The sequence below is a fragment of the Bradyrhizobium sp. HKCCYLRH3059 genome (assembly GCF_051168035.1).
Classification (GTDB): Bacteria; Pseudomonadota; Alphaproteobacteria; order Rhizobiales; family Xanthobacteraceae; genus Bradyrhizobium.
In genome coordinates this window covers 1-453,939 of sequence record NZ_JBNPUF010000001.1, presented here as the reverse complement: position 1 = coordinate 453,939, position 453,939 = coordinate 1, and the positions used below count along the sequence as shown (strand labels likewise).

General features: G+C 66.3%; 419 protein-coding genes, 4 tRNA genes, 1 pseudogene and 2 riboswitches (1 of these 426 only partly in view). Of the genes and pseudogenes, 204 read left to right on the top strand and 220 right to left on the bottom strand.

Translation table 11 applies throughout. The annotated features are described in order from the left end of the window. Positions 1–1,651: the 3' portion of an outer membrane protein assembly factor BamA gene (gene bamA / locus ACQR13_RS02120; protein WP_316159334.1), read on the top strand. It extends 851 nt beyond the left edge of the window; only the last 1,651 of its 2,502 coding nucleotides appear in the window; the start codon falls outside the window, past its left edge; the stop codon is at positions 1,649–1,651. Between the two features lie 1,161 nt (positions 1,652–2,812). On the opposite strand, the gene ACQR13_RS02115 is transcribed toward bamA, so the two are convergent. Next, the gene (locus ACQR13_RS02115; RefSeq protein ID WP_434862540.1) at positions 2,813–3,571 is read right to left on the bottom strand and encodes an SDR family oxidoreductase; all 759 of its coding nucleotides are present in this window, start codon (positions 3,569–3,571) and stop codon (positions 2,813–2,815) included. Between the two features lie 186 nt (positions 3,572–3,757). On the opposite strand from ACQR13_RS02115, the gene ACQR13_RS02110 reads away from it, so the two are divergent. Beyond that, on the top strand, positions 3,758–5,284 hold the full coding sequence (locus tag ACQR13_RS02110; RefSeq protein WP_434862539.1) for a malonate--CoA ligase: 1,527 nt from the start codon (positions 3,758–3,760) through the stop codon (positions 5,282–5,284). A 7-nt stretch (positions 5,285–5,291) separates the two neighbouring features. On the opposite strand, the gene ACQR13_RS02105 is transcribed toward ACQR13_RS02110, so the two are convergent. Next, positions 5,292–5,549, bottom strand: a complete 258-nt coding sequence (locus ACQR13_RS02105; protein ID WP_315758639.1) for a hypothetical protein — start codon at positions 5,547–5,549, stop codon at positions 5,292–5,294. A 555-nt stretch (positions 5,550–6,104) separates the two neighbouring features. On the opposite strand from ACQR13_RS02105, the gene sdhC reads away from it, so the two are divergent. The 10 genes from sdhC (at position 6,105) to ACQR13_RS02055 (ending at position 18,053) form a co-directional block, all read left to right on the top strand. After that, a complete protein-coding gene (sdhC, locus tag ACQR13_RS02100) occupies positions 6,105–6,503 on the top strand; it encodes a succinate dehydrogenase, cytochrome b556 subunit (protein WP_315716771.1) in 399 nt (132 codons plus the stop codon). Between the two features lie 20 nt (positions 6,504–6,523). Beyond that, on the top strand, positions 6,524–6,898 hold the full coding sequence (gene sdhD / locus ACQR13_RS02095; protein ID WP_315716954.1) for a succinate dehydrogenase, hydrophobic membrane anchor protein: 375 nt from the start codon (positions 6,524–6,526) through the stop codon (positions 6,896–6,898). A gap of 3 nt (positions 6,899–6,901) precedes the next feature. Beyond that, positions 6,902–8,740 (top strand): succinate dehydrogenase flavoprotein subunit, encoded by a 1,839-nt coding sequence (gene sdhA, locus ACQR13_RS02090; RefSeq protein WP_315750532.1) that lies wholly within the window; start codon positions 6,902–6,904, stop codon positions 8,738–8,740. 48 nt (positions 8,741–8,788) lie between these two features. Next, on the top strand, positions 8,789–9,571 hold the full coding sequence (locus ACQR13_RS02085) for a succinate dehydrogenase iron-sulfur subunit (RefSeq protein ID WP_315716769.1): 783 nt from the start codon (positions 8,789–8,791) through the stop codon (positions 9,569–9,571). Positions 9,572–9,692: 121 nt separating this feature from the next. Further along, complete coding sequence (locus ACQR13_RS02080) at positions 9,693–11,843, top strand: hybrid sensor histidine kinase/response regulator (protein ID WP_315825705.1); 2,151 nt, start codon at positions 9,693–9,695, stop codon at positions 11,841–11,843. Between the two features lie 64 nt (positions 11,844–11,907). Continuing rightward, a complete protein-coding gene (locus ACQR13_RS02075) occupies positions 11,908–13,863 on the top strand; it encodes an ABC transporter ATP-binding protein/permease (protein WP_315750534.1) in 1,956 nt (651 codons plus the stop codon). A gap of 118 nt (positions 13,864–13,981) precedes the next feature. Then, on the top strand, positions 13,982–14,809 hold the full coding sequence (locus ACQR13_RS02070) for an FkbM family methyltransferase (RefSeq protein WP_315750535.1): 828 nt from the start codon (positions 13,982–13,984) through the stop codon (positions 14,807–14,809). 82 nt (positions 14,810–14,891) lie between these two features. Continuing rightward, the gene (locus tag ACQR13_RS02065) at positions 14,892–15,377 is read left to right on the top strand and encodes a pyridoxamine 5'-phosphate oxidase family protein (protein ID WP_434862538.1); all 486 of its coding nucleotides are present in this window, start codon (positions 14,892–14,894) and stop codon (positions 15,375–15,377) included. Continuing rightward, positions 15,377–15,595: a hypothetical protein gene (locus tag ACQR13_RS02060; protein WP_316169993.1), complete on the top strand. Its 219-nt coding sequence runs from the start codon at positions 15,377–15,379 to the stop codon at positions 15,593–15,595. The genes ACQR13_RS02065 and ACQR13_RS02060 overlap by 1 nt, the downstream gene beginning before the upstream one ends. A 244-nt stretch (positions 15,596–15,839) precedes the next feature. Next, positions 15,840–18,053, top strand: a complete 2,214-nt coding sequence (locus ACQR13_RS02055; protein WP_316169992.1) for an OmpA family protein — start codon at positions 15,840–15,842, stop codon at positions 18,051–18,053. Between the two features lie 242 nt (positions 18,054–18,295). On the opposite strand, the gene argG is transcribed toward ACQR13_RS02055, so the two are convergent. The 5 genes from argG to ACQR13_RS02030 all read right to left on the bottom strand — a co-directional run bounded on the left by argG (position 18,296) and on the right by ACQR13_RS02030 (position 23,153). Then, positions 18,296–19,633, bottom strand: coding sequence for an argininosuccinate synthase (argG, locus tag ACQR13_RS02050; RefSeq protein ID WP_316169991.1), 1,338 nt, complete (start codon positions 19,631–19,633; stop codon positions 18,296–18,298). A gap of 112 nt (positions 19,634–19,745) precedes the next feature. Next, entirely contained in the window at positions 19,746–20,525 is a 780-nt protein-coding gene (locus ACQR13_RS02045) for a phosphatase PAP2 family protein (RefSeq protein ID WP_315716759.1), read from the bottom strand. A 46-nt stretch (positions 20,526–20,571) separates the two neighbouring features. Next, positions 20,572–21,057, bottom strand: a complete 486-nt coding sequence (locus ACQR13_RS02040; protein ID WP_315750540.1) for a hypothetical protein — start codon at positions 21,055–21,057, stop codon at positions 20,572–20,574. A 157-nt stretch (positions 21,058–21,214) separates the two neighbouring features. After that, entirely contained in the window at positions 21,215–22,426 is a 1,212-nt protein-coding gene (gene rlmN / locus ACQR13_RS02035) for a 23S rRNA (adenine(2503)-C(2))-methyltransferase RlmN (RefSeq protein WP_315750541.1), read from the bottom strand. Positions 22,427–22,541: 115 nt separating this feature from the next. Beyond that, positions 22,542–23,153, bottom strand: a complete 612-nt coding sequence (locus ACQR13_RS02030) for an invasion associated locus B family protein (protein ID WP_316173443.1) — start codon at positions 23,151–23,153, stop codon at positions 22,542–22,544. A 262-nt stretch (positions 23,154–23,415) separates the two neighbouring features. On the opposite strand from ACQR13_RS02030, the gene ACQR13_RS02025 reads away from it, so the two are divergent. From ACQR13_RS02025 to ACQR13_RS02015, 3 genes are all read left to right on the top strand, one after another. After that, positions 23,416–24,390, top strand: a complete 975-nt coding sequence (locus tag ACQR13_RS02025; protein ID WP_434862537.1) for an NADPH:quinone oxidoreductase family protein — start codon at positions 23,416–23,418, stop codon at positions 24,388–24,390. A gap of 520 nt (positions 24,391–24,910) precedes the next feature. Then, a complete protein-coding gene (locus ACQR13_RS02020) occupies positions 24,911–25,921 on the top strand; it encodes a hypothetical protein (protein ID WP_315716754.1) in 1,011 nt (336 codons plus the stop codon). Between the two features lie 149 nt (positions 25,922–26,070). After that, entirely contained in the window at positions 26,071–27,246 is a 1,176-nt protein-coding gene (locus tag ACQR13_RS02015; RefSeq protein ID WP_315716753.1) for a TAXI family TRAP transporter solute-binding subunit, read from the top strand. A 119-nt stretch (positions 27,247–27,365) separates the two neighbouring features. On the opposite strand, the gene ACQR13_RS02010 is transcribed toward ACQR13_RS02015, so the two are convergent. Then, positions 27,366–27,767 (bottom strand): YkvA family protein, encoded by a 402-nt coding sequence (locus ACQR13_RS02010; protein WP_315716752.1) that lies wholly within the window; start codon positions 27,765–27,767, stop codon positions 27,366–27,368. A 105-nt stretch (positions 27,768–27,872) separates the two neighbouring features. Further along, positions 27,873–28,175 carry a 4a-hydroxytetrahydrobiopterin dehydratase gene (locus ACQR13_RS02005; protein WP_434862536.1) on the bottom strand — a complete coding sequence of 101 codons (303 nt, stop codon included), beginning with the start codon at positions 28,173–28,175 and terminating at the stop codon, positions 27,873–27,875. A 362-nt stretch (positions 28,176–28,537) separates the two neighbouring features. Between ACQR13_RS02005 and ACQR13_RS02000 the strand changes: the two genes are divergently transcribed. Beyond that, on the top strand, positions 28,538–29,893 hold the full coding sequence (locus ACQR13_RS02000; RefSeq protein ID WP_316173441.1) for a TAXI family TRAP transporter solute-binding subunit: 1,356 nt from the start codon (positions 28,538–28,540) through the stop codon (positions 29,891–29,893). 139 nt (positions 29,894–30,032) lie between these two features. Then, positions 30,033–31,604, top strand: a complete 1,572-nt coding sequence (locus tag ACQR13_RS01995) for an alkaline phosphatase D family protein (protein ID WP_316194672.1) — start codon at positions 30,033–30,035, stop codon at positions 31,602–31,604. Between the two features lie 36 nt (positions 31,605–31,640). On the opposite strand, the gene ACQR13_RS01990 is transcribed toward ACQR13_RS01995, so the two are convergent. Beyond that, positions 31,641–32,015: a response regulator gene (locus ACQR13_RS01990; RefSeq protein ID WP_315716747.1), complete on the bottom strand. Its 375-nt coding sequence runs from the start codon at positions 32,013–32,015 to the stop codon at positions 31,641–31,643. Positions 32,016–32,182: 167 nt separating this feature from the next. On the opposite strand from ACQR13_RS01990, the gene ACQR13_RS01985 reads away from it, so the two are divergent. From ACQR13_RS01985 to ACQR13_RS01975, 3 genes are all read left to right on the top strand, one after another. Next, entirely contained in the window at positions 32,183–32,944 is a 762-nt protein-coding gene (locus ACQR13_RS01985) for a Crp/Fnr family transcriptional regulator (protein WP_315716746.1), read from the top strand. 403 nt (positions 32,945–33,347) lie between these two features. Then, complete coding sequence (gene typA, locus ACQR13_RS01980) at positions 33,348–35,174, top strand: translational GTPase TypA (protein WP_315716745.1); 1,827 nt, start codon at positions 33,348–33,350, stop codon at positions 35,172–35,174. A 126-nt stretch (positions 35,175–35,300) separates the two neighbouring features. Further along, entirely contained in the window at positions 35,301–36,545 is a 1,245-nt protein-coding gene (locus ACQR13_RS01975; protein WP_434862535.1) for a flavin monoamine oxidase family protein, read from the top strand. Between the two features lie 97 nt (positions 36,546–36,642). Here the strand turns inward: ACQR13_RS01975 and ACQR13_RS01970 are convergent, their stop codons facing one another. The 6 genes from ACQR13_RS01970 to ACQR13_RS01945 form a co-directional block, all read right to left on the bottom strand. After that, entirely contained in the window at positions 36,643–37,527 is an 885-nt protein-coding gene (locus tag ACQR13_RS01970) for a LysR family transcriptional regulator (RefSeq protein WP_434862534.1), read from the bottom strand. A 7-nt stretch (positions 37,528–37,534) separates the two neighbouring features. Continuing rightward, complete coding sequence (locus tag ACQR13_RS01965; RefSeq protein ID WP_410052340.1) at positions 37,535–38,605, bottom strand: YeiH family protein; 1,071 nt, start codon at positions 38,603–38,605, stop codon at positions 37,535–37,537. Between the two features lie 135 nt (positions 38,606–38,740). Then, positions 38,741–39,151, bottom strand: a complete 411-nt coding sequence (locus tag ACQR13_RS01960) for a thiol-disulfide oxidoreductase DCC family protein (protein ID WP_315716742.1) — start codon at positions 39,149–39,151, stop codon at positions 38,741–38,743. Further along, positions 39,151–40,476: an SDR family oxidoreductase gene (locus ACQR13_RS01955; RefSeq protein ID WP_316193775.1), complete on the bottom strand. Its 1,326-nt coding sequence runs from the start codon at positions 40,474–40,476 to the stop codon at positions 39,151–39,153. Before ACQR13_RS01955 ends, ACQR13_RS01960 begins: the two co-directional genes overlap by 1 nt. A 10-nt stretch (positions 40,477–40,486) precedes the next feature. Then, positions 40,487–40,954 carry a DUF2269 family protein gene (locus ACQR13_RS01950; protein ID WP_316193773.1) on the bottom strand — a complete coding sequence of 156 codons (468 nt, stop codon included), beginning with the start codon at positions 40,952–40,954 and terminating at the stop codon, positions 40,487–40,489. Between the two features lie 9 nt (positions 40,955–40,963). Further along, positions 40,964–41,863 carry an alpha/beta hydrolase family protein gene (locus ACQR13_RS01945; protein WP_316193771.1) on the bottom strand — a complete coding sequence of 300 codons (900 nt, stop codon included), beginning with the start codon at positions 41,861–41,863 and terminating at the stop codon, positions 40,964–40,966. 240 nt (positions 41,864–42,103) lie between these two features. Here ACQR13_RS01945 and ACQR13_RS01940 point away from each other — a divergent pair, with 240 nt between their 5' ends. From ACQR13_RS01940 to ACQR13_RS01930, 3 genes are all read left to right on the top strand, one after another. Then, entirely contained in the window at positions 42,104–42,613 is a 510-nt protein-coding gene (locus ACQR13_RS01940) for a GNAT family N-acetyltransferase (protein ID WP_006611902.1), read from the top strand. Positions 42,614–42,811: 198 nt separating this feature from the next. After that, positions 42,812–43,348, top strand: coding sequence for an inorganic diphosphatase (ppa, locus tag ACQR13_RS01935; RefSeq protein ID WP_315716738.1), 537 nt, complete (start codon positions 42,812–42,814; stop codon positions 43,346–43,348). Between the two features lie 126 nt (positions 43,349–43,474). After that, positions 43,475–44,956, top strand: a complete 1,482-nt coding sequence (locus ACQR13_RS01930) for a M20 family peptidase (RefSeq protein WP_316193769.1) — start codon at positions 43,475–43,477, stop codon at positions 44,954–44,956. A gap of 3 nt (positions 44,957–44,959) precedes the next feature. Here ACQR13_RS01930 and folD read toward each other — a convergent pair whose 3' ends face one another. The 3 genes from folD to ACQR13_RS01915 form a co-directional block, all read right to left on the bottom strand. Continuing rightward, on the bottom strand, positions 44,960–45,844 hold the full coding sequence (folD, locus tag ACQR13_RS01925; protein ID WP_316166433.1) for a bifunctional methylenetetrahydrofolate dehydrogenase/methenyltetrahydrofolate cyclohydrolase FolD: 885 nt from the start codon (positions 45,842–45,844) through the stop codon (positions 44,960–44,962). A gap of 263 nt (positions 45,845–46,107) precedes the next feature. Beyond that, positions 46,108–46,446, bottom strand: coding sequence for a DUF167 domain-containing protein (locus ACQR13_RS01920; protein WP_316193768.1), 339 nt, complete (start codon positions 46,444–46,446; stop codon positions 46,108–46,110). Positions 46,447–46,463: 17 nt separating this feature from the next. Further along, positions 46,464–46,754: a YggT family protein gene (locus ACQR13_RS01915; RefSeq protein WP_315716734.1), complete on the bottom strand. Its 291-nt coding sequence runs from the start codon at positions 46,752–46,754 to the stop codon at positions 46,464–46,466. 199 nt (positions 46,755–46,953) lie between these two features. Here ACQR13_RS01915 and ACQR13_RS01910 point away from each other — a divergent pair. Then, positions 46,954–47,029 (top strand) — tRNA-Ala (locus ACQR13_RS01910). Positions 47,030–47,178: 149 nt separating this feature from the next. On the opposite strand, the gene ACQR13_RS01905 is transcribed toward ACQR13_RS01910, so the two are convergent. The 6 genes from ACQR13_RS01905 to ACQR13_RS01880 all read right to left on the bottom strand — a co-directional run bounded on the left by ACQR13_RS01905 (position 47,179) and on the right by ACQR13_RS01880 (position 54,099). Then, positions 47,179–47,985 (bottom strand): glutamine amidotransferase, encoded by an 807-nt coding sequence (locus ACQR13_RS01905; protein ID WP_434862533.1) that lies wholly within the window; start codon positions 47,983–47,985, stop codon positions 47,179–47,181. 80 nt (positions 47,986–48,065) lie between these two features. Next, positions 48,066–48,845, bottom strand: a complete 780-nt coding sequence (locus tag ACQR13_RS01900; RefSeq protein ID WP_315750558.1) for an SDR family NAD(P)-dependent oxidoreductase — start codon at positions 48,843–48,845, stop codon at positions 48,066–48,068. Between the two features lie 217 nt (positions 48,846–49,062). Beyond that, positions 49,063–49,530 carry a TerB family tellurite resistance protein gene (locus tag ACQR13_RS01895; protein ID WP_315716731.1) on the bottom strand — a complete coding sequence of 156 codons (468 nt, stop codon included), beginning with the start codon at positions 49,528–49,530 and terminating at the stop codon, positions 49,063–49,065. A 126-nt stretch (positions 49,531–49,656) separates the two neighbouring features. Next, positions 49,657–51,066 (bottom strand): adenylate/guanylate cyclase domain-containing protein, encoded by a 1,410-nt coding sequence (locus tag ACQR13_RS01890; RefSeq protein ID WP_316166436.1) that lies wholly within the window; start codon positions 51,064–51,066, stop codon positions 49,657–49,659. A gap of 69 nt (positions 51,067–51,135) precedes the next feature. Next, entirely contained in the window at positions 51,136–52,527 is a 1,392-nt protein-coding gene (locus tag ACQR13_RS01885) for a cytochrome P450 (protein ID WP_316166437.1), read from the bottom strand. Positions 52,528–52,728: 201 nt separating this feature from the next. Beyond that, positions 52,729–54,099: a hydrolase gene (locus ACQR13_RS01880; protein WP_316173432.1), complete on the bottom strand. Its 1,371-nt coding sequence runs from the start codon at positions 54,097–54,099 to the stop codon at positions 52,729–52,731. Positions 54,100–54,276: 177 nt separating this feature from the next. Here ACQR13_RS01880 and ACQR13_RS01875 point away from each other — a divergent pair, with 177 nt between their 5' ends. After that, entirely contained in the window at positions 54,277–55,959 is a 1,683-nt protein-coding gene (locus ACQR13_RS01875) for an MFS transporter (protein ID WP_316173431.1), read from the top strand. A gap of 28 nt (positions 55,960–55,987) precedes the next feature. Here ACQR13_RS01875 and ACQR13_RS01870 read toward each other — a convergent pair whose 3' ends face one another. Together ACQR13_RS01870 and ACQR13_RS01865 are read right to left on the bottom strand one after the other, a co-directional pair. After that, positions 55,988–56,203: a hypothetical protein gene (locus tag ACQR13_RS01870; RefSeq protein ID WP_316166443.1), complete on the bottom strand. Its 216-nt coding sequence runs from the start codon at positions 56,201–56,203 to the stop codon at positions 55,988–55,990. Positions 56,204–56,318: 115 nt separating this feature from the next. After that, entirely contained in the window at positions 56,319–56,606 is a 288-nt protein-coding gene (locus ACQR13_RS01865; RefSeq protein WP_315716725.1) for a hypothetical protein, read from the bottom strand. Between the two features lie 321 nt (positions 56,607–56,927). On the opposite strand from ACQR13_RS01865, the gene ACQR13_RS01860 reads away from it, so the two are divergent. Then, positions 56,928–57,974, top strand: a complete 1,047-nt coding sequence (locus ACQR13_RS01860; RefSeq protein ID WP_434862532.1) for a polysaccharide deacetylase family protein — start codon at positions 56,928–56,930, stop codon at positions 57,972–57,974. 79 nt (positions 57,975–58,053) lie between these two features. Here the strand turns inward: ACQR13_RS01860 and ACQR13_RS01855 are convergent, their stop codons facing one another. Further along, positions 58,054–58,455 (bottom strand): hypothetical protein, encoded by a 402-nt coding sequence (locus ACQR13_RS01855; RefSeq protein ID WP_315716723.1) that lies wholly within the window; start codon positions 58,453–58,455, stop codon positions 58,054–58,056. A gap of 425 nt (positions 58,456–58,880) precedes the next feature. Here ACQR13_RS01855 and ACQR13_RS01850 point away from each other — a divergent pair, with 425 nt between their 5' ends. Beyond that, positions 58,881–59,459: a hypothetical protein gene (locus ACQR13_RS01850; RefSeq protein ID WP_315716722.1), complete on the top strand. Its 579-nt coding sequence runs from the start codon at positions 58,881–58,883 to the stop codon at positions 59,457–59,459. Between the two features lie 17 nt (positions 59,460–59,476). Here the strand turns inward: ACQR13_RS01850 and ACQR13_RS01845 are convergent, their stop codons facing one another. From ACQR13_RS01845 to ACQR13_RS01825, 5 genes are all read right to left on the bottom strand, one after another. Continuing rightward, complete coding sequence (locus ACQR13_RS01845) at positions 59,477–60,880, bottom strand: GSCFA domain-containing protein (protein WP_434862531.1); 1,404 nt, start codon at positions 60,878–60,880, stop codon at positions 59,477–59,479. A gap of 380 nt (positions 60,881–61,260) precedes the next feature. Continuing rightward, positions 61,261–61,336: transfer RNA gene (locus tag ACQR13_RS01840), tRNA-Thr, on the bottom strand. Between the two features lie 150 nt (positions 61,337–61,486). After that, a complete protein-coding gene (locus tag ACQR13_RS01835; protein WP_316169977.1) occupies positions 61,487–63,364 on the bottom strand; it encodes a heme biosynthesis protein HemY in 1,878 nt (625 codons plus the stop codon). A gap of 17 nt (positions 63,365–63,381) precedes the next feature. Then, on the bottom strand, positions 63,382–64,686 hold the full coding sequence (locus tag ACQR13_RS01830; RefSeq protein ID WP_316173422.1) for a COG4223 family protein: 1,305 nt from the start codon (positions 64,684–64,686) through the stop codon (positions 63,382–63,384). Positions 64,687–64,736: 50 nt separating this feature from the next. Then, positions 64,737–65,465 carry a uroporphyrinogen-III synthase gene (locus tag ACQR13_RS01825; RefSeq protein ID WP_315825732.1) on the bottom strand — a complete coding sequence of 243 codons (729 nt, stop codon included), beginning with the start codon at positions 65,463–65,465 and terminating at the stop codon, positions 64,737–64,739. 140 nt (positions 65,466–65,605) lie between these two features. Between ACQR13_RS01825 and tsaD the strand changes: the two genes are divergently transcribed. The 4 genes from tsaD to ACQR13_RS01805 all read left to right on the top strand — a co-directional run bounded on the left by tsaD (position 65,606) and on the right by ACQR13_RS01805 (position 68,841). Further along, positions 65,606–66,673, top strand: a complete 1,068-nt coding sequence (gene tsaD, locus ACQR13_RS01820) for a tRNA (adenosine(37)-N6)-threonylcarbamoyltransferase complex transferase subunit TsaD (protein WP_316169975.1) — start codon at positions 65,606–65,608, stop codon at positions 66,671–66,673. Between the two features lie 214 nt (positions 66,674–66,887). After that, on the top strand, positions 66,888–67,868 hold the full coding sequence (locus ACQR13_RS01815) for an NAD(P)H-dependent glycerol-3-phosphate dehydrogenase (RefSeq protein ID WP_315750570.1): 981 nt from the start codon (positions 66,888–66,890) through the stop codon (positions 67,866–67,868). Positions 67,869–68,043: 175 nt separating this feature from the next. After that, positions 68,044–68,457 (top strand): EVE domain-containing protein, encoded by a 414-nt coding sequence (locus tag ACQR13_RS01810; RefSeq protein WP_315750837.1) that lies wholly within the window; start codon positions 68,044–68,046, stop codon positions 68,455–68,457. A 168-nt stretch (positions 68,458–68,625) separates the two neighbouring features. Next, entirely contained in the window at positions 68,626–68,841 is a 216-nt protein-coding gene (locus ACQR13_RS01805; protein WP_042340486.1) for a dodecin family protein, read from the top strand. Positions 68,842–69,068: 227 nt separating this feature from the next. Here the strand turns inward: ACQR13_RS01805 and ACQR13_RS01800 are convergent, their stop codons facing one another. From ACQR13_RS01800 to ACQR13_RS01780, 5 genes are all read right to left on the bottom strand, one after another. After that, complete coding sequence (locus tag ACQR13_RS01800) at positions 69,069–69,572, bottom strand: DUF2059 domain-containing protein (RefSeq protein ID WP_315729398.1); 504 nt, start codon at positions 69,570–69,572, stop codon at positions 69,069–69,071. A 1,024-nt stretch (positions 69,573–70,596) separates the two neighbouring features. Next, positions 70,597–72,099: an ammonium transporter gene (locus ACQR13_RS01795; RefSeq protein WP_315715845.1), complete on the bottom strand. Its 1,503-nt coding sequence runs from the start codon at positions 72,097–72,099 to the stop codon at positions 70,597–70,599. Positions 72,100–72,138: 39 nt separating this feature from the next. After that, complete coding sequence (locus tag ACQR13_RS01790; protein ID WP_006611147.1) at positions 72,139–72,477, bottom strand: P-II family nitrogen regulator; 339 nt, start codon at positions 72,475–72,477, stop codon at positions 72,139–72,141. Positions 72,478–72,809: 332 nt separating this feature from the next. Beyond that, positions 72,810–74,120 carry an ammonium transporter gene (locus ACQR13_RS01785; RefSeq protein WP_315715846.1) on the bottom strand — a complete coding sequence of 437 codons (1,311 nt, stop codon included), beginning with the start codon at positions 74,118–74,120 and terminating at the stop codon, positions 72,810–72,812. Positions 74,121–74,210: 90 nt separating this feature from the next. After that, entirely contained in the window at positions 74,211–74,549 is a 339-nt protein-coding gene (locus ACQR13_RS01780) for a P-II family nitrogen regulator (RefSeq protein WP_172112996.1), read from the bottom strand. A 208-nt stretch (positions 74,550–74,757) separates the two neighbouring features. Between ACQR13_RS01780 and ACQR13_RS01775 the strand changes: the two genes are divergently transcribed. Further along, a complete protein-coding gene (locus tag ACQR13_RS01775; protein WP_434862530.1) occupies positions 74,758–75,633 on the top strand; it encodes a DUF4339 domain-containing protein in 876 nt (291 codons plus the stop codon). Positions 75,634–75,638: 5 nt separating this feature from the next. Here the strand turns inward: ACQR13_RS01775 and tesB are convergent, their stop codons facing one another. Beyond that, on the bottom strand, positions 75,639–76,514 hold the full coding sequence (gene tesB / locus ACQR13_RS01770; RefSeq protein ID WP_315715848.1) for an acyl-CoA thioesterase II: 876 nt from the start codon (positions 76,512–76,514) through the stop codon (positions 75,639–75,641). Between the two features lie 155 nt (positions 76,515–76,669). On the opposite strand from tesB, the gene ACQR13_RS01765 reads away from it, so the two are divergent. Then, positions 76,670–77,890: a ubiquinone biosynthesis hydroxylase gene (locus ACQR13_RS01765; protein ID WP_315750573.1), complete on the top strand. Its 1,221-nt coding sequence runs from the start codon at positions 76,670–76,672 to the stop codon at positions 77,888–77,890. 86 nt (positions 77,891–77,976) lie between these two features. On the opposite strand, the gene ACQR13_RS01760 is transcribed toward ACQR13_RS01765, so the two are convergent. From ACQR13_RS01760 to ACQR13_RS01750, 3 genes are read right to left on the bottom strand one after another with little or no spacing between them, the layout of a single operon-like run. Then, complete coding sequence (locus ACQR13_RS01760) at positions 77,977–78,906, bottom strand: alpha/beta hydrolase (protein ID WP_434862529.1); 930 nt, start codon at positions 78,904–78,906, stop codon at positions 77,977–77,979. A gap of 3 nt (positions 78,907–78,909) precedes the next feature. After that, positions 78,910–79,107, bottom strand: a complete 198-nt coding sequence (locus ACQR13_RS01755; RefSeq protein WP_006613415.1) for a Trm112 family protein — start codon at positions 79,105–79,107, stop codon at positions 78,910–78,912. Between the two features lie 56 nt (positions 79,108–79,163). Continuing rightward, positions 79,164–79,706 carry a TetR/AcrR family transcriptional regulator gene (locus ACQR13_RS01750; RefSeq protein ID WP_315715851.1) on the bottom strand — a complete coding sequence of 181 codons (543 nt, stop codon included), beginning with the start codon at positions 79,704–79,706 and terminating at the stop codon, positions 79,164–79,166. An 89-nt stretch (positions 79,707–79,795) separates the two neighbouring features. Between ACQR13_RS01750 and ACQR13_RS01745 the strand changes: the two genes are divergently transcribed. From ACQR13_RS01745 to ACQR13_RS01735, 3 genes are all read left to right on the top strand, one after another. After that, positions 79,796–80,146, top strand: a complete 351-nt coding sequence (locus ACQR13_RS01745; protein ID WP_316169970.1) for a hypothetical protein — start codon at positions 79,796–79,798, stop codon at positions 80,144–80,146. 348 nt (positions 80,147–80,494) lie between these two features. Next, positions 80,495–80,791, top strand: a complete 297-nt coding sequence (locus tag ACQR13_RS01740) for a cupredoxin domain-containing protein (protein ID WP_315715853.1) — start codon at positions 80,495–80,497, stop codon at positions 80,789–80,791. 11 nt (positions 80,792–80,802) lie between these two features. Beyond that, entirely contained in the window at positions 80,803–81,633 is an 831-nt protein-coding gene (locus ACQR13_RS01735) for an FTR1 family iron permease (protein WP_315750577.1), read from the top strand. On the opposite strand, the gene ACQR13_RS01730 is transcribed toward ACQR13_RS01735, so the two are convergent. Next, complete coding sequence (locus tag ACQR13_RS01730) at positions 81,634–82,308, bottom strand: LON peptidase substrate-binding domain-containing protein (RefSeq protein ID WP_315715855.1); 675 nt, start codon at positions 82,306–82,308, stop codon at positions 81,634–81,636. A 48-nt stretch (positions 82,309–82,356) separates the two neighbouring features. After that, positions 82,357–83,277 carry a thioredoxin gene (gene trxA / locus ACQR13_RS01725; RefSeq protein ID WP_315715856.1) on the bottom strand — a complete coding sequence of 307 codons (921 nt, stop codon included), beginning with the start codon at positions 83,275–83,277 and terminating at the stop codon, positions 82,357–82,359. Positions 83,278–83,565: 288 nt separating this feature from the next. Between trxA and ACQR13_RS01720 the strand changes: the two genes are divergently transcribed. Further along, positions 83,566–83,640 (top strand) — tRNA-Gly (locus tag ACQR13_RS01720). 37 nt (positions 83,641–83,677) lie between these two features. Here the strand turns inward: ACQR13_RS01720 and ACQR13_RS01715 are convergent. From ACQR13_RS01715 to ACQR13_RS01705, 3 genes are all read right to left on the bottom strand, one after another. After that, a complete protein-coding gene (locus ACQR13_RS01715) occupies positions 83,678–85,111 on the bottom strand; it encodes a caspase family protein (protein WP_434862528.1) in 1,434 nt (477 codons plus the stop codon). A 113-nt stretch (positions 85,112–85,224) separates the two neighbouring features. Then, positions 85,225–86,529 (bottom strand): nicotinate phosphoribosyltransferase, encoded by a 1,305-nt coding sequence (gene pncB / locus ACQR13_RS01710; RefSeq protein WP_315715858.1) that lies wholly within the window; start codon positions 86,527–86,529, stop codon positions 85,225–85,227. A 99-nt stretch (positions 86,530–86,628) separates the two neighbouring features. Beyond that, the gene (locus ACQR13_RS01705; RefSeq protein WP_316169967.1) at positions 86,629–87,972 is read right to left on the bottom strand and encodes an amidase; all 1,344 of its coding nucleotides are present in this window, start codon (positions 87,970–87,972) and stop codon (positions 86,629–86,631) included. Between the two features lie 384 nt (positions 87,973–88,356). Here ACQR13_RS01705 and ACQR13_RS01700 point away from each other — a divergent pair, with 384 nt between their 5' ends. Together ACQR13_RS01700 and ACQR13_RS01695 are read left to right on the top strand one after the other, a co-directional pair. Next, entirely contained in the window at positions 88,357–89,634 is a 1,278-nt protein-coding gene (locus ACQR13_RS01700; RefSeq protein ID WP_315715860.1) for a PQQ-dependent sugar dehydrogenase, read from the top strand. A gap of 172 nt (positions 89,635–89,806) precedes the next feature. Continuing rightward, complete coding sequence (locus ACQR13_RS01695) at positions 89,807–90,382, top strand: c-type cytochrome (RefSeq protein WP_434862527.1); 576 nt, start codon at positions 89,807–89,809, stop codon at positions 90,380–90,382. A gap of 251 nt (positions 90,383–90,633) precedes the next feature. Here ACQR13_RS01695 and panE read toward each other — a convergent pair whose 3' ends face one another. The 5 genes from panE to ACQR13_RS01670 all read right to left on the bottom strand — a co-directional run bounded on the left by panE (position 90,634) and on the right by ACQR13_RS01670 (position 95,259). Then, positions 90,634–91,557, bottom strand: coding sequence for a 2-dehydropantoate 2-reductase (panE, locus tag ACQR13_RS01690; RefSeq protein ID WP_316187937.1), 924 nt, complete (start codon positions 91,555–91,557; stop codon positions 90,634–90,636). Between the two features lie 105 nt (positions 91,558–91,662). After that, positions 91,663–92,400, bottom strand: a complete 738-nt coding sequence (locus ACQR13_RS01685) for an SDR family NAD(P)-dependent oxidoreductase (protein WP_316173096.1) — start codon at positions 92,398–92,400, stop codon at positions 91,663–91,665. 108 nt (positions 92,401–92,508) lie between these two features. Then, a complete protein-coding gene (locus tag ACQR13_RS01680; protein ID WP_434862526.1) occupies positions 92,509–93,117 on the bottom strand; it encodes a 2-hydroxychromene-2-carboxylate isomerase in 609 nt (202 codons plus the stop codon). A gap of 104 nt (positions 93,118–93,221) precedes the next feature. Continuing rightward, the gene (locus tag ACQR13_RS01675; RefSeq protein ID WP_315716177.1) at positions 93,222–94,535 is read right to left on the bottom strand and encodes an MATE family efflux transporter; all 1,314 of its coding nucleotides are present in this window, start codon (positions 94,533–94,535) and stop codon (positions 93,222–93,224) included. Positions 94,536–94,686: 151 nt separating this feature from the next. Next, a complete protein-coding gene (locus ACQR13_RS01670) occupies positions 94,687–95,259 on the bottom strand; it encodes a DUF2239 family protein (RefSeq protein WP_316187935.1) in 573 nt (190 codons plus the stop codon). A gap of 161 nt (positions 95,260–95,420) precedes the next feature. Here ACQR13_RS01670 and ACQR13_RS01665 point away from each other — a divergent pair, with 161 nt between their 5' ends. Next, positions 95,421–96,086 (top strand): glutathione S-transferase family protein, encoded by a 666-nt coding sequence (locus ACQR13_RS01665; protein WP_316187934.1) that lies wholly within the window; start codon positions 95,421–95,423, stop codon positions 96,084–96,086. Positions 96,087–96,089: 3 nt separating this feature from the next. Here ACQR13_RS01665 and ACQR13_RS01660 read toward each other — a convergent pair whose 3' ends face one another. Then, positions 96,090–97,496 carry a serine hydrolase domain-containing protein gene (locus ACQR13_RS01660; RefSeq protein WP_434862525.1) on the bottom strand — a complete coding sequence of 469 codons (1,407 nt, stop codon included), beginning with the start codon at positions 97,494–97,496 and terminating at the stop codon, positions 96,090–96,092. A 167-nt stretch (positions 97,497–97,663) separates the two neighbouring features. After that, positions 97,664–99,415 (bottom strand): gamma-glutamyltransferase, encoded by a 1,752-nt coding sequence (gene ggt, locus ACQR13_RS01655; RefSeq protein ID WP_410052127.1) that lies wholly within the window; start codon positions 99,413–99,415, stop codon positions 97,664–97,666. Between the two features lie 124 nt (positions 99,416–99,539). On the opposite strand from ggt, the gene ACQR13_RS01650 reads away from it, so the two are divergent. After that, positions 99,540–100,949, top strand: a complete 1,410-nt coding sequence (locus tag ACQR13_RS01650) for an MFS transporter (protein ID WP_315825746.1) — start codon at positions 99,540–99,542, stop codon at positions 100,947–100,949. Positions 100,950–101,079: 130 nt separating this feature from the next. Here the strand turns inward: ACQR13_RS01650 and purH are convergent, their stop codons facing one another. From purH to ACQR13_RS01635, 3 genes are all read right to left on the bottom strand, one after another. Continuing rightward, a complete protein-coding gene (purH, locus tag ACQR13_RS01645; RefSeq protein WP_315825747.1) occupies positions 101,080–102,672 on the bottom strand; it encodes a bifunctional phosphoribosylaminoimidazolecarboxamide formyltransferase/IMP cyclohydrolase in 1,593 nt (530 codons plus the stop codon). Between the two features lie 23 nt (positions 102,673–102,695). Continuing rightward, positions 102,696–102,776, bottom strand: a riboswitch (ZMP/ZTP riboswitch). A 173-nt stretch (positions 102,777–102,949) separates the two neighbouring features. Then, complete coding sequence (locus ACQR13_RS01640) at positions 102,950–104,665, bottom strand: heparinase II/III family protein (RefSeq protein ID WP_315825829.1); 1,716 nt, start codon at positions 104,663–104,665, stop codon at positions 102,950–102,952. A 242-nt stretch (positions 104,666–104,907) separates the two neighbouring features. Then, the gene (locus ACQR13_RS01635; RefSeq protein WP_315825748.1) at positions 104,908–106,260 is read right to left on the bottom strand and encodes an RsmB/NOP family class I SAM-dependent RNA methyltransferase; all 1,353 of its coding nucleotides are present in this window, start codon (positions 106,258–106,260) and stop codon (positions 104,908–104,910) included. A 195-nt stretch (positions 106,261–106,455) separates the two neighbouring features. On the opposite strand from ACQR13_RS01635, the gene ACQR13_RS01630 reads away from it, so the two are divergent. Beyond that, complete coding sequence (locus tag ACQR13_RS01630) at positions 106,456–106,710, top strand: DUF1674 domain-containing protein (protein WP_434842120.1); 255 nt, start codon at positions 106,456–106,458, stop codon at positions 106,708–106,710. 84 nt (positions 106,711–106,794) lie between these two features. Here the strand turns inward: ACQR13_RS01630 and ACQR13_RS01625 are convergent, their stop codons facing one another. Both ACQR13_RS01625 and acs read right to left on the bottom strand, forming a co-directional pair. After that, positions 106,795–107,289: a L,D-transpeptidase gene (locus tag ACQR13_RS01625; RefSeq protein WP_409998633.1), complete on the bottom strand. Its 495-nt coding sequence runs from the start codon at positions 107,287–107,289 to the stop codon at positions 106,795–106,797. A 228-nt stretch (positions 107,290–107,517) separates the two neighbouring features. Further along, entirely contained in the window at positions 107,518–109,470 is a 1,953-nt protein-coding gene (acs, locus tag ACQR13_RS01620; RefSeq protein WP_315715872.1) for an acetate--CoA ligase, read from the bottom strand. A 378-nt stretch (positions 109,471–109,848) separates the two neighbouring features. Here acs and ACQR13_RS01615 point away from each other — a divergent pair, with 378 nt between their 5' ends. Then, positions 109,849–111,036, top strand: a complete 1,188-nt coding sequence (locus ACQR13_RS01615) for a DNA topoisomerase IB (protein WP_316201906.1) — start codon at positions 109,849–109,851, stop codon at positions 111,034–111,036. Positions 111,037–111,048: 12 nt separating this feature from the next. On the opposite strand, the gene ACQR13_RS01610 is transcribed toward ACQR13_RS01615, so the two are convergent. Then, positions 111,049–111,417, bottom strand: coding sequence for a hypothetical protein (locus tag ACQR13_RS01610; RefSeq protein WP_316167795.1), 369 nt, complete (start codon positions 111,415–111,417; stop codon positions 111,049–111,051). A gap of 482 nt (positions 111,418–111,899) precedes the next feature. Here ACQR13_RS01610 and ACQR13_RS01605 point away from each other — a divergent pair, with 482 nt between their 5' ends. The 3 genes from ACQR13_RS01605 (at position 111,900) to ACQR13_RS01595 (ending at position 114,123) form a co-directional block, all read left to right on the top strand. Beyond that, complete coding sequence (locus ACQR13_RS01605) at positions 111,900–112,454, top strand: fasciclin domain-containing protein (protein WP_315750597.1); 555 nt, start codon at positions 111,900–111,902, stop codon at positions 112,452–112,454. Between the two features lie 218 nt (positions 112,455–112,672). Continuing rightward, positions 112,673–113,326 (top strand): cytochrome b/b6 domain-containing protein, encoded by a 654-nt coding sequence (locus tag ACQR13_RS01600; RefSeq protein WP_316169959.1) that lies wholly within the window; start codon positions 112,673–112,675, stop codon positions 113,324–113,326. A 14-nt stretch (positions 113,327–113,340) separates the two neighbouring features. Beyond that, complete coding sequence (locus tag ACQR13_RS01595) at positions 113,341–114,123, top strand: molybdopterin-dependent oxidoreductase (RefSeq protein ID WP_434842425.1); 783 nt, start codon at positions 113,341–113,343, stop codon at positions 114,121–114,123. Positions 114,124–114,287: 164 nt separating this feature from the next. Here the strand turns inward: ACQR13_RS01595 and ACQR13_RS01590 are convergent, their stop codons facing one another. Next, the gene (locus tag ACQR13_RS01590) at positions 114,288–115,484 is read right to left on the bottom strand and encodes a YbfB/YjiJ family MFS transporter (protein ID WP_315825753.1); all 1,197 of its coding nucleotides are present in this window, start codon (positions 115,482–115,484) and stop codon (positions 114,288–114,290) included. 275 nt (positions 115,485–115,759) lie between these two features. On the opposite strand from ACQR13_RS01590, the gene leuB reads away from it, so the two are divergent. The 4 genes from leuB to ACQR13_RS01570 all read left to right on the top strand — a co-directional run bounded on the left by leuB (position 115,760) and on the right by ACQR13_RS01570 (position 121,073). Further along, positions 115,760–116,872, top strand: a complete 1,113-nt coding sequence (leuB, locus tag ACQR13_RS01585; RefSeq protein WP_315750601.1) for a 3-isopropylmalate dehydrogenase — start codon at positions 115,760–115,762, stop codon at positions 116,870–116,872. 567 nt (positions 116,873–117,439) lie between these two features. Continuing rightward, a complete protein-coding gene (locus ACQR13_RS01580; protein ID WP_434842424.1) occupies positions 117,440–118,951 on the top strand; it encodes a sugar ABC transporter ATP-binding protein in 1,512 nt (503 codons plus the stop codon). A 4-nt stretch (positions 118,952–118,955) separates the two neighbouring features. Beyond that, entirely contained in the window at positions 118,956–119,996 is a 1,041-nt protein-coding gene (locus tag ACQR13_RS01575) for an ABC transporter permease (RefSeq protein WP_315825755.1), read from the top strand. 135 nt (positions 119,997–120,131) lie between these two features. Beyond that, positions 120,132–121,073, top strand: a complete 942-nt coding sequence (locus ACQR13_RS01570) for an ABC transporter substrate-binding protein (RefSeq protein ID WP_315715882.1) — start codon at positions 120,132–120,134, stop codon at positions 121,071–121,073. Between the two features lie 926 nt (positions 121,074–121,999). Here the strand turns inward: ACQR13_RS01570 and ACQR13_RS01565 are convergent. The 3 genes from ACQR13_RS01565 to ACQR13_RS01555 form a co-directional block, all read right to left on the bottom strand. Continuing rightward, positions 122,000–122,383, bottom strand: a complete 384-nt coding sequence (locus ACQR13_RS01565; RefSeq protein WP_315715883.1) for a hypothetical protein — start codon at positions 122,381–122,383, stop codon at positions 122,000–122,002. Positions 122,384–122,467: 84 nt separating this feature from the next. Next, complete coding sequence (locus ACQR13_RS01560) at positions 122,468–122,611, bottom strand: hypothetical protein (RefSeq protein ID WP_316193725.1); 144 nt, start codon at positions 122,609–122,611, stop codon at positions 122,468–122,470. Continuing rightward, the gene (locus ACQR13_RS01555) at positions 122,612–123,412 is read right to left on the bottom strand and encodes a hypothetical protein (RefSeq protein ID WP_434862524.1); all 801 of its coding nucleotides are present in this window, start codon (positions 123,410–123,412) and stop codon (positions 122,612–122,614) included. Positions 123,413–123,526: 114 nt separating this feature from the next. Between ACQR13_RS01555 and ACQR13_RS01550 the strand changes: the two genes are divergently transcribed. Beyond that, positions 123,527–124,561 carry an aspartate-semialdehyde dehydrogenase gene (locus tag ACQR13_RS01550; protein ID WP_315715885.1) on the top strand — a complete coding sequence of 345 codons (1,035 nt, stop codon included), beginning with the start codon at positions 123,527–123,529 and terminating at the stop codon, positions 124,559–124,561. Between the two features lie 34 nt (positions 124,562–124,595). Continuing rightward, positions 124,596–125,138: a TIGR00645 family protein gene (locus tag ACQR13_RS01545; protein WP_315715886.1), complete on the top strand. Its 543-nt coding sequence runs from the start codon at positions 124,596–124,598 to the stop codon at positions 125,136–125,138. 66 nt (positions 125,139–125,204) lie between these two features. Here ACQR13_RS01545 and ACQR13_RS01540 read toward each other — a convergent pair whose 3' ends face one another. Next, positions 125,205–125,849 (bottom strand): carbonic anhydrase, encoded by a 645-nt coding sequence (locus ACQR13_RS01540; protein ID WP_315715887.1) that lies wholly within the window; start codon positions 125,847–125,849, stop codon positions 125,205–125,207. A gap of 101 nt (positions 125,850–125,950) precedes the next feature. On the opposite strand from ACQR13_RS01540, the gene ACQR13_RS01535 reads away from it, so the two are divergent. Continuing rightward, the gene (locus ACQR13_RS01535; protein ID WP_315715888.1) at positions 125,951–126,829 is read left to right on the top strand and encodes an HpcH/HpaI aldolase/citrate lyase family protein; all 879 of its coding nucleotides are present in this window, start codon (positions 125,951–125,953) and stop codon (positions 126,827–126,829) included. 4 nt (positions 126,830–126,833) lie between these two features. Here the strand turns inward: ACQR13_RS01535 and ACQR13_RS01530 are convergent, their stop codons facing one another. From ACQR13_RS01530 to ACQR13_RS01510, 5 genes are all read right to left on the bottom strand, one after another. Then, positions 126,834–127,205, bottom strand: coding sequence for a c-type cytochrome (locus ACQR13_RS01530; RefSeq protein ID WP_316204017.1), 372 nt, complete (start codon positions 127,203–127,205; stop codon positions 126,834–126,836). A gap of 34 nt (positions 127,206–127,239) precedes the next feature. Next, complete coding sequence (locus ACQR13_RS01525; protein WP_315750607.1) at positions 127,240–127,656, bottom strand: DUF6455 family protein; 417 nt, start codon at positions 127,654–127,656, stop codon at positions 127,240–127,242. Between the two features lie 111 nt (positions 127,657–127,767). Beyond that, the gene (locus ACQR13_RS01520; protein ID WP_315715891.1) at positions 127,768–128,568 is read right to left on the bottom strand and encodes a hypothetical protein; all 801 of its coding nucleotides are present in this window, start codon (positions 128,566–128,568) and stop codon (positions 127,768–127,770) included. Between the two features lie 81 nt (positions 128,569–128,649). Next, positions 128,650–129,252, bottom strand: coding sequence for a 3-isopropylmalate dehydratase small subunit (gene leuD / locus ACQR13_RS01515; RefSeq protein WP_315715892.1), 603 nt, complete (start codon positions 129,250–129,252; stop codon positions 128,650–128,652). Positions 129,253–129,343: 91 nt separating this feature from the next. Then, positions 129,344–129,742 (bottom strand): metallopeptidase family protein, encoded by a 399-nt coding sequence (locus ACQR13_RS01510; protein ID WP_316173403.1) that lies wholly within the window; start codon positions 129,740–129,742, stop codon positions 129,344–129,346. A gap of 141 nt (positions 129,743–129,883) precedes the next feature. Here ACQR13_RS01510 and ACQR13_RS01505 point away from each other — a divergent pair, with 141 nt between their 5' ends. The 4 genes from ACQR13_RS01505 (at position 129,884) to ACQR13_RS01490 (ending at position 132,077) form a co-directional block, all read left to right on the top strand. Then, on the top strand, positions 129,884–130,192 hold the full coding sequence (locus tag ACQR13_RS01505; protein ID WP_316173652.1) for a hypothetical protein: 309 nt from the start codon (positions 129,884–129,886) through the stop codon (positions 130,190–130,192). A 286-nt stretch (positions 130,193–130,478) separates the two neighbouring features. Next, positions 130,479–130,748, top strand: a complete 270-nt coding sequence (locus ACQR13_RS01500) for a hypothetical protein (protein ID WP_315715894.1) — start codon at positions 130,479–130,481, stop codon at positions 130,746–130,748. 95 nt (positions 130,749–130,843) lie between these two features. Further along, positions 130,844–131,119, top strand: a complete 276-nt coding sequence (locus ACQR13_RS01495) for a hypothetical protein (RefSeq protein ID WP_315715895.1) — start codon at positions 130,844–130,846, stop codon at positions 131,117–131,119. 316 nt (positions 131,120–131,435) lie between these two features. After that, positions 131,436–132,077 carry a hypothetical protein gene (locus tag ACQR13_RS01490; protein WP_316169951.1) on the top strand — a complete coding sequence of 214 codons (642 nt, stop codon included), beginning with the start codon at positions 131,436–131,438 and terminating at the stop codon, positions 132,075–132,077. A gap of 83 nt (positions 132,078–132,160) precedes the next feature. Here ACQR13_RS01490 and ACQR13_RS01485 read toward each other — a convergent pair whose 3' ends face one another. From ACQR13_RS01485 to ffh, 7 genes are all read right to left on the bottom strand, one after another. Then, positions 132,161–132,376, bottom strand: coding sequence for a hypothetical protein (locus tag ACQR13_RS01485; RefSeq protein WP_315715897.1), 216 nt, complete (start codon positions 132,374–132,376; stop codon positions 132,161–132,163). Positions 132,377–132,568: 192 nt separating this feature from the next. Beyond that, positions 132,569–133,975 carry a 3-isopropylmalate dehydratase large subunit gene (leuC, locus tag ACQR13_RS01480; RefSeq protein WP_315750613.1) on the bottom strand — a complete coding sequence of 469 codons (1,407 nt, stop codon included), beginning with the start codon at positions 133,973–133,975 and terminating at the stop codon, positions 132,569–132,571. A 411-nt stretch (positions 133,976–134,386) separates the two neighbouring features. After that, positions 134,387–134,770 (bottom strand): 50S ribosomal protein L19, encoded by a 384-nt coding sequence (gene rplS / locus ACQR13_RS01475; RefSeq protein WP_015663536.1) that lies wholly within the window; start codon positions 134,768–134,770, stop codon positions 134,387–134,389. Between the two features lie 109 nt (positions 134,771–134,879). Beyond that, complete coding sequence (gene trmD / locus ACQR13_RS01470) at positions 134,880–135,656, bottom strand: tRNA (guanosine(37)-N1)-methyltransferase TrmD (protein WP_434842127.1); 777 nt, start codon at positions 135,654–135,656, stop codon at positions 134,880–134,882. A gap of 199 nt (positions 135,657–135,855) precedes the next feature. After that, positions 135,856–136,449 (bottom strand): ribosome maturation factor RimM, encoded by a 594-nt coding sequence (gene rimM, locus ACQR13_RS01465; RefSeq protein WP_315715902.1) that lies wholly within the window; start codon positions 136,447–136,449, stop codon positions 135,856–135,858. Positions 136,450–136,576: 127 nt separating this feature from the next. Then, positions 136,577–136,909 (bottom strand): 30S ribosomal protein S16, encoded by a 333-nt coding sequence (rpsP, locus tag ACQR13_RS01460; protein ID WP_008964221.1) that lies wholly within the window; start codon positions 136,907–136,909, stop codon positions 136,577–136,579. 112 nt (positions 136,910–137,021) lie between these two features. Continuing rightward, positions 137,022–138,569, bottom strand: a complete 1,548-nt coding sequence (gene ffh / locus ACQR13_RS01455) for a signal recognition particle protein (protein WP_316167780.1) — start codon at positions 138,567–138,569, stop codon at positions 137,022–137,024. Between the two features lie 336 nt (positions 138,570–138,905). Here ffh and ACQR13_RS01450 point away from each other — a divergent pair, with 336 nt between their 5' ends. Continuing rightward, positions 138,906–139,898, top strand: coding sequence for an MBL fold metallo-hydrolase (locus tag ACQR13_RS01450; protein WP_315825766.1), 993 nt, complete (start codon positions 138,906–138,908; stop codon positions 139,896–139,898). 51 nt (positions 139,899–139,949) lie between these two features. On the opposite strand, the gene ACQR13_RS01445 is transcribed toward ACQR13_RS01450, so the two are convergent. The 3 genes from ACQR13_RS01445 to ACQR13_RS01435 form a co-directional block, all read right to left on the bottom strand. Next, positions 139,950–140,891 carry a transposase gene (locus tag ACQR13_RS01445; RefSeq protein WP_315767724.1) on the bottom strand — a complete coding sequence of 314 codons (942 nt, stop codon included), beginning with the start codon at positions 140,889–140,891 and terminating at the stop codon, positions 139,950–139,952. Between the two features lie 329 nt (positions 140,892–141,220). Then, a complete protein-coding gene (locus tag ACQR13_RS01440; protein ID WP_315715905.1) occupies positions 141,221–141,931 on the bottom strand; it encodes an SIMPL domain-containing protein in 711 nt (236 codons plus the stop codon). 5 nt (positions 141,932–141,936) lie between these two features. Further along, positions 141,937–142,710 carry a GyrI-like domain-containing protein gene (locus ACQR13_RS01435; RefSeq protein ID WP_315750618.1) on the bottom strand — a complete coding sequence of 258 codons (774 nt, stop codon included), beginning with the start codon at positions 142,708–142,710 and terminating at the stop codon, positions 141,937–141,939. A gap of 170 nt (positions 142,711–142,880) precedes the next feature. Here ACQR13_RS01435 and dapF point away from each other — a divergent pair, with 170 nt between their 5' ends. Together dapF and mtaB are read left to right on the top strand one after the other, a co-directional pair. Continuing rightward, positions 142,881–143,747, top strand: coding sequence for a diaminopimelate epimerase (dapF, locus tag ACQR13_RS01430; RefSeq protein WP_315750619.1), 867 nt, complete (start codon positions 142,881–142,883; stop codon positions 143,745–143,747). Beyond that, entirely contained in the window at positions 143,744–145,066 is a 1,323-nt protein-coding gene (gene mtaB / locus ACQR13_RS01425) for a tRNA (N(6)-L-threonylcarbamoyladenosine(37)-C(2))-methylthiotransferase MtaB (protein ID WP_315750620.1), read from the top strand. Before dapF ends, mtaB begins: the two co-directional genes overlap by 4 nt. A 53-nt stretch (positions 145,067–145,119) precedes the next feature. Here mtaB and ACQR13_RS01420 read toward each other — a convergent pair whose 3' ends face one another. Further along, positions 145,120–146,019 (bottom strand): RluA family pseudouridine synthase, encoded by a 900-nt coding sequence (locus ACQR13_RS01420; protein WP_315750621.1) that lies wholly within the window; start codon positions 146,017–146,019, stop codon positions 145,120–145,122. Positions 146,020–146,078: 59 nt separating this feature from the next. Between ACQR13_RS01420 and ftsY the strand changes: the two genes are divergently transcribed. Then, positions 146,079–147,026, top strand: a complete 948-nt coding sequence (gene ftsY / locus ACQR13_RS01415; RefSeq protein ID WP_434845002.1) for a signal recognition particle-docking protein FtsY — start codon at positions 146,079–146,081, stop codon at positions 147,024–147,026. An 85-nt stretch (positions 147,027–147,111) separates the two neighbouring features. Further along, a complete protein-coding gene (locus ACQR13_RS01410) occupies positions 147,112–147,714 on the top strand; it encodes a septation protein A (protein ID WP_315750623.1) in 603 nt (200 codons plus the stop codon). A 302-nt stretch (positions 147,715–148,016) separates the two neighbouring features. Here the strand turns inward: ACQR13_RS01410 and ACQR13_RS01405 are convergent, their stop codons facing one another. The 5 genes from ACQR13_RS01405 to ccmA all read right to left on the bottom strand — a co-directional run bounded on the left by ACQR13_RS01405 (position 148,017) and on the right by ccmA (position 151,284). Then, complete coding sequence (locus ACQR13_RS01405; protein WP_316191883.1) at positions 148,017–148,613, bottom strand: DsbE family thiol:disulfide interchange protein; 597 nt, start codon at positions 148,611–148,613, stop codon at positions 148,017–148,019. Beyond that, positions 148,610–148,789, bottom strand: coding sequence for a heme exporter protein CcmD (gene ccmD, locus ACQR13_RS01400; RefSeq protein WP_315825771.1), 180 nt, complete (start codon positions 148,787–148,789; stop codon positions 148,610–148,612). The genes ACQR13_RS01405 and ccmD overlap by 4 nt, the downstream gene beginning before the upstream one ends. Before the next feature lies 1 nt (position 148,790). Beyond that, positions 148,791–149,567: a heme ABC transporter permease gene (locus ACQR13_RS01395; RefSeq protein ID WP_315750625.1), complete on the bottom strand. Its 777-nt coding sequence runs from the start codon at positions 149,565–149,567 to the stop codon at positions 148,791–148,793. A gap of 93 nt (positions 149,568–149,660) precedes the next feature. After that, positions 149,661–150,329: a heme exporter protein CcmB gene (gene ccmB, locus ACQR13_RS01390; protein WP_315715915.1), complete on the bottom strand. Its 669-nt coding sequence runs from the start codon at positions 150,327–150,329 to the stop codon at positions 149,661–149,663. Between the two features lie 325 nt (positions 150,330–150,654). Further along, on the bottom strand, positions 150,655–151,284 hold the full coding sequence (gene ccmA, locus ACQR13_RS01385) for a heme ABC exporter ATP-binding protein CcmA (protein ID WP_315715916.1): 630 nt from the start codon (positions 151,282–151,284) through the stop codon (positions 150,655–150,657). Between the two features lie 223 nt (positions 151,285–151,507). On the opposite strand from ccmA, the gene acnA reads away from it, so the two are divergent. The 3 genes from acnA to ACQR13_RS01370 all read left to right on the top strand — a co-directional run bounded on the left by acnA (position 151,508) and on the right by ACQR13_RS01370 (position 155,982). Beyond that, the gene (gene acnA, locus ACQR13_RS01380) at positions 151,508–154,225 is read left to right on the top strand and encodes an aconitate hydratase AcnA (RefSeq protein ID WP_316169945.1); all 2,718 of its coding nucleotides are present in this window, start codon (positions 151,508–151,510) and stop codon (positions 154,223–154,225) included. Positions 154,226–154,413: 188 nt separating this feature from the next. After that, a complete protein-coding gene (locus ACQR13_RS01375; RefSeq protein ID WP_315716182.1) occupies positions 154,414–155,196 on the top strand; it encodes a DUF1223 domain-containing protein in 783 nt (260 codons plus the stop codon). Between the two features lie 420 nt (positions 155,197–155,616). Next, complete coding sequence (locus ACQR13_RS01370) at positions 155,617–155,982, top strand: DUF2794 domain-containing protein (protein ID WP_315750627.1); 366 nt, start codon at positions 155,617–155,619, stop codon at positions 155,980–155,982. A 45-nt stretch (positions 155,983–156,027) separates the two neighbouring features. Here the strand turns inward: ACQR13_RS01370 and ACQR13_RS01365 are convergent, their stop codons facing one another. The 4 genes from ACQR13_RS01365 to ACQR13_RS01350 form a co-directional block, all read right to left on the bottom strand. Further along, on the bottom strand, positions 156,028–156,555 hold the full coding sequence (locus ACQR13_RS01365; protein WP_315716183.1) for a GNAT family N-acetyltransferase: 528 nt from the start codon (positions 156,553–156,555) through the stop codon (positions 156,028–156,030). Positions 156,556–156,712: 157 nt separating this feature from the next. Beyond that, a complete protein-coding gene (locus ACQR13_RS01360) occupies positions 156,713–157,504 on the bottom strand; it encodes a Bax inhibitor-1/YccA family protein (protein WP_250172563.1) in 792 nt (263 codons plus the stop codon). A 264-nt stretch (positions 157,505–157,768) separates the two neighbouring features. Beyond that, the gene (locus ACQR13_RS01355) at positions 157,769–160,339 is read right to left on the bottom strand and encodes an ABC transporter permease (RefSeq protein ID WP_316201922.1); all 2,571 of its coding nucleotides are present in this window, start codon (positions 160,337–160,339) and stop codon (positions 157,769–157,771) included. Then, on the bottom strand, positions 160,336–161,073 hold the full coding sequence (locus ACQR13_RS01350) for an ABC transporter ATP-binding protein (RefSeq protein WP_316167768.1): 738 nt from the start codon (positions 161,071–161,073) through the stop codon (positions 160,336–160,338). Before ACQR13_RS01350 ends, ACQR13_RS01355 begins: the two co-directional genes overlap by 4 nt. A gap of 55 nt (positions 161,074–161,128) precedes the next feature. Between ACQR13_RS01350 and ACQR13_RS01345 the strand changes: the two genes are divergently transcribed. The 11 genes from ACQR13_RS01345 to ACQR13_RS01295 all read left to right on the top strand — a co-directional run bounded on the left by ACQR13_RS01345 (position 161,129) and on the right by ACQR13_RS01295 (position 174,733). Then, positions 161,129–161,761 carry an arylesterase gene (locus tag ACQR13_RS01345; protein ID WP_315750842.1) on the top strand — a complete coding sequence of 211 codons (633 nt, stop codon included), beginning with the start codon at positions 161,129–161,131 and terminating at the stop codon, positions 161,759–161,761. A 205-nt stretch (positions 161,762–161,966) separates the two neighbouring features. After that, on the top strand, positions 161,967–162,545 hold the full coding sequence (gene thpR / locus ACQR13_RS01340; RefSeq protein ID WP_315825777.1) for an RNA 2',3'-cyclic phosphodiesterase: 579 nt from the start codon (positions 161,967–161,969) through the stop codon (positions 162,543–162,545). A 153-nt stretch (positions 162,546–162,698) separates the two neighbouring features. Further along, on the top strand, positions 162,699–163,880 hold the full coding sequence (zapE, locus tag ACQR13_RS01335; RefSeq protein ID WP_434845003.1) for a cell division protein ZapE: 1,182 nt from the start codon (positions 162,699–162,701) through the stop codon (positions 163,878–163,880). A gap of 226 nt (positions 163,881–164,106) precedes the next feature. Next, positions 164,107–165,075 (top strand): malate dehydrogenase, encoded by a 969-nt coding sequence (mdh, locus tag ACQR13_RS01330; protein ID WP_009031546.1) that lies wholly within the window; start codon positions 164,107–164,109, stop codon positions 165,073–165,075. A gap of 127 nt (positions 165,076–165,202) precedes the next feature. After that, on the top strand, positions 165,203–166,399 hold the full coding sequence (gene sucC, locus ACQR13_RS01325) for an ADP-forming succinate--CoA ligase subunit beta (RefSeq protein ID WP_315715925.1): 1,197 nt from the start codon (positions 165,203–165,205) through the stop codon (positions 166,397–166,399). A gap of 55 nt (positions 166,400–166,454) precedes the next feature. After that, positions 166,455–167,339: a succinate--CoA ligase subunit alpha gene (sucD, locus tag ACQR13_RS01320; RefSeq protein ID WP_172184319.1), complete on the top strand. Its 885-nt coding sequence runs from the start codon at positions 166,455–166,457 to the stop codon at positions 167,337–167,339. A gap of 139 nt (positions 167,340–167,478) precedes the next feature. Then, entirely contained in the window at positions 167,479–170,436 is a 2,958-nt protein-coding gene (locus tag ACQR13_RS01315) for a 2-oxoglutarate dehydrogenase E1 component (protein ID WP_434862523.1), read from the top strand. Between the two features lie 137 nt (positions 170,437–170,573). Then, complete coding sequence (odhB, locus tag ACQR13_RS01310; RefSeq protein WP_316167764.1) at positions 170,574–171,809, top strand: 2-oxoglutarate dehydrogenase complex dihydrolipoyllysine-residue succinyltransferase; 1,236 nt, start codon at positions 170,574–170,576, stop codon at positions 171,807–171,809. A gap of 68 nt (positions 171,810–171,877) precedes the next feature. Next, positions 171,878–172,624: an SDR family oxidoreductase gene (locus tag ACQR13_RS01305; protein WP_315715928.1), complete on the top strand. Its 747-nt coding sequence runs from the start codon at positions 171,878–171,880 to the stop codon at positions 172,622–172,624. 45 nt (positions 172,625–172,669) lie between these two features. Next, positions 172,670–174,073 carry a dihydrolipoyl dehydrogenase gene (lpdA, locus tag ACQR13_RS01300; RefSeq protein WP_315715929.1) on the top strand — a complete coding sequence of 468 codons (1,404 nt, stop codon included), beginning with the start codon at positions 172,670–172,672 and terminating at the stop codon, positions 174,071–174,073. Between the two features lie 129 nt (positions 174,074–174,202). Continuing rightward, on the top strand, positions 174,203–174,733 hold the full coding sequence (locus tag ACQR13_RS01295) for a hypothetical protein (protein WP_315715930.1): 531 nt from the start codon (positions 174,203–174,205) through the stop codon (positions 174,731–174,733). Between the two features lie 40 nt (positions 174,734–174,773). On the opposite strand, the gene ACQR13_RS01290 is transcribed toward ACQR13_RS01295, so the two are convergent. After that, on the bottom strand, positions 174,774–175,364 hold the full coding sequence (locus tag ACQR13_RS01290) for a DUF4337 domain-containing protein (protein ID WP_315715931.1): 591 nt from the start codon (positions 175,362–175,364) through the stop codon (positions 174,774–174,776). An 82-nt stretch (positions 175,365–175,446) separates the two neighbouring features. Then, entirely contained in the window at positions 175,447–176,349 is a 903-nt protein-coding gene (locus ACQR13_RS01285) for a tyrosine recombinase XerC (protein ID WP_315716184.1), read from the bottom strand. 430 nt (positions 176,350–176,779) lie between these two features. On the opposite strand from ACQR13_RS01285, the gene ACQR13_RS01280 reads away from it, so the two are divergent. Further along, the gene (locus tag ACQR13_RS01280; protein WP_315750634.1) at positions 176,780–178,990 is read left to right on the top strand and encodes a primosomal protein N'; all 2,211 of its coding nucleotides are present in this window, start codon (positions 176,780–176,782) and stop codon (positions 178,988–178,990) included. 45 nt (positions 178,991–179,035) lie between these two features. Continuing rightward, positions 179,036–180,019 (top strand): hypothetical protein, encoded by a 984-nt coding sequence (locus ACQR13_RS01275; RefSeq protein WP_315750636.1) that lies wholly within the window; start codon positions 179,036–179,038, stop codon positions 180,017–180,019. Positions 180,020–180,207: 188 nt separating this feature from the next. Here the strand turns inward: ACQR13_RS01275 and ACQR13_RS01270 are convergent, their stop codons facing one another. After that, positions 180,208–180,756 (bottom strand): septal ring lytic transglycosylase RlpA family protein, encoded by a 549-nt coding sequence (locus tag ACQR13_RS01270; RefSeq protein ID WP_315715933.1) that lies wholly within the window; start codon positions 180,754–180,756, stop codon positions 180,208–180,210. Positions 180,757–181,405: 649 nt separating this feature from the next. Between ACQR13_RS01270 and ACQR13_RS01265 the strand changes: the two genes are divergently transcribed. From ACQR13_RS01265 to ACQR13_RS01240, 6 genes are all read left to right on the top strand, one after another. Next, the gene (locus ACQR13_RS01265) at positions 181,406–181,966 is read left to right on the top strand and encodes a F0F1 ATP synthase subunit delta (protein WP_315750638.1); all 561 of its coding nucleotides are present in this window, start codon (positions 181,406–181,408) and stop codon (positions 181,964–181,966) included. Continuing rightward, positions 181,966–183,498, top strand: coding sequence for a F0F1 ATP synthase subunit alpha (atpA, locus tag ACQR13_RS01260; RefSeq protein ID WP_315715935.1), 1,533 nt, complete (start codon positions 181,966–181,968; stop codon positions 183,496–183,498). The genes ACQR13_RS01265 and atpA overlap by 1 nt, the downstream gene beginning before the upstream one ends. Positions 183,499–183,653: 155 nt before the next feature. After that, a complete protein-coding gene (locus ACQR13_RS01255) occupies positions 183,654–184,532 on the top strand; it encodes a F0F1 ATP synthase subunit gamma (RefSeq protein ID WP_315715936.1) in 879 nt (292 codons plus the stop codon). 95 nt (positions 184,533–184,627) lie between these two features. Beyond that, on the top strand, positions 184,628–186,070 hold the full coding sequence (atpD, locus tag ACQR13_RS01250; protein WP_315715937.1) for a F0F1 ATP synthase subunit beta: 1,443 nt from the start codon (positions 184,628–184,630) through the stop codon (positions 186,068–186,070). Positions 186,071–186,161: 91 nt separating this feature from the next. Next, positions 186,162–186,569: a F0F1 ATP synthase subunit epsilon gene (locus ACQR13_RS01245; RefSeq protein WP_315715938.1), complete on the top strand. Its 408-nt coding sequence runs from the start codon at positions 186,162–186,164 to the stop codon at positions 186,567–186,569. Positions 186,570–186,735: 166 nt separating this feature from the next. Then, entirely contained in the window at positions 186,736–188,424 is a 1,689-nt protein-coding gene (locus ACQR13_RS01240; RefSeq protein ID WP_315750640.1) for an adenylate/guanylate cyclase domain-containing protein, read from the top strand. A gap of 86 nt (positions 188,425–188,510) precedes the next feature. Here ACQR13_RS01240 and ACQR13_RS01235 read toward each other — a convergent pair whose 3' ends face one another. The 11 genes from ACQR13_RS01235 to obgE all read right to left on the bottom strand — a co-directional run bounded on the left by ACQR13_RS01235 (position 188,511) and on the right by obgE (position 199,521). After that, positions 188,511–189,017, bottom strand: coding sequence for an RNA pyrophosphohydrolase (locus ACQR13_RS01235; protein WP_315750642.1), 507 nt, complete (start codon positions 189,015–189,017; stop codon positions 188,511–188,513). Positions 189,018–189,158: 141 nt separating this feature from the next. Continuing rightward, positions 189,159–189,665: an RNA pyrophosphohydrolase gene (locus tag ACQR13_RS01230; RefSeq protein ID WP_315715941.1), complete on the bottom strand. Its 507-nt coding sequence runs from the start codon at positions 189,663–189,665 to the stop codon at positions 189,159–189,161. A gap of 89 nt (positions 189,666–189,754) precedes the next feature. Beyond that, complete coding sequence (locus ACQR13_RS01225; protein WP_315750644.1) at positions 189,755–190,972, bottom strand: divergent polysaccharide deacetylase family protein; 1,218 nt, start codon at positions 190,970–190,972, stop codon at positions 189,755–189,757. A gap of 182 nt (positions 190,973–191,154) precedes the next feature. Then, complete coding sequence (locus ACQR13_RS01220) at positions 191,155–192,507, bottom strand: S41 family peptidase (protein ID WP_315715943.1); 1,353 nt, start codon at positions 192,505–192,507, stop codon at positions 191,155–191,157. Continuing rightward, a complete protein-coding gene (locus ACQR13_RS01215) occupies positions 192,504–193,874 on the bottom strand; it encodes a murein hydrolase activator EnvC family protein (protein ID WP_315750646.1) in 1,371 nt (456 codons plus the stop codon). Before ACQR13_RS01215 ends, ACQR13_RS01220 begins: the two co-directional genes overlap by 4 nt. Before the next feature lie 33 nt (positions 193,875–193,907). Further along, complete coding sequence (gene rlmH / locus ACQR13_RS01210) at positions 193,908–194,390, bottom strand: 23S rRNA (pseudouridine(1915)-N(3))-methyltransferase RlmH (protein WP_315715945.1); 483 nt, start codon at positions 194,388–194,390, stop codon at positions 193,908–193,910. Between the two features lie 57 nt (positions 194,391–194,447). Beyond that, positions 194,448–194,804: a ribosome silencing factor gene (gene rsfS, locus ACQR13_RS01205; RefSeq protein WP_315715946.1), complete on the bottom strand. Its 357-nt coding sequence runs from the start codon at positions 194,802–194,804 to the stop codon at positions 194,448–194,450. 311 nt (positions 194,805–195,115) lie between these two features. Beyond that, positions 195,116–195,739: a nicotinate-nucleotide adenylyltransferase gene (locus ACQR13_RS01200; RefSeq protein WP_315716185.1), complete on the bottom strand. Its 624-nt coding sequence runs from the start codon at positions 195,737–195,739 to the stop codon at positions 195,116–195,118. Between the two features lie 66 nt (positions 195,740–195,805). Beyond that, complete coding sequence (locus tag ACQR13_RS01195) at positions 195,806–197,095, bottom strand: glutamate-5-semialdehyde dehydrogenase (RefSeq protein ID WP_434862522.1); 1,290 nt, start codon at positions 197,093–197,095, stop codon at positions 195,806–195,808. A gap of 74 nt (positions 197,096–197,169) precedes the next feature. After that, entirely contained in the window at positions 197,170–198,306 is a 1,137-nt protein-coding gene (gene proB / locus ACQR13_RS01190; protein WP_434862521.1) for a glutamate 5-kinase, read from the bottom strand. Between the two features lie 144 nt (positions 198,307–198,450). Continuing rightward, positions 198,451–199,521 carry a GTPase ObgE gene (gene obgE / locus ACQR13_RS01185; protein WP_434862520.1) on the bottom strand — a complete coding sequence of 357 codons (1,071 nt, stop codon included), beginning with the start codon at positions 199,519–199,521 and terminating at the stop codon, positions 198,451–198,453. A gap of 201 nt (positions 199,522–199,722) precedes the next feature. Between obgE and ACQR13_RS01180 the strand changes: the two genes are divergently transcribed. Continuing rightward, entirely contained in the window at positions 199,723–200,640 is a 918-nt protein-coding gene (locus ACQR13_RS01180; protein ID WP_434862519.1) for a DMT family transporter, read from the top strand. A 78-nt stretch (positions 200,641–200,718) separates the two neighbouring features. On the opposite strand, the gene ACQR13_RS01175 is transcribed toward ACQR13_RS01180, so the two are convergent. The 3 genes from ACQR13_RS01175 to rplU form a co-directional block, all read right to left on the bottom strand. Next, positions 200,719–201,309, bottom strand: a complete 591-nt coding sequence (locus ACQR13_RS01175) for a GNAT family N-acetyltransferase (RefSeq protein ID WP_434862518.1) — start codon at positions 201,307–201,309, stop codon at positions 200,719–200,721. Between the two features lie 139 nt (positions 201,310–201,448). Continuing rightward, a complete protein-coding gene (gene rpmA, locus ACQR13_RS01170; protein WP_315750651.1) occupies positions 201,449–201,718 on the bottom strand; it encodes a 50S ribosomal protein L27 in 270 nt (89 codons plus the stop codon). A 137-nt stretch (positions 201,719–201,855) separates the two neighbouring features. Then, positions 201,856–202,239 (bottom strand): 50S ribosomal protein L21, encoded by a 384-nt coding sequence (rplU, locus tag ACQR13_RS01165; protein WP_315715953.1) that lies wholly within the window; start codon positions 202,237–202,239, stop codon positions 201,856–201,858. Positions 202,240–202,598: 359 nt separating this feature from the next. On the opposite strand from rplU, the gene ACQR13_RS01160 reads away from it, so the two are divergent. The 5 genes and pseudogenes from ACQR13_RS01160 to ACQR13_RS01140 all read left to right on the top strand — a co-directional run. After that, on the top strand, positions 202,599–203,723 hold the full coding sequence (locus ACQR13_RS01160) for an ROK family protein (RefSeq protein WP_316204044.1): 1,125 nt from the start codon (positions 202,599–202,601) through the stop codon (positions 203,721–203,723). A 471-nt stretch (positions 203,724–204,194) separates the two neighbouring features. After that, positions 204,195–204,854: an outer membrane protein gene (locus tag ACQR13_RS01155; RefSeq protein WP_434862517.1), complete on the top strand. Its 660-nt coding sequence runs from the start codon at positions 204,195–204,197 to the stop codon at positions 204,852–204,854. Between the two features lie 232 nt (positions 204,855–205,086). After that, positions 205,087–205,176: transfer RNA gene (locus ACQR13_RS01150), tRNA-Ser, on the top strand. 49 nt (positions 205,177–205,225) lie between these two features. Further along, positions 205,226–205,984 carry a DUF7168 domain-containing protein gene (locus ACQR13_RS01145; protein ID WP_434862516.1) on the top strand — a complete coding sequence of 253 codons (759 nt, stop codon included), beginning with the start codon at positions 205,226–205,228 and terminating at the stop codon, positions 205,982–205,984. A 165-nt stretch (positions 205,985–206,149) separates the two neighbouring features. Then, positions 206,150–206,247, top strand: a pseudogene (locus ACQR13_RS01140) (HNH endonuclease); the annotation flags it as partial. Positions 206,248–206,432: 185 nt separating this feature from the next. On the opposite strand, the gene ACQR13_RS01135 reads toward ACQR13_RS01140, so the two are convergent. After that, on the bottom strand, positions 206,433–207,041 hold the full coding sequence (locus ACQR13_RS01135; protein ID WP_316173650.1) for a hypothetical protein: 609 nt from the start codon (positions 207,039–207,041) through the stop codon (positions 206,433–206,435). Between the two features lie 190 nt (positions 207,042–207,231). Between ACQR13_RS01135 and ACQR13_RS01130 the strand changes: the two genes are divergently transcribed. Beyond that, positions 207,232–207,567 carry an MmcQ/YjbR family DNA-binding protein gene (locus ACQR13_RS01130; protein ID WP_434862515.1) on the top strand — a complete coding sequence of 112 codons (336 nt, stop codon included), beginning with the start codon at positions 207,232–207,234 and terminating at the stop codon, positions 207,565–207,567. A 41-nt stretch (positions 207,568–207,608) separates the two neighbouring features. On the opposite strand, the gene ACQR13_RS01125 is transcribed toward ACQR13_RS01130, so the two are convergent. Continuing rightward, positions 207,609–208,643, bottom strand: coding sequence for a hypothetical protein (locus tag ACQR13_RS01125; RefSeq protein ID WP_434862514.1), 1,035 nt, complete (start codon positions 208,641–208,643; stop codon positions 207,609–207,611). A gap of 502 nt (positions 208,644–209,145) precedes the next feature. Between ACQR13_RS01125 and ACQR13_RS01120 the strand changes: the two genes are divergently transcribed. The 3 genes from ACQR13_RS01120 (at position 209,146) to ACQR13_RS01110 (ending at position 213,318) form a co-directional block, all read left to right on the top strand. Beyond that, positions 209,146–209,643: a YchJ family protein gene (locus ACQR13_RS01120; protein WP_315750660.1), complete on the top strand. Its 498-nt coding sequence runs from the start codon at positions 209,146–209,148 to the stop codon at positions 209,641–209,643. A 396-nt stretch (positions 209,644–210,039) separates the two neighbouring features. Further along, on the top strand, positions 210,040–211,548 hold the full coding sequence (locus ACQR13_RS01115) for a bifunctional class I SAM-dependent methyltransferase/glycosyltransferase family 2 protein (protein WP_315750661.1): 1,509 nt from the start codon (positions 210,040–210,042) through the stop codon (positions 211,546–211,548). A gap of 150 nt (positions 211,549–211,698) precedes the next feature. After that, a complete protein-coding gene (locus ACQR13_RS01110) occupies positions 211,699–213,318 on the top strand; it encodes a hypothetical protein (RefSeq protein WP_315750662.1) in 1,620 nt (539 codons plus the stop codon). Here the strand turns inward: ACQR13_RS01110 and ACQR13_RS01105 are convergent. From ACQR13_RS01105 to ACQR13_RS01090, 4 genes are read right to left on the bottom strand one after another with little or no spacing between them, the layout of a single operon-like run. Then, entirely contained in the window at positions 213,258–213,788 is a 531-nt protein-coding gene (locus ACQR13_RS01105; protein ID WP_409977912.1) for a DoxX family protein, read from the bottom strand. The genes ACQR13_RS01110 and ACQR13_RS01105 overlap by 61 nt on opposite strands. Continuing rightward, a complete protein-coding gene (locus ACQR13_RS01100; protein ID WP_315750664.1) occupies positions 213,788–214,570 on the bottom strand; it encodes a DNA-binding domain-containing protein in 783 nt (260 codons plus the stop codon). Before ACQR13_RS01100 ends, ACQR13_RS01105 begins: the two co-directional genes overlap by 1 nt. Beyond that, a complete protein-coding gene (gene bufB, locus ACQR13_RS01095; RefSeq protein ID WP_315750666.1) occupies positions 214,557–215,477 on the bottom strand; it encodes an MNIO family bufferin maturase in 921 nt (306 codons plus the stop codon). The genes ACQR13_RS01100 and bufB overlap by 14 nt, the downstream gene beginning before the upstream one ends. Before the next feature lie 39 nt (positions 215,478–215,516). Continuing rightward, a complete protein-coding gene (locus ACQR13_RS01090) occupies positions 215,517–215,822 on the bottom strand; it encodes a BufA1 family periplasmic bufferin-type metallophore (protein WP_315715966.1) in 306 nt (101 codons plus the stop codon). Positions 215,823–216,110: 288 nt separating this feature from the next. Here ACQR13_RS01090 and ACQR13_RS01085 point away from each other — a divergent pair, with 288 nt between their 5' ends. Then, a complete protein-coding gene (locus tag ACQR13_RS01085) occupies positions 216,111–218,207 on the top strand; it encodes an adenylate/guanylate cyclase domain-containing protein (protein ID WP_434862513.1) in 2,097 nt (698 codons plus the stop codon). Between the two features lie 14 nt (positions 218,208–218,221). Here ACQR13_RS01085 and ACQR13_RS01080 read toward each other — a convergent pair whose 3' ends face one another. Then, a complete protein-coding gene (locus ACQR13_RS01080; protein WP_316169928.1) occupies positions 218,222–218,959 on the bottom strand; it encodes a GntR family transcriptional regulator in 738 nt (245 codons plus the stop codon). Between the two features lie 198 nt (positions 218,960–219,157). On the opposite strand from ACQR13_RS01080, the gene ACQR13_RS01075 reads away from it, so the two are divergent. From ACQR13_RS01075 to ACQR13_RS01055, 5 genes are read left to right on the top strand one after another with little or no spacing between them, the layout of a single operon-like run. Then, the gene (locus ACQR13_RS01075) at positions 219,158–220,192 is read left to right on the top strand and encodes an extracellular solute-binding protein (protein WP_434862512.1); all 1,035 of its coding nucleotides are present in this window, start codon (positions 219,158–219,160) and stop codon (positions 220,190–220,192) included. After that, the gene (locus ACQR13_RS01070; protein WP_315715970.1) at positions 220,189–221,259 is read left to right on the top strand and encodes an ABC transporter ATP-binding protein; all 1,071 of its coding nucleotides are present in this window, start codon (positions 220,189–220,191) and stop codon (positions 221,257–221,259) included. Before ACQR13_RS01075 ends, ACQR13_RS01070 begins: the two co-directional genes overlap by 4 nt. Positions 221,260–221,261: 2 nt before the next feature. Further along, positions 221,262–222,128: an ABC transporter permease gene (locus ACQR13_RS01065; RefSeq protein WP_434862511.1), complete on the top strand. Its 867-nt coding sequence runs from the start codon at positions 221,262–221,264 to the stop codon at positions 222,126–222,128. After that, complete coding sequence (locus ACQR13_RS01060) at positions 222,125–222,925, top strand: ABC transporter permease (protein WP_315715972.1); 801 nt, start codon at positions 222,125–222,127, stop codon at positions 222,923–222,925. Before ACQR13_RS01065 ends, ACQR13_RS01060 begins: the two co-directional genes overlap by 4 nt. A gap of 4 nt (positions 222,926–222,929) precedes the next feature. Further along, complete coding sequence (locus tag ACQR13_RS01055; RefSeq protein ID WP_315715973.1) at positions 222,930–223,835, top strand: polysaccharide deacetylase family protein; 906 nt, start codon at positions 222,930–222,932, stop codon at positions 223,833–223,835. Positions 223,836–223,841: 6 nt separating this feature from the next. Here ACQR13_RS01055 and ACQR13_RS01050 read toward each other — a convergent pair whose 3' ends face one another. Beyond that, positions 223,842–223,997 (bottom strand): hypothetical protein, encoded by a 156-nt coding sequence (locus ACQR13_RS01050; RefSeq protein ID WP_315715974.1) that lies wholly within the window; start codon positions 223,995–223,997, stop codon positions 223,842–223,844. A gap of 38 nt (positions 223,998–224,035) precedes the next feature. Here ACQR13_RS01050 and ACQR13_RS01045 point away from each other — a divergent pair, with 38 nt between their 5' ends. After that, a complete protein-coding gene (locus ACQR13_RS01045) occupies positions 224,036–224,920 on the top strand; it encodes an NAD-dependent protein deacetylase (RefSeq protein ID WP_315825798.1) in 885 nt (294 codons plus the stop codon). Between the two features lie 124 nt (positions 224,921–225,044). On the opposite strand, the gene ACQR13_RS01040 is transcribed toward ACQR13_RS01045, so the two are convergent. After that, positions 225,045–225,218, bottom strand: coding sequence for a hypothetical protein (locus ACQR13_RS01040; protein WP_315715975.1), 174 nt, complete (start codon positions 225,216–225,218; stop codon positions 225,045–225,047). Positions 225,219–225,404: 186 nt separating this feature from the next. Here ACQR13_RS01040 and ACQR13_RS01035 point away from each other — a divergent pair, with 186 nt between their 5' ends. Further along, positions 225,405–225,650 carry a hypothetical protein gene (locus tag ACQR13_RS01035; protein ID WP_316185596.1) on the top strand — a complete coding sequence of 82 codons (246 nt, stop codon included), beginning with the start codon at positions 225,405–225,407 and terminating at the stop codon, positions 225,648–225,650. 60 nt (positions 225,651–225,710) lie between these two features. Here the strand turns inward: ACQR13_RS01035 and ACQR13_RS01030 are convergent, their stop codons facing one another. Further along, positions 225,711–227,015, bottom strand: coding sequence for a PQQ-dependent sugar dehydrogenase (locus ACQR13_RS01030; RefSeq protein ID WP_434862510.1), 1,305 nt, complete (start codon positions 227,013–227,015; stop codon positions 225,711–225,713). A gap of 1,181 nt (positions 227,016–228,196) precedes the next feature. Between ACQR13_RS01030 and ACQR13_RS01025 the strand changes: the two genes are divergently transcribed. The 9 genes from ACQR13_RS01025 (at position 228,197) to ACQR13_RS00985 (ending at position 239,153) form a co-directional block, all read left to right on the top strand. Beyond that, positions 228,197–229,522, top strand: coding sequence for a DUF3422 domain-containing protein (locus ACQR13_RS01025; RefSeq protein WP_315825800.1), 1,326 nt, complete (start codon positions 228,197–228,199; stop codon positions 229,520–229,522). 72 nt (positions 229,523–229,594) lie between these two features. Further along, a complete protein-coding gene (locus ACQR13_RS01020) occupies positions 229,595–230,287 on the top strand; it encodes a DUF2848 domain-containing protein (protein ID WP_316169919.1) in 693 nt (230 codons plus the stop codon). Positions 230,288–230,664: 377 nt separating this feature from the next. Next, entirely contained in the window at positions 230,665–231,819 is a 1,155-nt protein-coding gene (locus tag ACQR13_RS01015) for a glycosyltransferase (protein ID WP_315750689.1), read from the top strand. A gap of 26 nt (positions 231,820–231,845) precedes the next feature. Further along, entirely contained in the window at positions 231,846–234,116 is a 2,271-nt protein-coding gene (locus ACQR13_RS01010; RefSeq protein ID WP_434845007.1) for an exopolysaccharide transport family protein, read from the top strand. Further along, a complete protein-coding gene (locus ACQR13_RS01005) occupies positions 234,113–235,270 on the top strand; it encodes a glycosyltransferase family 4 protein (protein WP_434845008.1) in 1,158 nt (385 codons plus the stop codon). The genes ACQR13_RS01010 and ACQR13_RS01005 overlap by 4 nt, the downstream gene beginning before the upstream one ends. Beyond that, the gene (locus ACQR13_RS01000) at positions 235,267–235,446 is read left to right on the top strand and encodes a hypothetical protein (RefSeq protein WP_434845009.1); all 180 of its coding nucleotides are present in this window, start codon (positions 235,267–235,269) and stop codon (positions 235,444–235,446) included. Before ACQR13_RS01005 ends, ACQR13_RS01000 begins: the two co-directional genes overlap by 4 nt. Then, complete coding sequence (locus tag ACQR13_RS00995) at positions 235,443–236,963, top strand: lipid II flippase MurJ (protein WP_315715984.1); 1,521 nt, start codon at positions 235,443–235,445, stop codon at positions 236,961–236,963. The genes ACQR13_RS01000 and ACQR13_RS00995 overlap by 4 nt, the downstream gene beginning before the upstream one ends. Then, positions 236,960–237,982, top strand: a complete 1,023-nt coding sequence (locus ACQR13_RS00990) for a polysaccharide deacetylase family protein (protein WP_315715985.1) — start codon at positions 236,960–236,962, stop codon at positions 237,980–237,982. The genes ACQR13_RS00995 and ACQR13_RS00990 overlap by 4 nt, the downstream gene beginning before the upstream one ends. After that, positions 237,975–239,153 carry a glycosyltransferase gene (locus tag ACQR13_RS00985; protein ID WP_315715986.1) on the top strand — a complete coding sequence of 393 codons (1,179 nt, stop codon included), beginning with the start codon at positions 237,975–237,977 and terminating at the stop codon, positions 239,151–239,153. The genes ACQR13_RS00990 and ACQR13_RS00985 overlap by 8 nt, the downstream gene beginning before the upstream one ends. Here the strand turns inward: ACQR13_RS00985 and ACQR13_RS00980 are convergent, their stop codons facing one another. Continuing rightward, on the bottom strand, positions 239,154–240,338 hold the full coding sequence (locus ACQR13_RS00980; RefSeq protein WP_315715987.1) for a glycosyltransferase family 4 protein: 1,185 nt from the start codon (positions 240,336–240,338) through the stop codon (positions 239,154–239,156). A 108-nt stretch (positions 240,339–240,446) separates the two neighbouring features. Between ACQR13_RS00980 and ACQR13_RS00975 the strand changes: the two genes are divergently transcribed. From ACQR13_RS00975 to ipdC, 4 genes are all read left to right on the top strand, one after another. Next, positions 240,447–241,706, top strand: a complete 1,260-nt coding sequence (locus ACQR13_RS00975; protein WP_315825832.1) for a hypothetical protein — start codon at positions 240,447–240,449, stop codon at positions 241,704–241,706. 195 nt (positions 241,707–241,901) lie between these two features. Next, positions 241,902–242,813 (top strand): acyl-CoA acyltransferase, encoded by a 912-nt coding sequence (locus ACQR13_RS00970; protein WP_316167734.1) that lies wholly within the window; start codon positions 241,902–241,904, stop codon positions 242,811–242,813. A gap of 141 nt (positions 242,814–242,954) precedes the next feature. After that, positions 242,955–243,146 carry a hypothetical protein gene (locus ACQR13_RS00965; protein WP_315715989.1) on the top strand — a complete coding sequence of 64 codons (192 nt, stop codon included), beginning with the start codon at positions 242,955–242,957 and terminating at the stop codon, positions 243,144–243,146. A 156-nt stretch (positions 243,147–243,302) separates the two neighbouring features. After that, on the top strand, positions 243,303–244,940 hold the full coding sequence (gene ipdC, locus ACQR13_RS00960; RefSeq protein WP_315715990.1) for an indolepyruvate/phenylpyruvate decarboxylase: 1,638 nt from the start codon (positions 243,303–243,305) through the stop codon (positions 244,938–244,940). 32 nt (positions 244,941–244,972) lie between these two features. Here ipdC and ACQR13_RS00955 read toward each other — a convergent pair whose 3' ends face one another. Further along, a complete protein-coding gene (locus tag ACQR13_RS00955) occupies positions 244,973–246,124 on the bottom strand; it encodes a hypothetical protein (protein WP_315750707.1) in 1,152 nt (383 codons plus the stop codon). A 315-nt stretch (positions 246,125–246,439) separates the two neighbouring features. Here ACQR13_RS00955 and ACQR13_RS00950 point away from each other — a divergent pair, with 315 nt between their 5' ends. Continuing rightward, positions 246,440–247,045 carry a helix-turn-helix transcriptional regulator gene (locus ACQR13_RS00950; protein ID WP_315825808.1) on the top strand — a complete coding sequence of 202 codons (606 nt, stop codon included), beginning with the start codon at positions 246,440–246,442 and terminating at the stop codon, positions 247,043–247,045. A gap of 123 nt (positions 247,046–247,168) precedes the next feature. On the opposite strand, the gene ACQR13_RS00945 is transcribed toward ACQR13_RS00950, so the two are convergent. From ACQR13_RS00945 to ACQR13_RS00925, 5 genes are all read right to left on the bottom strand, one after another. After that, complete coding sequence (locus ACQR13_RS00945; protein WP_006614403.1) at positions 247,169–247,414, bottom strand: hypothetical protein; 246 nt, start codon at positions 247,412–247,414, stop codon at positions 247,169–247,171. Between the two features lie 247 nt (positions 247,415–247,661). Next, positions 247,662–250,211, bottom strand: a complete 2,550-nt coding sequence (locus ACQR13_RS00940; protein WP_434862509.1) for an ATP-binding protein — start codon at positions 250,209–250,211, stop codon at positions 247,662–247,664. Between the two features lie 6 nt (positions 250,212–250,217). Beyond that, positions 250,218–250,532 carry a response regulator gene (locus ACQR13_RS00935; RefSeq protein WP_315716189.1) on the bottom strand — a complete coding sequence of 105 codons (315 nt, stop codon included), beginning with the start codon at positions 250,530–250,532 and terminating at the stop codon, positions 250,218–250,220. Between the two features lie 223 nt (positions 250,533–250,755). Continuing rightward, entirely contained in the window at positions 250,756–251,145 is a 390-nt protein-coding gene (locus ACQR13_RS00930) for a response regulator (RefSeq protein WP_008968243.1), read from the bottom strand. A gap of 237 nt (positions 251,146–251,382) precedes the next feature. Beyond that, a complete protein-coding gene (locus ACQR13_RS00925) occupies positions 251,383–252,105 on the bottom strand; it encodes a Crp/Fnr family transcriptional regulator (RefSeq protein ID WP_315715994.1) in 723 nt (240 codons plus the stop codon). A 670-nt stretch (positions 252,106–252,775) separates the two neighbouring features. Here ACQR13_RS00925 and ACQR13_RS00920 point away from each other — a divergent pair. Together ACQR13_RS00920 and ACQR13_RS00915 are read left to right on the top strand one after the other, a co-directional pair. After that, positions 252,776–253,525 carry a histidine kinase dimerization/phospho-acceptor domain-containing protein gene (locus ACQR13_RS00920; protein ID WP_409977909.1) on the top strand — a complete coding sequence of 250 codons (750 nt, stop codon included), beginning with the start codon at positions 252,776–252,778 and terminating at the stop codon, positions 253,523–253,525. Positions 253,526–253,819: 294 nt separating this feature from the next. Next, positions 253,820–255,370 carry a flagellin gene (locus ACQR13_RS00915; protein WP_315715995.1) on the top strand — a complete coding sequence of 517 codons (1,551 nt, stop codon included), beginning with the start codon at positions 253,820–253,822 and terminating at the stop codon, positions 255,368–255,370. 174 nt (positions 255,371–255,544) lie between these two features. On the opposite strand, the gene flbT is transcribed toward ACQR13_RS00915, so the two are convergent. Further along, the gene (flbT, locus tag ACQR13_RS00910; protein ID WP_315715996.1) at positions 255,545–255,970 is read right to left on the bottom strand and encodes a flagellar biosynthesis repressor FlbT; all 426 of its coding nucleotides are present in this window, start codon (positions 255,968–255,970) and stop codon (positions 255,545–255,547) included. A gap of 388 nt (positions 255,971–256,358) precedes the next feature. Between flbT and ACQR13_RS00905 the strand changes: the two genes are divergently transcribed. The 4 genes from ACQR13_RS00905 to ACQR13_RS00890 all read left to right on the top strand — a co-directional run bounded on the left by ACQR13_RS00905 (position 256,359) and on the right by ACQR13_RS00890 (position 260,757). Further along, positions 256,359–257,906 carry a flagellin gene (locus tag ACQR13_RS00905; RefSeq protein WP_315715997.1) on the top strand — a complete coding sequence of 516 codons (1,548 nt, stop codon included), beginning with the start codon at positions 256,359–256,361 and terminating at the stop codon, positions 257,904–257,906. Between the two features lie 227 nt (positions 257,907–258,133). Beyond that, entirely contained in the window at positions 258,134–259,705 is a 1,572-nt protein-coding gene (locus ACQR13_RS00900) for a flagellin (RefSeq protein WP_315715998.1), read from the top strand. A 371-nt stretch (positions 259,706–260,076) separates the two neighbouring features. Continuing rightward, entirely contained in the window at positions 260,077–260,442 is a 366-nt protein-coding gene (gene flaF / locus ACQR13_RS00895) for a flagellar biosynthesis regulator FlaF (RefSeq protein ID WP_315715999.1), read from the top strand. A 156-nt stretch (positions 260,443–260,598) separates the two neighbouring features. Further along, positions 260,599–260,757 carry a hypothetical protein gene (locus ACQR13_RS00890; RefSeq protein WP_434862508.1) on the top strand — a complete coding sequence of 53 codons (159 nt, stop codon included), beginning with the start codon at positions 260,599–260,601 and terminating at the stop codon, positions 260,755–260,757. A gap of 90 nt (positions 260,758–260,847) precedes the next feature. Here ACQR13_RS00890 and ACQR13_RS00885 read toward each other — a convergent pair whose 3' ends face one another. The 4 genes from ACQR13_RS00885 to ACQR13_RS00870 form a co-directional block, all read right to left on the bottom strand. Continuing rightward, positions 260,848–261,234 (bottom strand): hypothetical protein, encoded by a 387-nt coding sequence (locus ACQR13_RS00885; protein ID WP_315716001.1) that lies wholly within the window; start codon positions 261,232–261,234, stop codon positions 260,848–260,850. Between the two features lie 206 nt (positions 261,235–261,440). Next, positions 261,441–261,926, bottom strand: coding sequence for a hypothetical protein (locus tag ACQR13_RS00880; RefSeq protein ID WP_315716002.1), 486 nt, complete (start codon positions 261,924–261,926; stop codon positions 261,441–261,443). A gap of 56 nt (positions 261,927–261,982) precedes the next feature. Next, positions 261,983–262,369, bottom strand: coding sequence for a flagellar assembly peptidoglycan hydrolase FlgJ (gene flgJ / locus ACQR13_RS00875; RefSeq protein WP_315716003.1), 387 nt, complete (start codon positions 262,367–262,369; stop codon positions 261,983–261,985). After that, a complete protein-coding gene (locus ACQR13_RS00870) occupies positions 262,369–263,493 on the bottom strand; it encodes a flagellar basal body P-ring protein FlgI (protein ID WP_315828149.1) in 1,125 nt (374 codons plus the stop codon). Before ACQR13_RS00870 ends, flgJ begins: the two co-directional genes overlap by 1 nt. 269 nt (positions 263,494–263,762) lie before the next feature. Between ACQR13_RS00870 and ACQR13_RS00865 the strand changes: the two genes are divergently transcribed. Next, positions 263,763–264,176, top strand: coding sequence for a flagellar assembly protein FliX (locus ACQR13_RS00865; protein ID WP_315716005.1), 414 nt, complete (start codon positions 263,763–263,765; stop codon positions 264,174–264,176). A gap of 14 nt (positions 264,177–264,190) precedes the next feature. Here the strand turns inward: ACQR13_RS00865 and ACQR13_RS00860 are convergent, their stop codons facing one another. Then, positions 264,191–264,565 (bottom strand): winged helix-turn-helix transcriptional regulator, encoded by a 375-nt coding sequence (locus ACQR13_RS00860; RefSeq protein WP_315716006.1) that lies wholly within the window; start codon positions 264,563–264,565, stop codon positions 264,191–264,193. A 144-nt stretch (positions 264,566–264,709) separates the two neighbouring features. Here ACQR13_RS00860 and ACQR13_RS00855 point away from each other — a divergent pair, with 144 nt between their 5' ends. From ACQR13_RS00855 to ACQR13_RS00840, 4 genes are all read left to right on the top strand, one after another. After that, complete coding sequence (locus tag ACQR13_RS00855; protein ID WP_315716007.1) at positions 264,710–265,321, top strand: NAD(P)-dependent oxidoreductase; 612 nt, start codon at positions 264,710–264,712, stop codon at positions 265,319–265,321. A gap of 228 nt (positions 265,322–265,549) precedes the next feature. After that, on the top strand, positions 265,550–265,915 hold the full coding sequence (dksA, locus tag ACQR13_RS00850; RefSeq protein ID WP_170323279.1) for an RNA polymerase-binding protein DksA: 366 nt from the start codon (positions 265,550–265,552) through the stop codon (positions 265,913–265,915). Between the two features lie 233 nt (positions 265,916–266,148). Next, the gene (locus ACQR13_RS00845; RefSeq protein WP_434862507.1) at positions 266,149–268,245 is read left to right on the top strand and encodes a sensor histidine kinase; all 2,097 of its coding nucleotides are present in this window, start codon (positions 266,149–266,151) and stop codon (positions 268,243–268,245) included. Between the two features lie 256 nt (positions 268,246–268,501). After that, a complete protein-coding gene (locus ACQR13_RS00840; RefSeq protein WP_434862506.1) occupies positions 268,502–269,293 on the top strand; it encodes a 2-keto-4-pentenoate hydratase in 792 nt (263 codons plus the stop codon). A 357-nt stretch (positions 269,294–269,650) separates the two neighbouring features. On the opposite strand, the gene flgH is transcribed toward ACQR13_RS00840, so the two are convergent. The 4 genes from flgH to flgF are packed head-to-tail and all read right to left on the bottom strand — an operon-like array spanning position 269,651 to position 273,098. Next, positions 269,651–270,430: a flagellar basal body L-ring protein FlgH gene (flgH, locus tag ACQR13_RS00835; protein WP_315716010.1), complete on the bottom strand. Its 780-nt coding sequence runs from the start codon at positions 270,428–270,430 to the stop codon at positions 269,651–269,653. Between the two features lie 5 nt (positions 270,431–270,435). After that, the gene (gene flgA / locus ACQR13_RS00830; protein ID WP_315753141.1) at positions 270,436–271,500 is read right to left on the bottom strand and encodes a flagellar basal body P-ring formation chaperone FlgA; all 1,065 of its coding nucleotides are present in this window, start codon (positions 271,498–271,500) and stop codon (positions 270,436–270,438) included. A 22-nt stretch (positions 271,501–271,522) separates the two neighbouring features. Then, positions 271,523–272,311 (bottom strand): flagellar basal-body rod protein FlgG, encoded by a 789-nt coding sequence (flgG, locus tag ACQR13_RS00825; protein ID WP_315716012.1) that lies wholly within the window; start codon positions 272,309–272,311, stop codon positions 271,523–271,525. Positions 272,312–272,333: 22 nt separating this feature from the next. Next, positions 272,334–273,098: a flagellar basal-body rod protein FlgF gene (gene flgF, locus ACQR13_RS00820; RefSeq protein WP_315753140.1), complete on the bottom strand. Its 765-nt coding sequence runs from the start codon at positions 273,096–273,098 to the stop codon at positions 272,334–272,336. A 377-nt stretch (positions 273,099–273,475) separates the two neighbouring features. Between flgF and fliL the strand changes: the two genes are divergently transcribed. The 5 genes from fliL to ACQR13_RS00795 all read left to right on the top strand — a co-directional run bounded on the left by fliL (position 273,476) and on the right by ACQR13_RS00795 (position 280,289). Next, the gene (gene fliL / locus ACQR13_RS00815) at positions 273,476–273,970 is read left to right on the top strand and encodes a flagellar basal body-associated protein FliL (RefSeq protein WP_315716014.1); all 495 of its coding nucleotides are present in this window, start codon (positions 273,476–273,478) and stop codon (positions 273,968–273,970) included. A gap of 20 nt (positions 273,971–273,990) precedes the next feature. After that, positions 273,991–275,193: a flagellar motor switch protein FliM gene (gene fliM, locus ACQR13_RS00810; protein ID WP_315716015.1), complete on the top strand. Its 1,203-nt coding sequence runs from the start codon at positions 273,991–273,993 to the stop codon at positions 275,191–275,193. Next, the gene (locus tag ACQR13_RS00805) at positions 275,190–275,669 is read left to right on the top strand and encodes a DUF6468 domain-containing protein (RefSeq protein ID WP_315716016.1); all 480 of its coding nucleotides are present in this window, start codon (positions 275,190–275,192) and stop codon (positions 275,667–275,669) included. Before fliM ends, ACQR13_RS00805 begins: the two co-directional genes overlap by 4 nt. Next, positions 275,666–276,436 carry a flagellar protein FlbB gene (locus ACQR13_RS00800; protein WP_315716017.1) on the top strand — a complete coding sequence of 257 codons (771 nt, stop codon included), beginning with the start codon at positions 275,666–275,668 and terminating at the stop codon, positions 276,434–276,436. The genes ACQR13_RS00805 and ACQR13_RS00800 overlap by 4 nt, the downstream gene beginning before the upstream one ends. Before the next feature lie 103 nt (positions 276,437–276,539). Continuing rightward, the gene (locus ACQR13_RS00795) at positions 276,540–280,289 is read left to right on the top strand and encodes a tetratricopeptide repeat protein (RefSeq protein ID WP_316167107.1); all 3,750 of its coding nucleotides are present in this window, start codon (positions 276,540–276,542) and stop codon (positions 280,287–280,289) included. Between the two features lie 145 nt (positions 280,290–280,434). Here the strand turns inward: ACQR13_RS00795 and ACQR13_RS00790 are convergent, their stop codons facing one another. Further along, on the bottom strand, positions 280,435–280,842 hold the full coding sequence (locus ACQR13_RS00790) for a MerR family transcriptional regulator (RefSeq protein ID WP_315753137.1): 408 nt from the start codon (positions 280,840–280,842) through the stop codon (positions 280,435–280,437). Between the two features lie 66 nt (positions 280,843–280,908). On the opposite strand from ACQR13_RS00790, the gene ACQR13_RS00785 reads away from it, so the two are divergent. Beyond that, positions 280,909–281,571, top strand: coding sequence for a cation transporter (locus tag ACQR13_RS00785; protein ID WP_315753136.1), 663 nt, complete (start codon positions 280,909–280,911; stop codon positions 281,569–281,571). Positions 281,572–281,635: 64 nt separating this feature from the next. Here the strand turns inward: ACQR13_RS00785 and fliP are convergent, their stop codons facing one another. Further along, on the bottom strand, positions 281,636–282,388 hold the full coding sequence (gene fliP / locus ACQR13_RS00780) for a flagellar type III secretion system pore protein FliP (protein WP_315716020.1): 753 nt from the start codon (positions 282,386–282,388) through the stop codon (positions 281,636–281,638). After that, complete coding sequence (locus ACQR13_RS00775) at positions 282,385–283,452, bottom strand: flagellar biosynthetic protein FliO (RefSeq protein ID WP_434862505.1); 1,068 nt, start codon at positions 283,450–283,452, stop codon at positions 282,385–282,387. The genes fliP and ACQR13_RS00775 overlap by 4 nt, the downstream gene beginning before the upstream one ends. A gap of 356 nt (positions 283,453–283,808) precedes the next feature. Between ACQR13_RS00775 and flgB the strand changes: the two genes are divergently transcribed. From flgB to ACQR13_RS00720, 11 genes are all read left to right on the top strand, one after another. Continuing rightward, a complete protein-coding gene (gene flgB, locus ACQR13_RS00770) occupies positions 283,809–284,216 on the top strand; it encodes a flagellar basal body rod protein FlgB (RefSeq protein WP_315716022.1) in 408 nt (135 codons plus the stop codon). A gap of 29 nt (positions 284,217–284,245) precedes the next feature. After that, positions 284,246–284,671: a flagellar basal body rod protein FlgC gene (gene flgC / locus ACQR13_RS00765; RefSeq protein WP_315716023.1), complete on the top strand. Its 426-nt coding sequence runs from the start codon at positions 284,246–284,248 to the stop codon at positions 284,669–284,671. Positions 284,672–284,687: 16 nt separating this feature from the next. Continuing rightward, positions 284,688–285,044 carry a flagellar hook-basal body complex protein FliE gene (gene fliE, locus ACQR13_RS00760; RefSeq protein WP_315716024.1) on the top strand — a complete coding sequence of 119 codons (357 nt, stop codon included), beginning with the start codon at positions 284,688–284,690 and terminating at the stop codon, positions 285,042–285,044. 126 nt (positions 285,045–285,170) lie between these two features. Continuing rightward, on the top strand, positions 285,171–285,434 hold the full coding sequence (gene fliQ, locus ACQR13_RS00755; RefSeq protein WP_008965881.1) for a flagellar biosynthesis protein FliQ: 264 nt from the start codon (positions 285,171–285,173) through the stop codon (positions 285,432–285,434). A gap of 233 nt (positions 285,435–285,667) precedes the next feature. Next, positions 285,668–286,435 carry a flagellar biosynthetic protein FliR gene (fliR, locus tag ACQR13_RS00750; protein ID WP_315753134.1) on the top strand — a complete coding sequence of 256 codons (768 nt, stop codon included), beginning with the start codon at positions 285,668–285,670 and terminating at the stop codon, positions 286,433–286,435. A gap of 12 nt (positions 286,436–286,447) precedes the next feature. Beyond that, complete coding sequence (gene flhB, locus ACQR13_RS00745) at positions 286,448–287,527, top strand: flagellar biosynthesis protein FlhB (protein ID WP_316203616.1); 1,080 nt, start codon at positions 286,448–286,450, stop codon at positions 287,525–287,527. Positions 287,528–287,682: 155 nt separating this feature from the next. Then, positions 287,683–290,250: a cell cycle histidine kinase CckA gene (cckA, locus tag ACQR13_RS00740; RefSeq protein WP_434862504.1), complete on the top strand. Its 2,568-nt coding sequence runs from the start codon at positions 287,683–287,685 to the stop codon at positions 290,248–290,250. Positions 290,251–290,417: 167 nt separating this feature from the next. After that, positions 290,418–291,380, top strand: coding sequence for a Tim44 domain-containing protein (locus tag ACQR13_RS00735; RefSeq protein WP_315828213.1), 963 nt, complete (start codon positions 290,418–290,420; stop codon positions 291,378–291,380). A 216-nt stretch (positions 291,381–291,596) separates the two neighbouring features. Beyond that, positions 291,597–292,301, top strand: coding sequence for a glutathione S-transferase (locus ACQR13_RS00730; protein WP_316175775.1), 705 nt, complete (start codon positions 291,597–291,599; stop codon positions 292,299–292,301). 59 nt (positions 292,302–292,360) lie between these two features. Continuing rightward, positions 292,361–292,687, top strand: a complete 327-nt coding sequence (locus ACQR13_RS00725) for an ArsR/SmtB family transcription factor (RefSeq protein ID WP_434862503.1) — start codon at positions 292,361–292,363, stop codon at positions 292,685–292,687. Beyond that, complete coding sequence (locus tag ACQR13_RS00720; protein WP_315716032.1) at positions 292,687–293,127, top strand: SRPBCC family protein; 441 nt, start codon at positions 292,687–292,689, stop codon at positions 293,125–293,127. Before ACQR13_RS00725 ends, ACQR13_RS00720 begins: the two co-directional genes overlap by 1 nt. Positions 293,128–293,169: 42 nt before the next feature. Here the strand turns inward: ACQR13_RS00720 and ACQR13_RS00715 are convergent, their stop codons facing one another. From ACQR13_RS00715 to ACQR13_RS00700, 4 genes are all read right to left on the bottom strand, one after another. Continuing rightward, positions 293,170–293,394, bottom strand: a complete 225-nt coding sequence (locus tag ACQR13_RS00715; protein WP_315716033.1) for a hypothetical protein — start codon at positions 293,392–293,394, stop codon at positions 293,170–293,172. 163 nt (positions 293,395–293,557) lie between these two features. Then, complete coding sequence (locus tag ACQR13_RS00710; RefSeq protein WP_315716034.1) at positions 293,558–294,037, bottom strand: hypothetical protein; 480 nt, start codon at positions 294,035–294,037, stop codon at positions 293,558–293,560. A 143-nt stretch (positions 294,038–294,180) separates the two neighbouring features. Further along, positions 294,181–294,498: a hypothetical protein gene (locus ACQR13_RS00705; RefSeq protein ID WP_315753128.1), complete on the bottom strand. Its 318-nt coding sequence runs from the start codon at positions 294,496–294,498 to the stop codon at positions 294,181–294,183. 103 nt (positions 294,499–294,601) lie between these two features. Next, on the bottom strand, positions 294,602–295,285 hold the full coding sequence (locus ACQR13_RS00700; RefSeq protein ID WP_315753127.1) for an alpha/beta fold hydrolase: 684 nt from the start codon (positions 295,283–295,285) through the stop codon (positions 294,602–294,604). 116 nt (positions 295,286–295,401) lie between these two features. Between ACQR13_RS00700 and ACQR13_RS00695 the strand changes: the two genes are divergently transcribed. Together ACQR13_RS00695 and ACQR13_RS00690 are read left to right on the top strand one after the other, a co-directional pair. Continuing rightward, complete coding sequence (locus ACQR13_RS00695) at positions 295,402–297,057, top strand: fumarate hydratase (protein WP_315753126.1); 1,656 nt, start codon at positions 295,402–295,404, stop codon at positions 297,055–297,057. Between the two features lie 419 nt (positions 297,058–297,476). Further along, a complete protein-coding gene (locus tag ACQR13_RS00690; RefSeq protein WP_434862502.1) occupies positions 297,477–298,157 on the top strand; it encodes a DUF429 domain-containing protein in 681 nt (226 codons plus the stop codon). Positions 298,158–298,287: 130 nt separating this feature from the next. Here ACQR13_RS00690 and ACQR13_RS00685 read toward each other — a convergent pair whose 3' ends face one another. The 5 genes from ACQR13_RS00685 to ACQR13_RS00665 all read right to left on the bottom strand — a co-directional run bounded on the left by ACQR13_RS00685 (position 298,288) and on the right by ACQR13_RS00665 (position 303,158). Further along, the gene (locus ACQR13_RS00685; protein ID WP_434862501.1) at positions 298,288–298,806 is read right to left on the bottom strand and encodes a hypothetical protein; all 519 of its coding nucleotides are present in this window, start codon (positions 298,804–298,806) and stop codon (positions 298,288–298,290) included. 1,228 nt (positions 298,807–300,034) lie between these two features. After that, positions 300,035–300,331, bottom strand: a complete 297-nt coding sequence (locus ACQR13_RS00680) for a hypothetical protein (RefSeq protein WP_315753123.1) — start codon at positions 300,329–300,331, stop codon at positions 300,035–300,037. A 120-nt stretch (positions 300,332–300,451) separates the two neighbouring features. Next, on the bottom strand, positions 300,452–301,003 hold the full coding sequence (locus ACQR13_RS00675) for a septation protein IspZ (protein ID WP_315753122.1): 552 nt from the start codon (positions 301,001–301,003) through the stop codon (positions 300,452–300,454). 25 nt (positions 301,004–301,028) lie between these two features. Beyond that, positions 301,029–301,613 (bottom strand): hypothetical protein, encoded by a 585-nt coding sequence (locus ACQR13_RS00670; RefSeq protein ID WP_434862500.1) that lies wholly within the window; start codon positions 301,611–301,613, stop codon positions 301,029–301,031. A gap of 117 nt (positions 301,614–301,730) precedes the next feature. Then, a complete protein-coding gene (locus ACQR13_RS00665; RefSeq protein ID WP_434862499.1) occupies positions 301,731–303,158 on the bottom strand; it encodes a carotenoid oxygenase family protein in 1,428 nt (475 codons plus the stop codon). A gap of 136 nt (positions 303,159–303,294) precedes the next feature. On the opposite strand from ACQR13_RS00665, the gene ACQR13_RS00660 reads away from it, so the two are divergent. Both ACQR13_RS00660 and ACQR13_RS00655 read left to right on the top strand, forming a co-directional pair. Next, a complete protein-coding gene (locus ACQR13_RS00660; RefSeq protein ID WP_315716048.1) occupies positions 303,295–304,011 on the top strand; it encodes a TetR/AcrR family transcriptional regulator in 717 nt (238 codons plus the stop codon). Positions 304,012–304,056: 45 nt separating this feature from the next. Continuing rightward, on the top strand, positions 304,057–304,362 hold the full coding sequence (locus tag ACQR13_RS00655; RefSeq protein WP_434862498.1) for a hypothetical protein: 306 nt from the start codon (positions 304,057–304,059) through the stop codon (positions 304,360–304,362). Here ACQR13_RS00655 and ACQR13_RS00650 read toward each other — a convergent pair. Further along, on the bottom strand, positions 304,359–304,982 hold the full coding sequence (locus ACQR13_RS00650) for a hypothetical protein (protein ID WP_315753118.1): 624 nt from the start codon (positions 304,980–304,982) through the stop codon (positions 304,359–304,361). The genes ACQR13_RS00655 and ACQR13_RS00650 overlap by 4 nt on opposite strands. A 146-nt stretch (positions 304,983–305,128) precedes the next feature. Between ACQR13_RS00650 and ACQR13_RS00645 the strand changes: the two genes are divergently transcribed. Then, positions 305,129–305,794 (top strand): SET domain-containing protein, encoded by a 666-nt coding sequence (locus tag ACQR13_RS00645; protein ID WP_315753117.1) that lies wholly within the window; start codon positions 305,129–305,131, stop codon positions 305,792–305,794. 25 nt (positions 305,795–305,819) lie between these two features. Here the strand turns inward: ACQR13_RS00645 and ACQR13_RS00640 are convergent, their stop codons facing one another. The 3 genes from ACQR13_RS00640 to ACQR13_RS00630 form a co-directional block, all read right to left on the bottom strand. Further along, positions 305,820–306,437 (bottom strand): class I SAM-dependent methyltransferase, encoded by a 618-nt coding sequence (locus tag ACQR13_RS00640; RefSeq protein WP_434862497.1) that lies wholly within the window; start codon positions 306,435–306,437, stop codon positions 305,820–305,822. A 120-nt stretch (positions 306,438–306,557) separates the two neighbouring features. Next, positions 306,558–306,956, bottom strand: coding sequence for a hypothetical protein (locus ACQR13_RS00635; RefSeq protein WP_315753115.1), 399 nt, complete (start codon positions 306,954–306,956; stop codon positions 306,558–306,560). A 27-nt stretch (positions 306,957–306,983) separates the two neighbouring features. Then, complete coding sequence (locus tag ACQR13_RS00630) at positions 306,984–307,208, bottom strand: hypothetical protein (RefSeq protein WP_315716053.1); 225 nt, start codon at positions 307,206–307,208, stop codon at positions 306,984–306,986. Between the two features lie 100 nt (positions 307,209–307,308). Between ACQR13_RS00630 and ACQR13_RS00625 the strand changes: the two genes are divergently transcribed. Together ACQR13_RS00625 and ACQR13_RS00620 are read left to right on the top strand one after the other, a co-directional pair. Then, positions 307,309–308,127: a helix-turn-helix domain-containing protein gene (locus tag ACQR13_RS00625; RefSeq protein WP_315716054.1), complete on the top strand. Its 819-nt coding sequence runs from the start codon at positions 307,309–307,311 to the stop codon at positions 308,125–308,127. A gap of 66 nt (positions 308,128–308,193) precedes the next feature. Continuing rightward, positions 308,194–308,859, top strand: a complete 666-nt coding sequence (locus tag ACQR13_RS00620; RefSeq protein ID WP_315716055.1) for a DsbA family oxidoreductase — start codon at positions 308,194–308,196, stop codon at positions 308,857–308,859. Here ACQR13_RS00620 and ACQR13_RS00615 read toward each other — a convergent pair. The 3 genes from ACQR13_RS00615 to ACQR13_RS00605 all read right to left on the bottom strand — a co-directional run bounded on the left by ACQR13_RS00615 (position 308,837) and on the right by ACQR13_RS00605 (position 311,887). Further along, the gene (locus ACQR13_RS00615) at positions 308,837–310,072 is read right to left on the bottom strand and encodes a GNAT family N-acetyltransferase (RefSeq protein WP_315753114.1); all 1,236 of its coding nucleotides are present in this window, start codon (positions 310,070–310,072) and stop codon (positions 308,837–308,839) included. The two genes, ACQR13_RS00620 and ACQR13_RS00615, sit on opposite strands and share 23 nt — an antisense overlap. Positions 310,073–310,209: 137 nt before the next feature. After that, positions 310,210–311,256, bottom strand: a complete 1,047-nt coding sequence (locus tag ACQR13_RS00610; RefSeq protein ID WP_315753113.1) for an HD-GYP domain-containing protein — start codon at positions 311,254–311,256, stop codon at positions 310,210–310,212. 208 nt (positions 311,257–311,464) lie between these two features. Beyond that, on the bottom strand, positions 311,465–311,887 hold the full coding sequence (locus tag ACQR13_RS00605; RefSeq protein WP_315753112.1) for a hypothetical protein: 423 nt from the start codon (positions 311,885–311,887) through the stop codon (positions 311,465–311,467). 222 nt (positions 311,888–312,109) lie between these two features. Between ACQR13_RS00605 and ACQR13_RS00600 the strand changes: the two genes are divergently transcribed. Both ACQR13_RS00600 and ACQR13_RS00595 read left to right on the top strand, forming a co-directional pair. Beyond that, positions 312,110–313,621 (top strand): caspase family protein, encoded by a 1,512-nt coding sequence (locus ACQR13_RS00600; protein WP_315753111.1) that lies wholly within the window; start codon positions 312,110–312,112, stop codon positions 313,619–313,621. Positions 313,622–313,849: 228 nt separating this feature from the next. Continuing rightward, positions 313,850–315,874 carry a pyrroloquinoline quinone-dependent dehydrogenase gene (locus ACQR13_RS00595; protein WP_315753110.1) on the top strand — a complete coding sequence of 675 codons (2,025 nt, stop codon included), beginning with the start codon at positions 313,850–313,852 and terminating at the stop codon, positions 315,872–315,874. Between the two features lie 15 nt (positions 315,875–315,889). On the opposite strand, the gene ACQR13_RS00590 is transcribed toward ACQR13_RS00595, so the two are convergent. Both ACQR13_RS00590 and ACQR13_RS00585 read right to left on the bottom strand, forming a co-directional pair. Continuing rightward, positions 315,890–316,141 carry a PilZ domain-containing protein gene (locus ACQR13_RS00590; protein ID WP_315716061.1) on the bottom strand — a complete coding sequence of 84 codons (252 nt, stop codon included), beginning with the start codon at positions 316,139–316,141 and terminating at the stop codon, positions 315,890–315,892. Positions 316,142–316,285: 144 nt separating this feature from the next. Then, entirely contained in the window at positions 316,286–316,744 is a 459-nt protein-coding gene (locus ACQR13_RS00585; protein WP_409977944.1) for a PaaI family thioesterase, read from the bottom strand. Positions 316,745–317,004: 260 nt separating this feature from the next. Between ACQR13_RS00585 and ACQR13_RS00580 the strand changes: the two genes are divergently transcribed. Both ACQR13_RS00580 and ACQR13_RS00575 read left to right on the top strand, forming a co-directional pair. Next, positions 317,005–317,301: a hypothetical protein gene (locus tag ACQR13_RS00580; RefSeq protein WP_315716062.1), complete on the top strand. Its 297-nt coding sequence runs from the start codon at positions 317,005–317,007 to the stop codon at positions 317,299–317,301. Between the two features lie 120 nt (positions 317,302–317,421). Continuing rightward, positions 317,422–317,667: a hypothetical protein gene (locus ACQR13_RS00575; protein WP_315716063.1), complete on the top strand. Its 246-nt coding sequence runs from the start codon at positions 317,422–317,424 to the stop codon at positions 317,665–317,667. Between the two features lie 339 nt (positions 317,668–318,006). Here ACQR13_RS00575 and ACQR13_RS00570 read toward each other — a convergent pair whose 3' ends face one another. Together ACQR13_RS00570 and ACQR13_RS00565 are read right to left on the bottom strand one after the other, a co-directional pair. Next, positions 318,007–318,246 carry a DUF6894 family protein gene (locus ACQR13_RS00570; RefSeq protein ID WP_012045383.1) on the bottom strand — a complete coding sequence of 80 codons (240 nt, stop codon included), beginning with the start codon at positions 318,244–318,246 and terminating at the stop codon, positions 318,007–318,009. A 1,261-nt stretch (positions 318,247–319,507) separates the two neighbouring features. Beyond that, a complete protein-coding gene (locus ACQR13_RS00565) occupies positions 319,508–319,801 on the bottom strand; it encodes a hypothetical protein (RefSeq protein ID WP_315753150.1) in 294 nt (97 codons plus the stop codon). A 582-nt stretch (positions 319,802–320,383) separates the two neighbouring features. Between ACQR13_RS00565 and recA the strand changes: the two genes are divergently transcribed. Next, positions 320,384–321,478 (top strand): recombinase RecA, encoded by a 1,095-nt coding sequence (gene recA, locus ACQR13_RS00560; protein WP_315716064.1) that lies wholly within the window; start codon positions 320,384–320,386, stop codon positions 321,476–321,478. Positions 321,479–321,774: 296 nt separating this feature from the next. Beyond that, entirely contained in the window at positions 321,775–322,854 is a 1,080-nt protein-coding gene (locus ACQR13_RS00555) for a DUF1835 domain-containing protein (protein WP_434842011.1), read from the top strand. On the opposite strand, the gene gcvP is transcribed toward ACQR13_RS00555, so the two are convergent. The 3 genes from gcvP to gcvT all read right to left on the bottom strand — a co-directional run bounded on the left by gcvP (position 322,833) and on the right by gcvT (position 327,384). Continuing rightward, complete coding sequence (gene gcvP / locus ACQR13_RS00550; RefSeq protein WP_315716066.1) at positions 322,833–325,706, bottom strand: aminomethyl-transferring glycine dehydrogenase; 2,874 nt, start codon at positions 325,704–325,706, stop codon at positions 322,833–322,835. The genes ACQR13_RS00555 and gcvP overlap by 22 nt on opposite strands. 154 nt (positions 325,707–325,860) lie before the next feature. Beyond that, on the bottom strand, positions 325,861–326,226 hold the full coding sequence (gene gcvH, locus ACQR13_RS00545; protein WP_315716067.1) for a glycine cleavage system protein GcvH: 366 nt from the start codon (positions 326,224–326,226) through the stop codon (positions 325,861–325,863). A gap of 9 nt (positions 326,227–326,235) precedes the next feature. Next, a complete protein-coding gene (gene gcvT / locus ACQR13_RS00540) occupies positions 326,236–327,384 on the bottom strand; it encodes a glycine cleavage system aminomethyltransferase GcvT (protein WP_315753107.1) in 1,149 nt (382 codons plus the stop codon). Between the two features lie 145 nt (positions 327,385–327,529). Further along, positions 327,530–327,640: riboswitch (glycine riboswitch) on the bottom strand. 181 nt (positions 327,641–327,821) lie between these two features. On the opposite strand from gcvT, the gene alaS reads away from it, so the two are divergent. From alaS to ACQR13_RS00515, 5 genes are all read left to right on the top strand, one after another. After that, positions 327,822–330,533: an alanine--tRNA ligase gene (gene alaS / locus ACQR13_RS00535; RefSeq protein ID WP_434842036.1), complete on the top strand. Its 2,712-nt coding sequence runs from the start codon at positions 327,822–327,824 to the stop codon at positions 330,531–330,533. A 2-nt stretch (positions 330,534–330,535) separates the two neighbouring features. Beyond that, positions 330,536–331,765, top strand: coding sequence for a cyclic nucleotide-gated ion channel (locus tag ACQR13_RS00530; RefSeq protein WP_434842012.1), 1,230 nt, complete (start codon positions 330,536–330,538; stop codon positions 331,763–331,765). A gap of 521 nt (positions 331,766–332,286) precedes the next feature. Continuing rightward, a complete protein-coding gene (locus tag ACQR13_RS00525; RefSeq protein ID WP_316171163.1) occupies positions 332,287–332,418 on the top strand; it encodes a hypothetical protein in 132 nt (43 codons plus the stop codon). A 1,009-nt stretch (positions 332,419–333,427) separates the two neighbouring features. Further along, a complete protein-coding gene (locus ACQR13_RS00520; RefSeq protein ID WP_315828237.1) occupies positions 333,428–334,777 on the top strand; it encodes a carbohydrate porin in 1,350 nt (449 codons plus the stop codon). 196 nt (positions 334,778–334,973) lie between these two features. Then, complete coding sequence (locus ACQR13_RS00515) at positions 334,974–336,173, top strand: adenylate/guanylate cyclase domain-containing protein (protein ID WP_434862496.1); 1,200 nt, start codon at positions 334,974–334,976, stop codon at positions 336,171–336,173. Positions 336,174–336,583: 410 nt separating this feature from the next. Here ACQR13_RS00515 and ACQR13_RS00510 read toward each other — a convergent pair whose 3' ends face one another. The 5 genes from ACQR13_RS00510 to ACQR13_RS00490 all read right to left on the bottom strand — a co-directional run bounded on the left by ACQR13_RS00510 (position 336,584) and on the right by ACQR13_RS00490 (position 341,661). Continuing rightward, on the bottom strand, positions 336,584–336,901 hold the full coding sequence (locus ACQR13_RS00510; protein WP_315828238.1) for a DUF3303 domain-containing protein: 318 nt from the start codon (positions 336,899–336,901) through the stop codon (positions 336,584–336,586). 90 nt (positions 336,902–336,991) lie between these two features. Further along, complete coding sequence (locus tag ACQR13_RS00505) at positions 336,992–338,656, bottom strand: caspase family protein (protein ID WP_315753101.1); 1,665 nt, start codon at positions 338,654–338,656, stop codon at positions 336,992–336,994. 85 nt (positions 338,657–338,741) lie between these two features. After that, entirely contained in the window at positions 338,742–340,160 is a 1,419-nt protein-coding gene (locus ACQR13_RS00500) for a TolC family outer membrane protein (RefSeq protein WP_315753100.1), read from the bottom strand. A gap of 248 nt (positions 340,161–340,408) precedes the next feature. Then, on the bottom strand, positions 340,409–341,188 hold the full coding sequence (locus ACQR13_RS00495; RefSeq protein WP_315753099.1) for an enoyl-CoA hydratase: 780 nt from the start codon (positions 341,186–341,188) through the stop codon (positions 340,409–340,411). Between the two features lie 83 nt (positions 341,189–341,271). Further along, positions 341,272–341,661: a hypothetical protein gene (locus tag ACQR13_RS00490; protein WP_315753098.1), complete on the bottom strand. Its 390-nt coding sequence runs from the start codon at positions 341,659–341,661 to the stop codon at positions 341,272–341,274. A 324-nt stretch (positions 341,662–341,985) separates the two neighbouring features. Here ACQR13_RS00490 and ACQR13_RS00485 point away from each other — a divergent pair, with 324 nt between their 5' ends. Continuing rightward, on the top strand, positions 341,986–342,531 hold the full coding sequence (locus tag ACQR13_RS00485; RefSeq protein ID WP_315753097.1) for a sigma-70 family RNA polymerase sigma factor: 546 nt from the start codon (positions 341,986–341,988) through the stop codon (positions 342,529–342,531). A 2-nt stretch (positions 342,532–342,533) separates the two neighbouring features. After that, the gene (locus ACQR13_RS00480; RefSeq protein WP_315753096.1) at positions 342,534–343,172 is read left to right on the top strand and encodes a DUF1109 domain-containing protein; all 639 of its coding nucleotides are present in this window, start codon (positions 342,534–342,536) and stop codon (positions 343,170–343,172) included. 10 nt (positions 343,173–343,182) lie between these two features. Here the strand turns inward: ACQR13_RS00480 and ACQR13_RS00475 are convergent, their stop codons facing one another. Beyond that, positions 343,183–344,292, bottom strand: a complete 1,110-nt coding sequence (locus ACQR13_RS00475) for a DUF2336 domain-containing protein (RefSeq protein WP_315753095.1) — start codon at positions 344,290–344,292, stop codon at positions 343,183–343,185. Continuing rightward, on the bottom strand, positions 344,289–345,452 hold the full coding sequence (locus ACQR13_RS00470; RefSeq protein ID WP_315753094.1) for a GGDEF domain-containing protein: 1,164 nt from the start codon (positions 345,450–345,452) through the stop codon (positions 344,289–344,291). Before ACQR13_RS00470 ends, ACQR13_RS00475 begins: the two co-directional genes overlap by 4 nt. A 322-nt stretch (positions 345,453–345,774) precedes the next feature. Between ACQR13_RS00470 and ACQR13_RS00465 the strand changes: the two genes are divergently transcribed. The 4 genes from ACQR13_RS00465 (at position 345,775) to ACQR13_RS00450 (ending at position 349,956) form a co-directional block, all read left to right on the top strand. Then, positions 345,775–346,344: a sigma-70 family RNA polymerase sigma factor gene (locus ACQR13_RS00465; RefSeq protein WP_008961196.1), complete on the top strand. Its 570-nt coding sequence runs from the start codon at positions 345,775–345,777 to the stop codon at positions 346,342–346,344. Next, complete coding sequence (locus ACQR13_RS00460) at positions 346,341–347,183, top strand: hypothetical protein (protein WP_315716086.1); 843 nt, start codon at positions 346,341–346,343, stop codon at positions 347,181–347,183. The genes ACQR13_RS00465 and ACQR13_RS00460 overlap by 4 nt, the downstream gene beginning before the upstream one ends. A 33-nt stretch (positions 347,184–347,216) precedes the next feature. Beyond that, complete coding sequence (locus ACQR13_RS00455; protein WP_409998673.1) at positions 347,217–348,860, top strand: S8 family serine peptidase; 1,644 nt, start codon at positions 347,217–347,219, stop codon at positions 348,858–348,860. 469 nt (positions 348,861–349,329) lie between these two features. After that, positions 349,330–349,956, top strand: a complete 627-nt coding sequence (locus ACQR13_RS00450; protein ID WP_315753093.1) for a TIGR03809 family protein — start codon at positions 349,330–349,332, stop codon at positions 349,954–349,956. A gap of 4 nt (positions 349,957–349,960) precedes the next feature. Here the strand turns inward: ACQR13_RS00450 and ACQR13_RS00445 are convergent, their stop codons facing one another. Next, positions 349,961–351,334, bottom strand: a complete 1,374-nt coding sequence (locus tag ACQR13_RS00445; protein WP_434842017.1) for a TIGR03808 family TAT-translocated repetitive protein — start codon at positions 351,332–351,334, stop codon at positions 349,961–349,963. A gap of 228 nt (positions 351,335–351,562) precedes the next feature. Between ACQR13_RS00445 and ACQR13_RS00440 the strand changes: the two genes are divergently transcribed. Further along, the gene (locus ACQR13_RS00440; RefSeq protein WP_315716090.1) at positions 351,563–351,850 is read left to right on the top strand and encodes a GlsB/YeaQ/YmgE family stress response membrane protein; all 288 of its coding nucleotides are present in this window, start codon (positions 351,563–351,565) and stop codon (positions 351,848–351,850) included. A gap of 40 nt (positions 351,851–351,890) precedes the next feature. On the opposite strand, the gene ACQR13_RS00435 is transcribed toward ACQR13_RS00440, so the two are convergent. From ACQR13_RS00435 to ACQR13_RS00380, 12 genes are all read right to left on the bottom strand, one after another. Next, on the bottom strand, positions 351,891–352,547 hold the full coding sequence (locus ACQR13_RS00435) for a pyroglutamyl-peptidase I (protein WP_315828246.1): 657 nt from the start codon (positions 352,545–352,547) through the stop codon (positions 351,891–351,893). Further along, a complete protein-coding gene (meaB, locus tag ACQR13_RS00430) occupies positions 352,544–353,533 on the bottom strand; it encodes a methylmalonyl Co-A mutase-associated GTPase MeaB (RefSeq protein ID WP_316193833.1) in 990 nt (329 codons plus the stop codon). Before meaB ends, ACQR13_RS00435 begins: the two co-directional genes overlap by 4 nt. A 35-nt stretch (positions 353,534–353,568) precedes the next feature. Next, the gene (locus tag ACQR13_RS00425) at positions 353,569–354,342 is read right to left on the bottom strand and encodes an RsiV family protein (protein ID WP_315828247.1); all 774 of its coding nucleotides are present in this window, start codon (positions 354,340–354,342) and stop codon (positions 353,569–353,571) included. A gap of 201 nt (positions 354,343–354,543) precedes the next feature. Continuing rightward, entirely contained in the window at positions 354,544–356,700 is a 2,157-nt protein-coding gene (scpA, locus tag ACQR13_RS00420; protein ID WP_434862495.1) for a methylmalonyl-CoA mutase, read from the bottom strand. Next, positions 356,697–356,849, bottom strand: coding sequence for a hypothetical protein (locus tag ACQR13_RS00415; RefSeq protein ID WP_315753088.1), 153 nt, complete (start codon positions 356,847–356,849; stop codon positions 356,697–356,699). Before ACQR13_RS00415 ends, scpA begins: the two co-directional genes overlap by 4 nt. A gap of 33 nt (positions 356,850–356,882) precedes the next feature. After that, entirely contained in the window at positions 356,883–357,347 is a 465-nt protein-coding gene (locus tag ACQR13_RS00410) for a GFA family protein (RefSeq protein ID WP_315753087.1), read from the bottom strand. A gap of 2 nt (positions 357,348–357,349) precedes the next feature. Further along, complete coding sequence (locus tag ACQR13_RS00405) at positions 357,350–359,212, bottom strand: methylmalonyl-CoA mutase family protein (protein WP_434862494.1); 1,863 nt, start codon at positions 359,210–359,212, stop codon at positions 357,350–357,352. A 100-nt stretch (positions 359,213–359,312) separates the two neighbouring features. Beyond that, on the bottom strand, positions 359,313–359,804 hold the full coding sequence (gene folK / locus ACQR13_RS00400) for a 2-amino-4-hydroxy-6-hydroxymethyldihydropteridine diphosphokinase (protein ID WP_315716198.1): 492 nt from the start codon (positions 359,802–359,804) through the stop codon (positions 359,313–359,315). A 5-nt stretch (positions 359,805–359,809) separates the two neighbouring features. Beyond that, on the bottom strand, positions 359,810–360,178 hold the full coding sequence (gene folB / locus ACQR13_RS00395) for a dihydroneopterin aldolase (protein ID WP_315828249.1): 369 nt from the start codon (positions 360,176–360,178) through the stop codon (positions 359,810–359,812). Further along, a complete protein-coding gene (gene folP, locus ACQR13_RS00390) occupies positions 360,175–361,032 on the bottom strand; it encodes a dihydropteroate synthase (protein WP_316167045.1) in 858 nt (285 codons plus the stop codon). The genes folB and folP overlap by 4 nt, the downstream gene beginning before the upstream one ends. A gap of 75 nt (positions 361,033–361,107) precedes the next feature. After that, positions 361,108–361,515, bottom strand: coding sequence for a DUF4332 domain-containing protein (locus ACQR13_RS00385; RefSeq protein ID WP_315716100.1), 408 nt, complete (start codon positions 361,513–361,515; stop codon positions 361,108–361,110). 68 nt (positions 361,516–361,583) lie between these two features. Further along, on the bottom strand, positions 361,584–361,790 hold the full coding sequence (locus ACQR13_RS00380; RefSeq protein ID WP_316167043.1) for a hypothetical protein: 207 nt from the start codon (positions 361,788–361,790) through the stop codon (positions 361,584–361,586). Positions 361,791–362,125: 335 nt separating this feature from the next. On the opposite strand from ACQR13_RS00380, the gene ACQR13_RS00375 reads away from it, so the two are divergent. Next, positions 362,126–363,736, top strand: coding sequence for a helicase HerA-like domain-containing protein (locus tag ACQR13_RS00375; protein ID WP_315716102.1), 1,611 nt, complete (start codon positions 362,126–362,128; stop codon positions 363,734–363,736). 158 nt (positions 363,737–363,894) lie between these two features. Then, on the top strand, positions 363,895–365,298 hold the full coding sequence (locus tag ACQR13_RS00370) for a M20/M25/M40 family metallo-hydrolase (RefSeq protein WP_315753081.1): 1,404 nt from the start codon (positions 363,895–363,897) through the stop codon (positions 365,296–365,298). Positions 365,299–365,357: 59 nt separating this feature from the next. Here ACQR13_RS00370 and ACQR13_RS00365 read toward each other — a convergent pair whose 3' ends face one another. Further along, entirely contained in the window at positions 365,358–366,569 is a 1,212-nt protein-coding gene (locus ACQR13_RS00365; protein WP_315753080.1) for a GGDEF domain-containing protein, read from the bottom strand. A gap of 145 nt (positions 366,570–366,714) precedes the next feature. After that, positions 366,715–367,809: a trypsin-like peptidase domain-containing protein gene (locus tag ACQR13_RS00360; RefSeq protein ID WP_315753079.1), complete on the bottom strand. Its 1,095-nt coding sequence runs from the start codon at positions 367,807–367,809 to the stop codon at positions 366,715–366,717. Positions 367,810–368,031: 222 nt separating this feature from the next. On the opposite strand from ACQR13_RS00360, the gene groES reads away from it, so the two are divergent. From groES to ACQR13_RS00335, 5 genes are all read left to right on the top strand, one after another. Next, entirely contained in the window at positions 368,032–368,346 is a 315-nt protein-coding gene (gene groES, locus ACQR13_RS00355) for a co-chaperone GroES (protein ID WP_315753078.1), read from the top strand. Positions 368,347–368,388: 42 nt separating this feature from the next. Further along, positions 368,389–370,011 (top strand): chaperonin GroEL, encoded by a 1,623-nt coding sequence (gene groL, locus ACQR13_RS00350; protein WP_315716107.1) that lies wholly within the window; start codon positions 368,389–368,391, stop codon positions 370,009–370,011. Positions 370,012–370,272: 261 nt separating this feature from the next. Further along, positions 370,273–370,503, top strand: coding sequence for a hypothetical protein (locus tag ACQR13_RS00345; protein WP_315716108.1), 231 nt, complete (start codon positions 370,273–370,275; stop codon positions 370,501–370,503). A 254-nt stretch (positions 370,504–370,757) separates the two neighbouring features. Next, positions 370,758–371,207, top strand: coding sequence for an Hsp20 family protein (locus ACQR13_RS00340; protein ID WP_315716109.1), 450 nt, complete (start codon positions 370,758–370,760; stop codon positions 371,205–371,207). Positions 371,208–371,297: 90 nt separating this feature from the next. Continuing rightward, a complete protein-coding gene (locus ACQR13_RS00335; RefSeq protein WP_315716110.1) occupies positions 371,298–371,831 on the top strand; it encodes a hypothetical protein in 534 nt (177 codons plus the stop codon). A 108-nt stretch (positions 371,832–371,939) separates the two neighbouring features. Here the strand turns inward: ACQR13_RS00335 and ACQR13_RS00330 are convergent, their stop codons facing one another. Continuing rightward, positions 371,940–372,719 carry a class II aldolase/adducin family protein gene (locus tag ACQR13_RS00330; RefSeq protein WP_315716111.1) on the bottom strand — a complete coding sequence of 260 codons (780 nt, stop codon included), beginning with the start codon at positions 372,717–372,719 and terminating at the stop codon, positions 371,940–371,942. Positions 372,720–372,824: 105 nt separating this feature from the next. Further along, positions 372,825–374,477, bottom strand: a complete 1,653-nt coding sequence (locus ACQR13_RS00325) for a glycosyltransferase family 39 protein (RefSeq protein WP_315753077.1) — start codon at positions 374,475–374,477, stop codon at positions 372,825–372,827. Positions 374,478–374,918: 441 nt separating this feature from the next. On the opposite strand from ACQR13_RS00325, the gene ACQR13_RS00320 reads away from it, so the two are divergent. After that, positions 374,919–375,839 (top strand): hypothetical protein, encoded by a 921-nt coding sequence (locus ACQR13_RS00320; protein WP_315753076.1) that lies wholly within the window; start codon positions 374,919–374,921, stop codon positions 375,837–375,839. Positions 375,840–376,069: 230 nt separating this feature from the next. Further along, positions 376,070–376,486, top strand: a complete 417-nt coding sequence (locus ACQR13_RS00315) for a MucR family transcriptional regulator (RefSeq protein WP_315716114.1) — start codon at positions 376,070–376,072, stop codon at positions 376,484–376,486. A gap of 9 nt (positions 376,487–376,495) precedes the next feature. Here ACQR13_RS00315 and ACQR13_RS00310 read toward each other — a convergent pair whose 3' ends face one another. Further along, positions 376,496–376,921, bottom strand: a complete 426-nt coding sequence (locus ACQR13_RS00310) for a SufE family protein (protein WP_315753075.1) — start codon at positions 376,919–376,921, stop codon at positions 376,496–376,498. 74 nt (positions 376,922–376,995) lie between these two features. Next, positions 376,996–377,457 (bottom strand): DUF5330 domain-containing protein, encoded by a 462-nt coding sequence (locus ACQR13_RS00305; RefSeq protein ID WP_315753074.1) that lies wholly within the window; start codon positions 377,455–377,457, stop codon positions 376,996–376,998. A gap of 451 nt (positions 377,458–377,908) precedes the next feature. On the opposite strand from ACQR13_RS00305, the gene ACQR13_RS00300 reads away from it, so the two are divergent. The 3 genes from ACQR13_RS00300 to ACQR13_RS00290 are packed head-to-tail and all read left to right on the top strand — an operon-like array spanning position 377,909 to position 380,752. After that, the gene (locus ACQR13_RS00300; protein WP_434862493.1) at positions 377,909–379,672 is read left to right on the top strand and encodes a PAS domain-containing sensor histidine kinase; all 1,764 of its coding nucleotides are present in this window, start codon (positions 377,909–377,911) and stop codon (positions 379,670–379,672) included. Continuing rightward, positions 379,665–380,351, top strand: a complete 687-nt coding sequence (locus ACQR13_RS00295) for a peptidoglycan-binding domain-containing protein (RefSeq protein ID WP_315753072.1) — start codon at positions 379,665–379,667, stop codon at positions 380,349–380,351. Before ACQR13_RS00300 ends, ACQR13_RS00295 begins: the two co-directional genes overlap by 8 nt. A 50-nt stretch (positions 380,352–380,401) precedes the next feature. Beyond that, positions 380,402–380,752, top strand: a complete 351-nt coding sequence (locus tag ACQR13_RS00290; protein ID WP_315716119.1) for a DUF1491 family protein — start codon at positions 380,402–380,404, stop codon at positions 380,750–380,752. Between the two features lie 32 nt (positions 380,753–380,784). Here ACQR13_RS00290 and ACQR13_RS00285 read toward each other — a convergent pair whose 3' ends face one another. Continuing rightward, a complete protein-coding gene (locus ACQR13_RS00285) occupies positions 380,785–381,738 on the bottom strand; it encodes a DUF2336 domain-containing protein (protein ID WP_434862492.1) in 954 nt (317 codons plus the stop codon). A gap of 398 nt (positions 381,739–382,136) precedes the next feature. On the opposite strand from ACQR13_RS00285, the gene ACQR13_RS00280 reads away from it, so the two are divergent. Together ACQR13_RS00280 and ACQR13_RS00275 are read left to right on the top strand one after the other, a co-directional pair. Further along, the gene (locus tag ACQR13_RS00280; protein ID WP_315716121.1) at positions 382,137–382,325 is read left to right on the top strand and encodes a hypothetical protein; all 189 of its coding nucleotides are present in this window, start codon (positions 382,137–382,139) and stop codon (positions 382,323–382,325) included. A 19-nt stretch (positions 382,326–382,344) separates the two neighbouring features. Further along, positions 382,345–383,106: a hypothetical protein gene (locus ACQR13_RS00275; RefSeq protein WP_315716122.1), complete on the top strand. Its 762-nt coding sequence runs from the start codon at positions 382,345–382,347 to the stop codon at positions 383,104–383,106. Here the strand turns inward: ACQR13_RS00275 and ACQR13_RS00270 are convergent. Continuing rightward, on the bottom strand, positions 383,103–384,002 hold the full coding sequence (locus tag ACQR13_RS00270) for a LysR family transcriptional regulator (protein ID WP_315753070.1): 900 nt from the start codon (positions 384,000–384,002) through the stop codon (positions 383,103–383,105). The genes ACQR13_RS00275 and ACQR13_RS00270 overlap by 4 nt on opposite strands. Positions 384,003–384,099: 97 nt before the next feature. Between ACQR13_RS00270 and ACQR13_RS00265 the strand changes: the two genes are divergently transcribed. Beyond that, positions 384,100–384,948 carry an MBL fold metallo-hydrolase gene (locus ACQR13_RS00265; protein ID WP_315828262.1) on the top strand — a complete coding sequence of 283 codons (849 nt, stop codon included), beginning with the start codon at positions 384,100–384,102 and terminating at the stop codon, positions 384,946–384,948. On the opposite strand, the gene ACQR13_RS00260 is transcribed toward ACQR13_RS00265, so the two are convergent. The 5 genes from ACQR13_RS00260 to ACQR13_RS00240 form a co-directional block, all read right to left on the bottom strand. After that, entirely contained in the window at positions 384,935–386,425 is a 1,491-nt protein-coding gene (locus ACQR13_RS00260) for an acetyl-CoA hydrolase/transferase family protein (RefSeq protein ID WP_315753069.1), read from the bottom strand. The genes ACQR13_RS00265 and ACQR13_RS00260 overlap by 14 nt on opposite strands. A 108-nt stretch (positions 386,426–386,533) precedes the next feature. Next, positions 386,534–387,037: a CYTH domain-containing protein gene (locus ACQR13_RS00255; protein WP_315828263.1), complete on the bottom strand. Its 504-nt coding sequence runs from the start codon at positions 387,035–387,037 to the stop codon at positions 386,534–386,536. Between the two features lie 119 nt (positions 387,038–387,156). Next, on the bottom strand, positions 387,157–387,741 hold the full coding sequence (locus tag ACQR13_RS00250; protein WP_315716127.1) for a DUF1254 domain-containing protein: 585 nt from the start codon (positions 387,739–387,741) through the stop codon (positions 387,157–387,159). Then, positions 387,738–388,319 carry a DUF1214 domain-containing protein gene (locus ACQR13_RS00245; protein WP_315716128.1) on the bottom strand — a complete coding sequence of 194 codons (582 nt, stop codon included), beginning with the start codon at positions 388,317–388,319 and terminating at the stop codon, positions 387,738–387,740. Before ACQR13_RS00245 ends, ACQR13_RS00250 begins: the two co-directional genes overlap by 4 nt. Before the next feature lie 14 nt (positions 388,320–388,333). After that, the gene (locus ACQR13_RS00240; protein ID WP_315716129.1) at positions 388,334–390,613 is read right to left on the bottom strand and encodes a transglycosylase domain-containing protein; all 2,280 of its coding nucleotides are present in this window, start codon (positions 390,611–390,613) and stop codon (positions 388,334–388,336) included. Between the two features lie 342 nt (positions 390,614–390,955). Here ACQR13_RS00240 and ACQR13_RS00235 point away from each other — a divergent pair, with 342 nt between their 5' ends. Beyond that, positions 390,956–391,468, top strand: coding sequence for a YcgN family cysteine cluster protein (locus ACQR13_RS00235; protein ID WP_315739849.1), 513 nt, complete (start codon positions 390,956–390,958; stop codon positions 391,466–391,468). 168 nt (positions 391,469–391,636) lie between these two features. Next, entirely contained in the window at positions 391,637–393,220 is a 1,584-nt protein-coding gene (locus tag ACQR13_RS00230; protein ID WP_434862491.1) for an MDR family MFS transporter, read from the top strand. A gap of 195 nt (positions 393,221–393,415) precedes the next feature. Here ACQR13_RS00230 and ACQR13_RS00225 read toward each other — a convergent pair whose 3' ends face one another. The 4 genes from ACQR13_RS00225 to ACQR13_RS00210 form a co-directional block, all read right to left on the bottom strand. Beyond that, a complete protein-coding gene (locus ACQR13_RS00225) occupies positions 393,416–395,149 on the bottom strand; it encodes a cell envelope biogenesis protein TolA (RefSeq protein ID WP_434862490.1) in 1,734 nt (577 codons plus the stop codon). A gap of 12 nt (positions 395,150–395,161) precedes the next feature. Then, positions 395,162–397,279 carry an OmpA family protein gene (locus tag ACQR13_RS00220; RefSeq protein WP_434862489.1) on the bottom strand — a complete coding sequence of 706 codons (2,118 nt, stop codon included), beginning with the start codon at positions 397,277–397,279 and terminating at the stop codon, positions 395,162–395,164. A 258-nt stretch (positions 397,280–397,537) separates the two neighbouring features. Then, complete coding sequence (locus ACQR13_RS00215; RefSeq protein WP_434862488.1) at positions 397,538–399,130, bottom strand: MBL fold metallo-hydrolase; 1,593 nt, start codon at positions 399,128–399,130, stop codon at positions 397,538–397,540. Positions 399,131–399,176: 46 nt separating this feature from the next. Further along, positions 399,177–400,709, bottom strand: coding sequence for a thymidine phosphorylase family protein (locus ACQR13_RS00210; RefSeq protein WP_434862487.1), 1,533 nt, complete (start codon positions 400,707–400,709; stop codon positions 399,177–399,179). Between the two features lie 382 nt (positions 400,710–401,091). Here ACQR13_RS00210 and ACQR13_RS00205 point away from each other — a divergent pair, with 382 nt between their 5' ends. Next, complete coding sequence (locus tag ACQR13_RS00205; protein WP_315716136.1) at positions 401,092–401,256, top strand: Flp family type IVb pilin; 165 nt, start codon at positions 401,092–401,094, stop codon at positions 401,254–401,256. A gap of 182 nt (positions 401,257–401,438) precedes the next feature. On the opposite strand, the gene ACQR13_RS00200 is transcribed toward ACQR13_RS00205, so the two are convergent. From ACQR13_RS00200 to ACQR13_RS00185, 4 genes are all read right to left on the bottom strand, one after another. Further along, positions 401,439–402,935, bottom strand: coding sequence for a porin (locus ACQR13_RS00200; RefSeq protein ID WP_434862486.1), 1,497 nt, complete (start codon positions 402,933–402,935; stop codon positions 401,439–401,441). Continuing rightward, positions 402,932–403,282 (bottom strand): hypothetical protein, encoded by a 351-nt coding sequence (locus tag ACQR13_RS00195; RefSeq protein ID WP_315753058.1) that lies wholly within the window; start codon positions 403,280–403,282, stop codon positions 402,932–402,934. The genes ACQR13_RS00200 and ACQR13_RS00195 overlap by 4 nt, the downstream gene beginning before the upstream one ends. A gap of 60 nt (positions 403,283–403,342) precedes the next feature. Then, on the bottom strand, positions 403,343–404,344 hold the full coding sequence (locus ACQR13_RS00190; RefSeq protein WP_315753057.1) for a LysR family transcriptional regulator: 1,002 nt from the start codon (positions 404,342–404,344) through the stop codon (positions 403,343–403,345). A 466-nt stretch (positions 404,345–404,810) separates the two neighbouring features. Then, positions 404,811–405,785, bottom strand: a complete 975-nt coding sequence (locus ACQR13_RS00185; RefSeq protein WP_315753055.1) for a Ku protein — start codon at positions 405,783–405,785, stop codon at positions 404,811–404,813. A gap of 254 nt (positions 405,786–406,039) precedes the next feature. On the opposite strand from ACQR13_RS00185, the gene ACQR13_RS00180 reads away from it, so the two are divergent. From ACQR13_RS00180 to ACQR13_RS00130, 11 genes are all read left to right on the top strand, one after another. After that, positions 406,040–406,192, top strand: a complete 153-nt coding sequence (locus ACQR13_RS00180) for a hypothetical protein (protein WP_315756472.1) — start codon at positions 406,040–406,042, stop codon at positions 406,190–406,192. 274 nt (positions 406,193–406,466) lie between these two features. Further along, a complete protein-coding gene (locus ACQR13_RS00175; RefSeq protein ID WP_006614547.1) occupies positions 406,467–407,141 on the top strand; it encodes a response regulator transcription factor in 675 nt (224 codons plus the stop codon). A gap of 62 nt (positions 407,142–407,203) precedes the next feature. Next, the gene (locus ACQR13_RS00170; RefSeq protein ID WP_316187285.1) at positions 407,204–408,580 is read left to right on the top strand and encodes a sensor histidine kinase; all 1,377 of its coding nucleotides are present in this window, start codon (positions 407,204–407,206) and stop codon (positions 408,578–408,580) included. A 110-nt stretch (positions 408,581–408,690) separates the two neighbouring features. Then, positions 408,691–410,157 (top strand): hypothetical protein, encoded by a 1,467-nt coding sequence (locus ACQR13_RS00165; RefSeq protein ID WP_434862485.1) that lies wholly within the window; start codon positions 408,691–408,693, stop codon positions 410,155–410,157. A gap of 106 nt (positions 410,158–410,263) precedes the next feature. Continuing rightward, entirely contained in the window at positions 410,264–410,533 is a 270-nt protein-coding gene (locus ACQR13_RS00160) for a hypothetical protein (RefSeq protein WP_315716145.1), read from the top strand. 138 nt (positions 410,534–410,671) lie between these two features. Next, entirely contained in the window at positions 410,672–411,775 is a 1,104-nt protein-coding gene (ccmI, locus tag ACQR13_RS00155) for a c-type cytochrome biogenesis protein CcmI (RefSeq protein WP_315716146.1), read from the top strand. A 31-nt stretch (positions 411,776–411,806) separates the two neighbouring features. Continuing rightward, positions 411,807–412,325, top strand: coding sequence for a cytochrome c maturation protein CcmE (ccmE, locus tag ACQR13_RS00150; RefSeq protein WP_315716147.1), 519 nt, complete (start codon positions 411,807–411,809; stop codon positions 412,323–412,325). Beyond that, positions 412,322–414,301: a heme lyase CcmF/NrfE family subunit gene (locus ACQR13_RS00145; RefSeq protein WP_315716148.1), complete on the top strand. Its 1,980-nt coding sequence runs from the start codon at positions 412,322–412,324 to the stop codon at positions 414,299–414,301. Before ccmE ends, ACQR13_RS00145 begins: the two co-directional genes overlap by 4 nt. Positions 414,302–414,306: 5 nt before the next feature. Next, on the top strand, positions 414,307–414,792 hold the full coding sequence (locus tag ACQR13_RS00140; RefSeq protein WP_316175912.1) for a cytochrome c-type biogenesis protein: 486 nt from the start codon (positions 414,307–414,309) through the stop codon (positions 414,790–414,792). A 330-nt stretch (positions 414,793–415,122) separates the two neighbouring features. After that, positions 415,123–416,466: a methyl-accepting chemotaxis protein gene (locus ACQR13_RS00135; RefSeq protein WP_434862484.1), complete on the top strand. Its 1,344-nt coding sequence runs from the start codon at positions 415,123–415,125 to the stop codon at positions 416,464–416,466. A 568-nt stretch (positions 416,467–417,034) separates the two neighbouring features. Next, positions 417,035–419,038, top strand: coding sequence for a methyl-accepting chemotaxis protein (locus ACQR13_RS00130; protein WP_316225748.1), 2,004 nt, complete (start codon positions 417,035–417,037; stop codon positions 419,036–419,038). Positions 419,039–419,207: 169 nt separating this feature from the next. Here ACQR13_RS00130 and ACQR13_RS00125 read toward each other — a convergent pair whose 3' ends face one another. Further along, positions 419,208–421,202: a hypothetical protein gene (locus ACQR13_RS00125; protein ID WP_316225749.1), complete on the bottom strand. Its 1,995-nt coding sequence runs from the start codon at positions 421,200–421,202 to the stop codon at positions 419,208–419,210. A gap of 1,228 nt (positions 421,203–422,430) precedes the next feature. Between ACQR13_RS00125 and ACQR13_RS00120 the strand changes: the two genes are divergently transcribed. The 4 genes from ACQR13_RS00120 to ACQR13_RS00105 all read left to right on the top strand — a co-directional run bounded on the left by ACQR13_RS00120 (position 422,431) and on the right by ACQR13_RS00105 (position 429,378). Next, positions 422,431–424,014: a Do family serine endopeptidase gene (locus ACQR13_RS00120; RefSeq protein WP_434862483.1), complete on the top strand. Its 1,584-nt coding sequence runs from the start codon at positions 422,431–422,433 to the stop codon at positions 424,012–424,014. Positions 424,015–424,299: 285 nt separating this feature from the next. Then, positions 424,300–424,980 (top strand): response regulator transcription factor, encoded by a 681-nt coding sequence (locus ACQR13_RS00115; protein WP_315716199.1) that lies wholly within the window; start codon positions 424,300–424,302, stop codon positions 424,978–424,980. Next, positions 424,964–426,424, top strand: a complete 1,461-nt coding sequence (locus ACQR13_RS00110; RefSeq protein WP_315753043.1) for a sensor histidine kinase — start codon at positions 424,964–424,966, stop codon at positions 426,422–426,424. Before ACQR13_RS00115 ends, ACQR13_RS00110 begins: the two co-directional genes overlap by 17 nt. Next, positions 426,421–429,378 (top strand): bifunctional [glutamine synthetase] adenylyltransferase/[glutamine synthetase]-adenylyl-L-tyrosine phosphorylase, encoded by a 2,958-nt coding sequence (locus ACQR13_RS00105; protein WP_434862482.1) that lies wholly within the window; start codon positions 426,421–426,423, stop codon positions 429,376–429,378. Before ACQR13_RS00110 ends, ACQR13_RS00105 begins: the two co-directional genes overlap by 4 nt. Positions 429,379–429,411: 33 nt before the next feature. Here ACQR13_RS00105 and ACQR13_RS00100 read toward each other — a convergent pair whose 3' ends face one another. From ACQR13_RS00100 to ACQR13_RS00080, 5 genes are read right to left on the bottom strand one after another with little or no spacing between them, the layout of a single operon-like run. Further along, the gene (locus tag ACQR13_RS00100; protein WP_315716156.1) at positions 429,412–429,654 is read right to left on the bottom strand and encodes a formate dehydrogenase subunit delta; all 243 of its coding nucleotides are present in this window, start codon (positions 429,652–429,654) and stop codon (positions 429,412–429,414) included. After that, positions 429,644–430,480 carry a formate dehydrogenase accessory sulfurtransferase FdhD gene (gene fdhD / locus ACQR13_RS00095; RefSeq protein ID WP_316175941.1) on the bottom strand — a complete coding sequence of 279 codons (837 nt, stop codon included), beginning with the start codon at positions 430,478–430,480 and terminating at the stop codon, positions 429,644–429,646. Before fdhD ends, ACQR13_RS00100 begins: the two co-directional genes overlap by 11 nt. 13 nt (positions 430,481–430,493) lie before the next feature. Further along, on the bottom strand, positions 430,494–433,373 hold the full coding sequence (gene fdhF, locus ACQR13_RS00090) for a formate dehydrogenase subunit alpha (RefSeq protein WP_434862481.1): 2,880 nt from the start codon (positions 433,371–433,373) through the stop codon (positions 430,494–430,496). Between the two features lie 25 nt (positions 433,374–433,398). Continuing rightward, the gene (locus ACQR13_RS00085; RefSeq protein WP_434842033.1) at positions 433,399–434,955 is read right to left on the bottom strand and encodes a formate dehydrogenase beta subunit; all 1,557 of its coding nucleotides are present in this window, start codon (positions 434,953–434,955) and stop codon (positions 433,399–433,401) included. Next, on the bottom strand, positions 434,952–435,428 hold the full coding sequence (locus tag ACQR13_RS00080; protein ID WP_316171189.1) for a formate dehydrogenase subunit gamma: 477 nt from the start codon (positions 435,426–435,428) through the stop codon (positions 434,952–434,954). The genes ACQR13_RS00085 and ACQR13_RS00080 overlap by 4 nt, the downstream gene beginning before the upstream one ends. A 261-nt stretch (positions 435,429–435,689) precedes the next feature. On the opposite strand from ACQR13_RS00080, the gene ACQR13_RS00075 reads away from it, so the two are divergent. Beyond that, on the top strand, positions 435,690–436,583 hold the full coding sequence (locus ACQR13_RS00075) for a LysR family transcriptional regulator (RefSeq protein ID WP_315716160.1): 894 nt from the start codon (positions 435,690–435,692) through the stop codon (positions 436,581–436,583). A gap of 166 nt (positions 436,584–436,749) precedes the next feature. Here ACQR13_RS00075 and ACQR13_RS00070 read toward each other — a convergent pair whose 3' ends face one another. The 12 genes from ACQR13_RS00070 to ACQR13_RS00015 all read right to left on the bottom strand — a co-directional run bounded on the left by ACQR13_RS00070 (position 436,750) and on the right by ACQR13_RS00015 (position 450,441). After that, the gene (locus ACQR13_RS00070; RefSeq protein ID WP_434862480.1) at positions 436,750–437,091 is read right to left on the bottom strand and encodes an antibiotic biosynthesis monooxygenase; all 342 of its coding nucleotides are present in this window, start codon (positions 437,089–437,091) and stop codon (positions 436,750–436,752) included. 114 nt (positions 437,092–437,205) lie between these two features. Then, on the bottom strand, positions 437,206–437,718 hold the full coding sequence (locus tag ACQR13_RS00065) for an isoprenylcysteine carboxyl methyltransferase family protein (protein WP_315828280.1): 513 nt from the start codon (positions 437,716–437,718) through the stop codon (positions 437,206–437,208). A 311-nt stretch (positions 437,719–438,029) separates the two neighbouring features. Further along, complete coding sequence (locus tag ACQR13_RS00060; RefSeq protein ID WP_434862479.1) at positions 438,030–440,354, bottom strand: ATP-binding protein; 2,325 nt, start codon at positions 440,352–440,354, stop codon at positions 438,030–438,032. Between the two features lie 207 nt (positions 440,355–440,561). Beyond that, complete coding sequence (locus ACQR13_RS00055; protein WP_434862478.1) at positions 440,562–441,950, bottom strand: cation diffusion facilitator family transporter; 1,389 nt, start codon at positions 441,948–441,950, stop codon at positions 440,562–440,564. A 108-nt stretch (positions 441,951–442,058) separates the two neighbouring features. Continuing rightward, complete coding sequence (locus tag ACQR13_RS00050; RefSeq protein ID WP_434862477.1) at positions 442,059–443,027, bottom strand: zinc-binding dehydrogenase; 969 nt, start codon at positions 443,025–443,027, stop codon at positions 442,059–442,061. A gap of 137 nt (positions 443,028–443,164) precedes the next feature. After that, the gene (locus ACQR13_RS00045) at positions 443,165–443,584 is read right to left on the bottom strand and encodes a CBS domain-containing protein (protein ID WP_015665845.1); all 420 of its coding nucleotides are present in this window, start codon (positions 443,582–443,584) and stop codon (positions 443,165–443,167) included. Between the two features lie 228 nt (positions 443,585–443,812). Beyond that, complete coding sequence (oxlT, locus tag ACQR13_RS00040; RefSeq protein ID WP_315716168.1) at positions 443,813–445,132, bottom strand: oxalate/formate MFS antiporter; 1,320 nt, start codon at positions 445,130–445,132, stop codon at positions 443,813–443,815. A 243-nt stretch (positions 445,133–445,375) separates the two neighbouring features. Next, complete coding sequence (oxlT, locus tag ACQR13_RS00035) at positions 445,376–446,662, bottom strand: oxalate/formate MFS antiporter (protein ID WP_315716169.1); 1,287 nt, start codon at positions 446,660–446,662, stop codon at positions 445,376–445,378. A gap of 208 nt (positions 446,663–446,870) precedes the next feature. Next, a complete protein-coding gene (locus tag ACQR13_RS00030; RefSeq protein ID WP_315753031.1) occupies positions 446,871–448,370 on the bottom strand; it encodes a tripartite tricarboxylate transporter permease in 1,500 nt (499 codons plus the stop codon). Positions 448,371–448,411: 41 nt separating this feature from the next. Continuing rightward, positions 448,412–448,906: a tripartite tricarboxylate transporter TctB family protein gene (locus ACQR13_RS00025; protein WP_315753030.1), complete on the bottom strand. Its 495-nt coding sequence runs from the start codon at positions 448,904–448,906 to the stop codon at positions 448,412–448,414. A 9-nt stretch (positions 448,907–448,915) separates the two neighbouring features. Then, on the bottom strand, positions 448,916–449,914 hold the full coding sequence (locus ACQR13_RS00020) for a Bug family tripartite tricarboxylate transporter substrate binding protein (protein ID WP_315753029.1): 999 nt from the start codon (positions 449,912–449,914) through the stop codon (positions 448,916–448,918). Positions 449,915–450,303: 389 nt separating this feature from the next. Further along, on the bottom strand, positions 450,304–450,441 hold the full coding sequence (locus tag ACQR13_RS00015) for a hypothetical protein (RefSeq protein ID WP_315716173.1): 138 nt from the start codon (positions 450,439–450,441) through the stop codon (positions 450,304–450,306). A 482-nt stretch (positions 450,442–450,923) separates the two neighbouring features. Here ACQR13_RS00015 and ACQR13_RS00010 point away from each other — a divergent pair, with 482 nt between their 5' ends. Continuing rightward, complete coding sequence (locus tag ACQR13_RS00010; protein WP_315753028.1) at positions 450,924–451,400, top strand: peptidoglycan-binding domain-containing protein; 477 nt, start codon at positions 450,924–450,926, stop codon at positions 451,398–451,400. Positions 451,401–451,706: 306 nt separating this feature from the next. Here the strand turns inward: ACQR13_RS00010 and ACQR13_RS00005 are convergent, their stop codons facing one another. After that, positions 451,707–453,503, bottom strand: coding sequence for a sensor histidine kinase (locus ACQR13_RS00005; RefSeq protein WP_434862476.1), 1,797 nt, complete (start codon positions 453,501–453,503; stop codon positions 451,707–451,709). Positions 453,504–453,939: the final 436 nt, after the last annotated feature.

Genomic DNA, 453,939 nt, shown 5'->3' with positions numbered 1-453,939 from the left:
CGACGCCAACACGCTGCGCGGCTATTCGCGCGTCAATGTCGGCGCGCTCTACAACGTCGAGCAGCTCGAGAAGTCGGTCGAGGAGATGCAGATCGAGGCCTCGCGTCGCGGCTTTGCCTTCGCTGTCGTGCGTCCGCGCGGCGACCGCAATCTGGAAGCGCATACGGTCGCGATCGTGTTCCAGGTCGACGAGGGCCCGCGCACCTATATCGAGCGCATCACCATCCGCGGCAACACCCGCACCCGCGAGTACGTGATCCGGCGCGAGTTCGATCTGTCCGAGGGCGACGCCTACAACCGCGCGCTGGTCGACCGCGCCGAGCGCCGGCTGAAGAATCTCGACTTCTTCAAGGACGTGAAGATCGCGGCCGAACCGGGCTCGTCGAGCGACCGCGTCATCCTCGTGGTCAATCTGGAGGAGAAGTCGACCGGCGACCTCTCCGTTTCCGGCGGCTATTCGACCACCGATGGCGCGCTGGGTGAGGTCTCGGTTTCGGAGCGCAACTTCCTCGGCCGCGGTCTGTACGCCAAGGCGTCCGTGAGCTACGGCCAATACAGCAGGGGCGTCTCGCTGTCCTTCGTCGAGCCCTATCTGCTCGACAACCGGATCGCGCTCGGCCTGGATGTCTACTACAAGCAGCAGCTGGCGAACAGCTATACGAGCTATGGTGTGACGACGATCGGCTTCAGTCCGCGGCTCGGCTTCCAGTTGCGCGAAGACCTCTCGCTCCAGTTGCGCTACTCGCTGTATCGCCAGGAGATATCGCTGCCGTCCTACTACAAGAACTGCAACAACAACGCCGCCAACAGCCTGCTCGCCTTCAACCCGACCCCGGCCTACATCAAGAGCGTGCTCGGCGGCGTCGATCCGACCAATTCGACCAGCTCGGGCTACTATGGTTGGGGCTGCTACGGCGATGGCGAGTCGAGCCTGCCGGTCCGCAAGGAGCTGAGCGACGGCGCCGCGCTGACCTCTGCGCTCGGCTACACGCTCAGCTACAACACGCTCGACAACAACAAGAACCCGACCGATGGTCTGCTGATCGACTGGAAGCAGGATTTCGCCGGCGTCGGCGGCAATGTCAGCTACCTCAAGTCGGCGGTGGATGCGAAATATTACTCGCCGCTGGTGGCCGACATCGTCGGCATCATCCATCTGCAGGGCGGCATGCTGAACAAGATCGGCGACAAGGATCTGCGGATGCTCGATCACTTCCAGATGGGACCGAGCCTGGTGCGCGGCTTCGCCTCGAACGGAATCGGGGCGCGCGACATCACCTATCGCAGCCTCGGTGCCACCGGCGATGCGCTCGGCGGCACCAAATATTGGGGCGCCTCGGCCGAGCTGCAGATGCCGTTCTGGTTCCTGCCGAAGGAAGTGGGCTTGAAGGGCGCCGTCTATGCCGATGCCGGTTCGCTGTGGGGCTATCAGGGCCCGACCTCCTGGGCGGCGACCGGCGAGGTCAACACCGCGACCTGCAAATGCGGCCTGCTGTACGATGACAGCAAGGTGGTGCGCTCCTCCGTCGGCGTCGGCCTGATCTGGGCCTCGCCGTTCGGCCCGCTGCGCTTCGACTACGCGGTGCCGCTGTCCAAGGGCAAATACGACACCGTCCAGGAGTTCAGGTTCGGCGGCGGCACGTCGTTCTGAGGCGCACAGCGACTGAGCTCCCAGAAGAGGTGCGCTCACCACGCGGGCGGTGCGCTCCCCTCCCCCTGTGGGGAGCGGGGCGGGTACACGAGTCCGCTCTCAATCGGAGTCCGAGCCCCCCAGCCAATAATCCGTCGATCGTGTTCATCGCACTTTGTTGTTCGAGGTCACGCACGCCACCGAATTCAACGCCCGCGGACCCTCAACCCCTCCCCGCAAGGGGGAGGGAGCAGACTGCTGTCGTGGTAATAGCTCGACCAGAATGATGAGGCGGCTGGGGATCATGCCGGCGGTCGATAGCGTGATGCTCGCCACCGTCATTGCGAGGAGCGAAGCGACGAAGCAATCCAGAGCTCCGGCGGGACTCTGGATTGCTTCGCTTCGCTCGCAATGACGGTGGGGCTGCCAGCATCCCTCCCATGCGCAAATTGCCCGTCGTGTTAGTTTGCCGCAGCAATAAGGCTTGCACCGTCGGGCAAATCACCTGCACATTTCCGCACGTCCCTGCTGCCGCATGAGGGGCGCTTCGCGACCGTCACGAACCGTTGGCAGTGGGATGCGATGGGCGTGTGTCGCCGCAGCGTGGATCAGTCTGCGCGGACGAACGGTGATGCACGCACGGTCAAGTCGCGCGGTCCTGACATCCCGATGCTGATGTCAACTCACGTCGAGGCTTTGCTTCGCGTGGGGATGGTGGCCAGACAGCCCGGCGCACCAGGGAGAACGCGAAGCAGCCGTTAAAACCGTTGCGCGGGGAAGGCCGGGCGTTCTCGGCCAGACCTGTGGTACCTGCCGCCTGCATTTTCTTTCGCAGGCGGGCCACGGGCGCGGCCAGCGCCCGGCCTTCCCTGCGCCCTCTGTTTGAGGGGCGACCAAATTCAGCACAGCTCGGGCGCGGATGCGTCGCGGGGTGAACACACACGTATTCAACTCTGTCTCGAAGGCAACGCTGCCAACGCCAACCTCCGCCGTCGTCCCTGCGAACGCAGGGACCCATAACCACAGGGTTCAGTTGTTTTGCACGGGACTCGCCGCCTGCCTCCTACAACAATCACGCGGTATGGGTCCCTGCGTTCGCAGGGACGACACCGGTAGCTGGGCATCACCTCGATCTTCATGACCCGCGCCGACACGATTGCCGCAACCGATATCCAGCCCCGCTCAATCCCGGTTGCCCGGCGTCTGGATAAATCCCCGATTCCACGTCGGACTGATCAGGATCTCGTTGACGCACACCCGCGGCGGCATGTTCGCCACAAAGGCGATGGTGCGGCCGAGGTCTTCCGGCTGCAGCATCCGCGCCTGCTCCTCGGCGCTCGGCACCACCGGGCGCTGCTGCAGGATCGGCGTGGCGACCTCGCCGGGCATCAGGCAGCAGGCGCGCAGGCCGTTGACGCATTCCTCCATGTTGAACGAGTGCGTCAGCGCCAGCACCGCGTGCTTGGTCGAGGTGTAGGCCGGCCCCGGCATCTTCGAGACATGACGGCCGGCCCAGGACGAGACGTTGATGATGGTGCCGTCCTGCTGCGCCCGCATCGCCGGCAGCACCGCCTTCATGCAGTAGAGCACACCGTTGAGGTTGATCTCGACCAGCTGGTTCCAGCCCTCGATCGTCAGGTCGTCCCAGCGCCGCTTCGGCACGTTGACGCCGGCCGAGTTGACCAGCAGATCGATGCGGCCATGCCGCGCCAGGATGGCATCAGCCGCGGCCTGCACGTCGGCGGCCTTGGCAACGTCGAGCGCGACGGCCTCGGCCGTGCCGCCCGCCGCGGCAATCTTGGCCACCACGGCCTGGAGCGCGGCCGTGCGCCGGCCCGAGACGATCACCGTCCAGCTGTCGGCCGCGAGCGCCAGTGCGCCGGCCTCGCCGATTCCGGTGCCGCCGCCGGTGATCCACGCGATCCGTTTTCCCTTGACCATATCCCAGCGTCTCCCGTTGCCTTCGAAAGGGCGTTTTTGCTAGAGCAGCCTCGATCAGAGATGGCGACCGTGGTGATGGCGATGTCACCGGTCTTGTTCGCTGTCCCGGCCCTTTTCGTCTTCGTCGAGCATGATGTTCCGCCGGCTGGCACTGCCGGCCTGCCCATGCTCCCAGGGGAATGTTGCATGAACCAAGCCGCCAACGCCAATCTGTTCTCCCGCCTGTTCGATGGCCTCGACGATCCCAGCCGCCTGGCGATCGAGACCCATGACGGTCAGCGCATCACCTACGGCGACCTGATCGCGCGGGCAGGGCAGATGGCGAATGTGCTGGCGGCTCGCGGTGTCAAGCCGGGCGACCGGGTCGCGGCGCAGACCGAGAAGTCGGTGTCCGGCCTCGTGCTCTATCTCGCCACGGTCCGTGCAGGCGGCGTCTATCTGCCGCTCAACACCGCCTATACGCTCAACGAGCTCGACTATTTCATCGGCGACGCCGAGCCGACCGTCGTCGTCTGCGATCCGGCCAAGGCCGAGGGCATCGGCGCGCTGGCGGCCAAGGTCGGCGCCAAGGTGGAAACGCTCGATGCGTCGGGCAGGGGCTCGCTGACCGAGGCGGCCGACAAGGCCGACAAGGCGTTCACCACGGTGCCACGCGGCGCCGATGATCTCGCCGCCATTCTCTATACGTCCGGCACCACCGGTCGCTCCAAGGGCGCGATGCTGTCTCACGACAATCTCGCCTCGAACTCGCTGACCCTGATCGACTACTGGCGCTTCACCAAGGACGACGTGCTGATCCACGCGCTGCCGATCTATCACACCCATGGTCTGTTCGTGGCCAGCAACGTCACGCTGTTTGCGCGGGCGTCGATGATCTTCCTGCCCAAGCTCGATCCGGACCTGATCATCAACCTGATGGCGCGCGCCACCGTGCTGATGGGTGTGCCGACGTTCTACACGCGGCTGTTGCAGAACCCGCGGCTGTCGAAGGAGACGACCAGCCACATGCGGCTGTTCATCTCCGGCTCGGCGCCGCTGCTCGCCGATACCCATCGCGAATGGTTCGCGCGGACCGGCCATGCCGTCCTCGAGCGCTACGGCATGACCGAGACCAACATGAACACGTCGAATCCTTACGAGGGCGAGCGCGTACCCGGCGCGGTCGGCTTCCCGCTGCCCGGAGTCTCGGTGCGCGTCACCGATCCCGAGACGGCCAAGGAGCTCGCGCGCGACGAGATCGGCATGATCGAGGTGAAGGGCCCGAACGTGTTCAAGGGCTATTGGCGGATGCCGGAGAAGACCAAGTCGGAATTCCGCGACGATGGCTTCTTCATCACCGGCGATCTCGGCAAGATCGACAAGCAGGGCTACGTCCACATCGTCGGCCGCGGCAAGGACCTCGTGATCTCCGGCGGCTTCAACGTCTATCCGAAGGAGATCGAGAGCGAGATCGACGCGATGCCGGGCGTGGTCGAGTCCGCCGTCATCGGTGTGCCGCATCCCGATTTCGGCGAAGGTGTCACGGCGGTCGTGGTGCGCCATCCGGGGGCCGATGTCAGCGAGGCCGGCGTGCTCAAGGGTCTCGACGGCCGACTGGCGAAATTCAAGATGCCCAAGCGCGTGTTCGTGGTCGACGAGCTGCCGCGCAATGCGATGAGCAAGGTGCAGAAGAACGTGCTGCGTGATCAGTACAAGGACATCTATACGAAGTGACGGCGGCCTAGCGCCGTCGTCCGATCGCGAGGCCGGCGAGCGCGGCCAGCGGCGGCGCGGCGCAGATCAGCACGAATTCGAGCACGGCGAGCGAGGCAATCTCATGCTGGATGGCCAGCGCGAGACAGGCGGCGAACAGGCCGGCGGCGGTGAAGCCGAGCACGCAGGTCAGGGGCTCCTCGACGGGCTCGTGCGACGACACCTTGCGCGCCGGCAGTGCCGCCGGGCGTTCGGTGGTTGTCGGTCGGACCGTCGGCAGCGGCATCGAGGCTCCCTGCACCGCGTCTGTTGCACCTCGCCTCAGACTAGGCCGCTTCGCCGGGCGGCGACATGCGGCAAAATCGACCGGCGGAGGGGCCCCGTGTGGGCGAGGAACGCGGGAGATCGAGGGAGATTTGCTGCAGCGCAGGCGGTCGCAACGCAGGTTGTTGCTCCGCGAATCGCTCCGGGCAGGTTTGCAGAATCATCAGATGGCGCTGGCGCTTGCCGCGAAACCGGCTTGCTCAGGACCGTAGCTAAGCGGTGAATCAACGCTCGACAGTCGGCGCTATTTGACAGTCTCGCCGCGTTGGTCGTGGCCTTGGTGAGGAGTTAGGAATGAATAATAGTTCGCCGCATCCGGGCGCGATCGGTTTCTGGTATACCACGACGGCCATTGATCCTTTTGCGATCGGTCGCCTAGGACTGAATCCTTGTTCGGATTTGGGCGATTTGTCCGTTGCAACACCTGTTCCTTCTCCGTAAATAAAGCCCGCCTGCCGATCCACACGGCCGCAAGCCCCCCGCGTTCACGGCCCACAAGAAATCATCAAAGCAACCAATGACAGCCAGGATCGAACGACCGCTTTCGCCGCATCTGCAAACCTACCGCTGGACGCTGACGATGATCCTCTCGATCGTCCATCGCGCCACCGGGGTTGCATTATATTTCGGGACGCTGCTGCTGGCCTGGTGGTTGATCGCCGCCGCGTCCGGTCCCAGCGCCTACTCCTACGTCCAGGGCTTCATGGGCAGCTTCCTCGGCCGCCTGATCGTGTTCGGCTACACCTGGGCGCTGCTGCACCACCTGCTGTCCGGCATCCGCCACTTCGTCTGGGACCTCGGCTACGGCTTCAAGGCCAATGAGCGCGAGGCGCTCACCTGGGGCGCCCTGATCGGCGGCATCACCTTGACCGTCCTGGTGTGGATCGTGGCTTACGCAGTGGGAGGCGGCCGATGAGCAACGCACACGCGAAATCGATGCGCACCCCGCTCGGCCGGGTCCGCAACCTCGGCGCAGCGCATTCCGGCACCGGCGACTTCTGGCGCCAGCGGCTCACCGCCGTCGCCATGACCCTGCTGATCGTGCCGGTCGTCGTGGTCGTGATCATGCTGCTCGGCCGCAACCAGGCCGGCGCGGCGCAGATCCTCGGCTCGATTCCGATTGCGGTGATCATGCTGCTGTTCGTGATCGCGAGCTGCTGGCACATGAAGATCGGCATGCAGGTCGTGATCGAGGACTACGTGCACAGCGAGCCGCTCAAGCTCGTCGCGATCATGGCCAACAACTTCTTCGCGGTGACCGTGGCGCTCGCCTCGATCTACGCCCTCATCAAACTGTCCACTGGAGTCTAGCCTATGGCCGGCGGAGCAAATGGCAGCGCGAATGGCGCGCCCGCGACGAACGGAAAAGCCTATCCGATCGAGGACCACACCTATGACGTCGTCGTGGTCGGCGCCGGTGGCGCGGGCCTGCGCGCCGTCGTCGGCTGCAGCGAGGCGGGCCTGCGCACCGCCTGCATCACCAAGGTGTTCCCGACCCGCTCGCATACGGTGGCGGCGCAGGGCGGCATCTCGGCCTCGCTCGGCAACATGCACCAGGACGACTGGCGCTGGCACATGTACGACACCGTCAAGGGGTCGGATTGGCTCGGCGATCAGGACGCGATCGAATACATGGTGCGCAACGCGCCCGACGCCGTCTACGAGCTCGAGCATTGGGGCGTGCCGTTCTCGCGCACCGAGGACGGCAAGATCTACCAGCGGCCGTTCGGCGGCATGACCCTGGACTACGGCAAGGGCCAGGCGCAGCGCACCTGCGCCGCCGCCGACCGCACCGGCCACGCGATGCTGCACACGATGTATGGCCAGTCGCTGCGGCACGCCGCTGAGTTCTTCATCGAGTTCTTCGCCATCGACCTGATCATGGACGACCAGGGCGTCTGCCGTGGCGTCATCGCGCTGAAGCTCGACGACGGCACGTTGCACCGCTTCCGCGCCCAGACCACCATCCTCGCGACCGGCGGCTATGGCCGCGCCTATGCCTCCTGCACCTCGGCGCATACCTGCACCGGCGACGGCGGCGGCATGGCGCTGCGCGCCGGCCTGCCGCTGCAGGACATGGAGTTCGTGCAGTTCCACCCGACTGGCATCTACGGCTCGGGCTGTCTGGTAACCGAAGGCGCGCGCGGCGAAGGCGGCTATCTCGTCAACGCCGAAGGCGAGCGCTTCATGGAGCGCTATGCGCCGTCCGCCAAGGACCTCGCCTCGCGCGACGTCGTCTCCCGCGCGATGACCATCGAGATCCGCGAAGGCCGCGGCGTCGGCCGGAAGAAGGACCACATCTTCCTGCATCTCGACCATCTCGACCCGAAGGTGCTGGCCGAGCGTCTGCCCGGCATCTCCGAATCGGCCAAGATCTTCGCCAATGTCGACGTGACGCGCGAGCCGATCCCGATCGTGCCGACCGTGCACTACAACATGGGCGGCATCCCGACCAACTATCACGCCGAGGTGCTGACCAAGAAGGATGGCGACGACAACGCGATCGTCCCCGGCCTGATGGCGGTGGGCGAGGCGGCCTGCGTGTCCGTGCACGGCGCCAACCGGCTCGGCTCGAACTCGCTGATCGACCTCGTGGTGTTCGGCCGCGCGGCGGCGCTGCGGCTGGCCGAGAAGCTGACGCCGAACGGGAAGCAGCCGGACCTGCCGAAGGACTCCGCCGACAAGGCGCTGAGCCGGCTCGATCATTATCGCTACGCCTCCGGCGGCACGCCGACCGCGAAGCTGCGCGAGAGCATGCAGAACGTGATGCAGACCAACTGTGCCGTGTTCCGCACCGGCGAGGTGCTGCAGGAAGGCCATAACCTGATCCACAAGGTGTATGGCGGCATCGGCGACATCGCGGTGTCCGACCGATCGCTGGTGTGGAATTCCGACCTGATCGAGACGCTCGAGTTCGACAATCTGATCGCGCAGGCAGTCGTGACGATGGACTCGGCCGTCAATCGCACCGAGAGCCGCGGCGCCCATGCGCGCGAGGACTTCCCGGATCGCGACGACAAGGACTGGATGAAGCACACGCTGGCGTGGATCGACAGCAAGGACGGCAAAACCACGATCGATTACCGCCCGGTGCACAACTACACCATGACCAACGACGTGCAGTACATCCCGCCGAAGGCGCGGGTGTACTGATCGCGTGTGACCTGAGCCCGTCCGTCAAACCCAAGAAGGCCTTCCGAAATGGCTGAGTTCGCACTTCCGAAGAATTCTCAGATCACCGGCGGCAAGACCTGGCCCAAGCCGGCCGGCGCCACCGAGGTCCGCGAGTTCAAGGTCTATCGCTGGAATCCGGACGACGGCAAGAATCCGAGCGTCGATACCTTCTACGTCGACGTCAACGATTGCGGCCCGATGGTGCTGGACGGGCTGATCTGGATCAAGAACCACATCGATCCGTCGCTCACCTTCCGCCGCTCCTGCCGCGAGGGCGTGTGCGGCTCCTGCGCGATGAATATCGACGGCCAGAACACGCTGGCCTGCACCAAGTCGATGCACGACGTGAAGGACGGCGCGGTCAAGATCAATCCGCTGCCGCATCAGCCTGTCGTGAAGGACCTGGTGCCGGACCTCACCAATTTCTACGCGCAATACGCCTCGATCGAGCCGTGGCTGAAGACGACCTCGCCGACGCCGCAGAAGGAATGGCGGCAGAGCCACGAGGATCGCGAGAAGCTCGACGGCCTTTACGAGTGCATCCTGTGCGCCTGCTGCTCGACCTCGTGCCCGAGCTACTGGTGGAACAGCGAGCGCTATCTCGGACCCGCCGCTCTGCTGCAGGCGACGCGCTGGGTCAAGGACAGCCGGGACGAAGCCACCGGCGAGCGGCTCGACAATCTCGAGGACCCGTTCCGGCTGTACCGCTGCCACACCATCATGAACTGCGCCAAGGCCTGCCCGAAGGGGCTCAACCCCGCCGAGGCGATCGCGGAACTCAAGTTCAAGCTGGTCGAGCGGCAGATCTAGCCTGACGGGCGGCTTTCGATCTCACCTTCCGCGCCCGATACCGGTGCAAGTTTCGGGCGCGGCTAGTTTGTAGCTGCCGTCGATTGCGTTAAGCTCGTGGCCCTTTGAAGCCGGAGCGACCGTGCAGACCGCACAACGCAAATCGATGACGATGCTGCGCTGGATGATGGTCGCGTCCCTCGCGCTTCCCGTCGCGCTGTTCGTGATCACGGCCTACGTATCCCACGGCACGACGTATGAGGAGGCCGATCGCGAGATCCGCCGCTCGCTCGAAATCGTCCACGAGCACGCGCTGAAGGTGTTCGAGACGATCGAGCGCAGCCTCTCGGAGATCGACGAGGTCGTCCGCGATCTGTCGGATGCCGACATCAAGGCGCGCGAGCAGGTGCTGCATGCCCGGTTGCGACAATTGTCGGACGCGCTGCCGCAGATGAAGTCCGCCTGGGTGTTCGACGCCAATGGCCGGCCGCTGGTCAACAGCATGATCTATCCGGCGCCGGACATGACGTTCCTCGACCGCGACTACTTCAGCGCCCACGTCAAGGACAGCATCGGCACCTTCATCGGCGCGCAGTTGACGCCGCGGCCGCCCTATCAAGGCGCGCCGTTCTTCAGCATCAGCCGCCGCCGCCAGAGCGACGACGGCAGCTTCACCGGTATCATCCAGGCCTCGGTGCTTCCGGATTATTTCGAGCACTTCTATGCCCGGATCGGCCGGGCGCCCGGCAGCTACTTCGCGCTGCGCCGCTTCGATGGTCTCGTTCTGGCGCGCTTCCCGGCCGGCGGGCGAAGCGCGGCTGCGGGGCCCAGCGACATCGCCGCCCGGGCCGCAGATACGGAGCAGCTCGTCACCGAGATCTCGCCGGTCGATGGCGTCGAGCGTCTCGTCGGGTATCAGCGGCTCGGCGGCTATCCCGTCTACGTCTCGGCAGGGCTTGCGACGTCGACCATCCGCAACCGCTGGCTCGGCACGATCGGCCGGCATCTCATCTTCGGCATCCCGGCAACCGCGCTGCTCATCGTCTTCCTGGCCCTTGCCCAGCGGCGGACCGAGCGCCTGCATGTCGAGGCCGCCCGCCGCCTCGAGGCCGAGGATGCGCTCAAGCACGGTCAGCGCATGGAGGCGCTCGGACAATTGACCGGCGGCGTCGCGCACGACTTCAACAATCTGCTGACCGTGATCCGGGCCTCAGCCGACCTGTTGCGCCGGCCGAATCTGGCTGATGAACGGCGGCAGCGCTATATCGACGCGATCTCGGATACGGTAGCGCGCGCATCGAAGCTCACGTCGCAGCTCCTCGCGTTCGCCCGTCGCCAGACGCTGAAGCCGGAGGTCTTCGACATCTGCCGCAGCGTCGTCACCCTGCGCGACATGACCAAGACCCTGGTCGGGTCACGCGTCGAGGTCGCGGTCTCCGTTCCCGACGAGCCGTGCTACGTCAATTCCGACGCTGGCCAGTTCGAGACGGCACTGATCAACCTGGCCGTCAATGCCCGCGATGCGATGGCCGGCCAGGGACGTCTCAGCATCACCGTCGCCCCTGCAGCGGCGCTGCCGACGCCGGCGGCGCCGCACGACCGTCCGCCGCTGGGCTATGTCGCCATCACCGTCCAGGACACCGGCGTCGGCATCCCGTCGGAGCATTTCGGACGCATCTTCGAGCCGTTCTTCACGACCAAGACCATCGGCCAGGGCACCGGCCTCGGTCTCTCGCAGGTCTTCGGCTTCGCCAAGCAGTCCGGCGGCGAAATCGGGGTCATGAGCCAGCCGGGCCGCGGCGCGACGTTCACGCTCTATCTGCCGCGCGTCGCTCCAGCCCAGGTGCAGCGCGGCGAGGACGGCAGCCATGCGGAGCCGATCGACGGTCGAGGCATGTCGGTGCTGGTGGTCGAGGACAACATCGACGTCGGCAGGTCGGCGACCGAAGCGCTGGCCGAGCTCGGCTATCGGACCACGCTGGTCGACAACGCCAGAGACGCGCTGGAGGAGCTGATCAGCGGCACCAGCCGGTTCGACGTCGTCTTCACCGATGTCGTGATGCCCGGCATGACTGGGCTGGAACTTGCCGAGGAAATCAGGCGGCTCGAGCTCAACGTGCCGGTCGTGCTCGCGAGTGGCTACAGCCATGTGCTGGCGCAGCAGGGCACGCATGGCTTCGAGCTGCTGCGCAAACCCTATTCGATCGAGGAATTGTCGCGCGTGCTGAACAAGGTCGTTCCGGTGCCGCTGTATCGCGCCCCACCAATGGCGCCGAACACGCAGGTGCCCTGAAACCGGCGCGCATCGCGCGGGAACCAAGCCGGGAACCTTCTGTTCGCACTGCTGTTATCGCGCGATGGGACAGGTTCAGGACACCGCGCGGCCGCCGGCACAGGCGCCCGAGAAGGCGCCGATCATCGAGATCGCGGCCGAGAATGGCGCCCAGGTTGAGCCGCCGCCGCCCGAACTGGTGGAGCCTGATCCGGAGCTGTCGCCCGAAGAGGCAGAGCAGCTGCGCAAGCGCTATCTGCTGACGCGGTTCTGGATCAGCGCCCGCGGTTATTGGGGCCAGAGCGGCGACCGTCTGGCGTGGGCATTCACGATCGGGCTGCTGTTCCTGATCGTTGCGACTGTCGGATTTCAGTACGGCATCAACGTCTGGAATCGGTCGATCTTCGATGCGATCGAGAAACGCGATTCGGCGACGGTCTTTCATCTCACCGCGATCTTCTTCCCGCTCGCGATCGGCAGCGTCATACTCGGGGTCGCCCAGGTCTATGCGCGCATGTCGATCCAGCGGCGCTGGCGCGCCTGGCTGACCAACAGCGTCGTCACCCGCTGGCTGGCCAGCGGGCGCTACTATCAGCTCAATCTCGTCAGCGGCGACCACAAGAATCCGGAATACCGGATCGCCGAGGACCTGCGCATCGCGACCGATTCGCCGGTCGACTTCATCGCCGGCGTGACCTCGGCGCTGCTGTCGGCTGCGACCTTCATCGTCGTGCTCTGGACCATCGGCGGCGCGCTGACGCTGCATCTCGGCGCCACTGAGATCACCATTCCCGGTTTTCTGGTCATTGCCGCGATCGCCTACGCCGCCATCGCCTCGGGCTCGATCATGACGATCGGCCGCCGCTTCGTGCAGGTCTCCGAGGACAAGAACCAGGCCGAGGCCGATTTCCGCTACACCCTGACCCGCGTCCGCGAAAACGGCGAGAGCATCGCCCTGCTCGGCGGCGAGACCGAAGAGCGCGCCGGCATCGACCGGACGTTCGGTAACGTGCTGCAGCAATGGGCGCGGCTCGCCGGCCAGCACATGCGCACCACCCTGGTGTCGCAGGGCTCCAGCCTCATCGCCCCTGTCGTGCCGCTGCTGCTGTGCGCGCCGAAATTCCTCGACGGCAGCATGACGCTCGGGCAGGTGATGCAGGCGGCGAGCGCGTTCACGATCGTGCAGACCGCGTTCGGCTGGCTGGTCGACAACTATCCGCGGCTCGCGGATTGGAATGCCTGTGCCCGCCGCATCGCCTCGCTGATGATGTCGCTCGATGCGCTGGAACGTGCCGAGAGAGGCGACGGCATCGGCCGCATCAAGCGCGGCGAGACCACCGGCGACGCGATGCTCAGTCTGAATGATCTGCAGGTGACGCTCGACGACGGCACCGCGGTGGTCGGCGAGACCGAGGTCGTGGTCGATCCCGGCGAGCGCCTGCTCGTCGCGGGCGAATCCGGCACCGGCAAGAGCACGCTCGTGCGCGCCATCGCCGGGCTGTGGCCGTGGGGCGGCGGCAGCATCAACTTCCACCCCGACCGCAAGCTGTTCATGCTGCCGCAGCGACCCTACGTGCCATCGGGCACCCTGCGCCGGGCCGTCGCCTATCCCGGGGCTGCCGAGGATTGGAGCGTGGCGCAGGTCGGCGAAGCCCTGCACAAGGTCGGTCTCGACCATCTCAAGGACAAGATCGAGGAGGACGCGCCCTGGGATCAGACGCTCTCCGGCGGCGAGAAGCAGCGTCTCGCCTTCGCGCGCCTGCTGCTCCACAGCCCCGACATCGTCGTGCTCGATGAAGCCACCTCCGCGCTCGACGAGAAGAGCCAGGACAAGATGATGGAGATGGTGACGAGCGAGCTGCCGAAGGCGACCATCGTCAGCGTGGCGCATCGGGCGGAGCTCGAGGCCTTCCACAGCCGCAAGATCGTGCTCGAACGGCGCAAGGGCGGCGCCAAGCTCGTCAGCGACATCGATCTCATTCCGCGCAAGGGGAAGCGCCGCCTCATCGGCCGCTTCCTGCGTCAGCGCAAGGCGGCCTGAACGGCTCGGGCGTTGCCTCAGCGCGGTCCTGGAGACGACACAATGCGGCCACGCCGCCTGCATTGGAGATCGCGGCGAAACCAGCTATCACACGTCGCCCTCAGCCCAGGACGCGACCTTGACGCCCGACAACGATCCTTCTCCGCCCCCCTTTGGTGCCTTCGCTCCGAATGCCGCCCAGGCGCTGGTGATCCGCATGGCGCACGGCTCCGGGCTGAAGCGCGGCGCGTTCCGGCCGATGTTGACGCGTGTCGTCAACATGCTCGGAGCAGGCCCTGTCGACGTCGGCTATCAGGGCGCCAATTTCCGCTTCTACCATCAGGTCAGTGCGACCGAGCGCGGTGCACTGTTCAATCCCGACTACAATCGCGAGGAGCTGGATTTCCTGCGCAGCCACGTTCCGCCGGGCGGCGTGGTGGTGGATGTCGGCGCCAATGTCGGAACGTTCGCCTTGCCGCTTGCCCGTCACGTCGGGCCTGATGGCCTCGTGATCGCAGTGGAGCCGCATCCGGTCACGCATGCGCGGCTGAGCTTCAACCGTGCTGCGTCCGCGCTGCCCCAGGTCAGGCTGCTCGCGGTGGCAGCGGGTGAGAGCGATGGCGAGGTGATGATCGAGACCGATGGGGACAATCTCGGCGCCAGTCACATCGTGACCGGCGAGGCCGGAGCGGAAGCGTTCAAGGTGCCGTCGTTGCGGCTGCAGACCATTCTCGCACAGGCCGGAGCGACCAGGGTTGATGCGCTGAAGATCGACGTGGAAGGTTTTGAGGACCGCGTGCTGACCGGCTTCTTCCGTGACGCGCCTGCCGCGTTATGGCCGCGTGCCGTCGTCATCGAACACCTGTCGCGCGACGAATGGCAGAACGATTGTCTCGCCGACATGCTCGGTCGCGGTTACCGTGAGAGCGGCCGCACGCGCAGCAATACGCTGCTGCTGCGCGGCTGAATGGCGTTCGCTTTCCCCGGGCGCGTCCGGAACATCGGCGCCCCACGCGGCGTTGTCGCCCCTGACATTGAGGGAGCCGACCATGAGCAATGACGACGCGCGCGACCAGGACCGCGTTTGGGACCTGATGAAGAAGATCGGCTTTGCGATGCTGGTCACCCGCGACGGTGACAGGCTGCGGGCACGGCCGATGAGCGCGTATCTCGCGCGCGGCGAGAACATGATCTATTTTCTCACTGACGCGCGGCATCACAAGGACGAGGAGATCGCGCGATCGCCGCAGGTCAATCTGTCGTTCGCGGACGCCGGCAACCAGAAGTACGTGTCGCTCACGGGTACGGCGGCCATTTCCAACGATCGCGGCAAGATCCGGGAGCTGTTCTCAACGCCGGCCAAGGCCTGGTGGGACAGCGCCGAGGATCCGAACATCCGCCTCTTGAAGATCACGCCCGACGACGCCGAATTCTGGGATTCCCCCGGCACGGTCGTGAGCTACGTCAAGATGGCGGCGGCCGCGGTGACAGGCACGCGTCCCGTTCTCGGCGACAATCGAAAGGTCGCGATGTGATGCCGATCGAACCGCCAGAGATTCCACCGGCGACGCCGGGCCGCCCGGTCGAACCGCCACCGGAGGATCCTGTCGGCAATCCGCAGCCCGACATTCCGCCGCCGGTCTACGAACCCGATGCGCCGGAGCCGCCGCGCGAGCTGCCGGGGCAGACGCCGGACGAAATCCCCGGCCGGGGGCCGCTCGGTCCGACCACACCGAATCCGGCCACGGATTGACCGCGATTGGACGGTCATGATGATCGCCTGCCAGGGGCTTGGTCGCGGGCCGGTCCCGCAGCCCTGCGGCTGCGCCAAGCCCTTGAAAATCAAGGCTGAATGAAACCTGAATGGCGGCCCTGCGGGGGTGGCTTCGCGTCGAAATAAATCCCCCTGCGGATTTGAACTGCGCCACAATCCGGCCTAACGCATACTTGTTGATCTCTCCGTGCTTGAAAAAGATCGTTCCGGGAAAACAAGACACATGAGCAAACTTCGCGTCCTGCTGCTGGCGACGACTGCGCTGTCGGCGATGCAACTAATGAGCTCCGGCTCCCATGCGCAGGGGGCGCCGATGATCGTCGCCCAAGGCCCGGGCGGCGGCGAAGTCGGTCCAGACGGCCGGCCGAAACAGCAGCCGCAGGGGCAGCCGCAGCGACCTGGCCCAGGCGCGCCGCCACCGCATCAGGCTGCGCCTCCGCCGCCTCCCGCGCCGCCGCCGGCCGCTGCTCCACGCCCAGCGCCTCCACCGCCCGCGCCGCCACCGGCAGCGGCCCCGCGTCCCGCACCCCCTCCACCACCGCCTGCTCCGCCGCGGGCCGAGCCGCCGCGTCCGGCGCCCCCACCGCCCCCTCCGCCACGGGCCGAGCCACCACGTCCGGCTGCTCCGCCGCCGCCCCCACCGCCGCCGCGGGCTGAGCCGCCACATTCGGCACCGCCGCCTCCACGGGCTGAGCCGCCTGCACCTCCGCCGGCGCGTCCTGCGCCACCTGTTGCGGCTCCGCCGGTGCATACGCCGCCGCCTCCAGCGCCTCCGCCGGGGCCGCCGCGTGAGCCGGCACGTCCTGCGACTCCGCCTGCGCCCCCGCCGACGGCTGCTCCCGCGCGTCCAACGCCGCCCACGCCGCCCGTGGCCACGCCCGCCCCGCCACCTCCGCCGAGTCCGGCACCGAACCTGCGGCCGGGAACGCCGCCGTCAGCCGTGACACCCCCGCCTTCGTCGCCAGCGGCCGGGAACGCGTCGCCGCCTGCGCACTCGCCGGCTCCGTCCGCGGCGCCGTCTCCGCAGCCGACGCCGGCTCCGACTCCTCCGGTTGGCCCCGGGCAGCGGCCGCCGACACAGCCAGGTGCCGGCGCCCCGCCGCCTGGTGCTCCCCAGGGAGCACCCCCGCCACGCGGCGCGCCGACGCCGCCGGCCGGAACCGTCGCGCCTGCTCCGGGAACTCCGCCGGCGCCACCCGCGCCTCCGGCCACCCAGACGCCGTCGCAGCAAGGCACGCCGCCCGCAGCCGGGAGCCCGCCCGGCGGACGTCCGGGGACGCCCCCAGGAGCCCCGGGTGGTCCGCCTCCGGCGGCAGGTCCTGGTGCTGCCGGACCGGGTCCGGGACCCGCCGGCGCGCCGCAGGCCGGTCCTGGCGCTGTGCCGCCAGCCGGCCCTCCGGCCATGTCCAATCGGCCGCCGCCGCAGGTCACTGCGCCCATCCCGGCGCCGCCGCCGCCGACGGCACAGCAGCTCACGCCGATCGCGCCCGGCGCGCCGTTGGCGGGGCCGCAGCGGCTGGACGATTTCCGCGGCCAGCGCCGCGAGGTCCAGGAGGGCGGTCGCACGCTGATCTACGAGCCGGGCCGCGTCATCGTGCGCGATCCGAGCGGTCAGGAGTTCGTGCGTCATGACGAGCTTGAGCGCTTCCGCTACGGCGCGCGGGACATCCGCGTCCAGCAGGAGCGGGGAGAGACGCGCACGGTGGTGATCCGTCCCGACGGTAGCCAGATCGTCACGATCACCGCGCCGGACGGCCGGCTGCTGCGCCGCATCCGCCGCGACATCGGTGGCCGCGAGATCATCATCATCGACAACACCTACCGCGATCCCCAGGCGGTCGGCGGCTTCTACGTCGACCTGCCGCCGCCGGAGATCCGCATCCCCTACAACCGCTACATCGTCGACGCGGATGAGGCCGAGCCGGATGTCATCTACGACACGCTGATCGCGCCGCCGGTGGAGCGCGTCCAGCGCCGCTACTCGCTCGACGAGGTCCGCTACTCCCCATCGGTGCGACAGCTGATGCCGTCGATCGATCTCAACACGATTACCTTCGAGACCGGATCGTGGGAGATCAGTCCCGACCAGGTGGCGAAGCTGCAGGTCATCGCCGACGGCCTCAACCAGGCGATCCAGCGCAACCCGCGCGAGGTCTTCCTGATCGAGGGCCACACCGACGCGGTCGGCAACGACACCGACAATCTGTCGCTCTCGGATCGCCGCGCCGAGTCGGCCGCCACCTTGCTCACGCAGCAGTTCGGCGTGCCGGCCGAGAACCTGACCTCGCAGGGTTACGGCGCGCAGTACCTGAAGGAGCAGACGCAGGGGCCGAGCCGCATCAACCGCCGCGTCACGGTCCGCCGCATCACGCCGCTGCTCAATGGCGGCCAGGCCGCCCTGCCGCCGCCACCTCCGGGCGTCGCGCCGCCCCGGTGAGACGCGACTGAGCGACAATGAAAATGGCCGGGAGCGATCCCGGCCATTTTTGTAAGCGGCAATCCGTTCCGTCCTGTTCGGTGTCGTCCCCGCGAACGCGGGGACCCATACTCACAGGATCCAGTTTTGCGATGGCTGGAGCCGCAGCCGGCTCTCACCGTGTCAGTCGGTGGATATGGGTCCCTGCGTTCGCAGGGACGACAGCAGTGGCGACGGCGCGGATTGCGCTCGACAGCTCCAACTCAGCCCTTGTCGTGGCCGAGCTGGAAGATCTGAGCGCCGTCCGCGCCCGACAGCAGCCCCGTGTCCGAATAGAGCTTCAGCTTGGAGCGGGTGTCGGTGATGTCGAGATTGCGCATCGTCAGCTGGCCGATGCGGTCGGCAGGCGTGAACGCGGCGTCCTCGACCTTCTCCATGCTCAGCCGCTCCGGCTGGTAGGTCAGATTGGGGCTCTCGGTGTTGAGGATCGAGTAGTCGTTGCCGCGGCGCAGCTCCAGGGTCACCTCACCGGTGACGGCGCGCGCCACCCAGCGCTGCGCGGTCTCGCGCAGCATCAGCGCCTGCGAATCGAACCACCGGCCCTGATAGAGCAGGCGACCGAGGCGCATGCCGCTGATGCGGTACTGCTCGATCGTATCCTCGTTGTGGATGCCAGTGACGAGCCGCTCATAGGCGATGTGCAGCAGCGCCATGCCCGGCGCCTCGTAGATGCCGCGGCTCTTGGCTTCGATGATGCGGTTCTCGATCTGGTCGCTCATGCCGAGACCATGACGGCCGCCGATCGCGTTCGCCTCCAGGAACAGCGCCACGGGATCGCTGAAGCTCTGGCCGTTCAGCGCGACCGGCTGACCCTCCTCGAAGCGGACCACGACCGTCTCCGGCTTCACCACGCAATCCTCGCGCCAGAACGGCACGCCCATGATCGGATTGACGATGCGGATGCCGCTGCTCAGGCTCTCGAGATCCTTGGCCTCGTGGGTGGCGCCGAGCAGATTGCTGTCGGTCGAATACGCCTTCTCGGCGCTCATCTTGTAGTCGAAGCCGTTGGCCGTGAGGAAGGCCGACATCTCGGCGCGGCCGCCGAGCTCGTCGATGAACTGCTGGTCGAGCCAGGGCTTGTAGATCTTGAGGCTCGGATTGGTCAGCAGGCCGTAGCGGTAGAAGCGCTCGATGTCGTTGCCCTTGTAGGTCGAGCCGTCGCCCCAGATGTTGACGCCATCCTCCTTCATCGCGGCGACCAGCATGGTGCCGGTGACGGCGCGGCCGAGCGGGGTGGTGTTGAAATAGGTGATGCCGCCGGTCGAGATGTGGAAGGCGCCCGACTGAATCGCGGCGATGCCCTCATGCACCAGCTGAGTGCGGCAATCCACGAGGCGCGCCTTCTCGGCCCCGAAGCTCACCGCCTTGCGCGGGATCTCGTCGTAGTCGGACTCGTCGGGTTGCCCGAGATTTGCCGTGTAGGCAAAGCAACGCGCGCCCTTCTGCTTCATCCAGAGCAGCGCGGCGCTGGTGTCGAGACCGCCGGAAAAGGCGATGCCGACCTTCTCGCCCTTGGGCAGGCTTTTCAGGATCGTGGTCATGGGAGAGTCCAACCGTGTTTGTGGCTGCGCCGTTCAGAAATTCGGGCGCGAATAACAGATTTTGCGTTGCTGGGCACGCCTTTAATGGCGACTGAGGGCGACCGGCCCGCGCTCAGGCCGCGGGGCTGGTATCCGCGGTACGGCGGCCGAACAGCCGGCGCATCAGGCGGAAGCCCGGCCAGGCGAAGCGGGTCAGGGCGGCGTCGATGCCGGCGTCGGTGAGGCGGGTGGACGGCCAGCGGTAGATGTAGCCGTGCAGCAGCCAGATCACGATGAAGGTGACGAGGCCGGCCGCGGCGATGTCGGTGAAGAAATGTCCGCCAAACGCCATCCGCAACACCGAGGTGGCGATGCCGAACAGGACGGCGGCGCCGTAGGCGACGGGCCGGATCGCGGGCGGCGTCAGCGCGGCCGGCGCCAGGGTCCAGAATGCGGTGGCTCCCTCTCCGGAGAAGAACGAGCAGTTGCGGCCGCAGCCGCCGCGCGGATCCCACCACGGCACGAACTGCATGTCGCCGCCGAACTCGGCCACCACAACCGGGCGCGGCCGGCCCCAATAGGATTTGAAGGTGAAGTTGGTGAGCACGCCGGCCGAGAGCGATAAGGTCAGCAGCAGGAACGCCACGGTGCGGCCCTTCACCAGCAGCGGCCGGTCGGGACGGACGAGCTTCACGACGAGCGCAACGATGGACGGCAGCGCGATGCCCCAGGCGACCCACATCGCGGCATCGCGCGCGAACGCAGCATAGCCGTCGAGCTTCACGGGGAAGCTGTGCGTGCGCGGATCGTAGAACAGCGCGGCCAGCTTGAGGTCGAGCTCGGGAAAGACGCCGAACAGCACGCCGATGACGAGCGCGAGCGACAATGCGATGAAGAGGCCGGTCCGGTTCATGGCGCGCGGTTTAGCGAAAGCGGATGGCGATGGAAAGGCCGGCGGCTCAACGTGGCGATCCCGACGGCAATGGCGGCGGTGGCGGCAGGCGCGGCGACGGCTCGCGCCAGCGGCCGGCGTTGCGGCCGGCAATCAGCCAATAGACCAGTCCGCCGACGATGCCGGCCCCGGTCAGGATCTCGAGATGGCGACGCACGATGCCCTCGAACCGGAAGGTCTCGGGATCGAACGGGACCAGGCCGAGATAGCAGGCTGCGCCGACCACGCCGCCGCCGATCGCGTAGGCGAGCACGCTGCGGATCGAGAAAGCCTCGGTGATCAGTGCGATCAGCAGCGCCGGGATCAGCGCGAAGCCCGACACGAAGATGAAGCCGAAGCCGATGATGACCTCGAACGCACCCTGATCGATCGGGCCGTTGCCGAGATCGGAGAACTCCGGAAACAGGACTGCGGTCACCACGATCAGCCCCGCGAGGAAGCACGCGGCAAGAAACGCGAACGCGATCACGACGAGACGGCCGATCAGCGCCATGGCTTTAGACCCGTGTTACCCAAGCGACGCTCCGCTTTCTTCGCTCGTCATGGCCCGGCTTGAGCCGGCCATCCATCACTCAGTCGATGAATTGCTGGCTGCCCGGGTCAAGCCCGGGCATGACGATCTCGTTCGGATGTGCAGGCGCGATCAATCATCAATCCGTCATCGCCATCGCGCGCAGTGCCTGACGCTCCCGCGCGGACAGCTTCTCCGTCTCCGACTTCAACTGGCCGCAGGCGGCGAGGATGTCGCGGCCGCGCGGCGTGCGCACCGGCGACGAATAGCCGGCGTTGAAGACGTACTCCGAAAACTTCTCGATCTGCTCCCAGTCCGAGCACTCATACGCCGAGCCGGGCCAGGGATTGAACGGGATCAGGTTGATCTTGGCCGGAATGCCCTTCAGCAGCTTGACCAGCAGCCGGGCGTCGTCGAGCGAATCATTGACGCCCTTGAGCATCACATATTCGAAGGTGATGCGGCGCGCGTTGGATGCGCCGGGATAGTCGCGGCAGGCCTGCAGCAGCTCGGCAATCGGATATTTGCGGTTGAGCGGCACCAGCTCGTTGCGCAGTTCGTCGCGCACGGCGTGCAGTGAGATCGCCAGCATCACGCCGATCTCCTCGCCGGCGCGCTTGATGTTCGGCACCACGCCGGAGGTCGACAGCGTGATGCGGCGGCGGGAGATGCCGATGCCCTCATTGTCGGAGACGATCAGCAGCGCGTCGCGCACCGCGTCGAAATTGTACAGCGGCTCGCCCATTCCCATCATGACGATGTTGGTGATGAGCCGGTTGCCGAGCGGGGTCTCGCGGTCGGCCCAGTCGTTCAGCCGGTCGCGCGCCACCATGACCTGGCCGACGATCTCGCCGGCCGTCAGGTTGCGCACCAGCCGCTGCGTGCCGGTGTGGCAGAACGAACAGTTGAGCGTGCAGCCGACCTGGGAGGAGACGCAGAGCGTGCCGCGATCGGTCTCGGGGATGTAGACGCACTCGACCTCGTGGGCCTTCTGCAGATTGTCGCCGCTCGGCAGCCGCAGCAGCCATTTGCGGGTGCCGTCGTTGGAGATCTGCTCGGCCACGACCTCGGGACGGTCGACCGTGAAATGTTCGGCCAGCGCGGTGCGTGTGTCCTTCGATACCGATGTCATCTCGTCGAACGACCTGGCGCCCCGGAAATAGATCCAGTGCCACAACTGCTGCACCCGCATCTTCTGCTGGCGCTCTGGCACTCCGACCTGGCCGAGCCTTGCTGCCAGCTCCGCGCGTGACAGGCCGATCAGCGAGGGCTTCGCCGGCGGGACGTAGGTTTCGAGCGGAGTCTTTTCGAGGGGCGCAGAGGAGTCGCGCAGCCCGGCAGTCGTTGCCATGTCGATGGGCCCAAAGTGCTGCCCGGCCGCGGCGGCCGAAGGCGTTCAGCGGGTTTATATAACGATCCGGCCGGCAAATGCGACCCGTCTGACGAGCGGTACCAGCGGCCGCCGTCTACCGGCGGCAATCCTGCCCGATGCGGTCGAGCGCCTGGGCGAGGCCCTTCAGTGAGAACACGTCGGTGGTCTCCGTGCCCTTGGCCGAGACGCCCTTGACCACGGCCTCGGGCGCCTTGCGCATGGCATCGACCATCCGCTCTTCCTCGGCGGCGTTCTTGATCCAAAGTCCGTCGCCCTGGGTATACATGGCATAGGAGGCTCCGCCGACCTCCACCGTGGCGTCGGATCCCGGCTTCAGCGCATAGCCGATCATGATCGAGACCTCGTTGAAGACCTTCTCGGAGGGCCGGGTCGACACGAAGGCATAGGCGGGATCGCGCGGACGGTTGGGCGGATTGGTCTTGGAGGATGTCGGCTTGGCCAGCGCGAAGCAGACCTTCTTGCCGCCGGGCATCGCGGTATAGGCGCCCCAGCCGCCGAACTGTCCGATCAGCGTCGGTTCCGCGCCGCCGATGTTGGGAACGGCCGGCTTCGATTCCGATTTCGGTGCGGCCTTCGGATGCGGAGCTGCGGCCTTTGGCGCGGCGCTCTGTGCCGCTACGAGGCTCGGAGCTCCGAACAGCAGCACGCCGCCGACCAGCGTTGTCAACAATCGCCCGAACAACATGATACGTTGAGTTCCCCCGCGACTTCGTTCCACCAATATTGTGACTGGATAATGGCCCGGAATCGCTGACCGTGGTCGCGATGGATAGCGGCTAAATGCACCGCTTGCAAAGGCCGCAGAGCCGGATTGTCCGGCGCTCCGCGTCCCTGGCCCGGCGCTGCGCAGCTGCCGCGGCCTGATGATGATTGTGGCGCGGCGGCAAATCCGGCATGACGTTCCCAAAGCCGGACCTCGATCCGGCGGCAACGACCAAGGAGCGCCCATGAAAGCCATTCTCTGCTCGCAATTCTGTCAGCCCGACGATCTCGTCCTCACCGAGGTGCCAGATCCGGTGGCCGGTCCCGGCGAGGCCGTGATTGCGATCAAGGCGGCGGCGCTGAACTTCTTCGACATCCTGATGATCCAAGGCAAGTACCAGATCAAGCCGCCGTTCCCGTTCTCGCCGGGTGCGGAGGTCGCGGGTGTCATCGAGAGCGTTGGCGATGGTGTCACCGAACTGAAGGTCGGCGACCGTGTCGTCGCCTCCTGCGGCCACAACGGCGCGCGCGAAAAGATCGCGCTGCCGGCCGCGTCGATCGTCAAGATTCCGGACAATCTCGATTTCGATCGCGCCGCCGGCATCATCATCATCTACGGCACTGCGCTGCATGCGCTGGAGGATCGTGCCAGTCCGAAACCGGGCGAGACGCTGGCCGTGCTTGGCGCCGCCGGCGGCACCGGCCTGGCGGCTTGCGAGCTGGGCAAGCTGATGGGGTTGAAGGTCGTCGCCTGCGCCTCTTCGGACGAGAAGCTCGAATTTGCCAGGCAGCACGGCGCGACGCTGACGTTGAACTACGCCAAGGAGGATCTCAAGGAGGGACTGCGGCGGCTCACCGACGGCAAGGGTGCCGACATCATCTTCGATCCCGTCGGAGGCGCCTACGCCGAGGCGGCGCTGCGTTCCATCGCGTGGGAGGGCCGGTTCCTGGTGATTGGCTTCGCGGCCGGCGACATCCCGAAGATGCCGCTGAACCTCGCGCTGCTGAAGGGCTGTGATATCCGCGGCGTGTTCTGGGGCGCCTGGACCCGACTCAACCCCGCCAAGAACCGCGCCAACCTCGAAAAGCTCGTGCAGTGGACCGCGGAGGGCAAGCTGTCGTCGCATGTCGACCGCACCTTCCCGCTGGCTCAGACCGCCGATGCCTTGAAGGTGCTGGCCGGCCGCCAGGCGATGGGCAAGGTGATCCTGCACCCCTGAGGACGTCGCGCAATGAAGGCCCCCGGGGGGCTGTACTCCCCGGGATAGCCTCGCCCTGATCCGTGCAACCAAACCGAGCAGAGCCCCGGCTGTTGTGCCGATGGAATGCTCGAGCCGGCCCGGCGTCGCTGTGACATCCGCGCGCTGCGCGGCGGTCGCAAATTTGTTCGGCGGGCTGCCGCGCCGGCGCCACGGATTCGCAACCGGAAGCAGAAAATCCGAAAACGAGCGTTTCTTGGTTAACGCAACCGCGCCACATTGTGGCGTGGTTAATTTGAGGCTTTGCCGTTGTTATCACGACGTTTCTGGATTTGGTGCCGTGCGATGTCGCACGTGCGTTGCCACAATCAGATCAAAATGTTTCCAGAATCATGCCGGCTCTCGTCCACTTTTAGTCGGATTCAATTAGTCAATTAGTTGTCGGCAGTGGGGTGCCTCTGGCAATCGTGACGTGTCTCGAGCTTCTGACGGGCTTGGGACCAAAAGTATGTTGCGTGAAGTTGAGATGGGGATGAAGGCCATGGCTGAGCGGACGACGCGCGGGCGTTTCAACAACAGAACTCCTTCGGAGCCTGACTTCAGGCCTTTCCCCGACGAACTCCCTCAGGAGCGCCCACCGAGCTATCGTTTCGGCCGGTCGACCCAGGATAACTATCCAAACGACGAATCGATGCCGATGTTCCTCTCTGAGTATGAGAGCGGCAACCAGATCGACAGCACGCATTTCGAGGACCAGTGGCCGGAGCGGACCCGCCGCGTCTCGGTCTCGTCCCGGATTCTTCTCGCCGTGGTGGCTGCGGCCGGCGTCGCGGTGCTCTTCGCGCTTGTCACCTCGGATGCGACGCGCGACCTGATCGCCAGTGCCAAGGCTTCCATCATCGGCGCCACGCCGGACCCGACGGCCCCGCCGCAGGCCACCAACACGCAGCTCACCGCGCGCGACATGCAGCTGAACGAGCCGGCGCGACTGCCGCCCGCCGAGCCGCCGGCTGCGGCGGCGCCGGTGCAGACGGCAGCCGTGGCCCCGACGCGTGACGACATCGCCAACGCCTACCAGACAGCGCTGCAGAATCGCAGTGTGACGCAGCCCGCGCCGGTTGCAGCACCACCGAGCTTCGCCACGGCACCGTCCGCGCCGGCCCCGAGCGCGATGGAGCCATCCTCGATCAATTCGCCGGGCGCCGGATCGGCAATCGTCGCACCCGGCCTCGGCGCCGTGACCGCCGCTCCGCCGCCCGCGCAGGTCCGCCGGCTCGATCCCGACGAACTCGCGGGCATCATGAAACGCGCCAAGAGCCTGCTGGCCGCGGGCGACATCCCGCCGGCCCGACTGCTGCTGGAGCGCGCGGCCGAGGCGCAAGAACCGGCCGCGGCGCTGATGCTTGCCCAGACCTACGATCCCCACGTGCTGGGGACGAAGGACATCCGCAACATCAATGCCGATCCGGCTGCGGCTCGCAACTGGTACCGCCGCGCCGCCCAGCTCGGCTCGGCTGAAGCGCAGCGCAGGCTCGATCAACTGCAGAACTGAACGCTCGTGACGGCAGCGATGCCGCCTCGTTTCATTTTTTTGTTTCACGCGTGATTTTCGAGTCTGTTCATGGGCGATGCCAGGCGAGACCTGGTGCTGCCCGCGTTCCGGCTCGCAAACATGTGCCAGCCTTAGATCAAGGGGGACAGATGCGACGTCTTGTTGGAGCGGCCCTGGCCGCAATGATGATTGCGTGCGGTTTCGCTGCCCACGCCGAGGAAGGCGAGTTCGACCCCGCCAAGGTGAGCGACAGCCTCAAGGCGATCTTCCAGTTCGGCTCGGTGCAGACCAAGCAGGCGCTGAACGCCAACACGGTGACGCTCATCACCGGCACCATTGGCGGCACCTATGTGCAGTTCGGCGCCGATCTGGCCTCGCTGCTCGACGACGGCAACAATCTGCGCGTCCTGCCGATCGTCGGCCGCGGCTCGGTGCAGAGCGTGGCCGACATCCTGTTCCTGCAGGGCGTCGATCTCGGCGTCGTCCGCGCCGATACGCTCGACTACCTCGAGCGCAAGGGTTTCGCCAAGGACATCAAGCGGCAGTTCACCTACGTCACCAAGCTCTACAATGAAGAGATGCAGGTGATCGCGCCGCGCGCGGTGCGCAACCTGCGTGACCTCGAGGGCCGCCGGGTCAGCGTCGACCTGCCGAATGGCGGCACCTTCGTCACGGCGCTGACGGTGTTCGAGCGGCTTGGCCTGCGCGCCAACTTCGCCTACATCGAGCAGCGCATCGCGATGGAGAAGCTGAAGCGCGGCGAGCTCGATGCCGTCATCGTGGTCGGCGGCAAGCCCTACAAGTCGGTCTCGACCTTCGTGAACGACGGCCGCTTCCATCTCGTCAACGTCGACTACGATCGACCGCTGCAGACCGACTATCTGCCGGCGACCCTGACGGCGAAGGACTACCCGAACCTGATCGCCGAGGGCGAGAAGGTCGACACGATCGCGGTGCCGGCCGTGCTCGCCGCCTATAATTGGGCGCCGAACACCGACCGCTATCGCAAGCTCGCGACCTTCGTCGACGCCTTCTTCACCAAATTCCCGGCATTCCAGAATCCGCCGTTCCATCCGAAGTGGAAGGAGGTTTCGCTTTCGGCGCCGCTCGCCGGCTGGCAGCGGCTGCCGTCCGCCAGCAAATGGCTGGAGAGCCACGCCATGGAAGGCGCACAGCGCGACCGCTTCGATGACTTCCTGAAGCAGAGCAGCGCCGGCAGGGCGATGCCGAGCGAGGCCGACCGCGAGGCGCTGTTCAAGCAGTACCAGGCCTGGGAGGCCGAGAAGACCGGCAGCGCCCGCGCCCAGGCGCGCGGCCAGCGCTGAGCTCGTAGCGTTCGACGAAGTCCCATCAGGAGAAAAGCCCCGCGGATGCGGGGCTTTTTGCTGTTGTGCCCTTCCGATGCGCTGACTGCGGGCGCCCGGCTTGCCGGCCGGAGCCGCCGTCAGCCGATATTCTCGCCGTCAGCGTTCTTGTCTGCCGCCAGCCGCGCGAGTACGGCGCGGGCTGCCGCATGATGGTCGGGCGTGATGTGCGAAGCGACCATGCGGATGGCGGTGGCGAGCACCGCCGCGTCGTCGGTGAAGCCGAGGATGGGCAACACGTCAGGCATGAAGTCGAACGGCACGACGAAGTAGGCGATGGCGCCGAGCAGGGCGACCTGTACGTGCCGGGGTGTCTCCTTGTCGAAGGCGCAGTAATACGCTGCAAGCAGCTCCTCGGCGAATGGCAGCCGCGCGACAACCTTCTTGAACTTGATCCAGAAACGACGGCGAAGGGTCTCGCGATCCCGGGCCAGCCGCTCCGCGGGCTCGAAGCCAACGCTGTAGTCGGTCGCATCCGACATGATGTCCGATCTCCGGTTCCAGACGGCGCTGGGGGTGCGGTCCTCGCCCTCGGATGTGGTGATGGCGACGCCGGCCGCAAGGCGCGTGCCGTCGTCGCCAAGATCTCAGCCGCGCATCGTCGCGGCGATCGCATTCATCGCCTTGGCGAGCGCGATGTCGCGCATGGTCACGCCGCCTGCGTCATGGGTCGTGAGGACCACCTCGACGGTGCGGTAGACGTTGCGCCACTCGGGATGATGGTCAGCCTTTTCAGCGACCAGGGCGACGCGGGTCATGAAGCCGAAGGCTTCGTTGAAGTCTGTGAATGTGAACGTGCGGGCGATGGCCTCACGGCCCTGCGCCTCGGACCAGCCGGGAAGCTCCCGCAAGGCGGTGGCGCGTGCCTCCGACGACAATGGTTGCGGCATCTCGATCTCCTCTCGTGGTGCAATCGACCGGACGCGTGGCAGCATCCGGGCGACTGCGGGGCTACCTCCGGCTGGATCGCGCCGGTGTCCGGTTGCCAAGACTAACCGAAAACGCATCCCGATCAGAGCCTTGTCACAGGCGCGATGCCGGAGGCGCTTGGAACTGCCCCGATCCTCCGGCGACTGGTGCGATGGTAACCATGACGCAGATGTCACTCCGGGCGGACAAGAAATTTGCTACAGTTCGGCTCTATTGAAGGACGACGTGGCCAGACGAAGCCGCCTGTGGCATCGCCCGGGCCTGGACCACCGGAGGACGGGATCTGGTAGATACTCAGACCACGCCAGCGCAGCGCTCACGGATGCGCCCTGCCGTGTTCATCGTCATCGCCGGGATCCTCGCGGTCGTCGGCGCTTTGACGGGTGCCTACTATTTCGCGATGCGTCCCGTGGTGCTCAAGATCGCGGTCGGTCCGCCCAACAGCGACGACCTGAAGGTCGTCCAGGCCCTGACCCAGGCCTTTTCCCAGTCGCACGCCTCCGTCAGGCTGCGGCCGGTTCCGACCGAGGGCGCCGCACAGAGCGCGCAGGCGCTGGCCGCAGGCAAGGTTGATCTCGCGATCGTCCGGGGTGACCTCGAGGTCCCAAAGAACGCGCAGGCCGTGGCGACGCTGCGCAAGAACGTCGCCGTGCTCTGGGTGCCTCCGGGCGGCAAGGGCAAGGGTCGCAAGGGCGCCAAGATTACCAAGATCTCCCAGCTCGCGGGCCACAAGGTCGGCATCATCGGTCGGACCCCGGCGAACGCCAATTTGCTGAAGGTGATCCTGCATCAGTACGGCGTCGACGCCGGCAAGGTCGAGATCGTCCAAGTCCCGATCACCGAGGCCGCCGAAGCCGTGCGCAACCAGCGGGCGGACGTCTATCTTGCGGCCGGACCGATCAATAGCAAGATCACGGCGGATGCGATCGCCGCTGCCACCAAGGACGGCGGCACGCCGACCTTCCTGGCGATCGATTCGGCCGAAGCGATCGCGCAGAACCACCCCGAATATGAATCGACCGAAATTCCCGCCGGCGCGTTTGGCGGCTCGCCCGATCGTCCCGAGGACGAGGTGAAGACCATCAGCTTCAACCACCACATCGTGGCGCGCAAAGGCCTGTCGGATTCGACCGTGTCCGCGTTCACCCATCAGCTGTTTTCGGTGCGCCAGCAATTGCTGTCGGAGTTCCCGCTGGCTGCCAAGATCGAGACCCCCGACACCGACAAGGACGCCGCGATTCCGGCGCATCCCGGCGCGGCGGCGTTCATCAACGGCGAGGAGAAGACATTCCTCGACCGCTACAGCGACTACATCTGGTGGGGCCTGATGGCGCTTTCGGCGATGGGTTCGGCCGGTGCCTGGTTCGCCGGCTATCTCAAGCGCGACGAACGCACCATCAACACCTCGCTGCGCGATCGTCTGCTGGAGATGATCACGATCGCGCGCAAGAGCGATTCGACCGAGGAGCTCGACCAGCTGCAGAGCGAGGCCGACGAGATCCTGCGCAACACGCTGACCTGCTTCGAGGACGGTGCAATCGAGCACGGGGCGTTGACCGCGTTCAACATCGCGCTCGAGCAGTTCCACAACGCGGTGGCCGATCGCAAGCTCATCCTGATGAGCATGCCCGCCAATCTGCAGCGAACCGGCGCGCAGTTGCGTGCCGCCGGCACCTGAGGTCGGACCACGCTTGCCCTGCGGCCGTGTCACGCGCTGTCCACGGCGCGATTGTAATTCCAGCGTCATCAATCTTTTCTAGGTCTGCCGGGCCGTGGCTCGCGCCGGCTCCCGCGCGCGATCCGACCAGGAGATCCGCATGACGCTTCGCATTCCTCGACCGCACACCGCCCTGTCCCGCCGCCGCTTCCTGTCGACGGCCGCCGCAGCCGGCGTCACGACGCTGGCGATGCCCTATCTGAGCCGCGCCGCCGACCGGCCGCAGATCACGCATGGCGTGCAGTCCGGCGACGTCGGCATGGATGGTGGCGTGGTCTGGGCGCGCGCGGACCGGCCGTCGCAGATGCTGGTCGAGGTGGCGACCACCGAGTCGTTCAAGGACGCACGGGCGCTGCCACCGATCGCCGCGCTTCCGGAAAGCGACTTCACGGCCAAGATGCTGATCGACGGCCTTCCGAGCGGCCAGGACATCTTCTACCGTGTCAAGTTCCGGGACCTGTCGCATACCGCCGTCGAAAGCGAGGCCGTGGCCGGCCGCTTCCGCACCGCGCCAGGCAACAAGCGCGACGTCTCGTTCGTCTGGGGCGGCGACGTGGCTGGGCAGGGCTGGGGCATCAATCCCGATGATGGCGGCATGTTCACCTTCTCGACGATGAAGAAGCACCGCCCGGACTTCTTCCTGCACTCCGGCGACACCATCTACGCCGACGGTCCGATCAAGTCCGAGGTGAAGCTGCCGGACAACAAGGTGTGGAAGAACCTCACCGTGGAAGAGAAGGCCAAGGTCGCCGAGACGCTCGACGAATTCCGTGCCGCCCACAAATACAATTTCCTCGACGAGAACGTTCGCGCCTTCAATGCCGAGGTGCCGATCTTCGTGCAGTGGGACGATCACGAGGTCACCAACAACTGGTCGGCCTCCAAGGAGCTGCCCGCCGCCTACAAGGAGCGCAACATCCAGTTGCTCGCGGCCCGCGCGGCGCGCGCCTTCCACGAGATGTATCCGATGCGCGAGAGCATCATCGAGCCGGGCCGAGTCTATCGCACCATCAACTATGGCCCGCATCTCGACGTGTTCGTGCTCGACGAGCGCAGCTACCGCGGCGCCAACGGTCCCAATCTCGAGGACAAGTATGGTCCGGCGTCCTACTTCATCGGGCCGGAGCAGATGCGCTGGTTGAAGCAGGCGCTGCTCAATTCCCGCGCGACCTGGAAGGTGATCGCCTCCGACATGCCGCTCAGCATCATCGTCTATGACGACGCGGCCAACAAGAAGGGCTCGGAAGCCATCGCCCAGGGTGACGGCCCGGCGCGCGGCCGCGAGCTCGAGATTGCCGAGGTCCTGCGCTTCATCAAGACCGCGCCGATCCAGAACACGGTGTGGCTGACGGCGGACGTGCACTACGCGGCCGCGCATTATTACGATCCGAACAAGGCGCAGTTTCAGGATTTCGAGCCGTTCTGGGAGTTCGTCTCCGGTCCGCTGCATGCCGGCACGTTCGGTCCGAACGAGCTCGACAACACCTTCGGCCCCGAGGTGCGCTTCATCAAGGCGCCCGGCCTCGACAAGCAGAATCTGCCGCCGTCGGCCGGCATGCAGTTCTTCGGCCACGTCAAGATCGAAGGCGCCACGGGCCAGATGACCGTGACCCTGCGGGATCGCGCCGACGTCGCGCTGTGGTCGACCACGCTCGATCCGAAGCTGGGCTGAGCCTTCCGCGTCGGCGACCGCGTGCGGCGACCGCAACTAATCGCGTCGCCGCAGCACCGCCTCCAGCGCCTCGGTCGGGCAAGGCTTCGGCAGCCGCGGCCGGTCGGCGAACGCGGGTGGCACGCGGTCGGCGCCATAGCCGGTCGAGAAGGCGAAGGGAATGCCGAGCGCCGTCAGCCGCTCGGCAATCGCAAAGCTCTTTTCGCGGACCAGGCCGACATCGAGCAGCGCGAATTGCGGGACGCGCTCGGCGATCATGGCGAGCGCGGTTGCGACGTCGGCTGCGATCCTGATGTCGGGAACGCCGAGGTCGGTGATGGTGTCTTCCAGTCCGAGCGCAATGATGGGGTCGTCTTCGACGACCAGCACATGCTGATAGAACTCGGGCACGCCTGATTGCGAGCTGGTCATGGGATCTGCGGGTTCCAGGATGAGGGATGGACCCCGCGGCCGGCGCCTCCTCTCGAGCGCGCTGGCGGGTTCCTGGAACCAAGGCAGCATATCAGAGTTCCTGTGTCGGTGCACTTGTGAACACAAGGTGCACGGATCACGCACATGCGTTGCGCACGGGGATGACGATGCTGAGCCAAGGTGTGACCACGCTGAGCCGGGAGCGGCCCTACAACAACCTGCTGCGGCGGCTCAGTCCGGCCGACTACGCGCTGATCTCGCCGTATCTGGTGGAGGATGAGGCAACGCCGAACGAGCTGCTCTACAGTCCGGGTGACGACGTCCAGATCGTGCATTTTCCCTGCGGGCCGGCGCTGACGTCCTATCTCGTTCCCAATGAGGATGGCCGCGACGTCGAGACCATCCTGGTCGGCCGCGAGGGCGCCGTCGGCGGGATCGTCAGCGAAGGCTTCCTGCCGGCCTACACACGGATCGTCGTCAAGTTCGGCGGCCCGTTCGCACGGCTGCCGCTGTCCCGCCTGGCGGCCGCCAAGCTGCAATCCAAGACGCTGCGCAACGTGTTCGCGCGCTACGCCGATTGCATGCTGGCACAGATGTTCCAGTCGACCGCCTGCAACGCGATCCATTCGATCGAGCAGCGGACGGCGAAGTGGATCGTGGCCGCGATGGACCGTACCGATGGCGAGCCGATCGTGCCGCTGACGCATGAGCAGCTGGCAACGCTGCTGGGCGTCGGCCGCAGCTACGTCAGCCGGGTTGTCCAGACCTTCAGGGCCGAGGGCATTCTCGAAACCCGCCGCGGCGCCTTCATGGTGCGGGACTTCGACGCGCTGAAGCGCCGCTCCTGCCTGTGCAACGAGGCCGTGAAGACCCATTTCGAGGAGGTCCTGCGCGGCGTCTATCCGACCGAGCAGGCCGCGGCGGGCTGAGCCTGCAGGCGCCAGTGACTTTCCGCGCACAGACACCAGCCAACCGCGTTGGCTGTCAGCGCTGGTCCTCGTGGAATTGCCGGTCGGAGTGGTTGGTCTCGTCTTCTCCCGCGCTGCCCGGAAGCGTGCGGTCGCGGAGGCGTTAGCCAGCCGCTTGGAAACCGCTCCTCGTTCCTGAAAGCAGTCATTGTTTTTTGGCATTTTCTGCCTATATTGCGCCGCAACGCGTGAGGTCTGCCCGGTCGATTGGCCGGGCTTCCTATTTGGGGCTGCCGGCCCCTGCCGCCGAACGAGTTTCGCGAGCGCGCGTCGCAAAGCTAACAGCTTGATTCGACTATAACAAAGCGCGCGCCCCGCCGGGGACAGAGCACGAGCTCTTGAGAAAGCTTAGAAGACACCGACCATGAATCTTCGCAACATCGCCATCATCGCCCACGTCGACCACGGCAAGACCACCCTGGTTGATCGTCTCCTGCAGCAGTCGGGTACCTTCCGCGAGAACCAGAAGGTCGCCGAGCGCGCCATGGACTCCAACGATCTGGAGCGCGAGCGCGGCATCACCATCCTGGCCAAGGCCGCCTCGGTGCAGTGGAAGGACACCCGCATCAACATCGTCGACACTCCCGGCCACGCCGATTTCGGCGGCGAGGTCGAGCGCATCCTGAACATGGTGGACGGCGCCCTGGTGCTGGTCGACGCCGCCGAGGGCCCGCTGCCGCAGACCAAGTTCGTGGTCTCCAAGGCGCTCAAGGTCGGCCTCAAGCCGATCGTCGTCATCAACAAGGTCGACCGTCCCGACGCCCGTCCGACCGAGGTTATCAACGAGGTGTTCGACCTGTTCGCCGCACTCGACGCGTCCGAGGAGCAGCTCGACTTCCCGATCCTGTACGGGTCGGCCAAGCAGGGCTGGATGGCCGAGAGCCCGGAAGGTCCGAAGGACGCCGGGATGCAGCCGCTGTTCGACCTGGTGCTGCGCCATGTGCCGGCGCCGTCGGTCGAAGAGGGACCGTTCCGCATGATCGGCACCATCCTGGAGGCCAACAACTTCCTGGGTCGCATCATCACCGGCCGCATCACCTCGGGCAGCATCAAGCCCAACCAGGCCGTGAAGGTGCTGAACGCCGAAGGCAAGGTCGTCGAGCAGGGCCGTATTTCCAAGATTCTCGCGTTCCGCGGCATCGAGCGCGTGCCGCTCGACGAGGCCGAGGCCGGTGACATCGTCGCCATCGCGGGCCTGACCAAGGGCACCGTCGCCGACACGTTCTGCGATCCCTCGGTCGAGACTCCGCTCCCGGCGCAGCCGATCGACCCGCCAACCGTGTCGATGTCCTTCATCGTCAACAACTCGCCGCTGGCGGGCACCGAAGGCGACAAGGTCACGAGCCGCATGATCCGCGACCGCCTGCTGCGCGAGGCCGAGGGCAATGTCGCGCTGCGCGTCGTCGAATCCGCCGACAAGGACGCCATGGAAGTGTCGGGCCGCGGCGAATTGCAGCTCGCGATCCTGATCGAGACCATGCGCCGCGAAGGCTTCGAGCTGTCGGTGTCGCGTCCGCGCGTGGTGCTGCAGAAGGACGAGGCCACTGGCGCGTGGCTGGAGCCGATCGAGGAGGTCGTGATCGACGTCGACGAGGAGCATTCCGGCGTCGTCGTGCAGAAGATGAGCGAGCGCAAGTCCGAGATGATCGAGATGCGCCCGTCCGGCGGCAACCGCCTGCGGCTGGTGTTCTACGCGCCGACCCGCGGCCTGATCGGCTATCAGGGCGAGCTGCTCACGGACACCCGCGGCACCGCGATCATGAACCGCCTGTTCCACGGCTATGCCCCGTTCAAGGGCGAGATCGCCGGCCGCCGCAACGGCGTCTTGATCTCCAACGACCAGGGCGAGGCGGTGGCCTACGCGATGTTCAAGCTGGAGGACCGCGGCCCGATGATGATCGAGCCGGGCTGGAAGGTCTATCGCGGCATGATCGTCGGCGAGCACACCCGCGACAACGATCTCGAGATCAACGTCCTGAAGGGCAAGCAGCTCACCAACATCCGCACCACGTCGAAGGACGAGGCAGTCCGCCTGACGCCGCCGATCAAGATGACGCTGGAAAAGGCGCTCGCCTATATCGAGGACGACGAGCTGGTCGAGGTCACGCCGAAGTCGATCCGGCTGCGCAAGAAGCATCTCGATCCGAACGAGCGCAAGCGCGCCGAGAAGCAGAAGGAAGCGGTGGCGTAATTTCCGCCCTCCATTCTCAAATGCGTCATGGCCGGGCTTGTCCCGGCCATCCACGTTTTGGGGCTTGCGAGGACGACGTGGATGCCCGGGACAAGGCCGGGCGTGACGACGGAGTTGGATGAGCCAATGTCTTTCCCATCCTCCATCGACATCGCCATCATCGGCGCGGGTGCCGCGGGCCTCGGCGCCGCACATGCGCTGCAGGACAAGGGCGTCTCGTTTATCGTCCTGGAGGCCCGCGGCCGCATCGGCGGGCGTGCCCACACCATCATGGCTTCGCCTGATGTCACGTTCGATCTCGGCTGCGGCTGGCTGCATTCGGCTGATCGCAACTCCTTCGTCGCCATCGCCGGGAAGCTCGCTTTCGCCATCGACAAGTCACGTCCACCGTGGCGCGACCAGGCCTATGAGGCGGCATTCCCGCGCGAAGAGCGCGAAGAATTCATCCGCGCGCTGGAGGCGTTCTTCATGCGTACCGCGGAGGCTGCCAAGAGCGGCCGCGATGCGCCTGCGAGCATCTGCCTCGAGCCCGGCAATCGCTGGAACGGCATGATCGACGCGATCTGCACCTATCTCAACGGCTGCGAGCTGGAGCAGATGTCGCTGCTCGACTTCGAGGCCTATGAGGACACCGAGCTGAACTGGCGCGTTCGCCACGGCTATGGCGCGCTGGTCGCCGCCTATGGCGGGGGCCTGCCGATCGCCATGAGCTGCAACGTGACCCTGATCGATCACGGCGACACGCGCATCCGCCTGACGACCTCACAGGGCACGCTGACGGCCGACAAGGTCATCGTCACCGTGCCGACCAGTCTCATGGCCGACGAAACGCTCCGCTTTTCGCCGGCCCTGCCGAGCAAGGTCGAAGCCGCCGCTGGCCTGCCACTCGGGCTGGACAACAAGGTGACGCTGGCGCTCGACGGCTGGGAGCACCTGCCGAGGGATTCGGGCATGCGCGGCCGAAGCCACACCGCGCGGGTCGGCAGCTTTCAGCTGCGCCCGTTCGGCCAGCCCTGCATCGAAGGCTTTTATGGCGGCAGCTTCGCCCGCGAGATCGAGGCGGCGGGCGAGGGGGCCTTGGCGGCGCAGGCGATCGACGACATCGCGGCCCTGCTCGGCAACGACATCCGCAACAGCCTCCGTCCGCTCGCCGAGTCCCGCTGGGGCGCCGACCCGTTCGCGCGCGGCGCCTATTCGCATGCACTGCCCGGACATGCCGACAAGCGCGCCGTGCTGGCCGCGCCGGTTGATGATCGGCTGTTCTTCGCCGGCGAGGCGACGCCCTTGGATTTCTTCTCGACCGCCCATGGCGCGCGCGACAGCGGCGAGCGCGCGGCGCGGGAAGCTCTGGCGTCATTAACCAGGCGCTAGTCCATCGATCGTCATTGCGAGCGCAGCGAAGCAGTCCAGACTGTCACCGCGGTGGGATTTCCGGATCGCTTTCGCTGCGCTCGCGATGACGTGCCGATCAATACGTCTCCTCCACCATCCGCAGAAACTCCCGTGCGGCCTGCGTCTGGTGATGCTCTTTGTGGCGCAGGCTGTAGAAGTGCCGCTTGGGCAGCTCGATGTTGGCGACGGCGAGCAGCCCGGCCTTGACGGCGCGCATGACCACGAGGCGCGACAGCACCGTGACGCCGGCGCCGGCTTCGACGGCGCCGCGCACGGCCTCGTTGGACGGCAGGTCGAACACCACATCGAGCTCGGCCGGAGTGATTCCGAAGCGGCCAAGCGCTGTTTCGAGCGCGGCGCGCGTGCCGGAGCCCTGCTCGCGCAACACCCAGCGCGCCGTCTTCAGGTCGCTGGTTGTCACTGACCTTCCGCGGCACAGCGGATGATCGATCGGACCGACCAGCACCATGTTGTCCTGCGCGACCGGCTGAACGGTGAGCACGGGATCGTCGACATCGCCCTCGATGAAGCCTAGATCGGCAGAGCCCTCGCGGACCTGGGTCGCGACCTGCTCGGTATTGCCGATCGACAGCTGCAGCCTGATCGCCGGATGCGCGGCACTGAAGCGGTGAATGAAGGCCGGCAGCCAATAGCCCGCGATGGTCTGGCTGGCCGCCAGCGCCAGCTGCCCCCGCTTCAGGCCGGCGAGATCGTTCAGCACGGTCTCGGCGGCGGCCGCGCGCGCCAGCACCGCCTTCGCTTCGACGAGAAACGCCTTCCCGGTCGCCGTGAGCACGATGCGGCGTCCGACTCGATCGAACAGCCTGGTCTCGTAGCGCGCTTCGAGCGCGGCCACGGCCGCCGATGTCGCCGACTGGGTTAAATTGAGGTCGCGCGCCGCCTGGGTGACGTGCTCGCGGGTCGCGACCGCAACGAAGATCCTGAGCTGTTCGAGCGTCACAAGCGTCCTATGTGGTGAGCTTCACCAGGGCCAGGCTGAAGCCTGCGATGAACAGGAAGGCGAGCAGGCCCAGCGCCAGCGGCCGCAGGCCCTTGGCCTTGAGCTTGGCGAAATCCGTTTCCAGTCCCATCGCGGCCAGCGCCATCGACAGCAGGAACGTGGTCGCCGTCACGATCACCGTCTTCATCTCGGCGGCAATGCTGATCACGCTGTTGAGGCCGACCAGCGCGATGAAGCCGAACACGAACCAGGGCAGTGGCGGCTGCGCATTGCCTCGGGTCTCGCCGCCATGGCGCGCACGCCGCGTTGCCAGCAGGCCGAGCGTGAGCACGACCGGCGCCAGCAGCATCACGCGGGCCAGCTTGGCGATGGTGCCGAACTCGCCGGCCTGCTGGCCCTGCTGAAACGCGGCCGCGACCACCTGGGCGATCTCGTGAATGGAGGCGCCGCTCCACAGGCCGAAGGCGTGCGCGTCGAGATGCAGCAGCGCCGGAAGCAGCGGATAGATGAACATTGCGATCGAGCCGAACACCGTGACGCAGGCCACCGCATAGGCGACGTCCTCGTCATGGGCGCGCGTGACCGTGTTGGTCGCGATCACGGCGGACGCACCGCAGATCGAGGTGCCCGCGGCGATCAGCTCCGCCAGCTTGCGATTGACGCCGAGCAGCTGTCCCATCCACACCGTGAACAGGAAGGTGCCGGTGAGGCTCAGCGCGATCACGGCGAGACCACGCGCGCCGACCTCGACGATCTGCGTCGCCGTCAGTTGCAGGCCCAGCAGGATGATCGCCAGCCGCAGTACGCGACGCATCGAGAAGGCGACGCCGGGCTTGGCCCGCGCCGGTGTGCCGACCACGTTGTGCAGCGCCATCCCTGCCACGATCGCCAGGATCATCGGGCTGAACAGGCCGAGGCCCGGCAGCAGGCGCAGCCCGAAGGCGCCGGCCGCGAGCGCCGCGGACAGCGCGAGCCCGGGCAGCAGCGTCGGTGCCGCCGGCGTCGCGGGCGCGTGCGCAGGTCGATGATGAATGGCAACGGGCGCATCTGCGATCAGATCGTGCGAGGGGGCAGCCATGGAAATCTCTCCCAAACCAAGTGCGAGGAAGAGAATTTCATGCTGTGACCAATCGATCCAACAGATTATATCGCACGTATCATTCGGTTCAATCGATTAATCGGCGCTCGTGGCCGCATCTCACCGCCGACCGGATCACGACTCCAGCACCCGCTTGCGCAGCTCGGCATCCGGCACGAAGCAGGATTCGTATTTGCCGAAGATGTGGTAGCGGTTGCGTGCGACCACGCCATAGACCGCATCGCGCAGCGGCTTCGGAATGGCGCGCAGCGCGCGCGTCCAGCCCCAGCCCGGCAGGTTCGACAATACGGTCAGCGCAGCATCGGATTTCAGATGCGCCTTGCCGCCATGCACGACCGCGTTGGTGTCGGGGTCCTGGGGATCGATGCCGAAGGCCTGTGCCAGCCGGGTGCCGTAGGGCGACTGGATCGGCGTGAAGCGGAAGCGCCTGGCGGTGTCGCGCGCGATCACGAACTGCACCCAGCGGGAGCAGAACACGCAGACGCCGTCGTAGAGGATCACGTCATCGTCGGGCCAGTTGGTCATCAGCGATTGTCCATCATGAGCAGCGCGACCAGCATCAGCACGATCGCAGGTCCCGTCTTCACCAGGGCGCCGAGCGGCTCGAGCCAGAGATCGGGCGTGAGGATCGCGCAGCCGAGCATGTAGCCGAGCGAGACGAGGGTGCCGGCGGCGAGCCCGAATGCTGCGGTCCTGCGGAATGCGATCAATAGGCCGACCGAAATATCCATCATGCTGGTGATCGCCGCGAACGGAGTCGCAAAGCCTTCCGGCCAGCCGCGCGTGGTCAGGACCGCCGTGGTCGCCGGGAACGAGACGAACAGTGCAATCGACCCCGATGCGACCCAGAACAGCACGAGGCTCGCGATGATCAGTGCCTTGATCAGGAACAGCCGCGCGAACCATTTGTCCTGAATGGTGGCGCCACGCGCGCCGACGGCGTCCAGCGGCGTGGGGGTGATGCCGGTTGCCGCGATCCATGGTGCGGGATCGCCGTGCACCCCGCGGTGAAGCTCGGCGATCGCGGTGGTGCGCATCGGCGGCATCCAGCCGAGCCGGCTGCAGAGGTCACCGGCGAAAGCGCCGAGATTGATCAGTGGTGCGGGCACGGCAACGCGTGGCCAATCCGTCGTGCCGAAACTGCGCCGAAACGCATCGACGACGTCGCCAAGCGTCACCGCCTCGGGCTGCATCAGGTCCCAGCTCACCGCGCGCGTCGCCTCGTCATCGATCGGCCGCATCGCGAGCCAGGCGATGGTCGCGGCGATGTCCGCCACCGCCACCGGCTGGAACGGCGTCGCCGCATCCCTCGCCGGCAGGTCGACCGGAAGCGCCGCGAGCGCGCGGACCATCGCGCTGCCGCCATAGGCCGATGGCGCGATCACGAAGCCCGGGCGCAGGACGGCGTAGGGAATGTCTGAGGATGCAATCAACTGCTCCGCCTCGCGCTTGGTGGTCGCGAAGGCGGTGCGATCCTGATCGGCCGTGCCGGGGATCGAGATGTGAATGAAGCGTACGCGACGGCCGCAGGCCGTGATCGCTGCGAGCACGCGCGCGACGAACTCACGATGCACGGCAGCGGTATCGCTGCCCGGACCATCCTGCAGGACGCCGAGGCAGTTGACGACGACGTCGATCTCGTGGGCGCGGATCAGACTCGCCAAAGCCGGCGCATCGAGCGCCATGATAGGCAGCTCGATGTCGAACGGTGACGTGCGTTGTGATGGCGAGAACGCGCGCGCCACACCGACCGTCGCACAGCCGCGCTGGCGCAGATCGTCGGTGATGAAGCGTCCGATCAGGCCGGAGGCGCCAAGCACGAGGATGCGGGGGTTGGTTGACGTGATCATGCGCGTCTCGTCAGAACGGCTTTGCGATCATCAGCCAGAGAGTGGCCATGACCGCGCCGAAACCGGGGATGCCGCACAGGAACCAGCGGCGGAAGACGATGAAGTAGCGCGGCGGCAGCGCCTGGGCGCTGATATCAGCAGCACGGGCGAGGTCGCGCAGTTCGATCTGCATGAAGATCACGGGGACCCAGAACAGGCCGGCGACGGCGTAGAGCGCGAGCGAGGTGAGCAGCCAGCGCTCGGTCATCGCCGTCGACGACAGCCACATCAAGGTGCCGCCGGTGACTGGTTGCAGCAGCACCGCCGAGAGCGTGAACAGCATGTCGGCAATGACGACGACGCCTGCGGTGCGCGCGATGAACGCGGCCTCGCCGCTCAGATGCGCCATCAGCATGAAGAATGCGATCCCCGTGCCGGTGCCGAGAATGACGATGGCGCCGAGCACGTGGAGATATTTGACAAGGAAATACAGCGTCATCGTGTCCTGCTAGTTCGGCGGCATCGGATGCGTCGATCGACGTGTCGTTGTCAGCGCCCGCGACAGCAAATCCGCCGCCAGTGCCACGCCGTCGTCGCGCTCGATCATCCAATGCCCCTCCTCGCCGGACGCTGGCAACAGCTTGAAGTCCGCCCGGCCTCCGGCCGAGTCGAAGGCCTCCGCAAGCCGACGCGAAAGCGGTGGTGGAAAGTAGCTGTCATTGGCCGCGACCAGCCACGTGACCGGCACGCGCGCGCCGCGTCCAAATGCGCGGGCCGTATCGAGCAGGCGCGCCTCTGCACAGACGCGCCCTGGCACCTCGTCGGCATGGCCGCCACGGCCGGGCGCGAACACGATGATGCTCGAAACGAACTGCCGGGGCTGATCGGCGAGCGCCAGCGCGCCCCAGCCGCCGGCCGAGTGACCGACCACAAGTGCGCCGCCTTTGGCGACGAATGGTTGATCGCGCATGAAGGCAAGCGCGCGCGAGATCTGCGTGGCCGTGGCACGTCCCGCCTTCTCGTAGTCCGGATTTTCGCACGCGCCCTGATCCTCGACATAGGGGCCGCCGGTACGGCCATGCCCGAGCCGCTCCGGCACCAGCACCGCATAGCCGCGCGCGACCAGCTCGCTGGCCATCGCCGTGTAGCTCGGCTGCGGCAGCTGCGCGCGCCGCAACGCATTCTGTGTCGAGGCATGCGCGATCAGCGCCAGCGGAAACGGTCCGTCACCGGCAGGCCGATACAGCAGCGCATGCGCGGGGAGTCCAGGCTCGGTCGAGGGCACCAGCCATTGCTGCAGCCGGGCCGGCTCGCCTTCCGGCGAGGCCGGGCCGAATGTCTGTGCCCAGGCGTTCGATCCCGCGAGGACGAGCGCCATCAACCATGAGAGGCAGCGAAGCAGCAGCATTCAGCCGGGCGGGAAGTTGTTGAGCTCCGGCCACACTAGCCGAGCCCACCGCGAGTGAGTTGCAGTTTTTAGTTCGTGGTATGAACCTGCGGTGACGGGGCACCGTCGACCCTCAACAATGTTGCGAATTTGTCCCTTTTCGGCACAGCTCTCCGCCACGGTGATGCCGAAAGTCCACAGGTTAACCGATCTTTAACGTGGCACCTTGAAGGCGGACCGCCGACTTGCTTTGATCCGCTCATGAGCACAACCCTGATCGAAGTCCGTCCGGCCAAGGCTGCAGATGCGGCTGCGGTGGCGTCAGCCCATGATGAAGCCTGGCGTTCCGCCTACCAGGGAATCATCCCTGGCGCAGAGCTGGAGAAGCTGATCAACCGGCGCGGCCCCCAATGGTGGGACAGCGCGATCCGCAAAGGCAGCCGCGTCAGCGTGCTGGTGTTCAACGACAAGGTCGCAGGCTATGCGAATTACGGCCGCAATCGCGCCCGCAGCCTGCACTTCGACGGTGAAGTCTACGAGCTTTATCTGCGACCGGAATTTCAGGGGCTGGGGTTCGGTCGCCGGCTCTTCCAGTCCGCCAAGCGCGACCTCGCGCAGAGCGGCCTGAAGAGCATGGTGGTATGGGCGTTGTCCGACAACGATCCTGCCACCGAGTTCTACCGCGCCTTGGGCGGCCGGATGGTCGCGCGGTCGTCGGAGCGCTTCGGGCCGAAGTCGCTCGACAAGGTTGCCTTTGCCTGGACCAACTGAGCCTGGGCCGGCCGTGCTCCGGGCGCGTTAAACGTTAACGCGCCGCCGAATTGAACTGGAATTGAACTGAAAGTGTTGGCTTGAGGTAGCTGTTGCGCAGCCGCGATTTTTTTGCGACTGCGAATGCCAGCGCTTGCCTGTCGAGCGTCCGACCCTCAACGTTCAAGTTCTCAAACGTTCAAGTTCTACGGAGCATCCATGCGCATCGACGCCATCCCGATCGGGAAAGATCCGCCGCGCGAGGTCAACGTCGTCATCGAAGTGCCGGTCGGCGGCGAGCCGATCAAGTACGAGCTCGACAAGGAAGCCGGCACGCTGTTCGTCGACCGCTTCCTCTATACGGCGATGCGCTACCCCGGCAATTACGGCTTCATCCCGCACACGCTGTCCAATGACGGCGACCCCTGCGACGTGCTGGTCGCCAATACGCGTGCGATCGTGCCCGGCGCGGTCATGAGCGTGCGCCCGGTCGGCGTGCTGCTGATGGAGGACGAGGCTGGCGGCGACGAGAAGATCATCGCGGTGCCGTCCTCGAAGCTGACCCAGCGCTACGACAAGGTCCGCACCTATTCGGACCTGCCGGACATCACGCTGCAGCAGATCCGGCACTTCTACGAGCACTACAAGGACCTCGAGCCCGGCAAGTGGGTCAAGGTGCTGCGTTGGGGCAATGCCGACGACGCCCATCAGCTGATCGCCGAGGGCATCGCGCGCGCCAAGGCGGCGAAGAAGTAGGGCGCGCGGAAGCTCCAAACGCAGCGCTTCGCGGCTCCAGGCGATGGACTTTCGAGTCCGCTCCGAGCAGTTTCACGGCGTCGCAGATAGGATCTGCGGCGCCGTCTTGTCTTGGAGCGTTCTGCAATGCGCCGCCTGCTCAGGTCCCTTCGATACCTTGGTCTTCTCATCCTGGCGGCAGGCGCGGCGCTCGTCGCGCTCGTGCTGGTCAACATGTTTCGCCATGGCTCCCGGCAGCTCGATGTCGCGGCGCTGCCGAAGATCAGCATCGATGCCGAGGCCGCGGCGCAGCGGCTCGCGGCGGCGGTTCGTTTTCGCACGATTTCGAGCTCCGACGATCCCGAGCTGAATGCCGATGCCTTCGCGGCGCTCAAGGCCCATATCGAGGCAAGCTTCCCGGCCTTTCATGCGGCCGCGACACAGGAGGTCGTGGCCGGGCACAGCCTGCTGTACCTGTGGAAGGGCTCGGATGCGGCGGCCAGGCCGATTGCGCTGCTGGCCCATCAGGATGTGGTGCCGGTCGCGCCGGGCACCGAGCCCGACTGGGCCGTGCCGCCGTTTGCCGGCGTCGTCAAAGACGGCTTCGTCTGGGGCCGCGGCGCCTGGGACGACAAGGGCAATCTGTATGCGATGCTGGAGGCGGCCGAGGCGCTGATCAAGGCCGGCTTCAAGCCGAAGCGCACGATCTATTTCGCCTTCGGTCACGACGAGGAGGTCGGCGGCACCCGGGGCGCCAAGGCCATCTCGGCCGTCCTCGCCGCCCGCAACGTCCGGCTGGACTTCGTCATCGATGAGGGCCTGCTGATCTCGGAGGGCGGCATCAAGGGCCTCGACAAGCCGGCGGCACTGGTCGGTGTTGCCGAGAAGGGCTATGCGAGCCTGGTGCTGACGGCCAAGGCCACCCCGGGGCATTCCTCGATGCCGCCGCGGGACACCGCGATCGGCATGATGAGTGCGGCGCTGGCGAAGCTCGAGGCCAACCGGCTGCCGATGCGCATCGACGGCACGGTCGGCGAGATGTTTGATACGCTGGCGCCGGAAATGACCGGCATCAACCGCGCCGTGCTGTCCAATCTCTGGCTGACCAAACCGCTGCTGTTCGGCGAGTTCGCCAAGAGCGGTCCGGCCGAAGCGATGGTCCGTACGACGACCGCGCTGACCATCTTCAACGCGGGCGACAAGGACAACGTGCTGCCGGGCAACGCCTCCGCCACCGTGAATTTCCGGCTGCTGCCGGGGGACACCGAGGCGGGCATCATCGACCACGTCAGGCAGACCGTGGCCAACGACCGCATCTCGATCACGTCCTTGCGCGGCAACCGCGAGCCCCCGCCGGTCACCTCGACCGCCGGACCGTCCTATCAGCTCGTGAACCGGACCATTCGCGAGATCTTCAGCGACGCGGTGGTGGCGCCCGGCCTGATGGTCGCCGGCACCGATTCGAGCCACTATGCGGGCATTGCCGACAGCATCTTCCGCTTCTCGCCGCTGCGCGCGACGACGGAGGATCTCAAGCGCTTCCACGGCACCAATGAGCGGCTGTCGGTCGAGGGCTATGCCGACATGATCCGCTTCTATCGGCGGCTGCTGGAAGCCGCCGCGGGCTAAGGCCTAGACGGCCGGCTTCGGCAGCCCGGCGATCGCGCAGGCGGCGCGCAGCGTGTTCACCAGAAGGCAGGCCACCGTCATCTGGCCGACGCCGCCGGGCACCGGCGTGATCGCGCCGGCGACCTCCGCCACCTCGGCATAGGCGACGTCGCCGACCAGCTTCGTCTTCCCCTCCGCCGTCGGGATACGGTTGATGCCGACGTCGATCACGGTCGCGCCCGGCTTGATCCAGTCGCGCTTCACCATCTCCGGGCGGCCCACGGCGGCGTAGACCAGATCGGCGCGCGCGGTCAGCGCCGGCAGGTCGCGCGAGCGCGAATGCGCGATCGTCACCGTGGCGTTCTCGTTCAGCAGGAGCTGGACCAGCGGACGGCCGACCAGGTTCGAGCGGCCGATCACGATCGCGTTCATGCCCTCCAGCGAGCCATGCACGGTCTTGCTGAGGATGATGCAGCCGAGCGGAGTGCACGGCGCCAGCGCCGGCTGGCCGCCGGCGAGACGGCCGGCATTGTGCGGATGCAGCCCGTCGACGTCCTTGGCCGGATCGATCGCATTGATCACGACTTCGGTCTCCAGCCCCTTCGGCAGCGGCAGCTGCACCAGGATGCCGTGTACGGCGGGATCGCGGTTGAGCTTGCCGATCAAGGCCAGCAGCTCGTCCTGCGACACGTCGGCCGGCAGCTTGTGTTCGAACGAGGCCATGCCGGCCGCCTGGGTCTGGGTATGCTTGCTGCGGACATAGACCTCGGACGCCGGATCGTTGCCGACCAGCACCACGGCGAGGCCCGGTGTCAGGCCATGGTCGCGCTTGACCCGCTCGACCTCACGGGCGACCTGCGCGCGCAGGTCGGCTGCAATGATCTTTCCGTCGATGATGCGCGCGGTCATTTTGCTCTATCCTCGGTTCAAAGGCTGTTCATCGAGCAAGACGCTGGCCGCGTGCTCCCACCCTCCCCTGGAGGGGGAGGGTCGATCGCACGCGAAGCGGGCGAGCGGGGTGGGGTGAAGCCACGGATGCCGGTACCGGTGGAGAGATCACCCCACCCCGCCTCACGCTCGCTTCGCTCACCGTGAGGCGACCCTCCCCCTCCAGGGGAGGGTGAAGATCGCCGCTTGCGAAGCCGAAAGACCTCGGCTCGCACTTCTTGCGTCTATTGTCGTTGTTTCCCGGTCCGCTTATGGGCTGCAAGGAGGTCGCGCAAGGCCTGATCGAGCGCGGACGGATCGCCGTCGATGGCGACCTGTTTTAGCCGTGAGGTGGTGCCAGAGGTGATTCGCACCGAGGCCTTGGTGACGCCGATCGCCTTGGCGAGCAGCTCTGTCACCGCGCGATTCGCCTCGCCGCCATCCGCGATGGCCCGGACGCGGACCTTGAGCACGTTGCGGCCGTCGGACAGCGTTTCGACGCCGTCGATCGCGTCGCGGCCGCCGCGCGGCGTCACACGCAGCGCGACGGTGAGACCATCAGCAGCGGCGCGCCAGGGATCCATGGCGAACGGCGTGGCGGTCAGAACACGAATGGATAGATGTAGTAGGTGATCACCCGCTGAATCAGCATGATGATGAGGATCAGGATGATCGGCGAGATGTCGAGGCCGCCGAGATTGGGCAGCATGCGCCGGATCGGCGCCAGCACCGGCTCGGTGATTCGGTACAGGAACTCGGCCACGGCGGAGACGAACTGATTGCGCGTGTTGACGACGTTGAAGGCGATCAGCCACGACAGAATCGCCGAGGCGATCAGCAGCCAGACATAGAGGTCGAGAACGATCAGAACGATGTCGAGAACGGCACGCATGCGGGTCCACTCGGGGGGCGAGGTCGCGAATTCGACCTGTGACGACCGGTAGATATCGGTTCCCCCCGGCGCAAACAAGGGAAGGTGCCCGTCAAGGCTAACGGACGATGTGACCGTTCTTGACTTGACCTCGGCACCCACTGTAAATGGCGCCCGATCTGCCGGCTGCCTTTTCCCAACATCGAGGCGGTCGTGTTACGGGGCCATAGCTCAGCTGGGAGAGCGCGTCGTTCGCAATGACGAGGTCGGCGGTTCGATCCCGCCTGGCTCCACCAACCTTCGCTCGCTTCGCGAGCTTCGGCTCGGCAAGCCGCTTCAGCAAATGAATAGCGAAGCGTGCGAAGGTTGCCGCGCCAGAGCCCGAAGGGCGACGGCGGGCTGGATGGCAAAGATGCCCAACAACGGACTGACCAGGACGCCCGTCCTACTCCGCCGCCTCGGCCATCGCCGCCACCGGCTCGCGCATCAGCCAGCCATCCAGAAACTGCGCCAGCCACGCCCGCTCGGCCGCATCGTGCACGGCGCGGCCCTCGAAATGATGGTGGCGCAGACGGGCGCCGGGCGTGTCCAGCCGGGCATGACCGCGCGTGGTCCAGCGGCACATCATCGCGTAGGTCACGTCGGGGTGGAACTGTAGCCCGGTCGCGTTCTGGTATTGATAGGCCTGCACCGGAAAGTCGCCACCCTCGGCGAGCAGCTCGGCGCCATCGGGCAGATCGAAGCCCTCGCGGTGCCAGTGATAGACGTGATCGGGCCAATGCGGGCACAGCTTGCGCCCGGCCCGGGTCGGGCGGATCGGATAATAGCCGATCTCGGCGCGCCCCTCTGGATGCGGCGCAACCGGGGCGCCGAGCTGGATCGCCAGCATCTGCGCGCCCAGGCAGATCCCGAGAAACGGACGCTGCTCCCGCAGCGGCACCTCGATCCAGTCGATCTCGCGGCGGACGAAGTCGTCCGGATCGTTCGCGCTCATCGGACCGCCGAAAATTACGGCACCCGCATGCCCATCGAGCGTCTCCGGCAGCGGATCGCCGAACCGCGGCCGGCGGATGTCGAGCGGATAGCCGCGGGCGCGCAGCGCATTGCCGACCCGGCCGGGGCTCGACGTTTCCTGGTGCAGGATGATGAGGATGGGCCGCTGCGGCGCAGCCGCCATGGCCGGCTTCGGATGGAGCTGCCGAACGTCGGCCTGGGGCCCGTTCGGATGGAGCGAAGGGTCTTGCCTGAGCATCACCTGGCGATCATAGCTAAGCAAAGGTTAACGGCGCGTGAGCGAGCGCACATTCCAAAGCAAGCGCCGGGCCAGCGCGATCAGGTCCGCTTCAGCTGCAGCCGGCCGACCGCGGCGAGGATGAAGCCACGCGGGAACCAGCGCAGCATGAACGGCACGATCTTGATGCCGAGCCCGGGCAGCACCACGCGCTTGTCGGCCATCAAGCCGCGATAGCCCGCTTCCGCCACCGCCTTGGGCGAGACGTTGAGGATCACCGAATCCACGCCCGGCTTGAAGCCGGCGCGGTCCTGGAATTCCGACGGCACCGGACCGGGACATAGCACCGTGACCCGGACGCCATGCGGCGCCAGCTCCTTGCGCAGCGCCTCGGTGAACGAGATCACATACGCCTTGGAGGCGTAATAGACGGCCATGCCGGGACCCGGCAGGAACCCGGCCACAGAGCCCAGATTGAGGATGCCGCCCTTGTTGCGGATCAGCTGCTCGGAAAAGCGCAGCGACAGCTCGGTCAGGGCGCGAACGTTCACGGAAATCATGTCGAGCTGCTCGGCGCGGTCGAGCTGTACCGCCTTGCCGAACAGGCCGAAGCCGGCGTTGTTGACGAGATATTCCAGCTCCAGGCCGGCAGCCGACAGCGCAGCCTCGATGGTCGCGCCGGCGTCGGAGGAGGTGAGGTCACAGGGGATCACCAGCGGCGCCGGGCCGCCCTTGGCGGCGATCTCCTGGGCCAGCGCCGCGAGCCGGTCTTCGCGCCGGGCCGTCAATGCGAGCCGGTGCCCGTTCGCGGCAAATACGCGCGCCAACTCGCTGCCGATCCCGGCCGAGGCACCTGTTACGAGCGTGACACGTTCACCCACGATCCTGCTCTTCGATCACAATCCGCACATCATCCAATCGCGGCGGACGAGAGCATAGCGGGACGGGAACATGCAAGACACCGTGCTCCATGGCCTTGCGCGGGATTGCGGCAATAGCCTCAGATTCACATGGGTTTACATGAACGGGGGGTTTCGGAAACAAAATTAAAGTTTGTTCATCTCCGCATGAAGTCGGTTCCGCCCGGAGCCAGGCGGTTCAAGCAGGGGCGCCGGACTTCCGCGACGCCACCCGGTGCTTGAGGTCGACGCGGTCATGCGTGGAGATGCCGAGCAGCTCGGAGGCGCGCCAGACCACATTGTCCTCGAACTCCGTCACCTTGCCGTCGGCAAAGACCAGCTCCCACATCATCTCCACGATGCGCAGGCGGCCGGCTTCATCGACCTCGCGCATGATCACGCTGGTGAAGCGATAGAGATCGACAGCGTCGCCCTCCGCCAGCATGGCCTGGGCGATCAGCCGGTCGGCGCTGCCGGGGTCGAGCCCGAAGCGCAGCTCGATCAGGCCGTGCAGCTTGCGCCGTTCGATCTCGCTCGGCTCGCCGTCCAGCGAGATGACGTGGATCAGCAGCGCCGTCGCCGCGAGCTGATAGCCATTGTCGTCGAACGCCGGGGTCTCGTGCGGCGAAACGACGTCGGCGATGAATTGGCGCAATCCTTCGAGCATGGCGTCCTTTCGTTGTCAGATCCGTAGTGGACCGCAAACCGGCCGGCGACTGCTCATTATATGCGAATGCCACGCTGCGCCGGCAATCCGCTGCGACCTTCGGGCTGCATGACATTTCGGTAAGGCTCAGGGGATTTCGTACACCATCATGCGGTCGGCGATGCCGCGCAGCGCCGCGTGCTTCTGAATTGGCGCGATCTTCGCGCCCCGCAGGATGTCGGCGACGCCGGGGCTCTCGATCACGGGCGCGGTGAGATGGATCTCCTGCGCGGTCGACAGGCTCTGCACGCGGGCGGCGATGTTGACGGTCTGGCCGAAATAGTCCTGGCGGTCGTTCAGCATCACCGCGAGACACGGCCCCTCGTGGATGCCGATCTTGACCACGAGGTCCTCGGTGCCGCGCTCGGCATTGAGCCGCTGCATCGCCGCGCGCATGCGCAGGCCGGCGGCGAGCGCATGCTCGGGCTTGACGAAGGTCGCCATCACGGCGTCGCCGATCGTCTTCACCACCGCGCCCTTCTCGGCGTTGATGATCTCCAGCAGCGCGCGGAAATGGGCGCGCACCAGGTCGAAGGCCGCGAGATCGCCGACGCGCTCATACAGCGCGGTCGAGCTCTTGAGGTCGGTGAACAGGAAGGTCAGCGAGGTGATCTTCAGCCGCTGGTCGATGTTGAGATTGTCCGCCTTGAACACGTCGCGAAAGGTCTGGTTGGATAATATGCGCTTGGCGGTCAGGAAAGGCCGGCGCTTGCCAAGGAGATGGTGGAGCGCATCGCCGGCAACGAAGACGGTCGGCAGCGTCCGTACGCCGGCCTGATTGTCGAGCGCCAGTCGCAGCGGGCCTGGACGCAACGTGATCGATCCGGTCGGAGGATGTGCCCTGTTGAATAGGAGTCCGAGCTGCTGGCGCTCCCTGGTGGGCTCGCCCTGAACGTCGATGAAATGCGCAGAATGCGTCACCGGTTCGAAGATGATGATGAAATCGGATGGGAGCTGCAGCGAGAGCACGGCTTTTTCACCGGCTGGCAGCTCGAGCGCATCAAGCGTCACTTCTTCGCTGAGCGAGGCAAAAGTCTCCCGGTCGAGGTCGATCCCGGAACTCCAGAAGACCTGCTTGTAATACTCCCAGAGCGGCAGCGTGTTCGGATCGTGAGCGGCGATGCTCCTGACCTTGGAGCTCACGGTGAAAGCAACTTCGACCTGCTCGTCGATGGAAGGCTCGTAGCCGCAAGCGCATAGTCCGCAATGGTAATCGTCATGGCGGAGAGATTTCAGCGTGGCGTGCGCATCCAGCACGCCGCTGCAGCCAGGACAGAGCACGTTCCAGGTCAGATCGAACAAGCCGATCCGTGCAGCATGCAGGAACCCGGAAATAACCCGTTCTTCATCGAGACCGGCGCGCGCCGAGAACTCCAGGGCATTGATACGGTTGAGTTCGTGATCTTCACCCGCCTCAATCAACCGTGTGATCGCGTCCGCAACGGCCGGATCGGCGGTCTGCTTCAGAACCGAAAGCTGGGCCTGGATGTCGCTCATGGCGTGCTAAGATGGTGCCTAGCAAACCCACAAGCAAGAGACGAAGCGATGGCCCGGCCGCCGCCGGGATCAGACGCCCGCCCTGGGCGTGAGCTTGAACAGCGGCGAGCGATCCGGCTGGGTCGTGACCACGCCGACCGGCATCACGGGTGCGGCGTCGAGCATTTCGATGTCGAAGGCCGCCACCAGCCGTGCCAGCGCCAGCACCGCCTCGGTCAGGGCGAAATGAGCCCCGATGCAGACCCGCGCGCCCGCTCCGAACGGCAGATAGGCGAAGCGCTCCGGCGGCGGCGCACCCGGCATGAATCGTTCGGGCTTGAAGGCGTTGGGCGCATCCCACAGCTTCTCGTGCCGGTGCAGCAGCCACGGCGAGATCAGCACGACGTCGCCGCGCCTCACCTGGAACGCGGCGATCCGGTCGGGGCCGCTGGCTGCGCGCGCGATCAGGAACGCGGGCGGATAGAGCCGCAATGTCTCGTCCAGCACGGCGCGCGTGAACGGCAGTTGATCCGGATCGCTGAGATCGGTTGCGGCGCGGGCCTCCTGCGCGAGCTTGTCCTGATTGGCCGGGTCGAGCGCGATCAGATACAGCGCCCAGAACAGCGCCGTTGCCGTGGTCTCGTGGCCGGCGAGGATCATGGTCGCGACCTCGTCGGCGAGTTGTGCATCGGTGAACGCCGCGCCGGTCTCGGGATCGCGTGCCGCGCCCATCAGGTCGAACAGGTCGCGCGGCGGTGCGTCCTCCAGCTTGCCGGCGGCGCGGCGCTCGGCCATCAGCATGGCGACGAAACGGGTCCAGCGCTTGCGGAACCGCCGGCGCGCGAAGTCGCGCGGCGTCGGCCAGGACAGCGGCAGCACGATGTCCAGCAGATGCGGGCTGGCCAGCCGCGCGCCATACTCGTAGACGAAATCGCGCAGGGTGGCACCATGGCGGCCCATCTCGAACGAGAACATCGTGCGGCCGGCGATGTCGAGCGTCATGCGCTGCATGATCTCGCGCAGGTCGAGCGCCTGCCCGCATTGCTGCTTCAGCCTGGCGACGGTCTCGTCGCTCACCGCGACCATGTGCGGGATGAGGCCGGAAACGGCGCGTGGCGTGAACGCCGGCGCGAGCGTCCGGCGCTGGTGCTTCCACGCCTTGCCTTCCGCGATCAGCAGCCCCTCGCCGAGCACCGGACGCAGCACGCGGATGGCGCCGACGGTGCGGGCGTAGTTCTCCCAATTGTCGACCAGCACGTGCTTGATCGTGTCGGGCGTATTGAGAATGTAGCTGGAGCTGCCGAAGAAGCGGCCGCGAATGATGTCGTCCTCATAGGCGCGCTGGCTCCAGGTCGCGATCGCGTTGTCGCCCATCATCAGCACGCGGCGCAGCGCGCCCATGCTGTCAGGCGCCCGCGGCGGTGTCGGCGGTATCAGCGGCAATCGTGCCTGCGGCAGATAATGGACGTCGGCGGTACTCATTCACGGCCTCTCGACGCTGTCACGAGCCTGGAACCACCGATCGGCTGCATCGCGAGCAACCGAGCCTCGGTTGCGGGGTCGCAACGGGCCGTCGCGCAACGACGGCCTTCTGCCAGAGGTAACTCTGTCGTCCCGCTCACAAGCGAGAGGGGCGCGCTTCCGCCCTCTCCGAGGCTATGATGTATCATCATACTCCAGCAACTAATTAGTCAGCTCGATCACCGCAATCCTGCTCTCCGATGCTGGCCAAAGACGGGCGGTGATGCGTTCCTCGTTGAACAGTCCGATGACGCTGCGTCCGACGTCGCCCGCAGGCAGCCGCAATGTCGTTGCCGCATCGGTCGGTATTCCCTTCTGTACGTCGGTTGGTTCCTTGCCGTCGAGCAGCACGATGTCGCGGGGCAGGCCGAAATAGCCGCGCGGCCTGATCATGATGAGAATCGCTCCGGCGCCGGCATCGGCCTGGCCGAGCGGCCGCGCCGCGCGCAGATGCACGACGTCGGACGAGCGCGGGAACGGCGAGCGGTAGAAGTGCGTGACCGGCGCGCCCGGCGAGGTCAGGACGATCTCGAGATAGGACGTCGGATCGACCTCCGCGGGACCCCAGCGCCCGTCGGCGCCGGTCTGGCCGCGATAGACAGGCTCGCCATTGCGTGCGCCGGTCTCGCTCGAGACGCGATAGACCTCCACGCTTGCGCCCGCGACCGGGCGATTGGTCGGCGCGCCGCCCGGCGTTCCCGTCACCAGACCGCTGAGCCGCACCTGCTGCTCGGGCTGGATCGCGATCTGCGTCGGCTCACGGCCGGCGATGAATTTGTAGATCTCGCGGAACGCGCGCGGGTGGAACGCGACCTCGCGATGGTCGAGCGCGCCGATCACGAGATTGGTTGCGCCCTTCAGCGCCGGCCCTTCGGACGTGATCCCGGTCGGCACGCCGGGCTTGCCGACCAGGCGGCCGTCGGCCTGGGCGTATTTGTCGAGCCCGTCGCTGCGCAGCGTCAGGAAGGCGGTGCCCTCGGTCACCTCGGTGTCGCCGGCATTCAGTCCGCGCAGGAACGGGCCGCGGCCGTTGAACTCGCTGCCGGGGCTGTCATCCCAGTCGAACACGCCATGATTGGGCGTTCCGCACAGCACGGCGTGGCTGACATCGGCGCCGCCGCCGTTCTTCACGACGTTGCGGATCGCATTGCCGCCACGCGAACTGCCGACCAGCGCGACGCGCGCAGCGCCCGTGCGCTCCTTCAGTGCCTTGATGGCCTCGGCGAGTTCGCGGCGCTGATCGTCGGTCGACGAGCGGTTCGGCTGCGCCACGGCGTCGTCGTTGCGCGCCAGCGGGTCGGTGAAGTTGAGCGCAGCGAGACGCGTGCGCGGCACGCCGTTGGATTCCATCCGCCACAGCGTGGTCATCCACAATGCCGCGTGGTCGCCATTGCCGTGCACGAACAGGACCGGAGGGATGTCGCCCACCGTCGTTGCCGCCGCGCTCTGGGCGCGTACCGGTAAGGGCAGACCGCTGGTGAGCAAGGGAAGGGTTCCCATTCCCTGCAGAATGTTGCGGCGCGTCAGCTTCATCGGCGGTCTCCCTTTGGTCTCATTCATTTGTGTTCGTTGGCCGCGATCCCCGATGCCGGCCTTTGCAGGCAGCACTGGACAGCGGCGGACATTCGCAGGCATCACATAGGTCCAGCTGGAATCAAGCGATAGTTCGATGCGAGCTTCAAGGCGAACTGGCGACGTGGACGGACCCGCATGAATGCGCCGCAGAAACGTGAGCTGTTCGCCGCCGAAGGCATCGCCGCGCCGCTGCGGCACGCGGTGTTCCGCCGCATCTGGCTGGCGAGCCTGCTGTCGAACCTGGGCCTGCTGATCCAGGCGGTCGGCGCCGCCTGGGCGATGACGCAGATGACGTCGTCGGCCGACAAGGTTGCGCTGGTGCAGACGGCCTTGATGCTGCCGGTGATGTTCATCTCGATGCCGGCCGGCGCCATCGCCGACATGTATGACCGGCGCATCGTCGCGCTGGTCGCGCTCGCCGTGGCGCTCGGCGGCGCCACCACGTTGACGGTGCTGGCATGGTACGGCCTGGTGACGCCGGAGCGCCTGCTCGCGCTGTGCTTCGTCATCGGCAGCGGCATGGCGCTGATGGGGCCGGCCTGGCAATCCTCCGTCAGCGAGCAGGTGCCGCCGGAGACGCTGCCGGCCGCGGTCGCGCTGAACGGCATCAGCTACAACATCGCGCGCAGCTTCGGTCCGGCGATCGGCGGCGTCGTGGTCGCGGCCGCCGGCGCGGTCGCCGCGTTCGCGGCCAATGCGCTGCTGTATCTGCCGCTGCTCGCGGCATTGTTCCTGTGGCGGCGCGTGGTCGAGCCAAGCCGGCTGCCGCGCGAGCCGCTCAACCGCGCCATCGTCTCCGGCGTCCGCTACATCGTCCATTCGCCGTCGATCCGGATCGTGCTGATCCGCACGCTGGTCACTGGCATCATCGGCGGCTCGATCTCGGCGCTGATGCCGCTGGTCGCGCGCGACCTGCTGCATGGCGGCGCGCAGACCTACGGCATCATGCTCGGCGCCTTCGGCATGGGCGCGGTGGTCGGCGCGCTCAACATCGGCGAGATCAGGAAACGGCTGTCTGGTGAGGCCGCGATCCGCACCTGCGCGCTCACCTTGGGCGCGGCCACCGCGGCCGTCGCGCTCAGCACCGCGCCGGTCCTGACGGCGGCGGCGCTCGTCATCGCCGGTGCGGTGTGGATGCTGGCGGTGGCGCTGTTCAACATCGGCGTGCAGCTTTCGGCACCCCGCTGGGTCGCGGGCCGCGCACTGGCGGCATTTCAGGCCGCGATCTCCGGCGGCATCGCGATCGGCAGTTGGGGTTGGGGGCGTCTCACCGACGCCGCCGGCGTCGAGGTCGCGCTGCTCGCGTCGGGAGCGCTGATGATGGTGTCGCCGCTGCTCGGCCTGTGGCTGCGGATGCCGCCGATCGGGGCCCGCAACGAGGACGGCGAGACGCTGGCTGATCCCGAGGTGCAGCTCGAGCTGACGCCGCGCTCGGGGCCGCTGGTGGTCGAGATCGAGTACCGCGTCGCTGAAGACAATGCCCGTGCGTTTCACGACCTGATGCAGGACGTGCAGCTCAGCCGCCAGCGCAACGGCGCCTATGGCTGGTCGATCGCACGCGACATCGCCGACCCCGAATTATGGACCGAGCGGTATCACTGCCCGACCTGGATCGACTATCTGCGTCAGCGCAACCGCTCGACCCGCGCCGAGCGCGAGCTGCACAAGCGCGCGATCGACTTCCACATCGGCACCGACCCGGTGCGCATCCGCCGCATGCTGGAACGCCCGTTCGGCTCGGTCCGGGCCAGGGACGACATCGACCGCACCGCCGAGCAGGCGCCTGCTGTCGCCTCGGCGGCTCGCAGCGGGCCGTAGCTTCGGACCATCTGCACCGAGCAGGCGATTACTGCCCGTGCTCGGTCAGCACCTTCTCGCAAGCCTTCGACAGCTTGGCCCGATGCTCCTTGAGACAGGCCAGCACCGCCTGGTCGCCGTTGTTCATCACCGCGCGGCAATACCGCGAGACGTCGCGCGCGCAGGCATCCTGGCCGGGCTGCTGCTGGGCTGAGGCGCTCGACGCGATCAGGACCAGAGGGATAATCAGAGAGAGTTTGTTCATGACTGGCGCCTCGCTCCCGGGACTGAACGTTTGGCGGCGCTTTTAGTGGTCGCAACCGGCCGTCGCAAGCGCCTCGGTCGCAGCCGGGGTGCGCAGGCGGGAGCCGGAAGCGCTCTCAATTGGCCTCATTGGCATCCGCGACCTTGCCGCTGCGCTTGGACATCTCGCGGTCGAGCACGACGCGGCAGCCGGAGCTGAGCGACGACCGGTTCTTGATCATGCAGGCGGTGATCGCCGGGATGTTCGGGATCTCGCTGCTGCACAGGCGGAACGCGTCGCCGGTACACATCTGCTGCGCCTCGGCGCTGAAGGCGAAGCTTGCCGTCGAGGAGAAGGTCGAGAGGGCGGCAAGGCTGGCGGCCGTCAGAACGGCCCTGCGCAGAATGTTGGTCGACTTCGTCATGGCTGGCTCCCATTGGCGCCGCATGTTGGCGGGGCCGCGTGTTTCAATGCGTCCATCATGGCGGGATGCCCTGTTGGCAACCGTGATGCGGGTCACGCCAGATCCAAACCTGGTCGGCAGTTTCGGCAGGCCGATGGCCGCGGCGCCATGTCGCTCCGGTGAACGGCCGCTTCGGAGCGGGCATCATCCTGGAAATCTTGTCCGATCCTGGTCGTGTTGGCACCGCGTTAAGGAATCGTTGGCACTAATGGAAGCTAATTGAAGGAGGCGGACAGCGTTGCGTCCGCCATCGAGTGTCTCGCGTTTTCGGGAAGAGTAACCATGCGTAATGCGTTAGGCTTGCTGCTGGCCACCGTCGTCGCGGCGTTGGCGATCACCGGTGTCTGGTACTACGTATCGAAGCCCAGCGCTGCCAAGGCCGCCGCGCAGAGCGCAGCGGCGAAGCCGTCCGAGCCGGCGCCGCCTCCGGCGCGCGTCGCCGCCAAGGCCAGCTCGAAGGACGATGTCGAGACGACCGGTACCGTCTCCACGCGCGCTGCCGCAGCAGCAGGCCCGGTGCCGGTGCTGCCCAGATCGACCTGCGCCAATCCGGACGCGCTCGGCATCTCCCGCACCGTCATGGTCGACACCACCGGCGGCCCGGGTTTCGGTCTCGATCACTTCAAGCAGTTCGACTTCCTCGCCGACCACGAGGTGGTGTTGACCTTCGACGACGGCCCGTGGCCGGTCAACACGCCGGCGGTGCTGAAGGCGCTGGCCGACGAATGCACCACCGGCATCTTCTTCACGATCGGCAAGCACGCGACCTATCATCCGGAGATCCTGCGCCAGGTGCTGGCCGCCGGTCACGTCGTCGGCGTGCATACGTGGTCGCACGCCAATCTGAACGGCAAGAAGATGACCGACGAGACGGCCAAGGAGGAGCTCGAGAAGGGTTTCAGCGCTGTCAAGTTCGCGCTCGGCACCAACCCGGCGCCGTTCTTCCGCTTCCCGCAACTGCAGCACCGGTCCTCTGCCGTGGCCTATCTCGGCAGCCGCAATGTCGCGATGTTCTCCTGCGACGTCGACAGCTTCGACTTCCGCTCCAAGGATGCCGACCAGGTCGTCAACACCGTGATGACCGGGCTCGACAAGAAGGGCAAGGGCATCATCCTGATGCACGACTTCCAGAAGAACACTGCGCTGGCGCTGCCGACCCTGCTGCGGCGGCTCAAGGCCGGCGGCTACAAGGTGGTCGCGATGAAGCCGAAGGGCACGCTCGACACGCTGCCGGAATATGACGCGATGATCGGCCAGGATCCGAAGCTGCCGACGACAATGACCAATGCGCGGCCGATCTCGAGCGTGATCCAGACCATCTCGCAGTGATGCCTCGCTGCAGGGTCTCCTCGCGCGAAAGGCCGGGCATTCGCCCGGCCTTCTTCGTTTGTCGCCGATTGGCGGATGCTCACCAATAGATGCCGTGGCGATGCAGCTCGCGGACGATGCGGGCTTCGGTCCAGCTCTTGCGGCGCGTCCGGTCGGAGCGCGCCGATTTCGACCGCCGCGATGATTGCTGCACAGAGCCCGGCTGCGGTGCCGGCGCCGCAGCGGCGGTGGGCTGCGGCGGCGGCGGTGCGGCGGCCGGGGCCGCTGGCGCAACCGGTTGCGCAGCGGGCTGGACCTCGGCCGCGACGGCCGGCACCGGCGCCGGGGTGACGGTGACCTCGCCGGCTTGCTGGACGTAGGTCGGACGCGGCGCCCGCGCGGCGGCGTCGTTCGACGACAGCGACAGGCTGCGTGTGCCCTCGGCCTGCGCGACTGTGGCGGATGCGAGCACCATGGCTCCGATCAGGATCATCTTGCGCATCGAGTAAGCTCCCCTTTGTTGGCTGCGGGAAGGTTTAGGCGCCGGCGCGACCGTCCGATGTGACCCCCGTCACGCTCCGCATGGCAAGCGCGAATGAAGCCGGATGCCGGCACACGGCACTGCGGATCGGTGCGCCATCTTTCTCGAAACCTTTCCGGCGCCGCGGGGACGTCCGCTCAGGACGAGGGGAGTTCTGGACGAGCCCATCCGGAAATCCACCGGCGGCAGCACGTGGGCGGTGGGCGACGCGATCCGGCACACCCGACTGTTGCTACCAAATTACCGTCAAGGCGCGGTGTTCCATGCTGCCGGTGAGATCCGGGGTTGAGGTATGATCGTATGTACGTGTACTGTTCGTTGGTGCTGTTCAGAAGCTTCGCCGAATCCGATAGGGGGACCGATCGATTCGGGGGAAGGATGCGCGCATGCGCCGGGTGATCGTTGCAGTGTTCTTGGCGGCCGTGACGCTGCTGGCCGCCAGCGGGCCGGGCCGGGCGCAGTCCGGCGACGACAACGTCGAAGAGATCTACATTGCGCGGAGCGTGCGCCAGGGCCGCGTCGTGCCGTCGGATTTCTGCGCGCCGACCAAGACCGGCTTCGCGCCGGCGCTGGAGGATCAGCTCTCGATCCACTCCGTCGGGGTCCGGCCGGCTGACGGCCGCATGACCGAGACCGGCGACAAGAGCATCGGCGAGATGCGGGTCTGCGTCGGCCAGGCGATGGATCCGACCCTGCTCGGCACCTACACCGAGGGCCAGCTCAACGGCATCGCATTCACCGGCATCGGCGATTGCCGGCTGGTGCGTGGCAATCTGCCGGAGGACGGCCTGCTCACGCACCGCTGCTTCCTGGCGCTGTCGGGCCTGCCTGAGCCGTATGTCGGCGGCTTCCTGGTTTCGAGCTCGCTGTATTCGAAGACGCCGTTCGGCACTGAAAGTTCGCCGCCGGGCTACGCCCAGGCCGGCATCCTGGTCATCCGCCTCTGGAAGAAGCGGCTGCCCTGAGGCAGCCGTTCGCGCGCTCAGGCCGGCGAGAAGGTCTGCACGAAGGCGCGCACCGTCGCGGAAACCTTGTCCTCCGAGACGTGCCAGGCGGCGCCGTCATCGGCGGCGAAGAAGCTGGAGGCGTTGGAGCCGGCCCAGCGGAACACCTCGAACGATGGCCAGTACCAGATGTCCTCGAGGTTCGAATTGTTGACGACCTCATGCGCGACCAGCCGCATCGTGCTCTTCGACAGGCAGTCGGCCTGCACCACCGATTCATATTCGAACGAGGTGAGCAGCGGCACCGGCGACACGGTGACGATCACCTTGATGCCAGGCCGGATGCTGCGGATGAACTCGATCAGATAGAGCACGTTGTCGACGTTCTCCTGCACGCCGGCGGTGCGGAACTTGTACTTCTCGGCCAGCGCCCGCGAGTTCAGCGCGGTCGGCCGCGGCAGCACGAAGGCGCCGGTCTCGCGGTCGAAGAACGCCGCGGCGACGCCGAGCGTCAGGATGAAGACGTCGGCCTGCTTGATGACGGCGAGCGTATTCTCCTTGCTCGATCCCGGCGGCAGCAACTCGACGATGCGCTCGCGGATCTCCGGATCGATCTGGGCGTCGCGCAGCCAGTCGACGAACACGCGGTTGGCGAAGGTCGTGTTGATGTACTCCGAGATCTCCATGTGGTGGCTGGCATAGCCGCTGTCGGTGAGGCTCTTGGAGAGGTTGCGCGCGAAGCACGAGCCCATGGTGAAGAAGCGGGTGCTCTTGTCGAGGAATTTCGGCGCGGCCGCGAGGTTCACCGCGATGTGGCTGGTGATCAGCGTCTGCAGGTCGCCGAGGAAGTCCTTGGTCTCCGGATAGCGTCCGACCTTGGCGCGGCCCTTGGCTTCCTTGGCCTTGCCCTTCTTGGCGTTCGACCGCGCGAGCTCCAGCGTCTCGCGGTTGATCGGGTTGTCATAGGCCGGGTTGAGCTTGATCGCCTTTTCCAGCGCCGCGACCGCTTCCTCGAATTCGTTGCCCTGGGTCAGGATCTCGCTGAGCGAGAAATAGTCGGCGGCCTGGTTGGAGGCTGCCGCGAGCTTGCGGAACAGCTCCATCGAGCGCGTGAACGGGCCGACATGGCTGCAGCGCACGGCGGCGCTGCGGATCAGGTGCAGATTGCCTTCGGTGGCCTGCTCAAAGATCTCAGGGTTCTCGTCGAGGATCGCCAGCATCATGTCGCGCGCTTCGGCGCGCTTCTTGTGTGAGCCGTCGTCGATCAGCTGCGCATAGATGAAGCGCGCGTTGATGTCCTTGGGGTCGAGCTCGAGCAGCTTCTGGAACGCGAGCTGGGCGCTGACGAAGTCCTTGTCCTCGATGTATTTGTAGGCGAGCGTCCGGATCTGGCCGACGATGGATTGAAACTGGGTGTGGCTGTCGAGGGCAGTCGTGCTCATGTCGCGGGTTCGCCTTTGTCTCGCGTTGCGTCTTCGGCCGTTGGTCCGGCGCCGCTGCCGGCAGCCGGTGCATCGCCAGTGCCGGTCGAATCGTCACGTGCACAGGCGCCATGCCCTTGCGAGAGACGTCCCACCATGACCTCTGGATACTGATCGCCACCGGCTTGGCCGCTGGCGTACGCCCGAGCGCAACCGGCACCTGCGGGATTCGAACGCGACGGACGCGTTCGTCCGGATCGCCGCCAGCCGCCAGTGCGGGCATTCATCCCGCCGCTCGCGCCGAACGATGGCGCGATTTGGGTTAAGCAATTCTTAACCGGCAAATGGAGCGCGGCGAGCGGGCGCGTCAGGAAAGGAGAGACGGGGACGGAAGGAGAGGCTGGTGCCGCAAGAGGGACTCGAACCCCCGACCCCGTCATTACGAATGACGTGCTCTACCAGCTGAGCTATTGCGGCGAACCATAGCGGCGAGCGCCCGGCACGAGGCCGGACGACGCGGACGCGCTCCTGATATCGGGCGGACGGCCCGTTGGCAAGGACAACGCGCGCGGCCGCGGCTCCGAAACGAACCGTTGTGACCGGGACGGCGGGAGGGCCTGACGGTCCTCAGCCGCCGAACCGCGACCAGAACCCGCGCCAGCCGCCGGCCTGGGCCTTGGGCGCGATCTGCTCGGCGAACTCGTCGCGGGGCTGGTCATCGTCATCGACACCGGGATCGTCCGGCGGCCGCATGATCGGCACGATCGCCTGGATCGGCGTCTCCGCCGGCCGGGCGAGATCGTTGCGGGTGCGGAACAGCGGCGTCGGCGCGGCTGCCGCCGTCTCGGCCGGCTTGGCGGCGACCGCGTTCGGCTCGGCCTCCGTCTCCGGCTCCGATTCGGCCTCGACGGGACCCGCGGCCTGCAACGGCGGCGCCGGCTCGGCGGCGACGGCCTCGATCAACCGGCTATCCTCAGCCATGTCCACAGGGATATCCACCGGCTTGTCGACAGGCTTGTCCACGGCCTCGGCCGGTTGTTCGGCCTGCTCGGGATCGGCCGCGACCACCGGCCGCGGCGGCTCGTTGTCCTGCAGCGCCGGAGTGATCACCACGGCCTCGCGCGGCGGCTCGACCGCGGCTTCGGCCACGGTGGGCCGGGCCGGCGGCGCCAGCACGGCTTCGGCGAAGGCCGAGCTTTCGATCACGCTGCTGCGCTCCGAGGGCAGGCTCGCCACCGGCGTCTGCCATTGGAAGGCGTCGAGCCGGCCGGTGACCGGCGAGATCGGCTGCCAGCGATCGCTGACATAGCCGTCCGCGGTCCAGGCCGGGTCGTGGCGGGCGCGCACCGCGCGCAGCGCCCATTCGCGCGCCTTGCCGGCGTCGCCATGCTCGGTGCGCTCCAGCTCGGCCATCAGCATCGCCACGCGCTGGGTCGGATCCTCCGTGAACGGCGCCAGCGCCTCGCGGGCGCGGCCGAATTCGGCGGCGTCGATCGCCGCGCGCGCCACCGCCAGCGCGCCTTCGACATGGCCGGGCGTCCGCGCGGCCAGGTTCTCCACCCGCGCCAGCCGCTGCGTGGCCGAATCGCCGAGCCGCACATGGGCGTAGGCATCGGCGAGATCCGGATGCGGACACGCCGCCCAGGCCGCCTCGATGATCTTCATCGCGCGCCGCACCTGGTGCGCCTCGCTCTCGAACTTCGCCGCCAGCACCGCGGCCGGCACCAGTGTCGGCGCCAGCTTCACCGCCTCCATCGCGCTCGAGCGCGACAGGTCGCGATCCCCGGTCTCCAGCGCCAGCGCGCGCGCCGTCAGCAGCACGCCGCGCTGACGGCGGTAGGTCGGCTTGTCGATCATGCCGGCGGTGTAGTTGCCGTCGAGGATCGAAAGCGCTCCGTCCCAGTCGGCCTCGGCGCAGCGGAAGCCGAGCACGGCATGCGAGGCCCAGGTGGCGTTGGGCGCCAGCCTGAGCGCTTCGTCGGCGATCATCACCGCGGCATAGGCGTCGTCGGCGCGCTGCGCCTCGATGAACAGGCCGCGCAAGCCGAGCAGGCGGGTGTCGTGGCGCTCGGCCATGGCGCGGAAGGCGCGCCGGGCGCCGTCGCGGTCGCCTTCGAGCTGCGCCGCCTGGGCGTGCAGGAGCAGCGTCAGCGGATCATCGCCGGCCAGCCGCTTGGCGGTGTCGGCGTGCTGCCGCGCCGCCGTCGAATCGCCCTGGCCGATCGCCAGCAGGCCGTGGGTGATGGCGTGGCGGCCGCGCTGATGCCGGCGGGCGCGATGCGCCTTGCGGATGCGGCCGGGCGCCCGCAGCAGTGCGCTGATCAGGTTCCAGACCAGCACGCAGGCCGCGATGGTCAGGCCGAGCGCGAGCACGAACACCGGCAAGGTCATGGCGATCCGCCACGGGCCCCAATTCAAGACGACGTCGCCGGTCTGCTCGGCGACCCAGGCCGAGCCCGCAGCGGCGAGCCCGACCAGGATGAGGAAAATGACGATCCGGAACATGTGCGTCCTTGGGCGTCCTATTGCGCGGGTTTGGCGAGCGCGGTCATCGCGTCGTCGGCGAATTTGCGGGCGGTCGACAGCGCGGCGTCGCGGGCATCGGCGCGTGCGAGCCAATCATTGGCGGGGGCGCGATCCTCCGGCGAGAGACCCTTCAGCTCGCGGCGGGCCTCGGCGAAATCGTTGCGCAGCGCCGCCGCGGTGATCCGTGCCACGACCGCGCCGCGATCGGTGCCGGCGCCGTCGGTACGTTCGACCTTGACCAGGCTCGAGGCGCCGGCCGAGAGCTTGCTGAGGATCGAAGTCCCCGTGGTGCTCTCGGGCGCCGGCGGCGAGAGCTTCGGCACGATGGTGAGCAGCTCGCGGCTCAGTGCCGCGGGGCTCGGCACGCCGGTCGTGGCGAATGCCTCCAGCGGCTTCAGCGCGGCCGCGTCGGGCGCCAGCGATCTGGCGGTGGTCAGCGCCGCTCCATAGGGATCGCCGTGACGCACGGCGACGTCGAGCAGGGTCGCGGCGACCACGCGGCGCAGCGGCGCATCGTCGGCCGGCTTGGCCGCCTCTGAGAGCTTGGCGCGCTCCTGTGCCAGCGCCGCGCTCTGGCTCTTGCTCGCCCGCTCCAGCGCGTCGATGCGCGCCGTCAGGCCGGAGAGATCGATCGGCTCGGGTGCGGGCGCCGGCGCGGAGCCGTCGCGCGGCTGCGCCCGGACATCGTTGAGGGCTGCCACGGTCTTGTCGGCCTGCGCGCGCAGGCCGGCGACGTCGTTGCGCAGCGCTGCAATCGTCTTGTCGGCGGCATCGAGCCGGCCGGTCACGGCGCCGTCCGGCTTGCCGACGCGCTGCTCCAGCCCGGCGACGCGGGAGGTGAGCTCGTCGATAGCGGCGGACTGCGGCGAGATCGCCGAGGGCGGCTGCACGGGCGGCCAGCCGAGCATCCAGCCGACGCCGATCACCAGCGCGGCCGCGGCCGCGCCGGAGAACGGTGCGATGATCCAGGGCGACACCGGACGCGGCGGCGGGGGTGGAGGAAGCTCGGCGTGCGGCGGCTCGGCCGCGGCGACCGTCTCCTCGGGCGTCTCGCTGGCGGCCGATTCCGGTTCGGCGTCACCGGCGCCATGCGGATGCGACTGGCTCGCCGCGCCCGACGACCCCTCGGCCAAGGCTTCGGCCGGGGCCGACCAGGGCGACGTGGTCGGCCGCTCGGCCGCGCTCTCGCTGGCCGACGGGCGCTCCTCGCGCGAGGTCGGCTCCAAATCGATGGTCGGCGGTGGCCGTTTCGGCCGCCCGGTGTCGGAGGCCGGTGCAGCGGTGTCGGGTTCATCGACCATGGTGGAAGTTCCCTGGCTGAGGCAAGATTGAGCAGGCCCTCTTACGCCATTCACGACCGTAGCGCACGGGTCAGGCCCTCCAGCATGTCGTTTTCATCCGGATGCGCCGCGATTGTGACCTGGGTGGCGCCGGCCTCGCGCAGCACCTCGGCGACATTGGCCGACAGGCAGCCATGCGGCACCGCCAGCGCCGAGATTTCGACGCCGTCGGCGCGGATGGCCGCCACGAACGCAACCGCGCTCCGCCGCGAATAATGCAGCACCGCCTCGATCCGGTTGGCTGCGAAGGCGTCGCAGACCTCGCGCGGCAGGGTGGTCACCTGCGCCATGCGATAGACGGTCTGGGTGATCACATCGAAGCCGCGCTCGGCGAGCTCGGAGGCGAGGTCGCGCGAGATGTCGGCGCCGGCGAGATAGAGCAGGGTGGCCCTGGCCTCGATGACGCCGCTGTCTGCGATCAGGTCGCGCAACGCGGTCGCATCGGCCGCGGCCGAGATCACCTGCGTGAAGCCGGCCTCGCGTGCGGCTGCGGCCGTCCGGTCGCCGACCGCGAACAGCGGCAGGCGCAGCAAGGCGGACGCCCTGAGCTGCGGCGCCGCCGCGCGCAGCGCGTTCGATGACGTCACGATCAGTCCGGCGGCATCGCCGCCGACGTCCGGCGGCAGCGCGACCGGCTCGAAGCGCAGCATCGGCGCCAGCAGCACCTCGAAGCCACGCGCGCGCAGGGCGCTCGCGGTGCGTTCATTGTCCGGGGCGGGACGGGTCACCAGCACGGCCATGTGCTATGCTCCCGTCGACCACGGATCGGCCGGGCTGCAACGGACGGACGATTGCACCTGGCGACCTCGTGGTGTTAGGCGGTTCTGCGCACTCATAATGACCAAAAGGGTTGAGATTGGGTAACGAATCGCAAACGCTCGTGCTGGGCATCGAAACCACCTGCGACGAGACCGCCGCGGCGGTGGTGGCGCGTGATTCGGACGGCAAGGGGCAGATCCTTTCCAATGTTGTGCGCTCGCAGACCGACGAGCATGCCATCTATGGCGGCGTGGTTCCCGAGATCGCCGCGCGCGCCCATGTCGACATGCTCGACCATCTCATCGACGCGGCGATGCGCGAGGCCGGCATCGACTATGCCGCGCTCGGCGGCGTCGCGGCGGCGGCCGGGCCGGGCCTGATCGGCGGCGTCATCGTCGGCCTCACCACCGCCAAGGCGATCGCGATGGTGCACGACACGCCGCTGATCGCGGTCAACCATCTCGAGGCGCATGCGCTGACGCCGCGCCTCACCGATGCAATCGACTTCCCCTATTGCCTGTTCCTGGCCTCCGGCGGCCACACCCAGATCGTCGCGGTCGCCGGCGTCGGCGATTATGTCAGGCTCGGCACCACCGTCGACGACGCGATGGGCGAGGCGTTCGACAAGGTCGCGAAGATGCTGGGTCTGCCCTATCCGGGCGGACCACAGGTCGAGCAGGCCGCGCGCAACGGCGACGGTCAGCGCTTTGCCTTCCCGCGTCCGATGCAGGGCCGCAGCGATGCCAATTTCTCGCTGTCCGGGCTGAAGACCGCCGTGCGTAACGAGATCAGCCGGCTCGGCAAGGTGAGCGAGCAGGACATCGCCGACCTCTGCGCCAGCTTCCAGGCCGCGGTGCTGGACTCGACCGCCGACCGCCTGCGCGTCGGCCTCGATCTGTTCAAGCAGCGTTTCGGCGCGCCGACCGCGCTGGTGGCCGCCGGCGGTGTCGCCGCCAACCAGGCGATCCGCGGCGCACTCGACGATGTCGCGCAGCAGGCCGGCACCCGCCTGATCATGCCGCCGCCGGCGCTGTGCACCGACAATGGCGCGATGATCGCCTGGGCCGGGCTGGAGCGGTTGGCGCTAGGGATGGTGGACGGCATGGACGCCGCGCCGCGCGCGCGCTGGCTGCTGGATGCCAATGCCAGCGTGCCGGGCAAGTTCGCGAATACGCGGGCGGGGTTTTGAGGGTGATGGAATTGCTTTTTCATCCTGCACGAAGCGGCTGGATCGCCCTCGGCTGTGATGTGGCAAGCTCCTGCACCATACGCGGTGCGCTCCCCTCCCCCTTGCGGGGAGGGGTCGGGGGTGGGGGTGGCTCCATAAAAATTCTCGCTCGTGGCACCCCCCTCCCCAACCCTCCCCCGCAAGGGGGGAGGGAGCGCAGCCGAATCCGCGGCGAATGACTCGTTTCCAAACGATCTCCATCGTCGGCGCCGGTGCGTGGGGCACGGCGCTCGCCGCCGTCGCCGCGCGTGCCGGCCGTGAGGTCACGCTCTACGCGCGCGACAGCCACCACGCCGCGCGCATCTCTGCTGCCCGCGAAAACCCGCGACTGCCCGGCATTCCGCTCGCCCCCAGCATCGCCGTGACCGCCGATCTCGCCGAGGCCGCCCGCGCCGACGCCGTTCTCATCGTTGTCCCCGCCCAGCATCTGCGCGGTGCGGTCATGCATCTCGCCCCGCTGCTCCGTCCGGGCACGCCGCTCGTCGCCTGCGCCAAGGGCATCGAGCACGGCACCCATAAATTCATGACCGAGGTGATCGCGGAGGCCGCGCCGAACGCGATCCCGGTGATCCTGTCCGGCCCGAGCTTCGCCGACGACGTCGCGCGAGGGCTGCCGACCGCGGTGACGCTCGCCGCGCCCGACGAGGCGCTCGCGGCCGACCTCGTCCATGCGCTGGGTTCGCCGACCTTCCGGCCCTATCATTCGACCGACGTGCGCGGCGTCGAGATCGGCGGCGCCGCCAAGAACGTGCTGGCGATCGCCGCCGGCATCGTTGCCGGCCGCAATCTCGGCGCCTCGGCGCTGGCGGCGCTGACCACGCGCGGCTTCGCCGAGTTGGTGCGGCTCGGCCGCGCCTATGGCGCGCGCAGCGAGACCTTGACCGGCCTGTCCGGCCTCGGCGACCTGATCCTCACCTGCGCCGGTCCGCAATCGCGCAACTTCGCCGCCGGCCTCGCGCTCGGCCGCGGCGAGCCGCTGCCCGCAGGCAAGCTCGCCGAGGGACAATACACCGCGCCCGTGCTGGTCGAACTCGCCACCTCGCGCGGCGTCGAGATGCCGGTGGCGCAGGCGGTCGCCGCCATTCTCGCCGGCACCGTGACGATCGATGCCGCGATCGAGGCGCTGATGATGCGCCCATTCAAGGCGGAGGAGTGAGGGCCGCCGCGCGACCGACGTCATCCAGCACGACGCTCTCTCCGCCGTCATGCCCGCGCTTGTCGCGGGCATCCATGTCTTGGATAATGCGCCGAGCAGTGCGACGTGGATGGCCGGGACCTCCCAGCGCTTCGCGCTTTTGCCTGGCCAGGACGAGTGGAAAGAGACGACCATCATGAACTACTGGCTGGTGAAATCCGAACCCTCGGTATGGTCGTGGGACCAGCAGGTGGCGAAGGGCGCGAAGGGGGAGGCCTGGACCGGCGTGCGCAACTACACGGCGCGGCAGAACCTGGTGGCGATGAAGAAGGGCGACCTCGCCTTCTATTATCATTCCAACGAGGGCAAGGAGATCGTCGGCATCGCCGAGATCATCAAGGAAGCCTATCCTGATCCGACCGACAAGACCGGCAAGTTCGTCTGCGTCGACATCAAGGCGCACAAGCCCTTCAAGACCCCGGTGACGCTCGCCGCGATCAAGGCCGACAAGATGCTGAGCGAGATGGCGCTGGTGAAGCAGTCGCGGCTGTCGGTGCAGCCGGTCACGCCTGCGGAATGGAAGCACGTCTGCAAGCTGGGCGGCGTGTAGGGGCGCAAGGGCTTGTGAGACGCGCAAGGCGTTAGCGCTACTCGTGGTAGCTCCGGACCTGCGGCTGCCATGGGTAGGCTGCGTCCTTTCAGGCGCCGCGCGATGATGCTACGTTCAGTTGTGGCAGGGAGCACCTGCTTCCTGCTCCATACCGAACAGGAGACCGACATGTCTGACAGCGTCTACAAAGTCATCGAGCTGATCGGTACCAGCAGCGAATCTTGGGAAAGGGCAGCTACCAACGCCGTCGAGCAGGCGGCGAAGACACTCCGAGACCTGCGTGTCGCAGAAGTGGTCCAGCTCGATATGCAGCTCGACGCGAAGGGGAAGGTGGAAGCCTATCGAGCCAAGCTCAACGTGTCGTTCAAGTTCGAAGGCGCATGAGCTGACCATCGACTTGCGTTGTCGTTCGCCGGACTATCGGCCCGCGGCAAGGTTTGAGCCTGCAATCCGGTGTCGTGCCCGGCATCGGGGGCATGACCGTGGACGTCTCGGTTCGGCTTCCCGGGGATGGCGAGGCGGGACGGACCACAAGCCTGTCATACGGAAATTGCCCGTCGCGCCGGTTATGTCGCAGGGCAGCGCCGCTGCATGACGATCGGGAGTTCGGATCAAAGATCGAGACCTTTCTTCCTCAGTTCATCGACCATCTGCTTCCTGATCTCTTCGCCGAGAGCTTGACCAAATTTCTGCCCGGCAATGCTCGACTCCTGGGTGACGGACGGCAGCTTCTGCAGGACTCGTTGACCTGTCGGGGTCCTGTAGAACTCAGCCATGGTCCTGAGGTCGTCCGCCGAGAAGTTCCTGGCATAGACGACCGCGATCGCATCCGAGAATTCGGAAACCCTGCCCTGAAAGGCCTGGGTGAACTTCGGGATCAACGCATCATATTGCAGAGCGACCTCGGCGCGCCCCTGGACGATCGTCGGTCTCAGGTTCTTCAGAATGATCGGCAACAGGGCTGTCGCCTGGTCATTCATATGCATCACGGAGACCAGCTCTTTCGCGGCCGCCAAGGACTCCTGTGATGTCGCTTGGGCTCTTGCCGATGGCGGCGTTGCGGCGGTGAGCCAAATGGCGGAGGCGACGACTACGTACCGACAGCGATGCTTCATCCTGATCCCCCATGTGCCGGCTGCAGCGGCGATCGCTGTTACGGCCGGGTTCCAATTCTTAAGATCAGCCGGAGCCAGCGAACAGTACCGCTAAGCTGTGTTTTCTGCCGCTGCAACCGGATTGGCATCCCCGCGCTATTGTGCGGATCAAAGCCTGCTCTGTTGCCCGTCGGGCAGTTTCCGCATTCCCGACATGCGCGAGTTGCCCGTCGTGTTAGTTTGTCGCACGCTGTCGGCATTGCACCGTCGGGCAAATCACCTGCACATTTCCGCACGTCCCTGCTGCCGCATGAGGGACGTTTCGCGACCGTCACGGATCGTTGGCAGTGGGATGCGATGGGCGTGGGTCGACGCAGCGTGAGCTGATCGCGCGGACGAACGGCGATGCACGCACGGTCAAGTCGCGCGGTCCTGATATCCCGACGCTGATATCAAGCGGGTGCCGATACCCTCAGCGTGTCGCGCTCGTGATGGTGGCCAGACAGCCCGGCGCACCAGGGAGAACGCGAAGCAGCCGTTAAAACCAATCGCGCAGGGAGGGCCGGGTGTGTTCGGCCAGACCTGTGGTGCCTGCCGCCAGCATTTTCTTTCGCTGGCGGGCCACGGGCGCGGCCAGCGCCCGGCCTTCCCTGCGCCCTCTGTTTGAGGAGGGCGATAGTTTCAGCACAGCTCGGGCGCGGATGCGTCGCGGGGTGAACACGCACGTATTCAACTCTGTCTCGAAGGCAACGCTGCCAACGCCAACCTCCGCCGTCGTCCCTGCGAACGCAGGGACCCATAACCACAGGGTTCAGTTGTTTTGCACGGGACTCGCCGCCTGCCTCTTACAAACATCACGCGGTATGGGTCCCTGCGTTCGCAGGGACGACATCGGCTATTTGGCGCGCGCTCGGCCCTCACGATCCAAACAAAAAGAAAGGGGCCCCAGCTTGCGCTGGAGCCCCTCAACGGTCAGGGCATTGCCGGGTATTTGCCCGAACCGAAGTTGCGGACCTGGTCGCGTACGACCAAGTCCCGGGAGAACTCAGTAGTTGTAGGCGCGCTCGCCGTGGTCGGTGATGTCGAGACCCTCGCGCTCCTGCTCCACGGTCGGGCGCAGGCCGATGATCACGTCGACGACCTTGTAGAGGATCGCCGAGCCGACACCCGACCATACCAGCGTGGCGACGACAGCCTTGATCTGCGCCAGCATCTGCGTGGCGAAGTCGTAGGTGCCGGCGTTGTTGCCGGTGATGTTGGTGTAGTCGGTGATGCCGACGCCACCCAGGGCCGGGTTGACCAGGATGCCGGTGGCCAGAGCGCCGATGATGCCGCCGATGCAGTGCACGCCGAACACGTCGAGCGCGTCGTCATAGCCCAGCGCGTTCTTCACGGTGGAGACGAAGAACAGGCAGACCGGGGAGACGATCAGGCCGAGCACCAGCGCGCCGATCGGACCGGCATAACCGGAGGCCGGGGTAACGGCGACGAGACCGGCGACCGCGCCCGAGCAGATGCCGAGCAGCGACGGCTTGCCCTTGACGGCCCATTCGCACAGCAGCCAGGACAGCGCCGCACCGGCGGTCGCGACCATGGTGTTGACGAAGGCCAGGGCGGTGACGCCGTTCGATTCCAGGTTGGAGCCGGCATTGAAGCCGAACCAGCCGACCCACAGCAGCGCGGCGCCGATCATGGTCATGGTCAGCGAGTGCGGAGCCATCAGCTCCTTGCCGTAGCCGGTGCGCTTGCCGATCAGAACCGCGCCCACCAGACCGGCAATGCCGGCGTTGATGTGAACGACGGTGCCGCCCGCGAAGTCGAGAGCGCCGGCGCCGGCGAGCCAGCCGACAGCACCGGTGACTTCGTCGAGCTTGGCCTGGGCGGCGGTCTTGGCGGCAGCGTCGCCAGCGGCAGCGAGAGCCTTGGCAGCAGCAGCGACGTCATCGGGAGCGGCGATGTACCAGACCCAGTGCGCGATCGGGAAGTAGATGAAGGTCACCCAGAGCAGGATGAACAGCATCACCGCCGAGAACTTGATGCGTTCGGCGAAGGCGCCGACGATCAGGGCCGGGGTGATCATCGCGAAGGTCATCTGGAACACGAAGTAGGCCAGCTCCGGGATCACCACGCCGTTCGAGAAGGTCGGAACGGTCGAGTTGGCGTCGACGCCGTGCAGGAAGGCCTTGGAGAAGCCGCCCACCCACGAGGTCATGCTGCCGCCGTCGGTGAAGGCGAGCGAGTAGCCGTAGAGCGTCCAGACCACGCCGACCATGGCGACGATGGCGAACACCTGGGTGAGGACCGAGGCCATGTTCTTGGTGCGGACGAGGCCGCCATAGAACAGCGCGAGGCCGGGGATGGACATCATCAGGACGAGCGCGCTGGACACGAGCATCCAGGCGACGTCGCCCTTGTTGGGAACCGGGGCGGCTGCGGCAGCGGCGGCAGGCGCGTCCTCGGCGAACGCCACATCGACGAGGCCTGCGACGCAGAGCCCTGCAATTGCGAGCGTAACCCATCCCGCGCTGGTTGGACGCTTGAACGTCATTTTATTGTACTCCGTAAGTGTTCTGGTTTGAGCGCGAAATCAAAGGGCCGCAGCGTCCGCTTCGCCGGTGCGGATACGCACGGCGTGGTCGAGGCTGATGACGAAGATCTTGCCGTCGCCGATCTGGCCGGTCTTGGCGGCCGAGCTGATCGCATCGATGGTCTTGTCGACCTGGTCGGAGGGGATCGCGACCTCGATCTTGATCTTGGGCAGGAAGCTCACCGCATATTCGGCGCCGCGGTAGATTTCCGTATGACCTTTCTGACGGCCGTACCCCTTCACTTCCGTCACCGTGAGACCATGAACGCCGATGGCGGTCAGGGCGTCCCGGACTTCTTCGAGCTTGAATGGCTTAATGATCGCCATAACAATTTTCATGGGTCCTATCCCCGCTTGGGCCCGGCACGGACGTTACCGAGCGCTTCCTGTCGACTGAGGTTCACCACGCGGAGAAATCTTCACGACGCGGGCACAGCCGGGAGCGATAGAATCAAATGCCGTGCCAGACGGCTGGTCAGGGCTAACGAGCGGTGAATCCTGACCTTTTCACCCCTCGGGAGGGGCAGCAGGGGCTGCGCTATTCCGTCGCGCTCAAGGAATGGGCAGGTATGCGCAAAAGTTGCGCATGTCAGGCTCAAGACACAATGCTGCTCAGCGCGCGGGCAGAATCCTGCGGCGCCGAACAGGTCAATTGGCGTCAATTGCTGCAGCTATTGCAGCGCCTCGCCATGCTGGGAGATGTCGAGTCCTTCCAGCTCGTGCTCACGCGACACCCGCAGCGGCACGAAGGCGCTGACCAGCTTCAGGAGCCCCCAGGTGACGCCGCCCGACCACACCAGGGTGACGGCGACGCCGTAGAGCTGGGCCGCAAGCTGCTTCGGGTTGCCCTCGATCAGCCCCGCCGTGCCGCCGATCGCGGCGGTCGCGAACACGCCGGCCAGCACGGTGCCGGTGAGGCCGCCGACGCCGTGGACGCCGAACACGTCGAGCGAATCGTCATAGTTGAAGCGGTGCTTCAGCGAGGTGCAGGCCCAGTAGCAGATGATACCGGCGAGCGCGCCGATCACCAGCCCATGCCAGGGGGCGACGAAGCCGGACGCGGGCGTGATGGTGCCGAGGCCGGCCACCGCGCCCGAGATCATGCCGAGCACAGACGGCTTGCGCCGCGTCGACCATTCCAGCGCGCCCCAGGTGACGGCGCCGGCGCAGGCGGCCAGATGCGTCGTCAGGATCGCCATCACCGCATGCGCATTCGCCCCGAGCGCCGAGCCGCCATTGAAGCCGAACCAGCCGACCCAGAGCAGGCCGGTGCCGACCACCGCGAGCGACAGGTCGAACGGCGAGAGGTTCTCACTGCCGTAGCCCTGGCGGCGTCCCATCACCAGCGCGGCGACCAATCCCGCGGTGCCCGCGGAGAGATGCACGACGAGACCGCCGGCGAAGTCGACCACGCCGGCCTGAGCGAGAAAGCCGCCGCCCCAGATCCAATGCGCCAGTGGCACATAGACGAAGATGAACCATGCGATGCTGAACAGGAGGTAGGCGGAGAAGCGCATGCGGTCGGCGACCGAGCCCGCCACCAGCGCCACCGTGATGATCGCGAACGTCATCTGGTACAGCATGAACAGCGACTCGGGGATCGTCTTGGCGCCGGGATGGACGCTGTCCATGCCCATGCCGGCGAGGAAGGCGCGGTCGAGCGAGCCGATCCAGGTGCCGTCGCCGACGAAGGCCAGCGAGTAGCCGAATGCGACCCACAGGATCGAGATCAGCATCACGGCTGCGAGGCTCTGCGCCATCGTCGCCAGTACGTTCTTCTTGCGCACCATGCCCGAGTAGAACAGCGCCAGACCCGGAATGGTCATCATCAGCACCAAAGCGGTGGCGACGATCATCCAGGCGGTGTCGGCCGGTTCGATCGTGGACGGCGCTGCGGCCGCTGCTGGCGTGGTGAAGGCAATCGCTCCCGCTGCAGCCAATGCTGCAGACGCGCGCAGGCTACGAGACGCGCTGGTCTCCATGACAGTCCCCCCGGCATGTCAGATGTTAGGATTTTGCAGTCCGCCGCGCCGTTGCGGCGGGCGTGCAGCCGTTGCGGCTGCTTGACGGGCTTAGAGTGCGTCGGTGTCGGTTTCGCCGGTGCGGATGCGGCGGGCATGATCGATCGGCGTCACGAAGATCTTGCCGTCGCCGATCTGGCCGGTGCGCGCGTGCGTCGTGATCACCTCGACCGCCTTCTCGGCGATGTCCGAGTTGACCGCGATCTCGATGCGCAGCTTGGGCAGGAAGTTCACGATATATTCGGCGCCCCGGTAGATCTCGGTATGGCCCTTCTGGCGACCGTAGCCCTTGACCTCGGTGACGGTCATGCCGTGGACGCCGATCGCGGTGAGGGCTTGGCGCACCTCGTCGAGCTTGAAGGGTTTGATGATCGCGACGACGAGCTTCATGGGCGGGCCCTGGTTTCCTCAGGTAGGAGCAGCCTGTTTCGGAGGCAGGCTTGGGATGGCCATTTTGGCCTGTTCCTAGGCAAATGGCACAAAATCAGCGCAGCGTTAAGCGAAAACGTCAAGGAGTGACGGATATCACTGAACGGAACGCGACATCGCCCGACAGACTGAAGACGTTTTCCTGCCATCCCACATTCAAGGACATCCCATGTCGAATCGTTCCTGGTATTACGCGGCGCAAGGCCAGCAACAGGGCCCCATTTCGGAAGACGAACTGCGCGACCTGATCGCCCGGGGTGTCGTCACGGCCGAGACGCTGCTGTGGAGCGACGGCATGGCCGGCTGGGAGAAGGCCGGGCGCATTCCCGGCCTGATGTCGGGCGTGCCGAGCATCTCCCCCGGCGTCCCGCCCGCGTTCGAGGCCGGCGTGCCTGCGTCGGGCGGCGCGCTCTCGGTCAAGCTGGACACCTGGTCCTATCTCGGCTGGACACTGCTGTATGTCGTCGGCCAGTTCCTGGTGGTGATCACGCCCTGGACCGCTGTCTATCTCTACCGCTACGTGATCGAGCGTATCAGGGTGCCCGGCCGGCCGAACCTCACCTTCACCGGCCAGCCGCTCGACATCTGGTACGTCTTCATCGCGATGGGCGTGCTGGCCTATGTCGGCCTCAGCGACCGGCCGATCCTCAACCTGATCTCGCTGGTTGCCCCGGCGTTCCTGGGCTGGATGGTGCTGCGCTGGCTGCTGAGCAACCTCGCTTCGAATGGCGAGCGGTTGCCGATCCATTTCGAAGGCAGCCCCGTCGTCTATGCCGGCTGGTACCTGCTGATGATCGTGTCGGGCATCACCGTCATCGGCTGGGCCTGGGTGCTGACCGCCTGGATGCGCTGGGTCTGCCGCAACATCCAGGGGACGCGGCGCGAGGTCGTGTTCACCGGCTCGGGCCTGCAGGTGTTGTGGCGCACCTTCGCGTTCGTGCTCGGCTGCTCGGTGATCATTCCGATCCCGTGGCTGCTGCGCTGGTACAGCGCCTGGTACGTGTCGCAATTCGCGGTCGTCCCGCGGACGGCACAGCCGATGTGATGCGGCTAGGCGCGGCGCTCGCGGATCGAGCCCTCCTGCGCGACGGAGGCGACCAGCGTGCCGTCGGGCTTGAAGATCGAGCCGCGGGTGAGCCCGCGGCCGCCCTGCGCGCTCGGCGAATCCTGCGCATAGAGCAGCCATTCGTCGGCGCGGAACGGCCGGTGAAACCACATCGCATGATCCAGCGAGGCCGGCATCATGCGCTTGTCGAACAAGGTGCGGCCATAGCGCGCCATGACCGCGTCGAGCAGTGAGAAGTCCGAGGCATAGGCCAGCGCGCACATGTGCAGCGCCGGATCATCGGGCAGCTTCGCCGCCGTCTTGATCCAGACGTTGATGCGGCCATCCTCGATCTTCTGGCCGAAGTACCGGTTCAGTTCGACGGGGCGCAGCTCGATCGGCCGGTCGGATTCGTAGTAGCGGCGGATGAAGTCCGGCATCCTTTGGAAGACCTCCTGAAACATCGGCTGCTTGGAGATCTCCTCCGCCGTCAGCTTCTCCGGCGGCGGTACGTCCGGCATCTTGTCCTGGTGGTTGAACGCGCTCTCCTCGTCGCTGTGGAACGACACCATGATCGAGAAGATCGCATTGCCGTGCTGGATCGCGGTGACGCGCCGCGTCGCATAGCTCTTGCCGTCGCGCAGACGCTCGACCTGGTAGATGATCGGCACCTGCGGGTCGCCGGGGAGGATGAAGTAGCAGTGCAGCGAATGCGGCAGCCGGCCCTCGACGGTGCGGCACGCCGCCATCATCGCCTGGCCGATCACCTGGCCGCCGAACACGCGCTGCCAGCTCGTCTTCGGGCTGTTGCCGCGGAACAGGTTCACCTCGATCGGCTCGAGATCGAGGATCGAGATCAGGTCGATCAGTCCCTTGGACATGGCGTCGTGCTTTCGCTGGCTCGGCCGGCCGCTCCGGTCCCGTTCTCGCGGGATCAGGCATCCGGAATTGATGGCCTCGGGTGGCAGCCCTTGGTTCACGCCCCTGTTTCGCCCAGCTATAATCCTCCCGCAAGAGTAACTGTGAGCAGGGTGGCATGACGACACAGCGAAGCATTGTCATTTGTGGCGGGGCCTTTGCCGGCCTGGCGCTCGCGCTCGCGCTTCGGCAGGGGCTCGGTCCCGAAGTGCCGGTGATCGTGGCCGATCCGGCGCTCGCCAACCGGCCGAGCCGCGATCCACGCGCCAGCGCCATCGTCGCGGCGTGCCGCAAGCTGTTCGATGCGATCGGGGTCTGGGCGGACGTGGCGCCGCAGGCGCAGCCGATCCTCGACATGGTCATTACCGATTCCAAGCTCGAGGACGCGACCCGCCCGTCGTTCCTGACGTTTGCGGGCCAGGTCGAGGCCGGCGAGCCGTTCGCGCACATGGTCGAGAACCGGCTCTTGATCGATGCGCTGGTGCGGCATGCGGAGGCCGCAGGCGTCGAGCTCAAGGCGATGCCGGTGACCGGCTTCGTGGCGCGGGCCGACGGCATCGCGGTGACTCTGGGCGACGGCAGCCAGCTCGAGGCGAGCCTGCTGGTGGCCGCTGACGGCGCACGTTCGAAGCTGCGCGAGCGCGCGGGCATCCAGACCCATGGCTGGGACTATGACCAGTCCGGCATCGTCGCGACCATCGGTCATGAACGCGACCATGGCGGCCGCGCCGAGGAGCATTTTCTTCCGCCCGGACCATTCGCGATCTTGCCGCTGACCGGCAAGCGCTCCTCGCTGGTGTGGACCGAGCGGCGCGCCGAGGCGAAGCGCCTCGTCGCGCTCAGCGCGGATGAATTCCATGCCGAGCTGGAGAAGCGCGCGGGTCTGCATCTCGGCGAGTTGAAGGTGCTCGACCAGCCGCGCGCTTTTCCGCTGTCCTACTTCGTCGCCCGCTCGTTCATCGCGCCGCGGCTGGCGCTGGTCGGCGACGCCGCCCATGTGATCCACCCCATCGCGGGGCAGGGGCTCAACATGGGGCTGAAGGACGTCGCCGCACTGGCCGAGGTCGTGGTCGATGCGGCAAGAATGGGGATCGATCCGGGGCAGGTCGATGTCCTCGAACGCTACCAGCGCTGGCGCCGCTTCGACACGATGGCGATGGGCGTTGCCACCAATTCGCTGAACTTCCTGTTCTCGAACAAGTCGACGCTGCTGCGGGCCGTGCGCGACATCGGCCTTGGCATCGTCGATCGCGCGCCGCCGTTGAAGGAGCTGTTCATCAAGCAGGCCGCGGGCCTCACCGGAGAGATGCCACGGCTGCTGAAGGGTGAGGCGCTGTAGAGCATGATCCGGAAAAACGGGAACCGGTCTTCCCTCGCGACAAGCGCCGAAGGCGTTTGCGCGGAGATCATGCTCGAACAAAGAGCTCAGCGCGGGCCTGCGGCGGCGATGAAGCCGGCGACGGCCTCGACCATGTCGGGGTCGAGCGGACGGTCGGGGTCGTTGTAGGAGGCGAGGTTCTCGTCCTCGTTGGCGACGTCGACCAGGACGTGGTTCATCTCCGGCAGCCACAGCGACTTGGCGGCCGGTGCGGCGGCGGCGAGCGCGACCATGTCGAGGCGTGCGATCTGGTGGTCGCGGGCGCCGCCGACGATCAGAATCGGGATCGTGAGCTGCTTCAGTGGATCGATCGGGTCCTCGGCAAAGGCGGAGCCGATGCTGGGCTGCATGCTCGGTGCGACCGGCAGCTCGGGCGGTGGCGGGTCCACGACCTGCCCGGCCATGATGGCGTCGATCGCCTTGGCGACCGGCTCCATCTTCGCGGCCGGCAGCTTCTTCTCGAGCTGCGCCTTCAACAGGTCGCCCTGCCGCCGCGCCGATGTGGTGAGCAGCACGAGGCGGTCGACCGGGGTGCGGCGGGCGGTGAGGATGGCGACCAGGCCGCCCTCGCTGTGGCCGACGAGAACGATGCGGGCGAACTTGCCGTGCAGGAAGTCGACCAGCGCGGCGGCGTCGTCGACGTAGTCCTTGAAGCGGAAGTCCTCCGGCTTGCCGAACTCCGCCTTCCAGCCGCGTGCGCCGCGCTTGTCGTAGCGCAGGCTGGCGATGCCTTGGGTGGCGAGCTGCTCGGCGAGCTTCTTCAAGGTCGCCGGCTTGAGCTGCGGCCCATTGCCATCCCGGTCCGTCGACCCGGAGCCGGCGATCAGCAGCGCCACCGGCGGGCGCTCGACACCCGCTGGCGTCGTCAGGACGGCGTCGAGTGCGCCAATGCGGACGGCGCTCTCCTCGGCCGAGACCCCCGAAGCGAGGGCCATCAGCGCCACGGCGAGCGCACAGCGGATCACGACGGGCCGCATCGGTCAGTCGATCTTCCGCGCTTCCTCGGGCAGCATGATCGGGATGCCATCGCGGATCGGGTAGGCGAGCTTCGCCGACCGCGAGACCAGCTCCTGTTTCGCCGCGTCGTATTCCAGCGGGCCCTTGGTCATCGGGCAGACCAGGATCTCGAGCAGCTTGGGATCGACGGAATTGGCGGGGCGTTCGAGCGGGGCGTTCATGGCAAGGGTCTCCGGCGGGCGCCTCTGTAGCATAACGTCCGCTCGCTTGTCGTGCTTCAAGGCATGTGCCGGGCGATCCGGATCAGCTCGTCGATGACCGCGTCCAGTTGCTCGGCCGGCAACGGCCGATCCGACAGCGCGTGGCCGAGGAAGGTCCAGTACAGCACCTGGGCGCGTGCGCGCGCGATCGCCGGCACTAGTCCCTCGGCTGCAAGCAGGCTCTCGACATAGCCCAGCCGGCGCCTGTCGATGGCTTGGACAGCCTGCCGCGCGGCGGGGTCGGATCCGGCCCAGTTGCGCACGGCGCGCTCCAGGGTGAGCTTGACGTTGAACGCGCGGCGGAGGAGCACGGCAATGGCCGGCTGGTCGCCGGCGTTCGCCTCCACCCCGGTGATGATCTGCTCGGCCGCAATCTCCCGCCACTTCTTGAGGAGGGCCGCGTGAAACCCGGCCACATCGGCGAAATGCCAGTAGAAGCTGCCGCGCGACACGCCCAAGGCTTTCGCCAGCGGCTCCGCCTTCAGCGCGGTGAAGCCCCGGCTGGCCAGCACCTTCAATCCCTGTGTCAGCCAATCGTCGGCCGAGAGCTGATCGGTCATGTCGTCACCATGAGACGACCATACACAGCTGTATTGACGACCGCCAGGGCTTCGTGCATTGTCCATACATAACTGTATGGAGGCGTGCCATGCGCGATGCGCTGCTCGTGACCGCGGGGCTGATGGCGATCACCGTCGCCGTGATCCACGGCGTGCTCGGCGAGACGACGGTTTTCGCGCGTGCCACCATCTCGCCGGAGCGGCTGCGAACCCTGCTGCGGCTGGTCTGGCAGACTGGCACGGTGGCGTGGATCGGCTGTGGCGTGCTGCTCGCCGTCGCCCCGCAAATGACGTCGGAGTCGGCGCGGCATTGGACGGTGACCACGGTCATCGTCGTGTTCGCTTTCGCCGCAGGCGCCAATGCGCTCGCGACGCGCGGGCGGCATTTCGGCTGGGTCATGCTCGCCGGCGTAGTCAGTCTCGCCATCGCCGGCTACTGACGCGGCGAATCCCGGTCCACCGCAGCGCCGCCACGTACCCGGCGAGAGGAAGGCATCGCGACGCTCCGTAACCGCCGCGTCGCCTCAACTGCTGTTCGGCCGCACTCCGTTCACCGCGAGGCCACTGCCACGACACATTCGCCAAGAATGGTTCCAACTTAGAAGGAGTCTCTTTGCAGACACGGCGACGAGCCGCTTAGCTGTTCGTCGTCGCGAACGGGTGCCCGGCGTCGACATCGATCCGGGCGCACAACCGTTCTCCGATTTGCTTGTCTGGATAGGAGAGGGGACGGATCGATGTTGGTCGACGTGGTGCGGAAGTTGGTCGTCGTAGGTGGAAGCGTCGGCATGCTGTTGATGGCAGCGCAGGCGCACGCCGGGGGATCGAGCGAGATCTGCCTCACCTATGCCAACGGTCAATTCGAGCCCAAGGAGCCGACCGTTCCCGCGGACGCGCCGCTGACCATCCGCGTCCGGAACATGGAGGGCAAGGCCATCGAGTTCGAGAGCGAGACCCTGAAGGTCGAGAAGGTGATCGCGGCCAACAGCGAGGCGGTGCTCAACGTCCGCGCCATGAAGTCCGGGCGCTACGAGTTCTATAATGACTTCAACGAAAAGGCCCGCGGCTTCGTCAACGTCCAATAGGTCCAGATCCCATGCTCGCCGCCCTGATCATCGTCTTCCGCGAAGTGTTCGAAGCCGGCCTGATCGTCGGTATCGTGCTTGCCGTCACCAGCGCGGTTCCGCATCGCCTGCGCTGGATCGGCGCGGGGCTGTTTGCCGGTCTGGTCGGCGCATGCATCGTCGCGGCGTTCGCGGGAACGTTGACGCAGCTCTTTGAAGGCATGGGGCAGGAATTGTTCAATGCGGGGATCCTGTCGGCTGCCGTGATCATGCTGACCTGGCACAATGTCTGGATGGCCCGGCACGGCCGCGAGATGAGCACCGAGCTGCGGACGATGGGCCAAGCGGTGGCAGACGGCGCCAAGCCGCTGGTCGCGCTGGCGACCGTGATCGCCATCGCCGTGTTGCGCGAGGGCAGCGAGGTCGCGCTGTTTCTCTATGGGGTGGCGGCCTCCGGCGACGGCAGCGGGCGGGCGCTACTCGGTGGCGGCGTCCTTGGCCTGCTGCTCGGCGTTGCCGTCTGTCTCGCGACCTATCTCGGCCTGATGCGCATCCCGCCGCGCGCGCTGTTCAAGACCACCACCGTGCTGATCACCCTGCTGTCGGCGGGAATGGCCGCGCAGGCGGTGTTCTTTCTCGCCCGCGCCAACTGGCTGACAACGTTCGACCATGTGGTGTGGGATTCGAGCGCGGTTCTGCCCGAGCGTGGCGTCGCCGGGCGGACGCTCAAGGCTCTGATCGGCTATACGGATCAGCCTACCGCGATGCAGCTCGCAGTCTACATCGGGGTGATCGTCACCACCATCGCACTGATGCGCCTGACGGCGGCCCCGCCAGCGCCGCGCGCGGCTCCCGCCGAGTGATCATTGCAGCGGCGGATCGCCCGAGGTCCGCTTCTTGGCGAGATCCATCTCGGTCACGGCGATGAGGATTTCGGCGCGGGTCTTCAGGTCCGGCGCCTCGAGCATCGCCTGCTTCTCCGCCGGACCATAGGGCGACATCATCGCCAGCGCGTTCACGAGCGCTTCGTTCGGCGCCGCTTCGATGCCGGCCCAGTCGACCTTGAGATTGTTCGCCTTGAGGAAGTCGGTGAGAACCGCGAGCAGCGCTTCGCGGTCCACCGCGTCTTCACCCTTGCGCGCCGTGAAATCATCGACGAACGGGAAATAATCGACCTTGCACTGCCGATAGGGCGTGAGCACCGTCATTTCCTCGACCACCTTGAAACGGGACACGCCGGTGAGCTCAAGGATGTAGCGGCCATCGCCGGACTCGGCGAGCTGCGTGATCCGGCCGACGCAGCCGACCTTGAACAGCACCGGGCGCTCCTCGCTGGAGGAGTGCGTGACGTCGGGCTGGATCATGCCGATGAGCCGATGGCCGTCACGAAGCGCATCGTCGACCATCGCGAGATAACGCGGCTCGAAGATGTTGAGCGGCATTTGGCCGCGCGGCAGCAGCAAGGCTCCCGCCAACGGAAACACCGGAACGATCTCCGGCAGCTCGGCGGGACCGCGATATTCGGCATTGATCGGCATGCGATACCTCGTGTCCGCTGGAACGAGCGCGCGTCCCGTCCAGCCGGGTTACGAAAACAGGATCGTCGACAGCCGCTTGCGGCCCTCGATGGTGGCCTCGTCGGCGCCGCCCCAGGCTTCGAAGAACTGCACGAGCTGCTTACGCGCGCCGTCTTCGTTCCATTTGCGGTCACGCTTCACGATCTCGAGCAGCTGGTCGGTGGCTTCCTTCCGCTTGCCCGCGGCGTTCAGTGCGGTCGCCAGGTCAAAACGCGCCTGGTGGTCGAGCGGATTGGCGGCGACCTTCTGTTCGAGCTCGCCGACCGGCCCGAGCGACTGGGCCTGCTCTGCCAGATCGATCGCGGCCTGCACGGCGGAGACCGCCGAATCGCTGCGCTTGGAGTCCGGGACCATCGCAAGCGTCTGCTTGGCCTCGTTGATCGCGCCGAGCTCGACCTGGCACTTCGCAAGCCCGGCGATCGCGGGGATGTTGGCGGCATCGATCGCGAGCACCTCGGCATAGATCTCAGCCGCGCCGGCCGCATCGCCTTCAGCGAGAACCGCTTCGGCTTCCTTGAGGATTTCGGCGATGTCGGGCTCGCCGGCGCCGGGAACGCCCTTGGTGATCTTTTCGATGAAGGCGGCGACCTGGCTCTCGGGCACCGCACCCATGAAGCCATCGGCGGGTCGTCCGCCGACGAACGCGATCACGGCCGGAATCGACTGGATTCCCATCTGGCCGGGAATGGCCGGATGCTCGTCGATGTTCATCTTGACCAGCTTGACCTTGCCCTTGGCGGCCTTGACGGCTTTTTCCAGGATGGGCGTCAGCTGCTTGCACGGTCCGCACCACGGCGCCCAGAAGTCGATGAGGACCGGCTGCCGCTTCGATTCCTCGATGACGTCCTTCACGAAGCTCTGCGTCGTGGTGTCCTTGATCAGATCCGGCACCTGCGGCGCCGGTCCGCCGCCCTGCTCAACAATGGTCACGGGGTCCCTCGTCCGAAAAATTCCGATGGACGGCGACCGGGAACCGGCCGCCGCCGCGCCTCAATACACGTTTTCTCTCACTTTAAGTGGCGGTCCAGCTGGAAATTTCAATCAGCGCCCATCGCGGCCCGGTGATGGGCAGGTTTGGGCCCGGTTCGGCCGGCCCCGACCGCAAAAATTTGAACGTCGTCGGCGTACGAAACCTGTCGCAGACCTGTTGCATTCGTCCGCGGCATTTGGCATAGGTCTGCCCGTCGCTGGCGGCCACGCCGCCAAGGCGTCACGGATGCGGGTGTAGCTCAGTGGTAGAGCACGACCTTGCCAAGGTCGGGGTCGAGGGTTCGAACCCCTTCGCCCGCTCCAAAAATTCCGCTCCGTTCCCCTCTCGCCTTATGCCTCATCATTTCGTCGGCGGGGATTTGTCCCAGGCCGCGAGCGCGTCGGCGAATACCCGATCTCCACTGGGACCTTTGCCGATTGCGAGGATGCCGCGGCGCTGGTTCGCATAGACGACCGGGATGTCGAACCATTCGCGCCGTGCGAGCAGCTCCTCGTTGCGCGCGCGATCGGCCTCGACGTTGGACAAGCCCACCAGGAACGAATCTTCGGTGATCTTGACGGAAAGCCCGGCAAGCGGCGTCCCGCGCGAATTCTCATCCGCCTTCATCAGCATTCCTGGGACGCTGCTGATGCCGCCACCGACGAAATCGGCAGCGGGCCTGAATGTGAGCTCGGCGACATGGCTGGCCGGCAGGCTGGGATCGTCGTTGCGGCGCAACTGCAGGCTGACCTTCAGTTTGCGCTCGGGAATGTCGATCTCGCCACGGATCACCGGCGTGGGCCGTCCCGATTGTGCGTTCTTGACCGTCTCCGTCCGCCAGGTGACCGAGCCGGAATAGCGCTTACCCTTGGGGTCGGAGAGATCCTCATCATACAGCACGGCAAGTCCGGGCGTCCGCGCATCTGCCGCGTCGGACGATGCGGTCGGGCTCGAAACGGGAGCGCTGCTCCGGGCGGCGGCGGGGCCAGCGGGCTGCGCTGGCTTCGCCGCAGCGGCGCTCAGTTGAGCGCCGCCGTCGATCGACGTGAACATCACGAGCGGCTGCTGCGCTCCGCCCGTGGCACGCTCCACCGCCGCATTGGTCTGGTTGAAGGTCTCGATCAGGCGTTGGCCTGGCTGCTGCAGCGCCTCTGCAAGGGCGGCGGCGAACACGCCGTGACCGTCCGGGCCGCGCTGTCCCGCCGTCCCGGCCTGTGCGGCAAAGGAGATCACGGTCCGTGCGGAAACGTCGACCGGGACGAGGCCGGCGGCAAGACCGGCGATGCCGCGCCCGGCGAACGGATTGGAGCGGAAGGCGTCGAGAATGATCACGTTCTGCCGGGGGCCCGATCCGCCCAGCTCGCGCAGAATCGCAGTCAGGTCGCGCAGTTCGGTGCTGAGATCCGCAGCTTTCGCCGGCGCCGCGTCGACCGGGACGAGATAATCGGCGCCGCCCAGGTTGAGCCCATAGCCGGCATAATAGATCAGCGCGACGTCGGCGTCGGCGATCCGGCCCTTGAACTCGGCAAGCGCGCGATCGAAGCTTCGCCTGTCGAGGTCGATCTGCGCGGCACCGCCGCTCAGGGTGAAGCCGAGCCGCGACAGGCTGTCGGCGATCAGCCGGGCATCCGCCGCCGGCTCGTCCAGCAGCGGTGCGTGCTCGTGGATGGCGTTGCCGATCACCAGCGCCACCCGCTTGTCGGCGGCAGCGGGCCCGGTCGAGATCAGGATCGCGCCGACGACAAGGATGGTTGCAGACAGCAGCTGTCCAACTCGGCCGATCACCCGACGCATGCCAACGATCTCCTGTCACCCGATCTGCTCGTGCGACGATTTTACCGCATTTCGAACAAAGCAGGAACAAGAATCGTGGCAGGAAAGAGAAATTGCCGTGGGCTGTCGGCGACCTAGACCACCACCGGCGTGCGCACCCGGCCGGCATCGCCGAACACGCGGAGATAACGGGCGATCTCGGCGGGATCGCCGGTCGCCTTCTCCGGGTTGTCGGACAGCTTCACGGCGGGGTGCCCGTCTGCCGACGTCACCTTGCAGACCAGCGAGATCGGATCGAGGTCGACCGAGCCGTCCGGCGAGCAGCCGACGAAATCGTTGGTCAGGTTGGTGCCCCAGCCGAACGACAGCCGCACCTGGTCGGAGAACCGATGATGGATCTGCTCGATCGATTCGACGTCCATCGCGTCGGAGAACACGAGCAGCTTCTGCTTGGGATCGCGCCCCTTCGATTTCCACCAGGCGATGATCTCCTCGCCGGCCTGGATCGGTGGCGCGCTGTCGGGACGGAAGCCGGTCCAGTCGGCGACCCAGTCGGGTGCGTCGCGCAGGAAGGCCTTGGTGCCGAATGCGTCGGGCAGCGCGATCAGCAGGTTGCCTGCGTAGGTCTGCCGCCACTGGTCGAGAATGCGATAGGGCGCGAAGCGCAGCTCGTCATCGTCCTTGGCGAGCGCCGCTGCCACCATCGGCAGCTCATGCGCGTTGGTGCCGATGGCCTCGAGGTCGTTGTCCATCGCCAGCAGCACGTTGGAGGTGCCGGTGAACGACGGGCCGAGACCTTCCTTGACGGCCTCGACGCACCAGCGCTGCCACAGGAAGCCGTGGCGGCGGCGGGTGCCGAAATCCGACAGCCGCAGCCCCTCGAGCTTGCGCAGCCGCTCCACCTTGGCCCACAGCTTGGCCTTGGCGCGGGCGAACAGCACGTCGAGCGCGAACCGGCCCTGGCCCTTCATGGCCTGGCGCGAGCGCAGCTCGTTGACGATCGCGAGCGCCGGGATCTCCCACATCGTGGTGTGGGTCCAGGGCCCGTGGAAATGCAGCTCGTACTGGCCGTCGGACTTGCGCAGCTCGTATTCGGGCAGGCGGAAATTGGCGAGCCAGGCGATGAACTCCGGCGAGAACATGTGGGTCTTGCCGTAGAAGGTGTTGCCGGCCAGCCAGATCAGCTCCTTCTTGGCGAAGCGGATGGTGCGGGCGTGGTCGAGCTGGGCGCGCAATTCGCCCTCGTCGATGACGTCGCCGAGCCGCACCCGCCGGGTCCGGTTGATGACCGAGAATGTCACCTGCTGACTCGGGTAGAACTCCCGAATCATCTGCAGCATCAACAACTTGTAAAAGTCGGTGTCGAGCAGGCTGCGCACGATCGGGTCGAGGCGCCAACCGTGATTATAGGTTCTGCTCGCGATGTCTGTGATTGTCATGTGACCGTTTTACAGCGCTGGCCGCAAACCCGCCACTGGGCTTGTCGGAGGAGGCCCTCGTGGCGCGGCGGCATCCTTGCTCGGGGGTCGTGGCGGCGATCAGCGCGCCAGGAGCGGCACGCCGGGATCGAACGCCAGCACCGCTTCGGCCCATTTCGCGACGCGGAGCACGTGGAGGTCGTTGCGATAGGGGCCGGCGATCTGCACGCCCAGTGGCAGGCCGTTGTTGCCGAACCCGGCCGGCAAGGAGATGGCCGGCGCTCCGACGAAGGTCCAAGGGGCGCAATATTCGGCGTCCCCGGTCCAATCCAGGCCGCGCGGCGCTTCGCCGAAGGCTGGCAAGGTGAGCACTGCGTCGAAGCCGTCGAGCTCAGCGGCGAGCGCCTTCTGCCTGAGGGCTTGGGCCGCCTTCGCGGCGAGATATTCCATGGCCGTCTTGCTTCGCCCGCTCTCGACGTGGCCCTTCATGACCTCGCTGACCCGGTCGGGATAGCGCGCGATCAGATCGGAGAAGATCGTGGTCGCCTCGCTGAGCATGATCGTGGTGATCGCATCCCAGTTCACCGCGTCGAGCTCTCTCAGTTCGATCTCGTCGATCGTCGCGCCGGCGCTGCGCAGCTTGTCGACGACCGATTCGAACACCGCCTTCTGCTCGGCCTCGGCGCGCTCCCATTTGGCGAAGCGCACCACCGCAAGCCGTGGCGTGCGGAGCGGTGTGGGGCCGTGGTCGATGTCGACGGTGAAGCCCGGCAGCGGCCGGCCGTGGCGATCATCGGCGCTGGTGCCGGCCAGCAGAGAGAGGGCCAAGGCCACGTCGTCGACGCGGCGGGCGAAGAAGCCGACATGGTCGAGCGACGGGCTGAGGGGATGCACGCCGACGCGTGGAATCGCGCCGAAGCTCGGCTTGAAGCCGACGACGCCGTTGAAGGCCGCCGGTCGGATCACCGAGCCGAGTGTCTGCGTGCCCAGCGCGAGCGGGACCAGGCCGGCCGCAACGGCCGCGGCCGATCCGGACGATGAGCCGCCCGGCGTGTGCTCGGGGTTCCATGGATTGACGGTCGGACCTGGATGACGCCAGGCGAATTCGGTGGAGACCGTCTTGCCGAAGATGGTTGCGCCGAGATTGCGCAGTCGCTCGACCACCCAGGCGTCCGCATCCGGCACGTGATCGCGGTAGATCTGCGAGCCGTTGGTGGTCGGCATGTCCGAGGTGGCGATGATATCCTTGATGGCGACGGGAATTCCACCGAGCGGGCCGGTCTTTGGAGCGACATCCCGCGGCAGATATTCGAATGCTTTCAGCCGCGGTTCGATTGCCTGCGTCTTCTTCAGGCAATCTTCGCCATAGGCGGTGGCCGCTGTCGGATCGGCTGCAAACCGTCGCAGCAGCTCGAGAACGCCGGCACCGGCCTTCGGCGTGGACACAGGGAAACGCTCGGACATTCATCGATCCTGTCGACTTGATCTCATTGCCGCGCGGTGAACGGTCGCAGCCGGTTGTTCCGATCCTATCGGGTGTTCAAGCGCGCGCCAATCGTCGGGCCGATCGGAGCATATGAATACAGCGCATGGCGGCAGGCCCGTGCCGCGTGGCGGACAATCGCCGATGCGGCGCAGGCGTGAGCATGGGCATGCGCATCCAGTATGAGATGAGTGGAACGGCATCTCTTGAGCCTCGCGCGAACCTGGCAGCAATCCGCTTCTCACCCGCTCAGGATGTGCTACCATTTTCGAGCAGGACCACTGGTGTGGTCGGCCAAAGGACGTCTTCAGATACGTTCCGAATAGTAGACGCAGCCACATGAGCTGCCTCATGGGAGTGAAGCGATGACATCGGCTTTTCACCGAAGCATTCTTGCGCTTGCAACAATCAGTCTTCTCGCCGGCACCAGCATCGCCGGCGCGCAGCAGCAATCCGATCAGGGCAAGGGCCTGAAGAAATACGAATCAGGCACCAAGGAGTTCTGGACGCATCCGCCGGACGACTGGTTCCTCGGTGACGAGACCGAGGCGCAGAAGGGGCTGGCGCCGCCATCGGGCCCGCCGACCGGCGCCTCCGATGCCGAGCTTGCGAAGATCGTCAAGCAAGTGAAGCTGCCCGACGGCTTCAAGATGGAGGTCTGGGCGTCGGGCGTGCTCGCCGCGCGGCAGATGGCGTGGGGCGACAAGGGCACGCTGTTCGTCGGCTCGTTCGGACTCGGCAACGTCTATGCGATCAGCGACAAGGGCGGCAAGCGCGAGGTCAAGACGGTCCTCAAGGGCTTGAACATGCCGACCGGCCTTGCCTTCCAGGACGGCAATCTCTACGTCATCGCCGTCGACAAGCTGATCAAATACGAGAATGCCGAGGCCAATCTCGACAATCTCGGCCAGGGCAAGGTCGTCTATGACGACATGCCGTCCTATGCGGCGCATGGCTGGAAATACATCGCGGTCGACAAGGAGGGCTGGTTCTATATTCCCTTCGGCCCGCCCTTCAACATCGGCATTCCGCCGACATCGGTGTCGCAGATCCGCCGCGTCGATCCACGCACCGGCAATGCCGAGATCTGGGCGCTCGGCGTCCGCAACAGCGTCGGCGGCGACGTCGATCCGCGCACCGGCCGCTACTGGTTCACCGAGAACGCGCGCGACTGGGTCAGCGATGAACTGCCGAGCGACAAGCTCAACATGATCTCGAAGATCGGCGAGCATTTCGGCTATCCCTATTGCCATCAGGGTGACATGCCGGATCCGAAATTCGCGATGGGTCACAAGTGCTCGGAGTTCACGCCGCCGGTGCTGAACCTCGGTGCGCACGTGGCGCCGCTCGGCATGAAGTTCTACACCGGTGACCAGTTCCCGGCGGAGTACAAGAACAACATCCTGATCGCCGAGCACGGCTCCTGGAACCGGCACAAGTACCAGGGTGCGCGGATCATGCGCGTCATCGTCGGTCCCGACGGCAAGGACGCCAAGCAGGAGGTGTTCGCTTCCGGCTGGCTCGAAGGCGACCAGGGCTATCTCGGCCGCCCCGACGACATCATCCTCGCCAAGGATGGCTCGATCCTGGTGGCGGACGACTGGGCCGGCGCGATCTATCGCATCAGCTACGAGAAGAAATGAGCTCGTCGTGAAAGCGGGGCTGCGCGCTGCCTTACGGCGGCCGCAGCCCCAACTATTTTGACAGTCGCGCGTTGACCGGGGGCGAGGTACCGCTCATCGACCGAAGGCCGGTCCGCGCGCCATAGCAATGATGGGAGCGAGAACCCCCGCGATGACTCCAGGGACCTCCAGAATGTGCCGGGCAGCAGCGGCCGCGCTGACGCTCTTGGTTGCGGCGCGTCCGGCCTCCGCGGCCGATCTCGAGGCGGGCAAGGCCAAGGCCGAGCTCTGCGCCGGCTGTCACGGCGAGAACGGCATCTCGCAGACCGAGAACATTCCCTCGCTCGCCGGCCAGCAGGATCAGTTCATCCAGTGGCAGCTCGTGTTCTTCCGCGCCGGCACACGCAAGAACGAGGCGATGAAGCCGATCGTCGATCAGCTCACCAACGAGGACATCCGCAATCTCGGCGCCTATTTCGCCTCGCTGCAGCCGGCCAAGGCGCCGCCCGACAATGATCCGGATCTGTCGGCCAAAGGCGCGCAAGCCGCCGCCGGCCGCCGCTGCGCCTCGTGCCATCTCGACAGCTATGCCGGCACCAAGGGCGTGGCGCGGCTCGCCGGCCAGCGCGAGGAATATCTCGTCAAGGCGCTGCACGACTACAAGAGCGGCCAGCGCGTCGGCGGCAGCCAGGCGGCGATGACGGATGTTGCCTATCCGCTGAGCGACGAGGAGATCACGGCGCTCGCGCATTATCTGGCGCATCTGTAGTTGCTGGTGATGGGATGGGGTCTCGCGCCACACCCACAGCTGTCGTCCCGTACAAGCCTGCCGACGCGAAGCGTTGGTGGGCGCCGATCCGGGACCCATACCGCGGAGTCCATCGAGGGATTTCGCTGCGAGTTGCCTGCCTCACCGCGGCCGCGGAGTATGGGTCCCTGCGTTCGCAGGGACGACACCTGTACTTGCCTCGGGGACTGTGCCTGATCAACCTAAATCGCCAGACTATCCGGCCACTGCGGTCAACTTTGCCGCTGCGCCTCGTACACCTTCAGCTGGGTGTAGGATATGCGCAGCCGTGGCACCGGGACCTTGGCGGCATCGGCGCGGGCGACGAGATCGCCGATGACGTGATCGGCCTCGACCGGCAGGCCGGCGCGGAGATCGCGGAACATCGAGGCGGTCATCGGTGATCCCTCCGCCGTGAGCATGCCGGAGACACGCTGGAAGAAGGCGCCGGCCGGAGGGTAGCCGGCGGCCGCAGCGGTGGCGCTGCATTCGTCGAGCATGCCGAGCAGGAAATCCTTGCCGCCCGGCGCGGTCAGGATCACGCCGACCGGCCCGCGCATCAAGGTGGTCGACGCGGCGAGCGAGGACAGGAACACCCACTTCTCCCACATGTCCTGCATGATGTTCTCGCTGGCCGACGCATTGAAATTGCCGCGCTGGAAGATCTCGAAGATCGCGCGGACGCGCTCCGACGATCCGCCGTCGCGCTCGCCGAAGCTCAGCGACTGCATCGGCTGCAGCTGCACCACCTCGCGCTGTTCGTTCAATGTCGCGGCGATGGCGCAGAGCCCGCCGAGCACGCGCGCGCGCCCGAACCTGGCGTCGAGCACGTCGAGGTGCTTCATGCCGTTGAGCATCGGAATGATCGCGGTGTCAGGTCCCACCGCCGGTGCAAACGAGCCGATCGCGTCGTCGAGATCGAAGGCCTTGCAGCTCAGCAGCACGACGTCGAAGTGTTGCTTCAAACCGTCCGCCTGCACCGTCGGCGGATTGGGCAAGGTGACGTCACCGGTCGGACTGCGGATCACGAGGCCGGCACTGGCGAGCTCAGCCGCGCGCCGCGGGCGGACCAGGAATGTGACATCGGCTCCGGACTGCAGCAGCCGGCCGCCGAAATAGCCGCCGATGGCGCCGGCGCCGACGACGAGGATACGCATGGGGGTCTCTCCGTTAGCAAGGCTGCATCATGACGAAGCGCGTGGCGAATGACGAGTGGTGAATAGGGATGGCCACCATTCGCTACTCGCCACTCCCTATCGCCTCTACCACTTCTCGCCAAACGGCCGGATCTCCATTTCGAAGGTCCAGGCGCTCTTCGGCTGCTGGTAGAGCTGCCAATAGGCGCCGGCAACCGAGGACGGCGGCATCAGCAGGTCCGGATTGTCCAGCGCCTCCTGGCCCCAGAGCTGGGCGCGGCGCTCGCGCACCCAGGCGGTGTCGACGCCGGAATCGATGATCAGATGGGCGACGTGGATGTTCTGCGGCATCAGTTCGCGCGCCATCGCCTGCGCCACCGCGCGGAGGCCGAACTTGGCGGAGGCGAAGGCCGCGAAGCCGGCGCCGCCGCGCAGCGACGCGGTCGCGCCGGTGAAGAAGATCTTGCCGCCGCCGCGGGGCAGCATCAGCCGGGCGGCCTCGCGCCCGGTGACGAAGCCGGCCCAGCACGCCATCTCCCAGACCTTGCGGAACACGCGGTCCGTCGTCTCGAGGATCGGGAAGTTGACGTTGGCGCCGACATTGAAGATCACGACCTCCAGCGGCGCATGCTTGTCGGCGTCGTTGAGAAAGGCGGTGGTCTCGTCCTCCTTGCGGGCATCGAGCGAGCGCGCCACGATCCGCCCGCCGGCGCTCTCGACCTCCGCGACCAGCGGCGCGAGCTTGTCGCCATTGCGGCGGCCGGCGAACACCGTGAAGCCTTCGGACGCGAACTTCTTGACGATCTCGGCGCCGATGTAGTCGCCGGCCCCGACGACCGCGACGGTGGCGTTGCGCTGCTGCATGCTTGGTCTCCGTTCTCCCGAGCCGTCATTGCGAGGAGCGAAGCGACGAAGCCATCCAGTCCTTCGTCGTGGCTCTGGATTGCTTCGCTTCGCTCGCGACGACGGCGATTACCTGCCTAGGATGTAGTCCTCGACGTCGCGCAGTTGTTCCTTGCCGAAGAACATCTCGTTGCCGACGAAAAAGGTCGGCGAGCCGAACGCGCCGCGCTCGACCGCGCGCTGGGTGTTCTCCACGAGCTTCGCCTTGACCTCGGGCTCCTGGGCGCGGGCGAACAGCTTGGCCCCGTCGAGCCCGGAGGATGTGATCGCGGCGATCGCGATCTCGGGATCGTCCATCTTCTTCGGCTCGCGCCACATGTGGTGGAACGCCGCGTCGACATAGGCATCGAACACGCCCTCGAGCTGGGCGGCGATGGCCGCGCGCATCAAGTTCAGTGTATTCACCGGGAAGTACGGATTCCAGACCCAGGGCTGCACGTGGTAGCGCTTGAGGAAGCGCTGCGTCTCGACCTCGTGGAACTCTCGCTTGTTCTTGATGCCGGCGAGCGACTCGGCGGGCGACTTGTTGTTGGTCGCCTTGAAGATGCCGCCGAGCAGCACCGGGACATAGTAGAACTGGACGCCGATCCGCTTCACGATCGCCGGGATCGCCTCATGGCTCAGATAGGCGTTGGGACTGCCGAAGTCGAACATGAATTCTGGCGCAGGACGGCTCATGGGCGGTCTCCTCGGTTTTTCACATTGTGGTCCAGCGCAGCAGCTCCGTCCAGGGTTTTATGACGGTCATCATATTCCAGCGGCCGGAAGACGCCGGTGGTGCGTCAGATCATCCGGCGCACCGTCCGCTTGCGCCATACCAGGAGATAATAGCTCATCTGCAGCAGCATCATCGCGGCGAACGTGATGGGATAGGCGAGCCAGACGCCGTCGAGCCCGATGCTGCGGCTGAGCCAGGTGGCGGCGGGCACCTCGATCGCGGCGATCGCAAACGCCGAGATCGCCAGCGGCATCCACACCGTCCCGGAGGCGCGCATCGCCGACGAGAACGTGATGGACATGCCGAACAGCACGGAGCTCCACAGCACGATATGCAGCGAATGCTGCGCCACCTCGATGACGGCAGGGTCGGTGATGAAGAAACCCATCAGCACCCGTGAGAACAGATAGCCGATCGCGACCAGGCCGCCGGTCAGCACCACGTTCATCTCGATGCCCGTCCGCACGATGTCGCCGATCTGCTCGGCCTGCCCGCGGCCGATCGCCTGGGCGCCGAAGATCGAGACCGAGATCGCGATCGACAGCGCCGGAAACTGCACATAGCCCAGCACCTGGTTGACCGCGCCATAGGCCGCCGTCGCGTCCGAGCCGAAGCCGTTGACGAGGCCGATCAGCACCATCTCGGCCAAGGACATCACGATCATGCCGATCGCGGCGGGGATGCCGAGCCGCAGCACCGCCCGCAGCAGCTTCGGATCAGGCAGCATGCCCTGCAGGAAGGCCGCATCGATCGCCAGCGGATGCTTGCGCCGGCGCAGATGAACGTGGAGCCAGGCCAGCGTGGTCAGGGTCGAGATCGCCGACGCCCAGGCGGCGCTGGCGACGCCGAGGACGGGCGCGCCGAGCCAGCCGCGGATGAACACCGGGGTGAGCACCAGCCCGAGCGTCGTCGATGCGGCGAGCGAGGCCAGCGGCGTCACGGTGTCGCCGACGCCGCGCATCTGCGACGACAGCAGGATGTAGGCGAAGGTCAGCGGCATCGTGATCATCATGATGCGGGCATAGCCCGCGGCGGCATCGAGGATGTTGGCGGGCGTGGCGAGCGCGGTCAGCAATTCGCGGCTGAACAGGCCGCCGAGCACCGCGATCAGGCCGCCGAGCAGCAGCGCAATGGTCAGCGTCGTGCCGGCGACCTGCTTCACCTTGGCGGGCTCGCCGGCGCCCCAGGCCTGTCCGATCAGAACGCCGGCGCCCGAGCCGAGGCCCATGACGAAGGAGACGAAGAAGAACATCGCCGGGAAGAACACCGAGACCGCGGCGAGCGCATCGACGCCGATCATCTGGCCGAGATAGACATTGTTGATGGTGCCGAACAGCGATTGCAGCGTGTTGCTCAGCATCATCGGAACGACGAACATCAGGAACGGCTTGCGCAGCGAGGCGGTTGGCGGCGACACGGCATGGTTCTCCGTCGACCGCTCTTCATTCGGAGCACGGTCGCGTTGCGAGGAATTGGAATGAGAGCGGCCGCGAACGGCCGCTCCCGCTGGCTGTTGAAATCAGCCGATCTCAATCGGCCCTGTGGCGATTTGCGAGCGCCACCGCATGGTCGCGGATGTCGGCCGGCCAGTCCGCGATCAGCGCGGCGAAGCGGCCGAGATCGCCGGCGAACAGCGCCCGGGAGGCCTCCTCGAATTGCGGCAGGTTGCTACCGATCCCCGACATGAAGTGATAGGCCGCGTCGCGCGCCTCGCGGGCGCGGTCGGTGTCGCCGCTGACGCGGCGGGCCTCGTGGACCAGCTTGCGCAATGCCACCGAGGCGCCGCCCGGCTGCGCGTTCAGCCAGTCCCAGTGCTGCGGCAGCAAGGTGACCTCGCGGGCCACGACCCCGAGCTTCGGCCGGCCGCGGCCGCGCGGCCCGCTCGTCGGCTGGTCTGCGACCGCGCCGGCGTCGACCGGCAGGCGCGCCAGGATCTCCCGGTCGCTGCCGCGCAGATCGAGGTCGATCGGCTGCCCGGTGCGGTCGCTGAAGATCACGATCGGCTCGGTGTTCGGCGCGGCGTGTTTCAGCACCAGCGCCACCTTGGGCAGCGGCCCGGCGGCGACCCGGGTCTGGCCGGCAAACGCGGTGAAAGTGTCCATGGCTTGGTCCCTGTGATGCGCCTAATAAGACCCGGGTGAAATTAAAGTCAATATTACCCGGATAATTATTGTGCCGCCTGCAGCGCCGAGGACGCCTCGCCGAACCCGTCCTGTCCTGCTACGGAACGGCGCCCGCCACTCGATCCGTCCCTGGGAACCCCATGCTGACCGTTCACCACCTCAACAATTCCCGCTCGCAACGCGTGCTCTGGCTGCTCGAGGAGCTCGGCGTGCCCTACGAGATCATTCGCTACGAGCGCCAGCCGGACATGCGCGCGCCCAAGGAGCTGCGCGCCATCCATCCGCTCGGCAAGTCGCCCGTGATCACCGACGACGGCAACACGGTCGCGGAGTCCGGCGCGATCGTCGAATATCTGATCGAGACCTATGGCGAGGGACGGCTGATCCCGCCGCCGAAGACGCCGGAGCGGCTGCGCTATTCGTACTGGCTGCACTACGCCGAGGGCTCGGCGATGCCGCTGCTGCTGCTGAAGCTGCTGTTCAACATCATGCCGAAGCGCGCGCCGGCGCTGCTCCGTCCGATCGTGCGCAAGGTGTCGAACCAGGCCTTGAGCACGCTGGTCAATCCGCAATTGAAGCAGCACATGGCGTTCTGGGAAAGCGAGCTGCAGAAGAGCGAGTGGTTTGCGGGCGATTCGTTCACCGCGGCCGACATCCAAATGAGCTTCCCGCTGCAGGCGGCGGCATCGCGCGGCGGCCTGGAGCAGGGCCATCCGCGGGCGATGGATTTCCTCGCCCGCATCGAGGAACGGCCGGCCTACAAGATCGCGCTGGAGAAGGGCGGGCCCTACGAGGTCGGCCGCTGAGCGCTATTTGGCGGCCGTCGCCGGCGCCGCGGTCGCCGCAATCACCTCGCGCACGAGCCGGGCGACGCCTTTGATGTCGCCGTCTGGATCCACGGAATCGCCGAGCCGGACCACCACTATGCGCTGGCTCGGCATGATCACGAGCCGCTGGCCGAGCAGGCCGAAGGCGAAGAACGCGTCGGCCGGGATGCCGGCGCGCGCCCGTCCCAGCGCGTGAAAATGCTGGCTGCGGTTCGTCCACAGTCCCGCGCCATAGTCGGTGTCCAGCGTTGCGGTCGCCGACATCGCCACCCAGCCCTCGGGCAGGATGCGCTTGTCCCCGGCGACGCCGTCACCGAGATAGAGCAGCCCCAGCTTCGCCCAGTCGCGCGCGCTCGCCAGCATGTTGCCGTAACCTTGCAGCGTGCCGGTGCCGTCGAACTGCAGCGTCGCGCTGCGCATGCCGAGCGGATGGAACAGCTCGCGCCACGCGAGTTCGATCGCCTGCTCGGGACCGCCGGCGGCATCGCGGATGATGCGTGCCAGGATCTGGGTGCTCGCGCTCGAATAGGCCCAGCGCTGGCCGGGCGGCGCGATCAGCGGCGCATGCACCGCGAACGCCGCCATGTCGCGGTGGATGTCCATCTGGCTCGACGGGTCGAAGCCGGAATTGGTCTCGTCCAGCGCCAGGCCTGATGTCATGCGCATCAGCTGCTCGATGGTGATGTCGTGGCGCGGATCTCCGGCTTCGCGCCATTCCGCGACCGGCGCCGGGACCGACGGGCTCAGTCTGCCCTGCCGGGTGAGGATGCCCAGCAGCGCATTGGTGACCGTCTTGGTCATCGAGAAGCCCAGGAGCGGCGTATCGACGCCGACGTTTGGCGCATAGCGCTCCGCGATCAGGCGACCGTCCTTGACGACGACGACCGCCTTGGTGCGGCGGAACGGCGGGTTGGCCGGCTCCTCGAAGGCGTGATCGAGCGCTGCCTTCAGCGCGGGATCGCTGGGCTCCACCGCCGTGTTGTCCGCGAAGTCGGGCAACGCGGGAGCGGGCGCCGCGGCACGCAGCGCAGCGACGTCGGTGTGAGGCACGTAAGGCGGCTTCTGGCCCTGGAGCGTCACGCAACCGAGACCGTCATGATACGTGGCCCGGGTGGCGTGCAGGCCGAGCAGCGACGCCTCCACCATGCGCATGTCCGGCTCCACCCGGTAGCGCATCACGGCCCGCAGCCGGCGCAGACCGGGCCGTTCCATGGTCTCCGCAAACACCGTTTGCGGATCGAAGCCGGAGACGTAGGTCTTGGCGCAGATCATCTCGGCGACCGCGCTGGTCGCGACGCGCAGCGCCCGGTCAGGCCGATAGGTGAGCCACCCCGCCACCAGCAGGGCCGCAAACACCAGCAGACCGACCACGAATCTTCGCAAATGCACCAGAACGTCCGACACCGTCTCGCGGGCGAGCCTCGCTGCGCCCTTGTATGCTTCTAACGCGCCTCGGTCACCACGCCAACGGAGGGAAGCGGGTGCGGGGCCCCGCCGGGCGGCGGCAAATCGTCATCCGGGGCCGCGATGTCCGACATCGCCTGGGAACCGGCGCCTCAGCGCCCGGCTGCGGTGGCGCCCTTGCTGCGCGGATCCGGCGCGCCGACGAATCCATCCGACGTCACCAGGATGGAGTTGGCCGAAGTCCGTCCCATCGGCTCCTCGAGCTTGTGACCTCGGGCGCGCAGACCGGCGAGCACGTCCTCGGCAAAACCCTTCTCGATTCGGACCTCGTCGGGCATCCATTGGTGATGCAGGCGAGGCGCGGTGACGGCCTGGCGGACGTCCATCCGATAGTCGAGCACGTCGACGATCACCTGCAGCACGGTCGAGATGATGCGGCTGCCGCCCGGCGAGCCGGTGACGAGCACGGGCTTGCCGTCCTTCAGCACGATGGTCGGCGACATCGACGATAGCGGCCGCTTGCCGGGGCCGGGCAGATTGGCCTCGAAGCCGACCAGGCCGAAGGCATTCGAGGCGCCGGGCGCGGCGGTGAAATCGTCGAGCTCGTTGTTGAGCAGCACGCCGGTGCCCTCGGCGACGAGGCCGACGCCATAGGGGAAGTTCAGCGTGTAGGTGTTGCTGACGGCATTTCCGTCATTGTCGACGACCGAAAAATGCGTGGTGTTGCTGCCCTCCCGCAGCGGCGTGGTGTTGAGCACGTCGCCGGCACTGGTGGCGTGCGCGGGATCGATCCCGGCGCGCTGGCGCGCGGCATAGTCCTTCGACAGCATCGCGCGCACCGGCGCGTCGACGAAGGCGGGGTCGCCGAGATAGCGCGCGCGGTCGGCATAGGCGCGCTTCATCGCCTCGATCAGCAGATGCAGCGAGGCGGGCGAGCCCTGCTTCAGCTCAGCGAGCGGAAAGCCCTCGAGGATGTTCAGCATCTCGACCAGCACGGTGCCGCCCGAGGACGGCAGCGGCATCGACACGATGTCATAGCCGCGATAGGTGCCGCGCACCGGCGTGCGCAGCACCGGCTGGTAGGCCTTGAGATCGTCCGCTGTCATGATGCCGCCGGCATCCTGGATCGCCTTGGCGAGCTGGTCGGCGACCGGCCCTTCATAAAATCCGCGCGGGCCCTGCTCGGCAATGGCGGTGAGCGTCGCCGCCAGATCGCGCTGGATCAGCCGGTCTCCTTCCCTCAGCACCGTGCCATCGGGACGGATGAAGATCGCGGCCGATGATTTCCATTTTGCCAGCCGCGGCGCCATCATCGGCAGGGTGACGGCAACGTCGTCGGCGACGGGGATGCCGTCGCGCGCCAGCACGATCGCCGGATGCAGCACCTGCGCCAGCGTGAACTTGCCCGAGCCGTATTTCTCCAGCGCCAGCGCGAGACCTGCCACCGATCCGGGGACGCCGATCGACAGCGCCGAATCGCGCGACTTGACGTTGTCGGGCTTGCCATCGGCGCCGAGGAAGATGTCGCGCGTGATCGCGGCGGGACCGGTCTCGCGATAGTCGATCGCCACGTCCTCGTTGGTCCTGGCGATGTGGATGACCATGAAGCCGCCGCCGCCGATGTTGCCGGCAACGGGATAGGTCACGGCCATTGCAAAGCCGGTGGCAACGGCGGCATCGACCGCGTTGCCGCCCAGCGCAAGGATGCGCTGGCCGACTTCGGCCGCGATCCGCTCCTGCGCCACCACCATGCCATGTGCGGGCGGCTGCGCCGGCGCGGTGATACCGGGGGGCTGCGGGATATCGAAGGTTTGCGAATCCAGCGCCCGCGCGGGCAGGCAGCCGGCCAGCAACAGCATGAAACCCGCAAGGAGCCGTCGTCGATCAATCGTGAACGTGGTCATCGCAATTCTGCCGTTGCTGACATCCGCCTGGGATCGTCAGATGTTATAGGGCCGCGTCGCCGGCGTAAAACGCAACGCCGTGATCTTCGCGAGATGCGACGCGGTGATTGCAGAGGATTTTCGAATGACCGTCATCACGATCGAGACCTCTGGTCCTGCCGACGGCCGAATCTATCCCGGGCGCGCGGCCGTCGTCAGCTGGATCTTCTTCGATTGGGCGGCGCAGCCCTACTTCACGCTGATCACGACCTTCGTCTTCGCGCCCTATTTCGCGGCGCATGTCGCGCCGGACGCGGCGAGCGGCCAGGCGCTGTGGGGCTTTGCGACCGCCGCGGCCGGCATCGTCATCGCGCTGCTGTCACCGGTGTTCGGCGCCATCGCCGATGCCACCGGGCGCCGCAAGCCGTGGATCGCGGCGTTCGGCGCGATGCTGGTGATCGGCGCCTCGCTGATGTGGATCGGGCGTCCCGGCGCGCCCGAGCTGATCCCGCCGCTGCTCGCGGCCTATGTGATCGCCACCATCGGTGTCGAGTTCGCCACCGTGTTCAACAACGCGATGATGCCGACCCTGGTGCCGCCGGAACGCATCGGCCGGCTGTCCGGCACCGGATGGGCCACCGGCTATGTCGGCGGCATCCTCTCGCTCGTCATCGTGCTCGGCTTTCTCGCCGCCAATCCCGACAGCGGCCGCACGCTGTTTGGATTCAAGCCGCTGTTCGGGCTCGATCCCGTGAGCCATGAAGGCGACCGCATCTCCGGTCCGCTCACCGGGCTCTGGTTCATCGTGTTCGTATTGCCGATGTTCCTGTTCACACCGGACTTTCCGGCGCGGCACCGGCTGGGCGCGGCCGTGGGCGAGGGGCTTGGTCAACTGAAGCAGACGCTGCGCAGCCTGCCGCAGCAGCGCGACGTCGCGCTCTTTCTCCTCGCCAACATGATCTACACCGATGGGCTGGTGTCGCTGTTCGCTTTCGGCGGCATCTATGCCGCCGGCACGTTCGGCTGGAACACGATCCAGATCGGCACCTTCGGCATCATCCTCGCCGCCGCCGGCACGTTTGGCGGCTGGCTCGGCGGCAAGCTGGATGACTTTCTCGGGCCGAAGCGTGTGATCGCCGGCAGCATGACGCTGCTGCTGCTCGCGATCATCGCGATTCTCATGGTGAGCCGTGATTCGGTTCTGTTCATTTCGGTTACGCCGGCCGTGCCGGGCGGCCCGCTGTTCGCCTCGCTGCCGGAGCGCGCCTATCTCTTGCTCGGCTGCGTCATCGGCGCCTGCGGCGCGCCGCTGCAGGCGGCCTCGCGCTCGCTGCTGATCCGCATGGTGCCGAAGGAGCGCGTGGCGCAGTATTTCGGCCTGTTCGCGCTCACCGGCAAGGTGACGTCGTTCATCGGCCCGCTGCTGATAGGCATCATCACCGCGGCCACCGCGAGCCAGAAGGCGGGCATGGCCGTGCTGGTGCTGTTCTTTGCGGTGGGGCTAGTGTTGCTGGCGCGGGTGAATGCAGGTGGTCGTGCGGGGCAGGGCGCCTGAAACTTGCTCCGCCGTCATTCCGGGGCGCCCGCAGGGCGAGCCCGGAATCCATACTCACGATCGTGGTTATGGATTCCGGGCCTGCGCCTTGCGGCGCATCCCGGAATGACGGCGGAGATTGTGGGCGCAATCAGTGCCGGAAGTGCCGCACGCCGGTCAGCACCATGGCGATGCCGTGCTCGTCGGCCGCCTTGATGACCTCGTCGTCCTTCACGGAGCCGCCGGGCTGAATGACCGCGGTGGCGCCGGCCTCGATGCAGGCGAGCATGCCGTCGGCGAACGGAAAGAACGCGTCGGAGGCGACCACCGATCCCTTGGTCAGCGGCTCGGCGAGCTTGAGCGCGCTGGCCGCATCCAGCGCCTTGCGCGCGGCGATGCGCGCCGAATCGACCCGGCTCATCTGTCCCGCGCCGATGCCGACTGTCGCCGACTCCTTGGCGTAGACGATGGTGTTCGACTTGACATGCTTGGCGACGCGGAAGGCGAAGCGCAGGTCGCGCAGCTCGGCTTCGGTGGGGGCGCGCTTGGTCACCACCTTCAGCTCCATGTCATCGACGACAGCATTGTCGCGGCTCTGCACCAGCAGGCCGCCGGCCACGGTCTTGGCGGTGAGGCCGGCTTCGCGCGGATCGGGCAGGGCGCCGGCGAGCAGCAGCCGCAGCTTCTTGCGCGCTGCGATCACCGCGATCGCCTCCTCGGTCGCGTCGGGCGCGATGATCACCTCGGTGAAGATGCCGGTGATCGCGTGCGCCGTGGCGGCATCGAGCTTGCGGTTCATCGCGATGATCCCGCCGAACGCCGAGGTCGAGTCACAGGCCAGCGCCTTCTGGTAGGCGGTGACGAGATCGGGCCCTTCGGCGACACCGCAGGGATTGGCGTGCTTGACGATGACACAGGCGGCGGTGCGCGCCGGGTCGAACTCGGCGATGCACTCATAGGCCGCGTCGGTGTCGTTGATGTTGTTGTAGGACAGCTCCTTGCCTTGCAGCTGGCGCGCGGTGGCGACGCCGGGACGGCGGCCGGGCAGCGCGTAGAACGCGGCGTGCTGGTGCGGGTTCTCGCCATAGCGCAGCGACTGGATCAGCTTGCCACCGAAGGCGCGGTAATCGGGCGCGTCGTTCTGGATGGTGGCGGCGAACCAGTTGGAGATCGCGGCATCATAGGCGGCGGTGCGCGCATAGGCCTTGGCGGCAAGCCGGCGGCGCAGCAGCAGCGTGGTCGAACCCTCATGCCGCGCCAGGTCGTCCAGCACGGCGTGATAGTCGTTGACGTCGACGACGACGGCGACGTCCTCGTGGTTCTTCGACGCCGCGCGGATCATCGCCGGGCCGCCGATGTCGATGTTCTCGATGCAGTCGTTGAACGGGGCGCCGCGTTCGACCGTGGCCTCGAACGGGTAGAGATTGACGACGAGCAGATCGATCGGCGCGATGCCATGGGTCTTCATCGCCTCGGCATGCTCATCATTGCCGCGGATCGCGAGCAGTCCGCCATGCACCTTCGGATGCAGCGTCTTGACGCGGCCGTCCATCATCTCGGGAAAGCCGGTGAGGTCGGAGACGTCCTTCACCTTGAGGCCGGCATCGGCAATCGCCTTGGCGGTGCCGCCGGTCGAGACCAGCTCGATGCCGCGCGCGGCGAGCGAGCGGGCGAAGTCGACCAGGCCGGTCTTGTCGGATACGGAAAGCAGGGCACGGTGAACGCGACGAAGCTGATTGGTCATGGGCAGAGTCCTTGTGCAGGAGTTCAAAATGCCCAGGCGCACGGCGTCAAATCCCGCGCTCCCCGATGGTGCTCCATCCAAAGTCGCCAGTCGCGCGAGAGCGGGCCTCATATCAGCTTTTGCCGCCCGCGACAACGGGTGGGCGATCGAACGATCACCTTGGCCGCACGTCTCACGATGAGCCGCCCGAACGTCGGCCGCGTTCCGAGGGCCCGCCGAAGGCGGACGTCTCGACGGACGGTGATGTGAGATGATCTGAGAAGCGAGAGCCAGGGTGTTACAGCGGCAGCTCAGGCTCTCTCCGCCCGTTGCGGCGCCCGTTGGTCTCGGTCGGGGACGTCGACGAGCGGACGAAGCTCCAGCGGATCGACGGGGCCTGCTGCGCGTCCTGCCGGATCACCAGTTGCGTGGTGCGGCGCGGACCGTCATTGCCGGCGAGAAACACGCTGTCCTCGAGGTCGACGCGATCGTCGAACGTCTCGAACGTCCAGACCTCGCGATTGGGCAGCACCAGCATGGCGCCGCGGCCGTCGCTGAGCCGGCTGGCCTTGACGGCCGGGTGCAGGTGGAAGCGCAGCGCGTAGTCCGATCCGCCGCCGCGAAGCCGCGCGCCCTGCGCCGGCGTCACGGTGTCCTCGCCGTCGAGCCGCGAGCCGTCCTCGGCCGCCACCAGCACGCGACGATGGATCAGGCCGAATTTCGCCGCGTAGCCGTTGTGCGAGGTCGACAGCACGGTGCCGTCGGGCACGATCTCGCGGAAGTTCTCGACCCGCGTCGGACCCGATACGATCGGCGCGCCGTGCAGCAGGCGCTTCATCGCCGACATCTCGACGAAGGTGCAGGACGAGGTGTTGTGGTAGGTCAGCGTTGAATGTGCCACCGTGCTGCGCGCAAAAGCGCGCCAATTATCGCGGCCGGTCGACGGCATGCCGCAATTGATCACGATGCGGCACGGTCCGGAGGACATCTCGAAGGCGAGGCAACCGGCATGGGCCTCATGGCTCAGATGCGGTGGCGGCGGCGGACCGGTATCGACGATCACCGTCATCGGTCCGGCATCGAGCCGCTGGAAACCGGAATGCGGCATGCTCGCCATCGGCGTGCCGTGGGTGTCGTCGTAGGCGAGCAGGGTCGCCAGCAGGTCGGACGGGGTGCCGCCCATGCCATTGAACAGCGCCATGTTGCCGTCGCCGTGGCGGAAGAAGCGCAGCATCGGCATCATGCGGTCGATGGCGTTGAGCAGCGCCGGCGGCGGGGCGATGTTGCGGGCCGCAAACGTCTGCCGCAGCGGCAGCAGGTCGATCAGCAATTCGATCAGCGCGCCCGGATTGCGCGAGACGTGGCCGCCATCGGGCAGGATCTGCCGCTGCAACTCGTCGGAGAGTTTCCGGGTCGCGCTGCGGATGTGCTTGGCCTGGTTGGCGAGGCACAGCGCGGCGTAACACAGTGCGATCAGCACCTGCAGCCGCGGCGCGCCATCCGGGATGTCGATCGTCGAATAGCGCAGATAGCGGATCTCGCGGGTCAGCCCGCGCAGATAGCGGCGATAGAACTTGCCGTCGGAATCGGCCAGCACCAGCGGCGCCTGCGACAGCAGCGAGATCACCCGCCGCGCCAGCACGTCGGCGCGCCGGCTCAGCGGATGGCGGCCGATCTGGTTAGTGATCCAGTCGTCGACCAGAGCACGGGCATTGGCGCGGGTCAGCGCGGTGTCGGCTGCGCGCAGATGTCGCAGCCAGCCGAAGCCGAGCAGGGCCACCTCCCAGTCCTCCGACGGCGGCTCCAGGTCGAAGATCGAGCGGCCATGGCAGGTCACGATCTTGCCGGCGAAGACGAAGCGGCCGGCGTAGATCTCGGCCGCCCGCGTCGCGTCCGACGTGCGCAGGTCATGCGGCGCAATGATGAGTCGGTCGGCGCGACCGGGCCACAACCCGGACACGGATACCGATACACCGCTGACGTTGGACATCAGGCTGCGCGCAAAGCGGCCCATCACCAGCGTCGATATGCGTCTGCGTTGAGCGGCGGACACGCCAAGCCTTGGATTCAGAGGGGGATTCGGTTGCGCATCCTTCATAGATCGCAACTGCCGCCGATACACCATTTTTGGCCCCGGTGCAGCACCATCGCGGGACCAGAATCTGGTGCAAAATCAGGATTTAACGGACTAACGCAACGCCGACGCCCTTAAAGCCCGACCGACGCAGGGCCGGCGCACGGCGCACGATGACACGCTCACGGCCGCCGCTCCAGTCTCGCCGCATAAAAACCATCGAGACCGCCGAGCCGGGGGTCCTGGTGCGGCAAATGGCAGGGCAGCGTGCGCAGGTCGCCGGCCGGAGTGACCAGCTCGGCCAGTCCCGCCACCTCGCCAGGGGTAACGGGGATGCGGCGCAGCTCGGTGGATTCGGCCAGCACGCGCTCGACCACCTGCTCGCCCTCCTCGGGCTCCAGCGAACAGGTGCAGTAGACCAGGGTTCCGCCCGGCTTGATCAGGCTGCCCGCCCTGGTCAACAGCCGCGCCTGCAAGCCCGACAACGCGGCGATGTCGGCCTCGCTGCGCAACCAGCCGACGTCGGGATGACGCCGAATCGTGCCGGTCGAGGTGCAGGGCGCATCGAGCAGCAGGCCGTCGAAGCCGCCGCTGTCGGCGGGCTGCCATTCGGCGGCGTCGGCCACGACCGTCTCGGCGGTCAGCTGCAGCCGGGTCATGTTGTCCTTCAGCCGGTTCATCCGGGCCGGCGACCGGTCGACCGCGGTGACGCGGGCGCCGGCATGGGCGAGCTGAGCCGTCTTGCCGCCTGGCGCCGCGCAGAGGTCGGCGACGGCCTTGCCGCTGATGTCGCCGAGCAGGCGCGCAGGCAAGGCGGCGGCGGCGTCCTGCACCCACCATTGTCCCTCGGCGAAGCCCGGCAGCACCGTCACCGAACCATGCAGCACGGTGCGCACGGTGCCGGTCGACAGCACCTCACCATGCAGCCGCGACGCCCATTGCGCCGGGTCCGACTTCACCGTGAGGTCGAGCGACGGCTCCTGGCCGAGCGCCGCGGCGATGTCCCTGGCGGTCGCTTCGCCATAATGATCGATCCAGCGCTTGAGCAGCCAGGGCGCGATGTCGAGCGGCTGACCGGTGGCATCGTCGAGCAGGGTTGCGCCCTCGCGCGCGCAGCGCCGCAGCACCGCGTTGACGAGCCCGGCATATTTCGCTGCGCGGCGGTCGGCCTGCACCAGGCGGACGGAGAGGTCGACGGCGGCGTGGTCAGGAACGTCCATCCAGAGGATCTGGGCAGCGCCGATCAGCAGCGCGCTCTGCGCCCGCGGCGCGTCGGTCGGCACGCCGCGATCCAGCAGCCGCGACAGCACGTGACCGAGCGTTCCAAGCCGCCGCAAGGTGGTGGCGACCAGCCGGCGCATCAGCGCGCGGTCGCGGTCGGCCAGATGCTTCAGTCCGGGATGTGCGCCGGTCCCGTCGAGCTGATCGTCGAGGGTGCGATGCTTGTGCAGCACGCCGTCGACCACGTCGGCGGCGATGCGCCGTGCCGCCAGGCCTGGGACTTCGGAAGGGGTCGCAAAACGCGGCGGAGGCATGCCTGGGAATTACTCGCGAAAGAAGAAAGGCAGTTCCGCGACCATCGGGTGCATGCCATCAGCTTGCGGGTCCTCTGTCACCGGAATATGCCAAATGTAAGAATCGGCTCTGCTTTTATTAGCCCTGTTTTTTCATGGGTGGGCACACGATCTGATGAGGTCGGGAACGAACCGGTTCAACGGTGGAATGGTACGATGAGTAACGAGCCCAAGAGCGAGTCCAAGAGCGGGCCTGAGACCAAGCCCGCATTGTCGGTGGTCGCCAGCAACGAAGCGCCGCGCAAGCCGCTTTCGCCGGCTGCGCAACGCGCGCTCGCCGAAGCCGAGGAGCGCCGCCGTCTGGCGGCCGAGCAGGCGAAGCCGGTGCCGAAAGAACTGCAGGGGCCGAAAGGGCCGGAGCCGACCCGGTACGGCGACTGGGAGAGAAAGGGAATCATCTCGGACTTCTGACGGGATCTCCGCGCGCGGCTTGCGTTGTTCGGCGCCGGGGTTGCCGGTCCCGCGTTCTCCGCACTCGCGTATCGCAGCGGTGACTCAGCGCGTGACCACCACCGTCGTGCCGATCGACACGCGCTCGTAGAGGTCGGTGATATCCGGGTTGAGCATGCGGATGCAGCCGTAGGACACGTAGCCGCCCACCGAATTCGGCACGTTGGTGCCGTGGATCGCATATTCGCCGCCGGCGAGCGTCAAGGCGGCAACGCCCATCGGATTGCGCGGCGAGCCGCCGGGAATGACGTCCGGCAGCTCCGGCTTGTCGCGCTTGACGTCGGCGGGCGGAGCCCAGGCCGGATTCTTGTACTTGCCGTCGATCTTGGTGGTGCCGGCCCATTGCCGGCCGGCCTTGCCGACGCCGACCGTGTAGCGCAAGGCGTGGCTGCCATCGAGCACGAGATAGAGTTTCCGCTCGCCGGTCCTCACGACGATGGTGCCCGGCGAAAAGTCGCCGGCGACGGCGACCAACTCGGGACGGGCCGACGCAGAGCCGGCCGTCGTGACCATGGTTCCGATCACCGACGCGGCCAGCATCGCCGCCTTCATTGCCAGCCTGACCGCCCCAGTCCGCATGGTCATCCCCTCAGCCGATTCCGCGGCGCCTGCTCCCCGGCCGGGAGCACGCAGATCGCATGAGGAAAGGAAAACTCTGTCTGCGAGTAAATGACCTGAAAACAACACTCCCGCGGAATCAGCCGCGGGAGTGCGATGAGACTTGACGATTGCGGCGAACGCGCTTCGCGCCCGCGGGGCACGGCGTGCTTACGCCTGCTTCTCCTTGCGGTTCTGCCGGTGCTGGACGAGATCATCGACCACGCCGGGATCGGCAAGGGTCGAGGTGTCGCCCAGCGCGCCCGGCTCGTCCTCGGCGATCTTGCGCAGGATGCGGCGCATGATCTTGCCGGAGCGGGTCTTGGGCAGGCCGGGGGCGAACTGGATCTGGTCGGGCGAGGCGATCGGGCCGATCTCCTTGCGCACCCAGGCGACGAGCTCCTTGCGCAGCTCCTCGGTCGGCTGCTCGCCGGCCATCAGGGTGACATAGGCGTAGATGCCCTGGCCCTTGATGTCGTGGGGATAGCCGACCACGGCGGCTTCCGACACCTTGGGATGGGCAACCAGCGCGCTTTCCACCTCGGCCGTTCCCATGCGGTGGCCGGAGACGTTGATGACGTCGTCGACGCGGCCGGTGATCCAGTAATAGCCGTCGGCGTCGCGGCGACAGCCGTCGCCGGTGAAGTACTTGCCCTTGTAGGTCGAGAAGTAGGTCATCTCGAACCGGGCATGGTCGCCATACACCGTGCGCATCTGGCCCGGCCAGGACCGGGTGAGGCAGAGATTGCCCTCGGTCGCGCCTTCCAGCGTCTTGCCGTCGGCATCGACGATCTCGGGCACGACGCCGAAGAACGGCCGCGTCGCGGAGCCCGGCTTCAGTCTGGTCGCGCCCGGCAGCGGCGTGATCAGGATGCCGCCGGTCTCGGTCTGCCACCAGGTGTCGACGATCGGGCAGCGGTCGTCGCCGACGACGCGGTGATACCACTCCCAGGCTTCCGGATTGATCGGCTCGCCGACCGAGCCGAGCAGGCGCAGAGACGCGCGCGAGGTCTTCTTCACCGGCGCGTCGCCGCCCTGCATCAGCGCGCGGATCGCGGTCGGCGCGGTGTAGAAGATGTTGACCTTGTGCTTGTCGATGACGTTCCAGAACCGCGAATTGTCCGGATAGTTCGGCACGCCTTCGAACATCAGCGTGACAGCGCCATTGGCCAGCGGCCCATAGAGGATGTAGCTGTGACCGGTGACCCAGCCGACGTCGGCGGTGCACCAGTAGACGTCGCCCTCGTGATAGTCGAACACGTATTGATGCGTCATCGCGGCGTAGACGAGATAGCCGCCGGTGGTGTGCAGCACGCCCTTGGGCTGGCCGGTCGAGCCCGAGGTGTAGAGGATGAACAGCGGATCCTCCGCATTCATCGGCTCGCACGGGCATTCGGTGGTCACCATCTCGGCGGCCTCGTGGTACCAGAGGTCGCGGCTCGGATTCATCTCGATCTTGCCGCCGGTGCGCTTGACCACGACGACCCAGTCGACATTGTCGACCTTGTTCAGCGCTGCGTCGACATTGGCCTTGAGCGGCACCTTGCGGCCGCCGCGCAGGCCCTCGTCGGCGGTGATGATGATCTTGGAATCGCAGTCCTTGATGCGCTGGGCGAGCGAGTCCGGCGAGAAGCCGGCGAACACCACCGAGTGGATGGCGCCGATGCGGGCGCAGGCCAGCATCGCATAGGCGGCCTCCGGGATCATCGGCAGATAGATGGTGACGCGGTCGCCCTTCTTGACGTTGCGGTTGCGCAGGATGTTGGCCATCCTGCACACCTCGTCGTGCAGCTCGCGATAGGTGATGTGCTTCGACTGCGAGGGGTCGTCGCCTTCCCAGATGATCGCGGTCTGGTCGCCGCGGGTGGCGAGATGGCGGTCGATGCAGTTATAGGCGGCGTTGAGGACGCCGTCCTCGAACCATTTGATCGAGATGTTGCCGGGTGCGTAGGAGACGTTCTCGATTCTCGTCGGCGCCTTGACCCAATCGACGCGCCTGGCCTGCTCGGCCCAGAAGCCGTTGGGGTCCTTGATCGAGCGCGCGTACATCTCCTGGTACTTCGCGTCGTCGACAAAGGCGCGTTTCGCCCACTCGGCCGGAACGTCGTAGATCTTCTCGGACATTTCACACCCTCCACATGCGGCCTGCCGTCGATCCCGCGCAGGCCATCGTTGTTCCCACTATGCGTCCGCGTAACCGGCGGCGACAAGGCAAGACAAGTAGGACCTTCGGCGGGGAGGCGGTCTGAGCAGGATCAAAGAATTGTGCGCGGAGGTTGCGTGCGCCGGCTGCGCCTCGGAGGTCGCTACAGTCTGCAGCATCAAGGTTACCCGGAATCGGGGCGCGTACCGGTATTTTGAAACCGCTTTGCCCAAAATTAGGGACTCGCTATCCGGCCCGTCACGCCCTAAATCGCCTTGAAGCTGTGGATAACCCGGCCGGAACCAAACCGGACTCCGGGGCATTGAGCGGATGAAAACGACGGCAGGGCGTCTAAAGCAATGATGGACCAGCAGAATTTCGAGAGCCCGCGGGTCGGCCCGGCCGATCCCGAGGTCGCGCTCGCGAAAGCGCTGGGCCAGTGGCCGCCCAAGCCGCCGCGCCGCAAGCTGAGCTTGAAGGATCTGGCCCACGCCAAGACCGCCGACGCGCAAGGCAATGCCAAGACCTCGGTCGAGGAACTCGCCAAGCGCATCGGGCTGAAGCTCGGCGACCAGACCGCGCTGACCATCCGCCGCATCAGGCGGGGCAAGAGCTATACCTTCATCCGCGCCAACGGCACCCCGATCCGCCACGCCGGCACCATCCGCCGCCTGCATGCGATGGCGGTGCCGCCGGCCTATCGCGAGGTGCGCTACGCCCCCGATCCGAACCTGCATCTGCAGGCGGTTGGCGTCGATGCCGCCGGCCGGCTGCAATACCGCTATCACGCCGACTGGGAGAAGGTGCGCGAGCATCGCAAGGCGCATCGCCTCGCCAAGCTGGTCGGCGCGCTGCCGCGCATCCGTCGCGCGGTGTCGAAACATCTCGCCGGCGACGAGCCGACGCGCGAGTTCGCGCTCGCTGCTGTCATCGAGCTGATCGCGCGCACGGCCATTCGCCCCGGCAACGAGTCCTATGCCCGGCTGAACGGCACGCGCGGCGCCACCACACTGTTGAAGTCGAACGTCACGCTCGAGGATGACTCCCTGGTGCTGACCTTCAAGGCCAAGGGCGGCAAGGCCGTGCGCAAGGAATGCGACGCCGCCAAGCTGGTGCGGGCCGTCGGCATTTTGCGCGGCGTGCCCGGCCGTCGCATGTTCCAATACCGCGACGCCCAGGGCGTGGTGCGCGCGGTCTCGACCACACAGGTCAACGCCTTCCTACGCGAGATCGCCGGCATCAAGATCTCGCTGAAGGATTTCCGCACGCTGATGGCCTCCGCCGTGGCGCTGGAGACCTTGTCGCGGATCACGCCGGCGGCGAGCGCGCGCGGCCGCAAGAAGCAGATCCTGGAAGCGATCCGCGCCGCCGCCGACGAGCTCACCAACACGCCGGCGATCTGCCGCAAGAGCTACGTGCACGACACCATCGTCACGGCGTTCGAGGACGGCATCCTCGAACGCTTCGCCGCCACCATGAAGGGCCAGCGCTCGCAGACGCGGCGCGAGCAATTGCTGGCGCAGGTGGTGACGGCGGTCTCGGCCTGACGCCGCAATTCATCAAGCCTGGCAGCGCGGCCCGATCTTGGCCGACGCAAGGAAGCGGGCGATCGGATCGAGCTGCCGGCACGGCGCCGCCGCGCTCTTCACCGGCGCGGCCTCGCGCTTGGCCGGCCGCAGCACGGTCGACTTGCTGGCCGGCTTGGCGCGGCGGGCAGCCGACGCACCACGTCCCTCCGCGCGCACGGCCCGCGAGAGCAGCGGCAGGCGCGCGCCTTCGTTGAGATCGAGCGGCGGTGTTTCGAAACTGCGATCGGACTCGTTCAACGTATCAACGCCGGGAATGGGCTCGCGGATCAGCGACGACGTCGCTTCGCCCGCGATGTCGCCGGGCGATACCGCGGCCAGCACCATCTTCGTTGCAAGCAAGCAGCAGATTATCACGAGGCAGAACCCCGCAATCCAGATCGTTCTGTTCACTGTAGGAAACCCCCGCCGATCGCGCCGGACAGTGCGGGACATCCCCTTCCCGCAGCCGGCGCCGTGCCGACCAATCAACCTTAAGAAAGTCTTACTCGCAATGTTTTCGGCAGGTTCGGCCGGGCTCGGCTCGCATTGTAGTTAATGGCGACGATGATCGGTCATCGGCGTCGGCCAATGACCGACAGAGAGCTGATCAGTTCGCAGCAGGCTGCGACATTCCGGCGCGGATCTCGTTCAATGAGTCGGCGAGACGATCTCGATGGCCGCAGGTTTCACGGATCACGTTAAATTAAGCGCCGAAACTCGCTTCTGAACGCGGCGTAGCTCGGCCTGACACGACGCAAGAGCACATCCGCTCAAGATCAGCATCGGTGTCGCAGTCGAACTCATCACGCGGCTCTGCCGCCGCCTTTCATAGGGAGCTACCCATGTCCAAGCGCATTGCCTTTCTCGCTGCCGCCGCCTTCAGCGCGCTGTCGCTGACCTCGACCTTCGTCGCGCCGGCGCGCGCCGAGGAGAAGACCGTGATGGTCGGAGGCGCGGCGATGTATCCGTCGAAGAACATCGTGCAGAACGCGGTCAACTCGAAGGATCATACGACGCTGGTCGCCGCGGTGAAGGCCGCCGGCCTCGTGCCGACGCTGGAAGGCAAGGGTCCGTTCACGGTGTTCGCGCCGACCAATACCGCGTTCGGCAAGCTGCCGGCAGGCACCGTCGACAGCCTGGTCAAGCCGGAGAACAAGGCGACGCTGACCAAGATCCTCACCTATCACGTCGTGCCCGGCAAGCTCGAGGCCTCCGACCTGAAGGACGGCCAGATGCTGAAGACGGTCGAGGGCGAGCAGCTCACCGTCAAGCGCGAGGGCAAGAACGTCATGATCGTCGACGCCAAGGGCGGCACCTCGATGGTGACGATCCCCAACGTCAACCAGTCGAACGGCGTCATCCACGTGGTCGACACCGTGCTGATGCCGGCGTCCTGAGGCCCGGCGCGACACCGGACACATCCGTTTCTTCCTCCTCCTCCTCGCGGATGTGACCAGGAGCGAGCCGGGCCGCCCCCGGCTCGCTTTTTTGTGAACGCGATAGTTTCTGCGTATCGTTTTGATCGGCGCCGCGGTGTAACGGAGCCCGCCGAGCCGGCGTATAATTGGCGTGACGAATGCAAGCGACGTAAATGCAAGCGACGGAGCCGACCGCCATGACGAGCGCCACCACCAGCGCCCCTTCGACCCTCGCGGCGACCGGGGGACCTGTAACCGGAGTCGCGACCAAGGTCGTTCAGCCGGCCTGGGTGCGCGTCATGCATTGGATCAACGCCGTCGCGATGATCATGATGATCATGTCGGGCTGGCAGATCTACAATGCCTCGCCGCTGTTCGACTTCCGCTTCGACCGCAGCTTCACGCTCGGCGGCTGGCTCGGCGGCGCGCTGCTGTGGCACTTCGCGGCAATGTGGCTGCTGATGCTGAACGGCCTTGCCTATCTCGTCACCGGTCTGGCCACCGGCCGGTTCCGCCGCAAGCTGCTGCCGATCTCGCCGGCGTCCGTCATCGCCGACCTCAAGGCCGCGCTGACCTTCAAGCTCGCCCATGACGACCTCACCGTCTACAACGCGGTGCAGAAGCTGCTCTATCTCGGCATCATCTGCGTCGGCATCGTCGTCGTGCTCACGGGCCTGTCGATGTGGAAGCCGGTGCAACTGCACTGGCTGGTGAGCCTGTTCGGCGACTATCCGGCGGCGCGCTACGTCCATTTCGTCTGCATGGCGCTGATCTGCGCCTTCCTGGTGATCCATATCCTGCTCGCGCTGCTGGTGCCGAAGAGCCTGCGCGCGATGATCATCGGCCGCTGAGAGGAGAGACAGCCATGGCGAAACGTCCGTTCTTCATTCCCGGCGTCGACAAGCGGCTCCTGATCAAGGACTCGCTGAAGGTGATGCCCGATCTCACGCGGCGCCGCTTCATCACCGGTGGCGCCAGCCTCGGCGCGCTGACCTTGCTCGCCGGCTGCGACGTCGTCGACGGCGACACCGCCGAGGAGCTGCTCAAGAAGGTCTCGAAGTTCAACGACGCGGTGCAGGCCTGGATGTTCAATCCGGATGCGCTGGCGCCGACCTTCCCGGAGAGCGCGATCACCAAGCCGTTCCCGTTCAATGCCTACTACACGCTCGACGAGGCGCCGGAGATCGACGCCGCCGACTGGAAGCTCGAGGTGCGCGGCCTCGTCGACAACAAGAAGTCGTGGACGCTGGATGAGCTGCAGGCGCTGCCCCAGGTGACGCAGATCACGCGCCACATCTGCGTCGAGGGCTGGAGCGCGATCGGCTCCTGGACCGGCACGCCGCTGCGCGACTTCCTCAAGCTGATCGGCGCGGATATCAGTGCGAAATATGTCTGGTTCAACTGCGCCGACAAGGACGGCTACAACTCGCCTTTGGACATGCGCACCGCGCTGCATCCGCAGACCCAGATGACCTTCAAGTTCGCCGACCAGATCCTGCCGCGCGCCTACGGCTACCCGATGAAGATCCGCGTGCCCACCAAGCTCGGCTTCAAGAACCCCAAATACGTCGTCGCGATGGAAGTCACCAACGACTACAAGGGCGGCTACTGGGAGGACCAGGGGTACAATTCGTTCAGCGGGAGTTGATCTCCCGCCAATCGAGCCCGGATGGCAGCCGCAATCTCCGCTGTCGTCCCTGCGAACGCAGGGACCCATAACCACCGGCCGTGATGAGGCAGGCAACTACCAGCCAGATCCCTCGATAGCGTCCGCGGTAGGGGTCCCTGCGTTCGCAGGGACGACACCGTCGATCAGGCTCGATCGGCGCGCTTCAACTTACCCTGCAGCGCCGCCATTGCCGCGCCCAACAGCAACAGCGCCGCCGACACATTCAACGCATAGGTCAGGCTCCCCATCGCATCGGTGATCGCGCCGACCGCGAACGGACCCAACGTCTGGCCGACGCCGAACGAGATGGTCAGCGCCGCGATCGCGCGCGGCCAAGCGGCTTGCGGCAGGTTGAAGCGCACGAAGGCCGTCGTCGCGGTCGTCACCGTCGAGAACGCGATGCCGAACACTGCGGCCGACAAGGTCAGCATGACGGGCGAATGGCTGAGCGAGGGCAGGGCGGCGCCGATCGCGTTGATGGTGAGGATGAGGGCGGTGGGCCAGCCGCCGCGATCGAGCGCCAGCACGCGCCGCCACACCCAGGGCGTGGTGAAGCCGGCGAGGCCAATGAGGCACCAGAAGCCGGATTGCGCCGCGGCGCCGCCGCCGAGGTCGCGGACATAGGCAATCATGAAGGTAAGATAGGCGATGTAGCCCGCGCCATAGAGGAAGTAGCCGAACAGATAGATCGCCATCGGCCGCAGCGAGACGCGGTCCGCGCGCGTCTCCGGCATGGCGGCGTTCGCTGGAAGCCGCATCAGCAGCAGCGGCACGATCAGCATTGCGCCGGCGCCTGCGAGCACCGCCCACACGATCCACCATGAGCCGGGCCCGAACGCCTGCAGCACGAACGGCGCGATCAGGCCTGAGATGACGATGCCGAGCGGCGGCCCGGCATAGAACAGGCTCAGCACGAAGCTCGCCTGCGCCGGCCGCGCCAAGGCGACCCGCGCCGCCACCGCGCCGCCGGCCACCAGCGCCACGCCGGCGCCGATGCCGGTCACGAGCCGCGCCAGGCTGAGCGCAATGAAGTCGCCCGTCATGGCGCAGACGACGAGAGAGACCAAAGCCGCCAGCGTGCCGCCGCGCACCGCGGTCAGCCCGCCGAACCGCCGGGCCGTCTGCGCGGCGATCAACGCCCCGATCAGATAGCCGGCGGCATTGACCGTGTTCATGAAGCCGGCCGCCGAATACGACCAGTGCAGCGTGTCGCGCATGTCCGGCAGCACCAGCGCATAGGCGAAGCGGCCGATGCCGAGACCGATGATGGGACCGAGCGACAGCGTGAGGTTGGTCAGCGCCGGGTGGGCCGGCGGCGGATCGGAACGGGAGATCGGCAAGACATGCTCCGGCGTGGCGCATATCCGGCAAATCATGCTGCTCGGCCGCCAGTTTCGAGCACAGTACAGCCTTGCCCGGCGCGACAGAAGGCGGGCGGCGGCAATGGTGGCTTGCCAACCGCGCAGGAGCGCTTTAGCACTCCGCCGATTTTGCAACTCTCGTCATTGCCGGGCTGCTGTCCCCGACCCATCGGGGCGAGCCGGCAATCCAACCAAAAGATGACGGATGTCCGGGCTCAGGCCCCGGCATGACAAGCCCCGTGAGGACAACGACCATGGCGACCCAGAAGCTCCTTTTGCTGCCCGGCGACGGCATCGGCCCCGAAGTGATGGCGGAGGTGAAGCGGCTGATCGGCTGGCTCAACGCCAAGGGGCTCGCCTCGTTCGAGACCGAGGACGGGCTGGTCGGCGGCGCCGCCTATGACGCCCACGGCGCCTCGATCTCGGAGGCCGACATGGACAAGGCCAAGGCGGCGGACGCCATCATCTTCGGCGCCGTCGGCGGTCCGAAATGGGACGGCGTTCCCTATGAGGTCCGCCCCGAGGCGGGCCTGCTGCGCCTGCGCAAGGATCTCGGCCTGTTCGCCAATCTGCGTCCTGCCGTGTGCTACCCGGCGCTCGCCGATGCCTCCAGCCTGAAGCGCGAGATCGTCGAGGGCCTCGACATCATGATCGTGCGCGAGCTCACCGGCGGCGTGTATTTCGGCGAGCCCAAGACCATCACCGATCTCGGCAACGGCCAGAAGCGGGCCGTCGATACCCAGGTCTACGACACCTATGAGATCGAGCGCATCGCCCGCGTCGCCTTCGACCTCGCGCGCAAGCGCCGCAACAAGGTGACGTCGATGGAGAAGCGCAACGTCATGAAGTCGGGCGTGCTCTGGAACGAGGTCGTCACCGCGGTTCACAATCGCGAATACAAGGACGTCACGCTCGAGCACCAGCTCGCCGATTCCGGCGGCATGAATCTGGTCAAGTATCCGAAGATGTTCGACGTCATCGTCACCGACAATCTGTTCGGCGACATGCTGTCGGACATCGCGGCGATGCTGACGGGATCGCTCGGCATGCTGCCGTCGGCTTCGCTCGGCGAGGTCGACGCCAAGACCCACAAGCGCCGCGCGCTGTACGAGCCGGTGCACGGCTCGGCGCCGGACATTGCCGGCAAGGGTCTCGCCAACCCGATCGCGATGCTGACGTCGTTCGGCATGGCGCTGCGCTACTCCTTCGACATGGGCGCGCTCGCCGACAAGCTCGACGCCGCCATCGCCGCCGTGCTCGCCTCCGGCCTGCGCACCGCCGACATCAAGGCCGAAGGCTCGACCCCGGCCTCGACCGCGCAGATGGGCGAGGCGATCATCAAGGAGCTGGAGAAGCTCACGGCGTAGTTGGAGCCGAGGTTCCGCCGCGCCGAAGGTGCACTCCCCTCCCCCTTGCGGGGAGGGGTCGGGGGGTGGGGGCCCGCACCCAGTGAGCCCCGCTTGAGGCACCGTCTCACCTGCCCAGACGATTACTTTTCGTCGTTGCACGTCTCGACCCGAACTCATCACATCAAGTATCGCCCGGGGACCCCCACCCCCGACCCCTCCCCGCAAGGGGGAGGGGGGCTCACCGTCGTTGTCGAGATAGCGCAAATTCAACGCACGACGTGTTCGATCGCGCCACCGGGCGCGTCGTCGCTATTCCGCGGTCGCGTCCTGCAGGCGCATCGCAAGGCCTGTCGATTTTACCTATAGACTTTCATCCCCGGATGAATAGCCTGACCCCAACGCCGCGCCATTGAATGGACGCGGGCTCGCACGCGTTCGACATGATGCGTGCGAAGGCCGGGGAGGATGAATGTGATCGCGCTTGCGATGCGATATGTCGCTCGCCGTGCATGGTGTCGTCGCCAATGTCGCGACCACCGCCCCGTGGCGATTCTACGCAACCTCCCTCACCACAAACGCTGACGCATGACTGCGCCGCTCATCTCCGTTCACGGGCTGTGCAAGAGCTTCCCCGGCGTCCGGGCGCTGCACAATGTCAGGTTCGAGCTGCGCGCCGGCGAGGTCCATGCCGTGATGGGCGAGAACGGCGCCGGCAAGTCGACCCTGATGAAGATCCTCGCCGGCGTCTACCGCAAGGACTCCGGCGAGATCATCTACGACGGCGCCAGCGTCGATTTTGCAGGACCGCGCGAGGCGCAGGCCGCCGGCATCGGCATCATTCATCAGGAGCTGCAACTGATGAACCACCTCACGGTGGCGCAGAACATCTTCATCGGGCGCGAGCCGATGAAGGCGTTCGGGCTGCTGCTCGATGAGGACAGGCTCAACCGGCAGGCGGCCGAGCTGCTTGCCCAGCTCAATCTGTCGATCGACCCGCGCACGACAGTCGGCGGGCTGACGGTGGCCAGGCAGCAGATGGTGGAGATCGCCAAGGCGCTGTCCTTCAACTCGCGCGTCCTGATCATGGACGAGCCGACCGCCGCGCTGAACAATCGCGAGATCGCCGAGCTGTTCAAGATGATCCGCGCCTTGAAGGCACGCGGCGTCGGCATCGTCTACATCTCCCACAAGATGGACGAGCTGAAGCAGATCGCCGATCGCGTCACCGTGCTGCGCGACGGCGAGTATGTCGCGACGGTGCCGGCCGAGACCACCACGATCGAGACCATCATCGGCATGATGGTGGGCCGCACCTTGGGCGACGCGCGCGTCGCGGGCACGCAGCCCGCCGGCGCGATCGCGCTGGAGGTGCGCGGGCTCAACTGCGGGCCGCTGGTCCGCGACGTCAGCTTCACCCTGCGCAAGGGCGAGATCCTCGGCTTTGCCGGCCTGATGGGGGCCGGCCGCACCGAGGTCGCGCGCGCGATCTTCGGCGCCGACGCCGTTCCGTCCGGGGATATTCTCGTCGACAATCGCAAGGTGACGATCCGCTCGCCGGCGCATGCGGTCGCCCACGGCATCGGCTATCTCTCCGAGGACCGCAAGCGCTTCGGCCTCGCCACCGGCATGGACGTCGAGTCCAACGTCGTGATGTCGAACCTCGCGAACTACCTTGCAATGAAGTTCATGCTCAGGAAGCGCGCGATCCGCGACACCGCCGGCCGCTTCATCCGGATGCTGAACATCCGCACGCCTTCGGCGTCGCAGCAGGTTCGCCTGCTGTCCGGCGGCAACCAGCAGAAGATCGTGATCGCCAAATGGCTCGATCGCGATTGCGACATCCTGTTCTTCGACGAGCCGACCCGCGGCATCGACATCGGCGCCAAGAACGAGATCTACCGCCTGCTGCGCGCGCTGGCCGACCAGGGCAAGGCGATCGTGATGATTTCCTCGGAGCTTCCCGAGGTGATCAGGATGAGCGATCGCATCGTCGTGATGTGCGAGGGCCGCATCACCGGCGAATTGTCGCCGGACGAGGCCACGCAGGAGCGGATCATGCAGCTGGCCACCCAGCGCGAAACCATGAAGGCAGGCTGACGGCATGAGCGACCCCGCATTGGTCAAGGATCAGGTCAAGGATGGCCTCGCGCCGAGTGGCGCGATGGCGGCGCTGCGGCGCCGTCTGCTCGGGCCCGCAGCGCTGCAGAAGCTGCTGGCGTTCGCGAGCCTCGTGCTGCTGCTAGCCTATTTCAGCTTCGCGTCGCCGGCGTTCATGCAGACCGACAACATGATCAACATCCTGCAGGCGACCGCGGTCAACGGCGTGCTGGCGATCGCCTCGACCTTCGTGATCATCACCGCCGGCATCGATCTGTCGGTCGGCACGCTGATGACCTTCTGCGCGGTGATGGCCGGCGTGTTCCTCACCTATTGGGAGCTGCCGATGTGGACCGGCATCGTCGCGGCGATCGTGACCGGCGCGCTCAGCGGCGCGCTGTCGGGCACGGTCATCACCAAGATGAAGGTGCCGCCGTTCATCGCGACGCTCGGCATGATGCTGGTGCTGAAGGGGCTGGCCCTGGTCGTCTCCGGCAGCAAGCCGATCTATTTCACCAACACCGAGAACTTCTCGATGATCTCGCAGGACTCGCTGCTCGGCACGCTCGTGCCGGCGCTGCCGATTCCCAATGCAGCCCTGATCCTGTTCGTGATGGCGGTGCTGGCCTCCGTCGTTCTCAACCGCACCGCGCTCGGCCGCTACACCTTCGCGATCGGCAGCAACGAGGAGGCGGTGCGGCTCTCCGGCGTCAATGTCGACCGCTGGAAGATCATCATCTACGGCCTCGGCGGCGCCATCTGCGGAGTCGCGGGACTGCTGATCGCGTCGCGCATCAACTCCGCCCAGCCGGCGCTCGGCCAGGGCTATGAGCTCGATGCGATCGCTGCCGTCGTGATCGGCGGCACGTCGCTGAGCGGCGGCACCGGCACCATTCTCGGCACCATCATCGGGGCCTTCATCATGAGCGTTCTGACCAACGGCTTGCGCATCCTCTCGGTGGCCCAGGAATGGCAATTCGTCGTCACCGGGGTCATCATCATTCTCGCTGTTTACGCCGACATGCTCCGTCGAAACCGCGCCTGACCCTTCAAGGAGGACCAGCGACCAGCACCGCTCCGACGTCGCGCTGAAGACTGCGCTGCCCGCCGACAGCGAGCGGCGACGACCACGATCATCACTGTAACGACAAGGTCACTGAAGAGAACAGAGGAAACACCAATGTTGAGCAAGCATCTCCTCGGCGTCGCGCTCGGCGCCCTCATGGTCGCGGGAGTGTCCGCGAGCGCGCGTGCCGATGATGTCTACATCCCCCTCGTCTCCAAGGGCTTCCAGCACCAGTTCTGGCAGGCGGTGAAGCTCGGCGCCGAGCAGGCCGCGAAGGCCGCCAACGTCAAGATCACCTTCGAAGGGCCGGAAACCGAGGCCATGGTCGACAAGCAGATCGACATGCTCTCCGCGGCGCTCGCCAAGAAGCCGCAGGCGATCGGCTTCGCCGCGCTCGATTCCAAGGCCGCCATTCCGCTCCTGAAGAAGGCGCAAGCCGCCAAGATCCCGGTGATCGCCTTCGACTCCGGCGTCGACAGCGACATTCCGCTGACCACCTGCACCACCGACAACCTCGCCGCGGCGGGCCTCGCCGCTGACAAGATGGCCGACATGATCGGCGATGCCGGCGACGTCGCCGTGGTCGTGCACGACCAGACCAGCCGCACCGGCATCGACCGTCGCGACGGCTTCCTCAAGCGCATCAAGGACAAGCATCCGAACATCAAGATCGTCAGCGTGCAGTATGGCGGCGGCGATCAGCTCAAATCGACCGAGATCACCAAGTCGATCCTGCAGGCCAATCCGAACCTCAAGGGCATCTTCGGCGCCAATGAGGGCTCGGCGATCGGCGTGCTCAACGGCGTCAAGGAGATGAAGAAGAAGATCGTCGTGATCGGCTACGATTCCGGCAAGCAGCAGAAGGCCGCGATCATGTCGGGCGAGATGGCCGGCGCCATCACCCAGAACCCGATCGGCATCGGCAGTTGCACCGTGGAGTCAGCGGTCAAGGCGTTGAAGGGCGAGAAGCTGCCGAAGGTCACCGACACCGGCTTCTATTGGTACGACAAGTCCAACATCACCGACGCGAAGATCGCGGCTGTGCTGTACGATTGAGACCGGTGCGAGGTCGGGCCGGGCGATCGCATATGATGATCTGAGTTTGCGGCGGTCCATCTCCGCGTCGTCATGGCCGGGCTCGTCCCGGCCATCCACATCGCGAGGCATCCTGGGAAGGACGTGGATGCCTGGGACAAGCCCGGGCATGACGGAGTAGCCAACTCGCACGCTTGCTTGTCGCGACTGCTCGTCGGGCAAATCAGATCAGCTCTCGGGTGCGATCGATGGCGATTGACGGAGGTTGCCGCTCGTCCCGTGGCTCTATTCCCTTCGCGGCGAAGAACTTATTTCGCCCGCGATTTCAATCTCCTCCGCTTGATCAGTCGGCCTCCGCCAAAAATTCCACTTTCGTTTTTCCAGAATCCATGGTCTTCTCCCTCCATCCCGCTTCGCTTGCGAGGGACGTTTCGCGATCGTCACGAGGCGTGAGGCGGGAATGCGGTGGCCGCGAGGGCTCGCAGCATGTCCTAGGGGCATGCGGACGAACGAGACTCTTGCGGACGTGAAGCTGCGTGGTCCTGGCGCCCCGATGCTGGCGCCAAGTCGGAAGGGCGATGATCCCGACGACGACGGTGGCTAACAGGCCGGACACCGGGGAGAGCGTAGAGTAAGCGTGAAAACCATCGCGCAGGGAAGGCCGGGTCGATTCGGCTGTACCTGTGGTTCCTGCCCCGTGCATTTTTTCCGCACGGGGGCCACGGGCCTCAGCCGAGGCCCGGCCTTCCCTGCGCCCTCGCTTCCGATGAGGGCGGACATCAATGCATCACTCGGACGCATCAGCGCCGCGAGAACATAGCTGCATGTTTCCTGATCGCCATGCTCGTGCCCCGTGGGTAGCCAGCACGCTCCGGCGCCTTGGCCACTCCTCACAAACAAAAGGCCGGGCGGGGCCCGGCCTTGATGATCTGACGATGCGGCCGCCCTCAGTAGGGGATCGGAATCCGGGTCGGATAGCCACCGAGATCGGACGGCGCCATCAGCGGCTGACGGTCGATCGGGCGGTTCAGGTTCTCGCGGGCGAACGACGGATAGCCGACGGCCGGCGGGAACGCGTAATCCGAGAACTTGCGGTCGCCCGGCAGCACCTCGGTGCCGCCGTCGAGGAACGAGCGGCGGGTGATGTAGATGCGGGTGCGCGGGCCGGACTGGTAGGAATAGTTCGGATTGCCGCTGCTATAGGTGGTCGTCACGCGGCGCTTGGTGGTGGCGGCATCCGCCGAGGTGGCGGCAAGAGACGTGACGGCAAGGCCCGTCGCGGCGATCACCGCCAAGGCCATGACCCGGGTCGCAGCAGGAAATTCGATCATCACGTCCTCTTCCTCGCGCCAAAAGGGGCGGGCGCTCGCCATGCGCATGATTTGGCCCGCACAATATCTGGGTCGGCTGTGGCATCACAAGGTCATTCCCGCGGCCGCATCGAAGATAAATTCCCGCTGTGGCGGGAAAGTTGCATCAAAATCCGTCACTTGGCTGCCGATGTGGACGCCCGAATTGGGCGCGGTCACGCCCAGCAACATCCGGACGCAGGCAGACATTCACAAGGCGCCGCGCAGCCTCGGATTGGCGGTCGACGTCACCCAATCGGCGCTGCCGCTGGCGATGGCGGGTTCGTCGCAGCCGCCGTGCCGCTGATCGGACCCCATGAACAGCTGGCTCAGGGCCCGGTGCTGGTCGGGCGCCAGCAGGGTCAGCCGGTTGAGCATGCACCCGACCATGGCGCGGCGCATCGGCATCGTCACGCCCTGGCACGACCAGCCGGAGATCCGCAAGCTCGGCTCGGCGATGGTCTTGAGAAAGCCGAGGCAGGCTCCGGCGCCCTCGGGAGCCCCAGCCCGGCGAACCAGACTGACGGGGCCGAACCGGCTGTCGATCACGCCGGCGGTCTCGAGCTCGGAGGCGGAGTTGCGCCCCATCCGGACCGCGAGATCGGCCCGGGGATCATGCCTTGCATCGCGCTCCGATCCGAACCGGTAGACCTCGAGCTCGGCAGCGGGGCGATCGGCGGGTTCGCCCCAGCGCAACACGTCCTTGCGGCCGCCTTCCGGGTGGATGAGCACGGTGTAGGTGGCGGTCCTGTCGGGCTGGTCGGTGAGACGAAGCGAGAACGCCGGCACTGCGGCGTCGGCCAAGGTCCAGCCGGCACGGCCGGGCAAAGCGTCGCCGTCGTCGAGATGATTCCAGCCGGCCACCCCGAGCATGGCGATCAGCGCCAGAGCCCCCACATAGGCGAACAGGCGCGCAAATGTGCCGCAGACCTCGTCCGCGAAGCCCTGGAGCCCCTGCAGGACGGACGCGGATCGGGGCGCTGCGGCTGTTCTGGCCGAATCGGACTGCATCGGATGCGAGACATCGTGGTAACGTTGTGTCAGGGACGTTTCTCGCATAGAAGCGCTGCCGCTTCGGTTTCCGCTGACACGCGCGGCCGGCCAAATTTCTTCGGAGAGTGAACGATGGGTTACAAAGTCGCAGTGGTCGGCGCGACCGGCAATGTCGGACGGGAAATGCTCAATATTCTCGACGAGCGGCAATTCCCGGCGGACGAGGTCGTCGCGCTGGCCTCACGCCGCAGCGTCGGCGTCGAGGTGTCCTATGGCGACCGCACGTTGAAGGTCAAAGCGCTCGAGCACTACGATTTTGCCGATGTCGACATCTGCCTGATGTCGGCCGGCGGTTCGGTGTCGAAGGAGTGGTCGCCCAAGATCGGCGCCGCCGGCGCTGTCGTGATCGACAACTCGTCGGCTTGGCGCATGGATCCCGACGTGCCGCTGATCGTGCCGGAGGTGAATGCCGACGCCGCCGCCGGCTTCAACAAGAAGAACATCATCGCCAATCCGAACTGCTCGACCGCCCAGCTCGTCGTCGCGCTGAAGCCGCTGCACGACAAGGCCAAGATCAAGCGCGTCGTGGTGTCGACCTATCAGTCGGTGTCCGGCGCCGGCAAGGATGCGATGGACGAATTGTTCTCGCAGACCAAGGCCGTCTACACCAACGACGAGCTGGTCAATAAGAAGTTTCCCAAGCGCATCGCCTTCAACGTCATTCCGCAGATCGACGTCTTCATGGAAGACGGCTTCACCAAGGAAGAGTGGAAGATGATGATGGAGACCAAGAAGATCCTGGATCCGAAGATCAAGCTGACTGCGACCTGCGTGCGCGTGCCGGTGTTCGTCGGTCACTCCGAAGCCGTCAATGTCGAGTTCGAGAATCCGATCACGGCGGACGAGGCCCGCAACATCCTGCGCAATGCGCCGGGCTGCCTCGTCATCGACAAGCACGAGCCGGGCGGCTACGTGACGCCCTACGAGGCGGCCGGTGAGGACGCGACCTATATCAGCCGCATCCGCGAGGACGGCACGGTCGAGAACGGCCTCGCCTTCTGGTGCGTGTCCGACAATCTGCGCAAGGGCGCGGCGCTGAACGCGATCCAGATCGCGGAGGTCCTGATCAACCGCAAGCTGATCACGGCCAAGAAGAAGGCGGCCTGAGCGGAGACGTCGTCAGGGTGAGGCGCGGAACGCAATGAGCGAGAAGACGACGCCGGACGCCGCCAGGCACGCGCCGGGTCCGCTCGAGCGCGGGCTCGAAGGCTTCCTGTTCAAGAGCCGCTGGCTGATGGCGCCGTTCTATGTCGGCCTCGTCGTCAGCCTGGTCGTCCTGCTGTTCAAGTTCGTGCTGCTGCTGTGGGAGAACATCGTCCATCTGCCGACCGCCAAGGAGAGCGACATCATCCTCGGCGTGCTCAGCCTGATCGACGTCTGCCTGACCGGCAACCTGGTGCTGATCGTGGTGTTCTCCGGCTATGAGAACTTCGTCTCGCGCATCGATCCCGGCGGCCATCCCGACTGGCCGGAATGGATGACCAAGGTCGATTTCGCCGGACTGAAGCAGAAGCTGCTCGCCTCGATCGTCGCGATCTCGGCGATCCAGCTCTTGAAGGCGTTCATGAATCTCGACGCCGGCTACGACTCGACCAAGCTCGCCTGGCTGGTCGGCGTGCACATGACCTTCGTGGTGTCGACCCTGATGTTGGCGCTGTCGGACCGCTGGTCGGGTGACCATTGATGGGCGGCGAATAGCGAGGCGCGAATGGCGAATAGGGCAGGTGAACTACTCGCTACTCCCCATTCGCTATTCGCCAGCGCGCGCGCTCTTGAATTCCTTGCTGGCCTTGTCGAGCACGAACAGCGAGCCCTCGGAGACGCCGAAATAGGCGCCGTGGAGCTGCAAATCACCGGCCTCGACGCGGCTGCGCACGAATGGGAAGGTCATCAGGTTCTCGAGGCTGCGGAACACCGCGGCCTTCTCGATCCGGGTGACGAAGTCCTGGAAACTCTCATGCGTGCGCTGTTCGACGACCTCGCCGGGCTTGATGAACATCGACATCCAGCGGCCGATGAAGTCGCCCGGGGACAGCGGCGCCGCCTTGTCGACGAAGGCGCGGATGCCGCCGCACTGGGCGTGGCCCAGGATGACGATGTGCTTCACCTTCAGCACGGTGACGGCATATTCCAGCGCCGCCGACACGCCGTGCGCGTTGGCGTCCGGCTGATAGATCGGCACCAGGTTTGCGATGTTGCGCAGCACGAACAATTCGCCGGGGCCGACGTCGAAGATCACCTCGGGCGAGACGCGCGAGTCGCAGCAGCCGATCACCATCACTTCGGGCGACTGGCCGCGCTCCGAGAGTTCGAGGTAACGGCTCTGTTCGGTCGGCAGGCGTTGGGTGGCGAAGGCGCGATAGCCTTCGAGCAGGCGTTGCGGAAACGAGATCATGGGCCTTGCCTAAACACATGCGGCTTCCGGGAACAAGCCTTTCGGGCCGGCCCCCGAAATGGTATCGCGGGCCGCGTCGATAAACCAAGGGAAACGCCGAAATGATCCGCCCGCGCCGCAGTCTCCTGTTCATGCCCGGCTCCAATGCGCGCGCGCTGGAGAAGGGGCGGAACCTGCCGGCCGACGGGCTGATCCTCGATCTCGAGGATTCGGTGGCGCCGGACGCCAAGGCCGCCGCCCGCGACCAGATCGCCAAGGCGGTGGCGGCCGACGGCTACGGCAAGCGGGAACTGCTGATCCGGATCAACAGCCTGGATACGACGTGGTGGCGCGACGACGTCGCCATGGCCGGACAGGCGGCGACCGACGGCATCCTCGTCCCCAAGGTGTCGACCGTCGAGGACCTTCGCCTGGTCACGGATCGCTTGGCCGAGGTCGGCGCCGATCCCGCGCTGAAGGTATGGGCGATGATCGAGACGGCGCGTGCCGTGCTCGATGCCGATCTGCTCGCGGCCACCGTGCACGAGGAAGGCTCGCGGCTCGCCGGCTTCGTGTTCGGACCCAACGACATCTCGCGTGAGACTCGCATCCGGATGCTGCCGGGCCGCTCCACCATGCTGCCGATGATCAGCCACTGCATCCTGGCGACGCGCGCCCATGGGCTGGAGATTCTGGACGGGCCTTACAGCGATTTCGCCAACACCGACGGATTCGCTCAGGAATGCATCCAGGCCCGCGATCTCGGCTTCGATGGCAAGACGCTGATCCATCCCGGCCAGATCGACGCCTGCAACGCGATCTTCACGCCGCCCGCCGACGAGGTCGCTGCGGCACGCAAGATCATTGCTGCGTTCGAGCTGCCGGAGAATGCCTCGCGCGGCGCGATCCAGATCGACGGCCGCATGGTCGAGCGGCTGCATGCCGAGATGGCGCGACGCACGATCGCGATCGCCGATGCGATCGCGGCGGTGGCGAAGTGAGGCGTCAGGTGCGGCGGAGACTGAGGATGTAGTTGACGAGGTCGCCGCGCTGCTCGGCCGTCAGAATGACGTTCGGCATCGTCGGGTGGCTGCTCTGCAGGAACACCTTGAGCGATAGCTCGGTCGTCGACGGCATGTTGGCGACCGCGACGAAATCGGGGGCGGCCGTGGTTTGGGCTCTCGCCCCGCTGGTGTCGATGGCGTGGCAGGTGCTGCACCAGGCCTCCGCCAGTTTGCGTCCCGCCTGCACGCTGTCGGCGGCCGGCGTCACGCCGCCGGCATTGTGCAGCCGGATCAGCAGCATCGCGCCGAGCGCGAGCAGGATCGCGGCGCCGACATGGAGCCAGGTGTTGCGGTGCAGATTCGGCAGGCTCATCGCATTGCTCCGCTGGGTGGGAGGGAGGCGGCGATCAGTGCTTGACCGCGGCGCTGCCCAGGCGGTCGATGGTCGGGGCGTTGAGGCAGTATTCCTCGTAGTGCTCGGCACTCGTCCCGGCGGCAAGATCGCGATGGCAGCGCGGCTTGTCCTTGCACATGGCGCAGACGCGCTCCATGTCGCGCAGCACCAGCGGCTCGGCGCGCCCCAGCGCGGCTTCGTCGATGCCGAGCGCCTTCAGCATCCGGGGCAGCTCGTCGGCGGCGTGCTCGCCGTGACGGACCAGCTCGTCGAGATCCGCCGGCGTGACCTGGAGGTCCATCGCGATACGCTCGAAATCGTCACGGTCGAGCTGCCGGATCTCGCTCAGCTCACGCCGGTGCCGGAGCCATTGCGCGAACGTATCGATCAGGAACTGAACCCGCGGATAAGGCTTGGCGTCTACGGTCATGACACGTCTCCGATGATGGCCCGCAATCAATCACCGGGTGGCCGCGCGGACGTTGCGGTAGATCAAGCAGCAAATCGGCCCTGCGCCGGTCGCAAAGCTGCGCGGCGAAGGTCAGCGCGGGGCAAATCGTGCGGCCGCCCAGGCATAGAGGCTGCCCGGGATCGGCGCTTCGCCGCCGCGGCCCTTCGGCGAGATGTGCAGGCCGATGACACCGGGATCGCCGATCAGGCCGGAGAAGTCGGAAGGGTCGAAGAACGCCTTCGGCTCGGCATGCACCGCGTAGAAGCTGCGCTTCGGCAGCGCATGATGCAGCGAGCCATGGCGGCGGGCCAGCGCCGTCAGCGCGGCAGGGCCGAAGATGGCGACGCGGATGTCCGAGAGGCGGTCGGAGCCGCCGCGCAGGCGGCGCAGCGCAAAGGTGAGGCGGTGACGCAGCGAAAGCCAGTTCGGCGTCAGCGCGTCCTGCGCCATCAGCGCGGCGAACTCGGCGACGATCGGATCCTCCGGCGGCAGGTAGAGCACGGAGTTGCCGAGCTGCCGCGGCCGCTCCCAGGCGAAATAGGGCACGGCGGGGTCGATCTCGACCGGCCTGAGCAGCAGCACGTCGGCATCGAGCCAGAGGCCGGCGCGCTGTGCCATCAGCCGCATCCGGAAGAAGTCGCTGAACTGCAAGGTGGTCCAATCGCGCCAGCCGCCGTCCGGCTGCGGCGGCCTGAGACGCTCGGAGAACGCGTAAGGCAGGACCGCCTCGGCCTCGGCATTGCCGACGCCGTCGGGCAGGCCGGGCAGCGGATCGAAGCTGTAGACCGTCACCTTGTGGCCGGCGGCGAGCTGCGATCGCAGGCAGGTCTGGCGCAGGCGGTCGAGCGGCCCCCGCCAGAAGGTGACGACCTCGGGCAATACGCGCGTCAACGGCGGACCTGCTGGGCTGCTCTCGAAACAGGGCCCCGGACGAGGTCCGGGGCCCGCGAACTCACCATCCTTCGGCGGGCCTCAGGCCCAGGCGCGCTCGGCCAGCTTGGCCTCGTAGCTGTCGATCGACGCCTTCTTCTCCAGCGTCAGCCCGATGTCGTCGAGCCCGTTGAGCAGGCAATGCTTGCGGAACGGGTCGATGTCGAACTTGACGGTGCCGCCGTCGGGGCCGCGGATCTCCTGGTTGGCGAGATCGACCGTCAAGGTCGCGTTGGCGCCGCGCTCGGCGTCGTCGAACAGCTTGTCGAGATCGGCCTGCGACACGCGGATCGGCAGAATGCCGTTCTTGAAGCAGTTGTTGTAGAAGATGTCGCCGAACGAGGTCGAGATCACGCAGCGGATGCCGAAATCGAGCAGCGCCCAGGGGGCATGCTCGCGGCTCGAGCCGCAGCCGAAATTGTCGCCGGCGACCAGGATCTTGGCGTTGCGATAGGCCGGCTGGTTGAGCACGAAATCCGGGTTCTCGCTGCCGTCGTCCTTGTAGCGCTGCTCCGAGAACAGGCCCTTGCCGAGGCCGGTGCGCTTGATGGTCTTCAGGTACTGCTTGGGGATGATCATGTCGGTGTCGACATTGATGATCTTCAGCGGCGCGGCGACGCCTTCCAGCGTGGTGAACTTGTCCATCGGGGGCACCTTCGAGAATACGGGCAGGCCGCTGTTTAGCCCGAACGGCAGGGCGGATAAAGTCAAAATCCCGGTGCTATCGGCCGGCTCGTCAGTCGACGGACGCCTCGATTGCCTCCATGTCGTCGTCGGACATACCGAAATGATGGCCGATCTCGTGGATCAGGACATGGCGGACGATGTGGCCGAGGCTCTCGTCGTGCTCGGCCCAGTAGTCGAGGATCGGTCGGCGGTAGAGCCAGATCATGTTGGGCAGGCGCGGCAGGTCGTCGTTGCTGCGAAACGGCAGTCCCGTGCCCTGGAACAGGCCGAGCAGGTCGAACTCGCTTTCGGACTGCATCTCGTCGAGCACCTCCTCGGTCGGAAAGTCGTCGACCCGGATGATGACGCCCTCGCACATCCTGCGAAAATGCTCGGGCAGACGCTCGAACATCTCGTGCGCCATGACTTCCATGTCGGCGAGCGAGGGGGCTTTCAGATCTGTCCACATTGCCGCCTTCTAGCCCGGCTTTGATCATCTTGCATCTTGGTTCTATGACATGTGTGGCGGAGCTGGTTGACGCAGGGGATGAAACCGGCGACCGTGACGCGCGAATTGGGGGTTGGGGAACAGATGAGGCAGATGTCGATGGTGCTGGCCGGAGCGGCGCTGGCTGCGGCGGTCGTGGTCTCGATCTCGGCAACAGCGCAAGCGGAGCAACCCGCCGGCGCGCGCGGCGCCGTGCAGGGTGAGGTGAGCACGGATCTCTCCGCACAGCGCCGGCAACGACGAATCCAGATCTATCCGCGCTACGAGGGTCATTGGCAGCCCGACGTGGTGCCGCGCTTCAACCCGGGTCCGAACGCAGTTCGTGTATGCGATGCCACCTATGTTCCGGAGCATCGGCCGAGCGGCACCGTGATCGTCCCGCATATGAGTTGCGTCTGGCGACGCGGCTGACTCCTGGGTCCCGCGCACTGATCGGCTCGGCAAGCGCGCACGTGATTCGGTCGCGATCGCGACGTTGCCTGATGTTACCGTCCGGACACAGTGCCGATATGTCGCGCACTGCGGCGGAACCATGCGCGACATATCGGCATTCTGCTCCTGCGCAGGTCTTCATGTCCCATTCACGTCGCTCGTTCGAGACTGGTCTGCGTCGCGCTGCTGCGGCCGCCATTCAGGCAACTGACAAGGCGGAAGTTACGGTGCCGGACGTGATGTCAGGCGATCGAGGGAGAAGTTCATGACTGTGATGAAGCTGTTGGGCATCGCGGCGGTTGGCGCCGTTCTCGCGATGGCTGCCCCCGCCGAACGCGCGCAGGCGTTGTCGCTGATCAATCCGGGCGCTGCGACCGCGGTGCAGCAGGGCACGGCGCAGGAGACCACGCAGGCGCATTGGCACGGCCGCCGCCATTGGCATCCCCGGCGCCACTACTATCCTCGGCATTACTACCATCCGCGTCATCACTGGCGGCCGCATCACTACGGATATCGCCATCACGGCCGCTGGTAAGCCGCGCTTTCCGGCCGACCGAGACAATGACCGAAATCAAACAGGCCCGCTTTGCGGGCCTGTACGTTGATGGGGGGCTGGCAACGAGGTTCGCCATGAAACCATCAGTCAACAGAACCTGGCTCGGGATCAGCGTTGTCACGGTGGCGATGCTGCTCGCAAGTTCCGCCGCCACCGCTCCTGTGGCCGCAGCTCCAGCCGTTACGCAGGCGCGTCAGACCGTAACGGATGCTGGCCCGCGTCGGCAGGGCCGCCGATCGAAGCTCGTGGTGTCGACGGCAGAGGTGCCGCACTATCTCGACCGTCCCACGGACTACACGCCGGCCTATCCGCCGGGCCCCTTGGTTCTGTTCACGCCGTTCTACCATTGAGGCCATGTCCGCGAGGCGCGCTGCGTTTCCTGCGTGTCGTTAGTTGCGAAGTCCCCGCACGAGCAGCACGTGAGCCGTTGCGTCGGCATCCGTGATCCTGAGTTGCAGGACGACTTAGAGGCTCACTTGCATCTCCTCTGCCGCGACGCCACGCCGCAGATGCGTGTGCACCGTGCATCACTGACGAGCATCATTCATGCCGCATTCACGTCGCTATCTCTACGTTCATGTTGGGGGTGCGCCAATCCACCGATCGGACGACCAGCATCGGCGCTGCATGGGTCCATCGTTGCACAGCATTCAGGGAGAAGGGACCATGATGAGGATGAAGGACCAGCGCGCTGGTCTTGCTCGTCGCCTCAGTCTTGCGGCGGCCACACTGTTTGTCTTGGCGGGCGCGTCCGGACGGCCTGCGCTTGCGATGTCGCCGGTGAGTCCCGGTGCCGGCTCCGCCACGCAGACGCCTTCGGACGTATTGACCGTTCAGGTCCGAGGCCCCGGCGGCCATGGCGGCGGTGGTGGCGGGCATCCCGGCAGTGGTGGATTTCACGGCGGAGGCGGTGGCCCGGCGTTCCATGGCGGCGGCAGCCCCGCGTTTCATGGGGGAGGACATGCCTTCGGCGGCGGTGGCCCGCGTCCTGTCTTCCACGGTGGCGGCCCCGCATTCCATGGCGGATTCGGCCCGCGGCCGGTGTTCCATGGCGGCGGCTATCATCATCGTCCGTACTACGCCTACCGGCCGTACTTCCACCATCACCGCCGGCACTTCTACGGCTATCGCAGCTACTACGCGCCGGTCTATACCTCGGGCTACTACTATCCCTATCGCCGCTGCCGCGTCGTCTGGACCCATTACGGGCCGCGCCGCATCTGCCACTATCGGCATTGGCGGGGTCATCACTGGCGCCATTATCACCGGTGGCATCATCGCCACCGCCACCATTGGCGCTACTACTGACGGGACTTGAAGTTCGACAAAACAGGAAGGGCGCCCAACGGCGTCCTTCTCTCATTTCAAGGGGATGGAGTGGGGCGCGGCGGTCAGAGCCAATCCTTGAACTGCCAATTCCTCACGCTCAGCTTCCAAGGCACCAGCGTCTCCAGGCGCCATTTGGCAAAGCGGCCGGGCGGCCAGTTCGACAACCGCCGCTCCTCCTTCGGAGCCTCGGGCTGGGCAATGATCTTGGCGGGCGGTGTCTTGCGGCGTTGGCGCGTCGCATCACGGATGAGGTCGACGTATTCCGGCTTGTCGGCCATGTCAGGCTCCTCGGCACGTTCCTCTGCAGACGCAGCGCGTCCGGCGGTAGGATTGTGCGCGACGAGACTTAAGAAGCCCTTGCCGAACTGTGTCGACGTTGAGGTGAAATGAAAAACGCGATGGCTTGGGTGAAGCCATCGCGTTCGTTTGTAGACCGGCCGCCGTGCCGGATGTGAAGCAGCGAGATGACGTCAGCGCCAGTCGCGTACGTCGACGAAGTGTCCTGCGATTGCGGCCGCCGCGGCCATCGCGGGCGACACCAGGTGGGTGCGGCCCTTGAAGCCCTGGCGTCCCTCGAAGTTGCGGTTCGAGGTCGAGGCGCAGCGCTCTTCTGGCGCCAGCTTGTCCGGGTTCATGGCGAGGCACATCGAGCAGCCCGGCTCGCGCCATTCGAAGCCGGCCTTGATGAAGATCTTGTCGAGGCCCTCGGCTTCCGCCTGCTCCTTGACGATGCCCGAGCCCGGAACGACCATCGCGTTGACGTGGCCGCTGACGGTCTTGCCTTCGGCGATCTTGGCTGCGGCGCGCAGATCCTCGATGCGACCGTTGGTGCACGAGCCGATGAAGACGCGGTCGAGCTTGATGTCGGTGATCTTCGTGCCCGCGGTCAGGCCCATGTATTTCAACGCGCGATGCTTGGAGATGCGCTTGGCCTCGTCTGCGATCTTGTCCGGATCGGGCACCACGCCGGTCACCGAGATCACGTCCTCGGGCGAGGTGCCCCAGGTCACGATCGGCGGCAGCTTGGCGGCGTCGAGCCGGAGCTCGTGGTCGAAATGCGCGCCCTCGTCGGAGCGCAGCGTCTCCCAGTAGCGCATCGCCGCATCCCAGGCGGCGCCCTTCGGCGCCTTGGGACGGCCGCGCAGGAAGTCGAACGCCTTCTGGTCGGGCGCCACAAGGCCAGCACGGGCGCCGCCCTCGATCGACATGTTGCACACGGTCATGCGGCCTTCCATCGACAGCGCGCGGATCGCCTCGCCGGCATATTCCAGCACGTAGCCGGTGCCGCCGGCGGTGCCGATCTCGCCGATGATGGCGAGGATGATGTCCTTCCCCGTCACGCCGTCCGGCAGCACGCCGTCGACCGTGACGCGCATGTTCTTCGCTTTCTTCTGGATCAGCGTCTGTGTCGCCAGCACGTGCTCGACCTCGGAGGTGCCGATGCCGTGCGCCAGCGCACCGAACGCGCCATGCGTCGAGGTGTGGCTGTCACCGCAGACGATGGTGGTGCCGGGCAGGGTGAAGCCCTGCTCCGGGCCGATCACGTGGACGATGCCCTGGCGGCGGTCGAACTCGTTGTAATATTCGATGCCGAATTCCTTGGCGTTCTCGGCCAGCGTCTTGATCTGCTCGATGCTCTCCGGATCCGGATTCGGCTTGGAGCGGTCGGTGGTCGGCACGTTGTGATCGACCACGGCCAGCGTCTTCTCAGGCGCGTGCACCTTGCGGCCGGTCATGCGCAGGCCTTCGAAGGCCTGCGGCGAGGTCACTTCATGGACCAGATGGCGGTCGATGTAGAGCAGGCAGGTGCCGTCCTCGGCTTCGTGGACCAGATGGTCGTTCCAGATCTTGTCGTACAGGGTGGTCGGCTTCGACATGAGCGAATGCTCCCGGGAATTGAAGGTTGGAAACGGAGCGCGTGCCGGGCACGCGTGAACAATCAGCAATGAGGCGCTGCGGCTTACAGCGCGCGCCTAAGCTCAGATGTTGCCGAGGTGGCGAAGCGTCCGAAGAACCGCCCGGGCAGCCGGCGGCGATCGTCGATGACGACGCGGCGACAGGCCATGCTGGTGCGATCTAGAACCATTTCAGGGGGTATATAGCACGCGTGCCGTGGAGTGCGAGATGCGTTTGCGCCCGCCGTCATTGCGAGGAGCGAAGCGACGAAGCAATCCAGGGGCCGGGGCAAGGACTCTGGATTGCTTCGCTTCGCTCGCAATGACGGCAGCGCAAAAACAAAAAAGCGCGGGGCCAGCCCGCGCTCTTCGTCAATCCAATGAAAGCAACGACTACTCGTTGACGGCGGTCTGCTGCCGGTCCTGCTTCTCGACGATGCGGGCCGACTTGCCGCGCAGCTGGCGCAGGTAATACAGCTTGGCGCGACGCACCTTGCCGCGGCGCACGACCTTGATCGAATCGATCATCGGGGAGAGGATCGGGAACACGCGCTCCACGCCCTCGCCATAGGAGATCTTGCGCACGGTGAAGCTCTCGTTGATGCCGCCGCCGGACCGGCCGATGCAGACGCCCTCATAGGCCTGCACGCGCGTGCGCTCGCCTTCGACCACCTTCACGTTGACGATCACGGTGTCGCCCGGGCCGAACTCCGGAATGGTCTTGTTGGCGGACAGCTTGTCGAACTGCTCTTTTTCGAGCTGCTGAATCAGGTTCACGGGTAAATCTCCATCGGCGGCGCGCCCAGCCGGGTCACGCGGGGGCTGCGCTTGTTCCTGCCGTCACTTGCGGAATTGGGCGCTCCTATAAGCCAAAGCGCGAGGCTTGTCACCCGTCTGTCGTGCTTTTTGGCTCTTTTTGGCCGGTCCCTCTTTGTTCTCGGCCGTCGCGCCCCTGCCATTCGGCCCACAAATCCGGCCTTCGCGCTTCAGTCAGCGCCTCGGCCTGGGCGCGGCGCCAAGCGGCGACCTTGGCGTGGTCACCCGAGGTGAGCACATCCGGAATGGTCCAGCCTTCGAATAGTTGGGGCCGGGTGTACTGCGGGTATTCAAGTAGGCCATCGGAAAAACTCTCGTCGGTGCCCGATTCGAGCTTGCCCATCACGCCCGGAAGCAGCCGGACGCAGGCGTCGATCAGCACCAGGGCGGCGATCTCGCCGCCCGACAGCACGTAGTCGCCGATCGAGACCTCGGTCAGCGAGCGGGCATCGATGACGCGCTGGTCGACGCCTTCGAAGCGACCGCAGACGATCAGCGGGCCCGGACCGGCCGCGAGCTCGCGGACGAAGGCCTGGGTCAACGGCCGGCCACGCGGGCTCATCAGCAGCTTCGGCCGCTCGGGATCGATCGCCGCCGCGTCGATCGCGGCTGCCAGCACGTCCGCGCGCAGCACCATGCCGGGGCCACCGCCGGCCGGCGTGTCATCGACGCTACGGTGCTTGTCGGTGGCGGAGGCCCTGATGTCGCGCGCCTCCAACGACCAGATGCCGGAGGCCAGCGCGCGGCCGGCCAGGCTGACGCCGAGCGGCCCGGGAAACATCTCCGGGAACAGCGTCAGCACGGTGGCGCGCCAAGGTGCGACTGGGGATGGGGGCGAAGTCGTCATGATGCTCTGTGTTAAGGTACCCAGGTTGCGAGATCGAGCCCTGGATCAGCATTGCCGGCTCTTGCGACCTCGACACCGGTGTTGTCCCGGACAAGCGTGACGCGCGTCAGCGCGTCGCGGCGCCGATTCGGGACCCATACCGCGTGATGTCGAAACGAGGCATGCGGCCAGTCCCGCGCAAGCCAATCAGCTGCGGTGGCTATGGGTCCCCGCTTTCGCGGGGACGACGAGCGGAGGGTGCGGCGGCAGCGTCATCTTCAGCGGAAGCCGGTTCATCCGCGGCTTCATCCTCGCCCTCGATCTCCGCCGGCAGCTCGATGATCACGCGGCCGCCGGCAAGATCGACCGTCGGCACCACGGCATTGGTGAACGGCAGCAGCAACGTGCTGCCCGAGGGCGGGGCGATCTCGATGATGTCGCCGGCGCCGAAATTATGGATCGCGAGCACGCGGCCGAGCTGCGCGCCGTCAGCGGTCTCCGCGGCGAGGCCGATCAGGTCGGCGTGGTAGTATTCGTCGTCAGCCGTCTCGGGCAGGCGGTCTCTGGGCACGTAGAGCTCGAGCCCGTTGAGGCGTTCGGCCGCATTGCGGTCGGTGACGCCCTTGATGGCTGCGACCAGATGGTCCTTGGCCTCGCGCGCCTTCGCGACCTCGAACGAACGGCTGCCGTCCTTGGTCGTGAGCGGGCCGTAATGCAGCACGGCCAGCGGATCCTCGGTGAAGGTCCATAAGCGAACCTCGCCGCGCACGCCATGCGCGGCGCCGATTCTGGCGACGCAGATGAGCTTGGACATCAGCGTGCCTCGTCCTTCGAGACGCGCTCGAACGCGCGCTCCTCAGGAGGAGGAGCCAGTTCCTCATGCAAGGGAGCACGGCGCAAGCCGTGCATCTCGAAGCATGAGGCCGCGCTCGTCAACGACCTTAGCCCTTGGCGGCGGCTTCGGCCTGCGCCTTGCGCTCCTTGCGCGGCACGGCCTTGATCGGGTTCTGGCGGGCTTCGCGCTTCTTGACGCCGGCGGCGTCGAGGAAGCGGGCGACGCGGTCGGACGGCTGCGCGCCCTTGGCGAGCCAGCCCTTCACCTTCTCCATGTCCAGCTTGAGGCGTGCCTCGTTGTCCTTCGGCATCAGCGGATTGAAGTAGCCGAGACGTTCGATGAAGCGGCCGTCACGCGGGAAGCGCGAGTCGGCGACGACGACGTGATAGACCGGGCGCTTCTTGGTGCCGGCACGGGCGAGACGGATGACGACGGACATGTAGGTTCTCCTGAGTGTCTTCTGATGAGTTGATGTCAGCTAAGCCGTCATTCCGGGCTCGCGCTGCGCGCGCCCCGGAATGACGAATGGAAAGAGGAGCGGATGATCCTCATTATTTCTTCTTCCCCGGAGGAAGGCCGAGGCCCGGCAGAGTCGGCTTGCCGCTGAGACCGGTGAGGCCGGGGAGGTTCGGTAGGCCGCCGCGCAGGCCGGCGGGCAGATCCTTCGGCAAATTCGGCAGTCCGCCGGGCATGCCACCCGGCATCTTTTCCGCAAGCGCCTTGAGCTGATCCGGCGAGGGCATGCCGCCACCGCCGCCAAAACCCATCGCCTGGGCGATGCCGGCCAGCGGGCCGCGCTTGCCTGAGCCCATGGCCTTCATCACGTCGGCCATGTTCCGGTGCATCTTGAGCAGCTTGTTGACGTGCTCGACGCTCTGGCCGGAGCCGGCCGCGATGCGCTTCTTGCGGCTGGCCTTGAGCAGGTCGGGATGCTTGCGCTCCTCGCGCGTCATCGAATCGATGATCGCGACCTGGCGCTTGAGGATCTTGTCGTCGATGCCGGCGGCCGCGATCTGGTTCTTCATCTTCGAGATGCCGGGCATCATGCCCATCAGCCCGCCGATGCCGCCCATCTGCGCCATCTGCTGCAGCTGCTCGCGCATGTCGTTGAGGTCGAACTGGCCCTTGCGCATCCGCTCGGCGGTGCGTGCGGCCTTCTCGGCGTCGATGTTCGCCGCGGCCTTCTCGACCAGCGAGACGATGTCGCCCATGCCGAGGATGCGGCCGGCGATGCGCGAGGGATAGAAGTCTTCGAGCGCGTCGGTCTTTTCGCCGGTGCCGAGCAGCTTGATCGGCTTGCCGGTGACCGCGCGCATCGACAGCGCCGCACCGCCGCGTCCGTCGCCGTCGATACGGGTCAGCGCGATGCCGGTGAGGCCGACGCGCTGGTCGAAGGCGCGGGCGAGATTGACGGCGTCCTGGCCGGTCAGCGAATCCGCGACCAGCAGCACCTCGTGCGGGTTGGCGACCGCCTTGATCTCGGCGGCCTCCTTCATCATGTCCTCGTCCAGCGTGGTGCGGCCGGCGGTGTCGAGCAGCACCACGTCGTAGCCGCCGAGCTTGGCGGCCTCGATGGCGCGGCGTGCGATCTGCGGCGGCATCTGGCCGGCCACGATCGGCAGCGTCGGGATGTCCAGGTCGCGGCCGAGCACCGCGAGCTGCTCCATGGCGGCCGGACGGTAGACGTCGAGCGAGGCCATCAGCACCTTGCGCTTGTCGCGCTGGACCATGCGGCGCGCGAGCTTGGCGGTGGTGGTCGTCTTGCCGGAGCCCTGCAGGCCGACCATCATGATCGGCACCGGCGGCACGGCGTTGAGGTCGATGGTCTGGCCGTCGTCGCCGAGCGTCTTGACCAGCTCGTCATGGACGATCTTGACGACCATCTGGCCGGGGGTGACCGACTTGACGACGGTGGCGCCGATCGCCTGCTCGCGCACGCGCTCGGTGAAGCTGCGGACAACCTCCAGCGCGACGTCGGCCTCGAGCAGCGCCCGGCGGACTTCGCGCATCGCGGCGTCGACATCGGCTTCCGAGAGCGAACCACGCCCCGTCAGCCGATCGAGAATGCCGCCAAGCCTTTCCGACAGATTGTCGAACAATGCCGTTATCCTTTGCCCTTGCGGGCGCTCGCTTCATTGCCGCCCGTCATCGCCGCTTGCTGCGGCCCATGACGACCATATAAACCTCGGCCCGTCGGCCGAAACCGTCAGTCCAAACACGTTTGCGCCCGAGGGCGCACAGCGCTGTCGGGCGGTGACCTCCGGCCTCCAGGGCCGGGCGGTGGCTCGAAAAGACGAAACTTTCCGAAATTCGGCCGGGTTAAACCCTCAGCAGCCGCAAAAGTCAAGGAAACTTGCTTCTCGCCGTCCCGTTGCCGGACCCCGTGGGGGCGCTTACCTCTTGCGCCAGTTCAGCTTTCCCTTGCGAGGACGACCTTGCTGCGCCGTTCCAGGACCTATTCCGGCCCCGTCACCGACCATTTCGACGGCAAGCGCTTCTACGATCCCGACGGCGTTCCGCCCAAATCCCTGTCCCAGGTGCTGCGCTGGCAGTTCGACCGCAACCGCAAGCGTTCCCGCTGGCCGTCCTGGGCGGCGAGCCCGCACGCCGACACGCCGCCGCACCGGATCGACGGCGAGACAGTGCGGCTGTCCTTCATCGGCCACGCCAGCTGGCTGGTCCAGACCGGCGGGCTCAACATCCTGGTCGATCCTGTCTGGTCGGAGCGGGTGTCGCCATTCGCGTTCGCCGGTCCCCGGCGGCACAATGATCCCGGCATCGCCTTTGAGGGGCTGCCGCATATCGACGTCGTGCTGGTGTCGCATGGGCATTACGATCATCTCGACATCCGGACGTTGTCGAAGCTGACCGCGCGATTTTCGCCGCGGGTCGTCACGCCGCTGGGCAACGACCTTACGATGATCGACGCTGACTCCAAGATCCGCGCCGAGGCCTATGACTGGCACGATCGCGTGACGCTGAACGAGGAGGTCGCCGTGACCCTGGTGCCGACGCGGCACTGGACGGCGCGCGGCCTGTTCGACCGCAACAAGGCGCTGTGGGCGAGCTTCGTGCTGGAGACGCCGCGCGGCAGGGTCTACATCGTCTGCGATTCCGGTTACGGCACGGGCAAGCATTTCCGCCGCGTGGCGGAGCAGCACGCGCCGATCAGGCTCGCGATCCTGCCGATCGGCGCCTACGAGCCGCGCTGGTTCATGCGCGACCAGCACATGAACCCCGAGGATGCCGTGCAGGCGCTGCAGGATTGCGGCGCGGAGGCCGCGCTGGCGCATCACCACGGCACGTTCCAACTGACGGACGAGGCGATCGACGCGCCGGTGCGCGCCCTGCACGCCGCGCTCGACCAAGCCGGCATCCCGCGCGAGCGGTTTGGTGTGCTCAAGCCAGGGCAGGTGGTGGAGATCTAAGCAGGCCGCCGCCACAAAACAGATGTCGTCCCGGCCTTGAGCCGGCAACTGTTATGTTGATGGAGTGATCGCATAAGGTTTTCGGTCGCGCATCATGGCATTCAGGATGGTTAGAAGCTTCCTGGCGACGGCGATGAGGGCGAGCTTGGCGGGTTTACCGGCTTGGCGCAGACGGTTGTAAAAGATCTTGAAGCGATCGGCGCGGCGGACGGCGTTGAGGGCGGCCATGTAGAGGGCGTCGCGGACACGCTTCCGGCCGCCGCCGATCTTGCGCTTGCCACGATACGCCCCGCTATCGCGATTGAAGGGAGCCAGGCCCGCAAGAGCGGCTACCTCCTTTGGCCCGAGATGGCCGAGTTCCGGCATCTGGGTGATGAGTTGCATGCAGGCGACGGGTCCCACACCGGGCACGGAGCGCATCAGCTGTGCCTGCTCCGCAAGCACCGGCTCGGCTTTGATGAGCGCGTTGATCTCGGCCTCGATCTCGACGATCTCGTCATTGAGGACCTCGATCAGGCGGCTGATGCGTTCGGCCATGGCGCGGTCCTCGGCCTCGCTGCGGCGGTTCTTTTCCTGGGCGCGCATGGCAACCAGTTGATCCCGCCGTTTTGCAAGCCTGGCGAGGGCGCTTTGGGCAGGCGTCATGGCCTGCTCGGTGGCTGGCTGCATGGCGCGCCCAAAGGCTGCCAGCGTTCGCGCGTCGATCGGATCGGTCTTGGCGAGTTGGCCGCTAGCGCGGGCGAAATCGCGAGCTCGAGCCGGGTTGATCCGCGCAAAGCGGATGCCCGCCCGACGCAGGGCCTCGCGCAGTTCGAGGTCGTAGACGCCCGTGGCCTCAAAGACCACCAGAACATCGCATCGCCAACGCGCCACCAGCTGTGTGATGGCCTGTGGCCCGTTGGCGATGCGCTCCGGCGCCCCCACGGCTTCATCAAAAATATCGAGATAGGGTTTGCAAACGTCGATTCCGACGCAACGAAAAGGTACGATCACGGTGCCTGTCCCTGTGATGCGAGGTCTGTTGGCGCAGCCTCGTGCAACTGTTCAGGTTGATAAATGGAACGGGCGGGAGACCGAGCCGGCTCACGGCGTCTAGCGCCAAGGACCCAACGGCTTCCCGCCCACCATCATCATGGCAGACTTTCCAGACACAGGGACCCATAAACACCGAATTCAATGTTGTGAAGGCTGGCAGCTCCATCTCGCGCGACAATTACCGCCGCGGAGTATGGGTCCCGGCTCAAGGCCGGGACGACACCGAGTTTGTAGCTACGTTGTCGGCTGCCACGACGCACAATGCGCCGCGCGGGCGTGAGGCCGCCTTACTGCCCCGGCTTGATCGCCCAGGTCACGTTGACCGTGATCGACAGCGTCTCCTCGCCCTGCGCCACCGGTGTCGGCGTCGCGGCCATCGGTGCGGCAAAGGTCTTGGCGCGGAACACCGGGGCGGGCGCGCCATCCTCGGAGATGCTGAGCGGCTGACCCAGCGTCACGCCGGCGGCCTTGGCATAGATCTCGGCCTTGCGGCGGGCGTCTGCGACGGCCTTCTCGCGCGCCTGGTCGAGCAGCTTGGATGGCTCGGCGACGCTGAAATAGATGTTGCCGACATCGTTGGCGCCGGCCGCGACCAGAGTATCGATCACGCTGGCGACCTTGGCGACGTCGCGCAGCTTGATGGTGACGCGATTGCTGGCGCGATAGCCGGTCACCGCCGGCTGGGCCGGCCGGTTCTGCGCATATTGCGGCTGCAGCGACAGCCGCGAGGTCTGATAGTCCTTGTCGGCGATCCCGGCCGCCTTCAGCGCCTGCAGCACCTTGGCCATGGCGGCGTTGTTGGCCTCGGCGGCCTCGCGCGCGGTCTTGGCGTCGGATGCCACGCCGGCGTCGATCTGCGCCAGATCCGGCGGCGCCGACACGCTGGCCTCGCCGCTGACGGTGATCGCCGGCGTGTCCTGCCGGGCGATGTCATCCGCGAGGGCGGGCATTGCGAAGCTGGTCGCGAGCGCGACCGCGAGGATGGGTCTGATGATCATGGTGCTCACTTCAGCGGCACGTAGACGTTGATGACGAGCTTGTCCTCGGCCGTCTTCAAGGGGTCGGTCAGGTACTCCTCGATGAAGGTGTCCTTGGCCTCCAGCCGGCGCTCGTCGAGGTGGTTGGTGATCGCCTCGTAGGTGTTGTCCATGTTGTCGTAGGAGCCGCGATGGACGAACTTCAGCGCCTTGCCCTCGGGCGACTGGCCGATGCTCATCCCCTTGCCGAGCGTCTTCGGCTCCTGCTCGACCGGCATCTCGGCCAGGAAGGTGAAGCCGGTGTCGTCGGTCGAGGTGTAGACGATCATGCCGTTGCCGGCGGGCTTGATGCCCTGCTTGTCCAGCGTGGCCGACAGCGATTTGAAGGAGTCGATCAGCGTGTCGAACGCATTGTCCCAATTCGCGGTGCCCTTGACGAGGACGACCTTCTTCGCCTCGAGCTTGATCTCGTCGCCGAAGGCGTCGGCCGCCTGGGCCGGCGCCGCGGCCTGCGGCGGCGTCGTGGCCGGGGACTGGGCCGCGGTCGGAGATGACGACGGCGAGGGGCTCGCGCTGGCGGCCGGCGTCGGGCTGGTCGCGGGCGCCGGACTGGCCGACGCGGCAGGCGCAGGAGAGGCCGGCGCCACCGGCGCCGGTAGCGCGCTCGGGGCCGGTGCGGGCGTGGCTGAGGCCGCCGGAGCCGGCGAGGCCGACGGCGCCTGGGCCCGGGCGGGCGCGCCGCCGAGCAGGAGCGCGACCGAGCTCACGGCCAGAACGAGGCGGAAAGTGCTGAGATTCATTCGACTATTCTCCAGTGGCCGTGCTGCTTTGCCCGGTTCGTGCCGGCGAATGAACCGGTCCTAACATGCTCGGCGGCGCGGCGTCCCATGACAGATGCGTCATGTCGCTCTGCAGGCTGGTCAATGCCGCGCCATTCGCCATATAAGGCGGACACAATTTGGATATTTTCATGAGCGCGCTGGCCAACCACAGCTTCGTCAAGATGAACGGGATCGGCAACGAGATCGTCGTGGTCGATCTGCGCGACGTGAAGCATGTCGTCACGCCGGACGAGGCGCGGGCGGTGGCATCCCGGGTGCCCTACGATCAGCTGATGGTGCTGCAGCCGCCGCGGCTCGACGGCACCGAAGCGTTCATCCGCATCTACAACAATGATGGATCGGAGTCCGGCGCCTGCGGCAACGGCATGCGCTGCGTGGTACGCCAGATGTTCGGCAAGACCGGCCAGACCAGTGCGACGTTCGAGACCCGCGCCGGGTTGTTGAACTGCTGGCAGGGGCCGGCGCCCGACCTCTACACTGTCGATATGGGCGCGCCGAAGTTCGGCTGGCAGGACATTCCTCTCGCCGAGGAGTTCCGCGACACCCGCTACATCGAGCTGCAGATCGGGCCGATCGATGCGCCGATCCTGCATTCGCCCTCGGTCGTCAACATGGGCAACCCGCACGCGGTGTTCTGGGTGGACGACGTCAATGCCTATGATCTGGAGCGCTTCGGGCCGCTGCTGGAGAACCATCCGATTTTCCCGGAGCGTGCGAACATCACGCTCGCCCACATCGTCGATCGCGACCACATCACGATGCGCACCTGGGAGCGCGGCGCGGGGCTGACCAAGGCCTGCGGTTCGGCGGCCTGTGCGACAGCGGTCGCGGCCGTCAGGCTGAAGCGTGCCAACCGGATCGTGCAGATGAGGCTGCCCGGCGGCGAGCTCACGATCGAGTGGCGCGAGCGCGACGATCACGTGCTGATGACGGGCACCGCGACGTTCGAGTTCGAGGGACGGTTCGAGCCGTCGATGTTCGCCAGCGTCGCATGAGCGTCGACGTCGTTACCTTCGGCTGCCGCCTCAACGCGTTCGAATCCGAGCTGATCGCGAAACATGCCGAGGCGGCCGGTGCCGACGACACCATCGTCATCAACAGCTGTGCCGTCACCAACGAGGCGGTGGCGCAGGCCCGGCAGTCGATCCGCAAATTGAAGCGCGAGCGCCCCGCGGCGCGCATCGTTGTGACCGGCTGCGCCGCGCAGACGCAGGCCGGCATGTTCGCTGCCATGCCCGAGGTCGACCGCGTCATCGGCAATGACGACAAGCTGCGGCCCGATGCGTGGCGTGCGACGACACAGGCGTTGGCGGTGCCACGGTTCGGCATCGATGCGTCCGAGAAGGTGGCCGTCTCCGACATCATGGCGGTGATGGAGATGGCGCCGCATCTGGTCGACGGCTTCCAGCGCGGCCTGCCGCGCGTGTTCGTGCAGGTGCAGAACGGCTGCGATCATCGCTGCACCTTCTGCATCATCCCGTTCGGTCGCGGCAATTCGCGCTCGGTGCCGATGGGCGCTGTGGTGGATCAGGTCCGCGCGCTGGCCGATCGTGGCCATGCCGAGATCGTGCTCACCGGCGTCGACCTGACGAGCTATGGCGCCGGCCTGCCCGGCACGCCGAAGCTCGGCCGGCTTGTGAAGCAGATCCTCCGCCACGTGCCGGAGTTGAGACGCCTGCGCATCTCCTCGATCGATTCGATCGAGGCCGATGCCGACCTGCTCGATGCGCTCGCGGATGATGCCAGGCTGATGCCGCATCTGCATCTGTCGCTGCAGGCGGGTGACGATCTGATCCTGAAGCGCATGAAGCGACGGCATGCGCGCGCCGATGCCATCGCATTCTGTGCTCAGGTGCGCCGGCTGCGGCCGGACATCACGCTTGGCGCCGATCTGATCGCGGGATTTCCGACCGAGACCGAGGAGATGTTCGCGCGCTCGCTCGACCTGGTCGAGGAATGCGGCCTGACCTTCCTGCACGTGTTTCCCTATTCGCCGCGCCCGGGCACGCCGGCGGCGCGCATGCCGCAGGTGGACGGCGCCGTCATCCGTGATCGGGCCCGGCGGCTGCGGGCCGCGGGAGAGGCGGCGTTGCGGCGGCGGTTGGAGCAGGAGATCGGCTGTCAGCGTGAGGTGCTGATCGAGAGTGAGACCCAGGGACGGACGGAGCATTATCTGCCGGTCGCCACGACCACTGCGTTGCCAGGCACCGTGCAGCGGCTCACGATCACGGGGCATCATGGGGCCCGGCTGTTAGTCCAGAATTCCGTCATGCCCGGGCTTGACCCGGGCATCCACGCTGTCCCCAAGAACTAAGACGTGGATGGCCGGGACTTCGCCCGGCCATGACGGTGCGGAAAGAGATGGGCTCACGCCCCGTTCCACCCGCACATCTTCAGCCGCTCATGCATGTGCACCGGCGCCGGCGCCACCACGTGTACCGGTGGCTTGTTTTTCGACAGCGGAATCGAAATCTCGCGTGCGTGCAGATGCAGCCGCGGCTCGCCGAAGCGCGGGCCGTTGCCATAGATGTTGTCACCGACGATCGGCCATCCCGACGCTGCCGAATGCACGCGCAGTTGATGCGTGCGGCCGGTGACCGGTTCCATCGCCAGCCAAGTGAGTCGCGGACTGCGATTGGAGTGCACCGACTCTCCCTCTCCGGTTGGCAGCTGCGCTCCCTCCCCCCTTGTGGGGGAGGGTTGGGGAGGAGGGTGGCTCCAAGCGACACTGCCCGTGGGGACCCCCACCCCCGACCCCTCCCCGCAAGGGGGAGGGGAGTCGTTGCCACGAGTGGGAGGGGAGTTCAGGGATAGACTGGCAAGAGAGTACGACCTCCCCAGCACCCGCCATTTCGTCACCGCTGGCTGCCCGTTCGGATCCGGCTTCTGCCACCAGCCGCGCTCGGCGTTCAGCTTGCCGAGCGGGAGCTCGATCACGCCCTCGTCAGCGTCAGGTCCGCCCTCGACGACGGCCCAATAGGTCTTCGAAATCTTGCCATGCTTGAACAAAAGCCCGAGTGACGCCGTTGCCTTGCGATGACGGCCGAGCACCAGACAGCCCGAGGTTTCCTTGTCCAGCCGATGCGCCAGCACCGGCGGGCGCGGCAGGCCGAAGCGCAGCGCGTCGAACGAGGCTTCGAGGTTCGGTCCGCCCTTCGGTCCCTTGTGCACGGGAATGCCGGCCGGCTTGTCGATCACCAGCATCAGCCCGTCGCGGTGGAGCACGCGGGCGAGCATTTCCTCGTCGGTGGGTTGGTTAATGTCCATGGAAACCGTAACGCGGGTGTGAGCTTTCGTTTGGGAATGGAAAGGGCTAACACCACGCCATGAACGATACCACCTCCGAAACACCCAAGCTGTCGTGGTGGCGGCGGCTGTCGGCCGGCCTGAAACGCACGTCCGGCGCGCTCGGCACGGCCGTCGCCGATCTCGTCACCAAGCGCAAGCTCGACCGCGCGATGCTCGACGACATCGAGGACGTGCTGCTGCGCGCCGATCTCGGCACCCAGGTCGCCGCGCGAATCGCCGACGCCGTCGGGACCGGCCGCTACGACAAGGCGATCAGCGCCGACGAGGTCAAGGCGGTGGTCGCGACCGAGGTCGAGAAGGTGCTGTCGCCGGTGGCGAAGCCGCTCGAGATCGCGCCGGGCCACAAGCCGTTTGTCATTCTCGTCGTCGGCGTCAACGGCTCCGGCAAGACGACCACGATCGGCAAGCTGGCGCAGAAATTCGCCTCCGAAGGCAGGCAGGTGATGCTGGCCGCGGGCGACACGTTCCGCGCCGCCGCGATCGAGCAGCTCAAGGTCTGGGGCGAGCGCACCAAGGCGCCGGTGATCGCCGGCGCGCAGGGCTCGGACTCCGCTAGCCTTGCGTTCACCGCCATCACCGCGGCCAAGGAGCAGGGCCGCGACATCCTGTTGGTCGATACTGCCGGCCGTTTGCAGAACAAGGCCGAGCTGATGAACGAGCTCGAAAAGGTGGTGCGTGTCATTCGCAAGGTCGACGCGTCGGCGCCGCATGCGGTGCTGCTCGTGCTCGACGCGACGGTGGGACAAAATGCGCTGTCGCAGGTCGAGGCGTTTCATCGTACGGCAGGCGTCACCGGCCTCGTGATGACCAAGCTCGACGGTACGGCGCGCGGCGGCATCCTCGTGGCGCTGTCGGAGAAGTTCAAGCTGCCGGTGCACTTCATCGGCGTCGGCGAGGGGGTCGATGATCTCTCACCGTTCGCCGCGAGAGATTTTGCGCGGGCGATCGCCGGCATCGAGGATTGACGTCGCCACGCTCGGGCTCCGGCCCACCGCCAGATCGAGACGACCGGATCAACCGCTGCCGTGGCTGCAGCCAACAGGACATGGAATGGACAAGACCCAGCCGCACCCGCTGTTCAAGCTCGCGACCGAGCTCGGCCCGCTGATCATCTTCTTCGTGGTCAATGCCAAGTTCAACCTGTTCGCGGCGACCGGCGCGTTCATGGTCGCGATCATCGCGGCGCTGATCGCGTCCTACGTGGTGACGCGGCACGTCCCGCTGATGGCGCTGGTGACCGCCGTCGTCGTCATCGTGTTCGGCACGCTGACCCTGGTGCTGCACGACGAGACCTTCATCAAGGTCAAGCCGACCATCATCTACGGACTGTTCGCGGCCGTGCTCGGTGGCGGGCTGCTGTTCAATCGCTCCTTCATCGCGATCATGTTCGATCAGATGTTCAACCTGACGCCCGCGGGCTGGCGCATCCTCACCTTCCGCTGGGCGTTGTTCTTTGCCGCGATGGCGGTGCTGAACGAGATCATCTGGCGCACGCAGAGCACCGATTTCTGGGTCGGCTTCAAGGCGTTCGGCGTCGTGCCGCTGACCATGATCTTCGCCATCGCCCAGATGCCGCTGATCAAGCGCTACCACCAGGACCCGGCGTCGCTCGAAGCCAGCGATGCGGCGGAAGGGGATGTGAGCAAGGGGTAGCTGCCCCGAACGCGGTCATCGCGAGGAGCGTAGCGACGAAGCAATCCAAGGCCCGTAGGTGCTCCGGATTGCTTCGCTTCGAGGTTCTCCGCGCCGTCATTCCGGGGCGCGCCGCGCAGCGGCGTGAGCCCGGAATCCATAACCACGACAAGGCGTGTGACGCGAGATGGCTGTGGCGCCCGTCTTCGCCAAACGACCGCTCGTGAGTATGGATTCCGGGCTCGTCGCTTCGCGCCGCCCCGGAATGACGACGCAGAGAGAGGAGCGTGTTTGCCGCTGAAGCTCCGATGGCTGCGCGAGGCTTACGAACCCGCCTTCAGCGCCTTCTCGATTTCCGGTTTCAACACCGCATCGATGTTCTGCGCCGTGATCGGGCCGACCAGCTTGTAGACGATGGTGCCCTCGCGGCCGACGACGAAGGTCTCGGGCACGCCATAGACACCCCATTCGATGCCGGCGCGGCCGTTGCCGTCGACGCCGACGACGTCATAAGGGTTGCCGTAGCGGCCGAGGAAGCGGCGGGCGTTGTCGGCGCCGTCCTTGTAGTTGATACCGATGATCTGGAAGCGCTTGTCGCGGCCGAGCTCGACCAGCAGCGGCGCCTCGTCGTGGCAGGGCACGCACCACGATGCCCAGACATTGATGATGCTGACCTTGCCCTTGAGTGCAGCCGGGTCGAGGCCGGGCACCGGCGTGCCGTCCCTCGCCAGTTCCGGCAGCGCCGGCAGCGGCGTGGCCGGCGCGGGGCGGCCGATCAGCGCGGATGGAATGCGCGACGGGTCGCCGTTGCCCAGGCGCGACCAGAACAGCGCCGCCAGTCCGAGGAACACCACGAGCGGCAGCAGCATGAGGAATGAGCGGCGCCGCGGCGCCGGCTCTGTCGCAGCCTGTTCGGTCATTGGATATCCGTCGCGGCGCGGCCGGAACGGCGGCTGATGCCGCTGTCGTCGAGCGCGCGCAAACGCGCCTTCTGGGTGCGGTAGTCGATGGCGATCCAGCCGATCAGCAGCATCACGACCAGCGCCGCCGCAAGATAGGAGGTGGCGATGAAGGAGGTATAGGGGCCGAGGTCCATGTCAAGCCGCTCCCGCGATCTGGCCTGCCGCATCGTCGGCTGGTGCGGCCGTGGTGTAGGCGCGGGCCTGCATCATCTGCAGGCTGCGGACGCGCCGGCGCAGGATCTCGTTGCGCATCGCCGCGACATGCAGGGTAATGAACAGGAACGAGAACCCGACGGCCATCACCAGCAGCGGGATCAGGAATGATTTGTCGAGCGCCGGACCGCCCATCCGCATCACCGACGCCGGTTGATGCAGCGTGTTCCACCAGTCGACGGAGAACTTGATGATCGGCAGGTTGATCGCGCCAACCAGCGTCAGCACGGCGGCAGCACGGGCGGCGCGGGTCGGATCCTCGACCGCGCGCCACAGCGCCATCAGGCCGAGATACATCAGGAACAGAATCAGCACCGAGGTCAGCCGCGCATCCCACTCCCAATAGGTGCCCCACATCGGCCGGCCCCACAGCGAGCCGGTGAGGAGAGCGAGGAACGTGAAGCTGGCGCCGATCGGGGCGGCGGCCTTGGCAGCGACGTCGGCGAGCGGATGCCGCCACACCAAGGTGCCGAGCGAGGCGATGCTCATGATGCTCCAGACGAACATCGACAGCCAGGCATTGGGCACGTGGATGAACATGATCTTGACGGTCGCGCCCTGCTGATAGTCGTCGGGCGCCAGCGCGGAGAGGTACAGGCCGGCAGCCAGCAGCGCGGCCGTGACCAGCGCCAGCCACGGCAGCAGCCGCGCCGCCAGCGCAAGGAACCGGGTGGGATTGGCGAGGTCGATCAGCGACATGAGACCCTTGTTAAAGGCGGAAGCGGTTGCAGGCAATCAGCACGACGCCGCTAGGTAAGAGTTGATCATGGTCAAACCCCGGCGGGCGGCGGGTCAATCCAGCCCGTTCCGCAAGCTTGTCGCGGCGGCGAACGGGCCGATCACGAAACTCACCAGCGACAATGCGCACAGGATCGAGAACGGCGCCCCGAACGGCAGCGGGCCGACGATGGCCGCCTGCGACGCCGCGACGCCGAAGATCAGCACTGGGATCGAAAGTGGCAGCACCAAGACCGCCAGCAGCAGCCCGCCGCGGTGCATCGTCACAGCCAGTGCTGCACCGATCATGCCGATGAAGGTCAGGGCAGGCGTGCCCGCCAATAACGTCAGCGCGACGGCGCCGGTCGCTGTGGCGTCGAGGTTGAGCAGCAGGCCGAGCACGGGCGTCGCGATCACCAGCGGCAGGCCGGCGGCGAGCCAATGCGCCAGCGCCTTGGCGGCGCAGGCCAGCTCCAGCGGTGTCCGGCTCATCACGACCAGGTCGAGCGAGCCGTCCTCGTGGTCGGCGGTGAACAGCCGGTCCAGGGTGAGCAGGCTGGAGAGCAGGGCACCGAGCCAGAGGATGGCGGGGCCGAGCCGGGTCAGCAGCGCCAGATCCGGCCCGACCGCGAATGGCATCAGCACCACGACGGTAAGAAAGAACAGCACGCCGATCAACGCGCCGCCGCCGATACGCAGCGCGATCTTGATGTCGCGGCGGATGAGGGCACCGAGGGCGGTCATGCGGATAGGGCCTCGGCTGATTGCTTGATGGCAGATGGTGAGCCGCGCTCCCTCGACCCGCAAACTGCGCTCCGTCCCCCCTTGTGGGGGAGATGGGGGAGGGCTGGGGAGGGGGGTGGCTCCAGGTGACGCTGCCGTTGCGGACCGCCGGCTCCTCCCCGCAGGGGGGAGGGGTCGGCGCGCCGATGGGACGTTGGTTGGTGCAACCGAATCTCGTCAAACAAGTTAGAGCGCGTCGTGGGGCACCCCCGTCCCTGATCCTCCCCCACAAGGGGGGCGGGAACGGAGAGAGCGGTGGGTGGGACTGCGAAGAGGCGAGAGGGAATCATCGAGCCTCCCCGATCCGCAGCTCGCGTGTGTCGATGCCGAGCGGGCCGTGCGTCGCCGCGACAATCAGCCCACCCCCGGCGAGATGCTCCCGCATCAGCCCCGCGAACATCGCCTGCCCGGCGACGTCGAGCGCCGCGGTCGGTTCATCGAGCAGCCAGAGCAGGCGGGGCACCGCGAGCAGGCGGGCCAGCGACAGCCGGCGGCGCTGGCCGGCGGACAGATAGGCGGCGGGCAGGTCGATGGCGTGGGCGATGCCGACGGCCGCGAGGCAGTCGGGGATCGGCCGCGTGATGCCGCCGCCGAGGAATTCGGCCCAGAAGGTCAGGTTTTCGCGCACGCTGAGCGCCGGCTTCAGCGCGTCGCGGTGGCCGAGATAATGCGCCTGCTCGGGCACCGTGAGCTCGCTCTCACCGCCCTCGATCGCGATGGAGCCGCCCGCCGGCAGCAGCAGACCGGCAATCAACCGCAGCAGTGATGTCTTGCCCGCACCATTGTGTCCGGTCACCGCCAGCGCCTCGCCCGCGACCGCTTCGAAGGCTAGTCCTGCGAACACCTCGCGGCCGCCGCGCACGCACCTGACGTCGCGGCCGAACAGCTTCGGAGACAGTGTTGAAGTCGCCTGCATGGCCCGTCGTGACAGCCCCTAGGGAATTGATGGCTAGCGCGTGAGAATTTGTGGGTGATGCCACGTCGGGACTTGCTTGTCTCTGTGGCGGCGCAGTTAGAAAGCTTCTATAAGCCCGACCTTGATGCAGCACACAATCGCCCGCTGCAAGCCATCCGGCGCCTCGCGCTGACGGTTCTTAAATACCCCCTCCGGGTATACAGATCAATTGGGATTTCCACGCATGACCTCGCTCGACAGCTTCAAGTGTCGCAAGACCCTCAAGGTCGGAACGAAGAGCTACATCTATTACAGCTTGCCCACAGCCGAGAAGAACGGTCTCAAGGACATCTCCAAGCTGCCGTATTCGATGAAGGTGCTGCTCGAGAACCTGCTGCGCAACGAGGACGGCCGCACCGTCACCAAGGACGACATCGTCGCGGTGTCCAAATGGCTGCGCAAGAAGTCGCTGGAGCATGAGATCGCCTTCCGCCCGGCGCGCGTGCTGATGCAGGATTTCACCGGCGTGCCGGCGGTGGTCGACCTCGCGGCGATGCGCAACGCGATGCAGAAGCTGGGCGGCGATGCCGAGAAGATCAACCCGCTGGTGCCGGTCGATCTCGTCATCGACCACTCGGTGATCGTGAACTACTTCGGTGACAACAAGGCGTTCGGCAAGAACGTCGCCGAGGAGTACAAGCAGAACCAGGAGCGTTACGAATTCCTGAAATGGGGCCAAAAGGCGTTCTCGAACTTCTCCGTCGTGCCGCCCGGCACCGGCATCTGCCACCAGGTCAACCTCGAATACCTGGCGCAGACGGTCTGGACCAAGAAGGAGAAGATGACGGTCGGCCGCACCAAGGGCACCTTCGAGGTCGCCTATCCGGATTCGCTGGTCGGCACTGACTCCCACACCACCATGGTCAATGGTCTCGCCGTGCTCGGCTGGGGCGTTGGCGGCATCGAGGCCGAGGCCTGCATGCTCGGCCAGCCGCTGTCGATGCTGCTGCCAGACGTCGTCGGCTTCAAGCTGACCGGCGCGCTGAAGGAAGGCGTCACCGCGACGGATCTCGTGCTGACCGTCACCCAGATGCTGCGCAAGCTCGGCGTGGTCGGCAAGTTCGTCGAGTTCTTCGGCCCCGGCCTCGACCATCTCTCGGTCGCCGACAAGTCGACCATTGCCAACATGGCTCCGGAATACGGCGCGACCTGCGGCTTCTTCCCGGTTGACGCCGCCACCATCGACTATCTCAAGACCTCGGGTCGCAAGGCGCCGCGCGTCGCGCTGGTCGAGGCCTATGCCAAGGCGCAGGGTCTGTTCCGCACTGCCAAGTCGCCGGACCCGGTGTTCACGCAGACGCTGACCCTCGATCTCGCCGACGTCGTGCCGTCGATGGCCGGTCCGAAGCGTCCCGAAGGCCGCATCGCGCTGCCGGCGGTGGCCGAAGGCTTCGCGACCGCGCTGGCTGGGGAGTACAAGAAGCCCGACGCTGCGCAGCGCTTCCCGGTCGAGGGCAAGGACTTCGACATCGGCCATGGCGACGTCGTCATCGCCGCCATCACCTCCTGCACCAACACCTCGAATCCGAGCGTGCTGATCGGCGCCGGCCTCTTGGCCCGCAACGCCGCCGCCAAGGGCCTCAAGGCCAAGCCGTGGGTGAAGACCTCCCTCGCTCCCGGCAGTCAGGTGGTTGCCGAATACCTTGCCAACTCGGGCCTGCAGAAGGACCTCGACAAGGTCGGCTTCAACCTCGTCGGATTCGGCTGCACCACCTGCATCGGCAATTCCGGCCCGCTGCCGGAGGAGATCTCGAAGTCGATCAACGACAACGGCGTGGTCGCGGCGGCCGTGCTGTCGGGTAACCGCAACTTCGAAGGCCGCGTCTCGCCGGACGTGCAGGCCAACTATCTGGCCTCGCCGCCGCTGGTCGTGGCCTATGCGCTGGCCGGCACCGTGACCAAGGATCTTTCGGTCGAGCCGATCGGCATCGGCAAGGACAAGAAGCCGGTCTACCTGAAGGACATCTGGCCGACGACCAAGGAGGTCAACGACTTCGTCAAGAAGTTCGTCAAGGCGTCGATCTTCAAGAAGCGCTACGCCGACGTGTTCAAGGGCGACACCAACTGGCGCAAGATCAAGACGGTCGAGAGCGAGACCTATCGCTGGAACATGTCGTCGACCTACGTGCAGAACCCGCCGTATTTCGAGGGCATGAAGAAGGAGCCCGAGCCGATCAAGGACATCGTCGAGGCTCGCGTGCTGGCGCTGTTCGGCGACAAGATCACGACCGACCACATCTCGCCGGCCGGTTCGATCAAGCTGACCTCGCCCGCCGGCAAGTTCCTCAGCGAGCACCAGGTCCGCCCGGCTGACTTCAACCAGTATGGCACGCGCCGCGGCAATCACGAGATCATGATGCGCGGTACCTTCGCCAACATCCGCATCAAGAACTTCATGCTCAAGGGTGCTGACGGCAACATTCCAGAGGGCGGCCTGACCAAGCACTGGCCCGACGGCGAGCAGATGTCGATCTACGACGCCGCGATGAAGTATCAGGAAGAGGGCGTGCCGCTGGTGGTGTTCGCCGGCGCCGAATACGGCAACGGTTCGTCGCGCGACTGGGCCGCCAAAGGTACCCGGCTGCTGGGCGTCCGTGCCGTGATCTGCCAGAGCTTCGAGCGCATCCATCGCTCCAATCTGGTGGGTATGGGCGTGCTGCCGCTCACCTTCCAGGAAGGCACGTCCTGGTCCTCGCTCGGCCTCAAGGGCGACGAGAAGGTTACCATCAAGGGCCTGCAAGGCGACCTGAAGCCGCGCCAAACCCTGACCGCCGAGATCGTCTCGGCCGACGGCGCGGCGCAGCAGGTGCCGCTGCTCTGCCGGATCGATACGCTCGACGAGCTCGACTACTACCGCAACGGCGGCATCCTGCACTACGTGCTGCGCAAGCTCGCCGCTTAACCAACGCGCGATGCGACAGTTTGGCTCACTCTGAAGTGAGTAGCGGGTGATGAAGGAGGCGGCCTATGACAAAGGCCGCCTCTTTTGCATTTTCGGTTTGTTAACTACGAGGACGGCATCGCGGATGCAGTGATGCACAGGGCGCAGCGGACGGTGGTCCAGACGGGACAGTGGCGATGAGTGGACAGATGTCGTGGTGGTCGCGCGCAGCGCTGAGTGTCTGTGCGGTCATCGCTTTCGTCCGGCCAGCTGCGTCCGATCCCCGTGCGGTGATCGAACTCTTCACCTCGCAAGGCTGTTCGTCCTGCCCGCCGGCTGACAAGATCCTCGGCGAGCTCGCCAGAGATCCTTCGGTCATCGCGCTGTCGCTGCCGATCGACTACTGGGACTATCTCGGCTGGAAGGACACGCTGGCCGACTCCCGCTTCACGGCCCGGCAGCGGGCCTATTCTCGTGCGCGCGGCGACCGCGAGGTCTATACGCCGCAGGCGGTGGTCAACGGCTCCGTGCATGTGATCGGCAGCGACCGCGAGGCGATCGAGGGTGCCATCGAGGAGACCGTCCAGGGTGGCAGCGTGATGTCGGTGCCGGTGAGGCTGTCGGTCGACGGCCAGGACCTTACTGTCTCCGTGGCCGCGGCCAACGACCAGATGCCGCGCAAGCACGGCGAGGTCTGGGTCTGCTCGATCTCGCGGGTGGTCCCGATCTCGGTCGGCCGCGGCGAGAACAGCGGCCGTGATCTGACCTATTACAACGTCGTTCGCGGTCTTCAGAAGCTGGGTGACTGGAACGGGTCGCCGGTCAGATGGAGCGTGCCGCTGGAGAAGATCGCCCGCGAGGGCGTCGATGGCACCGTCGTCTATGTGCAGGACGGCAGTCGCGACCGCCCTGGGCCGATGCTCGGGGCCGCCTTTTCCGAGTTGCCGTTGGGCGGACGGGCTTCAGCAACGGCGCGCGGTCCCGAGCGCTGATCTTCCGTCGTCCTGATCTTCGTTTTCGCTGACCTGCGTTGGGCGCGTCACGTCCGTGCGACGGCGCGTCCCGACAATCTTACGTGCAGCTCACGCCAGAAAAGCAAAAGGACCAACTTGCGTTGGCCCTTTGCCTTACTTGTGAATAGACCCGATCCTGACGACCCCGGGGGGCTGGGGGCTGAGGAATCCGGAACCGAAAGGACCGGGCCAACGCACACGAATCTTATGCCGAAGGTCGGGGGCGGTCGGTGGGCGGAAAGACGGCGCGATTATGATTCTGCTAACGATCCCGTGACGCTTGCGTGTTCGCGGAACCGACGGCCTCGCAGGCTCGGTCGAACTTCAACAACGAAAACGGCCCCTTGCGGCTTCTGCCGGATGGCGCGATCATGTCACACGGATGACAGGAGGACGCCAATGAACCTCACGCCGGAGGACGCCGACCCCAGCGAGAACCGCGCGGCGGCGCGCAGTGCGGCCGCAGCGCCGAGCCGGGTGACGTTCGACCGCCTGGAGCTGAACCGCATCCTGAACCTCTACGGCCGCATGGTCGCCGACGGTGAGTGGCGCGACTATTCAATCGACTTCCTGCGTGACCGGGCCGTCTTCTCCGTGTTTCGCCGGGCGTCCGAGGTGCCGATCTACCGCATCGAGAAGGATCCGCGTCTCGCACGCAAGCAGGGCATGTACAGCGTGATCTCGGCCACCGGGCTGATCCTGCGCCGCGGCCACGAGCTCGAGCGCGTGCTGCTGGTGATCGCGCCCAAACCAGCCCTGGTCTGATCCCACGCGTTCCGGCTTGATCATGACATTCCGACTGGCGCTGCCTTACGCCGGGACGTCGCTGCTCCCGGCCCCGAGCGGGCGCTGCATCATCACAGTATCGAGCCAGCGGCCGAATTTCAGGCCGACGCTCGGGTGGGTGCCGATCATCTGGAAGCCGCAGGCGGTATGCAGCCCGACCGAGCCGGAATTGGCGGAGTCGCCGATGACGGCGATCATCTGGCGAAAGCCTCCCTCCTCACAGGCGTCGATCAGCCGCCGCATCAGGCGCATCCCGATGCCGCGACGCTGGCTGGCCGGAGCGAGATAGACCGAGTTCTCCACCGTGAAGCGATAGGCAGGGCGGGGCCGGTAGGGCCCGGCATAGGCATAGCCCACCACCTCTCCGTCCAGCAGGGCAGCGAAATAGGGGAAGCCGCCGTCGCGGAGCGCCCGGAAGCGGCGCGTCATCTCCGCCAGATCCGGAGGGTCGAGCTCGAAGGTGGCCGTGCCCTCGCGGACGGCTTGGCCGTAGATGGCGGTGATGGCGGGAAGGTCGGCCTCCTGGGTGGGCCGGATTTCAATGTCGGACATGGGGGGAAGCATACCCGGGCGGACGCGGCGATCAATCCGGCCTCGCGGCATGGCTGCCGCTGCGGCTTTGCGCCGGTCGCAATCGGGGTTTGTGCAAACGAAAAGCCCCGGCGGTGAGGCCGGGGCTTCGAAGGTCGCTCGTTCGAGCGGTTGGATATCAGTCGCGCTGTCCGAGCAACTGCAGCAGCAGCGTGAACAGGTTGATGAAGTTCAAGTACAGCGACAGGGCGCCGGTGATTGCCGCGCGCTCCGCGATGTCGCCGCCCGCGGAAGCGTAGCCGTAGATGTACTCGTTCTTCAGACGCTGCGTGTCCCAGGCGGTCAGGCCGGCGAACACGAACACGCCGATCACCGAGACGATGAACTGCAGCATCGAGCTCGCCAGGAACAGGTTCACGAGGCTCGCCAGCACGATGCCGATCAGGCCCATGAACAGGAACGAGCCCATGCCCGTCATGTCACGCTTGGTCGTGTAGCCGTAGAGGCTCAGCGCGCCGAACGTCGCCGCGGTGATGAAGAACACCCGCACGATCGAGGTGTGGGTGTACACCAAGAAGATCGACGACAGCGAGATGCCCATCAAGGCCGAGAACACCCAGAACAGGATCTGTGCGGTCGACGGCGCCAAGCGGTTGATGCCGGCCGAGATCGCGAACACCATGACCAGGGGGGCCAGGATGAACAGCCACTTCAGCGGGCTCACGAACATCGCGTAGCCGAACTGCGTCAGATAGGCGTTACCGAACTTGAACACGCCGGCCGCCGGATCGCCGGTCACCGACGCCATGTAGACGCCCAGTGCCGCAAGGCCGGTGATGGCCAGGCCGATGCTCATGTAATTGTAGATGCGCAGCATGTAGGCGCGCAGACCGGCGTCGACGGTCGCGGCATCGGCGCGCCCGGCCACCCGGCCAAAGGGTGAAGCATAGTTGCGGTCTAGGTCCGACATGGTCGATTCCCGTTGGTTGCCCGGCAGCCCGGTCCTGACAGGACCGTTGGCCGGTTCTCGAAAAACCCTATCTCATACCCACCGCTGCAGATATTAAATTTGCGTCATCGGCAAATTCGCCATCTTTTGGCAGGTCTCTGAGCCCATTCCCTAGATGGGAAACTAGCATATCTGCCGCAAGCTTCCACGCGCGGCTGAATGTCGCTCCGCGCGCGTCCCAGCCGCAGAAATCGCGTTAACCGTGCGGCATGAGCGCGCAAGCCGCTACAGATTCCGAAGAACCGTCGCGGGCTTCTGGTTGAGCGCCAGCAGCGTGCCGGCCAGACCGAGGCCGACCGTCACGATCAGCGCGGCTACGACGACCAGCGCGGCGCTGCCGGCCTGCCAGGCGAAGCTCAACGTCATCAGCCGGGTCACGATCAGCCAGGCGGACACCGAGCCGGCGATGACGCCGAACGCGGCGGTGGCAAACCCGATCATCAGATATTCCAGCGCGTAGGCGCCGAGCAGCCGCAGCCTTGTCGCGCCCAGGGTCTTCAGGATGACGGCATCGTAGACCCGGTGGCGGTGGCCGGCTGCCAGCGCGCCGCCCAGCACCAGGATGGCCGAGATCAGCGTCACCGCACTGGCGCCGCGGATGGCGAGCGCGAGGTTGGAGACCACCGAGCCCACCGTCTCCATCACCTCGCGGACCCGCACGCTGGTCACCATCGGGAAGGCGTCGGCCACCTTGCGGATGACACGGGCATCCTCGGCGGTATCGGAGCGCGCCTCGGTGAGGGTGGCGACATGGGTGTGCGGCGCTCCCTTGAAGGCATTCGGGGAGAACACCAGCACGAAATTGATGCCGAGCCCCTGCCAGTCGATGGTGCGCATGTTCCCGATCCGCGCCGTGATGTCGCGTCCGAGCACGTTGACCACGATGTCGTCACCGAGCTTGAGGCCGAGACCGTCGGCGATCCGCTTCTCGATCGAAACCAGCGGCGGGCCGCTGTAGGTCTCGCCCCACCACTCGCCCTCGACGACCTTGGATCCTTTGGGAACTTCGGCGGTATAGGTCAGGCCCCGGTCGCTCTGCAGCACCCATTCGGTGTCCGTCGTCGCCTTGAGGTCCTCGGCGCGCACGCCGCGGGCGGAGACGATGCGCCCGCGCAGCATCGGCACGTCTTCGACAGTGGATTGAGGGGCGAGGTCCCTGAGGAAGTCGCGGAAGCGGTCGGCCTCGCCGGAGGGGACGTCGATGAAGAAAAACGACGGCGCCTGTTCCGGCAGTTGAGCCAGGAACTGGCGTCGCAGATTGCCGTCGATCTGGGTAATCGTGACCAGCACGGCGAGTCCCAGCCCGAGCGACAGCACCACGGACGGTGTCAGCGCGCCCGGGCGATAGATATTGCTGACCGCCAGCCGCAGCATCGGGAAGCGGCTGCGCGGCAGGGCGCGCGCAATCGCCATCACCGCGGCGGCAATGCCGCGCAACAGCACGAACACCAGCGCGGCGGCGACGACGAACACGGCTGCGATGCGCTTGTCGTAGGACAGGCCGATCACGACTGCGATCAGCAGCGCGACAGTGCCCGCGATCAGCACCAGATAGCTCCAGCGCGGACGGTGCCATTCGGCGATAACCGCCTCGCGGAACAACGCCGCCACCGGCACGTCGCGTATGCGCCCGAGCGGCCACAGACCGAACGCCAGTGCGGTGAGCAGACCATAGACGAAGGACAGCGCCAGCTCATCCGAATGAATGGCCGGGATCACGGGCAGCGGCAGGATGTTGCCGAACAGCCCGACGATGGCAAACGGCAGGGCCGCCCCGGCGCTGAGGCCGATGATCGAACCGATCGTGGCGAGCACCATCACCTGCACGAGGTAGATGCCGAACACGTCGCGGCTGGTGGCGCCGAGGGCCTTGAAGGCCGCGATCACCTCGGTCCGGCGGTCGACATGGCTCTTGACCGCATTGGCGACGCCGACGCCGCCGACCAGCAGGGCGGCGAGACCGACCAGGGTGAGGAACTGGGTGAAGCGGCCGATCGTCCGCTCCAGTTGCGGCGAGGCGTTGCTGCGGCTGCGGATCTCCCATCCGGCCGACGGCAGCGTCAGGCGGGTATCGGCGATGAAGGACGCCGCGGCGTGGTCGTCCTTGGCATTGTCGGGCAGCCGGACCCGGTAGGTCCAGCGCACCAGGCTGCCAGGCTGCAGCAGCGGCGTGGCCCGCAGGCCCGCCTCGCTGATCAGGAAGCGCGGCCCGAGTCCGATGCCGCCGGACAATTTGTCGGGCTCGGCCTGCAGCGCGCTGCGAATCTGGAAGCGGACCGTGTCGATGGTGACGGTGTCGCCGATCCTCAGATCGAGCCGAGCCAGCAGCGCCGGATCCGCCGCAGCTCCGTAGACGCCGTCGCGCTCGGCCAGGATGTCGGCCATCGGCAGATCTGGCTGGAGCTCAGCCTTGCCGAGCAGCGGATAGGCGTTGTCGACCGCCTTCAGCTCGACCAGCGCCAGCTTGGCGTCGCCCGAGCGCACCATGGCGCGCAGGGTCGCTGCCAGAGACAGCTTTCCACGCGAGCGCAGGAAGTCGATCTCCTCCGGCTTGGCCTCGCGCTGAAACAGTGAAAAGGCAACGTCGCCGCCGAGCAGCGTACGTCCTTCGCGAACCAGGCCGTCGTTGAGGCTCGCCGCCACCGAGCCGACACCGGCAATGGCGAGCACGCCCAGCGCGATGCAGGCGATGAAGACGTAGAAGCCGCGCAGGCCGCCCCGCAGCTCGCGCAGCGCGTAGCGCACGGGCAGCGCGGCCATGCGGCCGCCGGCGATCGGTTCAGCGACGGTGGTCATGCGAGGGCCGGCTCGTGCGCGCCGCCGTCGGCTTCGATTCGCCCCGAGCGCAGCCGGACCACGCGGTCGCAACGATGCGCAAGCCCGCTGTCATGGGTCACCAGCACCAGCGTCATGCCGCGCTCGGCATGCTTGGTGAACAGCAGGTCCACGATCTGCCGTCCGGTGGTCTCGTCGAGATTGCCGGTCGGCTCGTCGGCCACCAGAATGGCCGGGTCCGGCGCAAGTGCCCGCGCCAGCGCCACGCGCTGCTGCTCGCCGCCCGAGAGCTGGGTCGGATAGTGGTGCAGCCGGTGTCCGAGTCCGACCGAATCCAGCTCGCGGGCGGCACGCTCGGCGGCGCCGACATGTCCGGCCAGCTCCAGCGGCACCGCGACATTCTCCAGCGCGGTCATGGTCGGGATCAGATGGAAGGACTGGAAGACGATGCCGACCTGGCGGCCGCGGAACCGGGCCAGGGCGTCCTCGTCCAGGGCATTGAAAGCGGTCCCGTTGACCACCACCTCACCCCCATCAGGACGTTCCAGCCCCGCCATCACCATCAGCAATGTGGACTTGCCAGAGCCCGACGGTCCGATCAGACCGATCGTCTCGCCCTGTCCCACCCGCAGGCTGATGTCCTTGAGGATATGGACCCGCGCCGCGCCGGTGCCGAGCGAGAGGTTGACGTTCGAGATGGTAATGGTGTCCGGCGCAAGGCCGGCCAAAGGCGAGGTTTCGATGAGACTGTCCATGGCTCGGTCATATGGCAACTCCGCAAGCCGGGTCGAGAGGCGCGGACATATCTTCGTGCACATACTCGTGTTGATGCTCGCCTTGATGACAGTCGGGCCCGCGTTCGCGGGTGCCGAGGCCGTCAAGCCGATCAAGCTCGTCGTTCTCGGCGATTCCTTGAGCGCGGGACTCGGCCTGTCCGCCTCGGATGCGTTTCCAGCCAAGCTGCAGAAGGCGTTGCAGGCCAAGGGGCTGCCGATCGACCTCACCAATGCCGGCGTGTCCGGGGACACCTCGTCCGGCGGCCGCGACCGGCTCGACTGGTCGGTGCCGGAGGGGACCGAAGCGGTCATCGTCGAGCTCGGCGCCAATGACGCGCTGCGCGGCATCGATCCCGCCGTGACGCGCAAGGCTTTGAGCGAGATCGTGGCCCGGCTGAAGGCCAGGGGCATCGCCGTGATGCTGTGCGGCATGCTGGCGCCGCCGAATTTCGGCAGCGACTACGCCGCGAAATTCAACGCGATCTACCCCGATCTCGCCAAGCAGTTCGACGTGCCGCTGTATCCATTCCTCCTCGATGGCGTCGCCGCCGACGCCAAGCTGAACCAGGCCGACGGCATCCACCCCACTGCGGCGGGCGTCGACATCATCGTGTCCAGGCTGTTGCCTACGGCGGAAGCATTCCTGCGTCCGCTTCGTGGGCAATGACGGAACGAAGCGCCGCGTCGATCATTTGCGATAACCTTAAGGACCGGGTTTTCCGCAGCTTTTACCGGCGTTAACCCGCCTTCCGTCGCGGAGTCATATAAGTTCGGTAGGAATGATGCATTGGCGATTCGTCGTCGATCATTTCTCGAAGGCATGATCTCGTCAATTTTCGAGATCAGCCTCCAGCATCGGGAGTCCTGAAACGATGCCGCGTTTGTTTACTGGACTGGAAATCCCGGCCGAGGTGGGCCACACGCTTTCCGGTTTGCGGGGTGGCCTCCCCGGCGCCCGCTGGATCGATCCCGAAAATTACCATGTGACGTTGCGTTTCATCGGTGACATTGACGGCGCCTCCGCCAACGAGATCGCCTCGATGCTGTGGCGGGTGAACCGCAAGCCGTTCGAAGTGACGGTGCAGGGTCTCTCCAGCTTCGGCGGCCGCAAGCCGCGCGCCGTCGTTGCCAACGTCGCGCCGAGCCGCCCCCTGATCGAGCTGCAGGCCGAGCTCGAGCGGCTCATGCAGCGGATCGGGCTCGATCCGGAGGGCCGCAAATTCGTGCCCCACGTCACGCTGGCGCGGCTGCACGATGCGTCGAGCCAGGACGTCGCCGACTATCTCTCCGTCCGCGGCTATTTCCCGAGCCGCGTGTTCATGGCCGAGCGCTTCGTGCTGTTTTCGTCGCGTGCCTCGACCGGCGGCGGGCCCTATGTGGTCGAGGACGCCTACGACCTCTCGCCGGGGGTGAGGTCTGCAGCGGGGTCGTTCAAGCCAGCCTTTCGCTGAGGCCGGGAGCGAAGACGAACGTCGTTAGCCCCGGACTAACGATCACGGCGGCGTTTGCGTGCCATATACCACGACCACACGGCTCCGACGCATGGCGGCTTCCACCATTTGCGGATTGCATTTTGCGTAAGTCTCATGACCTAGAGTGGGCTCATGCTGTCCACTCCGTCAGACGCGTTCCGCGCGCAATATCAGTCTTTGGTCGATACCGGTGCGATCGAGGCCGACCTCGCCCAGGCCGAGGTCGCCGACGCCCTGGCGGCGCTGGAGCGCCGGCTCTCCACCTACAAGCCCACGCGCAAGCAAGGCTTGTTGGGCCGCCTTTTTGCCGACAAGAGCGAGCCGCCGAACGGCCTCTATGTCCATGGCGAGGTCGGGCGCGGCAAGACCATGCTGATGGACCTGTTCTTCCAGAACTGTCCCGTCGAGCACAAGCGCCGCGCGCATTTTCACGAATTCATGGCCGAGGTGCATGAGCGCATCTACGGCTACCGCCAGAACATCGCGCGCGGCGAACTCGCCGATGCCGATGTGATCGGTCTCACGGCGCAGGCGATCTTCGATCAGGCTTGGCTGCTCTGTTTCGACGAATTCCATGTCACCGACATCGCCGACGCGATGATCCTGGGACGTCTGTTCGCCAGGCTGTTCGAGCTCGGCACGGTGGTGGTGGCGACCTCCAACGTCGCGCCTGAAGACCTCTACAAAGGCGGCCTCAACCGCGCGCTGTTCCTGCCCTTCATCAAGCAGATTGCCGACCACATGGACGTGATGCGGCTGGACGCGCGCACCGATTTCCGGCTGGAGAAGCTGGCCGGCGTGAAGATGTGGCTGGTGCCGGCCGATGTCGACGCGCGAGCGGCGCTCGACAAGGCCTGGGCGCGGCTCACGGGCCATGCCAAGTGCAAGCCGCGCGACATGACGATCAAGGGGCGCATCCTGCACGTCCCGTGCTCCGCCAACGGCGTCGCCCGCTTCGATTTTGCCGATCTCTGCGAGAAGCCGCTGGCGGCCTCGGACTATCTGCGGCTCGCGCACGACTATCATACGATCCTGATCGATCACGTTCCGGTCATGGATCTGACCGAGCGCAATGCCGCCAAGCGGTTCATCACCCTGATCGATACGCTCTACGACAACGCCGTGAAGCTGATCGCCTCCGCCGAAGCCGACCCGATTTCGCTCTACGTCGCGACCGAGGGCATCGAGGCCATGGAGTTCAAGCGGACCACCTCGCGCCTGATCGAGATGGGTTCGGACTCCTATCTGGCCCTGCCGCACGGGCGGAAGGACTCGGCGGCATCTGGGACTTCCACGGGGTTGGTCGAAACCTGACAAATACTGGAGTTTTGGCGAACGCCAGCCGCCGGGCACACAGCCGCGAAAAGGCCACGCCAATCATGCTGAAAGGATCATCAGCAGCCGTCGCCCGGTCCTGATCGAAATCAAGGCAGGCCCGTCAATTGGCCATAGCTTGACTTGAACGGCCGGGGCGAAAGGGATAACCACCAGTCGACTTTTCAACCTCCCTCACTCCTTCGGGTTCAAAGGAAAATTTGCCATGGCGCGCGACAAGATTGCTTTGATTGGCTCCGGTCAGATCGGCGGAACGCTGGCTCACCTCGTCGGCCTCAAGGAGCTCGGCGACGTCGTGATGTTCGACATTGCCGAAGGCGTTCCGCAGGGCAAGGCGCTCGACATCGCCCAGTCATCGCCGGTCGACGGCTTCGACGCGCACTACACCGGCGCCAACTCCTATGAGGCGCTCGACAACGCCAAGGTGTGCATCGTCACCGCGGGCGTGCCGCGCAAGCCCGGCATGAGCCGCGACGACCTCTTGTCGATCAACCTGAAGGTGATGGAGCAGGTCGGCGCCGGCATCAAGAAGTACGCGCCCGACGCCTTCGTCATCTGCATCACCAATCCGCTCGACGCGATGGTCTGGGCGCTGCAGAAGGCCTCGGGGCTTCCGGCCAAGAAGGTCGTCGGCATGGCCGGTGTGCTCGACTCGGCGCGTTTCCGCTACTTCCTGGCTGATGAGTTCAACGTCTCGGTCGAGGACGTCACCGCCTTCGTGCTCGGCGGTCATGGCGACACCATGGTTCCGCTGACCAAGTACTCGACCGTTGCCGGCATTCCGCTGCCCGACCTCGTCAAGATGGGCTGGACGTCGCAGGCCCGCATCGACGAGATCGTCGATCGCACCCGCAACGGCGGCGCCGAGATCGTCAACCTGCTGAAGACCGGCTCCGCCTACTACGCCCCGGCGGCGTCGGCGATCGCAATGGCCGAGAGCTATCTGCGCGACAAGAAGCGGGTGCTGCCCTGCGCGGCGCATCTCAACGGCGAGTTCGGCGTCAAGGACATGTATGTCGGCGTGCCCGTCGTGATCGGCTCCAAGGGTGTCGAGCGCATCGTCGAGATCGAGCTCGCCGGCAAGGACCGCGAGGCGTTCGACAAGTCGGTCGCCGCCGTGCAGGGCCTGGTCGACGCCTGCAAGAAGATCGCGCCCGACCTGCTCGGCCGCTGATCAGGGGTCATTCACGGGGCGTAATCTCGCCCACATCGAGTTGCAGGATGTTTGGTATATGGTATACCAGACATCCTAACAACAATTCTGGTCGTCACCCCATCGCGGGTTCGGGGAGCAAGCGCTTATGAACATTCACGAATATCAGGCCAAGGCACTGCTGCACGAGTTCGGCGTGCCGATTTCCAAGGGCGTGCCGGTTCTCCGTCCGGAGGACGCGGATGCGGCGGCGAAGACGCTCGGTGGCCCGGTCTGGGTCGTGAAGAGCCAGATCCACGCCGGTGGCCGTGGCAAGGGCAAGTTCAAGGAGGCCTCGGCCGGCGACAAGGGCGGCGTCCGCCTCGCCAAGTCGATCGACGAGGTCAACACTTTCGCCAAGCAGATGCTGGGCGCGACGCTGGTGACCGTGCAGACCGGCCCCGACGGCAAGCAGGTCAATCGCCTCTACATCGAGGACGGCTCGGATATCGACAAGGAGTTCTATCTGTCGCTGCTGGTCGACCGCGAGACCTCGAGGGTCGCCTTCGTGGTGTCGACCGAAGGCGGCGTCAACATCGAGGACGTCGCCCACGAGACCCCCGAGAAGATCGTGACCTTCTCGGTCGACCCGGCCACCGGCGTCATGGGCCATCACGGCCGCGCCGTCGCCAAGGCGCTGAAGCTCTCCGGCGACCTCGCCAAGCAGGCCGAGAAGCTCACCACCCAACTCTACAATGCGTTCGTCGCCAAGGACATGGCGATGCTCGAGATCAACCCGCTGGTCGTCACTAAGCAGGGCCAGCTGCGCGTGCTCGACGCCAAGGTGTCGTTCGACTCCAACGCGCTGTTCAAGCACCCGGAAGTCGTCGCGCTGCGTGACGAGACCGAGGAAGATGCCAAGGAGATCGAGGCCTCCAAATACGACCTCAACTACGTTGCGCTCGACGGCACCATCGGCTGCATGGTCAACGGCGCCGGCCTTGCCATGGCGACGATGGACATCATCAAGCTCTACGGCATGGAGCCCGCCAACTTCCTCGACGTCGGCGGTGGCGCCAGCAAGGAGAAGGTCGCGGCGGCGTTCAAGATCATCACCGCCGACCCGAACGTGAAGGGCATCCTGGTCAACATCTTCGGCGGCATCATGAAGTGCGATGTCATCGCCGAGGGCGTCGTGGCCGCGGTCAAGGAAGTCGGCCTGAAGGTGCCGCTCGTGGTGCGCCTCGAAGGCACCAATGTCGATCTCGGCAAGAAGATCATCAGCGAGTCCGGTCTGAACGTGTTGCCCGCCGACAATCTCGACGACGCCGCGCAGAAGATCGTCAAGGCCGTCAAGGGAGGCTGAGCGCCGGTCCAGGCGCTCGCTCATTCCTCACCGCAACGCTTTTAGAGAAAGCACGATGTCCATCCTCATCGACAAGAACACCAAGGTCATCTGCCAGGGCTTCACTGGCAAGAACGGCACCTTCCACTCCGAGGCGGCGATCGCCTACGGCACCAAGATGGTCGGCGGCACGTCGCCGGGCAAAGGCGGCTCGACCCACCTCGGCCTGCCCGTGTTCGACACCGTCAAGGAGGCCCGCGAGGCCACCGGGGCCGACGCCTCGGTGATCTACGTCCCGCCGCCGGGCGCCGCCGACGCGATCTGCGAGGCGATCGACGCCGAGGTCCCGCTGATCGTCTGCATCACCGAGGGCATCCCGGTGCTGGACATGGTCCGCGTCAAGCGCTCGCTGCAGGGCTCCAAGTCGCGCCTGATCGGGCCGAACTGCCCGGGCGTGATGACCGCCGGCGAGTGCAAGATCGGCATCATGCCGGCCAACATCTTCAAGCCCGGTTCGGTCGGCATCGTGTCGCGCTCCGGCACGCTGACCTACGAGGCGGTGTTCCAGACCACCTCGGAAGGTCTCGGCCAGACCACGGCGGTCGGCATCGGCGGTGATCCGGTCAAGGGCACCGAGTTCATCGACATGCTCGAGATGTTCCTCGCTGACCCCAAGACCACCTCGATCATCATGATCGGTGAGATCGGCGGCTCGGCCGAGGAGGACGCGGCGCAGTTCATCAAGGACGAAGCCAAGCGCGGTCGCAAGAAACCGATGGTGGGATTCATCGCCGGCGTCACCGCGCCTCCCGGCCGTCGCATGGGGCATGCCGGCGCGATCATCTCCGGCGGCAAGGGCGATGCCGGCTCGAAGACGGCCGCGATGGAAGCGGCTGGTATTACCGTGTCGCCGTCGCCTGCGCGGCTCGGAAAGACGCTTGTCGAAAAGTTGAAATCCTGATTCAGGACTTAGTGCTTTTCGGCGCGAATATTTACAATAAATAAGGTAAACGGTCCTAACCCGAGCCTGATCCGCGTCCCCCGCGGGTCAGGCATTGCGCCGTTTTGATTGGGCGCATCGAAATTACCAGGACGCCACCATGTCTCGCCAAGATGCGAACGCCGCCTTCGCCCTGTCGTCTTTTCTGCAGGGCACCAATGCCACCTACATCGATGAGATCTACGCCCGCTACGAGAAGGATCCCGCTTCGGTCGACCCGGAATGGCAGGAGTTCTTCAAGAGCCTGAAGGATGCGCCGGCCGACGTGCAGAAGAATGCGTCGGGCCCCTCCTGGGCGCGCAGCAACTGGCCGGTCTCCCCCCGGGACGAATTGACCTCGGCGCTGGACGGCAACTGGGCCGTCGTCGAGAAGAAGGTCGGCGAGAAGATTGCGCAGAAGGCTCAGGCCAAGGGCATCGAATTGTCGGCGGCCGACGTCAACCAGGCCACCCGCGACTCCGTCCGCGCGTTGATGCTGATCCGCGCCTACCGCATGCGCGGCCACTTCCACGCCAAGCTCGATCCGCTCGGCATCGAGGCGCCGCGCAACCGCGAGGAGCTGGACCCGCGCTCCTACGGTTTCACCGAGGCCGACTACGACCGCAAGATCTTCCTCGATCACGTGCTCGGCCTCGAATACGGCAGCTTGCGCGAGATCGTCGCGATCTGCGAGCGCACCTATTGCCAGACGCTTGGCGTCGAGTTCATGCACATTACGAACGCGGCGCAGAAGGCCTGGATCCAGGAGCGCATCGAGGGGCCGGACAAGGAGATCTCGTTCACCCGTGAGGGCCGTCGCGCGATTCTGCAGAAGCTGATCGAATCCGAAGGCTTCGAGAAGTTCTGCGACGTCAAGTTCACCGGCACCAAGCGCTTCGGTCTCGACGGCGGCGAGTCGCTGATCCCGGCGCTGGAGCAGATTATCAAGCGCGGCGGCAATCTCGGCGTGAAGGAGATCGTGCTGGGCATGCCGCATCGCGGCCGCCTCAACGTGCTGACCCAGGTCATGGGCAAGCCGCATCGCGCGCTGTTCCACGAGTTCAAGGGCGGCTCGGCCAATCCCGACGCGGTCGAAGGCTCCGGCGACGTCAAGTACCACCTCGGCGCCTCCTCGGACCGCGAGTTCGACGGCAATCGCATCCACCTGTCGCTGACCGCCAACCCCTCGCATCTCGAGATCGTCGACCCCGTGGTGCTCGGCAAGGTCCGCGCCAAGCAGGACCAGCACGGCGATCCGCCCGACATGCGCATCTCGGTGCTGCCGCTCTTGATGCATGGCGACGCTGCGTTCGCCGGCCAGGGCGTGGTGGCGGAGTGCTTCGCGCTGTCGGATCTGAAAGGCTACCGGACCGGTGGCTCGATTCATTTCATCGTCAACAACCAGATCGGCTTCACGACCTATCCGCGCTATTCGCGCTCGTCGCCCTATCCGTCCGATGTCGCCAAGATGATCGATGCGCCGATCTTCCACGTGAACGGTGACGATCCGGAAGCGGTGGTGTTCGCGGCCAAGGTCGCGACCGAGTTCCGGCAGAAGTTCCACAAGCCGGTCGTCATCGACATGTTCTGCTACCGCAGGCATGGCCACAACGAAGGTGACGAGCCGGCTTTCACCCAGCCGGTGATGTACAAGAAGATCGCCGGCCATCCGTCGACCTTGGAGATCTACTCCAAGCGGCTGGTCGCCGAAGGCGTGATGACCGAGGGCGAGGTCGACAAGGCCAAGGCCGACTGGCGCGCCCGTCTCGACGCCGAGTTCGAGGCCGGCACGAGCTATCGTCCGAACAAGGCCGACTGGCTCGACGGCAAGTGGGCGGGTTTCAAGTCCGCCGACCAGGAGGAGGAGGCGCGCCGCGGCGTCACCGGCGTCGAGATCGACCGCCTCAAGGAGATCGGCCGCAAGATCACCAAGGTGCCGGACGGCTTCCGCCTGCATCGGACGATCCAGCGTTTCCTCGAGAACCGCGCCAAGGCGATCGAGAGCGGCATCGGGCTCGACTGGGCGACCGGCGAGGCGCTGGCGTACTGCTCGCTGCTGCTCGAAGGCCACAAGGTTCGCCTCTCCGGCCAGGACAGCGAGCGCGGCACCTTCTCGCAGCGCCATTCGGTGCTGATCGATCAGGAGGACGAGAGCCGCTACACGCCGTTCAACCATCTGGCGCCGGAGCAGGGCCACTTCGAGGTCATCAACTCGCTGCTGTCCGAAGAAGCCGTGCTCGGCTTCGAATACGGCTATTCGCTCGCAGAGCCGACCGCGCTGACCCTGTGGGAGGCGCAGTTCGGCGACTTCGCCAACGGCGCTCAGGTGTTGTTCGACCAGTTCATCTCGTCGGGCGAGCGCAAATGGTTGCGCATGTCCGGCCTGGTCTGCCTGCTGCCGCACGGCTATGAGGGCCAGGGCCCCGAGCATTCCTCGGCACGCCTCGAGCGCTATCTGCAGATGTGCGCCGAGGACAACATGCAGGTGGTCTATCCGACCACGCCGGCAAACTACTTCCACGTGCTGCGCCGCCAGCTGCATCGCGAGATCCGCAAGCCGCTGATCGTGATGACGCCGAAATCGCTGCTGCGCCACAAGCGCGCGGTGTCTCGGCTCGAGGAGCTCGCCAAGGGCACCACGTTCCACCGCATCCTGTACGATGACGCCCAGATGCAGGCGGACGACAAGACCAAGCTGGTGCCGGACGACCAGATCCGCCGCATCGTGCTGTGCTCGGGCAAGGTGTATTACGATCTCTACGACGAGCGCGAGAAGCGCGGGCTCAACGACGTCTACCTGATGCGCGTCGAGCAGCTCTATCCGGTGCCACTCAAGGCGCTGGTCGCCGAGCTCGGCCGCTTCAAGAACGCAGAAGTCGTGTGGTGTCAGGAAGAGCCGCGCAACATGGGCGCGTGGCACTTCATCGAGCCGTATCTCGAGTGGGTGCTGAACCAGACCGGCGGCAAGAGCAAGCGTCCGCGCTATGCCGGCCGTGCTGCGTCGGCCGCGACCGCCACGGGCCTGATGTCCAAGCATCTCGCCCAGCTGAAGGCGCTGCTCGACGAAGCCCTGAACTGAACCTGCCTTTTTTGACGCGCCCCGCAATCTGCGGGGCGCAAGTACATCGCGTTGATCGTCCGTCCCGCATCGCTTGCTCGCCGCAAGGCGATGGCGGACCGGCTTTATGACCGCACGGGTTATTGAGGATAAAGACCATGACTGAAATTCGCGTTCCGACGCTGGGTGAATCCGTCACCGAAGCCACCATCGGCCGCTGGTTCAAGAAGGCAGGCGACGCCGTGGCGGTCGACGAGCCCCTCGTCGAGCTCGAGACCGACAAGGTCACGATCGAGGTGCCCGCGCCTTCGGCCGGCACCTTGGGCGAGATCATCGCCAAGGATGGCGAGACGGTCGCCGTCGGCGCGCTGCTCGGCCAGATCAATGATGGCGCGGCTGCTGCGAAGCCTGCCGCTGCTGCGCCCGCTCCCGCGAAGCCCGCCGCGCCGCCGCCGGCTGCGGCTCCCGCCCCTGCCAAGGCGCTGCCCGCCGATACCCCGCAGGCGCCGTCGGTTCGCAAGCTCTCGGCCGAGAGCGGCGTCGATGCGACCACCGTGCCGGGCTCCGGCAAGGACGGCCGCGTCACCAAGGGCGACATGCTGGCCGCCATCGAGCGCGCAGCGTCCGCGCCGACCCCGGTCAATCAGCCCGCCGCCTCGGTCCAGGTGCGTGCGCCGTCGCCGGCCGACGACGCCGCGCGCGAGGAGCGCGTGAAGATGACGCGGCTGCGCCAGACCATCGCGCGCCGCCTCAAGGACGTGCAGAACACCGCGGCGATGCTGACGACCTTCAACGAGGTCGACATGACCAACGTCATGGCGCTGCGCAGCCAGTACAAGGACGTGTTCGAGAAGAAGCACGGCTCCAAGCTCGGCTTCATGGGCTTCTTCACCAAGGCCGTGGTGCAGGCGCTCAAGGACATCCCGGCGGTCAACGCCGAGATCGACGGCACCGACCTGATCTACAAGAACTACTATCACATCGGCGTCGCCGTCGGCACCGACAAGGGCTTGGTCGTGCCCGTCGTGCGCGACTGCGACCACAAGTCGATCGCCGACATCGAGAAGGGCATCGCCGATTTCGGCCGCCGCGCCCGTGACGGCCAGCTCAAGATCGACGAGATGCAGGGCGGCACCTTCACCATCACCAATGGCGGCATCTACGGCTCGCTGATGTCGACCCCGATCCTGAACGCGCCGCAGTCCGGCATCCTCGGCATGCACAAGATCCAGGAGCGCCCGGTGGTGGTCGGCGGCAAGATCGAAGTCCGCCCGATGATGTATCTGGCGCTGTCCTACGATCACCGCGTCATCGACGGCAAGGAAGCCGTGACGTTCCTGGTGCGCGTCAAGGAAAGCCTGGAGGATCCGGCACGGCTCGTGCTGGATCTCTGAGGGCACGCGACGACTTGAAGACATGAGGCGCGCTTCATGAGCGCGCCTCAGACCTAACGGGGGCCATCATGACCGACAGGGTTGCAGTGATCACCGGCGGCAGCCGCGGCATCGGCCGCGCCACCGCCATCGCCGCCGCATCGCGCGGCTTCAAGATCGTTGTCGGCTACGCCTCCAACGAGGCCGCCGCGCAGAGCACGGTGGCCGCGATCGAGGCCAAGAACGGCAAGGCCATCGCAGTCAAATGCGACGTCGGCCGCGAGCACGACATCCTCGCTCTGTTCAAGGCGGCGGACAAGTTCGGCACGCTCGGCGCGCTCATCAACAATGCCGGCATCGTCGGTCCGACCACGCGCGTCGACGAGATGAGCGCGGAGCGCATCGAGCGTTTGATGGCGGTCAACGTCACCGGCAGCATCCTGTGCGCACGTGAGGCGGTGAAGCGCATGTCGACGCGGCATGGCGGACAGGGCGGCGTGATCATCAACCTGTCGTCGGTCGCCGCCAAGCTCGGCTCGCCGAATACCTACGTCGATTATGCGGCGTCGAAGGGCGCGATCGATTCCTTCACCGTCGGCCTCGGTCATGAGGTCGCCAATGAAGGCATCCGCGTCGCCGCCATTCGCCCAGGGCTGATCGACACTGATATCCACGCCTCCGGCGGCGAGCCCGATCGCGCCCATCGTCTCGCCCCGCTGGTGCCGATGAAGCGCGTCGGCACCGCGGAGGAAATCGCCAATGCCATCGTCTGGCTGCTGTCGGACGAGGCTTCCTATGTCACTTCGGCCATTCTCGACGTGTCGGGCGGACGCTGACGACCGTCGCTATCTCTGACTTGCAAGCTTACGGAACATTCGATCATGGCATCCTACGATCTCGTCGTCATCGGCACCGGACCCGGTGGTTATGTTTGCGCCATCCGCGCAGCACAGCTCGGCATGAAGGTGGCCGTGGTCGAGAAGAACGCCACCCTCGGCGGCACCTGTCTCAATGTCGGCTGCATGCCGTCGAAGGCGCTGCTGCACGCCTCGGAGCTGTTCGAGGAAGCCGGGCACTCCTTCGCCAAGATGGGCATCAAGGTGCCCCAGCCCGAGATCGATCTGCCGGCGATGATGAACTTCAAGCAGCAGGGCATTGACGGCAACGTCAAGGGCGTCGAGTTCCTGATGAAGAAGAACAAGATCGACGTGCTCGTGGGCAAGGGCAAGATCCTCGGCACCGGCAAGCTGCAGGTCACCGGCAATGACGGCGCCGTGCAGACCGTCGAGACCAAGAACATCGTGATCGCGACGGGCTCGGACATCGCGCGGCTCAAGGGCATCGAGATCGATGAGAAGCGCATCGTGTCCTCGACCGGAGCTCTGTCGCTGGACAAGGTGCCTTCGACGCTCTTGGTGGTCGGCGCCGGCGTGATCGGGCTCGAACTCGGCTCGGTGTGGCGCCGCCTCGGCGCCAAGGTCACCGTGGTCGAATTCCTCGATCGCATCCTGCCCGGCATGGATGGCGAGATCGCCAAGCAGTTCCAACGAATCCTCGAGAAGCAGGGCTTTGCGTTCAAGCTCGGTGCCAAGGTGACCGGTGTCGACACCTCTGGCACGACGCTCTCGGCCATGATCGAGCCGGCGGCCGGCGGCGCTGCCGAGAAGATCGAAGCCGACGTGGTGCTCGTGGCGATCGGCCGCGTGCCCTACACCGAGGGACTCGGGCTGCAGGAAGCGGGCGTCGCGCTCGACAACCGCGGCCGCGTCCAGATCGACCATCATTTCGCGACCAGCGTGCCCGGCGTCTACGCCATCGGCGACGTCGTTGCAGGGCCGATGCTCGCGCACAAGGCGGAGGACGAGGGCGTCGCGGTGGCCGAGATCCTCGCGGGCCAGGCCGGGCACGTGAACTACGACGTCATTCCAGGCGTGGTCTACACGACGCCCGAAGTGGCCTCCGTCGGCAAGACCGAGGACGAGCTGAAGCAGGCCGGCGTCGCCTATACCGTCGGGAAGTTTCCGTTTACCGCGAATGGCCGTTCCAAGGTCAACCAGACCACTGACGGTTTCGTGAAGATCCTAGCCGATGCGAAGACGGATCGCGTGCTCGGCGCCCATATCATCGGCCGCGAGGCCGGGGAAATCATTCACGAGGCCGCCGTATTGATGGAGTTCGGTGGCTCTGCCGAGGATCTCGCGCGCACCTGCCACGCGCATCCGACACGGTCGGAGGCCGTGAAGGAAGCCGCGCTTGCGGTGGGTAAGCGGGCCATCCATATGTGATGGACGCCCGGAAGCGCCTTCGGTGGGTGCGACAAAACGCCCGCTTATGACGCTGAACCGAACGGCAAGGCGCGAGGTCGTATCGTCATAGCGGCCTCAACCCGCGAGGCCTGGCGGAGATGGAGTCCGATGCTGCGCCGCCTGCTTCAGCCGTTCTGGGTTCTGCTTGCGATCATCTTCCTGATCGAAGCCTGGCTGTGGGACCATCTCGAGCCGATCGTGGCGCGCATCGTCGCCGCGATACCGCTGCGTAGCTTCAAGCACTGGCTGGCCGCGCGCATCGAGACCCTGTCGCCGGCGCTGACCCTGATCGTCTTCGTCGTGCCGGTCGTGCTGCTGTTTCCGCTCAAGCTGATCGGCATGTGGCTTTTGATGCACCAGCAGTGGAAGTTTGCGCTGGCCACGATCGTGTTCGGCAAGATCGTCGGTGTCGGCGTCACCGCCTTCATCTTCGATGTGACGCGCAGCAAGCTGCTGCAGATGTCCTGGTTCGCGTGGCTCTACGAGGCCGTGCTCGCGCTGCGCAGGAAAGCCGCGGCGCTGGTCGATCCTATCAAGCAGCGCATCCGCGAGATCATCCACGGCAATGCCGATGGCTGGTCATCGCGCGTGCTGCGCGTGATCATGCGCTTCCGCAGGAGCGTGCAGCAGGCGCGGTAGTGGTGGTCGCGACGTCGCAAGCCAGTTGCTGTCGCTGACCTCAGTGCAGATGCAAGAGATGCGGCTGGAACAGGCCGAGCAGCGTCATGGCAATACCGATCAGCGCGAGCCCTCCGGAGGCCCAGGCCAGAACGATCATTCCCGTGATGATCGTCGCCGACGCCAGCACGATGCCGATCTGGAAGGCAGCCGACGCCAGCTCATAGTGGTGGTACTTCGCCGTCGCCTCGTCGCGCTCATGCTCGGCATGCTTGGCGCGCTCCGCCAACTGCTCGCTGCCTTCGCCGGTCTCGGGCTCGGAGCGATAGCGCGCAGCATTCTTCTGCCAATCGTCGATCTGCTTCTGCAACGCCGCCTTGGCCGCCTCGTCAGGCAGCGCCGGCAAGCTCAGTTTGCCCTGCTCGGCGGCGGTCTGCACCACGGTGCGGCGAACGGTCTTGGCCTGGAAGAAGGCCCAGAGATTCGAGGCCTCGACGTTCTTGCTGATGGATTCGGTCTGCGCGCCCTTGCCGAGCGTTTCGGACAGGGCCAGGAACAGGGCGATGACGGCGATCAGCAGCGCGATCTTCTTGTTTTCGCCGGACGCATGCTCGGCATGCTCCGCATGCTCCATGCTCTCATGTGCGCTCATCTGTTCCCCTCCGGATCAAGCAGCCAAGACGATTGCCGGAACCGGGGGGACAGCGCAAGCGAAACGATATGAACGAAAAATGTCACCGTCGCGGATGCGCTGACGCGTAGACCTGCAGCAGGCGCTCCGAATCGATGCCGGTATAGATCTGCGTCGTCGACAGCGAGGCGTGGCCGAGCAGCTCCTGGATCGCGCGCAGATCGCCGCCGCGCGACAGCAAGTGCGTGGCGAAGGAATGGCGCAGCGCGTGCGGCGTGGCGCTGTCGGGCAGGCCCAGCGCGCCGCGCAGCCGCTCCATCGCGAGCTGGATGATGCGCGGGCTCAACGGACCGCCCTTGGCGCCCAGAAACATCGGCCCCTCCGCAGGTAGCGGGTACGGGCAAAGCCTGGCATACTCGTCGATCAGCTGCAGCACGTTCTGCAGCACCGGCACCATCCGGGTCTTGTTGCCCTTGCCGGTCACGACCAGCACGTCGCCTTCGCCGGGGCGCGGCACTTCGCGGCGTTTCAGCCCGAGCGCCTCGGAGATGCGCAGGCCGGAGCCATACAGCAGCGCCATCACCGCGGCGTCGCGTGCCAGCACCCAGGTCTCGCGGGTCTCGCCGGCGCGCTCGTCGGCATCGGCGAGGCGCTTGGCGGCGTCCATCGGCAGCGGCTTCGGCAGGCTCTTGGCGATCTTTGGCGCGCGGATTCCTGAGAGGGCGCCGACCTTGCCCTTGCCCTCGCGCTCCAGAAAGCGCCCGAACGAGCGCAGGCCCGCCAAGGATCGCATCAGGGAACGTCCGGCGATGTCGTCGGCGCGGCGCATCGCCATGAAAGCGCGGATGTCGGCGGCCTCCAGCCCCGCGAAGCGCACCAGCGTCACCGGCTCGCCCCAATGGATGCAGAGGAATTGCAGGCACTGCCGGAGGTCACGGGCGTAGGCCTCGACCGTCTTCGGGGACAGCCGGCGCTCGCTGCGCAGATGCGCCAGCCACTGCATCATGGCCTGGACGACGCCCTCGTCGGCGCCGAGGAGGGCGGTGGCCTCAGACTCTTCGTCCGTGTCCGCGTGAGTCGGCTCTGTTTGCTTTGCCATGGCGTCCGTGCCCACGGATGGGTCGCTGTGAAGCGTTGTCGATCGCCGCGAACTCGGTTTGCGCCTCTCCCCGCTTGCGGGGGGAGGTCGGATTGCATCGTCAGATGCAATCCGGGTGAGGGGGACTCTCCGCGCGGATGGTGTTGACCACCCGTGCGGCTGCCCCTCACCCCGACCCTCTTCCCCGCAAGAGCGGGGAGAGGGAGTGCAATGGCGCTCGCGGGAACAGCTCGATCTCATCTCGTCGAGTCATGTATATCGCACTGTCGTCCTTTACCGTTCGCTAACTTTGCCGGGCGGCTTTCGCTTCAGCCAGAGCAAGGCTATCTCCGCCCTCATGGACCGCGCGACCGACCTCTTTCCAGGTGCAGCCAGCACGACCGGCGTGGTCGACGTGCTGGTTCCGGTCGCGCTCGACCACACCTATTCCTACCGCGTGCCGCGCGGCATGGATCTGAAGCCGGGCGATATCGTCGGCGTGCCGCTCGGGCCGCGCGAGGTACTGGCGGTGGTGTGGGCGGAGAATGCCAATCCGGATCCGCGGCTGCACAACCGGCTCAAGGATGTCAGCGAGAAGCTCGAGGTGCCGCCCCTCAAGCCGGAGCTGCGCTCGCTGGTCGACTGGGTCGCCAATTACACGCTGTCGCCGCGCGGCATGGTGCTGCGGATGTGCCTGCGCATGGGCGAGCATCTTGGCCCGGAGCGTGTCCGGCTCGGCGTCCGCCTGGTCGGCGAGCCGCCCAAGCGGCTGACGCCGGCGCGGCGGCGGGTCATCGAGGCGGTGTCCGACGGTCTGCTGCATGGAAAGTCCGACCTCGTCCGCGAGATCGGCGTCTCCAGCAGCGTGATCGACGGCCTGGTCGACGAGGGGACCCTCACGGTCGAGGCGATGCCGCGTGCGCTGCCGCCGCCGGCGCCCGATCCGTCGTTCGCGCAGCCCGAGTTCTTCGACGCGCAGCTGGCCGGCGTCGCGGCGATGCGGGCGCTGGCCGCCGATGGCGGCTTCCAGGTCGCGCTGCTCGACGGCGTCACCGGCTCCGGCAAGACCGAAGTCTATTTCGAGGCGGTGGCCGAGACCGTCCGCCGCGGCCGGCAGTCGCTGATCCTGATGCCTGAGATTTCGCTCACCGGCCAGTTCCTCGACCGCTTCTCGCGCCGCTTCGGCGTGCGGCCGCTGGAATGGCATTCCGAGCTGACCCCGCGCACGCGCCAGCGCAACTGGGCGGCGATCGCCGCCGGCGAGGCGCCGGTCGTGGTCGGCGCCCGCTCGGCGCTGTTCCTGCCCTATGCCGATCTCGGCCTGATCGTCGTCGATGAGGAGCACGATCAGGCCTACAAGCAGGACGAGGGCGCGCACTACCACGCCCGCGACATGGCGGTGGTGCGCGGCCACATCGCCAAATTTCCGGTGGTGCTGGCCTCGGCCACCCCCTCGGTCGAGACCGAGGTCAATGCCCGCAAGGGCCGCTATCAGCGCGTCGCGCTGCCGTCGCGGTTCGGCGGCCAGCACATGCCGCATATCGAGGCCATCGATCTCCGGCGCGAGCCGCCGCCGCGCGGCCGCTACATCTCGCCGCGGCTCGCCGGCGAGATCCGCACCGCGATCGAGCGCGGCGAGCAGGCGCTGCTGTTCCTGAACCGCCGCGGCTATGCGCCGCTGACCCTGTGCCGCGCCTGCGGCCATCGCTTCGCCTGCACCATCTGCGACGCGTGGCTGGTCGATCATCGCTTTCGCCAGCGCCTCGTCTGTCACCATTGCGGGTTCTCGATGCCGCGGCCGCCGACCTGCCCGCATTGCGCGGCCGAGGAATCGCTGGTCGCGGTGGGGCCCGGCGTGGAGCGGCTGCAGGAGGAGGCGGCGGCGCTGTTTCCTGAGGCGCGCAGCATGGTGCTGTCGAGCGACCTGATCACCTCGATCGAAACCATGCGCGCCGAGCTGACCGAGATCGCCGAAGGCCGCGTCGACCTGATCATCGGCACCCAGCTCGTCGCCAAGGGCCACAACTTTCCGCGGCTCAATCTGGTCGGGGTGGTCGATGCCGATCTCGGCCTCGGCAATGGCGATCCGCGCGCCGCCGAGCGCACCTGGCAGCTTTTGAACCAGGTGATCGGCCGCGCCGGCCGCGAGCAGGGGCGGGGTCGCGGCTATCTGCAGACCCACCAGCCCGAGCACCCCGTCATGAAGGCGCTGGTCGCCTGCGACCGCGAAGCTTTCTACACCAGCGAAATCGACGCGCGCGAGCGCACCGGCTATCCGCCGTTCGGCCGGCTGGCGAGCCTGATCATCTCGGCGGGGGATCGGCCTACTGCCGAAGGCTTCGCCCGCCGGCTGGTCGCGTCAGCGCCGCGTGAGGAGGGCGTGTTGCTGCTCGGCCCGGCCGAGGCGCCGCTCGCGGTGATCAAGGGCCGCTACCGCTTCCGGCTGCTGCTCAAGTCGGCCCGTAATTTCGATCTGTCGGATTATCTGCGCCACTGGCTGGCGCATGCCGAGAAGCCCAAGGGCAATCTCAAGCTCGAGGTCGACGTCGACCCGCAGAGCTTCCTCTGAGCTGCTCGCGGTCTTGCGGACTCGGCGCGCGGCCGGCAATCTCGGATGATGTCCACGCTGCCATGGATCGCCGCCTTTCTTCTCGGTGCTCTTGCGCCTGCGGCGCTATTTGCAGCGATCTCCGGCAAGGCGTCCCAAATGTTGCCGCTGGCCTTCGCGGTCACGATTGGCCACGCGCTCATTCTCGGCGTCCCGGTTGCACTGCTCTATCGCTGGAAGCGGTGGAAGCGTCTGTGGGCTGCGGTCGCCGGCGCGGCGTTGATCGGAATGATTCCGGTCGGCATCCTGACCTGGCCACTCGATCCATCCAGCCGCGGTTGGGATTCGGTGAATGATGTCGTCCAATGGGTCGACGGCATCCCGACCTTGGCTGGCTGGATCTCATATGCAGAGTTGCTGGCGTGGATGGCGGTGCTGGGCGCGATCGGCGGCCTTATCTTCTGGCTGACGCTGCGCTGTTGCGGATTGATACCGGGGGATGCGCAGACGAGTTTCAGGCCCCGGCTCGGTCTTTTGCTCGCCTCGCTTGCCGTCGCCGCATCGGGATCGGTGGCAGCGCTCCCGATGCTCTCGGCGGACCGTTCTTGTCACAATGTGTTTCGGGACGGGCAGCGTTCCGTCAGCGCCGTCGTCAATATCGATCTCGATATCGTGCAGGCGGATTGGCGGGATCTCGCGAAGCTCCTGGAGCAGTTCGGCCAGTCGCGGCAGATGTCGTTCCGGGACCTCAGCCAGAGCCAGGCCCCGACGGTCGATATGCTCTACCTGTCGCTCTGTGCCGAGGACAGTCCGGTGATCTCAATCGATGAGCAGCACTGGCACACCGATCGGCTTCCTCCCAGTAACAGGGGGGTCGGTGTCAGGATCTACGACCCGCGTGGTGGCCACGATTGGCCGGCGCTCGCGCGCGAACTGGTTGCGGCGTTGGACGGCAGGTGGAGCGGAAAGGTTCGCTTTCGCGACTATGGCGGCCGCCTCGTTCCGGCACCTTCCGAACTGTCCTCTCCAAGAGGTGCGCCGCCGGGATAGGCGCGTCGGTCGACGGAAGTGCTCTTCATCCTTGCGAGCGTCGCAATCGAGCACGCTGACGACCGGCAGAACTCGGACTGCCTCGGCGCTCCGCCCCGACTCGCTCCTCAGCACGCTGACGCGCGACTGCATCCACAAAGCTGATGCAGCGCCGATCAGCCGTGCTGAGGGAGGAAGACGTCTCTACGTTATGACACGACCTCGGCGGTGACGCGGCCGACGCCGGCGCGGGTCAGGCCGATGGCGCGGGCTGCGCCGGTCGACAGGTCGAGCACCCGGCCGCGGATGAACGGGCCGCGGTCGTTGACGGTGACGATGACGCTGTTGCCGCCATGGGTCACGCGCAGCTTGGTGCCGAACGGCAGCGAGCGGTGAGCGCAGGTCATCGCGTTGGCGTTCATGCGCTGGCCGGATGCGGTGCGGCTGCCGGACTCGTTGCCATAGTACGACGCCATGCCGGAGAAAGTGCGGCCGGTGCCGGACGACGGCGTAACCGCTGCGTTGGAGTTCATCCACGAGGAGCCGTTGGACGACCATCCGTTCGAAAACGAGTCGGCGGCGGGCTGAGCAGCATGACGCGCCATGTGATGATGGTGGTGGCGAGCGTGGTGATGGTGGTGCCTGGACCGGGCCGAGGCTTCGGTGGCGCTGCCGCCGACGATCAGCGTCACGGCAACAGCGAGCGCGGTGCGCGAGCCGGCGATCTTGCCAGCCGAGAGGTTCTTCAGTTTCAGCATCTATGTCCCTCGAACAGTATTGCCGCGTTCTGCGGCCAGTGGACCCCCGTCAGGTGTTGAGGCGCGCGCCGTTTGGTGGGGCAATGAGGCGTGAATGGGGCAGTAGAAATTGTTCCGCTCTGATCGAAACATCTTGCATCGCGGTCTACTCATCACGGAAAATTCCGTAATCCACCGCGTTAACGGTTTATTAACGATCAAATACTTCAAAATACTGTTGAGTTAAGTTCTCACTTAGGATGCCAAGATGTCAGCAAGTAATGTCGGTGCGGGCTGGTCGGCGGCCGCCGGGCACCGCCGACGGGAGTCAAGGCCAAACCAGCATGGCGGCCATGCAGCAACAGCTGGAACCTTGCGCTGAGTGACTGGTATCGGGGGCGGGGCGCGCGCGGGCGGCCATCAGCGAGTCCGTTGGACCGCGCGTAGGCTCCGACCGCGGCGCGGCAACAAGGTGCCGAATAGCGGGCCGCCGCTTGTTGCGGCTGCGCGTACGCTATGTTAGCAAAGCGCCGCTTTTCGTGATCAAGCTGCTCTCGCGGCGATCGAAAATCAAAGTCCTGCTTGAATTCCAAGGGCTTAGCTGGTTTGCGCCGCAGCGGCGCGCCGGTGTCCCTCTTGTGGGTTGGGCGCATATAAAAAGAGCACGTCTGTGGCTGCTGAAGATCCCTCCGTATCCGGTGTGTCCGGTCGTTACGCGACGGCCCTGTTTGAACTGGCCCGTGACGAAAAGTCCGTCGATGCGGTCAAGGCCGATCTCGACAGGTTCAATGCCCTCCTCGATGAGAGCGCCGATCTCAAGCGCCTCGTCCGCAGTCCGGTGTTCGGTGCGGACGTGCAGCTCAAGGCGCTGAATACCGTGCTGGACAAGGCCGGCATCGCCGGTGTCGCCGCCAACGTGCTGCGCGTGCTGACCGCCAACCGCCGCCTGTTCGCGGTGACCGACGTGATCCGCGCCTTCAACGCGCTGGTCGCCAAATACAAGGGAGAGGCCACGGCCGACGTCGTCGTCGCCGAGCCGCTCTCCGACAAGAATCTCGACGCCTTGAAGGCCTCACTGAAGACGGTGACCGGCAAGGACGTCGCGCTCAACGTGAAAGTCGATCCAGCGATTATCGGCGGGCTCGTCGTCAAGCTCGGCAGCCGCATGATCGATAGTTCGCTTCGCACCAAACTCAACTCGATCAAGCACGCGATGAAAGAGGCAGGCTGATGGACATCCGCGCCGCGGAAATTTCCGCGATCCTCAAGGACCAGATCAAGAATTTCGGGCAGGAAGCCGAAGTCACCGAAGTCGGACAGGTGCTGTCCGTCGGTGACGGTATCGCCCGCGTCTACGGTCTCGACAACGTCCAGGCCGGCGAGATGGTCGAGTTCGAGAACGGCACCCGCGGCATGGCGCTGAACCTCGAGACCGACAATGTCGGCGTCGTCATCTTCGGCGCCGACCGCGAGATCAAGGAAGGCCAGACCGTCAAGCGCACCCGCGCCATCGTCGACGCTCCGGTCGGCAAGGGTCTGCTCGGCCGCGTCGTTGACGCGCTCGGCAATCCGATCGACGGCAAGGGCCCGATCCAGGCCACCGAGCGCAAGCGCGTCGACGTCAAGGCCCCCGGCATCATTCCGCGCAAGTCGGTGAACGAGCCGATGTCGACCGGCCTCAAGGCGATCGACGCCCTGATCCCGGTCGGCCGTGGCCAGCGCGAGCTGATCATCGGTGACCGTCAGACCGGCAAGACCGCGATCGCGCTCGACACCATCCTGAACCAGAAGCCGCTGAACGTCGCTGGCGCTCCCGAGAGCCAGAAGCTGTACTGCGTCTATGTCGCGATCGGCCAGAAGCGCTCCACCGTCGCTCAGTTCGTGAAGGTGCTCGAAGAGCAGGGCGCGCTGGAGTATTCGATCGTCATCGCCGCCACCGCGTCCGATCCGGCCCCGATGCAATATCTGGCCCCGTTCACCGGCTGCACCATGGGCGAGTACTTCCGCGACAACGGCATGCACGCCGTCATCATCTATGACGATCTGTCGAAGCAGGCCGTCGCCTATCGCCAGATGTCGCTGCTGCTGCGCCGTCCGCCGGGCCGCGAGGCCTATCCGGGCGACGTGTTCTATCTGCACTCCCGCCTGCTCGAGCGCGCCGCCAAGCTCAGCAAGGACCATGGTCTGGGGTCGCTGACCGCGTTGCCCGTCATCGAGACCCAGGCCAACGACGTGTCGGCCTACATTCCGACCAACGTCATTTCGATCACCGACGGCCAGATCTTCCTGGAGACCGATCTGTTCTTCCAGGGCATCCGTCCGGCCGTGAACGTCGGTCTGTCGGTGTCGCGCGTCGGCTCCTCCGCCCAGACCAAGGCGATGAAGAAGGTCGCCGGCAAGATCAAGGGCGAGCTGGCGCAGTACCGCGAGATGGCGGCCTTCGCGCAGTTCGGCTCCGACTTGGACGCCTCGACCCAGCGCCTGCTCAACCGCGGCGCACGCCTGACCGAGCTCCTGAAGCAGCCGCAGTTCTCGCCGCTGAAGATGGAAGAGCAGGTCTGCGTGATCTGGGCCGGCACCAACGGCTATCTCGATCCGCTGCCGCTCAACAAGGTGCGCGCCTTCGAGGACGGCCTGCTGTCGCTGCTGCGCGGCAAGAATGCCGACCTGCTCAACGCGATCCGCGACAGCAAGGATCTGTCCGACGACAGCGCCGCCAAGCTGAAGGCGGTCGTCGAGGGCTTCGCCAAGACCTTCGCCTGATCGCGAGGTCGTGGCCGGCTCCGGCCGGCGATCCACGCCCTTCGGGGTGGGACAACGTGACATCTCATGCCCGGCGCCAGGCCGGGCATGACCAATCTCAGGGTTGAGCGGTCGGGTCTTCAACGGATCGGCCGCCGGGGTGAGCTAGACGAACAATGGCGTCACTGAAAGACATGCGGGTCCGCATCGCCTCGACCAAGGCGACGCAGAAGATCACCAAGGCCATGCAGATGGTCGCCGCCTCCAAGCTGCGCCGCGCGCAGCAGGCGGCCGAAGCGGCGCGTCCCTATGCCGAGAAGATGGACGCCGTGATCTCCAACATCGCGAGCGCCACCATCGCCTCCGCCGGCGGCCCGAAGCTGTTGGCGGGCACCGGTCGCGATCAGGTGCACCTGCTGCTGGTCTGCACCGGCGAGCGCGGCCTGTCTGGCGCGTTCAACTCCTCGATCGTCCGCCTGGCGCGCGAGCGTGCGCTCGCCCTGATGAACCAGGGCAAGGAGGTGAAGTTCTTCTGCGTTGGCCGCAAGGGTTATGAGCAGCTTCGCCGCCAGTTCGACAAGCAGATCGTCGAGCACATGGACCTGCGCTCCGTACGCCAGATCGGCTTCGCCAATGCCGACGAGATCGCCAAGAAGGTGATTGCCCGCTTCGAGGCCGGCGAATTCGACGTCTGCACCCTGTTCTACTCGCGCTTCCGCTCGGTAATCGCGCAGATCCCGACCGCTCAGCAGATCATTCCGCTGGTGGTCGAAGCGCGCCCGGCCAATGCGGCGCCGCTGGCGCCTTACGAATACGAGCCGGAAGAGGACGAGATCCTGGCTGGACTGCTGCCGCGCAATCTCGCGGTGCAGATCTTCCGCGCACTGCTCGAAAACAACGCCTCGTTCTACGGTGCGCAGATGTCGGCCATGGACAACGCCACGCGCAACGCCGGCGAGATGATCCGCAAGCAGACGCTGATCTACAACCGCACGCGTCAGGCGATGATCACCAAGGAACTGATCGAAATCATTTCGGGCGCCGAGGCGGTCTAGCCGGATCGCGCAGCGCCCGTTGAAGCGCAACCCAGGAACATATCCCGGTCGAGCCGACCGTGGTTTCGTATACGGATCGTAAGGAGAGACACTCAATGGCTACCGCAGCCAACCAGATCGGTCGCATCACCCAGGTCATCGGCGCCGTCGTCGACGTGCAGTTCGAAGGTCACCTGCCGGCCATTCTCAATTCGCTCGAAACCAAGAACGCCGGCAACCGCCTGGTGCTCGAAGTGGCCCAGCATCTCGGCGAATCCACCGTGCGCACCATCGCGATGGACACCACCGAAGGTCTGGTCCGCGGCCAGGAGGTGACCGACACCGGTTCGCCGATCCAGGTGCCGGTGGGCGTCGGCACGCTCGGCCGCATCATGAACGTGATCGGCGAGCCGATCGACGAGGCCGGTCCGGTCGAGGCCGAGGGCCTGCGTCCGATCCACGCGGACGCGCCGAGCTACACCGACCAGTCGACCGAAGCCGAGATTCTCGTCACCGGCATCAAGGTCGTCGACCTCTTGGCTCCCTACGCCAAGGGCGGCAAGATCGGTCTGTTCGGCGGCGCCGGCGTCGGCAAGACCGTGCTGATCCAGGAGCTCATCAACAACGTCGCCAAGGCGCACGGTGGCTATTCGGTGTTCGCCGGCGTCGGCGAGCGTACCCGTGAAGGCAACGACCTCTATCACGAGTTCATCGAATCCAAGGTCAACGCCGATCCGCACAATCCCGATCCGAGCGTCAAGTCGAAGTGCGCGCTGGTGTTCGGCCAGATGAACGAGCCGCCCGGCGCCCGCGCCCGCGTCGGCCTGACCGGCCTCACCGTCGCCGAGCACTTCCGCGACCAGGGCCAGGACGTGCTGTTCTTCGTCGACAACATCTTCCGGTTCACCCAGGCCGGCTCGGAAGTGTCGGCGCTGCTCGGCCGCATCCCCTCGGCGGTGGGTTATCAGCCGACGCTCGCCACCGACATGGGCGCGCTGCAGGAGCGCATCACCACCACCAACAAGGGCTCGATCACCTCGGTGCAGGCCATCTACGTGCCGGCCGACGACTTGACCGACCCGGCGCCGGCGACCTCGTTCGCGCATTTGGACGCCACCACCGTGCTCAACCGCGCGATCTCGGAAAAGGGCATCTACCCGGCGGTGGACCCGCTCGACTCGACCTCGCGCATGCTCTCCCCGCTGGTCGTCGGCGAGGAGCACTATCAGACCGCGCGTCAGGTCCAGCAGATTCTGCAGCGCTACAAGTCGCTGCAGGATATCATCGCCATCCTGGGCATGGACGAGCTGTCGGAAGAGGACAAGCTGACCGTGGCCCGCGCCCGCAAGATCGAGCGCTTCCTGTCGCAGCCGTTCCACGTCGCCGAAATCTTCACGGGATCGCCGGGCAAGTTCGTCGACCTCGCCGACACCATCAAGGGCTTCAAGGGCCTGTGTGAAGGCAAGTACGACCACCTGCCGGAGGCCGCCTTCTACATGGTCGGCAACATCGACGAGGCGGTCGAGAAGGGCAAGAAGCTGGCCGCTGAGGCAGCCTAAGGGCGAATAGGGAGCAGCGAATAGACGAGCTGTTCGCTGCTTCCTCCTTCACTACTCGCCATTCGCTATTCGCTATTCGCAGGTTTCCCCAATGGCTACTTTCCATTTCGATCTCGTCTCGCCGGAAAAGATCGCCTTCTCGGGCGAGGTCGACCAGGTCGACGTTCCCGGCCAGGAGGGTGATTTCGGCGTGCTCGCCGGGCATGCGCCGTTCGTGGCGACGCTGCGGCCGGGTATCCTGACGGTGACATCAGGCGGATCGCAGCAGAAGATCATCGTGCTCGGCGGCCTTGCCGAGATCTCGGACAAGGGTCTGACGGTTCTCGCCGACGTCGCCACGTCGCTGAAGGAGCTCGACCAGACCGCTTTCGCGGCCGAGATCGCCGGCATGGAATCCAAGCTGAACGAGAAGCAGGGCAACGAGCTCGATCGCGCGATCGAGCGGCTCGATCACTTCAAGACGATCCAGCAGCAGCTCAATACGACTGCGCTGCATTGATCCCACCGCACGACGTATGAATGAACGTTCATGGCCGGGCTCTGCCCGGCCATTTTCGTTTGGGGCTCGAACGTCGTGCGCCGGTCGATGACTACTTCAAGGGAGGCCGGTTGCATGCTCACCGATCTGACGGCATGCTCCCGGCCAATCCAGCGGGCGCGGTGACATGGCAGGACAGATCGTCTTGAAACGCAAGATCGCGGCGATTTTCGCCGCCGATATCGCCGGCTATTCGCGCCTCGTCGCGGAGGATGAAGAAGAGACGCTACGGCGACTGGCGGCCTATCGCGAGGTCGTTGACGACTTCATCGCGCGAGCCGGCGGCCGCATCTTCAACACCGCCGGTGATGCGGTGCTCGCGGAATTCCCCAGCGCGGTCGAAGCGGTGCGTTGCGCGATCGACATCCAGGAGAGCCTGCGCACGCGCAACATGGCGTATCCGCCGAGCCGGCAGATGAGCTACCGCATCGGCATCACCATCGGCGACGTCGTCGAGCGCGACGGCGATCTGCTCGGCGACGGCGTCAACATCGCAGCACGCCTCGAGGGCCTCGCCGACGTCGGCGGCATCTGCATCTCGCGCGCCGTTCATGAGCAGGTCGCCAACAAGCTGTCGGTGCAGTTCGCCGACATGGGCGCGCGGGAGGTCAAGAACATCCCGACCCCGGTGCACGCCTATCGCGTGGCGATGCGCCGCGAGGACGGCACCTACGCGCCGCCGGAAGAAAAGAAAGCCGCCCGCGGGGGCGGGCTCCGCCTGATCTGGCGAATTGCGGCCGCCGTGGTTGCGCTCGGAGCCGTCGGGGTCGGGACCGAGCTCTATCTGGATTATCGCGATCCGCACCCCGCGCAGCGCGATGCCGCCAAGGCGGCCGCGGAAGCGCTGGCCCGGCTGTCGGCCACGCCGGCTTCGCCGTCCTCGGTCCCGTCTGCATCCCCATCCCCCGCGCCGACGCAGTCATCCGTCGCCAGGCAGCCGGCCGACTCGCCGCAGCCGCAACAGTCGCCCTCGCCTTCATCCACTGTCGCCGCCGAGAAGTTTGCACCCGAAGCCGTGCCGTTCGTGAGCGAGCGGACCCGCATTGCACTGGCGCGCGACTACGTGCCGGCACCGGATCACAAGGCGTTCGCGACCACGATCAACGGCGTCAGCGCCTATGTCACCGGACAGGCGAGCGACGACGCGGCGAAATCGGCTGCGCTGGAGCAGTGCCAGCAGCGCGCGGAAAATGCGAACGGGCCGCGCAAATGCGAACTCTATGCCGTCGGCGACAATGTCGTTTACGTGCATAGCAAACCGCCGTTGCCGCCGCAGCCCTGGGTGCGCCACGACCCGATGACCGAGCGCGCCTTCAGCGCGGCAGAGATGCCGCTGGTGCGCGATACAGGCCGGGCCCGGCTCGAAGCGAACTACGGCACGGCGCGTCGGACCAAGGCCATCGCGCTCGGGCCCGGCGGGCAGTTCTTCTACAGCGTCGGCGGCGACCTCGTCGACGATGTGGTTCGCCGCAATCTGGAAGCCTGCGGTGCCCAGGCGGGCACCGCCTGCATCATCGTTGCGCTCGACGATGCCTTCGTGGTGCCGATACCGACCGTGATGAAAGCCACCGGCTTCTTCCGCGCGGCCATCCATCAGGCGATCGCCCCGGAGGCGCGCGAGGAGGTGGCGCGACGTCTCGAGGCCGCGACGTCGGGCTGGAATGCAGTCGCGGTCGGCACGGCCGGCCACCCCGGCTTCGGCCTCAATGGCGACCGTGAGGAGACGGCGATCGGCGGCGCGCTGGCCGACTGCGCCACGCGCGACAACGACTGCCGGGTGATTGCGATCGGGCCGTTCACGGTCGAGGACAATTAGGCCGGCGAACTCTCGCGACATCGCCTTTCCGAGGCGCGCGGAGCGTCGGCCCTTGAATGACGAAGAGCCCCGCGCTCCGACGTAGATCAGTCGCCAACGTTGGCGAGATGCGCAAAAGCCTGCGCCACCGCGCGATAGACCTCGCGACGAAACGGCACCACCAGCTCCGGGACGCGCGCCAGGCGGTCCCAGCGCCAGGCGTCGAACTCGGCCGGCTGGCCGTTGCGCGGCGTCACCGGATCGATGTCGGCCTCGCGCCCGGTGAAGCGCATCGCGAACCATTTCTGGCGCTGGCCGCGAAAGCGCGCGAGCCGGTGGTTCGGATCCTCGAATGGCGGAAATTCGTAAGTCAGCCAGTCGGTCTCGCCGAGGATGTCGGCGTCGCGAATGCCGGTCTCCTCCCACAGCTCGCGCCGCGCTGCCGCCTGAAGATCCTCGCCGGGGTCGACGCCGCCCTGCGGCATCTGCCATTCGAGCCCGGGCAGCACGATCTCCGGCCCGTCGTCGCGAAAGCGGCGTCCAAGGAAGACGAGCCCTTCGGCGTTGAGCAGCGCGATACCGACATTCGGACGATAGGGTCTGGTCTCGGTCATCCTCGAATCCATGAGCTGTCGTTCGCATGGCAGTGCATCATGACGGCATCGTCGCGACGCATCTGCAGAGATTCCCTGCAGCTCCTGCGCAGAAGCGGACTAGCGGATGTCGGGTACCGCGTCGAGGGCGGGGATCGCGATTCAATCGCCTGCGAGCGGAGCGAATTCCTTGACCACGCGCTCATAGACCGGCCGCTTGAACGGCACGATCAGCCCCGGCAGGTTCTTCATCGGCTCCCAGCGCCAGCTGACGAATTCCGCCTTGTGGTGGCCGCCGCCGGGGCGCTCGACATCGATCTCGGCATCGGCCCCGGTGAAGCGCAGCGCGAACCATTTCTGGCGCTGGCCGCGATAGCGCCCCTTCCAGGCACGGCCTGCGACCGTGCGCGGAATATCGTAGGTCAGCCAGTCGCCGACCTCGGCCAGCTTCTCGACGGAGCGCACGCTGGTCTCTTCATACAGCTCGCGCTTGGCCGCCTCCCAGGCATCCTCGCCGGGATCGACGCCGCCCTGCGGCATCTGCCAGACATGGGTGTCGTCGACATGCTCGATTCCGCCGGCGCGGCGACCGATGAAAACCAGCCCCTCCGAATTGATCAGCATGATGCCGACGCAGGTGCGGTAAGGCAGGTCCTCGTAGCGCGTCATTCCGGTCTCGGCCTTCCTGCGGGGACCCCTGCGCCTCGCCGCGCAGGCCTCCCGCTGTCACGTCGCCAGTCGGGCCGGCGCACGTTCGTTCAGTTCGATTTTGATTTCAGCATCGCGGTTGTCAATGGCACCAGCAGAATGCCCTTGCGGTCGAGCCCCTTGATCCAGGTGCCGATACGGTCGATCGAGGCCGGCAGCGCCGAGGCGGTTCCGACGGCGACGCCACGTTCCTTGGCCAGGCTTTCGAGCTTGGCGAGCGCATTGTCGATCTCGACCGGGGTCGGCACCGCGTCGATGGCGACGTCGCCCTTCGCGAACGGCATCGCGAGCCCCGTGGCCAGCGAGGCTGCCACGCTGCGCGGGGCTGCGCCATCGTCGAACAGGGCCAGACCGCGCTTGGCGGCCTCGTTCACGATCGGCTGCATCGCCGCTTCCGTTGCGACGAAGCGCGCACCCATGAAGTTGCCGATGCCGACGTAACCCTGCAGCCGGCTCATGTGCCAGAACAGCCGGTCGATGTTCTGGTCCGGTCCGAGTGTTGCGAGCAGCGTCTGCGGACCCGGATCGTTGTCGGGATAGTCGTAGGGCTCCATCGGGACCTGCAGCAGGATCTCGTGGCGCTGCGCCCGGGCGCGCTCGGCGAGCTTGGTCGGATCGGAGCCATAGGGCGTGAAGGCCAGGGTGACCGCCGGCGGCAGCTTCATGATCGCGTCCGCCGTCTTGGCGGCGCCGACGCCGAGACCGCCGATCACGATCGCGACGGCCGGCATGCGCGCCGCCTTGGCGCGGTCGGCCTCGGCCGCATAGGCAGTGAATGGCTTCAGCCCGTCGGCCATCACCGGGATCATGCCGTAGCGCGACTTCTCCAGCAGCCGCGGGTCCACGCCGGGCATCTGGCTCGCGGGCGCGGCCGATCCAGGCTCTGCCGTCTCGCCACCGGCACCGATCGCGACCTCCTGGCGGGCGCCACTGGAGCCGTCGATGATGGTGACCGTCTTGCGCTCGCCGGCCTCCTGCTTGGCCGCGGGGGCCGCGCCGTGGTCGGCCTTTGCGTCTGGCTTGCCATCCGGCTTGGCGGCGGCCTTGTCGTCGGTGGGCTTTGCGCCCTCGTTGATCGCGACGCGGGCGACCGGCTCGCCACCGAGCGGATTGTCGTTGAACATCGCAAAGCCGGCAAACACGACCAGGAACAGCCCCAGCAGCATCGCGAGGGCCTGCAGGGCCGTGAAGGGAAGCCGAATGCGGCGCCTGCGACGCTTTTCCGTCTGCCCGAGCGGGGCGCTCAGCTCGTCGGCCGTCTCTGTCATCGAAATTCCCGAATCAATCGGGTCGACGATACCACGGCGGGGATTCGGACGCAGGGCCGGTGTCCGCAAGCCCGTAGATCGGCGGAGCGGCAAACCAAGAAGCCGTCCAAAAAGGAAGGGCGGCCCGGAGGCCGCCCTTCAAAGCTGATTCGCGTCGGTCGGCTGCCGCTCAGTTGGCGACCTCAGTTTGCCGCCTTGGCCGGCTTGTCGGCCGCGGCCTTCTCGGTCGGCGCCGGGGTGTTGGCGCTGTTCTTGATGCCGTGGAGCAGGTCGGCGGCCATTTTGAGCGCCTTGTCGTCCTTGGTGTCCGGCGGCACGTAAGACTGCGAGCCGGTCTTCTCGTCGCCGTCGTTCTTCAGATGGCCGCGCAGCGACGCCTCGCCCTTGGTGTCGGTGCGCGACTTCAGCTCATCCGGCACGTCCTGCAGCACCTCGATGTCGGGCACGATGCCCTTGGCCTGGATCGACTTGCCCGACGGCGTGTAGTAGCGCGCGGTGGTCAGCCGCAGCGCGCCGTTGCCGGCGCCGAGCGGGATGATGGTCTGCACCGAGCCCTTGCCGAACGAGCGGGTGCCGACCAGCGTCGCGCGCTTGTGATCCTGCAGCGCGCCGGCCACGATCTCCGACGCCGACGCCGAGCCGCCATTGATCAGCACGATGACCGGCTTGCCCTTGGTCAGGTCGCCCGCATGTGCCGCGCGGCGCTGCGTCTCCTCGGCATTGCGGCCGCGGGTCGAGACGATCTCGCCGCGCTCCAGGAACGCGTCGGAGACGGTGACCGCCTCCTCGAGCAGGCCGCCCGGGTTGTTGCGCAGGTCGATGATGTAGCCCTTCAGCTTGTCACCGATCTGGTTCTGCAGGTCGGCGATGCTCTTCTTCAGGCCCTCGGTGGTCTGCTCGTTGAAGGTGGTGATGCGGATATAGGCGATGTCGTCGCTCTCGGTGCGCGAGCGCACCGAGCGGACGCGGATGTTGTCGCGGGTCAGCGTCACGTCGAGCGGATTGTCGGCGCCCTTGCGCACGACCTTCAGCTTGATCTTGGTGCCGACCGGACCGCGCATCTTCTCGACCGCCTGGTTGAGGGTCAGGCCCTGCACGGCTTCGTCGTCGAGATTGGTGATGATGTCGTTGGCCTGGATGCCCGCCTTCGAGGCCGGCGTATCGTCGATCGGCGACACCACCTTGATCAGGCCGTCTTCCATCGTCACCTCGATGCCGAGGCCGCCGAACTCGCCGCGGGTCTGCACCTGCATGTCGCGGAAGCTCTTCGCATCCATGTAGCTCGAATGCGGATCGAGCCCCGAGAGCATGCCGCTGATCGCGGACTCGACCAGCTTCGAATCGTCGGGCTTCTCGACATAATCGCTGCGCACCCGCTCGAACACGTCGCCGAACAGGTTGAGCTGGCGATAGGTATCGGCGGTCGCGGCGCGCGCCGTCGATCCCATCAACACCGCGCGCGGTTGCGAGACGAACAGGGTCAATGCCGCACCGGTGGCCGCGCTCAGGAGAATTACCGAAGTCTTACGCATCATCCGCGTACCTTTTCGCCTTCATTTGCGGCCCACCATGGGCCTGGATCGATTGGAGTGCCGTCCTTACGGAACTCGACATAGAGCACTGGTTGACTCGCGTTGGTAGCGAGAATGGAGGCAACCTGGGAGCTGTTACCCATGATCGCGACCGGCTCTCCCGTCTGAACAAACTGCCCGATGTTGACGGAAATGCGCTCCATCCCGGCGATCAGGACATGATACCCGCCACCGGCGTTGAGGATCAAGAGTTGTCCGTAGCTACGGAAGGGACCCGCATACACAACCCAGCCATCACACGGGGTTGTGACCTGAGCCCCTGGCCGGGTTGCCAAAGAAATGCCTTTATCCGAGCCGCCCGCACCGTCCGATGCGCCAAATTCGCGGATCTTGGTGCCGTTGACAGGAAACGTCAGCATGCCCTTGGTCGAGGCGAACGCGATCGCGGGCGCCTTGCGGCCCGGGTTGCGCAGCGCATTCGCGTCCGGCTTGCTGTTGACCGGCACCCCCTGCAGGCTCGCCGTCGAGGCAGCCTTGGCCGCGCTCTTGAGGTCCAGCTCCATCGTCGTGATCAGTCCCTGCAGCGAGTCGATCTGCTGCGCCAGCACGGCGGCGCGCGCGCTTTCGGCTTCCATGTCCTTCTCGGCCGAGCTCTGCTTGCGCTGGCGTTCCTCCACCAAGGCGGCGAGACGGGTCTGATCGGTGCGCAGCCTGTCGCGGTCGCCGGCGAGCTTGTCGCGTTCGCTGGCGATCGTCTTGCGGATGGCGACGAGCTCGCCGAGATCGGTCGAGAGCTTCTCCGCTCGGCTGCGCATCTCGGGGATCACCGAACCCAGCAGCATCGCCGTGCGCAGGGATTGCAGCGCGTCCTCGGGACGGACCAGCAGGGCCGGCGGGGTGCGGCGGCCGGCGCGCTGCAGTGCGGCCAGAACCTCGATGATCTCCGAGCGCCGCGCTTCCAGCGACGTCCGCAGATCCTGCTCGCGGCCGTCGAGCCCGCGCAGCCGCGTTTCGGCCTCGCCAACCCGCACTTCGACGCTACGCACCTGCGCCGCGACGTCGATCAGCTGCTGATTGAGCTTGCCGCGATCCTCGCCGAGCGCGGCGATGTCGGCCTTCAACCGCTCCTGGGCCTCGGCGGCGGCCTTCTGGGCGGCGCGGGCGGCCTCGAGCTCCTGTTCGCGCTGCTTCAACTGCTCCGGGGTGGCCGGCGTCGGTGACGCGGTGCCGGGGATGGATGGCCGGAGTCCGCTCTGCGCCAGCGCCGGACATCCGGAAAAGACCACCACGAGCGCGACGAGCGACGCGCGGCAGGACCGGCCGCTGCGGACAGGTCTTGGGAAGCAGGAGAGGGGCCGCGCAGCGAACATCGAGGTCCTTATTGTGCTCCCATCGTCCCTTGTTCAAGCGCGGTGATAGGGGTGACCGGCAAGGATCGTAGCAGTACGGTAAATCTGCTCGAGCAGCAGGACGCGGACGATCTGGTGCGGCCAGGTGGCGGCGCCAAACGCAACCCCAAGCTTGGCTCTGCGCCGCAAATCGGGCGAAAGTCCGTCGGCGCCGCCGATTGCGAAGACGGCAGCCGGAATGCCTTCGTCCCGCCAGCGCCCAAGATAACCCGCAAAAGTTGTACTGTCGACGTTCCGGCCACGCTCGTCGAGACAGACGAGCACGGACTTGTCGGGGATCGCCGCCGATATCGCGGAGGCCTCCTCGGTCATGCGCGTCGCCGCATCGCGCGCGCGGCTTTCCGGGATTTCATGGATGTCGAGGCCGCGAAAGCCGAGCTTGCGGCCGATGTCGTCGAAACGCTCGCGGTAGCGCTCCGCGAGCTCCCGCTCGGGACCCTGCTTCAACCGGCCGATGGCGACCACGATCAGGCGCATGCGCACCCGACTAGCACGTGCGCCGTACGATTCGCACCCGCCGCGGCGTGGGACCGCCTAGACCGCCTTGGCCGGGTTCGGCCCTTGGGTCCACAATCGCTCGAGATTGTAGAACTCGCGAACCTCGGGTCGAAACACGTGCACGATCACGTCGCCGGAATCGATCAGCACCCAATCGCAATTGGGCAGGCCCTCGATGTGGAGTTTCTTGGTGCCGGCTTCCTTCAGGCCCTTGGCGACGTTTTCCGCGATCGATCCGACGTGCCGGTTCGAGCGGCCCGTAGTAATGACCATGTAGTCGGAATACGCCGATTTGCCGTGAAGATCGATCGTGACCGTCTCCTCCGCCTTCATGTCTTCGAGGCGGGAGAGGATCGTGCGCAGGGTCTTGTCGGCGTCGGGTTGCGCCTGCAAGGCCGCATCTTGGGTCGACGTCTTACGCGCTGACTTGGCCGTCGCCGACTTGGTAGTCGTTGCCTTCGTCTTCGGTAAGGCCGACTGGGACAATACAGATGTGGTCAGGGACCATTCCTTTCACTGTATCGCAGGCCGAATCCAACCCGGCCTGCTGACCATATTAGGCATGTGGGGTTAAGGGTTTCAACAATCCAGTACCCCGGTCGTCCGGCCCGACACCGTCCAGGCCGTCCCCGCTTCGGACCGTAGCGGAGACGGCAAGTTCCATGCATATCCGATGCCGCGCGCGATGGCGAACGCGCGGCCTTTCAGAACGACTTCCAACTGCCGTCCGGGTTCCTCAGGCCCGTCGAGGACAGGCTGAGCTTGAGGCCGGTGAGGTAGACCCAGGCTGGAGCGGCGCGGTCGGCCAGACGGCTGGCTTGCGCTTCGGGAATGCGATACCGCGCCAGGGCGCGTGCGGCGGGCGCGTTCAGGGCGCGGAAGCTGCGGGGCGGACGATCGACCACGGCCATCGGAACCTGGGCCGCGATGTGCCGCCACTTCTGCCAGCGATGGAACTGCGCGAGATTGTCAGCGCCCATGATCCACACGAAGCGCAAGCGCGATGCACGCCGGCGCAGATAATCGATCGTGTCGGCAGTGTAGCGGGTGCCGATGACGGATTCGAGACAGCTGATCTCGATGCGCGGATCGGCGGCCACCTTGCGCGCCGCCTCGGCGCGTTCGGCCAGCGCATGCAGCCCGCCATTGTTCTTGAGCGGATTGCCCGGTGTCACCAGCCACCAGACACGGTCCAGCTGCAGCCGCTTCAGCGCGAACAGGCTGATCGCGCGGTGCGCCTGGTGCGGCGGATTGAACGAGCCGCCGAGCAGGCCGATGCGCATGCCATCACTGTGGGGCGGCAGCGCCTGGCGGATCGCAAGGCGCATGGCTGTGGCGTCGGTCACGGCTGCCCCCGCCTGCTGCTCGTGCAACTCAACCACAGGATGCGGCCGTCATGGCCGCGTCTGCCCGGTGCCGTGGATGCGATATTTGAAGCTGGTGAGCTGCTCGACGCCGACGGGGCCGCGCGCATGGAACTTGCCCGTGGCGATGCCGATCTCGGCGCCGAAACCGAACTCGCCGCCGTCGGCGAACTGGGTCGAGGCGTTGTGCAGCACGATCGCCGAGTCGACCTCGTTGAGGAACTTGTCGGCGGCCGCATTGTCATCGGTGACGATCGCGTCGGTGTGGTGTGAGCCGTGCGCGTGGATGTGGGCGATCGCGCCCTCCACGCCGTCGACGACCTTCGCGGCGATGATCGCGTCGAGATATTCGGTGTCCCAGTCCTCGTTGCTGGCCGGCTTCACCCGCGCATCGGCCGCGCACACGACCTCATCGCCCCGCACCTCGCAGCCGGCGCCAATTAGCATGTCGACCAGCGGCTTGATCTTGTCGGCGGCCGCGCGATCGACCAGCAGCGTCTCCGCCGCGCCGCAGACGCCGGTGCGACGCATCTTGGCGTTCAGCACGATCGACTTGGCCATCTCCAGGTCGGCGGCGCCGTCGACATAGACGTGGTTGACGCCTTCGAGATGCGCGAACACCGGCACACGTGCCTCGGCCTCGACGCGGGCGACGAGGCTCTTGCCGCCGCGCGGCACGATGACGTCGACGCCGCCGTTCAGGCCGGACAGCAGCAGGCCGACGGCGGCGCGATCGCGCGTCGGCACCAGCGTGATCGCAGCGTCTGGCAGGCCCGCCTCGCGCAGGCCTTCGACGAGGCATTCGTGGATGGCGCGGCAGGAGCGGAACGAGTCCGAGCCGCCGCGCAGGATCACGGCATTGCCGGACTTCAGGCACAGCACGCCGGCATCGGCCGCCACGTTGGGGCGGCTCTCGAAGATCACGCCGATCACGCCGAGCGGCACCCGCACGCGCTCGATGGTCATGCCGTTCGGCCGCTGCCAGCTCTCGGTGACGATGCCGATGGGATCGGCGACCTCGCGCACAGCGGCGATGCCGTCGGCCATCGCGGCGACGCGGGCCGGGGTCAAGGTCAGGCGATCGAGGAAGGAGGAAGTGATGCCGGCGGCCTTGGCCTCGACGACGTCCTCGGCATTGGCGGCGATGATCGTGTCCGCGCGGGCCCGGATCAGCCGCTCCATCGCCTCCAGCGCCCGGTTCTTCTGCTCGGCCGGCGCCAGCGACAGCACGCGCGCGGCGGCGCGCGCCTGCTTGGCGAGGTCGTTCATCAGCGCAGGCAGATCGGCGCTGCCGTCGATGGCTTTCAAAGGCGCGGTCATGGGCGTTTCAACCTTGAATTAAGGCTCTCCAGTAGCACGGAATTCGGCCGTTTGCGAACGCTGGTGCCGCGGTCTCAGACCTGACCGGCACCTGCCGGGCCGATCACCAGATCGTCGCGATGGATCATCTCGGCGCGGCCGGAGATGCCGAGGATGACGGCCACGTCCGGCGACGAACGGCCCTTGATCCGCTCGGCATCGTCGGCGTCATAGGCGACGAGGCCGCGGCCGATCTCATGGGTGTCGGGGCCGCGCACCACCACGGCATCGCCGCGGGCGAACTGGCCATCGACACGGATGACGCCGGCCGGCAAGAGGCTTTTGCCCGCCCGCAGCGCGGTCACGGCGCCGGCGTCGATCGTCAGCGTGCCTTTCGGCTCCAGTGAACCCGCGATCCAGCGTTTGCGCGCGGTGACGGGGTTTGCCGGCGTCAGGAACCACGTGCAACGGCCGCCATCGGCGATCGCGGCCAGCGGGTGCTCGATCTTGCCGGAGGCGATCAGCATGTGGGTGCCGCCAGTGGTGGCGATCTTGGCGGCTTCGATCTTCGTGCGCATGCCGCCGCGCGAAAACTCGGAAGCCGCGCTGCCGGCCATGGCCTCGATGTCGGCGGTGACGCTCTCGACCACGGGGATCAGCCGCGCATTCGGATCCTGCGCGGGCGGCGCGGTGTAGAGGCCGTCGATATCGGACAGCAGCACCAGCAGATCGGCGCTCGCCATGGTCGCGACACGGGCGGCGAGGCGATCATTGTCGCCATAGCGGATCTCGGCGGTCGCGACCGTGTCGTTCTCATTGATGACCGGCACCGCGCGCCATTCCAGGAGCTTGGCGATGGTCGAACGGGCGTTGAGATAGCGCCGGCGCTCCTCGGTGTCCTGCAGCGTCACCAGGATCTGGCCGGCACTGACGCCATGAGCGCCGAGCACCTCCGACCAGGTCCGCGCCAGCGCGATCTGGCCGACCGCGGCGGCCGCCTGGCTCTCCTCCAGCTTCAGCGGTCCGCGCGGCAGCTTCAATCGGCTCCGGCCGAGCGCGATCGAGCCCGAGGATACGACCAGCAGCTCGCAGCCGCGGCTGTGGAGCCGGGCGATGTCGGCCGCCAGCGCGGCGAGCCAGGAGGCGCGGACCTCGCCGGCCTCGGAATCGACCAGCAGCGACGAGCCGACCTTGACGACGATGCGGCGGAAATTTTCGAGACGGGGTGCCATGGCGTGAACGGGGTCGGTTCGAGCCCTCGCATCGTGATGAGAGGTGCGTGGCTGACACGCGGTCCGCACGGGACGGGGCTCAAGTGTTGATGGATGGCGGCGAGTGTCGCAAGCGAGGGCCTGCGAGGCAAGGTTGGCTTCAGTTCAACCCTGCGGTGACGTTGGGGCCGCCCACGGCTCCTCGGTCGCGGCGCTCTCGGTCGTGCTCTTGGCCTTGAGGGACACAGGCTGTTCGCCGACCACGTCGGCGAGCTTGCGCAAAGCTTCCTTGACACCCTCGCCGGTGGCGCCGGAAATCAGCAGCGGCGTCTTCTTGGCGGCGCGCTTCAGCCGGTCCCTCTGCTTCTTGAGCTCGTCGGGGTCGACCGCGTCGATCTTGTTCAGCGCGACGATCTCGACCTTGTCGGTCAGCTCGCCGCCATAGGCTTCGAGCTCGTGCCGCACCGTCTTGTAGGCCTTGCCGGCGTGCTCGCAGGTGGCATCGACCAGGTGCAGCAGCACACGGCAGCGCTCGACATGGCCGAGGAAACGGTCGCCGAGGCCGGCGCCCTCATGCGCGCCCTCGATCAGGCCGGGAATGTCGGCCAGCACGAACTCGCGGCCGTCGGCGTTCACGACGCCGAGCTGCGGATGCAGCGTGGTGAACGGATAGTCGGCGATCTTCGGCTTGGCGGCGGAGACCTTGGACAGGAAGGTCGACTTGCCGGCATTGGGCAGGCCGACCAGGCCGGCATCGGCGATCAGTTTCATGCGCAGCCAGATCCAGCGCTCCTCGCCGGGCTGGCCGGGATTGGCGTTGCGCGGCGCCCGGTTGGTCGGCGACTTGAAATGGGCGTTGCCGAAGCCGCCATTGCCGCCCTCGGCCAGCACGAAGCGCTCGCCCACCGCGGTAAAGTCGTGGATCAGCGTCTCGCGATCCTCGTCGAAGATCTGGGTGCCGACGGGAACCTTGAGCACCACGGACTTGCCGCCGGCGCCATGGCGGTCCTTGCCCATGCCGTTATCGCCCTTCTGGGCCTTGAAATGCTGCTGGTAGCGGTAGTCGATCAGGGTGTTGAGGCCGTCGACGGCCTCGATGATCACGTCGCCGCCGCGGCCGCCATTGCCGCCGTTCGGCCCGCCGAACTCGATGAACTTCTCGCGCCGGAACGCAACGCAACCGTTGCCGCCGTCGCCGGAGCGCACATAGACCTTGGCTTCATCGAGGAATTTCATGATGCGTCCTACGTAGGCGAGGCGGGTCCCCACGGCAACCGCGGAATGGGTTTAATTCGGCCCGAAGCCTTAATTTCGAGCGGTAAAGCCGCGCTGCGCAGCGCGTGGACAAGGCGTGCGCAGGGGTTGCGGCAGGGCTGCATGACGCGCCATGCGGAAGGGCTGGAGCCGCGGCGGCGTGCCTGATAAGGCAGCCCCATCATGAGCGTGCTGTCCCGAATCTCCACCGCCAACGACGAGCGCTCGGCGCGGCTGGCCGGCATCGGCCTGATGCTGCTGTCGATTGCGATGTTCTCGTTCGGCGACGCCCTCGGCAAGTTCCTGGTGTCGACCTATGCCGTCGGCCAACTCCTGTGGCTGCGCGCCTGTGCGGCGCTGCTCTTGCTCGCACCGTTCATCTGGCGCAACCGCGCCGCGTTCCTGCAGCTCGAGCGCCCCTGGCTGCAGCTCGTGCGCGTGATCCTGTCGACGTTGGAGGTCGCAGCGTTCTTCCTCGCCACCGTCTATCTGCCGCTCGCCGACGTCATCACCTACTATCTCGCCGGGCCCATCTTCGTCACCGCGCTGTCGGCGCTGGTGCTGCGCGAGCATGTCGGCTGGCGGCGCTGGACCGCGATCCTGATCGGCTTCTGCGGCGTGCTGATCGCGCTGCGGCCCTCGGCGCAGACCTTCAGCCTGCCGGCCTTGATCGCGCTCGGCGGCAGTCTGTCGTTCGCGGTGCTGATGCTGATCACGCGCAGTCTGCGCGCGACGCCCGACATCGTGATGGCGTCGTCGCAGTTCGTCGGGACCTTCCTGCTCGGCGCCGCGATGTCCTCGTTCGGCTGGGTGACGCCGACGCCCGGCAGCCTGGTGCTGTTCGCCGCCGCCGGCCTCATCTCGGTGACCGCGCTGTTCTGCGTCAACCGCTCGCTCAAGCTGGCGCCGGCCTCGGTGGTCGTGCCCTATCAGTACACGATGATCGTCTGGGCCGTGCTGTTCGGCTTCGTCGTGTTCGGCGACGTGCCGCATCCCGCCACCATCATCGGCGCCACCATCATCATCGGCGCGGGGCTGTACATCTATCTTCGCGAGCGCAGCCTGGGGCAGCGCCAGGGTGCGGTGAATCCGCCGGCCTGAGATGCCACCCTCCCCTGGAGGGGGAGGGTCGCCTCACGCGGAGCGAAGCGACACGTGAGGCGGGGAGGGTGGCCCGGCCTAACTCCGCCGCCCCGCATTGGCCCAGGCCTTCAGCGAGGACCAGACGCCGCGGGTCAGGCGGAAGGCGTCGACCGGGGCGGAGGAGCCGATCACCTCGAAGCGGTGCAGCTCGATACCGGTCCATTGGAAGCCGCACTTTTCCAGGATGTTGCGCGAGGCTGGGTTGCTGACGCGGGCGTGCCCGATCAGCAAATTGTCCTCGCTCGTCTCGAAGAAATGGTCGATGGCGGCGCGCGCGGCTTCGGTGCCGAAGCCGCGGCCCCAATGCGCAACGCCCAGCCAGTAGCCGAGCTCGGCACGGCCCGTTGCTGGTCGATTGATCCCGACCATGCCGATCGGCGTGTCCAGATGCTCGATCAGGAAGGCGGTCTCACCCGTCTGTTCCAGCGCGCGAACGAAGCGAGCGGCATCGACCTCCGAATAGGGATGCGGCAGGCGGCGGGTATTCTCGGCGATAACACGGTCGTCGGCGAGCCGGGCGATGGCTGCCACGTCCGCGAGCACCGGCGCACGCAGCGTCAGCCGGGAGGTTTCGAGGACGCAAGGTCTCGCCTCGCGCAAGGTGGGAGTGGTGATGTCCTGCAGCATGTCGGGCTCCATCGACGCTTCGGGATCAACTGATCAGCGAAAATGAAAAGGGGAGGCCGGTTGTCCCGCCTCCCCTGGAGCCATCTGGCGCTCCGCCGGTTTGTCAGGACCCGGCGGACGCGAATTGTTCCACCGTATTCTACTCAGCAGCCTCGGCGAGTACCGGACGTACCGAGATGAACGTGCGGTTGGCACGGTCATGGAACTCGACGACGCCCTCGATTTTCGCGAAGATCGTGTGATCCGTGCCCATGCCGACGTTGAGGCCGGGATGCCAGGTGGTGCCGCGCTGACGCGCAATGATGTTGCCGGGAATCACGCGCTCGCCGCCGAACGCCTTGATGCCGAGGCGCTTGCCCTTGGAGTCGCGTCCGTTGCGGGATGAACCGCCTGCCTTTTTATGAGCCATCGCTCGTCTCCGATCTCTTGCGATCACCTTTAGCGCGATTCCGCTAAGGGATCATTCACATTTGCAACCTGCGCGGACGAAAAATCCGCGCGCGATGAGGTTCAAGCCGGTGCGGCGCGCGAGACGCGCCGGCACGCTTACTCGGCGGCGTCGGCCGCCGGGGCTTCCGCCTTGACCTTCTTCGGGCGCGGGCCCTTGGTCGGCTTGGCGTTGTCGGTCAGGATCTCCGAGACGCGGATCAAGGTCAGCTCGTCCCGGTAGCCGCGCTTGCGGCGCGAATTCTTGCGGCGGCGCTTCTTGAACGCGATCACCTTGGGGCCGCGCTTGTGGTCCAGCACCTCGACGGCCACGGACGCGCCGGCCACCGCGGGGATGCCCAGCACCGGCGTATCACCGCCGACCACCAGCACCTCGTTCAGCTGCACGATCGTTCCGGGCTCACCGTCGATCTTGCCAATCTCGAGCACATCATCCGGGGCGACGCGGTATTGCTTGCCGCCGGTCTTGATGACTGCGAACATCGTTCTCATCCTTCGTGTTCGATCCCGGCCTCAGAGCGCGATGGCCCCGGGTCGGCTTCTTGTTCAGTCGTTATGGTTCATGTGGTCCGGCCCGATTGGAGCCGGAAGTCGCGCCCGAGGCTTTGAGGCCTCGAGAAAGGGCGCAACGACAAACGGCGCAGGAACGCCCGCGCCGGTCGATCGGGCGCTTATAGCGGGGTGAGCCGGCGAGTCAAGGTGAATGGCCGGTTGCCGCTCGGACGGGATGCCCGGGCCCCGCCGGCCCCCGGCCGCTATTCGCTCGACCCGGCGCACCGGACCCGCAACCAACTGTTCCCTCCGCCGTTGTCCGAGCCCAACGCACAACAGGGCAGGATCGCATGGCCGACGACGTCATGACCACCACGGGCATCGCCCGCCACGGCGCCGCGCGGCTGCCGACGGTCGAGATCGACAGCTTCAACATCGAGCTCAAGGACGAGGACGGCTTCCTCGGCGACCGCGCCTCCAAGGGCGCCTTTCGCAAGATCCTGGAGCGCTGGCGCAAGCCGTTGCGCAAATCCGGCAAGGATCCGTTCGGCGACGAGGACAGCGAGACCATCAGCAAGAAGGCGCTGGATGAGATCCTGGTCGGCGACGACACCGAGGCCTCGGCCGTGGTGCACTCCGCGATCGAGGAATTCGCCCAGGAGCTCGCCCATGTCACCCGGCGCTTCCTGCGCACCAAGGCCTGGGCCAAGACCGAATGCATCGTGGTCGGCGGCGGCTTTCGCGACTCTCGCCTCGGCGAGCTGGCGATCGCGCGCACCGAGATCATCCTCAAGGACGAGGGTTTTGGCGTCGAGCTGGAGCCGATCCGCTATCATCCCGACGATGCCGGCCTGATCGGCGCGCTGCATCTGGCGCCGTCCTGGATCTTCGAGGCCCATGACAGCATCCTGGCGGTCGATATCGGCGGCACCAACATCCGCTGCGGCGTGGTCGAGACCGCGCGCAAGAAGGCCCCGGACCTGTCGAAAGCGTCGGTGTGGAAGTCCGATCTCTGGCGTCATGCCGATGACGAACCCACGCGGGAAGGTGCGGTCAAGCGGCTCGCCAAGATGCTGAAGGAGCTGATCGAGGAGGCGAACGCCGAGGACCTGCGGCTGGCGCCCTTCATCGGCATCGCCTGTCCCGGCGTCATCAACGAGGACGGCTCGATCGAGAAGGGCGCGCAGAACCTGCCGGGCAATTGGGAGAGCAGCAAGTTCAACCTGCCGGCCAGCCTGGTCGAGGCGATCCCGATGATCGGCGATCACGACACCGCGGTGCTGATGCACAATGACGGCGTCGTGCAGGGCCTCTCCGAGGTGCCGTTCATGCAGGAGTTCGAGCGCTGGGGCGTGCTGACCATCGGCACCGGCCTGGGCAATGCCCGCTTTACCAACCGCCGCAAGGAGAACGGCCGCAGGGACAAGGACGACAAGGCCGACGACAAGAAGGCGGCCAAGAAGAAGAAGGATTGAGCATTGGCGCGGCCGCACCATGTCTCTCGGTGGTCCGGAGGGGAAGGCATGCCGCACTGCAACAGGGCGCCTCCGCGCTCCCAGACGTGCGGAAAACCGCCGTACAACCAGTCGGATGGCCTGGAACCCGGTAACCTTGACTGGTTAGGTTAAGGAACGGTTCGCATTGCGATGCACGCGCAGATGGCCCAGGGTCGCCGGCGTCGCTCAGGCCGGCCGGATTGACCCCCGTCTCTTCCGTCGGTTTCCCCAAGATGTAGCGACACGGGACCGCCGGTATGTGTCAGCGTACGGCGGTCCCACCTTTGTCTCCCGGCCTCCGTCGCCAGCCGCCGCGTCCGCAACGGCAGGAGAAATCGTCTTCGGTATCAATCAAGTCCATTTACAAACCATCTAGTCGGTTTATAAATGGACATCCCAAATGGGGTGGGATTTGACGGCGCAATCTCGCGCCGGATGGAGTGTGAGGACATGATGATCAGACGGGCGCGAGGCTGGATGGCTGCCATGGCGGCGGCGGCGCTGGGCCTCGGCGGGGCAGAGGCAGCCGACCTGGCGGCGACCACCTACAAGGCGCCGGCCTTTGCCGCCGCACCGGCACCGTTTTCCTGGACCGGCCTCTATGCCGGCGCCAATGTCGGCGGCGCCTTCACCGGAAACGACTCCTTCACGAACGCCGCCGGCGCCAATGGCGGTAAGCTGTCCGGCGTGATCGGCGGCCTGCAGGCCGGCTACAACTACCAGATCTCGCCCATGTTCGTGGTCGGCATCGAGAACGATCTCGAATTCACCGGCCTCTCGCGCAAGGCCGACCTCGTCAATCCGGCCGTCAGCATGCCCTGGCTCACCTCCGGCCGCGCGCGCGCCGGCGTCGCGGTGCTCGACCAGCGCCTGTGGCTGTATGGTACGGCGGGTCTTGTGGCCGGCGAGTTGAAGGACGGGCCGACCCACAAGATGAAGATGGGCTGGACCGCGGGCGGCGGCGCCGAATGGGCGTTCCTGCCGAAATGGTCGGCCAAGCTCGAATACCTCTACACCGACCTCAAGCACGACGACCTGCCGGACTGGCGAGCGGCCAAGATTCACTCCGCGCGGGTCGGCTTGAACTACCATTTCGACCTGTTCCGCTGACGAGCGCGGCGCAGACCAACGGGTTCGAAGGCCCGCGTCAGTCTGGGCCTTCGGAGCGCGGGGCCGAGCGGTGTAGCCGTTCAGCCGCCGCGTGCGGTCCGCTTCCCCGAGCGGACCGCAATGGCGCGCGCATGCGCGAGCCCCGGGAAAATTTCGACCGGCTGCCTTGTCACCCCCCGCATCGTGCCCTAGAACGACGCCCGACCCGGGGGCTCGCCCCTGATTTGCGCCTGGAGAGGTGGCAGAGTGGTTGAATGCACCGCACTCGAAATGCGGCATAGGTGCAAGCCTATCGGGGGTTCGAATCCCTCCCTCTCCGCCAGTTCCTCCCTCGGCCACCTCCCGGCGGGGCTTGTCATGGGCCTTGAGCGGTGAGCCAGACGTTCGATCCTGCCGCTTCTGATCCTGTTGCGCTCGACAAGCTGAAATCCCGCATTCAGGCGCTGCGCGCCAAGACCATCGCCAATGGCTGCACCGAGGACGAGGCGATGTCCGCGGCCGCCAAGGTCGCCGAACTGCTCGATCGCCACGACCTGTCGCTGTCCGACCTCGAGCTGCGCGCGTCGGCGTGCGAGCGCAAGGTCTATGAGACCCATCGCAAGAAGCGCATTCCGCTCGATGACTGCATCGGCGCGATCGCGCATTTCTGCGATTGCCGGGTCTGGCGCGAGAAGAATCCGGCCGGCGAAGCGAGCTATGTGTTCTTCGGTCTCCCCGCGGATGTCGAGGTTGCGCACTACCTGGCGGAACTGATCGACAACGCCGTGCGCGCCGAACTCGGCCGCTACAAGACCTCGGCCGAGTACCGCCGGTTCCGGCACCAGGACCGGCATCTCGCCAATGCCTCCTTCGCCCTCGGCATGGTGGTGTCGATCGCCGACCGCCTGGTGGCGATGAAGGCAGCCCGGGATCAGGTCAACCAGAGCAGCGGCCGCGGCCTGGTCGTGCTCAAGACCTCGGTGGTCGATGCCGAGTTCGACAAGCTCGATCTGAAGCTGCGGTCGGCGCGCAGCACGAGCCGGATGGTGTCGACGGCGGCCTATGAAGCGGGAGGTGCCGCCGGCACCACGCTCGCGATCAGTCCGGGCGTGAGCGGCGCGCCACCGCCAGGTAGTTCGAAGCGAGGCTGACGGACGCCTGGTTCGACGTCGGCTATGGGCCCTTCAAGCACGGCCCAAGCCGGTTGCGGCGTCGTGCATCGACGTCCAGCGTCGTACTCCTAAGTATAACGACACGGCGATCTCGGCTGGCTACGACATTTGCTTCCATCCGAGTCGCTCAGCTAAGCTGCCTGCATGAGCTACTGCGTCTTCATGCATCGGACTGATTCGATCTACGACGATAGTCCGGCGGAGCAGTACCACTTCCCAAACAATATCTCGGCCGCGCGCAGGGCAGTGACTCGATCAGGGAGTGAGTCCGAGCGGCGCTGTCCGCTCGCGCTGGTAGGCTTGCCCTGGGGGCGGTGCTGCGGCTTCCCTCGACCCCGTCACATTTCGTCCATCCGTTGACTGGGGGGCGCGTCGCGTTTCGCGACGCCGCCCCATGATGGATCGCGGCGTTCTGGCCGTACCGCCCTCAGCTCTTCCCGCCCGGCCCCTTCAACGCATTCCAAGCTGCCTGATTGGCCTGATCGAACGCCTTGCGGGATTCGCTCAGGGCGGCGCTGAGCACCGACCAGGATTCGCTGCCTGTCTGTTTCAGTTTCTCGAGATGGGCACCGGCCTCTGCCGCGTCGGATTTGAGCTGCTTCAGCACGGCGTCCAGATCGGTGGTGCCGACCGTCGTCACCTTGGTCGCCGCCTCGCGAAACCTGTCAGCCGACTCCCGCCATGCCGTCGCCTGCGCGGCGGCGATGTCCTTGAAGGTCGCCTGCTGCTGGGCGGCCTGCTTGCCGGCGGCGTCGAAATAGGCCTTCATCTGCGCCTCGAATCCAGCCCAGTGCGCGTCCAGCTCGGTCTTCGCGCTGGCCAACGCGGCTTCGCCGGCCGCTGCCTGCGTCTTGAGCAGGGCTTCGAGGTCGCTGCGACGCTTCTTCAGGTCCGCCATGATCTCCTCGGTCTTCACCTTGGATGCTGCTTCGACCTCGGCTGCCTTGACCCCCAGTGACTCCAGCGCGGCATCCATCTCGTGGAGGCGCTCCCTGGCCCAGTTCAGGTAGACCTGCATCGTGCTCTGTGCCGGCATGGTTGCTCTCCTCTGATCCATCCTGCGACAAGCCATATAGAAACGAGGTCGTATAGTTTTGACCTGCATCAAGAGCTGGTGTGCCGGGGCTTCACGTTTGCGTGCAGGGCGGCAACGCCCGCCGCATGGCGAACCGCCATGGCCGGTGCTAGTCCTATCGTTCGAATACGATCACACGAGGCGCGTCGAGATGACCGGTGACGAATTTCGTGCTCTCGCCCTGTCGTTCGCCGGAACGACCGCGGCGCCTCACTTCGATCGCACCGCGTTCAAGCGGCACCGGACCTTCGCGACCCTCGCCGCCGATGGCGCATCCGCCAACGTCCTGCTCACGCCCGACGAGCAGGAGCACCATGCCGGCCTGCAGCCCGGCGTGTTTCGCCGGGTGCCGAACAAATGGGGTGATCAGGGCTGGACCACCGTGTCGCTCGCCGATGTCGACGCCACTCGCCTGCGCTCCGTGCTCGAGAGCGCGTGGCGCGCCGCGCATCGTCCGCAGCGGTCACGCGGCCGCAGCAAGCGCTGAGCCGACCCCGGCGAAACAATCGCCGGCTGCGAACGGGAGCCTCACACCTTCCGCCCGACCATCAGCAGGATGCCGCCGATCTGCGGCAGCAGCGCCAGCAGGATCAGGCGGAGCATGACGAAATCGTCGGCCGACGGCTTCATTGCGCCGCGCGACACCCAGGCGACCAGCTTGATCGCGGCCTCGGTCTGCGGATCGGCGGTCTGGCTCACCGTGGACATCGCCGCGTCCAGCGCCTGGCGACGCTCGGCGACCGCAGCCTCGCGCTCCCGACAGAACTTGCCGACGCCGCCCTTGCACTCGCGGTCGCGCGCGGTCATTGCATCCGCGAGCGCCGTCTGCGCGGCCTGCACCGCGGGCGTCACGCGCGAGGCGCGCGCCAAGGTGACGTCGCTGATGTTGGTGGAGGCGAAGCCGATGCCGGCGGTGACCGCGAACACGAAGGTCATCAGCCACACCGTCCAGCCGGTCAGTGCCGAGGCGCGGTGGCGCGCCTGCCACAGCCGTGCGGCGCAGGTCGGCATCACCAGCGCGACGAGGTCGGCGGTGACGCCGACCGCCAGAAACATGTAGCCCGCGGTGCTGTTCGAGCCGAGCGAGTGTGCGAACCAGCCGTTCATGGCCATGCCGACCGCGGCCAGCGCCAGTGCGGCCAGCTGCAGCAGGACCGACGAGGCGGTGATGCCAGCGCGCGCGGGCTTTGCCGGCGTGATCGGCGCGGCGGCCGGCACGACCTCGCCTTCGGTCGCGGCCGACGCTTCGCGCGGCGGTATCGTGGCCGGCGGCGCTGCGGCCGGGATCGCCGCGGCCGCCGCGCTGGCAGCCGCCCCCGTGCGGGACGCCTCGGCAACGGCCGGAGCTTTCGGCGGCTCGTTCACGTAGTCCAGGAAATCCGGCATGATCAGCGTCTCGGACGCGAGCATCTCGTCGTCGAGCGCCGCCATCTTGGCCTTCTCGGCCTTGTCGGCTCGGGGCCGCGGGCGTGGCTTGACGACCTTGGCGCGCTTCGGACGCGGCTTGGCCGTCTTCGGCTGCTGCCAGGGAATGATGGATGCGACTACGGACTCATCAGCCATCGGGGCTGCTCCAATCGGTGGTGATGGGCGCGACGCTGCGTTTGCACGCAGCGCTGACCGCGCCGGCATCGGGTGCACGTCTGATCGGGAATCGGGCAGCGGCCCGCCTCGAAGCGGGCCTTCGTTCTTGCGGCCGGGCTGGCGTCGCGCGAAGAAATCGTTGGCGTCTCACGCGCCCTGATCCGCCGATGATGCGGAGGGCTTGCGGTCACAAGCGCCACGTAATGAGGCGGCGCCCGGAAGGTTCTGGTCCGCGCGGGGCCGGGCCGGTCAGCCGTGCGCCCAACACCCTTGTTCTTAACCAATGGTTAACACGGATTCGCCGGTTTCGAAACCACGCTAGGCCGTCGTCGGGATGTCAGCTCGCCGGCAACGGAGAACTGCGTCTTTGCGGTCACAACCGGAGGTGACGAGCTCTTTGTTCGATGCGCGAACGCAGGGTGCCGCGCGCTGGTCAACGGGCTATGGTGGGATCTCGGAAAAGGAGCTCTGTCGTCGTCTCATGCAATGTCCGTGCGGATCAGGTCTTCCCTATGATCGCTGCTGCGGTCCCTATCTCGATGGTGACGATCAGCCGCCGACCGCCGAGGCGCTGATGCGCTCGCGCTATACGGCCTATACGCGCGGCGACATTCGCTATGTCGAAACGACGCTCGCCGCCGACCGGCGCGGTGCGTTCGATGCGGTAGCCGCGAAGGATTGGGCGACACGCGCCACATGGCTCGGCCTGCGCATCGTCTCGTCGGTCCGCGGCCAGCCCGGCGACGCCGACGGCGTCGTCAGCTTCGTCGCCAGCTATCGCGAGGCCGGCAAGACCATCGAGCACCACGAGGTCTCGCAGTTCCGCCGCGACGCCGACGGTGCCTGGCGCTTCGTCGAGGGTGACGCGCGAGCCGTCGTCACGGAGCCGAAGCGTGCGGCTGCCACCGCGAAGGTCGGCCGCAATGATCCATGCCCGTGCGCTAGCGGCAAGAAATACAAGTTCTGCTGCGGGCGGTGAGCGCAGCGGCATTTCTCGATCGCGGTGCGTCGCTGTGTTGATAGGAGGGGGGAGCCGCGACGGCGGGCTCGTCAGGTGCATCCGTGCCCCGCGAAGGCAGGCGCGCGGCACTCAAGCCGTTGGTGCCGGCGCCAATCTGGCAACGACGGTCCAGCGTCGCCGGTCTTCCCGCGCCGGCATAGTTGCGAGCGCGAATGAGATGCAAAGATCGGACGCATGCGGCGCGAACGATCGCGGCGGCTTCATTGTGGCTGGCCGATGTCTGCTCGTTTCCGTCGCGCGTCAGAGCGAGGGGGCCACGATGCCGACAGAGCGGAGGACTTCTCTGCCGCCGCCTTGACTCCGCCCAACCGGGCTGGCCTAGAAGGACGTAGTTCCTAACAGGGGTGGTATCAGGTGGCGGAGTTGGACGAGCAGGTCCGGCAGGACGAATGCGAGCGGTCGCAGGTTGCCGCAACCCCGTCGTCGGCAACGAAGGCGCTGTCACCGCGCAAGGCGGCCATCCTCGACCATGCCAACGATTTCGCCGATGCGCGCGCCGGCTGGCGCGACAAGGCGGCGTTCTTTCACAGCGAGGACGAGTGCTATCTGCGCTTTCTGATCCCGCCGGGCAGCCGCGTGCTCGAGATCGGCTGCGGCCTCGGCGATACCCTGGCATCGCTCGCGCCGTCCTACGGCGTCGGCATCGACTTCAGCGAAAAGCAGATCAAGATCGCCCGCAGCCGGCATCCTGAGCTGACCTTCATTCTGGGCGACGCGGAGGATCCGGCCACGCTCGCCGCCGCCACCGGCCCGTTCGATGTCATTCTGGTGCTCGACACCATCGGTTCGCTCGACGACTGCCAGCAGTTCATCGAGCAATTGCACCCGCTGTGCACGCGCGAGACGCGACTCGTCATCGGCTACTTCTCGCACCTCTGGTATCCGCTGCTGAAGGCTGCGGAAGCACTGGGCCTGCGGATGCCGCAGCCGGAGCAGAACGTGCTGTCGCCAGCCGACCTGCGCAGCCTGGCGCACCTGGCCGATTTCGATCCCGTCAAATCAGAGCAGCGTGTGCTCTCGCCGCTGCGGCTCTACGGCTTCGGCCGTTTCGCCAACCGCTTTCTCAGCGTGCTGCCGGGCCTGCGCGCGCTGGCGCTGCGGCACTATCTGGTGTCGCGTTCGCTGCGCTGCGTGAGCGACGACGTCCGCTCGGCCACCGTCGTCATCCCCGCGCGCAACGAGCGCGGCAACATTGAGCCGGCGGTCCGGCGCATCGCGGCGTTCTGCAACGACGTCGAGATCATCTTCGTCGAGGGCCACAGCCAGGACGGTACCTATGAGGAGATGGAGCGGGTGCGCGCGGCATTCCCCGATCACGACATCAAGCTGATGCGACAGCCCGGCAAGGGCAAGGCCGACGCGGTGTTCACCGCGTTCGACGCCGCGCGCGGCGACGTGCTGATGATCCTCGATGCCGACCTCACCATGCCGCCGGAGCAACTGCCGAAATTCTTCGAGGCGCTGCGTTCCGGCAAGGGCGAGTTCATCAACGGCTCGCGCCTGGTCTATCCGATGGACGAGGGCGCGATGCGGTTCCTCAACCTCATCGCCAACAAGACCTTCTCCTATCTGTTCTCGTGGCTCCTGAACCAGCGCTACACCGATACGCTCTGCGGCACCAAGGTGCTCCGCCGCAGCGACTATGTCAGGCTCAAGGCCGGCAAGGCCTATTTCGGCGATTTCGATCCGTTCGGCGATTTCGACCTGATCTTCGGCGCCTCCAAGCTGAACCTGAAATCGATCGACCTGCCGATCCGCTACGCCGCGCGCAGCTATGGCGAAACCCAGATCTCCCGCTTCCGCCACGGCTGGATGCTGCTGAAGATGGTCGTGTTCGCGTTCTTCAAGATCAAGGCGATCTGAGATGGCCGCTGTCTACGCCGTCGAGCCTGACCAAGCGGTGCGTGGATCGGTTGCCCATCTTCCCACATCGTCATGGCCGGGCCTGACCCGGCCATCGACGTCTTCTTTCGTCGATGAGGGCCGACATGGATGCGTGGGACAAGCCTGCGCATGACGGAGAAAGCGGTACCGAAAGCATCGGCTCCCTTTCCCGACGCCCTCGACCGCCTGACGCGCTTCGGCTGGCGCGGCGGGGTCGCGGTCGCGCTGCTGCTGTCGCTCGTGTCGTTCCTGACCGCCGGCTATTTCACCGTCTATTGGCGCAATGCCGACATGGACTTCATGGTGATCTACAATGCGCTCGCCATGAACGATGGCGGCGCACAGGCCTTCTTCGATCACCCGGCCTATCTCACCATCCTCTCGGTCGAGACCTGGTTCGCGCTGCTGCATCGGCTCGGCCTGCTCGACGCCTGGACATTGTCGGCGATCCCCGCCGATCGCGCCGCCTTCGATGTCGCGATGACCGGCGCCGTCCATGCCGGACGCGTCGCCGCGCTGCTGACGGCCGCCGGCATCATCCTCGCCTTTGCTTGGGCCGCGCGCCGGCTGGTGTCGGATTGGCGCATCGCCATGCTCGCCGTCACCGCCTTCGCCTTCTCCGGCGGCGTGCAGATGCATCTGCGCATCCTGCGCAGCGAGATGATCGCGGCGTCGTTCTGCATCCTCGCGCTGATGATCCTGATCGCGGTCGCGCGCCGCGCCAGCCTGACGCGGCCGCTCGCCGTCGGACTCGCCGCGCTGCTCTGCATGCTCGGTCTGGAGAACAAGGTGCATGCGATCCTGCTGATCGCCACCATTCCCGTGCTGGTGTTGCCGTTCGGGACGGCGACGAGCGCAAGCGTGGCGTTCTGGCAAAGCTCGCGCGCATGGGCGGCCGTCATGGTCGCCGCCGTGGCGGCGATCATCGCCGCGATCGCCGCCTGGCCGCTGGTCGCCGCCGGCTTCGACCCCGTCAATGCGACGGCTGCCGGCCTCAAGCCGATGCTGCTCGGCCGCTTCGGCCTCTATCAGTTCGCGCTGCTCGGCGTGGTCGCGGTCTGCCTGGCCGCCTTCGCGTGGTTATGGCGTGTGAGCGCGGCCGAGACCGTCGCGGCGCTGCTGGCGGTGGTGGCCAGCGCAAGCCTCGGCCTGCTGGCACTGAAGTTGAGCTACAACATCAACGATGTCGTGATCGTGCTCAATCCGCTCGAGAAGATGATCACCTATGTCGACGCGCCAGAGGCCGCCGGCAGCCTGGGCGGTGCGATCGGCCTGTTGCTGTCCGGCGTCTTCGGGGTCATCCGGCGCTACACCTTCGTGCTGCAATCGTCGGCCCGCCCCGCCGTGTTCCTGACCTGGTTGATCATCCCCGGCATTGTCATGGCCTGGCGCCGCGGTGAGCGGCAGGCGGCCATCCAAGCCGTCCTCCTGATGCTGGCGGCCATCGGCATCGACACGCTCGGCGTCCGCCGCGGGCTGAAGGTCGAGTACTTCGTCTTCACCGATCCCCTGATCATCATCGCCGGCATGGTCCTGCTCGATCGTCTGTCGGACCTGCGCTTTTCCCGCTTCGCCTATCCGATCGGCGCGGTGCTGCTCGCGCTCCATGTCGGCATCAGCCAGGCCGAGCCGGTCAAGATGGCGCTCAAGCGCAAGGGGCCCGAGGAGGTCTGCGAGTGGCGCGGCTACTACATGCCACGGCTCGTGCTGCCCTGGTGCGCGCCGCCGAACAGCCCGCCGAGGATGTGATCGAGCGAGATCTTTCCACCGCCATGGGCAATGAGGCCCAGCGCCATCGCGGCCCAGGTCAGATGGATCGGCCAGCCGTCGGGCACCGTGAGCTCGACGATGCATGTCATGAACAGCAGGCCGAGTGCCGCGAAGCGGGTACCGAGGCCGAGAATGAGCAGGACGGGGAAGGTGACCTCGCCGCAGCCCGACAGGAACGCCATCACCGTCGGCATGGGAAAGTGGTATGGCCCGCCAGGCAGATGCAGCATGAACTCGTCGCTGAACAGCGTCACGGCGGTGTCGCTCAGCCTGAGAAAGCCGTCCCATTTGAGAATGCCCGAGCGCCAGAACGGCACCGCCAGCGCAATGCGAGTGACGAGCTGGACTAGGGTGAGCGGGGTCGCGCTCTGCAGCAGCCGAACGGTCTGGCCGACGAGGGAAGGCAGCGACAGTGTCGCGGTCGGCGCCATGGAGTGGTCCGTCGTCATCATGCGTCCTCGAAACTGATGTCCGTGAAGGCGCCGGCCTCGATCAGGCCGGCAATGTTGGTGGCGAGATCGAACTCCGGCGCTGCCTCGAACGCGGCTTCCGCGGCCACGCCGAGCGGCTGCCGCGTGATCAGCAGGCTTGCGAAGATCGCGCCGCCCCGCGGCAGGTGGCGCACGGCGACGTCGAACGCGGGCCGCGTGATCAGCGCGTCCTCCGGGACCGAGCCGTCGATGCGCGGCACCGGCGCATCGCCGCGATTGGCCGAGAAGATCGTCACCGCCGCGAAATCCGAGCGCACGATGCGGGTGGCGGGATGAACGGCGAAGCGCAGCTCGGGCAACCGCTCGGGCGGCACCGTCGCCAGCGTGGCGCCGTCGAGCGGCGCGGCGTCTGCCGCGTGATAGGCGTCGAGCCAGGCCCGCTCGATCTGTGCGACGTCCGTCAGGAACGGCATCGTCCGAGCGTGCTCGTAAGCTGCGATGAAAGCGGGGAAGTCGCGTCCATAGTCGACGAGCAGCGGCGACGTCGGCGGCGTTTCGCGTACATGCGCCCGCGCCATCGCGCGGAAGAAGTCGGGACCGGTGATGCGCTGCACCGCCGGATAGATCGCGACGAGCGACTCGATCAGGCTGACCGTGACGTTGTTGCGGTAGACGTTGAACCGGCGCCCGGCCGCCTTGGCCAGCGGACCCCTGACGGCGACAGGCGTCGCGCGATCCGGCGTCAGCAGCGCCGCGGCGAACTGAGCGGCATAGTCGGACATATGCTCAGGCTGCGGCATCGCGCACCTCCTGCAAGCAGTTGGGGGCGTGGTCATCGAGAATCGTCTGCGCGGCCGCGGCCTCTGCCTTCAGCACGGGCCAGTCCGGAATGTTGCTGTCCCATTCGATCAGCGTCGGCACCGGACCGTTGCGCGCGATCACGCTGGCGAACAGTGCCCACACATCGTAGGCGACGGGGCCGTCATGGCTGTCGATCAGCAGCGGCTCGCCTTCATCGTCGGCCTGCACGGCGTGACCGGCGAGATGGATCTCGCCGACAGCGGCGAGCGGAACGTCGGCCAGATAGTCCTGTGGCGAGAAGCCATGATTGATCGCTGAGACGAACACGTTGTTGAGGTCGAGCAGGAGCCCGCAGCCGGTGCGGCGGACGATGGCGCGGATGAAGTCGGTCTCGCTCATCGTCGAGTCGTGAAAGGCGACGTAGGTCGACGGATTTTCCAGCAGGATCGGCCGGCGGATCGCGCTCTGCACCTCATCGATATGGTCGCAGACCCGTGCCAGCGTGGCGGCCGTGTAGGGCAATGGCAGCAGGTCGTTGAAAAACGTCGTATCGTGCGTCGACCATGCAAGATGCTCGGAGACGAGGCTCGGCTGATAGCGGGCGACGAGCTTGCGGAAGCGCGCGAGGTGGTCGCGATCGAGCGGCTGCGGGCCGCCGATCGACATGCAGACGCCGTGGATCGACAGCGGATGATCCCTGCGGATCGCCTCGAGCTGATGGTGTGGCGGACCGCCGGCGCCCATGTAGTTCTCGGCATGGACCTCGAAGAAGCCGCGCCGCGGCGCCTCGGCCAGGATGGCGGCCAGGTGCGACGGCTTGAAGCTGGTCCCGGCGACGCCGCCGAGAGGTGGCGGAAAGCGAAGCGGCATGGTGGGGCCCGGTGCAGGGGGGGCATCGGTGCGCATGCTGCGTCTCCGCTTTCCGCTTGGGGTGAACGAGAGCGATCAGATCGGCTTGAGCGAGCCCTTGCGGCCGCCGGGGACGTCGATGCTGGTGCAGGTGCCGCCCTGGACGAATTTCCACGCGTTGCCCTGGAAGTCGATCGTTGAGGTACCCTGGCAGGTCGTGCCGGGACCGGCGGCGCAATCGTTCTGGCCCTTCAGGGCAACGCCGAAGCATTTCTCCTTCTTGGCGGCCATTGCGGCTTCCGCTTCGGCCTTGGTCAGTGGCCCGGCCATTGCGAGGCTTGCGAGCGCGGTGCTGACGGCGCCGGCGAGCGCCAGCGTGGTGACGGTTCTCTTGGCGGACATGACAATTCCTCTCGTGTTCTGCGTCGCTCGCTTGGCGACGCGCATCTCTCCTTCGCCCGCCGCCACGACAATGTTACGCGGCGACTCCGCTCACGACCCTGTGAGCGGTATTGCGTGCTTGGGAGCTGCCCTAGTCGAGCGCAAGCCGACTCGAAGTGCCAATGCTTTGCAGACATCATCGACTTAGCCGGCCGGCATTGGCGGCTCACGCCATCGGAGCGCAGTCTGGCGGCTCCCGGTCGCGCGCCGCCCCGCGCGCCGCTCGGTCCGATCGGAGATCCACCTGCGATGATGGCGAGCGCAAAGAGCCGAGTGCCGCGCCGAGGCGCCGCCGACGAGCGGCTGACCGTCAGCATCCGCTTCGCCGTGTCGGCCCTGGTGCTGACCGCGATCCTGCTGACGGCCCTTGCCTCGAGTCTGTTGTGGTGGCGCACCTCGGAGGCGATCAGCCGTCAGCTCGCGAGCACCATCAACGCGCAGATCGCGAGCGCCGTGCGCAAGGAGGTGAGCGCGATCGTCAGCGAGGCGCGCGCCGCGCACACCGCCATCCGCACGCTGTTCCTGCAGAACGTGCTCGACACCCGCGAGGCGGACAAGCGCGAATTCGTGTTCCTGTCGCAGCTGCAGTCGCAGGCGACGATCTCATCGGCGGCGTTCGGCTGGCCGGACGGCTCGTTCTTCGCCGCCCACAAGCTCGGCGACCGGCGCCTGGAGATGATGGAGATCTCCCTGACCGATCATCCCGGCCGGCGCCGTGTCGATGAATACGACGTCGTGCCCGGCGACATCGAGTTCGCGGCACGCCGCTTCGAGCCGACCCGTTTCAAGGTCGTCGACCAGCCCTGGTTCAAGGAGAGCCTCGCTGCGGACGAACCGCGCTGGTTCAGCGTCGATCATCATCCGAGCGGAGACCGCCCGGCGATCGCGCTGGCCGGCCCGATCGATGTCTATCAGGAGCGGCAGGGCGTGCTCGCCATCATCATCGAGCACGCGCGCATCTCGCGCTTTCTCGCCCAGCTTCAGGTCGGCCGCACCGGCAGCGCCTTCATCCTGGCGCTTGATGGCGGCGTGGTCGCGGCGCCCGACGAGACCGCCGACGAGGTCAATGCCGGGCAGGGCCGCCAGCCGTTGCTGCCGATCGCGCAGCAGGCGATGCGGTCCTCGCGCGAAGGCGACGAGGCCTGGCGCGGGCGCGTGCTATCGGGCGACGGCGCCTTCGAGGTCGCGCGCACGGCGCTGCCGTTTCCCGGCTGGTCGCTGGTCACGGTGATTCCGGAAGCGGAGTTTCTCGGTCCGGTCGACGCGGCGCTGCGGCGCGTGATCATCGGTCTCGGCATCGGCGCCGTGCTCGCGGCGCTGGCCTCCGCCGCGCTGGCGCGTGCCGTCATCGCCGCCCCGCTCGGGCGTGTGGTGGCCGAACTGCGTCACGTCGAGGCCTTCGCGCTCGAGCAGGTGCGACGTCATCCCTCGCGGCTTCGCGAGATCGCGAGCCTGTCCGGCGCCATTCATGACATGGCCGGCGGGCTGTCGTCATTCGGCAAGTTCATTCCCGCTGATCTCGTCCGGCAATTGCTGCGGCAGGGCGTCGACGCCAGGCCGGGCGGCCATGTCCAGGAGCTCAGCGTGATGTTCATCGACATCGCCGGCTTCACCGGGTTGTCGGAGCGCATGGGCGACCGTGTCGTGCCGCTGCTGTCGCGCTATCTCGACCTGATCTCGACCGTCATCGTCGACCACGGCGGCACCATCGACAAGTTCATCGGCGATGCGGTGATGGCGTTCTGGGGCGCGCCGGCCGCGCAGCCGGATCATGCGGTTCTGTGCTGCCGCGCCGCGCTGGCGTGCCGAGACGCGGTGGAGGCCAGCGGCCTGTGCGACGATGACGGCCGGCCGCTCGCCATCCGCATCGGCATCAACTCCGGCCCCATGCTGGTCGGCAACATCGGCTCCGAGGTGCGTCTCAACTATACGGTGATCGGCGATGCCGTGAACGTCGCGAGCCGGCTGGAGGGCGCCAACAAGAGCTACGGCACCGATATCCTGATCGGCGAGGGCACCGCGCGGCTGGCGGGCGATGCGTTTCTCACCCGCGAGATCGACCGCATCGCCGTCTATGGCCGCGAAGAGGGCCTGCGCGTCCACGAGCTGGTCGGGCTTGCGGAGAATGTCGCCGCGCAGGACGTGCGCTGGATCGCACACTACGCGTGCGGACTTCAGGACTATCGCGCGCAGCACTTCGAGGCAGCCATCGCGGCGTTTGAAGCAGTCCTCGCGCTCAAGCCCGGCGATCGCGCCGCCGAGGTCATGATCACGCGCTGCAGGCCCCTGGCAGGCACGCGGGCGGATCATCATTGGCATCCGGTGACGGCGCTGACGACGAAGTAACGTGGCCGGTCCGACTAAGCCGACCGCAGCTTGCCGCGCAGCGGCCGCCGTCCGGCGAACACGGCGGCGAGATCCTGAGACGGCGTCGCCGCATCGTCGTCGAGCCGCAGCCGGCCCTCGACATGCAGGAAGTGCTCGCGCGACACCGCGATCGCGCGCAGCAGGTCGCGGTCGCGCAGCGCGTCGACGATCGCGCCGTGCTCGTCGACCGCGCAGATCGACTGCGCCGCCGGCTCGTATACCGACACCATCACCGAGGAGCGGCTGAGCAGATCGGCGAGCATGCGCGACAGCTCGGGATTGCCGATGGAGTCGACGAGATGGACGTGGAAGGCGCCAGACAGCCGCACCGAGGTCGCGCGATCGCCGCGCTGTGCGGCGGCGCGCTCCTCGGCCAGATGCGCATCGAGCCGCGCGAGCAGGAGATCATCGACCCGCAGCACCAGCTGGCTGAGCACGCCGGCCTCGAGTACGCGATGTGCCTCATAGACCCGTCTGATATCATCGAGCGTCGGCCGCGGCACCCGCGCGCCACGGTTCGGGATCATCTCCAGCCGCCGCTCGGCGCCGAGCCGGTGCAGAACTTTTCGGATGCGCTCGCGCGACACGCCGAAGATGTCAGCCAGCGGCGTCTCGGCGAGCTTGGTGCCGGCCTTGAGCTTGCCCTCCAGCAGCGCGCGCAGGATGGCCTGGTACACCGCCTCGTCCTCGGCGGGATTGGCCTTCCCGATTCGCTGCGCTCGCATCGCCATGAGGTTTTAGCTAGGCCCAAAGGCGCGGCACGTCACCTCCAAAAAATGTGCACATTCTGTCCGCGGCCGGGCGCGCTGCGGATCGAGACATAGCCCGGAACGCTGATCTCATTGATGAATCAAGAATGTGCACATTTGGCACGGCGCTTGCTGATCGCGGGTGACACGCCACGCGACAGCTCACACGGGATCCTCGTCATGCACCCCTTCTCCCGACGCAGCCTTCTGAAGACCAGTGCGGCCTTCGCCGCCACGCTCGCCGCGCCAGCCCTGGTGCGCGCCGCCCCGAAAGAGATCGTGATCGGCGGCCCGGCCGGCGCCGCCAAATATTTCAACTCCGACCTGTTTCCGGTGCTGGAGAAGAAGCTCGACTGCAAGGTGCTCTATGAGGGCACCAACTCGCTGACCAATCTGCAGAAGATGCAGGCCGACAAGGCGAGCCCGAAGATCTCGGTGGTGATCATGGACGACCCGGTGATGCTGCCGGCCGCGGCCGAAGGGCTGATCACCAAGATGTCGGCGTCGGCGATTCCCAATCTCGGCAAGCTGGTCGACGACGCCGTGCACCAGGACGGGATGTGGGCCAATTACCAGAAGCCGTGGGTCGGCATCGCCTATTCCACCAAGCGCATCAAGACGCCGCCCGTCAGTTGGGCCGAGCTGTGGGACGCGAAATACGACTCTAAGATCGTCGTGCCGTCGCTGTCCAACACCGAAGGGTTCTGGACGCTGCTCGCCGCCGCGCATCTCGAGACCGGCAAGCCCTACAAGGAGGCGCAGTACGAAATCGACGCCGGCTTCAAGAAGATCAAGAGCCTGAAGGCCAATCTGCTGAACGTCTATACCAACGCACCGCAGGCCATCAATCTGCTGGAGCAGGGCGAGGCCTGGATGATCGGCGGCCAGTTCTCGGCCTACACGCTGATCCGGAAAGCGGACGGCTCGCCGGTCGATCTCGCAATCCCGAGGGATGGCGGCTTCTCGATGCCGTCGGGCATCGCCAAGGTGAGCGGCGCGCCGGCCGGCGACCTCGCCGACGCCGCGATCGACTTCTATCTCAGCCCGGAGGCGCAGAGCATCCTCGCCAAGACGGCGTTCATCGCGCCGACCAATCAGGCCACGCCGCTGCCGGCCGGTTATCCCGATCCCGCGACATTGTTCGCGCCCGACTGGGCCTTCATCGCGAAGAACCGCGCCGGCTGGGTCGATCGCTGGAGCAAGGAGATGACATGAGCGCCGCTCCGCATCTCGTCATCAGCGGGGTCTCGAAGCGGTTTGGCGCGGCGACCGTGCTCGATCGCGTCGATCTCACGATCCGCCGCGGCGAGCTGGTGACCCTGCTCGGCCCGTCCGGCTGCGGCAAGACCACCTTGCTGCGTGCGATCGCCGGCCTCGCGCCGCCCGACACCGGGACGATCGCGCTCGCCGGGCGCGACGTCACCCATGTGCCGCCGCACCGGCGCAATGTCGGCGTCGTGTTCCAGAGCTATGCGCTGTTTCCGCATCTCACCGTCGCCGGCAACGTCGCCTTCGGACTGAAGGTGCGCGGCACGCCCAAGGCCGAGACCGACCGCGCGGTCGAGCGCGCGCTCGCGCTGGTCAAGCTCAGCCATCTCGGCGGCCGCCGCATCTCGGCGCTGTCGGGCGGCCAGCAGCAGCGCGTCGCGCTGGCGCGGGCGATCGCGGTCGAGCCGGACGTGCTGCTGTTCGACGAGGCGCTGTCGGCGCTCGATCGCAAGCTGCGCGAGGAGATGCAGGTCGAGCTGCGCCGCCTGCTGCAGGAGGTCAAGGCGACCGCGATCTTCGTCACTCATGACCAGGACGAGGCGCTGACGATGTCGGACCGGGTTGCGGTCATGAACAAGGGCCGCATCGAGCAGCTCGCCGAGCCGCGCGAGCTGTATGCCCGGCCGGCCAGCCTGTTCGCGCTCAACTTCGTCGGGCTGTCGACGCGCATCGCCGGCCAGGTGGTCGGCGCGCAGGACGGCACTGTGGAGGTGGTGACGCCGGTCGGCCGCCTGTCGGCGCGCGGCGCGTTCCAGCCGGGCGCCTCGGTGATCGTGGCGACGCGGCCGGAGCAGTTGCGGCTGGGCGCTGGTGACGGTGCCAACTCCGCGGCCGGCCGAGTTCGGTCGGTCGTGTTCCAGGGCTCGCGGACCCTGGTGGACGTCGATGCCGGCGCTGGCGCGAGCCTGCTCGCCGAGCTCTCGGGCCGCGAGGCCGAGCTGCCGCGCGTGCATGACGAGGTCCGCTTCGCCTGGCCCGTCGCCGAGACCTTCGCCTTCGCCGCCGAGACCTGACCATGACCGACGCCGTGCTATCAGCACCGATCGTCAAGCCCGCGCCGGATCGCGACAGGCTCGCCGCCTTCGGCTTCGTCGCGCCATCGCTGCTGATCATCGCGCTGGTGTTCGTGCTGCCGCTGGCGCTGCTCCTCGGCGTCAGCGTGCTCGACCCCAAGGGCGGCGTCACCTCGGCGCATTACGTCCGGTTGCTCGGCACGCCCTATTATCTCGGAATCATCTGGAACTCGCTGCGGCTCGGCCTGCTGACGACCCTGATCGCCTTCCTCATCTCCTATCCCGCGGCGTTCGCGCTGGCGCGTGCGCGCGGCCCACTGCGCTCGATCCTGCTGGCGACCTTGTTCCTGCCGCTCGCCGCCTCCGTCATCGTCAAGGCGTTCGCCTGGACCATCCTGCTGCGCAGCGACGGCCTCATCAACACGGTGCTGATCGCAGTCGGGATCATCGAGGATCCGATCCGCATGATCTTCACCCAGACCGCGCTGATCGTCGGCGCCGTCAACATCTTCCTGCCGTTCATGGCGCTGCCGATCTACGCGGTGGTGGCGCAGCTGGACGGGCGCTATGCGGAAGCCGCCGCGACGCTCGGCGCCTCGCCGTTCGTCGTGTTCTTCCGTGTCATCCTGCCGCTGACCCTGCCGGGCATCATCGCCGGCGTGGCGCTGGTGTTCTCGCTGTCGGTGTCGGCCTATGTGGTGCCGACGCTGCTCGTCGGCGAGAAATATCCGACGCTCGCCACCACCATCGCCAAGGCTTATCTCCTGGCGCGCGAGCCCGGCTTCGGCGCCGCCGCGGGCGTGGTGCTGCTGGCGATCGCCGTCATCGTCGTCGCGCTCAGCGCGACGCTGTCGCGCGAGCCCAAATGATGTCGCGCCTTGCCATCATCATCTGCTGGGCGCTCGCGGTCGGGCTCGCATTGTTCCTGCTGCTGCCGCTGGTCGTGATCGCCGCGGCAAGCTTCTCGCCGACGCCGGTGTTCGACCTGCCGCTGTCAGGCGCATCGCTGCGCTGGTATGGCCGCATCGGCCGGCTCGACGGTTTCTGGCCGTCGCTGTCGCTGTCGCTGCAGATCGCCGTGCTGTCGACCGCGCTGTCGCTGGTCGCCGGCACGCTCGCCGCCATCGCCATCGCGCGCGGCAGGCTGCCCGGCGCCACCGCGCTGGGCACGCTGCTGGTGTCGCCCCTGATGATGCCCGGCCTCGTGCTCGGCATCGCGCTGCTGCAATATTTCCGCATGGTCGGCTTCACCGCGACCTGGAGCGCGCTGCTGGTGGCGCATCTCGTGGTGACGCTGCCTTACGTCGCGCGCACCATGATCGCCGGGCTCTCCCGCTTCGACTTCACCTTGATCGAGGCGGCGCGCACGCTCGGCTGCACCTATGCCGGCAGCGTGCTCAGGGTGATGGTGCCGGCTTTGGCGCCGTCGTTCCTGATCGCAGGGCTGTTCAGCCTGCTGGCCTCGTTCGACAACTATCCGGTCTCGATCTTCCTGACGGATGTGCGTTCCAAGACGCTGCCGATCCGCATGCTGCAATATATCGAGGAGGCGCCCGATCCGACGTTGGCCGCGCTCTCCACCCTCATTCTTGCCGGCACCCTGGTGCTGCTGCTGATCAGCGATCGCCTGGTCGGCCTGCACCGCATGGCCGGAACCGCGGATTGACACGATGACCTCACAGCCTGCCTTCCGCCGCGATCTCACGGGCTATGCCGGCAGGCCGCCGCATCCGCGTTGGCCCCACGACGCACGCGTCGCGGTGTCGCTGGTGGTGAATTTCGAGGAGGGCTCTGAATTCTCGATGTGCGACGGCGATACGAGCAACGAGGCGATCTACGAGGTCGTGCACCGGCTCGACGGCCCCGACCCCTGCATCGACAGCCATTTCGAATACGGCACGCGGGCGGCGTGGTGGCGCATCATGGACCTGTTCGACAGCCATGGCGTCAAGGTCACCGTCAGCGCCTGCGGCCGCGCGGTGGAGCGTTCGCCGGAGCTCGCCCGCGATGCCGTGGCGCGCGACCATGAGATCTCTGCGCATGGCTGGCGCTGGCAGAGCCACGCCGGCATGGGCGAGACCGAGGAGCGCCGCGTGATCGCGCGCACGGTGGAGACGATCCAGCGCGTCACCGGCAGGCCGCCGTTGGGATGGCACACGCGCTCGGCGAGCTCGCCCAACACGCGGCGGCTGCTGGTCGAGCAGGGCGGCTTCCTCTACGACAGCGACGCCTACAATGACGACCTGCCGTATTATGTCGCCGTCGCCGGCCGCCCGCATCTGGTGCTGCCTTACGCCTTCGACAGCAACGACATGCAGTTCTTCAACGGCTCGCGCTTCCGCGGCGCGGACTTCGCCGACTACGTCATCGACGCCTTCGACTGGCTGGTGCGCGAGGGCGCGACGGCGCCGAAGATGCTGTCGATCGGGCTACATCTGCGCATGATCGGCCGCCCCGGCCGGATCGGCGCGCTCGACCGCATCCTCAATCACATCACAGGCAACGGTGCGGCGTGGATCGCGCCGCGCGCCGACATCGCCCGGCACTGGCTGGCGACGGTGCCGCCGGAATCCTGAGCGCGGTCAATCGTCGTTGGCGATGTCCTCGTCGGTCAGCGGCACCTCGATGGTGCCGCCCTCGCCGGTCGCGAGGTCGCGCTCGTCATCGATCGGCTCGCCATCCCGTTCGTCCGCGTCGAGCGGCCACAATCCGCGATCATGCCCGTTGCGTGGTGTCATGGCAGGTCCTCCCGCCGGGATAAGACCGGGCGTGCGCAATGGTTCATGCGATCCGGCCGGGGTGTGGCGGACTGGCGCAGGCCGGTTCCGGCGACTACATCTGCGCCATGGCCGATCCCACCGCGCTGAAATCCTTTCTCGATAATCACCACCGCATCGTCGTGCTCACCGGCGCCGGCTGCAGCACCAACTCCGGCATTCCCGACTATCGCGACACCGACGGGCAGTGGAAGCGCACGCCGCCGGTGACCTATCAGGCCTTCGTCGGCAGCGACGATACGCGCCGCCGCTATTGGGCGCGCAGCATGGTCGGCTGGCGGCGGTTCGGCCGCGCCCAGCCGAACGGCGCGCATCATGCGCTGGCGCGGCTGGAGGCGCAGGGCAAGAGCTCGCTGCTGGTGACGCAGAATGTCGACCGGCTGCACCAGGCCGCCGGGACCAACAACGTCATCGATCTGCACGGCCGGCTCGATCGCGTCCGCTGCCTGGGATGCGGCGCCGTGCTGTCGCGGGCCGACTTTCAGGACGAACTGGCCGGCGCCAATCCGCGCTGGCTGGCGCATGATGCGGCCGCCGCGCCCGATGGCGATGCCGATCTCGACGGCGTCGATTTCGCGGACTTCAATGTGCCGGCCTGTCGCGCCTGCGGCGGCATCCTCAAGCCCGACGTCGTGTTCTTCGGCGAAACCGTCCCGCGCGAGGTCGTCGCCACCGCGCGCGAGCATGTCGAGCAGGCCGACGCCATGCTCGTCGTCGGCACCTCGCTGATGGTCTATTCCGGCTTCCGCTTCGTCCGCGCCGCCGCGGACCGCAACATCCCCATCGCCGCCGTCAATCTCGGCCGCACCCGCGCGGATGACCTCTTGTCGCTGAAGGTGGAAGCGCCGTGCGACGAGGCGCTGGCGTTTCTGCTGGAGGAGTAGGGCGGGCCGCCCTCTCTCCGCCGTCATGGCCGGGCTTGACCCGGCCATCCATCTCCTCGGTGCTTCAGAAGATGGATGCCCGGGTCAAGCCCGGGCATGACGAAAAACTAAAATGGTGTCCGCCTCACCGCGACTGCGGTTTCTCGCGGTTCTCGATGCGGTCCTTGTTGTTGACCTGCTCGTTCTCCGGCTTGCCGACCTCGACCGTCTTGCCAGCCTGGTTGCCTGGATTGTAGTGGAACTTGCCTTCGTGATGCTCGCCCGGCTGCTTCTGCTCGGGATTGACGTTGTCGGCCATGAAACTCTCCTGTCGCTGTGCCGGACAACGTCGCGGGCGTGATGCTTGTTCCGCGGCCGAGCGCCGCGGCGCCGTTCATGCGGCATCACTCCTCTCTGTGCGGACGATCACGGAAGCCGCGCGCCCTGACCGTCATGATCCTCGCATGGGCTGCAGGGGCAGCCGCAAGCAACGAGGGACAAGGTCATGACTTCCAGCATTCGTCTTTTCGCCGCCGCCATCGTCGCCGGCGCGGGCCTGCTCGCATCCGCATCGACATCGCCGGCGTCTGCCGGCTGGGAGTGGCTGGGCAACAAGAACTACATCAACTGCCTGCAACTGTTCGCGAGCGGCAACTTCCTGATGCCGGCAAACGCCACCCCGGCCCAGCGCGCGGCCAAGCACGAAGCCGGCCGCCGCTACTGCAATCGCCAGTTCTACGGCCACGACTGAGCATGGCGGCACATGCGCAAGGCCGGGGTCGAACGCGGCCTCGGCCTTCGCCTGCGAGGCTCACGCGCCCGTCACGCGCCAGATGCAGTTGCCGACGTCGTCGGCCACCAGCAGCGAGCCGTCCGGGCCGAGCGTCACGCCGACCGGGCGGCCATAGGAGAAGCTCTCGTCCGGCGCCAGGAAGCCCGAGAGGATGTCGCGCGCCGGGCCCGACGGCCTGCCGTTCTCGAACGGAATGAACACGACCTTGTAGCCGGACAGCTTGCTGCGGTTCCACGAGCCGTGCTGGCCGATCACCATGCCCTGGGGGAAGCCGGGCAGGGCGCCCGCGGGCAGCCAGCACAGGCCGAGCGAGGCGGTGTGGCCGCCGAGCGCGTAGTCCGGCGTCAGCGCGGTCGCGACCAGGGCCGGATCCTGCGGCACGCGGTCGTCGACCGTCCTGCCCCAGTAGCAATAGGGCCAGCCATAGAAGCCGCCCTCGCGCACCGAGGTGAGGTAATCCGGCGGCGTCTCGTCGCCGAGCCCGTCGCGCTCGTTGACGACGGTCCACAGCACCTTCGTCGACGGCTCGAACGCCAGCCCCACCGCATTGCGCAGGCCTGATGCGAAGATGCGGCTCGCGCCGCTTGCGATGTCCAGCTCATAGACGCAGGCGCGGCCCTCCTCGACCTCGAAGCCAAGTTCGGCGATGTTGGTGAGCGAGCCGACGCCGGCATAGACCTTGCTGCCGTCGGGGCTGACCAGCAGGCTGCGCGTCCAGTGTCCGCCCGGCTTGAACGTGGTGAGACGCTTGCCCTGCGCATTGATCCGATCGGCGCCGGCTGCATAGGGGAAGGCGACGATGCCGTCGGTGTTGCCGACATAGAAGGTGTCGCCGACCAGCGCCATCCCGAACGGCTGGCTGAGGTTCTCCATGAAGGCGTTGCGGCGCTCGGCGGTGCCGTCGCCGTCGGCATCGACCAGCCGGGTGATGCGGTTGGCGCTGACGCCGAGCGCCGCGGCGCGGCGCATCGTCGCCTGCATCGCATAGCCGAACATGTTGCGCACCGGGCTCGGAATCTGCGTCGCTTCCGCAATCAGCACCGACTTGTCCGGCATCACATAGATCCAGCGCGGATGGTCCAACCCGGTCGCGAACGCGTTCACCTTCAGCCCCGGCGCCGCCACCGGCTTCTCGCCGTCGCGCCAGCCGCGCGCCGTCGGCATCTTCAAGGTCGGCAGCATCCCCTGCGGCTTCGCCAGGGGAATCTGCGGCTGCGCGCCCCACGCCGGCTGCGGCGTCTCCCCCTGCAGCTTGCGCCACTGCAGCGCCGCATTGCCAACCAGCGCGACGCCGCGCGCAACGATCGAGGAGAGGGTTGTCATGGGAGTCCTGTGAGGGCTTTGATGCAAATGGGATCTGATGGGCGAGGGACCATCGAGCGATGGCAAAGGGCCAATCTGTTATGATCTACCACGCCCACCGTGACAATTGCATGGGTCGCGGATCGGGGCTGCGGAACCCGGGGCTTTCACCTGGCACGCATTCACGTATCAGAGCCAACCTCCGGCGGCGTCTGGCATGCGGGGCGCTGCGGCTGATCGTGCAGTGCCGATCGGCAATTGGCGTGGCTTGGTCAAGCCCAACTATATCGGCGCCATTGCTCGCAACGAAATGGGTCGTTGCGACGCTGAAGCGCGCAGATCGGTTGCCCGTCATGCCGGGCTTGTTCCGGGCATCCACGTCTCTCCCCGACGAACGACGAGGATGGCCGGGACGAGCTCGGCCATGACGATGAGGAAAGAGACAGGCACGATCTTCCCGAAATGCGGTCGCCCCGCATCATCCTCGGCCAGCCCATCTCGTCAAAATTCTTCCTTGCTCTTTTTCCGAAATCATGCTCTACTCCCTGCATCCCGTCCTCATGCAGAGGGGCGTACGCGTCGTCACGATACGTTGAGGCGGGGAGCGGTGGCCGCGAGTGTTGTCAGGTGCTGATGCGCTGGACGATTGGCAGCTCGCGGACGTTCAAGCCGTGTGGTCCTGGCGCCCCGATGCTGGCGCCAAGTCTGGATGACATGACGTGTCATCAGGCGACGGGGGCAAACAAGCCGGTCCCCGGGGAGAGCTCGGAGCAGACGTTAAACCCATCGCGCAGGGAGGGCCGGGTCTGTCCGGCTGAACCTGTGGTTCCTGCCCCGTGCAATTTTTCCGCACGGGGGCCACGGGCCTCAGTCGAGGTCCGGCCTTCCCTGCGCCCTCGGCATTTCCGGAGGGTTTTGATGAGAGCAATCTCGGGCGCGATCGCGCCGCGGGAGGTGTTGGTGTGTCTGCGTGCATCATGATCGACTTGCCGTGGCGCTGAGAGAGCCGCCAGCGCGCACAATGTCGCCGCAGCCGTGGCGCCGTCATCGAATTGCGCTACACTGGTGTCACACGCTGCCGGCGCGTTGGCCGGCCGGACGACAATGGAAGTCAGGGGGATGCACGGCATGACGGGGGTGATCAATTCAGGCGCAGCGCGATCGTCTGCGTCAGGTGTCGCTCTCACGCGCGGACTCTCCCGATGACGTCGCTCGACAAGTCCGCCTTCACGCCGCATGCCCTGCGCGAGAGCGTGCTGAACGAGGTGCATGCGCGGCCGTTCACGCCGCTGACGCAGCCGGTGCTGGTGATCCGCTTCGCCTTCATGGCGAAAGGCGACAGCGCCACGACCGACCGCGCCAGCCTCGCCGCGTTTTGCGCGCAGCGCGGTGCGCCGCCGCCGGAGCCGGGCGTCAAGCATCACCAGGTCGATCTCGGCCCTGTCAGGCTGCGCTTCGAGCAGCATTCGGAATTCGCCACCCTCACCTGGATCTGGAGCCCGCCCGCGGACTCAGGCCCGCGCCGCTTCGGGGCCATCGCGCCCGAGCTGCAGGCACTGATCGCGGCGCTGCCGCAGGCCGGCGAGCTCTTGGTGGCGGTCAAGCTCGAGGTCGAGAACGCGGCCGATCCGGTGGCGCGCGCGGAGGAGATCTTCGACAAGAGCAGCCTCGCCATCGTGACGATCAAGGGCAGCGCCGGCGCGGTCGCCTCCGACTTCCGTCTCGACGACGACGGCTTCACCCGCATCCTGGTCTGCGCCGACGGCCCGACCCCGGAGCGGCTCGGGGCGCTGGTGCAGCGCGTGCTGGAGCTCGAGACCTACCGCACTTTGGCGCTGCTCGGCCTGCCGGCTGCGTTGGCGCTGGCGCCGGACGTCGACCGCATCGAGCGGCGGCTGGTCGAGGTGCTCGCGGAGATGCAGGGCGCGCAGTCGTTCAAGCTCAACAACCATTTGCTGCGCGAGCTGACCGAGCTCGAGGCGCTGCTGGAGCGCGGCGCCACCGGCAGCCTGTTCCGGTTCGGCGCCAGCCGCGCCTACTACGATCTGGTGCAGGCCCGTCTGGCGGTGATCGAGGGTGAGCCGGTCGCGCCGTATTCGAGCTGGTCGTCGTTCCTGGCGCGGCGCACCGCGCCGGCGATGCGCACCTGCAACGCGCTGGAAGGACGGCAGTCGAACCTGTCGCTCAAGCTGGCGCGCGCCGCCGACCTGCTGCGCACCCGCGTCAATGTCGAGCTGGAGCAGCAGAACCGCGATCTCCTGCGCTCGATGAACGAGCGCACCAAGCTGCAGCTGCGCCTGCAGAGCACGGTCGAGGGGCTGTCGGTGGCCGCGATCGGCTATTACGTCGTCAGCCTGTTCGGCTATCTCGCCAAGGGCGCGCATGACACCGGCCTGCCGGTCGAGCCGACGCTGGCTACCGCCGCCTTCGTGCCGGCCGCGATCGCGCTGATCTGGTTCACGACCCACCAGATCCGCAAGCGGCATCTCAAGGAGGACCACGAGGCGGAGAAGGCCGAGCAGGAGTGAACGGCCGGGCGCCTTGCCAGCGTGCGGCCGGACGGCTAAGCGGCGGGCTGGTCAGCAAGAGGCAATGAGACGATGAGCGGTGCGACGATCGATTTCCTGGTTCACGCGGATGGTGCGGCGACGCGGCAGCGGATCACGCTGAGCCGCCTCGTCATCGCCGGCTGGACCGGGCGCGATCCGGTCGCCCGCGACAAGCACATCGCCGAACTGGAAGAGCTCGGCATTCCCCGGCCGGCGACGACGCCGATCTATTACGAGGTCGCGGCCAGCCGGCTGACGACGTCGGACAGCATCGAGGTCAGCGGCGGCGACTCCTCCGGCGAGGTCGAGTTCGTGCTGGTGCAAGCGGGCGGAAGGCTGTTCGTCGGCGTCGGCTCCGATCATACCGACCGCAAGGTCGAGACCTACAACATCACCGTGTCCAAGCAGATGTGCGACAAGCCGGTGGCGCCCGGGCTGTGGCTGGTCGACGACGTCGCCGCGCATTGGGACCGACTGATGCTGCGCGCCTATGCGACGATCAGTGGCGAGCGCGTGCTGTACCAGGAGGGTGCGCTGAGCGGCATGCTGGCGCCTTTCGACCTGATCGCGCGCCGCTATGGTGACGCCGGCCTGCCCGAGGGCACCGCGATGTTCGGCGGCACCTTTGCCGCCAGGGGCGGCATCCGCCCCGCCGACCGCTTCGAGTTCGAGCTGGTCGATCCCGTGCTGAACCGCGCCATCCGCCACGGCTACGCGATCGAGCAGCTCGTCATCGCCGGCTGAGGCGGCGCGCGATCACGTTCGCGTGCGGCGGAATGCGCTAACGATCAGGCCGCGGCGCGTCGTCGCGGCCGTCGCCATGCATGGCCGCATTCGCGCAGGCGTTGCGATCCGCAAGGGCCTGTTAAGCAAGGCGGCCTATCGTGCCGCAGTGTGCCGAAGCGGGACCATGGCCTCGTTTCGCGTTCTGGTCCGGCACACCATGTCACGGCATGAGACGCAATGCGGCTGGCATATCCTTAATCGATCCTTACCTGATAGCAGCGGATTCGACGGGTCGGACGACAAGGGCGATTAACTAGAAGTTTAGGATTGGGTTTGTGCGCGTGAACGCCTCCCTTAAGGGTTTTATTAAATACCCCGGGAATTGGGAGAGTGCGGTGCGCGTCGCGATCGTCCACGATTGGCTTTACGTTCTTGGCGGCGCCGAGAAGGTCCTTCAGGAGATCCTGCGCTGCTATCCCGGCGCCGACGTCTTCACGCTGTTCGACCTGCTGCGTCCCGAGGACCGCGCCAAGCTGGGATTCGAGAAGTCGCACACCAGCTTCCTGCAGAAGATGCCGCTCTTGCGGAAGTATCACCGCTCCTATCTGCCGCTGATGCCGCTCGCGATCGAGCAGCTCGATCTGTCGAGCTACGACCTGGTGATCTCCTCCAGCTGCGCGGTGGCGAAGGGCGTTCTGACCGGGCCGGAGCAGCTGCACATCGCCTATGTGCATTCGCCGATGCGCTATGCCTGGGATCTGCAGCACCAGTATCTGCAGGAGAGCGGCTACGCCACCGGCGTCAAGGGCCTGATCGCTCGCGCCTTGTTGCACAAGATGCGGATCTGGGATGCGCGCACCGCGCACGGTCCCGACGCCATCTTCACCAATTCGCAGTTCGTCGCCCGCCGCATCAAGAAGATCTACGGCCGCGACGCCAAGGTGATCTATCCGCCGGTGACCATCGCGCAGCGCGATGCGATCCTGCCCGTCGGCAACCACTTCCTCGCCGCGAGCCGGCTCGTGCCCTACAAGCGCATCGAGCCGATCGTGCGCGCCTTCAACACCATGCCGGACCTCGAGCTGGTCGTGGCCGGCGACGGTCCGGAAGCCGCGCGGCTGAAGTCGATCGCGGGGCCGAACGTCAAGTTCGCCGGCTTCGTGCCCGACAAGCAGCTGCGTGACCTCATGACCACCGCCCGCGCCTTCGTGTTTGCGGCGGAAGAGGATTTCGGCATCATCCCGGTCGAGGCGCAGTCCGAAGGCGCACCGGTGCTGGCGCTCGGCCGCGGCGGTGCACGCGAGTCGATCCTCACCACGGGGCCGCGGCCGACCGGCATGTTCTTCGGCTCGCCCGAGCCCGAGGCGATCGCGGCCTGCGTGCGATCGTTCGTGGCCAAGGAGAAATCGATCTCGCGGCTCGACTGCCGCCAGCGCGCCAGCTTCTTCTCGGCCGAGCGTTTCCGCAGCCAGTTCGTCGCGGCGGTCAACGAGGAGATCGACAGTTTCCGTGCGGGACATCAGGGCCGCGCGACGCGGCTGATTGCGTAATATTGGATGTGGTACGGGTGCAGATCATGAGGCAGGCGGCTCTCGGCGAGGCCTTGTCCGGCATTGACGCCGTCGCCCGGATCTGGCGCCGCCGCGGCGTGTTCGCCATCGTGGCCGGCGCCGTTCTCGCGCTTGCCGTGGCCGCGCTCGTGCTGCTGCCGGTGCGCTATCTCGCCACCGCTTCCGTGATCATCGCCGAGCAGGAGCCGGGTGCCAACACCTCGGCGGCGTGGGCGCAGAAGATCGGCGATCCCGCCGACATGGAAAGCCAGCTCCTGGTTATTCGCTCGCCGCGCCTGCTGCGTCAGATCATGTCGTCGCCCGGCGTGGTCGACGCCGTGGTCGGCGAATGCGAGCGCGGCCGTCTCATGGGTTCGGGCGATGCGTGCCAGCGCCTCAAGACCGATCCGGGCGCGTTCATCGATCACGTCGACAGTCGCTTCAGCGTTGCTTCGGCCGGCCGCTCGCGCGTCATCAACATCTCCTATCAGTCGAGCAGTCCCGAGGCTGCGAAGACGCTCGCCAACGCGTTGACGCAGACCTTTCTCGAGGACCAGCGCACCGAAGGCGCCAACAGCCGCGAGGTCGCGAGCTCCTGGCTCTGGAAGGAATTGAAGCAGCTCGACCAGCAACTGCGCGAGGCCGACGACAAGATCCAGAAGTTCCGCCGCACCAAGGGCCTGATGCGTGGCGCCAATGCGCCGATCTCCTCGGAGCGGCTGACCAGCATCGGCCAGCAGCTGTCGCAGGCGGAGGCCGCGCGCGCCGACGCCGCGGCGCGGCTGCAGGAGATCAAGTCGGAGCAGGAGCGCGGGCCGACCGACGCCCCGTCGGTGCTGCAGAGCCGCACCATCGCCGACCTCAAGCAGCAACTGACGACCGTGAGCGCGCAGCTCGCCAGTGCGGCCGGTGTGCTCGGGCCGAAGCACCCCTCGATCCTGGCGCTGACGCGCGAGCAGGCGATCATCCAGCAGCGGCTGATCGCCGAGATGCAGAGCATCGCGGCGAGCGCGCAGAAGACGTACGATGCCAACACCGCGCTGGTGAACTCGCTGAAGAAGCAGATGGAGACGGCGAAGGCGGAGGCCGGCTCGGCCACGCTGGACGAGGCCTCCATCGAGAGCATGGTGCGCGACACCGAGATCAAGCGGCAGCAATATGCCGAGCTCTACAAGAAGGCGAGCGAGCTCGAGACCGAACGGCGTGTCCTGCGCGGCAGCACGCGTCTCGTCAGCCTCGCTGAGCTGCCGAGCAAGCCGTTCTTCCCGAAGAAGATCCCGTTCCTCGCCGCCGGCATGACGCTCGCGTTGATCTTCGGTGTCGGCGCTGCGCTGCTCGCCGACAGGCTCGGCGCGCGCCTGATCAGCCCGCCCGTGCCCGTCACGCCGGAAGCGCCGGCCGAGCAGGTCGAGGCGCCCGCTGTCGACGAAGCTCCGGCCATCGTCCCTGAATTGGCCGAGCGTGTGACCGGACCGCAAGCGGCGACGCCACCGGCAGCGCCTGAACGAAGGTCCCATCTCCCGAGCGTCGCCGACGTTTCGATCCTGGCCTGCCTGCCGCGCCTGAAGAGCCTGCGTGAGATGTCGGCGCTCGGCGCGATCCTGCAAAGCCACCAACCGCTGGCGATCCCGCGCGTCTTGCGCCTCGCCTCCGAGGACACTGATTTTCAGCACACGCTGCATGATCTCGTCCACGAACTCGGTTTGAAGCGGTCCGCCCGATCGCAGCGCATCGTTGTGACCTCTCCCGATGCAGCAGATGGCAAGACGACCACGACCTGTGCGCTGGCAGAGCACCTCGCGGCCGCAGGCTGGCGCGTGCTGGTCGTCGAGTGCGACGTCTCGCATCCCGCCTTTGCAGAGATCATGGCGCTGCCGGCAAGCCCCGGATGGCTCGGCGCGCTGGAGCGCGGGACGCCGCTCCGGGACATGGTCCTGCCCACCGCGCATCCCTCGCTCGACGTGCTGCCGGTTGGTGAGGCGACCGGTCCGGTCGGCGACATTCTCGACGCGATCAGCCTCGACCGTCTCCTCGCTGGTCTCGATGGCTATGATGCCGTGATCGTCGACACACCATTGCCGTCGCAACGGAACGACTTCCTTGCCGGTACGGACTGGGCGATCGTCTGCGTGCGCAGTGACCGGTCGTTGATCGAGCCGGCGGTCGCGACGGTGAGCAGGAGCAGGGCACTCGGAGCCCGCGATGTCGGCATCGTCGTCACCATGACCGACGTCGAGCACCGCAGCGCGCCTGTGGTCCAGACCGCGCCCGTGGCGGCCTACGCCGGAGCCGGGTGATGTCGACCGAGCGTGTCCTGTTCGTCGATCACACCGGGCAGATCGGCGGCGCCGAGTTGATCCTGCTCGATGTCGTCCAGGGCCGCAAGGATTCGTCGGTGTTCCTGTTCGAGCCGGGCCCGCTCGGCCAGGTGCTGGCTGAGCGCGGGATGTCGGTCGTCACGTCGCGCTGGGGCCACGGCCTGGGGCAGTTCAGACGCGACAGTTCGTGGCTCGAGGCGCTGCCGCTGTTCGGCAGACTCGCGGCGATCACCGCGGAACTCGCGCATGCCGCGCGCAAGCATGACGTCCTCTATGCCAATTCGCAGAAGGCCTTTGTCCTGTCGGCCATCGCCAACATCGCGGCACGGCGGCCGTTGATCTGGCATCTGCACGACATCATCAGCCCGGCTCATTTCGGCGCGCTGCAGCGTCGCATGCAGATCTTTCTCGCCAACCGCTTCGCGGCGAAGGTCGTCGTCCCCTCCGAAGCTGCCGCAGCCGCCTTCATCGAGGCCGGAGGTCGACGCTCGCTCGTCGAGGTCGTGCCCAATGGTCTCGCCGTCGAACCCGTACCCGTGTCGCGCGAGGAGCTGAGGCAACGGCTCGGCCTGCCGTCGGGACCGCTGGTCGGCGTGTTCAGCCGGCTCGCGCGGTGGAAGGGGCAGCACGTTCTGATCGAGGCGCTGGCCGAATTGCCGGACGTGCACGGTATCATCGTTGGCGACGCGTTGTTCGGCGAGCAGGACTACGCGGCTGAGCTGAGACGGCTGGTCGCGGAGCTTTGCCTCGGCGATCGCGTTCACTTCCTTGGGCATCGCAGCGACGTGCCGCTGCTGATGCAGGCGGTGGACGCGATGGTGCATCCGTCGATCGATCCCGAGCCGTTCGGCCGCACCCTGGTCGAAGCGATGCTCGCCGGCGTGCCGGTGATCGCCACTGACGCTGGCGCTGCGCCGGACATCCTCGAACATGGCCGGGCCGGCCTGCTTGTGCCGCCTGGTGATGCGCGTGCGCTGTCCGAGGCTCTGGACGCGGTGCTGGCTCAACCCGAGTTCCTCGCGCCCCAGCTCGACTACGCGTCGCGCCGCGCGCGCACCCATTACAGTCTTGCACGCATGCTGGACTCGATCGGACTGCTGATCCGCAATGTCGGTGCGGGAGCGGCGGTGTGAGCACGATCGTCACACCTGCCCCGTCCTCCGAGCGGCGTATGGTCGATCTCGTCGTGGATTGCGATCCGCCGTTCGCCATTCTCGCGCCGGTGCCGTCGTGGTCGAAACTGCTCGAGGACGGACAAGTCCCTGCGCGATGGAAAGGGCCGACGGCCGTGTCGGAGGATGCCGCATGAGCGCCTCCGGTCCTTCGCTCAAGCGCTTCAGTGCGCTGCTGATCAGCGGTGCGCTGGCGAGCAAGATGCTCGGCTTCGGCCGCGAGGTGTTGATGGCGCACGTGCTCGGCGCCTCGCTCATCGCCGACGGCTTCCGGGCCGCCATGGCGGCCGTGCTCATCCCGCTTGCGTTCCTGCAGAACGAGAGCGTGCCCGCGATCATGATCCCGATGCATCGCGAGGCGCTGCAGCGGCCGGATGCCGCGCGCAGCCTCGGTGCGCTGACGATCGTCATTGCCGTCGTCTCGAGCCTGGTGACCGCGATCATCCTGCTGCTCGGTGAGCTCTGGGTGAACGCCGTCGTCGGCGGCTTCTCGGCGGAGGGGCGCGAGCTGACCTTGCACTTCGTGCGCATGATGGCGTTCGGCATGCCGGCGTCGGCGGTGCTCAATGTGCTTGCCGCCGGCGAGATCGCGCTCGGCCGCACGCGGCTGACCAATGTCCGTGCCAGCCTGCTCAACGTCGCGGTGATCGGCGGCATCGGCCTGCTGGTGCTGACCGGCGACGCCTACATGCTCGCCTGCGCCTTCACCGTCGCCTTCAATGGCCTCGCCGCCTGGGGTCTGTTCACGCTGTGGCGCGAGGGCGCGCTGAGCGTCGCCGGCCTGACCGCCGGCATGGTGATCGACAAGGGTATCGAATTCTTCCGCCGGCTGCGCGTCCTGCTGGCGTTGCCGTTGGCCGAGCAGGGCAATGTCTGGATCGAGCGCTTCACGGCATCGCGGCTGACGACCGGTGCCGTCGCGTCGCTGGACTACGCGCGCTCGCTGACCGAGAGCGCGCTGCTGCTGATCAGCCAACCGCTCGGCATGGCGGTGCTGTCGCAGCATGCCCCACGCGATCCGCGTGCGCAGACCGAGGCGCTGCTGCGGCCGCTGCTCGCGCTGACCTTGCCGGCCTCGGCGTTCCTTCTGGTCTTCTCGACCGACATCGTCCGCCTGATCTATTTCCGCGGCGCGTTCGGCGACGAGGCCCTGCTGCTGACCTCGCATGCGCTCAAGGGCATCGCCTGCGGCGTCTGGGCCGCGACCCTCGGCTGGATCCTGATCCGTCTGCTCAATGGCGCGGGGCGCAACGGCGTCGCTGCGGTCATCATCGTCTCGGCCTATCTCGCCAACATGGGCTTCAACCTGCTGATGCCGCTGTTCGATCCGTCGCCGGCGGCCGGCATGCAGTTGCTCGGCGTTGGCGAAGCGATCCGCAGCCTCGTGCTACTGTCGGGCGTGGTGTTCGTGCTCGGCGATGCGCGAAAGCTCCTGCTCGTGATCGGCCTGGCCCTGCTGCCGACCGCATTGATGGTCGTGCTCGGCCTGATGATTCAGACCTCCGTGCCGGGCCTGCTGCCGCGCCTGTTCGCCGGCGGATTGGCGTATCTGCTCTGCCTGGCCTTCGCGATCGGCATCCTGCTGCCGGCCGTGGTGGGCACGGCGCTCCGTCATGTTCGTCGTACGTTCAGGATGAAGGGAGAGCTGAGTTGACCCTGCTGGCCCTCGCTGCCGCCAAGGCGATGATGGCATCCGGTGCCTTCGTCCTTCCCGTCGCCAAGGCGGTCGATCGTGTGCTCGGCCCGCGCGGCTGCTGTTTGACGTTCCATCGCACCGCGCCGGCAGAGCAGTGGGAGCGTCTGCCCAATCGCGACTTCTACGTCGATGCCGACTTTCTCGATCGCTTCCTCGGCTATGTCCTCGACCAGGGTTGGGATGTCGTGACGATCAGCGAGGCGCTGCGCCGGACGGCAAGCGCCGAACCGTCCGGCCGCTACGTCAACTTCTCGATCGACGACTGCTACCGCGATACGTTCGATCTGCTTGTGCCGGTGTTCCGCAGGCACAAGGTGCCGGTGACGCTGTTCGTGACGACCGGCATTCCCGAAGGCACGTTGCCGCTGTGGGCCGCCGGCTTGGAGGATGCGCTGCTGCACAGGGACCATGTCAGGGTCGACGATGAGCGGATCGCGCTGTCGAGCGCCGAGCAGCGCCGCGCGGTGTTCGCGCAGATCGCCTCGCGCTGGGATGGCCCGCAGGCGGCGGATCGTTACGCCGCGTTCTGTGCCGCCAACGCCATCGACATCGAGGCGATGCATTGGAAACATGCGATCTCCTGGGAGATGTTGGAAGTGCTGGCGGCGGATCCGCTCATCGAGATCGGAGCCCACACCGTCTCGCATGCGCGCATCTCGTCGCTGTCTTCCGAAGACGCCCTTTGCGAGCTGGCCGGCGCGCGGCTGCGATTGAACGAGCGGCTCGGCATCGACGTCCGGCACTTCGCATTTCCTTACGGGCGCGCCGCCGATTGCGGACCGCGGGACTTTGCGCTGGCGCGGCAGGCCGGATTCGCCAGTGCCGCGACCACGCGCAAGGGCCTTGTCAAAGCAGGGCAGGATGCGTTCTCGATTCCGCGCAACACCATGAATGGCGCGCATCGTACGCTTGCGGCGATGGAGCTGCATCTCACGGGCTTCAGCGGGACTGCAGCGAAGGTGATGGGCCGTGTCTAGCAGGGGGCGCTTGCGAATCGTCTCGATTGCGCATCCGGCCACCAGCAGCGAGGCCGGCCGGCTGCGCTACCGCCATCTCGCGTCCCGGCCCGACGTCGATCTGCATCTCGTGACGCCCGAGGTGTGGAAGGAATTCGGCCGCACCATCACCGCGGCTCACTCCAACGAAGCCTTTCCCATCCATCGGCTCCCGATCCGACTCCCGGACGCGGGTCCGATGAAATGGTACCTGCACTTCTATCCGGCGCTGCGCCGCCTGCTGCGCGAGCTCGATCCCGACGTGATTCACCTTTGGGAAGAGCCCTGGAGCATCGTCGCGCTGCAGGCGCAGATGCTGCGCGGCCGTGCGGCGCTCGTGCTCGAGGTCGACCAGAACATCCTGAAACGGCTGCCGCCACCATTCGAGGCGATCCGCAAATTCGTCCTCGGCCGCACCGCCCACATCCTGTCGCGCAGTCCCGATGCGACTGAGGTCGTGAGGGCGTGCGGCTACACGGGTCCGGTGACGCCGATCGGCTATGGTGTCGATCTCGCGACCTTCATGCCGGCGGGTGATCGATCGAATGCGACGGCCGGCTCGCCGCTGCGGCTCGGCTATGTCGGCCGGCTGGTGGTCGAGAAGGGCCTCGACGATGCGCTCGAAGCGCTAGCGCGCAGCAAGTCGGTGGCGACGCTGAGCATCATGGGCGAAGGTCCGCACGAGCCGCATCTGCGCCGGCGCGTGGCCGAACTTGGTTTGGGCGGGCGCGTCACCATCCAGGGCTGGGCTTCACCCGCTGCGGTCGCGGCTTTTCTGCGCGGCCTCGACGCATTGCTACTGCTGACGCGAACCACGGACGCGGTGCGCGAGCAGTTCGGCCGCGTGATCATCGAGGCCCAGGCCTGCGCCATCCCGGTGATCGGATCGACCTGCGGAGCGATTCCGGATGTCGTTGGCGACGGCGGCTGGATCGTGCCGGAGCAGGATTCCGGCAGCCTGTGTCGGCTCATCGATGAGCTCAGCGGCCGGCGGGCGGAGCTCGCCGTTCGCAGTGAGGCGGCCCGCGCGAACGTGCTCCGGCGCTTCACCTATGATGCGGTCGCAGCGGCGATTGAAACGGCATGCCGTGCGGCGCATCAGTCGAGAACCGCATCCGGCCTCGCCCGCCCACAGCGGCTGCAGACGAATTAGCTAGGCCTTCACCGGCAGCGCCATCGCTGCGCGGCCGGACTGGCGCTTGGCGGCATCGATCTGCTTGAGCAGTTCGATGTATTGCAGCCCGATCTGGTCCCAGCCATAGATCTGCGCGGTGGCCTGGGCGCCGTCCTGCAGCCGGCGCATCAGTGCGGGGTCGGCGAAGACCGCCGCGAGCTTGGCCGCGATGTCGTCGGCGTCTGCTGAAATGCGGAAGCCGTTCACGCCGTCGCGCAGATAGTCCTCGATGCCGCCGACCGGCGTTGCGAACACCGGCACCCCGCAGGCCATGGCCTCCATGCAGACCAGCGAGAAGGTCTCGTAGCTCGTGGGGAGCACGAAGGCATCGGCCGCCGAGTACAGCGCCGGCAGGTCCGAGCGTGGGCCGGCGAAGATCAGTCGTTGCTGGGCGTTGCGCGTCAGTCTGCGGTAGGGCGCGGGATTGTCCGAGCCGACGACCAGCAGCCAGACGTCGTTGCCGAGCCGATCGAGCGCGCCGATCGCATGCGCCAGTCCCTTGCGGTTGAATTCGTGGCCGACGAACAGCAGCAGGCGCGCGTTCTCCGGGATGCCGAACTCACGCCGGATCGCCTGGCCGCCGACGGCGTCGCGCTTGAAGCGCGCGAGATCAATGCCGTTGGAGATGACGTGGATGCGGGCGGCCGGCACGCGGAAGAAGCGCTGCAGCTCCGCGGTGACGCGGGAGGACACCGCCACGAACGCCCGATACCGTAGGCCTCCGATCATGAACCGGTCGCGCAGCGCGACCCACAGATGCATAGGGTTGAGCATCCAGCGCCAGCTGCCGGCGGCGCGTTTCTCGGCGAGGCTCTGCGCATTGACGGCATGCACGATCAGCACGTCACCCTTGAGGCTGTCGCCGTGGCTGATGACGACGGCGTCGGGGTGACGCGCCAGCGCCCGTGTCGCGGCCAGCGTGAACAGCGGCACGACAATGGCGCGGCCGATGTGCCGGAACAGTCCGCGAGTCGGAATCCGCGCCAGCCATGGCGCAACGCGCTCGACTCTGATCGTGTGTTCGAGATTGTCCGCGACGGTGCTCGCGAGCACGATGTTCGATAAACCATTCCGGCCGAAAACGCGCGCCAGCTCGATAGCGACTGTTTCCACGCCGCCGGCATTGCTTATCTCTTGAACGACCTGGACGATCTCAAACGTCATAGCGGAAATCTAAGGGATCAGACATTGCGACTTCGTTCCAATCTGCTGGTCATTAGCACAGCCCTGTTAACGTTTGTCACGTCGCCATGGCCGAGCGCTGTCCACGCCATCGAAACGAACGCCTCGGCGCTGCGGATCGACGAGCGCATCGGCGGCGGCAATTTGGTCACGCATCTGGCCGGCAAGAGCGCGCAGATCTATCAGGCACTGCACGGTGTCGGTGCCAGGATGGGCCGAATGGATTCCTACGGCTGGCGGACGTTGGCGCGGGTACCGACGCCGCACGATTTCGATGCCGCGATGCTGGAGGCGCACAAGAACGGTATCATGCCGCTGATCCTGCTGGAGTATGAAGGCAGCTATCAGAGCCTGACTCCGCCGCAGCCGATCGGGTCCTATCAGGACTGGTTCGCGGCTGGGCAGGCGATGGCGAGACGTTTCCGCCCCGGCGGCGAATGGGGCCGCGAAAACGGTATTCCCGATTGGGGTGCTACCGTCTTCACCGCCATCAACGAGCCCGATGTGCAGGCCACGATCCCGCGCCAGGACTATCACGACGCGCTGGCCGGGCTTGCCGACGGTGTTCACAGCGTCGACCCCAAGCTGCGGGTCGTTCCCGGCGGCTTTGCCACCTGCAACTCGCATGGCGATGCGACGTTGCGCGGCTACGGTCCGGCGATCGCCGATCTGCTCGAGGACGGCCGTCTCGACGGCATCGACCTGCATACCTACTACAATGATAAATGGTATCCGATGACCCGCGGCCGCGAGTTCTCGGTGCAGACCTGCTTCGACCGTATCAAGCAGGCGATGGGGCTGAGCCGCGACATCAACTTCTACGCAACCGAGTTCAACGTCGCTCGCGCCGGCGCGTGGGACAGCGATACGGACGCGGCCAGATTGTTTCTCAATGCGATCTGGGACCAGCTTGCGGTGGTTGGCAAGGATGGCAGCATGCCGGTGTCCATGCTGGCGTTTCCTTGGAATCTCGGCGACACACCCGATGTCGACGGCCTGGCCTATGCGATGGCGACGGGCAAGGATCCCTGGACCCCGGAGGCGCGCAGCCTCGTGGTGAAGACGGTGCTGCAGCTCGCCGGTCACATGAGGATTGTGTCCATCGACCGGCGGCTGGCGCTGTACACGCTGCGCGGATCGGATGCCGATTTGATCGTGTGGCAGAACATTGCCGGCTGGACCGAGCGGCCGGGCCGCGCGGTCGAGCTCGAGCTGCCCGCAGGGACGCGCAGCCTCGAGGTCTGGGGCTGGGATGGGCTGCGGCGCCGGATCGAGGCAAAGCCCGGACGTTTCTTCGTCGACGGCCTCAATGCCGATGAAACCTACATGTTTCGCGTGCCGCGGCCGTGAGCGGCGGCTCGGATCGCGAAGATCATGTCGGCGCTGATCGAAGCCTGTCGGGTGTGGCTCGCATGTTCCATTAACTGAAAAGTAAGGCCAGCACGACGTGGTTCACTGCCGCCAAAGCTTTTTACGATAATTGCCGTCATGACGATCCCGCCGCGCCATGGGTGGCGCGCCGGATCTCTCTCGGGTGATGCTGGAATGCAGCCAATCAAAAAGGCTGAGATTGCAAATGACAGGCCGGCTCCCGCGCAGGCCGTGACCGGCGTTCGCATCCGAGAGATCGGCGCGGCGGATCTGCCGGCGGTCGCCGCACTGCTGACGCGCGGATTCGCCTTTCGCAGCGAGGCCTATTGGTTGCGCGGACTCGAACGCCACGCGGCGCGCCCGCGGCCGGCCGGCTATCCGGCATTCGGCTATTGTCTCGACCAAGCCGGGGTGCCTGTCGGCGTGATCCTGCTGCTGTTCTCCGAGCTCCACATCGGCGGTGAGCCGATCGTCAGGGCCAATGTCTCGAGCTGGTATGTCGAGCCGGCGTTCCGTGCCTTCAGCTCGATGCTGGTGCGCGCGGCGACGCGCGACAAGACGGTGACCTATTTCAACATCACGCCGGCCCCGCACACTTGGCCACAGGTCGAGGCTCAGGGCTTTTCGGTCTACTGCAAGGGACAGGTCTACGCCGCGCTGGCCCTGTCGCGACCGCGCTCGGATGTCCGTATCGAAGAATTCTCCGAGGACGATGTGCACGGGCTCTCTCCCGATGAGGCGGATCTGTTGCGGCAGCATGCGCAATGGGGGTGTCTCAGTCTCGTCGCGCGCGAGGCCGATGCGGCGTATCCGTTCGTGTTTCAGAAGCACCGGGTGATGAATGCGCTGCCGGTGTATCGCCTGCTGTATTGCCGGGATGTCGCTGACCTCGTGCGGCTGGCCGGCAACATCGGCTGGCTGCTGCTGCGGCGCGGCGGCCTGCTGGTGCGGCTCGATGCCAATGGGCCCATCGCAGGGCTGGCCGGCTGGTACTCGGACAAGCGCGGACGCAAATATGCCAAAGGTCCGCATCCGCCGCATCTCGGCGATCTCGCCTTTACCGAAGCCGCGCTGTTCGACGGCTGAGAGGTGGCAATCGATTGGGTTGCATGGTCCCGCTGCGGCGGCCGGGATACTCGCTCGCGTGGTCTATGGGACCGGTGTGACGGCACGCACAGTCTGGGCTTCCGGCATGCGCCATCCTCCTGGCAACGGAGGAGGTCATCCATGTCTTACGTTTTCGAACTCGCGCTGGCGGCGATGCTGCTGTTCTTCCTGTTCCTGCCGATCACCGATCGCAGGACGGTCATGATGAAGCTCTGCATGATCATGGTCGTCGCCATCCTGTTCACGGTTACGCTGGCCGTCCCGCATGGCGGCGCACCATCCGCCCACGCCCTGGTGCTGACGGCAAACTGATGTGGCGCGGGTGAGCTCCGGCCTTGCCGCTCGAGCATGATGTTTGGACGGGGCGATCCAGACGGCGCGGCTCGCAGATCGAACGGCCGCCGGTTGGCAGTCCGCCCCTCATCGTGTAGCACCGGCTGAACCTTACGCCACGCTCAGGGGATCCGGATGCCTGCTCTTGCCCATGCGCTGCTCGCCGCCCTGAAGGACCATGGCGCCCGCGAGATCTTCGGCATTCCCGGCGACTTCGTGCTGCCGCTGTTCAAGGTCATCGAGGAGAGCAACATCCTGCCGAGCGTCACGCTGAGCCATGAGCCGGCGGTCGGCTTCGCCGCGGATGCGGCCGCGCGCTATCATGGCGGCCTCGGCGTCGCCGTCGTCACCTACGGCGCCGGCGCCTTCAACGTCGTGAACGCGGTCGCCGGCGCCTATGCCGAACGCTCGCCCGTCGTGGTGATCGCGGGCGCGCCCGGCGCGCGTGAGCGCGTCTCCGGCTTTCTGCTGCACCACCAGGCCCGCACCGTCGACACGCAGCTCGCGGTGTTCAAGGAGATCACCTGCGATCAGGCGGTGCTGAGCGATCCGGCCACCGCCCCGGCCCAGATTGCGCGCGTGCTGCGCAGCGCGAAGGAGATGTCGCTGCCGGTGTATCTCGAATTTCCGCGCGACATGGTCGATGCCGAGGTCGAGCCGGTGGTGCCGCTGCCGCCGCGGCGGGCCAGCCGCGAGGCGCTCGACGAATGCGTCGAGGAGATCCTCGCCCGCATCGCGCAGGCAGAGCGTCCCGTGATCGTCGTCGACGTCGAAATCCGCCGCTACGGTGTCGAGGACAGGATCGCCGCGCTGGCGCGCAAGCTGGGTCTCCCGCTGGTGACGACCTTCATGGGCCGCGGCCTGCTCGACAGGGCCGACGATGTCGTCGCCGGCACCTATCTCGGCGCCGCGGGCAATCCGGCGATCACGGAGCTGGTCGAGAATGCCGATCTCGTGCTGATGCTGGGCGTCATCCTGTCGGATACCAATTTCGCGTTGTCGAACCGGGCGCCAGACCCGCGCCGCATGATCCTGGCCGCCAGCCGTGAGGTGCAGATCGGTCATCACGCCTATCGCGACATGCCGCTCGGCGATCTGATCGATGCGCTCGACGAGCGCGCGGCACCCCGGGCCGCAGCTCCCGGCCTGCCGCGGCAGCGCTCGGCCTATCCGCGCGGCCTCGCTGCCGATGGCGCGCCGATTGCGCCTTCGGACATCGCGACCGCGGTCAACGACATGTTCGACCGCCACGGCCGGATGCCGATGACCTCCGATATCGGCGATTGCCTGTTCACCGCGATGGAGATCGACAATACCGCGCTGGCCGCGCCGGGCTACTACGCGGGGATGGGCTTCGGCGTGCCGGCGGGCATCGGCGTGGCCGCGACCGGACTTCGTCCGCTGATCCTGGTCGGCGACGGCGCGTTCCAGATGACCGGATGGGAGCTCGGCAACTGCCGCCGCTACGGGCTCGATCCGATCGTCGTGCTGTTCAACAATTGCAGCTGGGAGATGCTGCGTGTGTTCCAGCCGGAATCGCGGTTCAACGATCTCGACGACTGGCACTATGCCGACATCGCCAATTCCATCGGCGGCACCGGCGAGCGCGTCGCCACCCGCAGCGAGCTCGTCGCCGCGCTGGAGCGCGCAGTGCATCGGCGCGGACGCTTCTCGCTGATCGAAGTGATGCTGCCGCGCGGCAAGACCTCGGACACGCTGGCGCGCTTCGTGGCGGGCTTCAAGTCGGCGCGCGAACGCATGGCCCAGGGATAGGATGGCCGGAAGGCCGTCTCGACGCGCCGCCGTCAACCGGTTGCAGACCGCAGCACCGTCTTGATCGCGTCGCGGCCCTTCCAGGCGAAATAGGTGAGGCGGCCGCCGAACGAGCGATGGCTGCGCAGCCTGTTCGAGCCGAGCACGTGTCCGACCTCTTCGGGGAAGCGCTTGACCTCGGCCTGCACCATTCTGTCGGTATTGGCCATGATGGTGCTCAGGCGCGTACCCCAGTCCGAGTCCTCGATGCGATCGATGCGGACCTGGATCGCATATTCGATGTCATAGATGCTGGTCAGGATTTCCTTGGCGGTCACGACGCGGTTGTTCTTCAACGCGATCCGGAGCGCGAGCCGCTTGTCCTCCAACTGGTCGAGCACCATCGGCACGGTCATCGCGTAGGGTGCCGCGATGACGTCGGCAATGTTCTTCGAGCGCGCCGCCTTCGTCGCCAGCCGCATCACCTGCCACGGCTCCTTCAGACGCTTGGCGACGAGCGTCAACGCAAAGGGCACGGCTTCCGGCTGCCTCTTGCGCAGGGCATCGAGCAGCAGCACCATCTTCTTCACCTGCGGATCGTCGAACTCCGCGATCCGGTCCGGCAGCGAATCGGCGAACTTCGCGAGTTCCTCGCGGGCGCGCAGCGCCTTCATCAGCTTGACGACATCGTCGAACACCGACGGCGAGGCCGTATAGGCCTTCAGCTTGCTGCGGACCTGCTCGATGCCCTCGGCGCGCGCCAACGTGCCTTCCAGCGACTTCGTCACCTTGGTCTGGAACGCGCTCGCCGTCTGGCGGATCTCGCGCTGCTTGTCCGCCGCGATCAGGTCCTTCATCTGTGCATTATAGTCGCGCGCCATGGTCGGCAGCAGATCGCGCGAGATCCATTCCCAGATCGGCGTGAGGGAGCCGCGGGCAATGCGGCCCTCATTGGCATGCTCCGGCGAACCGTCGATGAGAAGCTGCTCGACCGGCATGAAGAAGTAGCGCGAAGGATTGATGGTGCGGTGGCCGCCGGCGCCATTGTTGTTGCGGATCTCGGCGCGCAGCCGGGCCTGGAGGTCGGCGGATCCCGGCATGTCGACGCCGCTCAGCTCCAGCCGTTCGAGCTCGCTGAGCAGACAGCTTCGTGTCAGCGGTGACAACCGCTGCAGGAATTCCCAGATCCGGTCGACCGGTCCCATTGGCGTCAGGCTGTCAGCTATATCTCAAGGTCGCTCGTCTCCACGGACGGGCACGGAACGCATGGAAGCACGAAACAGTTGGTGCGAAATTAATGTCAGTAAACAATCGTAGTAATGCGCGGCATCGTGGACAGCCGCCGCCGCACGCGCCGCGGACGTCTCCTTGAAGGGTGGCATCACGCCCCGGCTTAACCATTGCAGCTTGCAACTTTTTGGGGAAATGATCGACGGTTGTGCGAGTTGCCGGAACAATCCCGTATTGCTACGGACGACATAATTAACCATGTTAAAGTCGCCCTCGCGTCAGAATGAGGCATGGCACAGCTGAACAACAGCCTTTCCGACGCTCACGCCGCACCTGCTCCGGGCGGCCAAGGGGTTAACGACCCGGATCTCCTGGCGACCCGTTCCGGCATGTCTGCGCCGCTCGCGATGGGACGTCACGACGACCAGGGCAGGCTCGCTTTGGCGCGTCAGCTGAACGGTTCGCTCACCGCCCTGATGCTCTACATGGAGGAAATCAAGCAGCGCAGTGACGAGATTGCCAGGACGCCCGGCGAGCGCCGGCATGTCCAGCTCGTCGTCGACAACGCGTTGCTGCAGACCGAGCGGATCTGCGCCCTGGTCAACCAGATGTCCGGCGCGCACGGGCAGTTCGGACCGCTGTCACGGGCGGCGCCGGCTCTCGAGGAGGGCGCGGTGCCCGGGCGGCCACCCGGCCGGGCCAGCAAGTCGCTGACCCCGCGCGAATACGAGGTCCTCAAGCTGATCAGTGAGGGGCACTCGAACAAGGAGGGCGCCTTGCGCATGGGCATCAGCCCCCGCACCTTCGAGAGCCATCGCGCCGAAGCCATGCGCAAGGTTGGCGCGCGCAATACCGCCGAACTCGTCCGCGCAGCACTCCTCAATCAGATCGGATGACGGCGAACGAGCGCGAATGCCGCGCTCGTGCCTTCGAGGTGGGCCCTGCGATGCAGACAACGACAATCGGCGTCCGACCGGCTCGGTCGAACGCGCTGATTGCGGACGCGGATGTCCGTGCTGTCAGAAATAATCCTCGGCGAAGGGACGAACCCGGGAGGTCGGGCGCAGCGGCGCTTGCGCCTTGGGCGGCGTCGGCACGATCGTAATGGTCCAGCGCGGCGGTACGCTCGCTTCCTTTTCCATGACTGAACGGACGTGGCCGGTGATCGTCGATCCGCCGGATTTCACGGTCGCGGTCCGGCCGTTGAACTGCGCAATTCGGAAACGCCTGACTTCCTTCTGGTCGGCGGTTTCAAAAGTAAACATGGGACACATCTCCTATGTGACCCCGAGTCTCGCAGCTCATGATTAGTTGATTGTGAAAATCGTGAGCCGTAGAAGTACGGCGTCAACCCATTGTAAGGGATTATGAAGGTCAGGTTCGGCGAATCCGCGTTCGTGAACGTCTCGTTTGCCATCTCGATCGTCGGAGCCCGTCCTCGTCGCCGCGGTGCACCGTGCGGGGACGTCGCGCGGATCGGCATGCGCCAGGGAGGCCTGCGGCCTCCCCGCTTCAATATTGCAGCTCCTGGGCGCGGGCGGCGGCGTAGGCGGCCTCGATGTTGTCGAGCAGCTCGGCATACTCCTTGGCGGACAGGCGTGGTGCGCTCTTCTCCAGCGCCAGCGCGTAGGTTGCAAGCCGGCGGTACCCGAAGGTTCCGGCTGCGCTCTTCAGCGAATGCGCCTCGCGGCCGATCTTGATGCGCTCGCCGTCGAGCGTCAGCTGGCGGAGCTGCTTCAGCCGCGCATCCGTCTCGCTGAAGAACACGTCGCGGATCTCCTGCGCCGCCTCGTCTCCGATCTCGCCGACCAGCTCGGCGTAGGCTTCGCGGTCCAGCGCAGCTTCGGGAGCAATTTCGGTGTCGGCGCCAATGTCGGGGGCCGCGGCATCCGCCTGAGCCGGCACCAGCGGGGCGTCTGACGCCGCGGTGTCCAGCACCGGAACGGGCAGGGGCAGCACGCGCAGGATGGCCTCCACGAGCGCCTTCTTGCGGGCGGGCTTGACGACGAAATCGTTCATCCCGGCTTCCCGGCAGGCTCGGATATCCTCCATGAAGGCGTTCGCCGTGAAGGCGATGATCGGCACGTTGGAGCGGCGCTCGCCTCGCGCGCGAATGGTCCGGGTCGCCTGGAAGCCGTCCATCTCCGGCATGCGGACGTCCATCAGGATGAGGTCGTAGTTGAAGCGGCTGGCGGCGGTGACGGCCTCGGCGCCGTCGCAGGCCGTGTCGGTCTGGATGTCGAAATCCTTGAGCATCTTGGTCGCGACCAGACGGTTGGTCGGATTGTCGTCCACCACGAGGACGCGCAGCGGCCGGCCGAACGCTGCGATCCGGTTCTGCAGCGAGGTGTAGATGCCGTCGTCGTTCTGCTCTGGCACCGCGATGGTCTCGGCAATCGGCAGCGTCAGGCGGAACGAGAAGGTGGATCCGCTGCCCAGCGTCGAGGTGACCCTGATGTCACCCCCCATCTGCTCGATCAGTCGCTTGCAGATCGCGAGTCCGAGTCCGGAGCCCCCGAACCGGCGGCTGATCGAATTGTCGGCCTGGACGAAGTTCGCGAACAGCGAGCCGATCTTGTCGGCGGCAATGCCGATGCCGGTGTCGGTCACCGTCCATTCCACGGTCGCCTTCTCGTCATCCTTCTCGATGCAGCGCGTCGTGACGACCACTTCGCCGGACGAGGTGAACTTGACCGCGTTGGACACCAGGTTGAGCAGGATCTGGCGAATGCGGCCGGCGTCGCCGACCAGCGCCGGCGGCACGGATGGGTCGCCGACGCTCCTCAGCTTCAGGTCCTTGGCGGAAGCCCGCGGCCCGATGATGCTGAGCGTGTTGTGGACCAGGGCCTCGGCGGAGAACGCGATGTCCTCGAGCGAGAGCTGGCCGGATTCGAGCTTGGAGAAGTCGAGAATGTCGTTGAGGATCTCGAGCAGGTTGTCGCCGGCATTGTGGATCGCCACCACCGAACGGCGCTGCTCGGGATCGAGATTGGTTTCCAGCAGCGTCGTGGCGAGGCCGAGCACCGCGTTCATCGGCGTGCGGATCTCGTGGCTCATCATCGCGACGAAGGTGGACTTCGCCGCATTCGCGGCCTCGGCGGCCTCGATCAGGTGCTCGTGGCGTTCCCACCAGCGGGAGATCAGGACCGCGGCCGCGAGCACGGCCATCGCGCTCACCAGCGACACGATGACCAGAAGCGTCGCCATGTCGCGCCAGGCCTTCAGGACGTCGTGCTCGAATACCGACACCACGATCATCGCGGGATAATTGGGCAGCATCTTTGCCGCCCGCAGGCGCATCTCGCCGGTTCGTGCGGAGGGCTCGCGCAGCACGCCGCCGGCCGACAGCGCGCGCTGACCGAAGCCGGAGGTCCGCCTGCCGATCTCGCTCGTGGGCGGAAAATGCGCGAGCAGCGTCCCGTCCTCGCGGATCAGCGACACCGCGGCATCGAGACCCTGCGCGGTGGAGCCGAAGAAGTTCTCCAGATAGGGCACCGACATGGCGCCGAGCATCATGCCCATGAACTCGCCATTGGAATCGTCGAGCCGGCGGGCAAAATAGATGTTCCAGGTGCCGTCGCCGCGATTCTGAACCGGCGTGCTGAGGAACGTGTGCGGTGCAGGGTCGGCCTTCAGCGCCTTGAAGTAGTCGCGGTCGGCGATGTTGACGTCCGGGATCGGCCAGTAGCGCGAGAAGTTCAGGAGCCTGCCTTGCGCGTCGATCAGCGTCACCGCATCGATCTGCGGCAGTCCCGCGATCTTTTCCTTGAGCAGGAGGTGGGTCTGATGGTCTGACGCGACCTTGCGATACGCCGCAGCGTCGATGGCGCCGCCGCGCACCAGGTAGTCGCGCACGCTCGTGAGCACGAGGTCGACGGACTTCACCGAACGGTCGGCGTTCTCGGCAAGCGTGAGGCTATGGCGGCTGAGATCTTCCTCGGCGTGCTGAAGCGCGTTCTCGCGCAGATTGGTGAGGAAGAAGAGGTTGCTGCCGGCAATGACGCAGACGAGGATCAGCGCGATCGCTGCAGGCGCTCCCAGAAAGCGCTTCTTTTTGCTCATCGCCTGCTACCAGCCCGCCGCTCTGACCAGCCGCCGGCGATCGGTCTGCTGCGCGATCTGCTTCAGAGTTTGCCGGGGCCGCATCAGGTCGATCGGCTTCGAGAAGGGGGAACCTATATTGAGCTCGAGAACCTCGGTGCCGGAGCGGTTGCCCAGCGAGAGGTCCGGCATGATGCAGTCCAAGCTCCTCTTCTGCAGGACGATCGAGGCTGCGTCGACCGAGCTCACGTCCGTCGCGTTGAAGCCGGCCTGTGCTGCAATCTTTCGCAAGATTGAAACATGCACGGCGGCATCTTCGATCACGAGGAGTTCGTTGCGCATGAATTCCCTGTCCCGTTGCCGCCCTGACACGGTCATCGGCAAGCAGGATCATGTCTACCGGCCGGCTCTGACCCCCTCGTAAATTTTGGTTTCCGTACGACTACGGGGAGCGTGCGGCGATGTATGCGTCCTGCCGTCGTCAACCGCGCGGTGTTCGTCCGCCAAAGAGAAAGCGGCCGAACACCGGTCCGGCCGCCGCGCAGGGCATTCCCGGGGAGTTCGGCTATTCGGCCGGGCCGAACACGGCTTCCATCTTGGTCTTGAGCGTCGCAGCATTGAACGGCTTGACGATGTAGTTGCTCACGCCGGCCTTCTTGGCGGCGATGACGTTCTCGGTCTTCGACTCGGCCGTGATCATGATGAACGGCGTCTTCGACAGTTCCGGGCTGGCGCGCACCTCGCGCAGCAGGTCGTAGCCGGTCATCGGCTCCATGTTCCAGTCGGAGATCACGAGGCCATACTTCTTCGCCTGCATCTTGGAGAGCGCGGCCGATCCGTCGCTGGCGTCGTCGACATTCTCGAATCCGAGCTGCTTCAGCAGGTTGCGGATGATCCGGATCATAGTGGCGTAGTCATCGACCACCAGGATCGGCATCGACAGATCAAAGGCCATGTCATTACTCCGCGCGTCTGGTCAAAAGCCGAACACGGGCGAGATATATCAGCACGAAGATTATTCGACGCTTCTTGGAACTCGCGCTCGTCAGCACGTCGACAATTATCAGCGCCCGTTGAACAGCGCGTTAATTCCGTCCGCATCGGTGATGGGGATCATGCAATGGGCCGTAGTTGTACGGAGGCAAGGGCGGTCGGCGAGGCGCCGGCGCGCGACGGCTGGAACGACGCCTGCTTACGGCAGGCTGCGCGGCCGGACCAGGTTCTCGTAGTGGGCCTTCACGGCGCCGTAGCACTCACACGCCGTCTTCTTCAGCCCCTCCAGATCGATGATCTCGATATGGCCGCGGCTATAGTGGATGAAGTCCGCCTGCTGCAGCGTGCTCGCCACCAGCGAAACGCTGTTGCGTCGGGCGCCGATCATCTGCGCCAGGGACTCCTGGGTGATGTAGAGCTTGTTGCCGCCTGAAAGGTCATGCGTCTGCAGCAGGCAACGGGCGAGACGCGACTCGACGGTGTGGGCGGCGTTGCAACCGGCGGTCTGCTGACTCTGCACGTAGATGGCGAGTGCGTGGCGCAACATCAGCGCGCGAAACGAGGGGCTCTGTTCGGCGGCTGCCCGTACCCTATCGATGTCGACGACCGATGCAGCACCGGGAACGAGGACCACCGCGCTGTTCAGCACCACCGGATCGCCGCCCGCGAGCAGGGACATGCTTCCGAAGAAGCTATCGCGACCGATCATCGCCACCTGAACGCGCTCTCCGCGCGCGAGGTTCACGACCAGCGAGATCACGCCGCGATGAGGAAAGTAGATGCGCGAAAGCTTTTCGCCGACCTCGGCGAGAATGGAGTCTTGCACCAGATCCACGGTCCGCAGATAGGGTCGGATCAGCTCGAAATCATCGTCGGTCAACGACGACAGGAAACCGTTCGGAGAACGCAAGCTGGGGTCCAAAGCCATCTCCTGCATTGCAGTAACGGAGCCTCGCAGATCTCAATGCCCTCATGGTTCCATAGAACTGCGTCCCATCCGCTGACAAGAAGAATCACGGGTAATATTCCCAGTAAAGACCATTCGTTCCTGCTGTGTGCGTTGTCGTGCAGACAGGCGCGAATGCGCGTTGCGGATTTGGGCCATCAACGTGTGTGCGATGTGCTGATCTGATCGCGCGCGGTTGTATACAGTCGGCACGCATCCGGCCTCCGCCTCGGCTCCTGAAAGCAGCGCAGCACGCTTGCGGCGAACGTCTCGTTGCTCCGGCCGCCGCAGCTCCGCCGGACACGGACGCCACGTAGCAAGCGCCGCAATTGACAGCGGACATCTTGAGGCCAAAATCGCTAATAAGCGCGCTGATTCGTTGACGGATCTTTTTCTGTCGGATGCAACTCTCGTCGCCAGTGGAGGCATCGGCCGGTGTCCTGCGGCTGGCGGTGACGAGGTTGTCGTCCTGGCAGGAGCAGGAGTCCAACTGATGCTGCATCCAGCCGGAGCGCGATCGATGGTCAGCGGTGAGACTGAGCGCCAAGGCTGAGCATCAAGACGAAGCTGAACATCGCAGCGGCGTCCGTGCGTTTGCGTCCCGATAGCCCCGCCGTCCTCCCCCCCAACAGGTATTGCAGGATTCATGGCCTCTTCCACCTACCAGCGGTCCAATCAGTCGCTACCGAGCCCGGGCGCAGACATTCCGGCTGCAGCGACGCCGGACATCCACCCAGGGATGGCCATCGTGGGTCAGGTTGCCGGTGGCCTGCTGCACGACTTCAACAACATTCTCACCGTGATCACGGGGACCATCGACATTCTCGCCGAAGCGGTCGAGGACAAGCCCGAACTGGCGGCCGTCGCGCGTCTGATCGACGAGGCCGCGACCCGGGGCGCTCGATTGACGTCGCAGCTTCTGTCGTTCGCAAGGGGCCGGCCGCCGCAGCCATGTGCGGTGGAGTTGAACGAGCTCCTGGTCGACGTCGCTCGCCTGCTTCGTCCGACATTGGGCACCGAGGTCGAGGTGACGACGTCGGTGGGCGCGGACGTGCCGGCCGTCTTCGCTGATCCGGGCCAGTTGATGGCGGCATTGCTGTGTCTTGCGATCGGGGCCCGACATCGACTGGAGCACGGTGGCCGCATCGACATCCAGGCCAGGCGCATGAGTGCGGACGCCTCGCGCGCCGGCGGCATCTCCTCCGACGTGCAGATCGTGTTGACGGCGTCGGTGAGTGCGGCGGAGGCCGGTCCAGCCGATCCCGTGTTCTCGGAGATCCGGCTGGTCGAGGATTTCGTCAGGCGCTCGAACGGACGTCTGGAGCTCCAGGAGCCGCACGGCCGGACCGCCAGCGTCGAGATCGTCCTCCCGCACGCGGACCGCACCCCCGCGTAACCGGCCGCTCTTCCGCAAGCTCATAGTTAGCACTGCCTTAACGGTCGCACCGCGTATCGGCGCGCGCCCGTCAGACGTGGATCCGTGCGCCATTTTACCGTGAATCGCGGCGGCCTGCACGCATTTGATCAAACTGATTAGCGGCCAATTAGGATTAACGGCGGCGGCGGAGGCTGCGCGCGGCCGTTCCGAAGTCAATTTAACGAACGGGTAGGATTCCGCGGACCAGTCTGCGCCATCGCCGACAGAACGGTGCGGCGATGTCTACTCATGTTCATCCAGAAGGGAATGACAATGTCAGGTATCGTACTCTCTGCGTCGGTTCGCCAGAACCTGCTCTCGCTCCAGTCGACGGCTCAGCTCCTCGCCACCACGCAGAACAACCTCTCCACGGGCAAGAAGGTCAACTCGGCGCTCGACAATCCGACCAACTTCTTCACCGCCCAGGGTCTCGACAACCGCGCTTCCGACATCTCCAATCTGCTCGACGGCATCGGCAACGGCGTGCAGGTGCTGCAGGCCGCCAACACCGGCATCACCTCGCTGCAGAAGCTCGTCGACAGCGCCAAGTCGATCGCCAACCAGGTTCTGCAGAGCGCGGTGGGCTACTCCACCAAGTCGAGCGTGACCTCGGCGGCTCTGACCGGCGCGACCGCCACCGACCTGCTCGGCTCCAGCTCGACGGCTGTGACCGGCTCGGTCGTGAACAACGACAATACCTCGAGCGCGGTGGCGATCACCGGCTCGACCAAGCTGTCGGGCACGGCAGGCACCGCGTCGAACAACCTCGCCTCCGGCATCACCTCCGGTGAGACGCTGGTCGTCAACGGCACCACCTTCACCTTCATCACCGGCACGTCCTCGACGGGCACCAACATCGGCATCGGCGACAGCGTCAGCAACCTGCTGTCGGCGATCCAGACCCAGACCGGCGTCACCGCGTCGATCACCGCGGGGGCGATCACCTTGACGCCGCCGGCGGCGGGATTGACGCTCTCGGGCAGCACCGGCACCTTGGGCAAGCTCGGGCTGACTGCTGTCGGCGATGGCTTGTCAGGTCAGACCTTGACGGTCGGCGCCACAGGAGGTGGCACGGCGACCAGCATCACGTTCGGTCTAGGGACAGGACAGGTCAAGTCGCTGAACGATCTCAACGCGAAGCTCGCAGCCAACAACCTGCAGGCCTCGATCGATTCGTCGACCGGCAAGATCACCCTCAGCACGACCAACGACGCGGCGTCCGCCACGATCGGCGCGATCGGCGGTACGTCGGCTGCATCCAGCCAGGCCTTCAACGGTCTGACGGCGGCGGCTCCGGTGGCGGATGTGACCGCGCAGACGCAGCGCGCGAGCCTGGTCTCGCAGTACAACAACGTGCTGGCGCAGATCAATACGACCGCGAGCGATGCGTCGTTCAACGGTGTCAACCTGCTGAACGGCGATACGCTGAAGCTGACCTTCAACGAAAACGGCAAGTCGACGCTGTCGATCACCGGCGTGACCTTCAACTCCGCGGGGCTCGGGCTGACGACCCTGACCTCGGGCACCGACTTCCTCGACAACAACTCGGCGAACAAGGTCATCGGCGTGCTCACCACCGCCAGCTCCACGCTGCGCAACGAGGCCTCGACGCTGGGTTCGAACCTGTCGGTGGTGCAGGTTCGTCAGGACTTCAACAAGAACCTGATCAACGTGCTGCAGACCGGCTCGTCGAACCTGACGCTGGCCGACACCAACGAGGAAGCGGCCAACAGCCAGGCGCTGTCGACCCGCCAGTCGATCGCGGTGTCCGCGCTGTCGCTCGCCAACCAGTCGCAGGCGAGCGTGCTGCAGCTGCTGCGCTGATCCGCAAGCATCGCATCTCGACGACCAGGGCGGCGGGGGAAACCCCGCCGCCTTTTTATCGGAGGAAAGGTCCGACATTGCTGCGGCGTAGCTTGGCGAGCGCGCAAAAATCGGAAAGCCCGGTCTCGCGACTGGCGAGCCGGGCCTTTCGATGTCGGGTGAGGAGACGAAAGCTCAGGCCGCCGAGCTCACCGGCTTGTCCTGCTGTTCGGCTTCAGCCTGCTCGATCAGCTTCTTCTCGTAGGCGACGAGCTTCTTGGCTTCCTTCAGCGCCTGGTAGAGATCGCCGTTGAGGATATGACCGTTGATCGCCTCGATAATCGGCCAGGCGCTCGGCACCGTGGTGATGATGTCGCGCAGCAGGTTGAAATAGGTGCCGTGATCCGCGTCTGCCCCCGGCGAGATGTACATCAGCTGGACCGCAAGATAGACGAGCTTGGCCGGCGTGTCGGCCGTCTCCGGCGTCAGGATGTCCTTCTCGCGCAGGATCGGAATGTTCTCGCCGTCGATCAGGAGGCGCGCGCGCTGATCGGTGTTGGTGATCACGCAGGAGCCGATGATGATGCGCTCATGCGGCTTCAGTTCGACTTTCAGGGCCATTCTCATTCTCCGTTGCCGCAATCGGCGTGGCGCCGAACCTGCTGCGTCGAGGCCGATGACGGGTCCAGCTGCCAGTCTAGATCGCGCGGGGAGTCTGCGCGCTCGATCGGTCGGTGCGCAGCAATCCTTTCCGATCATGGTTAACGGACGGTAAACGGCCGCGCCCGCCTGGCGAATATACGGTGTTTTCAAGGTGATCCGCGGCGAATCGCCGATGCGCGGCCGTGCCGATGCCACGCATCGGGGACCGCGAGCGGTCGTGACTTCACTGTTTGTTAGCCGCTCGCATTTACCTTAACGCCCGTCGCCCGGTGGTGCAGTCACCGACGGGCTTCGCCTTGATCCTGAATGGATCGGGCCGTTTGTTTCACACCAGAAGGGTATGAAAATGTCAGGTATTGTTCTCTCGGCGTCGGTGCGTCAGAATCTGCTCTCGCTTCAGTCGACGGCTCAGCTCCTCGCCACCACCCAGAACAATCTCTCCACGGGCAAGAAGGTCAACTCGGCGCTCGACAATCCGACCAACTTCTTCACCGCCCAGGGTCTCGACAACCGCGCTTCCGACATCTCCAATCTGCTCGACGGTATCGGCAACGGCGTGCAGGTGCTGCAGGCCGCCAACACCGGCATCACCTCGTTGCAGAAGCTCGTCGACAGCGCCAAGTCGATCGCCAACCAGGTGCTGCAGAGCTCCGTGGGCTACTCGACCAAGTCCAGCGTGACCTCGGCGGCTCTGACCGGGGCGACCGCCACCGACCTGCTCGGCTCCAGCTCGACAGCTGTGACCGGCTCGGTCGTGAACAACGACAATACCTCGAGCGCGGTGGCGATCACCGGCTCGACCAAGCTGTCGGGCACGGCGGGCACCGCGTCGAACAACCTCGCCTCCGGCATCACCTCCGGTGAGACGCTGGTCGTCAACGGCACCACCTTCACCTTCATCACCGGCACGTCCTCGACGGGCACCAACATCGGCATCGGCGACAGCGTCAGCAACCTGCTGTCGGCGATCCAGACCCAGACCGGCGTCACCGCGTCGATCACCGCGGGGGCGATCACCCTGACGCCGCCGGCGGCGGGATTGACGCTCTCGGGCAGCACCGGCACCTTGGGCAAGCTCGGGCTGACTGCTGTCGGCGACGGCTTGTCAGGTCAGACCTTGACGATCGGCGCCACAGGAGGTGGCACGGCGACGAGTGTCACGTTCGGTCTAGGGACAGGGCAGGTCAAGTCGCTGAACGATCTCAACACCAAGCTCGCGGCGAACAACCTGCAAGCCTCGATCGATACCACCGGCAAGATCTCGATCACCACGACCAACGACGCGGCTTCGGCCACGATCGGTGCGATCGGCGGTACGTCGGCTGCATCCAGCCAGGCCTTCAACGGTCTGACGGCGGCGGCGCCGGTGGCGGATGCGACCGCGCAGACGCAGCGCGCGAGCCTGGTCTCGCAGTACAACAACGTGCTGGCGCAGATCAACACGACCGCGGCCGACGCCTCGTTCAACGGTGTCAACCTGCTGAACGGCGATACGCTGAAGCTGACCTTCAACGAGAACGGCAAGTCAACGCTCTCGATCACCGGTGTGACCTTCAACACTGGCGGTCTTGGCCTGTCGAACCTCACCTCGGGCACCGACTTCCTCGACAACAACTCGGCGAACAAGGTGATCACCCTGTTGAACTCGGCGAGCTCGACGCTGCGGTCGGAAGCCTCCACGCTGGGTTCGAACCTGTCGGTGGTGCAGATCCGTCAGGACTTCAACAAGAACCTGATCAACGTGCTGCAGACCGGCTCGTCGAACCTGACGCTGGCCGACACCAACGAGGAAGCGGCCAACAGCCAGGCGCTGTCGACCCGTCAGTCGATCGCGGTGTCCGCGCTGTCGCTCGCCAACCAGTCGCAGGCGAGCGTGCTGCAGCTGCTGCGCTGATCCACAAGCATCGCATCTCGACGACCAAGGCGGCGGGGGAAACCCCGCCGCTTTTTTTCGCCTGGTTTGGCCGTCCGGCCCGTATCAATACTGGTCTGGAACCGGACGCGAGTGGAGCCAAGGATCGCAACCAGTCGTTAAGCAAGAAATTTAAAGTGCCATTAACCATGTTTTAAAAGTGGGTGGACTAGAACCCCCTGGTGAATAACTAGGAAGGTTTCACACACATGTCCGGTATCGTTCTCTCGGCTTCGGTTCGCCAAAACCTGCTGGCGCTGCAAAACACCGCATCGCTGCTGGCCACGACTCAAAACAACCTGGCCACCGGCAACAAGGTCAACACGGCGCTCGATAACCCCACCGAATTCTTCACCTCGCAATCGCTCAACAACCGCGCGAGCGACATTGCGAATCTGCTCGACAGCATCGGCAACGGTGTCCAGGTTCTCCAGGCTGCGAATACCGGTCTCACCTCACTTCAGAAGCTTGTCGACAGCGCCAAATCGATCGCAAGCCAAGTGCTTCAGGCGCCGACGGGATACACCACCAAGTCGAGCGTGACCTCCGCGGTCATCTCAGGGGCGACGGCGAACAACCTGCTCGGCAGCTCCTCAAACAATTTCGTGACCGGCAGCACGGTCAACAACGACAACCTCAGCTCGGCCGTTGCGATCACCGGATCCACCAGGCTGTCGGGTACGGCGAGCTCGACCTCGAACGACCTGGCGAGCAGCGTCACCACCGGCGATACGCTCGTGGTCAACGGTGTCGTGTTCACCTTCGTGGCCGGCTCGGTCTCGGCCGGTACCAATATCGGCGTCGGCGACACCGTCAGCAACCTCTTGGCTGCCATCGATTCGGTGACCGGAGCCACCGCAACGCCGTCCACGGTGGCAGCGGGCAAGATCCAGCTGGCGACAGGCACGGCGCAGGATCTGACAGTATCGGGCACGGCCCTGGCCAAGCTCGGATTGACCGCCGGCACGACCACACGAAATCCGCCAGCCTTGACAGGACAGACGTTGACAATTGCCTCGACAGGGGGCGGCGTCGCAACGAACATAACGTTCGGCACAGGTGCTTCGCAGATCTCGACGCTGGCACAGCTCAATACGGCGCTCGCGGCCAACAACCTGCAGGCCAGCCTGAGCACGACGGGCCAGCTTACGATCCTCACCACCAACGAAGCGGCATCGTCGACGATCGGCGCGGTCGCCGGCTCTTCGACCGCGGCCAGCATGGCCTTCAACGGCGTGACGGCCTCGACCCCGGTGGCCGACACCAACTCTCAGACGACGCGTGCCGGCCTGATCGCGCAGTACAACAACGTCCTGGCGCAGATCAACACCACGGCGCAAGACGCCTCGTTCAACGGCATCAACCTGCTCAACGGCGACACGCTCAAGTTGGTGTTCAACGAGACCGGACGGTCCACGCTGAACATCACCGGCGTGACCTTCAACAGCACCGGTCTCGGCCTGTCGGCGCTGGTGGTCGGAAGCGACTTCCTCGACAGCAACTCGGCCAACAAGGTGCTGACGACCTTGAACAGTGCATCGACCGCGATCCGCTCTGAAGCGTCGTCGCTCGGTTCGAACCTCTCGATCGTGCAGATCCGTCAGGACTTCAACAAGAACCTGATCAACGTGCTGCAGACCGGCTCGTCGAACTTGACCTTGGCCGACACCAACGAGGAGGCGGCCAACAGCCAGGCGCTGTCGACGCGCCAGTCGATCGCGGTCTCCGCGCTCGCGCTGGCCAATCAGTCGCAGGCGAGCGTGCTGCAGCTGCTGCGCTGACGCGCGAACGTACCGGAATAATATCTCATCGAAGCGGCGGGCCATGCCCGCCGCTTCTGCGTTAGGCTATGCCGAGCGTGCCGGCACTGGTCTCCGTTCGATGTCGGGGCCGTGAGTCAGCTCTGTGAGAACGCCGTTGTTCGTGTAGTTCGCGCCGCTCGGGCGGGATGAACAACGTACGAGCTTCGTCCGGACATTTTGAATCACCGCGTTCGCAAGAAATTAAGAGGTGCACCAAACAAAGCGATTTGCGGTGCTCCGTGACGCTACGAAACAAATTCCGCTAACGGCCGCTAACCATATTTTAAAGGCACACAAAGTACAAAACCTGAGCAGTTTGGTCGTGTCCCTGCGTCAGTCCGGAGTAGTTGATGTCATATGCCGCTCAAGCCTATGCCCGCACGTCGCAGACGACGGCATCACCACGGGAGATCGAAGCTCAGGCTCTGTTGAAAGCGGCACGGCAGCTGCAGGAAGTCCAGGCCAATTGGAACGGCCCTGATCGCAACATGTACAAGGCTCTGCTCTTCAATCGTCGCTTGTGGACGATCTTCATGAGCGCGATGGAGGCGGACGACAATCCGAATCCGCTCGACATCCGCCAGAACATCGCAAATATCGGCGTGTTCGTGATGAAGCAGACGATCGAGATGCAGATGGACCCGGATCCGGCGAAGCTCAAGTCGCTGATCGACATCAACTGCCACATCGCCGCGGGGTTGTCCGGGCGGAGCTGACCGTCGGGGGCAGGGCGGGAGGCGCGTCGTCGTGACCGATATCGCCAGCATCCTGTCTGCGTCCTACAAGTCGAACCTGCGCAGTACGGCGCGAAGCAACAGCAGATACGTGGCCGTCTATCCGACGCTCTATATCGGGCGGTTGGAGCGGAAGACATGCCAACGGGAAGTCGTTCCCGGTCTCATGCGTTCAGGATCGGCGATACGAAGTTCACGCCGACCGGCAACGGCAAGGCCCAGATCAAGAACGTGGTCACCGACGCCGCCTCGGGCCAGACCTATCTCGACACCGCCTACGCGATACGGAGCCGTTGATCCGCCAAAGCTGCGCGGCTCGATACGGCAACGCCGCCCGGTGGGGCGGCGTGCGGGCGGCGGAATGAAGCGGCCCGGTTCCGCGGGGGCTCAGGCAGTGCGATCGGTCGCCACGACGCGCGGCACGTCGGCCCTCTGCATATCCTTCTGCAGGTCGAGCGTGTTGAAGTAGGCCCGGCGGCGCAGCACGGCCTCATCTGGATATTGGGTCACGACCTGGTCGGTCTTGCGGTTGACCACCTGGAACACCAGAGCGGCAGCGGCGCGATCGTAATAGGCTTGGCGTGACACGGACAGATCGTTTGCGATGTTGACCGGGATGTCGTTGCGCACGGGGACGCCGGGCTCGGCCGCGGTCACGGTCTGGCTGGGAGGAAGGTCCGTCGGAACAGCGCTCACCACCGCCTGGCTCGACGGCGGAATTATCGGAACGGACGCAGGCGTCCCTACCGGTCTTACGCTGAAATCGGAACTCATGGCAGCCTCCTCATGGCCATCGAGTCAATTCCCAACCCATCCCGCTTGCAACTATGCCGATGACCAATCAACGTTATGTTAGGAAATAGGATGAACACCGCGTTGTGATTCGCGCCGGCCTTTTAAGCTTATCCGAGCGTTAAACGGCGGCGGCCGCGCGGCCCTCGAGGCGGCGCGGCGATGCAGATGGGGGCTGGCGGTGAGGCTCAGAGCGTCCGGCTGACGGCGAGCGGGGTGAGGTGTCGCGCGCCCGGGGCGGCGCGGCGGCCGCCGGCGGTATAGGTGCTGGGGATGTTCTTGCGCTGAACCTCGGCATTGACGCCGCGCACGATCTTTTCCGAGATCGCGTGCGCCGTCGCCAGCACGGTCAGGTTCACCTGCAGCATGGCGCGAAAGGTGTCGTGGTGACGATGCAGGGTGGCGAGCAGCTCCGGCGCGGTCTGCTTCATGAAATTCTGGCTCGCCTTGAGGCGGCCCACGGTCGTGACGTAGTGGCGGGACAGCTCGGTCTTCTTGGGGCCGAACGCCATGCCTTCGCGCAGCTTGCCGGCGCGGACCAGTTCGGTCTCCTGCTCGATGACCGCGATCAGCTCGCTCATGACGCTCACCATCTCGTCGGCGAGCGCGCGTGCCTCTGCGGCGCTGGTGGCGGCCGTGTAGGTCGTCTTCTTCGCTTGTCCCTGTGCGGTCATTTCATAACTCCCTTCGGCGTGAGCGTTTGCCGCCCACGCGCTCGTCACGCGAACATCTACGCTTTGCCGTTGGCGCCGGAGCTGCTGCCGGCCTGTTGCAGGATGAGAGTGCGGAAGACGTCGTTTGAGATGCCGACGCCGCCGGCCTTGGCGAAGTTCTTGGAATATTGCTCCGTCAGCATCGAGCGCCAGACGCCGGTGCCCGGCGTGTCGCCGAACGGACCTTCGCCCTTCACGCCGCTGGTCATCTGCGAGAACATGCTGTTGAGGAACATGGCTTCGAAGTCGGTTGCCGTCGCCTTGGCCCTGGCCTGTGCCTTGGGCGAGACCTTGGTCAGAGCCGCCGCGAGATCGAGATCGGTGCGCGGCGCGGTGACGGCCGCGGCCGTCGGCATGCTGAGAGCGACGCGGCCATGATAGGAGTCGATGAAGGACGTCGCCATCACATCACCTCGATGTCGGCTTCGATCGCGCCGGCCGCCTTGATGGCCTGCAGGATGCTGATCAGGTCGCGGGGGCCGATGCCGAGGCCGTTGAGGCCGTCGACCAGTTGCTGCAATGACACGCCGTCCCTGACGACCGCGAACTTCTTGCCTTCCTCGGTGACGCCGACGCTGGTGCGCGGCGTGACCACGGTGCGGCCGCGCGACAGCGGATTGGGCTGGCTGACCTGCGGACTTTCGGAGATCGTGACGGTGAGGTTGCCCTGGGCCACGGCGACGGTCGCCACACGCACGTCGCGACCCATCACGATGATGCCGGAGCGCTCGTCGATGACGATCTTGGCGGCGAGATCCGGGTCGACCTGCAACTGCTCGATCTCGGTCAGCAAGGCGACGACGTTGCCCTTGAACTCCGGCGGGATGCTCAGCTGCACCGTCGACGGATCGATCGGCTCGGCAGTCTTGACGCCGAGGAAATCATTGACCGCGGCCGCGATGCGCTTGGCGGTGGTGAAGTCGGCGTTGCGCAGCGCAAGCCGCACGTTCGGCAGCCGGTTCAGCGCGAACTCGATCTCGCGCTCGATGATGGCGCCGTTGGCGATGCGGCCGACCGTCGGCACGCCGCGCACGATCTTGGCGGCCTCGCCCTCGGCCTGGAAACCGGAGATCGCGAGCGAGCCCTGCGCCACCGCATAGACGTTGCCGTCGGCGCCGAGCAGCGGGGTGACGAGCAGGGTGCCGCCCTGCAGGTTCTTGGCGTCGCCGAGCGCGGAGACCGTCACGTCCATGCGCGTGCCTTGCGTGGCGAATGGCGGCAGGTTTCCGGTGACCATGACAGCGGCGACGTTGCCGGTGCGGATGGTGGCGCCGCGGATGTTGACGCCCATGCGCTCGAGCATCGCCTGCAGCGACTGCTTGGTGAACGGAATGTTGTTCAGCGTATCGCCGGTGCCGTTGAGGCCGACCACGAGGCCGTAGCCGATCAGCTGGTTCTGGCGCACGCCCTCGATATTGGCGAGATCCTTGATCCGCGAGGTCGCATTCGCAGACATGACGGTAGATGCCAGCGCCAGCACCGCGGCGCAGGCGACCTGAAACAGGCGCGTAGTTCGGACGCGTCGCATCCTATGCTCCCCTCGAACTCTTCAAGTGATCACTCGGCCACTCCCATGACCGCATGATCGGCATTAACTATGCGAGGGCCGTGCCACAGCGATGCTCCGGGCTAACTCATTGAAAGAGTGTGAAATCGACTCGAAGCTTTGTCGCGGTCCAGGGTTACTCCGGGGGAACGAAGCTGCCGCCCCGGCAGAATTTGCCGGGCCGTTTACGCACCGTTAACCACGGCGGAGCCAATCTCCCGCTCGACACGCGAAGCTTGCGGGAGCCATCGATGCGCATCTACGGACCGAACGGCACGACCCTGGGCTCGTCAACCAGCAGCACGCGGAAGGCCTCGTCCAGCGGCTTCAAGCTGCCTGACGTCGGCACCACACAGGACACGCGCGCGACCCTCGCGCCGAAGCAGACGGCGAACATTGATGCGCTGCTGGCGCTGCAGGGCATCGAGGAGGAGCCGGCGGAGCGCCGCAAGCGCTCGGTCCAGCGCGGCAAGCGCGCGCTCGACGTGCTCGATGATCTCAAGCTGACGCTGCTGTCCGGCAAGCTCGACACTGCGATGGCGCTGCGGCTTCGCGATGCCGCGGCCGACCTGAAGCAGACCTCGGGCGACCCGGGACTGGATGCGATCCTCTCCGAGATCGAACTGCGCGTCGAGGTCGAGCTCGCCAAGGCCGGGCGGAGCTGAGACGCTTCGCGCGTTCAAGCCGCCTTCGACGGCTGTTGCGCGTCGTAGCGCCGCTGCGCGGCGGTGACCTCCTTGAGATGACGCTCGGCCCAGTCGCGCAGCGGATCGACCGCGGCGGCGAGCGTCAGCCCGAGCGGCGTGATCGAATATTCGACGGTGACCGGGACGGTCGCGATCGCGCGCCGCCGCACCAGGCCGTCGCGCTCCAGGCTCTTCAGCACCTGGGACAGCATCTTCTGCGAAATCCCTTCGATCGACCGCCGCAACTGATTGAAGCGCAGGGGTTCGTTGCGCAGCAGGATCAGGATCAGCACGGCCCATTTGTCGCCGACGCGATCCAGGATCTGTCGCGTTGGGCAGTCGGCCGAATAGACGTTCGCGGCTCTCATCGGTTACTCCGGCGTGACCAGGTGATCTTAAAGTACGCTCTTAACACCAGCATTCGTTCCGCTATCTAGTCACTATCGGATACCGAGGCGACTTCGTCCAGACCTCGGATCCGACCTCGTGATCTCGAACATAGGAGTTTCCCCATGAAGATCGCCGTCGCCGGCGCCTCCGGCCGTGCCGGGTCCCGCATCACCGCCGAGTTGGCCAGCCGCGGCCACCAGGTCACCGGCATTGCCCGCAACCCGGACAAGATCGAGAAGCACGCCAACGTCACGGCGGTGCGGGGGGACGCCAACGACCGCGCCGCGCTGGCGAAACTCTGGGCCGGCCATGACGTCGCGATCAGCGCGATCCATTTCTCGGCCAGCGATGTCGAGACCCTGATCGGGGCGGCCAAGGACTCCGGCGTATCGCGTTACCTCGTGGTCGGCGGCGCCGGCTCGCTCGAGGTCGCGCCGGGTGTGCGGCTGGTGACGACGCCCGGCTTTCCGGCCGCCTACAAGGCCGAAGCGGAGAAGGGCGCCGCGTTCCTCGACCGCCTGCGCCAGGAGAAGGAGCTCGATTGGACCTTCCTGTCGCCCTCTGCGATGATCGATTTCGGCCCCCGGACGGGCAAGTTCCGGCTCGGAACGGATCAGCTGCTGGTCGATGCCGACGGCAAGAGCTTCGTCACCTTCGAGGACTTCGCGGTCGCGATGGCCGACGAAATCGAGCGTCCAGCCCACCGGCGGGCCCGTTTCACGGTCGGTTACTGAGGCCGTCCACGGCGTCCCGCCGGCTGGGGCCGAATTTGCCTGTGCAACGGCCCGAACGGCGGGGCGCCCGTGCCGATGGAAATATTGTCTGTCACATGAGGCCGCTATATAACGCGGCCGCGAACGGGCGTATTCCGTCCGCCGGTGCCGAAACCGGCGCCAGCACGTACAGATGGGCTGACCTTGGAAAAGTTGAAGAACTACAAACCTTCCGAAAAAGAGCCTTTCATGAACGAACGCCAGCGCGACTATTTCCGCGCCAAGCTGCTGGCATGGAAGGAGGAGATCCTGCGCGAATCGAAGCTCACCCTGCAGGCTCTGCAGGAGGAGAACGTGAACCATCCGGACCTCGCCGACCGCGCGTCGTCGGAGACCGATCGGGCGATCGAGCTTCGCGCCCGTGACCGCCAGCGCAAGCTGATCTCCAAGATCGACGCGGCGCTCCAGCGCATCGAGGACAACACCTACGGCTATTGCGAGGAGACCGGCGAGCCGATTTCGCTGAAGCGGCTCGAGGCCCGTCCCATTGCGACGCTGTCGGTGGAGGCGCAGGAACGCCACGAGAAGCGTGAAAAGGTCTATCGCGACGAGTAGGTCGCGACATTGACCTGAACGAGCGGGGATTGCGGCCGCTTGCCGGGTGCGGCCGCAGCGTCTGTTGCTGAGACGGCGCCGGTGTGCGCGAGGTCGAGTGTCTCGTCACCTGAGCGGTCTGCGGGCCGGCAATGCCGGCACGACCGCGCGCGCTGTTGGTTTTCCAAGCGTCCGGAACTTTTTCGCGTCTGCTGAATTATCGGCGGTTCCATCTCGGAACGCCGCGGGGAATCATGGGCGAGCCGGACATAGCCAGGGGCGCGCTGGCAACGATGGAGCGTTCCTATGGCGCCTTGAGCATCAAGGGGCGCCTCCTTCTCCTGGCCGGCATTCTGTTCCTGCCCTGCGTCGGGCTGATCGCCTATGTCATCGTATCGATGGCGCAATCCGCCGACGCCTCGATCCGGCGCGGCCTGTCCTATGCCGCGCAGACGATCTCCGGTGCCGTCGACGCCGAATTGCGGCGCTACATCGCGCTCGCCGAGGTGCTGGGCAAGTCTCCGGATCTCAGTGCCGCCGATCTCAGCAACTTCGAGGCGGAGGCGCGCCGCGTCGGTGCGGTCAGCGGCGAAGGCTGGATCATCGTGTCGGACGCGAGCGGCCGCATCCTGCTCAACACCGGGGCGACGCCGGGCAAGCCGCTCGGCGAGCGCGCGCCCGAAGGCTGGGGCTCGCAGGAGCGCGCTTTTCAGTCCGGAAGGCCGTCGATCTCCGACATCTTCACCGGTCCCAATTCCGGCGCGTGGGTGGCGACCGTTGATGTCCCCGTCTTCAAGGACGGCAAGCCGTTCCGCTGCCTTTCGATTGCCATGCCAGCCGCGAACTACACCCGGCTGCTGGCCCAGCAGCAGCTGCCGGCCGACTGGCTGGTCGGCATCATGGACGGCCAGGGCCGCTACATTTCGCGCATCCCGAAGAACGCCACCTCGACCGGGCAGCCGGCGTCGGCCGGATGGCGGGCGACTGCCAAGGCTGAGGGGATCGCGGAGTTTCCGTCGATCGAGGGTGATCGGATCATCAACGCCAATGCGCGTCCCCAACTGAGCGACTGGACTGTCGGGGTCGGCATCAAGCAGGCGGCTTTCGCCCAGGCGATCTCCTCGACGGTGCAGACCGCAACCATCGCGGCGACGACGATCTGTGCCCTGGCGCTGCTGCTGGCGGCCGGCATCGGCCGAAGCATCGCCCGGCCGCTCGAAAGCATCGCCGTCAAGCGCGCCATCCCCGGCGAGGCCGCGCCCTCCGATCCCCCGGAGGTCCGGGCGCTCAACGCCCGACTAGCTGCGGCCGAAAAGGCGCAGGCGGAGAGTGCACGCGTCATCCAGGAGAATTTCGGGATGCTCGCCCAAGCCAGGGACGATGCGTCGCGCACGGCCGGGCAGCTCAAACTCGCCGCGAAATACGGACGGCTTGGCACCTTTACCTGGGACGGCAGATCCGGCGCCAGCCACTGGTCCGATGAGATCGAAGAGCTCTATGGACTTGCGCCGGGCACGTTCCCCGGGACCTATGACGCCTGGCTGGCGCTGGTGCATCCCGAGGACCAGGCGCGTGCCGACCGGGACAACAAGCAGGCGCTGACAACCGGGGAGCTCGATTCGGAATGGCGGGTGCCGCTGCCCGACGGCTCGATCCGCTGGATCGAGGCGCGCGCCCGCATGTTGGGTGGCGAGGGCGGCGGCGATCCGTACATGATCGGCGTCAACATCGACGTCACGGCCGCGAAGGAAGCCGACCGCAAGCGCGAACTGCTCGTGCATGAGCTGGCCCATCGCGTCAAGAACAGCCTTGCCGTGGTGCAATCGCTGGCGCATCAGCTGCTGCCGCGGCACGACGCCAAGGTCCGCGATTTCACGTCGCGCCTGCATGCGCTGGCGACGGCGCACACGAGCCTTGCCGAGAACGACTGGCAGGGCGCCGATCTCGCCGCCCTCATCAGGAGTCAGGTCGTGCCGTTCGCCAGCACACCGGATCAACTCGCCACCAGCGGCCCCGCCATCCTGGTTCCGGTCGAGCTGACGACGCAGCTGGCTCTCGTCATCCACGAGATGGCCTGCAACGCCAGCAAATATGGCGCGCTCACCACGCCCGACGGCCACGTCGATGTTAGCTGGTCGTTGGCGCAGGACGCGCTGCATGTTCGCTGGCAGGAAAGCGGTGGCCCGCCGGCAACGGAGCCGCCAGTGGTCGGCTTCGGCAGCCGGCTGCTGACCCGCACGGTCAGGCATCTGCAGCGGACGTTTGCCGAGAGCGGGCTGACCTGCCAGTTCGAGCTGCCCTGGCTCAAGACGCCTGGCGAGAGTTCGGTGGCCGCAACGGAGGCGAGCTGAGCGCCGGTGCGCGAAACGCTGCGCGGCTGGAGTTCGCGCTCCAACGAGGACGCGATCGTCGCCTCTGCGGAAAGTCTGCTCGAACTCGGCATCGTGAGACGTGAAATCGGTTGAACGAGCCGCTTGCGCTGCGGCCGCGTCGTCTCAAATTGTTGATGAAGCTGAGATGGGAGCCCAAAACTCGTTTATAAACAATCCGTTCACCATAGATCCTGCGATGCCGGTTCGGACCGCGGGCCAAGGGAGTTGAAGGGCCATGGGAGCAGACGAGATACTTTCCGCTGCGCGACTGATCGTAGATGCCCGCAAGCAACGGGCGCCCTTGGGGGCTCTGCCGCCTCAGCTTCAGCCGAAGGATGAAGCTGCCGGCTATGAGATCCAGCGCGAAGTCCATTGGCTGCTCGCCGAACAGGCCGATGACTTCGCCGGCTACAAGATCGGCTGCACCAGCAAGGTGATGCAGGACTATCTTGGCATTCCGCATCCCTGTTCCGGCGGAGTGTTCGCGTCCGGTATTCACCAGACAGGTGTCGAACTGCGCACGGCCGACTTCGTCCGCGTGGGCGTCGAATGCGAGATCGCCGTGCGGCTCAAGCACGACCTGCTGCCGTTGGACGCGCCGTTCACCATGGATCGTGTCGTCGAGGCGATCGGCGACTGTCACGCGGCGATCGAGATCGTCGACGACCGTTATGTGCAATGGCAGACGCTGGGCGCGCCGACGCTCGTCGCCGACGATTTCTTTGCTGCCGGCTGTGTCCTCGGCCCTGCGCTCCCACGCGCTGCCGTAGCGGACTTGGCCGCGGTGCAGGGCCGTGCCATCGTCAACGGCACCTTGGTCGGCGAGGGCACTGGCGCGGATGTGCTGGGACATCCTGTCCATGCGCTGGCCTGGCTTGCCAATCATCTCGCCGCCAGTGGTGACGGGCTCGAGGCCGGGCAGCTCGTCCTGACCGGCAGCCTGGTCAAGACGATCTGGCTCAAGGCCGGCGACCGGGTAAGGATGGAGCTGGACGGCCTCGGTGTGGTCGAGGCGACGTTCGGGTGAGCCGAGGTAGGGCCGGAACGTCTTGAGCTGGGGTCCGTCAGCTCGGGTGTGACAGCCAAAACGAACGCGGCCTCCGGCAGGGGAGCTACCGGAGGCCGCGTATACATCACCCGCCGCGCCTAGGTTCGCATTGGGCAATGTGGGAGCTCGTTTTCAGAGAAGGGCGGCGGCTGCGGGGGTCATGCGCCGTGACCCATATCGCGCTCGGCCATCCCTTGTCCGACCCTCCCGCGCTGGGAGGGATTTCGGTCGTGTGTCCTGGTCCTCGTTTCGATTTGCGCCTTGCGAGGTCATCGCATGGGCGGCTTCCTGAGCGACCGGGCGGGCTCCGCCCGGTCATTGATGCTGAGGTTTGCCTCAGAACGGCAGCAGGATATCCATCACCTGCTGGCCGTAGCGCGGCTGCTGGACGTCGGAGATCTGGCCGCGGCCGCCGTAGGAGATGCGGGCCTGGGCGATCTTGGTGGAGTCGATGGTGTTGTCGCTCTGGATGTCCTCGGGCCGCACGATGCCGGCCACGATCAGCTCGCGGATCTCGTAGTTGACCCGGATCTCCTGCTTGCCTTCGACGACGAGGTTGCCGTTCGGCAGCACCTGCGTCACGACCGCGGCGACGCTGGTGGTCAAGGACTCCGACCGCTGGATCGTGCCCTTGCCGTCCGAGGACGAGGTGCCGTCGGCAGTCAGGATGCGGCCGGGCAGCACCTTCTGCGCCTGCACGCCGAGCGTCTTCGCGCCGATGAAGTCGGTGATGCCCGAATCCTCCTTGTTGGTGCGGCTGCGCTGGGTCTCGTTGGCGAAATTGGCCTTGTCGGAGATGCTGACCGTGACGGTCAGGAGGTCGCCGACCTGACGGGCGCGCTGGTCCTTGAAGAAGGCGCGCGAGCCGTTGCGCCACAGCGAGTTCGGCGCGTAGGACACGGTTTCGGGCTTCGGCATCGGCATCTGCACCGGCTTGTAGCCCGGCTGCGTGGTCGGATTGTCGATCTCCGTCAGCTTCGGCCGCTCGCCAATCTGGCTGAGACGGTCGATCGAGGAGCATCCGCCGGCGATCGACAGCACCGCGAAGGAAACCGAGATCAGCGCGACCCGGCGCAGGCTCGAGACGCCCCGATCATCAAACTTGAACTTCGACATGAAACTTACTCGGCTTTCGGGGTGGCGGAGGTGGGAAGGCGGCTGGCGACGGCGACGGGTGCGGCGATGTCGGCTTCGGAGGTCTGCGCCGGCTTGGCGACGGCGATGTCGACGGAGACCTGGCCGCGACCCGAGACGCGGCCCGTCACGGTGCGCTTGGACTGCAGATTGAGCACGCTGACGACGTCGCCTTCGGTGCCCGACTCCAGCGCCTTGCCGCGCGTGGTGAGATAGATGCCGGCGGTCTGGAAGATCAGCGTGACCGCCTGGTCGCGCTGCACGAGGTCGGGCTTGGCGAGGTCAGTGGTCCTCAGCGCCTGGCCCGCGCGCGCCGGGCGGCGCATCTGCATGCCTACTGCGAGCTCGCGCGTGGCGGGGTCGCCGCCGCCGAGCTCGGCGCGCGGCCGCCGCTCGGTCTGCAGGTCGCCTGAGCGGATCATCTCGTTGCGGTCGATGTTGCGGGTCAGCACCACGGCCTCGACGGTTTCGATCGCCGTGCCGGTGTAGCGCAGCTTGGTCGGGCTCGCGCCGTTGGCATGGCCGAGCTCCAAGGTGATGTCGAAGCGGCCGCTGCGCGGGTCGAACCGGACGCTGGTCGGCGCCAGCGTGCCCGACGTCGAGGCCTCGAATTTGAGGTCCTGCACCGGCTGGTCGAAGCTGATGCTGAGGTTGGCGGCATCGCCAAGTCCGTTGCGGTGATCGAGCGCCTGGGCCACCGTCGTGCTGATCTCCTTGGCGTCGACGGCGCGCGCCAGCCGCGTGACCGCGACCTCCTTGATGTCGCGGACCTCGACGCCGATCACCTGGTGGGTGCGCAGGGTCGCGATCACCTGCGCGGCCGGCAGCACGCCGGTCGTGCCGAGGTCGGGCGCGCGGTAGACGGCGATGTTGGCCGCGACGCCCGCATTGTCGATCAGGTCGCCGACGCGAACGATGTCGCCGGTGACGTTCACGGTGGAGCGCAGCACGGGCGCCTTGATCTGGTCGTCGGCCTCGCCGGCCAGCGCCGATAGCGCAGTCGAGGCGAGCAGGGCGGCCGCAAGAACGAAGGGACGGACGGTACGGGTCATGACGGTGATCTCCCTTCGAACCTCAGCGGAACAGCGCAGTGGTCGACTGCAGCATCTGGTCCGCGGCCGAGATGACCTTGGCGTTCATCTCGTAGGCGCGCTGCGCGGCGATCAGCTCGCTCATCTCGCTGACGACGTCGACATTGGCCTGCTCCAGGCTGCCCTGGGTGATGCTGCCGAGACCGTCCTGGTTGGCGACGCCGTCCTGCGGCGGCCCGGAGGAGGGGGTGTCGGTGAACTGGTTGTTGCCGACCGGCTGCAGGCCGGCCTTGTTGATGAAGCGGGTGACCTGGAGCTGGCCGATGATGTTCGAGGTGGTCGAGCCCGGCAGCGTCACAGAGACCTGGCCCTGGGCGTTGACGGTGATGCCCGAGGCGTTCTGCGGGATCGTGATGGTCGGCTGCACCGGGTTGCCCTGGGCGGTAACGATGCGGCCCTGATTGTCCATCTGGAAGGTGCCGTCGCGGGTGTACTGGAAGGTGCCGTCGGGCATCAGCACCTTGAAGAAGCCCTCGCCAGAGATCGCGAGGTCGAGATCGTTGCCGGTCTGCGACAGAGTGCCCTGCGTCATCGAGCGCGGCGTGCCGACGGTCTTGACGCCGCCGCCGATGTCGATGCCGACGGGCAGGATCGTGCCCTGGTCCGACGACTGCGCGCCGACGCGGCGCATGTGCTCGTAGATCAGGTCCTGGAACGCCACCGTCTGCTTCTTGAAGCCGGTGGTGCGCAGGTTGGCGATGTTGTTGGAGATCACCTGAACGTTGAGTTCCTGTGCCGCCATTCCGGTCGCAGCGGTGTGAAGCGCCTGCATGTCACGTCTCCTTCAAGATCTGTCAGGCCGGAACGTCGGCGAGTTTCTCGATCGCGTTCTTGCGCAGGTCGCTCTGGACCTGGAGCATGTTGGCGACCTGGGTGTAGGCGCGCATCACTTCGACCATCTTGCTCATCTCGCCGACCGCGCTGACGTTCGACTTCTCGATGTAGCCCTGCTGCACGGTCGACTTGGTGTCCTGCTGCGGGATGGCGCCGCCGGCGGCGGCGTAGAGGTTGTTGCCCTGCTTCTGCGCGGCCTGCGGATCGGCGAAGTTGACAATGCGCAGCTTGCCGCGGATCGAGTCGGTGCGGTTGACGCCCTCGACCACCGTCACGGTGCCGTCGGGCGAGATGTTGATGTCGTGGTCGGTCGGCTGAAACACGATCGGACCGCCGGTGCCGAGCACGAGGTCACCGGCGGCGGTGACGAGCTGGCCGAGATTGTTCATGTGCAGATTGCCGTCGCGGGTGTAGCGCTCGCCGGCCGCGGTCTGCACCGTCAGGAAGCCGTCGCCCGTGACGGCGACGTCGAGCGCGTTGCCGGTGCGCTGCATCGAGCCCTGCGAGAAGTCGCGATAGGTGCCGCGGTCCTGGACATAGGACACCCTGCGGGCGGCGCCCGGAAAATTGTCTTCATGCGCGCCGGAGGAGAGATACTCCTCGAACAGCTGCTGATCGGCCTTGAAGCCGTTGGTGTTGACGTTGGCGACGTTGTTGGCAACGACGTCGAGTTGCCGCTCCAGCACCATCTGTCGCGACAATCCGATGAGAAGCGCGTTCTCCACCGGTCGATCTCCCCTCTTAACGAATCCCGTTCGCGGCACCTCTCCCAAGGCGGTCTCGACCGGGTCTTCAACGAACCGTTCAGCTCTCCCAAGCCGGCGGGTTCGCAAGGGGTACAGCGAAAGCCGTGCCACTATGAAAATCGTATTCTTATCAATGAATTAGAGTTTCGATGGCGTCCGAAACGCCCGGCAATAACGTCTCGCTAACCATAATTGCCCGGCAAGATTTTCCCACCGCCTCGGCAAAAGAAAGCTTCCGTTAACCATTGTTACCGTAGCGTTCACTCAACAAAGCGCAGATGCGCTGGGAGCGTTGGTTTCGCGTCATTAAGCTTTCTGGCGGCATCGGCTCGATTTTCCGGAAGGATCCGAAAGCTATGGCCGAGAACGACGCCGGAGCAGGCGAAGGCGAGGAGCAAGCAGGCTCGCCGAAGAGCAAGCTCAAGCTGATCATCATGGTCGTCGGCGCGCTGGCGCTGCTCGGCGTCGGTGGTGCGGCCTATTTCTTCTTCTTCAGCCACAAGAACGACGAGCATCACGCCGAGGCGGCGCCGCCGCCGAAGCCGCCGGCCTTCGTCGAGGTGCCGGACCTTCTCGTCAACCTGGTCGGCAATCCCGGTGACCGCGTCCAATATCTGAAAGTGAAGATCGTGCTCGAGGTGAAGGAGGAGAAGCAGGTCGAGTCGATCAAGCCGACGCTGCCGCGCGTCACCGACATCTTCCAGACGTACTTGCGCGAGCTCCGGCCGAGCGACCTCAACGGCTCGGCGGGCCTGTTCCGGCTCAAGGAGGAGCTCACCAAGCGGGTCAACGTCGCGCTGGCGCCCAACCAGGTCAACGCGGTGTTGTTCAAGGAAATCGTGGTCCAGTAAGGCAAAGAAGCTCAACGATCATGGCGGGCAACGATCAAGTCGACCAGGATGCGATAGCCGCGCAATGGGAAGCCTCGCTCGACTCGGAGGATCCCACAGAGGCCGCGGAAGCCGCAGCAGCCAATGAACTCACCGAATCGATGGCCCTGCAATGGGCCGCGATGGTCGAGGACGGCAGCCGCGATTTCGGCGCCACCAAGAACGGCGGCGAGCGGGTGCTGTCGCAGGAGGAGATCGACAATCTCCTCGGCTTCACCGCCGGCGAGGTCAGTCTCGACGACCATTCCGGCATTCGCGCGATCATCGATTCGGCGATGGTCTCCTACGAGCGTCTGCCGATGCTCGAAATCGTCTTCGACCGCCTGGTGCGGCTGATGACGACGTCCTTGCGCAACTTCACCTCCGACAACGTCGAGGTCTCGCTCGATCGCATCACCTCGGTGCGCTTCGGCGACTACATGAACTCGATCCCGCTGCCCGCCGTGCTCAGCGTGTTCAAGGCGGAGGAGTGGGAGAATTTCGGGCTCGCCACCGTCGACTCGACCCTGATCTATTCGATCATCGACGTGCTGCTCGGCGGCCGCCGCGGCAACACCCAGCTCCGCGTCGAGGGTCGCCCCTACACGACGATCGAGACCAACCTGGTCAAGCGCCTGATCGAGGTGGTGCTGAGCGATGCCGAGCAGGCGTTCCGGCCGCTGTCGCCGGTGCGCTTTACCATCGACCGGCTCGAGACCAATCCGCGTTTCGCCGCGATCAGCCGGCCCGCCAATGCCGCGATCCTGGTGAAGCTGCGGATCGACATGGAAGACCGCGGCGGCAACATCGAGCTGCTGCTGCCCTACGCGACGATCGAGCCGATCCGGCCGGTGCTGTTGCAGATGTTCATGGGTGAGAAGTTCGGCCGCGATCCCGTCTGGGAAGGCCACTTCGCCACCGAGATCGCCAAGGCCGAGATCGCCGTCGACGCCGTGCTCTACGAGGCCGACGTGCCGCTGAAGCAGCTCATGAAGCTGAAGGTCGGCGACACCCTGCCGCTCGACATCCGTCCCGATGCGCTGGTCGCGGTCCGCTGCGGCAGCACCATGCTGACGGAAGGACGGATGGGGCGGGTCGGCGACCGCGTCGCGATCCGTGTCACCAAGAATTTGCGCAAGCCGAATACGACGCTTGCGATGTTCGAAGGCGCAGAAGGCCAGAACAAGTTGATGGAGGCCCAATGAACCACTCCCTCGGATTGATCATCGAAAGCCTGGTGGCGGTCTTATTGGTGCTGACCATCGGCTATTGCATGCTGCTGAATTCCAGGCTTAAGCGGCTGAAGGCGGACGAGCATTCGCTCAAGGCCGTGATCGCGGAGCTGATCACCGCGACCGAGATCGCCGAGCGGGCGATCGGCGGCCTCAAGCTCGCGGTGCGCGACGTCAACGACAATCTCGGCAATCAGCTCGCCGCCGCGACGCAGATGTCCGACCAGTTGCGCAAGCAGCTCGCCGAGAGCGACGGCGTGGTGCGCCGGCTGTCGCGCATCGCCAGCGCCGCGCGACCCATCACCTCGCCTGAAGCCGCGCCGGAGCCGGCGCCTGCGCCTGTGCCGGCGATCACGACCGAGCCGGTGCGCGTCTCCGGTGCCAAGGCGGTTGCCGCCGCGGCCCAGGCATTCTCCGAACGTCGAAGGACTGGTGGCCTTGCCGCATGAATGCGTTTCGTAACATCCGCGTCATTCCCGTCGTCCTGATCGCGGTGGCCTGCCTTGCGGTCCTGAAGGTGGCCGGTCTCGTGATCGATGGCGGCTACGTTTTCGACTATGACCCTCACCCGACCAAGCGGTCCTGGGCCCAGGAGAACCTGGGCTATCCGGGCCGCGAGGACAACGACATCGTCACCGGCTCCACGCACGGCGCGCCGAAGGAGAAGAAGGAGGAGGCGCCCAAGCCCGCCGCTCCCGACACCAAGCCCGAGGGCGTGGTGATCAAGCCCGAGGAGAACCAGCAGCAGGTGTCGCCGGCGGAGAAGGCGATCCTCGAGCGGCTGCAGTCGCGTCGCCAGGAGCTCGACGCGCGCGCGCGCGAGATCGACATCCGCGAGAGCCTGTTGCGCGCCGCCGAGCAGCGCATCCAGTCCAAGACCGAGGAGATGAAGGCGATCGAGGGCCGCATTTCCGGCGCGCAGGCCGCCAAGACCGAGGCCGACAACGCCCGCTTCAAGAGCATCGTCACGATGTACGAGGGCATGAAGCCGAAGGATGCCGCCAAGGTGTTCGACCGGCTCGAGATGTCGGTGCTGATCGAGATCGCCTCGCAGATCGCCCCGCGCAAGATGTCGGACATTCTCGGTCTGATGACGCCGGAGGCCGCCGAGCGGCTCACCGTCGAGCTCGCGCGCCGGGCCGGCGCCGACAGGCCCGAGACCAGCGCCGAGCTGCCGAAGATCGAGGGCAAGATCGTGCCTGTGAAGAGCAATTGAGCCGCATGTTTAATGCGCCCTTAAACGCCGGCACCTAGATTTCCGGCGTGGCGGGGCAGGCGTATCCGTCAAGTTGCGGATGTCGAACCGGAAGCTTGTGACCATGGCGCGCACGACTCCCATTGGATTGCGGTCGAAGGCCCGCGCACGGGCGCGCGCCGGCCTTGCCCTGCTGTCGGCCATCGTCATCGGTCTGGTGCTGTCCACGGTCGCGGCAGGCGCTGCGCCGGTGCCGGGCGAGGCGAGCCTGTCGGCTCAGGACGGCTATGCGCGGCTGGTGCTGAAATTCGCCGAGGACGTCAGCGCCGACGTCACCACCGCCGGCTCGATTCTGCTGATCAGGTTCGATCGCGCCGCCACCGTGCCGATCGACCGCTGGGTGGATGCGGCGCCCGACTATATCTCATCGGCCCGCGGCGACCCCGACGGCTCGGCGCTGCGGTTGTCGCTGTCGCGCAAGGTCCGCGTCAACACCATGACCGCGGGCGAACGCGTCTTCATCGACCTGTTGCCCGACAGCTGGACCGGCCCGCCGCCGCCGCTGCCGGCCGAGGTCGTGCGCGAGCTCGCCGAGCGCGCGCGCGCCGCCGAGAAGGCGCTGCGGCTGCAGCGCGCCGAGGCGGAATCGAAGAAGCGGCCGCCGATCCGCGTCCGCGCGCTGGTGCAGCCGACCTTCGTGCGCTTCGTGTTCGAGATCCCCGACGGTGTCGGCATCTCCTCGGTGCTCAACGACCAGAAGCTGTCGCTGTTCTTCACCGCGCCGCTGTCCTTCGATCTCGCCGACGCCAAGCTCGTCGCGCCGCCGAACGTCGCCGCGATCAACCAGCGCATCGACGGCAGCAGGACCGTCGTCGAGCTCGGCCTGGTCGGCGAGGTCGACGTTCGCGCCTTCCGCGAGGAGAAGAACTACAACATCGACGTCGCCTATCAGCAGCCGGACAAGAAGGTTTCCGCAGTCTCCTCGGACACGCTGCCGGGCGCCAAGGCGGCCGCGGCCGACAAACCCAACGGCAGCAAACCCAATGGCGACAAGCCCAAGCAGGCTGCGCAGCCCGAGATCGTGCCGCCGACCTCCGACACCATCGCCAAGGAGATGAAGGCGGAGACCAAGCCGGCGCCTGCGGTCGCGGCGCCGGCCACCGAGCCCGCAGCCCAGCCGGCGCCGTCGGCAGCGGCTGTTGCCGCGCCCGCCGCCGCGAAGGCCGAAGCCGCGCCCGAGGCCGCCAAGCCTGAAGCTGCTGCGCCCGAAGCCGTCAAATCCGAAGCCGCCAAATCCGAACCAGCGAAGCCCGAGGCGATGAAGCCGGAGGCCGGCAAAGCCGAAGCCGCCAAGCCCGTCGAGACCAAGTCTGCCGAAACCAAGCCTGCCGAAACCAAGCCGGCCGAGAAGGCAGCCAATGGAGCCGCCACCCTGGAGGCCCTGCGCGACAGTGAGGGCCTGCGGCTCACCTTCGGCTTCGGCCAGGTCACGCCGGCGGCGCTGTTCCGCCGCGGCGATACGGTATGGATGGTGTTCGATTCGACCAAGCCCGTCGACGTCGAGCCCATCCGCGCCAAGGGCGGCGCCATCATCGGCGAGGTCAACAGGATGTCGCTCGATAACGGGCAGGCCATCCGGATCCGGCTCAACCGCCCGCAGATGCATTCGCTCGGCAGCGATGACGGCGGGCGCAGCTGGATGCTGTCTTTCGCCGACAAGGGCCAGGCCAATCAGCAGCCGCTGATGGTGATGCGCAACGTCACCGATCCCGCGCTTGCCAATGTGATGGTGCCGCTCGCCAATCCCGGAGCCGGCATGCTGCACCGGGTGACCGACCCGGATGCCGGCGACACGCTGCTGGTCGTGACGGCGCCGCCGCCGATCCGCGGCTTCATCAAGCGCCAGGATTTCGTCGATCTGTCGCTGCTCGATTCCATCCACGGCATCGCGGTTCGTCCGAATTCGGATGACGTCGCCGTCGAGATCGCGCCCGACAAGGTGATCCTGGGCCGGCCGGGCGGGCTGACGCTGTCGTCGATCGGCTTCTCGCCGGAGCGGGCGCCGACCGCTGTCAGGCCGATGTTCGACATCGACGAATGGCAGCAGAACCAGACCCAGCCGTTCGTGCCGCGCGAGGATCTCCTGATCAAGGCCGCGGCCAACGCCGAGCCGGAGCGGCGGGCGCAGGCGCGGCTGGCGCTGGCGCGCTTCTACATGGCGCGAGCGATGTACCCGGAGGCGCGCGGTGTCACCAATCTGATGATCTCCGACGCCGACCCGCGCACCGACGAGACCGCCATGCTGATGATCCATGCGGTGGCGAGCATCCTGATGGGCCGGCCGGACCAGGGGCTCAAGGATCTCGCCACGCCGTCGATCGGGAACAATTTCGACTCCCAGATGTGGAAGGGCCTCGCCTTCGCCCGGCAGGGCAAGTTCGCGGACGCGCGCGAGAAGCTGAAGAACGTCGAGTTCGCCATCGCCTCGCTGCCGCTCGATCTGCAGCGCGTCGTGATCGCTGACGCGATGAAGTCGGCGCTCGAGATCAAGGATTTCGCTGGCGCCGCGAAGCGGCGCGCCGAGCTCGACGTGATCGGCGTGCCCGCGGACATGAAGCCCGACATCGCCGTGCTGCGCGGCCGACTCGCCGAGGCGATGGCGCAGGAGAAGGACGCGCTCGACGACTATCGCTTCGCCGTCAATTCCGACGACCGCATGGCGGCCGCGGAGGCCAAGCTGCTCGAGATCAAGCTTCTGCAGAAGCGCGGCGAGATCAAGCCGCCCGACGCGTTGAAGGAGCTGGAGACCTTGCAGGCGATCTGGCGCGGCGACGCCATCGAGGTGCAGACGTTGCAGATGATGGCGCAGCTCTACGAGGAGGCCGGGCGCTACGCGGACTCGCTCGAGGCCGCGCGCCAGGCCACCCGCCTGATGCCCAACTCCGACTTGGCGCGGCAGGCCCAGGATGCAGCCTCCCGCCTGTTCTCGCAGTTGTTCCTGAGCGGCAAGGCCGACGAGCTTCCGCCGGTCGATGCGCTCAGCATCTTCTACGGGTTTCGCGAGCTGACTCCGATCGGCCGCCGCGGCGACGAGATGATCCGCAAGCTCGCCGACCGCCTGGTCGGCATCGATCTGCTCGACCAGGCCGCCGAGCTTTTGCAATACCAAGTCGACCACCGCCTCGAAGGTGCGGCGCGCGCCCAGGTCGCCGCGCGTCTCGCCATGGTCTACCTCACCAACCGCAAGCCGGACCGCGCCATCGAGGCGCTGCGCACCACCCGCATCGCCGATCTCGCGGGCGAGCTGCGCCAGCAGCGGCTGCTCTTGGAGGCGCGCGCCAACAGTGACATCGGTCGTTACGACCTCGGGCTGGACATCATCAGCAACATCGGCGGCCGCGAGGCGATCCGGCTGCGCTCCGACATCTACTGGGCGTCGCGGCGCTGGCGCGAGGCGTCCGAGCAGATCGAGCTCTACTACGGCGATCGCTGGCGCGATTTCCGCCCGCTCAATCCGGCGGAGCGCGGCGACATCCTGCGCGCCGTGGTCGGCTATGCGCTCGCCGACGACGCCATCGGCCTCGCCCGCTTCCGCGAGAAATATGCGCCGCTGATGACCGGCGAGGCGGACAAGATCGCGTTCGACGTCGCCAGCAAGCCGGCGAGCGGCTCCAGCGCCGAATTCGCGCAGATCGCGAAGATGGCCGCGAGCGTCGACACGCTCGACGGCTTCCTCCGCGACATGCGCGCGCGTTTCCCGGATGCCACCGGCAAAGGACCGGACGGCGGCAAGGACGCCGCGAAGGCCCCGTCGGAAGCGACCGGCGCCTTGCCGCGCATCCAGGGCGTCAAGCAGGCGATCGCCGGCCGTTGATTTCGGCGCCACACGCAGTGCCGGAGAGCCACCAGATGAGCCGACCAGGCTGAAGCCGAGCTCATCGCGATGCTGTCCGCAATCCGCCCGACGCGCGTCCAGACGAAAGGTCGAGACTGCCTTGCGACGCCATTGTCTTGTTCGCTCAGTCAGAGCGACGCGGCGCAAGCGCTTCGATGATGCGGCAGTCGGCAACGGTGCCGTGCTTGCAGCGCCCGATGACATCGGCAAGCTCGTCGCGCAGCGCCACGAGGTCCGCGATCTTGCGTTCGATCTCTGCCAGGTGTTGGCCGGCGATGACGTCGACCGCGTCGCACGAGCGGTCTCGCTGATCGGCGAGGTCCAGCAGGTCACGGACCTGGTCGATGGAGAAGCCCAAGTCGCGGGCACGCCGGATGAAGCTCAGTCGCCCCAGTTGGTCGTTGTCATAGGCTCGGTAATTGCCCTCGGTTCTCGCCGGAAGAGGTAGCAGACCGATCCGCTCATAATAGCGGATCGTTTCGACTTTGGTGCCGGTCCGCTTCGCGAGGTCGCCGATGGTCAGTCGTGACATGGCTTGACCCTATAGTGGCTACAGGGTCCATATAGGACGTCGCATCATCTTGTAAGAGGCGACGATATGCCTGGTTGTCATGACGACTGCTGTTCCTCTTCCCCTCCGAGGGAACTGGACAGCCCCCGCTGGCGTCGTGCGCTCTGGATTGCGCTGGCTATCAACGGAGCCATGTTTTTGACGGAGATCGCAGCAGGCGTGGCGGCCGGGTCGGCCTCGCTGCAGGCGGACGCGATCGACTTCCTCGGTGATACGGCCAACTATGCGATCAGCCTCGGAGTGGCGGGACTGGCGCTGAGCTGGCGAGCGCGCGCCGCCCTTCTGAAGGGCTGGTCGCTCGTCCTGCTTGGCGTCCTTGTCCTTGCCTCCACTGTCTGGCACGCAATGACCGGCACCCTCCCGGAGGCGAAGGCGATGGGGATCGTCGGCATGCTCGCCCTTGTCGCCAATGCGGGCGTGGCCCTCATGCTCTACCGCTTCCGGATCGGCGACGCGAATATGAGGTCGGTCTGGATCTGCTCCCGGAACGATGCGATCGGCAACGTCGCCGTACTCGCGGCCGCAGCCGGTGTGTTCGGCACCGGCACGGCATGGCCGGATCTCATTGTGGCGGCGATCATGGCCGCGCTTGGTTCGAGCGGTGGCTGGCACATCATACAGCGAGCTCGCATCGAGTTGCGCGGCTCCCCCACATCGCGCCCCGTCGCAAGCCCAATCCGGGCGAACTGATCGAGGGCACGTGTCAATGGAAAGTCACGACCGACTGGCTTTCGCTCACACCGAGAGGTGAAACCTACCCGCCGTAGCTCTGCACCAGGCTGCCGGCCACCAGCGACCAGCCGTCGACCAGCACGAAGAAGATCAGCTTGAACGGCAGCGACACCACGACCGGCGGCAGCATCATCATGCCCATCGACATCAAGACCGACGCGACCACGAGGTCGATGATCAGGAAGGGCAGGAACAGCAGGAAACCGATCTCGAAGGCGCGCTTGAGCTCGGAGATCATGAAAGCCGGCACCAGGATGCGCAGCGACAGGTCGTCGGGCGTCGCCGGCGGCGGCTCGCCGGAGAGGTCCATGAACAGCTTCAGGTCCTTTTCGCGCACGTTCTTCTGCATGAAGCCGCGCAGCGGCACCGAGGCGCGCTGCAGCGCGTCCTCGACGCCGATCTGGTTCTCCACCAGGGGCCGGATGCCGTCATCATAGGATTTCTGCAGCACCGGGCCCATCACGAACGCCGTGAGGAACATCGCGAGCGCGATGATGACCGAGTTGGGCGGCGCGGTCGCTGTGCCCATCGCCGTGCGCAGCAGCGACAGCACGACCACGATGCGCGTGAACGACGTCATCATGATCAGGATCGACGGCGCGATCGACAACACCGTGAGCAGCGCGATCAGTTGGACCGCGCGTTCGGTGACGCCGCCACCGCCGGCGCCGAGATTGATGCTGATGTCCTGCGCAGCAGCACGTCCCGCCAGTAAACCGGCGGCAGTCAGAACAGCGGTGAAGACAACTCTACGCGGGGGAAGCAGCGATCTCACTGAGACGACTTCGGACGTCCGAGCAGCGAGGCCATCTCGTCCTCCAGATTCTCGAAGCTGGTCTTGACCGGCGCGGCTTGCACCGCAGGCGGCTCGTTGCGCGCGGCCGCCCGGAGCGCCGGGGGACCCGAGGCCGGAGCAGCCGACGGATCGGCTGATGGACGCCGCAGCGCGGCCTCGAGCCGTTGCGCCATCTCGGCCAGATTGGCTTCGGCGCTCGAATCGGCCGCTGCGGGCGGCGGGGCAGCCGGGGGCGGGGGCGGCGGCATCTGGGCCGCCGGCGGCAGCGGCGGCGCCGCCGCGCGCTCGACGCGCTCGGCTGCGCGCTCAGCGCTCCGCACCGGTGGCAGCCGGGGCCCCTCGGAAGGGCGCTGCGCCTCGGCCTGACGCTGCGGCTCGGCGGGGCGCAACGGGCGCGGCATCACTGGTTCACCGCGGGCCACCCGCTCGGGGCGCGGCTCCAGGCGGGCTTCGTCTCCGCCGCGCGGTTCTCCACGGACGTCCGCCCGGAGGTCCTGGCGGGGATCGGGACGGCGCGGAGGGAGCGGTGGTTCCGGCGGAAATGCCGGTGCCGGCTCACGCCGCTCTGCGGCAGTCGGCGCCGTGCGGCGAACCTCATCGATGAACGACGGCCGCATCGGGCGCTGCGGCGGCTCCGACATCTGCAACTCGGCATGCTCGGCGGCCTCGGTCTTCGGCTCGTTGTCGGCCCAGGACGGCGCATCCGGCAGCGGCGCGATGCGCGCCGCCGGCGGCTCGGCACTGATGCCCGGCCGCTGCGGCAATTGCTCGCGCGCCGGCATGGCCCGCACGATATTGGATTCGACCACGATGTCGGTCGGCCCGCCGATCATCAGAAGATGCTCTATATTATCACGGCGCACGAGCACGAGACGGCGGCGGCCATCGACGGCGGCGGCATCGATCACGGCAAGCCGGGGCATGCGGCCGCGATTCGGGTTGGTCCCGAGACGATTGCCCGCGAATCGACGGACCAGCCAAGCGGCGAGGCCGATCAGCGCCAGCACCGCCACGAATGCAAAAAAGAACGTCAGTGCCTGCATCTCTGTCCCCGGCAAATACCGCGTCCTTTCGAAGTCTTTCGTCTGTCCAACGCATCGCCGGCAGCGAACGGAGCTTCAGAACCGGAACCAACCTGTTAACGCATGACGGCAGGAACTGCCGCTCCGCCTCTTAATAACCCATGAATCGGCCGGGCCAAAACGACTTCTTGGCGAGCCGCGCCGTCCCGGAATGATGCATCGGTCGGCTGGGACCCCGGCAGTTTCCTAAGAATTCGTCAAGACACCGGGATAGTCCCGGTGGGCATCGCACCCTTTCTTAACTCCCTGTTAACCATATGCACGGCAATTTCTACCTACCCGAACCGTCCGGTAGTCGGACACAACCGAGCAGCGCCATGTCCATCAACGATCTCCCCGTGTTGTCGGCGTTGCGGACCAAGATGCAATGGCATCAGGAGCGCCAGCGCGTGCTGTCCGAGAACGTGTCCAATTCGGATACGCCAAACTTCAAGCCGAAGGATCTGGTTGAGCCGAAGTTCGATTCAACCGGCCAGGCGGTCGGCGGCTTTGCGCCGCTGTCGCTGACCCGGACCAGCACCGCGCACATCGCCCCGTCGTCGGGCGAGAGCGCGAGCTTCGACCAGAACCGCAAGGTCGGATTTCAGACGAGGCCCGCCGGCAACGCGGTGAGCCTCGAAGAGGAGATGCTGAAGGTCTCCGCCAACCAGATGGACTACGCCGCGGCGACCTCGTTGTACGGCAAGAGCCTGCATCTGTTGAAGACGGCGATCGGCAAGGGCTGAGCTCGGGTTAAGGACAGAGACCGACAAGCATGGCAAACGACTCCAGCGATTTCCTCCGCTCGATGAGCATCGCGACCTCCGGCCTGCGTGCGCAGGCGGGACGTATGCGCGTCATTTCCGAGAACATCGCCAATGCCGATTCGACCGCTGCCAAGGCGGGCGGCGATCCGTATCGCCGCAAGGTCCCGACATTCACCTCGGCACTCGATCGTGCGCTCGACGCCAAGGTGGTGGCACTCGGCAAGGTGGTGCCCGATCAATCGTCGTTCCGCGTCAAATACGACCCCAGTAACCCGGCCGCGGACGCGTCCGGCAATGTCAAGTACCCCAACGTCAATCCGCTCATCGAGATGACCGACATGCGTGATGCGCAGCGGTCCTACGAGGCGAATTTGAACATCATCGGCGCCACGCGCCGCATGATCCAGCGCACGCTCGACATTCTGAAGACCTAGGACAGGAACGAAAGTCATGGCCTCCCCAATCTCCGCAGCGAATGCCTACGCGAATTCCGCGCGCGTGCTCGACACCGGCGGCTCGAGCGGTGCCTTCGGCAGCCTTGGGCGCGTGCGCGACGTGCTCGGTAGCGGCAACGGCGCCGACAAGGGTGGTCCGTCATTCAGCGCGGTGCTGAAGGACGCGATCGGCAGCGTGATGGAGGCCGGACGCAAGTCCGACAGTCAGGCGGTCGCGATGGCCGCGGGCAAGGCAAACGTCATGGATGTCGTCACGGCGGTCGCCGAAACCGACGTCGCGGTGTCGACGCTGGTGTCGGTGCGCGACCGCGTGATCCAGGCCTATGAAGACGTGATGAAGATGACGATCTAGGCGCAGCTCGTAACGCTTCAGGCCGCCACGTGCCTGATGCGCCCAGGGGATTTGCCGTCTGCCGCGACCGCGCGCGATGAGGCGGGTGCCGGACCGGAGCCGATCGACAGTGAGGAACGACAGGACATGACGGGAGCTGAAACGCTCGATGTGGCGCGCGATGCGATCTGGACCATCGTGCTGGTGTCGTCGCCGCTGATGGTGGTCGGCCTCGTGGTTGGCGTGGTCGTCTCGCTGTTCCAGGCGCTGACGCAGATCCAGGAGCAGACGCTGGTGTTCGTGCCGAAGATCATCGCGATCTTCGTGACGCTGCTGCTGGCGCTGCCGTTCATGGCCGATGCGCTGCATTCGCACATGATGCGGATCTCGTCGCGAATCATCGGCGGATGAGGCAATGTCCGGGGCGGCAGGGCAGGCCTGCGTGAGGGCGCTGCGAGCGGTCGTAAGGAGCAGTGCGGGGGGCGCTGCTGCTTTCAGGCGCGCGCGGGCAGCCTTTCGGGCAAGCTCTTCGCAGGCTGCCTCTTCGCAGGTTGCCTCGTCGGAGGCTGTCTCTTCGGAGGCTGTCTCTTCAAAGACCGTCGTGCCGCACCAGCATGCGGTCGAAAGGGCCGTGACGGCGGACGATGCGCATCGATATATCCTTCCTTCCGGCGCTGGCCGCCGTGTTCATGCTGGCCTTCGCGCGCGTCGGCGCCATGGTGATGCTGTTGCCGGGCCTCGGCGAGGTCAACATCCCGGTCCGCATCAAGCTCGCGACCGCGCTGCTGCTCACGATGATCGTGCTGCCGCTGCACCGTCAGGCCTATCGGGTCGACCTGCAGGCGTTGTCGCCGCTCTTGGTGATGATGGTGCACGAGATTGTGATCGGCATCGTGCTCGGCGCGACGGCGCGGGTGACGCTGTCGGCGCTGCAGGTCGCGGGCTCCGTGATCGCGCAGCAGATGGGACTCGGCTTCGTCACCGCGGTGGATCCGACGCAGGGACAGCAGGGCGTCCTGATCGGCAACTTCCTCACCATGCTCGGCGTGACCCTGCTGTTCTCGACCGACAGCCATCATCTGGTGATCGCCGCACTCAGCGACAGCTACAAGATCTTCGCGCCGGGCGAATTGATCCCGAGCGGCGACGTCGCCTCGCTGGCGACCAAGGCGTTTGCCGCGGCGTTCAAGATCGGTCTGCAATTATCGGCGCCGTTCCTGGTGTTCGGCCTGGTCTTCAACATCGGGCTCGGCGTCTTGGCGCGGCTGATGCCGCAGATGCAGGTCTATTTCGTCGGCGCGCCGCTCTCGATCCTGATCGGCTTCCTGATCTTCGCGCTGGTCCTGACCGCGATGATGGGAACGTTTCTCGGCTATTTCGAAGGCGTCATGCACGAGATGATGCCGCGGTGAGGGGGCCGATCGATGTCCGATGAGGCCGATTCCGAAGACAAAACAGAAGACCCGACGCAAAAACGGCTGGACCAGGCGCTCGAACGCGGCGACGTCGTCAAGAGCCAGGAGCTCAACACCTGGTTCGTGATCGCCTCCGCGACCTTGGTGATGTCGACCTTCTCGGGCTCGATCGGCACCGCGGTGCTGGTGCCGATGCGCAACCTGATCGCCAATTCCTGGATGATCCACACCGACGGCGCCGGCCTGCTGGCGCTGGCGCGCAGCCTGTCGTTCGCCGTGATCGCGGCGATCGGCGTGCCGATCCTGATGGTGATGCTGGCGGCGATCGCCGGCAACATGATGCAGCATCGCCTGGTCTGGTCGGGCGAGCCGATGAAGCCGAGCCTGAGCAAGATCTCGCCCCTGGCCGGCGCCAAGCGCCTGTTCGGCAAGCAGGCCGCGGCCAATTTCGCCAAGGGCCTCTTCAAGCTCGTGCTGCTTGGCACGGTCATGGTCATGATCCTGTGGCCGGAGCGGCTGCGCCTCGAATCGCTGCTGCATATGGACGTCAGCGAGCTGCTCAGCGTCACGATCTCGCTGACGACGCATCTGATGGGCTCGGTGGTCGCGCTGCTCGCCCTGGTCGCGATCGGCGACTACCTGTTCCAGTATCGGCAATGGTACGAGCGCCAGAAGATGTCGGTGCAGGAGATGAAGGAGGAGTTCAAGCAGTCGGAAGGCGACCCGCACGTCAAGGGACGCATCCGGCAGATCCGCCAGCAGCGCATGAAGAAGCGCATGATGGCCGCGGTTCCCAAGGCCTCCGTGATCATCACCAACCCGACCCACTACTCGGTCGCGCTGTCCTACGAGCGCGGCATGTCGGCGCCGGTCTGCGTCGCCAAGGGCGTCGACAACATCGCCTTCAAGATCCGGGAGGTGGCCAAGGCGCACGACATCCCGATCGTCGAGAACGTGCCGCTGGCGCGCGCGCTCTATGCCACCGTCGAGATCGACGAGGAGATCCCGGTGGAACATTATCATGCCGTCGCTGAGATCATCGGCTACGTGATGGGGCTGCGGCGCAACCTCTCGGGGCGCCCGCGATGACAACCGATTCGGTCCATGGACGGACCGCAAAATACGGATAAATCATGGAATATCGGCTTGACGGGCTTGCGCTTGACCCGTCGATTCAGGCAGGTGGAAGGGGGAGCCGCGCGAACGGGCTGGGGCTCCCAGCCGACAGGTCGCGTCCCCGAGCCATGAGCGCCGATTCCGACAACGATGGGTTACAGGATCAGGTGAGCCTGCCGGAGCGGCCGCGCCGCAGCGGCAGCATTCTGCTGATCCTGCTGGTGGCGTTCGGCCTCGTCGCGGTCGCGATCGCGCTGATGACGATCGGCCGCGCCCAGGCGCAGCCCTATATTCTCGGCCTGCTGTCGCTGCTCGCCACCGTCGGCCTGTTCAATCTGTTCGCGTTCGCCGCCGGCATCGTCCGCTTCGCCGACAAGTCGACCGACGATCCGGTGTTGGGCGCGATCGCCGATCACGCCTTCGATGGCCTCGCAGTGACCGATCCGCGCGGCCATGTCGTCTACGCCAACGCCGCCTATCTCAACATGACGGGAGCGGCGACCGCGCAGGAGGCGCGTCCCGTCGAGCGTGTCTTCATCGGCAATCCCGATGTCTCCGAAGCGGTGTTCCGCCTGCTCAAGGCGGCGCGCGAGGGCAAGCGGCAGCAGGAGGAGGTGCGCATCACTGCGGCCGAAGGCGCGCAGGGGCGCTGGCTTCGCATGCGCGTTCGCCCGCTCGGCCAGACCAAGCGCCACGCCCGCTACGCGGTGTGGTCGATCGCCGACATCACGCGGGATCGCGAGCGCCAGGAGGACGTGTTTCAGGAGCTGCAGCATGCGATCGAATATCTCGACCATGCGCCGTGCGGCTTCTTCTCGGTCAATCCGGAAGGCAGCCTCGTCTACGTCAATGCCACGCTCGCCAACTGGCTCGACTACGATCTCGCCGAGATCGGCTCGGGCGGCCTGAAGCTCGCCGACGTCGTCTCCGGCGACGGCGCGTCGCTGCTGACCTCGATCGTGGCGGTGCCCGGCGAGGTCCGCACCGAGGTGTTCGACATCGACCTGAAGATGCGCGGCGGCAAGACCATGCCGGCGCGGCTCTACCACAAGCTCGCCTTCGGCGCCGACGGCAAGCCGGGCGCCTCGCGCACCCTGGTCATCAGCCGCGCCCGCGACGAGCGCTCCGATCCGGAGCGCGCCGCCGAGGTGCGCTTCATGCGCTTCTTCGACCATACGCCGATGGCCATCGCCACCGTCGACCGCGGCGGCGCCGTGGTCAGGGCCAATGCGCGTTACGCCAAGCTGGCGCAGAGCGTCAGCGGCGACGTGGCCGCGGCGAAATCGATCTTCCGCACCGTCAGCCAGCGCGACCGGCACCTGCTGATCGCCGCGATCAACCAGGCCTCGGAAGGGCAGGCGGACATTCCGCCGGTCGAGGTGATGCTGGAGGGCGCAAAGGAGCGCTTCGGCCAGTTCTTCGTCACCGCCGTCGACGAGGACGAGCGCGAGACCGAGGCCGCGATCGTCTATCTGCTCGAGACCACCGAGCGCCGCGCGCTGGAGAACCAGATCAACCAGTCGCAGAAGATGGAGATGGTCGGCCAGCTCGCCGGCGGCATCGCCCACGACTTCAACAACGTGCTCTCGGCCATCATGATGGCCAACGACTTCCTGCTGAACGCGCACAAGCCGACCGACCCGTCGTTCCAGGACATCATGCAGATCAAGCAGAACGCGACCCGCGCCGCGACGCTGGTGCGGCAGCTGCTCGCGTTCTCGCGCCGCCAGACCCTGCGGCCCCAGGTGCTTGATCTCGGCGACGCACTGTCCGACCTGACGATGCTGTTGCGTCGGCTGATCGGCGAGAAGGTCAAGCTCGACCTGGTTCACGGCCGCGACCTTTGGCCGGTCAAGGTCGACGTCTCGCAGTTCGAGCAGGTGGTCGTGAATCTCGCGGTCAACGCCCGCGATGCGATGCCCGATGGCGGCAAGCTGTCGGTGCGCACCGCCAACGTCTCGGCCGACGAGGTCGCGCAGGCCGCCTACAAGGGCATGCCGGTGGCCGACTACGTCCGCATCGAGATCAGTGACACCGGAACCGGCATTCCGGCCGAGATCCGCGAGAAGATCTTCGAGCCGTTCTTCTCGACCAAGGAGGTCGGCAAGGGCACCGGTCTCGGACTGTCGACCGTCTACGGCATCATCAAGCAGACCGGCGGCTTCATCTACGTCGACAGCGAGGTCGGCAAGGGGACTTCGTTCCAGATCTTCTTGCCGCGGCACATCGTCGTGCCGGAGGTCCAGGCCGAACCGCACGCGGCCAACGGCGCCGCCAAGGAGCCGGCCGTCGCGGAAGCGTCGAAGCCGCGCGCGGACCTGACCGGGCAGGGCACCATCCTGCTGGTCGAGGACGAGGAGGGCCTGCGGGCGCTGAACGCGCGCGGCCTGCGCTCGCGCGGCTACAGCGTGATCGAGGCGTCGAACGGCGTCGAGGCGATGGAGGCGCTGGACGAGTGCGACGGCGTGCTCGATCTCGTGGTGTCCGACGTCGTGATGCCGGAGATGGACGGGCCGACGCTGCTCAAAGCGATGCGCGAGCGCAATCCGGAGATCAAGATCATCTTCGTCTCGGGCTATGCCGAGGATGCGTTCGAGAAGAGCCTGCCGGAGAACCAGCAGTTCGCGTTCCTGCCAAAGCCCTTCACGCTCAGCCAGCTCGTGGCGGCGGTCAAGGAAACCATGGCGCCGCAATAGGTTACCGGAGTTCCTTGGCAAATTCCTTGGCAAGCCGGCCGGGCGCGTTCATCCCGCGACCCCGCGCCGCAGCCGCGCGGCCTCGTGCCGCCTTCCCTTTTCGCGGGTTGTGCCCATCTTACAGGCATCCCCATTCCGGGGAGTTATGGGAAACACAGATGAGCTTCATGCAGCGCAAAAGCGGCCTCCTCAAGGCGATGGCCGTGGCCCTTTCACTGGCGCTGCCGACGGTGCTCGCCGTCTCGGCGGCCGACGCCCGGATCGGCGGCGGCTCCAGCTCGGGCTCCCGCGGCACGCGTACCTTCTCCGCGCCGCCTCCGACCGCGACCGCGCCGGGATCGGCGTCGCAGTTCAACCGCACCATCACCCAGCCGGGCCAGCCCGGCGGCTTCAACACGGCTGCGCCCGCGCGTGGCGGGCTGTTCGGCGGCCGCGCGGGCGGCCTGCTGGGCGGCCTCGCTGCCGGCTTCCTCGGCGCCGGCCTGTTCGGCATGCTGTTCGGCGGCGGGCTGTTCTCCGGGCTGGGCGGCTTCGCTTCGATCATCGGCCTGATCCTCCAGGTCCTGCTGGTGGTGTTCCTGGTGCGCATGGGGATGGCCTGGTGGCAGCGCCGCAACCAGCCGGCCTATGCCGCCGGCCCGGCGCCGACGCCCACCGACGGCCAGCCGAGCTTGCGCTCGGGCCTGAGCGGCCTTGGTGGCTTCGGCGGTGGCAGCAACACGCCGCCGCTGCAGATCCTGCCGGCCGACTACGAGGCGTTCGAGCGGCTGCTCGGCGAGATCCAGTCCGCCTGGTCGAACGAGGATGTCGGCCGCCTGCGGCTGCTGTCGACGCCCGAGATGGCCTCGTATTTCGAGCGCGATCTCGAGCAGAACCAGGCCCGCGGTGTGGTCAACAAGGTCAGTGCCGTGAAGCTGCTGCAGGGTGACCTCGCCGAAGCCTGGCGCGAGAATGGCGCCGACTACGCCACGGTCGCGATGCGCTTCACCTTGGCCGACAAGACCATCGAGCGCGCCTCGGGCCGCGTGGTCGACGGCTCCGACCAGCCGCAGGAGGTCACGGAGATCTGGACCTTCCTGCGCCACGCCGGCGCCGATTGGCAGCTGTCGGGAATCCAGCAGGTCAGCTGAGCCTGACTTGAGATCCTCATCAGGCGCCGCGGAGCAATCCGCGGCGCTTTTGCTTGTCAACAATTCCCCCCCGCGCGAGCCCGATGGCGGCTGTTCCCGGTCGATCTGACGAGCACCGGCGGTGGCAGGCTGCTATACTGCTTCGCGGCGAACGAACACCGCGTCCGTTACGTCGTCCGAGCCGAACGTGTGGGCGCATCACTGCGAGGATGGCCGATGCGTTACGAGCTCTACTACTGGCCCATGATCCAGGGCCGCGGCGAATATGTGCGTCTCGCGCTGGAGGAGGCGGGCGCCGCCTATCGCGACGTCGCGCGCGAGGACGGCATCGCTACGATGACGGCGATGATGGAGGCGGTCAGCGACACGCCGCCCTTCGCGCCGCCGTTCCTGAGAGCGGGCCGCCGCGTCATCGGCCAGACCGCCAACATCCTGCTGTTCCTCGGCAGCCGCCATGGCCTCGCGCCGAAGGCCGAAGCCGGCCAGCTCTGGGTGCATCAGCTGCAGCTCACCGTGACCGACTTCGTGGTCGAGATCCATGACACGCATCATCCGCTGGGGCCGACGCTGTACTACGAGGACCAGCGCGCGCCGGCCAGGAAGCGCACCGCCGAGTTCTGGAGCGAGCGGGTGCCGAAATTCCTCGGCTATTTCGAGCAGCTCCTATCGAAAAGCGGTGGCGCCTACGTCACCGGGCGCCGGCTCACTTATGTGGACCTGTCGCTGTTCCAGATCGTCGCCGGCCTGCGCTACGCGTTCCCGAAGCGCATGATGGCGTTCGAGCGCAACATCCCGGGCCTCGTCGCGCTGCATGACCGCGTCGCCAGCAGGCCCAACATATCAGCCTATCTCGGCAGCGAGCGCCGCATCGCCTTCAACGAGGACGGCATCTTCCGCCACTACAAGGCGCTGGATGCGTGAGGCGAGGCTCCGCGGCGCCACCCGTTGACAATGTATAAGCGTTGGCTTATACATTCCTTATGACCGTCGAAGCCCAGTTGACATCCGTCATGAAGACGCTTGCCGACCCGACGCGGCGGGCCGTGTTCGAGCGCATCGCGCGCGAGGGGGAGGTGGCGGCCACCGGCCTGGTGCAGGGCTCACGGGTATCGCAGCCGGCGATCTCACAGCATCTCAAGGCGCTGCGCGACGCCGGGCTGGTCAGCGAACGGCGCGACGGCCGCCACAACTATTACAGCGTCGCGCCAAAAGGGCTGGTGCCGCTGGTCGACTGGCTCAGTCATTACCGCGCATTCTGGCATGAGCGCATTGCCGGCCTCGAGGCACTGTTGAAGGAGACCGAGTGATGGGTGAGGCGCATGCGATCGTGGTGGAGAAGCATCTGCCCCATTCGCCCGACAAGATCTGGCGCACGCTGACCACGAGCGACCTGATCGCGAAATGGTTGATGCCGAACGACTTCGTCGCGGCCACCGGTCATCGCTTCACCTTCCGCACCAAGCCGGTGGGCGACTGGGATGGCGTCGTTCATTGCGAGGTGCTCGCCTGTGAGCCGCCGCATCTGCTGAGCTATTCCTGGAAGGGCGGTTCGGACTCCAATCCGGCCCACGGCTTACGGCTCGACAGCGTCGTGACCTGGACGTTGACGCCGGCCGAGGGCGGCACGCATCTGCGGATGGTCCATGACGGCTTCGTCTTCCCGGGCAACAAGTTTCAGTTCGACATCATGGGACAGGGGTGGAGTCGTATCGGCGATGCCATCACACGTATAGCGGCGGATGCCTGAGGCGCCGCCGCTATACGAAGTTGGCCTGAGGGTGTGGGATCGTCAGGCGAGAATGTCGACGCGGGTGCCCTGGCCGGGCGGCAGCGGCGGACGCGAGGCCTGCTTCTCCGCGGCCGCCTCGTCGCCGGTCTTGGCGGGATTGACGGCCTGGCTCTGCTGCGTCTGGTTCCGCGCCTGCGTGTCTTGGGTCTGCGGCTTGGTCGTCTCGGTCGAGATCGGCGGCGGTGAAGGCGGCGGCGATGACGACGAAACGCTCGAAACGGACATTGTCCAGCTCCTCGCTTGGTGTTGCGACAAGCGTGGCCATCGCTCGCGAAAACTTCGTCAATCAGATCGTTCGAATTGTCTGCAACTGTCGGTGGCGCGGCGAATAGTGAACGGGTCGCTGCCGCCGGCGCAGAAACCGCAAGGCTGTTGCGTCACCCCCGGCCTATTGGTCCTTGCTGCGGCTGATCGTGATCGAGGACTCGGTCTTGGTTCGGGCGCAGCGCATGTCGAGCCGGCGGTAGCGGCTGGCGACGTCGTCGCCGCGGAAGATCCCGAGCCGGCGGTAACAGCGTGTGACGCCGCGCTGCATGTCGTCCTTCGGCAAGGTGAACACGATCGCCGCCGCGCTCGCCATCAGCTCGATGAAGGCCGGCGTCGGCTTGCGCTCGGATTTTCCGAACAATTGATTGCTGACGTTCTTCGATGAGCAGCCGAGCGTGATCTCGCGCGCCTTGGGATGGGCGAGATAGACGGTGCCCGCCGCGGTCTGTCCGATCCGGACGCCGTCGATGCCGTTCTTCAATTCCTTGGCGAGGTCGTCACAGCGATCCGCTTGCGCGGCCTGCGGCAGCAGCGCGCTGCTCAACGCAACGAGAAAAACAAAACCGGCCAAGCGGCCAAATGAGCAAAGCGATGACTGCATTCCAAATACCCCCGCGCCATTGAAGCCTGCGCGCGGAGGTCATGCAAGCGCGATGCGCCGCGGCCGCACAAGATCGTCGGCCGACGTGACCGCGTGTTGACGGGCCGCGGTCACCTGCCGGCGGCAGCGGCGCGATCGCTTCGTCAGAACCAGCAGCGGCCCGGATGCGACAGCGATACGCCCGCGGCGCGGCGCTCGCAGTCGTTGCCGTAGGTCTGGAAGTTGCAGCCGCACACCGGCATGTAGATGCGATTGCAGAACGTCGGCTTTCGGCGGCAGACACCCATCATGTCGAACCGGCCACACTGGCCGGCCGGGAATTCGCAATAAAGACCGGCATTGCAAGGGATGCCGGCAAATCCGCCGCACGCACGACCGGGACCGACCGCGCCGGCGCTGCCGGGGGCCATGGTGATCAGGGCAAGAGCAATTGTGATGGCAACGAAGAGACCTCGTTTCATGACGCCTCCAGGAGGAAAATGAATAGGTCAACAATCTAAGGTTACATAATTCGGCGACGGATCGCAATTGATCTCGCCGTACGACATTGCGCCGGTCGCGGCGTCATGTTGCGGCAACCTCGCGGGCCGTCTCGATCAGCAGGTCGAACGTCTCGTCGGGTGCGTGCTGCACGACATCGTGCCCGCACGCAAATGCGTGCACGCGCCACGCGGGATCGTTGCGCAGCCGCTCATATTGCGCGGTGAACGGCGTCGCGCTCCATCCGCTGGCGTAGACGAAGGTGCGCTGCAGAGCCGCCGGCGCCGGACTGTGGAGCTTCAGGGCCTGGATGAAGGTCCCGAGCGGATGCGGCCGGCGGCGCGGATCGGAGCCTTCGCGCGGCAGCGCCGTCAGCCCGTCATGCCCGGCACGTTCGATCACGAACCGGCGATACGCATCACCGGCGAGATCCCACCATGACTGGCCGTTCTCGGGTGCGAAGGCATCGAGATAGATCAGTGCGGCGAGCCTTTCCGGCACGCGGTCGGCGACGCCGGTCGCGACCATGCCGCCATAGCTGTGCGCGCACAGGATGACCTCGGACAGGTCCTCGATCGTCAGCAGATCAATGACGTCAGCGATATGGGTGTCGAGATTGACGGCATGGGCGGCGCGGGCCGGTGTCTGCTCCAATCCACTCAAGGTCACCGCATAGGCGTCATGGCCGGCCTGCTGGAGCCTGGCCGAGAGCGCAGCGTACATCCAGCCGCCGTGCCAACCTCCTGGAATCAGGACAAAACTTGCCATGATCGTACCCCTCTGCCGCTGTGCCGAGACATGTCTTGCAAGGCTTCCGACGGGTAGCGTATCAGACCTGTCAAGACCGCTTTGGGCGGCCATCTTTAGAACCCCACGAGCTCGCCATGAACGCGCCGACCGCCTTCCCCGACCAGTCCAAGCCCGTCCCGCCCTACAAGCACACGCCGCTGTTTCCGCTCGGGCCGGACACCACGCCCTACAAGAAGATCACCACCGACGGCGTGCGGGTCGAGAAGGTCTTGGGCCGCGACATGCTGGTGGTGTCGCGGGAGGCGCTGCGGACCTTGTCGGAAGCCGCGTTCGGCGAGATCAACCACTTTCTGCGCCCCGGCCATCTGAAGCAGCTGCGCAGCATCCTGGAGGATCCGGAGGCCAGCCCGAACGACAAGTTCGTCGCGCTCGACTTCCTGAAGAACGCCAACATCTCCGCCGGCGGCGTGCTGCCGATGTGCCAGGATACCGGCACCGCGATCATCATGGGCAAGAAGGGCTGCAACGTCATCACCGATGGCGACGACGAGGCGGCGCTGTCGCAAGGCGCGCGCGACGCCTATCTGCGCCGGAACCTGCGCTACTCACAAGTCGCTCCGCTGTCGATGTACGAGGAGAAGAACACCGCCAACAACATGCCGGCGCAGACCGAGATCTATGCCGAGGGCGAGGACGCCTACAAGTTCATGTTCATGGCCAAGGGCGGCGGCTCGGCCAACAAGAGTTTTCTGTTCCAGGCGACGCCCTCGGTGCTCACCAAGGACCGGCTGCTGGCGTTCCTGAAGGAGAAGATCCTGACGCTGGGCACCGCGGCGTGCCCGCCTTATCACCTCGCCATCGTGATCGGCGGCACCTCGGCCGAGCTGTGCATGAAGACGGTGAAGCTGGCGTCTGCGCGTTATCTCGACGCGCTGCCGACCCAGGGCTCCCCGGATGGCAATGCCTTCCGCGACCTGGAGATGGAGCAGGAAATCCACAAGATGACGCAGTCGCTCGGCGTCGGCGCGCAGTTCGGCGGCAAGTATTTCTGCCATGACGTCCGCGTCATCCGCATGCCGCGCCACGGCGCGTCGTTGCCGATCGGTCTCGGCGTGTCGTGCTCGGCCGACCGCCAGGTGCTCGGCAAGATCACCAGGGACGGCGTCTATCTCGAGGAGCTCGAGCATCATCCGGCGCAGTATCTGCCGGAGGTCGAGCAGGCGCTTGGCGGCGAGGTCGTGAAGATCGACTTGAACCAGCCGATGAAGGACATCCTCGCCACTCTGTCGAAGAATCCGATCAAGACGAGGCTGTCGCTGACCGGCACCATGATCGTCGCGCGCGACGCGGCGCATGCCAAGCTGCGCGAGCGCCTCGATCGCGGCGAGCCCCTGCCGGACTACTTCAAGAACCATCCGGTCTACTACGCCGGCCCCGCCAAGACCCCGGACGGCTACGCCTCCGGCGCGTTCGGCCCGACCACCGCGGGCCGCATGGATTCCTTCGTCGACCAGTTTCAGGCGGCCGGCGGCTCGATGGTGATGGTCGCCAAGGGCAACCGCGCGCCGGCGGTGCGCGAGGCCTGCAAGAAGCACGGCGGCTTCTATCTCGGCTCGATCGGCGGCGCCGCGGCCAACCTCGCCGAGCACTGCATCAAGAAGGTCGAGGTCGTCGAATATCCCGAGCTCGGCATGGAAGCCATCTGGCGCATCGAGGTGGTGGACTTCCCGGCCTTCATCATCATCGACGACAAGGGCAACGACTTCTTCAAGGAGCTGAACCTCGGCTGAGGTGAGCCGGGCGTGATGTTTGTTGCGGCGGCCGGGAGCGATCCCGCCCGTTGGTGTATGGGGGAGGCCCATCTCGCCTGAGCGCGTAGCGTGGCAACCGAATTCGCACGCCGACGGTGCGCTCCCCTCCCCCTTGCGGGGAGGGGTTGGGGGTGGGGGTCCACGAGTCGCGCTCTATCTGATGGGCGAGGAAACGCAGCGCGATGCGACCTCGCTCTCTCGATAGTTTGGTGGTTGATGTGTGTGCGCGCCCATAGCGTTCAGCGCCCGGAGACCCCCACCCCCGACCCCTCCCCGCAAGGGGGAGGGGAGCTCACTGCTGTTGTGGGGCCAGCTCGGCTCCGACTACCGTGGGACTCAGCGTGCGTTCGTGGCAAGAGGAGCACGATGCTGAACGAAGCAACTGGTAGTCTGATGTAATGCACGCCAACCGCATCATCGGTCTCGACGGCTTCTCCCGCGGCTGGGTCGCGGTGTCGATTGCAGGCGACCGGCGCGACATCGCCTTTCCCGCCGACGTTTCGACGGCACTATCGGCTCCTTTTACCCGCGCCGCGATCGACATCCCCATCGGCATGACCGACGGCGGCAACAGAACCTGCGACAAACTCGCGCGCGACAAACTCGCGCCGCATCGCTCGCGCGTGTTCACCGGCGCGCGGCGCTGGCTGTGGGAGAACTACAAGGACCCAGATGAGGCCAATATCGAGGCGTCGCGGCGCGGGCAGACGCGCGCCTCGCGTCAGCTCTGGCATCTCGGCCGCAAGATCATGGAGGTCGACGCCTTCGTCCGTGCGCATCGCGACCGCGACATCCGCGAGGCCCATCCCGAACTGGTGTTCCTGCGCCTCCACGGCGCGGCGTTGCCGTCGAAGAAGACGGAACATGGCGCCAGGCTGCGGCGCGACTTGTTAGTTTCTGCAGGCTTCGCCGCCATCGGCGACTGGATGACCCGCGCCCGCATCGGCACCGGTGCCAAGCCCGACGACGTCCTCGACGCCTGCGCGGTCGCGCTGGCCGCTCGCGACTGCGCGGGCTGCGTACCGGAAGAAGCTGCGCCGCGCGACGCGCATGGCGTGCCGATGCAGATCTGGTTTTGAGGCGCGGCCCGGCCAAGTTTGTCCCACATCTGCTTCAGCGCGGAGGGCTGGCGTACATGGGGTAAGCGATCAACGGACGGGTTTCCGCTTATCCCTGCATAGGGCTAGGCCGTCGAGTTTCGAGATGCTGCTAGCGGAAATCGCGTGCGTTGAGCGGGTGCTTGTGGTTGGGCACCGGGCCGAATTCGCTGCGTGGTGCAAGAGGGAGCGTCTTTGTTGAGCACTGAACCATGTTCGTGCTGAGATTCAGGTCGCAGTCGTCATAATCCAACGTCACCCGCCGCTTGCAGCTGTTCTTCAGGCTGTACCAGTTGACCCCAGGAGCTTTCGGCCACGCCTTCTCTACCACGCACTGGCTTGGATCTGATTGTAGGGCCGAACTGACGGTCCGCGCCGGTCGAACTACGCTTGATGGTGGCTCGGCAACGGGCTTGGCAATGGGAGTTGCTGCCGGATTCGGCTGCGTTCTGTCCACGCCGAGAATGTCAGCGGTCACATTCTTCGCTGCAGAGCCAAGATCCCGGGAACGAGCGTTTGCCGGTACCGCTCCGATGCGGACAGCGGTAGCGGCCCCGCCATTCGTGGACATGGACTTTCCGTCCGGCTCGAGCGTGTAGTTCCATGTCCCCGCGCTGTTCGTATAGGTCAATACGTTTCCCGAGCAGGTCCACGTACCCTGGACACAAGCCGGGTGTTCGCTGCACAATGCTCTGCCGTCAGGGAGTAGCGTACCTCTGTTGCCACTGCCTGAGTGTCGCCAGTCACCGATAAACTTGGCTGCGCAACTCGATTGCGGAGCGGCCTCTGCCGCGGCGGTACCGGAAAGTAGTACCGAAAGAAGTAAGAGATATCTCATTGTAGTTCCAATGAAGCAGGTTGGACTATGATTACCCAATTCCTAGCTCGAATGTGAGTTAGGTGATCCAATCAGATTCCGATCGCGACCGCAACGATGACCGCTTGAGCCATTGCGGCAGCCGTAGCGATGGATATAGGAAGTCCCCGCCTCACGGTTGATGGCTTCGATGCCTGCCAGGGGTCGAAATACAAACAAGTGCGCGCACTGTCCCGCTGGCCGGACCTCAATGAGGAGGCGCGGCTTCCCTGACGGGCCATAGGCCAATGTTCGATCCGATTCCAAGGAGCAGGTTCTAAAAAAAATAAATCGCTTGTGATTTTTCCGAAATCGTGATTTTATCTCGCCATCCCGCCTCACTGCGGAGGGGCGTTGCGCGCGATCGTCACGACACGCGAGGCGGGGAGGCGATGGCCGCGATGGAGCCGCAGCGTGTCTTCGGATACGCGGACGAACGGCTTGGCGCGGACGCGAAGTCGCAGCGTCCTGACACCCCGAAGCTGGTGTCACGTTCGTGCGGTGCTGAGCGCATCGCGCGGATCATGGTGGCCAACAAGCCGGCGCACCAGGGAGACTGCGTATAAGCGTGAAGCCATCGCGCAGGGAAGGCCGGGCGTTTCCGGCTGCACCTGTGGTACCTGCCGCCTGCATTTCTTTCGCAGGCGGGCCGCAGGCGTCAGCCGACGCCTGGCCTTCCCTGCGCCCTCTGCATTTGGCGAGGGACATGCCGATGCATCACTCGGGCGTTATCAGCCGCGAGGCTGCGTCCGCTTGTCCGGGCTGTTTGAGATGTGAAGCGGGACTGCTGCGATTGAAAATCGGTGTCGTCCCGGGCAAGCCATGAGCGCGCGACAGCGCGATCGTGGCGCCGACCCGGGACCCATGCGCCGCGGCCGTCGTGATGGGCGAAAAGCCAATTGCCAGCGTGCCTCGAACCACTCCCTGCGGGTATGGGTCCCCGCTTTCGCGGGGACGACAGCGGAGAGTGTCGATGCGACGTGCCCACGCAAAAGAATAGCGCTCAGCCCCGCGCGCCGGTGAACGGGAAGCTGCCCATGAAGCCGATGCCCATCTCGCCGGAGATGGTGTCGCCGGCGACCTTGCCCTTGAAATCCAGCGTCAGCGGCATCGGGCTGGTGATGGAGACCTTCCAGGCGACGTCGTCGCCGTTGACGGTGCCGTCGAAGATCTCGGCGGAATCGCCTTCCGCGGCCTGGGTCCCCGTCAGCGTCGCGCCCGAGCTCTTCAGGCTCAGGGTCGCGCTGCGCTCGCCCATGGGCGTGTTCAAGGTCAGATTCCAGTTGCCGTCCACAGCCATCGATCGTTCTCCTGGCATTGCGATTTTGCGGACCTCGAGGCAACGACCTCGAGGATGCGTTCGGCCGCCCCTATAGCGCATCTTTGCGCGTAAGCCCATTGCGGCGATCGGATGCAGCGATCAGGCCCGCGCCGCCCTGAGGCGGTTGGCGACCACGAAGCGGAAGGCCATGAACTGCAGCGCGAAGGCCGCGACCTTGGCGCCGCCCGCGACCACGGTGATGTAGAGCACCCACAGCTTGATGTCGCCGGTCATGGCGACCGCGATCGTGCCGAGACCGAGCGCGAACATCAGCGCCGCCCAGGCATAGCCGGCGATGGTGACGTATTCCGGAATGGTCTCCGACACGATCGGCGGCACGTAGCGCAGCATCCAGCCGCGCTTGAGCATGATCAGCCCGATGGCGAAATGGCCGATCGCGGGCTTGGCGAACATGAAGCGGGGGTCATTGGTCAGCAGCGTCACGCCGCCGAGCACGATGACGAGGCCGACGCTGGCATAGGCCATGAAGCTGAGGTTCACGCCCCTGATGCGCGCCCAGACCACCTGCACCACGGCGACGGCGACCGCGGCGGCGGTGGCCAGCACGACATCATCGGTTGCGATGTACAGGATGAAGAACACCGCGGCCGACAGGAAGTCGGCAATCAGCTTGGCAAACACGATTTTCACGCACGTCTCCTGCAGCAGACCCCGGTCACGAATCTTGGCCGGACATTGCGGCGGCAGTCTGCGCTGCCACGTCCTTTGTTCGGCGGTAGTCAGGATACCAGCGCGTGAAATAAAGTGCACTATTGCGGGCGGCAAAGGCGATGGCGAGGCCGGTCCAATAGGGCAGGCCCGGCACGTAGAGCGTCATCAGGTTGCCGACGATCATCAGCAGCGCCGACACGGTCCAGGCGCCGGTGATGACGTAATTGGCGCGCAGGAAGCCCGGAATCGCCGCGGTTTCCGGCGGTACGGCCTCGAGCGCATATTGCAGCGTGAACGGCGCGCGCAGCAGCATCGAGCCGAGCGACAGCGCGAAAATGCCGCAGTCGACCGCAAGACGCACCGCGGATGCGCTGAGGGTCGGATCGATGAGGCCGAGGTAGGCGGCTACGCTTGCGAACACGATCGCCGAGCCCAGGCCGAGAACCTTGATCGAGCGTCCCTTGACGACGTCGACCGCGACAACGACCAGGCACATCGCCGTGGCCACGGCCAGGCTGAGCGTGGCCGAGACCACCATCATCAGCGCCGCGTAGACGCCGTAGGGCGCAAGGATGAGGAAGATCGTCATAGAGCTCGCCCGGCCAATCTTTACACTGCCAAGATTAGTAGGATCCCGGCGGAACCGGGTCAAGCGAATCTTGACAGTGTCAAAATTTTGTGAAGCAACATATTTAGCTCAGCTTTATCAATGGCTTGCTTCGTTCGCGCCGACCCAATTGCCGTGGAAGCCATCGGGCACGCGGTGGCCGAGATGAACCAGGGCCACCGGACCGCCGCCGATGTCGGTGGCGTTGAACACGGCGAGGTCGCTGGTGTTGGAGCCGGCACGCCAGACCACGGTCAGCAGCCAGCCGTCGCCCTCGGCGGCATCGCGGCTGCGCGGCACGAATACCGGCTCGGACAGGGTGTCGCCGGCGGGCAGCAGATGCGTCGCCTGGCGCGTGCCGGCGCCGTCGACATGGGCGAGGCCGGACAGCGCCCCGAACAGCGGGCCGTCCGGATTGGCGCAGGCGTACCAGCCATGGCCGTTCTTGAGCCCGGCGCGGCGGTCGTCGATGCGGGGGAATTCACCGGTGAGGTCGTCGAGATAGCTCTGCGTGAAACGGTCGGTGTTGCCGGCGAGATCGAAGCTCCAGCGGCACAGCCGCGCGACCGACTTGGCCGGATCGGTCGGACGTCCGTCGGGATGCGGAAACAGCGGCGCTTCCTCGAACTGCATGACGTCGGCAATGATCCGGCTGCCGTCCTCCCAGGCATTCATGATGTGGAAGACGTAGCAGGCGTCACCGCGAAACCAGACGATGTCCTTGATGTCGCCGCTGCGCTTCATCACACCGACATAGGCGCCCTTGTCGGGCTCCCAGGCATAAGGCGGCTTGCCGGACATTGCGCGCTCGATGCTGCCGGTGAGCGGCAGGATTGGAAACAGCACGTGATTGGCCGTGACGATGAAGTCGTGCACCATGCTGGCATAGGGCGCCTCGAAACGATTGAGACGCGTCAGCTTGCCGGCCGCATCGACCGTGCCGTAGGACAGCGCCGGCGTCAGCGGACCGGCGGCGTTGTAGCCGAAGAACAGCAATTCGCCGGTGACCGGATCGGTCTTCGGATGCGCGGTGAAGGCGCCGCGCAGGCGGCCGCCGAAATCGTGATAGCCGCGGGTGGCGAGCGTGCCGGGCTCGATCTCGGTCGGCAGATGCGCCTCTTCGAGCGCGAGCAGGCGGCCGGCATGGGCGATGATGTTGGTGTTGGCAACGCCGCCATCGGTGACCTCGGCTGGCGCGTCCGGCAGCCTGCGGCCGAAGCCGCCGAACAGCGCGCGCCCCGCGCGGCGCTCGGCCTCGAATTTCGGGGTGCGGATCCAGCGGTTGCGATAGGACGCGCGGCCGTTCTCCAGATGGAACGCGTGCAGCATGCCGTCGCCGACGAACCAGTGCGAACCCGGCGAGTCGAATTGCGGATTGGGGCCGTTGCGATAGAGCGTGCCGTTCAGCTCACGTGGCAGTTCGCCGGTGACTTTCAGGAACGGCGCGTCGCATTCGAACGGGATCGGCGCGATGTTGTCGCGCGGTGTGGGGCGCTGGCGGGCTGTGTCGTGCAACGGTCCGTTCATCGACTGTCCATTCATGGCGCTTCCTTCCCCTTGGATTCGGCTTTATCTTTACGATGTAAAGATAAGGCTACCGGCCGAGCGCCTGCAGGTCAAGGCTAATCTTTACGCTGTCAAAATTGCTTGTATAAGGAGAGGCATGACGAAGATCGAACAGGCAAGACTGAGCAGGCACCGGACGGCTACGGCGGTGGCCCGGACGCGGTCGCGCCGCGCGGTGAGCGCGGGCGAGCCGGCGGCGCCCTATCATCACGGCGCGCTGCGCGATGCGCTACTCGAAGCGGCCGAGCGCGTGCTGGAGCGCGACGGGCTGGCCGGACTCACCTTGCGCGCGGTGGCGCGCGAGGCCGGCGTGTCGCATGCGGCGCCGACGCATCATTTCGGCGATCTCACCGGGCTGGTCAGCGAGCTCGCGGCGATCGGCTTCACGCGGTTCAATGCGGCGATGAAAGCGGCCGGCGAGCAGCCCGGCACGCCGATCGAGCGGGCGATGGCGCGGGCCCGCGCGTATGTCGCCTACGCACAGGCCAATCCCGGCATGTACGGACTGATGTTCCGCACCGAGCGTCTGGATTATTCGCGCCCTTCGCTGCACGAGGCCGCGGAAGCCTCGTTTGCCGGACTCGCGGGATCGGTCGCCGCGCGCAGCGAAGGCCCGGTCGGTGACGAGGAATTGTCGCTCGATCAGTCGGCGGCGATCGCCCGCGCCTGGTCGCTGGTGCATGGCTACACGATGCTGCTGCTCGACGGCCGCCTTGCCGACATTCTGCGCCGTTCGCCGCCGGGCACCACGGCCGAATCGCTGCTGGAGGCGATGCTCCGGGCCACCGTGCCGAAGCTGCCGCCGGGCGCGTAGTTCGACGCACCGGAAACCGGGTAGGGGATCATGCGTTGGCAACGCATGGCACGAACCCCACGCGCTCCCTGGAGCAAGGCCAATCCGCGCAAGCGCGCCGGCAAGGCCTCCACCCGTCTCACCCCGGCCGAAAAGGCGGCGGCCAAGGCGCGCGCCCGTTGGGCCGGGCGGCGCTATCCCAACCTGGTCGACAATATGCGCGTCGCGGCCAGGAAGGCGGCAAAGACCAAGACCAGCGGCCGCAAGCGGGCGGCGAAATCGAAGACCGGGAAGGGCGCATCGAAGACGGCGAGCAGGCGCACATCCGCCGTGCGCAAGACCGCAAAGTCCGGACGGAAGTCGGCGCGCTAATTGGGCGGCAACGCCAGATCGACGGCCCGGCCGCGCGTGCCGACGATCTTCACCCTGTCCTTGCCGCAGGCAAAGCCTCGCGCCGTCTGGTCAGCCGCCTGCCGCGCCAGCTCGTTGGCATTGGAGTTGGCGGCAGCGTCGACATAGGCGACATGACACACTGGTCCGGGCGGCAGCCGGGTCACCACCAGCATCGGCTTGTCCTTCGGCCCCTTGCTGCCTTGATCGTCGTTGTCGGCGATCTGCCAGCGCTGGATGATCGCGAACGGCTTGCCGTCAGCCAGCCTCCATTCGACAGCGTTGCCGGCGGAGTTGAACGGTCCGAACCAGGTCTGAGCAGCCGGCTCCTTGGCGGCCGCGCGGACATTGCGCCCCACAGACACGGTCTGGCGAAGATCGCCTTCGTTGACGAGCAGAATCAGGCCGTCCTTGCCAGGGCAGGTCTGAGTCGAGCTGTCATCCTCCTGCTTGCCGCCGATGGTGCGGCAGTCCTTGGCGGCGGCCGATGTATAGGCGCTGGCGATGGTCTCTGCAGCCGCCTGTCCGATCCACGCCGTGCAGAGCATCAATGCGACACCGATTCGTCGCGCCACGACGCGATGTGGGAGGAATTCGGACATGCGAGGGCCCCTGATGACCGGAATTCGTCCCTGCGCAGGACGCTGCAAACTGGGGACGGCGCGAAACGGCGGCGGGAAACACCTGACATCGTCGCGAATTTATCCTAGAACGGCGGCCTCGCGAGGTCCATGTCTTCTCATCACTCATGCCTGTCATTCCGCAATCCAAACCCTATCGCATCGGCCGCTCCAAGACGGGGCTTGGTCTGTTCGCCACCCAGCCGATCAAGAAGGGTACCAAGATCATCCGCTATTTCGGTCCGCTTTTGGATTCGAAGAAGGCGGACGAGGACGCGATCGAGAACAAATATCTGTTCGAGCTCGACAAGCGCTGGACCATCGACGGCTCGATCCGAGAGAACGTCGCCCGCTACATCAATCATTCCTGCAAGCCGAACGCCGAGTCCGACGTCAAGCCGCGCAAGAAGAAGATCTTCATCCGGGCCATCAAGAACATCGAGCCCGGCGAGGAGATCAACTACGACTACGGCACGGACTACTTCAAAGCCTATCTGAAGCCGATCGGCTGCAAATGCGACGCCTGCGAGAAGAAGCGGGCCAAGAAGAAGGCCGAGGCGCGCGCCGAGCGGGCGCAGGTGAAGGCGAAGGACGTGCGCAAGGCCGAGAAGAAGGCGAAGAAAAAGGCCGAGAAGCTCGTCAAGGACAAGGCCAAGCAGCGGCCCAAGGCCAGAGCCCAATCGGGCGAGGCGGCTCGCGGCAAAGCCAAGACCCGGCGGCCGGCTGCCGGCAATCGTGGCAGGACCAAATCCACCCCGGCGAAGACGCAGACCAGCCGCGCCAAGGCGGCCTGATCCGATCGGCTCGTGTCCGGATCTCTCAGGACGGCTTCCCGAAGGCCAGCGTCGTCCAGGTGACGCCGGCCGCCCGGTTCTCCGCGCCGAGCGACTCGCCATGCCGGTTGAGCTTGAGCGTCAGCCCGAGCTGCCGCGCGGGCTCAACGATCGTCTCGGCCGCGATCTCGAACATCCGGCGGCCCGGCGGCACCGGACCATGCCGCAACGTCATGATCAGCAGTCCGCCGGGAGCAATCCGCACCGCGACGTTGGGAAGCGCGCGTCGCCGCTGTGCCTCATCGAGATGCATCAGGACGGCGGTCAGCATGACCAGGTCGAACTGCTCGCCACGAGCGGCCAGTGCGGCGAGCTCCGGAAGGCTGTCGTCGACCCAGGTGATCGCAGGCGAGGCATGCAGTTGCATGGCGCCGACGCGCAGTGCTTCGGTCGGCTCGACGGCCACCACCTGATGTCCAAGACCCGCGAACCAGGCGGCGTCGCGGCCCGTGCCCGCGCCGATGTCGAGCACGCGCGCGGGCGCGTTGGGCAGCAGATGAAGCACGGCGGCATGGACCTGTTCCGACGGGATGCTCTCGTAGCGCACGAAGAGATCCTCGGCCTCGGTGGCGTAGCCCTCCGTTCCGATCACCTGAGGCTGCATCGCTACGATCTCCCGTCGATCTCCAATTATGCAGAAGAGGCGTTCGCCGCGCATGTCCAAATATCGGTTTGGCCGTGAGCGCCGGGCCGCTCGATCATGAAGCCCGGCGCTCACCACCGGTCAGGCCGTGACCGCGGCGGCGCTCCGGCGCAAGCCCATATACTGCAATTCGGCGAATAGGCCGGTGCCCACCGCCTGCACTGCGACGAAGATCTCGCCGAGCACGTTCGGTGCGACCAGGCCCGAAAACAGCAGTGCGATGCTGCCGACCGTCCACGCCGCATTGCCGCCGATGACCAGGACGATCAGCGGCCTCGGCGCCACCGGCCGCCAGCCCAGCCAGCCGACGAAGCTCGCGTAGACGACCAGGAACAGGCCGGTCTCGCGCAGCAGCGCGTCGGGCAGTTGCAGCAGCGCCGCCAGCGGCGAGGCGCCGAAGGTGAGCGCGAGCCCGGCAACGCCGCTGAAGGCGGCATCGGCGAGCAGAGCGCGGCGGAGCAGGGCGGACGAGGTGATCATGTCGGGTCTCCTTCGGTTGGGGGCGGTTCAACGGAACCAGGCCAGGAGCTGACGGCGCAGGCGCGCCGGGCGCAGCGAGCGCGCTGCTCTCGTCTCGATCGCGTACACCTGTGCAAAGACGAGGCTGCCCGTGACGTACAGCAGCGGTTCCGGCATGTTGAGCGAGCGCGCCAGCAGCGATGTCGCGAGACCCGCCAGCCATTGGCTGGCGGCGGTGAAGGGAAGGGTCTCGAGATTGCGCTGCCTGCTCATCGTCATCTCCTGTGGTGAGGACGATGACCTGCGCCGGGAGGCATTTCGATTACCTGGCAGGTCATGGAGGTGCTGACGTCAGCGTGTTAGGTCTTGGCTCATGAATGCACAGCTTGCTTCGGCGCGCGCCGACCGCGCCAGACCCGTTCATGTCGGCGAGCACCTGCGGCAATGGCGGCAGCGGCGGCATCTGTCCCAGCTCGATCTCGCGCTCGATGCCGAGATCTCGGCGCGCCATCTGAGCTTCGTGGAAACCGGCCGCGCCGCGCCGTCGCGCGACATGGTCCTCAAACTGGCGGAGCGACTGGACGTGCCCCTGCGCGAACGCAACGTTCTGCTGGTGGCGGCTGGCTACGCGCCCGCCTTCCAGCAGCGCCCGCTGGATGATCCGGCGCTCAAGCAAGCGCGCGAGGCGATGAACCTCGTGCTCAAGGCCCACGAGCCCAACCCTGCGCTCGCGATCGACCGGCACTGGAACCTGGTCGCGGCGAACCGGATGATCGCGCCGCTGCTGTCAGGTGTCTCCGAGCGGCTGCTTGCGCCGCCCCTGAATGTGCTGCGCGTGGCGCTGCATCCGGAGGGGTTGGCGGCGCGGACGGTGAACCTTGCCGAATGGGCCGGCCATCTGCTGGAGAGACTGCACCGGCAATGCGAGGCAACCGCCGATGCCGGCTTGCTCAAGCTTTATGAGGAGCTGAAGTCCTATCCGATCCCCGCGCGATCGGCGCCGCTCGCGGCCGACAGCGTCGCGATCCCGTTGCGGCTTCGGGTCGGCGATGATGTGCTGAGCTTCTTCTCGACGACGATGGTGTTCGGCACGCCGGTCGATATCACGCTGTCGGAGCTGGCGTTGGAGACCTTCTTTCCGGCCGATGAGCTCACCGCGCTCAGGCTGAAGGAGATGGTTACCTCGCCGTGACCCCGCTTGTGTTGGCCGTGCGCGGGTTTATCTTGGGCGCAGCCATGGGAACCCGGAGGCACGCACATGAGCACCTTGAAGCCGCTGATCATCGATGTCGTCTCCGATGTCGTCTGTCCCTGGTGCTACATCGGCAAGAAGCGCATCGAGGAGGCGCTGAAGCTCGTGCCTGACGTGCCGGTCGAGGTGAACTTTCGGCCGTTCTTCCTCAATCCCTGGGTGCCGCGCGAGGGCATCAGCCGCGAGCAGTACCTCACGACCAAGTTCGGATCGGTTGAAGCCTACAAGGGCATCGCAGGCCGCGTGGTCGCGGCCGCGGAGCAGGAGGGGCTGAGCTATCATCCCGATCGTGTCGCCCGTCAGCCCAACACGATCGATTGTCATCGCCTGATCCGCTGGGCCGGCGAGATCGGCAAGGCGCCCGAGATGAAGCAGCGGCTGATGGAGTTGTATTTCCGCGACGGCGGCGATCTGACCGATGTCGAGGTGCTGGTACAGGCCGCAGCAGAGTGCGGGCTCGATGCCGAGGTGGTCCGCAAGATGCTGGCGACCGACGAGGATGTGGCGCTGGTCTCGGCCCAGGCGCAGGAGGCCGCAGAGAAGGGCATCTCCGGAGTGCCGACCTACGTCTTCGCGCAGAAATACGCCGTCTCCGGTGCGCAGGATCCGCAGATGCTGGCGCGCGCCATCCGGCAGGTGTCGGCGGAGGTCAACGCCGAGGCGGCTGAGTAGTCGGCCGGCGCTTCCGGATGGCGCGGACCGCGTGCACCGCGCGGCGTGCCACGGCGAGGCCTTCGCGTCGCGCAGTCAATGCGCCGTGAATAAGCTCGACGACCGGATCGCGCGTATAGAGCGGGATAATCACGTCGCCGATGGCAAGGCGTTCGCGCCAGATCGGGTTGATCATGGGATGGTCGGGACCGGCGGTGGAGTCGGCGGCGTTGATCTTCGGATCCGCGCAAAGGTGCCGCGTCAGGTCGAGCGTCAGCTGGACACCGGGCGAGTATTTCGCGAAGCGCTCGTCGACGCCGAGCTTGAAGAAAAAGGCGCGATCCTGATGCCGCAATACGACGCCTGCGGCGACGGTGGTGTCGCCCGCGATGAGGCTGATGATCTCGCAGGCCTCGTGCTGTGCCAGCGCCGGTGCAGCGCGTCGGATGAACGCCGCGTCGCCGTCGTGCTGGATCAGCGCAGTGCCGCGACGCCCCTTCCAACCGCTCGCCTCCAACACCAGAAAAGTCTCCAGCGCAGTGGAAACGTCGCCGGGAGAGCGCGCGACCTCGAAGCGGACGTCGCCATGCTCGGCCAGCCGATGACGCAGGCGGCGCAACTCCTTCAGCTTTTTGGCGCCGAGCGCATCATGCAGCACCGTGTCGGCGTCCCCGCTCGCATCGAGCAGGGCCCGGTCATAGGATTGCAGCACGCGCGGGCGCAGATCCACGCGACGAAGCGCCGCCTCGAACGCCTGCATCACGGAGCCTGCCAGCGACATGTCTCGCAGCAGCAGGGCGCGCGCGCCTGTTCGTCGCGCAGCGTCGAGCAGTTGCGCCGCAGCCCGCTCCGCGCTCCTTCTGTCGAGCAGCGGCGTGCACAGCGTGCCGTAGGGATGGCCGCTGGCGAGCGCGGGCAGGGGAAGCCTGCAGGCATGCCATAGAGAGGTCGTGGGCATCAGGCCGATGAGACGCGAGGGCCGATCGTCATCCCATGCGCACAGCGCCGATGTTCCGGTGCGGCCGCGCGCCGTTGCGTTCACCGCGCGCTCCCAACCGGGCAGGTAATAGCCGTTCGGCTCGCGCGCATGCTCCGCCAGATCCTGCCATGCCTGCGGTGAAACGGTCTCGAGCGGCACCAGGTCAGCGGCGCGCACGTGTTCGAGCGGACCGGCCTGCTGGTTCCTTGCCGTCGATGAAGCAGTCGCAATCGCGCGATCGATGATCTCGGCCACGTCCCGATGGTCCCCTCGCGGCGCGGACAACCCACACCGCAGGCGACACTAGCGCAAAGCTGACAAGAGACACTTGCCGTTGGCAGACAATTCGAATCGATGCGTTAACGGCCGGTTCAGCACGTCGCCTGATGCGGTCAGCGGATCAGCGCCACCTCGCGGAAGGCGCCGATCAGCGGCTTCTCGAGCTTGCCCTCCATCCCCTGGAGGATCTCGTAGGCCTTCTCGCGCGTCATCACCGGCTTGTAGCTGCGATATTCGATCAGCGCCGAGAAGATGTCGGAGATGGTGAGGATGCGCGTCAGGTCCGGGATGCTGTCGGCCATCAGCCCATCGGGATAGCCGCTGCCGTCGAGAAATTCGTGATGGTTGCGCACCGCCTTCAGCACTTCGTCGGTGATCGCTGCGTTGTCCTTCAGTGCATCGTAACCGGCCACCGGATGGGTTTCCACCAGCGTGCGTTCCTTGACGTCGAGCCGGCCCGGCTTGTCGAGAATGGTGAGCGGGATCTTGGCCTTGCCGATGTCGTGGAACATCGCGGCCATGTAGAGACGCTCCAGATCCGAACTGTGGACGCCAAGGCTCAAGCCGAAATCCACGGTGATGCCGGTCACGAGCAGGCAGTGTTGATAGGTGCCTTCGTGATGGCGGCGAACGGTGGCAAGCCAATCGGACAGACCGTTTTCCGCTATACAGTCGGCGATCCGCTTGCCCGCCCGCCGGGTCTCCTCGACATCGATCGCTGCACCGCCCAGCACGGCTGCAAACATCGAGGCGATGCAGGACGCGCCGGCAAATGCGGCCTGTCGGTCGTCGACCGCGATGCTCTTGGCCGCAGAACCGGGACGCACATCGAGCAGCTTTCCGAGCAACTGATTGCGGCTCGGCGTGCTCGACAATACACTTGTCGCACCGAGCGCATAGGCCTGGACCGTCGACAGACGGGATTTGTTGTTGGTCAGGAAGATCCGCCGCGGAATACGCGAGAGCCGCTCCGAGATCTCCTTCAATGCGGTGATGTTGTCGACGTGGCGCAGATCGGCGGCCACGACGATCGCGTCGATGTCGCCGCCTTTGAAGTCGGCATCACCGATCAGTTCAGATGTGAGCGAGCAGCGTTCGGCCAGCATGCTGCGAAGCATAGCGAGCTTGGCCGTGTCATCGCCGACGAGGTGAACGTTCATGGAAAACCAGGTCCAGGGTCATTCCGCGTTTAGGCCGCGATGTTCCGCAGGAATTGTTAAATTTGAGCCATTCGTTCGCTGTGCGGTTGCGGATTTGCGTTAGCTAAGAACTAACAATCGGCGACCGGTGCGGTAGCCCGTTCCTGCACGCCCACCGACAGGACGAGTTCCAGCCGACGTGGCGGATCCAACTCGCCTTCGCAGGGAATTACTTCGTCGGCAGGACGGCTTTGTAATCTTCAGAAACACAGTCGTCGCCGGCCGCCGCGCGCCGCCGGTCGATGATCTCGTTGTGCCTGATCAAGAGCCGATAGGTCTGGCGCCGGAGCGCGGTTCCACTGGCGGATATGATCTGAGCCCGCACGCAGGCGGTCCATGTATCGCCGGCATCGGCATGTCGGGCGGATGTGGCCTCGACATCACGTGGCAGCGTCGTTGCGACGAAGATCATGTCGAGATTCTTGCGCACGAGAAGCGCGACATCTGGCGCGGCTTCGGGCTGCGGCGGCTCGGGCGCCTTGGCCCGCATGAAGGCCGGCAGGCGCGCATTGCTGTCGGCGGCGCAGCCGATCAGGAGCAGGGCCGAGAGCAGCCCCGCGAGCAGCCCCACGCGTGACGCAATCCGCCGCATGCCGCATCGTCCCCCATTGCGGCGCGCACGCTAGCGAGAGATCGCGGCATTGCTGCGGGAAACTCGTGCAGCAACGATGTCCGGTCGCGGCCGGCGGCAGTCATGCGCGCGCGAACGGCGCCGGCCGTCCGGCATCGTGCTCACCGGATTGTGCTCGTCGGGATGAACCGGGCCGCGAACCGGCTCGACCAACAGGCACGCCATGAGCAGATTGGATATCCCATGTTTCGGCACGCTCTCAGGGCTGCATTGCTCGCCGGCGGCCTGTTTGCCGGCCTTGCTCCCGCATTGGCTGAAAGCAGCAGGCTGGCGCTGGTGATCGGGCAGTCGGCCTATCGTTCGGTGACGCCGCTGCCGAATCCCGCCAACGATGCCAAGGCAATGGCGAAGATGCTGGGTGAAGCGGGGTTCGACGTGACGACCGCCGCCGATCTGTCGCAGCGGGACCTCAACAGGGAGGTCGGCGACTTCGCCGCCAAGATCGCGGCCAAGGGACCCGACACGGTGGCGCTGGTGTTCTATGCCGGCCACGGACTGCAGATCGACGGCGAGAACTATCTCGTACCCGTGGACGTCGATCCGCGACGTGAAGCCGACATTCCGCTGCAGGCCGTGCGTCTCAACGATCTCCTGAACACGCTCAATTCGGTGCCGAGCCGGATGCGAATCCTGCTGCTCGATGCCTGCCGCAACAATCCGTTTCCCGCCATCAGCCAGAACGCGGGCCGTGGCCTTGCGCTGGTCGACACAAAGACGGGAGCGCCGGGCACCTTCCTGTCCTACTCGACCTCGCCCGGCGCGGAAGCCGAGGATGGCACCGGCGCCAACAGCCCCTATACCACGGCACTGCTGCAGGCGGCGCGGGAGCCGGGCCTTCCCATCGAGCAGGCGTTCAAGCGCGTGCGCGTTGCGGTGAACAAGGTCACCGAGGGCCGGCAGACGCCGTGGGATTCGTCGTCCTTGACGGAGGATTTTCGCTTCGTCGGGTCGGCGGATGGAGGCGCTGCCAATGCCGGCCCGCGGCCGGTCGTCGCCAAGCGCAGCGTCGACGAATGGAAGCGCAGCCTGGAGGGCAAGCCGATCGAGGCCGCCAACGAAATCATCGTCGGCGACGGCAGCGTCGAGGCGTATGAGGCCTTCGTGACGCTCTACACCGCGCCGCCCTATGGCCCGCAGGCGCGCGAATGGCTCGACCTCCACAACAGGATGGCAGCCTGGAACGAGGCGGTGCTGATCAATACGGTGGCGTCCTATCAGGGCTTTCTCGACCGCTATCCGAACAGCGACCTGACCCCGACCGCGCGCAAGCTGATCGAGCGCCTGCGCAACCGGCCCGTGGTGACGCCGGTGGTGGCGGCCGCCAATGCGGCGATCCCGGCCGCCGCTTCGGCAACCCTGCCGGTCGTGCCGGCCGTAGCCGCGGCAGGCCCGACCTGCCCATGCTCGCAGACGCCTCCGCCGGCTCGGAAGTCTGAGACGCCGAAGCGGGTCGAAGAGAAGCCGGCGAGGAAGCGCGACGAGGACCCTCCCAAGCGCGCCGGCCGCACGCCCCGACGCGACCCTGACGACGATGTCGTCGTCTACGCGCCACCGCCTCCGCCGCGCGCGTATTATGGACCGCCGGTGCGCGTGGCGCCGCCGGTCAGTATCGGGATCGGCATCGGCGGCGGCTATGGCGGTGGCTATGGGCGGGCACCTCAGAACTATCCGACACGGCGCGGCTATGGCTACTGAAGCTGGCTGACGTCTGCGCATCGATGTGGCCGCCCGCAAGGGCGGCCACTGATGTTTGGCGGGGGACGTTCGTTGGGGTCATCCTCTCGGTTCTGCCATTCGTCATCGCTCCTCACCACTCGTCCCGCGGATGCCGCCGCCCGTCCCATCCTGCTCGATCCGCCCGCGAAGGCTGCTTTCATCGTCCCGGTGCGTCGCTTCGGATGCAGTCTGCGGGAGGGAAGGGTCATGTCATTGCGTCGAGCAGGTGTTTGCGCGGTCCTCGTCGGGAGCCAGTTGACGGTCGTGCCGGCCCTTGGCTGGCAGCACTGGGGCGGCGATGCCGGTGGAACGCGGTTCTCGCCGCTGGCGCAGATCACGCCTTCCAATGTCGATCGGCTGGTGCCTGCCTGGGACTATCACACCGGGGATCTGCAGAGCCGGCCGCCCGCGGCAGCCTTGCGGACCAAGTTCGAGGCGACGCCGATCCTGGTCGAGGACAGCCTGGTGTTCTGCACGCCGTTCAATGAGGTGGTCGCGCTCGATCCCGGCACCGGCGTGCAGCGCTGGCGTTTCGATCCCAAGGTCGGTGACGGGCGGCGCCCGGCCAATCGCTATGCCTGCCGCGGCGTTGCCCATTGGGTGGACGAGCGGGCGCCGGCCGGCGCGGCATGCCGCAGCAGGCTGTTCATGGGCACGGTCGATGCTCGCCTGATCGCCCTCGACGCGCAAACGGGACAGCCCTGCGCCGGCTTTGGATCGGACGGCGAAGCGCGGATCGACATTTCCAAGGATCTGCTATGGCCGGGCGAGTTCCAGATCACCTCGGCGCCGGTGGTGGGCGGGGGTGTCGTGGTGGTCGGCTCATCGATCGGCGACAATGTGCGGGTCGATGCGCCCAAAGGCACGGTCCGCGGTTTCGATGCGCGCACCGGCGCGCTGCGTTGGAGTTTCGATCCGTTGATCCATGACGGCATCGCGGCGGGACATGCGAACGTCTGGGCGCCGATGTCGGTCGACGAGACGCGCGGCCTCGTCTTCCTTCCGACCTCGTCGCCCAGTCCGGATTTCTTCGGCGGTGCGCGTCCGGGTGACAACCGGCATGCCGATTCCGTGGTCGCTTTGCGGATTGAAAGCGGCGAACTGGCCTGGTCGTTTCAGACCACGCACCACGACGTCTGGGATTACGATCTGCCGGCGCAGCCGACGTTGGCCCGAATCGATGCCGGGCAGGGGGCGCGTGACGTCGTCATACAGCCGACCAAGCAGGGCTTCGTGTTCGTGCTCGACCGCGACACCGGCGCGCCGGTCTGGCCGGTGGAGGAGCGCGCAGTGCCGCAAGGCGCCGCCGAGGGTGAGGTTCTATCACCGACGCAGCCATTCCCGACCCATGTGCCGCCGCTGCTCGATCAGCGCTTCGCAGCGGATGATATTTTCAGGGCCGTGCCGGGCGTCCTGGATTCCTCCTGCGACGATCAGCTCGCGCCATTGCGCAATGAGGGTTTGTACACGCCGCCCACGATCCAGGGCACGTTGCTGTTTCCGATGACCGGCGGCGGCGTGAACTGGGGCGGGGCGGCGTTCGATCCCGTCCATCAGATCCTCTACGCCAATGTCAGCCGTGCCATCCACATCGTCCGGCTGATCCCGCGTGCGGAAGCTGACGGGATGACGCCGCCGCGTGGTGTCGATGTCGGGCTGCAGCGCGGGTCGCCGTTCGCGGTGATGCGGGTGGTCGCCATGTCCAAGCTCGGCCTGTTGTGCAACCGGCCGCCATGGGGCGAAATGGTCGCGGTCGATCTCAAGGCCGGCAAGATCCTGTGGCGCTCGACCGTCGGCACCACCGAGGATCGCGCACCGCTCGGGCTGGCGTTCAAATGGGGCACGCCGCTCGTCAACGGCGTCGTGGTCACAGCCGGCGGCCTCGTCTTCACCGGCGCAATGGACGCCTATCTGCGCGCCTTTGATGCTGTCTCAGGTCAGGAGCTCTGGCAGGGCCGGTTGCCCGCGCCGGGCGTCGCCAATCCGATGACCTATGAATGGAAGGGCGAGCAATTCGTGGTGACCGCAGCCGGCGGCCATTCGGAGGCGGGAACGTCGCTCGGCGACAGCGTCGTGGCGTTTCGGCTGGCGCGCGATGGCGAAGGGCCCTCGCTGTGGTCACGGACGATTGATCGTCCGGGCGGACGGTTCGCTGCCGGCTCCCTGCTCGCGGCCGGGGTGCTGGCCGGCCTGTTGGTGGCGTTGTGGCGAGGGCGCCTGCGGTGGGTCTAGCCCGCCGCGCCGCTATCAGTCGAATGCCACGCCGATCCGCTTGTCGTGGCTCCAGACTGCGTGGCAGCGCCGCGTGAATTTGTCGGCCGGGATCACCAGCGTGAAGGCTTCGGGCAGACCGACCGGACTGACCACCTCGACCCTGGCGCCGGTGTCGGACATGTTGCGGACCATGCAATCGACCGCGCCGCCGCCGTCGAATGCCAGCCTGCCCTGCTTCAGCACCCGATGCCTCGGTGCAATGCGCTTGTCACTCGTCTCGCTCATGGCCTGTATTCCGGTGCCGGACGGCGTCACCTTTCGCGTCAAAAGCACCTAAAATAAATCAGGCTCGCGTTTCGATCAGATGAATCCGGCGTGCGAAGCCCGGGCCCTCGCCTTCACGTTTCGTTAACCCGGCCAGGCCGCGGATCAGAGCATCGCGAAGGCGCTCGACACCATGGCCACTGGCTTGCCATCGCCGGCGCTGGTCAGTGTGACCCGGCCGAAGCTCATGGTGCGGCCCATCCGCACCACGCGCGCATCGGCCATCACGTCGGCGGAGGCAATGGCGCGCATGAAATGCGTGGTCTGGTCGACAGTGGTCATCGGCCGGTAGCCGCCGCTGGCGGTGACCATCCCGATCACCATCGCGGTATCGGCAAAAGCCATCAGCGCCTGGCCGCAGACGACGCCATTGTCGCGGCAGAGCCGCGGCGAAAACGGCATGCGCAGGATGGCGCCGGCTTCGCCCTGCGGAGACGGCGCGATGTCCTCGACGATCAAGCCAAGATCCTTGATCCAGGGCGCGAACACGTCATCGAGGATGCGCCTCGCGTCGTCGGTGGTGAAGTTCAGGGTCTCGTTCGGCACGCGCGGAGGTCCTTCCATGATCGTGTCATCGACGTGTCTTGGCATCGACTTGCCTCGCCGCGATCGGCGGAGCCGCCGGAATGTTGCCGCAGAGCGGCGGCTTGAAAAGGCCGGAGTTGGAAAACTATGATGATGGCCCGCCGTGGAACAGACGGCAGGTGCGCGCAGACGATGCGGCCGTGAACATCCCGACCTGCGCTCCACCGTTCCGGCACAGTGCCGCGGGCTTGGCGCATGGCGAAGCGATGGTATAAGGCGCCTATACCGGGGAGTAACCAATGAAGAAGCTGATCGTGACGATGGCGGTCGCCGTGCTGGCCGGCTGGGCGGTTCCCGCAATGGCGCAGATGCCCAACATCAACCTTCTCGCCGACGGTCCCTCCAAGTCGCCCGAGGAGAAAGAGGCCGAAGCGGCGCGGGAGCAGGCCTACAGGGACACCATGCGCAAGATTCCTGACGCCAAGACGAGCACCGATCCCTGGGGCAACGTCCGGGCGGCGGAGCAGCCCAAGGCGGCGCCTGCCATGAAGACCACCGCGGCCAAGAAGCCGAAGGCTGTCGGCAGCACCAACTGAGATTTATCGCGCTCGGGTCGGGCGGGCTCTGACCCTCCCGGGCCCGCTTGCCGATTGCGGACTCGGATTCTTCGCGGCCCCGTCTATATTGATGGTGTGGCAGCGCGTTGGAGTTCGTCGATGGGGATGCGCCCCCGGGACATTGCCAGCCGGATGGCGGCCCGGCGCCAGAAGGGCGCCCCGCAGGCTCGCGACGGCTACGTTCGCGACACGTTCACGCTGCCGCGCGAGCAAGCGCGCGCCAAGGCCCGCGACTATCTGACCCGCTATCCCAAGGCCGGCTACATGAGCGCCGTCGAAAGCTGGCGCGAGCTTCCCGATGGGGCCATCGAGTTCACGATGCGGCGGCTTCCCAGCGCCGATTGAACGATTGCGGCGAGCGCCTCATTCCTTTTCGCCGAGAAGCTTGCGTGTATCGCGATTGATGAAATGAAGCCGCGTGCAGGCCTTGCAGACCACGGTTTCATAGGAGCACGTGGGATCGCCTGGCTTCGGCTCTTCCAGCCAATGCTGCACGTTCATCCCCGTTCGCGGACATTTGAAGATCAGATTACCCATACAAATTTAAATGTCTGCCAAGATGCAGACAGGCATTTTGATCTCGATCAAGTTCGGCTGCCGAAATGACGCGCAGCAACCTCGCTGTCAACAATCTTAGATTGTGTCTTTTTACCTGCGGCGATCCACAAGAGGTGTGGCGAGCCGTCAGGCCTGATCCAGCGACTCGGCGACGATCCGGATGCGGAAGACCGGCTGCCTTGCCTCGTCGAGCAGCTCCATCTGCCATTCGGAGTTTTCGGCGAGCTTGCGCGAGATGCTGCTGGCCATGTCGGCACAGACGGTGGTCATCTCTTTCCAGGCTGCGTTGCGGTCGGCGCACTCGGTCCCATACTCGGACGCGCCTGAGAAGTGGCCGTTGCGGATACGAAAGAAATAGAGCGGCATTGCCAAAACCGGTGAGCCCTGACCGCCCCAGGCCGCTGGGTTTGATGTACGCACCACAAATGGAAGCGCAAAACCCACTCGGATCAATTCCGGTAAAATACGGTCGGTCGCGCTGTTCGCTTCCGTTAGGCTGATTGCCATGGGTGATGTGCGGCGCAACCGGACGAATTGCGCGCCAACGAATGAGCCTCGGACCGCTGCGGTCCGAGGCTCGGCGTCAACGTCGTAGCTTCCCAGCGAGGGCAGTTCGGCAGTGACATAATTAAACTAGTGCGAAATCTGTAGGCATGCCTTGCGTCAGATCAAGGTTGCAATCTCGATCAACCGCCGTGGGACGCGCACCTAGCTATGGTCGAAGATCCGTTCCGGCACGACTGTCAGTCGGTAGGCGATCTGCGTCGCGCCGTCGACCATCTCCAAGAGTTCATCGCAGGCCGGACAACGCCTCTCTCCCGCCGCGTCTTGCTGCGAGTGAAGCTCGATCCTTTGAAGGCCGGCCCTGCAGGACGGGCACGTCACGTCATTTGTTGTCATCGCCAATATGAAGCGCAACGCACGCGATCCGTTCCCCGACATCACGACAATGACGGAGGGAGATGCATCCCGAGCGGAGCTATCAACGTCGAAAGCCCCGGACGTCGTCCGGGGCTTTCTTTCGGCGCGGATGGTTTCAGGGCCGTGCGCCTACGTGTGACGGAGCCTGCAAGTGCGGGAGCTGGCAGGCTGCAAGGGATCGGTCGACGGCACACCAAAGGCGATACACTAGACGATGTGCGGCGACCATCATCGCAACGAACAAACAAATCCGGGGCTGATCAAAAATCTGCTCAGACGTACGACAACCACGATTCTATAACGCAACCCAAAGTTTATGACAATGGTTTGTGGCCTGAAGATGTCGTGAGCGCCGGCGCGCGTGATGCGGATCACGCGGGTTTTGTCCGGGCCATTCCTCGGGCCGGCATGAGGAGCTGCGCGAATGGCGCGCTAACGCATCCTTGGGCAGGGTCCGACACGGGGGCGTCCGAGGTTCGTCGCTTCATCTGTCGTCCGTCATATGGTGGCCGTCGAGTGCTTGCACGCCACGTGATGCGGAACCTGATGGCCGGCCGCCCCTTGCGCACGGCTGCGCGTCTGCATCGAAATCGTGCGCCTGCACGCACGACGAGCCGAACAAAAGCAGAAGAGGCGATGGAACTTCGTTCCTCTCAGGAGAACCACGGAATGTGCGATCTACGCACGCGTGTAGGAGTTGGTAGTTTCAAGGAAAAGACCTGACGAGCACGATCGGTCCAACGATTGCGGCGTTGAAGTCGACGAGGTCTTCGCTGGGAATCCAGTACTCGCGATGCTTGCGGCCGCCGGCCTCGCGCACCTCGTAGGTGTCGATGAAGCCTCGCAGGATCGCAAAGCGCAGCACGTGGCCGGCTCCGCTCGCCGGCACGTTCCAGTCCCGTGCGATCTTCACGGCATAGTCCTCGGTCAGCACCGGGTAGAAGATCGGCTGCTCCGGAAGGCGCGGCGGAAACGCACGCATGCCCGACGCCTCGATCAAGGCAAGCTCCTTTGGGCCGACAGGGCGCCACAGCGTGAGGGTCTGTTCGTTGTTGGATCCGGTCATGCTGGTTCCGAAAATTGGAAGCAGTCTGCGAGGCTCACAGAGAAGGACCAGCAGGATGATGGGACACGGCCGAGACGACAATAACAATTTATAGTTGGGTCGGCGTCTGCCGCTGGTGCGGGCGATGAGGTTGGAGCGCTCGGACAGTTTGGTTTTAATCCGCGTGATCGCCGGTCGGCGGCTGCGCCGCTCGCGCGCATGGCTTCCGCCTCCAGCCGGATCGGGATCCCTTCGCAGTCGCCGTCATCCAGCATCCCGCATGCCGTACTTCGCTTCCGGGCGCGCTGATCGGGCAGCGCTCCCTCGCTGGTGCTCGGTGCACTGCGCGCCGGCCCTCGGCCTTCGAGCGGCAGGCGTGTCTCCCGCGGGTTGTCAGGGGTTTGTGAAAGAGAGGTGTGAATGTCGAGAAGAACATATTGCGAACAAAGAACGGATGGAGTACATTCGCCTCAAGATTGCTGGCCGACCTCGTTAACCGTTTGTCCATCCCGCGAATCCCCGCCATAAGGAGCGCCAATGTCCGCCACCGCCCTGCGTATCGTCGAAGGTTCCTCCATGGATAAGAGTAAGGCGCTCTCCGCTGCGCTGTCCCAGATCGAGCGTCAGTTCGGCAAGGGCTCGGTGATGAAGCTGGGCAAGAACGACCGTTCGATGGATGTCGATACGGTGTCCAGCGGCTCGCTCGGGCTGGACATCGCGCTCGGCATCGGCGGTCTGCCGAAGGGCCGCATCGTCGAGATCTACGGGCCGGAATCCTCGGGCAAGACCACGCTGGCGCTGCACACGGTGGCGGAAGCGCAGAAGAAGGGCGGCATCTGCGCCTTCATCGATGCCGAGCATGCGCTCGATCCGGTGTATGCGCGCAAGCTCGGCGTGAACATCGACGAGCTTCTGATCTCGCAGCCGGATACGGGTGAGCAGGCGCTGGAGATCTGCGACACCCTGGTGCGTTCCGGTGCGGTCGACGTGCTGGTGGTCGACTCCGTGGCGGCGCTGGTGCCGAAGGCCGAACTCGAAGGCGAGATGGGCGAGTCGCTGCCGGGCCTGCAGGCCCGCCTGATGAGCCAGGCTCTGCGCAAGCTGACGGCCTCGATCAACAAGTCCAACACGATGGTGATCTTCATCAACCAGATCCGCATGAAGATCGGTGTGATGTACGGCTCGCCGGAGACCACCACCGGCGGCAATGCGCTGAAGTTCTATGCTTCGGTCCGCCTCGACATCCGCCGCATCGGCGCGATCAAGGAGCGCGACGAGGTGATCGGCAATTCCACCCGTGTGAAGGTGGTGAAGAACAAGCTGGCGCCGCCGTTCAAGCAGGTCGAGTTCGACATCATGTATGGCGAGGGCGTCTCCAAGATGGGCGAGATCCTCGATCTCGGCGTCAAGGCCGGCATCGTCGAGAAGTCCGGCGCCTGGTTCTCCTACGATAGCCAGCGTCTCGGGCAGGGACGTGAGAATTCGAAATCGTTCCTCAAGGCCAATCCGGACATGACCGCCAAGATCGAAGCCGCGATCCGCCAGAACTCCGGCCTGATCGCCGAGCAGATCCTGGCCGGCAACGCCGAGCGCGACGCCGACGCCGACGGCGAGGAGCCGACGGAGGAGTAGAGGTAAGACGGCGGCGGGTGCCGTGGACGTTGCGTTGCCGACGTTCCGGCGCCCGTTTGCAGATGTGTGGTGTTCTGCCGAAATCTGGGGTTGCTGCATGATCGAATGCAGTGAGCCTGAATTCCGAGCGCCGGATACGATCTTCAGCGCGAATAGTCGAAAGCGCGTGCGCGGGCGAGCGGACCGGATCCGCGCGGCGGCACCGACATTTCCGACGCCAGTCCTGGGCGCCGGGAGCCGATCGCGAGCGTGTTGATAGCGTCTTGAGCCAATCAGGTCGTGCCGGAGCCAACAGCATGACGCGTTTGATTCTAGCGGCCGATGATCCCAGCGCCGGAGCGCTTCGGAGAGGCGGCTTTGCCGACCTGGTGGTGCCAATTCTCCATCGTTTCGTATGGGGACCGTTGCCATCAGATGCCGAGTTATCGGCTTATCTCGTCCAGCGCACCGCGCGACCGAAGCGCGGGCATTGGTTGGATTTCGCCTCGCGTGGCGACTTCATGGCGGTCGGCGGGCGGAGTCAGAGTTTTCTCGAACTTGTCGACCGTTGCGATAGCGTCGAGCTGTGGATGGGGACCCGTCCGAACGACCAGTTGGTGCTGATCTGGCTCTTGGACTATCTGCGCCATCACGCGGAGATCGCGACGAAGATCGTATTGCGGCATGTCGATGTCCCGCTATCCGATGCCCCGGCCGGGCGACTCGCCGGTCGGGCCATTGCCGGCGTAGAGCTTGCGCGTGAGCATCTCGATTTGGGCCATCTGGCATGGCAGGTGTTTCGGGCGCCCACGCCGCAAGCCTGGTTCGATCTGTTGAAGCAGGATCTCAGTGCACTGCCGCAGCTTCGCCGCTGCGTGCAGGAGATGCTCGATGAGCTTCCTGGTGTTGCGACGGGCCTGGGAGCATCGGAGCTGAGAATCCTCGAATTGCTGTCAGCCGGCTATCAGCACCCATTCGACCTGTTGCCGCATCATCGGGATCGCTTTCAACGCCGCGTCTATGACTATTGGGAGGGAGGCGCGTTGCTCGACGGTCTGGCACTGGCGCCGGCGCCGGCAATTTCGGGCCTCGCCGAACGGCCGTTCTCGGTCGAGATGCACGACAGCCGTGAACGCCTCGAGCGCTACAAGGCGAGCACGCTGTCGCTGACGCCGCTCGGCAAGGCGATCCTGGCCGGCGAGGAGGATTTCAGCAGCCATAATCCGATCCGGCGCTGGTGGGGCGGCACCGAATTGATCAACGCCAATCTCTGGCGTTGGCATGCGGTGCTCATCGCTCCGGATCCCGACACGCCTCACGTCATTGATTGTCGCGAGCCGTGGCGCCCGATCCACTGGAACATGCGTGAGGAGGCTTACTCCGCCGCCTGGGCGTAGTCCGCCACCGGCGGGCATGAGCACACCAGATTGCGGTCGCCGTAGACGTTGTCGACGCGGCCGACCGGACACCAGTACTTGTCGGTGCGCGAGGTGCCCGCGGGGAAGCAGCCCTCGCTGCGCCGGTAGGCCCTGTTCCAATCGTCGTCGGCGATGTCGTGCACCGTGTGCGGCGCGTGGCGCAGCGGCGAGGCCTCGATTCCGAAGCGGCCCTGTTCGACCTCGGCGATCTCCTTCCGGATCGCGATCATGGCGTCGCAGAAGCGGTCGAGCTCCGCCTTGGACTCCGATTCCGTCGGCTCGATCATCAAGGTGCCCGCCACCGGGAAGCTCATGGTCGGCGCGTGGAAGCCGTAGTCGATCAGCCGCTTGGCGATGTCGTCGACGGTGACGCCGCTGCTCTGCTTGAGCGGCCGCGGGTCGATGATGCATTCATGCGCGACGCGGCCGCGCTCGTTGCGGTAGAGCACCGGAAAATGCGCATCGAGCCGCGCCGCGACGTAGTTGGCGTTGAGGATCGCAATCTCGGTGGCGCGGGTCAGGCCGTCGCCGCCCATCAGCAGCATGTAGATGTAGGAGATGGTCAGGATCGAGGCCGAGCCGTAGGGGGCGGCCGAGACCGGCCCGATCGGATGCGCGCTCGCGCCGTCGGTCGCAGGGTGACCGGGCAGGAAGGGCGCCAGATGCGCCTTCACGCCGATCGGGCCCATGCCCGGGCCGCCGCCGCCATGCGGAATGCAGAAGGTCTTGTGCAGGTTGAAATGGCTGACATCGGCGCCGTAATCGCCGGGTCTGGCGAGGCCGACCTGCGCATTGAGGTTGGCGCCGTCGAGATAGACCTGTCCGCCGTGGGCATGGACGATGTCGCAGATGTCGCGGATGTGCTCCTCGAACACGCCATGCGTCGAGGGATAGGTGATCATGATGGCGGCGAGCTTGGCGCTATGCGCTTCCGCCTTGGCCTTGAGATCGGCGAGATCGACATTGCCGCCTGCATCGCAGCCGACCACGACCACCTCCATGCCGGCCATGTGCGCGGAGGCCGGGTTGGTGCCGTGGGCGGAGGAAGGAATCAGGCAGATGGTGCGATGGCCCTCGCCGCGGGCGGCGTAGTAGCCGCGGATCGCCAGGAGGCCGGCATATTCGCCCTGCGCGCCCGAGTTCGGCTGCAGCGACACCGCGTCATAGCCGGAGATCCGGCACAACCAGTCGGTCAGATCGGCGAACATCGTATGATAGCCGGCGGCCTGCGCGCGCGGCACGAACGGGTGCAGGCTGGCGAATTCCGGCCACGTCAGTGGAATCATCTCGGTCGTCGCGTTCAGCTTCATCGTGCAGGAGCCGAGCGGAATCATCGCGCGATCGAGCGCGAGGTCGCGGTCCGCGAGCTTGCGCAGATAGCGCAGCATCTCGGTCTCGGAGCGATGCGCGTGGAACACCGGATGGGTCAGGAACGGCCGCTGCCGCTTGAGCTCGGCCGGCAGAGCCTCGCGCGCTTCCGCCTCGATCGTCGTGTAGGAGAGCTCGCCGCCGAAAGCGCGCCAGACGGCTTCGACGACATCGGCCGTCGTGGTCTCATCGAGCGCGATCCGCAGCCTGCTGCCGTCGCGCCCGAGATTGATCCGCTCGCCTTCCGCGCGGGCGATGATCGACTCGGACTTGGCGCCGGCCTCGACGGTGACCGTGTCGAAGAAGGCCTCGCTTTCCGGCGCAAAGCCGAGCTTGCGCAGCCCTGCAGCCAGCACCGCGGTCCGCCGATGCGCGGTGCGGGCGATCGCCTTCAGCCCGTCGGGGCCATGATAGACCGCGTACATCGCGGCAATCACCGCCAGCAGCACCTGCGCCGTGCAGATGTTCGAGGTCGCCTTCTCGCGGCGGATGTGCTGCTCGCGGGTCTGCAGCGCCAGCCGATAGGCGGGAGCCCCGCGTGAATCGACGGAGAGGCCGACGATGCGGCCGGGCAGCGACCGCTTCAGCGCATCGCGCACCGCCATGTAGGCCGCATGCGGTCCGCCATAGCCCATCGGCACGCCGAAGCGCTGCGCCGAGCCGATCGCGATGTCGGCGCCGAGTTCCCCCGGCGAGGCAATCACGGTCACCGCCAGCAGGTCGGCGGCGAGGATCGCGAGCGCGCCCTTGTCATGCAGCTTGGCAATCGCGGCGCGCGGATCGCGCAGCGCGCCCGTCGTGTCCGGATATTGCAGCAGGCCGCCGAACACCTCGGTGCCGTCCAGATCCTCGGCGGGGTCGCCGACGATCAGCTGCCAGCCGAGCGGCTCCGCGCGGGTGCGCAGCACCGCCAGCGTCTGCGGATGCACGTTCCGATCGACGAAGAACGCCTTGGTCTTCGCCCGCGCCGAACGCTCGGCCAGAGCCATCGCTTCCGCCGCCGCCGTGGCCTCGTCGAGCAGCGAGGCGTTGGCGACGTCGAGCCCGGTGAGATCGCAGATCATGGTCTGGAAGTTGAATAGCGCCTCCAGCCGGCCCTGGCTGATCTCCGGCTGATAGGGAGTGTAGGCCGTGTACCAAGCCGGGTTCTCCAGGATGTTGCGCTGGATCACCGCCGGCATGAGCGTGCCGGAATATCCCTGGCCGATCAGCGAGGTGAAGACCTGATTCCGTGCGGCGAGTGCGCGCATGTGTGACAATGCTTCGGGCTCGCTCAGCGCCGGCTCGAGGGTGAGCGGCGCCGTCTGCCGGATCGTGCCGGGTAGCGTCTGCGCCATCAGCTCCGCCACGCTCTTGGCGCCGACGGTCTCCAGCATCGCCGCGACGTCGCGCGGCGAGGGACCGATATGGCGGCGGGCGAAGCTGGTGGCGGCATCATCGAGCGGCTTGAGCGGCGTGGTCATGAGCAAATCCTCTATGCCTCGTCATGCCCCGCGACGGCGGGGCATCCAGTAAACAGCGACGGCGAGATCGGCAGACCGTAGCCCGGGCGAGCGCAGCGACCCGGGACCGCCGGTCCCGCATCGCTCCGCTCATGCGGGCTACGCACCGCGCGTCTCACGCCGTATGCGCCTTGTAGGCGGCCTCATCCATCAGGCCGCCGAGTTCGCCCCGGTCGGCGATCTTGAGCTTGAAGAACCAGGCCTTGCCGCCGGCGTCGGTGTTGACGAGCGCCGGCTCGTCGACGATCGCCTGGTTGACCTCGACCACCTCGCCGGTGATCGGCGCGTAGACGTCGGAGGCGGCCTTGACCGATTCGACCACGGCGGCGGCTTCCGACTTCTTCAGCGCGCGGCCGACCTGCGGCAGCTCCACGAACACGACGTCGCCGAGTTGGGCCTGCGCATAGTCGGTGATGCCAATGGTGGCTGTGTCGCCATCGATGCTGAGCCATTCATGGTCGGAGGTGTAGAGCGTGGTCATGGACGTCCTTCAGCGCTTGTAGGTGTTGGGAACGAAGGGCATGGCGGCGACGCGCAGCGGCAGGCGTTGGCCGCGCACATCGGCGAACAACGGGGTGTCGAGCGCAGAGAGAGTGGTCGGCACGTAACCCATCGCGACCGGAGCATTCAGCGTCGGGCCGAAGCCACCAGAGGTGACCTGGCCGACCGGCTCGGCTGAATCGGCCGACGCGAACAGCGCAGCTCCCTCGCGCACCGGCGCGCGGCCCTCGGGCCTCAAGCCGACGCGGCGGCGTGTCGCACCGCCATCGAACTGGGCAAGGATCTTGTCAGCGCCGGGGAAGCCGCCGGCGCGCGCGCCGCCGCTGCGGCGGACCTTCTGCACCGACCACTCCAGCGCGGCCTCGACCGGGGTCGTCGTCGTGTCGATGTCGTGGCCATAGAGACAGAGCCCAGCCTCGAGCCGCAGGCTGTCGCGGGCGCCCAGCCCGATCGGCAGCACGTCCTTGTCCGACAGCAGCGCTTCGGCGAGCTGCTCGGCCTTGTCGGCGGGAACGGAGATCTCGTAGCCGTCCTCGCCGGTGTAGCCGGAGCGCGAGACGTAGCAGGCGAGCCCGTCGACCGTGCGCGGGCCGGAATCCATGAAACGCATGCCCTCGGCATCAGCGCAGAATTTCGCCAGCACGCTCGTGGCCTTCGGCCCCTGCAACGCCAGGAGTGCCCGGTCGGTCAGCGGCTGCACCTCGCAGACGTCGGACAGCCCGTCGCGCAGCAGCTCGATGTCGGCGTCCTTGCAGGCGGCGTTGACCACCAGCACCAGGTGCTCGCCGAAATTCGCCACCATCAGGTCATCGAGAATGCCGCCCTCGGCATTGGTGAACTGGGCATAGCGCTGCCGGCCCGGGGGAATGCCGATGACGTCCTGAGGCACCAGCCGCTCGAGCGCGGCTGCGGCGTCGGCGACCTTGCCGGATTTCGGCACCAGCGCGACCTGCCCCATGTGGGACACGTCGAACAGCCCGGCCGCGCTGCGGGTATGGAGGTGTTCCTTGAGCACGCCGGGCGCGTACTGCACCGGCATCTCATAGCCCGCGAAGGGCACCATCTTGCCGCCAAGGCTGACATGCAGCGCATGGAGCGGCGTTCGCTTCAAAAAAGGGGGGGCAGCCGGTTCAGCCATCGATCAGGGATCCTCGCGCGGTTCCTCGGGACCAGTCCCGAAAAACGCCACCGAAGCCCCATCTGTCGCTGTGCCTGAGAGTATTATCCCGTCGGCGGACGCGTCCCGGTCAAAACCGGACAAGCGTCTCTTTCCAGATGCAGTTGCAGTCGCGAGGGTCCTTTTGCCTGAGAGTTTCCGGGGCGGTTGCTCCTTCGGCGCCGACCCTTGACGTTCAACCAGAACCTCAAAGGCCAGTCTCTCCCGACGCGACTGTCGTCTATGTCCGGGACCAAACACCAGCCCGCGCAAGCTGTCAACGCGTCACGGCGGCTTTCAACCAGCTTTAGGAGCCGTGCAGCAAGCCCATGATGTTTCTGCACAGTTTCTGGACACGCGAAGTCGCCTTGTCTAAAAGCATTGCCGCCGAATTCCCGGACTTCTTCGATTGGATTGCTATGAGCGGCGTCAACGAGATCAGGTCGACCTTCCTCAATTTCTTCGCTGCGAACGGCCACGAGATCGTGCCGTCCTCGCCGCTCGTGCCGCGCAACGACCCGACCCTGATGTTCACGAACGCCGGCATGGTGCAGTTCAAGAACGTCTTCACCGGCGTCGAGAAGCGGCCCTACAACCGCGCCACGACGTCGCAGAAATGCGTGCGCGCCGGCGGCAAGCACAACGATCTCGACAATGTCGGCTACACCGCCCGGCACCACACCTTCTTCGAGATGCTCGGCAACTTCTCCTTCGGCGACTATTTCAAGGAGAACGCCATCGAGCTCGCCTGGACGCTCGTCACCAAGGAGTTCGGCCTCCCGAAGGACAAGCTGACCGCGACCGTCTACATCGATGACGACGAGGCGTTCGGCCTCTGGAAGAAGATTGCCGGCCTGCCGGAATCGCGCATCATCCGGATCGCCGGCTCGGACAATTTCTGGCAGATGGGCGACACCGGCCCGTGCGGCCCGTGCTCGGAGATCTTCTACGACCACGGCGACAAGATCTGGGGCGGCCCGCCCGGCTCGCCGGAGGCCGATGGCGATCGCTTCATCGAGATCTGGAACCTCGTGTTCATGCAATACGAGCAGCTCGAGGGCGGGGTCCGCAATCCGCTGCCGAAGCCGTCGATCGACACCGGCGCCGGCCTGGAGCGCGTCGCCGCGGTGCTGCAGGGCAAGCACGACAATTACGACATCGACCTGTTCGTCGCCCTGATCCGCGCCATCGCCGACCTCACCAATGCCGACCCGCAGGGCCCGCAGAAGGCGTCGCTCCGGGTCATCGCCGACCATTTGCGCGCCTCGTCGTTCCTGATCTCGGACGGCGTGCTGCCCTCGAACGAGGGGCGCGGGAGCGTGCTGCGCCGGATCATGCGCCGCGCGATGCGCCACGCGCAGTTGCTCGGCGCGCGCGAGCCGTTGATGCACAAGCTGGTCGGCGCGCTGGTGCGCGAGATGGGTCAGGCCTATCCGGAGCTCGGCCGCGCCGAGAGCCTGATCAAGGAGACCTTGCGGCTGGAGGAAACGCGGTTCCGCAAGACCTTGGAGCGCGGCCTTGCCCTTCTCGATGAGCAGTCGGCCAGCTTGAAGAAGGGCGACATGTTCGACGGTGACGTCGCCTTCACATTGTACGACACCTACGGTTTCCCGCTGGACCTGACCCAGGACGCGCTGAAGTCGCGTGGCATCAGCGTCGATCAGGCCTCTTTCCAGGATGCCATGAGCCGGCAGAAGGCGAAGGCGCGCGCCGCCTGGGCCGGCTCCGGCGAGGCTGCGACCGAGAGCGTCTGGTTCGAACTGCGCGAGAAGCTCGGCGCCACCGAGTTCCTCGGCTATGAGACCGAGACCGCCGAAGGCGCGGTCACCGCGCTGGTCAAGAACGGCGCCGAGGTCGACAGCCTCAAGGCCGGCGAGAGCGGCGTCATCGTCCTGAACCAGACCCCGTTCTACGGCGAGTCCGGCGGCCAGGTCGGCGACACCGGCCTCATGACCGGCGACGGCGTCCGCGTGCGCATCACCGACACCCAGAAGAAGGCTGGCGACCTGTTCGCGCACATCGGCACCGTGGAGCAGGGCACGCTCAAGCTCGGCGCGGCGCTGCAGCTCGACGTCGACCACACCAGGCGCTCGGCGATCCGCGCCAACCACTCGGCGACCCACATCCTGCACGAGGCGCTGCGCCAGGTGCTCGGCGACCACATCGCCCAGCGCGGCTCGCTGGTCTCTCCGGACCGCCTGCGCTTCGACTTCGTCCATCCGAAGCCGATCACCCCGGATGAGCTCGCCCGCGTCGAGGACATCGCCAACGACGTCGTGCTCGAGAATGCCGAGGTCACGACCCGCCTGATGGGGCTCGACGATGCCCGCGAGGCCGGCGCCCGCGCGCTGTTCGGCGAGAAATATGGCGACGAGGTCCGCGTCGTCTCGATGGGCAACGCCGCGCGTGATCACGGCAATAACGCCATGGGCTGGTCGGTCGAGCTGTGCGGCGGCACCCATGTCAGGCGCACCGGCGACATCGGCCTGATCGCGGTCACCTCGGAGAGTGCGGTGGCGTCCGGTGTCCGCCGCATCGAGGCGCTGACGGCGCGCGGCGCCCGTGCGCATGCCAACCACAACCTCTCGCTCGCCAAGGCGGCGGCGGCCGAGCTGCGCACCACGGTCGAGGACGTGCCGGCGCGCATCACCGCGCTGATGGAGGAGCGCAAGAAGCTCGAGCGCGAGCTGTCGGACGCGCGCAAGAAGCTCGCGATGGGTGGCGGGGTCAGCGGTGTCATGTCAGCAGGGGAAGCTGCCGATAGCATGGAGGGGCGAGGCCGCACAGGTCCGACTCTGATCGGAGACATCAAGTTTTTCCGGCGCGTGGTCACCGGCATCGAGATGAAGGATCTGAAATCGCTGGCCGACGACGCCAAGAAGCAGCTCGGCTCCGGCGTGGTCGCGCTTGTCGCGACCTCGGAGGACGGCAAGGCCGGGGTCGTGGTCGGCGTCACCGCCGATCTCACTTCGCGTTTCAATGCGGTCGACCTCGTGCGGGCTGCGTCCGAGGCGCTCGGCGGCAAGGGCGGCGGCGGCCGTCCCGACATGGCCCAGGCCGGCGGTCCCGACGGCTCCAAGGCGGAGGCTGCGCTGGCCGCGATCGAGAGCGCGATCAGCAAGGCAGGCTGACCGTGCCGACGCTCGGGCCGGGCGAGAGCGTTCGCGATCCCGATCTGCGCGACCGGCTGTACGAGCTGCTCGAGCACGACCATCTGCCGAGCACGCACGGCTCGCGCGTCGTCCAGTTCATCGTGCTCGTCATCACGCTCGACGTGCTGGCGGTGGTGCTGGCCTCCGACCCGAACATCGCGGCCGCCATTGGCGGATTGCTGCGAGCGATCAAGGTCTGTTCGCTGATCGTGTTTGCCGCGGAGTATGTCGCTCGGCTCTGGAGCGTGGCGGGGCACATGCCGCGGCGCCAGTCGCCGCACCGGGAGCGGCTCGCCTACGCCTTGTCAGCGCTCGGCCTGATCGATCTCCTGTCCTTCGTGCCGGCCGCGATTGCGCTCGTGCTCGGCGACCGCAGCCTGGAAGCGGTGTGCATCGTGCTGCCGTTCCTCAAGCTGGTGCGCTATTCGCCGGCGCTGCGCTCGCTGCTGTCGGCGGTGCAGGCCGAGCGGCGCATCCTGATCGGCTGCCTCGTCATCCTGGCCGGCGCGGTGCTGCTGTTCGCCTCGCTGCTCTATGCGGTCGAGCGCGACGTCCAGCCCGACAAGTTCGGCACCATCCCGCACGCGATGTGGTGGGCGATCGTGACGCTCGGCACCGTCGGCTATGGCGATGTCGTGCCGGTGACGCCGCTCGGCCGCATCATCACGGTGTTCGCGATCATCTGGGGCTTCGCCATGATCGCGCTGCCGGTCGCGATCATCTCCACCGCGTTCGCCGAGGAGATCAAGCGGCGCGACTTCGTCGTCACCTGGGGCATGCTGGCGCGGGTGCCGCTGTTCTCGCATCTTTCGGCGTCCGAAATCGCCGACATCATGCGGCTGCTGCGCGCGCGCACGATCGAATCCGGCGAGGTGCTGGTGCGGCGCGGCGATGCCGCCTCCTCGATGTATTTCATCACTGCCGGCGAGGTCGAGATCGAGCTGCCGACGCAATGCGTCAAGCTCGCCGACGGCACGTTCTTCGGCGAGATCGCGCTGCTGCACCGGACCAAGCGCTCGGGCACCGTGACGGCGACGCGCAAGACCCGGCTGCTGGTGCTCGACGCGCAGGATTTCCATGCGCTGATCGCGCGGATGCCGGCGCTCGCCGCGCATGTCCGGACCATCGCCAAGGCGCGCATGGCCGATTCCGGCGACCTCGCCCTTGCCGAGCTGTCGCAGGCCGAGCACGACGACCAGACGGACGAGTAGGGGCTGCGCGCGGATTCCGTACGTCGTTGGCGACGGCAGGCGCGCGTCTCATTCCATCTTCCAACGAGTCAAACAGCCGGGCGCGCGCGCACCATCCCGCGGCGCGATTGCACCCAGGAGATGCGGAAGACGTCCGCCCTCGAGAGTGATGAGGGCGCAGGGAATGCCGGGTGAGGGCCTCACCCATGGCCCGCCTGCGGAAAAAAATGCAGGCGGCAGGTACCACAGGCAAAGCCGGTTCATCCGGCATTCCCTGCGCGGCGGTTTTAACGCTTATACGCGATCTCCTCGGTGCACCGGGCTTGTTGGCCACCGTGCGCGACGACGCGCTTCTCGCTCGCCGCCGCGGGGACACCAGCTTCGGGGTGTCAGGACCACGCGACTTCACGTCCGCGAGCGCATCAATCGTCCGCGCATGAAGCGCGCTGATGCCCTCACGTCCACCGCATTGCCGGCCCAACGTTTCGTGACGACGCGTACGCCCCTCATCCGGACCGGAACGTGGAGAGAATAGACATGATTTGCTGATTTTCGGAAGTGATTTATTTTTGCGCGAAGCCCTTGAAACGGGCGATGGCGTTGAAGCTGCTGATGAAATGCGCCGTTCCGGCGAAGGCCGATTTGGGGTGGCCGAGACCAATTTCGTTGCATGAACGGCCGGGACGCTGCTCGTCGGGCAAATCAACGACGACAGGTCACGACCGAATTTGGCCCGATCGCTCCGACTCGCCCGGCGCAGCACGTCACCCGGAGACCAAGGGCGCTTCTGGCCCGTCTCGGGCCTTTCGGTCCGCGGCGGAAGTTTACGCTATCAGGGTGCAACTGGAAGTAAGCTTGCAGTGACGCCACAAGGCAGTTTTTTTCTCCGAAGCTGGCTGACCCTCGGCTGACGCGTAACTGGTGTTTACACACTTAAACCGCATAACTGCCGATGCAATTCTGATGGGCTCGATGTCATGGGGATCGATGCCTTGAGAACGGCAATTGCATTGCTGCTTGTTGCCGCTGCGCTGTTAGTATCAGCACGGGCTGCGAACGACAGACTGCGTCAAGTGGTCTCTAACCTCAAAGCCTGCGTCCGCACGTATGCACCGACGGCCAAAGCCGCTGGGGTTGAGACAACAGACGATGCCGTCAATTTCCTGATCGAGACATGCAGCCCACAGCCTAGTCATCTTGCGCCAGAGAACGTGGGCGCGATCCCTCCTGGTCTGCTTCGGGACGCCGTTCGCGATGAGTGGAATGCCCTCGTTCAAGATGCGCAGCCTCGCTAGGAAGTTGTCTCGGCCCGAGAGCTCTCGAACTCGCAGCTCCTCTCCAATGACGCGCGGAGACATCGTGCTTCCAGGCGAGCCGCTCGTGAGCGTAGCGACATACGGCCGGCTTCACGTGGTCGGATCTGAACAGCAGATATTCCGCAATGCGGCATGTGACGCTGATGTCACAGTTACGGTTATACCGACTCCCAAATATAATATGACTATTCAAAGGCGCCTCGGCGCTTGCTAGGATTGCCATCCAATCTCAGGTTGACGAAATCGCCCCTCGAATGGGCGGCGGCCGGGGATGAGCCGTGGGGAAGCGCGTGCCGGGACGGAGGCTCTGGGCCGGGCGCGACAGAACAACATCCAGAGCCTGGGGACGCTGCGAGGAGCAGGAAAAATGAGTGGGTTTGCGACGACCGCGCGCATGTGCGGCGTAGGGGTTGCTTTGTCTTGTTTGTTGGGTGGCGGTGGTGCGGTCGCGGCCGATCTGCCGATGAAGGCGCCGCCGATTCCCTATGCGGGTGTCGATGATTTCTGGACGCGGCCGTATCTGTTCGGCGATCTCGGCCGGACCAGGCTGAAGGAGCAGGGCATCTCGCTCGCGCTCACGCTCGGCGACGAAGCCGTCACCAATCTGTCGGGTGGCTCGCGCAACACCGCGGCCAATGCCGGGCAATTGTGGTTCGAGGCCAAGTTCGACATGGCCAAGCTCGCCGGCATCCAGGGCGGCATGATCGGCGTGACGCTGGTCGATCGCTTCGGCAAGAATCTCAACAGCGAGGCCGGCATTCCGGCGCTGCAGCTGACCAACGAGGTGTTCGGCCGCGGCAACATCCTGCGCCTCACCGAGTTCTACTATCAGCAGAAGCTGTTCGACGACCGCCTCGTGCTCAAGGGCGGCCGGCTGCCGGTCGGCTCCGACTTCTTCTTCGGCCAGTGCGAGTTCATCAACCTGACCTTCTGCGGCGGCCAGCCGGGCAACATCCAGGGCGGCTACATCTACAACTGGCCGGTGAGCCAGTGGGCCGGCGTCGTGCACTACAACTTCACCAAGGAATGGAAGCTGTCGGTCGGCGTCTACGACGCCAATCCGAACTATCTGACGACGTCGGACGCGGGCGTCTATCTCGCGCCGGGCATTCCGCGCTCGAATCCGGCCGCAGGCGTCTTGGTGCCGGTCGAGGTGGTGTATGAACCGAGCGGTCCGCTCAACGGCACCTGGCGCGTCGGCGGCTGGTATGACAGCGCCTCGACCATCGACGGCGGTCTGCCCGGCATCACCGGCGTGTATGCCGGCGGCCCCGGCGTCGGCGATCAGAACCTCAGCAGCCAGCGCGGCCGCTACGGCTTCTACGAATCGATCCTGCAGCGGTTGACGGTCGAGGGTCCCAAGGCGCAGGGCTGGTACACCTTCCTCAACACCAGCGTCGCCGATCACCGCACCGCGTATCAGGACTACCAGATCTCCTGGGGCGTCAAGCACACCGGCACCTTCTCGTTCCGTCCCGACGACGAGGTCGGCTTCGCGGTCGGCACCACGCATGTCAACTCGGCGGCGCTGACGCCGAATGCGGGCGGCAACGAGGTGCCGATCGAGGCCTGGTATGGCTGGCAGGCGACCGGCTGGATGAACCTGAAGTTCGACGCCCAGTATGTCATCAATCCGGGCGGGCGGGGCTTCAATGGCGCCGGTGTCAAAACCGGCAATGCGGTGGTTCTCGGCCTGCGGACGGTGGTGCACTTCTGATCCTGTGATGTGAGCCGATGGGGCGGGTGTGCAGCATCCGCCCCATCGCGCGAGGCGCGCCCGGCTCACCGAACCGATGAGGAGCCGGCGCATCCTGCCCATCCGGGTGGGCCGCGATGCGATGACGTCGATTGACTCTTTCGCATTGCGGCACGACATCTCCTGGACCGCGACGCCGAGCCGCCAGGAGATCGCCATGACCGCAACAGACGTCCATCTCGCCCCTGGCCAGCGCCTGGGCGACGAGGTCGTGGACTGGCTCACCAACGGCACCCGCGACGAGCGCTTCATCGACAACATCTTCGCGCAGATGTGCATCCGGCTGCAGCGCGCCGGCATTCCGCTCAAGCGCGCCTCGCTGCACGTTCAGATCAACCATCCGCAATGGCTCGGCGCCCGGATGCTGTGGAGCGACGGCATGCAAGGGGCCGAGATCGCCCGCATCGACTACGACGTCCGCGAGCGGTCCGAATTCATCGGCAGCCCCGGCGCCGAAATCTACGGCGGTGCCGAGGAGATTCGCGAAGATCTGGCGCGCGATCCCAGGCTCGGCCGTCAGCATGCGATCTATGACGAGATGCGGGCGCAGGGCCTGACCGACTACGTCGCCTGGCCGATATATCACACGCTCGGCAAGCGGCATTTCGTGACGTTCGCGACCGATCGCCACGGTGGCTTCGACCAGGCCGACATCGACGCGCTGCAGCGGCTGCTGCCGGTGCTGGCGCTGGTGAGCGAGATTCGCATCAAGAACCGCCTGGCGCGGACGTTGCTGGAGACCTATGTCGGGCCGCATGCGGCCGAGATGGTCCTGGCGGGAGCGACGCGGCGCGGCAGCGGCACGACGGTGCGCGCGGCGATCATGATCTGCGACCTCAGAGACTTCACCAGGATCTCCGACAACTGGCCGCGCGACGATGTCATCGATCTGCTCAACGGCTATTTCGACGCGATGGTGGAACCGATCACGCAGCACGGCGGCGAGATCCTGAAGTTCATCGGCGACGGCCTGCTCGCGATCTTTCCGCTCACCGAGCCCGCAGCCTGTGCCAACCTGCTGCATGCCGTGACTGGCGCCAGGCAGGCGATGGCGGAGCTGAACGCACGCAACGCCGAGAGCGGCCGGGCGCCGCTCCGCTACGGCATCGGCATCCATGTCGGTGACGTGATGTACGGCAACATCGGCTCGCAGACACGTCTGGATTTCACGGTGATCGGACCCGCGGTCAACATGGCCTCGCGCATGGAGGCGCTGACCAAGCAGGTCGGCCGTCCCGTGCTGATGTCGCGTGCGTTTGCCGAGCTCGTCGAGGGCCCGTTCGCGCTGGAGCGCGTCGGCGAATTTCCGGTACGCGGCTTCAGCGACCCGATCGAGCTGTTTTCGTTCGAGGGGTAGCGAATTCGGGCAGGGCCGTGTCGATCGACTGAGCCTAGCCCAGCCGGGCGGGTGCCAGAAAACAACATCCGGCGCGAACAAGACGATTGCGATGGCGATGGGCCCTCCGGCAACCAAGATCATGATGATCGCCCGCGACGACAGTCTTTGGGCATGCGGAAGGAAGGTCAGTGCGCGGATCGCTGCTCCGGTCAAGAAGCCTGCTCTCGCAATCGGCAGCAGCGGAATGGCGAGCAGATCGTTGAGTGTACAGGTGCTGTGACAACGATCCGACGCTGGCGACCACCAATGCCGTATCCCGTCGAACGCAGTCAGCAGCACGACGATCAGCGTCGCCACGAGCAACGCCCGCCACGACGGCATTAGAACAGCGATCGCGTAGGAGACGATGCATGCGGCGAGCACCTGCGTCAGGATGTCGAGCATCGTCCGCCCGCGAGTGGATTCTCATCCAAAAAGGGCGCCACCACCTCGCGCGTCTCCGCGCTGGTCACCACCGGCACGATCTCGAAGGTCATGCCGGTGTCGCGGGCGTTGGCGAGAACCCATTGCTGCAGCAGGCGGGCGTCGTCGCATTCCATCAGCTGGAAGCAGCGGTCGAAGTTCGGCTCGATCCAGCTGCCGAGATATTTGAGCCCTTCGGGAAACGTGATGCCGGGATCGCGCACGCGGCGGTAGACCGGAATCGGATCGCGGTCCTTGAAACGTTCGATCACCATGAACAGCATGCGCGCCTCCGGTTGCCGCCCATTGTGGGCGAGTTCGCGCGCCTGTTCCAGATCGCCCCGGTTGTCTCGTCTCCGGACGCGGCCGTCCGCTCAGCGCCGCCCGGCCATCATCCGGCCGATACAGTTGTTGAACGACATCGTGTTGCCGCCGGCGCCGTTGCGGCCGTATTCCCAATGGCCGGTGGCGGGATTGCAGCGGCCGCCGATCTCGATCGCGCAGCGCTGGCTGATGCTCGTGCAGCGGCCGCCGCCGCTGACGCGCTTCGGCTCCGGCTCGGAGCGCGTCGCCACCGCCGGCTCCTTCTTGCGCGCCGGCTCGTCGCGCCTGAGCGCCTCGTCCGGCTTCTTCGCGACCGGCTCGTCCTTGCGCCTCACGCAGTCGCCGTCGGCATCGCGCGCCTGACCGGCGGGGCAGGCGATCGCGACGCAAGCATCGCCGTCGGCGCGCTGGCCCTTGGGGCAGAGCAGCGGGCAGACACGGGCCGTCTTCGCCTTGACGGCGTCGAGCGCGTCGAGGCTGGCGAGCTTGGTATCGAACCGGGTGCCGGCCTGCTTGTTGAAGCGCTCCAGCGCCCGGCGCGCGTTGAGATCCCAGGTGCCGTCGCTGTCGGAGGTGCTGCAGCCGACGCGCCGCAGTTCGCTGGCAAGCTCGCGTGCCGGGTCCGGCGGCGCGACCTTGTCCGCGGGCGGCGGCAACGCCGCGACCATCGCGGGCTTGGCTGGCTCGGACGCCGCGGGCGGCTTGTCCGCACGTTGCCCTGACGCTTCGGGCGGGCTGCGCGTGACGTCGGTCGTGGCGGGCGCGGCGACGTTGGCTGCCGCCGGCGCGAGCTTGGCGCGCTGCGCCCTGGCGAGCGCGGCGTAGAATCCGCTTGGATATTTCTCGATGAAGGCATCGAACGCCGCCTCGCTGCCGATGCGCTCGGCGAGCTCGTAGTCGCGCCGCATCGCTGCGTCGGAATCGGCCGCCGCGCTCGGAGCTTGCACGACCGGCACCAGCGCCACGTCGTTGCCGCCGAGCGATCCGTAGACATAGGGCTCCTGGCGATAGCCGGTCGCCTTCAGCACGTCGTCGCGGACGAAGCCGAACGCGCGGCGCAGATCGAGGCCGGGCTTTGGCAGATGCGCCACCAGCGCCGTTGCGAACGGGCTGTTGCTGGCGTCGCCGTCGGCGGCGGTCGACCCGGCCTTGGCCGAGAATGCGATCATCGTGTTCGGGCTCGACGGCTCGACCTTGGCGAGGCCGCGTCCGATGCTGCGCGAGGCGACGCTGCGCTTCATCGTCTTGGCGAACGGATTGTCGCGGCAGGCGTCGAGCACGACGAGGCGCAACTGCTTGGCCGGCTCGATCGCGAACAGCACGCGCTCCAGCGCGATCGCCTCGTCGAGAACGTCGCTGTCCGCCTCCAGCGCGGCATCGGTCGGGATCAGATAGTTGGTGCCGTCGAGCTCGATGCCGTGGCCGGCGTAGTAGATCACCGCGACCTCGGCCTCGCGCGCCCGCGCCCCGAACTCGCGCAAGGCCCGGCGCATCTCCTGCACGCCGAGATCGAGCCTGACGTCGACGCGCTCGAAGCCGGCGTTGCGGAACATGTCGCCGACGAGCTTCGCATCGTTGGCCGGGTTCGATAGCCTGGCGACAGTCTTGTAGGCGGAGTTGCCGATGATCAGCGCGACGCGCTTGTCCGCCAGCGCGGCGGTGCTGCCTGAACTGATGAGAACGAGAACAAGCAACAGGTAACGCAATGCCGTCATGACAGCCCCGGAGTCGGTCGTGCGTCAGACTATCCGGCAATATCGGCAAAGCAAGGTCGTCGGCCTTGAGCGATGACCGCTCGCACTACTGTCCGGAGGGCGTGCGCAGGCCGTGCCAGGCGTCGCGCACCTGGTGGTAGTGCACCTCGGGCAGATAGTCCGGCGTATTCAGATTGAGGTTCTTGACGTCGAGCCGGCCGATCGCGCTGAGCAGCGTATAGGAGGCGATGACGCGGTCGCGCTGCGCGCCGATCAGCCGTGCCTTGGCCTGGATCAGATCGGCCTGCGAGTTGAGCACGTCGACGGTGGTGCGCTGGCCGCCCTGGGCCTCGCGCGACACGCCTTGCAGCGCGATGGTGGCGGCCTTCACCTCGGCCTCGGAGGCGCTGACGGCGACCTTGGCACCCTCGTTGGCAACCCAGGCGCTGACCACCGCAGTTCGCGCCTGGTTGCGGACCTGGTCGAGCACGAGGCGGCTCTGCGCCGCGAGCTCCTTGCTCTGGCGGGTCTGCGACGCCGCCGTGCCGCCGTCATAGATCGGCGCGGTGATGCTGCCGACGATCGAGGCCTGGTCGGTGCCGAAGGTACCCAGCGTCTGATCCGAATCGCGGCTGCGGCTGACACCGCCCTGCAGGGTCACGCTCGGCAGCAGCGCGCCCTCGGCGACCTTGATCGAGGTCGAGGCCACGTCGACGTCGAAGCTCGCCGCAGCCACGGCCGGATTTTCCTTGTTGCCGAGCGCAATCGCGTCCTCGCGGCTGCGCGGCAGCAGGCGATCGATCGGGTCGGCCGCGCGCAGCTGGCCCGGCGCCATGCCGATGACCTGGGCATAGGTCGCCTGGCTGATGGCGAGGTTGACCTCGGCGGCGTTGAGATCGGACAGCCCGCGCGACAGCCGCGCCTCGGCCTGCGAGGCGTCGGTCGGCGTGACGTCGCCGGCATTGAGACGGCGCTGCGTGACCGAGAGCGTCTCGCGCAGGAAGGCGACGTTGGAGCGCTGTGCCTCGACCAGCGACTGGTTGGCGAGCACATTGGTGTAGGCGGTGACGGCGTCGAGCAGCACGCCCTGGCCGACATTGCGCAGCGCCTCGCGGCCCGACTGCACCTGCAGCTCGGCCATGCGGACGCTGTTGGCGGTCCGGAAGCCGTTGAACAGCGTCTGCGTGACGGTGACGCCGATGGTCCAGGGCTTCAATGTCGCGGTCTGGATCGTGTTGTTGGGCAGCAGATTGCGCACCGCCTGCAGGCCGGCGCCGAGGCTCGCGATCAGTTGCGGACGATAGCCGGCGAGCGCCTGCGGCACGTTCTCGTCGGTGGCGCGCTGGCGCGCGCGCTCCGCATTCAGCGCCGGATTGGTCTGATAGGCTTTCGCGAGCGCGGCGGCGAGATCCTCGGCGCGCGCAGGCGAGCACACGACGACAAGGCTGCCCGCGAGGGTCAGGCCGAGGCCGATCCTTCGCACACGCATCTTGCCGACGCCAAATTCTTTGGCTCGACCCACCATCCGACTCCGCCGCGTCTCACTGTCTTAACCAGTTGTTTACCTGTTTAGGGCGGATGGCGGCCACACACAAACCGCCGATGTGGAATCCGGCGGGCTTTTCCATGGTTTGTTGTGGCGTGCTCGCCACAGGCCGTTTGTCGCAGTGCTGCGGCCCGGCGCGCGGATACGCGCTTGGTAAGCGGGTGAGGTGCGCCCGTCGACATGAGAGGCGGATCGATTCGTTCAGCTGCGAGTGACCCGCAGCAATCTCAGCGGTTCTTGTTCACCGGATTGCGCTTCTCGATGAACGCAGCCATGCCCTCGGCGCGGTCTTCGAGCGCGAAGGTGGCGTGGAACAGGTTGCGCTCGACATTCATGCCTTCGGACAGCGGGGTCTCGAAGGCGCGGTTGACGGCCTCCTTGGCCATCGCCGCTGCCGGGCGCGACATCGATGCGATCTTCTCGGCCGCAGCCATCACCTCATCCATCAGCCTGTCGGCCGGCACGATGCGGCTGACGAGGCCGGAGCGTTCGGCCTCGGCCGCATCCATCATGCGCCCGGTGAGGCAGAGGTCCATCGCCTTGGCCTTGCCGATCGCGCGCGTCAGGCGCTGGGTGCCGCCGATGCCCGGGATGGTGCCGAGCGTGATCTCGGGCTGGCCGAATTTCGCGGTGTCGGCAGCGATGATGAAGTCGCACATCATCGCGAGCTCGCAGCCGCCGCCGAGCGCGTAGCCGGCGACCGCCGCAATCGTCGGCTTGCGGCAGCGCGCGACGCGGTCGCCGCCGATCGCGGTGAAGTCGCTCGAGAACATGTCGATGAAGCTCTTGGGCTGCATCTCCTTGATGTCGGCGCCCGCGGCGAACGCCTTCTCGCTGCCGGTGATCACGATGCAGCCGATGGCGTCGTCGGCCTCGAGATCATCCACGGCGGCGGCGATCTCGCGGAAGACGCCGAACGACAGCGCGTTGAGCATCTTCGGCCGGTTCAGGGTGATGATTCCGACCGCGCCTTTGCCTTCGACGATGATGTGCTCGTAAACGCTCATGATCCCACCCCGCAAATCAAAACAGCGGGCAATGTGCCCGCTGGATCGATGCGCATCAAGTAGGTGCGGCGCCGCGCGGCGCCTCAGATCATGAACATCCGTGCCGCCGAGCCCAGGGTGAGCAGGGTGCCGCAGGCGATGAAGATCTTGCCGATGATCGAGGCCTTGTCCCAGCCGGAGCTGTCGTCATTGCTGACCGTGACCATGTTCACGGTGACGTCCGAGGCCGCCGGCGCATCGCTCGGCGCGGCATCGGCCGATTCCGCCGCAGGTGCGGCCTGAGCCTGGGCTTCGACCGGCATCGGCGCCGGGAATCCGTCCTGCTTCGCCGCCGGAGCGCTCTCGGACCCCACCGGCAAGAACGGACTGTAGCTCTGCTGTTCGGCCGCGCGGGCGAATCCAGTGCCAACGAGGCCCAGAACGAACGCGGCGGCAATGATCAATGCTGAACGTCCACTGGCTTGGATCGTCATCGTCGGCTCTCTCCCCATCCCGCCAGCCCAGGCCGGAGTGAGACCCCGACAGATGTCGAGAACGGGGCAGAAAATGGGTATCTTCCTGCCGCTCACGGCAAAAGCTGGGCGGCGCCGCACTTTGCGGCGCGGCCCATTAAACCTGATCATGCACCTTTCGATTCGGTGCTATGGAGCGGTTCCAAGACTTGCCCGGTGGCGTGCTCTCGTTGTGGCGTAACTCGGATGGTTCCGAGGCCAATGCCCGCATCACGAATTAGTGATCAGGATGTCGCGAGAGTAACAAGCTGACGATTCGGGCGAATTGCTGGGGGTGGAGCGGAGTTGCGCGAGCGTGACGACGAGTGGACGGGCTGGATGCGCCAGGCCGTCGCCGGTGACGACGAGGCCTATCATCGCCTGCTGAGGGCGATCACGCCGGTGTTGCGCGCAGCATCACGGCGCGGGCTGGCGCGCGCCGGTCAGCCCCCCGACCAGGCCGAGGACATCGTGCAGGAAATTCTGTTGGCGGTTCATCTCAAGCGGCACACCTGGGACGTCCACGCGCCGTTCGCGCCCTGGCTGTTCGCGATCGCGCGCAACAAGCTGATCGACATGCTGCGCCGGCGCGGCCGGCGGGTGTTCGTCGACATCGACGATTTCTCGGAGACGCTGGCCGACGAGCCGCCGGCGCCCACCGTCTCGGCCGGCGAGGTCGAGGCGCAGCTGAAGACCCTGCCGCAGCGTCAGCGCGACGTGCTGCAGTCGATCGCAGTCGAGGCTGCCTCGATCAAGCAGACCGCGGAGAAGTTTTCCATGAGCGAGGGCGCGGTGCGGGTGGCGCTGCACCGCGCGCTCGCAAGCCTCACGGCCAAGCTACGGGATACCTGACCATGGACACCGATCAGCTCATCCGCACCCTCGCCGCCGACAATGCGCAGCGCGCGCAGCCGGTCGGCATCGTGCTGGCGCTGGCCCTGATGGCGGCAACGCCGGTCTCGACCGCCATGCTGCTCATCGGCCTCGGCGTCCGGCCGGACATCTGGCTCGCGGTGCGCAATCCGTTCTTCGACCTGAAGTTCGTCGTCACCACGGCGCTGGCGATCCCGGCGCTGATCATCAGCCTGCATCTGTCGCGCCCTGAAGCTTCGCTGCAGGGCTGGAGCTGGCTCCTGATCGCGCCGATCATCGTCCTCGTCGGCGGCATGGCGGCGGAGATGATGCTGCCGCAGCGCACGCCGATGATGGCGCGGCTGGTCGGCCACAATTCGATGGTGTGCATGAGCGCCATTCCCGTGCTGTCGCTGCCGCTGCTGGCCGCCGCGCTGTTCGGTCTGCGCCATGGCGCGCCGTCGCGTCCGGCGATGACGGGCGCGATCGCCGGGCTGGTCTCGGCGGGCATGGCGGCGACGCTCTATGCCGCGCATTGCACCGACGATTCGCCGCTGTTCGTGGCCACCTGGTACACGGTGGCCGCGCTGATCGTGGCCGGGCTCGGCGCGCTCATCGGCGCGAGGGTGCTGCGCTATTGACCGGGGGCGGCTACGCCTGCACCGGCGTCGCGGCGTCCTGGACGCGATGGAAGCGCAGCACCTGCTGCGCGGTGGACCGCCGGAGCCGCTCATAGGTGGCCTTGCAGGCGTCGAGATCGGTCGTCGCGGTGGTGGCGAGCCCATCGCGCATCAGGATGATCGACTTCACCGTTGGCCATGACAGGCCTGCGACCTTGGCGAGGATCATGACGCCCTCGGCGCGGCTTTCGATCATGATGCTCTCGGCGACCGCGACCGGCACGTTGGCCATGGCCGCCACGGCGGCATTGGCCTCGTCGAACTTGCGCTGCTCGGTGAACTGCACGACGAGACGGTCGTCGAGCCGGCCCTCGGCATGCAGCGAGCGCACCAGCGCGTGCGCGATCTCGGTCTGGCTGGTCAGCGCCACCGCGCTCGATCGCGCCCGCCGGCCTGCCGTCCGCACCGCCGAGGAGACCTCCTGCGCGAGCTTCGGGTTTGCTGCCTCGAGCCGCGCGCGGACCGTGGCCGACGCCTTGGCGACCAGCTTCAGATAGAGGTGGCGCGGCAGATTGGGCCGCATGGCGAGGCACGCGGCGAGGTTTTCGTCCAGCGCGGCGCGATCGGCCAGCGTGTCGAGGCTGGCCTCCGAGACGTCGGCGCCGGGATTGCTGACGGTGCTGTGAACGACCTCGTCGTTGCCGCGCCTGAGCAGGATGTCGGTGACGGCGCGGCTGAGCACGCGCCGGAGCGAGATCGCGAGCAGATGCGCCTGGCTCTTGGTCTCGGCTGTGCGGATCAGCGCGGCCTCGTCGAGCCGTTCGGACTTCGACAGCACCGGGCCTGCGACATCGATGGCGTCGTCATCGGCCAGCCGGTAGAGCGTTCGCGGCGGCGCCGACGCCAGCGGCGCCAGCCGCCGCGCGAGCAGCGCGCGGGCCGAGATCTCGATGTGCTCGATCAGGCATTCGAACACGTCGTCGAACAGCGCGACCTGATCATCGGCGAAGTCCGTCGCGCCGTCGACGAACAGGTCCGTCACCTTGCGCAGGGTCTCGACCCGCCGGGCGACGGTGCCGTGCGCGAGCGTGTCCTCGAGCTCATCGAGCAGGCTTTCGTTCGGGGCGGGTTTCGGGGTCATGCCGGGACGGCGCAGGCGCTGGTGACGCGATTGCGGCCCTGCGCCTTCGAGTCGTAGAGCGCACGATCGGCCCGGGCGAGCAGCGAATCGGCGGTCTCGTCGCCACGCGGGGTGGCTACGCCGGCCGAGAACGTGACCTGCAGGCCGGTCGAAAACGCACTCCAGTCGAGGCCGGCGATGATCTGGCGCAATCGTTCGGCGAGCCGCGCCGCGGCGTCGGCCGGTGCGCCCGGCAGCACCAGCAGGAATTCCTCGCCGCCGTAGCGGCCGAAGCGGTCGCTGCCGCGAATGTTGGCGAAGATGGTGATGGCGAAGGTGCGCAGCACGTCGTCGCCGGTCGGATGACCATGCGTGTCGTTGATGCGCTTGAACCAGTCGAGATCGATCAGCACGACCGAGCAGGGCTGGCCGCCCTGCCGCGCCTGCGCCATCTCCTCGTCCAGCACATCCATGATCGAGCGCCGGTTCAGCGCGCCGGTGAGCTCGTCGATCTCGGCCAGCTCCTCGATGCGGCGATAGGCTTCCTTGAGCTTCTGTCCGCGCTGGTACAGCGTCTCGCGCAGCGCGCTGGAGAAGATGCCGAGGAACATGCAGCCGGCGATGGTGAGGAGGAAGACCAGGAGCGTCGCGAGCCGCTCGAGGCCGCTGTCGTGCGGCATGCCGAGCGGCTTGTCGGTGAGCAGGAACAATCCCGCCAGCCCGATCGCGAGGAACGTCCAGCAGATCGCGCTCTGGCGCGGCGTCGCCCGCAGCGAGGCAAAGGCGACGACGATGTACAGCGTGCACAGGAAGAGGATGCTGACTTCGGGCGCGATGTAGCAGAACGCGACCGTGATCATCATGCTGGCGAGCGATTGCGGCACCACGAGGTAGTGGTCGCGGAAACGGTCGTTGAAGCCGCTCTCCGACAGGGCGGTCCACAGCGCGACGGTCAGAATGCCGGTCGCTGCGTAGGCTGGCGCGATCGTGACCGGGACGGTTCCCGCCTCGGCGTAGATCAGCAGGATGACGGCGTCGATCAGGTAGCATCCGGCGACCAGCGCCAGCATCTGCCGGCGCCGCCCGGCACGACGCGCACGCAGGTCGCTGGCCGGAGACGGTTGCGCGTCCCCGGCCTCAGCGACATTCGGACTGGGAATAGGCGGTGCCGTCGTGCCCATGTGCTCGCGATTCTTCGTCGTTGGCTTAAAATCTACGTGGGAAAGCATTTAACTTTGGTATCTATGGGCATGGACGAAGAGGCCGCCGGCGTCGTGCTGCGACGGGGAATCTACGGCTTTCAGGGCGTGCAGTTGGCGGGAACGGGCGGAACATGGTAGGCGGGAACCCGCTGGTCACGATCGACCTGGGCGCTGCAGCGAAATCTGCAAGTCTGTGCGCCAACTCACATTTCGGGACGTATCTTTCCGGTATTTTGAAGATTTTTGCGGTTGTGTTCGAACCGCGACGTCAATCCTCCAGACCAATCTTGCGAGACGGCCATTGAGCGTGACAGCAGCGGCGTCAGATGAAACCCTGATTGCCCGGATCGCTCAAGGCGACCGGCTCGCCATGCAGGTGCTGTACGGACGGCACCATGTCAGGGTGTACCGTTTCGGGCTCCGGCTCGTGCGGGACGAGCAGGTCGCGGAAGACCTCATCAGCGAGGTCTTTCTCGACGTGTGGCGTCAGGCCGGCAAGTTCGAAGGCCGTTCTGCCGTCTCCACCTGGCTCCTGGCGATCACGCGGTTCAAGGCCCTGTCGGCCCTTCGGCGCCGGAAGGACGTTGAGCTGGAAGACGAGGCCGCGAACGCGATCGAGGATACCTCCGACGATCCGGAGGTCGCGGTCCAGAAGAAGAATACCGGCGAAGCATTGCGCAAGTGCCTGACGGCGCTTTCGCCTGATCACCGGGAGATCGTCGATCTCGTCTACTACCACGAGAAGTCCGTGGAGGAGGTGGCCGAGATCGTCGGAATTCCGGAAAACACCGTCAAGACGCGCCTGTTCTATGCGCGCAAGAAATTGGCCGAACTCCTGAAAGCGGCCGGCATTGAGAGAGGCTGGCCATGATGGCTTTGAGCAAGATGCTGGAGCAAGAGCCCGGAGAGATCGAACTCCTGCTGCCGTGGTACGCCGCCGGCACGCTGAGCGCGCGCGACATGCGCCGGGTCGAGGAGGCTCTTGCCAACGATGCCGATCTCGCCAGGCAGTATGCGGAGATCCAGAAGGAGTATGCCGAGACCATCGCGCTGAACGAAAGCCTCGGCGCGCCGTCGATGCGTGCGATGCAGAAGCTGTTCGCGGCGATCGAGGCGGATCCGGTGCAGAAGCCTGCCGCGCCGCGCGGCTTCAGCGCGCGGCTGATGGATTTCTTCGACAGCCTGTCGCCGCGGACCCTGGCGTGGACCGTCAGCCTCGGCGCGCTGCTGGTGCTGGCGCAGGCCGGCGTGATCGGCGCCGTGCTGATGCGCTCGCAGACTGCGACCTATCAGACCGCCTCGGTCCAGGACAAGACCGCGGCGCCCGAGCCCGCGAGCAGGCCGATGGCCGCGCCGCCGCCGCCGAGCGCCGCTGCGCCGGCCCCGGCGGAGCGGGCGCCCGAGAGCATGACGCGTTCGCGGATGGCCGAAGCACCGGCCCCGGCCGCACCGCTGATCCGCGGCCTTGGACCGCAGGTCGCCGGATCGACCGCGCCCGCCTATGCGCTGGTGCGGTTCGCGCCGGATGCGCGCATGGCCGACATCTCGGCGCTGCTCGACAGCTACCAGGCCTCGATCGTCGAGGGCGCCAAGGGCGGCCTGTTCAAGCTGCAACTCGGCGACCGGCCGTTGTCGAAGGCCGAGGCCGACAGCCTGATCGGCCGTCTGGCGCGCGAGAAGATCGTCAGCCTCGCGGTGGCCGCGCAATAGGCCCGCGCCGTCCGAACGTCATTCGGAGGCTCCATGTCGTCTACTTCGCCGCTACAGTTCGCCAGATCGGTCGCGATGCTGATTGTCGTCGCAATGCCTGCTTTCGCAGGTGGCGACCTCAGTGCCCATGCCCAGGCGATGATGCGTTCGCCCAACATCAACATCCCGAGCCGGGTGCCGAGCATCAACCCGGGCACCGCGATGCGTGCGCCGCCGCCGACGGCGATGACCGTGCGCCCGACCTTGCCCAATGCGCGATTTGCACCGAACCTGCAGACCTCCTGCGACCCGGCGGATCGCAGCGCCTCGGGTGAATGTCTCGACCGTCGGCCGGTGACGGTGGACGGGCAGGGCCGGCGGTCCCAAGGAAGATTGGACAAGGGCAGGTCCGCCAAGGTGACGCAGCGGGGCGAGCCGAAAGCTGCGGCCGCGGTCGACCCGCGGACCATCGCCAACGAGATCGTCGCCGAAATCGATGACGGTCTCTCGACGGACCAGGCCGACGCGCTGGCGCGCCGCCATGGCCTGCAGCGCATCAGCTCGCAGCGCTTTCCGCTGATCGGCGCCACAATCGGTCTGTTCCGGATCACCGATCGCCGCTCGGTGCAGGCGGTCAGCCGTGCGCTCGCGGCGGATGCCAGGGTGCGTTCGGTGCAGCCGAACTACCGCTACACGCTGCAGCAGCAGAGCGCGCCGCCCGTCGAGGGCGATCCGGCGCAATACGCGCTGGCGAAGCTGCGGCTGCCCGAAGCGCACAGGCTGGCCCAGGGCTTCAATGTCACCATCGCGGTGATCGATTCCGGGATCGATCTCAAGCACCCGGAATTCGCCGACGCGTCGTTCGACGCGTTCGACGCACTCGGCGGCGACGAGGGGCCGCATGTGCACGGCACGGGCATCGCCGGCGTGATCGTGTCGCACAAGCGGTTGATGGGCAGCGCGCCCTATGCACGCATCATCGCCATCCGCGCCTTCGGCATGGCCAAGAAAGGCGGCGGGCCGGAGAGCAGCTCCTATGTGATCCTGAAGGCGCTGGACTACGCGGCCCTGCACGGCGCGCAGATCGTCAACATGAGCTTCGCCGGCCCGAAGGATTCGGTGATCGAGCGCGCGATCGCGGCCGTCGCTTCCAAGGGCGTCGTGATGGTCGCCGCGGCCGGCAATGCCGGGGCCAAGTCGCCGCCGCTGTATCCTGCGGGCAATCCGAACGTCATCGCCGTCAGTGCGACCGATGACAGGGACCAGTTGCTGCCGGCGTCGAACCGCGGCAATTACATCGCGCTGGCCGCGCCCGGCGCCGAGATCTTCCTGCCGGCGCCGGACGGAAAATATCAGATCATCTCGGGCACCTCGTTTTCCGCGGCCTATGTCAGCGGGCTTGCGGCGCTGGTGCTGGAGCGCAATCCGGCGCTGAAGCCGGAAACGGTGCGGACCGTGCTGACCGGGACCGCGCGCGATCTCGGGACCCCCGGACGCGACGATCTGTTCGGGGCAGGGCAGGCGGATGCGTTGGCGGCGGTCCAGGCCGTGGCCTCGCCGCAGGATGCGCCCGCTGCTGCTGTGCCTTCCGCGGGGCTGCAAACGGAGCCCGCGGCGGCCCGCGAGTTGCGCCCGGCGCCGGCCGCGGTGACCGCGGCATCTCCAGCCGGCGACGCGCTTCGGCCCGCGCAGCAATGACGCCAACGTTTTCGTGAACGTTCCGAAAATCTCCCGCTCGCCTTGAACGTGCAGCGGGGCGATCACGACAGAAAGCATGTGGGAGCGGTGATCCCCTCCCCAAGGCTATATACGGCGCGAGCGCCCATCCACCCCAAGCGCCCATATGGCTCGACCCGTCCGGTTGTCCCCCCGGACGGGTCTTTCATTTTAGGCGAGGTCGAAGCCCGGCGACGTCGATATCCGGCAGTGTCTCGCGCACCCCGAGTCGAACATCCTTGGGTTGTCTAGGGATGCCGTTGGTCGCGTTAGCGCTCCGCGCCTGGCCAAAGCCCGAAAAAACACGGACAGAATTTCCGCACGACTACGGTTTGGCCGCCAAACAACATGGCATTAGCTAGACTTTGTTAACCTTTTCCACAAAATATTCACGTCACGTTGCGTTGATTCGTGCCGAGTGCGTCCGTCCCCTTATCTCACGGGCTCCCCCATGACACATCGACCGGACGTGGCTTGCAGCCGCGAACTGGCTGCACGCTGGTGCGTGCTTGCCGAAAGGCGCCTGGACCATCTCACCGAGCTGTTCCAGAGCGGCCGCTGGCGCCGCTACTACACCGAGCAGTCTCTCCTGGACGATATCCGCCAGGCCAAGGCCGCGGTGCAGACCTGGCAGGCGCTATCCCGCGCCGAGCCCGAGCAGGTGAGCATCGTGCCCAGCCAGAGGCCGGCTGCCGTTGTGGCTGCGCTACCGGCGCCCGCGCGCCCCGCCGAGCCTGAGCCGATCAAACTCCGTCTCCATGAGAATCATCCCATCGAGCGGCGCCCCATTGCGCTGCCGCCTTCGCTCGAAACCATCCTTGCGGAGTCCAAGATCATCGTCGAGCCCGAGATCGAGCTGGCCGCGGATGATCTGGAACCGGACGACGTCATCGAACCCGACTATGTGGCCGAAGACGACATCGCGCCGGAGCCGACCGTCGCGCCGTCCCGCATCGACATGTTCGCCCTGGAGCAGGCCTTGAGCATCGGCATTCAATCCGACGCCGAGTATGACGAGCCGGTGGTCGATCTCGATGCCATCGAGCGCCGCTATCCAGCGCTGGCGGTCGCTTATTAGTCTGTTACCGGCTGACGGCGTTGCCGTTGACAGTCAGATGGGCAAATCGCTGCGCACCGTCCTGCGTCAGGTCCGATGTCACCGGCTTGATGTGATCGAGTCCGATCACCGCGCCGCGCGGGGTGCCGGAGATCATGTTGTTGCTGACGAGCGCCGTGCTCGCGCCCGGAACGACGGACACGCCGACGCCCGCGAGCGCATTGCGAATGACGTTGCCGGAGATCACCACATCCCTGAGATATCGACCCCAGCCGGCGACGATGCCGTAGGACGGGGCATTCTCGACCACGTTCCCGGTCACCGCGGAGTCCGCCTCGACATAGATGCCGATGCCGGCATCGTCCTCGGGTGCTGTGCCGATCGGCCGCTTCGGGATCAGATTGCGGATGATGTTGCCCTGGACCACCGCGATGCGGCCGCCTTCGTTGAAGTTGCAGACGGAGACGCCGAAGGCGGCACCATCCACCGTATTGCCTGAGATGACGGCGCCCTCGAATGCGAACTCAGAGTAGAGCGCGACCTCGCGCACGTCGCTGACGCTGTTGCCGACGATCTGGATGTTCGAGGCCGAGTTGCCGCGCACCGCCGAGTAGTCGCAGTTCCTGATGCGGTTGCCGCGCACGATCACGTTGCCGGCGCGAAAGGCGTTGATGGCGTTGCCGTACTGGCCCGAGCCGCCGGGGCCGGCCTTGATGTCCGTGATGCTGTTGTCGAGCACCATCGTGCCGTCGTCGCCGATCGCGGTGCGCAGGATCTCGATGCCGTTGTCGCGCGTCCCCTTGATGGTATTGCGCGACACGATCAGCCCGAGGGCATCGAACGACACGATCGCGGTGACCGCGATGTCGGTGAGGACGTTGCCGCTGAGGTCGCCGGAAACCTGCTCGAGCCAGATGCCGCTGCCGCCGGAGCGGGTGATCTCGCAATCATGGATCCTGACATCGTTGCCGGCTGCAACGTGAAGCAGGCCGCGCCGCTGGGGCAGGGCAATGCCGCCGCCGTCGAGCGCGACGCCGCTGATGCCGAGGCCGTCAGCGCCTTCTGCTGACAGCATCGACGGGCCGCCACCGGTGAACACGAGCTTGGTGGCACCCCGGACGCCGACCATCTGGCTGCCCCTGGCAAGCCGCAGCATCGAGGTCCTGTAGGTGCCCGGCGGCAGCGCCAGCGGCACCTGGGCGCGGGTGGCCTCGTCGATCGCACGCTGCAGCGCGCGGGTCTGGTCGTCGGGACTGTTGGGCTTGACGCCATATTGCGTGGCGTCGCGGCCGAGTGTGGAGATCAGGGGGGCGGCCTGCGCGGCATCCGCCGGCAGGGCCAATGCCCCGGCGGCGCCGGCAGCCGATCCAGCCAGAATGCGGCGGCGATTGACATCCATGGTCAGCGTCTCGCGCAAAAGATGATGTGCGGCCACGACTTAAGCTGAAAGTCTCAATGCTGATGCCGAGGATGAGCGCCTGCGCCCGGGATTGTTGGCGGTAGGGTTAAATCTTCACGTCAGATCGCCCGCCGGCGTGGGTTGCCCGTCGAACCGGTGAGCCTCTCCCGAGGGAACCAATGGGACTCGCGGACATTGTTCCCGCAATGGATCGGCGAGGAGAGGGTCATGCATCTGTCAAATGAGAGTCTACTGGTTATTCTGTTCGTGGGCATTGTCGCGGGCTGGCTCGCAGGCCGCGTCATGGAAGGCGGCGGCTTCGGCCTGATCGGCGACCTGATCGTCGGCCTCCTCGGTGCCTTCATCGGCAACTGGCTGTTGCCGCAGCTCGGCATTCATCTGGGTGTCGGACTGGTCGCCGCGATCATCAACGCCTTCATCGGCGCCGTGGTCCTGTTGCTCCTGCTGCGCTTGATCGGTGGGGGATTTGGCGGTCGGCGCCGCTGGAGCATCTGATATCCCGCGCTGACCGTCAGCGGTCATACCACCATCGGCGTCAGCTCGTGCGACAGGACGCCTGTCGCACGAGCTTGACCAGCTCCGTCAGCATCGCTTCGCCGGCATCGACGAGCCCCTCCAGCGTGATGCGCGAACTGCCGTGCGGCAACGCCGTGCCGGCACGCGGCAAGGGAGGAATGTGGATGAAGGCGGCGAGCCGCGGCCCTTCGGCGGCCTTGGTCGCCTCGATCGCGCGCCAGCTCAGATAGTTGCAGAGATAGCTGCCGGCATCGCGCGAGGCCCGGGCATCGATGCCGGTGGCGCGCGCCGCGCGCAGCAGCCGCGCCATGTGCGGGCCGAACGGCATCGGATGTGCACCGGGGACGATCACGCCCTTGCGCGCGACGTGGCGGTCGGCATCCGGGAAGGTCGTGGTGATCGTGTTGCGGGCGCGCGTCTCGATCCGCAGATAGGACGTTCGCCCGGCGAGGCCGAACATCATGAGCGCATGCGGGCGCCGCTCGGCGATCAGCGCGGGCAGCTCGCGATCCACGGTCGCATAGGTCACGTGAAAAATGTGGCTGCTGATGGCGACGTCATCCAGCGCTGGCCGCCGCAGCTCTGACAACCGCTTCACCAGCGGCATGGTCGGATTGGACGGCGCGCCGGGAAACGGGCCGAATCCGGTGATCAGGACGCGCGGCCGCTCGCTCATGTCAGCATCTCCGCGAGCTGCTCGGCGGCGAGCGCCGGCGCGACGCGGCCCTCGGCGACGTCGCTCTCCAGCTTCTTCACCTTCGCGCGGATGGATGGATCGGTGCGCAGCCGCGCCATCAGGCGCTGCTCCAGCATGGTCCACATCCATTTCACCTGCTGGTCGCGCCGCCGCGCGGCGAACTCCCCAGAGGCGATCATCGCCTTGCGATGATCCAGGACCTTCTGCCACAGCTCGGCGATGCCCGTGCCTGATATCGCCGAATAGGTCACGACCGGCGGATGCCAGTGCTCGGAGCGGGGGCTGAGCAGATGCAGCGCGCCGCGATAGTCGGCGGCGGTGATGTTGGCGCGCTTGACGTTGTCGCCATCGGCCTTGTTGATCGCGATCATGTCGGCGAGCTCGACCAGGCCCTTCTTGATGCCCTGCAGCTCGTCGCCGCCGCCGGGCAGCATCAGCGCGAGGAAGAAATCGGTCATGTCGCAGACCGCGGTTTCGGACTGGCCGATGCCGACCGTCTCGACCAGGATCACGTCGAAGCCTGCGGCCTCGCACAGCAGCATCGCCTCGCGCGTCTTGGCGGCGACGCCGCCGAGCGTGCCCGACGAGGGCGAGGGGCGGATGAAGGCGTGCTCGTGATGGGACAATCGCGCCATCCGCGTCTTGTCGCCGAGGATCGAACCGCCCGTGCGCGCCGACGAGGGGTCGACCGCGAGCACCGCGACCTTGTGGCCCTGTCCGATCAGGAACATGCCGAGAGCATCGATCGTGGTGGACTTGCCGACGCCGGGCGAGCCGGTGATGCCGACGCGGATCGCGTGCCCCGTCCGTGGCAGCAGCGCCTGCACCAGTTCGCGCGCGGCGGCCTGATGGTCGGCGCGGCGGCTCTCGACCAGCGTGATCGCGCGCGCCAGCGCCGCGCGGCTGCCGGCGCTGATATCGTCGGCCAAGGCCGTGGTATTTGGCGAAGGAGAACGAGAGGACATGCGCCCGTTATAGCGGATGCGAGCGGCCCGGCCAGCTAGTTCTCCTCCGCATCCCCCTTCGGCCTCGCGCCGCCGAAGATCGCCTGCCCCTCCGCGCTGAGATAGGGCTTCAGCGTTTCCCAGGGCACGAAGGCGACATAGTCGCCTTCCGCGTAGGCGCCAACGGCGTAGGGCGGATAGTGGAAGGTGAGGCCCGAGCTCTTGCCGGCCAGCGTCGAGGGCGCGAGCGTGACGGCGCCAATGCCGAGCAGCTTCGGCTCGACGCTCTTCAACCACCACTCGTCAGTGTCGCCGGCGTCGCGCGCCTTCTTCTCTGCTCGCAGCGAGGCGATGATCGCCTTGCTGATCGCGGTCATGGTCGGACCGTTGTCGGCGGTCTCGTTGAAGAACGGGCGGATCGAGATGCGCTTGGCGGCGGCCTTGTCCCAGAGGATGGTGTCGACCGTCCGGTTGGGATGGGCGCCATGCGTGTCCATGTAGTCGTTGCGCAGCACGCTGACATAGCGATCGGCGACCATCGAACGCACCGAATAGTCGCGGCCATAGGTGTAAGGGCCGTCGCGGAACAGTTCCTTGTCCGCCTTGTAGTCCTTGGCGGCGTCCGCGGCCTGCTTGTCCATCCACTTGCGGCCTTCGGCGAGGCAATTCGCGGCGAGCGCCGGATCGGCCTTGATGTCGGCACTCAGCGTGACGCTGGCCTCGGCGGCCTTGGTCTTGATCGACGCATCGGGCTTGGCTTCGGCGGCGATCGCCGGCGAGAGGGTGAGCAGGCCGAACAGGGCGGCGACAAGCAGTTTGGTAGAATACATGAGGCTTGTGATCCGGGTTTGGTTGTCTGTGCGCGCACGTACCGCAAAGGTTCGATCGTGCCCAGATCGAACGCGCGGCGATGGATTACAGCGCGTCAATAGCTCGACGCTCTCGGGAATGGACGCAAGACAATGTCGAGATTCCGGGTTCAAGGCCTTTGGCCTTGCCCCGGAATGACGGTGGGGTGTGACGCAGTCGGACTACTCCGCCGCCTCGCTGTGCCCCAGCCGCGCATTGAGCTTTTGGATCAGCTCCTCGGCGGCGTCGGCGATGACGGTGCCCGGCGGGAAGATCGCCTCGGCGCCGGCCTTGTACAGCGCATCATAATCCTGCGGCGGCACGACGCCGCCGACGATGATCATGATGTCCTCGCGGCCCTGCTTCTTGAGCGCGGCCTTCAGCTCCGGCACCGCGGTGAGATGCGCGGCCGCCAGCGATGAGACGCCGAGAATGTGCACGTCGTTCTCCACCGCCTGCCGCGCCGCCTCGTCGGCGGTGGCGAACAAAGGTCCGATGTCGACGTCGAAACCGATGTCGGCGAAGGCCGACGCGATCACCTTCTGGCCGCGGTCGTGGCCGTCCTGGCCGATCTTGGCGACCAGGATGCGTGGCCGGCGGCCCTCAGCCTCCTCGAACGCCTCGATCAGCGCCTGCAGCTTCTCGGCTTTGCCGGACATGGCGGCGATCTCCCGCTTGTAGACGCCGGTGATGGACTTGATCTCGGCGCGATGGCGGCCGAACACCTTCTCCAGCGCGTCGGAAATCTCGCCGACGGTGGCCTTGGCGCGCGCCGCGTCGATCGCGAGCGCCAGCAGGTTGCCGTTGCCGTCGCCGGCCGAGCGCGTGAGCGCCGCCAGCGCCGCATCGACCTCGGCCTGCCTTCGCTCGGATTTGAGCCGCGACAGCTTGTCGATCTGCAGCCGGCGCACGGTGGAATTGTCGACCTTGAGCACGTCGAGCGGCGGCTCGTCGGTCGGCTTGTACTTGTTGACGCCGATCACCGACTGCCGGCCGGTGTCGATGCGGGCCTGGGTCTTGGCCGAGGCCTCCTCGATGCGCAGCTTCGGCACGCCGGCCTCGATCGCCTTGGCCATGCCGCCGAGCTCCTCGATCTCCTGGATGTGGCCCCAGGCCTTGGCGGCGAGGTCACGGGTGAGGCGCTCGACATAATACGAGCCGCCCCAGGGATCGATGATCCGGGTGGTGCCGCTCTCCTGCTGCAGGAACAGTTGGGTGTTGCGGGCAATGCGGGCGGAGAAGTCGGTCGGCAGCGCCAGCGCCTCGTCGAGCGCGTTGGTGTGCAGCGACTGCGTATGGCCTTGCGTCGCCGCCATCGCCTCGACCGCGGTGCGCACGACGTTGTTGTAGACGTCCTGCGCGGTCAGCGACCAGCCCGAGGTCTGGCTGTGTGTGCGCAAGGACAGCGAGCGCGGGTCTTTCGGATTGAAGGGCTTCAAGAGCTTCGCCCACAGCAGGCGCGCCGCGCGGAGCTTGGCGACCTCCATGAAGAAGTTCATGCCGATCGCCCAGAAGAACGACAGCCGCGGCGCGAAGCGGTCGACGTCGAGTCCGGCGGCGATGCCGGCGCGCAGATATTCGACGCCGTCGGCGAGCGTATAGGCGAGCTCGAGATCCTGCGTCGCGCCGGCTTCCTGCATGTGATAGCCGGAGATGGAAATGGAATTGAACTTCGGCATCTTCTGCGAGGTGAAGGCGAAAATGTCGGAGATGATCCGCATCGAGGGCGAGGGCGGATAGATGTAGGTGTTGCGCACCATGAACTCTTTCAGAATGTCGTTCTGAATGGTGCCCGACAGCTTCTCCGGCGGCACGCCCTGCTCTTCGGCGGCGACGACGAACAGCGCCAGGATCGGCAGCACGGCGCCGTTCATGGTCATCGACACGCTCATCTGGTCGAGCGGAATGCCGGCGAACAGGGTGCGCATGTCGTAGATGGAATCGATCGCGACGCCGGCCATGCCGACGTCGCCGCCGACGCGCGGATGATCGGAATCATAGCCGCGATGGGTGGCGAGATCGAAGGCGACCGAGAGGCCCTTCTGGCCGGCGGCGAGGTTGCGCCGGTAGAAGGCGTTGGAATCCTCGGCCGTGGAGAAGCCGGCATATTGCCGGACCGTCCAGGGCTGGTTGACATACATGGTCGGGTACGGACCGCGCATAAACGGCGCGATGCCCGGCCAAGTGTCGAGGAAGTCGATGCCGGCGAGATCGGCCTCGCCATAGGCTGATTTCACCGGGATGCCTTCCGGCGTCAGCCACGGCTCGGCAGCGCCTGCGGGCGCGGGGGCTGCGATCGGCGCGAACGCGACGTCGGCGAAATTCGGAATCCGGGTCATTCCCTGGCGTCCTCAAACCTGCGGTTTCTCTCGATCAGCTCTTGGATGTTCTTCTTGTAGACCGGATCATTGCGTGGATCCGTTGTCATGCTGCGCGTCCAGAGGCCGTGGACCGCAGTTTCGATGAGCGCGGCCAGCCAGTTGATCATGAGGTGGTCCTCGGACGCTCGCATGTCGCGCGCTCAGTCATGATCCGGATGCTGATGACTGACGATGGACGCCATCTTCTCCGGTCCATAGTTCTGTTGTGTCGTCTGGCTCGGCAGATTGGCGATCGCGACCACCCAGCCAAGTCGCGACTCCGAGCCATATTGTCGCGTCGGCACCACCCGGTCCGGCCGGTCGAAGCTGCCGGTCATGATCTCGATCCGCGGCCCATCAATACGCCCGAAGCCGAGCGGCGTGCCGCAGGCGGGGCAGAAGAAGCGCTCGGCGATCGTGGATGAACGGAACGCGGCGGGCTGACCGCGCGTCCAGGCGAAGTGCTCGCGGTCGATCTCAGCGAACGAGGCGAACGGCGCGCCGGAGGCTTTCTGGCACATCCGGCAATGACAGATGCTGACCTTGTTCGGCGTGGTCTTGAACGCGAAGCGGACGGCACCGCATTGGCAGCCGCCGGTCAGGAGAGGCTTGGTGTCGTCGGTCATGCTCACTCCAGATGCGTATAGGCGTCCTCGAGCGTCTTCAGCGCGTCGCCGCCGGCGAACACGAAGCTGCCGATGCCTGCTTCACGCAACGCAGCTTCCCGCTCGCCGCCCCGGCCTGCCAGATAGATATGTCGTGCGCCCGCGGCCTGAAGGGCCTTGGCCGCCGGAACCGCGGCCTCGGCATAGACCTTGTCCGACGAGCAGAGGCAGGCGATCGCGGCGCCGGAGGCGCGGTATGCATCTGCGAGCGCGGCCGGATCCGCGCCGCCCTGGCCGTCGATCGCGGCGATGCCGCCGGCCTCGAAGAAGCTGCGGACGAAGGTCGCGCGGGCGGTGAAGTCGGCGGCGGTGCCGAGATTGGCGAGGAAGACCGAGGGGCGCTGTCCCTGGCTCTTCAGCAGGCTGTCGGAGCGGTCACGCAGCCGCTCAAATCCTTCAGCGAGGCGGATCGGCGTGAGCGGTGCGAAGCTGAGCGCAGCCTTGGCCGCCAGCGGCGCGGCCAGAGGGGCGACCGCTTCCACGGCGACTTCGGCCTCGTTGAGATTCGGAAACTCACTGGCGCCGGTCAGCACGTCGCGCCGCTTGGCGATGTTCGCATCGCGCGCCTGCTTCACCGCGGCGACCTTGGTCTGGATGAGGCCCGCCTGCAACGCCGCAACGACGCCGCCGGCCTTCTCGATCTCCTGGAACAGTGCCCAGGCGGCGCTGCACAACTCGCTGGTCAGCGCCTCGATGCCGCCGGCACCGGCGGCGGGATCGGCGACGCGGGCGAGATTGCTTTCCTCCAGCAGCACCAATTGCGTGTTGCGGGCGACACGGCGCGCGAACGCGTCGGGCAGGCCGAGTGCGGCCGTGTGCGGCAGCACCGTCACGGCATTGGCGCCGCCCAATCCGGCCGCGAACGTCGCGATGGTGGCGCGCAGCATGTTCACGTAAGGATCGCGCCGGGTGAGCATGCGCCAAGCCGTCTCGCCCGAGATGAAGAGCGGCTTTGGCGCCAGGCCGCAGGCCTCCTCGATGCGCGCCCACAGCCGCCGCAGGCTGCGGAATTTCGCCAGCGTGAGAAACTGATCGGTGTCGGCGGCGAGCCGGCCATAGATCATGCCGCGCGCGGTCTCGAGCGCGATGCCTTCGGCTTCGAGCGCCCGCAGATAGGCGACGGCGGAGGCGAGCACGAAAGCGAGCTCCTGCGCCTCCGATCCGCCGGCGTCGTGCACGACCCGGCCGTCCGCGGCGAAGAACGGGCCCTTGAAGCCGGCCTCGTGCAGTTGCTTGACCAGCGCGCCCGAGTTGCCGCCGAGCGTCGATGCGTCATGCGAGCTTGCGCCGCGAGCGGCCGCATGCCCGATCGGATCGAGGCCGAACCGGATGTCGCAGGCCGCGGCCTTGATGCCGCGCTGCTTGACGGTGTCGGCGAGAAGCGAGGCGGGCGAGAGCGAGTCGCCGAGGTGCAATTCGATTGCAATCGCAGCATCGAGATGCACGCCATCGAGCGCGCGCGCCACTGCGTCGGGGCTGGCGGCGAGGCCGAAGCCGTGCGCGGCATTCGACCCGGCAAACACCAGCGACAAGCCGGTCGCGCCATTCTCGAGGTCGATCAGCGCCTGCGCATTGGCCTTGGTCGGATCGGGATGATCGACGCGCTGCATGATCTGCCAAGGCGCCGATGGCGCGCGGCCGGCGACCGGCGCGGCATGCTTGGCGCGCGGATAGATCGGCTGGATCTCGAGCCCGTCATAGGTCTTGCCGACCAGCTTCTCGAAGGCCGCGCCCTTCAGCACGCCATCGACCAGCTTGCGCCAGTCCGCCTCGCCGGCCGGCGCAAAATCGGCGGCCAGTCGCAGATCGTCGGTCTCGGTCGTCATGCGGATCGCGTCTCCCGGGCGTCTGTTATCGCGATTGTTGTGGCGCAAAATGCCACGTCAGGACGGCCAAGCCAAACGGTTGTTTGGCCGGAGATGTCAGCTATTCGGCTGACGGCAACGGCCGGATTCCGTCGCGCGAAACGGCGAGCACGGCCTCATCGACGCGGCGGCCGGCAATCTGTCGCGCCGGCACGATCTCGGCCAGCGGTACCAGCACGAAGCCGCGTTCGAACAGCCGAGGGTGCGGCAGCGTGAGATCGGGGGTGTCGATCGCGAAATCGTCATAGGCGATCAGATCGAGGTCGAGCGTCCGCGGACCCCACCGCGTCTCCTGCGCGCGATTGCGGCCGAACATGCGCTCGACCGCGTGCAGAACGCCGAGCAGCGGCCGTGGAGGCATCGCGGTCGCGATCTCGATGCAGGCATTGATGAAGGGCGGCTGCTGCTCCTCGCCCCATGGCGGCGTGATGTAGTCGGACGAGCGCGCGATAAGCGCCGCCGACGCGCGCGCACAGATCTCCGGAATGGCGCGCCGGAACGTCGCCCTGACGTCGCCGACATTGCCGCCGAGAGCAACCAGCGCGCTCGCCATCGCCGTCATGGATGCCGCGAGCGCATCAGCACCACGCCGACATCCTCGAAGATGGCGGCGATCGGCGCATGCGGCTTGTGCACCGTGACCTTGACGGCGCGAATGCGGGCGAAGGTCGACAGGATCGCATCGGCCACCGCGCCGGCCGCGCGTTCGAGCAGGCGGTAGTTGGAGTCCTTGAACGCCGCCGTCGCCGTCTCCACCACGTCGGAATAGGACACGGTGTCGGCGAGGCGGTCGCTGCGCGAGGAGTCCGAAAGGTCGGTGTAGAGCTCGAGGTCGATCACGAAGCGCTGGCCGACCTCGCTCTCATGCTCCATCACGCCATGACGCGCGTGGATGAGAACGCCCTTGATGAAGATCGTATCGGTCATCGCAGTGCCTCGATTGCCGCGGCCACGCGTACGGCCTGAACCGTTTCGGCGACGTCATGCGCCCGGATGATTGCAGCACCGCGCCGAGCCGCAATCAGATGCGCCGCGATCGAGCCGCCGAGCCGCTCCTGCGGCTCCGACGCCACCACGGTGCTGATGAAACGTTTTCGCGACGCGCCGACCAGCAGCGGCAGCCCGAAGCATGCGAATGCATCGAGCCGGGCCAGCGCAATCATGCTCTGCTCCGCCGTCTTGCCGAAGCCGATGCCTGGATCGAGCACGATGTTCCCACGGGGAATGCCGGCCTTGGCCGCGATGTCGAGCGAGCGCGTGAAGAAGCCGATCATGTCGGCGACGATGTCGATCTCCGGATCGACGGCAGCACGGTTGTGCATCACCACGATCGGCGCGCCATGCGCGGCGACGACATCGGCCATCGCGGGATCGCGCTGCAGACCCCACACATCATTGGCGATCGCAGCACCATGGTCCAGCGCGTAGCCTGCAACTTGAGATTTCATGCTGTCGATCGACACGGGCACGCCGAGTGCGACGACCGCGGGCAGGATCGGCTGCAGGCGCGCCAGTTCCTCCTCGGCCGTGACCGGCACCGCGCCCTTGTAGGGCCGGGTGGACTCGGCACCGATGTCGATGATGTCGGCGCCGGCCGCGATCAAGCGCTCGGCCTGCGCAATGGCGCGTTCCGGTGCATCGAAACGGCCGCCGTCCGAGAACGAATCCGGTGTGACGTTGAGAATGCCCATCACCGCCGGGAATGGACGCGAAAGCCAGCTCCGCAGCAGCGGGTGGCTCGACGCGAGGTCCGGGGCGGAGTGCGGCGAAATGGCGCTCATAGGCGCCGCTTTGCGCGGTTGCCACCCTCAAGTCAAGGTGTCGCACCGCACAAGCACGGTCAATCTAGAGGCTGGTCAATAGCTGATCTTCGGCTCCAGCCGGCGCGCCCTTTCGATGAGCTGGCCGACCGACTTCTCCGACGGCAGGATCCGAACCAGTTTTCGCCGGGTGTTCACTTCCTTGATGTTCTGCGCCAGCCGGGCGGGATTGCGGTGCGCCAGCTCGCGCACGGTGGTCACCCCGGCTGCGCGGACGAGGCAGACCTTGGCCTTGCCCATGCCGGGAATGCGCATGTAATCGGCGGCGTTTGCCCAATCGAGCAGTTGCTGCTCGCTGATGCCGGTCTTGGCGGCCAGCGCCTTACGCCCTTTCACGGTCCGGGCGGCTTCGAGAAATGTGTCGGTGGTCCGGATGCCCAAAGCTTTCAGCTTGGCGGCATAGAAGGTCGTCATGCCTTCGAGTTCGGTGATCGGATATGTCATGATACTCGGCGCGCGCGAAGGTGCTTCAGGTGATATGGCCCGGGCGGTCGGGCTTGGGGCAACCGGGCTCAGGCCGGGTGTGCCTGTCGCGATCGTGCCAACTGATCGGCTTCGATTTGGTCGCGGCCGAACGCAAAAAGTTCACCGGCTGACGGCTGCGGCGCCTGCCATTGCCGTCCATTGCCGCTAAGGAAGTCAGGCCCGATGCCGATGATTTCAGCCACGACTTTACTGATGCCGGCCGTTCTGGCCAGCGGCTCAATCAACTCGTTCATGTGAACCCCGTCTCATCCGGTCCCCCACGACCGGATGTCCTCTCGCTGAATTCATCTTGATCGGACGATCCGTGAATTACAAGCGAGGAGCCGGCTCGGTGCGCGAATCGATTCGCGATCGACGATGAACTGTTGCAGCGATGCAAGACCGGATGTTGAATCCACGGATCAAACGTGCGCATCGCGCAGCACCAATGCTAAGAAGAGTGCGTGCCGTGCGAAGAGGTGAGGCACCCTTACGCTGGTTCCAACTCGCGAAACTCAACTATGTTATCGCGCGCGATGCTCCGCACCACGTGTGATGCGAAACATTCTCTCTCGAAAGATGGATCATCATGGCACCATCCGGAAAACCCGTGGCTGATACCGACGACAAGATCTTCGTGGGTGCCGGAGAGCAGCCGGCCTGGTTGACGCTTGCGCTTGCCAATCGCCATGGACTGGTCACCGGCGCGACCGGCACCGGCAAGACAGTCTCGCTACAGGTGATGGCCGAGGGTTTTGCCCGTGCCGGTGTTCCGGTCTTCGCCTCCGACATCAAGGGTGATCTCTCGGGCATCTCGCAGACCGGCGAAGCGAAGGACTTCATCCTCAAGCGCGCCACCGAGCTCGGCCTCACCTATCAGCCCGATCAGTTCTCGACGGTATTTTGGGATGTGTTCGGGGAGCAGGGCCATCCGGTGCGCGCCACCGTTACCGAGATGGGACCGCTGCTGCTGGCGCGGATGCTCGATCTCAATGATGTTCAGGAAGGCGTGCTCAACGTCGCGTTCCGCGTGGCCGACGAGAACGGCCTCGCCCTGATCGACATGAAGGATCTGCGCGCGCTGCTCGACGCGATCATTCCGGAGGCCGGCAAGAAGGGGGCGGATGCGGAGGCCGATCCGCTGGCGCCGATCCGGAAGGCGGCGCAGTCGTTCGGCAATGTCACGCGCGCGACCGTTGGCACGATCCAGCGGCAGTTGCTCGTGCTCGAGAACCAGGGCGGCACGAAGTTCTTCGGCGAGCCGGCGCTGGCGCTCACCGACTTCATGAAGACCGACCGCGACGGCCGCGGCATGATCAACATCCTCGTTGCCGACAGGTTGCTGGAGAGCCCGCGACTCTACGCGACGTTCCTGCTGTGGATGCTGTCCGAGCTGTTCGAGGAGCTGCCGGAGGTCGGCGATCTCGCCAAACCCAAGCTGGTGTTCTTCTTCGACGAGGCGCATCTGTTGTTCAACGATGCGCCGAAGGCGCTGATGGACAAGATCGAGCAGGTGGTGCGGCTGATCCGGTCGAAGGGTGTCGGCGTCTATTTCGTCACGCAGAATCCGCTCGATGTTCCGGACCGGGTGCTCGGGCAATTGGGCAATCGCGTGCAGCACGCGCTGCGCGCCTTCACGCCGCGCGATCAGAAGGCGGTGGCCGCGGCCGCCGACACCTTCCGCCCCAATCCCAAGCTGGACACCGCCAAGGTGATCACCGAACTCGGCAAGGGCGAGGCGCTGGTGTCGTTCCTGGAGGGCAACGGCACGCCGGCGATGGTGGAGCGCGTCCTGATCCGGCCGCCGTCGGCGCGCATCGGACCCGTCACGCCGGAGGAGCGCAAGGCGATCATCGCCGCGAGCCCGGTCAAGGGCAAATACGACACCGCGATCGACGCCGAGTCCGCCTACGAGCTGCTGCAGAAGCGGATCAGCGGAACCGCCGCGACGACGGAAGCCTCCTCCGGCAGCGTGCTCGGCAAGATCGGCGACATCGCCGCGACGATCTTCGGCACCAACGTCAAGCGCGGCCAGCTCTCGACCACGCAGGTGATCGCGCGCAACGTCGCCCGCTCGGTCTCCGACAAGGTGGTGGGCGGGATCGCGGCCGATCTCGGCAAGCAGGTCGGCGGCTCCTTGGGCAGTTCGATCGGCCGCTCCCTCGTGCGTGGCGCGCTAGGTGGACTGCTGCGGCGTTGATATGGTGTCGTGTTCCCGGTCGGCGTGATGGCCTTGTCACGTCATTTGCGCCGACTGGGGGCAGGCGGCATTTGCTGCCTTTGCATGAGGCTGGCCCGGACCGCGCAACGGAGCTACAAGCGGGCCGATAGCCGTTACATGCGAAGGATCCGGTGGCCATGGCCAATGCGCAGCTTCAATCCGTTCTCGACCACATCGACGCCGACTTCGACAACAGCCTGGAGCGGCTGTTTGCGCTGATCCGGATCAAGTCGATCTCGGCCGATCCGGCCTTCGCTGGGGATTGCAAGGCAGCAGCCGACCATCTTGCCAAGGATCTTGCGACGCTCGGTTTCGCCGCCGAAGTGCGGCCGACCGCCGGCCATCCGGCCGTGGTCGGCAAGAGCAACGGCCATGGCGCGGCCAAGCCACATGTCCTGTTCTACGGCCATTACGACGTGCAGCCGGTCGATCCGCTCGAGCTGTGGCATCGGCCGCCGTTCGAGCCCGTGGTCGCCGACCATGCCGACGGCCGCAAGATCATCGTCGCGCGCGGCGCCGAGGACGACAAGGGCCAGCTGATGACCTTCGTCGAGGCCTGCCGCGCCTGGAAGAAGGTGACGGGATCGCTGCCGCTCGACATCACCATGCTGATCGAGGGCGAGGAGGAGGTCGGCTCGAAGAACTTCGTGCCATTCCTCGAAGCGAACAAGGACGAGTTCAAGGCCGACTTCGCGCTGGTCTGCGACACCGGCATGTGGGATCCGAACACGCCGGCGATCACGACCTCGCTGCGCGGTCTCCTCTATGAAGAGGTGAAGATCAAGGCCGCCAATCGCGATCTGCATTCCGGCGTGTTCGGCGGCGGCGCGCGCAATCCGATCCGCGTGCTGACCGAGATCCTCGGCGGCCTGTTCGACGCCGACGGGCGCATCACCATCCCCGGCTTCTATGACGGCGTGAAGGATGTGCCGCCGGAGGTCCTGGAGCAGTGGAAGAAGCTCAACCTGACGCCCGAGAGCTTCCTCAAGCCGATCGGGCTGTCGATCCCCGCCGGCGAGAAGGATCGTCTGCTGATCGAGCAAATCTCGTCGCGGCCGACCTGCGACATCAACGGCATCTGGGGCGGCTATATCGGCGAGGGTTCAAAGACGGTGATTCCGTCGCTGGCGCATGCGAAGGTCTCGTTCCGTCTCGTCGAGGGCCAGGACCCGCTGAAGATCCGCAAGGCCTTCCGCGACTACGTGTCGGCGCGCATCCCCGGCGACTGCTCGGTCGAGTTCGGCGATCATTCGGCGGGCGCTGCGATCGCGCTCGACTGGACCATGAAGCCGTTGGCGGCTGCCAGGCAGGCGTTGACCGAGGAGTGGGGCAAGGAGACCGTCCTGATGGGCTCGGGCGCCTCGATCCCGATCGTCACGGACTTCAAGAAGACGCTCGGTCTCGATTCACTGCTGGTCGGCTTCGGTCTCGACGACGACAACATCCATTCGCCGAATGAGAAATACGACCTCAAGAGCTATCACAAGGGCATCCGCTCCTGGGCCCGCATCCTCGCCGCGCTCGCGGAGATGCCACGGTAGTGCAGGCGCTCGTCCGGGCTACGACCGCGACGGCGCTGATTGTTTGCACGAGGCTGAACTCACGCCGCGCTGGCGACCGACTTCGCCGCAAGATCGCCGCCGGCGATCTTGCGCAGCGCTGCGAGATTGGCTTCGGCCGAAGCCAATCGCCAGCAGGATTTCCCGCTCGACTTGGCTTCATACAATGCGGCGTCCGCCGCGAACAGCAGGGCTTCCGGATCGGTGCCGTGCTCGGGCGCGACGGCGATGCCGATGCTGATGCCGATCTGGACATGCGCGCCGCCCGGCAGGGCCATCGGCGAGGTCATCACCTCGATGATGCGCTCGCCGAGCGCCAGCGCGTGGTCGAGCGCATCATCGCCGGCGAGCACCACGAACTCGTCGCCGCCGATCCGGGCGATGACGTCGCCGCGAGAGGCGGTCTGCCGCAGCGTCCGGCCGACGATCTTCAGCAGCTCGTCGCCTGCGGCGTGACCGAAGGTGTCGTTGACCGGCTTGAAGCCATCGAGATCGAGATACAGGACGGCGAAGCTCCGATCGCCGCCGGCGTCGAGCCTGCTCTGCAGCGCATCGACCAGGCCGGCGCGGTTGGACAGGCCCGTGAGTGGATCGAGCCGCGCCCGCTCGTCGCTCTCGCGCTTGGCCTGCATGACCGCCACCAGCATCTTGTTGAGCCGGAACGCCGCGCCGGTCATGGCGAGGAAGTAGACCGGCATCTGCAGATACATCGCGAACAACAACGGCTCATGCGACGTCGCGACGCCGGGGATGACGGGGCCGATGCTGAACAGGATCATCGTGCCGACCAGGCGCGGCGCGCTGAAATTGCGAAAGCAGATGCCGCCCACCATGGCGGCCGAGGAGATGCAGGTCAGTGACGCGGCCACCCAGTCGCCGGACGCGAGGCTGATGCCGACGCCGAAACCGACGCTGGCGCTCCAGGTCACCGACAGCAGGATGTGGATGTCGGTCGGCGTCGCCAGCCGCTCGCGGGCGCGGCGGTAGGCAATGATCATCACGATCAGCCGCGACAGGCAGATCGCGACTTCGAGCACGAACCAGGTGATGAAGAGCGGGCTCGGCGTACGCAGTGCGAGCGCTGCGGCGACAGCAACGGTGTTGATGGCGCCGCCGGCGAACACCGACCAGCAGCCGTAGAGCTCACGCGTCAATGCACGGCGGATATCTGATGACACCGGATATCCCGGGTCGGCCAGCCAGCGCGTCACGCGCCAGCGTGGCAAACTGAACGCCAAACCATCACCCCGCATTTCAATACCTCCGCGGGGTTGCAATAAGCGCGATAGCACTTAACAGGCGTTTAGAGAGGTATCGGCGTCTCGCTGCATGCTTGATGCACGGTAAAAATTTACTCCACGTGGTATGCGCAGCTAACAGCGAACAGAAGTTGAATTCTCAGCCCGAGGTTCTCGCGCGCGCACGTTCTTCGGTGACTGGCGCGACCTCCACCGTCGCGTTGCCGAGCGCGCGGTCGCGCTCGAACACGAGACGGACGCGCTGCCCGACCGGTGTGAGGCCGATCAGGTTACGCACCTGCGTGGCGCTGCGCACCGGCATGTCGTTCGCCTTCACGATGATGTCGCCCTTGCGCAGTCCCGCGCGTTCGGCCGGCGAGCCCACGGTGACGTCGGCGACGCGCGCGCCCTGAATCCGGCCATCGGCCGGCGCATCCAGGTCGAGCAGGGTCACGCCGATGCGGCCGCGATCGACGCGGCCGTTGGCGACGAGCTGCTCCATCACCCGCCGCGCCATGTTGATCGGGACGGCGAAGCCGATGCCGACATTGCCGCCGCCGGGCGAGATGATCGCGGTGTTGATGCCGACCAGCTCGCCGCGCAGATTGATCAGCGCGCCGCCGGAATTTCCGGGATTGATCGCCGCGTCGGTCTGGATGAAATCCTCGTAGCCCTGCTTGCCGAGGCCGGTTCGCCCGAGCGCGCTCACGAGACCCGAGGTGACGGTCTGGCCAAGACCGAACGGGTTGCCGACGGCGATCACGAAGTCGCCGACCTCAAGCGCATCACTGTCGCCAAGCGCGATGGCCTTGAGGTCGATGGGGTCCCTGATCTGCAGCAGCGCGATATCAGTGGCGGGATCGCGCCCGACCAGGCGGGCGGCGAATTTGCGGCCATCCTTGGTGCGGATCTGCGCTGTCGTGACGTGCTCGACGACGTGATTGGCGGTCATGACGTAGCCGCGCTGCGCATCGACGATGACGCCCGAGCCGGTGGCGCTGATCTGCTTCTCGACCTGCTTGGGGACGTCGAAAAACTCGCGAAACAGCGGGTCCTGGTAGAGCGGATTGTCCTGGCGGACCTTGCCTTCGACCGAGATGTTGACGACGGCGGGCGTCACTTCCTTGACCAGCGGGGCCAGCGTCGGCACCCGGCCTAGCTTGAGATCGGGAATTTGGGCCAAGGCAGGCCCGGTCATCAGGCAAAGCAGAATGGCAGGCGCCAGGACGGCCCGGAGAAAAGGCGGAAGCTGCATCGTGATCCCCAACAAGCGCGATCAGGATTTTTTGGCGACGACAGAACTGGGAAAGCGGCCGGCCCGGTTCAAGAGCCGCACTGGCAATCGTTCCCCGAGAGTGCCAAAAAATTTACGTGACCCTCTTGAACGAAAAGTTCGGCTTTCCTAGGTCGTTGCTCGCTCGGGGGCCTGATGGGACCCGAGGCTTATGACATCGCTGATCTGTAAAGGAGGATGTGCATGCATTTCCGTCCATTGCACGACCGCGTGCTCGTGCGCCGTATCGATGCCGAGGAGAAGACCAAGGGCGGCATCATCATTCCCGACACCGCCAAGGAGAAGCCGCAGGAGGGCGAGATCGTTGCCGCGGGTCCTGGCGCGCGGAATGAGCAGGGGCAATTGGTGCCGCTCGAGGTCAAGCCCGGCGACCGCGTGCTGTTCGGGAAATGGTCGGGCACCGAGGTCAAGATCGACGGCAAGGATCTCCTGATCGTGAAGGAGAGCGATCTGCTCGGCATCATCGACACGCCCGTCGCGGCCAAGAAGGCTGCGTGATTCCCTCAACTGACAGTCATCGAGAGAAAGGAGACGACGAACATGGCTGCCAAGGACGTGAAGTTTTCGACCGACGCGCGCGATCGCATGCTGCGCGGCGTCGACATCCTCGCCAATGCCGTGAAGGTCACGCTCGGTCCCAAGGGCCGCAACGTCGTGATCGAGAAATCGTTCGGCGCGCCGCGCATCACCAAGGACGGCGTGACGGTCGCCAAGGAGATCGAGCTGGAGGACAAGTTCGAGAACATGGGCGCGCAGATGGTGCGCGAGGTGGCCTCGAAGACCGCCGATCTCGCCGGCGACGGCACCACCACCGCCACCGTGCTCGCCCAGGCCATCGTCAAGGAAGGCGCGAAGTCGGTCGCCGCCGGCATGAACCCGATGGATCTGAAGCGCGGCATTGATCTCGCCGTCGACGCGATCGTCAAGGATCTCAAGTCGCACGCCAAGAAGATCACCAGCAATGACGAGATCGCGCAGGTCGGCACCATCTCGGCCAATGGCGACAACGAGATCGGCCGCTTCCTCGCCGAGGCCATGCAGAAGGTCGGCAATGAGGGCGTGATCACGGTCGAGGAGGCCAAGAGCCTCGACACCGAGCTCGAGGTGGTCGAAGGCATGCAGTTCGACCGCGGCTACGTCTCGCCGTACTTCGTCACCAATTCCGAGAAGATGCGGGTCGAGCTCGAGGATCCCTACATCCTGATCCACGAGAAGAAACTGTCGGGTCTGCAGACCATGCTGCCGCTGCTCGAAGCCGTGGTGCAGTCCGGCAAGCCGCTGCTGATCGTCGCCGAGGATGTCGAAGGCGAGGCGCTGGCCACCCTGGTCGTCAACAAGCTGCGCGGCGGCCTGAAGATCGCCGCCGTCAAGGCGCCGGGCTTCGGCGATCGCCGCAAGGCCATGCTGGAGGACATCGCGATCCTCACCGGCGGCACGACCATCTCCGAGGATCTCGGCATCAAGCTGGAGAACGTCACCTTGTCGATGCTCGGCCGCGCCAAGAAGGTCGTGGTCGACAAGGAGAACACCACGATCGTCGACGGCGCCGGCGCCAGGAAGGACATCGAGGCGCGCACCCAGCAGATCAGGCTGCAGATCGAGGAGACCACCTCCGACTACGACCGCGAGAAGCTGCAGGAGCGGCTCGCCAAGCTCGCCGGCGGCGTCGCGGTGATCCGGGTCGGCGGCGCCACCGAGGTCGAGGTCAAGGAGCGCAAGGACCGCGTCGACGATGCGCTGCACGCCACCCGCGCCGCGGTGGAGGAGGGCATCCTGCCCGGCGGCGGCGTCGCGCTGCTGCGCGCCACCAAGGTGCTCGACGGCGTCAAGACTGTTAACGCCGACCAGAAGGCCGGCGTCGACATCGTCCGGCGCGCCATCCAGGTGCCGGTGCGGCAGATCGTGCAGAACGCCGGCGAGGACGGCTCGCTGGTGGTCGGCAAGCTCCTGGAAAAGGATGCCTATGGCTGGGGCTTCAACGCCGCGACCGGCGAGTACCAGGATCTGGTGCAGGCCGGCGTGATCGACCCCGCCAAGGTGGTCCGTACCGCGCTGCAGGATGCGGCCTCGGTCGCCTCGCTGCTGATCACCACCGAGGCGCTGGTGGCCGACAAGCCGAAGAAGGCGGACGCCGCCGCGGCCGCGCCGTCGATGGACTTCTGATCTGGTGAAGCCGGGGCTGGCCGCAGCCAGCCCCGGCTGCCTGAAGGAAATATCTACAAACAACTGATCGCTGCCCTGTGCGGTCGTGGATCGGCCACAACGGGCAGCTATCAATCAGGTTGACGATCGCAGTTCGTCCAGAACCGGCCACAATTGCGTTCAGTGAGCCGGCTGTGATCGGGCCGACGGTCGACGGGAGGTGTGGTTGAGCGCTGTCGCGCCGCCCGGTCTCATCAGCAGCGCGAGCTCGCAGGCCCGATCATGCCAGCCTGGCAATACGATCATCCGCCGCCCAACCCGACCTCCGTCATGAGCATGGGCGATCCCCGTCGCTTGACGCGGTTTTTGATCGAGAGCGAGCAACGCGTGGTGGCGCACTGCCAGGCCGTGTTGTCGCGTGGCGACATCGATCAGCGCGAGCGCGACCGGCTGGTCAGCGTGCTCCGGGAGGCGACGATGCGGCTGCAGCGGCTGTCCGCCGTGGCCGCCTGACGGGTGTTGCGCTGCGAAAAAAAGGCTGCGACAAAAAAATCGATCCGTTCCTCTTGAAATGGATGCCGGCTTTTCTAATTCGTCTGCTGCCGCTTCGGCGGCGCCGGGTGCCATCAGGGCCCGGTCGAAATCTGGGCGCTGACCGGTTGTCTGGTACTCAGAAGTCTCTTGGTACTCGGACATCTCCGGGACTTTGAAGTCCGCATCGGCTCGGCGCTCCTTCGTATCCATCTTGCTCCTAGGAGGACTTGGCTATGAGGACCTACGACTTCTCTCCGCTGTGGCGTTCGACCATCGGCTTCGACCGTCTGTTCGACCTGCTCGACGAGACCCAGCGCGCGGTCGAGGACCACTATCCCCCGTACAACATCGAGCGGATCGGCGACGACCGCTACCAGATTTCGCTGGCGCTGGCGGGCTTCGCTCCGGACGAACTGTCCATCACCGCCGAGCACAACGTGCTCACGGTGGAAGGACGCAAGGGCGACAAGGAGACCCGCGAATACCTCTATCAGGGCATCTCGTCGCGGCCGTTCAAGCGGCAGTTCAATCTCGCCGACTATGTGCAGGTGACCAACGCGGCGTTCGACAACGGCCTGCTGCGGATCGAGCTCGTGCGCGAGATTCCCGAGGCGATGAAGCCGCGCCGCATCGCCATCGGCACGGCGCCGGTCGAGAAGATCGCGCAGCAGAAGGCGGCCTGACGCCTTGTTCGAGCTACGGCGCGGGCGGCGTGTCGCCCGCGCCGTTGCAGCATCTGTCTCTGGTGAAAGGAGTGGAAGAGGAGAGACGCCATGAGCGAGCACCGTTTTTCGATCACCGCGGGCAGTGCCGGATTCCATTCGGTCTCGCACTACGAGTCGCCGGCGGACCTGCTGAATGACCGCAAGCTGTCACTGGCCGAGAAGCGGCTGATCCTGTCGTCCTGGGCGTCGGACATGTATGCCGTCGAGTCGCAGCCGGGCCTGCGCAAGATCCCGGGCATCGCCAGGCCGCTTTATCTGGCCGACGTGCTCGGCGCGCTGCGTCAGCTCGACCGCGAGGATCAGCCGCCGCGCCCACGCGGCGGGGCGGCCATGCGCATCGTTCCGCGCGTCGATGTCGAAGCCGATGGCGCCGCGATGGACAGCGCCGCGAGCGGCAGGATGCGGCCCGCCGCCCGCCTGCGGTTCTCGCGCGAGGCCAATGTGCGGCGCTATCGCAAGCTGCTCGCCACCCGCCTTGCCGAGCACGAGCGGCGCTTCGTCGAGCGGCGGCTGGCCGAGGAATTGCAGCAACTGCACGGCCCGTCCGAGCGGCAGGGCATGGCTCGGGCAGGATGCTGCTGACGGGGCACGTCATCGCACGAATAAAAACGCCGCCCGGAATTGGGCGGCGTTTCATTCCGAAAAGCGTAGAGGGTGATGGGTTCAGACTAGCCGATCAGCGGGCGACAATCAATTGCGGTAGCCCGGATTGAGGCGATCGAGCCGGCGCAGCAGCGGCGGCCAGACCAGCTGGGTGGAGCGCAGCTCGACGCGATCCTCGTTGTCGAACAGCTTCGCATTCCTGTCGATGACCTCGTCGCGCACGGGATAGGCCGAGGGACCGAGCGTGCGCGTGCGGACCTGGATCGAGCAGGCACGCTCCAAGTGATACATGCGCTCGAAGGCGGAGGCGACCGAGCGGCCGACCGTCAGGGTGCCGTGATTGCGCAAAAGCATGTGGTTCTTGCTGCCGAGGTCGCGCTGCAGCCGCGGCCGCTCGTCATGGTCCAGCGCCACGCCCTCGTAGTCGTGATAGGCGAGGTCGTGGGTCACGTATTGCGCGATCTGGTTGAGCGGCAGCAGGCCGTCGGCGCAGCTCGACACCGCGACGCCGTCGAGCGTGTGCAGATGGATCACGCAGCCGGCATCCTCGCGGACCTCATGGATCGCGGAATGGATGGTGAAGCCGGCGGGATTGATGCTGTACTCGCTCTCGGACAACTGATTGCCGTAGAGGTCGACCTTGATCAGGCTGGAGGCGGTGATCTCCTCGAACAGCAGGCCGTAGGGGTTGATCAGGAAGTGATGCTCGGGGCCGGGCACGCGGGCCGAGATGTGAGTGTCCACCAGGTCGTCCCAGCCGAACAGCGCCACCAGGCGGTAGGCGGCGGCGAGATTGACCCGCTGCGACCATTCGGCCTCGGTCATGTTCGACGGCACTTCCTTGAGGCGCGCTTCGGCTGGCGACATGGCATTCTCCGATTTCCAAGAGTTCATCGGAGCCTAAGCGGCACGCCGCCGCGCGGCAAGGCGCGGGGCAGGGCAGCAGTCATGTCGTTTGGCTGAGCAGGCCGCTCACGGCGCCGGGATCGACAGCAGGCTGGAGATGCTGCGGCCGCGGATGTCGTAGACCCGGGCGAACACGACGTCGTCGCGCTTGATCTCGACCATGACAGGGGCAGTCAGTCCCTTGCAGTAGAACTCGCCGAGGGTCATGGCGAAGTCGGCCGCGTGGCTGTCCCAGCCGATGGTGAAATCGGGGCCGAGCGCGACCTGGGCCGGCCGCTGCGGGCCGCAGACCGCGACCTTCCATTTGTGCCCGATCGGCGGCACCTCCTGGCGCTCGTCGAGCTGCTCCTTCAGCCCGTCGGAGGCCTGCTTCAGCGCCAGCCCCCAATAGTCGAGCATGAATCGGGTGTCGGCCTCGCGCACCGTGCCGGCGATGAAGTTGAAGTGGGTGTACTGATAGGGATGCAGCCGGATCATCTCGGCCAGCGGCAGCAGCAGGCCGAAGCAGAACGCGGCGATCGCCACCGGCTGCCAGCTGCGGCGCTCGTCGGCGTTGAGCCACGACAGCAGCCAGGAGAAGGCGATGCCGCCGAGCAGCGCCATCGGCGGGATCACGAACACGAAGTGGCGGATGCCGTTGTAGAGCGCCGGGCGTTTGACGATCGCGATCAGGATCGGCAGCGTCGCCGCCAGCGTCAGCATCAGCAGGATGCTCTTCCGGCGCGCCGGCACGTCGGGCCGCGACAGCGACATGATCGAGGCCACGACGCCGGCGACGAACAGCGCGATCATCAGTTCGGGCAGTTGCAGCGCGAACAGCGTCGGCAAATACGACCAGGGCATGTCCGGCACCGAGACCAGCGCCCCGTCGAACATCTCCTTCCACGGCTTCTCGAAGAAGTGCGAGAAATAGGTCAGGGCCCGGAACGGGTTGGCCGGTTCGATGATCGACCAGGGCCAGATCAGCCCCATGATCAGGTAGCCCAGGATCAGGCCGGGGATCAGCACATAGAGCACGTGGGCGAAGCGGCGGATCGTCTCGCGCGGCCCTTGCGTGCGGTACTCCTCCAAGAACAGCGGCATGAAGCCGACCATCGCATAGACGACAGCCATGCCGCCCAGGATGCGGGAGCCGATCGAAAAGCCGGCGCCGAGGCCGAGGATCAGGATGGTGCGCGGCGAGGGGTAGGGGTACTCCTCGGCAAGGCGCACGAGACCCATCAGCAGCACCACCATGGCGACCGCGAAGGGGGCGTCCTTCGGGTTCATGAACATGTGGCCGTAGAAGATCGGGCACAGCGCCAGCAGCAGCAGCGCGGCGAGGCCGGCCACCGGACCGCCGATGCGACGCGCCAGGCGCCAGGTCACGCCAAGGCCGATCAGCCCGACGACGGCCCCGACCAGCCGGCGCGTCTCGAACAATTCCAGCGGCAGGATCTTGTGCAGCAGGGCTGCAACCATGTCGAAGCCGCCACCGTACATATACAGGTTGGCGAACGACAGCGCCGCCTGGTCCCTGAAACCGGAGCCGTACATGCGCAGCAACAGATCGGCATATTCGGCATGGGTGTAATCGTCCCAGCCGAGGCCGTAATCCCGGAAGGTCAGTCCGGCCACCACCGCGACCGCGGCAAGCACGAACAGTGCAAGATCGTCATACGTCCGCTCGAGGGACCGCCGCGTCGGGGTCTCAAGAACCGAAGTGGTTATCGTTGTCATGGCTGAGTGTGACCCGGCGTCCCCTGGCGACCCCGCTTCCGCGTTTCAGGCCTGTGTTCCCCGCCACCGTATAGCGCGTCCCGGCTTCCGAGGTGTCGGAATTATGGGAAGGTATGCTTCTCGCAGCGCAGCGGGGACCCGAATTTCGGCTGCTGAGCGCCATATTGGCACAGTCAAATGAACGCCCGCTGAACCACAGGAGCCGGAAGAGCCCGGGAGGAACCTCAATGAATGCCGAGGGTTGGCCGATGTATATTGTGGCGGCATCATGACGATGGCTGCACGGCGGACGAGAACTTCAGCAGGATTGGCCGAACTTCCGCTGCAAATTGTCGCGGATTTGGACTAGAAACCGGATTCAAGGACGCGCGCAACCGCAGCTATCTAATGTGATTTCGGTCGGGACACCGTCCGGAACCGGCGCATTAGGGGATGAGTTCGATGATGAGTGCAATGTTGGCCGCCGGAGCCCTCGCCGTGTTGGCCGGGCTCGGGGCGATCGCCTGGGGAATTCCGGTCAAGGAGTTCAGCGTCGGCAATACGCTGATCCTGTCGGGGACCCTTGGCGTCTGCAGCGGGCTGATCCTGTTCGGACTGGCGGCCGTCCTCAGCGAGCTGAAGGTGATTTCGAGCCGGCTGAGGTCGCGTCCGGACGCCGAGTCCGAGGCCAAGCCTCTGCAGCTCCCGCTCGGCGCCAGCAAGACCGACTTCGAGACCGCCCCGGTGCCGCCGACGGAGGACGTCTGGCGCGAGGGAGGCTCGCCACGTCCGCGTCCCCGCATGCCGGACCTGTCGTCTCCTCTGTCCTCGGGGTTGTCGTCGTCGCCTCTGTCCTCGTCTCCTTTGTCAGGCTCGCTGCGCGCCTCCGAGCCCTTGCCGGCGCCGGACGAGCCGCCAGCCGAACCCGCCGAGCGGCCCAAGCGCAACCTGCTGTTTGCGTCGTCGTCGCGGCGGGAACGGGAGCGCGCGGAGAAGCGCGGCGCCGAGCCGTTGCCGACGGATTTCCGGTCACCGCCCCTCAGCGCACCGCCGCCCGTGCCGCTGGACGAGCCTGCCGTGACCGAGTCGGGCCCGTCGGACGGCTGGTCTCGACCGGAGCGGACGCCGGAGCCTCTGCGCCCGCCGTTCCCGCGGCGCTTGGCGCGGGCCGCCCCGGCCTTCGTCGAACCCGAGCCAACCCCGCCGCCGCCTGAGCCGAAGGACCTGGACGCGCCGGCCGTCAGCATCGTCAAGTCGGGCGTGGTGGATGGGATGGCCTATTCGCTCTATTCCGACGGCTCGATCGAGGCGCAGATGCCCGAAGGGATGATGCGCTTTGCGTCGATCGACGAGCTGCGCACCCATCTCGAAGGCCGGACCTGACGCGGCCGGATCACACGGTCAGGTTGAATTCGGCGGGCGTACTGTACACAGTACTTGGCGGGTGACAGACTTCTCAAGAAGAAGTCCTCACTATCTTGTTATTTTGCCAGTCATTTGCCCATATTGCTTGCAGAATCGCGAGACAACGCTGCCACTCGGCGCGAGTGATACTTGCGATCGAGGGATACTTTGCGATCGACGGTCGCAGGGCGGAGCGGGATGAGGGTTCGATGACCGAAGCGGTCGGCAAGAGCTTTATCGATCTGACGGCCGACATCGTGTCGGCCTATCTCAGCAACAACCCGACACCGGCGGCGGAGATTCCCTCTCTGATCAGCCAGGTGCATGCGGCGCTGACGCGGGTCGCAGCGGGACGAAGCGAGCCCGCGCCGGAGCCGGCGCGGCCAGCGGTCCCGGTGAAGAAATCGATTCACCCGGACTATCTGGTCTGTCTCGAGGACGGCAAGCGCTTCAAGTCGCTGCGGCGACATCTGCGCACGCAGTACAACATGACGCCGGAACAATACCGCGACAAATGGAACCTGCCGCCGGACTATCCGATGGTGGCACCGAACTACGCGGTCACCCGCTCGCAGCTCGCCAAGAAGATGGGCCTGGGCCAGCAGCGGCCCGAGCGGGAGAAGTAGCCGAACCGATCAGGACGCCGTGGCGAGCGCCTCGCGGGCGTCGGCGCGGATGCGCTCGACCATCGAGCGCAGGCCGTTGGAGCGCTGCGGCGTCAGGTGCTCGCGGAACCCGAGTTCGTCGAACACCGCGGGCGCATCGATGGTCATGATCTCCTGCGGTGTCCGCCCGGAATACAGCGTCAGCAGAATTGCGATCAGACCACGAACGATATGGGCGTCGCTGTCGCCGAGATAGTTCAGCACGGGCACGGCGCCGCTGTGATCGACGTGCTTCGACAGCCAGACCTGGCTGGCGCAGCCCTGCACCTTGTTCGCGGCGGAGTGCTCGTCCTCGGGCATCGGCGCCAGGGTGCGGCCGAGCTCGATCACGTAGCGGTAGCGGTCGTCCCAGTCGTCGAGCAGGGCGAAATTGTCGCGGATGTCGTCGATCGTCATGATGCTCTTCGGTCCCGATGTCGGCCTTCATATAGGCGTTCGGGAGGACGAAAGCGACAGTCGGTTCCGCCGCTTCAGGGCGTCGGCGGCAGATGCCATTCGGCGGCGAGATCGTCGGCCGAGAGCGTATCGGCCGGCGCGTCACCCGGCGGAATCTCCTCGAGCACGGGGGCGTCGATCGAGCCGGTGTGATCGTTGCCGCGCTTGTCGAGACTGGCCGGCTTCACCGGGCCGATGAACTTGTCGGCGCCGGCCGGCTTCTCCGCGGCGTCGGACTTGTCGGTGATGATCTGGTAGATCTTGCGCGCGCCTTCCTGGGCGCGGTGGCCGATTACGGTCGCGGCCTGGCCGCCGACCTCGCAGGCCTGCGGCTGGCGCTTGCAGAACTGGCTCATGTCGGAGACGGCCGCGGTCGCGGCCTGCACCGCTTCGTGCGCATTGATCTGCGGCAGCTTGTCGGCATCCGGGCTCTTCTCGCGCGGCAGCAGCACCAGCACGAGTCCGAGCCAGAATGCCATCCGAAGCAGAAAGAACATCACGCAACCCCGACCGTGCTGCTGATCTCGCGTGCTCAAGTCGCGCAACGGGATCGCAGCTGATTGTTCTATGTCGCGACTGCTTGCATTGGGCTTAATTGGTTGAGATTTCGCGAAGTCGGGCGCTGGATTTTTTTCGGAGTAAATTTTTCATTGGCGCCGGGCGCACGCGCCGTGCAACCGGCTGTAGATCGCGCCGCTTTCGCAACCGCAGGCCCGGCCGGAAACGATGCATTCACCATCCCGGCCGAATGGCGGGCTCACCGCAGTCTGGCCCTTAGCGTTCGCTTAATGCGAGTCTGACACGGTGACTTCCGACGACAGGGGGCGTCCCGGCGCGTTCTCTTTGTGAGAACCACCGACAGGCCGAGGCGCGAGAGCCGTGAGTGTGTTGAGTATCATCCGCGATTGTCTCGATGCGTTATTGCATCCATCGGCTCGAACTGATGCGATGACGCGCGCGCGTCATCGCGCCTTCATCGCGCCGCGCCTGCTGGGCAGCCTCGCCGCCTTCGCCGTGTTTCCTGCCTTTCTCGCGATGCGCGGTGCGCCGAGCGCGCTCGAGGTCGGCGCGCTGTCCTGGCTGATCGCGCCCATTCTGCTGTCATGGTATCTGTCGCGCACCGGCCGCTACGAGAGCGCCTGCGCGCTGTCGTCGCTGGCACTGTCGGCGCTGATCATGGCGGTGTCGATCGAGACCGGCGGCATCGAATCCTTTGCCGCGGTGTGGCTGATCGTCGTCCCCCTGGAAGCCTCGTTCTCGGCCTCGCGCCGCGTCGTCGTGTTCTCCGCGGGGCTCGCACTGTGCTGCGCGCTGCTGCTCATCCTCATCGGTCATTTCGGCTGGCTGCCGAAGCCCGAGACCAACCCCGCCTTGCGCACCGCGCTGCTCGCGTTCGGCGTCGCCTCAGCCACGCTCTATGCGGCCGTGCTCGCGTTTGCCGCCGACACGCTCGCGCGCACCAGCGTGACGCTGCTGTCGATGGAGGAGGAGCGCTATCGCCTGCTCGCGCGTAATATGAGCGACGTGATCTCCCGTCACCGCCGCAACGGCGCGGTCATGTTCATCTCGCCGGCGGCCGAGACGCTGCTCGGCGCGCCGGTCGTGCAGTTGCACGGCCACGGCCTGTTCGAACGGGTCCATGTCGCCGACCGGCCGGCCTATCTCACGGCGCTGTCGGAAGCGGCGGGCGGCAGCGAAGCCTCGAGTGTCGAGTTCCGCCTGCGCCGCGATGCGCCGGGCGAGGGCCGCGGCTTTCATCATCCGGTCGATTTCATCTGGGTCGAAATGCGTTGCCGCCCGCTCGACCGCATCGGCGTGGCGCCGGGCGGGTCGGAGCAGGAGGTGGTCGCGGTCATGCGCGACGTCACCGATCGCAAGCTGCAGGAGCAGGCGCTCGAATTGGCGCGCAGCGCCGCCGAGCGCGCCGACGCCGCGAAGACGCGATTCCTCGCCACCATGAGCCACGAGTTGCGCACGCCCTTGAACGCCATCATCGGCTTCTCCGAGATGCTGATGCAGGAGCAGGTGCTGGTGCTGAACGCGGCGCGGCGCCGCGAATATGCGCAGCTCATCAATGATTCCGGCCAGCATCTGCTGTCGGTCGTGAACGGCATCCTCGACATGTCGAAGATGGAGTCCGGCAATTTCGAGCTGACGCCGGAGCCGTTTGCGCCGCGAGTGGCGCTTATCAATTGCTGCAACCTGCTGGCGCTGCGGGCGCGCGAGAACGGTGTCGATCTGTCCGCCGACGTGCCGCAGGACCTGCCGATGGTCACCGGTGATCCGCGCGCCTTCAAGCAGATCGTGCTCAACCTCGTCTCCAATGCCATCAAGTTCACCGAGCGCGGCGGCCATGTCACAGTCTCGGCTGGCGTCGACGGCGCGCGCCTGCTGCTGCGAATCACCGACACCGGCGTCGGCATCGCCGCCGATGATCTCAAGCGCATCGGCGATCCGTTCTTCCAGGCCGGCAAGACCTACCAGCGCCGTCACGAGGGAACCGGCCTCGGGCTCTCGATCGTCAAGAGCCTCGTGACCTTGCACGGCGGCGAAATGTCGATAGAAAGCAAGATCGACGAGGGGACCACGGTCACGATCGCGCTGCCGATCAACTTCGTGGCCGAGGCCGCTGCGGGCGCCACCGTCACGCCGCTGTCACCCTCGCGCTCCGCCCAGCCAGGGCAGGTCATGCAGGTGAAGAAGAGTGCCTAGACGAGCTGCAGAGGATGATCCGGCGCCGCCGCGCCGTCGCAAGCGCGACGCTGCGGCCGTCGTCGACGTGGCGGAGGGGCGCGGCTGGCTGCTGCGGGCCATGCTCTACAGCCCGAAGGATCTGTTTGCGGGCCTGCTGGCCTGCGCGGCTGGCAGCGCCATCATCGTCAATGCCGTGTTCCTGCAATCGGGACCGCATCCGGCGCCGATGTTCGGGTCGATTGTGACCATTCCGCCCCATCTGACGAGCTCCAATCCGCTGCCGCGGCCCCGGCCGATGGACATCTCGCCTTTGGATCCGAAGGTGATCGAGACGCGGCCCGCCGAAACCAGGGCGGCGGAGCAGAGGGCGGTCGAGCAGCGCGCCACCGAGCCGCGTCCGGATCAGAAATATGCCGATCCTCTGGCCGATCTCGTCCGCTCGGTCAGCGGCGGTCAGGGCAACGTGCCGCGTCCGCAGCCGACGCAGCAGGGCGGCAATGTCCGTCGTGTCGCCGCGGTCCAGCGTGCGCTGACCGAATACGGCTACGGCCAGTTGAAGCCGACGGGGATGGTCGGCTCCGACACCCTGGCCGCGATCCAGAAGTTCGAGCGCGAGCGCAAGCTGCCGGTAACGGGCCAGGTGTCGGACCGCCTGGTGCGCGAGCTTGCGATTGTCATCGGTCATCCGATCGAATAGAGCAGGGGCGGCTGCGACGTGCAGCGCGCTTGCACCTGCATCGAACCATCATGCGATTGAAGAGCAGCATCTGGGTGAGCGCCTATCTGCGGCGTTGCCAGTCGGCCGGCGCGTTCAGCGCGATCCGCCACCGTGGCGCGGAGGAAGCCGGCGCGGTCTTCGTCAAGGTCGCGATGATGGATGGCACGGCCCAGCTCTATGTCCCCGCCCCGCAGACCGTCTATGACGACAGCCAGCCGATCGACCGCTTCTTCGTACCGATATCGCCGCAACCGATCGCGGAAGCGCAGATCGAGGAGCGGCTCGTCAAGGAGCTGCGCTTCGATCCCGACGCCTGGATCATCGAGACCGAGGACAGGCAGGGCCGTCATTTTCTCGATCTCGTGCGCGAGCGTCCCTGATCATCGCTAAGATTCGGGACAGCGATCGCGCGTCAGCGCTTGAAGCCATCGGTCCCCGTGCGCACGATCGGCCTCGTCGCGGTGCCGGCCCGCGCCGTGCTGCCACGGACGTGCTGACGTTCGTCGTCATAGAGCGCCGTGCGATGCTTGGCCCTGATCGCGGCCATTCCGGAGCCGCGCCAGGCCGCCAGCATGATCAGCGCCGCGCGCTCGCTGAGCCGTTCGTAGAAGCGTGACAGCCGAAACACGGTCTGGACGGACTGGCCCATCTCGGGCTTGAGGAACAGCAGTACGCGCTCGAACACCGGCGCCGGCATGCCGAGCGCCTTTGCGGCGCAGGCCAGCGGCTCGCCATGGGGATCGTTGACAACCTCGTGGGTCATGCGTGAGGGCAGGATCAGGCTCTCGCCGAGCTCGATCGTGAACGTCTCGACGTCGGCGTTGAACGCGGCCATCTCCAGCGCCTCGATCGCATGCACCGCGCGGTGCAACGGCGTCGGCGCGGCGGGCCTCAGCGGCGTGGTGGCGAGGTTCTGCAGGATGGCGATGCGTTCGTGCGAGGCGGCGCGCATGAACATCTCGCTGAGCTCGGCGGCATCCTTCGGCTGCATCGACAATCCGGACGCCGCGTCGTCGCGCGGCGGGATCGGAGGCGACGAGCGAAGCGATGCGGGAATGGGGCCGGCGAGCGGCGGCGTCGGCTCGCTCTGCGCCGGGCGCAAGCCCAGCTTGTTCAGGATCTCGATCGGCGTCGCCGGATAGATCGCCAGCCGCGCACGCACCGCCGCACGGGTCGCATCGTCGACGTCGTCGACCAGACGGGAGGCCAATTCGACGAACTGCCGCTCCTCGTCGGCGGAATGCGCGCTCGCCTGGACATAGAGGTCGGTCAGGACGCGCAGCAGAGTGGGCTTGATGTCGACGCCCTCGCGGCGCGAGAGCGTGAGCAACCCGTCGAAGCCGGGGAACAGCGATGATCTTGTCATGTCGGGGTACGCAACTTCGGCAATCGTTGCGCCGATTAGAGCGGAGTTGTTTTAATGCGGCGTTAAGGAAAACAACCGGTGAAGATGGGCCGAAATGACCCGGTGAGACAAAGGCGCAACGCTGGCTTGCCTTCTCTCCCGCCGGTGCACGCGATCCGTGTCGGGCGGCCCGCGCATTAATATCCTCTTAACCACGTCCTGATCTTAATCGATCCGTTCGATGATCTCGCCTTGGCCGCGTCACGCGGCCAGCCTGATCTTCGCCGCGCCGAATGCCAACGTGCAGCTTCATGCGCCGGCATTCGTGATCGTCAGTTCTGCGTGCCCTCTTGCCTGCGAAGTTCGGGCGACGGGGAGTTTTCAGGGGGTAAGAACTTCGGGCACGAAAGAGAGTGGACATGGCGACCATCATTGAATTCCCGGCGGACGTTGCGCGTCGCGCGCGGCCTGCCGTGACCGGCGCGCCGCAGGAGGGCATGGGAACGATCCTGATTCTTCCCGTCGTTCGGATCGAGCGCGAGACCACGACCGACGATAGCGGACCCCGCGAGGGCACAGCGCCAAGCCGCCGTCGCCGTCGCCGCTGACAGGTCGGGGGAAACGGGAATGCCGGCCATCGTGAATCCGGTCCGGCGCGCGCTGCCGGTGTTCGTACTCGTTCTCGTCGGCGGACTGCTCGGCGCCTGCAGCGGCGGCGATTTCGGCCGCACCCGCGCCGACATGCGCAATGACGACATGCACAAATGGATCGGGGCGGAAGCCACCGCCAGCGTCGGCGTCAGGCCGTCGCAGTTCCAACTGACAGACAATGAGCGCCAGCTGCGCGATCTCGCTTATCCGCTGATCGAGCCACCGCATTCGCGCCCTGCCTGGAAGAGCGTGTTCGGCGACTATCAGCCGTCGGCCTCGCCGTGGCGCCAGAAGGTCGTGTTCGACCGCACAGCCTATGGGCGGGCCTTGATCGACGAGCCGCACCGCTCGCACGCCTCGCGCTACACCCAGCTGATCGACGACGTGCGCGACGACATCACCCGCTTCGAGCCGTTCTTCGCGTCGGCCATCCGCGTCATCGATCTCGATCGCAAGCGCGATGCCAGCATGAAATACATGACCGAGCTCTCGCCGCGCGAGCAAGCCGATGCCGTCGCGCGCATGCAGGAGAACTCGCTGATCGTGCAATGGGTGCAGATCAGCCTGGAGCAGCGCGTCTCGTCCTACCGCTGGGCCTTGGAGCGCCTGGTGCTGCAGGCGCCCGACGGCATGGCCGCCGAGGCCGATCGCCTGATCCACGAACTGGCGGCTCAGACCGCCAATCCGCCGGTCGCCGCGCGGCCCCTGATCGAACGGCCGCTGACGACGCGGGGCTAGCCCGGCGCGATCTTGCTCCGGCGCCGGCCTGGCTTGGCCGGTGCTCCCTTTTGCCGCCCTGCTGTCGCACGGAGCTTCTGCGGCGCTGCCGCGCGCAGCGTCGCGATCAAGATCTTCAGCGCCTCGGATGGAGCGCGCGCGGCGGAGTAGGCGAGGCCGACCTGGCGCTTCAACGTCATCTCGATCTCGCGGACCGCAACGTCGCTTCGGCCGTGCACGACGCCTTCGGGAACGATCGCGACGCCGACGCCGGCAGCGACCAGCGCCAGGGCCCAATCCTCGGTTTCGGCGATGGCGGCGATCTCGCGCGGCCCGCCGCTGCGTCGCGCCAGCGCGCTGTGCTCGCAATGGCAGCGGTCGATCATGGCGACGTCGGCGAGGTCGGCCGCGCGCAGGCGCGGCTTCAGCGTGAGCGGATGCGCAAGCGGCAAAGCCGCGACATAGCGCTCGCTCCACAGCGGCAGGAAATGCTCGCCGTCGTCGACCAGGCTTTTTGAGACGATGCGTCCGTCGGCCCGCTCGGTCGGACCGACGATGTGAAGCCTGAGATCCTCGCGCGCCGTGAGCGGCTTGAGCAGCGCGGTCACGCGCCGGCCGTCGAGGGTGCGCATGAGCCCGAGCTTGAGCGCCTGCTTCGGCGCGCCGTGCCGGAACAGGTTGCGGGCGGCATCGGCTTCGCCGACGATCCGGCGCGCGATCGGCTGCAGGCGCTCGGCCGCCTCCAGCGGCACGACACCCTTGCGGTGGCGGAGGAACAGCTCGGTGCCGAGCTCGGCCTCGAGGTTGGCGATCGCCAGCGAAATCGATGGCTGCGAGACGAAGCAGCGCGCCGCTGCCCTGGTCAGGCTGCGTTCCTCGAACACGGCGGAGAAATAGCGGAGCTCGCGGATATCCATAGGAGCAGCCTATGATGCGTATCACTGATCAATATTTTACTTATCTCTGCCCGGCCCGCAAGGATGCGCCCGATATCGGCAATGAAGGAGAAGATCGATGCGCGTCCACCACCTCAACACCGGCACGATGTGTCCACGCGGCGGTCGGCTGGTGAGCGGCAGCGGCGGCCTGTTCGCGCGCGCCCGCCTCGTCTGCCACTGCCTGCTGATCGAAAGCGATGACGGCCTGGTCCTCGTCGACACCGGCATCGGCACCGGTGACATCGCCGCGCCCGCACGATTGGGGGCACGCTGGGTGAGGCAGGCTGCGCCGCTTCTCGATGCGTCGGAGACGGCGCTGCAGCAGGTAAAGGCATTGGGCTTCTCGCCCGACGACGTCAGGCACATCCTGCTCACGCATCTCGACCGGGACCACGCCGGCGGCATCGGCGATTTCCCGAAGGCCAAGGTGCACGTTCATCGCGGGGAGCATGCGATGGCCGTCGAGGGGTCGCCGGCGCCGCCGCGCGGTCGCTATGTCGCCGGCCAATGGCGGCATCGTCCCGACTGGCAGTTCTACGGCGACGACGGCGAGGACTGGTTCGGCTTTCGCGGTGTCCGCGCTGCCGTGGATCGCAGCGGCGACATCCTGATCGTTCCTCTGCCGGGCCATACCCGCGGCCATTGCGGCGTCGCCGTGCGACGCGGCGACAAATGGCTGCTGCACGCCGGCGATGCCTATTTCTTCCACGGCCAGCTCGATCCGCGGCCACGGATGCCGCTGCTGCTCGGGCTGTTCCAGCGCAAGGGCGATCAGGATCGCACGATGCGGATCGCCAACCAGGAGCGGCTGCGGCGCTTGAAATGCGACCATGGCGACCGGGTCACGATCGTGAACAGCCACGATCCCGTCGCCTACGAGGCGTGCCGCTGCGGTGATCGGGCCGCAGCGCTCATTCCGGCCTGAGCAGGCGGAACGCCTCCTCGAGCAGATGCGGCGTGTGCTTGCCGGTCGAATCGCGGCAGGCGCGTTCGAAATAATCCGCCAGCGCCGGCCGGAATTTTGGATGCGCCGCCTGATCGATGATGGTGCGGGCGCGCTGTTTGGGCGACAGGCCGCGCAGATCGGCGAGGCCGCGCTCGGTCACCAGAACCTGCACGTCGTGCTCGGTGTGGTCGACATGGGTGACCATCGGCACGATGCAGGAGATCGTCCCATTCTTCGCCGTCGAGGGCGTCATGAAGATCGACAGATAGGCGTTGCGGGCGAAGTCCCCGGAGCCGCCGATGCCGTTCATGATGCTGCTGCCGCGCACGTGGGTCGAGTTGACGTTGCCGTAGATGTCGGCCTCGATCATGCCGTTCATGGCGATGACGCCGAGCCGGCGGATCACCTCGGGGTGGTTGGAGATCTCCTGCGGCCGCAGCACGATGCGGTCGCGCAGGAACTCGATCTCGCGGTTGAATTCGATCGCCGCTTCCGAGCTCAGCGACAATGCCGTCGCGGAGGCGAGATCCATCCGCCCCGAGCGGATCAGGTTCAGCATGCCGTCCTGCAGCACCTCGGTGTAGGCGGTGAGATGCGGGAACGGCCCGTCGTCGAGCCCGGCCATCACGGCGTTCGCGACGTTGCCGACGCCCGATTGCAGCGGCAGCAGATTGCGCGGCAGGCGGCCCTGCTTCACCTCGTGCGCGAAGAACTCCAGGATGTGCCCGGCGATCGCGCCGGAGACGTCGTCGGGGGCGGCGAAGCTCGTGTTGCGGTCGGGCGCGTGGGTCTCGACGACCGCGATGACCTTGTCCGGATTGCAGCGATAGGTGGTCTCGCCGATGCGGTCGCCGGGCGCCAGGATCGGGATCGGCTTGCGATGCGGTGGCAGGCGGGTGCCGTAATAGACGTCGTGCATGCCGAGCAGCGCCGGGTTCATCCACGAATTGACTTCGATGATGACGCGGTCCGCCAGATCGAGCCAGGTCTTGTTGTTGCCGATCGAGGTCGAGGGGATCAGCCGCCCGTCGGGCAGGATGCCGGCGCATTCGATCACGGCGACGTCGAGATGGCCGAGAAAACCGAACCACACGAACTGTGCGACATGGCTGAGATGCAGATCGATATAGTCGATGCTGCCGGCGTTGATGCGCTGTCGTGTCGCCGGATCGGACTGATAGGGCAGGCGCAGGTCGATGCCATCAGCCCGGGCGAGCGCGCCGTCGAGCTCGGGCGCGGTGCTCGCCCCGGTCCACACGCCGACGCGGAACGGCTCGCCGCGCGCATGCGCGGCTTCGATCCGGCGCGCCAGCGCGAGCGGCACCGCCTTCGGGTAGCCCGACCCGGTGAAGCCGCTCATGCCGACATGGTTGCCGGGCTCGACCAGCGCGGCCGCCTCGTCGGCCGACATGATCTTGGCGCGCAGCGCCTGTGACATCACCTGCGATGAACTCATCGTGCAAACTCCATGCGCGATCGTTCAGACCGCCAAGTCCGCGCTGTTTAAGGTGTGCCCTCGACGGGTGATTTGACAGGGGTCAAGCCGCAACGGCCCGTGCGTGCATCACAGCCCTGCAAGGCGCGCGCGCCGCAGCTCCCGGACTTTCGCCGCCCGCGAGCGCTCCGTCAGCATGTTGGCCTTGCTGTAGCGCGGGTCGCCGGTGACCTCGTCGCCGACCCAGTCGGGAAGGGTCACGATGGTCGTTTCGGTCGGCAGCTCGATCTCGGCGATGACGACGCCTTCGAGCGCGTCGTGGTAGACGTCGACTTCCCAGACGCCGCTTTCGGCCGGCACATAGTGACGCGTCTTCTCGAGGATGCGTCCGCTGCAATGCGCGAACAGCATCGCGGCGTGGTCCGCGGGAATATCGTACTCGAATTCATCTCGGATCAGGCCGCGGCGGCCGCTCTTCACGCACAGCGTCGTCCGGTTGCCATAGCAGCGAACGCGGACCTTGAGGCCGTCCTGACGTGCGACGAGGCCGTCGCGAAGGCGTTCACTGTGCGTCGCCTGATCCCGCCAAGCATCGGACTTGACGAGAAACTTCCGTTCGATTTCGAGAGGCATGACCTGATGTTGAGCGAAGCGCCGCCGTCCTGATCCATCATAGCAGCGGCGCGCGACAACGACTATGCCACCAAGGATGAAGAGAGTGTTGTCGAATTCGTCTAGGACGTCGTATTGACTTATCGTTTGCCGCGCGGCTTCTCGGCCTTGGCCGGTGCCTCGGTCTGTACGCCGCAGCTTGCCGCTGCAAGGGAGGCCTGCGCCTGCGGCATGAGACCGGGCTCGGCGGCCAGGGCCTTCAGCACGATCAACCCGGTCGTCGTCGGCGAATCGATGATCAGCCGGTCGGCGGCCGTGATCTCCTCGTCCTCGGGCAGGTCTTCGTGCTGCGCCTCGGTCATCAGGTTGAGCTCGATCACGCGCTTGCCGGCGGAGCGGTCGTTGATGGCGTAGTAGGCGATCTCGTTGCGCGTGTAGAACGATACCGACGTATAGGCCTGGCTCACCGGAACCGTGAGCTTGAGCGGTCCGTCGGACAGATCATAGCGGCAGATCGCCATGGCGAACGCCGGATCCATGAACGGCATCGGTGAATTGCCGGGATCGGCCAATGGCAACTGCGTCACGGCGTTCAGCTTGGTCATCGGCGTCAGCCGGGAGTAGGCGTCCTGGGTCGAGATCCGCGGCAGCGCCAGCACGCTGACGAGATGGACCACGCCGCCGAGCAGCACGCCGACCACGACCGTGAACAGCAGCCGGATCATGATGGGCAACCTACTGTCGTGATCGACGGCATCGGTGCGTCGCGCTGCGTGCGGGTCGCGACGCCGACCGGCGTGTCGTAGAGCCGCAGCATCAGCGCGTAGCGCTCGATGCCGCCGGTCGGCAGCCAGTTGCCGGAGCGCGAGCGCGCGGCGACACGAATCTCGAAGGAGCCATCGGCACCTCGTACCAGCTCCTGGCTGGTGAAGCCGTAGCGCTGCAGCGTGTTGGCGACGAGGTGGCCCTTGCGGTCGTAGAGCGTGAGCGTCCAGAACCGGGCGGGTGGCGTGACGCCGCTGACCAGGATGTCGCAGCGCCCGTCGAGCGGCTTCCTCTTGTCGTCCGTGGTGGCGGTGAAGGCCACGCCGTCGCCGGTGCCGATCGGCAATTCGCCATTGCGGGTGATGGTCGCGCGCGCATAGGGGTCGACATCGGCCGTGCCGGTTTTCGGACGCGCCGTCCAGGCGCCGATCGTCAGCGTACCGAACTCGGTGCCGCGGGTCGTCGTCATCCACGTTGCGCCGATGCCGACGCCGGTGGCGATCAGGAGCGTAACCAAGGTGATGAAGAGCAGCCGCACGGGGATCGCTGACGTCAGTTCTTGCGCAGGGCAGGGGTGGTGACGCCGTCGGCCGTTGCCGCGGCGTAGTTCTCAGGGAAGGCCAGCGCGCTCGATGAGACCGGCTTGCCGGGCTTGCGCGGATCGGCAGGCGCGGCCTTCTCGGCGAGGCGCGCCGCATCGTCCAGCATCTTCTCGACCTGAACCAGCACCTCGGCGCCGCGGCGGGTCAGGATCGGCGGCGGACCGGGCTTGATCTCCAGCGTCTTCGGCTGGCCGGCCTGTGCCATCGCGGCGGACGCCGACTGCGGCAGCTTTTCGCCCATGCCGACGCCGGGCAGCTCCTTGACCTCGACGCCCTGATGCGCGGCGACCATGATGTCGTGCCACGTCTGCGCCGGCAGCGAGCCGCCGGTCATACGGTTGGTCGGCGAATAGTCGTCATTGCCGTACCAGACCGCGCAGGTGAAGTTGCCGGTGTAGCCGACGAACCAGGCGTCCCGATAGGCGTTGGTGGTGCCGGTCTTGCCGGCGGTTGGAATGCCGTCGAGTGCGGCGCGGCGTGCGGTGCCTTCGCTGACCACGTGGCTCATCATGCCCGCCATGTCGGCAGCAACCGAGGCCGGGATTGCCTGCTTCGGCTTCGGCCCGTCACGGTCCCAGCGCCAGACCAGGTCGCCGGCGCCGGTGCGGACCTCCAGCACGGAATGCGGCGTCACCGCCTTGCCCTTGTTCGGGAAGGTCGCATAGGCGACCGCATGCTCCAGCACCGTGACCTCGTCGGAGCCGATCGGCATCGACGGCGTGTCGGGCAGCGGCGCCTTGAGCCCGAAGCGCCGCGCGACCTCGATGATCTTGGCGCGGCCGGCCTTCGGACCCTCCTTGCCGCCGAGCGCGATCGACAGCTTGACCGGGACGACGTTGATCGAGCGGGTGATCGCCTGCGTCAGCGTCACCGAGCCGGAATAGGAATGGCCATAATTCTGCGGGCACCAGTTGCCGATGCAGACCGGGCCGTCGACCACGATCGAGGTCGGCTTGAAGCCGTTCAGCAGCGCGGTGGTGTAGACGTAAGGCTTGAACGACGATCCCGGCTGCCGGTAGGCGTCGACTGCGCGGTTGAACTGGCTGGCACCATAGTCGCGGCCGCCGACCATGGCGCGGATGCCGCCGTCGAGGTCGGAGACGACGGTTGCCGCCTGGGTCGCGTGATAGTCGCGGCCGAACTGGCGCAACTGGTTCTCGATCGCCTCGTCGGCCGCATGCTGCACGGTCATGTCGATCGAGGTCCGCACCACGAAGACGCGCTCGGTGTAAGACTTCGGGAACGTGTCGACCAGCTTGCGCATCTCGTCGAAGGCATAGTCGAGGAAGTAGTTCGGCGAGCTTTCGTCGCGGCGGTCGACTGCGAAGGCCGGGTTGCGGCGGGCGCCGAACACTTGGCCCTCGGTCATGAACCCGGCATCGACCAGATTGTCGAGCACGACGTTGGCGCGGGCGCGGGCGGCGGGCAGGTTGATGTGGGGGGCGAACTTGGTCGGCGCCTTGAACAGCCCGGCCAGCATCGCGGCTTCGGCGAGGTTGATGTCGCGCACCGACTTGTTGAAATAGAAGTGTGCCGCGCCGTCGACGCCGAAGGTGCCGCCGCCCATATAGGCGCGGTCGAGATAGAGCTTGAGGATCTCGTTCTTGGTCAGCCGGGTTTCCAGCCAGATCGCCAGGAACGCCTCGTTGACCTTGCGCTCGATGGTGCGCTCGTTGGACAGGAACAGGTTCTTGGCGAGCTGCTGGCTGATCGAGGAGCCGCCCTGGCGGACGCCGCCGGCCTGGGCGTTGGTGACGAGGGCGCGCGCCGTGCCGGCAATGTCGATGCCGAAATGGTCGTAGAAGCGGCGGTCCTCGGTGGCGAGCGTCGCCTTGATCAGATTGTCCGGGAAGTCCTCCAGCGGAATCGAATCATTGTGCTTGATGCCGCGGCTGCCGATCGGGTTGCCATAGCGGTCGAGGAAGGTCACGGCGAGGTCGGACTTCTTCAGCCAGTCCTCATCGGCAGTTTCCCGGAAGGCGGGGATCGCGAGCGCCAGCATCAGCACCAGGCCGCCGAGCCCGATCGTGGCCGCCTCCGAGAACGGCTCGACGAACACCCAGCGCTTCCAGCCGCCGACATAGAAGCGGTCCATGAACGCCGAATAGCGCTCATACAGCTCGCGGGTGCCGCGCAGGGAGGAGAACAGCGCCGAATCGAAGCGGGCGTCGAGATCCAGGCGGAAATTGTTGATCCGCTTCTTCCAATCGTCTGGAATGATCTGCCGCACGGGAACCCTGGTCGTTTCGAAAGCGTGTCAGCTGGCTTCGAAAGCACTCAGCAAGTGGGGCTGGGGGCCATCGAAGGGTCTTGCGCGATTGTTGCGGCAAACCCATGGCACTGCACAGTCAGCCGCCCGAACCCGAGCACCTGACCCCAAGCCGCATTGCCGGCGCCGCCGCCGGAGTGACTCAATCATCTATCTAGCCGAGCGGGGGTCACAAACCAATGGTTCCGCTCACAATTTGATGCACAAAGCTAACGTGCCGCCGTAATCGGCAAAGCCCCTTGCGCGGCTCGGGGCCGGGCACCTAGATGGCGGCCACCTCACGCCCTCTTTGAGAATCGCCCGATGACCGCACCGCTCAAACGTCCCTCGGGCCAGGAGGGAATGTTCTGGAAAACCAAGATCTTGGAAGAGATGTCCGAGGCGGAATGGGAGAGCCTCTGCGACGGCTGCGGGCGCTGCTGCCTGGAGAAGCTGGAAGACGAGGATACCGGCGACATCTACTTCACCCACATTTCCTGCAAGCTCTTGGATGCCGGGCTATGTGCCTGCAAGGACTACCCGAATCGTTCCGAACAGGTGTCGGATTGCGTTCGCCTGACACCTGAGAACGTCCGCACGCTGACCTGGCTGCCACCGAGCTGCGGCTACCGCCTCGTGGCTGAGGGGCGCGATCTCTACTGGTGGCATCCCCTGATCTCGGGCGATCCTCAGACGGTCCATGAAGCCGGCGTCTCGGTGCGTGGCCGGGTCGAGGGCACCGAGGACGACGTTCCGGACGACCAGCTCGAGGACCACATCGTGCAGTGGCCGGTGCTGCTGCCGAAGCGGGCCAAGTTGAAGCGAAGGCCGAAATAGCGCGATCACCTCGCACCCGCAGCAAGTCACGATGATGCGACCGTTCCCGTGCTGTCGGAATGCACCCATGCACCCGACCCGCTGCCGCACGGGAAAATTATGCCTTAAGTAGTTCGCCAGACAGCGAATCCGCGCGGCGTCGTCGCGCCCGGGCACGGCATTCATCCCATGAACAAGTTTGATCGGCAGACGCATTACCCTGCCGCGTCCCAATCCCTGCCCGAAGAGATCGCCGCCGAGCTGCCGGCCATTCCGCCGCAGGTTCAGGCGATCGAGGATGCGCCGTCGCTTGCGCCGCCGGTGCCGCTGACCCAGGCCGAGGTGCGCACCATCCTGATGAGCCTGCTGCTGACGATGTTCCTGGCCGCGCTCGACCAGACCATCGTGGCGACCGCGCTGCCGACCATCGGTCGCGAGTTTCAGGACGTCACCAATCTCTCCTGGGTGATCACCGCCTACCTGCTGGCGTCGACCGCGGTGGCGCCGGTGTTCGGCACGCTCTGCGACATCTATGGCCGCCGCTCGATGATCATCACCGCGCTCAGCCTGTTCGTGGTCGGCTCGGTCGTCTGCGCGCTGGCGCCGAACATGCCGGTGCTGATCCTCGCCCGCGGCCTGCAAGGGCTGGGTGGCGGCGGCATCATGCCGGTGGTCCAGACCGTGATCTCCGACGTCGTCAGCCCGCGCGAGCGCGGCCAGTACCAGGCCTATTTCAGCGGGGTCTGGCTGCTCGCCGGCCTGCTCGGGCCGGTGATCGGCGGCTTCTTCGCCGACCATCTGCACTGGTCGATGATCTTCTGGATCAATGTCCCGCTCGCGATCGCGGCGCTCGCATTGCTGCTGCCCAAGATGGGCCGGCTGCCGGTCTACCACCGGCTGCGCAAGGTCGACTGGGCCGGCGGCCTGCTGCTGATGGCCTCGGCCGTCGTGTTCATGCTCGTGCTGACCTGGGGTGGCCACAAGCTGGCCTGGTTGTCGCCGACGCTGCTGGCGATGATCGGCAGTGCGGTGGCGCTCGGCTTGGCCTTCGTCTGGCACGCCAAGCGGGCCGATGAGCCGTTCCTGCCGCTGGCGCTGATGGGCGGCACGGTGGTGCCCTACGGCATGCTGGCGAGCGGCTGCGCACTCGGCGCCCTGATCGGGCTCACGGTCCATCTGCCGCTCTATTACGAGCTGGTCTATCATTTGACCCCGAGCCAGGCCGGCCTCGGCCTGATTCCGATCGCGGCGATCTCGACCCTCGGCGCCGCGGTTGCCGGCCGCACCATGGCCCGGGTCAAGCACTACAAGCGCGTCGCCATCGTGGGCACGATCATCGGCACCATTGCCGCCGCGGTCATGACGGTGACGACGCCGTCTCTGTGGGGGCTGATGGTGCTGCTGTCGATCTACGGCATCGGGCTCGGCACCGCGTTCCCGATCTCGGTGGTGTCGCTGCAGAACGCGGTGGACCGCTCCCAGATCGGCACCATCACCGGCGCGATGAACTTCTTCCGTTCGATGATGTCCTCGTTCACGGTTGCGGCCTTCAGCGCCATCCTGCTGATGGCGCTGGGCGCCGACATTTCGCTGGCCGAGGGCGCCCATGGCGCGGTCAGCGGCATCGCGGAAGCCGACATGATCCATGCCTTCCGCTTCGTCTATGCCGCGGCCACCGCGATGCTGGCCTGCGCCTCCGTCTGCATGATGCTGATGGAGGAACGGCCGCTGGCCGGCCCGTCGCGCAGCGAGGCGGTCGAGCTCGCCGAGTAGGAAAGCAGGGTGGGCACGGCGCCATCACCATCGCGCGTGACGAGAGGGCAAGTCAGCGCCTTTGCACACCCGACGATTCGTTGAGATCATGATGCGATTCCACGGAATCGCATCATGATCTCATCTCTTTGTTTGAGCATGATCTTTTCGGAAAACCGGTTTCCACTTTTCCGGATCATGCTCTGGTTGGCGCCGCTACTCGCGCGGCCGGACGATCTCGACGTTGTCCTGCCCGCGGGAGCCGTCGTCGGCGGATGACTTGACCAGACCAGCCTCGACGCGGCGGGCGAATTCCGTGGTCCCGCCGCTTGCGAGCTCCTTGGCCTGCGCGACCCATTGCTCGCGCTCGATCCGTCCTGCGAACGCCAGATAGGAGCCGACCCATTTGGCGTGCTCGGCGGTCCAGGCCGCGATCTGCGCGAAATGCCAGATGCCGAGGCCGTGCAGCCGCGCCTCGTTCTGCTTGCCGATGCCCTTGATCAGCTTGAGATCGTCGGCCTGGCCGCCGCGCGGCGCGACGAGCCCGAGCGGGCGGGCGCCGCCATGGACATCCTCGTTCTCGACGGGCGGCATCAGCGCCGGCAGGTGGGCCAGGAGGTAGCTCGCCTCGTCCTCGCTCAGCGGCGCGTCGGCGTGTTCGTCGATGGTGATCGCGCCGGACTTCACCGCGCTGGAATGCGCGGTGTCGAGGCCGGCCGCGAGCAGCTTGGCCTGCGCGATCCAGTGCTCGCGCTCGATCCGGCCGGGAAAGGCCATGTGATGGCCGACCCAGCGCGCATGGTCAGGCGACCACGCCGCGATCTGGCTGAAATGATGCACGCCGATGTCATTGAGGACGCGCTCGTTCTTGGGCCCGATGCCCTTGATCAGCTTGAGATCGTCAGCGGCGCCCTCGGGGGCGGGCAGGGCCGGCGGTCTGTCGTCGGCCGAGGCCGGGCTCTCCGGGGCCGATGATGCGGCGACCTCGGCGGCAAGCCGTTCCGCCTCGGCGTCGGCGGCAAGGCGATCGGCTTCCGCGCGTGCGGCCGCTTCGGCGGCGAGGCGATCGGCCTCGGCCTTGGCGGTCGCTTCGGCCGCGAGACGCCGGGCTTCCGCCTCGGCTTTCGCAACGGCCTCTGCCGCAAGACGGTCTGCTTCGGCTTTCGCCGCCGCTTCGGCGGCCAAGCGTTCGGCTTCGGCCTTTTCAGCCGCTTCCGCCGCAACACGATCGGCCTCTGCTTTCGCGGCTGCTTCCGCAGCGAGGCGGTCGGCTTCGGCTTTCGCGGCGGCCTCCGCAGCACGGCGCTCGGACTCGGCGTTCGCCGCCGCCTCGGCAGCGAGACGTTCGGCTTCGGCCTTCGCTGCGGCTTCAGCCGCCAGGCGATCAGCCTCGGCCCTTGCCGCGGCTTCCGCGGCGAGCCGCTCAGCCTCGGCCTTTGCGGCCGTTTCGGCGGCGAGACGCTCGGCCTCCGCCCGTGCAGCGGCTTCGGCCGCAACACGTTCGGCTTCAGCTTTCGCGGCAGCTTCAGTGGCAAGGCGATCGGCCTCGACGCTGGCTGCGGCTTGCGCAGCCGGGGATGGGCTGTCCGCCCAAGGACTGGCCGCCGCCGGTGCGCCGGCGAACGCGACGCTGCTTCCAGGCCCGCCCGGCGACATCGCACTGGTGTCACCCAACCCGACATATTCCCTGAGCTGTCCGCCGATCAGGCAGCCGAGCAGATAGGCGCCGACCATCAGCAGGCCGACCTCGAGCCACAGGCCGGCACGTCCGGGCAGCACGGTCAGCAGCGCCATCAGGATCCCGATGACGAGAGCGAGCGTCGCCGGCAGCAGCCAGCTTCTCAGCCAGTCCGGCCGTGGCTCGTCCGACCAGGTGCGCCAGCCGACAAAGCCGCCGATGCCGACGGCGAGGATGATCCAGAACGGAAATGTCGCAAGGTCGTACATCATGATGTCAGCGCCTCACTTGACGACGAATTCGATGCGGCGGTTCTGCGCGCGGCCTTCGGCCGTGTCGTTGGAGGCGACCGGCTTGGTCTGGCCGTAGCCCTCCGAGGTCATGCGCGAGGTGTCGATGCCGGCGTCGCCGATGTAGCCGACCACCGCCGCCGCCCGGCGCTTGGAGAGGTCCATGTTGTCAGCTTCGTCGCCGACATTGTCGGTGTGGCCTTCGATCGCGATCTCGGCATCCTTGCAGCGCTGCGCAACCTCGATCAGGTGATCGAGCAGCGCCAGCGAGGCGCGGCTCAGCTCGGCGCTGCCGGTGCTGAAGCGGATGCGGCCCTTGGCGAGCAGCCCGTTGAACGCCGGCTGGCACTCCGCGACCGCGAGTGGCGGGCTTTCCGGCTTGACGCCGATCTTGACGTCGTCGAGCTTGAAGCCGCTGCCGACCGCCTCGGCAAGCTCCTTGCGGACCTGCTCGGCCGACTTGTCGTAGATGGCGAGCCCGTCGACCGTGATCGCCGCGTCCTTCGCCGTCAGCGCGCCCGACCATAGCCGCGCCAGCGCCGGGAACGTCGCCTTCAGCGACTGCACGTAATCCTTTGGCGCACCGTCGCCGATCTTCAGACCGTCCTCGACCGTCTCGGTGATGAAGGTCGTTGTGGCGGCGTCGACGAGATCGCGGCGGGCGGCGTCATCAGGCACGTAGCCGCTCAGCATGACACGGCCGTCCTGCTTCTGCAGTCCGAACGCGTAAGGCGAGACCGGGCCGTCGCGGACGTCGATGGACGCGAGCGCGAACGGCGCGGGCAGGGCGCCGGCCAGTTGCTCGCGCACGGCTGCGCCGGTGACGTTGGCAAGCCCGACGCCCCTGAGCGAGACCTGGGTGTCGCTGATCTCGGCGCGCCCCTGCGACAGCCTGGCGAGCTGCTGCAGCAGGCTCGCGCTCGCTTTGGCAAGGTCGCCATCCGGGGCGCCGCGGGCGATGCCGATCTGGCTCTTGATCGGCTTGCCGTCGAACTGTCCACTGGCGGAGCCCAGCATCGCCTCGCGGGCCGCTCCGCTCGGCGCGAGACCTGTGAGGCTCAAGCCGGTGCCGTCGAACTCCGCCGACCAGCGATAGGGCTTGATCTCCGGCGGCAGAATCTCGGCTTTCGCCAAGCTCAGCCCGGTCGGCAGCTTGCCGATCCCGGCCATCGTTTCATCGTAGGCGGCGGTGGAGGGCGCCTCGCCCGAAATCGCATAGGTGGCGTCGGAGATGACGACGCGGCCCGTGCTCAGCCTGGCAAGCTCCGCCAGCGCATAGGACGTGTAGGCGCCAAAATCGCCAGCAGGCGCGCCACGGGCGATCTGCATGTGATGCATCACCGACGCGCCGGGCCAGGCCTTGATCGCGGCGGCCTCGAGCGCGCGCCTGATATCGTCATTCGGAACGACGCCGGACATCACCAGCGTGTTGTCCTCGCGAACCGCGCTCCAGATGAACGGCTTTGCCTCCGGCGGCAGGATCGCCACCTTGTTGAGCACGGCGCCGCCCGGCAGCTGCCGCGTCGCCGCGACGGCAGCCTCATAGACGTCCGATGAGGCGGCGGCACCTGCGATCGAATAAGCCTTGTCCGCGAGCGCGAACGTGCCGCCATTGAGCTTGGCGGCCTGGACCGATCCATGGCTCGCGATGGCCGCGAAGTCGGCCGGAGCTCCCAGCGCATAGGAGAGGCGATCGACCACTTCACCACCGGACGAACGGACGGCATTGAGCACGGCATTCCGAACGGCGGGCGTCGGCACCGCGCCTTCGAGCACGAGCTGGCCGCCGTTTCGCGTGGCGCGGAAGGCATAGGGCTTCGGTGTCGGCAGCTTGTCGTAGGTGCCTTCGACGAGCCGGACGCCGCTGACCGATGCGGCGTCCTCCAGTTTCGTCGCCTGATCGGGACTGAACTCCGGCCCTGCGATGCGAACGTCACGGCCCGCGACCGTGACCTTGAGGGCCGCGGCTGTGTCCGGGACGGCGGCCGCGACGGCGGCGCGTGCCCGCGGCCCAATGTCGTCCTCGACATCAGCCGTCTTGAAGCTCACGGCCGCGAGCCAGAGCACGGCAACAGCGATCAGTCCCGCCCACCATTTCGATGGTTGATGCATGTGAGAGCCCCTCGTTTCCCCACCTGCGCCCGGTTCACCCGGATCGTTCCGTTGTCATGAACCACGTGTCGAGCCTATCAGAACAGCTCTCGGAGACCAGCCGTCGGCACGTTGTGTGTTTCAATATGCACAAGCTGCGAGAGCGTCGCCGTCTGCGAGCTTCGCACCGCACCCGATCGTCCTGAAGGTGCGATCAAAGTGTGACCGTTCGACGACGAACATCGCAGGCGCGCAGCCTTCGCGGCTACGCCGCTCGCATCACTCTTCCAGCGCCCGGCGCAGGCGGCGGATGATGACGCCGCGGGCACGATCGTCGGCGGCTTGCTCGATCCGCTCGTGGATGTCGAGCAGCAGGCCCGACATGTCGTTGTGCCAGTCCAGCCGGGTGACCGCCTCCGGTGCCAGCCGCCGCCGGCGCGCGACGTCGAGCGGCGTCGGCACCGCGCTCGTCAGCTCGTAGACGTCGTCGAGCAGGGGGGAGAACACTTTCGCGGTCGGCACGATCCGCTCGGCGACGCGCGCTGCCAGCGCCGCGATCGCGGCATCCTCGCCGTGGGACAGAAAAAGGCCGCGCGCGATCGGGCGGCGGGCCGCGATCCAGCGGGCGATCTCGGCGCCGTCGGCGTGGCCGGAATAGTCGTCGATCATGCGGATGCGTGCCGCGACCTTGATCTCCTCGCCCTGGATGCGCACCGCCTTGACGCCGTCCTGCAGGAAGCGCCCCAGCGTGCCGGTGGCCTGATAGCCGACCAGCAGCACGGTGGCGCGGTTGTTCCACAGCCAGCGCTTGAGATGATGGCGGATGCGACCGGCATCGCACATGCCGCTGGCGGCGATGACGATGTGAAATCCGGTCAGCTTGGCGATCGCCTTGCTTTCATCGACCGTCTCGGTGAAGCGCAGATGCGGCGACGACAACAGACGGCCGACATCGCTGCCGCCGTCGAGGCTCTCGGTGTGCGCGCGAAACACCTCGGTGGCGTGGATCGCCAGCGGCGAATCCAGGAACACCGGCGCGGCCGGAATCTCGCCGCGCTCCATCAGGCCGACCAGATCGACGATCAGCTCCTGCGTCCGCTCGACCGCGAAGGCCGGGATCAATAGCGCGCCCTTGGCGGCCGCCGCGTCGCGCACCTCGCCGGCCAGACGGCCGCGGCGCAGCTCCGGCGTGGTCGGCTCGCGAATGCGGTCGCCATAGGTCGCCTCCGAGATCACGTAGTCGAATCCCTCCGGCGCTTTCGGATCGGGCTGCAAGAGCTTGGCGTCGGGCCCGACATCGCCGGAGGCAAGCAGCCGCAGCGGTCCGCCATCGGCGCCTTGTCCTGCGAATTCGATCTCGATCGAGGCGGAGCCCAGCAGATGGCCGGCATTCCAGTAGCGGGCGCGAACGCCTGGAATGATCTCGGTCCAGGTCTCGTAGGGGACGGCTTGGAAGTATTGCAGCGCCGTGATGGCGTCGGCCTGGGTGTAAATCGGGCTGACCTCGCCGCGGCCGCGCGCGATGTTGCGGCGGTTCAGCGCCAGCACCTCCTGCTCCTGGATGTTGCCGGCATCGGGCAGCATCCATGAGCAGAGATCGATGGTGCCGCGCGTGGCGAAGATCTTGCCGTCGAAGCCCATGCGCACCAGCTTCGGCAGCAGGCCGCTATGGTCGATATGCGCATGCGTCAGCAGCACGGCGTCGATGTCGGCGGGACGGAATGGGAAGTCGCCGTAGTTGAGCTCCTTCAGCGTCTTCTGGCCCTGGAACAGGCCGCAATCGACCAGGAACTGGCTCTTGCCGCTCCGCACCAGATAGCAGGACCCGGTTACGGTATGCGCGGCACCGCAGAAGCGAACGGTCACACTCATGCGGTGGTCTCCCGAGGACGATGGATCGATGCTCGATGACGGTTCATCACGAACGACCATTCGCGCCGTCGGCGAAGCCATAGCCGTGGTTGGCGGCAGCTGCGGCTGCGGCCAGATCATGCTCCGACGGATCGCAGGTGAACACGCGATAGAGTGGTTCACCCTGGTCGACACGATCGCCGATCTTCTTGAACAGCATGATCCCGGAGCCCTTGTTCACCGGCGCGCCGGCGGTACGCGCCAGGCGATTGAGCCGCAGGCAATCGATCGCGGACACGACACCGTCGCGCTCCGCCTTGACGTCGAAGGCGAGATCGCCGAGCTCGCTGCGGCATTCCGGCGGGCCCTGCGCATCGATGATCTTCAGCATCTGCTTGAGCGCCGCGCCGCTGTCGAGCAGCTCGCGCGCCCTGTTGTAGCCGGCGCCGCCGCGCAGCTTCGGATCATATTCGAGCAGATGCGCGGCGAGCCGCAGCGACTTCTCGCGCAGGTCAGCAGGCGCCGACGGCTCGTTGCCCAGCACCGCCATCACGTCGCGGGCCTCCAGCACCGGACCGATGCCGTTGCCGATCGGCTGGCGGCCGTCGGTCGTGATCACCTCGACCTTGAGCCCGAAACGGTCGCCGACGAATTCGAACAGCTTGCGCAGCCGCATCGCCTCCGCGCCGCTGGTGAGCTTGGCGGTCGGCCCGACCGGCAGGTCGAGCAGCAGATGCGTCGAGCCGGCAGCCAGCTTCTTCGACAGGATCGAGGCGACCATCTGTTCGCGGGTGTCGAGGCTGAGCGGGCGCTCGACCGAGATCAGGACGTCGTCGGCCGGCGACAGATTGACGTGGCCGCCCCAGATCACGCAGCCATTGCAGGCCGCAACGATCGACTTCATCTCGTCGGCGCCGACATTCACTCGCGCCAGCACCTCCATCGTATCGGCGGTGCCGGCTGGCGAGGTGATCGCGCGCGAGGAGGTTTTTGGGATGGTCAGGCCGTGGGCGGCGACGATCGGCACCACCACCATCGAGGTGCGGTTGCCGGGAATGCCGCCGATGCAGTGCTTGTCGACCACCACCGGCTCGGGCCATTTCAATTGCGTGCCGGCATTGGCCATCGCGCGCGTCAGCGCCAGCAGCTCGCCGGAGCTCATGAAGCTGGCTGAGCCGATCAGGAAAGCGGCGATCTCCATGTCGGAGTAGCGGTAGTGGGCGAGATCGTCGATCACGGCCGCGATCGCCTGGTCGCTCAGGGTCTCGCCGCGGATCTTGGCGCGCACCGCTTCCATGCTCTCGGGCGGGGTCGCCGGCGACACCGTCGCCCGCGTGCCGGCCGGCTCGGCGAAGCGCCGCATCGCCGGTTCCGACAGGCCGATCTCGTCGGGGCCGACCAGTGCGTCGTCGTCGGTGATCAGAAGGGTCGCCAGCAGCGTCCGCGAGTTGCAGCGCAGCTCGACGCGGCTGAAGCCGCGGAACACCTCGGGCCGCAACGCCTTCGAGCGGCGGGAGATCACGACCACGTTCTCGCGGCCGGTGTCGAGCGCGACGCTGCGGATCTTGAGCTGGGGACGGGCGGAATCTGTTGTGCTCATAGCGACCAGGATAACCTTTAAGGCGGTCCACGCCATCGCCGTTGACCCAGATCATGACGTGGCATCTGGCGGATAAGCCGAATTTTTTCTGAATGTGTCGGACGAGGATTCAGCGGCTCGGCTTTGCCGCCAACCGGCCGGGGGCCGCGGACTGAGAATAAAGCGAAGCAAGTTCAGTTGCTTGCACTCCGGTTCGGATCTCGGAGGTCGGGCGAGGGCGGGCCTGCGATGGAATGCCGGCTCCGAATCTGGGCCGCGCAGGTACCTCATCGGGTTAACCGATTGTTCAAGCCGATGACGGAGGGTTTCCGGCGGGGCGTCCATCCCGGCCTCGGCGCGCCCTTCCGGCGCGTCAGATGATCGAGCCCGACCGGAGAGGTAGATGCGGCAGTTGATTGCGAGCTTCCTGAAGAATCAGGCTGGCGCGACCTCGATCGAATACGCCATCATTGCCGGCGGATTGAGCATCGTGATCCTGGCGGCCGTCAATGGCCTGGGCTCGGGACTGAGCAGCAAGTTCACCGCGATCAACACCTCGATCAAGTAGCCGGCCGGTCACGCCGCCGCGCGATCATCGCCGTCAGACAAGTCACAGGCGTCGTGATCCGCACGACGCCTGCCGCATTTCGCCCCATCCCTCGCGACGCGCCGCCTGTCTCCACGAACGAAGCTTCCGGCGGGGGCATCGCCGGAAGCTCGTCGAGCAGTCAGAGGTTCAACAGCCCAGCTTCAAAAGTTGCGCTGGGCGCGCAGCAGCATGCTCACCGTGTCCTGGTCCTTGAGCTGGTAGATCGCGGCCGGCTTTGCCGTGCTCGTGACGGCCGGAGCAATCGCCGTGCCCGAATATTTCTGGTCGAGGTGGCTGTAGGTCACGTCGGCCGAGAAGGTGAGGCCCTTGACCGGCGTCCATCGGGTGATGAGGCCGATCTGTCCGAGATTGAAGTCGGGATTGCAGGTCGAGCCCGCGGTCAGCATCCCGGTGGCGGCGATGCCGGCACAGATGAGGCTCGATCCCGTCTGGCCATAGCGCACCTGGGCATAGGCGCCATACAGCGCCGTATTCCAGCGCGGATCCCAATTGTGGGTGAAGGCGCCGCGCATGCCCCAGGTCTGCACGGTCGACAGGCCCGTGCCGGTGCCGAACACTGCGTCGCCGACGCCGGCGAAGCCGATGCTCTGATAGGCGCCGGCTACGCCCGTGCTGCCATACATCGAATAGGTCGTGTTGGCGAGGCTCTGGAAGTTGTAGCGGCTCGCGCCGTCGGTGTAGACCGCCTGCAGGTTGACGACGTCGCCTGGACCGGTCGGGATGTTCTTGATCGACAGCGCCAGTTGCGCGGCCCAGCCCCACTTGTCGGAGGGATGACCCGAGGTCTCGGACGCGCCGTAATAGGCGGCATGATTGTCATGCGCGGCGAACGACGCCTGGAAGATGCCCCACGCCTGGTCGACGCGAACCATGCCGATGATGTCGGGAGACACCGTCCCGCCGAAGCTGCTCGAGCCATAATTGCCGCCGAGCACGCCGGCCGCGGTGATGCCCGAGGTGTTCCAGATGTTGGTGGTGAAGAACTGCGTCTGGTCTTCCAGCGAGACCGCGGCGGTGATGCCCTGGCCGAAATCGGCGGTGTAGGTGAACTGGTTGACGCCGTTGTTGGAGCCGCTGCCGCCGACCAGGCCGTCGAAATTGTTGCCAGGATAGTTGGTCCAGGGCGCGTCGAAGGTCGACACGGCCTTGCCCATCGTGAATCCGGCGAACTGGATGAAGGCGTAGTAGACGCCGACGATGCCGCCCGAGATGGCGTCGCCGGTGTAGGACGTCGCGCCGGCGCCCGCACCGCCATAGGAGCCCGAGGTCCAGTTCAGCACGGTCTCGAAATAGGTACGCACCACGCCATATTCGGTCGCGGTGCGCGTATCGATGTTCAGATCCTGGCGCGAACGGGTCTGATAGCGGTTGCTCAGGCGGTTATCGGCGCCGGCCTGGCCTGAATAGGCGCCACCATAGTTGCTGTTGGTCCACAGCGCGGTCTCGGCGCGCAGATAGCCGCCGAGCTTGATGCAGGTGTCGGTACCGGGAATGTAGTAGAAGCCCGTGCCGTACAGCGAGCACACCTTCACATATTCGACGGCTTTGGCCTTCAGTGGAAGATCCGCAGCCTGCGCCGCCGCGGCGGACAATATCACTGCTCCCGCTCCGAGTAGCAGGCCCCTCAACGTCTTCATTTCCCGTTTCTCCGGTTGATGGCGATGCACACGGCCCCCCGCGTGTCGCCCCTGGCTTCGCCAGATTGCCGCTCCCACACCTCTGATTCCGACGACGGCTCGATCAGCGCGGCCGGCGGAATGGTTGAATGAAGTGTGCATGAGCCAATTTCAATTTGATGAATGCGCTCTGCTTTGTTCGAAGCCCACTCGATCGTCGTTAACACGCTGCTCGCACGCACCAGCATCGACGCAGTCACGCCGCGGTTTTGGCCTCGCGGTGTCGATTTGTTAATGGTGATAATCGTGAATAGGTTAGATGGGAATCCCGAACAATCCCGGTGCACATCGCAAGCTGCGTACATCATGGCGCGTTCGCAGCGCCGCTGCCGACGCGCGATTGACCTCTCCAGCCTCGCAACGCGATCTCAGCGACGGTTGGGCTCGACGTGAATCGACGTTCGATGTGACGTCGCTGCTACCAACCCGCGTGCGTCGTAATCCGCCGCGCGCGACATTGCGTCCAGCGTGACGCCGCTGCGCCAGCGCTTGACGAAGTCGAGAAAGACCTGCAGCGGCATCGGCGGTTGCCGGCGGCTCGGATGGTACAGGAACAGTCCGGGCGTCGCGTAGCGCCAGCCGGGCAGCAGCCGCATTAGCCGTCCGTCGGCCAGATGCGACTCGATCATCGGCTCGACGAGATACGCGACGCCGATGCCGTCGAGCGCGGCATTCAGCGCCAGATCGAAGTCGTTGACGATAAGGGAGCCGTCCACGGCAATCTCGGTGCGCTCGCCGCCCTTTTCGAAGATCCAGGGCTGCAGCGTATCGTCGGCAGGGACCCGATGTCGGATGCAATTATGGGCCTGGAGATCCTCGGGCACGGCCGGCGCGGGATGCGCCGCGAGATAGCCGGGGGCGGCAACCGCAACGAAGCTGCACTCGTCGAAGACGCGGATGACCTTCATGTCGCGCTCCACCCGGTGGCCGGATCTGATGCCGGCATCAAAGCGATTGCGCACGATGTCACTGTTGGTGTCGTCGACAGCTAGTTCGATATGGATGTCCGGGTATTCGGCCAGGAATGACCTGATCAGGGGCCCGAGCCCTCTCACGGCGAACACACGGGATACGGTCAGGCGCAGGGTACCCATCGGCTTGTCGCGGAACGCGTTGATGCTCTCGATGGCCTGGTCGACCCGTTCGAGAATCGGCTGGATCTCCGCCAGCAGGCGCTCGCCGGCCTCGGTGAGGGCCACGCTGCGCGTCGTCCGGTTGAACAGCCTGACGTCCAGCCGCTCCTCGAGGCTCTTGATGGTCTGGCTGATGGTCGGCAAGGAGCAGCCGAGATGAGCGGCCGCCTTGGTGAAGCTCAACGAATCCGCGACGGCTGCGAAAGCGGAGAGCTCGGACAGCTGAACCCGTGCCATCGCTAGGCGTACTGCGCCCGGCGTTGGTCCGCATCGTGCTGAAACATCCACATCCCCCTGATACGCCGCGTCGTGCGGCTGAGACGACTTCGCCAGCGTCGTCCCGACCGATCAGGCACATCAATCTTCCATCAGGAAGCCTACGCCCGGATCACCATCCCGCGCCGCAGAGCTAGGTGCGACGTGATCATTCCGCAAGCATCGAAGTGATGTCGAAACGATCACAAATCCGCGCCTGATCGCCGGACCACCATCGCAGGATCGACTTACCTGACCTAGGCAGATATTTTTTCCACCAATTGGGGGGCGATCGATGCGGTGTCCTTGGTGGATGACCCGCAACACCACGCGCGATGGCGTGCCCACGGCAACAGCTGGAACTCGCGGGAGTCGCGGTCGAGCGACCATTATGCACAGGACCCGTGCGCCGCGCGAAGGTTCGGAGGTCGTTCGCCGTATCGACGCCTCAACTGGCCTTGCGTGAGCGTGCGGTGGTTCGTGCCGGCTTCTCCGACTTCTTCGGCTCCTCGGCCTTCTTCGGCTCGTCCTTGGCCTTCTTGCCGCTGATCGGCAGCAGCATCTCGCGCTGGCCTTCGACGCGCTTCTTCGGCTTCTTGGCCTTGGCCTTCGGCGCGGGGGCGCCAGCGGCGGGCGCCTTGTCACCCTCGCTGGCAAGGCTGCGCTTCAGGGCGTCCATCAGGTTGATGACGTTGCCGCTCGACTTCGGTGCAGCCTTGGCGGCGATGGTCACGCCGCTGCGCTTCTTGTTGATGAGCTCGATCAGCGCGGCCTCGTAGTGATCCTCGAAGTTCTCCGGCTGGAAGTCGGCCGATTTCTTCTCGACGATGTGCTTGGCGAGATCCAGCATGTCGCTGGTGATCTTCACATCCTGGATGTCGTCGAAATATTCTTCCTCGTTGCGCACCTCGTAAGGGTAGCGCAGCAGCGTTCCCATCAGGCCCTTGCCGAGCGGCTCCAGCGCGATGATGTGCTCGCGATTGGTGAGCACGACCCGGCCGATCGCGACCTTGTCCATGCTGCGGATGGTCTCGCGAATGACCGCGAAGGCGTCGTGGCCGACCTTGCCGTCGGGGACGAGATAATAGGGACGGATCAGATAGCGGCTGTCGATGTCGGTGCGCGGCACGAACTCGTCGATCTCGATCGTGTGCGTCGATTCCAGCGCGATGTCCTCGAGCTCGTCCTTGGTGACCTCGATGTAGGTGTCGGTGTCGACCTTGTAGCCCTTGACGATGTCGTCATTGGCGACTTCCTCGCCGGTCTCGGCATCGACCCTGCTGTATTTGATGCGGTGGCCGGTCTTGCGGTTGATCTGGTTGAAGGAGACCTTCTCGGACTCCGATGTCGCCGGATAGAGCGCGACCGGACAGGTCACGAGCGACAGGCGCAGAAAACCCTTCCAATTGGCGCGCGGGGCCATGACCTACTCCACTTAACTCCGAACTAACGGCTTGCTCCGAACCGGACTGCTGCGGGCGTCGTTCTCGCGGCAGCCGCGAGGATAACACCCGAGGCTGCGGATTCAACAAGCTGGCCGGCAGATTCTCGGATCGGCGTTAACCCGTCGCAGGGGGCGCCGCCCGGAACATCATCTGGCTGCCGACGTTGCCAACGGGAGTGCGTGACAGAGCGCTTCACCGCTCGGAATGCGAATAACAGTGAGCTGAGGGCACCATGGCAGCCAGACGACCGACGCAGATCGTCGAGACCCCCACCGAAGCGCGGCAGGGCGAGCCTGGACCGTCCGTCCTGGCGATCCTGGCCATCTCCACCGGACTGGCGCTGCTCGTCCTTGGCCTGATCTGGTTCGTGTTCTTCCGCACCTGACGCGAGGACCGTTCGATCCGCTCCGTTACGTGGCCGGGTAACGTCCGTCCGCGTCCCTCAGATCCGCGTTCGAGCCCCGCCATCCGTGCGGCGGGTCTTCTCATGCCCGTCTTTCAGAGCTTATATCCGCCCCAATTCTGTCGGCCCCTGCCGGCGGTCCCGATCGAGATGACCAAAAAGTAACCTGGTCGCTCGGGTTCCGTTCATGCACGGTTCACGGCCTTCCGGTTCATCTTGAGGGCGGAAATCGTGCAGTTCAGCTTTGGAGGCAAGCGTGCGTCTGCTCGTTGTCGAGGACGATCCGGATCTCAACCGTCAGCTCACCACGGCCCTGAGCGACGCCGGCTACGTCGTGGACCGTGCGTTCGATGGGGAGGAAGGGCACTATCTGGGCGACAGCGAGCCCTACGACGCTGTCGTGCTGGACATCGGCCTGCCCAAGATGGACGGCATTTCGGTGCTGGAGGCGTGGCGGCGCAATGGCCGGGCGATGCCGGTCTTGATTCTCACCGCGCGCGACCGCTGGAGCGACAAGGTCCAGGGCTTCGACGCCGGTGCCGACGACTACGTGGCCAAGCCCTTCCACCTGGAAGAGGTTCTGGCGCGCATCCGCGCGCTGCTGCGCCGCTCGGCCGGCCACGCCCAGAGCGAGCTGACCTGCGGGCCGGTCACCCTCGACACCCGCACTGGCAAGGTCAGCGTGTCGGGCAACCCCGTCAAGATGACCTCACACGAATACCGCCTGCTGTCCTATCTGATGCATCATTCCGGCCGCGTCGTCTCGCGCAGCGAGCTGGTCGAGCATCTCTACGACCAGGACTTCGACCGCGACTCGAACACCATCGAGGTGTTCGTCGGCCGCATCAGGAAGAAGCTCGACTGCGACGTCATCCAGACCGTGCGCGGCCTCGGCTACCTGCTGACCCCGCCGCCGGCCGCAGGCGCCTGATCCGTTTCCGGAGCCAGCCATTCGAGGTGGCCGGGCCCCGGCCGTTTCGCTAGTTTGCGGTCATGCGCCAGAGTTCACTTGCCACCCGGTTGTTCCTGTCCGCGACCGCGTGGCTCGTGGTCATCCTCGCCATCACCGGCATCGTGCTGTCCTCGGTGTATCGCAATGCGACCGAGCGCGCCTTCGATCGCCGGCTCAACCTCTATCTCCGCACCCTGATCGCCGAGGTCGCCACCCCCGACGATCCGCCGGACCGCCAATTCCAGTCCTTGGGCGAGCCGCTGTTCGAGCTGCCGCTGTCCGGCTGGTACTGGCAGATCACCCGTACCGACACCGAGAAGCCGGAGGTACGGGCCTCGCGCTCGCTGTGGGACAAGAAGCTGCCCAAGCTGGAGGAGCAGGGGATCGAGCTGACGGCGGCCGGGATCCGGATCGGCTATGTCGAAGGGCCGGAGAACCAGGACCTGCGCATGGTCGAGCGCCCGGTGGATCTCGGCTCCGACGGCAAGTTCCTGGTCAGCGTCGCCGGCGATGCCTCGGAGATCTTCGACGAGACCCGCAGCTTCGACTACTACCTCGGCGGCACCTTCACCGCGCTCGGGATCGTGCTGCTGCTCACGACCATCTTCCAGGTCCGCTATGGCCTCGCGCCGCTGAAACGCATCTCCGAATCGATCGCCGACATCCGGTCCGGGCGTGCCGAGCGGCTGGAAGGGGAGTTTCCGGTGGAGATCGCGCCGCTGGCCCGCGAGACCAATGCCCTCATCGACGCCAATCGCGAGATCGTCGAGCGGGCGCGCACGCATGTCGGCAATCTCGCCCATGCCATCAAGACGCCGCTCTCGGTCATCGTGAACGAAGCGGCGACCCATGCGGCGGACCCCTTCGCGGCCAAGGTGATGGAGCAGGCGGACGTCATGCGCGACCAGGTCGCCCACCACCTCGAGCGGGCGCGGATCGCCGCGCGCGTCACCATCGTGTCCACCGTGACGGAGGTGGCGCCGGCCATCGAGGCGCTGCGCCGCACCATGGAAAAGATCTACCGCGACCGCAGCATCGTGGTCGAGGCGACCGCCGATCCCGCCGCGCGGTTTCGCGGCGAGCGCCAGGATCTCGAGGAGATGGTCGGCAATCTGGTCGACAATGCCTGCAAATGGGCGGCTTCGCGGGTCTCGGTCGAGCTCACCGTGGAGCCGCCGGCCCAGTCCGGGGCCTCGCCGATGCTGCGGATCGTGGTCGATGACGATGGCCGCGGCCTTTCGGCGGCCGAGCGCGCCCAGGTGCTGCGGCGCGGCCAGCGGCTGGACGAATCCAAGCCGGGGTCGGGGCTCGGGCTGTCGATCGTCACCGATCTGGCTGCGCTCTATGGCGGCCGCCTGACCCTGGGCGATGCCCCGACCGGGGGACTGCGGGCGGAGCTGAGACTTCCCGGCGTTTGACGGGGTGGCGAATTTCGCCATCCTAAAGGTGTTCTTAATACCGCGGACGCTATGGTTCGGGCAGGGGTGCGCGATGTGCGCTCTCGCCGTGGAAATTTGCACGCCGGCGCATGGGTCAGACAGCTCACGAGCGGTTAAGGGAATATCTCGGGCAGCTGCCGCCGAACGCGCAGTCGCTCCTGATGCGCGAATTCGAGCGCGCCATCGAGCGCGGCCAGGACGTCGCCGTGGCGACCCTGGTGCTCGAGCAGCTGCGCAAGGTGGTGCGGCCCGTCGCGCCGCCGGCTCCCGCTCCAGCAGCCGACCCGGCGCGGCCCCAACCCGCCATCGAGGTCGCCCGTCCGCAAGGCCGCGACGAGCGCCGCCAGAGCGGCGATGGCCCGCGTCGGCTGTTCCGGCCGCTCGACCCGTTCCTCACCGATTCCACCGGTCCTCTCCGTCCCGGCCAGATCCGCCGTGCCTCGCTGCTGCCGGTCTGGCAGTGGCTCGGTCGCGAAGGCGCGCCGGAGCGCTACGCCGAATTCGAGGCCGCGATGTCGGTCTCCGGCGACAGTTCGCGCGAGGTCGAGATGGCCGCACGCAAGCTGCAGCGCGCCGCCGCCGAGGCGCTGATGAACCTCGTCGGCCCCAACGCGACCGGCGACCGGCAGCGCGCGCTGGCCCGCATCGGCGCCCCCAGCGTGATCGAGGATCTGCTGCCGATCGCGCTGGTGCTGCAGAACCGCGAGGCGCTCGACGGCCTCAATGGCCGGTTGCCCGGCATCATCCGCGTGCTCGGCGATTCGCAGATCGCCTCCGTCACCGAAGCCATCAACGTGCCGTCGCTGCAGACGCCCTCGATGCTGCCGTTCGCACTGTCGCTGGTGATGCAGCGGCTCGCCGCGCCCTGGCAGATCATCCGGCTCGCCACCAAGATCGCCGCCTCCGACGACGAGATCAGGGTCGCGGCGACCCCGTTCGGCGTCGCCGTCACCATCGCGCTCAACGATCTCGCCGGTCTCGCCTCGGTGCTGCGCGCCGACATCCGGCGCGGTCATTTCTCCGATCTCGGCGATACGCTGAAGACGCTGCATGACGGCGTTCGCGGCCTGCGCACCGAGCTCGACCTGCGCTCGGAATCGAACTGGGGCAAGCAGCTCACCGCGATCCGCGCCGACATCTCCAATGCCCTGCAATCGGAGATCGACAGCGTGCCTGGCCGCGTCCGCCGCATCCTGCGCCAGCGCGCCGACAAGGACATTCCGGCCGGCGCCGGCGTCGATGGCAGCGAGGTCGAGGAGGTGGCTGCACTGATCGAGTTCGTCGCCGTCTGCCGCAACTATGCCAGCGAGCTCGCGATCAACGAGGTGACGCTGCGGACCTATTCCGATCTGCAGCAATATGTCGAGAAGGCCACCGAAGCGCTGGTGCAGTCGCTGCGCTCGGGCGACGCGCGGGCGCGCGCCTATCGGCAGTCGCAGGTGTCGGCGGCGATCCGCTTCTGTCACGTCCTGTTCGGCAACGACTACGCCCAATTGATGAGCAGGTCGGCCGAGAACGCGATAAACGGCGAGCGAAAATCCTCGCGCGCCGGTTGAGATTTTCTGCTAGTCTGTCCACGTTTCTGATTTTGCAATTTCAGGTTGACCTCGCCCCGGGGCCACGCATAGGTTCCGCCAAGTTCCATCCATTTTCATCAAGACCATGATTTCCGTCATCAACTTCGTCGAGGTCGAGAACCGCGTCGTCCGCGCGACCTATCGCAACCTCATGATCAAGGCCAAGGTCGTGCTCGTCGACAAGACGAGCGGGGCGCCACTTCCCGATCCCGTCACCACCATCGCCTCGCCGGTCCCGGTCGGGTCGCTGCGGATCAGGCTCACCGACCATGTCCGGCCGGGGACCTATTTCCTTATGGCCCTGAACGGGCACGGCAGCTATCTCGCCAAGAGCGCCGAGTTCGAGGTCCCCTAATTACGTAATCCTCCTGAGTTTTTTGGCGCGGACGGCTGCGCTACCACGGCGGCAAATGTGAATTGCCGCCGGGAACGGTGCTGGTTAAAAGCGGCGCGAGGCGCGCCTGCCGGTGGGCGCTGACTGGAACTCTGTCCGATGACTCTCTGGTTCGTGTTCGCCGTGATGACGGCCGCGGCGATCTTCGCCGTCCTGCTGCCGCTCGGCCTGGGCGCGCGGGCCGCGTCTGGTGGTCGCGAGGTCGTCGTCTACAAGGACCAGCTGGCCGAGATCGAGCGCGACGTCGAAACCGGGCTTATCGGCAAGGTCGAGGCGGAAGCCGCGCGGGTCGAGATCGGCCGCCGCCTGCTGGCCGCCGCGGACCAGGAGGGCGAGGCCGCGGGGAAGCCGAGCCTCGGCCTGCGCCGCGCGTCGGCCGTGCTGGCGCTGATCGGCGTGCCGATCGTGGCGCTCGCGGTCTACCTGCCGCTCGGCTCGCCGCAACTGCCGGATTTCCCGCTCACCGCACGCGCGGCGCCGCCCAACGGGACGCAGCCGCTGGAAACGCTGGTGGCGCAGGTCGAGCAGCACCTGCAGAAGAACCCGACCGACGGCCGCGGCTGGACCGTGCTCGCCCCGGTGCTGGCGCGGCTCGGCCGCACCGATGACGCGATTCGGGCCTATCGCAATATGATCACCTATGCCGGCGACGGCGCGGCCAAGCGCGCCGATCTCGGCGAGATGATCACGGCCGCCGCTGGCGGCGTCGTCACCGCCGAGGCCAAGGCGGAGTTCGAGCGCGCCCATGCGCTCGAGGCCGACGAGCCGAAGTCGAACTACTATCTCGGTCTCGCCGCCGAGCAGGACGGCCGCAAGGACGATGCGGCCAACATCTGGCGGGCGATGCTGGGCAAGGCGCCGGCGGATGCGCCGTGGCGGCCGCTGGTGACGGCGGCGCTCGGCCGGGTCGGCGGCGGCGAGGTGCCGGCGCTGCCGAGCGAGGCGATGGCCGCGGCCAAGAGCATGAGCGACGGTGACCGCGAGACGATGATCCGCGGCATGGTCGACCGGCTGGCGGCGCGGCTGAAGCAGAATGGCGACGACGTCGAGGGCTGGCTGCGCCTGGTGCGCGCCTATGTCGTGATGGGCGATCTCGACAAGGCCAAGGGGGCGTTGTCGGATGCGCGGCAGGCGGTGTCCGGCGATGCCGAGCGGTTGCGGCAGCTCAACGAGGGCGTGAAGACTTTCGGCTTGGATGGATGAGCGGCGCTTCCGCCGCCAACGGGATCAAGGGATGACACGCAAGCAGAGGCGTTTGACGATCATCGGCGGGGCGCTGTTCGTGCTCGCGGTCGCCGCAGGGCTGGTGCTCAACGCGCTGCGCGACTCCATCGTGTTCTTCTCGACCCCGACCATGGTCGCAGAGAAGCATATCGGCCCGGGCAAGCGCTTCCGGCTCGGCGGCCTGGTGCAGCCGGGCTCGCTGAAGCGCGGCGACGATCTCGCCGTCAGCTTCGAGGTCGCCGATGGCGGCGCCAAGCTGCCGGTCGCCTACAAGGGCATCCTGCCGGATCTGTTCCGCGAAGGGCAGGGCGTCGTCGCCGAGGGCGCGCTCGATGCCGACGGCGTGTTCAAGGCCGACACCGTGCTCGCCAAGCACGACGAGACCTACATGCCGAAGGAAGTCGCCGATGCCCTGAAGAAGCAGGGTCATTGGAAGGACGATTACGGCAAGCCGAAAGGCGGCGCCAAACCGGGCCCGGTGTCGATGCGTGAGGGCACTGACAAGACCGCGGCGGGAGCGACGCAGTGATTGCAGAGAGCGGACACTACGCCCTGGTGCTGGCGCTTGCGCTGGCGCTGATTCAGTCCACCGTGCCGATGCTCGGCGCGCATCAACGTGACGTCGCCCTGATGAATGTCGGCCGCTCGGCCGCGCTGGCGCAATTGCTGTTCGCCGGTCTCTCCTTCATCGCGCTGATCACGTTGCACGTGACCTCGGATTTCTCCGTCGCCAACGTGTTCGAGAACTCGCATTCGATGAAGCCGCTACTCTACAAGATCACCGGCGTGTGGGGCAACCACGAAGGCTCGATGCTCTTGTGGGTGTCGATCCTGGCGCTGTTCGGGGCGATGGTCGCAGCCTTCGGCAACAATCTGCCGCTGTCCTTGCGCGCCCGCGTGCTCGCGGTGCAGGCCTGGGTGGCGACCGCGTTCTATCTGTTCATCCTGACCACATCGAATCCGTTCGCGCGCCTCGCCAACCCGCCGATCGAGGGCCGCGATCTCAATCCGGTGCTGCAGGACATCGGCCTCGCCGTGCATCCGCCGATGCTCTATCTCGGCTATGTCGGCTTCTCGATCTCGTTCTCGTTCGCAATCGCAGCCCTGCTCGAAGGCCGCATCGATGCCGCCTGGGCGCGCTGGGTGCGGCCGTGGACCCTGATGGCCTGGATCTTCCTGACGCTCGGCATCGCCATGGGCTCGTACTGGGCCTATTACGAGCTCGGCTGGGGCGGCTGGTGGTTCTGGGACCCGGTCGAGAACGCCTCGCTGATGCCCTGGCTCGCCGGCACCGCGCTGTTGCACTCCGCTGTCGTCATGGAGAAGCGCAACGCGCTCAAGGTCTGGACCATCCTGCTGTCGATCCTGACCTTCTCGCTGTCCCTGCTCGGCACCTTCCTGGTGCGCTCCGGCGTCATCACCTCGGTGCACGCCTTCGCCAGCGATCCGACGCGCGGCGTGTTCATCCTCGGCATCCTCGTGCTGTTCATCGGCGGCAGCCTCACGCTGTTCGCCGGCCGCGCCACCGCGCTGAAGCAGGGCGGCCTGTTCGCGCCGATCTCGCGCGAAGGCGCGCTGGTCTTGAACAATCTGCTGCTCACCGTGTCCTGCGCCACCGTGCTGTTCGGCACGCTCTATCCGGTGATCATGGAGGCGCTCGACTTCAAGCTCTCGGTCGGCGCGCCGTTCTACAACATCACCTTCGGCCCCTTGTTCGCGCTGTTGCTGCTGATGGTGCCGTTCGGTCCGATGCTGGCGTGGAAGCGCGGCGACCTCGTCGCGGCGACCCAACGGCTGCTCGCGGCCGGCGTCACGGCGCTGGTGGCGATCGCGATCGTCTGGGCCTGGGCGCGCGGCGGCAGCGCGCTGGCGCCGCTCGGCATCGGTCTCGGCGTGTTCGTCATCACCGGCTCGGTCGTCGATCTGGTCGAGCGCAGCGGCGTGGCCCGCGTGCCGTTCAGGACCGCGCTGCACCGGACGGCCGGCCTGCCGCGCTCGGTGTGGGGCACGGCGTTCGCGCATGCCGGCCTCGGCATAGCGCTGCTCGGCATCGTCTGCGAGACCACCTGGAACAGCGAGCTGATCAGTACGCTGCGTCCGGGCGACGTCCGCAATCTCGCCGGCTACCAGATCAAGTTCGACGGCATGAGCCAGCGCCAGGGCCCGAATTTCAGCGAGGTCGTCAGCACCTTCGTCATCAGCGAGGACGGCAGGCAGCTCAGCGTCCTGACGCCGAGCAAGCGCAGCTTCGCCACCCGCGGCATGTCGACGACGGAAGCCGCGCTGATGACCCGCGGCGTCAGCCAGCTCTACGTCTCGCTCGGCGATGCCACCGCCGACGGCGGCCTCGCCGTGCGCATCTATCACAAGCCGCTGGTGCTCTTGATCTGGTTCGGTCCGGTGCTGATGGCGTTCGGCGGCCTGCTGTCGCTGTCCGACCGGCGCCTGCGCGTCGGCGCCCCGCGGCCGGCGCGCGCCGCGCGCGCGCTGCAGCCGGCGGAGTAGGGCGGATGCGACGCAGTCTCGGCTTCCTCGCGCTCGCGCTGCTGCTGCTTGCCGCACCGGTCGCGCATGCCGTGCAGCCCGACGAGGTCATGTCGGACACCGCCAAGGAGCAGCGCGCCCGCGCGCTGTCGCGCGAGCTGCGCTGCATGGTCTGCCAGAACCAGTCGATCGACGATTCCGATGCGCCGCTGGCGCGCGACCTGCGCCTGCTGGTGCGCGAGCGCCTCGCCGCCGGTGACAGTGACAATCAAGTGCTGGATTTCCTGGTCGCGCGCTACGGCCAGTTCGTGCTGCTGAAGCCGCGCTTCGAGCGCCAGACCCTCCTGCTGTGGCTGCTGCCGCCGGTGCTGCTGCTCGGCGGCGGCTTGGCGCTGTGGTGGCAGGTCCGCCGCCGCGGCCAGCGCGGCCCGGAGGCCACGCCGAAGCTGACGGCCGAGGAGGAGGCGCGCCTCGCCGCGCTGATGGCCGCCGAGAAGCCGCCGGCGACGTGATGATCCGCTAACGCCACGATCCCCTGCCAGTTAGTTACTCCGTCATGCCCGGGCTTGACCCGGGCATCCACGTGGATCCCAGAGTGCCGGACGACGTGGATGGCCGGGTCAAGCCCGGCCATGACGACGGAGAGAGGCGGGCTGAAAGCGCGCGTGGTGCGAAGGCCGGCTGTCGCGAGTAAGAAGCGTGCGCAGCAAATGAGAACGCGCCGTCGATCCGCAAAACCCCCGTGCTTTCCCGTGCTCCGCACCTACCCGCGCTTTCAGCTTATTTTACCTTTGTCTGGAAGTGTGCGTTGACATTCCGTCTGACGTACCCGGGCAAAGCCGATGTTCTCCAACAGTAATCTGACGATCCGCTTCCTCGTGGGAGGCGTCGTCGCCTCTCTCCTCATGCTGTTGGCGATCGGCGGCGGCACCGGCTTCATCGCGGTGCTCTATCTCAACAACCAGATCACCGGCCTGTCGTCGGACTTCGCCAATCTCAGCGGTCCCGCCCGTGATCATGCGATGCTGATCTACCAGCAGGCGCAGTCGGCGTTCTCCTACTTCCTGATGGCCTGCGCGGCCATCGCGGTGTTCGCCAGCGCCGTCTGCCTGATGACCTATGCCGCCGTGCAGAACGGCATCCTGCGCCCGCTCGCCGCGATGGTCTCGGCCATGCGCGACGTCGCCGACCAGAAATACGGCACGTCGATTCCCGGCCTCGGCCTCAGCAACGAGATCGGCCAGCTCGCCGGCGCGCTCGAGGTGTTCAAGACCAACGGCATCGAGCGCCAGCGCCTCACCGCGCGCGAATTGCAGGAGGCGCAGCGCCAGGGCGAGCGCTCGCGCTTTCTCGACGGCCGCATCCATTCCTTCAACGACCTCGTCGCCAGCGTCGTCAGCAGCGTGGCGTCCTCGGCCATCCGGCTGAAGAGCAATGCCGAGACCCTGTCGCGCGCCGCCAACGATACCTCGGCCAAGGCCAATGCGGTCGAGGCCGCCGCCAACCACGCCAATCGCAGCGTCCAGACCGTGGCCGGCTCGACCGAGGAGATGACGAGCTCGATCGGCACCATCAGCCGCCGCGTCTCCGACGCCACCCAGCGCGCCGAGGGCGCGGCCTCGCAGGCCGAGAAGAGCAAGAACACCATCCACGCGCTGTCGGACGCCGCCGAGAAGATCGGGGCCGTGGTCCAGCTCGTGCAGGCGATCGCCTCGCAGACCAATTTGCTGGCGCTGAACGCCACCATCGAGGCCGCCCGCGCCGGCGAGGCCGGCCGGGGCTTTTCGGTCGTCGCCTCGGAGGTGAAGAACCTCGCCAACCAGACCAGCAAGGCGACCGACGAGATCTCGGCCCACGTCGCCAGCATCCAGGGCATCACCGCCGAGACCCGCGGCGCCATCGACGGCATCTCGACCACGCTCAGCGAGATCAGCGCCATCATGTCCGGCATCGAGGTCGACACCTCGCAGCAGCGCAACGCCACCCAGGACATCTCCCGGAGCGTCCAGGAAGCCGCCCGCGGCACCCTCGACGTCTCCAACCACATCGCCCAGATCAGCTCCACGTCAGCCGAAACCGGTCGCCTCGCCTCTGAGGCCCGCGACGCCGCCGGCGAGCTGTCGCAACAGGCCGAGACGCTGAAGCGCGAGGTGGATGCGTTCATCGTGAGCGTGAAGGCGAGCTGATCGGGCGGCTAGCGCCGCACGACAACAGCCAGCCATCATCTCCGCCGTCATTCCGGGGCATTCGCGGCACGCGAATGAGCCCGGAATCCATAACCACGAGCGGTTGTGGTGGCGACGGGCCGTTTCGGCGTATTGCTCCACCAACTGCGAGTCGTGGCTATGGATTCCGGGCTCGCGCTCACGCGCGCCCCGGAATGACGGCGGCGAGAGCGTCGTCCCCGCCATGACGCGAAGCCGTCGCCCAGCCCTCCGCTGTCGTCCCTGCGAACGCAGGGACCCATAGCCACAGGGAGATGCTGTTGTGCGGGATGTCGGACCAGTCTTGTTTCACGACAACCGCCGCGGAGTATGGGTCCCTGCGTTCGCAGGGACGACATCGGAGTTGGTGGAGGCCGCTCGCGTCACACCGGCAGCTGCGAGCCGCGGCCGTCTAACCCGCTATTAGTAAATATCCCCCATCGTGCACATGCATAGCTCTGAGTCGCCGGACAGGCGGCCGATGCTGCGCGGCAGGCGCGTGGCGACGTCAGTTCGCCCGCCTGCCGCTCTTGGGGGAGCGGACGAGGACATGATGAGCTTGAAGATCAGGGGGCGTCTCTACGCCGGCTTTGCGGCGCTCATCGTCGCCGGTGCTGTGATGGCGGCTGTGGCGGTGTGGAATCTGTGGGCGGTGCGCGACCAGGTCGCAAGCATGTCGGCGCTGTCGGACGCGACCGCGCGCATCCTGCAGATCTCCGACCATTTGCAGGCGATCCAGCGCGCCAACCTGCGCTACATCCACGACGCCAACGAGCCGGCGCTCAAGGAGGCGGCCGAGCGCGAGGCGGCGGCGACCGCGCTGCTGCAGGCGGCCACCACCGGCCCGCTGTCCGCGGAGCGGAGCAGGCTCTATGGCGATCTCACGAGCGAGATCGCGCAGATGCAGACCCAGCGCGATGCGCTTAGCGACGCCGTCAAGCAGATGAAGACCGGCCGCGCCGCGCTGCTGCCGGGCGGCGAGGACCTCGCCGCCAAGGCCGCCAAGCTGTCGATCGCGGCGCGCATCTCGAAAGAGCCGGAGGTCATGACCGCGGTCGCGGACATCGACGCCCGCCTGCAGCTCGTCCGTATCGCGACCTGGCGCTTCCTGGCGCTGCGCGACACCAAGTCCGCCTCCGCCTTCCGCGCCGGCGTCGACAATGTCGAGCAGCGGCTCGCCACGCTGGAGGGCGCGTCGCCGCCGGCGGGCGTGCTGGCCGCGATCGCGCCGGTGAAGGCCTCGCTGGAGCTGAACAAGACCGCGTTCGAGGCCACCGCCGCCGCCGCACTGAAGTCCGAGGACATCTACGCCACCGCGATCGAGCCGCTGATCGCCCGGAGCATCGACACGCTCAAGGCCGCCGAAACGGGCGTGAATGCCGACTATCACGCTTCTCGCGCGCGCGCCGAGGGCGCCATCGACAGCACCATCTCGCTGCAGATGCTGGTCGGCGCCGCCGCCATCCTGTTCGGCTGCCTCGTCGCTGTCCTGATCGCGCGCAGCATCGTCGGCCCGCTGGCGTCGATGACGCGGGCGATGGGACGGCTCGCGAGCGGCGACGTCGCCGTCGAAATTCCCGGCCGCGGCGCCAGCGACGAGATCGGCGCCATGGCGACGGCGATCCAGGTGTTCAAGGACAGCATGGCCGAGACCGAGCGTCTGCGCGCCGAGCATGCGGACGCCGAAGCGCGGCAGGAGCAGCAGCGCCGGGACGACATGGCGAAGCTCGCGCGCCAGTTCGAGCAGGCGGTCGGCGAGATCGTCGATGCGGTGTCGCATGCCTCCAGCGAGCTCGAGGCCTCCGCCGGCACCTTGACCAGCACGGCCTCGCGCGCCCAGGACCTGTCGACGGAGGTCGCGGCTGCCTCACAGGAGGCCTCATCCAACGTGCAGACGGTGGCCTCCGCCGCCGAGGAGCTGTCGTCCTCGGTCAGCGAGATCTCCCGCCAGGTGCAGGAATCCGCGCGCATCGCGAGCGAAGCGGTGGCGCAGGCCAACCGCACCAATGAGCGCGTCGGCACCCTGTCGAAGGCCGCCACCCGCATCGGCGACGTGCTCGAGCTGATCAGTAGCATCGCCGGCCAGACCAATCTGCTGGCGCTCAACGCCACCATCGAGGCGGCGCGCGCGGGCGAAGCCGGCCGCGGCTTCGCGGTCGTCGCCGCCGAGGTCAAGGCGCTGGCCGAGCAGACTGCGAAAGCCACCGGCGAAATCGCCCAGCAGGTCTCCGGCATCCAGGCCGCCACCGCGGAGTCGGTCGGCTCGATCAAGGAGATCGGCAGCACCATCGGCCGCCTGTCGGAGATCGCAGCGGCCGTCTCCGCCGCCGTCGAAGAGCAGGGCGCCGCGACGCAAGAAATCTCCCGCAACGTCCAGCACGCCGCCAACGGCACCCAGCGCGTGTCGCGGAACATCGACGACGTGCAGCGGGGGGCCTCGGAGACGGGCTCCGCGTCGGCCCAGGTGCTGACCGCGGCGAGGTCGCTGTCGGCGGAGAGCGGACGGTTGAAGCGCGAGGTGAGTAGGTTCCTGGGGTCGTTGCAGGCGGCGTGATGGGGCGAGGGGTTGCCCAATCAGCGATGCATAGGGCAAATTAGCGTAGCACAATCCGCCATCGTCCACCGAAACCACCGCACGACGCGGTATACGAATTCCGCCTATCAGCCCCGTATACCGCGGTCACTGAGGCAAGTTGGCTTGCGAGAACGATGTGAGCAGGTAACTAGGCCTGCTCAGAAGGGTCTTTGCCGAAACTTTTAGCCGGTTTGATCTTCTTCAATCGTTGATAGCTCGGCTTGTCTGAATCGGGATCAATCATGATGAAAACCTCGGTCCCATCGTCGCCGAAGAACATATATGCAGCGGACGTATTGAGTCCCAAATCCGAGGCTGCGCCATCGCGTCCTGACGTGATTTCTCCGAAAACCGCTCGCCCCCGCGCTTTCCCGGAATAGACGATCTTGTGTCTTACGTTGGTTTCAGTTTTGGATGGTCCGCCGATTGCACCAAAAATACCCATCCCAAAGGGGTTCGCTCGCTCGAAAAAGCCTTCAAAGTTGATGGTGCCGTCGGTAAGTGAGCCTGTAAGCACACATTCAGGTCCCTGCCAGCTTCCGCCCACTGATGCCATCTCAGTGAGCACCGTCGCGGCGCCCAATTTCTGTAGGAAGACTACTCGCTTTTTCGCTCCTTCAATCAGGTGAGTTTGTCTTTTTTCTTCCTGCTCGGGTACGGACTGCAAAGCGCTGAACATCTGACCTACGTTTTTGTGTGGATTTTCGAGGGCTATGGCGCGCTTGTGTTCCAAAAGTGCCAGGTCAATGAAGCCGGCTCGCATGAGCTTGTAACCAAGATTGCTCATTGCGAGAGTTTCTCCGCGATCCGCCGCTAATTTGTACGCTTCAACAGACTTTGCGGGCAATCCGAGTTGATCGAGAGTGGCGCCTATATTGTTCCATGCTCCGGGCGTCCTTTCGTCAGCAGGTATCATCTCGTAGTGATAGATTGATAAGTCATTTTTTTCCTGCTCCCCATACTTATAGGCTATGTCAAACCTCAATTTACTATTGTCCGGGTCAAGTTCGAGTAGGCGCTCAAGAACTACAAGTTCCGTAGCTTTATCTTCCTCACGTTTGGCAAGGTTTGCCAGAGCCTGCAGCACTTGAACCTCAATCTCAGGGTTTTCGGCCGCTAGTGAACGAAGGGCGTTCAACATTTCGTACGATTTTTTTGGTTGTCCACCTAACGCGAATTGCTCGATCGCAAGACGCAAGCTCCTAGCTTTGTGCTTTACATCCTTCGCAAGGGCATGTGCGCGGACTAGGGTTTCGGCGCTCAGATTGTGTTGGTCGTAGACGGCGTACGCTTGTGCCAAATAGCCTAGCGTAGCGCTAGTTGGGCACCCTTCTGCAATCTCTTTGAGGCGCTGAAGTTTGCCTCCCTTTCCTGTGCTGAATCGAACATATTCGACAAATGCATCCCAAGCGGACGCCTTTTCGCGAAGGCTTCCGTCCGCTGTACCCTTATACGAACCTGTCAGGTCAGATAGGTAGGCGTCATTTCCATTCAAAATTGCTTTGAAAGCAGCTCTCTCGTATGTCTCCTTTGTCCAGCTGGCATCGGGCTTCGCGGGAACCATACCGCTGCGCTCGACGGGCACGGCATCGGGTGGTGCTGGCTCCACAGACTTCGTGTCAGCCATTGTAGCAGGCAGGTTGCTCGCGATTGGGGGCGAGATTGCGCTTAGCATTTCCAGTATCTTGCCGTACGACCTTTCGGGTGCAGTCCGATTAAAGGGAATGTACTCGATATCGCCTTGCAATCCTCCTGGGTCGCGAACGCCCTCTTCGATAAGGAGGATCACGTTCAAGCGCCTCCCAATTGCCAGCCCAATCTCCTGGATGATCCAATCTGACGTCTTCCAGATCAAATCTGTCTTATTGATTTTCCACGAGGCCCGTTGGCCGATTAGTGGGCGCAGCTGATTCGCCGGTGCAATCTGCTCTTTGCGTGTACAAATTCCGATGAACGTGTTCTTGTCCTGGATGAGCCTCAGTACCTTGTCAGTGAGTATTCGTGGTTCAGCATTCTCAGCACTCTCCCAGCTGAATTGCGGGTGTGAGCGAGCCACAGAATCGAAGTAATCGGTGAATTTTCGGATGACGTCTGCGTCACCTTCGGTGAAGCTATGACCGACGAACGCTTTAATTTCTCTCATATCGGACCTGCTAGCGAAATGTGTCTGGTTGCGGGCAAAGTAGATTTTTGAAAATGTTATATACCTATTTCGGGTAGCTTGGCGTCCTAGGAACAGCTTTCGCGTGCTTGATACCCGATTTTCTGCCGCTGGTGCAGAGCGGTGTAGTAGGGGATCGCTCCAGACCAAAAGTAGCGCGATAAAGGACGAGGACCGGTCGTATGCGTACCCGACCGGGCAGGACGAGCCTAACCGCTGCCCGTCGCCCAAATCACCCGCGACTTCTGGAAATTCGTCAAGTAATTCCGAAAAACATAAATAGTTTGCCTCTCGCCCCAAATCACCCTTATCCTCCGCCCGTTCCGTTCCGCCGAGGGGGCGTATCGCGATCGTCACGGACGTCGGGATGGAATGCGATGGATGCGGTCGGCCGCAGCGGGGCATTGGCCTCGCCGACGAACGGCGGACTGCGGACAGGAAATCGTGTCGTCCTGGCCTCCCGGTGCCGAGGCCAAGCCGGTGGTGATGATCCGCCGGCGACGGGGTCAATGAGCCGGTCCCCGGGGAGAGCACGTATAAATGTTAAAACCATCGCACAGGGAGGGCCGGGCGTGTTCGGCCAGACCTGTGGTACCTGCCGCCTGCATTTTTTTACGCAGGCGGGCCACGGGCGCGGCCAGCGCCCGGCCTTCCCTGTGCCCTCGATGCGAGGGTGCGAGTTTGAAGGGCATGACTCGGGCGCGGGATGCGTCGCGAGGATGTGGAGGCTCGACTCGCGGTTAGTTTTCTCCACATGCTGTTTGATAGTGGGGATCATGATAGTTGCTCCGGGCGTCATTGCGAGCGCACCGGACGGGTAGGGCGGATGAGCGAAAGCGTCATCCGCCGGGGGCTGGCTCCGGTGCGGGCGGATGTGCGGCGGCTGGATCGGGGGCTGTTGGAAAGGCGGCGGGTTACGCCTGCGGCCAACCCGCCCTACGGGGGTTACGACTTTGGTCGGGCCTGCCAAAATGATGGCCGCTACGGGGCGGCCGGGACGTGGGCAAGCCCCTGGTCTCGCAAGGCTTTTCCGCCTCGCTCCACCATCTGCGCCATTCCGCCGCAGTGTTCGTGTCCATCCATTACAGAAGTTTAACGCCGCAGCCAGCACGCCGTAAGGCGGCAGCCCCCATCTTCACTGGCGAACGGGGCGCACAGCCCGGGACCCAAGTTTTAGACCTTGACCAAAATCGCTTGCGGAGAAAACCGTATGACTGACCGTCCGACCGACCTGTCCTCCCTTCCGTCCTATCGCCAACCCCGGCGCGGGCTGTTCTCGGCGCGCAAGTTCGCGCTGATGGCCTCCGTGGTCGCGGGCCTCGGCGTCGCCGCCTATGGCCTGTCGCCGCAGGGGGCGCCGGTCGATCTGTTCTCGACCTCGGCGCACGCGCAGGTCGCCAACGAGGTCAGCAAGGTCGCGCGCCCGGTCGGCTTCGCCGACATCGTGGAGCGGGTGAAGCCGTCGGTGATTTCGGTCAAGGTCAACATCGCCGAGAAGGTCGCCAAGGACGACAGCGACGACGATACGCCGTTCCAGCCGGGCTCGCCGATGGAGCGCTTCTTCCGCCGCTTCGGTGGTGAGAACGGCATTCCCGGCATGCCGGGCCGCGGCGGCCGCGGTGGCGGTCGCGCCGTGACCGGGCAGGGCTCCGGCTTCTTCATCTCCGCCGACGGCTATGCCGTGACGAACAACCACGTGGTCGACGGCGCCAACAAGGTCGAGGTGACGACCGACGACGGCAAGACCTACAGCGCCAAGGTGATCGGCACCGACCCGCGCACGGATCTGGCGCTGATCAAGGTCGAGGGCAGCACGAACTTCCCGTTCGCCAAGCTCGCCGACGGCAAGCCGCGCATCGGCGACTGGGTGCTGGCGGTCGGCAACCCGTTCGGCCTCGGCGGCACGGTGACGGCCGGCATCGTCTCGGCGGTCGGCCGCGACATCGGCAACGGCCCGTATGACGATTTCATCCAGATCGACGCGCCCGTGAACAAGGGCAACTCCGGCGGTCCGGCGTTCGATGTCGACGGCAATGTCGTCGGCGTCAACACCGCGATCTACTCGCCCTCCGGCGGCAGCGTCGGCATCGCGTTCTCGATCCCCGCCTCGACGGTGAAGAGCGTGGTGGCGCAGCTCAAGGACAACGGCTCGGTCAGCCGCGGCTGGATCGGCGTGCAGATCCAGCCGGTGACGCAGGACATCGCCGACAGCCTCGGCATGAAGAAGGCCGAGGGCGCGCTGGTCGCCGAGCCCCAGGCCAACGGTCCGGCGGCGAAGGCGGGCATCCAGTCCGGCGACGTCATCACCGCGGTCAACGGCGAGCCGGTGAAGGACGCGCGTGAGCTCGCCCGCACCATCGGCGGCATCGCGCCGGGCGCCTCGGTCAAGCTCAACGTCCTGCACAAGGGCGAGGACAAGACCATCAACCTGACGCTCGGCAAGCTGCCGAACACGATCGAGGCCAAGGCCGACACCGGCGGCGACAATTCGAGCCCGACCCGCGGCGCCGACGTGCCGAAGCTCGGCATGACCGTGGCGCCCGCGTCGAGCGTCGCCGGCGCCGGCAAGGACGGCGTCGTCGTCACCGAGGTCGATCCGAAGAGCGCGGCCGCCGATCGCGGCTTCAAGGAAGGCGACGTCATCCTGGAGGTCGCGGGCAAGTCGGTGACCTCGGCCGGTGACGTGCGCGAAGCGATCAACGCCGCCAAGGCCGACAACAAGAACAGCGTGCTGATGCGTGTGAAGAGCGGCGGGCAGTCGCGCTTCGTCGCGGTGCCGCTGGCCAAGGGCTGAGCGAGGGCCAAGGCCCTCACGAGAAGGCCCTTACGAGATGGGAGACCGCCGGCATGTGCCCCCGCGCCGGTGGCTCTTCCTGGGGGCGGGCTTAAAGTTCCGCTCCCGCAAACCTTCCGTTGGACAACGCCCCCCTCCGTCGGAAGGAACTCGGGCGGTGAGGTCCCCCAGCCTCACCGCCCACTTTGCTGCCGATCAACCTCGGGCCCATGCCGCCTTGCACGGAAACGGCGGCCGGTCCATGTAGATGGACATCGAACCGTGATCGCCGCCCCCGTTTCCGCAATGCGCCTCCTGATCATCGAAGACGACCGCGAGTCCGCCGACTATCTGGTCAAGGCGTTCCGCGAGGTCGGACATGTCGCAGACCTCGCCAGCGACGGCGAGGAGGGGCTCGCCATGGCCGACAGCGGGGATTACGACGTGCTGGTGGTCGACCGCATGCTGCCCAAGCGCGACGGCCTGTCGCTGATCGGCGCGCTGCGCGACAAGGGCAACCGGACGCCGGTGCTCATTCTGTCGGCGCTCGGCCAGGTCGATGACCGCATCAAGGGCCTGCGCGCCGGCGGCGACGATTATCTGCCGAAGCCCTATGCCTTCGCCGAGCTGCTCGCCCGCGTCGAGGTGCTGTCGCGCCGCCACGGCGGCCCGGCCGAGGAGACCACCTACAAGGTCGGCGATCTCGAGCTCGATCGCCTGTCGCACCGGGTCGCGCGTGGCAAGGATGAGCTGACCCTGCAGCCGCGCGAGTTCCGCCTGCTCGAATATCTCATGAAGCATGCCGGCCAGGTGGTGACGCGCACGATGCTGCTGGAGAACGTCTGGGATTATCATTTCGATCCGCAGACCAACGTGATCGACGTCCACATCTCGCGGCTGCGCTCCAAGATCGACAAGGGGTTCGACCGCCCGCTGCTCCACACCATCCGCGGCGCGGGGTACATGATCCGTGACGGCCTTCGGTAAGCTGATCCGCACCACGGCGTTCCGGCTGACGCTGGTCTATCTGCTGTTGTTTGCGCTGTTCGCGGCCTCGCTGCTCGGCTATTTCGCCTGGAACACCCGCCGGCTCATCACCGAGCAGATCTCGACCACGGTCACCTCCGAGATCAGCGAGATGACCGACATCTTCGCCCGCTGGGGCCTGCGCGGAATCGTCGGCGCGATCGAGAGCCGCGCGCTGCGGCCGGGCGCCAATCTCTATCTCATCACCACGCCGACTGGGCAGGCGATCGCCGGCAATGTCGGCTCGCTGGCGCCGGGCGTGATGGGCTCGTCCGGCTGGTCGGAGACGTTCTACCGGCGGCTCGACGACAGCACCGAGCACAGCCATCGCGCGCTGGTCTATGTCACGCAGCTCTCCAGCGGTTTTCGGCTTTTGATCGGCCGCGATCTCGAGGAGCGCCGCCGCCTGTTCGGCATCGTCGCCAAGGCGGCGCAGTGGTCGGTGCTGGTGGTGGTGGTGCTCGGCATCGGCGGCGGCATCTTTGTCGCGCGGCGCGTGCTGCACCGGATCGATGCCATGACCGGCACCACGCGGCGGATCATGGATGGCGATCTCTCCGGCCGTCTGCCGGTCGGGCGCAGCGGCGACGAGCTCGATCGCCTGGCGGAAAATCTCAACGCGATGCTGGAGCGCATCGAGGCGCTGATGACCGGCCTCAAGGAGGTCTCCGACAACATCGCGCACGATCTCAAGACGCCGCTGACGCGGTTGCGCAACCGCGCCGAGGAGGCGCTGGCGAAGTCGCGCTCCGAGGACGAATATCGCGCCGCGCTGGAGCGCACGATCGAGGAATCCGACGGCCTGATCCGCACCTTCAACGCGCTCTTGATGATCGCGCGGGCGGAGTCCGGGCAGGCGCGCGGCGACATGGTCGAGTTCGATGCGGCCGAGGTCGCCGGCGGCATCCACGAATTGTACGAGCCGCTGGCCGAGGACAATGAGATGACCTTGCGGGTCAAGGCCGCGGCGGCGCCGGTGCATGGCAATCGCGAGCTGATCAGCCAGGCGCTCGCCAATCTCGTCGAGAACGCGATCAAATACGGCAAGCCGGCGGCGCTGCCGCTCGATGCCGCCGCCGCCGCTGATAGCCGCGAGATCCTGATCGAGGCGCGGCGCGAGGGCGGACAGGTGCTGCTCAGCGTGACCGATCATGGCGAGGGCATTCCCGAGGCCGAGCGCAAGCGCGCCGTCGAGCGTTTCGTGCGGCTGGAGGCGAGCCGCACCTTGCCGGGTTCCGGCCTCGGTCTCAGCTTGGCGTCCGCCGTCGCGACCCTGCATGGCGGCGAGCTCCGGCTCGGCGATGCCAGGCCGGGGCTGGTCGCGACGCTGGTGCTGCCGGCTGGTGCCGGCGTGCCCGCGAAGCTTGCGGCGCCGGCGCAGGATGTGCCACAGAAGGCCGCATGACCTCATCCGCGCCGGGAAACGCGGACGGGCAGATGCTGGCCGAACGTTTCGTTGCCGGCCCACATGTCCGTGCGCCCGACAAAGCCGAACAGCGCCTCAACGAATGGCTCGCCGAGCTCGAGCCGTCCTTGGCCGCCTCGCTCCACCAGCTGCTCGCCGGCGGCTGGCCGCGAACCATCCTGCTCGGGATTGCCGAGTGCTCGCCCTATCTGTTCGATCTCGTCCGCGCCGACGGCCATCGCCTGGACCGTCTCTTGCGCTGCGAGCCGCAGGCGCACCTTTCCGAGTTGATCGCCCGCACCGGCCGCGAGGTGTTTGCTGCTTCCAGCGAAGCCGAGGTGATGAGCCTGCTGCGGCGGCTGAAATCCGAGGCGGCGCTCTTGATCGCGCTGTGCGACATCGGCGGCGTGTGGCCGGTGATGCAGGTGACGGCGGGGCTGACCGACGTCGCGGTGTCCTCGGTGCAGATGGCGCTGCGGTATCTGCTGCGCCTGGAGACGGTGCGCGGCCGGCTCGCGCCCGTCGATGCCGACGATCCGGAGCAGGGCAGCGGCCTGTTCGTGCTCGCGATGGGCAAGATGGGGGCGGGCGAGCTCAACTATTCGAGCGACATCGACCTGATCGTGTTTTTCGATCCCGAGATCAACTCGCTGGCGCGCGACATCGAGCCGCAGCCGTTCTTCGTCCGCGTGACGCAAGCGATGGCGCGGCTGCTGCAGAGCCGCACCGCGGACGGCTATGTGTTCCGCGTCGATCTCCGGCTGCGGCCGGATCCGGCCTCGACGCAGGTGGCGATGTCGACCGAGGCGGCGCTGCATTACTACGAGCGCGAGGGCCGCACCTGGGAACGCGCCGCGATGATCAAGGCGCGGGTCTGTGCCGGCGACGTCGTCGCGGGCGAGGCGATGCTGGCGGAGCTGTCGCCGTTCGTATGGCGCAAGCATCTCGACTTCCAGGCGCTGACCGACGTCCACGACATGAAGCGGCAGATGCAGGTCTATCGCGGCCACAGCGAGATCGCGGTCGAAGGCCACAACGTCAAGGTCGGGCGCGGCGGCATCCGCGAGATCGAGTTCTTTGCCCAGACTCAGCAGTTGATCGCCGGCGGCCGTCATCCCGAGCTGCGCGTCCGTCCGACGTTGCAGGCGCTCGACGTGCTCACCGCCAGCAAGTGGATCACGGAGCAGGCGCGCGACGAGCTCACCACGGCCTATGAGTTCCTGCGCCGGGTCGAGCACCGGCTGCAGATGATGGCGGACGAGCAGATCCACAGCCTGCCCGACGATGTCGAGGGCGTGAGCCGCTTCGCAAGCTTCTTCGGCTACGACAGCCGCGAGCGGTTCGCGACCGATCTGCTGTTCCATCTGGACGTCGTGCAGGGACATTACGCCAGGCTGTTCGAGGGCGATCCCACCGGCACCGTCAGCCTGCCGGCGGTGAACTACGGCGCCGGTCCCGACGAGCCGCGCCTGATGGAGCATCTTGCCGGATTGGGCTTCCGCGATCCGGTGATGGTCGCCAAGACCCTGCAGCAATGGCTGGCGGGCGAGTACCGTGTGTTCCGCACGGATGCGACGCGCACCGCGTTCACCGATTTCCTGCCCGCGCTGATCGATGGCCTCGCGCATGCCGACGAGCCGGATCGCGCCGTCGTGGCCTTCGACCGCTTCCTGCAGGCGCTGCAACTCGGCGGCCGCCTGATCACCCTGCTCGGGCAGAACCGCGATCTCGTGGCGCTCGTCGCGCTCGTGCTCGGGGCGGCGCCCCGGCTCGGCGACATGCTGGCGCGGCAGCCGCGGCTGATGGACGGCCTGATCGATCCGCGCTTCTTCGGCGCGATCCCCGACCGACGCGAATTGTCAGAGCGGCTGGCATCGACGCTGCAGGATGCCGGGACCTATGAGGAGTTTCTCGATCGTCTCAGGCTGTTCGGCCAGGAGAGCCTGTTCCTGATCGGCACGCGCATCCTCTCCGGCACGGTGTCGGCGCAGCAGGCCGGCACCGCCTTCGCCGACGTCGCCGAGGGCATCGTGCACACCGTGCATGATCTCGTGACGGAGCGCTTCGCCGCCCAGCACGGCCGCATCAAGGGCCAGGAGACCGCGATCGTCGCGATGGGGCGGCTCGGCGCGCGCGAAATGACGGCTTCGTCCGATCTCGACCTGATCCTGCTCTACGACTTCGACGGCGATGCGCCGGATTCCGACGGCGAGCGCTCGCTGCAGGGCGCGCACTACTTCGCGCGCTTCACCCAGCGGCTGATCTCGGCCTTCACCTCGCGCACCAATTACGGCGTGCTCTACGATATCGACATGCGGCTGCGGCCGTCGGGCCGCGCCGGCCCGCTGGCCTCGCACATCGACTCCTTTGCGCATTACCAGGAGCAGGAGGCGTGGACCTGGGAGCACATGGCGCTGACGCGGGCGCGGGTGATCTCGGCGTCGCCGGCGTTTCGGGCCCGGATCGAAGAGATCATCCAGGCCGCGCTGCAGCGTCCGCGCGACAGGAGCGCGATCGCGCGCGACGTCGCCGACATGCGCCGCGCGATCGCGGCCGAGAAGGGCGAGGCCGATCTGTGGGACCTCAAGCACGCCGCCGGCGGCATGGTCGACATCGACTTCGTCGCGCAATATCTGCAGCTCGTCCATGCCGCGACGACGCCGGAGATTCTCGATGTCAGCACGCTTGCGGTGCTCGACAATGCCGAGCGGCTCGGCGTGCTGCCGCGCGCTGAAGCCGTGATCCTGCGTCAGGCCGCGCGGCTGTATCACGATCTGACGCAGATCGTCCGGCTGTGCGTCAGCGACAAGTTCAAGCCGGATCAGGCCGGCGAGGACCTGCTGCGGGTGATGGCCCGGGCGGGCGACGCGCCGGATTTCTCGGCGCTCGAGGCGCGGCTGCGCGAAACGCAGACCGAGGTGCGGCGCGTGTTCACCGCACTCGTGGAGGGATGACCCGACCAGCCGCGCGGTAGGACGGCCGGCCGCCTATGCCTTTTCCTTGGCGACCGCGGCATCTTTCAGCCGGCCGATCGCTTCCTTCACCGCCGGGTCGAGGCCGGCGCCGCCGGCGTCGTGGTGCGCATAGATCGTCTTGAGCATGCGCGGATCCCAGAACTTCTTGATGTGCTCGGCGACGCCGGCGACCTCCTTCTCCTGTCCCTGGCTCTGGAAGAACTTGCCGATCTGGTTGGCCATGTAGACGAGGCGCTCGGAGGGGTTATGCGACATGGGTGTTGTCCGTCTGTGTTGATCGCGCGCCGGTCTCGGCGCTCGCGACGATCCGTTCGGGATGGGTGAAGATTTCGAAGCCGTCGTTGCGGGCCACCGCAATCAGCGTGATGCCGGCGGCCTCGGCCATGCGAATGGCGAGCGCGGTCGGGGCGGAGACCGCGACCATGATGGGTGCGCCCATGGCAGCAGCCTTCTGCACCAGTTCGACCGAGACGCGGCTCGTCAGGATCACGATGCCCTCGCTCGCCGCACAGCGCGTTTGCGCGAGGTGGCCAGCGAGCTTGTCGAGCGCGTTGTGGCGGCCGACATCCTCGCGCAAGCCGACGATGCCGCGCGCGGGAGTCCAGAACGCCGCGGCATGCACCGCGCGGGTCTCGTGATTGAGCTTCTGCAGCGGCTCGATGGCCTCAAGCGCCGCCATGACGTCGCGCGGAGCGAAACGCCGGCCGTCCGGGACATGCGCCGCCGGCCGCACCGCTTCGCTGATCGAATCGATGCCGCACAGGCCGCAGCCGGTGGGACCGGCGATGTTGCGGCGGCGCTCGGCGAGACGCTCGGCGAGGGCGTCGGGCAGCCACATCCTGAGCTCGATGCCGTCATCCAGCTCGACGACGTCAAGCGAGATGATGTCGTCGCGGCTCGTGACGAGACCTTCGTTCAGGCTGAAGCCGATGGCGAAGTCGCGGAGGTCCTGCGGCGTCGCCATCATGACGGCCTGGGTGCCGCCATTGTAGGTCAGTGCGACCGCGGTCTCCTCCGGCACGCGGCGGTGGCCCTCGGTGAGGGCTCCGTCGCGCCAGACCAGACGATCCGCGATGCGCACTGCATCGGTCATGCTACTCCGCCGCCTCCACGACCGGGGCGATGCGGCGCGAGTTGCGGGCCTGCTCGTCATAGGCTTTCTGCCAGTCCGACGGTCCGTTGGACTGCGACACCTGCACCGCCGTGACCTTGTACTCCGGACAGTTGGTGGCCCAGTCCGAATAGTCCGTGGTGATGACGTTGGCCTGGGTCAGCGGATGGTGGAAGGTGGTGTAGACCACGCCGGGGGCGACGCGCTCGGAGATCCGCGCGTGCAGCGTGGTCTCGCCGGCGCGGCTGGTCAGCCGCACCCAGTCGCCGTCGCGGATGCCGCGCTGCTCGGCATCGTGCGGATGGATCTCCAACACGTCCTCGCCATGCCACACCACATTCTCGGTGCGCCGCGTCTGGGCGCCGACATTGTACTGCGACAGGATGCGCCCCGTGGTGAGCAGGAGCGGGAAGCGCGGGCCGGTGCGTTCGTCGGTCGCGACATACTCCGTGACCACGAACTTGCCCTTGCCGCGGACGAAGCCGTCGACATGCATGATCGGCGAACCCTCGGGATTCTTCTCGTTGCAGGGCCACTGCACCGATCCCATCTCCTCGAGCTTCTGATAGGAGACGCCGGCGAAGGTCGGCGTCAGCGCCGCGATCTCGTCCATGATCTCGGACGGGTGGTTGTACTTCATCTCGAAGCCCATCGCCTTGGCGAGACCGATCGTCACCTCCCAGTCGGCCATGCCGTTGAGCGGGGTCATCACCTTGCGCACCCGCTGGATGCGGCGCTCGGCGTTGGTGAAGGTGCCGTCCTTCTCGAGGAAGGTCGAGCCCGGCAGGAACACGTGGGCGTAGTTGGCGGTCTCGTTCAGGAACAGGTCCTGCACGATGACGCATTCCATCGACGACAGCGCCTGCACCACATGCGTGGTGTTGGGATCCGACTGCAGGATGTCCTCGCCCTGCACGTAGAGGCCCATGAAGGTGCCTTCGATCGCGGAGTCGAACATGTTCGGGATGCGCAGGCCCGGCTCAGGGTTGAGCTTGACGTTCCACATCGCCTCGAACTGGTCGCGCACCGCGTCGCCCGAGATGTGGCGGTAGCCCGGCAGTTCGTGCGGGAACGAGCCCATGTCGCACGAGCCCTGCACGTTGTTCTGGCCGCGCAGCGGGTTTACGCCGACGCCGCGGCGGCCGATATTGCCGGTCGCCATCGCGAGGTTGGCGATCGCGATCACCGTGGTCGAGCCCTGGCTGTGCTCGGTCACGCCGAGGCCGTAGTAGATCGCGCCGTTGCCGCCGGTGGCGTAGAGCCGGGCGGCGCCGCGGATCGCTTCCGCATCGACGCCGGAGATCTTGGCAATCGCTTCGGGGCTGTTCTTCTCCAGCGAAACGAACTCGGCCCAGTCCTGGAACTCGCTCCAATCGCAGCGCTCGCGCACGAAGGTCTCGTTGACGAGGCCTTCGGTGACGATCACATGGGCCAGCGCAGTCAGGATCGCGACGTTGGTGCCGGGCAGCAGCGGCAGGTGATAGTCGGCCTTGATATGCGCCGACTTCACCAGGTCGATCTTGCGCGGATCGACCACGATCAGCTTGGCGCCCTGGCGCAGCCGCTTCTTCATGCGCGAGCCGAACACCGGATGCGCATCGGTCGGGTTGGCGCCGATCACCATGATGACGTCGGAATCCTCGACCGAGTCGAAGTCCTGCGTACCGGCGGAGGTGCCGAAGGTGGTGGCAAGGCCGTAGCCGGTCGGCGAGTGGCAGACGCGGGCGCAGGTGTCGACATTGTTGTTGCCGAAGCCGGCGCGGATCAGCTTCTGCACCAGATAGGTCTCTTCGTTGGTGCAGCGCGACGAGGTGATGCCGCCGATCGCGTCGCGGCCGTATTTGGCCTGGATGCCGCGCAGCTTGTCGGCGGCGAACTTGAAGGCCTCGTCATAGGAGACCTCGCGCCAGGGCTGGTCGATGGTCTCGCGGATCATCGGCTTGAGGATGCGTTCCTTGTGGGTCGCATAGCCATAGGCGAAGCGGCCCTTGACGCAGGAATGGCCGCGATTGGCCTTGCCATCCTTGTACGGCACCATGCGCACGACTTCCTCGCCGCGCATCTCCGCCTTGAAGGCGCAGCCGACGCCGCAATAGGCGCAGGTGGTGACCGCCGAATGCTCCGGCTGGCCGATCTCGATCACGCTCTTCTCGGTAAGCGTCGCAGTCGGGCAGGCCTGCACGCAAGCGCCGCACGACACGCATTCCGAACCGAGGAAGCTCTCGCTCATGCCCGGCGACACCCGGCTGTCGAAGCCGCGGCCGGAGATGGTCAGCGCGAACGTGCCTTGCACTTCCTCGCAGGCGCGGACGCAGCGCGAGCAGACGATGCACTTGGAGGGATCGTAGGTGAAATAGGGGTTCGACTCGTCCTTCGGCAGCCAGGCCGGATTGGCCTCGCCGCAGGCGTCGGCGAACACGTGGTTCTCACCCTGGTTGCCGTAGCGCACGTCGCGCAGGCCAACCGCGCCGGCCATGTCCTGCAGCTCGCAATCGCCATTGGCAGCGCAGGTCAGACAGTCGAGCGGATGGTCGGAGATGTAGAGCTCCATCACGCCCTTGCGCAGCTTCTTCAGCCGCTCGGTCTGGGTGTGGACGACGAGGCCCGCGGCCACCGGCGTGGTGCAGGAGGCCGGGGTGCCGGCGCGGCCTTCGACCTCGACGAGGCAGAGGCGACACGAGCCGAACGCGTCGACCATGTCGGTCGCGCACAGCTTCGGGATCTGCGTTCCGGCCTCCATGGCCGCGCGCATGATCGAGGTGCCCTCGGGAACGGTGATGCTCTGGCCGTCGATGGTGAGCGTGACCATCTTTTCGGACTTGGAGAGCGGTGTGCCGTAATCGGTTTCGTGGATGAGCGACATGGTCGGTGTCCTTGTTCCCGATATCTTATTCCGCAGCCTGCAAGCGCGGCTGCTGGGGGCCGAAATCTTCGCGGAAGTGCTTCAGCGCCGAGAGCACAGGGTAGGGCGTGAAGCCGCCGAGTGCACAGAGCGATCCGAGCTTCATGGTGCCGCAGAGGTCTTCGACCAGGGCGATGTTTTCGGCGACGCGCTCGCCGCGGCGGATCTTGTCGATGGTCTCGGCGCCGCGCGTCGAGCCGATACGGCACGGCGTGCACTTGCCGCAGGATTCGATGGCGCAGAACTCCATCGCGAAGCGGGCCTGCTTCGACATGTCGACGCTGTCGTCGAACACGACGATGCCGCCATGGCCGATCAGGCCGTCCTTGGCGGCGAACGCCTCGTAGTCGAACGGCGTGTCGAACAGGGCGCGGGGGAAGTAGGCGCCGAGCGGGCCTCCGACCTGCACGGCACGGACCGGGCGGCCGGTGAAGGTGCCGCCGCCGATGTCGTCGACCAACTCGCCCAGCGTGATGCCGAACGCGGTCTCGAACAGGCCGCCGAACTTGACGTTGCCGGCGATCTGGATCGGCATCGTGCCGCGCGAGCGTCCCATGCCGAAATCGGCATAGGCCTTGGCGCCCTCATCGAGGATGAAGGGGATGGCGGCGAACGACAGCAGGTTGTTCACGACGGTCGGCTTGCCGAACAGGCCATGATGGGCGGGCAGCGGCGGCTTGGCGCGGACGATGCCGCGCTTGCCCTCCAGGCTCTCCATCAGCGCGGTCTCTTCGCCGCAGACATAGGCGCCGGCGCCGGTGCGCACCTCCAACTCGAACGTGGCGTTGGAGCCCGCAATCTTGTCGCCGAGCAGGCCGGCCTTCCTGGCGATCTCGATCGCCTTGGTCATGGTCGCGATCGCGTGCGGATATTCCGAGCGCGTGTAGATGTAGCCCTTGGTGGCGCCCACCGCGATGCCGCAGATGGTCATGCCTTCGATCAGCACGAAGGGATCGCCTTCCATCAGCATGCGGTCGGCGAAGGTGCCGCTGTCGCCCTCGTCGGCGTTGCAGATGACGTATTTGCGGTCGGCCGCGGTCTGCGCCACCGTCTTCCATTTGATGCCGGTCGGGAAGCCTGCGCCGCCGCGGCCGCGCAGGCCCGAGGTCGTGACCTCGGCGATCACAGCATCGGGCGTCAGCGTCAGGGCGCGGGTCAGGCCCTTGTAGCCGCCATGGGCGCGGTAGTCGTCGAGCGACAGCGGATCGATGATGCCGCAGCGGGCGAAGGTGAGGCGGGTCTGCCGCTTCAGCCACGGGATCTCCTCGGTCAGGCCGAGCGAGAGCTTGTGCGGCTTGTCGGCGACGATCGCATCGAGCAGGGACGGCACGTCGTCTGCCGTCACCGGTCCGAAGCCGAAGCGGCCCTGCGCCGTCTCCAGCTCGACCAGCGGCTCGAGCCAGTACAACCCACGCGAGCCGTTGCGTACGACTTCAATATCGACCTTCCGCTCCAGCGCCGCCTTGTGCAGCGCGTGGGCAACCTCATCGGCGCCGACGGCGAGGGCGCCGGCATCACACGGGACAAAAAGACGCACGCTCATCGCTGGGCCTCCGAGACGAGAGCATCGATCCGGGCTTCGTCGAGCCGGCCCACCAGGCGGCCATCGAGCATGGCCGACGGCGCGGTTGCGCACAGGCCGAGACAGTAGATCGGCTCGAGCGTGACGCGCTCATCGGCCGTGGTGTTGCCGATGGAGATGCCGAGCTTCGCTTCGGCGCGCGCCGCGAGCGCATCGCCGCCGGCGGCCTGGCAGGCCTCGGCGCGGCACAGCTTCAGCACGTGACGACCGGCCTTCTTGGCCCGGAAATCATGGTAGAACGTGAACACGCCGTAAACCTCGGCGCGCGAGAGGTTCAGAGCGGATGCGATCATCGGAATGGCATCCTCCGGCACATGGCCGAACGTCTCCTGCAACGCATGGAGGATGGGCAAGGTTGCTCCCTCCATCCCGCTATGTTGGGCGATGATTTCGGCGCCGCGCGCCGCCTCCCACGTCTCGTACACCGGCGTCATCCTGATCCCGATTCTGCGTTGCAAGCGTTTCGCACATCCAAATTGGAATTGCTCAAGATATCAATAAAGCAGTCCCGTGCTGCGATAGCGAAACGCAATCGAGAGATAGCTAGAAGTTGACGAAAAACGGGCGCTCGCGCGACCGGCTTGCGGCCGCGTTTTACCGTGTCCGGGCCCTCCGCGCCGTGATAGGTTTCTCCGTGGCCCGCACCGCCGAAAACGTGCGGAACTGGGCCCTTCAACCGCTGGAAGGCCGACCTCTTGATTGACAAGCTCGAACTGCTGCTGGCGCTGGCCAAGGAGCGTCATTTCGGCCGCGCGGCCGAGGCCTGCGGCGTGACCCAGCCGACGATGTCGACCAGCATCAAGCAGCTCGAGGAGATCCTCGGCGTCATGCTGGTGCAGCGCGGTTCCAGGTTCCAGGGCTTTACGCCGGAGGGTGAGCGCACGCTCGACTGGGCGCGCCGCATCGTCGGCGACTTCCGCGCGATGCGCCAGGAGATCAACGGGCTCAAGGACAAGCTATCGGGCGAGATCCGGATCGCGGCGGTGCCGACGGTGCTCGGCATGGTGGCGTCGCTGACGACGCCGTTCCGCGCCAAGCATCCGGAGGTCCGGTTCCGCATCATGTCGTGCACGTCGGCCGACGTGCTGGGGCTGCTGGAGAACCTGGAGGTCGACGCCGGGCTGACCTACATCGAGAACGAGCCGATCGGCCGTGTCAGAACCATCCCGCTCTACAACGAGAGCTACCGGCTGCTGACCGCGCCCGACGCGATGTTCGGCGATCGCGATCAGGTGACCTGGCAGGAGGTCGGGCAGGTGCCGCTGTGCCTCCTGACCCCGGACATGCAGAACCGCCGCATCATCGACCGCGCTCTGAAGGCCGCCGGCAACGAGGTGACGCCGACGCTGACGTCGAACTCGCTGCTGGTGCTGTACACCCATGTCAAGACCGGCCGCTGGGCCAGCGTGATGCCGGCCAAGCTCGCCGAAACGCTCGGCCTCGCCGACAAGGTGCGCTCGATCCCGATCGTCGATCCCGTCATCAACTACCAGATCGGCCTGGTCATCCCGCAGCGTGACCCGATGACCCCGCTGATCGCGGCGCTGGTCCAGATCGCCCGCGAGGTCGCGCCCAGCCTGCAGGCGTGAGGCGCGCGTCCGCGGAGTTGCCGCTGGCGCAGCGCTGCGCTCGCCAGGATGGCGCACACTGTCTCCTCTCGTCATTGCGAGCGCAGAGTAGCCATCCAGGTTGCTGCGGTGGCGACGGCCGGCGTCGTCGCCGACCTCGCCGGCGTCATCGGCAGACTTCGGGCTCTCATGCGGTCGCTGAACTCTGACCTTGCGCGTGGCGCGTGGCCTTCAACTCATAATGCGCGGCATGGCCGTCATAGCGGCTGAGCAGCTTCCGCGCCGCGGCCGGGACCACCGCCGCGTCATGCGCCGGACCCGCGAAGCGAACCACCGCCGTCGGATCGGCGAAGGTCATGATCGTCACGAATTCGACCTCGTCTTCGAGCGGCCTGCGCAGCAGCTCGATGCTCAGAAATCCCTCGATCTTCCGATCGATGATCCCTGGAAAGATCGTTGACCGCAGCAGGTCCTCATAGGCATCGGCATCCGCCGCCCTGGTCCAGCCGTGCCAGATCCGCTTCAGCATCGCGATGCTCCCTTGGGTACGATGATGGTCACCGAACCCTTGCACGGGCGTCGAGCGTCGGACTTGGTGAAAGTTGCGGTCCGCGCGGCGAACTCGCGGAGCGGCTAGCTCCGCTCAGTATGCAGCAAATTGCTCCCGCATGATCTTCTCCTCCTGCCGGATCCGCAAGGTCAGTGGCACGGCATAGATGATCAGGCCGGCCACGAGCGTGAGATAGGCGTGCAGGGTCAGCGCGTAGCCGATCAGCTCGGGCAGGATGTTGAGGAAGTAGTTCGGGTGGCGCACGATCCGGAACAGCGGATGGGTCACCAGCGCGTGGTCGCGCGCGAGCATCAGCTTGACGGTCCAGAGGCGGCCGAGCAATTGCGACACCACAAGCAGCATCACCGCGCCGAACAGATAGATTACGAACCCGATGATGCTGACGGCGTCGAGCGGCGCATCCCGGACGAGGCCCTCGGCCGTCGCGGCGAGATAGAAAGCGACATGTGCGATGGCCAACCAGCGCGACACGGATGCGCCGTATTCGGTTGCGCCGTCGGCGCGCAGCCGTTTTTCGTTGCGGATCGAGACGCCCAGCATGGCAAAGCGATAGGCGAAGGCGGCAACGATGAAGGCAATGATCACGCGCAGTACTCCAGATCTTGGAGCAACTGCCTTAGTTGCTGACCTGCAGGTGCGTCAATACCACGTTCCGCCAATGTTGCTGACTAGGCACGAAGCGACGTCATGATGCCGTCATCCGCCTGCGTCCTGCGTCGGCGTTGCATGTCCGAAGGGCAAGCCGATCGCATGGGCATCATCCGCCACGCGAGAGCGCTGTCATGCCTGTGGGGCCTGATCCTGAAGTGCAATCTCTTTGAGATGTGAATCCGATTTGATGATGTTGCCGTAGGGTGGGGCAAAGTGCCCACGCTACGGCAGTACGGCCGCCGCGCTCACGCCGCCACCGAGATGCTCGCCGTGGCCTTGTACGCGTCGCGGGGCAGGGTCACGCGGACGACGGTGCCGTGCTCCAGCCGCGAGCGCAGCCGCATCGAGCCGCCGTGCAACTGGGCCAGCGAGCGGGCGATGGCGAGGCCGAGGCCGGAGCCGTGATAGGTCTTGGTCATCTGGCTCTCGACCTGCTCGAACGGGCGGCCGAGGCGCGCCAGCGACTGCGCAGGGATGCCGATGCCGGTGTCGGCGATGATGAGCACGACCTTGTCCTCGAACACGCGACTCCGCATCGTGACACGGCCGCCTTCGGGGGTGAACTTCACCGCGTTCGACAGCAGGTTGACCATGATCTGCTTGGTGGCGCGACGGTCGGCGACGACCGGGATGCTGCCTCCGATGTCGGCGTCGAGCACGAGGCTCTTGTCCAGGGCGCGACCGGAGACGACGCGCAGCGATTCCGCCAGCGTCTTGGCGAGGTCGAGCGGCTCCATGTCGAGCTTCATGCGGCCGGCCTCGATCTTCGACATGTCGAGGATGTCGTTGATCACCTCGAGCAGATATTGACCCGAGGTCAGGATGTCGTGGCAGTACTCCTGGTACTTCTCCGAGCCGAGCGAGCCGAACATGCCGCTGCCCATGATCTCGGAGAAGCCGATGATGGCGTTGAGCGGCGTGCGCAGCTCGTGGCTCATATTGGCGAGGAATTTCGACTTGGTCTGGTTGGCTTCCTCGGCGCGGGTCTTTTCCTGCGAGTACTTCTCGGCGAGGTCGGCGAGCTCGATCGCCTGGCGCTCCAGCGCGCTCTGCGACCGCTGCAGGTCGATCACGGTGGCACGCAGGCGCAGGTCGTTGTCGATGAGCTTCTGCTCGTGCTCCTTGATGCGGGTGATGTCGGTGCCGACCGAGACGTAGCCGCCGTCCTTGGTGCGGCGCTCGCTGATGTGCAGCCAGCTGCCGTCGTCGAGCTGGGCCTCGAAGGTGCGCCCGCCCGGCGCCTGCTGGCTGTGGTCGTGCAGCCGGGTGCGGATCTCCGGCATCTTGCCGACCTCGATGACGGTCTCATAGGAGGTGCCGGGGATCACGGCGGAGTCCGGCAGCTTGTGCAGCTTCTGGAAATGCGAGTTGCACAGCACCAGCCGGTTGTTGGCGTCCCACAGCACGAAGGCTTCCGAGATCGTCTCGATCGCGTCGCGCAGGCGCAGGTCGGCCTCGACGGTCTTCTCGACCAGGCTCTTCTGCTCGGTGACGTCGACCGCGATGCCGATCAGGTGCAGGCCGGAATCGGAGGTGCCCTGGCTGAGCTCGCAGCGCACCCGCAGCCAGATCCAGTGGCCCTCGGTGTGGCGCATCCGGAAGCTCTGGTCGATCTGGTGGATGTCGCCGGCGACGAGCTGGTCGGCGATCTCGAACAGGTCGATGTCATCGGAGTTCACCAGCGCGTTGACCTCGCCGAAGGTGAGGAGGTCGGTGCGGTTCTCCAGGCCGAGCATCGCGAACATCGAGTTCGACCAGAAGATGCGCCCGCGCGACAGGTCCCAGTCCCACAGCCCGCAGCGGCCGCGATTGAGCGCGGTGTCGATGCGGCCGCGCACGGCGTCGTTGATCAGGTCGCCCTCGCGGGCGCGGGTCGACTGCCAGTGGAAGGCGAAGCCCAGGATCAGCACGACGAAGCCCGTCGTCGCCGACAGGGTCACCGAGAGCGCGGCGTCCGAGCCCCAGATCGGCTCGAGCTTCTCCTGGATCACGACGACGCGGCCGGGCAGCGCCTTGATCAACTGCGACACCGCGAAGGCCGGACGGCCGTTCGGCAAGGTGATCTCGGTGACCGCGCCCTGCAGGCCGGGCGTGGCCAAGAGCTGCGCGGTCGAGATCAAATCGAGGATGCGGTCGTTCTCGCCGAGCGCGGCGTCGACCGGAACCCGGGCCAGGATGCGGTGGTCGGCGCCGGTGACGATCACGTGGCGTCCGGCCGCCGCTCCCCAGGCGGGGATCAGGTCGGGCAGCAGGCTCTGCAGATGCTCGATGTGGGCGATGCGGTCCGGGCGCGTCGCCAGATGACCGATGCGGTCGGCGAGCAGGTCGGAGATCGCGGCCAGGTCGCGCTTGGTCGCGCCGCGCTTCTGACGGCTCTGGTCGAGCACCTGGACGAAGGCGCCGAGACAGATCGTGACGAGAAAGGCGATGATCAAAGTAGGGACAGCACGACGCAATACCGGCTCAGCAGTCAGCAGCCTTTGATAGGCCGGTTTCGCGATCGATTGCGCCAACCCCTTGATGGAATCAGAAGATTGGACGCACGCGTTCGCGGCATGCGCACGCGCCATGCTGTAGACCCCCGAAACTTCTTGGATACCCGAATTTCGAAAGAGCCCCAGCCGCTTCCGAATCAAGTTGATTTGAATCCAGATTTCTCGGGCTGTCGAGAGTCAACGATTTGGCAAAAGCTAATAAATCTTATCCAATGCGGAATTGCCATGGCGAAAAGCCGGCAGAGTGAGTCCGAAGCGGGAACGCAGCATGACGTTCAGGCTTCAGCCGTGCGGCGGCTCGGCGTGACTGATGACGCGCTTGACGCTCGGGAAGGCGCGACGCACCCCGCGCTCGATGTGGTCGACGTTGTCGTGCACCTTCAGCACGCTCATCGACGGCGCCGCGCGGCAGTGGAAGTTGACGATCTCGCCGGCCTCGGTGTTGCGGACGCGGACATTGTGCACGTCGTACATGTCGGTCTCGGCGGCGAGACGCTGCAGGGCGGCGGCGATCTCGGCGATCCGCTGCGCAGGCGCGTCGACGCCGAACGGCAGCTCGGGCTCGAGCGGCTCGATATGGGTGTCGACCTCGACGTCGGCGCCGAATTCGTCGCGGATGCTGCGTTCCAGCTCGTGCGCGATCGCATGCGCCGCGAACAGGCTCATGTCGCCGTCCACCTCGAGGTCGATCGCGACGATCAGGCGGCCGCCGACGTCGTGGACGGTGACGTGATGGATCGCGAGGCCGGAATTGCGCGCGATCACCATGATGCGCTCGCGCACGCTCTCATTGCTGAGCGCGACCGGCACCGTCGTGAAGGTGACGTCGGCGCCGGACAGGCTGGCATCGACCGCTGCCTGCGCATCGCGCTTGATCTCGTGCACGCGGTCGATCGGGTAGGTGCGCGGCACCTGCACCGTGGCGTCGACAAAATGCGTTGCGCCGACGAGCCGGACCCGCAGCCGCTCGACATCGACGACGCCGTTGATCGAACGGATCGCGGCGCGCGCCTTTTCGGCCGCGCCCTCTGGTGCACGGTCGAGCAGTGTTTCTACGGTGGAGCGCGCCAGCCGCAGGCCGAGCACCGAGATCATCAGGGCGACCGCGACCGCGGCGGCGGAATCCCCCCACCAGAACCCGAACGCGGTGAGGACCAGGCCTGCGATGACGGCGATCGAGCCGAGCACGTCGGAGGCGAAATGCAGCGCGTCGGCGGCGAGCGCCTGGCTGTGGGTCTCGTGCGCGGCGCGGTGCAGCGCGCGGGCGCGCCAGAAGTTGACGGCGATGTCGACCAGCAGCACCACGAACGGAATCGCCGACAGCGACGGCGGCGGCGCCGCCTCGCGCAGCCGGCTGACAGATTCCACCAGCACGCCGCCGGCCAGCACGTAGAGCAGGGCGATGACGCCGAGCGCCGACAGGCTCTCCAGCTTGCCATGGCCGTAATGATGCTCGTCGTCGGCCGGCCGGTCCGATACCCGAACCACCATCCAGGTGATCACGGTGGCGACGACGTCGACGGCGCTGTGCAGGGCCTCGGAGACGAGCGCGAGGCTGCCGATCAGGACGCCGACGATGAACTTCGCCGCGGCCATGCTGGCGCTCGCCGCGATCGAGATCGCGGCGACACGGGTTTTCCCGGAATCGACATGGGAGGCGGCGTCTCTCATGGCGGCGGATGTAGCAGCCGAGGCCGCACCATGAAAGCCGGGATCGCGCGGTCCATGTGCGTGGACCGCGCGCTGTTTCGAGTGCTTCTAAATCTCAGAAGGTTGCGTTCACAAGGTCACCACGATCTTGCCGAGATGCTTGTTCGCCTCCATGTGGGCGAACGCCGCGCCAATGTCGTCGAAGGCGAAGACGCGGTCGATCGGCAGCCGCAGCGTGCGCTGCGCGACCGCGCCCCAGATGTCCTTCTTCACTTCGTCGAAGATCGTACGGATCTCCTCGATCGAACGGGTGCGGAAGGTGACGCCGACATAGGTGATGCGGCGCGCCGCGTGCAGGTCGAAGTTGAAGTCGGCATGGGTGCCGCCGAGCCGGCCGACATTGACGATGCGGCCGAGGACCTTGGTCGCGGCGAGGTTCTGATTGGCGACCTTGCCGGACACCTGGTCGATGATCAGATCGACGCCCTCGCTGTTGGTCGCCTGCAGCACCTGATCGACCCAGGCGGGATCGCTGGAGTCGATGGCGAGATCGGCGCCGAACTCCTTGAGCCGTCCGCGGCGCATCGCATCGGTCGAGGAGCCCACCACCAGCGAGGCGCCCTTGAGCTTGGCGATCTGCATCGCCATCAGGCCGACGCCGGAGCTCGCACCCTGCACCAGCACGCGCTGGCCCGGCTGCAAAGCGCCGTTGGTGACGACGGCGTTGTGCATCGTGGTCAACGCGATCGGCAGCGTGGCGGCCTCGTCGAAATTCATGTTCGACGGCGCGTGGAACAGACGGCCGTGGTCGGCGAGAGTGTATTCGGCGAACGCCGCGCTGCCCGAGCCCATCACCTTGTCGCCGATCTTCACGCCCCTGGCGTCGGGACCGAGCTCGGCGACCTCGCCGGCCCATTCCATGCCGAGCACCGTGCCGACGCCGCCGGCGGCGCCATGCACATGCCCCTTCGTCATGCCGAGATCGGCGCGATTGAGGCCGCAGGCGCGCACGCGGACCAGGACCTGCGTGCCCTTCGGCGTGGGCTTGGCGATATCGGTGATCGCGGCGCCCTGGGCGCCGTAGACATAGGCTTTCATCGCGAGGAATCCTATCGGTCAGAATGAGCGGCGACCTTACTGTGCTGCTGTTCTCAGCGCACCGCCTAACAGGCGGCGCGCTGCTCCGACAAGACTCCCTGGGGGATGAACCGGTTCCGCTGACCGGGCTGGACGCGTCAGGCGGCGACGGGAGCTTCCGCTTCGTCGAAGGCGCTGGAGACGTCGCGCATGCTGATGACGCCGGCGAGCGCGAAGTCGACGATGACCGGGAGGTGGCGGATGTGATGCACGTTCATCAGATGCCGCACGTGCTCGAGCGTGTCCTCAGTGCTGCAGGAGATCAGCCGCTGCGGCGAGATCAACTGCGAGACCTTCATGGTGACGCCGGCGGCGCCGTGCTCGGCGATGGCGCGCACCACGTCGCGCTCGGTGAACATGCCGGCGGCGGTGTTGCCTTCCGTGCGGACGACGTCCTTCACGACGAGGGCGCTGACATTGCTGGCGCGCATCAACTGCGCCGCGACGCCGACGGTCTCATTCATTCGCACCGTGATCACGCGCGCCGTCTTGTTGCGCAGGATGTCTCCGACTTTCATGGCACCCTCCCGTTTGTTGTCTTGAACAGAAGGAAGTCTGGTATACGTTATGCCAGAAGTCAATTGGGATCTTGATGTTTTCTGGGCAGATGTCTGGAAAATAAGGTCAGCGATGCTGTCAAATGTATGCTCGGATTGGCATCTGGCATGCACGGCGCGCCAAAAGAAAAAAAGAAAAGGAGGCGCATGGGGATGCGCCTCCTGCAGTCGCGGGAAGAAGCGGGTGATTTACGCCGTGGTGCGAACGTCCTGCGCCGCAGGCTGGGTGACCGCCGCCTCCTTGCCGAGGATGAAGGCGCGGCGCAGCGGCTTGATCACGAACAGCGCCATCAGCGCCGCCGTCGCGTTCAGCGCAACGCCGATCACGAACACGGCCTGCCAGCCATACTTGGCGGAGACGAGGCTCGCGAGCGGGACCAGGAGCGAGGCGGTGCCCTTCGCGGTGTAGAGCATGCCGTTGTTGGTCGCGGCATATTTGCTGCCGAACGTATCGCCCGAGGTCGCCGGGAACAGGCTGTAGATCTCGCCGAACACGCCGAAATAGACCGCGGTCGCGAGCACGAACACGATCGGGTTGTGGCCGTAATTCGCCAGCGTCAGCAGCATCAAAGCGGCGGTGCCGAAGGCGATGAACATGGTGTGCTCGCGGCCGATCGTATCCGAGATCCAGCCGAACACCGGACGGCCGAAGCCGTCGAAGATTCGATCGAGCGAGATCGCAAACGTCAGTGCCGCCATCTGGAAGCCGGCGAGCGACACCGGCTCGTTGGCGATCTTGAAGTCGTGCGCGATCGGGGCGATCTGGGCTGCGGTCATCAGGCCGCCGGAGGCCACCATCACGAACACCAGATACATGATCCAGAAGATCGGCGTGCGCAGCACCTGCGGCGGCGTGTAGTCGATCTTGCTCTGCGGCAGGTTGAGCTGCTTCTTGCGCGCAGGCGCGGCGTGGGTCGGCGGCCGCAGGAAGATCGCGAGCACGAACACGATCAGGCCCTGGCCGATGCCGAAGGTGAAGAAGGCGCTCTGATAGCCGCTCGAGGCGATCATGCTGGCGATCGGCACGACGGTGAGCGCGGCGCCCGCGCCGAAGCCGGCGGCGGTGGCGCCGGCGGCGAGGCCGCGGCGGTCGGGAAACCATTTCAGCGCATTGCCGACGCAGGTGCCGTAGACCGCACCGGCGCCGATGCCGCCGATGACGGCGCCGGCGTAGAGCAGGGTGAGCGAGTCGGCGTAGGAGTTCAGCACCCATGCCAGCGAGATCATGACGGCACCGAACATGATGACGAGGCGCGGGCCGTATTTGTCGACGAACCAGGCCTCGACCGGCACGAGCCAGGTTTCGGTGACGACGAAGATCGTGAAGGCCAGTTGGATCGCCGTGCGACCCCAGTGAAACTTCGCGTCGATCGGATCGACGAACAGTGTCCAGCCATATTGCAGGTTGGCGATCATCGCCATGCAGATGATGCCCATCGCGAGCTGGAGCCAGCGGAAGCCGCTGGACTGTGCCTGGACAGGCGGTGTCGCCTCTGTGCTGGAAACCATGTGTCCTCCCTAACGCGCTCTCTTGGAGGATGCCGCTGCGAGCGCGCTCCTCATCTGCGCACGAAGTCATTCTGGTATAATATATTCCAGTCTGCAATATGGCCTGCGACACAGGGTGCGACATGTTGCTTTGCAACGAGACCGAAATCGTCCGCCAAGCAAAAGAAAACGCTCGGCAAAATGCCGAGCGTCGTCAATCTGGAAGCGTTCTTTTTTATTTTTGTTGCAGCGCGAAGGGGCGCGTCAGAGCGTCGATTTCTGCACCACGACCCTCCGCCAGGGCTTGAGCACCGCGATCGCGAGGATCGATGCCAGGATGTTGGCGCCGGCCGCGATGATGAAGACGCGGTCCCAATTGCCTGACGACTGCTGCATGTAGTTCGCGATCGGCACCAGCAGCGCTGCCGTGCCCTTGGCGGTGTACAGCAGGCCGGCATTGGTGGTGGCGAACTTGGTGCCGAACGTGTCGGTGCAGGTCGAGGGGAACAGCGAGTAGATCTCGCCCCAGGCGAAGAACACGAAGCCGGACAGGATCACGAACCACACCGGATCGTGGCCCAGCATGTACAGCGCCCAGATGCCGATGCCTTCCATGCCGAAGGCGATGAACATCGTGTTCTCGCGGCCGATCATGTCCGAGATCCAGCCGAAGAACGGACGCGTCAGGCCGTTCAGAACGCGGTCGATGGTCGCTGCGAACGTCACCGCCGTCATGGTCATGCCGATCAGCGTCACCGGAATGTTGTCGACCTTCCAGTCGCCGGCGATCGGCTTGAGGTTGGCCGTCACCATCAGGCCGCCGGCGCCGACGATCACGAACATGAAGTACATCAGCCAGAAGATCGGCTGACGGATCACTTCGGTCGGGTTGTAGTTGCGGCGGCTCTGGACGAGGTTGGTGTTCTGAGTGACCGCGGGCACCTGGCCTTCCTTGGGCGCGAACAGGAAGAAGGCGAGGATGACGATGATGATGCCCTGGCCGAGACCGAAATACAGGAAGGTGGTCTGGAAGCCGGAGTCGCGGATCATGGCCTGGATCGGCGCGACGGTGAGCGCCGAGCCGGCGCCGAAGCCGGCCGCGGTGATGCCGGCCGCGAGGCCGCGCTTGTCGGGAAACCATTTCAGCGCGTTGCCGACGCAGGTGCCGTAGACGCCGCCGGCGCCGATGCCCGCGATGATCATGCCGAGATAGTAGCCGTTGAGCGAGGTGGCGTAGGCGTTGATCATCCAGCCGATCGCGCAGAGCACGCCGCCGACGAGCACGACGATGCGCGGGCCGTATTTGTCGACGAACCAGCCCTCGACCGGCACGAGCCAGGTTTCGAACAGCACGAACAGGGTGAAGGCCCACTGGATCGACGCGCGATCCCAGCCGAAGGTCTTGGCGATATCCGGGACGAAGAAGGTCCAGCCATATTGATAGTTGGCGATCATCACCATCGCCAGGACGCCAACCGCGAGCTGCGTCCAGCGATAGGCGTCGCTTACTCTTGCAGATGCGGGCGCCCCCGCGTGAGCCAAGTCCGTCATGTTTCCTCCAGGCTGTCTATTCTTGTCCTAACAGCTATGCGGAGTTTGGTATATGATATGCCAATAAACAAGCGGATTCATCGAGCCCGTGCCCGCTGCTAGGCCAGCGATCGATGAAAAAAGCCTGCAGAAGCAAGGCAAATCGTTGCAGCGACAATACGACGCAGCAGAGGATATTTGTAGTTCAACTATCGGAGCAAGGGCGAGTTTATGTGGCGAGCGCCCGCAACCGGTTGTAGCCCTGCTGGATCGCCGACCAGAACAGCGCGATCAACCCGAGTGCCATGATGGTGCCGACCAGCCCGTTGGAGAAGAAGATCGCGAGCGATCCCTGGGATCCCAGCAGTGACTGCCGGAAGGCCTCCTCGGCCTTGTCGCCGAGCACGATGGCGAGCACCAGCGGCGCGAGCGGATAGCCGCACTTCTTGAACAGATAGCCGAGCACGCCGAACACCAGCATCAGCACCACGTCGAACGTGCTCGAGTGCACCGAATAGGCGCCGATGGCACAGAGCACGAGGATGAGCGGTGCGATGATGCTGAAGGGAATGCGCAGGATCGCCGCGAAGACCGGAACGCAGGTCAGCACGACGAGCAGGCCGGCGAGGTTGCCGAGATACATCGAGGCGATCAGGCCCCAGACGAATTCCTTCTGCTCGACGAACAGCATCGGGCCGGGCTGCAGGCCCCAGATCAAGAGGCCGCCGAGCAGCACCGCCGCCGTGGGGGAGCCGGGCACGCCGAGCGACAGCATCGGCAGCAGCGCCGCCGTGCCTGCCGCATGGGCTGCCGTCTCCGGAGCGACGACGCCTTCGATCTCGCCATGGCCGAAATTCTTGCCGCGCTTGGAAAGGCGCTTGGCGATGCCGTAGCTCATGAACGAGGCCGGCGTGGCGCCGGCGGGGGTGATGCCCATCCAGCAGCCGATCAGGCAGGAGCGCAGCGACGTGACCCAATAGGCCGGCATCTCCTTCCAGGTGTGCAGCACGACACGCAGATTGATCTGCGCATTGCCGCCGCGGAAACTCAGGCCTTCCTCCATCGTGAGCAGGATCTCGCCGATGCCGAACAGCCCGATCACGGCGATCAGGAAGTCGAAGCCGTTGAGCAGTTCAGTGACGCCGAAGGTGAGGCGGAGCTGGCCGGTGATGGAATCCAGGCCGACAGCCGCGAGTGCGAAGCCGATCATCATCGCCGCAATCGTCTTGAAGGGTGGCTCCTTGCTCAGGCCGACGAAGCTGCAGAAGGCGAGAAAATAGACGGCGAATTTCTCGGCCGGGCCGAACTGAAGCGCGAAGCCAGCGACCAGCGGCGCGATCAGCGTGATCATGATGACCGCGAACAGCGCGCCGACGAAGGACGAGGTGAACGCTGCCGTGAGCGCCTCGCCCGCCTTGCCCTGCTGCGCCATCGGGTAGCCGTCGAAGGTGGTGGCGACCGACCATGGTTCGCCGGGGATGTTGAACAGGATCGAGGTGATGGCGCCGCCGAACAGCGCGCCCCAATAGATGCAGGACAGCATGATGATCGCCGAGGTCGGCGGCATGCTGAAGGTCAGCGGCAGCAGGATCGCGACGCCGTTGGCGCCGCCCAGTCCCGGCAGCACGCCGATGATCACCCCGAGCACGATGCCGAGGATCATCACCATGATGTTGAACGGTTGGAGGGCGACTGCGAAGCCGTGAAACAGATTGGCGAGTTCTTCCATGCCAGCTTGGTCCTGCAACCCTCAGCGGATGAGTTTTCTTGTTAGAGTCCGAGCCAATCCTCGATCGGCCCCTTGGGGAGGGGGACCATGAACCAGCGCTCGAAGATCAGATAGGTCACGACCGGCATGCCGATCGCGACCGCTTCCACCGTGAGCCAGCCATATTTGCCGAGCCACCGCATGAACCAGGCGATGAAGATCATGGACGCGAGGTAGAGGCCAATGAAGGGCAGGGCGCCGACATAGATCGCCGTCGGCACCACCACGCTCATGACCTGGCGGAGCTGGCCCCATTCGGCGAAGACGCGGCCGTCGTCCTCGCGCAGCGTGTTGCGGACATTCATCGCGCTGGCCGCGACGATGAGCAGGCCGACATAGAACGGAAAGAATCCAGCCCGCGGCCCCTCAGCGCCCCAATTGATTCCCGCCTTCACGCTGCCGATGATCACGATGATCCCGAACAGCGCGATGGCGAGCGTGACGCCGGCCTCGACCGCCTTGTGGCTGGGGCCGGCCGATCCACCGTGACTTCTCATGCGAGCCGCTCAGTTCGAGGCCAGGAAGCCGGCTTCCTTCATCAGGAGCTCGTGCCGCTTCTCTTCGGTCTCGACCCATTTGGCGTAGTCCGCACCGGTCATGAAGGTGGTGTTGAAGGCGCCGGTCTTCATGAACTCCTGCCATTCCGGCGTCTCTCGCACCTTCCTGAACAGGTCGACGTAGTATTCGATCTGGTCCTTGGTGGCCCGCGGCGACATGAAGATGCCGCGCAGCATCAGATATTCGATGTCGAGCCCCTGCGACTTGCAGGTCGGGATGTCCTTCCAGGCCTTGCCGTCGGTGATCGGCTCGTCAAAGCCCATCGGCTTGTCGTCGAACACGCAGAGCGGCCTGACCTTGCCGCCGCGCCACTGCGCCACCGCTTCGATCGGATTGTTGACGGTGGAATCGATGTGGTTGCCGACCAGTTGGACGGCCACTTCGCCACCGCCCTTGTAGGGGATGTAGGTGAACTTCGCGCCGGTCGCCTTCTCCATGGCTACCGTGATGATCTGGTCTTCCTGCTTCGAGCCGGTGCCGCCCATCTTGAGGGTGCCGCCGGCCTGCTTGACCGCATCGACGTAGTCCTTGGCGGTGGTGTAGGGCTTCTCGGCATTGACCCAGAGCACGAACTCGTCGAGCGCCAGCATCGCGACGGGAGTGAGGTCCTTCCAGTTGAACGGAATGCCGGTCGCGAGCGGCGTCGTGAACAGGTTCGACAGCGTGATGATGATCTTGTGGGGATTGCCGGCCGACGCCTTGACGTCGAGGAAGCCTTCGCCGCCGGCGCCACCGGACTTGTTGATCACGACCAGCGGCTGCTTCATCAGGTTGTGCTTGGTGACGATGCCCTGGATCGTCCGGGCCATCTGATCGGCACCGCCGCCGGTGCCAGCCGGAACGATGAACTCGACCGGCCGGACAGGCTCCCATCCCGCCAGAGCCGGGATATGCCCTGCCATCAGGGCGATGCCAGCCATAACGGCCACGCGCACGGAACGCTTCATCGACGCTTTCTCCCCTTCATTCCCGAGAGCGCACGGCTTCTTCCGGCCGCTGTGCCCAATCGAACCACCGACCTGTCGAGCCCGCCGGTGTCATCCCCACCGTGACCAGCTTCAGGCCGTCGCCAGCCCCGGACTTCCTTGCCATGCCCATGCAGCCAAAAGTTGTGTTGGCAGCCGGGATCAGGCAGCAAGAGGAGCATCCGCAGCAAATCGACCGATTTGATTTTGGTATGAAGAGGTGACCGACCGCAATTGAGGAGATCGGGTGGGACGCCCACGGGGCCAATATGTCGCAGGTCGCGTGGGGGTCGCAAAAGCAAAAGCCCCGGAGATCCGGGGCTCTTGGTTGGGCTTCGAGGGTTGCCTGCGCGCGCGAAGCGCGCCGAGCCTCAGAGGCCGAAATAGGGCAGGTCGCCGTTGCGGTTGGCGGCGCGGGCGCTGGTCATCAGCACGCGGTCGAGGGTCGCCAGCAGGCGGCCGAACAGCGACACGGGCTGGACGAGGGGGAGGGCGACGGTCTTGGCCATGGTTTGTCTCCTTCAGTGAGGCGGTATGACGTTCTGACTGAGGAGAATTTACGTATACCAGATGCCAGATACAACGGATTATATTGCATGGCGGTATGAGCGTTTTGCGATGCAGCAGGAATGTGACGATTTGGATTTTCAATCGAAATTTGACTTCGCATGCAGAAAGAGCCGCCCAATGGGGAGCTCTGAGCAGTTGAAGGGTAATTAGATACGCATTCGCGGCTATGCGACGGCTTGCCTGCCCCGGCTGGCTCGCCCACGACGATCCGGGATCGCGGCCACTGCTGGACACCTCCCAGGTGCGCTCCGATCGCGTGCTCCGCGTGCAACGCGAGGGAACAATGGCGCGGGGCCAGGGAACCGTGCCGCCCGGGCCGCAGTTACCCTGCAATCGCACGGAGCGGCATGACCGGATGTTGATCGTTCAGTTCGGCGCGCTGTATCTCTTCTAGAAACGTATCATCGGCGAAGGAAAGGCCATGCGCGCCTTGATCCTGGCACTGTCCCTCCTAGCGATCGCCGGAAGCGCGCAGGTCGCTCACGCTGGTCTGAGCAGCACACCTCGTGAAGCGTCGGCACCCGCCGATACCGTGATCGCTGCCCAGGACGCCAATCAGCAGGCCGAGAACCAGATCGGCCTCACCAAGGCGAAGCGTCGCGCGGTGCAACGAGGGCTGACCAGGCTCGGGTTCGGCACCAAGATCAACGGGACGTTCGACGAACAGACCCGCGCCGCCCTCGCCCATTGGCAGGAGGAGCGCGGCTACCCCACGACCGGCTTCCTCAATGCCGCCCAGCACAAGGTCCTGATGGACGCGGCCGCCGAGGCTGCCAAATCCGACCGCCAAGCCCGTCGCAGCACGGGACGCGCGCGACATCAGCGCAATGTCGGAGGTCCCATCGGCGCGATCGGCGGTGCGATGCACCGCGTGGTGGGCGGAATTTTCGGCAGGTAAGCGTTCAACCTCGAAAGAGCTGGAGGACGGCCATCGCAACCTGGCACGTTGTAGGACGGTTGTGACCACGATTCGCCGGGCGAACTCATGTTACCAGAGCATGCGCATGGCGGCGTGGATGTCGGGGGATGAAGCAGATCGGATCAACTTGCTTTGACCACTACGAGTCCTCCCACCCCTTGCGGGATGCGGCCTGGCCGGCCGCCGGATACGAAGAGGCTGTCGCATCTTCGGCAGATGTCTGCTGTGGCTCTCAACGACACCGTCGCAATCAATGACCTCTGGGCCCGAAATGGGCCAAGCACGTCACTTCACGTCGCCCAGGTCGGCGGCCCGGCCGAGCCGAGAGTCACCGCTATCAGTCGTTGCGTCGTTGCGCGCACGCGGCAGATAGATCGTGACCGTGGTTCCCTTGCGGAGCTCACTCTCGATCACCGCGACACCGCCGCATTGTTTGGCAAATCTATAAACGCTGGCGAGACCGAGCCCGGTGCCTTTGCCCGGCTCTTTGGTCGTGAACAAGGGCTCGAATGCAACCGCGAGGATTTCAGGCGGCATGCCCGGGCCCGTGTCGGAAACCGCGACTGCCACGTAATCGCCCGAGAGATTGTCGTGCTCGCTGTGCAGCGTCCTATTCATCGTCGATATTTGCACGGTGCCTTCCGCGGTCATGGCATCGCGCGCATTGACGACCAGGTTGATGATCGCCATCTCCAGTTGGGTTGCGTCGCCGCGTACGGGCCAAGCCTCCGATGCGAGGTTGAAGATCAGCTTGCCGATTGTGCCCAGCGACTGCTCCAGCACTCCCTCCATGGCAAGGATCGCCTGATTGATGTCGATGATCGTCACTGCCGACGGCTCTTGGCGTGCGAAGGCCATAAGGGAGCGGACGAGCTGCTGGCCCCGTTTGGCACTAGCCAGGGCATTATTGATACGCAATCGCGAGCGGGGATCATCGATCCGCTCCTCGAGCATATCCAAGTTTCCTAGGATCGGGGTGAGCAGATTTCCGAAATCGTGGGCGATGGTGGCGGCCATCTGGCCAATCGCTTCCAGCTTCTGTGATCGCCGGAGCGACTCCTCGATTTGCGCTTTTTGGTGCTGCGCCTCGTCGCGCTCGACCTCGCGCTGGTTGATCAATTGGGAAGCCGTTGTCAGAGCGTGACCTAGCTCGTTCACCTCCCGAATTTCGACCGTCGGGACATCAATCTTCCTGGACAGTCCCAGCGCAAGCGCCGGGGTCGTCATCGCGCGGATCGAGCGGACGATTCGCCTGCTGATACTTGCCGCCAACAACGCACCGAGCAACAGCACGAGGACCGCGGTAGCGCTCTGGATCATCAGTGCCCATCGCAGATTCGTCGTATAGACGCTCTTGGGAACGCCGAATGCGATCATCCAGCCCGTGATCGACGACCGGTGGTATCCGCCGATGACTGCGATACCTTCCAGCGTCGGGGTCTCGTAGATGCCCTCCTGCGCCCTCGACGTCTGGCGTTGGAATTCAGGCGTTCCCTGCTGGCCGATGAACAGTTCCGGATCTTTGGTCCGGGCGACGATAGTCCCGCCGGTGTCGAGGATCGCCACGATCCAGCCCTCCGGTATCTTCTGCCGCTCCAAGATTACGGCAACATTCGCGGGAAGAATGCCCATCACAAGCGCATACGCGACCTTCCCGTCCCGAAACACGGGCACACCGACGGCGATTTGAGGCTGTCTCGATGTGGCTCCGATATAAAAATCGGAAATCGCAGGTCGGCCGGACTCGAAGATGGTGCGGACCAGGCCTGGGATGCTGGTTCTGGGCAACGGCTGACCGTAGGGGACCATCGTGCTGACCAGGAGTTGTCCGGCCGCGTCCGCGATGACAATTACATTGCCTGTCAGCCACTGCAGCAGTTCGCGCGAGTGCTCGTGAAAGGCGGCAAGATCACCGGACTGCAGGTAGGGTGACTTTGCAAGCACCCGCAAGCTCGACTGGACGCTGAGCAGCTCGCGGTCGACCGCCTGCATCAGCGCGCGTGTTGTGGCCACGGTATTGCGTTCTGCATTGTCGCGTGCCGCAATATACGAGTCGGTGATCAGGTAGCCGGCGACCAGCATTGCCGGAACCGTGCAGACCACGAGGAGCAACCCCAACCAGAACCGAATGGATCGACCACGGTTTTCGACAGGAGGTACGCGCCTGGACATGAACTCTTCACCGATAGAGTTTTGGAAAGAACCTCGCGACAGCCCACCATGCAAAACCCTATGAGCCTAAGGCGGGTTCTATTTGATTTGAGTCAAACGCCTACGATGAGAACCCGGGCCAACGCCCCGCCTCCAGGTATGGGATCGGGAATTTTCGCCGCCTCATGCCTGCCCTCAAGCTGAGGGGAGACCATCGTGTCGGTTCAAAGCAGAACTCTGGAAGGGGCCTTCGCTACTACAATGTGGGATGCTAGCGAAATGTCTCAGATGGGTCTTGGTCGTGTAAAAACGGCCTTGCGGACGTCCGTCCTGACCACGAGGACGCGGGCGTTTCTCAGGCTGTGAT

Coding starts and splice junctions, on each gene's coding strand:
- ACQR13_RS02115 (WP_434862540.1), bottom strand. CDS start 3,571: ATGGTCAAGGGAAAACGGATCGCGTGGATCACCGGCGGCGGCACCGGA.
- ACQR13_RS02110 (WP_434862539.1), top strand. CDS start 3,758: ATGAACCAAGCCGCCAACGCCAATCTGTTCTCCCGCCTGTTCGATGGC.
- ACQR13_RS02105 (WP_315758639.1), bottom strand. CDS start 5,549: ATGCCGCTGCCGACGGTCCGACCGACAACCACCGAACGCCCGGCGGCA.
- sdhC (WP_315716771.1), top strand. CDS start 6,105: ATGACAGCCAGGATCGAACGACCGCTTTCGCCGCATCTGCAAACCTAC.
- sdhD (WP_315716954.1), top strand. CDS start 6,524: ATGCGCACCCCGCTCGGCCGGGTCCGCAACCTCGGCGCAGCGCATTCC.
- sdhA (WP_315750532.1), top strand. CDS start 6,902: ATGGCCGGCGGAGCAAATGGCAGCGCGAATGGCGCGCCCGCGACGAAC.
- ACQR13_RS02085 (WP_315716769.1), top strand. CDS start 8,789: ATGGCTGAGTTCGCACTTCCGAAGAATTCTCAGATCACCGGCGGCAAG.
- ACQR13_RS02075 (WP_315750534.1), top strand. CDS start 11,908: ATGGGACAGGTTCAGGACACCGCGCGGCCGCCGGCACAGGCGCCCGAG.
- ACQR13_RS02065 (WP_434862538.1), top strand. CDS start 14,892: ATGAGCAATGACGACGCGCGCGACCAGGACCGCGTTTGGGACCTGATG.
- ACQR13_RS02060 (WP_316169993.1), top strand. CDS start 15,377: ATGCCGATCGAACCGCCAGAGATTCCACCGGCGACGCCGGGCCGCCCG.
- ACQR13_RS02055 (WP_316169992.1), top strand. CDS start 15,840: ATGAGCAAACTTCGCGTCCTGCTGCTGGCGACGACTGCGCTGTCGGCG.
- argG (WP_316169991.1), bottom strand. CDS start 19,633: ATGACCACGATCCTGAAAAGCCTGCCCAAGGGCGAGAAGGTCGGCATC.
- ACQR13_RS02045 (WP_315716759.1), bottom strand. CDS start 20,525: ATGAACCGGACCGGCCTCTTCATCGCATTGTCGCTCGCGCTCGTCATC.
- ACQR13_RS02040 (WP_315750540.1), bottom strand. CDS start 21,057: ATGGCGCTGATCGGCCGTCTCGTCGTGATCGCGTTCGCGTTTCTTGCC.
- rlmN (WP_315750541.1), bottom strand. CDS start 22,426: ATGGCAACGACTGCCGGGCTGCGCGACTCCTCTGCGCCCCTCGAAAAG.
- ACQR13_RS02030 (WP_316173443.1), bottom strand. CDS start 23,153: ATGTTGTTCGGGCGATTGTTGACAACGCTGGTCGGCGGCGTGCTGCTG.
- ACQR13_RS02025 (WP_434862537.1), top strand. CDS start 23,416: ATGAAAGCCATTCTCTGCTCGCAATTCTGTCAGCCCGACGATCTCGTC.
- ACQR13_RS02020 (WP_315716754.1), top strand. CDS start 24,911: ATGGCTGAGCGGACGACGCGCGGGCGTTTCAACAACAGAACTCCTTCG.
- ACQR13_RS02015 (WP_315716753.1), top strand. CDS start 26,071: ATGCGACGTCTTGTTGGAGCGGCCCTGGCCGCAATGATGATTGCGTGC.
- ACQR13_RS02010 (WP_315716752.1), bottom strand. CDS start 27,767: ATGTCGGATGCGACCGACTACAGCGTTGGCTTCGAGCCCGCGGAGCGG.
- ACQR13_RS02005 (WP_434862536.1), bottom strand. CDS start 28,175: ATGCCGCAACCATTGTCGTCGGAGGCACGCGCCACCGCCTTGCGGGAG.
- ACQR13_RS02000 (WP_316173441.1), top strand. CDS start 28,538: ATGCGCCCTGCCGTGTTCATCGTCATCGCCGGGATCCTCGCGGTCGTC.
- ACQR13_RS01995 (WP_316194672.1), top strand. CDS start 30,033: ATGACGCTTCGCATTCCTCGACCGCACACCGCCCTGTCCCGCCGCCGC.
- ACQR13_RS01990 (WP_315716747.1), bottom strand. CDS start 32,015: ATGACCAGCTCGCAATCAGGCGTGCCCGAGTTCTATCAGCATGTGCTG.
- ACQR13_RS01985 (WP_315716746.1), top strand. CDS start 32,183: ATGCTGAGCCAAGGTGTGACCACGCTGAGCCGGGAGCGGCCCTACAAC.
- typA (WP_315716745.1), top strand. CDS start 33,348: ATGAATCTTCGCAACATCGCCATCATCGCCCACGTCGACCACGGCAAG.
- ACQR13_RS01975 (WP_434862535.1), top strand. CDS start 35,301: ATGTCTTTCCCATCCTCCATCGACATCGCCATCATCGGCGCGGGTGCC.
- ACQR13_RS01965 (WP_410052340.1), bottom strand. CDS start 38,605: ATGGCTGCCCCCTCGCACGATCTGATCGCAGATGCGCCCGTTGCCATT.
- ACQR13_RS01960 (WP_315716742.1), bottom strand. CDS start 39,151: ATGACCAACTGGCCCGACGATGACGTGATCCTCTACGACGGCGTCTGC.
- ACQR13_RS01955 (WP_316193775.1), bottom strand. CDS start 40,476: ATGATCACGTCAACCAACCCCCGCATCCTCGTGCTTGGCGCCTCCGGC.
- ACQR13_RS01950 (WP_316193773.1), bottom strand. CDS start 40,954: ATGACGCTGTATTTCCTTGTCAAATATCTCCACGTGCTCGGCGCCATC.
- ACQR13_RS01945 (WP_316193771.1), bottom strand. CDS start 41,863: ATGCTGCTGCTTCGCTGCCTCTCATGGTTGATGGCGCTCGTCCTCGCG.
- ACQR13_RS01940 (WP_006611902.1), top strand. CDS start 42,104: ATGAGCACAACCCTGATCGAAGTCCGTCCGGCCAAGGCTGCAGATGCG.
- ppa (WP_315716738.1), top strand. CDS start 42,812: ATGCGCATCGACGCCATCCCGATCGGGAAAGATCCGCCGCGCGAGGTC.
- ACQR13_RS01930 (WP_316193769.1), top strand. CDS start 43,475: ATGCGCCGCCTGCTCAGGTCCCTTCGATACCTTGGTCTTCTCATCCTG.
- folD (WP_316166433.1), bottom strand. CDS start 45,844: ATGACCGCGCGCATCATCGACGGAAAGATCATTGCAGCCGACCTGCGC.
- ACQR13_RS01920 (WP_316193768.1), bottom strand. CDS start 46,446: ATGGATCCCTGGCGCGCCGCTGCTGATGGTCTCACCGTCGCGCTGCGT.
- ACQR13_RS01915 (WP_315716734.1), bottom strand. CDS start 46,754: ATGCGTGCCGTTCTCGACATCGTTCTGATCGTTCTCGACCTCTATGTC.
- ACQR13_RS01905 (WP_434862533.1), bottom strand. CDS start 47,985: ATGCTCAGGCAAGACCCTTCGCTCCATCCGAACGGGCCCCAGGCCGAC.
- ACQR13_RS01895 (WP_315716731.1), bottom strand. CDS start 49,530: ATGCTCGAAGGATTGCGCCAATTCATCGCCGACGTCGTTTCGCCGCAC.
- ACQR13_RS01890 (WP_316166436.1), bottom strand. CDS start 51,066: ATGAGCGACATCCAGGCCCAGCTTTCGGTTCTGAAGCAGACCGCCGAT.
- ACQR13_RS01885 (WP_316166437.1), bottom strand. CDS start 52,527: ATGAGTACCGCCGACGTCCATTATCTGCCGCAGGCACGATTGCCGCTG.
- ACQR13_RS01880 (WP_316173432.1), bottom strand. CDS start 54,099: ATGAAGCTGACGCGCCGCAACATTCTGCAGGGAATGGGAACCCTTCCC.
- ACQR13_RS01875 (WP_316173431.1), top strand. CDS start 54,277: ATGAATGCGCCGCAGAAACGTGAGCTGTTCGCCGCCGAAGGCATCGCC.
- ACQR13_RS01870 (WP_316166443.1), bottom strand. CDS start 56,203: ATGAACAAACTCTCTCTGATTATCCCTCTGGTCCTGATCGCGTCGAGC.
- ACQR13_RS01865 (WP_315716725.1), bottom strand. CDS start 56,606: ATGACGAAGTCGACCAACATTCTGCGCAGGGCCGTTCTGACGGCCGCC.
- ACQR13_RS01860 (WP_434862532.1), top strand. CDS start 56,928: ATGCGTAATGCGTTAGGCTTGCTGCTGGCCACCGTCGTCGCGGCGTTG.
- ACQR13_RS01855 (WP_315716723.1), bottom strand. CDS start 58,455: ATGCGCAAGATGATCCTGATCGGAGCCATGGTGCTCGCATCCGCCACA.
- ACQR13_RS01850 (WP_315716722.1), top strand. CDS start 58,881: ATGCGCCGGGTGATCGTTGCAGTGTTCTTGGCGGCCGTGACGCTGCTG.
- ACQR13_RS01845 (WP_434862531.1), bottom strand. CDS start 60,880: ATGAGCACGACTGCCCTCGACAGCCACACCCAGTTTCAATCCATCGTC.
- ACQR13_RS01835 (WP_316169977.1), bottom strand. CDS start 63,364: ATGTTCCGGATCGTCATTTTCCTCATCCTGGTCGGGCTCGCCGCTGCG.
- ACQR13_RS01830 (WP_316173422.1), bottom strand. CDS start 64,686: ATGGTCGATGAACCCGACACCGCTGCACCGGCCTCCGACACCGGGCGG.
- ACQR13_RS01825 (WP_315825732.1), bottom strand. CDS start 65,465: ATGGCCGTGCTGGTGACCCGTCCCGCCCCGGACAATGAACGCACCGCG.
- ACQR13_RS01815 (WP_315750570.1), top strand. CDS start 66,888: ATGACTCGTTTCCAAACGATCTCCATCGTCGGCGCCGGTGCGTGGGGC.
- ACQR13_RS01810 (WP_315750837.1), top strand. CDS start 68,044: ATGAACTACTGGCTGGTGAAATCCGAACCCTCGGTATGGTCGTGGGAC.
- ACQR13_RS01805 (WP_042340486.1), top strand. CDS start 68,626: ATGTCTGACAGCGTCTACAAAGTCATCGAGCTGATCGGTACCAGCAGC.
- ACQR13_RS01800 (WP_315729398.1), bottom strand. CDS start 69,572: ATGAAGCATCGCTGTCGGTACGTAGTCGTCGCCTCCGCCATTTGGCTC.
- ACQR13_RS01795 (WP_315715845.1), bottom strand. CDS start 72,099: ATGACGTTCAAGCGTCCAACCAGCGCGGGATGGGTTACGCTCGCAATT.
- ACQR13_RS01790 (WP_006611147.1), bottom strand. CDS start 72,477: ATGAAAATTGTTATGGCGATCATTAAGCCATTCAAGCTCGAAGAAGTC.
- ACQR13_RS01785 (WP_315715846.1), bottom strand. CDS start 74,120: ATGGAGACCAGCGCGTCTCGTAGCCTGCGCGCGTCTGCAGCATTGGCT.
- ACQR13_RS01780 (WP_172112996.1), bottom strand. CDS start 74,549: ATGAAGCTCGTCGTCGCGATCATCAAACCCTTCAAGCTCGACGAGGTG.
- ACQR13_RS01775 (WP_434862530.1), top strand. CDS start 74,758: ATGTCGAATCGTTCCTGGTATTACGCGGCGCAAGGCCAGCAACAGGGC.
- tesB (WP_315715848.1), bottom strand. CDS start 76,514: ATGTCCAAGGGACTGATCGACCTGATCTCGATCCTCGATCTCGAGCCG.
- ACQR13_RS01765 (WP_315750573.1), top strand. CDS start 76,670: ATGACGACACAGCGAAGCATTGTCATTTGTGGCGGGGCCTTTGCCGGC.
- ACQR13_RS01760 (WP_434862529.1), bottom strand. CDS start 78,906: ATGCGGCCCGTCGTGATCCGCTGTGCGCTCGCCGTGGCGCTGATGGCC.
- ACQR13_RS01755 (WP_006613415.1), bottom strand. CDS start 79,107: ATGAACGCCCCGCTCGAACGCCCCGCCAATTCCGTCGATCCCAAGCTG.
- ACQR13_RS01750 (WP_315715851.1), bottom strand. CDS start 79,706: ATGACCGATCAGCTCTCGGCCGACGATTGGCTGACACAGGGATTGAAG.
- ACQR13_RS01745 (WP_316169970.1), top strand. CDS start 79,796: ATGCGCGATGCGCTGCTCGTGACCGCGGGGCTGATGGCGATCACCGTC.
- ACQR13_RS01740 (WP_315715853.1), top strand. CDS start 80,495: ATGCTGTTGATGGCAGCGCAGGCGCACGCCGGGGGATCGAGCGAGATC.
- ACQR13_RS01735 (WP_315750577.1), top strand. CDS start 80,803: ATGCTCGCCGCCCTGATCATCGTCTTCCGCGAAGTGTTCGAAGCCGGC.
- ACQR13_RS01730 (WP_315715855.1), bottom strand. CDS start 82,308: ATGCCGATCAATGCCGAATATCGCGGTCCCGCCGAGCTGCCGGAGATC.
- ACQR13_RS01715 (WP_434862528.1), bottom strand. CDS start 85,111: ATGCGTCGGGTGATCGGCCGAGTTGGACAGCTGCTGTCTGCAACCATC.
- pncB (WP_315715858.1), bottom strand. CDS start 86,529: ATGACAATCACAGACATCGCGAGCAGAACCTATAATCACGGTTGGCGC.
- ACQR13_RS01705 (WP_316169967.1), bottom strand. CDS start 87,972: ATGTCCGAGCGTTTCCCTGTGTCCACGCCGAAGGCCGGTGCCGGCGTT.
- ACQR13_RS01700 (WP_315715860.1), top strand. CDS start 88,357: ATGACATCGGCTTTTCACCGAAGCATTCTTGCGCTTGCAACAATCAGT.
- ACQR13_RS01695 (WP_434862527.1), top strand. CDS start 89,807: ATGTGCCGGGCAGCAGCGGCCGCGCTGACGCTCTTGGTTGCGGCGCGT.
- panE (WP_316187937.1), bottom strand. CDS start 91,557: ATGCGTATCCTCGTCGTCGGCGCCGGCGCCATCGGCGGCTATTTCGGC.
- ACQR13_RS01685 (WP_316173096.1), bottom strand. CDS start 92,400: ATGCAGCAGCGCAACGCCACCGTCGCGGTCGTCGGGGCCGGCGACTAC.
- ACQR13_RS01680 (WP_434862526.1), bottom strand. CDS start 93,117: ATGAGCCGTCCTGCGCCAGAATTCATGTTCGACTTCGGCAGTCCCAAC.
- ACQR13_RS01675 (WP_315716177.1), bottom strand. CDS start 94,535: ATGTTCGTCGTTCCGATGATGCTGAGCAACACGCTGCAATCGCTGTTC.
- ACQR13_RS01670 (WP_316187935.1), bottom strand. CDS start 95,259: ATGGACACTTTCACCGCGTTTGCCGGCCAGACCCGGGTCGCCGCCGGG.
- ACQR13_RS01665 (WP_316187934.1), top strand. CDS start 95,421: ATGCTGACCGTTCACCACCTCAACAATTCCCGCTCGCAACGCGTGCTC.
- ggt (WP_410052127.1), bottom strand. CDS start 99,415: ATGACCACGTTCACGATTGATCGACGACGGCTCCTTGCGGGTTTCATG.
- ACQR13_RS01650 (WP_315825746.1), top strand. CDS start 99,540: ATGACCGTCATCACGATCGAGACCTCTGGTCCTGCCGACGGCCGAATC.
- purH (WP_315825747.1), bottom strand. CDS start 102,672: ATGACCAATCAGCTTCGTCGCGTTCACCGTGCCCTGCTTTCCGTATCC.
- ACQR13_RS01640 (WP_315825829.1), bottom strand. CDS start 104,665: ATGGGCCGCTTTGCGCGCAGCCTGATGTCCAACGTCAGCGGTGTATCG.
- ACQR13_RS01635 (WP_315825748.1), bottom strand. CDS start 106,260: ATGCCTCCGCCGCGTTTTGCGACCCCTTCCGAAGTCCCAGGCCTGGCG.
- ACQR13_RS01630 (WP_434842120.1), top strand. CDS start 106,456: ATGAGTAACGAGCCCAAGAGCGAGTCCAAGAGCGGGCCTGAGACCAAG.
- ACQR13_RS01625 (WP_409998633.1), bottom strand. CDS start 107,289: ATGCTGGCCGCGTCGGTGATCGGAACCATGGTCACGACGGCCGGCTCT.
- acs (WP_315715872.1), bottom strand. CDS start 109,470: ATGTCCGAGAAGATCTACGACGTTCCGGCCGAGTGGGCGAAACGCGCC.
- ACQR13_RS01615 (WP_316201906.1), top strand. CDS start 109,849: ATGATGGACCAGCAGAATTTCGAGAGCCCGCGGGTCGGCCCGGCCGAT.
- ACQR13_RS01605 (WP_315750597.1), top strand. CDS start 111,900: ATGTCCAAGCGCATTGCCTTTCTCGCTGCCGCCGCCTTCAGCGCGCTG.
- ACQR13_RS01600 (WP_316169959.1), top strand. CDS start 112,673: ATGACGAGCGCCACCACCAGCGCCCCTTCGACCCTCGCGGCGACCGGG.
- ACQR13_RS01595 (WP_434842425.1), top strand. CDS start 113,341: ATGGCGAAACGTCCGTTCTTCATTCCCGGCGTCGACAAGCGGCTCCTG.
- leuB (WP_315750601.1), top strand. CDS start 115,760: ATGGCGACCCAGAAGCTCCTTTTGCTGCCCGGCGACGGCATCGGCCCC.
- ACQR13_RS01580 (WP_434842424.1), top strand. CDS start 117,440: ATGACTGCGCCGCTCATCTCCGTTCACGGGCTGTGCAAGAGCTTCCCC.
- ACQR13_RS01575 (WP_315825755.1), top strand. CDS start 118,956: ATGAGCGACCCCGCATTGGTCAAGGATCAGGTCAAGGATGGCCTCGCG.
- ACQR13_RS01570 (WP_315715882.1), top strand. CDS start 120,132: ATGTTGAGCAAGCATCTCCTCGGCGTCGCGCTCGGCGCCCTCATGGTC.
- ACQR13_RS01565 (WP_315715883.1), bottom strand. CDS start 122,383: ATGATCGAATTTCCTGCTGCGACCCGGGTCATGGCCTTGGCGGTGATC.
- ACQR13_RS01560 (WP_316193725.1), bottom strand. CDS start 122,611: ATGTCTGCCTGCGTCCGGATGTTGCTGGGCGTGACCGCGCCCAATTCG.
- ACQR13_RS01555 (WP_434862524.1), bottom strand. CDS start 123,412: ATGCAGTCCGATTCGGCCAGAACAGCCGCAGCGCCCCGATCCGCGTCC.
- ACQR13_RS01550 (WP_315715885.1), top strand. CDS start 123,527: ATGGGTTACAAAGTCGCAGTGGTCGGCGCGACCGGCAATGTCGGACGG.
- ACQR13_RS01545 (WP_315715886.1), top strand. CDS start 124,596: ATGAGCGAGAAGACGACGCCGGACGCCGCCAGGCACGCGCCGGGTCCG.
- ACQR13_RS01540 (WP_315715887.1), bottom strand. CDS start 125,849: ATGATCTCGTTTCCGCAACGCCTGCTCGAAGGCTATCGCGCCTTCGCC.
- ACQR13_RS01535 (WP_315715888.1), top strand. CDS start 125,951: ATGATCCGCCCGCGCCGCAGTCTCCTGTTCATGCCCGGCTCCAATGCG.
- ACQR13_RS01530 (WP_316204017.1), bottom strand. CDS start 127,205: ATGAGCCTGCCGAATCTGCACCGCAACACCTGGCTCCATGTCGGCGCC.
- ACQR13_RS01525 (WP_315750607.1), bottom strand. CDS start 127,656: ATGACCGTAGACGCCAAGCCTTATCCGCGGGTTCAGTTCCTGATCGAT.
- leuD (WP_315715892.1), bottom strand. CDS start 129,252: ATGGACAAGTTCACCACGCTGGAAGGCGTCGCCGCGCCGCTGAAGATC.
- ACQR13_RS01510 (WP_316173403.1), bottom strand. CDS start 129,742: ATGTGGACAGATCTGAAAGCCCCCTCGCTCGCCGACATGGAAGTCATG.
- ACQR13_RS01500 (WP_315715894.1), top strand. CDS start 130,479: ATGACTGTGATGAAGCTGTTGGGCATCGCGGCGGTTGGCGCCGTTCTC.
- ACQR13_RS01495 (WP_315715895.1), top strand. CDS start 130,844: ATGAAACCATCAGTCAACAGAACCTGGCTCGGGATCAGCGTTGTCACG.
- ACQR13_RS01490 (WP_316169951.1), top strand. CDS start 131,436: ATGATGAGGATGAAGGACCAGCGCGCTGGTCTTGCTCGTCGCCTCAGT.
- ACQR13_RS01485 (WP_315715897.1), bottom strand. CDS start 132,376: ATGGCCGACAAGCCGGAATACGTCGACCTCATCCGTGATGCGACGCGC.
- leuC (WP_315750613.1), bottom strand. CDS start 133,975: ATGTCGAAGCCGACCACCCTGTACGACAAGATCTGGAACGACCATCTG.
- trmD (WP_434842127.1), bottom strand. CDS start 135,656: ATGACGACTTCGCCCCCATCCCCAGTCGCACCTTGGCGCGCCACCGTG.
- rimM (WP_315715902.1), bottom strand. CDS start 136,449: ATGTCCAAGCTCATCTGCGTCGCCAGAATCGGCGCCGCGCATGGCGTG.
- rpsP (WP_008964221.1), bottom strand. CDS start 136,909: ATGTCCGTCGTCATCCGTCTCGCCCGTGCCGGCACCAAGAAGCGCCCG.
- ACQR13_RS01440 (WP_315715905.1), bottom strand. CDS start 141,931: ATGATCATCAGACCCATCCTCGCGGTCGCGCTCGCGACCAGCTTCGCA.
- ACQR13_RS01435 (WP_315750618.1), bottom strand. CDS start 142,710: ATGAATCTCAGCACTTTCCGCCTCGTTCTGGCCGTGAGCTCGGTCGCG.
- dapF (WP_315750619.1), top strand. CDS start 142,881: ATGAGCGCGCTGGCCAACCACAGCTTCGTCAAGATGAACGGGATCGGC.
- mtaB (WP_315750620.1), top strand. CDS start 143,744: ATGAGCGTCGACGTCGTTACCTTCGGCTGCCGCCTCAACGCGTTCGAA.
- ACQR13_RS01420 (WP_315750621.1), bottom strand. CDS start 146,019: ATGGACATTAACCAACCCACCGACGAGGAAATGCTCGCCCGCGTGCTC.
- ftsY (WP_434845002.1), top strand. CDS start 146,079: ATGAACGATACCACCTCCGAAACACCCAAGCTGTCGTGGTGGCGGCGG.
- ACQR13_RS01410 (WP_315750623.1), top strand. CDS start 147,112: ATGGACAAGACCCAGCCGCACCCGCTGTTCAAGCTCGCGACCGAGCTC.
- ACQR13_RS01405 (WP_316191883.1), bottom strand. CDS start 148,613: ATGACCGAACAGGCTGCGACAGAGCCGGCGCCGCGGCGCCGCTCATTC.
- ccmD (WP_315825771.1), bottom strand. CDS start 148,789: ATGGACCTCGGCCCCTATACCTCCTTCATCGCCACCTCCTATCTTGCG.
- ACQR13_RS01395 (WP_315750625.1), bottom strand. CDS start 149,567: ATGTCGCTGATCGACCTCGCCAATCCCACCCGGTTCCTTGCGCTGGCG.
- ccmB (WP_315715915.1), bottom strand. CDS start 150,329: ATGACCGCCCTCGGTGCCCTCATCCGCCGCGACATCAAGATCGCGCTG.
- ccmA (WP_315715916.1), bottom strand. CDS start 151,284: ATGCAGGCGACTTCAACACTGTCTCCGAAGCTGTTCGGCCGCGACGTC.
- acnA (WP_316169945.1), top strand. CDS start 151,508: ATGACCTCGCTCGACAGCTTCAAGTGTCGCAAGACCCTCAAGGTCGGA.
- ACQR13_RS01375 (WP_315716182.1), top strand. CDS start 154,414: ATGTCGTGGTGGTCGCGCGCAGCGCTGAGTGTCTGTGCGGTCATCGCT.
- ACQR13_RS01370 (WP_315750627.1), top strand. CDS start 155,617: ATGAACCTCACGCCGGAGGACGCCGACCCCAGCGAGAACCGCGCGGCG.
- ACQR13_RS01365 (WP_315716183.1), bottom strand. CDS start 156,555: ATGTCCGACATTGAAATCCGGCCCACCCAGGAGGCCGACCTTCCCGCC.
- ACQR13_RS01360 (WP_250172563.1), bottom strand. CDS start 157,504: ATGTCGGACCTAGACCGCAACTATGCTTCACCCTTTGGCCGGGTGGCC.
- ACQR13_RS01355 (WP_316201922.1), bottom strand. CDS start 160,339: ATGACCACCGTCGCTGAACCGATCGCCGGCGGCCGCATGGCCGCGCTG.
- ACQR13_RS01350 (WP_316167768.1), bottom strand. CDS start 161,073: ATGGACAGTCTCATCGAAACCTCGCCTTTGGCCGGCCTTGCGCCGGAC.
- thpR (WP_315825777.1), top strand. CDS start 161,967: ATGCCGCGTTTGTTTACTGGACTGGAAATCCCGGCCGAGGTGGGCCAC.
- zapE (WP_434845003.1), top strand. CDS start 162,699: ATGCTGTCCACTCCGTCAGACGCGTTCCGCGCGCAATATCAGTCTTTG.
- mdh (WP_009031546.1), top strand. CDS start 164,107: ATGGCGCGCGACAAGATTGCTTTGATTGGCTCCGGTCAGATCGGCGGA.
- sucC (WP_315715925.1), top strand. CDS start 165,203: ATGAACATTCACGAATATCAGGCCAAGGCACTGCTGCACGAGTTCGGC.
- sucD (WP_172184319.1), top strand. CDS start 166,455: ATGTCCATCCTCATCGACAAGAACACCAAGGTCATCTGCCAGGGCTTC.
- ACQR13_RS01315 (WP_434862523.1), top strand. CDS start 167,479: ATGTCTCGCCAAGATGCGAACGCCGCCTTCGCCCTGTCGTCTTTTCTG.
- odhB (WP_316167764.1), top strand. CDS start 170,574: ATGACTGAAATTCGCGTTCCGACGCTGGGTGAATCCGTCACCGAAGCC.
- ACQR13_RS01305 (WP_315715928.1), top strand. CDS start 171,878: ATGACCGACAGGGTTGCAGTGATCACCGGCGGCAGCCGCGGCATCGGC.
- lpdA (WP_315715929.1), top strand. CDS start 172,670: ATGGCATCCTACGATCTCGTCGTCATCGGCACCGGACCCGGTGGTTAT.
- ACQR13_RS01295 (WP_315715930.1), top strand. CDS start 174,203: ATGCTGCGCCGCCTGCTTCAGCCGTTCTGGGTTCTGCTTGCGATCATC.
- ACQR13_RS01290 (WP_315715931.1), bottom strand. CDS start 175,364: ATGAGCGCACATGAGAGCATGGAGCATGCGGAGCATGCCGAGCATGCG.
- ACQR13_RS01285 (WP_315716184.1), bottom strand. CDS start 176,349: ATGATGCAGTGGCTGGCGCATCTGCGCAGCGAGCGCCGGCTGTCCCCG.
- ACQR13_RS01280 (WP_315750634.1), top strand. CDS start 176,780: ATGGACCGCGCGACCGACCTCTTTCCAGGTGCAGCCAGCACGACCGGC.
- ACQR13_RS01275 (WP_315750636.1), top strand. CDS start 179,036: ATGATGTCCACGCTGCCATGGATCGCCGCCTTTCTTCTCGGTGCTCTT.
- ACQR13_RS01270 (WP_315715933.1), bottom strand. CDS start 180,756: ATGCTGAAACTGAAGAACCTCTCGGCTGGCAAGATCGCCGGCTCGCGC.
- atpA (WP_315715935.1), top strand. CDS start 181,966: ATGGACATCCGCGCCGCGGAAATTTCCGCGATCCTCAAGGACCAGATC.
- ACQR13_RS01255 (WP_315715936.1), top strand. CDS start 183,654: ATGGCGTCACTGAAAGACATGCGGGTCCGCATCGCCTCGACCAAGGCG.
- atpD (WP_315715937.1), top strand. CDS start 184,628: ATGGCTACCGCAGCCAACCAGATCGGTCGCATCACCCAGGTCATCGGC.
- ACQR13_RS01245 (WP_315715938.1), top strand. CDS start 186,162: ATGGCTACTTTCCATTTCGATCTCGTCTCGCCGGAAAAGATCGCCTTC.
- ACQR13_RS01240 (WP_315750640.1), top strand. CDS start 186,736: ATGGCAGGACAGATCGTCTTGAAACGCAAGATCGCGGCGATTTTCGCC.
- ACQR13_RS01235 (WP_315750642.1), bottom strand. CDS start 189,017: ATGACCGAGACCAGACCCTATCGTCCGAATGTCGGTATCGCGCTGCTC.
- ACQR13_RS01230 (WP_315715941.1), bottom strand. CDS start 189,665: ATGACGCGCTACGAGGACCTGCCTTACCGCACCTGCGTCGGCATCATG.
- ACQR13_RS01225 (WP_315750644.1), bottom strand. CDS start 190,972: ATGACAGAGACGGCCGACGAGCTGAGCGCCCCGCTCGGGCAGACGGAA.
- ACQR13_RS01220 (WP_315715943.1), bottom strand. CDS start 192,507: ATGATGCGTAAGACTTCGGTAATTCTCCTGAGCGCGGCCACCGGTGCG.
- ACQR13_RS01215 (WP_315750646.1), bottom strand. CDS start 193,874: ATGTTCGCTGCGCGGCCCCTCTCCTGCTTCCCAAGACCTGTCCGCAGC.
- rlmH (WP_315715945.1), bottom strand. CDS start 194,390: ATGCGCCTGATCGTGGTCGCCATCGGCCGGTTGAAGCAGGGTCCCGAG.
- ACQR13_RS01200 (WP_315716185.1), bottom strand. CDS start 195,739: ATGCGCCTTGCGATCCGCCAGGCGCTGCCGCCCCACAGTGATGGCATG.
- ACQR13_RS01195 (WP_434862522.1), bottom strand. CDS start 197,095: ATGACCGCGCCTTTGAAAGCCATCGACGGCAGCGCCGATCTGCCTGCG.
- proB (WP_434862521.1), bottom strand. CDS start 198,306: ATGGCACCCCGTCTCGAAAATTTCCGCCGCATCGTCGTCAAGGTCGGC.
- obgE (WP_434862520.1), bottom strand. CDS start 199,521: ATGAAATTCCTCGATGAAGCCAAGGTCTATGTGCGCTCCGGCGACGGC.
- ACQR13_RS01180 (WP_434862519.1), top strand. CDS start 199,723: ATGAGCGTGCTGTCCCGAATCTCCACCGCCAACGACGAGCGCTCGGCG.
- ACQR13_RS01175 (WP_434862518.1), bottom strand. CDS start 201,309: ATGCTGCAGGACATCACCACTCCCACCTTGCGCGAGGCGAGACCTTGC.
- rpmA (WP_315750651.1), bottom strand. CDS start 201,718: ATGGCTCATAAAAAGGCAGGCGGTTCATCCCGCAACGGACGCGACTCC.
- rplU (WP_315715953.1), bottom strand. CDS start 202,239: ATGTTCGCAGTCATCAAGACCGGCGGCAAGCAATACCGCGTCGCCCCG.
- ACQR13_RS01160 (WP_316204044.1), top strand. CDS start 202,599: ATGGCCGACGACGTCATGACCACCACGGGCATCGCCCGCCACGGCGCC.
- ACQR13_RS01155 (WP_434862517.1), top strand. CDS start 204,195: ATGATGATCAGACGGGCGCGAGGCTGGATGGCTGCCATGGCGGCGGCG.
- ACQR13_RS01135 (WP_316173650.1), bottom strand. CDS start 207,041: ATGCCGGCACAGAGCACGATGCAGGTCTACCTGAACTGGGCCAGGGAG.
- ACQR13_RS01130 (WP_434862515.1), top strand. CDS start 207,232: ATGACCGGTGACGAATTTCGTGCTCTCGCCCTGTCGTTCGCCGGAACG.
- ACQR13_RS01125 (WP_434862514.1), bottom strand. CDS start 208,643: ATGGCTGATGAGTCCGTAGTCGCATCCATCATTCCCTGGCAGCAGCCG.
- ACQR13_RS01120 (WP_315750660.1), top strand. CDS start 209,146: ATGCAATGTCCGTGCGGATCAGGTCTTCCCTATGATCGCTGCTGCGGT.
- ACQR13_RS01110 (WP_315750662.1), top strand. CDS start 211,699: ATGACGGAGAAAGCGGTACCGAAAGCATCGGCTCCCTTTCCCGACGCC.
- ACQR13_RS01105 (WP_409977912.1), bottom strand. CDS start 213,788: ATGACGACGGACCACTCCATGGCGCCGACCGCGACACTGTCGCTGCCT.
- ACQR13_RS01100 (WP_315750664.1), bottom strand. CDS start 214,570: ATGCCGCAGCCTGAGCATATGTCCGACTATGCCGCTCAGTTCGCCGCG.
- bufB (WP_315750666.1), bottom strand. CDS start 215,477: ATGCGCACCGATGCCCCCCCTGCACCGGGCCCCACCATGCCGCTTCGC.
- ACQR13_RS01090 (WP_315715966.1), bottom strand. CDS start 215,822: ATGTCCGCCAAGAGAACCGTCACCACGCTGGCGCTCGCCGGCGCCGTC.
- ACQR13_RS01085 (WP_434862513.1), top strand. CDS start 216,111: ATGATGGCGAGCGCAAAGAGCCGAGTGCCGCGCCGAGGCGCCGCCGAC.
- ACQR13_RS01080 (WP_316169928.1), bottom strand. CDS start 218,959: ATGGCGATGCGAGCGCAGCGAATCGGGAAGGCCAATCCCGCCGAGGAC.
- ACQR13_RS01075 (WP_434862512.1), top strand. CDS start 219,158: ATGCACCCCTTCTCCCGACGCAGCCTTCTGAAGACCAGTGCGGCCTTC.
- ACQR13_RS01070 (WP_315715970.1), top strand. CDS start 220,189: ATGAGCGCCGCTCCGCATCTCGTCATCAGCGGGGTCTCGAAGCGGTTT.
- ACQR13_RS01065 (WP_434862511.1), top strand. CDS start 221,262: ATGACCGACGCCGTGCTATCAGCACCGATCGTCAAGCCCGCGCCGGAT.
- ACQR13_RS01060 (WP_315715972.1), top strand. CDS start 222,125: ATGATGTCGCGCCTTGCCATCATCATCTGCTGGGCGCTCGCGGTCGGG.
- ACQR13_RS01055 (WP_315715973.1), top strand. CDS start 222,930: ATGACCTCACAGCCTGCCTTCCGCCGCGATCTCACGGGCTATGCCGGC.
- ACQR13_RS01050 (WP_315715974.1), bottom strand. CDS start 223,997: ATGACACCACGCAACGGGCATGATCGCGGATTGTGGCCGCTCGACGCG.
- ACQR13_RS01045 (WP_315825798.1), top strand. CDS start 224,036: ATGGTTCATGCGATCCGGCCGGGGTGTGGCGGACTGGCGCAGGCCGGT.
- ACQR13_RS01040 (WP_315715975.1), bottom strand. CDS start 225,218: ATGGCCGACAACGTCAATCCCGAGCAGAAGCAGCCGGGCGAGCATCAC.
- ACQR13_RS01035 (WP_316185596.1), top strand. CDS start 225,405: ATGACTTCCAGCATTCGTCTTTTCGCCGCCGCCATCGTCGCCGGCGCG.
- ACQR13_RS01030 (WP_434862510.1), bottom strand. CDS start 227,015: ATGACAACCCTCTCCTCGATCGTTGCGCGCGGCGTCGCGCTGGTTGGC.
- ACQR13_RS01025 (WP_315825800.1), top strand. CDS start 228,197: ATGACGTCGCTCGACAAGTCCGCCTTCACGCCGCATGCCCTGCGCGAG.
- ACQR13_RS01020 (WP_316169919.1), top strand. CDS start 229,595: ATGAGCGGTGCGACGATCGATTTCCTGGTTCACGCGGATGGTGCGGCG.
- ACQR13_RS01010 (WP_434845007.1), top strand. CDS start 231,846: ATGAGGCAGGCGGCTCTCGGCGAGGCCTTGTCCGGCATTGACGCCGTC.
- ACQR13_RS00995 (WP_315715984.1), top strand. CDS start 235,443: ATGAGCGCCTCCGGTCCTTCGCTCAAGCGCTTCAGTGCGCTGCTGATC.
- ACQR13_RS00980 (WP_315715987.1), bottom strand. CDS start 240,338: ATGACGTTTGAGATCGTCCAGGTCGTTCAAGAGATAAGCAATGCCGGC.
- ACQR13_RS00970 (WP_316167734.1), top strand. CDS start 241,902: ATGCAGCCAATCAAAAAGGCTGAGATTGCAAATGACAGGCCGGCTCCC.
- ACQR13_RS00965 (WP_315715989.1), top strand. CDS start 242,955: ATGTCTTACGTTTTCGAACTCGCGCTGGCGGCGATGCTGCTGTTCTTC.
- ipdC (WP_315715990.1), top strand. CDS start 243,303: ATGCCTGCTCTTGCCCATGCGCTGCTCGCCGCCCTGAAGGACCATGGC.
- ACQR13_RS00955 (WP_315750707.1), bottom strand. CDS start 246,124: ATGGGACCGGTCGACCGGATCTGGGAATTCCTGCAGCGGTTGTCACCG.
- ACQR13_RS00950 (WP_315825808.1), top strand. CDS start 246,440: ATGGCACAGCTGAACAACAGCCTTTCCGACGCTCACGCCGCACCTGCT.
- ACQR13_RS00945 (WP_006614403.1), bottom strand. CDS start 247,414: ATGTTTACTTTTGAAACCGCCGACCAGAAGGAAGTCAGGCGTTTCCGA.
- ACQR13_RS00940 (WP_434862509.1), bottom strand. CDS start 250,211: ATGAGCAAAAAGAAGCGCTTTCTGGGAGCGCCTGCAGCGATCGCGCTG.
- ACQR13_RS00935 (WP_315716189.1), bottom strand. CDS start 250,532: ATGCGCAACGAACTCCTCGTGATCGAAGATGCCGCCGTGCATGTTTCA.
- ACQR13_RS00930 (WP_008968243.1), bottom strand. CDS start 251,145: ATGGCCTTTGATCTGTCGATGCCGATCCTGGTGGTCGATGACTACGCC.
- ACQR13_RS00920 (WP_409977909.1), top strand. CDS start 252,776: ATGGCCTCTTCCACCTACCAGCGGTCCAATCAGTCGCTACCGAGCCCG.
- ACQR13_RS00915 (WP_315715995.1), top strand. CDS start 253,820: ATGTCAGGTATCGTACTCTCTGCGTCGGTTCGCCAGAACCTGCTCTCG.
- flbT (WP_315715996.1), bottom strand. CDS start 255,970: ATGGCCCTGAAAGTCGAACTGAAGCCGCATGAGCGCATCATCATCGGC.
- ACQR13_RS00905 (WP_315715997.1), top strand. CDS start 256,359: ATGTCAGGTATTGTTCTCTCGGCGTCGGTGCGTCAGAATCTGCTCTCG.
- ACQR13_RS00900 (WP_315715998.1), top strand. CDS start 258,134: ATGTCCGGTATCGTTCTCTCGGCTTCGGTTCGCCAAAACCTGCTGGCG.
- flaF (WP_315715999.1), top strand. CDS start 260,077: ATGTCATATGCCGCTCAAGCCTATGCCCGCACGTCGCAGACGACGGCA.
- ACQR13_RS00890 (WP_434862508.1), top strand. CDS start 260,599: ATGCCAACGGGAAGTCGTTCCCGGTCTCATGCGTTCAGGATCGGCGAT.
- ACQR13_RS00885 (WP_315716001.1), bottom strand. CDS start 261,234: ATGAGTTCCGATTTCAGCGTAAGACCGGTAGGGACGCCTGCGTCCGTT.
- ACQR13_RS00880 (WP_315716002.1), bottom strand. CDS start 261,926: ATGACCGCACAGGGACAAGCGAAGAAGACGACCTACACGGCCGCCACC.
- flgJ (WP_315716003.1), bottom strand. CDS start 262,369: ATGGCGACGTCCTTCATCGACTCCTATCATGGCCGCGTCGCTCTCAGC.
- ACQR13_RS00870 (WP_315828149.1), bottom strand. CDS start 263,493: ATGCGACGCGTCCGAACTACGCGCCTGTTTCAGGTCGCCTGCGCCGCG.
- ACQR13_RS00865 (WP_315716005.1), top strand. CDS start 263,763: ATGCGCATCTACGGACCGAACGGCACGACCCTGGGCTCGTCAACCAGC.
- ACQR13_RS00860 (WP_315716006.1), bottom strand. CDS start 264,565: ATGAGAGCCGCGAACGTCTATTCGGCCGACTGCCCAACGCGACAGATC.
- ACQR13_RS00855 (WP_315716007.1), top strand. CDS start 264,710: ATGAAGATCGCCGTCGCCGGCGCCTCCGGCCGTGCCGGGTCCCGCATC.
- dksA (WP_170323279.1), top strand. CDS start 265,550: ATGAACGAACGCCAGCGCGACTATTTCCGCGCCAAGCTGCTGGCATGG.
- ACQR13_RS00845 (WP_434862507.1), top strand. CDS start 266,149: ATGGGCGAGCCGGACATAGCCAGGGGCGCGCTGGCAACGATGGAGCGT.
- ACQR13_RS00840 (WP_434862506.1), top strand. CDS start 268,502: ATGGGAGCAGACGAGATACTTTCCGCTGCGCGACTGATCGTAGATGCC.
- flgH (WP_315716010.1), bottom strand. CDS start 270,430: ATGTCGAAGTTCAAGTTTGATGATCGGGGCGTCTCGAGCCTGCGCCGG.
- flgA (WP_315753141.1), bottom strand. CDS start 271,500: ATGACCCGTACCGTCCGTCCCTTCGTTCTTGCGGCCGCCCTGCTCGCC.
- flgG (WP_315716012.1), bottom strand. CDS start 272,311: ATGCAGGCGCTTCACACCGCTGCGACCGGAATGGCGGCACAGGAACTC.
- fliL (WP_315716014.1), top strand. CDS start 273,476: ATGGCCGAGAACGACGCCGGAGCAGGCGAAGGCGAGGAGCAAGCAGGC.
- fliM (WP_315716015.1), top strand. CDS start 273,991: ATGGCGGGCAACGATCAAGTCGACCAGGATGCGATAGCCGCGCAATGG.
- ACQR13_RS00805 (WP_315716016.1), top strand. CDS start 275,190: ATGAACCACTCCCTCGGATTGATCATCGAAAGCCTGGTGGCGGTCTTA.
- ACQR13_RS00800 (WP_315716017.1), top strand. CDS start 275,666: ATGAATGCGTTTCGTAACATCCGCGTCATTCCCGTCGTCCTGATCGCG.
- ACQR13_RS00795 (WP_316167107.1), top strand. CDS start 276,540: ATGGCGCGCACGACTCCCATTGGATTGCGGTCGAAGGCCCGCGCACGG.
- ACQR13_RS00790 (WP_315753137.1), bottom strand. CDS start 280,842: ATGTCACGACTGACCATCGGCGACCTCGCGAAGCGGACCGGCACCAAA.
- ACQR13_RS00785 (WP_315753136.1), top strand. CDS start 280,909: ATGCCTGGTTGTCATGACGACTGCTGTTCCTCTTCCCCTCCGAGGGAA.
- ACQR13_RS00775 (WP_434862505.1), bottom strand. CDS start 283,452: ATGCAGGCACTGACGTTCTTTTTTGCATTCGTGGCGGTGCTGGCGCTG.
- flgB (WP_315716022.1), top strand. CDS start 283,809: ATGTCCATCAACGATCTCCCCGTGTTGTCGGCGTTGCGGACCAAGATG.
- flgC (WP_315716023.1), top strand. CDS start 284,246: ATGGCAAACGACTCCAGCGATTTCCTCCGCTCGATGAGCATCGCGACC.
- fliE (WP_315716024.1), top strand. CDS start 284,688: ATGGCCTCCCCAATCTCCGCAGCGAATGCCTACGCGAATTCCGCGCGC.
- fliQ (WP_008965881.1), top strand. CDS start 285,171: ATGACGGGAGCTGAAACGCTCGATGTGGCGCGCGATGCGATCTGGACC.
- fliR (WP_315753134.1), top strand. CDS start 285,668: ATGCGCATCGATATATCCTTCCTTCCGGCGCTGGCCGCCGTGTTCATG.
- flhB (WP_316203616.1), top strand. CDS start 286,448: ATGTCCGATGAGGCCGATTCCGAAGACAAAACAGAAGACCCGACGCAA.
- cckA (WP_434862504.1), top strand. CDS start 287,683: ATGAGCGCCGATTCCGACAACGATGGGTTACAGGATCAGGTGAGCCTG.
- ACQR13_RS00735 (WP_315828213.1), top strand. CDS start 290,418: ATGCAGCGCAAAAGCGGCCTCCTCAAGGCGATGGCCGTGGCCCTTTCA.
- ACQR13_RS00730 (WP_316175775.1), top strand. CDS start 291,597: ATGCGTTACGAGCTCTACTACTGGCCCATGATCCAGGGCCGCGGCGAA.
- ACQR13_RS00725 (WP_434862503.1), top strand. CDS start 292,361: ATGACCGTCGAAGCCCAGTTGACATCCGTCATGAAGACGCTTGCCGAC.
- ACQR13_RS00720 (WP_315716032.1), top strand. CDS start 292,687: ATGGGTGAGGCGCATGCGATCGTGGTGGAGAAGCATCTGCCCCATTCG.
- ACQR13_RS00715 (WP_315716033.1), bottom strand. CDS start 293,394: ATGTCCGTTTCGAGCGTTTCGTCGTCATCGCCGCCGCCTTCACCGCCG.
- ACQR13_RS00710 (WP_315716034.1), bottom strand. CDS start 294,037: ATGCAGTCATCGCTTTGCTCATTTGGCCGCTTGGCCGGTTTTGTTTTT.
- ACQR13_RS00705 (WP_315753128.1), bottom strand. CDS start 294,498: ATGAAACGAGGTCTCTTCGTTGCCATCACAATTGCTCTTGCCCTGATC.
- ACQR13_RS00700 (WP_315753127.1), bottom strand. CDS start 295,285: ATGGCAAGTTTTGTCCTGATTCCAGGAGGTTGGCACGGCGGCTGGATG.
- ACQR13_RS00695 (WP_315753126.1), top strand. CDS start 295,402: ATGAACGCGCCGACCGCCTTCCCCGACCAGTCCAAGCCCGTCCCGCCC.
- ACQR13_RS00690 (WP_434862502.1), top strand. CDS start 297,477: ATGCACGCCAACCGCATCATCGGTCTCGACGGCTTCTCCCGCGGCTGG.
- ACQR13_RS00680 (WP_315753123.1), bottom strand. CDS start 300,331: ATGGCTGTGGACGGCAACTGGAATCTGACCTTGAACACGCCCATGGGC.
- ACQR13_RS00670 (WP_434862500.1), bottom strand. CDS start 301,613: ATGACGATCTTCCTCATCCTTGCGCCCTACGGCGTCTACGCGGCGCTG.
- ACQR13_RS00665 (WP_434862499.1), bottom strand. CDS start 303,158: ATGAACGGACCGTTGCACGACACAGCCCGCCAGCGCCCCACACCGCGC.
- ACQR13_RS00660 (WP_315716048.1), top strand. CDS start 303,295: ATGACGAAGATCGAACAGGCAAGACTGAGCAGGCACCGGACGGCTACG.
- ACQR13_RS00655 (WP_434862498.1), top strand. CDS start 304,057: ATGGCACGAACCCCACGCGCTCCCTGGAGCAAGGCCAATCCGCGCAAG.
- ACQR13_RS00650 (WP_315753118.1), bottom strand. CDS start 304,982: ATGTCCGAATTCCTCCCACATCGCGTCGTGGCGCGACGAATCGGTGTC.
- ACQR13_RS00645 (WP_315753117.1), top strand. CDS start 305,129: ATGCCTGTCATTCCGCAATCCAAACCCTATCGCATCGGCCGCTCCAAG.
- ACQR13_RS00640 (WP_434862497.1), bottom strand. CDS start 306,437: ATGCAGCCTCAGGTGATCGGAACGGAGGGCTACGCCACCGAGGCCGAG.
- ACQR13_RS00635 (WP_315753115.1), bottom strand. CDS start 306,956: ATGATCACCTCGTCCGCCCTGCTCCGCCGCGCTCTGCTCGCCGATGCC.
- ACQR13_RS00630 (WP_315716053.1), bottom strand. CDS start 307,208: ATGAGCAGGCAGCGCAATCTCGAGACCCTTCCCTTCACCGCCGCCAGC.
- ACQR13_RS00625 (WP_315716054.1), top strand. CDS start 307,309: ATGAATGCACAGCTTGCTTCGGCGCGCGCCGACCGCGCCAGACCCGTT.
- ACQR13_RS00620 (WP_315716055.1), top strand. CDS start 308,194: ATGAGCACCTTGAAGCCGCTGATCATCGATGTCGTCTCCGATGTCGTC.
- ACQR13_RS00610 (WP_315753113.1), bottom strand. CDS start 311,256: ATGAACGTTCACCTCGTCGGCGATGACACGGCCAAGCTCGCTATGCTT.
- ACQR13_RS00605 (WP_315753112.1), bottom strand. CDS start 311,887: ATGCGGCGGATTGCGTCACGCGTGGGGCTGCTCGCGGGGCTGCTCTCG.
- ACQR13_RS00600 (WP_315753111.1), top strand. CDS start 312,110: ATGTTTCGGCACGCTCTCAGGGCTGCATTGCTCGCCGGCGGCCTGTTT.
- ACQR13_RS00595 (WP_315753110.1), top strand. CDS start 313,850: ATGTCATTGCGTCGAGCAGGTGTTTGCGCGGTCCTCGTCGGGAGCCAG.
- ACQR13_RS00590 (WP_315716061.1), bottom strand. CDS start 316,141: ATGAGCGAGACGAGTGACAAGCGCATTGCACCGAGGCATCGGGTGCTG.
- ACQR13_RS00585 (WP_409977944.1), bottom strand. CDS start 316,744: ATGGAAGGACCTCCGCGCGTGCCGAACGAGACCCTGAACTTCACCACC.
- ACQR13_RS00580 (WP_315716062.1), top strand. CDS start 317,005: ATGAAGAAGCTGATCGTGACGATGGCGGTCGCCGTGCTGGCCGGCTGG.
- ACQR13_RS00575 (WP_315716063.1), top strand. CDS start 317,422: ATGGGGATGCGCCCCCGGGACATTGCCAGCCGGATGGCGGCCCGGCGC.
- ACQR13_RS00570 (WP_012045383.1), bottom strand. CDS start 318,246: ATGCCGCTCTATTTCTTTCGTATCCGCAACGGCCACTTCTCAGGCGCG.
- recA (WP_315716064.1), top strand. CDS start 320,384: ATGTCCGCCACCGCCCTGCGTATCGTCGAAGGTTCCTCCATGGATAAG.
- ACQR13_RS00555 (WP_434842011.1), top strand. CDS start 321,775: ATGACGCGTTTGATTCTAGCGGCCGATGATCCCAGCGCCGGAGCGCTT.
- gcvP (WP_315716066.1), bottom strand. CDS start 325,706: ATGACCACGCCGCTCAAGCCGCTCGATGATGCCGCCACCAGCTTCGCC.
- gcvH (WP_315716067.1), bottom strand. CDS start 326,226: ATGACCACGCTCTACACCTCCGACCATGAATGGCTCAGCATCGATGGC.
- gcvT (WP_315753107.1), bottom strand. CDS start 327,384: ATGGCTGAACCGGCTGCCCCCCCTTTTTTGAAGCGAACGCCGCTCCAT.
- alaS (WP_434842036.1), top strand. CDS start 327,822: ATGAGCGGCGTCAACGAGATCAGGTCGACCTTCCTCAATTTCTTCGCT.
- ACQR13_RS00520 (WP_315828237.1), top strand. CDS start 333,428: ATGAGTGGGTTTGCGACGACCGCGCGCATGTGCGGCGTAGGGGTTGCT.
- ACQR13_RS00515 (WP_434862496.1), top strand. CDS start 334,974: ATGACCGCAACAGACGTCCATCTCGCCCCTGGCCAGCGCCTGGGCGAC.
- ACQR13_RS00510 (WP_315828238.1), bottom strand. CDS start 336,901: ATGCTGTTCATGGTGATCGAACGTTTCAAGGACCGCGATCCGATTCCG.
- ACQR13_RS00505 (WP_315753101.1), bottom strand. CDS start 338,656: ATGACGGCATTGCGTTACCTGTTGCTTGTTCTCGTTCTCATCAGTTCA.
- ACQR13_RS00500 (WP_315753100.1), bottom strand. CDS start 340,160: ATGGTGGGTCGAGCCAAAGAATTTGGCGTCGGCAAGATGCGTGTGCGA.
- ACQR13_RS00495 (WP_315753099.1), bottom strand. CDS start 341,188: ATGAGCGTTTACGAGCACATCATCGTCGAAGGCAAAGGCGCGGTCGGA.
- ACQR13_RS00490 (WP_315753098.1), bottom strand. CDS start 341,661: ATGACGATCCAAGCCAGTGGACGTTCAGCATTGATCATTGCCGCCGCG.
- ACQR13_RS00480 (WP_315753096.1), top strand. CDS start 342,534: ATGGACACCGATCAGCTCATCCGCACCCTCGCCGCCGACAATGCGCAG.
- ACQR13_RS00475 (WP_315753095.1), bottom strand. CDS start 344,292: ATGACCCCGAAACCCGCCCCGAACGAAAGCCTGCTCGATGAGCTCGAG.
- ACQR13_RS00470 (WP_315753094.1), bottom strand. CDS start 345,452: ATGGGCACGACGGCACCGCCTATTCCCAGTCCGAATGTCGCTGAGGCC.
- ACQR13_RS00460 (WP_315716086.1), top strand. CDS start 346,341: ATGATGGCTTTGAGCAAGATGCTGGAGCAAGAGCCCGGAGAGATCGAA.
- ACQR13_RS00455 (WP_409998673.1), top strand. CDS start 347,217: ATGTCGTCTACTTCGCCGCTACAGTTCGCCAGATCGGTCGCGATGCTG.
- ACQR13_RS00450 (WP_315753093.1), top strand. CDS start 349,330: ATGACACATCGACCGGACGTGGCTTGCAGCCGCGAACTGGCTGCACGC.
- ACQR13_RS00445 (WP_434842017.1), bottom strand. CDS start 351,334: ATGGATGTCAATCGCCGCCGCATTCTGGCTGGATCGGCTGCCGGCGCC.
- ACQR13_RS00440 (WP_315716090.1), top strand. CDS start 351,563: ATGCATCTGTCAAATGAGAGTCTACTGGTTATTCTGTTCGTGGGCATT.
- ACQR13_RS00435 (WP_315828246.1), bottom strand. CDS start 352,547: ATGAGCGAGCGGCCGCGCGTCCTGATCACCGGATTCGGCCCGTTTCCC.
- meaB (WP_316193833.1), bottom strand. CDS start 353,533: ATGTCCTCTCGTTCTCCTTCGCCAAATACCACGGCCTTGGCCGACGAT.
- ACQR13_RS00425 (WP_315828247.1), bottom strand. CDS start 354,342: ATGTATTCTACCAAACTGCTTGTCGCCGCCCTGTTCGGCCTGCTCACC.
- scpA (WP_434862495.1), bottom strand. CDS start 356,700: ATGACCCGGATTCCGAATTTCGCCGACGTCGCGTTCGCGCCGATCGCA.
- ACQR13_RS00415 (WP_315753088.1), bottom strand. CDS start 356,849: ATGATCAACTGGCTGGCCGCGCTCATCGAAACTGCGGTCCACGGCCTC.
- ACQR13_RS00410 (WP_315753087.1), bottom strand. CDS start 357,347: ATGACCGACGACACCAAGCCTCTCCTGACCGGCGGCTGCCAATGCGGT.
- ACQR13_RS00405 (WP_434862494.1), bottom strand. CDS start 359,212: ATGACGACCGAGACCGACGATCTGCGACTGGCCGCCGATTTTGCGCCG.
- folK (WP_315716198.1), bottom strand. CDS start 359,804: ATGGCGAGCGCGCTGGTTGCTCTCGGCGGCAATGTCGGCGACGTCAGG.
- folB (WP_315828249.1), bottom strand. CDS start 360,178: ATGACCGATACGATCTTCATCAAGGGCGTTCTCATCCACGCGCGTCAT.
- folP (WP_316167045.1), bottom strand. CDS start 361,032: ATGAGCGCCATTTCGCCGCACTCCGCCCCGGACCTCGCGTCGAGCCAC.
- ACQR13_RS00385 (WP_315716100.1), bottom strand. CDS start 361,515: ATGACATATCCGATCACCGAACTCGAAGGCATGACGACCTTCTATGCC.
- ACQR13_RS00380 (WP_316167043.1), bottom strand. CDS start 361,790: ATGAACGAGTTGATTGAGCCGCTGGCCAGAACGGCCGGCATCAGTAAA.
- ACQR13_RS00375 (WP_315716102.1), top strand. CDS start 362,126: ATGGCACCATCCGGAAAACCCGTGGCTGATACCGACGACAAGATCTTC.
- ACQR13_RS00370 (WP_315753081.1), top strand. CDS start 363,895: ATGGCCAATGCGCAGCTTCAATCCGTTCTCGACCACATCGACGCCGAC.
- ACQR13_RS00365 (WP_315753080.1), bottom strand. CDS start 366,569: ATGCGGGGTGATGGTTTGGCGTTCAGTTTGCCACGCTGGCGCGTGACG.
- ACQR13_RS00360 (WP_315753079.1), bottom strand. CDS start 367,809: ATGCAGCTTCCGCCTTTTCTCCGGGCCGTCCTGGCGCCTGCCATTCTG.
- groES (WP_315753078.1), top strand. CDS start 368,032: ATGCATTTCCGTCCATTGCACGACCGCGTGCTCGTGCGCCGTATCGAT.
- groL (WP_315716107.1), top strand. CDS start 368,389: ATGGCTGCCAAGGACGTGAAGTTTTCGACCGACGCGCGCGATCGCATG.
- ACQR13_RS00345 (WP_315716108.1), top strand. CDS start 370,273: ATGCCAGCCTGGCAATACGATCATCCGCCGCCCAACCCGACCTCCGTC.
- ACQR13_RS00340 (WP_315716109.1), top strand. CDS start 370,758: ATGAGGACCTACGACTTCTCTCCGCTGTGGCGTTCGACCATCGGCTTC.
- ACQR13_RS00335 (WP_315716110.1), top strand. CDS start 371,298: ATGAGCGAGCACCGTTTTTCGATCACCGCGGGCAGTGCCGGATTCCAT.
- ACQR13_RS00330 (WP_315716111.1), bottom strand. CDS start 372,719: ATGTCGCCAGCCGAAGCGCGCCTCAAGGAAGTGCCGTCGAACATGACC.
- ACQR13_RS00325 (WP_315753077.1), bottom strand. CDS start 374,477: ATGACAACGATAACCACTTCGGTTCTTGAGACCCCGACGCGGCGGTCC.
- ACQR13_RS00320 (WP_315753076.1), top strand. CDS start 374,919: ATGATGAGTGCAATGTTGGCCGCCGGAGCCCTCGCCGTGTTGGCCGGG.
- ACQR13_RS00315 (WP_315716114.1), top strand. CDS start 376,070: ATGACCGAAGCGGTCGGCAAGAGCTTTATCGATCTGACGGCCGACATC.
- ACQR13_RS00310 (WP_315753075.1), bottom strand. CDS start 376,921: ATGACGATCGACGACATCCGCGACAATTTCGCCCTGCTCGACGACTGG.
- ACQR13_RS00305 (WP_315753074.1), bottom strand. CDS start 377,457: ATGTTCTTTCTGCTTCGGATGGCATTCTGGCTCGGACTCGTGCTGGTG.
- ACQR13_RS00300 (WP_434862493.1), top strand. CDS start 377,909: ATGACGCGCGCGCGTCATCGCGCCTTCATCGCGCCGCGCCTGCTGGGC.
- ACQR13_RS00290 (WP_315716119.1), top strand. CDS start 380,402: ATGCGATTGAAGAGCAGCATCTGGGTGAGCGCCTATCTGCGGCGTTGC.
- ACQR13_RS00285 (WP_434862492.1), bottom strand. CDS start 381,738: ATGACAAGATCATCGCTGTTCCCCGGCTTCGACGGGTTGCTCACGCTC.
- ACQR13_RS00280 (WP_315716121.1), top strand. CDS start 382,137: ATGGCGACCATCATTGAATTCCCGGCGGACGTTGCGCGTCGCGCGCGG.
- ACQR13_RS00275 (WP_315716122.1), top strand. CDS start 382,345: ATGCCGGCCATCGTGAATCCGGTCCGGCGCGCGCTGCCGGTGTTCGTA.
- ACQR13_RS00270 (WP_315753070.1), bottom strand. CDS start 384,002: ATGGATATCCGCGAGCTCCGCTATTTCTCCGCCGTGTTCGAGGAACGC.
- ACQR13_RS00265 (WP_315828262.1), top strand. CDS start 384,100: ATGCGCGTCCACCACCTCAACACCGGCACGATGTGTCCACGCGGCGGT.
- ACQR13_RS00260 (WP_315753069.1), bottom strand. CDS start 386,425: ATGAGTTCATCGCAGGTGATGTCACAGGCGCTGCGCGCCAAGATCATG.
- ACQR13_RS00255 (WP_315828263.1), bottom strand. CDS start 387,037: ATGCCTCTCGAAATCGAACGGAAGTTTCTCGTCAAGTCCGATGCTTGG.
- ACQR13_RS00250 (WP_315716127.1), bottom strand. CDS start 387,741: ATGATCCGGCTGCTGTTCACGGTCGTGGTCGGCGTGCTGCTCGGCGGC.
- ACQR13_RS00235 (WP_315739849.1), top strand. CDS start 390,956: ATGACCGCACCGCTCAAACGTCCCTCGGGCCAGGAGGGAATGTTCTGG.
- ACQR13_RS00230 (WP_434862491.1), top strand. CDS start 391,637: ATGAACAAGTTTGATCGGCAGACGCATTACCCTGCCGCGTCCCAATCC.
- ACQR13_RS00225 (WP_434862490.1), bottom strand. CDS start 395,149: ATGATGTACGACCTTGCGACATTTCCGTTCTGGATCATCCTCGCCGTC.
- ACQR13_RS00220 (WP_434862489.1), bottom strand. CDS start 397,279: ATGCATCAACCATCGAAATGGTGGGCGGGACTGATCGCTGTTGCCGTG.
- ACQR13_RS00215 (WP_434862488.1), bottom strand. CDS start 399,130: ATGAGTGTGACCGTTCGCTTCTGCGGTGCCGCGCATACCGTAACCGGG.
- ACQR13_RS00210 (WP_434862487.1), bottom strand. CDS start 400,709: ATGAGCACAACAGATTCCGCCCGTCCCCAGCTCAAGATCCGCAGCGTC.
- ACQR13_RS00205 (WP_315716136.1), top strand. CDS start 401,092: ATGCGGCAGTTGATTGCGAGCTTCCTGAAGAATCAGGCTGGCGCGACC.
- ACQR13_RS00200 (WP_434862486.1), bottom strand. CDS start 402,935: ATGAAGACGTTGAGGGGCCTGCTACTCGGAGCGGGAGCAGTGATATTG.
- ACQR13_RS00195 (WP_315753058.1), bottom strand. CDS start 403,282: ATGATGTACGCAGCTTGCGATGTGCACCGGGATTGTTCGGGATTCCCA.
- ACQR13_RS00190 (WP_315753057.1), bottom strand. CDS start 404,344: ATGGCACGGGTTCAGCTGTCCGAGCTCTCCGCTTTCGCAGCCGTCGCG.
- ACQR13_RS00185 (WP_315753055.1), bottom strand. CDS start 405,785: ATGGCCCCGCGCGCCAATTGGAAGGGTTTTCTGCGCCTGTCGCTCGTG.
- ACQR13_RS00180 (WP_315756472.1), top strand. CDS start 406,040: ATGGCAGCCAGACGACCGACGCAGATCGTCGAGACCCCCACCGAAGCG.
- ACQR13_RS00170 (WP_316187285.1), top strand. CDS start 407,204: ATGCGCCAGAGTTCACTTGCCACCCGGTTGTTCCTGTCCGCGACCGCG.
- ACQR13_RS00165 (WP_434862485.1), top strand. CDS start 408,691: ATGGGTCAGACAGCTCACGAGCGGTTAAGGGAATATCTCGGGCAGCTG.
- ACQR13_RS00160 (WP_315716145.1), top strand. CDS start 410,264: ATGATTTCCGTCATCAACTTCGTCGAGGTCGAGAACCGCGTCGTCCGC.
- ccmI (WP_315716146.1), top strand. CDS start 410,672: ATGACTCTCTGGTTCGTGTTCGCCGTGATGACGGCCGCGGCGATCTTC.
- ccmE (WP_315716147.1), top strand. CDS start 411,807: ATGACACGCAAGCAGAGGCGTTTGACGATCATCGGCGGGGCGCTGTTC.
- ACQR13_RS00140 (WP_316175912.1), top strand. CDS start 414,307: ATGCGACGCAGTCTCGGCTTCCTCGCGCTCGCGCTGCTGCTGCTTGCC.
- ACQR13_RS00135 (WP_434862484.1), top strand. CDS start 415,123: ATGTTCTCCAACAGTAATCTGACGATCCGCTTCCTCGTGGGAGGCGTC.
- ACQR13_RS00130 (WP_316225748.1), top strand. CDS start 417,035: ATGATGAGCTTGAAGATCAGGGGGCGTCTCTACGCCGGCTTTGCGGCG.
- ACQR13_RS00125 (WP_316225749.1), bottom strand. CDS start 421,202: ATGAGAGAAATTAAAGCGTTCGTCGGTCATAGCTTCACCGAAGGTGAC.
- ACQR13_RS00120 (WP_434862483.1), top strand. CDS start 422,431: ATGACTGACCGTCCGACCGACCTGTCCTCCCTTCCGTCCTATCGCCAA.
- ACQR13_RS00115 (WP_315716199.1), top strand. CDS start 424,300: ATGCGCCTCCTGATCATCGAAGACGACCGCGAGTCCGCCGACTATCTG.
- ACQR13_RS00105 (WP_434862482.1), top strand. CDS start 426,421: ATGACCTCATCCGCGCCGGGAAACGCGGACGGGCAGATGCTGGCCGAA.
- ACQR13_RS00100 (WP_315716156.1), bottom strand. CDS start 429,654: ATGTCGCATAACCCCTCCGAGCGCCTCGTCTACATGGCCAACCAGATC.
- fdhF (WP_434862481.1), bottom strand. CDS start 433,373: ATGTCGCTCATCCACGAAACCGATTACGGCACACCGCTCTCCAAGTCC.
- ACQR13_RS00085 (WP_434842033.1), bottom strand. CDS start 434,955: ATGAGCGTGCGTCTTTTTGTCCCGTGTGATGCCGGCGCCCTCGCCGTC.
- ACQR13_RS00080 (WP_316171189.1), bottom strand. CDS start 435,428: ATGACGCCGGTGTACGAGACGTGGGAGGCGGCGCGCGGCGCCGAAATC.
- ACQR13_RS00070 (WP_434862480.1), bottom strand. CDS start 437,091: ATGCTGAAGCGGATCTGGCACGGCTGGACCAGGGCGGCGGATGCCGAT.
- ACQR13_RS00060 (WP_434862479.1), bottom strand. CDS start 440,354: ATGGCGCGTGCGCATGCCGCGAACGCGTGCGTCCAATCTTCTGATTCC.
- ACQR13_RS00055 (WP_434862478.1), bottom strand. CDS start 441,950: ATGAGAGACGCCGCCTCCCATGTCGATTCCGGGAAAACCCGTGTCGCC.
- ACQR13_RS00050 (WP_434862477.1), bottom strand. CDS start 443,027: ATGAAAGCCTATGTCTACGGCGCCCAGGGCGCCGCGATCACCGATATC.
- ACQR13_RS00045 (WP_015665845.1), bottom strand. CDS start 443,584: ATGAAAGTCGGAGACATCCTGCGCAACAAGACGGCGCGCGTGATCACG.
- oxlT (WP_315716168.1), bottom strand. CDS start 445,132: ATGGTTTCCAGCACAGAGGCGACACCGCCTGTCCAGGCACAGTCCAGC.
- oxlT (WP_315716169.1), bottom strand. CDS start 446,662: ATGACGGACTTGGCTCACGCGGGGGCGCCCGCATCTGCAAGAGTAAGC.
- ACQR13_RS00030 (WP_315753031.1), bottom strand. CDS start 448,370: ATGGAAGAACTCGCCAATCTGTTTCACGGCTTCGCAGTCGCCCTCCAA.
- ACQR13_RS00025 (WP_315753030.1), bottom strand. CDS start 448,906: ATGAGAAGTCACGGTGGATCGGCCGGCCCCAGCCACAAGGCGGTCGAG.
- ACQR13_RS00020 (WP_315753029.1), bottom strand. CDS start 449,914: ATGAAGCGTTCCGTGCGCGTGGCCGTTATGGCTGGCATCGCCCTGATG.
- ACQR13_RS00015 (WP_315716173.1), bottom strand. CDS start 450,441: ATGGCCAAGACCGTCGCCCTCCCCCTCGTCCAGCCCGTGTCGCTGTTC.
- ACQR13_RS00010 (WP_315753028.1), top strand. CDS start 450,924: ATGCGCGCCTTGATCCTGGCACTGTCCCTCCTAGCGATCGCCGGAAGC.
- ACQR13_RS00005 (WP_434862476.1), bottom strand. CDS start 453,503: ATGCTGGTCGCCGGCTACCTGATCACCGACTCGTATATTGCGGCACGC.